The organism is Hyphomicrobium sp. 01T421, from assembly GCF_056398805.1.
The window spans coordinates 1-458,241 of sequence record NZ_JBFTQC010000001.1 but is presented as its reverse complement, the minus strand read 5'-3'; the positions used below and the strand labels follow the sequence as shown (position 1 = coordinate 458,241).

The following is a 458,241-nucleotide window of genomic DNA, read 5'->3' as shown; positions in this document are numbered from 1 at the left end:
AGCTCACCGCTCGCGGCCTTTTTGTTTCCGTTACGACGCTCACAATCAAAATAACGCCGAATGGCAAAGGACCAAAGCAATATGTCGATCGCAGATGTCGCGATCGTAGGCGCGGGCGTCGTCGGCTGCGCGATGGCGAGACGTTTCGCTCTCGAGGGGGCAAAAGTCGTTCTTCTGGAACGCGGCGCGGACCTGCTCTCGGGCGCCAGCAAAGCCAACAGCGCCATTTTGCACACCGGCTTCGATGCGCCGCCCGGCAGCGTCGAACTCAGCTGTATGCAGGCCGGATATGCCGAATATCAGGCGATACGCGAAAGCTTCAATCTCCCGTTGCTCGAAACCGGAGCCATGGTCGTTGCGTGGTCGGCCGCGGAGAAAGCGGCACTCGACGGGATCGAGGCGCAGGCGCGCGCTAACGGCATCCACGATGTGCGACGGCTGACGGCTTCCGAAATACGCGCGCGCGAGCCGCACCTTTCGCCTCGCGCGCTCGAAGCTCTGCTGGTGCCGGGTGAGCATGTGATCGATCCGTGGTCGCCATTTCTGGCCTATCTGCTGCAAGCCCAGGCCCACGGCGCCGAGATCCGATTTGCGACAGAGGTGATTTCCGGAAGCTTTGACGGAGATATCTGGACGCTGCAGACGAGCACCGGCGAGCGGCGGGCGCGGACCGTCATCAATTGCGCCGGACTTTTTGGCGACCGGCTCGATGCGCGTCTCCTCGGCGCGGCTTCGTTTCAGATTCGCCCGCGCAAAGGTCAGTTCGTCGTCTTCGACAAGGCGGCGGCAGCGCTTCTCAGAACCATCGTCCTGCCTGTTCCGTCAGAACGCACCAAAGGCGTTGTTCTCACTCGCACTGCTTTCGGGAACTTGCTCGTCGGGCCGACAGCCGAAGAGCAGCAGGATCGCGAGCGCGCAAACGTCGTGGATGACACGCTTCGCGGTTTGATCGCGCGCGCGGTGGAAATGGTACCCGCATTGGCTGATGTTGGCGTCACTGCCGTTTACGCAGGGCTTCGACCCGCGACCGAAGAGAAACATTATCGGATCTCCACGCATCCAGACCGCAATTGGATCACGGTCGGCGGAATCCGGTCGACAGGCATGACCGCATCGCTCGGCATCGCGCAGCACATTTACAAAATCTACGAGGAGATGGGCCATCGCCACGTGCCCGTCGCGGAGCCGGCAACGCCGCGCGTTCCAAATCTTGCGGAGCACGAACCGCGGGACTGGCAATCGGCGGGTTACGGCGAGATCGTGTGTCACTGCGAGATGGTGACGTTGCGAGAGATTGAGCAGGCTCTTTCGGGTCCGCTGCCGCCCGGAAATTTCGGTGGCCTCAGGCGTCGCACACGGTGCGGCATGGGCCGATGCCAGGGCTTCTATTGCAACGCCCGGCTGGCGCAGCTCACGGCCGGACATTTTGCATCGCCTCTGGCTGTCGGAGACGCTGCCTGATGGCCGTACTTCCCGAGAGATCCGCGAGCGTTGACGCGCTCGTCATCGGCGCCGGACCTGCGGGCCTTGCGGCGGCGACGCGACTGAAGCGTCTCGGTCTTGCGCGCGTGGTCGTCATCGATCGCGAGCTGGAAGCCGGTGGCGTTCCCCGTCACTGCGGGCATTCGCCGTTCGGCATGCGCGAATTCGGACGCGTATTGACCGGACCCGCTTACGCGCGGCGGCTGACGGATGCCGCAAGAGGCGCGGGCGTCGAACTGATTCTTGGCAATACCGTCGTCGCGATCGACACCAGCGAATCTTTGGTCGCGACTTGCGCCAGCAGCGAAGGCATCGTCCGCATCGCAGCCAAACGCATTATTCTGGCGACCGGCGTACGCGAGACGCCGCGGGCGGCACGGCTCGTTTCGGGCGACCGGCCGCTCGGCGTTCTGAATACGGGCGCTTTGCAGGCTTACGCATATCTTCAACATCTGGCGCCCTTTCGCAGGCCAGTGATCGTCGGCACGGAACTCGTTTCGCTTTCGAGCCTGCTGACGTGCCGAAAGATCGGTGCTCGTCCGGTCGCGATGATCGAAGAGCGTAGCGGACCGACGGCGCGGCGGCTTTTCATGGGCTTGCCACGTCTGCTCGGCGTGCCGGTGCATTACGGAACCCGCATCACCGACATCCGGGGGATGCACCGCGTCGAGGCCGTGACGTTATCGGGAGCGGATGGAAAGCGGCGGGACATCGAATGCGACGGCGTGCTTTTTACGGGCCGTTTTACGCCCGACGCGCCGCTCGCCCGGGCCGCGGGGCTCGAGATCGATAGCCACACCGGCGGGCCGACGATCGATCAATTTGCACGGACGAGCGAGCCGCGGATTTTCGCTGCGGGCAATGTGCTGCATCCGGTCGAGACAGCAGGTTGGTCTTGGCGAGAGGCCGTGCGCGTCGCGGACTTCGTTGCTGCCGATCTCGGCGGGTGGCTGCCGTCGCCGGACAACGCAATCACGCTCACACCCGGAGACGGCGTCCGCTATGTCGTGCCGCAACGCATCGTGCGGGGGCCCGGCGGATTGCCTCATATCCAATTGCGTGCGACTGGCGACGTTTCCGGCGCATTGGTTGCACACAGCAAAGGTCAGCGATTGAGAACACAACCGATGACATCAGGACCCGAGCGCCGGATTTTGGCGCCGCTCGCCGCGTTCCGTCAGGCCGATGCCGGTATCACCTTCAGTTTCGACAACCGCCGTTCAACGGCATCCCGGAGCGATGCGACATGCGTGTAGCGGCGATCGATCAAGGCACGACTTCGACGCGCGTTCTCGTCGCCGACACGGACGGTACGATAGAGATCGCCTGCGCCATAACGCATCAACAAAACCATCCGCATCCCGGATGGGTGGAGCACGATCCTGAAGAGTTGCTGGGGAACATTCGCGCCTGTCTCCAAGCTGCGGGCGCCGTCGATGCGATCGGCATCGACAATCAGGGCGAGAGCTGCCTCGCGTGGGATGCGCGAACCGGCGCGGCGTTGTCCCCCGTCATCGTGTGGCAGGACAATCGTACCGCCGACGTCATCGAGCGCCTGAAGACTGCCGGCGCCGAGGCATTGACGCTCGCGCGGGCCGGGCTGCCGTTGGATGCGTATTTCTCCGCCTCGAAGCTCGCATGGATCATCAACACGCTTCCGGCGGCGCGGGCCGCGATGGACGCTGGGCACCTGCGGCTCGGCACGACGGACGCGTTCTTTCTCGACCGCTTGACCGGCACCTTCGCGACCGACGTTACGACAGCCTCACGCACGTCCTTGATGGATCTCGAGACGGGACAGTGGGACGAGCGGCTCTGCCAGCTCTTCGGCGTCCCGATGTCGTGCCTGCCGAAAATCCTGCCAACCGTCGCGGATTACGGTCGCGTTGACGGTGTGCCGATTACCGCGGCCGTCGTCGATCAACAGGCCGCCCTCTTCGGTCATGGATGCCGCAACCCCGGTGACGCCAAGATCACCTTCGGCACCGGCGCATTCGCGTTGACGGTCACGGGCGACAAGATCGCGCGCGCGCCGGAAAAGGGATTGCTGCCGACGGTCGCCTGGTCGATCGATGGCCACATGACCTACGCGGTCGACGGCGGGGTCTACGACGCGGGTTCGGCAATCGAATGGGCGCGGCGCATCGGTCTCGTGTCGGATCTAAGCGCGGATCTCGATTGGTTCGACTGCGCGCCCGCTATCGAACGAGGCGTCGTCTTCGTGCCGGCGCTTTCGGGTCTCGCCTGTCCGCATTGGGATAGGACGGCGGCGTCGCTTTTCCTCGGCATGTCGGCTGCGACGACCCGGGCCGATCTCTGTCAGGCGTTGCTGGAAGGGATTGCGCTCAGCGCCGCCGATGTCGTCGGGGCCATGGACGCGCATGTCGCGATTGGCCGTTCGATTGCCATCGACGGCGGCCTCGCCCGCAGCCGGTACTTCGCGCAGTTCCTAGCAGACATGATCGGCCGCGACGTTCTTGCGACAAGTTTCGATGAGCGCACGGCATTCGGTACGGCGTCGCTTGCCGCGCTCGGCGCCGGCTTTGCATTGCCTGAGCCCGTAACTGTCTCACGGACGTTTTCGCCGCGCGCCGGAGATAATGGCAAGATACGCGCACGCTTCAGCGAGGCCGTATCACGGGCCAAGGGCTGGCGGGATCACGGCGGACAGCAGGCCGGCTAAAAGTTCTCTCATCGACGGGCGAGCTGACATTGGAACTCCCCGCACCTACATGATGCGGGAGGCCGGAGGTTCCAATGGTTCCACTTTCCATACTCGATCTCGTTCGCGTCACCGAAGACACCGATGCGCGCGGCGCGTTGGATAACGCGCGCGACGTCGCCGCACATGCCGAACGCTGGGGATATCGCCGCTTCTGGGTCGCCGAGCATCACAATATGCCGGGGATCGCCAGCGCCGCGACATCGATCGCCATCGCGCACATTGCCGCCGGATCGAAGTCCATTCGCGTCGGCGCTGGCGGCATCATGCTGCCCAATCATGCGCCGCTCATTATCGCCGAGCAGTTCGGTACCCTCGCGCGGCTTTTTCCCGGCCGCATCGATCTGGGCGTCGGCCGCGCGCCCGGCACCGACCAGGTCACGGTGCAAGCTCTCCGGCGATCGCCGGCGGCAGCCGATACGTTCCCGCACGACGTGATCGAGTTGCAGGCCTACTTCGAACCAGCGGCTCCTGGCCAGCGTGTGCAGGCTGTACCTGCGGCCGGAACGAAGGTGCCCATCTGGATCCTCGGATCGAGCACGTTCGGCGCGCATCTCGCGGCGGAGCTTGGACTTCCGTACGCGTTCGCTTCTCACTTCGCGCCCGAACAACTGCTGGCCGCGCTCGACGTTTACCGCAGCCGCTTCAAGCCGTCGGAGCAGCTCGCGACGCCGCACGCGATGGTTGGTGTCAATATCATCGCCGCTGAAACCGACAGGGAAGCGCGGCGCCTGGCGACGACGCAGCAGATGTCGTTTGCAAACATCTTTCGCGGGGCGCGGGGGCTGAGCCAGCCGCCGATCGACGACATCGAGACCTATTGGACACCGCGCGAAAAGGCGCAAGTTCTGCAGATGCTTCAGCGTTCCATCGTCGGCTCGCCGGAAACGGTCCGCGCCGGCATCGACGCGCTCATTGACGAAACCGCCGCCGACGAGATTATGATCGTATCCGATGTTTACGATCATAACGCGCGGTTGCGCTCGTTCGAGCTTATCGCGGCCGTGCACGAAGCCAGCGGCAAAGAGAAAACGTCGAAGGAGACCTGTCCGTGAGTAACGACAAAAGCGAACCGCCTCCGAGCGCCAGCAAGCTTACGCGGAGCAAGCAACGCTGGGCGCGGGAAGGCCGCTTCCTTACGGGAAGGACCGCGCGTGCAGATTCGGAGCGGCTTCCCCCGGGCCAGCATGTGGTTCGCGATTGGCCCGTGCTCGATCTCGGCGAGCAACCCGCGATTTCTCTCGACGCCTGGAACCTCGTGATCGACGGCGCGGTCGATCATCCCGTGACGCTCGATTGGGCGGCATTTCAAAGCGAGCCACAAACGGCCAAGACCTCGGATATTCATTGCGTGACGACTTGGTCGCGGTACGACAACCGCTGGACCGGCGTCGCGACACGAGATCTGCTCGACCTCGTCATGCCGAACGCCACCGCCCGGTTCGTCATTCTGCACAGCTACGATCGCTACACGACCAATATTACGCTCGAAGACTTCGCGTCCGACGATGCGGTCGTCGCGCATGCCTGGGAAGGAAAGCCGCTGACACGAGAACATGGCGGGCCCGTCCGCCTCGTAGTGCCGCATCTTTATTTCTGGAAAAGTGCGAAGTGGCTGAAGCGGATCGAGTTCGCCGCTGAGGACGCGCCGGGCTTCTGGGAGGTCAACGGTTATCACAACCGCGCCGACCCGTGGCTGGAACAGCGTTATTCCAGCGACTGAAGCGGCGGCTTCATGCGGCTCAATTGGTTAACATCCCGGGGATGAATTGCCACGTAAAGCCCAAGGAGCGAGGGCGAAGGCGTTTGGCTCGCGGCGCATTATGAGGGCATAACTTCTGCCATCGTTTCGGCGGAGCATTCACGCTAAGGTCGAATCTTATTGCGGGGCAATTAAAAAGGGGGGGGTCGATTGTTTCCCCATCGACATTTTTTCGGCATCGCGCCGGCAATTTTGCCGATAGCGGTCGCGTTTCTCTCCCTCGTCGTGCCGGCAACCGATGCGCAGGCAAAGGACGCTGCGGACGATTGTGAAGGCGCCATCGGCCTGTCGGTGCTCGCTTCGCCAGTCGCGCCGTGGAAGGGCGCGCCTTTGCGGGTGATCTTCTCGTCGGAGAAACCGATCACGGCAGAGTTCTCGCTCGCCGGCCCTGATGGCGCGGTCGCGGTCAAGTCCAGCGAGCGTCACGGCGGCCCGCCGTATTTCTGGTTCGCCGAAGTGGCGTCGCCCGCTGCCGGAACGTGGCACGCCAAGCTCACGCGCGAAGGCGGTGACGCGGACTGCGCAACGATCACCCGTGAGATCGCCGTCGGCCGAACTGCATCGGCACCCATCAAGGCTACGAGCAAAAGTGTCTGGCCCGTCAGGGGTGCCTGGAACCGGTCGACCGAAAACCTCTATTCGGCCTGGGTCGAGAAGCTGTTCGATGCGCCGATCGAGCAGGAACTGTCATGGCCGGCGTTGCATGAAGTGCTGCGCGATAAATCGCGCAATTTCCTGTTCAACCATCTGGGTCTCGACGAAGACTCTAAGAAGCTCCTCTTGAAGCCGGACTGCGCCGACCTCCCGTACTTTCTGCGCGCATACTTTGCATTCAAGACCGGGTTACCGTTCGGATACTCGAAGTGCACGCGCGGCGGCGGCGGTAAGGCTCCCCGGTGTCCGCAGTGGTTCAACATTCAGCGGGAAGAATCCGCCCCGGCGTCCGATCAAAATGATGCACAGGCCGGCTCAGGTTCGCTCTTCGGCGTTTTCGGCAATGCGGCGGCGCAGACAGCACCTTCGCGGGCTTCGTCGCGGCCCCAGGGCCTTGTGCCGGGGTTTGGCTATTATTTGCGAACGACGGTCGCCAATGGGGTTCATTCGGGTTCCGGCCGCACGGCTGCGGACGACGACAACACCGATTATTATCCCGTCCCGCTCACCGCGGATGCGCTTCGTCCGGGGACGATCTACGCCGATCCCTACGGGCACGTATTGGTGCTCGTGAAGCGGATCGCGCAGACGAATGATTCCGCTGGGGTTTTTCTGGCCGTCGATGGCCAGCCCGACGGGACTGTCGCGCGCAAGCGGTTCTGGCGCGGAAATTTCCTCTTTGCACAAAACCCTTCGCTCGGAAGCCCCGGCTTCAAGCGCTTCCGGCCTGTCGTCGCCGATGCAAACGGCGGCCTGCGGCGGCTGGCCAACGCTGAGATCTCAAAGGATCCCCAATACGGCGACTTCTCCCTCGAACAATCCAAGCTCGGTGTCGAAGACTTTTACGATCGGATGGACGATGTGATGTCGCCGGAACCGCTCGATCCGTTGCGCGCGATGAAGGAGACGATCACGGCGCTCGAAGAGCAGATCAAGACCCGCGTCACCTCGGTCGAAAACGGCCGGAAGTATCAGAACGGTGGGGGCGCGGAGGTCGCAATTCCGGCGGGCTCGTCGATCTTTGAGACGACCGGAGCATGGGAGGATTACTCGACCCCATCCCGAGATCTCAGGTTGCTCATCGCAATCGACGTCGTGCGCGGCTTTCCTGACCGCGTCGCGCGGCGAGCGGACCGGTATGCGATGCCCAAGGATAAGAGCGCATCCGAGGTTAAAGGCGAACTGGATAGCCTGCTCGCAGCCGAACTGGCGGCACGGAAGTTCTCCTATCCGCGCAGTGACGGCTCGACTTGGACACTTGCCATGAAGGACGTTATCGACCGCGCCGCCGATCTCGAGATGGCCTACAACGTCAATGATTGCGTCGAACTCCGATGGGGCGCGCCGCAGCAAAGCGAAGAGGCTTCGACTTGCAAGCGTCGCGCATCCTCGGCGCAGCGGAGTAAAATGGCGGAGTATCGCGCGTGGTTTCATGACCGCCGCCGCCCCGCGCGAGAATAGCCGAACTTTCTCAGCTATTCAGACGGCCGATGATACGAAATCATCTGCGGAGATTACGTCTCGTATACATGAAAAGACCCCGACGATTTAACGGCAATATTGCCGGGTCGACGGGGTCAGTTGAAGATTTATAAAATTAATACGTAAGAAAAAATGATTTCTGCAACATGGTCGGCAGTGTACTGAATAAACGCGCTTCTTGCTAGGGCGCAGAATTCCAAAATTAGCCGTGATTGCTGAGGATTTGCGTCATGAATATCCGCGCAGTTGCTGCACATCTTTGCGAAGATCCGGAATGATGTCTTGGGAATTGCAGCACAAATAACCTGCCCGCTATATCGCCTTTGGCGATATCCCCAAAAACGGAAAAAGCCCAAAAAATATTTATGGCCTAGGCCGATTGGGCGCGGGTTTTCAACCGGAATTGATCCGACCGCAGAAATCTGCATCAGGACAATATTGGCGATAACCGAGGCGCATTATCGCTCGACGGAAATCGCGCCTCACTCCGGTGCGTGCAAATCTTCACTGATCGTCGCGAAGATTAGAGAGAGGGTTGCGCTTGGCGACGCGATCACCTGACGAGCCCCAGCCCGCCAGCCTCCCATGTCACGGACAACGGCACGCGGGCTAAGCATCGCGAGGCATCAAACAGCACCTCGCGCTGGCGTGCCGGCGCAAAATAAGGACGCTGATTGCCGTGACGTTTATTCGGAGCCGCTCAGGACCTTCCGATCAGCGCGATGATTGCGGTTCGTGACGAAGACCACCAAACCGGTACCGAGAGCTCCGAACACAAGAAGAGCCTCAACTGCGAAAATCATCGTGTAGGCTGAATCGGGCATTGCGCTTCCTCTTTATTTTTATGCGCTTATGAAACGATGTTCCCTCGCAAAAAGCTACCCAAGTCTACGCTAAAAGGCATTTCTTTTTGGAATATGCGCTGCGCTGCACAAAGTCATTTCCAAGCCGTCGGCGATGGCTGAATAGTATTTTATCGAACGATCGCATGCGCTTGGGGCCGTCATTACCCGCGCAATCTACGGGACGCTGAGAAACGCTCTTCCCGCGGCGCAACCGGTTTCCTACCGTTTTGGGCAAATATCCCGATTGCACTAACGAGCCTCGAGGAACTGCTCGACTTCGGTCGGAGTCGGCAGAGCAGCTCGAGCGCCAAGCCCCTTGCAACTGATCGCGGCGACGGCGGATGCGATGCGTGCGCACTCAGCGTCATTCAGGCCTTCTGAGATCGCCCATGCAAACGCGCCATGAAAGGCATCGCCGGCGCCTGTCGTGTCGACGACTTCGACCGGGAACGCGGCTTGGCGGCAAAGCTCCCCGTTGCCGGTCATCCAAAGATACCCGTTTGCGCCCAACGTTACGCCCGCATGGCGAATGCCGGATTGAACCAGCGTTGCCAGACGCTCCTCGTCGCTGGCGCCCCTCACGAACTGCCTGAAGGCCGGCGCGGAGAAGATCGCGTAGTCGGCGAGCCCGAGGACTTTCGAAAGCAGTTGCCCGCTGTTCAAATCAATATCGAGGACGGTTGGCACGTTGTGAGCGCGGGCGGCTCCGAAGGCGGCAACGGTTCCTTCGAGCCAGGTCAAGTCGCTCGAGACCGCACCCGCATTCCCGATGTCGGCAATGGGAAGCCAATCGGCGGCGAGAGGGAAATCATGATCGTCCTCGCTGATGACGAGGCGTTCTCCGTTACGATCAACGATGACGGCCGCAGTCGCCGATGAAACACCGGCGCACGCGCGGACGTGGGTCGTACCGACGCCGACCGCATCGAGTTGCTGGCGAATTATCGCGCCTGAAGGATCGTCGCCGATGCGCGCCCAGAGCGAGACGTCGCCGCCGAGACGCGCGATTGCGGCTGCAGCGTTCGCAGCCATGCCGCCTCCGCTCGCGACGTGAGCAAGTGCGCGAATTTTCGTCGGCGATGATGGAAACGCCTCGATCCGATAAACGTAATCGAGTGCGGCGTGACCGACCGCGATGATGTGCTTTCCGGGCATGAAGCCTTTCGCGCGTGTGGATGACTTCAGGGTAGCGGAGAACGCTCGTCCGGCTGGTCTGCAAGAGAGCTTCGCGCGCTCGCGAGAACGTTCAGACGGGCATGCAGCCGCTCGATCTCGTTCAGGAGGTCGAAGACGAGCGCAATACCTGCGGGATTTAGGCCGAGGTCCCGATCGAAGCGTTTCGCCTTCGCGGCAAGAACGACGCTCACGCTCGAAAATCTCCATTCCGATGGACTGCGTCCCTGCGGCTCGATGATCCCCTGCTCTACAAGCTCGGAAATCCACGCCACATCGCCTTGGCAGCTCTGGCAGAGTTCTTCGAGTGAATAGACGGATGCCGAACCAATCATTTCAGCGGGCATGGGCTCGCGCTCTCCATTTGCCATGTCTCAGACTCCCAGGCTGGCGCGCGGATCGAACGCCAACTCCTTCGCCATTTCCTCGTAAATCTGACGCGCCTTTTCGTCGGTTGCCGGCGGCCATACAATCTTCAGAACCGCATAGAGATCGCCGGGCGGCGTCGCCGGAATTCCGCGGCCTCTGACCCTGAGTTCGCGTCCATGCGCAGAGCCGGGCGGGACTTTCAGCATGATCGCTCCTTCGGGTGTCGGCATCTTCACGCTCGCGCCCAATGCGGCTTCCCAGGGGGCAACCGGAAGATCGAGATAGAGGTCCTTGCCAACGACACGATAACGCTGATCTGGCTTGAAGCGGATTTCGAGATAGAGATCGCCTGCCTGGCCGCCTCCCATTCCGGGCGAGCCCTGGCCTTTCAAGCGGATGCTTTGTCCTTCGGTGACGCCTTTCGGGATCTGCACGGTCAGACTTTTATCGCGCACCAGAACGTGGCCGCCGTCATCGAGTTCCGGCACGCGAAGCGTAATCGTGCGCGTGGCGCCTTCCAGCGCGTCCTGCAGATCGATGAGGATTTTCGCGTGATGATCTTCGCCCCGCGCGCGGAACGTCGTGTGAGTCCGGCCGTGATGACGTTCGGCGCGAGCTCCGCCGAAAATCGATTCAAAAAAGTCGCTGAAGTCACCCGCTCCGGATCTACCTGAAAACTCGAATCCGGCATCCCAGTCCGGAGGCGGCCTGAAGTCCTGCCCGGATTTATAATCTTTGCCGAGCTGATCGTAGGCCGCGCGCTTCTCGGGATCGCTCAAGACATCATTGGCTTCGCCGATCTCTTTGAACTTTGCTTCGGCGCCATCCTCCTTGTTGACGTCGGGATGGAATTTTCGCGCTAGCTTACGGTATGCGCGCTTGATGTCGTCCTCGGTCGCATTTCGTTCCACGCCGAGGATTTYGTAATAGTCCTTGAATTCCATTTGGGCTCACATCATCGGATGAGGTTCAGCGCGTCAGTGATAATTTCCCGGTGATCGAAGGCGATTTCAACACCATCGAAGTCTTTTATCCAGACCACGGCTGCCGCATCGTCGGCGGCTCTCGCGTCGCCGCGCGCATCATTCGTCAGGAATGCGACCGAGCAGACGTGACCGCGAGGATCGCGATCGGGCCGTGAATAAACGCCGACGAGTGCGAGGTTCATCGCGTCAAGTCCCGTTTCCTCCGCCAGTTCGCGTCGCGCCGCATCTTCCACCGCCTCGCCGATTTCGACAAATCCCCCGGGAAGCGCCAGATAATCCTTGAACGGCGGATTTTTACGCCGGACCATAAGCACCCCGCGGTCCCGATCGACAACAACACAGTCGGCGGTAAGAGCAGGCGTTTGAGGAAGCGGCATGGCGATCCTATTTACGGCGAAAGCGACAACGTGAAAACTGCGACGAGCGCCGGATTGCTGCTGTATCGCGATAGAAACGGGCTTGAAGTCTTGCTCGCTCACCCTGGTGGGCCATACTGGCGCAAGAAGGATGAAGGTTCGTGGACGGTACCGAAGGGTGAAGTTCTAGGCGGAGAAGACTTATATAAAGCAGCGTTTCGCGAATTTGTTGAAGAGACCGGGTTTCATCCCCGAGGCACTGTCACTCCACTCGGGTCCGTCCGGCAAGCCGGCGGCAAGCGCGTTCATGTGTGGGCGGTAGAAGACGATTGGAATCCTGAGACGCTCGTTAGCAATACGTTCAGCATGGAATGGCCGCCGCGGTCGGGCCGGACGCAGGCTTTTCCCGAGATCGATCGCGCCGAATGGTTCGATATCACAACGGCGCATCGCAAAATACTGAAAGGCCAAGCCGAATTGCTCAACCGGCTTGAGCTTTTGCGGCATGCAAAGTGAGGGCGCCGTTTCGAGAATGGCGCCTCTTCTTCCGGAAGCGGCCGCGCAATACGATCCAATACGAAAACCACGCTAACCGGATTTTAAGCAATCCGGCAGCCGAAGGGCGAAAGCTCTGAAAGTCTTAGGGAATATCGTGGATATCGATTGCATGCGCGCCGGTTGGCTTGAGAAAATCGGGATGGCCGGACAAGCGCGAAAAAATTCCAACGGGATTGAGTGGCGTCATGGATGAATGCAATTCAAAGATCGTGCTGTCTGAGGCCTATTCGGAGAGGCTTTCCGACGACGAGATCGCGGAGATGATGGCAGAAGCTGCCATGGTCGACCTTCTTTTCCAGTCCGGGCGAATTTCGACGATGTACCTTGCCGGCCTGACGGCAGCTGCTGATGCGTCGTCCGAATGGCAGCCGGAGCCCGAAGCCTCGGCGGCCTAACTCGCACTTCGGCCCGCGGCGCTCGGTCAACGAATGAGCGGATGCGATTTCGCCCGCTCATTTTTTTGCTCAGCAGTTCTCTGAACGCGAGCCCTGCCTCTTGTCACGGCGTGATCTCATTTCACGGGGCCGTACTCTGGGGCATATTCTGGCGGCAACGGTTCCGCTACGGCACTGAAAAGGTAGGTCAGGCCAATGCGGGTCACCCAAAAACTGTCCTCAAATTTCGTCTGCACTTGGCACGAACCGCCAGGACCGCCGCAGGAATCGAAGTTGACGGATTCGTGGTCGGTTCCTAGATCGACGTAGGCTGCGTCGCCACGAAACGTCCAATGATCCCTCAGAAAAATTTCGAAGCCGCCGCCGACTGTCCAGCCAACCTTTGTTTCGTCATCATGCCGCGTGACGGGCCCATCAAGCGCAAATGGATCGGAGAATTTGTGGTCGACGGTCGCGTATGCGAGCCCGCCGGTCGCGAACAACAGTATGTTGTCATCGGCTATGACGCCTACCCGGCCATTCAGTGAGCCGAACCAATTCATCGACGAGCTGAACGAGGGACCGCACCTCTCGCACCCCAAGCGGTTGTCGGCGCCGAAATAGTTGAATGCCGATTCAATGCCGATCAGTGCGTTTCCGCATTGGATGTTGTAGCCGGTGTACGAACCGAGGGTGAAACCCTTATCGTTGCTGCTGATCGTGCCTATATCGCCGGACACCTTGGATCGCATGCTGCCGCCGCCGAGCTCACCGCCTGTATAAAGGCCTGAGTATATGCCGCCACATGGCGTTCCAGGCGGGCCGCCCCAAAGGATATTCGGGCCATCAGCGCGCGCTGCGGAGGCTCCGGCGAGGCAAAATATCAGCGCTATAACTATCTGAATGATCTTCATAATATGGACACCCGTCTAAAATTCAATTTTGAAAAATCTGACGTTCGAAGTCGAAAAATTGTGAAGTCTGAAAAATCTGAAATAGGAATTTTGAAATCGGAAAGCGGCGGGGCGAAAATTCGAACCGCGATGAGCGTTTGAGCTTCACAAGCAGGGGATGTGATTCGCAGAGTGTCGTCGAGCGGCGAGCTGCGGTTTGCCTCTCATTGCAGAGAGGCGTTGCTCAACTTACACGGATGCCGCCGTTCGGCGAGTTCGCCGGTGCTTGTTCAACTGTCATTTCGTGATTTCATTTAAAAAGATACGGCGCGACTTTACGCAAACTCCACGCCACAGGGGTACGATCAGATATATTTCGCTTCATATTTTTATACTCTGGATTTTTTTATCGTGCTGAAGGGCGTATTAGCGCAGATCGTGCCTGATCGGGCGGCGATCGTTGAGCGGGACAAGGGTATCGCGTTTCTATCTGCCACGCGGTCCATTTATCAGCTCAATGAGCTTTTCTATTTCTGTGCGAACATCCCACGGCATTCGAGCCGTGCTTTCGTGCATTGTGCTTTCAGTAGTGATTTCGCTGCCCAAGCGATTACATCTCATCCGATTTCTCCCGAGCAACTGGCGGGCCTGGAAATCATCAAGCTCTCGAAACGATGGAAAGGGTGCGATATCGGCGACGCTTCAGAATCCGCGATCGAGCTGACGACGCGAGGACGTGAGCTTGCGATCTTGGGTTTCTCCTCCAGCCCAACGCCTGCCGCCGACGCGGATGCCGAAGGCCCTCCCTCCTCTGCCGAATTGAAAACGCTCGGCGATTATTTCCACAGTCATATGCTCAGACGGAACGGTATCGATACGTCCGATGCGCTCGTGATATCTGCAAGAGAACTCGATTGCCTGAGATGGGTCGCAGCGGGAAAATCAGCTTGGGAAGCGAGCGTGATCCTCGGAATCAGTGAGCGCACGGTTCGCTTTCATCTCAATTCCGCGCGGGAAAAGCTGAACTGTACGACAACGACGCAAGCGGTCGCGAAGGTTGTCGCTCAACAACTGATCGCGATATGACGCCGTTTCGCCGCTGATTTTCGGAACGCATGTACGTTCGCCGCGTGCGGCTCGGCGAATCGCGCCGGATGCAAGAATTCTTCCGTATTCGACAGCTGACCGCTTTCGAGAGCCACGCAAACACGCACGTATTCAGCCCATGCTTGAACGACATATTCCCGGCCTTCGATCGCGTCTGCGAGCGTCCGAAGCGCGCGGCCCGCGATGATGGATGCCGCGATCATCATTCCGGCGGTCAGAGCATCTGCGAGCATGAGGTGCACGCCCCATCCGACGATGGCAACTGGCGCAGCGATGCGAACGACCCGTGAGATGAGCGTGTGCCTGAAAAGCGCGGCGCTGAAGGCAGCGAGACTGGCGAATAACGCGATTGCGCCGAGGCCGGGATTAATCAGGAAGATGACGGCGAAGAAGAGTGGCGTCAGCGGCGCATCAAACAGAATGAGCATCGTCGGGCTCGACAAGAAGGCGCGCAGCTTATGCAGAGTACGTAGCTCTTGCATCTGGCGACCGCCGCGTTCCGGCGCTGACATGAGCAGGGCCGACAGCATGGCGCTGCCGAGGACCGTCTCCATCGCAGCCCCGAGCCTGCTGAGAGGTCGCCTTCGAAGGATGTCCAGCACTGACATCATGGCGAGAATACCCAGCGTGACGCTGGGCAGCATCACCAGTGGATCGATGCCGCCGCCGGATAGAGCACGGTCGGCCATTCGGAAGGAATAGATCGGTATCGCCAGCATCAGCAGGTTGGCAAAAATCGAGAATGCCGCAACTTCGGCAAGCGTTCTTCTTGCCGCCAATCTCCACAGCGTTAGTGCATGGACAGCGCGATCCTGCCGTTCAGACGGAGCGTTGCCGGCTGCAATGCTCTTGAAGGACCGCTCGACATCGCGGTGAATGTTCGCGAGTCTGACGAGAGCCGGATGCGGACGGATGGACTTGCCGAGGTCCTCAAGCGCCCCCGGCGCACTATTCGCGACTACGCGTAGACCGTGTCTCTCAACCGTTGGCATGACCGGCATCGAATAAGTTGAGCGTACTGGTCAGGTCATCGAGATCGAGGTTCGATACTGCCAGATGGTGGGCGGGCAGGGCATGCGGCGCTGCGCCTACGCCTTCGGAATGGATCAAGTGGGTGCGGCGGCGGCACCTTCCCATCCTCTGGCTGATTATGTTCCGGCGGAGACGATGGACGAGATGGCGATGGAGCCGATGGACTCCACTCCGTGGTCTCCACGCAGTCAGGTCTTTCATTCTGCCTCTCCGATCAAAAGCAAGGCAATTTGCTTGGCTTGTTTTTGCTGCTCAGGGACAATGGCGAAGAAGGATCGTTTAAGAACCTGATCGGAACGACAGTGGCGATGCGAAAATGCTGATCAATTTCGAAATAAATCGGCAAGTATGCGCAGCTGATCCTGAAGAACAGGCGTGGGGCATGCGTTTTGCCGGAAAAAACTTTTTGAGGCTTGGAGCAAATATTCCGTCAAGCGATGATTTCGGCGTCAGGCTACGACGCACGTGCGGGCGCCTCGGTTTGGGAGAGCATCGAGGCGCCCGCTATCTGGCGCCAACGCGCGGACGGAGGCGTCGCTGGCTCGATCAGGATCTCACATCGGCTGGCCCAATCAACTGTCGAAACCGTCAGGGGGAGTTGTCTGAAATGCCCATAGCGCGCGGGCGTTTTGTGGCGTCAATTAGCTATCGTCTTCAGGAGGCGAGCATCCGCCAAATTCTGCTTCGAAAGATTTGACCGATGAAAGCCATGGTCTTCCGCGCCGTCGGTCAGCCGCTGGATCTCGAGGAGCGGCCCGATCCTGTTCCGCAAAGCGGTCAGATTCGTATTCGTATCGAAGCATGCGCAGTCTGCCGGACGGACCTTCACGTTATCGAAGGCGATCTGCCGTTTCCCAAGCTGCCAATCATTCCCGGACATCAGATCGTCGGCATTGTCGACGCCGTCGGTCCGGACACGACGGATCATCGGGTCGGCGATCGGGTCGGGGTGCCTTGGCTTGGCCACGTTTGCGGACACTGCCACTATTGCGCGAGCGGACAGGAGAACCTCTGCGATTTCCCGCTCTTCACGGGCTACACGCGCGACGGTGGTTTCGCGACGCATACGATCGCGGATTCCGATTTTGCATTTCCGATGGCGAACTTCGACGATCCCGTCGCGGCCGCACCCTTGCTGTGCGCGGGGCTCATCGGCTGGCGCTCCTTACGTCTTGCTGGCGAGGGAGCGCGGATCGGTCTCTTCGGATTCGGAGCGGCGGCGCACATCATCACACAGGTTTGCAACTGGCAGGGCCGCGAAGTCTACGCGTTCACCCGGCCCGACGACGAAGCGGCGCAAAAGTTCGCTCTCTCGGTTGGTGCGCGCTGGAGCGGCGGGTCGGACGCGACGCCGCCAGACCCACTTGATGCCGCGATCATCTTCGCGCCCGTCGGGGCACTCGTGCCGACGGCACTCAAAACCGTTCGCAAAGGCGGCCGCGTCGTATGCGGGGGCATACATATGAGCGACATCCCGACGTTCCCTTACTACTTGCTTTGGGAAGAGCGGGACATTCGATCGGTCGCTAACCTCACTCGCCAGGACGGCAAGGAGTTTCTCGCGATCGCTCCGAAAGCCGCGGTCCGCACCACGACGACAGTCTATCCCTTGGAGCGCGCGAACGAAGCGTTGGCGGATCTCAAGGCGGGACGCTTTTCCGGGGCGGCCGTGCTGGTTCCTTAGAGACGGTTTGGCCTAGAGCCGGTTTGGCCGTGCCGCCCTCGCGACCGCCTGCAAGACGGCAGCCGAAACATCGATGCCAACTTCCCTATTATCCGGGCGCTGTCGTGATGTTGCGGGCCTGCAGCGCCATGGCGCACAACGCGCATCCGCCGAAGACGAGATTGATGCCGACCAGCAGGCCGATTGCCCAAGCCGCGGATGACGGCAGGGCAAAGAAGATCAAGCCGGCGAGCACCAGATCGACGATGCCGCTGAGAAGCATCACCCACCAGCTCCCCGGCAATTCATTGCGATGTTCGGTAGCGAACATGATCGAGGAAATGCCTTCAATGATGAAGAAGGCGATCAGGACGAGTGTGAGAGACACCATTCCCGATATTGGCCAGAAGAGTAGTACCAGGCCCGCTGCGATGGCGATCAGCGCCGAAATGAGCGACCACCAAAAGCCCGGCATCGGACGGACGGAAAAGGTCGTGAATAAGCCGGCAATGCCGCTGAACAGCAAAAGCCAGCCAATGAAAAGCTCAACGGTCAAGGTCGCAATTTGCGGAATGATGATCGCGGCCGCGCCGAGGATGATCAGTACGATGCCTTCGAACAGATAGAGCTTCCAGTGTGCATGCAGCGACGACGCAAGTTCCGTTCTGAAGTTGCGAATTCCGGATTGATCGAACGTCATTTGTCAAACTCCCCATCGTTGGAGTGCGAAATCAATGCAGACAATACGACAAATCCGGTTGTCGTGCCTTAAGAGCCGACACGTCGTGAATATCTTATGACTAGCAAAGGGAAATTTCGCCGATGGTCAGCTGGCTGGCAAAGCGCAGACGTGATCGTCGGCCGTGGGATTAAATGAGTTGCCGTTGCAATCCGCGCTGTCCCCCTTCAACGGAGCTAAGCGCGAAGACTTCGTACGCTCACGGCGGCCTTCCCGGTATTCGACGTGCGCGTCTGAATTGTCGAGGCCCGGCAGCTTGTCACCGCCGGGCCTCGGATTTTGATCTGCTTTTCTATCAGGCGATCTTGTCGCCCATCGGCAAATTTCGCAACCGCTTGCCGGTCGCCGCGAAGATGGCATTGGCAAGCGCCGGCGCAAACGGCGGGACGCCCGGCTCACCGACGCCGCCGGCGTGGACGCCCCATGGCGCATCGATGATGTGCACCGAGACCTTCTGCGGATAATTGCTCATCCGCGTCACGTCGTAGTCGGTGAAATTCGACTGCTCGACGGCGCCGTTCTTGAACGTGATGCCGCTGTAGAGCGCGTTGGACATGCCCATAACGGCGGCGCCCTCCATCTGCGAACGGATGCGCTCGGGATTGACGTGGAAGCCGCAATCGATCGCCGACGTCACCTCCGGTACCCGGATCGTTCCGTCGTCATCGATCGCGACATGGACGACGCTCGCGACATAGCTCGCAAACGCGCGATGGACTGCGATGCCGAGGCCCTGACGCGGAGGCAACGTCTTGCCCCAGCCTGCATTCTCCGCTGCGACGCGGACGACGTTCTTCAAGCGCGCCGTGTTGATCGGAAATTCCTTGTAGGGCTCGCCATAGTTCCAAAAGTCGTCGGGGAAGCCCGCCGTCTTCGGATCAATCTCGCGGTCCGGGCCGAGCAACTCGAGGAGGAAATCCTTCGGATCGCGGCCGAGCTTGTGGGCGACTTCGCAGACCGCGGACTGCACGGCGAACGCCCGCTGAATGTTGGAGACCGAGCGGAACCAGCCGATGCGCGTGTGCGCCATCGCCTGGCCGTTCTCGCAGCGGATGTTTGCAATATCGAACGGCATATCGACAAAGCCCATGCCGTATTCGATCGGGAACTGATAGCCGTCATCCTGCTTGAACGTCGAGACGATGGACGGCGCGACGGTCCGATGACGCCAGCCCGAGACCTTGCCCGCATCATCCACCGCAACCTCGATACGTTCGACGGATGTCGTGTGATAGAACGCGTGCTGAATGTCGTCCTCGCGCGTCCACTGCACGAGCACAGGCTGGCCGCCCATTTTCTGCGAAAGAAGTGCGGCCTCGAGCATGAAGTCCCACTTCGATTTCCGTCCGAAGCCGCCGCCGAGGAGCGAGACGTGCACCGTCACATTCTCGATCGGCATTTTCAGAGCTTCGGCGATTTCTTTCCGCGCGCCGTACGGGCTCTGCACAGGTGCCCAGATCTCGGCTTTGCCGCCGACGATGCGAGCGATGGCGACGAGCGGCTCCATCGGCGCCTGGACGAGATGGCGGCCGTGATATTCAACCGTGACGACGTCCTTGGCGTTCGCAAACGCCGCGTCGGGATCGCCTTGGTTGCGCAGAACCTTGCCGGGCTTTGCGGCCGTCGCCGACATTTCCGCCGCGTAAGCGTCGCTATCGTAACCGGTGTTGGGGCCATCTTCCCATTCGACCGTCAGTGCGTCGCGGCCTTGCATGGCGGCATACGTGCTGTTGGCGACCACGGCGATGCCGCCCAGCTGTCCGAACTTCCGCGGGACAGTGAACACGCCTTCGATCTCGTGCACGGCCTCAACGCCCGGTACCTTGAGCGTTGCCGAGGCGTCGTATGACTTCACCTTGCCGCCGAGGACGGCGGGACGTGCGATGACGGCGAACTTCATACCGGGCAAACGCGTGTCGGCTCCGTAGCCCGCTTTGCCGACGGTGATGTCGCGCAGATCCGCGATCTGGACTTCGCCCTTCCCCATCAAAGTGAATTCGTTCGGCGACTTGTAGAGGAGCGTTTCGGGAGCCGGCACCGGGACCGCCATGGCGGCCACGGCGAGTTCGCCAAAGGTCAGAACCTTGCCTGTTTCTTTTCCTTCCTTGTCGAGCAACGCGACCTGATGATTGCGCGCGCGGCAGAGCGCGGGATCGACGTTCCACTTGGCTGCGGCCGCGGTCTCCAGCATTTGGCGCATCGCGGCCCCGCATTGACGCATGGGCTGGATGAAATGGCGCATGCTTCGGGAACCGTCGGTGTCCTGGTTGCCGTATTTCGGCTCATCCCCTGGGGCTTGCACGAGAGTCACGCGCGACCAGTCGGCGCCCATCTCGTCGGCTACGACCATAGGAAGGCTCGTTCTGATGCCGGTGCCCATCTCGCTTCTATGCGTGACGATCGTCAGGGCGCCATCGGGTGCAATGGCGATGAACACATGCGGATCGGCGACGACACCGTCCGGCATCGTCAGGCCACCGGTCGGATAGGGTTTCAAAGCTTCCCTGGCGCTTGCTGGCGTAATGCGAACAGCCAGCACCAGTCCCGTCGCCGTCAACAACCCGCCGAGTACGCCGCGGCGGCTGACGTTCGATATCTCGGCGTCGAAGCTCTGGCCATTTTCTGTATCTGCTTCGGTTTTGAGGTAATGCAGCATGATCAGACACCTCCTGCAGCAAGACGAACGGCTTCGTGAATGCGCTGATAGCATCCGCACCTGCAGATGTTTCCTGACATGGCTTCGACGATTTCAGCGTCGGAGGGCGCGCGATTTTTGGCGAGCAACGAAGCTGCCTGCATGATCTGGCCAGCCTGACAGAAGCCGCACTGCGGGACGCTGATCTTGCGCCAAGCCTGCTGGACGGCGTGCTCCCCATCGGGGCTCAAGCCCTCGATCGTCGTTACGGTTTTGCCGGCCGCTTCGCCGAGCGTCGTCTGGCACGAGCGGACAGCAACGCCATCGAGATGAACCGTGCATGCGCCGCAGACGCCTGCGCCGCATCCGAATTTCGTGCCCGTTAGATTGAGCATGTCGCGGACATACCAGAGCAGCGGCATGTTGGGATCGCCGCTAAACTCGTGAGCTTCGCCGTTTATTGTGATGGATGACATGTCCATGCTCTCCTTCTAGTTCGCGTGTTCGAATTTCAGACTTCGATGGGTTTCAGCTCGCGACGAACGCGAGCGCGACGTGCATTCGATGTTTCTTCACGGTGCGAGAAGCGTGAACGGCCAGAGGTAAACTTGCGCCATGACAAGCAGTCCGACGAGCGTCGCAAGCGCGAGTGAATGGAAAAACACAAAGCGAAGTATCGATCCTTCGTGCCCGTACCATTTGGTAGCCGTCGAGGCGACTACAATAGATTGCGCATCAATCATCTTGCCCATGACGCCGCCCGCGCTATTTGCCGCTGCCATTAGGACCGGATTGATGCCGAGCTGTTCAGCCGTGATCCGCTGCAAGCCGCCGAACAATACGTTAGACGATGTGTCCGACCCTGTCAGCGCCACGCCGAGCCAGCCGATGAGCGTGCCGAAGAACGGATACGCCCATCCTGTGTGGGCGAGCATCAGCCCGAGCGTTGCGTCGCTGCCGGAGTAACGCGTGATGAAGCCGATCGCCATCATGCACGAGATCGTCAGAAGCGAGTAGCGGACCACGTAGATCGTCTTTGCGTACATCCGCGTGAGTTGGCCGAGATTGTATCCCAGGAAGATGCCGGAGATGATCGCCGAAATCAGAATACCTGTTCCCGTTGCGGACAAGATGTTGACGTTGAAGATTGCGGCTTCGGCGTGCGGCGATTGAACGACGGGCGGCATTTTCTGCACGAGTTCATGCAGACCCATGACCGGAATCTTCTGTATCCAAAGTCCATCGAGCGCGGCGCGGACTTGCGGCGTTCCCCAGAGAAAGACGAAGACCGCGAGAATGAGCCACGGCGTCCATGCGCGCCGCACGACGGCGAGCGAATGAGCGACGGCGGCCGACGCGACGGGTTTTTCCGATACTGACTCATTCGGAAGCTTGGTCATCGGAACGGCCGGGCTCCAGACCCGCAAAAAGAGCGCGAGGGCCACCATTGAAACGAGCGAGGCGACGACGTTGACCAGCCATGGTCCGTGAAAATTCGAGACGAGATACTGCGGTATCGCGAAGGAAACTCCGGCGACGAGGATCGGCGGCCAGACTTCGATCATTTTGCGAAAGCCGACGAAGGCCCAAATCAACCAGAACGGAACGATGACCGCAAAGGGTGCGAGCTGGCGGCCGACGGTGGCGCTCAACTCGTAGAGATCGAGTCCCGTGACGGCAGCCAGCGCCACGAGCGGCGTTCCGAGCGCGCCGAACGCGACGGGCGCGGTATTGGCGATCAGCGACAGGCCCGACGCGGCGAGCGGCGGAAAGCCCAAGCCGATCAGCATTGCAGCCGTCACCGCAACGGGCGTTCCAAAGCCGGCGGCGCCTTCGAAGAACGCGCCGAATGAAAACGCGACGAACAGAAGTTGCAGCCGGCGATCGTTGCTTATTGCGCCGATCGATTTTTGCAGGACGTCGAACTCGCCTTTTTCGCTCGCGAGGCGATAAAGAAAAATAACATTCAGGATAATCCAGCCGATCGGCAGAAGGCCGAAAGCCGCGCCATAGACGGCGGCCATGCCAGCCATTTTCGCCGGCATTCCATAGGCGAGGATAGCGACCAACAGGGCTGCGCCGAGGCCAAGGAGAGCGGCGACGTGCGCGCGCACTTCGAAGAGCCCGATACTTCCCAGCAGGACGACCACTGGAATGATCGCCACGACTGCGGACAACGGCATATTGGCAAAAGGGTCATATATTTGCGACCACATACGACCCCTGTCCCTCGACATCGCGGAGCTAGACTGCAGCGGTGTTTCTGGTAAATTTTTTATACCAGGGATGATGAATGGTCAAATCGACGAGCCGTATAGCCAGACGGAAATAGACAATGACATCCGCGGCTGCGCCGGTTTAGAAATTGCGCGCAATACTACAGGGATTAGGCAAAATGCTTGCCGTACGTACGCCAAAAATCGCGGACGCAATCGCATCGAAGATCGAGAAGCTCATTCTCGAGGGCGCACTTCGTCCCGGCGAGAAACTTGCGCCGGAGCGCGAGCTCGCGCAAAAGCTCGACGTGTCGCGGCCGTCGCTCAGAGAAGGCATCGACAAACTCGTGCGGCGCGGACTACTCAAATCTTCGAAGAGTGGAACGTTCGTCGCGCAGTTCCTGTCGCCGATCATGGCACCGCTGGCGAACCTCTATCGCGGCAATCAACAGGCGTTCGCCGATTATTTCGAGTTTCGCCAGTGCGTCGAAGCGCGGGCTGCGCGCGATGCCGCGCTTCGGGCGACAGATGTCGAAAGGGCGGCCATTCGAACCTGCCTGGACGACATGCGCAAAGCTCATAAGCTCGAGGATCCCGCGCAGGAAGCGGAAGCCGACGTAACGCTGCACATGCTCGTCTACGAAGCGGGACACAACTTCGTCGTGCTGCACGTGATGCGTGCACTTAGCGAACTTCTTCGGAACAATATCTTCTTCAACCGGAAGAACCTGTATCTGAAGGCAGGCGTCCGCGAGAAACTTCTGGCGCAGCACCTCGCGATCGGCGAGGCCGTCCTCTCAGGAGATCCCGAGCGCGCGGAGACGGCGGCCGGCGATCATATCGGCTTCGTGTTCGACACCGTCGCCGAAATCCAGCGGGCCAGCGCGCGGCTCGATACGTCACTGCTTCGCGCGCGGAGAGGCGATTTTCTGGCGAGCTGATCGGGCAGCTCGAACCTTGAATATCCATCGGACGCCACTATTTCGCCGCAACCTATTCACGCGGGCTTCATATGGCTGCCTTTATCCCTCATTGTCGAAGGGATAGCTTCGACCTTGGTGAACCACGGCAATTGCCGGATTTCCAACTAAGAAGAACGTCGAAGCTAAATCGATTCGCGGCGTCATACGGGGACGCGGCAATAATCCGAGGGAACAACATGAAATCTACCCGACAAGCGATCTTGGCTGGCGCTTCGCTCCTGGTAGCGGTGGCCGCAACGCCGACGCTCGTTCGAGCCGACGATCAACAGCCGGGAAACAACGGCGAGAAACAGGGCAAGGAAGACAAATCAAAGCGCCTCGGAAAGGATCGCGGCGGGGAGGATCGCCGTCAGCAACAGCAAGGTCAGCAAGACCGTGGCCAGCAGCAGAAGCAGCAGCAAGGCCAGCAAGACCGCGGCCAGCAGGGCCAGCAGTGGCAACAGAAGCAACAGAAGCAAGGTCAGCAAGACCGCGACCAGGGCCAGCAGTGGCAACAGAAGCAGCAGAAGCCAGACCGGGCGTTCGGAAAAAAGGAACCGTCGTCGAACGGGCCGAGCAAGCAGTTTGGCGGCGGCGACCAGCCTAACGGCAATCCCAACGCGTTCGTCAAACCGCAGCCGATGAACCCGCAGAAGCCGCCTGTCGTGAACAACACGCAGCAGCAGCAACAGCAGCAGTTTCCCAACGGCAAGCCGCAAAACTTCGACAACCAGTTCGGCGGCCCCGGCAAGGACAAAGACAAACACCAGCGGGACCAGCAGAAGCAGTTTGGCGGACGGGATCAAAATCCCAATCAGGGACAAAATCCGGGAGCCAATCAGCCCAACAATCGGCCTGTCGTCGACAATCCGAACGGCCAGCAGAACTTCGGTCAGCCGCGCAAGGCGCTTTCTGCCGATGACGCAAAGCGCCGCTTCGACACCATGCGCGGCGAGCGCAAAGAGGTGAAGATCGACGGCGGCAAAGGCGTTGTCATCGAAGAGCCGGGCAAACGCCGGATCTTCAAAGAGAACAATCGCATGGTCATCCAGCACGATGAGACCGAGCGTTTGCGGCGCGTGGCACCGAACGCCCGCTTCGAGAAGGGACAAGGCGGCTCGAATGTCTCGATCATCGATCGGCCTGGCGGCTACCGGGTCTATTCGGAGACCGACTCGAATGGTCAGTTGCTCCGGCGGTATCGCCGCGGGCCGGATGGACGCGATGTCATCATCATCGACAACCGCCGCCGCCACGGAAATGGTTTTGGCAAAGGCGTCGCGACGGGCGTCGGGATCGGCATCGGCGTCGTGGCCGGAGCGGCGATCCTGAATTCCATCCTCGATGTGCCGCCGCCGCGCGTCAGAATTCCGCGCGACAAGTATATCGTCGACTACGGACGTGCGAACGATGACGACGTGTATGAAGCCCTCAGCGCGCCGCCGGTCGACGACTACGACGACCGCTACTCGCTCGATGAGATTCGGGCGACCGCCGGCCTTCGCGACCGCATGCGCCGTATCGATCTCGACGACATCACCTTCGAGTTCGGCTCGTGGGACGTCGATCCGAGCCAATACCGCAAGCTCGAACGTATCGCGCGTGGGATGAGCCGCGTCATCGACCGCAATCCCAACGAGGTCTTCATGATCGAAGGCTACACCGATGCCGTCGGATCGGAGGAAGATAATCTCTCGCTGTCGGACCGACGCGCCGAGTCCGTTGCGGAGGTGTTGTCCGAGCAGTTCAATGTGCCCTTCGAAAACCTGGTCACGCAAGGCTATGGCGAGCAATACCTGAAGGTGCCGACTCAGGCTCCCGAACGGCTCAACCGTCGCGTTGCTGTCCGGCGCATCACGCCGCTTCTGGCGCGTGACGGTGGACCGCCCCCGCCACCACGCCGGTATCCGGACTAACTCGAGGGGCGGCCGTGCTTCGCCGGATCGTGCTGATAGGAGCGACTGGCTTCTTCGGACGGCGGCTTGCACGGCGCCTCGCCACCATTCCGGATGTCGCGCTCACGCTGACATCGCGCAATGACGAGCGAGCTCGAGACTTTGCGAAGACACTAGAAGGGGGTGAGCACATCACCCCCTTTTCTTTTGACCGGGACGATGCGTCGAGCGTCGCGCGGCTCGGGTCTCTATCTCCGTGGCTCGTCATCGACGCTTCGGGACCCTTCCAGTCAGCCAGCTATGATCTTGCACGCGCAGCGATTGGGTTCGGCGCGCATTGGATCGATCTCGCCGATGCTCGCGACTACCTTCTTGGTTTCAGCTCTGCGCTTGACGCGGCGGCCCAGAAGAAGGGCGTCGTCGCGCGTGCGGGCGCAAGTTCGACACCCGCCTTGTCGATGGCTGTCGTCACGGACGTGACTAACGGGTGGCAGCGCGTCGACAGCGTCGACATCGCGATTTTGCCTGGCGGCGCCGGTGACGTCGGCGAAGCCGTCATTCGCGCAATTCTCTCGTACGCCGGCGCGAAGATCACGGTCTACGAAGAGGGTGGAGAAAGAGAGATATCCGGGTGGGGCAGCGTCACCCGCGCAAAGATCGCGGGGCTCGGAACTCGCTACCTGTCGCCGGTCGAGACGGCGGACGCAACCCTGATGCAGCGCAGCTTCAACGTCGCGTCGCGCGTGTCGTTCAGCGCGGGACTTGAATCCCGCATCGAACATTTCGGGCTTGTCGCGCTCGCGCAGCTGAGACGGTGCGGGGTGATTTCACGGCCGGAAACCTTGGCGCCTCTTCTTGGGAAGGCCCGGCGGGTAACGCGCCTCTTTGCGAGCGATCGCGGCGGCATGACAATCACGTGCGCCGGGATCGACGCGAACGGCCGCCAGATTTGCGCTCGCTGGTTTCTTCATGCTGAGAGAGGGGCAGGTCCCGACGTTCCAGTTCTTCCGGCCGTCGCGTTGACGCGAGCGCTTCTCCGAGGCGAGGGCGATGCCGGTGCGGGGATTGCGGCGCTGCCGCTCGCTGCAATCGAAGCCGAGATGACGCGACCGTCGCTCACGACGACGCGCACCATACAAAGTGGAGGCGACACCTGCCTTCTCGCGTTGGCGTGCGGGGAAGACGCCTACCGGCGATTGCCCAGCGCACTTAGAGCTTTTCACGATCAGACTGCGCCGCCGGTCTGGTCCGGCAAAGCCGACATCGACGCTTCGAACTCGATCGCGGGACGTTTACTGAGGGCGATCGTCGGCTTGCCGTCTCCGGCGCGCGGTGTCGACGTGACGGTTACAGTTGATCGCGCCGGCGGCGAAGAAATCTGGCAACGGAATTTCGGTGGCCAGCGCTTTGCGTCTCGGCTTGCATACAAGGGTAAGAACGTCGTTTCAGAACGTTTTGGGCCGATCGAGATCCTGATGGCGATTGACGCCGACAGCGTTGAGGTTCGGATGCCCGTTGCCGGCTGGCGCATTGGCGGAATCAGACTTCCGCTCGTGCTTGCGCCGACATCCAAGACACGCGAATTCGTGGGCGACGATGGCCGCTTTCATTTCGACGTTGCAATCGGACTGCCGGTCGTCGGGCTCTTGGCGCATTATCGCGGCTGGCTCGAGCCGAAGACCGGTTACATTCTCACGCAGAGCCCGGTCGCATCGTCATGCGCCACCTAGTTGGCGGATGCGGGCCGCCAGCCGGCCGCGGTTGCTTCTTCCTCAGAGCAGAACCAGCGCTTGCCGTGTCCTCCGTCCATCCGGACCTTGTCGTACCAGGTACCCCAAGGCATGTGATAGATATGGCCGCGGGACGAAACGTTGCCTTTGATCGCGCAACCTTTCGGAGCGGCGACTTCGGCGACCTGCCATTCGTTACGGCGGAAATCCCAAGGCGCTTGCGCCAGTCCTTGCCAAACGCCGATCTTTTCCTGGCGCGCTTCAGCTTCGATGCCGACGTAGGTGGTCGAATATTTGACGAAGGCCCAGGCGAGCCCGGCGCGTACCATCGCCTCTTCGATGTCGATGCCATCCACGAAGCACGTCGCGAGGGTCCGGTGATAGCGATCGGTGCCGGTGCGGTCGCAGGCAATCTCTTTATGTTCGACCAACTTCCGCAGCATCGCCGCGGCAGCCTTTCCGCATTCCCACGTCGCTCCGGTCGCCGTTTGACATGTCTGCGTCAACTCCGGTGCGTCGATGCCTTCGAGACGAATGCGCGTCTGCCCGACGTCGAGCGTGTCGCCGTCAATCACTCGGCCTGCGCCTGAGATGATCGCCGGTTGGCCATTCTCCGGGGCCGTCACGGCGAGGGCTGCAATTGGCGGAAGTGCCAGGAGAAAAAGCGCACCTGCCCGAAGGCAAGTGCGCGATAGTCGAGACGAGAAAGACAATTCTGGCATTGGTCGATCCTGAATGATGGATGCGGCGCAACCTTGGCGATATCGTGTTTTAATTATGCAACTCATAAGCGATTCGTCTCCCGAGCGCCAAAAGCATCCAGACGTCAGGAGGCGACTTGAAAATGTGAGAGAGACGCCTGCCCCATCGACAGACTCGTTCACCCACAGAACAGCGGGCGTTCGGTGCGCTTAGACCTTGCGCCGCAGGGGTGAGCGGCCCGTAAGTGACATAATTCGCAGCGATATTTCCGCCCGCATTACGCGGCTCGATCGCCGCCCTAAGAGGACTGCATGCCCTACACTCCCGCGCCCCCTCCGCTGCCGACGATACGGCCGAGCTTCGAGCGCGCGCCTCTCGGCTCGGGTCCGCGCCGCACGCCTCCGCCGCCGGGCGGTGGGGGTGGGCGCCGGAGGCCGCCCGCACGACGGGGCGGCCTCTGGACGGGCATCTTCTACGCGCTGTTTTTCGTCATCGCGGTGCTTGGTGCGGGCATCGGCTACCTTCTTCTCAATCCGCCGAGCGACCTGATCCGGCAGAAGATGGCCGAAGAGGTGAAGGCGCGGACCGGCCGCGATCTCATCATCGCCGGGCCAGCGTCTTTCAAATTTTTCCCGGTACTGGCCCTCTCGTTGAAAGACGTGTCGCTCTCGGGCCCGCCCGGAATGGAGGGCGCGTTCCTGAATGCTCAAGCGCTCGAAGCGAGCCTCGATCCGATGACGCTTTTGGAGCGCCAGCCGAAGATTACCGCGGTGACGCTCAAGAGCCCTGTTCTTGACCTCCGCATCGATAAAGAGGGCCGCCGAAACTGGAAGTTCGCGGCCCGCTCCGCTCCAACGCGGCTCGCCGAGTTGCAGATGCGCGGAACGCAGCGCGACACTGCTCCGATAGAGATTGCGATGGCGGAAACCGGCGGCTCCGGACCCGATGCGACCGATTTGAAAATCGAAAACGTCAGTGTGGAGAATGGGACGTTCCGCTTCACCGACGATCGAACGGGGAAAATTTCGGTAGTGTCGCAAGTCAACGTCACGCTCGGGCTGCCCTCTCTCCAAAGCCCGCTCGTCGCGAACGGCAATCTCGTCTGGCGCGAACAGCGGCTCGACTTCGACGGCAAAGTCGCCGACGTCCGCGCGATCGCAGCCGAGAAGCCGACGCGACTCTCCTTCAATGCCCGGAATTCGTTGATCGCGGCGACATTCGACGGCGGCTTCCTCATCAAGGAAGGGGCTATCCTCGACGGCAAGGTTTCCGCGCAATCGAATTCGGCGCGCGAGCTTGCCACCTGGTTCGGCACTCAGCTGCCGCCCGTCAGCGGCTTCGGACCGATGTCGATCCAGGGAACGCTGAAGACAGCCCTCAACGTGACGGTGTTTACGGATGCGGCATTCAGTTTGGACGGCGCGGATGCCAAGGGCCAGATCAAGGTGACGACCGGCGGTGTCCGGCCGTTGGTAGAGGCCGATCTCGCCGTCTCGGAACTGGATCTCAACAAGTACCTGACTGGCGCGGTCATTGGCCGGGAGTCTAGTGCGCCGACGGCCAACGGCGAAGCCGTTCCTGCAGCTCCGCCGACGCCGTCAACGCCAGAGCCGCCGGTTGCGCCGAAGCAGCCGACACCGGCGACACCGGATCAGATCCAAAAATTGTTAGAGGGCTCGAAAGTTTATGGCTTCGCGCAGCGCGAGGGATGGTCGAGCGAGCCGCTGAACCTGACGCTCCTCGGCGTCGCCGACGGCAACGCCCGCGTAAGCGTCGAGAAGCTTCATTTCAAGAACATGTCGATCGGCAAGTCGTCCGTCGACGTTGCAGTCAAAGACCTCGCCATGCAGGCGAAATTCAACGATGTCGCGCTTTACAAGGGGCATGGCAGCGGCGTCCTCGCCGTCAACGGATCGGGAGGAAACGCGAACGTTGCCGCCAACTTCAAGCTCGACAACGTTTCGGCGTTGCCGTTCCTCAAGGATGCTGCAAATTTCGGCTGGGTTTCGGGCAACGCTAATGTCGCCCTGCAGCTCTCGGCGAACGGCGCGAACCAACTGCAGTTGATCGAAAGCCTCAACGGAACAGCCGGTTTCCAATTTGCGGACGGCGCCGTCGTCGGCTTCAATCTGCCCGGCGCCATACACGGGCTGACGCAAGGCAACCTCGGTGCGCTCAAAACGTCACCGTCGGAAAAGACCGACTTCACCGCGCTCGGCGCCTCGTTCACGATTACCAACGGCGTTGCGCAGAACCAGGATCTGCAGCTCATCAGCCTGATGTTGAGGGTGACCGGCACGGGCACCGTCCGCATGCCGGAGCGGACTGTCGACTATACGATCAGGCCGAAGCTCATCGCTTCGGCGGAGCCCCAGAAAGGCAACGCCGAGGCATCAGGAATCGAAATTCCGGTCCACATCACTGGCTCCTGGGACAACCCTTCCTACCGACCCGATTTCAAAGCCGTGCTGTCGGATCAGGATAAGACCGTCGAGACGATCAAGCAGATCGGCAAAAAGTTCAAAGGCAAGAACCCCAACGAGATCGTCGATCAGCTCTTCGGCAAAAAGGCCGACGAGGATCCGACGAGCTCAGCCGCGACCAACAAGAAAAAAGCGAAAGATCTGCTGAACAAGTTCCTCGGCAAAGAGGACCAATAAACTGCTCGATTGTCGCGCTTTGACTGCTCGATCGGCGTGTTGTTTTATCTTCGGTTAAGTTGATGGAACACCAGCGCGAAAAAAAATCCGCGTAGGGGGCAAAAAGATCTTGCGTAGGGGGGGCGTTGGCCTCATATGCACCCTCTCTCGTCTGTCCACCTGCCAACATGGTCGAGGTTTTCCAGAACCAATGAGGTAAGGAGCGGGCGAGTCAAACCTATCTGCTGGTTGGGGAGGGTCACATGGCCTTTAATGACACCCTCTTCCAATTGGGGATGGACTTGACTCGTTCAAGCACCGCCCAAGAGGAAGATTTTTCGCGCGCTGCGTTCAACACGGAAGTAGAAGACTCGACGAGTCCGTCTACCGAACAAAGCGTAAATAGTGCAGGGACTACGATCTTTATCGATCTCCACGGCGCCAAGCGCCTCGACGACGTCAAGTCGGCCGAGCGTGCGACAAAGCGTGCCGTCGAGAGCTTGGGCCTCAAGCTCAAGAGCCTCCACCTCGATCGCGTCGCCGGCGGCGGCGTATCGGGTGTCGCGGTCTTGGGCTCCGGGCACCTGTCTTTGCAGGCTTGCTCGCGGAGCGGCTTTGCCGCCGTCGACGCACGCGGTTGTACGGGACTGAAGCCGTCATCGGCTTTGCTCGCACTCGCCGAGGCGTTCGGCGCGCGCGAGGCTGTCATCCGGCGGGAGCGGACACTGTCCGACCTGACCGTGCCTGCCCTTCGCGTCGTGCCCAGAGCACCGCGTAAGGTTCAGCGCCAGAAGGCTCAAGCGAAGAAAGCGGCTTAAACCGCTTCGCTCTCTTCAATACCAGCGATAGTGGCCGCGATCGGAGTTCTCCGATCGCGGTTTTCAGGCTTTAATCCACCACTATTTTCTTTGGAGCGCGGCCCCTGACCTAGCAAGCGCCCCTATCGAGATTATCGTCTCGGCTTTTCCGAGAGGATTATTATGGGAGCAATTTTTCATAATTGGTGGGAGCGTGTAACGCTTTTTTGCGTCGGCTTTGGCGCATGTTTCTCACTGGCGACGATATTTCTAATGTCGCCACCCGACATGCTTCGATGGTCCCTCGCCCCAGGGACCAACGACCAAAAGGTCGCCAAGGTCCTCGACCCCTCCGGAACTCTGCTTGAGCTTCATCACCAACTTGAGATTTCGCAAATACGAGCTGATACCTGCCAAGCGGGCCGCGCAGAAATTAAGGATCGCGCTCCAATGCCGCCGATACCTCAGCCACAATGCATCAAGAATCTAGGCGGCGAGACCGATGTGAAGATCAATATCGAAACCTCCAAATCCTTTGTGGGGGGGCGAATTCTAATTGCCGTCTCGGGAGTGACCGAGGGTGGGTGTCATTTCGCTGTTGCGACAGAACAAGAACGGGCCGACACCGCCGGATATGTTACGCCAGCAAGCCAATTATTCATCGCGACATCAGTTGGAAAATATCGGGTGGTTTTAAAGAAAATCCACTGGCTTTTTCCATTACAGTGGTGGGGCTGCACATTTGACGTGCTTCGAGTGAGTGATCCCGACAATGGCCCGGCAGGAAAAACTGTCGGCCCACCAGCCTAGCAATATTACCCGACGTGGCCCTCGCTGAGGCGAGCGACTTCCTTGGCTGGCTCCGCTGCCTTCAGCGCTTCCGTCGGCAACATCGAAGCGCCGGCCGATGGCGATAGCTTCCTGAAGAACAGGATCGACGACGCCGAGACGAGCGCGATCAAGATGAAGACTGGCGGGAAATGCGCCGCGTCGATGGCGCTGCCTCCGGCAACGCGCTGCATACCTTCTAGCCCCATCGCCGCGATCGTGACGCCGACCGAGCCGGACAGCTCCTGACAGACAACTGCGAAGCTCGTCGCATTGCTCAATCGCTCCGGCGGTATGTCCGCATAAGCCAGCGTGTTGACGCTCGTGAACTGAAGCGAGCGCGATAGCCCTCCCATTAGAAACAGGGCGATGATCAGCACCGGCGAGGTCGTGAGCGAAAACATCGCCGGGAAAGCCGTAAACAAGCTCGCGACGATGGCATTCACCATCAGCACGCGCCTGAAACCGTAGCGCTTGATGATCGTGGCTGCCTGGGTCTTCATAAAGATGGCGCCGATGCCGGTTGCGAACGTCATCATCCCCGACTGGAACGCCGTCATGCCGAAGCCCGATTGGAACAGCAGCGGTAGCAGGAAGGGACCAGCTCCGAGACCCGTGCGGAAAAGGAAGCCGCCGAGGACGCTCGCTCGATATGTCGGGATCGCAAGCAAGCGGAAATCGATGATGGGCATGGGCACACGGAAGGCGTGCCAGGCGTAAGCACCGAGCAGTGCCGCACCGGCAGCCGTGATCAGGAACACCGTCTCCGGCCCGACGATGCCGAGCCCCATCAGCGTGATGCCGGTCAAAAACATCGACAGGCCTGGGCCTATCAGAAGGAAGCCGCGCAAGTCGAAGGTGTTCGATGTTTTCTCGCGCACGTCCGGAATGAAACGGGTGATCAGCACGAGCCCGAGAAGCGCGACCGGGATGTTGATCCAGAAAATCCAGCGCCAATTGAAGTACGTCGTGATGAAGCCGCCGAGCGGGGGCCCGAGAACCGGTCCGACAAGTGCCGGTACGGTTAACCAGGCGATGGCGTTGATCATGTCCGACCTCGGGATCGTACGCAGTACGATCAGGCGGCCGACCGGGGTCATCATTGCTCCGCCAATACCCTGAAGGATGCGGGCTGCGACGAGCGTGCCGAGATCCGTCGAAAGCCCGCATGCAATGGAGCCGGCCGCGAACACCACCATCGCAGCGCGAAAGATGTTCTTGGCGCCGAAGCGATCCGCCATCCAGCCCGACGCGGGGATGAAAACGGCAAGCGCCAGGAGATAAGTCGTTAGGGCGAGCTTAAGGTGAATCGGATTGGCGTTCAGATCCTTAGCGATCGCCGGTAGCGAGGTCGCAAGCACCGTCGCGTCCAGGTTCTCCATGAAGAGAGCCGTGGCCACGATCAGGGGGATGAAGTTGCGTCGGATCTGTTCGGTCATCGCGGGTGTCTAGCATCCTAACGCTCCCCGGCCAGCCTTTCCGGCGTGCGGCTTACGCAGGTCTCAATTGCGGAAAGGTGCGGCATAAGCCCCTCGCCACCCCTCGGATAGGGACCTATTACCCCCTTGAGTGGTGCATGCCCATTCGAGCTAAGCTATGCGCGAATGGCGGTCCGGCCGACAATCCGGTGTCCGACATAAAACAAAACAACAGCATGGCCTCTACAGAGACCGCTCGAAGTCTCATCGAAGCCTGGACTGTGACTCGGGGAAACGCATCGCATGTCTACCAATAAGGTCATTTCGGCTGACGAAGCTATCGCCCTCATTGGCGAAGGCGCCGTGGTTACGACAACGGGTTTTGTCCAGAGCTGCATTCCGGAAGCGCTGCACGCAGCCCTCGAGAAGCGCTTCGTCGAGACAGGAGCGCCGCGCGATCTCACGTTGATCATGTGCGCAGGCGCCGGCGACAGCAAAGGGCTCGGCACCGGCCGGCTCCATCACGAAGGCCTGTTGAAGCGTGTCATCGCCGCGAACTTCGGGCGCATGCCTAAGGTTGCGCAGGCTGCCCAGGAAGACAAAATCCAGGGTTACAACCTTCCCCAGGGCGTCATTTCCAAACTCTATCGCAGCTGCGCATCCGGCAGCCCAGGTCTTTTCACTCGCGTGGGCCTTCATACCTATGTCGATCCGCGCCTCGGCGGCGGCAAAGTGAACACGCGGACCAAAGAGGATCTCGTCAAGCTCGTCGAGGTCGATGGCAAGGAGTGGCTGTTCTATAAGGCGACGCCGATCAACGTCGCTCTCATCCGTGCGACGAGCGCCGATCCGCAAGGCAATCTCAGCATGGAAAGGGAAGCGCTGACGCTCGACGTGCTGGCGCAGGCCATGGCCGCACACAACAACGGCGGCATCGTCATCGCCCAGGTCGAGCGCATCGTCGCCGAGGGCTCGATCAAGCCGAAAGACGTGAAGGTTCCGGGCATTCTGGTCGATTGCATCGTTGTTGCCGATCCGCCTGAGATGCATCGCATGAACTACGGCGTCATGTATGACCCGGGTCTTGCAGGCGAAGTGCGCGTCACCGTCGACGGCCTGCCGACGATGGCGCTCGACGAACGCAAGATCATCGCGCGCCGCGCCTCGTTCGAGCTGCCGCCGAACGGCGTCATCAATCTCGGCGTCGGGGCGCCGGACGGCGTCGCGAACGTCGCCAACGAAGAGAAGGTAACGCCCTACCTCGTCATGACGACAGAAGCCGGCGCGGTCGGCGGCGTGCTGGCGGGCGGTTCGAGCTTCGGCTCATCGGCCAATGCGCATTCGATCCTCGATCAGAACCAGATGTTCGATTTCTATCACGGCGGCGGCCTCGATCTCACTTGCCTCGGCATGGCGGAATGCGACAGCCTCGGCAATGTCAACACGAGCAAGTTCGGCGGCAAGCTCAACGGTTGCGGCGGGTTTATCGACATCTCGCAGAACGCACGCGCGGTCGTTTTCGCGGGGACGTTCACCGCTGGCGGCCTTCAAGTTGCGATCGAGGACGGCAAGCTGCGTATCGTCAAGGAAGGACGCGCGAAGAAGTTCGTGAAGCAGGTCGAGCAGGTGACGTTCTCGGGCCAGTACGCCGCGCAGAATGCACAGCCCGTGATCTACGTCACGGAGCGTTGCGTCTTCCAGCTGACCGATCACGGCCTCGAACTGATCGAAGTGGCGCCCGGCATCGATATCGATCGGGATATCCTTGCGCATATGGCGTTCAAGCCGCACATCCATTCGCCGGTGACGATGAACCCGCGTCTTTTCCTCGATCAGCCGATGGATCTGCTTGCCGATCTCCTGAACAAGAACCTCAAGGACCGCGTCAGCTTCGACTCCGAGCAGAAGATCCTGAACCTCAATCTCGAAGGCTGGAGCGTCCGCAAGAAGGCCGATATCGCGGACTTGAAGAAGGTGATCGTTGAAGCCTGCGAGGCAATCGGCGGCCGCGTCAATGTCGTTATCAATCAGGCCAGCTGCCGGATCGCCGAGGATCTCTACGACGAATACGCCGATATGGTCGCGTACGTTACAAAGCACCACTATGGCCGCTCCGCCCGCTATGCCACAAGCGCGCTCACCCGGCAGAAACTGCTGGAAGCACTGAGACGGCGCGGGCTCGATACGCACGTCTTCGCGAACGCGGCCGAAGCGTACGACTTCCTTCAGCGCGAAGCGGCGGAATAGACGTCAGCCAGCGGATCATCATCGTTCGGTAGATTTGACCGAACGATGACGCATGCCTGGAATGCGCCGCAGTGCCGTGCGGGACTTGATGGACGTGAGGCTCGTCGCCATTTGTTCGCGACTTCAATTCCTCGGGTGCATCATGGAACACAGCTTTTTTCGGGTTCTCGACGATACGGGTATTGAACGCGACAGCGCTCGCCACAACGGCGTTCAGCGCGATGACGTCGCGCTCATGGATGCCTACAGCAACGCCGTCGTCGATGTCGTCGACACGGTGTCTCCGGCCGTCGTGCATGTCCAGGTTCGCAGCTCACGCGGCGGACGTACGGGGCAAGGCTCGGGCAGCGGCGTCATCGTTTCGCCGGACGGTCTCGTACTGACCAACAATCACGTCATCGACGGCGCACAATCGATCACGCTTGCGCAAGGCGACGGCCAACGGTTCGGCGCGCGCCTTGTCGGGCGCGATCCCGATACCGATATCGCCGTGTTGCGCGCGGAGACGACTGAGCGGCTGAAGTTTGCGCGGCTGGCCGATTCCAAGAAGCTTCGCCCTGGGCAGATCGCCATCGCAATCGGCAATCCGCTCGGCTTCCAGTCGACGGTGACGGCCGGCATCATCAGCGCGGTCGGACGGTCGTTGCGCGCCGAGAACGGTCGCCTCATCGACGATGTCATCCAGACGGACGCTGCGCTCAACCCCGGAAACTCCGGTGGTCCCCTCGTCAATTCGTCCGGTCACGTCATCGGCATCAACACCGCGACCATCATGGGTGCGCAAGGGCTCTGCTTCGCTGTCGCATCGAACACGGCTGAATATGTGCTGACGCAGATTCTAAGCCATGGCCGGGTGCGGCGTGGCGTGATGGGCATCGTTGCCGAACATGTTGTGCTGCCGCAGCGCATCCGACACGCGCTTGGCCTCACCCAAGCGGGCGCCATCGGCATTCGCAGCGTGCAGAACAATGGTCCGGCGGAGACTGCGGGACTGATGGCTGGCGATATTCTGATCGCGGTCGACGGCGTCGCCATTGCCGGTGTCGACGACGTTGCGCGCGTCCTCGATGCCGGCCGCATCGGTCAGAAGGCGATCCTCACGGTCCTGCGTGCTGGAGAAAAGCTCGAGTTCCCGATCGTTCCGGAAGAGCGGGGTTAGTTTTCTGATTGCGCGGGCGGCTGTTTTTTTTCGCGCACGGCGACTCCCTGTGGGAGCCGGCCGCCGTGCGCGCAAGACTATTCCCGCGTCAGGCCCTTGGCGGCGAGTTCTTCGAGATACTCGCCCCAGCGCTGGTCCTTCTCGCGGCCGATGAGGTGCAGATAACCCCACGTATAAAGGCCGGTGTTATGGCCGTCGTCGAAGGCGAGGCGCGTCGCGTAGTTGCCGACGGGCGTCATGCCTTTGATCTTGACGTTCTTCTTCCTCGGCACGGTGATGCGCTGCGACGGGGAGTGTCCCTGGACTTCGGCGGAAGGACTGACGACGCGGAGGAATTCAGCCGGCAGCTCGAACGTGCGTCCGTCCGGGAATGACGCCTTCAGCGTTTTTCCGCCGTCGATGAGTTCGAGCAACGGCGGTGGCGTCAGCGTTCCCTTGGCGCGTTCGACCTCCGTCCATGTGCGTGCCGCCAATTCGCGGAAAATTCCAGCGTGCACGCTATCGGGTGCGGCGACCGTCACGGGCTTGCCGCTATCCGACGTCTCGCGGATATCCATATGCAGCGGGACCTCGCCGAGGAACGGCACGCCGAACTTCGCCGCTTCGTCTCGCGCGCCACCGTGGCCGAACACGTCCGAGCGCTCGCCGCATTTCGGGCAAAGGAAATAGCTCATGTTCTCGATGATGCCGAGGATCGGGACCTCGACGCGCTTGAACATCGCGATGCCTTTGCGGGCGTCGATCAGTGCGAGGTCTTGCGGCGTCGATACGATCACGGCGCCGGAAAGCGGAACGCTCTGCGAGATCGTCAATTGCACGTCGCCCGTTCCCGGCGGCATGTCGATGACCAGGACGTCGAGATCGCCCGTCGTGCCAGCCCAATCGGTATCGCGCAGCATCTGTCCCAGTGCCGACACGACCATCGGACCGCGCCAGACGACGGGCGTTCCTTCGTCGACGAGAAATCCCATCGACATGACTTTCAGGCCCCAGCCTTCAAGAGGCTTGATGACCTTGCCGTTGCTGACCGTCGGTTTGCCGGTGATGCCGAGCAACCGCGGCTGTGATGGTCCATAAATGTCGGCGTCGACAATGCCGACTTTCATTCCGATCGCCTGGAGACCGAGCGCAAGATTGACTGCGACCGTCGATTTGCCGACGCCGCCTTTGCCGGAGGCGACTGCGATGACGTGCTTGACGCCGGGAATGGCTTGCGTTTTCGCGGCGGGGTTCGCTCCGGCCGCCGCTTGGCGCGGACCTGCCGCATCGCCGGTCGCGCCCTTGGCGCGTGCCTCTTGCACACGCGGATGCTCGGGACGTGGGCCCGACATTGCTTTGATCCCGCCAGCCGGCGCTCGTGGTGGCGGCGGGGCTTGTCGCGATTGTCCGCCTTGGGCTTCGGCGGTCAGCACCGCCGTCACTCCGGCCACGCCCGCGATATCGGCCACGACTTTCTCGGCGGCGAGGCGCAGCTGTTCAAGCTCTTCGGCGCGGCTCGCTGGAATCGTGATCGAAAAATAGGGATGGTCGTCCTTGATGAAGATCTCGGACACGAGACCAAGATCAACGATGTTGCTTTCGAGGTCTGGACCTTTGACCCGACGCAGGGCGGCAAGCACCTGTGTCTTATCGACTGGCATGAGCGTCTCCCGGGGCGCCGAAGCAGCGCCAATTTCTATCCGCGCGATATAAGTCCGGGCGGCAACGGTGGAAAGGTACAATGTGACGCCGGAGCCCAAATATTCCCGCGACTTGCACGCTTTCGCCAGGAACCCTAATCGTTGCGCATGCCTATTTCCGACCAGATCCTCGGGGTCATTCTTGCTGGAGGCCGCTCCCGGCGCTTTGGCGGCGGGGACAAGGGGCTTGCCGATCTCGGGGGGCAGCCGATCCTCGCGCACGTCATCGCGCGGTTTCGCCCTCAGGTTGGCCGGCTTATCCTCAATGTCAACGGCGACCCGACGCGGTTTGGCGCTTATGGGCTCGAGACGATCTCGGATGAAGAAAATCCGGAGCTTGGTCCTCTCAGCGGACTTCTCGCGGCTATGAATTGGGCGGCGCAACATGCGTCTAGGTACATTGCGATCGCTACCGTTTCCGCCGACGTTCCGTTCCTGCCTGACGATCTCGTGGCGCGGCTCGAAGCAAGCCGGGGTGACGGCGTTGCGATTGCAACGTCCGGGGACCGCCGACATCCGACGATCGCCGTTTGGCCGACGAGCTTTAGGCGAACCATTGCAGAAGCCTTGGATAAGCGTGCTTTGAGCGTTGATAGGCTCGCAGCCGATCTCAATGCTGTTGCGGTCGCCTTTCCGATGCGCAACATTCAGCGTGCGAACGTCGACCCTTTTTTCAACATCAATACGCCTGACGATCTTTCAACAGCCCGCGCCCTACTCGCCGGATCCACAGAAGGATAACAAGCCTTGGGCAATGAATTTCGATTTTCTCAATCATCGCCGCTGTTCGGCATCGCGGGCTGGTCGAACTCAGGCAAGACGACGTTGATCGAAAAGCTGACGAGGCACTTTGCGGGCCAAGGACTTCGCGTCGCGACGATCAAGCATACGCATCACAAGTTCGATATCGATGCGCCGGGAAGCGATACGGCCCGGCATCGCGCTGCGGGCGCGGCTGAGACGGCGATCGTCTCGGGGTCGCGCGTTGCAGTGATCGAGGAAATCGAGTCAGCCGGCGAGCCCGCACTCGAGGCCGTGGCGGCGCGGCTCAATCCTTCGGACATCATTCTCGTCGAAGGCTACAAGTCGGCCAACATCCCAAAGATCGAGGTCCGGCGCGCGGCCGTTGCATCGGAAAAGCTGTTGGCGCCGACGGACCCACTCGTTCTCGCCATTGCGGCCGATTACGAGGTCGATGCGCACGGCAAGCCCGTGTTCGATCTCGACGACATCGACGGCATCTCCGCGTTGATCGTCAGGACGCTCGGCCCGTTCAATCGCGTCCAGCAGCGGGCCTAAGCGGGTCGCCTCACGAATGGCCGCTGAAGCTTGAAAAGGTGCGGAGCAGCTCGCCATTCAAAAAGGCCAAAACGAGCAGCCAGATCACGGATGCCGTGATGAAACCGAGYACGAAGTAAGCCGCCGGACTTTTCATATTTTTTCCTCCCGTAGGTACCTTAATACGGTTTAAGACAACCTGACGCGAGCGCCGAGCTTGCCCTTGGCGCTCGAAGGTACGATATGTGAGGAACATGGCCTCTTCCGGAGATGCTTCGATGCTGGGCGACGTTGCCCAAACGACCGATACGCCTCTGATCGATCCCTTTGGCAGGAGTATCGAGTATTTGCGCGTGTCCGTGACGGACCGGTGCGATTTTCGCTGCGTCTACTGCATGGCCGAGCACATGACGTTCCTGCCGAAGCGGGATCTTCTGTCCCTCGAGGAGCTCGACCGGTTGTGCGCGGCCTTCATTCGGCGCGGCGTCAAAAAGCTGCGCATCACGGGCGGCGAACCGCTTGTGCGCCGCAACATACTTTGGCTGTTTCGGGCACTCGGCCGCCATCTCGAAACGGGTGCGCTCGAAGAGCTGACGCTGACGACGAACGCGAGCCAGCTCGAAAAATATGCGAGCGAGCTTTATTCCACAGGCGTCCGGCGGATCAACGTCTCCCTCGACACGCTCGATCCGGTCAAGTTCAAGGCAGTGACCCGATGGGGCGATCTCGGGACGGTGCTTCGCGGCGTCGACGCCGCGGAAGCTGCCGGCATACACGTCAAATTCAACGCCGTGGCGCTCAAGGGGATCAACGAAGACGAGATCGAGAGTCTCGTCCGGTTCGCGCATGGCCGCGGCGCCGACTTGACCCTCATCGAGACGATGCCGCTCGGCGATATCGGCGAAGACCGGACAGACCAATACCTGCCGCTGTCGATCGTGCGCGCGCGCCTCATGGATCGGTTGACGCTCGAAGACAATCCCTATCGAACGGGCGGCCCTGCGCGCTACGTGACCGTCAAAGAGACGGCCGGCCGCCTCGGCTTCATTACGCCGCTCACGCATAACTTCTGCGAAAGCTGCAACCGCGTGCGCGTAACGTGCACGGGTCAGCTCTACATGTGCCTCGGCCAGGAAGACGACGCGGACTTGCGCGCGCCGCTCAGGGCTTCTCCCGACGATGCAGCTCTCGACGCCGCCATCGTCGAAGCCATCTCGCGCAAGCCCAAGGGCCACGACTTCATCATCGACCGGCGCACCAAGAAGCCTTCGGTCCGCCGCCACATGAGCGTGACCGGCGGTTGATCCCGCGCGTGCCTCGTCAGGCGAGAACGCTTTTTACGACCTGCTTGATCTGATCGAGCGTAAAGGGCTTCGAGATCGACAGCAGCCGCCGCACCCTGAGGCGCGCCGCGCGCTCGAGCTGGTCCGTAAAGCCCGACATCAATACGACCGCCAGCGCGGGCTTCATGATGAGTGCTTTCTCGGCCAGCGAAATGCCGTCGAGCTGGGGCATATCCACATCGGTGATCAGGATGTCGTAGACGGCACCGTTGGCGCTGAGAGACTCGAGCGCCTCGACACCGTCTTGTGTGACATGAACCGTGTGGCCGTCGGAACTCAACGCCCGCCTCACGAGGTCGCGGATCGCGGCATCGTCGTCTGCGAGCAGGATCGTCGCCATCTACCGCCCCCCTCTTTCTAGTTTGCGCATGACGACTCGCGTTCCGCGAGCCGGCCGTCATGCGCGGAAGAACCCGTCGTTTGCGCATGTCGGCCCGTGTTCCGCGAGCCGGCCGTCATGCGCGGAAAGAACCCGTCGTTTGCGCATGTCGACCCGTGTTCCGCGAGCCGGCCGTCATGCGCGGAAAGAAGCCCTCATTCCAGTTCTAATCGACGAGGCGGCCCACGAAAGGCAGCTCCCTGTAGCGGTGCGCGACGTCCATGCCGTAGCCGACGACAAACACGTTCGGGCATTCGAAAGCACAATAGTCCGGTTCAATCGATACGGCGCGAGGGGCCTTCTTGTCGAGCAATACGCACGTTTCGATGCGGGTCGCGCCGCGGGCCGAAATCAAATCCTTGGCGAAAGCCAGTGTGCGGCCCGAATCAAGGACATCGTCGATCAGGATGACGTGGCGATTCTCAACGTCGAGATCCAAGTCGCGCAGGATCGCCACCTGGCCCAACGATTCGCGGCTTTTCCGATAGCTCGAAAGTGTTAGGAAATCGACTTCCGGGGCGAGGCCCGCAGCATTGAGCGCCCTCAGCAAATCGGCCGCAAAGACAAAGCTGCCCTTCAGAACGGGTACAACCAGAAGGTTTTCAGGCGCCTTGGCTGTGATTTCCGCGGCAAGCACCCGGAGCCGGGCCTGAATATCCTCAGCGGAAAAGATTGTTTCGATGGTTTGTTTCGCGTTTGAATCGGGCATCTATTTATTCCTGTCGTTCAGGGCGACCTGGTGTCCGGGACCCTGACGGATCTTGTGTACACGACTGCGCCACAATCGTAATCGATTGATCATTGTGTCCGCCACGTGTCTATACGCGTCGGGCATCGCAAACTGCTCCGAATATCCACTGCCAAGGCAAATACCTCTTGATTCGCTTGACGAATGTCGGACTGAAATACGACAGAGGGCCCGAGGTGCTGCAGGATGTGACATTCCATCTGCGGCCGGGTTCCTTTCACTTTTTGCATGGCGAATCCGGAGCGGGAAAGTCATCGCTGCTCCGGCTGATGTTCATGTCGCTCCATCCCAACCGCGGCGAAATCCGCATGTTCGGCGAGGACGTCACGAAGGTCAGGCCGCAAAAGCGCGCCCAGATGCGGCGGCGCATCGGCATCGTGTTCCAGGACTTCAGGCTGCTGGACCATCTGACCGTTTGGGAGAACGTCGCACTTCCGCTCCAGGTCGTCGGCAAGAAGCCTTCCGACTACAGGGAGGATGTGACGGACTTGTTGCAATGGGTTGGTCTCGGCGATCGGATGTATGTTAATCCATCCGTTCTTTCGGGCGGCGAGAAGCAACGGGCGGCCATCGCGCGGGCGGTCATCGGCAAGCCGGAAGTGCTGCTCGCCGACGAGCCGACGGGTAACGTCGATCCGCAAATGGCGCGACGCCTGCTCCGGCTTTTCGTCGAGTTGAACAGACTCGGTACCTCCGTCGTGATCGCGACGCACGATCATCAGCTGATGCGGCAGTTCAAGGCGCCGCGCATTGAGGTGCACAAGGGCCATGTCCGGATCATCTAGCCGCTTTCCCGGACGCGTCGAGCCAGCGATGCCGCTGCCGGCGTACGATCCTTACGACGACCCGACCACGGGCGTGACCGCGCGCACGGCAGGCTATCCTCCGCAATATGGAGACACCGAACCGACGGTGACAGCGGAAGATCCGCAACGCAGTCTCAAGCCTCCCGCACGTGACCGCGACAGCGCGCGCAAAATGAAGGTGACGGCTCCGGTCGTTCCGCCGGGCTCGGTCACCGGCCGATCGCTGACTCTCGTCATCGGGATCATGTGCTTTCTCGCCTGCCTGACGTCGGGCGCCGTATGGATGATCAAGGAATCGTCCGATGCCTGGCTGAACGACATCGCCAGCGAGGTCACCGTGCAGGTCATTCCGCAAGAGAATGGCAATATCGACAAAGCCGTTGCCGACGTCGTCGGCTATCTGCAAAAACAGCGTGGCATCGCCAACGTCAATGCGCTGAGCCTCGAGCAATCGGCGGAGCTTCTGCAGCCGTGGCTCGGCTCGACGGATGCGCTGAAGTCACTTCCCGTGCCGCGCTTGATCGCCGTCGAGGTCAACCGGACTGACCCGCCGGATCTCGCCGAGATCGGCACTACTCTCGGCCGTGATTTCAAAGGCGCTTCGCTCGACGATCACCGCCGGTGGCAGCAGCAGATCCGGGCCGTCACACGGTCGATGGCATTGGGCGGCATCGCGATCCTTGTGCTCGTCGGGGCGGCAACCACAGCTATCATCGTATCGGCGACGCGCAGTGCGATGGCCTCAAATCGAGAAATCGTCGAGGTGCTCCACTTCGTCGGCGCCACGGACAAATTCATTTCCCGCGAATTCGAGAAACATTTCTTGAGACTCGGGATAAAGGCAGGAATCGTCGGGGCGAGCTGCGCAATGCTCGTTTTCATTTGCATGCCGGCGATCACCGAGATGTTGGGGGGCGGCGCCGTCAGTGCCGTGGAAATGCAGCGCCTGATCGGTACCGGGGCGCTCGATTCGCTCGGCTACATCATTCTGGGACTTGTCGTCGTAACCATAGCCGGCCTTTGCATGGTGACATCCCGCGTTGGCGTTTATCGCATCCTGAATGGACAGCACTAACGGCGATACGGCAAAACGTAGATCTCGCCCACGTGCCAAGCCGCGCGATTTCCTGTAGGGCAAAGCCCGGCCGGAGCCGCGAGGTGGCTGCGTGAACCGTCCAAATCGGTTACACTTCGACGGTGAGCGACGGCAGATAGAAAAGCGATACGAACTGGCGACACGAACAAGCACATCCCGCAAATGAAAATGTTCTCACACGCAATCATTGTCCTGCTGGCGCTCGGCGCGGCCGCGTTGGCATTTGGATTCGTGCTGTTCGCAGTTTCGGTCACCCGGGATGATGCCGCCGATTTGGACAAGGCCGACGGCATCGTCGTGCTGACCGGCGGCGACAACCGGATCGAGGCGGGTGCCAAGCTTATGAGCGAAGGGCGCGCCAAGCGCATGCTCATTTCGGGCGTCAATCGCAAGGTCAGCCGCGAAGAGATGCAGCGGATCGTCCGCATCGATAACAAGGTTTTCAATTGCTGCGTCGACCTCGGATACGAAGCCCTCGACACGGTCGGTAATGCGGACGAGACGAGAACGTGGGCCAATACGAACGGCTACTCGAAGCTGATCGTCGTGACCTCGCGCTATCACATGCCCCGCAGTCTCGCGGAGCTGGCTCTCGTGATGCCGGGTGTCACGCTGCTGCCATACGCGGTCACTCCGAAGCGCTTCCCTGAGACAGCCTGGTGGCTGCACGTCGCGACGACGAAGGTGCTGCTTTCCGAATATCTGAAATTTCTCCCCGCCGTCGCTCGCCTCACGGCGCAGCGCGTCATCGATTGGCGCGACGGGCAATCGGTCGCGATCATGCCACAGAAGCGCGCCGATGGCTGAGCAATCGCTGCCTGAATCGCCGCCTGGGCCAGGCGCATTGGTCGTCGTGCGTTCGCTCATCTATTTCGTCGTGTTTTACGTCGTCACGGCACTTTATCTGGTGCTCGGCTCATGGCTGCTCATCGGGCCACGGTCCTGGGCGATGAAGGGTCTCGAGGTTCACGGGCGCACGTGCGTCTGGCTTCTCCACGTGATCTGCGGGACCAAGCTCCAGGTTCGTGGCCGCGAGAATTTGCCGAAGACGGGCTGCCTCGTCATCGCCAAGCATCAGTCGGCCTGGGACACCTTCGGCCTCATTTCGCTTTTCCGCGATCCGGCGATCGTGCTGAAGGACGAGCTGAAGTGGATCCCGTTCTACGGCTGGTTCTGCGTCAAGTTCGAGCACATTCTCGTCAAACGCGAGAAGGCTTCGGCGGCACTCAAATCGATGATCCGCGACGCCCGGCAACGCGTCAGCATCAACCGCGAGGTCGTCATTTTTCCGGAAGGCACCCGAACGATACCGGGTTCGCCTCCCGATTATAAACCCGGCTACGTCGCCCTCTACGAAGCGCTTGGGGTCGTCACAGTGCCCTTGGCGCTCAACTCCGGACTGTACTGGCCGCGCCGCAGCCTCTGGCGCTATCCAGGGACGATCGTCGTCGAGTTTCTGCCGGCGCTGCCCCCCGGATTGGCGCGCGCCGAATTTCGCTCGCGCATCGAATCCGCGATCGAGGCGGCGGCCACGCGGCTCATCGAGGAAGCTGCGAGAAGCCCTTCGCCGCCGCCGCTCGCACTGGCCTACAGGCGCACACACGCGAGCTGACGTTATCCACACCCCCGGGCAGCAAGCATCGAAGCAAGCACGGGCCGCCAAATCGCATGATGTGCGGATGCCGCAATGCGGGGGAAATCGTCGTTTCCGAGTGGTTTGTTGTGCGCGGGCGTCACTTCGATATGGCACGGTCGAGTTCTCATCGTTTTCCTCGTTTTCCAATCATGGAGACATCCAATGCGCACTGCCGCCCGAATGATGTGGGCCGTAATCGCCGTCGCGGGCGCTGCCATGGCGGCTGCGCCGGCGGAAGCCAAAGACTGTTTCAAGAAGGCCGCCGAAGGCGTCGCCCTCACCGAGAAGCTCGCCCATTTCCAGGTCGATGCGGCCCTGCTGCAGGCGACCGACTGGAGCATCTATTTCACCTGGGTCTCCGGCAACGGCACGCCCGGCTATTCGTTCGGCCCGCGCCGCTATAAGTGCAGCGCCGGAACGATCGGCTGGCAGTGCAAGGGCGAAGCGACGCTCTGCAAGCTCTGAGAGCGGCGATTTCCGAAGGACGTTGTGCCGTCTGCTTGTGCCAGAGATCACCTCCGCGGTCAGGCAGGCGGTTTTTCTTTGTGTGCGCGCGCATTAAGCGCTTCGCGCGCCTCTAAATGCCTTTTCAAAGAAGCTTGCCAGCCATCGCCACGCACTGGCGCTCCACTTCAAGTTCTACAACTGGACGCGTATCCACAAGACGCTTCGGGTCACACCTGCAATGGCTGCGGGCATTGCCGATCATCTGTGGACGATGGAAGAGATTATAGGATTAATGGACGAAGTGTCGCCGAAACCAGGGCGCCCTCCAACCTATAAGGGGAGCGCTCGTCAAGTAGCGTTGTTCTTTTCAGAAAAGTGAGGCTCTGTGTGCCGTCGGATGTCGAGCTAGAACGCGAGAACAAGGCCCTAAGGCTATTGCTGGCCAGAGCCGGACTGGAATCGGCAGAACACGACGTAGCGACCAAGCTTCAGCAACTCATCGTCGAAGAACTCCATCACCGCATCAAAAACACCCTAGCCACAGTTCAGGCGATTGTTTCCCAAAGCTTACAGACCGCTGAGACCATTGGCGAAGCGCAAAATGCTATCGTGCAACGGCTACAGTCGCTAGGCAGGGTCCATGACCTGCTTCTGGCAAAAAGCTGGTTGCAGGCGAGTTTGAGTTCGCTCATCACAGTAGCCATAGAGCCCTTCAGTTCAAAGGGTATGGGTCGGTTTTCAATTGTGAGCCCAGAAATCGAAGTAGCGGCGGCTGCAGCCCTTCCGTTGGTGATGGTCTTGAACGAACTGTGCACCAATGCGAGCAAGCATGGGGCGCTGTCGGTCCCAAACGGCCATGTGGATATTATCGCCGAGATCGACTCTGACGTGCATCAGATACTGTTGACCTGGACAGAAAGCGGCGGACCACTCGTCTCCGAGCCGGTGAGAAGAAGCTTCGGGACGCGGTTGATTGAGCAAAGTCTTCTCTCAACGATCGACGGGAAAGGCCAAATACAGTACCGGCCGACTGGAGTCGTTTGCGTTCTTGCTATCCCCTTAGCTGCGCTTCAAATGCCACAGATTTCAAACTGATACGCTACCGGTAGCCTCAAACCGTTTGACAGAGGAGGATTGAGAACATATAGTGAACGATAATTGAAGACGGGCTTTTAATACCCATATTACGGGCACCCGATGAGCGCGATTTTTTCAGATCTTCCGGCCATTTCCGACGCCATCTGGCGGCGTAAATATCGCTTTGCCGGTTCGCCGACCGTCGCGGCTGACGAAACGATCGAAGACACATTCCGGCGGATCGCGGCTGCCGCCGCGTCGGTTGAGAAACCGGGCGCCCGAGAGGCGTGGGCCAGCGCCTTTTATGATGCGATGTCGGACTTCGGCTTTCAGCCGGCCGGGCGCATTACTGCGGGTGCCGGCACCGACCGCAACGTCACGCTCTTCAACTGTTTCGTTCTCGGCCGGATCGGCGACGACCTTTCCAGCATTTTCGACAACGTCAAAGACGCGGCGCTGACGATGCAGGCGGGCGGCGGCATCGGTCATGATTTCTCGACGCTCCGGCCGCAAGGCGCTCCGGTCAAAAGCATCGGGGCGGACGCATCGGGGCCCGTGAGCTTCATGGACGTCTGGGACGCGATGTGCCGGACGATCATGTCGGCCGGTCAACGCCGCGGGGCGATGATGGCGACGCTTCGATGCGACCATCCGGATATCGAAACGTTCATCGCGGCGAAGGCGGATTCGCAGCGGCTGCGGAATTTCAACCTTTCGGTTCTGGTGACCGACGCATTCATGGATGCCGTGAAGCGCCGCGCATCATGGGACCTCGTTTTCGAAGGCAAGGTCTACAAGACGGTCGACGCCCGCGCGCTGTGGGACAAGATCATGCGCGCAACGTATGATTATGCGGAGCCCGGCGTCATCTTCATCGACCGGGTGAATGCCGCGAACAATCTCGAATATTGCGAAACGATCTCGGCGACGAACCCGTGCGGGGAGCAGCCGCTTCCTCGTTATGGCGCCTGCCTATTGGGATCGATCAATCTCGCGCGCCTTGTCGAACATCCGTTCACGGCCGCGGCAAGCATCGACCGCGCGAAACTGGAAACTCGGGTCGCGACGGCGGTTCGCTTTCTCGACAACGTCATAGATATCTCGCGCTATCCGCTCGAAGCGCAGGCCGCGGAAGCCCGTGCCAAGCGCCGCATCGGCCTCGGCATCACCGGCCTCGCGGACGCACTGATTTTTCTTGGGCTTCGTTACGGCAGCGCGGCGGCGCGGGAAAAGGCGGCCGAATGGATGGCCGCGATCCAAAACGCCGCCTATCGGGCGAGCGCGGCTCTTGCCGCCGAAAAAGGCGCGTTTCCGCTTTACGACGCGAAGGCGTTCCAGTCGCGTCCGAACATTTCGCGGCTCGATGCCGATGCGCGCGAGGCGATTGCTGCTAGCGGCGTTCGCAACGGCTGCCTGACGTCGATCGCTCCGACGGGCACGATCTCCCTTCTCGCCGGCAACGTGTCGAGCGGCATCGAACCGGTGTTCGATTTCGTCTACCAGCGCCGCGTGCTCGGCGACGGACAGACGGCCACCGAAGAGTCTGTCGAGGATTACGCTTACCGGAAATTTCGCGCCGCATCGGGAGACGATGCGACGCTGCCTGAAGCATTCGTCACCGCCGACACGCTTTCGCCTGCCGAGCACATCGCGATGCAAGCGGCGCTGCAGCCTTATGTCGACAGCGCCATTTCGAAAACGATCAATTGCCCTGAGGATATTTCCTTCGAGCAGTTCGAACATATCTATGCCGAGGCTTTCGATCTCGGACTGAAGGGGTGCACGACCTATCGGCCGAACGCGATTACGGGAGCTGTTCTCTCGCGCGCCGCGCCTGTCCGCACAGACGAGGAGCCGCTCGATGAAATTCCGGCTCCCGCCGTTTCCGCTCAGCGCGCGCCGGCGCTTAGAGCCATCGAAGATCCGGCGAAGGCGGGCGACGTCGTTTACATGACGAAGCCGCTCGAGCGCGATGCTGCGCTCGAAGGCGTAACGTACAAGATCAAATGGCCGGCGAGCGCGCACGCGCTTTACGTGACCGTCAACGATATCGTTCGCGACGGGCGGCGGCGGCCGTTCGAAATCTTCATCAACACGAAGAACCTCGAACATTATGCCTGGACAGTCGCTCTGACGCGAATGATCAGCGCCGTCTTCCGCCGCGGCGGCGATGTCACGTTCGTTGCCGAAGAGTTAAAGGCCGTCTTCGATCCCGAGGGCGGCCGGTGGATGGGCGGGCGTTATGTTCCGAGCCTGCTGGCTGCCATCGGTGACGTCATCGAGCAGCATATGATCCACATTGGGTTTCTAGTGCGTGACGACGCCCTCCCGGAGATCAATACGAAACGTCAGCCGATCGCGGCCGTTCAGCGAATTGGTGCGGATGGGGACACGGAGCCCCAGCGGAACGACGCTCAGGGTCACGGCTTTCCCATGGCCTCGGCGCGCATTTGCCCGAAATGCGGAGAGCGGGCGCTGAGGCATATCGAAGGCTGCTGGACCTGCACGAACTGCGATTATTCGCGTTGCGGATAAGCCCCGGCGATTAACACTACCACCGTGTCGGTTATCGCGACTTGCCGCTTTACCCGCGGCTTTCCCGGCCTCGAATGCTAACGCGCGTTGACGTTTGGGGCGATTTTGCCCGTAGGCTCGCTTCGAGTGTTTTCAATCCAAGCCGTTCTCAACACTTCGTTGACCATCGAGGCGCGGATGAGGCAATCGCGTCAAATTTTCGAACCAAAGTTCACCATTCCTCACAGTCCGACGGGTATCACGGTTTCAACGAAGAACTCGGTGTGTATTTGCCGATAAGGGGTGTGCGTTATGAGTGCCGAAATTATCCAGCTTTCCGCGTTCCGGGATCGCCGGCAGACAGTCGAAGCCGCGCCGCAGGTCAGCGTCGGAACCACGGTTCCAGAAGCGCCGCCGAGATTTCATTTCTGGACTGGAGCTTCGGGCAAGCGCTACGTGCACACGGTCTACAGCCTCTTTGACTGCCCGACACTGGAAGACGCCAATTACATTCTGGTTCGCCGCACTGATCGTTCACGACGCACGGTGCTCGCCATCGGCCGGCTCTCCAACCGCTGCCCGACTCAGAACCTCGCGGAGATCCGCCAGCACTCGGCAGTGCTCGGCGCCGATGAAGTTCACGTGCATTTGCTCGCGTCGTCATCGCAGGAAGCTGAAGCCGTCGAGGCCGATCTCATCACCGCGCAGTTTCTGATGGAGCCGCACTCGGCTTAAACGCGAGGCGGTTCGGGATTAGTTCGAGCCGTCTTTTGCGCGCGCCGGGCTCCGGCCGAAGTCGGGCTGCGCCGTATCCTGGCCGGCCTGGATGATGCCGCGGCGGATCGCGCGCGCTTCCGTGAAGAGTCGCTCCAGCGTCGCGCCGTCACCGAAGCGGATTGCACGTTGAAGCGTGATGAGGTCTTCCGAGAAACGGCCGAGCATTTCGAGAACGGCGTCCTTGTTGTTCAGAAAGACGTCGCGCCACATCACCGGATCGGATGCCGCGATCCGCGTGAAATCGCGGAAGCCACCGGCCGAAAACTTGATGACTTCGCTATCGGTCACGCGCTCGAGATGGGCTGCCGTGTTGACGATATTGTAGGCGATCAAGTGCGGGACGTGGCTCGTGATCGCGAGCACCATGTCGTGATGCTCGGGCGACATGATCTCGACGTTCGAGCCGAGCTTACGCCAAAACGTTTCCAGTTTTGCGAGCGCTGACGGATCTGCCGCCTCGCCGGGGGTCAGGATGCACCAGCGTCCGTCGAAGAGTTCGGCGAAGCCTGCGTCGGGGCCGGATTGCTCGGTTCCCGCGATCGGATGCCCGGCAATGAAATGAACACCTTCGGGAATGTGCGGAGCGATTTCGTGGACGGGTGCGGCTTTTACGGAGCCGACATCCGAGACGACGGCGCCCTGCTCGAGATGCGGTCCGATGGCCTCGGCGATTTTTTTGTACGCACCGACGGGCGTGCAGAGAATGACGAGGTCGGCGCCTTTCACGGCTTCTGCCGGATCGGCATAAGCCTTTCTCACGAGGCCCAGTTCTTCGGCCCGGCGCCTTGTCTCGGGCGCGACCGCGCAACCGACGATGTCGCCGGCGATCCCGGCGCGTCGCACCGCATGGCTGATGGACGAACCGATGAGGCCTATGCCGATAAGGGACAGGCGCTTGAACATCGGCTCCGTGGCGCTTTCGGGTGCGCTTTCAGTTGCGCTTTCGGCTTGAGCCATCAGGCCGTACCCTTCAAGTAACGAGCGAGCGCATCGATGACTCGCTTGTTGTCGATCTCGGACCCGATCGTCATGCGCAGCGCGTTCGGAAATCCGTAAGCGCCGACCTTGCGCACGATGATGCCCTGCGATTTCAAGAATTCATCCGCTTCCGACGCCGTCTTGCCTTTGACGCCGTCGAAGTGGAAGAGGACGAAGTTCGCGACGCTCGGCGTCACGGCGAGACCGAGCTTTTTCAGTTCGCTTTCGACCCACGGCAGCCATTTGTCGTTGTGAAGCTTGGCGCGCTCCAGGTGCGCGATATCCTCCATCGCAGCGGCGCCGCTGGCGATTGCGGGGGCCGACAAATTGAAGGGTCCGCGAATACGATTGAGCACGTCGGCGATCTCCGGCGGGCAATAGGCCCAGCCGATGCGCAGTGCGGCAAGTCCGTAAATTTTCGAGAACGTTCGCGTCATGACCGTGTTCGTGGTCGTGGCGACGAGTTCGAGCCCGGCTTCGTAATCGTTCTTGCTCACGTATTCCGAATACGCGGCGTCGAGCACGAGCAGGATATCGCCACGCAGACCGGCGCGCAGGCGGCGCACTTCCTCTATCGAGATGTATGTGCCTGTCGGGTTATTCGGGTTGGCGATAAAAACCACGCGAGTTCGCGGCGTCACGGCTGCGAGGATCGCATCGACATCGGTTTTCAGCTCGTGTTCCGGCGCGACGATCGGCGTCGCGCCGTTCGTCAGGATCGCGATCCGGTAAACGAGAAAGCCGTGGGCGGTGTAGATCGCCTCGTCTCCGGGGCCGAGGTAGCCGCGGGCCAACAGGCCCAGCAGCTCGTCGGAGCCCGACCCGCAGACTATGCGGCTCGCATCGAGCCCGTAACGGCGGGCGATGGCTTCGCGAAGCTGTGTCGCCTGGCCGTCCGGGTAGCGCTCGAGTTCGCCCGCTGCCGCCTTGAATGCCGCGATTGCCGCAGGGCTCGGTCCAAGCGGGGTCTCGTTCGACGATAGCTTAACAGGGGGCAAGCCGCCGCCGGCCTTGCTTTCGCCCGGCACATAAGCCGCAATGTCCAGGATGCCACGACGTGCAATTGGTGCAGTAATCACCATATATTGTCTCGAATTCTTGAACGGTATTGCCGATTTCGCGCGCATTGATAGGGGCATCATCACTTGAAATCAAAGTTTAAAGTTGACTTTGTCTGCGGCAAGCCTAGCAAGCCCGCCCTACCGCTTAGCCTTTGGGATATCGAACAAATACGATGACTGGCGCATCGCCCAATCTTGTTGCCTCGGTTTCACGGCGGCATCCCGAGGTGGATACGCCGTCGAGCCCGGTCGTGCATTTCGACGCCGGCACGCCGCTGCACCTTGCCTGCCAGCAGGATCTGGCGCCGTTTTCCATAGCTTACGAGACCTATGGCGAACTCAACGCGGCGAAGTCGAACGCTATCCTGATCTGTCACGCGCTAACCGCCGATCAGTACGTCGCGAGCCGTCACCCCATCACCGGCAAACCGGGGTGGTGGGATAATATGGTCGGGCCCGGCAAACCGATCGACACGAGCCGTTTCTTTGTCGTCTGCTCGAACGTCGTGGGCGGCTGCATGGGATCGACGGGTCCGGCATCGATCGATCCGAAGACCGGCGCTCCCTACGGCCTTACCTTTCCGGTCATCACCGTTGGCGATATGGTGGAAGCGCAGGCGCGCCTCATCGATTATCTCGGCATCGATCAACTGTTCGCGGTGATCGGCGGCTCGATGGGCGGCATGCAGGTTCTCGAGTGGGCGTCGCGCTACAAGGATCGCGTATTCGCGGCCGTGCCGATCGCGACGGCTGCCTGGCATTCCTCGCAGAACATCGCGTTTCACGAAGTTGGCCGTCAGGCCGTAATGGCCGATCCCGAATGGTCGGGCGGCAATTATTATGCGGCCGGAACGGTGCCGAAGAACGGTCTTGCCGTCGCACGCATGGCGGCCCACATCACGTACCTTTCGGAAGAAGCCCTGCACCGAAAGTTCGGCCGCAACTTGCAGGACCGGTCGTCATTGTCGTTCACGTTCAACGCCGAATTCCAGGTCGAGAGTTATCTGCGGCATCAGGGGTCGACGTTCGTCGATCGCTTCGATGCCAACAGCTATCTCTACATCACGCGGGCTCTCGATTATTTCGACATGCGCGAAAGCGCCGGCGGCGTTCTCGCGAATGCTTTTCGTGGCACGAAGACGCGCTTCTGCGTGGTGTCGTTTACCTCCGATTGGCTTTATCCGACGCGCGAGAGCCGCGAAATCGTTCAGGCGCTCAACGCGGTTGCCGCCAACGTTTCGTTCGTCGACATCGAGAGCGACAAAGGCCACGATGCGTTTCTGCTTGAAGAGCCGACGTTTTTCGCGACGATCCGAGGCTTTCTCAATGCCGCCGCGATGAAGCGCGGGCTCGGCTCGCCGGAGGCGCGAAAATGAACGCTCCCGATATCGGAAAAATCGCCGGGCAAACGAAAGTCCCGCGTGTCGACCATTTGCTCATCGCCGAGATGGTGGAAGCGGGTTCGCGGGTTCTCGACGTTGGCTGTGGTGACGGCGAGCTTTTGCAGCTTCTGTCCGAGCGCAAGGGCGTCGACGGGCGTGGGGTCGAACTGCAGCGTGAAAAGGTCAACGCCTGCGTGGCGCACGGCCTTTCCGTCATCCAGGGCGACGCCGACCGCGACCTCGACAATTACCCCGATCAGGCGTTCGACTACGCCATTCTATCGCTGACGATCCAGGCGACGCGGCAGCCCAAAACCGTGCTCGAAAATTTGCTCAGGATCGGACGGCGCGCCATCGTCTCGTTCCCGAACTTCGGCCACTGGCAGGTGCGCACGAGGCTGCTTTTCTCAGGCCGCATGCCGATCAACGACAATCTGCCGGATGAGTGGTATCTGACGCCCAACGCGCACTTGTGCACGATCCGTGATTTCGCAGACTTGTGCGAGCTCGTTCATGCGGATGTCGAGCAGGCGGTGGCGTTCAACGCCTACGGCGCGCGTCTGCCGATCAAATGGTCGTTGTCGATGCAGAACATGTTCGGGGAAAAAGCCGTGTTTCTCCTGCGCGGCCAGCAGCCGGCCGCTAGAAGCGGCCCTGGGCGGCCAGCAGCCAGCCGCTAGAAGCGGCGGATCCCGGACGTGCTTCGCGTATCTGCCGGTTTCAGAATTGCGGGTTGAGCGATGCGCTTGCCGCTGCCGACCGGCGCCATCACTTCTTTCTTCGCCTCGACCAGTATGACGCCGGCGACGCCGATTGACATGCTCGATCCGAAGCGTTCGATGGGCGTCGCGACGCGCAGCAGCAGGCGTTGGTTGACCGGGGGAAAGTAGAGCGCTTCACCCCAGTCGACGGGCGTGAAGAGCGCATCGATAAGCTGCGTTTCGAGCTGCCCGCGGCTGAAGGGCAGTCCGTGACCGAATGGCGTTCGGTCCATGCGCGACCAGAGCCCCCGGCGATTTGGCACGACGAACAGCGCCCGGCCTTCCGGCTTCAGGACGCGCCACACCTCCCGGAGCAATGGCCCCGGGCGCTCCGCCTGCTCGAGGCAGTGGACGACCAGAAGTCGATCAACCGAGTTGTCAGGCAGGGGCCATTGGTTTTCCGAGACGAGAACCGAGTGGCAATGCCCTGAGTGCGGCCATACGATTGCGCCCTGGCGTGCGGGCATCAGGCACGCGAGGCGCTGAGCTTCGGTGCGGAACGTGCCGAGGAACGGTGTCGCGAATCCGACGCCCGTCACCGTCAGCCCGCTAACCCGGCTCCAGCGCTCGCGGATGGCAGTCGTGAGCTGCCGCCGAACGACCCGGCCGAGCGGGGTTCTGTAGAAATCTCTCAATGTCTTTGCGTCGAGAGGCATCGTTTGCGCTTACCAGCCGTGATAAAATCTGTTCTACCGGCATTGTCTCTAAACGATCCGGACCGCCAGAGACAGTCTCGGCTGGCGGTAACCCTCTAATCGCTGCGTCGTTTCGTTGCGTTTGACACGGCAGACGCGTCCAACGAAAGTCCCGCCCATGGGAGCTCTCGATATCGTTCTTCTGCCGTGCCTGGCAGACAATTACAGCGTTCTTCTGCACGAGCCGGAAACCGGCGAAACGGCAGTCATCGACGCGCCATGCGCTTCTGCGATCAAGGCGGCGCTCGCCGAACGCGGCTGGCGGCTGAACCATCTTTTCATCACGCATCACCACACCGATCACACGGGCGGCATCAACGAGCTCAAGGCGCATTACGGCGCGAGCGTGACGGGTCCGGAAGCGGAGGTCGACCGCATTGCCGGATTGACGCGTGTGGTCAAGGCCGGGAGCCAGCTCGAATTTGCGGGCCACCCGATCCAGGTTCTCGAAACGCCCGGGCATACGCTCGGGCACATCACGTATTACTTCCCGGACGACGGCGTGGCCTTCACGGGAGACACGCTGTTTTCGCTCGGCTGCGGAAAAGTTTTCGAAGGCGATCCGCAGATGATGTGGGAGTCCGTTTCGAAGATCGCGGCTTTGCCGGGCGAGACGAAAATTTATTGCGGTCATGAGTACACGCTCAACAACGCCCGTTTTGCGGTGTCCATCGAGCCGGAGAACGATGCCCTGAAAAAGCGGGTGGCCGAAGTCGAAGCCTTGCGCGCGGCAGGACAGCCGACGCTGCCGACGACGCTCGACGTCGAACGCGCGACGAACCCGTTTCTCCGGCCGCTGTCCCGCGCGATCCAGGCGCGCCTCGGGATGCTCGGTGCGCCCGACTGGGAAGTATTCGCGCGCCTCCGTCAGTTGAAGAACAAGGCCTGATCACCGGCGGAGGATCCACCATGGAAGGCGATCTCTCCGGCGACGACGTGATCGAGATGCTCGGGCTTTCGCCTCACCCCGAGGGCGGGCACTTCCGTGAGACCTTCCGGGATGCAGCGAAACCCGGCGAGCGCGCGGCCTCGACCGCCATCTACTTTCTTCTGAAAGCCGGCGAGCGCTCGCACTGGCATGCGGTGGACGCGGCCGAAGCGTGGCACTTCTATGCGGGCGACCCGATACTTCTGGAGGTTTCACCAACGGGCGGTCCGGTTCAACGCATTCGGCTCGGCTCCGATCTCGCGGCGGGGGAGCGGCCGCAAGCCATCGTTCCTTCCGGGCATTGGCAACAGGCGCGCAGCCTCGGAAAATGGACGCTGGTCGGCTGCACGGTCGCGCCGGGGTTCATGTTCGAGGGCTTCACGCTGACCGCTCCAGACTTCGTGCCGGACGCGCGTCCGGAAGTCGACTAAGCGGCGAAGCTGCAACAGATCAAAGCCTTTCGGCGATGATCCACACGTCGTCCCCAGCCGCGTTTTCAACGCCCGTTGCGTGTTGGCCTTCCATCCACGGGTTAATTGCCTCTTTCGGTCAACAGCATGGTGGCGCTTCTTGCTGGAGGCGTTCGACTCGTCAACAGTGACTGCGAATCATGTTCCGATTCACGGGGGTTGCAGTCCATGAAACGCGAGTCCTCAGGACCCGTCCTATCTACGGTGTTTGTCGATTACGACAACATCTACCTATCTTTGAAACGTAAGAACGAAGACGCTGCGAAGCGTTTCGCCAAAGACAGTGCTGTGTGGCTGCAAGGAATTGCGTCCGGCGAACTCATCACGTCCACGAACTCGTACTCATTGCCAGGCGAACGCCGGATTGCGATGAACCGGTGCTACGGCAATCCCGTTCCTCGCCGTAATGCGCACGACAATTCGACGGACATGAACTCGTTCCCGTTCATTCGGCATCATTTCCTGCGCGCAGGCTTCGAAGTGATCGATTGCCCGCCCTTGACGGCGCAGCTGAAGAATTCCGCCGACATCCGTATGGTGATGGACGTTCGCGATATCCTCAATCACGACACGTATTTCGACGAATTCATCATTCTGTCGGGCGATGCCGATTTCACGCCTCTGCTTCACCGGCTGCGCGCGCACGCACGGCGCACGGTCGTGTTTGCGAACGACCACACCGCACAGCCCTATACGGCGATCAGCGACGGCGAAATCCGCGAATCGAACCTCATCACGCTGTTGACCAGCGGCAACCGGGCAATTTCGGGTGAAAGCCCGCGCGAGATCGCGGCACCGCCTCTGGCGATCGACGTCGAGGCTGCGCGCAAGGCCATTCTCTCAGAGGTCGTGGAATTCGTCCGCGTCGCTCCGCAAGCTGTTCCTCTCGAGACGTTGGCTGACCGCGCGGTGCGCGTCGTCGGCCGCGATAAAACGGTCGGAACGAATTGGGGCGGATACGGATCTTTCCGGGATCTGCTGCTTGCCGATCTTCCGGAAGACATCCACCTGAGCGACACGGCACCTTATACGGTGTTCGACGGCAACCGGCACATCTCGGCAGCCGGGCTGATCGCCCCGCAGCAGCTGGCGCCGCCGGTCGCCGAACAGCGCCGGCCTGAACCCGCTCGCGTCGAACCGCAGCAGGCTGCCTTGTCGGCACCATTGTCGGCTCCGGCGCGGTTCGCACAACCGGCCACTTCCGCTGCTATCCCTCAGAGCTCGTACCAGTCCCCCGTCCCCCAGTCGCGCTACATCGACCGGGTGACACCGGCTGCGCCTCCTGCGCCGCCAATGCCGACGTCGCGCATGCCGGAACTGACGGCAGTCGCTCCTGCGGCTCCACAGGCGCTCACACGGTCTGTCGGTGCTCAGGCTCCGGGGGCGGCAGCACTGCAGCCGCGACGGCAACCCGTGGCTCCGCCGCCGCAGGCGAGCTATCAACCCGAACCGCGCCGCGAACTGGCACGGCCACAAAGCCAGCAGACGCCTCCTCCTCCGATGAGTGCTCCCATGGGCGGGACGGCGATGGCTACCGCGCCTCGGGGCGCCGATCAGGCGACGCAGATCCAGCAATCGATCGCGCGTATCCACGATGCCTGCCAAGCTCCGGCGTTGGCTCCGGCCGAATATCGCGTTCTGTTCGATGTGATGTCGCAGGAAATCACCGCGAACGGACTGCAGGGCGCGCAGACGCTCGTCAACATCACCCAGCGCGCTCGCGAGTTCGGCCTCGACATCAAGCGCGACGATCTCCGTTTCATCTACGACGTGGTGAGCGAGAGCGATCCGTGGTTCGAGCAGGGAACGTCGGCGAGCCTTTTCGCGGGCCGCTTCCGCAACTTCGTCGTTGCGCGCTGCCGGAGCCAGGGCCTCAGCCTGTCGGCGGATGAGCTCGATCTGATCGAAGCGTGGTTCTCGGCACCCCAGCAGCAGCCGGCGCGGCAGCAGCAGAGCTATACCGCTCGCCCAGCGCCAGGGACGTCTCCGCCCCAGCAGCAGCCCCAGTCGTCAATGCCGGCGGTTGCGCCGCCCGCAGGTGAGCGCTGGTGGAGCATCGAAGAAGGACGCCAGCACATGGCCGAGCAGCAGCGGGAAGCCGAGCAGCGGACGCCAAATGCTTACGCGCAGAACCAAAGCGAGAGCGAGGACGAGTTTCCCCGCATCGTGAGATCGCGCTTCCGCGGCTGAGGCCTTCGCTTTCATCGTCGTCAAACGTAAAAGGCTCTACCGGAGATTTCCGGCAGAGCCTTTTTCAATTGCGCAAATTGTTGTGGCGCTCCCGCCGTTCGGTCCCTTAAGGCCGATCAGCTCGCGAGGTACTGTCCGCCGTTGGCGGTCAGCGTCGAACCGGTGATGAAGCCCGAATCGTCGGACGCGAGAAACACGACGGCGCGTGCGATCTCGCTCGGTTCGCCGAGGCGGCCGACTGGAATCTGCGGAAGAATGCTCTTCTCGAGAACGTCCTGGGGAACGGCCTTGACCATTTCCGTCGCGATGTAGCCCGGGCAGATGACGTTGACCGTGATACCGGCGCGGGCGCCTTCCTGTGCGAGCGCCTTCGTGAACCCGATGTCGCCGGCTTTCGATGCCGAGTAGTTCACTTGGCCCATCTGGCCTTTCTGGCCGTTGATGGAAGAGATGTTGATGACGCGCCCGAACTTCCTTGCGCGCATGCCTTCCCAAACCTGGCGGGTGACGTTGAACAAGCCGTTGAGGTTCGTTCCGATGACTTCATCCCACTGCTGCTTCGTCATCTTATGGAACATGACGTCGCGCGTGATGCCGGCATTGTTCACCAGTACGTCGATGGGGCCAACGTCCTTGGCGATCTGGGCGACCGCCTTCTCCGTCGCGTCGTAGTTGCCGACGTCGAACTTGTAGACGGGTATTCCCGTCTCGATCTGGAAGGCCTGCGCGGCGGCGTCGTTGCCGGCGTAGCTAGCGGCTACACGGTAGCCGTTGCTCTTAAGAGCGATCGAAATTGCGTGGCCAATGCCGCGCGTGCCTCCCGTGACGAGGGCAACCCGTGCCATATCATTCTCTCCTGATTTTTTTGTTGTTGCGGCTTTTGGTTGGATGCAAAGGCGCAGCCGCCCAATTCGAAACGGCTGCGCTTAGGAATTGAGGGCGTTTAGTCTCGTGCGACGCACATGGCGACGCCCATACCGCCGCCAATGCACAATGTCGCGAGACCCTTCTTGGCGTCGCGGCGCTGCATTTCGAAAAGAAGCGTATTCAAGATACGTGCGCCGGATGCGCCAATCGGATGGCCGATCGCGATCGCGCCGCCGTTGACGTTGACCTTGTCGGCATCCCAACCGAGGCCCTTGTTCACTGCAAGTGCCTGAGCCGCGAAAGCTTCGTTAGCTTCGATCAGATCAAGATCGTTGATCGTCCAGCCCGCTTTTTCGAGCGCCTTTTTCGAAGCCGAGATCGGACCGGTGCCCATGATCGAGGGATCGACGCCTGTGGTCGCCCACGAGACGATGCGCGCGAGCGGAGTGATGCCGCGCTTCTTGGCTTCTTCCGCCGTCATCAGCACGACGACGGCTGCGCCGTCGTTGATGCCGGACGCGTTTGCAGCCGTAACGGTACCCTCTTTCGGATCGAAGGCCGGACGCAGCTTGGCGATGCCGTCATAGGTGACGCCATCCTTGATGTATTCGTCGTGCTCGACGACTGTGTCGCCCTTCCGGCCCTTGATGGTTACCGGCGCGATCTCGTCCTTGAACTTTCCGGCCTTCCTTGCGGCTTCGGCCTTGTTCTGCGAAGCGACCGCGAACTTGTCCTGCTCTTCACGCGTGATCTGCCACTGGCGGGCGACGTTCTCGGCCGTCGTGCCCATGTGGTAGTTGTTGAAGGCGTCCCAAAGGCCGTCTTTCACCATCGTGTCGATGAACTTGATGTCGCCCATCTTCGTGCCGTCGCGCATGTGCGCCGCGTGCGCCGATTGGCTCATGCTTTCCTGGCCGCCTGCGACGACGATCGACGCGCCGCCTGTTTGAATTTGCTGCATTCCGAGTGCAACGGCGCGGAGGCCGGAACCGCAGATCTGATTGATGCTCCAGGCAGGTGAATCGACCGGAATACCGGCGCCAACCGATGCCTGACGGGCAGGTCCCTGGCCTTGGGCCGCGGTCAGAACCTGGCCGAGAATAACTTCGGATACGTCCCCTGCCGGCACGTTTGCCCGCTGAAGCGCTGCCTTGATGGCGACTTCACCGAGCTTTGAAGCGGGCAGCGATGCCAAGGCGCCGTTGAAGGAACCGACCGGTGTGCGTGCTGCACTCGCAATAACGATTGTCGAAGCGTCCTGGCTCATTGGCGGCCCCTCCCTGGGCACGTAGTTTTGCTTGAAGATTTATAGAACGCCCTGCCGGCGCGCCACTTATTACGGCTTCAATCAGCAGACCAAGGCACTTTGCAGCGCGTGGTTATTTTCAGCAATTGCGACCTCTTGCCTAGACTGCCCATCGGCATTGGTTTCTCCCCGCCCAAAAGAGTGACAGAAACGTCTGGCGGTGGGGCACCAGGGTGTGGTACGCTGCCGCAGTGCAGCAACCTACTCTAAGCCGCCGTTAGTAGAGAACACGAACGCGATGTTGACCAACCCAGATCCTCAGACGCAAGCTCCGAAACGTGAATCCGTCGTTATTAAAAAGTACGCCAACCGGCGACTTTATAATACCGAAACCAGCACGTACGTAACGCTGGAAGATCTGGCGAAGATGGTGCGTGGCGACCGCGATTTCGTCGTTTACGATGCGAAGAACGGCGATGATCTCACTCACGCAGTTCTGACGCAGATCATAGTTGAGCAGGAAAGCCGTGAAGGCGGGCAGGCGCTTCTGCCGATTCCGTTCCTTCGGCAGCTCATCCGCTTCTACGACGACAGCATCGCGCGCATGGTGCCGAGCTATCTGCAATTCAGTCTCGAGCACTTGGCGAAGGAACAGGTTCGCTTTCGCGAGCAATTCGCCTCGGCGTTCTCAAATCCTGCGGCTGCGTTCGATTTTTATCAGCAGCAAGCCAGACAGAACATGGCCATGTTCGAACAGGCGATGTCGATGTGGGCTTCGTTCGGAACGCCTGGCAAGGGTGGCAAGCCCGGCGAGGGCCAAGCCCCGGGCGCGGCTCAAGCGCCAAGCACGGAACAATCCGGCGACCGCGACGAATTGAGCGAACTCAAGTCGCAGCTCTCAGCGATGCAGCAGAAGATCGAGAAGCTGTCGCAATCGCGGACCTGAGCCCTCTCGACGCACTCAGAAAACGGCTGGTCCACGCAGACATCTCACCGCGAGCCTATCAGCGCATCAGGCAGCTTTGACGTAGTCGGAGCTGTCGAAGGGCATGCCGTAGTAGTAGCCCTGCATGTACGTAATGCCTGCGTCCGTCAGATACTTCGCGGAACGCTCATCACCGACCCATTCGGCGACCGTTTCCATGCCGAACGTTTTCGCGAGTTCGATCATGGTCTTTACGAAGATCTGATCGCTCGTGTCGTTGGCGACGTTTTTCACGAACGCGCCGTCGATTTTCACCATGTCGACGTTGAGAAGCTTCAAATTTTTAAACGACGTGTAGCCCGCGCCAAAGTCGTCGATGGCGACGCGGCAGCCGAGCTCTTTCAGGGTGTTGACGAAATTGACGGACTGATCGAGCTCGTGAAGCGCGACGGTTTCCGTGATCTCGACGATCATGCGGCTGAGCACGCCGGGATCGCCCGCCGTCACACGGCGCAGCGTCGTCAGCCATTCTTTGTCCGAGCACGTGAGGCCTGAGACATTGACGGATAAAATCAACTCCCGGTGCTGCTTCAGCAGGTCGACCGTCAGCTCGAGGGTTCTGCGATCGATGAGGCGAGCAAGGCCAAGCTGCTCGGCGATCGGCACGAATTCGCCGGCGGCAACGAGGCTTCCGTCGTGACGCACCATTCGCAGCAAAGCTTCGTACACCTCGGCCTTGCCGGTCTTTGTCGAGACCATCGGCTGCAGCACGAGCCGCATGCGATTTTCATCGAGGGCGTTAACGACGCTTTCCGCGATCGTTTTGTTGCGCAGGCGTGCGCTTTCTCCGGAAGGTGACGGTTCGTAGAGAACGAAGCAATCGAAGCGCTTCGATTTGGCGATGTCCAATGTCCGTAAGGCGAAGTTCACCGCGTCTTGCACGGAGTTCGCCTGATCGGGAATGATGACGCCGCCGAGTGAGACGGTTGCGGACAACTGAGCGGCAGACGTCTTGATCGTCGTATCTCGCACGGCGTTGATGAAGCGCTCGGCTGCAGTCGCTACAGCACCAGCACCGCAGTTCATCAAGACGATACCGAATTTATTGGCCGAATAGCGTCCGATGACGTCGCCGCCACGCAGCTTGGCGCGAATTCGCCGGCCGACTTCAGCGATCACCTCGTCGCCGACCTCGAGGCCGAACGTTTCGTTGATGACACCCAAGTTGTTCACGGAGATCATGAGGAAGGCGCAGGATCGTTGCTCCCGTTCGGTACGGGAGAGCACGGCGCCGAGGGCCTCCGTCAGGCGCATGCGATTGAGCTGGCCCGTCAGCTCGTCGAGATCGTTCCGCACAAGCCGCCGCTGCTGCTCGAGATAGTTATCATCAACGATGCGGACGACACCGCGCGCCCGCTGGGGATGTCCGTCGGCGCCCGGCCACCATCGACCCTGGTCTTCGAGGCGGACTTCCTTGCCGCTCCGCAGGCCGCCGGGCTGCAGACGATATTGAATGCGATAGGGGACGCCTCGCTCGCGGTCGGCACCGACGCTGCGCGAGAAGACTTCGAGGCGGACGTTCAGGTGCTCGGGCGCGATCAGCGCATGATAGGCGGCGCCCGTGGAGATCTTGCTCAGATCGCCGACGTCGAGGATTTCGGTAGCATTGCTTTCCCAGTCGAGGCGACCTGTTCGGAGGTCCCAGACGTAGGCGGTTTCTTCAATGGACGACAGAATGCCGACGAGGTCGAGGCCTTCGGTCTCGGTCAGAGGATCATGCTTTTCGGTATCTGGAGAATTCGGCTTCTCCTCAGGCACCGCGGCCTGAGGCCGATCGTCAGCGTCACCTGCAGAAACCACGTTTCACCCTCGGGCTGTCATCGCAGCACCCATCGAATGGCGGGAATGCAGATGCTTGAATTCGAGGGAAAACGAATTCGGCTGGCTTAACAAGCGCCAAAATCGCGCATCGTAGGTAGGTTTAACGGACTCCGGCAGCCAAGCTCCCGAAGTCCCATTTTTGAACGGTGAAAACTTATTGATCGGCGCCGATGTTCAGATCGCGGCGCGCGACACGGATGCCGATCGTGTAGCCACCGATAACGTCGATGAGCGTGGCGATGAGAATCAGGAAGAAGACCGACGTCGCGGCCTGCGGAACCATCAAGAACTCGGCTCCGACTGCGGTGAAGACAACCATCGAAAGGGCGTGATCGATCAGCGTCGAGGTCGTCGTGAATGTCGACTTCACAATCTCGATGAAGAGCAGGATCAGGGTGACGAGCAAAATGAAGTCGCCCCATGTAAATGCCCAGTCGCCGCCGCTCAGGAGATGGACTGTGAAAATATCGTTTTTCAGAGCCTCCGGCCCCATCGTCAGGACGATCGCATTGTAGAGAAGGAATGCGAGAACCAAGAGCGGAATGGCTCTAACGGACATGAAGCTCTCCTGACATTTCGATTATCCCCCGGGCGTCGCCTGAGGGCGAGCACGCGCTTTTTGGCACGGCAGCCCTGTTTTGCCAAGCAACGGTGGCCGGCAAAAGGCAATAGGCGCCGCTGCGAACACAACGGCGCCTTGAATTTTCGATGGATCGGCGAAGATGCCTATTCTTCGAGCGCGGGCGGCAGAATCTGGCGGCCGCGGTATTTGCCCGACTTCAGGTCGATGTGGTGGGGACGACGGCGCTCGCCGCTGTCCTTGTCCTCGACGTAGGCCGGTGCCGTGAGAGCGTCATGAGAACGACGCTGGCCCCGCTTCATGGGGGACGTCTTTTTGCGCGGAACTGCCATCAGTCTTGCTCCAAATGTAACAACCGTGCCGCCAAAGCGGACGGGCCGCCGAACGAGCGGCGGGAAAGCCTAACCCTATATCGCTGGATAAACCGGCGGCTCCGTTTCCAGGCGCTCGGTCCCTTGGGCGGCGCTTATACGCAAGTTATGCGGGAAATGCCAGTCCCCTGGCGAAACCTTTAAATGCGCCTTTTCGACAGGACGCAGGCGAGCTGGCTGGACGGCGCCAGCCGCATACGGACCTGGATGGCGTTGGCGAGGCGCTGGAGGCCTGGACCCGGCTTTCCGGCGTTGCGCACCAAGGGGTTAGGCAAGGCGACCGCGAGGCGTGCGGCGTCTCGCTCGGAGAGATTTCTGGCCGATTTGCGGAAATGGTATTCAGATGCCGCACCCACTCCGAATATGCCTGGGCCCCACTCTGCGATGTTGAGGTAAACTTCCATGACGCGATGCTTCGGCCAGACGAGTTCCATGACGTAGGTCAGCGGCAGCTCGATCGCTTTGCGCAAGTAGCTCTTCGATGGCCAGAGGAACATGTTCTTGACGACCTGCATCGAGATGGTGCTGGCGCCGCGCGCGGCGGAGCCGCCGCCCGCTCTCTCCACAGCATCCTCCAATGCCTCGAAGTCGATGCCGGAATGCTGACAGAAGCGACCGTCCTCGCTCAGCAATACGGCGCGGACGATATTCGGCGACATATCTTCTATCGGCACCCACTTTTGCGAAATGGATTGGCCGGTGAGCCATTGCTGCAGCATCAGAGCCGAAGCCGGTGGATTGATGAAGCGGTAGGTGACGATCAGCAGCAGCACGACCACGAGCCATCCCAAAGCGATCAGCGCCACGAGCTTGACGCCTCGCTTGATGAGCGAGCCGCGTTCGGCCGAGATCCGCGGTGCCGGTGGTTGCTTCTCGACTTGCACGAGGTCTGGTCGCATCGAACGATCGACGGTCAGGCCGTCGAAAGCGGGTGGCGGGGGCGGCGCCCATAACTGCGGTTCCAGCATGCGCTGCGGGATCGTTTGGCCGAGAAATTCTTTTGCGGGCTCTGAGCTGTCTGGAAGCGCGACGACTGAGGAGTCGACGACCGGCTGATGGACCTCGGATTTTTCGAGAATCTCGGCGCTTCCATTTTCCGCTGCCGAGAATGAGCGTGACGAAACTTCAGCGTCTATTGCGGAAAAAATATCTTCGGGCGGGGCCGTCACTTCATCAGAGACGGTTGGCGGCAGTATCGCAGGCTCCGACGGTTCAGATGCGAATGATACCGGTTCGAGTTGCGGCTCCGGGCGATCCATCATCAACGATTCGGATGGGGGCGTGGGCTCGATGACTTCTCGCGGAGATGTCTCGAAGAAAGCGCGAGCAGGCAGCGGTTTCGGAGGTAGCGGTAACGGCGCCTGCCAGCGATCTGGCGACGGATCTCGTGACAGATCTCGTGATAGATCAGGCAGCAACGTTTCTAGCGTCGCGTGGTATTCGCTCGTCTCGGGGACGGTGGATGCGCTCAGCGCGTTGGCAAGAGCAAGCGAACGGGCGAGTGCCGCGCCGACTTCAGCGGCCGCAATGGGACGCGGCGGCAACAGCACGTCCTGGTCGCCCGATGGCGCCAGGGGCGCGGCAGTTGAGCCCGATGTTCCGTCCCGCCGATCCATGCTTTGATTCAATCGCTGATAGTGTGATACCGCGTCGGCATAGCGTCAAACCATGGCCTTGGTTAAGCGGCTGAACGATCCCTGGGGAGAGCATAAGGCAGTGTCACCGTTTCTTGTCCAGCTTGGCAACTCAGCAACAATCGTAGAAGCCTTTTTAGCCTCCGTTCTTGCCGAGCAGGAGGCCGCGGGCACGCCTCCGAGGCTGGCTGAGGCTCTTCGCCACGCCGTTCTAGGTGGCGGCAAGCGTTTTCGGCCGTTTCTCGTTTTCCACAGCGCAGCGCTATTCGGCGTCGATAATCAGGCCGCCCTTCCCGCCGCCGCCGCTCTCGAGTGCATCCACTGCTATTCGCTGGTGCATGACGACCTTCCTGCGATGGATAACGACGAACTCCGCCGCGGCCGCCCGACGGTGTGGAAGGCGTACGACGATTGGACGGCCATTCTGGTCGGAGACGCTCTTCAGGCTCTCGCGTTCGAACTGATCAGCGGCTCAAAAGGCCGGGGCGATCCGAAGGCGCGGGCGGAACTCGTTTACGTTCTCGCTGTCGCGTCCGGCGCAAATGGAATGGTCGGCGGACAGGTTCTCGATCTCGAAGCCGGAAAACTCGGCGCGCGACCCGATCCGACCATCACGGACATCATGCGGTTGCAGGCGCTCAAGACTGGGAAGCTGATCACGGCGGCCTGCGAAATGGGGGCGATCGTCGGCGGCGCCAGCTTCGAGCAGCGCGCGGCGCTTAAAACTTACGGCGAGCATCTCGGCGCTGCGTTCCAGATCAGCGACGATCTGCTCGATGCAGAAGGATCAAGCGCGGATGTCGGCAAAGCGACAGGCAAAGACGCTGCCGCGGGCAAAGCGACGTTGATCGGCATGCTTGGAATTGCGGAGGCGCGTCGCTATCTCGACCGTTCCATCGCGTCCGGCATCGACGCCCTTGCGATATTCGGAGACAAAGCAGAGCCCCTCGTTGAAGCTGCGCGACTGATGGGCCGTCGCGAAAGCTAAAGCGGGAGGCTCTGCTCCAGTTCAGGATCAGAACTTGTAGTTGAGACCGAGACGTACGGTCTGGAAGTCGTTGTTTACGCCCAGCGCATCCTCGCCCAAGCCGACGTAGAGATACTCGGCTTTGGCGCTCCAGTTCTGAGTGAAGGCCCATTCGAGACCGCCACCGACGGCGTAGCCGGTCTGCGTACCGGAACTCTTCCACTTATCGCCGTCGTTGAAGCGAACGCGAGTATCGACGTCTGCAAACGCGACGCCGCCCGTGCCGTAAATGAGCCAGGGTCCGGTCGCGATACCGACGCGGCCGCGTACGGTCGAGAACCAGTTGATGTCAGAGCGCACCTTATCGTCAAAGGCCGTGGTTTTAGTGCCGCCGATATCGCCGCCCTGGAAATCGCCTTCGATACCAAACACCAAGCGTCCGCGCTGCCAGTTGTAGCCGACCTGAGCGCCGCCGTAGCCGCCCTCAGGCTTGGTGAAATTCGAATTCGACCAGCCGTAGCCGCCGTTGATGCCGACATAGGCACCTTGCCAGATCGAAGGCGCCTCATAGCGCGCTTCCGGCGGTGGCGTATAAGGCTGGTAGGGACCGAGATCTGCAGCCCAGGCGCCGCCGCTGCTTGCGGTGAGCAGGAACACAGCTCCGCCGAACGCGGATTTGACTGGAAACGATTTCATTTTAAACCCCGTATGACTTCGGCCGTCCGGCCATTCTTGAGCTGGTTAACGTCCTAACGGGATATAGGTTTCCAATTTGGCAACCGGGGTGCGGAAACCGGGAAACTGCTATGCATGATTAATTTGATCTAAATTGAGTATTTCGAGAGTCTTTATGCGCGTGCCGTAAGCCGACGCTTGCCGGATTTGAGCCTTTGTTTGCGCGCCAGTCGCCGATCCCGCAATTTCAGCAGCGGCAAGATCCAATGGGCGAGCCGAATCTCGCGACGCGATTTTTCCGGATCGACAAGATGCGTCGTCGGCAATCGCTGCGTGAAGGAACTCTCCATGAGGGTTCCGAGGGGAAGCGTGAGTTCGTCCTGCAGCGTGATCATGCGCGCGTAGAGATCGGCCAGTGGCGTGATGAGCCGGCCGAAGCCGTTCCGGGCTTGAGCCCAGCCGACGATATAAAGCCCCCGAATGCCGGCCGGGAATGCGCCGCCGTAAACCTGCACCACGCCGTCCTTCACCTTCACGAGGCCATCGCGGAGGAACGGAAACGATGTATTGAAGCCTGTTGCGGCGACGATCAGATCGTACTCGCCCCTCGTGCCATCGACGTATGTCACCGTGTTCCCATCCACATGATCGATCGCAGGCCGCGGATTGACACGTCCCAGGCGGATCGCGTTGAGAAGGTCGGTTCCGAATGCCGGGTGGCGATCAAAGATCTTATGGTTCGGCTTTTGAAGACCGTAGCGCCGGTAATCGCCAATGCTGACGGCAACGATCGATTTCAGAATTGCACGCTGAAGAAATATCGGCAGTCCCCAAATCGGAATATCCGTCAACGGGCGACCTAAAAAGGTTTTCGGTAAATACCAATAACCGGTTTGCAAGCTGATATCGCAGGCGCGGCCGAAACGTCCTGCGTCACACGCCATGTCGACGCCGGAATTGCCGCCGCCAATGACAAGCACGCGTTTGTCCTGGAGCTGCTCGGGGCCGACGTAATCTTTGGAGTGCAGCATTTCGCCGGCGAAGTGGCCGCGGAATTTGGGATAGCGCTTGTCCCAATGATGACCATTGCAGACGACGACGCCTTTGTATTTGCGTTCCTCGCCATCGGCGAATTTGACGTTCCAGTTGCCGCCACTGTCGGGCGTCGCGAACGTCACGCTCTTATTGAACTCGCTCGACGCGAGGAGCCCGCGATCTGCGGCGAAGGCCGTCAAATAGGCCAGCATCTGATCGGCTGACGGGAAATCGGGATAATCCGCGGGCATCGGATAATCGGTGTATTCCGTCGCCTTCCTGGAAGAGACGATGTGCGCGTGCCGGTAAACGCCGTGAAGCCAGTTACCACCGACACCGGAAGCGGAATCGACGAGGTCGAAAGGAATACCGTGACGCTTCAATGCTGACGCCATCGCGAGACCGACAGGTCCTGCGCCGATCACAAGGTGGCGCTCGAGCGTGCTTATTCCTTCGCTCATTCTACAAATATTCCTTCGTCGAGGCTGCTGCGCACGTCCTTAGCAAACTGCGTTCGAAGCGTGGGGGTCCATTCGAAGAGGTGGTAACTTGTCGAAGAGGTGTAACCGGGCCTCGATACATCATTCAGGGGGCGCAAGGCGAGCGCAGGAACGTCGCAAAGCACGGCGCCAGGTTCTACCCTTCGCTATTATACGAGAAGAACTGAGTTTTCTTGGTTACTGGCGGGCGGCGGCTACTCGGCCGCCGCGCCACCGGCGACTTCTGCGACGCCGAAGCGGCGCTGGATGTAATCTTCGACGATCGCTTTGAAATCGCCCGCGATATTCGGTCCGCGGAGCGTCATAGCCTTTTTGCCGTCGATGAAGACCGGTGCGGCGGGCGACTCGCCGGTGCCCGGAAGCGAGATACCGACATCCGCGTGCTTGCTTTCGCCCGGACCGTTCACGATGCATCCCATCACCGCGAAATTGAGCGTCTCGACGCCGGGATACTGCGTTTTCCAATCCGGCATACGATCACGGATCATATTCTGGATGTCGCGGGCGAGTTCCTGGAAAACGGTCGACGTCGTGCGGCCGCAACCGGGGCAAGCCGCGACGACGGGCACGAAGGATCGCAATCCCATCGTCTGCAGGAGTTCCTGCGCGGCGCGAACTTCTTGTGTGCGATCGCCACCGGGCTCCGGCGTCAGCGAATAGCGGATCGTGTCACCGATGCCCTGCTGCAGGAGAATGCCAAGCGCCGCTGACGAAGCAACGATGCCTTTCGATCCCATGCCCGCTTCGGTGAGCCCGAGGTGGAGCGCGTACCGGCTGCGATCGGCAAGCATCGCATAGACAGCCAGGAGATCCTGAACCGACGACACCTTGCCCGATACGATGATCTTGTCTCGTCCGAGTCCCATCTCCTCCGCGCGTTCGGCGGAGAGGAGAGCGGATTGCACCATCGCCTCGTGCATGACGCTGCGGGCTGATTTGGGCGCCGCAGAACCGGCGTTCTCGTCCATGAGATGCGTCAGCAGCTCGCCGTCGAGCGAACCCCAGTTGACGCCGATGCGGACGGGCTTGCCGTGCTTCAGCGCCGTCTCGATGATAGCGCCGAACTGACGGTCTTTCTTGTCTTTGAAGCCGACGTTGCCGGGATTGATACGGTACTTGTCGAGCGCTTCGGCACAGGCGGGATTATCACCCAAGAGCTTGTGGCCGATGTAATGGAAATCGCCGATGAGCGGCACGTCGACGCCGCGTTTGCGCAACTGGTCGCGAATGTGGGGAACGGCCTTGGCGGCCTCATCACGATCGACCGTGATGCGGACAAGTTCGGACCCGGCCCGCGCCAGGTCGGCCACCTGCTTCACCGTCGACGCGATATCGGCGGTATCGGTGTTGGTCATCGATTGAACGACGACCGGCGCACCGCCGCCGACCTGAACACCGCCGACACTGACCGCAACGGTCTCGTGCCGGGCTTTCATCGTGATGCTGCCGCCGTGCGACATCGTGGAGGCCTTTCCGGAACCCTGTGGAGCGAAGTTCTAGCGCCGTCTGAGGCTTCCCGCCAGAAGCGATATGGACGCTATTGTGCACAGCGCTATGACGATGCTGGGACCACCCGGTGCATCGCTCGAAAGTGACAGCCAAAGGCCGAGGATAACGCCCAAAATCGCCATCGCCCCAGCGAGCACAGCCATTCGCTCGGGCGTTTCGGATAGTGGCCGCGCGGCAACGGCCGGGACCACAAGAAAAGCCATGACGAGCAAAATGCCGACGATCTTCATCGCGACCGCGATCACCACCGCCAGAAGGAGGTCGAACGCCGCGCGCGGCAGCCGGGGGTTGATGCCTTCAGCCGTTGCCAGGTCTTCGTGCAAGGAAAGCCGCACGAGAGGTTGCCAAAGATAGAGGGTGATAGCGACGACGACGGCGCCGCCGCCGTAGATCCAGTAGAGATCGGTCGCCGTCACCGCGAAAACGTCACCAAAAAGGTAGCTCATCAGGTCGATGGCCGGGCCTTTCACCAACGCGATTGCCGCGATGCCGAGCGCCAGTGTCGCGTGGTGCATCAGGCCCAGCGCGGAATCGAGCGGCACCATTTGCTGGCGCGAGAGGAGCGTCAGGACGCCCGCCGCGGCGATGGCCGCGAGAATGACCGAAAACGTCAGATCGAGGTTGGCCGCGAGGCCCAGCGCGACCCCCAAGAGGCCCGCTTGCGAGAGTGTTTCGCCGACGTAGGACATACGCCTCCAGACGACGATGCAGCCGAGGGGCGCGGCGATGATTGCTAGTCCCACGGCTGCGAATAATGCGCGCCAGACGAACGGCTCGGGCCAATCAAACACTCAGGAGCCTCGCCCTGGAGGTGACGCGCCCGCGAGGGGCTTGGGTTCGCCCGTCAGATCGTGCCGATGGTCGTGGTGATGGCGGTAGACGCCGAGGACGGAGGCTGCCTGCGGTCCGAAGATCCGGGCGTAGGCTGCGTGCTGCGACACGTCCTCGGGCTTGCCTGAGCAGCAGACATGGCCATTGAGGCAAATCACGCGATCGCTGCGCGCCATGACGACGTGAAGATCATGCGACACGAGAAGAACACCGAGGTTATGTTTGTCGCGCAGGCGGTCGATCAGATCGTAGAGGTCGGCCTCACCGGTGAAGTCGACGCCGCTCGCGGGCTCATCGAGAATAAGAAGGTTCGGCTTACGGAGCAGCGCGCGCGCAATCAAGACCCGCTGGGTTTCACCACCCGACAATTTCGACAACTGCTGATTGATCGTCTTCGCCGCGCCGGTTTCCTCCAGCGCCGCCTTGATGGCCTTCTGCGTTGTATGCTCACCAAGTGACAGGAACGACTCGACCGTCATCGGGATCGCCGAGTTGACTTCAAAGCGCTGCGGAACGTAGCCGATGCGCGTCGATGCCGGTTTTACGATGCGGCCGCGTTCGGGGTGCTCGATGCCGAGCAGAATTCGGACGAGCGTCGTCTTCCCGGCGCCGTTGGGCCCGATCAGCGTGACGATCTCGCCGCGTCTGACGTCGAGGTTGATGTCGGACAGCACTTCGCGGCTGCCGCGCCACATCGTGACGCCGCGGGCGGAAATCAGCGCGCCGGGATCGGGCTCCGCAGCCAGCTGCTCATCGGTTTGGGGATGGCCATGGTTGTGACCGCAGCTGCAAGGCGCGGCCACGGCGTCAGTCGCGCTGCTGCCGTTCGGCGAACCCGTTCCTGGTGCATCACGGGATGACAAATACGTTCTCCATGCCCGAAGGCTCGACGACAATTCGGGCCGCGGTCTTGCTGATATTGCCTATGCGTTGCGACGCGCCGCGCACTCCTGGCACGTGCCGGAGACTTCGACAAAGCGCACGCGAGGCTCGAAATTGGCGCCTTCGGCCGCGGTATCGATGGCGTGGAAGATGTCGTCACCATCGACTTCCTGCACAATCCCGCATTTCTCGCAGCTGAGAAACATCGGACGACGACCGGTTCTCGGCTGATGCAGGCGCCGGCAGGCGAAATAGGCATTCTTGCTTTCGAGCCGATGGACGACGCCGGCTTCGAGAAGCGCATCCAAGGCCCTATAGACCGAAATCGGCGCTAGCCTCGTACCTTTTTTGGCCAGGCGATCGAGGACTTCGTAAGCGCCTACGCTTGCGAGCGTCGAGGCAATTTCCTCGAAAACTTTACGGCGCAGGTCCGTGAACCTGATGTTCTTTTCCGCGAAGATGGCGGTTGCCTGCTCAAGCGACGTTTTTACTCGCTCGCGGGCGCGTTGGTCTTCGGCTGCCGTTGTCACCATAACAGTCCTCTAAACCCGGCCAGACAAGCGCTTTAGAAACCCTCAGGCCACGGGACAATATAACATGTCGGGGTTGCCCGCCATTCGGTTCAAGGCGGCGGCGCGATTTTTGTGCGGCGCGGCTAGGCGCTTGACCTCGTTTGGATTATCGATCCAACTCCCGAATTCTAAAGAGAAGTTCATGCGATGAGCACATTTCGTCTTAATGTTGCCGCCAATCGGCCAGCTGAGCCGCGCAATTATTAAGGTAAGCGGCGGGCGATTCGCCACAAACGGAAGGCCGGAATCGAGCTCACGATGGATATCAAGCTTCTGATCGACAGGCTGGCGGAGCACGCCCAGCCGATTGGCATCGCAGTATTCTTGACGTGCAGCCTCGTTCTTCTGCTTCGAACGCGGGTCGCGAAGCGCCTCCGGGCCGTGATCGAAGAGACCGTTTTCACTAATTGGCGGCTCGCACTGCTCGGTACGACCGGCATCGTCTTGTCGGCTGCTGCGGGCTGGCGGACCTGGGAAGGAATGTACAATTTCACCGGCGAGCCCCTGCTCTCCGGCATGGTGACGTTCGGCATTCAAGGCATCATGCTGATCGTCGCGTGGCTGATCGGCGAAAGCTTTGCAACCGGAATGAATTCTCGGGCGCAGCCGGGCCAATCCTCGCTCGTCAGCTCGACTGTGCAGCCGTGGATCGGCTCATTCATCGGGCTTCTCCTGTTCGTCACGGCGTTCGTTCTATTCCTGCAATGGTCGGGGCAGAGCGGCACGAAGCATTCGGGTGTCGAAGACATCAACTGGTCCGCCGCCAGCGACAAGTTCCTGATGTTCGCTGCGGGACTGCTCCTTTTCGCGCTTTTCGCGCTCTATGCAGCCAGTGATCTGGTGCGGCCCTACGTGCAGGTCGTCCGCGTCATCATCCGGAATTCGATGCTCTGGTTGATGTTCCTGGCCTGCATGGCGACGAGCGTCTTCTTCTCGTTCGACAGTTTCTTCACCTCTATCTTCCCGCAGTCGGAGCGTGTGCGCGCCGCCGAACTTCGCGCGCAGAACCAGGTTGCCGGAATCGTCACCGACATCGAGACCGCCATCGCCGCCCGTCGCGCGGCCCTGGCGGAAGAGCTTTTCACGACCGATGCGTGGAAGGGCTATGAGCACCAGCTCGAAAACGTCACGAAAGCCGCCGCCCAGTCACAGGGCGTGATCGAACGCTTCGTCAACGACCAGATCGAAGAGCACCGGCGCTCGGTGAAAGAGCAGCAGGAGCGTATATCGTCGGCGCAGGCAGGTCAGGCGGGACTGGCCAATCGCAAGACGTCGCTGACGGATGAAAAGTCGAATCTTGCCGGGCAGCGGCCGGAACTTGCTGCCGATTACGCGGCCAAGAAGGCCGAGTACGACGCCAAGCTTCGTGATGTCGACGCCAAGCGCGTCGAGGCACTCGCCGAGGACAAGGGCGTCGAAGGAAGCGGCAAGGCGGGGCGCGGGCCGCTGTATCGGCAGCGTATGGGTGAGCTGACGCAAGTTCAGGCCGCCGCTCAGATTGCGCAAGAGCGGATGAAGGACGCGCAGAAGCGTCTGTCCGGCGTCGAGACCCGGCTTTCGGCCGTCGATCGCGAACTCGCTACGCTCGACGGCGATCTTGCGAAGTACAAAGGGGAAGCGGAGACCGCCGAGCAGCGCATCCAGCTTGCAGAAGGCAGCGCGCAGACCGATGCGGGCCCGAAGAGCGATCCCGCGCGAATTCTGCCCCTCTTCGATCAAACGAAGTCGGAGTTTCGTGCCGACCCCACGGTCGAACATCTCGGCCAAGTCCAGCGGATGTGCGGCGAGATCACCGGCGCCATGCAGGCGACGCCTGAGACCCGGGCGCTCGTTTCGACAGTCGATTGCGATCCGAAGTCGACGGCTGACGCGGCGGCGACGCTGTTCGCGCTGCAGGCGGGCACAAAGGTATTCGAGAATTCCTGCGCCGGCGGCGACAAACTCAATGCCAACAAATCGACCGACGATCTCTTCGCCTTCGCGCGCGGTTGTCTCGCCGATAGCGCGCTTCCAAGCTCCGACACGGATGCGCTGCGGACGAAGATCAACCACATCGAGCTTTCACGCGATGACAAGGCACACCGCTTCGTCGTGACGCTCAATGCGTTCCAGGATGGAAACCGGCTCGCGTATCTGGCGCTCGCCATTGCGATCGGCCTCGACGGGTTGATCTTCATGTCGGGCCTGTTCGGCGCCAACGCCGTGCGCTCACCGCTGTCGGATATTCCGAGCTTCAGAGCGCGGTCTGGCGCTCAGCTTGAGGCGACGATCAATGCCGCGCTCGGAGCGCATCCCTATGAGACAGCGTGGCTGACGCTGACGTCGCTCAAACCCATCACCAACCAGGACGGGTTTTCGGCGCTTGCCGATTTGAGCAACATGGAGCGATCGCAAGCCGATCGCGTCCGCATGGTGCTGACGGCTGGCGCGGATATCGGCGCCGTCGAAAGCGTCAGTCAAAATCCGGAGCGCTACCGCGTTCGGAGTGAACTGCGCGAATATCTCTCGTCGGTCTGCGATAAGCAGTTCAAAGCCGATTCCGGCGCCAAGGACCGGGCCAAACTCGAGCAGCTTGTGTCGGCTGCGCTTGCGCCACATCCGCGTGAGCATTCCGAGATCGTGCTCAACACGCTCGAGCCGATCCGCGAAACCGAAGGGTTCACGTCGCGCGTGACGCTGAAAGAGATCGACAACGATTACGACAGGCGCGTCGTGCGACGTGTGATCAATGCCGGCGCCGCTACGAAAGTCGTGGCGCCAGACCGTGACACCGATGATCTCTATTACATTCGGCCCGCGCTCTACGAAACGCTTCTGATGATCCGTGCGACGGCGCCCGAGAGCCCGGGATACGGCTACGAAGGCATACGCTTCGAGGGCGTGCAGGAACGTCCCGCGTTGGAAGGTGGCGTGCTTCGCAGCGCACAGCCGGAATTGCCTTTGCATACGGGAAGCGTTCCGAAAATCGAACGCCGACGGGAGCAGCAGCAGGCGCTTCCCGGCATCCCGCCGCTTTCACAGGAAGAGCGTCAACGGCTCGTCGCTTACTACCGCGAAGAGTTGCTCGAAGCAGTGAATTTGCAGTCCGACATCGTCGATACGCGCTTGAGCCTTCCGGAGTCGCGCGATGCGATCCTGGAAGCATGGAAAGCGCTCAACGCGCACAGCAAGAAGAATGAGAACCTCGATTTCTTGCTGCGCGAATTTCAGAATGGACAGGAACGCCTTCTTGATGACGTTGTTTCTCGTCTCCGCGAAGAAGCGGGTGGCGACGAGCGGAAACTATCACTGCTTGAGGGTGCCGACGGACTCGTGCGCAACGAGCTAACGCTTTATTTGTTGTTCCCGGAAACCGGCCTCATCAGCACGCTGATCGACGATCTCGAAGCTGCCGCGCAGCCGGATGAGGGCCTTGCCCACGGCGAGCAGGACCTGAAGGATCAGCTCAAATACGTTCAAGAGGCCCTGGGCCGGCTGGACCTCGACAATCCGCGCTCATGGGACGAGATTCGCCAGAAGCTCGCCCTCCGGACCGGAACGGATTTCCGGAGCCTGATGAAGAGGCCGTTGGGTCAGCCTCCTCCGGAAGAAGACGGCGAGGCTTGAGGTCAGAGCTTGAATTCAACGACCTTCTGACGCTGCGTGCCGAGGCCCTCGATCTTGAGTTCCATGACGTCGCCTGCCTTCAGGAATTCCTTCGGGTTGCGCGCGGTGCCGACACCCGGGGGCGTGCCCGTCGTGATGATGTCGCCGGGGTCCAGAACCATGAATTGCGTCACGTAGGCGAGAAGCTCGGGGATTTTGAAGATCATCGTCGACGTCGAGCCGTTCTGCTTGCGCACGCCGTTGACGTCCAAAGACATGGCTAGGTTATCGGGATCGGGCACTTCGTCCGGAGTGACGAGCCAGGGACCGATCGGCCCGAACGTCTCCGCCGACTTGCCCTTCACCCACTGACCGGCACGCTTGCTTTGGAAGACACGTTCCGACACGTCATTGCAGATGCAGTAGCCGGCGATGTAGTTCGCCCAGTCCTTTGCCTCCACATATCGCGCGCGCGCGCCGATGACGAAAGCGATCTCGCATTCCCAGTCGAGATGTCTGGAATTTCTCGGATACATCACGTCGTCGTTGGGGCCGCAGATCGCGGTCGAAGCCTTGTTGAAGAGAATGGGCTCGGCCGGGATTTCCTGGCCCGTCTCCTTGGCGTGGTCGGCGTAGTTGAGGCCGATCGCGATGAAGTTATGCGTGCCCGCCACCGGGGGGCCGAGACGTGCGCCCTCTGGTGCTTTCGGAAGCGACGCCAGATCGAGACCGCGCAGCCGCGCGAGCGCTGCCGGCGCCAGGTGCTCGCCCGAGAAATCCGGAATTATCCCTGAAAGATCGCGGACTGCACCCTCGTTGTCGAGGATGCCGGGTTTCTCGGCGCCGGGGGCGCCAAAGCGTACGAGTTTCATCTACAGGTATCTCCAGAGGTCGCCATCAAGCGGATCGGCGAGCTTCTAAGCAGAAAACGCCAGGGCTGCCAATCGCAGGCCCCATGATGGCCGGGGTCGGCCCGGTGGCGGCATCCCTCACAAAGATGAAATGCTGCCGGAACTTGCGCGCTCACCGCTGGTTACAATCGCGCTGTGATGTGTTCTCGCAAACGCCGGCGAGCAGCACAGAAGTGAAGTCCCCGCCATATCAGGTCTGAGGATCGATCGATGCGAAAGAGGTTTGCGACAGGTCTTTGTCTTCTGGCCATCGCAGTCTCGGCGGGCATCGGACCGGGACGCGCAACTGCGGACACGGCACCAGGCCCCGCGCCGGCTCCGAAGGCGGATGCCGCTTCGCCCGCGAAAGCCGAAGAAAAATTTCCGCCGGTCGAGCCGTCGTCCCTCGGGACGCCTGCGATCGTGGTCGACGACAGCACGGTCGAAACCCTACTTGGAAAGGATGTGAAAAGCACGACCGGGGAAAAGCTCGGGCAAGTCACCGATATTATCGTCGGACATTCGGGCGACGTGCGCGCCGCGGTGATCGATTTCGGGGGCTTCCTAGGGGTCGGCTCGCGCAAGATCGCCGTTGCCTGGCAGACATTGCACTTTTCCTCAGGAGGCATCACCCTCGAGATGGGACGCGATGAGTTGCGCGTGACGCCGGAATATCATCCGGGCGAACCGATCGTCATTGTCGGGTCTGCCGGCGCACCCCCGCCGCTAACCAGGACTTCGCCTCCACCGCCATCTCCGGCGTCAACCAAATGACGGCGGCGCATTCGTCCGCCGCAGCCGCTCTTTTCTGTGCCGCGGATTGAGCCATGCGCGGCTTCAAAGCGCCGTTGGTGCAAGCGCCCTCCAAAAGAAGCCAAATCGGCGTCGACTGGTTTGCATTCTTCCTGGCCGACGCTCAGGTTGGTTTTGGCCCATTCCTTACCGTTTATCTGACGACCGAAAAATGGACGAACGCCGACATAGGGCTCGTACTGACGGTCGGTAGCGTCATTGCGCTGCTCGGCCAGCTGCCCGGGGGCGCGCTGGTCGACGCGGTAGGACGCGAACGAACGCTTGCTGCGGCTTGCACCCTTCTTGTCGGCGCCACGGCACTCTCTATTGCGATCTGGCCAACGTTCGACGCTGTCTTTCTAGCGCAAGTGGTCCACTCGATTGCGAGCGTGGTGATCGGGCCTGCGCTTGCCGCGATCAGCCTTGGGCTTGTAGGTCATAATCTCATCGGAGAACGCCTGGGGCGAAATGCCCGCTTTTCTTCGCTCGGCAGCATGGTCGCGGCCGCGAGCATGGGGGCCATCGGCTATTACTTATCGAGCCAAGCTGTGTTCTTCGTTTCAGCGGCGATGACTGTTCCGGCCGTGATGGCGCTCTACCTTATCATCCCCGCGGACTTTCACCGCGAAGAGCTGGAGCCGAAACCGGAACCCGAATATCACTTCGTCCAAGCCGCGAAGACTCTTTTGAACATACGGCCGCTGCTCATCCTGGCGGGATCCGTCGCTCTCTTCCATCTTTCCAATGCCGCCGTGCTGCCGCTCGCCGCGAACCTGATCACGTTGCGCTCGACCCAGTCAGCGACCGTTCTCGTTGCGCTTTGCATTATCGTTCCTCAATTCATCGTTGCCCTGATTTCCCCGTGGTTCGGCCGATACGGCGATCGCCACGGCCGTCGCCCGCTTCTGTTGTTGGGATTTGCTGCGCTGCCGGTTCGCGCGGCCTTGATGTCGTTCAGCTCCGATCCGACGACTATGGTCAGCATCCAATTGCTCGACGGCATATCGGCGACGGCGCTTGGCGTGCTCGTTTCGGGCGCCGTCGCCGACGTGACGCGCGATACTGGCAACTTCAATCTCGCACTTGCATTCGTCGGCGTTGCGATGGGCGTCGGCGCGTCGATCAGTACGACTCTCGCGGGCGAGATCGCGCTCCACTTCGGTACGTCGGCGGCGTTCTTGACGCTCGCAATGATCGGATTGTTCGCGTTTCTCCTGATAACGCTGGCGTTGCCCGAGACGAGGATCGTCGACGAGCCCGTCGCCGAGCCTGCTTAGGTTGTTTCCGCGGCCTTCGCGCCTTGTGGCGGTGCGTGCGGCTCGGCATGCTCGGTTTTGCCCGGCGCAGGCGCTGCGGACTTTTTACGCGGGGTGCGCGTCACCCAGTCGGACAGGCGATCCATGTAGAGGAAGATAACCGGCGTCGTGAACAGCGTCAAAGCCTGGCTAATGGCCAGGCCGCCGACCATCGCATAGCCGAGAGGCTGACGAATTTCGGCGCCTGTCCCCGTTCCCAGCATGAGAGGAACACCGCCGAGGAGCGCTGCGAGCGTCGTCATCATGATCGGCCGGAAGCGCAACAGCGATGCCTTGCGGATCGCTTCAAGTGCCGAGAGATGCTCGTTTCGTTCGGCATGAATGGCGAAGTCGACGAGCATGATGCCGTTCTTCTTCACGATGCCGATCAGCAGAATGATGCCGATCATCGCCACCAGGTTGAAATCGTATCCAAAGATCATCAGTGTCGCGAGCGCGCCCGCACCGGCCGACGGCAACGTGGAGAGAATCGTGATCGGGTGAATGTAGCTTTCGTAGAGGATGCCGAGGATCAGATAGACGACGAACAGTGCGGCCGCGATCAGCAGCGGAATTGTCGTCAGCGATTGCTGGAAAGCTTGAGCGTTGCCTTGGAAGGTCGTCTGCATCGACGCGGGAAGGCGAAGCTCGCGTTCGGCCGCCTTGATCGCGTTCGTCGCGGTACCGAGAGACACGTCCGGCGCTAGGTTGAAGCTGATCGTAACCGCGGGGAATTGCCCCTGGTGGGAGATGGATAGCGGCGCGGTTGGGCGCGTTGTCCAACTCGCGAAGGTCGCGAGCGGAACGAGACCGGCGGTCGTCGGCGAGCGAATATAGAGATTGTCGAGGCTTCCCAAATCGCCCTGGATGGATGGCAGCACCTCCATGACCACGTGGTAGCTGTTCTGCTGCGTGTAATACTGAGCGATTTGGCGCTGACCGAATGCATCGTAGAGCGTCGCATCGATTGCATCGGGGGTTAGTCCGTAGCGCGAGGCTTCGTCGCGGTTGATTTCGATCGTGAGCGTCGTTCCCGCGAGCTGCTGGTCTGTCGCAACGTCGCGGAGCTCGGGCAAGGTTTTCAGCTTATCGAGAATCTTCGGGGCCCAGGTGTTCAACTCATTCTCGTTCGCGTCCTGCAGCGTATACTGGAACTGCGTTCGCGAAGAGCGGCCGCCGACAGTCACGTCCTGGGCTGCCTGCATGAAGAGGCGCGTCCCTTCGACTTTTGCGAGCTTCGGCTGAAGCCGGCGAATGACATCAAATGCCGAAGCATCGCGCTGGTCCTTTGGCTTCAAGGTTATGTAGACGCGGCCACTGTTGAGAGCGGAGGTGGGACCTCCAGCTCCGATGGCCATGGCGACGGTTGCGACAGCGGGATCGCTTGCGACCACGTCGCCAATCTTCTCCTGGCGGCTAAGCATCGCCTGGAAGGAAATATCCTGAGCCGCTTCGGAAATGCCGGTGATGAGGCCCGTATCCTGCTGAGGGAAGAAGCCCTTTGGGATCTCGATAAAGAGGTAGGCAGTGAGCGCTACCGTCGCGAAAAACGACATCAGCGTGAAGAACTGATGGCGGAGCACAAAGTCGAGACCGCGGGTATAGGCATTGAGCAGCGCAGCGAAGCCGCGTTCGCTCAAATTGTAAAGCCGGCCGTGCCTGACGTCTTTCTCGCTCTTTAAAAACCGCGACGCCATCATCGGCGTCAGCGTCAGCGAGACGAAGGCGGAAACCGCTATCGTCATCGTAACGGTGACGGCAAACTCGCGAAAGATGCGGCCGATGATGCCGCTCATGAGCAACAGCGGGATGAAGACTGCGACGAGCGAGACGCTGATCGATATGACGGTGAAGCCGATTTCCTCGGCACCTTTCATCGCCGCGTCATACGGCGTGTCGCCGTGCTCGACGTAGCGGACGATGTTTTCCAAGACGACGATGGCGTCATCGACGACGAAACCGACTGAGATCGTCAAGGCCATGAGCGAAAGATTGTCGAGGCTGTAGCCCATGACATACATCAGAGCGCAGGCGCCGAACAACGCGAGCGGAACGGTGACACTCGGAATGATGGTCGCCCACAAACTTCGCAAAAACACGAAGATAACCGCGACGACGAGCGCGACCGAAAGGAGAAGCGTGTATTCCACATCGGCAACGGACGCGCGGATCGTTTGCGTCCTATCGCTCAAAATGTCGATTTGAATCGCCTTCGGCATCGATGCTTGGAGCCGCGGCAATTCGGCTTTGATGCGGTCCACGGTTTCGATGACGTTCGCACCGGGTTGCTTGAATACGATGAGAAACACGCCACGCTTGCCGTTCGTCCACGCCGCCTTTTTCGCATCCTCGGGGCCGCGGATTGCCTTACCGACATCGCGAACGCGGATCGGACTGCCGTTGCGGTAGGCGAGGATCACGTCGTCCCATGATTTCGCGTCCGTCAGCTGGTCGTTGGTGTAGATCGTGTAGCCGCGATTGGTGCTGTCGAGCGAGCCCTTAGGGCTGTTGACCGTCGTGATCGACAGCGGGATGCGGACCTCTTCAAGCGTAAGGTTGCGCGCGTAGAGCTTGGCTGGATCCAATTGAATGCGGATCGCCGGCTTCTGCTCGCCGCCGATGACCACCTGTCCGACGCCGGTGATCTGGCTGATCTGCTGCGCGAGCTTGGTGTCGGCGTTGTCGTCGACCGTCGTCAGGGTCATTTCGTCGGACGACGCGGACAGGATCAAAATAGGGCTGTCTGCCGGATTGACCTTCCGATAGATCGGCGGCTGAGGCAGATTTTGCGGCAGCTGACCGCTTGCGGCGTTGATGGCCGCCTGGATGTCGTTAGCGGCGCCGTCGATATCGCGATTGAGATCGAACTGCACGACCACGGTTGTGACGCCGAGGCCGCTGGTCGACGTTGTCTGCGTCACTCCGGGTATCTGCGCAAACTGGCGCTCGAGCGGTTGCGCCACGTTCGACGCCATCGTTTCAGGGCTGGCGCCGGGAAGCGTGGCCGAAACCTGGATGGTCGGGAAGTCAATCTGCGGCAGCGGCGCGACTGGCAGGTTCAGGAACGAGACGACGCCGACGAACAGAATGCCCACCATGATGAGCGAGGTGCCGATCGGATAACGGATAAAGATGCCAGATACGCCGCCGGTCGCCATGTTACTCGGCCTCCAGCACGGTGTGCTTGGATTCGGATACCGGCGCGCCCGGAGGCGTCGCTTTCTGCTTCGGCTCCTCCTTTTTCCGATCATCCGGGAGTTCGACGGCCGAACCGGGTTCGAGGCGATAATATCCGGCGGTAACGACCAGCTCTCCGGCCTTCACGCCGCTCTCGATGACAGCCTGGCCATCTTGGATTTCGCCGACGACGAGATCGCGCCGTTCAGCTTTTCTGTCGGGCCCGACCACATAGGCGAATAATTTATCGGGTCCGCGCTGGACGGCTGCATCGGGAATAACGACGACATTCTTTTCCGTCGTGATCAGCAGGCGCGTCGCGACGGTTAGCCCGGGCCAAAGAGTCATTTCCTTGTTCGGGAATCTCCCCTTCAGCTTGATCGAGCCGGTAGTCGTGTCGACTTGGTTATCGACAAGCGAAAGCTCGCCCTTCGCGAGTTCTTGTTTGCCGTCCGACGTGAATGCGGTGACGGCCAACGGTCCGTGCTTCAGCTCATCGAGGATGCGCGGGAGGCGTTCTTCCGGCTCCGTGAAGATCACGGCGATCGGCTGAATTTGCGCGATGGTCGCGACGCCGCCCGTGTCTCCCGCGTGGATGATGTTGCCCTGATCGACGAGACGGAAACCGACGCGGCCGGAGATCGGGGCCTTGATAGTCGTGTAGACGACCTGAACCTCCGTATTTGCAATCGCTCCGGCATCGGCCTTGAGGAGAGATTGCTGCTGCGTGATGTTCGACCGCTGCGTGTCGATCTGTTGTTGCGTGGTTGCGAGCGTGCCGACTTTTTCGAAACGCTCGAGATCGCGCTTCAGGTTGGCGAGGTTGGCCTCGTCCTGCGCCTTCTTGGCGACGGCTTGATCGAGAGTGGCCTGATAAGGCCGCGGGTCAATCTGGATCAGAAGATCGCCGGCCTTGACGAATTGGCCCTCGTCGAAGGCGACCTTGGTGATCTCGCCATCAACGCGCGAGCGAACCGTCACCGTATTCCAGGCTTGCACCGTACCGAGGCTGTCCAAATAGACCGGGAAGTTCTTTGTGGCCGCGGCCGCGACCGTGACGGGCACGCGCTCGTCCGCACTTTTTTCCACCGTCCGTGTTTCGGCGCGGTGATGCTGCCAGACCCAATAGCCACCGCCAGCCAAGCCCGCCAACAAAACCAGCCAGATAAAAGTTCTAACGAGCGACCTCAACAGGACTGCTCCATGCGTGGCAGCGGAGAAGTTGTGAGGCGGACAGCCCGCCTCCAATAAACGACGGTTCAGGACGGCTGTTCCGTCGGACGTCGTTTCACATTTCCCGCCGCAACACGGCCGAGAAACATTCCGCGTACGGATACTATTGGGATTTCGATGTCCGATGTCGACCAAGATGGCGTTTATTTAACGGGGCTCTGCCTTGGTGTGCTCGGCGTGAAGATCGAGGGATCCCTGACTCGCACGGGATGGCGCTCGCCGGGTTCGCATAGTACTCGCGGTTTACCGCGAGCGGCGTCTCCGCACGTCCCTAGACCTCAATTTGCGTGAGCATCGCGGTAAACAAAATCCACGGATTTTAAGCTTCTCTCGCGCGGGCATGACGCGCGTCAACGATGACGCGCGACCAGCGTTCCAAAGGCGGAGGAATGGGCGTCGTTGCCCTTCGCGCGCCGTTACGTGGAGCGGGAAGCACTTACCTGCGCCGCGCATTCGGAGCGCTCGCCCAAAAACCGTAGTATCCGGTCCACAAGCTCGTCCGGGCAGCTCGAGCTGTTCAGAACAATTTCCGGAGTTTTCGGTGGTTCGTATGCGGACGAAACGCCCGTGAAGTTCGGGATGAGGCCTTGACGCGCCTTCTTATACAGACCCTTCGCGTCCCGCTTTTCGCAGGTTGCCAAAGGTGTATCGACATAGACTTCTATGAATTCGTCCTGATCAAAAAGCTCTCTTGCCTTTTGCCTCTGCTCGATGAGCGGCGAGATCAGCGAGACGATCACGATCAGTCCCGCGTCAACCATCAGCTTCGCAACTTCGGAGATTCTACGGACATTCTCCATCCGGTCTTCAGACGAGAAATCGAGATCGTTGCAGAGGCCGTTGCGGCAACAATCTCCATCCAGCACGAACGTATGGCGGCCGGATGCATAGAGCGACTCATCAAGAAGGTTTGCCAGAGTGGTCTTGCCCGCTCCCGATAGGCCGGTGAACCAAATGCAACACGCCCGTTGTGCCTTCAGATCGGAGCGGTGCACCTTGGTGATGGCAGAATCCTGCCACTGTAAGTCACCCGCTTTGTGCGAGGGGCGTTGGGGCGCTTCAACTTCTAGAATTTGAGATTGCGCTCTCGGCATCGGTCTCCCCTAGTGCTTTTAGGGACAGGCTAACTGCAAATGGGTCGTCGCGAAGTATGTGAGCGCCGGGAAATCGGATATTTCGGTGCTTATGACAGATTGGCCACAATATTTGTTGGGGAATATGGAAAATTATTCCTACCTGCTGGCGGGGCGCAGAAGGTGACATATGCGTTAGACCCGACCGGAAGCATTTTCCAGAAAGCAGCTAACGCCTCACCATTCATATCCAAAGTAGTCGAGTTCAGCCTTGGCGTGCTTCTCGACATAGGCACGCGCAGCCGAGTTTAGGTAATCCCGATGGCTCGCCGTGCGCGGGCGCAGCCCTGCTTTGGCGTCGGGGAGCGCGAGTGGCTCCTGGATGCCCAATCGATCAAGGGTCGCGCGGAGACCGGATTCAAGTTCTTCGTAACGAATGAAGTGGTCGAGGAGCACATTTTGCCCCGAAGCATACATGAACCAGTTGGTCAGCATGACTGGCGGGATCTTGTTGAGAATATAGTCGTTGACCCGCTCCTTGGTGTGATCCGACGTTTTCCGGTTGTTCCAGAAATACTGGCTTATCGCCCGGTCGTAGGGGTTACGCACGACCGTGAACTTGAAATACTCGTTCCAGATTTTTTTCGGCAACCCGCGCCGAATCCGGAACGCCGGCATGTGATCATAGAAGGTCACGCGGGGACGATGATGCTTTTCCAGCGGAACGAACGGCGGGATCGGCAGAGACACATAGGCAGCCCGGTGGAGCGGGATTCGCAAATTGCGCGGCCTGCGAGATTCCAAAAATTGCGCGTATTTCGGATCCTTCGCTTCCATGCCTGGCGTGACGATGTCTTCAGGTCCGCAGAAAAGGGAAAGCTGCATCTCCACGCTTGAGCCGCCCGTCTTGCCCGTTTTGACAAAAATGAACTTGTGACGGTGCGAGACGATCATTTCCAACCCTGAGTGCTTGTGAAGTGGCGCGAAGCGGTTCCGCTTTTGAGACGGCAATCGCATGACTCGCGTGATGATAATGTACTTATTTTCCCTCATCCACGGGGTTGTTCGAGGATGAGGTGAAAATTGCCGCCGCCGAGCGCAGGGGCACGCCCCGCTGTTTCGATGCGGCGTCAGATCAACAGGAACCCAAGTGTTGCCAGCGCCATTGCGATGGTTGCGATCCAGCCGATTACGAGCAGCGGGCGCGGAAGCGTTAGCCGCCCCATGATGTGAGGGTTCATCGCCATCACCATCATCACGGCCATGAGCGGCGCTGCCAGTATTCCATTGACCACTGCGCTCCAGTACAGCGCCTTGATGGGATCGATGGACGTGAAATTCAGCAACACCCCACCGAGCGTCGCGACCGCTATCGTCGCATAGAACGCCTTGGCTTCCTGTAACTTGTAATTCAGACCTTGCCTCCAGGAGAAAAGCTCGCTCACCCCGTAAGCGGCCGAACCAGCAAGCACCGGTACGGCCAGCATGCCTGTGGAAATGATCCCGATCGCGAAGAGTGCGAACGTGAATACGCCCGCCGCAGGGCGCAGTGCTTCCGCGGCTTGCGCAGAGGTTTGGATATCGGTCACGCCGCTCGCGTTCAACGTCGCCGCCGTTGCGAAGATGATAAACAGGGCGATGAGGTTCGACACGCCCATTCCAACCATCGTGTCGATGCGAATGCGCGAAAGCTCCGGACCCGCATCTCGCGGCGTGACGCACAGGGGCTTGACGTGACGCCGATGCAGCTCTTCCACTTCCTGTCCCGCCTGCCAGAAAAACAGATATGGGCTGATCGTCGTGCCGAGAACAGCGACGAGGGCCATGGCATGGGGACCATCAAATTCGAAATGCGGAACAAACGTTCCGAAGAGGGCCGTTCCCCAGGGCACATGTGCCGTGAAAGCGACGCCCACATACGTGAACAAGCAGAGCGTCGCCCATTTGAGCACGGCAGCGTACCGTGCATAACTCATGAACGTCTCGAGTAGAATGCACACGATGCCGAACAGCACGGTGTAGACGCGTTCCTGGCCCCCGATCAGCAAACCTAATGCAGCACCCATGGCGCCAAGATCGGCACCGAGATTGATCACGTTCGCCACGAGCAAGAGAAAGACAACGCCGCGGAGCAGCCACGGCGAATAGTGCCGTCGCAAATTATACGCGATGCCGTGACCGGTTACGCAGCCGATCCGTGCGGCGATTGCCTGGATGGCGGTCATCAGTGGAAAGCTGAACAACATGGTCCATGCGAGGCCGTAGCCGAATTGCGCTCCGACCTGGCTGTAGGTCGCGATGCCGCTCGGATCATCATCGGCGGCACCGGTGACCAACCCGGGTCCCAATCTCGCGAAGAACCCGACCGATGGGGGCGCCGCAGTCGCGACACCATTGGGAGGACTGATATCAGCAGTCGTTTCAGTCGCGTTCGGATCCGTAGACATAGCCGAACCCCTTCCTGCGGAGGATTTGAATTCGATACCGCCAGCTTAAGAGGCCGGCAAAAATCATTTGCGTGCTGACCGCTTCAAGCCGCGATTTGCGTGCCACTTCTACCGCAACGGCGCGCTGTGGTGAATGTTCGACGCGGGGCGCCCCGTCAAGACAACATCCAGACACGCGGTTTCGAGCCAAATATTAAGTACCAACTGGCTAGTTCGAGAAGTCTATTTGCGGGCTCAGCTCCATCCACATTTCTTACTCCAGGGTGGCCTCGGATGCAGCGCCGGGGCGCGTGCGCTGCAAGTTCAGTGGAGTTTACCCATGAACATCGCTTCAAAACATATCGCTGCCGCGGTCGGTTCTCTTGCGCTCCTCGCCGTTGCTGCACCAATCGCTAACGCGAACTATTTGGGCTTGGCGGACGGCAACCCTGGACCTGCCGATATCTGGGCTGCGACACATCCGGAGTTCGGTAAAGTTGTGCATTCACGTCGCGCAACGATGGGGCCGGGAGGTTGCGAGCATTACCGGGAAGCAGCGTTGGATACCGGATCGCGACGCATGTGGCATCGCTATCAGGCTTGCGCCGGCGAATGAACCGGGCCTCACCGGTCCGCTGAAATGACCGCGCGATGAATTTGGTTTCGTGCAGTGCCTCGCATCTTTTGACAAAGGACGGGAGGCAGTCGTTGCTACCTCTTCTTCTTACCCGGAATGGATCGATCTCAAGGCAGGCCGCTGCCTAATGGTTGCCCATCATGGTCTGACTAACATGGTCTGGCCAACGCCGCCTGCGCCGAACCAAAGCGATTTGACGAAATCGCAGCGCGTGCGGTCTGTGACCCGCCCGCTGGAGCCAATGCCATTTCCCCTTACTGAAGCTCTTGTCCGCAGCCTCCTCGCCGTCGAGCGCGAGGGTGCGTTGCGCAATTTCGGTTGACGATCCTTCGGCGTCCGTCGATGAACGCGGAATGCGAACGGTTGCGCAATGCGCTGCCGGTCAGACCGGATTTCAATCGGAGAGCGGACTTCATGATCATCAGGCGGGAATTTTACATCAACGGATCCTGGTGCTCTCCCTCGCGTCCTCGCGACTTCGAGGTCATCAATCCCTCAACAGAGGAACCGTGCGCGGTCATCTCGCTTGGCTCGCAGGAAGACACAAACTCGGCTGTTGCGGCGGCAAAGGCGGCATTGCCCGCCTGGGCCGCGACACCTCCAAGCGAGCGCGCGCGAATTGTGTCGCGCATTCTCGATCAGTACGAAGCACGGCTTGCCGAGTATGCTTCCGTCATTGCGATGGAGATGGGGGCGCCGATCGATTTCGCCCTGTCTGACCAAGCACCCTGCTTGCCGTGGCACACCGGCAATTTCCTCAAGGCATTCGATAAGATCGAATGGATCAGGCCCCTCGGCCCCCACGCGCGCCGAGTTGCGGTGACGCTGGAACCGATTGGTGTCGTCGGTCTCATTACGCCTTGGAATTGGCCGGTCAACCAAATCGCGCTGAAAGCAATCCCGGCGATGTTGGCCGGTTGCTGTTGCGTTTTGAAACCGTCCGAAGAAGCGCCGCTCAATGCGATGCTCTTCGCCGAGTTTTGCCATGATGCGGGCGTTCCGGCTGGCGTCTTCAATCTAGTCAACGGGGACGGTGAGGGCGTTGGCACCCAACTTTCGACCCACCCAGACGTCGAGATGATCTCTTTCACCGGGTCGACGCGAGCCGGCAAGGCGATTACTCGAGCCGCGGCCGAAACGCTCAAGCGCGTCGCCCTCGAACTTGGTGGCAAAGGCGCGAATCTCGTTTTCGCCGACGCGGACGAGCAAGCCGTTGCGCGCAGCGTGCGCCGGATGATGGAAAATTGCGGCCAATCCTGCAACGCGCCTTCGCGAATGCTCGTCGAACGCAGCGTGTATGCGCAGGCGATCGAAAAAGCTGTTGCGACTGCGGCGTCGATCAAAGTCGGTCACGCCGACGAACACGGGCCCCACATAGGACCGCTGGTCAACAAGCGGCAATGGGATCAAGTCCAGGGATACATCCAGAAAGGATTGGACGAAGGTGCAAGGCTGGTCTGTGGAGGCCTAGGCCGGCCGGAGGGCTTCAATCCGGGTTACTTCGTCAAACCCACAATCTTCGCCGATGTTAAGCCCGGCATGACGATCGAACGCGAGGAGATTTTCGGCCCCGTGATGGCAATGATCCCGTTCGATACCGAGGATGAGGCCGTCCGCGTCGCTAACGATACGCCTTATGGCCTTACCGACTATGTGCAAACCGGCGACGCGTTAAGGGCGAACCGTCTTGCGCTCAAGTTGAAGGCTGGAATGGTGGAGATGAACGGAAAGTCTCGCGGGGCCGGATCCTTTTTCGGCGGCATGAAGCAATCCGGGCGCGCGCGCGAGGGCGGCATCTGGGGGATTGAAGAATTCCTCGAGTCAAAAATCGTTTCCGACTACGATTTTTCCCTCGAAGACGCTTAGCGATAAAATTCACGCGCGCCGCCCACACTTTGCCGACTGTGCGACGCGCGTGCGGCGTAGGTTGCGAACGCGCGAAATTCTCGCGATCCGCCAAAATTTCGAGCAGTCGAAGAGATGAGCTTCTACTGACGTAGCGGAGTCACGTCAGAAATGGCCCCGGTTCACGCCGTATTCCTGACGTTTCCCAATCTGGCATCGATGTTGCAGCGCCTCCCCTCGAAGCGCATTTCGCAAGGGGACGGATGTATCGCGAATTTTCGGTCCAAACCACGCCTCTGCCGCAACGAGCCCGGACATGGCAGGAAGCCGTATCCCAAATTATCTTGCCGTTCGAAGCCTCGTTTCGGCATCCAGACAGCTTCAACGCAATCCTGCGAAATTGGGATCTTGGAACCGCGTCGCTGACGTGGATGCGCACAGATGCGGTCCGTTACATTAGAAGAGTCGGCCACGTCCAAAGCGATCACGAAGAGAATATTCTGGTTTCCTTCTCTTCGCATTCCGACGTCTGCTTCGAGCAAGACGGCATTCGGCTTCAATGCCCGAAGAAGCAGTTCTTTATCGAAAAGGGCCGAGAACCTTCGGACTTTCTGCAAACCGACAGCAACGAAATTTGGGTGCTCAAGATACCGCTGGCATCCGTCAAAAGGCACATCCGATCCCTCGACCCCTTCTACGGGAGATTATTCGATGGGGATTCCGGCGTCGGCGGCCTCTTGTTCGACATGGTGCAGCAAGTACCTCACCGGTTCGGATTTTCGGATGACCGCTCGGCGGAAGGGGTCGGCAATACTTTCATCGAGCTTCTGGTCCTCGCGATCGAGTCTCACAATCGTGCGGTGAATAGCTCACAATCTTCGGTGCAACGCGCGCACCTAAGCCGCGTCGAGCGTTTCGTAAAGCAAAACATCGGCAATCCCAATCTTTCGCTCGAGATGATTGCGGGTGCCTGCAATATCTCGGTGCGCTACCTGCACACGCTTTTTCAAGGCAGCGGGACCTCGATCGCGCATTGGATCAGGGACATGCGGCTGGAGGCTTGCCGGGCGCAACTGTCGGAAACAAATCGACGGGAACGCATAAGCGAGATCGCATACCGGTGGGGCTTCAGCGATCAAGCTCAATTCAGCCGGCACTTCAAATCTCGTTATGGAATGACGCCTCGAGAAATGCGCGCGACCGCGGAACGAGATACGCTGAACAAGTGCTCACCGATCATCCCTTAGCACCGCAAAAAGCCGTCCGATTGATTGCTCGGCCGCAATCGGTTCGCGAGCTTGCCGATGCCACGCGCTCATTCTCATGTGGCATGCCGGCTGGGACGTTCGTTTGGCAAATTCAAAACTCTGCGGTGCACTATCGCGCAATGGTTTGTGCACTCATTCGCAAGTTGACGCCGGTCAGACTGCTATCGTGTCAGCCAAGTCGACCGGCACCTGAGACGACGGTCTCGCCAATCGGACAAAGCACACCACGACTTCCCAAACACCCGAGCCACCTTGGCTGTTCGGCATCGCCGGCGGCTTGCTGGACATGTGTATCAATTCTCGATTGAAGCAACCCAGGAAACATCGATGCACAAGCGCTTCATCACGACGGTCATCGCTCTCACTGCATGCTTGGCCTTCTCTTTGACGCCCGCGCGGGCCGAAAAGAAGGATCATTTTCGGGTCGCATGGTCGATCTACGCCGGGTGGATGCCATGGGGCTATCTAAAAGACCAAGGCATTTTGAAGAAGTGGGCGGACAAGTACAGCATCACCATCGAACTCGTCCAACTCAACGACTACATCGAGTCCATCAACCAATACACAGCCGGCAAGTTTGACGGATGCGCCATGGCTACCATGGACACGCTGACGATCCCGGCTGCGGGCGGCGTCGACACGACCATCCTCATCATGGGTGATTACTCGAACGGCAACGATGGCATGGTTATGAAAACCGGAAAATCCGTTGCCGACATCAAGGGACAGAAAGTCAATCTCGTCGAGTTCTCCGTTTCGCATTATTTGCTTGCCCGCGCGCTGAACAGCGTCGGCCTGACAGAGCGCGATGTGACCACCGTCAACACATCCGAAAGCGACTCGGTATCTGCATTCACCAGCTCGAGCGACATTCAGAACATCGTGAGCTGGAACCCGATGCTGAGCGACATCAAGAAAGTGCCCGGTTCTACTTCCGTGTTCGATAGCTCCCAGATTCCTGGCGAGATCATGGACGTCATGACCGTCAACTCAGAAACGCTGAAAGACAATCCCGCTCTCGGCAAAGCACTGACAGGCGCCTGGTATGAAATGTTGGCTTTGATGAACTCCGGCACGCCGGAAGCGGAAAAGGCCATCGCCTCAATGGCGACGGCGTCTGGCACGGACGCCGCGGGATTCAAGGCGCAGCTTGCCATGACCTACATGTTCAACACGCCGGCGGATTCACTCAAGTTCCAGGACTCCRCTTCCTTGAAGAAGACGATGGATCTGGTCCGCACCTTCTCATTCGATCACGGACTGCTGGGTCAAAACGCAAAGTCAAAGGACGTCGTCGGAATCCAATTCCCGGATGGGTCGACAATCGGCGACGCGAACAACATCAAGTTCCGCTTCAACACGACCTTCACAGCGATGGCTGCAGAAGGAAAGTTGTGAGTTGACTCGCATCATAAACAAAAGGCCCAACCCGAGGATCGCACGCTTTCTCGGGTTGGTGCCATTCGGCGCGGTCATCATCCTGTATGTCATCTGCTCGGACATACGACTGCACGAAAATCCCAATGACAAGCTCCTGCCTTCCTTCGGCTCGATGTGGGCGGCAATCGGCCAACTTGCCTTCACCCCAGACGTCCGCACCGGCAACTATCTGTTTTGGGCCGACACCCTTTCCAGCCTGAAGAGACTCGCTTGGGGATTGGGCTCTTCGTTCGCGATTGCGATCGTCTTCGGCATGGCTTTGGGGCTCATCCCCTACGCCGCCGCTCTGGCCAATCCATTCGTCGCCGCGCTGTCATTGGTGCCGCCCCTTGCCCTTCTCCCCATCCTATTCATCGCCTTAGGGCTCGACGAGCTTTCCAAGATTTCCCTCATCATCTTGGGCGTGGCGCCATATCTCATTCGCGAGTTGGCATTGCGCATTGAGCAGATGCCATACGAGCTGTTGGTGAAGGCTCAAACCATGGGAGCATCGACGTTTCAAATCATCGTGCGGATCGTTCTGCCGCAAATGCTTCCGCGTGTGATTGATGGGCTTCGATTTTCGATCGGGCCGGCGTGGCTTTTCTTGATCGCCGCGGAAGCGATCGCATCGACGGACGGTCTTGGCTACCGCATTTTTCTCGTCCGAAGATATCTGGCAATGGACATCATCATTCCCTACGTCGCGTGGATTGCGACCCTCGCATTCCTGATGGATTTGGGACTTCGGGCTCTAAGCGCCCGACTATTCCCGTGGGCAAAGGCATCGACCTGATGAGCCAAATATCGATCAAGAGCGTCTGGAAGGAATACGGCGACGTCACCGTGCTGGAGCGGTTGGACTTCGAGATCCAGAGCGGAGAGTTTTGCGTACTCGTCGGACCATCGGGTTGCGGGAAGACGACTTTCCTCCGTCTCGTCCTTTCGATGGAGCCTATTACTCGCGGCGAAATTCTCATCGATGGAGTCAAGATCGCGTCGGAACCAGCGAGGGACCGCGGCATCGTATTCCAGCGGTATTCCGTCTTCCCTCACCTGACGGTTCTCGGCAATGCGATGCTCGGGGTGGAACTCGCCGAGGCGAAGTTCAGCGGACATCTCTTTAGTGGCAAACGTGGTCGCGCTCGAAACGCCGCAATCGAAATCTTGGCTCGCGTTGGCCTCGGCCATGTCCTGAACCACTATCCCGCTCAATTATCCGGTGGCATGCAGCAGCGTTTGGCAATCGCGCAAGCTCTCCTCTGCCAACCCAAGATTCTGCTTCTTGACGAAGCCTTCGGTGCGCTCGATCCTCCGACCAAAACTCAAATTCACTCGTTGATGCTGGAACTTTGGAAAGACCGGGGCATGACCGTATTCATGGTCACCCACGATTTGCACGAAGGCTTTTCACTGGGCACGCGCGTCATCGAATTCGGTAAAGTCCGACGTGATCCTCAGGCACCGGAAGCGTTTGGTGCGACGCTCGTTCGCGATGTTGATTTGAGGGGCCAAACGGACAAGGAACGGAGTCAGTCGCTCGCGTCGTGGGAGCGCAACACAAAGAGTCCTTCCGTAGTCGACATGCTTCAGCGCGGGCGAAACTAGCGCGCATTTTCTGAAGCGAGAATGATCTTTTGTCGATTAGCGTAGAGTGCGCAGAATCTCATTGGGACGATCCGCCAGTAGCTCTAATCCTGCTCGATACAGAGGCGAGCTATTCGACGGCCGCGTCGCAAGGGAGATACTGATAAATGCCTGCAAAGCCCTTCCATCTTGGCTGGTTCACGAACTTCACGTCCGATGAGTGGAACGGACCATTCTCCAATGGCGGCGCACCTTGGGACGGCAAGTTCTACCTTGAAATGGCGCAGTCGCTGGAGCGTGCGTGCTTCGACTACATCATGTTCGAAGACAAGCTCGCGATTTCAGAATCCTACGGTGGGACGGCCGAGATCTCTCTGAAGCATGCACTTGGTTTTTCCCCCAAGCATGACCCCGTCCCTCTTGCGGCAATGATCAGCGCAGCAACGAGGCATATCGGCGTCGTCGCAACCATGTCGACGTTGTCATATCCTCCGTTTTTGCTGGCCCGTCTCGCGTCGACCGTCGACAGCATTGCCGGCGGCCGCTTCGGCTGGAACATCGTCACGTCGGCGGAGAACGCCGCCGCGCAGAATTTCGGAATGGATGCCCTCCCGCCACGCGAGCTTCGCTACGAAATGGCGGATGAGTATATGGACGTTTGTTATAAACTCTGGAATTCGTGGGAGCCCGATGCGGTCGTTCGCGATCGCGCGACCGGCACCTATGCCGATTTCAAAAAAGTTCACACGGTCAACTTCGAAGGCAAGTTTTTCAAGTCCCGGGGGCCGCTCAACACGGTGCGGTCACCACAGGGAGTGCCGGCACTCGTACAAGCCGGTGGCTCGCCCAAGGGTCGCGACTTTGCTGCGAAGCATGCGAATGCCATCGTCGCGGTTGCACCAGGCATCGAGAAAATGAAGGAATACCGGGACGACGTACGGGCGCGCGCCAAAGCTCACGGACGTAACCCGGACGACATCAAGGTGCTCTTCCTGATCGCCCCCGTGCTCGCCGAGACGGAAGAAGAAGCGTTGGCCAAGGCCAAGCGCAAGTCTTCCGATCCCGTATTCCTGGAACAGTGCTTGGCCCTCATATCCGCGATTACCGATATCGACTTCAAGAAGTACGAGCTCGATAAGCCGTTACCTGAGAAGCTCCGCACGAACGGCGAGCAAGGCTCACTCGACATGTTCCAACAGTGGGGATCGAACAAAACCCTCCGTCAGCTTGTCGTCGAAGCCTCCGGTGGCATTGTCGCTTCGGTAGAACTCATCGGCACGCCAGAGCAGGTCGCGGATAAGATGGCTGACACCATGGCGCAAGTCGGCGGTGACGGGTTTCTCATTACGACGCCCGTACAATCCACGAACCGCCGCACGGTCATAGAGGTGTGCGACGGGCTCGTGCCCGCCCTCCAGCGCAAGGGCCTGGTTCGCACCGAATACACAGGGAAGACGCTCAAAGAGAATCTTGTCGCGTTCTGAGCCTTGTTGCGTTCCGAGACTCGTTGCGTTCAGGGCCTGGGCATTCAATGGCGGAGGGAAAAGCTTCAACCCTCCGCCGCTCTCGCGACACGGTCTGCTATACTTCAAGAACGCATTATCGAGACAGCGGCTATCAAGCCGCTTTCTCGGCGTAATTTAGCGCGTCATCGAATTGACGGATCACCTGCCCCAGCATTTCGGCATAACGTTGGTCCGTGATCAGCTCTGGGGAAGCCGGATCAATCACGCTTTCGATGACAAAGTGGCCCTGAACGCAGTGACGCGCGCCGAGCGAATGAAGGACAGGCCGCAAAGCGTAATCAAGCATGAGCGCATGCGCTAAAGTTCCGCCCGTCGCCAATGGAAGGATGGCTTTGCCGGAGAGCGCGTATTGGGGAAGCAGATCGAGAAATACCTTCAATAGGCCAGAGTAAGACGCCTTATAAGTTGGCGTCACCAACACGACGCCGTCGGCGACTTTGAGGAGCGCCGCGGCCTCAGCAATAGCAGGATCGCTCGTATCGGCCCGAACGAGCGCTGCCGGCGGCAAATCTCGCAATCGCAGGTGCCGAGCATCTATAGCGATCGACGACAAATGGTCTGTCACATACTCCGCCAAGGCCGCGGTTTTCGACTTCTCGGAAGGGCTCGACGATACGACAAGGACGGTTGGCATCGAAATCTCGCAAACTTGCTGGGTTGGGCTGTTGTCTCATACGACGATAAATGTTGCCTTAAGCAGATCTTGCGGCTGAACGCATAAGGTCTTGCGGTTCAGCGCATGCCAGCCAAGTCGACACTTGAACTCGCGAACGTTTATCAAGAAACTTGGACTTCAGCGCGCGAGATCTCGTACAGAATTAGGCGCGCCGAAATCCGACTAAAATACCTGCAAGAGACCCGGGCCCAATGCGAATCGCGGTTTGCCAAACAAGCTCCAACCCTGGAGACAAAGCGAAAAACATCGAGACCATTCGCGCGAGTGCCCGGACGGCTGCGTCATGGAAGGCGGATCTCCTCGTTCTGCCGGAATTGTTTTTGACTGGGTACAACGTCGGCTCGCGTCTACGAGAACTTGCTGAGACAAGAGACGGTCCATCTCTCAGATCAATCGGAGAGATCGCACGCAAAGAATCTTGCGCTATTGCCGTGGGCTTTCCCGAGATAAGCGGCGACGAACTTTTCAACTCTTCCGCGTTATTCGATGCGCAAGGCAATCTCGCGGCCGTCTATCGAAAAATCCACCTGTTCGGCTCCGACGAAAAGAAACTCTTCGCTCCCGGCAACGAACTGATCGTCGCTCGCCTTGGAGATCGCGTTGTCGGCATGGCGATCTGCTACGACATCGAGTTCCCCGAGATGGCGCGCGAACTGAAGCGGCGCGGAGCAGATATCATCATCGTTCCTACAGCGAACATGGCTCCCTATTTTCAGGTTCCAACGACGTTCATTCGCGCCCGCGCGCTCGAGAATGGCGTGTTTGTGGCTTACGCGAACCTCTGCGGGTGTGAAGGAGATCTCGAGTACACCGGACTGAGCGGCATCACCGGGCCTGATGGGATCGATTTGGCGAGAGCGGGGCCTCGTGGGGAGGCATTGCTGCTCGCACAACTGCCGGATAAGAGCCCGGGCGACCTCTTCTCGACGCAGATCGAAGACTTACAGCTTCCCTTTCCGCGGTAGAACCGGCTTCCGGCACCAACAGCGCGGCCAAAATCGGAGATAAGGTTTCCTGAATTTCTTATTTGGGAAGCCGCGCACGCTCGTGTCTAGTCGCCGGACGTCTGTCGCCCACGGACTCTGCCATCTGAGACGAGGCGCGACGCGTTGGCGTTTGCCGATGTTCTCACCACAGATGTGCCGATAATGTCTGAAGTCCTCAATGACGCCAATTGGTACGTCAAGCTCGGCAGCGCTGCAAAATCGGCTGGCACTCCTGCGTTCTACGCGAACATGCTCCGGCTTCTCGGATCGGGGATCACGCACGAATATGGGTTTGCGGTTCGCTACGGGAATGCGGACTCGACGGATGTACTCTGCACGACAGGACATCCTGATTTTATCGTCGACGAGTACAAAGCGACTTACCATCACGTAGATCCGTTTGGCCGCTTCTGGCGCTCGACACGGCGCAAGGGGCTGGTGACTTCGGAGGAAGCGATAAGCGATACCGCGGAGACCCGTCTATATACGAGCGTATTTCAAGGACGGGCCAAAATAGCCGACGAAATCGGAATTGTATTTCCATCGCCCGGGAAAACGTGCATCGCACTATTTCTCGAAAGCTCCGATCGGAAATTCTCGGCCGAATTGGCGGCTCATATAAAGAGGATCTTTCCGGCATTGGAGGGTCTTCATTTCGCGCATCTCGCGCGGTCCTTCGGCAAATTATGTGAATTGTCACCCGGCGCGGACAAAGCAACAGCGCCTCCCCTTTTGCTCACGGACCACCACGGTCAGGTCGTCTACCGCAGTGCCAGCTGGCGCGAAGCTGAGGATCGAGAGCCGCGTCTTGTCGATATTCGCAATGATATTCGCACGATCGACCGAGGCGATATCGAGATTTCGGAAACCATGGGCCTCAAGGTTGCGCGGCTTCCGGATGACTTCTCCATCGCGCCGGAAGGCCATATTTACGTGCTGAATTGGCGTCCTGTTCGTCAGCACACCGAGACCCTCGGCTCCTCAGACGGCCTTGCAATCGCCCCGCTTACGAAGCTTGAAGGTGATGTTCTGGCGCTGATCAAATTGACGAAATCGTCGGGCCAGATCGCCATAGAGCTCGGGATCGCCAAGGGCACCGTCAAGAACTACAAGCAGCGGCTCTACCGCAAGTTTGCGGTCAACTCCGAGCGCGAACTCTTGGGCTTGCTCTCCAAACCGCAAGTCTAGTTTTATGCCGGATTTACCGGCTGAAAAGCATAGCGAATATTCGTATAAGCCGTAATTACTGGAGAAATTGCCAATAGTGCCATTCGGCACTATTGCTCTTGAAAAAGCGACAATCCTAAATCGTCCCGGAATTCATCTGAACGCGCGAGTGCAATCTCGCGCAAGACCGGGACGCAGCATGACCACTCTATCGATTGTCGGAATATCAGGAAGTCTATCAAATCCCTCGCGCACGACCGTGCTCGTCGACGCCATCTTGAAAGCCATCGCCGACCGCAGCGGGCATAAGACGAAACTTCTAAGGCTGTCGGACTCCGCGCCCGCTCTGTTTGCCGCTACTTCGCCGGCAGACATCGGCAAGGACGCGCGGCACTTCTTGGATCTGATCGAGGGCGCCGACCTGCTCGTGGTTGGCACTCCGGTCTATCGGGCCTCTTATACAGGGGCCTTGAAGCACGTTTTCGATCTGGTCGATCACCGGCGTTTCGGCAGCAAGCCGGTTGCGCTCGCCGCGACTGGCGGCAGTCCGCTGCATGGCCTCGTGATCGAGCATCAACTTCGCCCGCTGTTCGGCTTCTTGAATGCCCTCACTCTGCCGACTTCAGTCTACGCGGTCGAAGGCGACTTTTCGAACTACGCCATTAGCAGCGCCGCCATTCACGAGCGCATCGAACGCGTCGTCACCGAGGCATTGACCCAGCTGACGCGCTCCCGCCCCGAACCCCTCGACGCACAATCAGCAGCCGCAGTCGCCTAAGCGTCAGCCCAATAAATTTCAGGAGATCCTCGATGACAAATTCGGCGACCACCGCACCTTCGGCCGACCCGGTAAAATTCGCCTACTGGGTTCCCAACGTGTCGGGCGGGCTTGTGATCAGCAAGGTCGAGCAAAGGACGAGTTGGGATTTCGACTACAATCGCAAGCTCGCGCAAATCGCAGAGCAAAGCGGCTTCGAATATGCCTTGAGCCAGATCCGATTCACCGCCGGGTATGGTGCGGAGTTTCAGCACGAACCCGTAACGTTCAGCCAGGCGCTGTTGTCCGAAACGAAGAAGCTGAAGGTGATCGCCGCACTTCTTCCCGGCCCATGGAATCCGGCGGTCGCTGCCAAGCAGATCGCGACGATCAACAATCTCTACGGCGGCCGCATTGCGGTCAACGTCGTCAGCGGATGGTTTCGCGGAGAGTTTGCGGCCATCGGCGAGCCTTGGCTCGATCACGACGAGCGATACAGGCGATCGGAAGAATTCATCCGGGCGCTGCGCGGAATTTGGTCGGAAGAGAACTTCACGTTTCGCGGCGACTTCTATCGCTTCAACAACTTCAATCTGAAGCCGAAGCCGATCGATCCGCAGCCGGAGATATTCCAAGGCGGATCATCGCGGGCCGCGCGCGACATGGCCTCGCGCGTGTCGGACTGGTACTTCACCAACGGCAACACGCCGGAAGAGATACGGAAGCAGGTCGACGATATCCGCGCGAAGGCAGCGGCTAACGGCCACTCGGTGAAGGTTGGCGTCAATGCATTTGCCATTGCGCGCGAAACGGAGAGCGAAGCCCGCAGCGTATTAGCTGAAATCATCGCACAGGCCGACCCAGACGCAGTCAAAGCTTTCGGCCATGAAGTGAAGAACGCAGGCAGCTCATCGCCCGAAGGGGAAGGCAACTGGGCCAAATCCACGTTCGAGGATTTGGTCCAGTACAACGACGGTTTCCGCTCCAATCTCATAGGAACACCGCAGCAAATCGCCGAGCGCATCATCGCGCTGAAGGAAGCCGGCGCCGATCTCATCCTTCTCGGATTTCTGCACTTCCAAGAAGAGCTCGAATACTTCGGCCGGCACGTCATACCGCTCGTACGGGAGTTAGAGGCCGCTCGCCCGTTGGCCGATGCAGCCGAATAAGCAGCGCGGCCACACGAACATCCACGCGCTTTTCCGGCGCCGTCGACTCAACTCTTTCAGGATCCGCACCATGACAATTACGCTCGAAACTCCCAAGCCAGTCAAAGCCAAGCACGAAGCCGTTCCCGGACTTCCGCATCCGCAAAAAGATGCACACGTCATCAAGTCCGATCGCGAAGCCATCGAGATCGCGACAGAGCTTGCCAAGGCATTCGCCGTAGGCGCGTCGGAACGTGACCGTATGCGCCGCTGGCCCGTGCAGGAGCTCGATGCCTTCTCGCAGAGCGGCCTCTGGTCCATCAACGTGCCGAAAAAATTCGGAGGCCCCGAGGTTTCGTACGTCACACTTGGAAAAGTCATCGAGATCATTTCGGCGGCTGATCCCTCGATCGGACAGATTCCCCAAAACCATCTCGGGGTACTTGCGGCGATCCGCACTGTTTCCGACGAAGCCCAGCAGCGCCTGCTATTCGGCTTGGCGCTCCGCGGCTTCCGCTTCGGCAACGCATTCTCGGAGTTTGGTTCCAAACGGGCCGTCGACTTCGAGACGAAATTCACGGACGCCGGCGACCACGTCATCGTCCAAGGACGGAAATTCTATTCGTCCGGCGCCCTGCTGGCCCATCTCGTTCCGATCGTCGCTTTGGACGATCAGGGCCGCGCCTGGTACGCCATCGCGGAGCGTGACGCGCCGGGATTGACCGTTATCGACGACTGGTCGGCTTTCGGCCAGCGCACGACGCTGAGCGGCACGGTCACCCTCGATAATGTTCGCGTCCCGAAGACGCATCTCGTCCCCGGTTATAAGGGCTATGAGCGACCGACAGCGGACGGCGCAATATTCCAGATCATCCAGGTCGCGGTCGACAACGGCATCGCAAAGGCGGCAATCGACGACACCATCGAGTTTGTCCGGACCAAAGCGCGCGCGTGGGTCGACAGCGGTGTCGAGCATGCTTGGCAGGACCCCTATACGATCCAGGCGGTCGGAGATCTTAAGCTTCGCTTGCATGCCGCCCAGGCGCTCCTCGAGAAAGCCGGTCAAGCTGTCGACGAGGCGGTGGTCGATGCCACAGCTGAAACCGTCGCTCGCGCCCAGATCGCAGTTGCAGAAGCAAAGGTGCTCAGCACCGAGATTGCGATTGCCGCAACGAACAAGCTGTTCGAACTGGCGGGCACGCGCTCAACGCTCGCGGAGCACAATCTCGATCGCCACTGGCGCAACGCGAGGACGCATACCCTGCACGATCCGGTTCGCTGGAAGTACGCGATCCTCGGAAACTACTTCCTCAATGGCGTGAACCCACCACTTCACGCCTGGAGCTGAGGCAGAACTCTCTCACCATTCGCCAACATCATCGAATTCTCAACCTGCCTTCTTGAAAGCGGAATAAGCAAATGTCTGTCACCACCGTCGACGTTGCCGACGCTACCGGAGAGGAAACACCTGCCTCGTCCATGCGTCGCGTCATCACCTGGAAAAACGTGTTCTGGATTTCTGCGGGCGCTGCGCCGTGGGTTCTGTTCTCAATCGGCGCGATGGCCGATACGCTTGGAACGGCGTCGGTCGCGGTCTGGACCATTTCGGCGATCATCGGGTTCGTTCAATGCATCATCTTCGCCGAACTTGCTGGCGTTTTCCCAAATAAGACCGGAGGCGGGTCGGTTTACGGTTCGGTGGCGTGGATCAAATATGGCAAGGTCTTCGCCCCGATCAACATGGGTGGCTATTGGTTCGGAGACTCGACGTCGCTCTCGGTGTTGGCTTCACTCGCCGGCAGCTACATCGTATCGGGATTTTTCAAGGACACGGCTTTCGCGTCGTTCTCGATCACACTTCTTGACCTTTCGTCAGTCTTGCCGGGAATCGTCTTTCAGCTCAACGCAACGATCATCACCGGCATAGCCATCCTGCTTTTGGTCTTTGCGGTTCAGCACACGGGCATACTACGTGCCGCGCGTACGCAATTCGTCATCGCACTTCTTGCGCTTCTTCCGCTCGCCTTCATCGCCATCGCCCCGCTTTTCAACGGAACCATCAACTATGCCAGTTTCCAGCCGTTCCAATTGAAAGACGGCATCGACTGGTTCGGCGCTGCAGGCATCACCGCGCTGGCGGGCGGCTTCCTGGTGGCGGGCTGGAGCACGTACGGCGCCGAGGTCGCTATTGCGTACGTGAGTGAACTCAAGGACCCGGGCAGGGACAATATCCGATCAATTTTGTCGACGGGCTTTGTCTCTCTTATTTTGTACGTTCTTCTGCCCTTCACGTTCCTCGGTGTGCTCGGCCTCACGGTACTCACTCAGCCGGATTTCGTTGCAGGATATACGCAGCAAGCGGTTGCTGAACTCGCGACGAGGTCTTTTGGCGGCCACTCGGCCTACATCGTAACAATCGTTCTGACGCTTGCGCTCATTCTCTCAGTCGGCACGCTGATGGCATCGAGTTCACGCGCGCTCTACCAAGCCTCCCTTGACGGCGTTTTTCCGAAATTCCTCTCAAAGCTCAACAAGCACCGTGCACCTGTTGCTGGAATGTGGGCCGATGTCGCCGTGAATACGCTTCTGATGTTGCTCGGATCGCCGTTGTTCGTGCTCGCTGCCGGCGCGGTTTGCTACCTCACAAGCCTTTCGATGGATCTGATCGCCGTCAAACTGCTGCGGAAACAATATCCCGAGCGCGGCCGTCATTTCCGTGCGCCGGATTTCCTCGTGAACTACGTCGGGCCGGTGCTTGTCGTCTTCAACATCGTGGTAGTTTTGATCGGAGCAAATACGTTCGTGCCTTACGCGCTGTTCTACGGAGCGGGCGCCCTCGGCCTCATCGTGCTTGTCTTCATCTATCGCCACTACATCGTCGACAAGGGCGAGTGGCCTGAACAAGCGAAGAAAGATCTCCGCATCGCTTAACAGCGCGCTAGCGCCACCTCGTCAAAAAAACTAATCAGGACACGACAAACATGTCTCTCAATACAGCACGCTTGGTCGTCACCGCCGATAATGAAGGTGGGTGGGACTACGGTACCAATCGCGGACCTTATTCCGCGTTCCACATCGCGAACGGGGCTAAGTACTGCGTCTATAACAACCGGCTGATGCCGGTTAGCCAGAAGATCTCGCGCGAGGAGGGCTACTGGGTCCTCAAGCAAAAGGCTGGACTGTTCGACACCGGCGAACGCCCGATCCAAATCTCGGGGCCGGGCGCCGAGAAGCTTTGCAATAAAGTCTTCACGCGCAACATCTCGAACCTGAAACCGGGGCGCGCCGGCTACGCGCTCCTCGCCTATCCCAACGGAACCATTCTCTGCGACGGCGTTCTTCTTCGGCTCGCGCCGGATACCTTCTGGTACGTTCAGGCCGATGGCCCCGTTTACTCGTGGCTCATCGCGCATGCTCAGGGACTCGACGTCGAAATCTCCGATCCCAATTCCTGGGTTTCTCAGGTTCAGGGGCCGGCGTCATTGGATGTCTTGAACAACTTGATCGAGGGCGGTCTGCCCGCCGACTTCAAGTATTTCTCTGTTCGCCGTGCGCGCGTGAAGGGGCAGGATATCATCATCTCCCGCACGGGCTGGACGAACGAGGCGGGCTTTGAATTCTACACGCTGCCCAGCGAACCCAACTACGACGGGCCGGCGCTTTGGAACGCGGTGCTCGAAGCCGGCAAACCGTTCGGTCTCGAAGTTTGCGGTCTCGACTCGATGGAAGTCCGCCGCATCGAAGGGGGCATTCTCAACAACGGGTCGGATATGGATGATACGATGACGCCGTTCGAAGCGGGCCTCGGGGCATTCGTCGATCTTTCGAAGGACGACTTCATCGGCAAAGCGGCGCTCGCTGCCGCAAAGAAGGAATCGCGCCTGATCGGGCTCATTAGCGACGGCGGCGAACCGGTGCGCGAAGGACCGGTAACGATCGACGGCAAGAAGATCGGCTTCGTCACCGCCGCCGCGTTCTCTCCGTTTTTGAATGCCGGCATCGCAATCGTGCGGCTCGATCAACCGCTTGCCGACGGAACGAAAGTCGAGGTCTTGAGTCGCGACGACAAAACGCATTCAGCCGTCCTCGCGCAGCTCCCCCTCTATGATAAGGAGAAGAAAATCCCTCGCGGACTTGTCGTCGACATCCCCGAACGGACGAGCGGCGCTCACAAAACGCCAGCCAAGTCGCGCAAGCCAGAAGCGGTTCATTCATAACGACCGCCGCTAAGCCAACAGTGACACTCAAGCATATTAGGAGATCGACTTGACAAGCCGTGCACCGGAGAAAATCGACGTCCTTTGGTTTTTGCCGACGCACGGCGACAGCCGGTATCTCGGTACGACCGTCGGCGGCCGCGCGGTGGACTTGCCATACTTGCAGCAAGTCGCACACGCGGCCGACACCCTCGGCTTCTACGGCGTGCTTCTGCCAACCGGCAGAAGCTGCGAAGACAGCTGGATCGTGGCGGCCGCATTGGCGCCGCTCACCCAGAATTTGCGCTTCCTCGTTGCGGTCAGACCAGGATTGCAGCCGCCCGCGTTTGCCGCGCGTATGACGGCGACGCTCGACCGCATCTCGAATGGTCGACTGATGATCAACGTCGTCACAGGCGGCGACCCGTTAGAAAACAAAGGCGACGGATTGTTTGCCAGCCACGAAGAACGCTACGAGATCACGCGAGAATTCCTCGACGTCTACAAGCGGATTCTTTCGGGCGAGACGGTGGACTATCACGGCAAGCACATTCACGCCGAGGATGCGCGCCTTCTGTTCCCGCCGGTTCAAAGCCCCTACCCGCCGCTTTACTTCGGTGGCTCGTCGGAAGCGGCCAACAACGTGGCTGCGACCAGCATCGACAAATATCTGACCTGGGGCGAGCCGCCAGCCAGCGTCGCAGAGAAAATCGAAACCGTTCGAAAACTCGCGAAGGCGCAAGGCCGCGAGGTTACGTTTGGTATCCGCCTGCACGTCATCGTTCGTGAGACCAACAAGGAAGCTTGGGAGGCAGCGGAGTCTCTCATTCAATATCTCGATGACGATACGATTGAAGCGGCGCAGAAAGTGTTTGCGCGCATGGACTCGGTCGGCCAACAGCGGATGCGGCAGTTGCACGGCGGGAGCCGCGGAAAGCTCGAGGTCAGTCCAAATCTATGGGCGGGCGTCGGGCTTGTCCGTGGCGGCGCCGGCACGGCCCTCGTCGGCGATCCCGATACGGTCGCTGAACGAATTGATGAATATCGGCGCCTCGGCGTCGATAGCTTCATCCTCTCCGGTTATCCGCATCTCGAAGAAGCTTATCGTGTTGCAGAGCTCTTGTTACCGAAGCTGCCGCTTCGCCATCAAACAAAACGTGCCGGCCTCTCTTTGAACACGGGACCGTTCGGCGAAACGATAGCCGGTGATCATCGACCAGCCGTACGCGTGGGCCAATCATGAACGCGGAAGTGCGGCGGCCGACCGTCGCCATTGTCGGCGGTGGCTTTAGCGGCGCGGCCGTTGCGTATCATCTGGCGGGGCTTGGCGGACCGATCAAGATCATCATCTTCGAGCCACGCGCTCTTCTCGGCGCGGGTCTCGCGTACGGTGGGAGTGACCCCAACCACCGCATCAACGTGCCGGCCGCCAAAATGAGCCTCATTCCTGGAGATGAGGGACACTTTTTACGCTGGATCAACGAGACGGGGGCGATTTTAGATGATCCGGACGCTATCGCCGGCGACGGATCGGCGTTTCCCCGGCGATCGGTTTTCGGACGCTACGTGAACGAACAACTTCGTCCATTCCTCGAGGCGGGAGCAGCTGAGCACGTCCGCGAAGCCGTCACTCAGATCAAGAAGCAGGGACGCCGCTGGACGGTGCAAAGCGCCAATACCTCGGTGCATGCGGACTTTGTGGTCATCGCCACCACGCATCCCGAACCGCGCCTTCCCTCGCCTCTCTTGAGCACACTTGAAAACGACCCGAGATTGATCGCCGATGCTACGGCCCCTCAGGCGCTCGCAGGCGTCAAGACGAACGAACGTCTGCTGATCGTCGGCACAGGGCTAACAATGGCCGATATCGTGGCCACCCTCGACGCTCAAGGACACTACGGAAAAATAACAGCGATCTCCCGCCGCGGCCTTCGCTCGAAGACGYACGCCAAGACCGCACGGGATCCTTTTGGCGATTTTTCCAATCCCTTACCGCAAAGTGCCTCCGAGCTATTGCGGCGAGTACGGGAGACCGTCAGCCGTGCCGCCGCTCAAGACATACCGTGGCAGGCTGTCATCGATTCGCTACGCGTTCAGGCCCCTCGTTTTTGGCCCGCGTTGCCGGTTTCCGAACGACGCCGGATCGTTCGCCATCTCCGGGTCTTTTGGGATGTTCACCGTTTCCGCATCGCGCCCCAACCGGAAGCCATCATTCAGAAGCGCGTCGATGCGGGTGTTCTGCAATTTGTTGCTGCCTCGATAGAGAATCTAGAAGCCTCGGCCAGCGAACTGGACGTCGTGCTCCGCATTTCGAAATCACAGCGGAGGCTCGCTCGCACCGTCGATCGTATTATCCTTGCGACCGGCCCCAACCATGGGACGATCCTTTCAACTCAACAATTTTTGAAGGGTTTGTCGGACGATGGCTTCTTATGCGCGGATCCTCTTGGACTCGGAATCGCGTGCGACGCTCAGGGGCGCAGCTTAAATATCCAAGGCCGTGCGGATGAGACGCTTTGGATAGCCGGTCCTCTTGCTCGCGCAGCGGTCGGCGAACTGATGGGAATGCCGCAAATCGCAGAGTTTGCTGCGCGCGTTGCCAATAATGTGTTCGAAGCCGTGCGCGAATACGCATGAGCATTCCAGATGACGCCGCTCATGTGATTTTCGTTCAAACTACGTCTTGACGCGCTTCGCCCCATGAACCGAAAGAAAATACTTGACGAGCCGACAATCCACCTCGACCTACAGTGTATCGAAGCGGTAGAAGCTGGTTTGCGTGCATATGACGGCGCCTGCTCGTCGTCAGCCATGACGAGCGGTTCCCGGAATCGATCGGCATTTCGCGTAGGGTGGAACTTGAGTGACCGCGAAGGCCATCGGTTCGCAATGGGCTCCCCCAAAAAAATGGCTGGGGTTGAAAGCCCAGCCAAAGTTCGTGCACGCGAGGGAAGAAAAACTGATATTGCGTACACGCCTTAAGGGAACAAGAGTCGTGAACCTCGCAGACCAAGAAAACATCGCACCGATCGAGTGACAATGCTTGCCCGGCCTCCAGGGAAGCGCGATCAAACTGAGGAGAACGATTTCGCATCCCGTTTGAAGATAATGCCAGCCGGCTTGCTTATGCGCTCCATAAGACGTGTTTATCCTGCGCCCCGGACTGCATTTAAAGGGTACCGTCTAGGAATGCTTGATACGGCGTCGCAGTAGACAAACGAACAAGTTTGACTCGAGCGGCGCCTCTCCACCGAGTACCGACCGAATAGATCACTCGGGCCAGATGTTAAGTCTCACGACCGAAGCGCTTTTCATTTTCGATATTTAGTTCGCGTCTCAGAACGTCCACGAGTTCCCGATAGCTAGGAACGATCGCGTAGTCGGCGCAGCGCGACATGTCTTCCTCGAAGTCGTCCCATTGCATGGCGTGGAGCTGTTCCCGCTTAAAGCAGTCAAACACCCCCTTTCGACTCATTTGAAATACGGGATTGCAAGCTCCCGCTGCCATTGATGCTTCGACCGCGCCGACATCGCTCAGGATAAAATCGAGGAACGTCTCGCCGACGTCGGTTGATGAGCGCGCGTTGAGAGCATTTATCTCGACGAATGCAATCCCCCCTCGTCCACTTGCAGGGCCCCTGCTCGGTGTGATTGCTTTTATCTCGTGATGGCCGGCGAGCCGCGCCGGGGACGCGGTGTAAACTCCTCCACTTAGGTAAAAGTCGATATCTCCGTCGATCAACAAGCGGTTGAGGAAATTGTGGTCCGCGGAAACGACACGCGCGGAATTCCAAATGGTTCGACATGCTTCGGCGAACGTCACCATCGTGGCATCCGACATGGGCTCGAACGGATTAAGCCCCGACGCCAATGCGAAATGCATGACGTTGAAATCTTCGTAGGAAAGAACCCCGAAACGACGATAGAAGTGCCGGTCTAGGGCAAATCCGAAGCCGGCTTCCCTCGCGTCGGAAACGGAAATACGGTTCTGATTGATCACGAAGTTGAAGGGGCCGCCTCTCTGCGGGATACCGATCAGTTCGCCCCCGAACGTCCGCGCGGGTGTCTCGAAGCGAGAAAGAGCTCCGTCAGAACCTTGAACCGCGTCGACGTATTTTTGGGGAAGCACCGGCACGGCCCCGGCCGGATGAAGGACATCGCGAACGAATGGCGAGTTGATATTGATGATGTCCCACGCGCGGGGATGCGCCAGCGCCGTCCGGCACGCAACATCGTCCGACAGATGATAATCGTGCTCGATTTCTAAACCGGTATGCCTCCGGAACGATGAGGCGAACGCCCCATCGCCATACCCTTCCCATCCGAAATACCGCAGCGCTTGCGCCATGTCCTCAGTTCCAGATGTTTCCTCTGGCCAGCGGATTTTGATCTTCAGCTCGAAAAATACGAATGAGGCAAAGGCGGATTTTCGCGCTTTGCCTTTTCCACGATGTCCGCGAGGTCCTCGACCATCCACGCGAACAACTCATCCCCTTCCTCGCGTGTGGCAAGGCTCGGCCTCCCGGTCACTCCGTTGGTGCTCGTCCGGTTGACCGGATGAGAAAAGACGAGGTCCACCGTCCTATCAGCATCGTCCGCATCTTGGATTGCATGCGGCCTTACGGTATCCGGACCAACCGAGAGCATCAAAGCCGTCTCGGCGCGGTTTGCGTGCCAATCCTGGGCATCCGCGCAATGTGCTTTGCGTACTCTCTCGCTAATCTGCGCGGTATTCACCACCGCAACCATGAGATCATCGTGCTCGGCTCGCAGCATTTCGAGCGCGCATCGCAAGGGCGCAGCGTTCGTGACATGACCGTTGACGATGATGAGACGCCTTACACCACTATAGTACGCCCAATCTCCGATTTCTTTCACGAGCGTGATGAGCGTCACTGGCTGAAGCGCGATTGTACCAGGCCATCGACGGCTGTGACCCAGCGAACATCCGTAGGGAATCGTAGGCAGCATCAGGACATTTGTTTTCTCGGCGACTGCATGACAGAGCCGGTCAGAAATTACGGTGTCCATTCCTGTCGTCAGATGCGGCCCATGCTGTTCCGTTGCGCCTATCGGCAAGAGGGCTAACTGCTGAGATTCCGCCAGATCGTTCGGAAGCTCCGTCCAGGTGCGCATTGACCATTGCATGATAAATCTGGATCCTTGTAGCGTTGTTACCGCTTCTTTGCGTCCTTCGACGTCATCTCGATTATTGAAGAAGTGAGCGGAAAGCGCGCGCATCTTGCGACGCTTTCCACGAAGGTGTCTGCCCGAACAGGGAAAAGTACGTTTGCGGGACGGATCAGTAGAATTTCAGATACCGATCCAACTCCCACTTCGTGACTTGATTGCTATAGGCGTGCCACTCGTCGCGCTTGAATTCCAACCACGACTTGAACATGGCATCACCCATCACTTCCTTTGACAGCGGGTCCGCTTCGAATGCATCGACTGCCTCAGAAAGCGAGCCAGGCAGTTGCTTGATGCCCATGGCCACCAGTTCTTCAGGTGTCTTGAGATACATGTTATCCAGATGCGGCTCACCTGGGTCGAGTTGATCTCGCACGCCTTCGAGACCCGCCCGGATCGTCATTGCGGCACCCAGATAGGGATTGCACGCACTGTCGGCGACTCGCAGTTCGACGCGGCCTCCGCTCTTTGGAATGCGGACCGTGTTGGTCCGATTGTTATTCCCGTAGCAGAGGAATACAGGCGCCCACGTGAAGCCGGACATGCTTCCCTTCGTGACGAGACGTTTGTAGCTATTAACAGTTGGCGCCACCACGGCGCAGATCGCGGGAAGGTGCTTTAGGATGCCCGCTATGAAATGGTAGCCAAGCTTGCCCAGCTTGCACCCGCGTGGATCGTCTGCCGATGCAAAGAGGTTCTTGCCACTCTTCTTATCGGTTAGGGACATATTGAAGTGGGCGCCGCTGCCCGCGCGGTCCGCGTAAGGCTTGGGCATAAAGGTCGCGAACCCACCGTGTTTCCGGGCGATCTCGTGAGCCATCAACCGGAAGAAGACATATCGATCGGCCATCGAGAGCGCGTCTGCGTGGCGAAAATCAATTTCAAATTGGCCGATGCCGTCCTCATGATCCATGGAGTAGACATCCCACCCCAGATCATTCATCGCCCCGACCAACTCGAAGAGCCATCCACGATTGTCGAGAAATCTCGAGACGTCGTAGGCGGGCTTGGCGAGATGGTGCCTCGTCGAAATGGGACTAAAACCTTGCTGCTCGTCATCGCGAAGGACGAAAAACTCCGCTTCGATGCCGAGATTCACGCCGTAGCCCATCTCGTCGGCCATCGCCAAGGTTCTCTGCAGAATATTGCGGCTGCAGGGTTCGAATGGCTTTCCATCGCACCACAAATCGCTCGCGAACCACGCGACTTCCTTGTCCCACGGAAGAACGGTTGCTGAGCGAATATCGGGATGCGAGGAGACTTCTTCGTCGCTGACATCCTGCGGCACACCATCAAGAGCGGCGCCAGTACATAGCTCCGACCCATCGACCATATCTTCGATGTGCGGGAGCGGCACGACCTTCGTCTTCGAAACGCCGTGCATATCGACATAGGTGGGCATCATGTACTTCACGCCACCGCTTTCGAGCTTCTTTTTCAGCGTGGCCACTGAACTCGCCTTATCCGTTGTCATGGTTTCCTCGTGCTACAATTTCACTTTTTTTGTGATCGAGCGCGCGCGGATACTCCCGCGCGGGCAGGACTCTTTTGATCGCTGACGAAGTCAGTAGACTGCGATGTAGTAGCCGAAGGCTACGACTGCGACGCCGGCAAGGAGCGTCAGGTACGGTAGAATGCCGGCGCGCGTTTTCACTTCCGATTGATCGATGCCAGCAAAATCCTGGAACGTTTGCTCTGGAAATTTGCCGCCATCGACGACGAAGTGTCGGTACGCGAAGACAGGCAGGATCATAAGTGCAACGGCGAAGCCTGCCGCCAGTGTTCCAGAACCCCAGATATTCGCGCCCATCCCGAGCAGGAGAAGGTTCACGAAGCCGAGGACTGCGCCTGTGGCAAGGATCGACGTGGCGGCCCGATAGGGACGAGGCATGTCCGGCCTATCGATGCGATGGAGCCAGCCTGATTGAAGGTTCAGGAAGTTGAAGATCATGTAATTCACGTTGGCGATCGCCAACAAGAACACATAGTCCGACATCATCAGCAGCAACATATTGAAGCCTAGATCCGTCCACATCGCAGCGACGGGGGCACCGTGATGATTCACGCGGCCAAGATACCGGGGAAGCCAACCATCGATCGACCCCTGATATAAAGTCCGGGCGGAGCCGGCCATCGACATGCTTACAGTCAGCAACAATGCCAAAATGAGCATGACAACGAGGATCTTCTGCACAATCGGTCCGCCACCGATCATGCCAGACATTGCGTCTGCTACGCCCATTCCGCTGTAGATCCCGGGATCGAGCATTCCATCGAGCCCAAGGGCTCCTTGGAATGCCAACGGCACCAGCGAAAAAACGACGACGCAGAGAAGACCTGCCGCGAGCAGGGACCGCGGCGTGTCTGTTCCGGGATTGCGAAACTCACGCGTGTAGCAGACAGCCGTTTCGAAGGCGTAAGTCGACCACGCCGCGATGAAGAGTGCTCCCGCGAAAACCGTCCAACCCGCCATATCCCAGGAGCCGGCGACTGCATTGCCGGCGGCATCATGCGCAAGCGGTACGAATGGCTGATAGTTACTAAGCGAAATGCTCCCGGAAAAAATCGGCACAAGACCGATGAGCAACAACGGGGCAAGCGCGACAATCGCCAGAAACTTCTGAAGATTGGCGGCTTTCAAGACTCCGCGATGTTGAACCAGAAACACCGCTAGGACCAGGAGCCATCCCAAAACGAAAACGGAATTGATCCGAAGGCTCAGACCCTCTTTCAAAAAGTCGAGATTGACCAACGTGATCTGCCACGTTTGAATCCAGTGAGTAGCCGGGAAAAACAGGTTGAGGATGTATCCGGCCCCCAATCCTGTTCCAATGGCGAGCACCGGGGACCAGGAAAACCAGTTCGACCAGACGGAAATCGGTCCGAGCATTTTTCCATAGCGAACCCACGCGAGTGCGCCGTACACGGAGGCTCCGCCGGACTTATGCGGATACATCGACGATATTTCTGCATAAGTGAAGGCTTGGATAAAGCCGAAGAGAATAGAAATCGTCCAGACGAGTGGGGAGATATTTCCAGCTGTCGCCGCGATGGCTCCCACCGAAAACAGCACAAGGGCAGGCGTACCTGCCGCAAACCAAAAAGCGTGAGTCCAGTTGAGTGTTCTAACAAGTGAGTGTGTGCCTTTCTCACTCACTGTTTGGTCGGATGCAGGCGACAGCGTAGTGTCAGTCATCTAACCTCCTTGCGGTTGGTACTTTACGTACTCTTTCCGCTTTTCCAGAGCGTCTACTTCCCAAGTTTTGACAAGTTGACACACCTAGATTGATCAGTCAATCAACTAGATTGTTCGATCAATCTAGGCGCGTGCCGGCGTACTCCAATCGTCAGAGCTTGGAATTTTTCATGACATCAAAGGAGCGAAGGAGATGGCTGTCTGTCTTGTTACTTTTCGTACCCGACAAATGCCCAGAACGCTTTGCGGAAGGTGTTGACCGCCGCTTGAATATCAAGGCGAGGCTGGATGATAGAGCGAACCATGATGCCGTCGAGGTGGGTCGATGCGAATTCGGCGGCGGCTTGGGGAGAAATATCGTTGAACAACTGGGCTCGCTGTCCCTGACGGACGGCCTTTGTCAGGATTTGAATTTCAACGTCGTAGAACTTCCTGACCACGTCGTCCATGAGCCGGCTTTGCGATTGGGAACTGGAATAGTCCATCAGAATTTTGACGACGCGACGCACATCCTCGGCCAGCTCGACATGCATCTGGAACCAGTCGTTGATCAAATCGACAGGTTCGGAGCGTTTACTTGCCACTTCTTCGTAGTTGCGCATGGCGGCGCCAACGGCTTCTTCAAGCGCCGCGCGGAACAGGGCCTCCTTGTCCTCAAAGTAGTAGTACAGGAGAGAGGTCGGAACTTCCGCAAGCTTTGCGATGTCTTTGATCGTGATCGCGGAATAATCCCTCGTCGAAAACAAACTCAAAGCAGCCGCCAATATTTTCTGGCGCTTGGCATGTCCCTCGCTTTGCGACACCTCGTTGCGCGTTGGCTTAGCCCTTGTTCTTGCGACCATTGTCTTCACACGTCCTTATGCCGGGAGGCGCACACACTAAAGCGCTGCAAAACCAACCGAAGTCGCCTTTTCGCATCTCTCTGGCCGAGATTTCTGATTCATGCTTAGCATACAACGGCTTATTGAAGATATCCACTCGCAGCTCAAGCCGGAATTCGGATCGGGAAAGGTCGCCGACTATATTCCTGAGTTGGCGAAGGTCGATCCCCACAAATTCGGAATTGCGGTAGAGACCATCGATGGGGATTCGTTCTTCGTCGGGGATGCGGAAGACGCGTTTTCGATCCAGAGCATCTCGAAAGTGTTTGGTCTCACGCTTGCTCTCGGCAAGCACGGAGATGCGCTCTGGCGAAGGGTTGGACGGGAGCCATCCGGGGGAAGTTTTAATTCGATCGTCCAACTCGAAAGCGAAAACGGCGTCCCTCGAAATCCATTCATCAACGCCGGAGCCATCGTCATCAGCGATGCGATTCTCGCGGGACATCGCCCCAGGGAAGCAATCGGACAGATCCTGCGGTTTGTTCGTTATGTCGCCGAAGACGAGTCCATCGTTGTCGATGCCGCCGTTGCGCGTTCGGAGCAGAGAACAGGTTTCCGCAACGTGGCCCTCGCCAATTATATGAAGTCATTCGGAAATCTTGCGCATGATGCCGAGCTCACCCTCGGCGTCTACTTTCATCAATGCGCCATCGCAATGACCTGCCGCCAGCTCGCAAAGGCCGGCCTGTTCCTTGCCAATGGAGGACGGATGCGAAGTGGGCACTCCATAATCCCAAGAGAACGAGCACGGCGCATTTGTGCATTGATGCTTACGTGTGGACATTACGATGCTTCAGGCGATTTCGCATTTCGTGTGGGTTTACCGGCGAAAAGCGGGGTCGGAGGCGGCATTCTGGCCGTTGCTCCAGGCCTTGCCTCCATTGCCGTCTGGTCGCCCGGCTTGGATCGACACGGCAATTCCCAACTCGGAACTCGGGCGCTCCAAGCGCTCGCGGAACGTGCCGGCTGGTCCATCTTTGACTGAGGCCTTTGCAGGCGAGCAGCGACCTCTAAGCATATGAAGGCTGCTACGTAGGCAACGCGCGGGGTCGAAATCGACGCTAGACGCCGCGGCGACTACGGAATCAAGACAACTACAGAGTGAGGTGCGCGAATGTATGGAGGAACGCTGGCGCGCCGCCTCTGACGCTAAATCCATTATGAGATTCATAGAAAGCCAGTGCTCCGGCCCCGTTGAGCTTTAACGGACTTCTGACGAAGTCTTCGGCCCAGGCGGCATCTTATTGCTGCTCCAACGGAGACCGATAATGCTTCATATCGACGACATCAAATACTCGAAATTTCGCTCGAGACGTAAGGCCCTCGGGTCCGACACGCACGAATTGAGCAGCGCTCCGAAGATTAGGTCTCTCAATTCGTCGCCCGAGGATCAGACGGCCAGCGCGTATAACTACGTGGGCGATGACTACAGCAGTTACGCCGACGGGTGTAGCGACAAACTGATCCCCGAACCAGCCGCAGCAGCTCACCGCTTCGCCCATGCCGATACGATCGTTTGGCAGGCGGTTCGCAGCGCGCTCGACGAGCACCGCAAATCCGGGGCGTCGGAAGTTCGCGTGCTCGACGCCGGCTGTGGCCCCGGCATCTGGACGAGAAGAATTGCCGACTACGCGAACCATATCGGGCTTGCGGCTACAGTTTTTGGCTTCGATATTTCCACGAGCCAGCTCGAAATCGCGCGCAATGAGACCGGGCGCTACCTGGCCAGCTTGCCCGAGGGACTCAAGCTAACTCTGGAATTTCAGGAGCGCGATCTATCCAAGCCGCTGCCCTGGGCCGCAGGATCGTTCCAACTCGTGCTCTGCAATTACACAGTCCTCAATCATCTCGCCGAACATGCGGTGCCTCCAGCGATCCGCGAACTTTGCCGCGTTTCGACCGGTCGCGTGATCGCAACTCTGCGCGCTGTCGGCAGCGCTGCCTCGGCCTGCATTATCGGCATGGAGCGCGTGCGCCAGTACCGGCACGATCCAGCCCGCGGTCATCTTGCGTTGACGCTCGATGACGGCAGTCAGCACCGGCTGCCGATGAAGATGTATTCCGCGCAAGCGCTCGAGGTAATGTTTCTGCCCCATGCCGAACTTGTGGACGTCAGGGCGATAGACCTCTTCGTGAACAGATTCGCAGCGGATGAAAACTGGACATCGTCGCTCCTCGACCGCCTGCCGGATCGCCCGAGCTTCGTAGAGAAGCTAAAGGAGATGGAGGAAGGCCTCTGCCGTCTTCCTGGCTGGATCGATCACGGTACGCACGTTCTCGTCGTGGCAAAATCAAGATCATGCGCGAGCGGAGCCGCAACTGAACCGGACCAAACACACGCTCAGTCTTCCTTGATCACATCCTTCGCCGAATTTCTCTCCAACAAATCGTGACGACGACTGATGCTTACCCGTGCCGAAGCGCAAGGACATGCCTCGGCGCGGACAAGCTGGAGATTGGAACGATTAATGATGAGCGTAACGCGTGTCGGAAATTATCGGCTGACTCCGCCATCGCCTGCGCAGCCTGCGTTTGCGTAATCAACTCTGCATTCGATGACGAACAGTAATTTCCGCAGGACAAACATGCTCGGTGACCAACGACAAATGCAGAATGCGATCGTCTACATCGAACGAGAAAAGAACGGCCATTGGTCGGTGACCGAAGCCGATCATCGGTTCGGGGGTGTCTTCGGAAGCCCCAATGCCGCGATAAAATTTGCCCGTGAAGAAGCTGAGCAACGCAAAACTTCGATCGTGATTGCGGCTAGCGAGCCGCGTCTGATGTCGTAGGACCTCTTTCGCCACTCGCCGACTAACGGCGTGTCTTAACGATGCCATTGTTCCGCGCCTGCGGAACACTTATCCTGGAAATTCGCTGTGGTGCGGACGGAGGGACTCGAACCCTCACGACGTTACCGTCTCAGGATTTTAAGTCCTGTGTGTCTACCGGTTCCACCACGTCCGCGCCGGTCGGACTTATGGCGAGTCGGAGGCCCGAGCGCAACATCCTGGATGGAAACATTCGTCGCGGGTATCAGATTGGCTCCTTGTTGGCCGGCGGTGCCGCCGCGGGGGCCATGTCGAAGACGCTGCGAGCCTTCTTCATCAGGGCCAGGAGCTCATCGGGCTTTTCGACGTCCAACGAATGTGGGTACTCCCGGTCCGAGCCGACGAGCTTATTGGAGACGTTGCCGTCCGGATCGATGAAGAGCGTGCGCGGCACATACGAACCGTCGGTCGCGAATTCGCTGTTGAGCTCTTTCTCGCGATCGACATCAGCCAGGATCATGATGAAATCACGCGAGGCTTCGACGATCCTCGGGTCGTTGAAGACGCGCCGGAACTGCTTGCACACCGAGCACCACGTCGCGTGGAATACCAGCAAAACGGGACGCCGGGTCTTCGATGCTTCGTAGATGCCCGAGCGAGCGTCGCGCCAATTGATCTCGGCGCCATTCCACTCGCGCGCATGGTCCGCCGTTCGCGCCAGGGCTGCGAACGGCAACGCCGCCATCAAGAGCGCGACGCAGACAAGTGAACGGATCATCCTTCGGTCTCCAACGCTTGTGCTCTTTTGCTGCTTTTGCCGGTTAGGCGCAAGGCAGCCCGAATTTAACGACTGGCTATCTGCCCATTCAACGACTTAGCTAGACGCTTTTCGGAATTTGGCTTTCGTAAGCTTGCAAATGAATGAAGGCCGTATCGAGAAGGGGCGTTGGGACGTTTCTGGCCCGGCCGCGGCGAATGATATCTCCGACGATCTGATCGGCCTCGATCCGCCCGCCGCGTTGAATGTCGCGCAGCATCGAAGCGGAAATTTTCGAGTTTCGGTCGCTCATCAGGGTGCGCGCGAAATCGAGCATCGCCTGGTTCGGCGGGTAGCCGTTTGCGGTCGCAACTGCCATGCATTCGTTCACAACGCCGGTCATGAACTCGGGGCCCCCGTCGGTGCGATTGATTTCGCCGACGGTTGCGCGCATCAGGCATGTGGACGACGCAAGACCCGCGATGAAAAACCACTTCTCCCACATCGAGGCGATGATGTCGGCTGAGTGGCGCGCGTCGACGCCCTGCGCGAGAACATCGTGAAGCTTCGCCGATCCGTCCTGCTGTTCTGGAAGTCTCGGTCCCTGCGTGACCGTTGCGAACGGACCGAAGTGATGGATCGTGCCGTCGTCGCCCAGGGTGACGCTGATCTGGCACATCCCTCCGAGTATGTGCACGGCTCCGAACGCATCATCGAGGGCTGCGAGATGTTGCAAACCGTTGAGCAACGGCAAGACCAAACTGCTTTTACCGACGGCGGGCCTGATCGTTTCGATCGCTTCACTCAGATCATAGGCCTTGGCACTTAGAACGACGGCGTCGAATGGAGCACTGATTTCGTCGCGCGTGATCGCCTTCACGGGCGTTACCAGATTGCCGACGGGGCTTTCGATCTTGATGCCGTCGCGCAGGAGTTGATCGCGGCGTTTCGGTCGAACGAGGAACGTCGCATCGACACCGGCCTTTGTCAGCCGGCCGCCGAAATATCCGCCGGTTGCTCCGGCACCGAGGAAGAGAATTCGCATCGATCGCAAGCTCGCTTTCTGTCTCGACCGTAATGATCGGAAAAGTCCGGCGCGACGGTCTGCCTAACGCCATGATCACATCATTTCACGATTGGCAAGGTTTCAAGCACGATGAGTTGTTTGGCGGAAAGGCGAGAAGCTTCCTATTTGAAGTTTGACGCGGAGAGAGAGATCCGCAGCGAAACATAATGGAGTTTACATGATCCGCATAATCTCAATTGGCTTGGCGACCGCCTGCTTTGCGCTTCCGGCCCTTGCGGAAGAGGCTTCCTCGACCGACGCCGGAAAATCAGCGGCGTTTAGCGCTGAACTCGCAAGCACTGCTAATGCCGAACAGGCGCGGCAGCAGCTGGCCCATCAGGGTTATACGCAGATTTCAGACCTTCACCGCGAGGCCGGACGTTGGGTCGGCACGGCAACGAAGGACGGAAAGACCGTTTACATCGCAGTCGTCGCACCTCATGCCGCGACCGTCACGACGGAGTAATTTCTCGTTGGACAAAAAAATCGGCGCCCTCCCAGGAATGGAGGGCGCCGATTTTTTGTTTCGATCGACGCGGCGACGCGTGACGCAGATCAGTTCGTGTCCGGGGTTTTCTTTTCATTATCGGCATCCGGACTAGCTTGCTGCGTACAAGTGTCCAATACGGACTGGATCTTCTTGGTCGCGCCTACGGCAGACAATTTGCTGGCGTGATATCGCTCGCCCAAGAGTTCCAAACCGATGTCGATCCGCTTCTTAGCTGACGCGATCATTGCCGCGGCCCGCTTAGCTGTTTCCTCGTCGTCAGTTACCGCGAGGATCTTATGCAAGTTGTTTTCGCTTACCTTGGCGTCAAAGCGCGTGGGCGCGGCTCCATCGACTGAAATGATGAGTTTCGGCCCCAGCAGATTCATCGAAGTTGCGTTGTTGCTCCAATCCTCGGGCGTCGCGAGGCTGATTTTGAGCCCGTCGTTATTGCAAATAACGAACGCAACCGAGGCATCACCGACAGCCATTGCCATCGCTTCGGTCTCACCGAACGCTTTTTCTTCTTTCTTATAAATCCATTCAGCGGCAGCCGAAGAAACACCGGCCAACATTGCGACTGCCGAAAGCGACGCCAATGCAAGAAAGGCTTTCCGATAACTCATTATTCTCTCCCCCGAGATAACAGCCGCGACTTTCTGACACGAGCTTGGAAACCCGGCAAACGAAATAGCGCGGCACCGAGGTGGTACCGCGCCCATTCGTTGTGAGGATCAAATCGGGAAATGAGCTGACGTCAGCCCTTCTTCTCCGGCGCAACGACGCGGATGTGGAGTTCGCGGAGCTGCTTTGGCGCGGCTTCGCTCGGGGCACCCATCAGCAGGTCGGCTGCTTGCTGGTTCATCGGGAACAGCGCCACTTCGCGAACGGTCTTGCCGCCCGTCAGCAGCATGACGATGCGCTCGAGACCGGCAGCCATGCCGCCATGCGGCGGCGCGCCGTATTGGAACGCGCGGAAGAGACCGCCGAAGCGCTGCTCGACAACCTCCGGGCCGAGCCCCGCAATGCCGAACGCTTTGATCATGGCGTCGGGCTTGTGGTTGCGCAGGCCGCCCGAGGCGATCTCGTAGCCGTTGCAGACGATGTCGTACTGATAGGCTTTGAGCTTCAGCTGCTCTTCGGTCGTCGTCGCTGCGTCGAGCGCATCGCCGCCGCCTTGCGGCATGGAGAAGGGGTTGTGCGCGAAGTCGACCTTCTTCTCTTCCTCGTTCCACTCGTAGAACGGGAAGTCGACGATCCACGCGAGCGCGAACCGGTTCTCGTCGACGAGCTTCAGCTCTTGGCCGACGCGGTCGCGTGCGAGACCTGCGAACTTGTAGAAGTTCGCCGGGTTGCCGGCGACGAAGAACGCAGCGTCTCCTTCCTTCAAGCCGAGCTGCGATTTGATCGCGGTCGCGCGTTCCGGGCCGATGTTTTTTGCAACGGGACCGGCACCGCCTTCCTCGCCTTCACGCCAGAAGATGTAACCGAGGCCCGGCTGGCCTTCACTCTGCGCCCATGAGTTCATGCGGTCGCAGAACGCGCGGCTGCCGCCCGTCGGCGCGGGGATGGCCCAGATGCGCGCCTTCGGGTCTTTCTCGATCATGCCCGCGAAGACCTTGAAGCCCGAGCCGCGGAAGTGTTCGGTGACGTCCGACATCTCGATCGGGTTGCGCAGATCCGGCTTGTCGGAGCCGTACTTGGCGATCGCCGTGTCGTAGGGAATGCGCGGCCAGCCCTTTGTCACGGGCTTGCCCTCCGCAAATTCTTCGAAGAGGCCGGTGATGACCGGCTCCATCGTCGTGAACACGTCTTCCTGCTCGACGAAGCTCATCTCGACGTCGAGCTGATAGAATTCGCCCGGCAGCCGGTCGGCGCGCGGGTCTTCATCGCGGAAGCACGGTGCGATCTGGAAATAGCGGTCGAAGCCCGACACCATCAGGAGTTGCTTATACTGCTGAGGAGCCTGCGGGAGCGCGTAGAATTTGCCGGCATGGATGCGGCTCGGCACCAGGAAGTCGCGTGCGCCTTCGGGGCTCGAGGCCGTCAAGATCGGCGTCGGGAATTCGTTGAAGCCTTCGTCGTGCATGCGCCGGCGCATGGATCGCGTGATCTCGAGCCGTTTCATGATGATGGCGTGCAACGTCTCGCGGCGAAGATCGAGGAAGCGATATTGCAGACGCAGATCCTCGGGGTATTCGGGCTCGCCGAAGACCGGAACCGGCAATTCCTTTGCTGCCGAGAGTACTTCGATCTCGGTGGCGTAAAGCTCGATTTCTCCCGTGGGCAGCTCTGAATTCACCGTGCCTTCGGGCCGGTTGCGCACCTTGCCGTCGATGCGCACGACCCATTCCGACCGCAACGTTTCCGCGACCTTGAACGCCGGGCTGTCTGGGTCTGCGACGACCTGCGTCAATCCGTAATGGTCGCGGAGATCGATGAAGAGGACGCCGCCGTGGTCGCGGACGCGATGCACCCAGCCGGAAAGCCGCACGTTTGAGCCGACGTCGGTTTTCCTCAGAGCGCCGCATGTGTGCGAGCGATAACGATGCAGCTTAGCCTCGGCCATGGCCGGAAACCCTTTGATCGATGTGGGTGAAAATCGCCGCGGAAAAGCGCATGCGGCCGCTCGAAAGTCAAGGTTAGCACCCTACACCTTAACTGAGGAAGGTCCCGGGGCCTCCCTCGGGGGCAGACCCTCGGTACAGCGGGCCGTCGCGGCAGCTTCCGGAAACCCCTTGCGAAAAAACGCCCTACCTCCGGCACCGAACTGATGGCGACAACCTCCAGACCATGCGCTATAGGGCTGCCTTGATGCGAATGATCACGACGACGTCAGAGCTGTCGGCGCTTTGTGAAGTGCTGGCCAAAAGTGAATATGTTGCTGTTGACACCGAATTTCTGCGCGAGCAGACGTTCTGGCCATTGCTGTGCCTCATCCAGCTCGCGGGCCCCGATGCCGAAGCCGTCGTCGACCCGCTCAGCCCAGGTCTGGACCTGACGCCGTTCTATCAGCTGATGGCTGACACCACGGTCGTCAAGGTGTTCCACGCCGCCCGCCAGGATATCGAAATCATTTTCCTGAAGGCAGAGATCGTGCCGACGCCCGTGTTCGACACGCAGGTTGCGGCGATGGTTTGCGGCTATGGCGACAGCATCAGCTATGTGAACCTCGTCAAGAAGACGACGTCCATCGATCTCGACAAAAGTTCGCGCTTCACCGATTGGAGCCGCCGGCCGCTTTCGGACAAGCAGCTCGACTATGCGCTCGCGGATGTGACGCATCTCAGAGATGTTTATCTGCGCTTGAAGCAGACGCTCGAAAAGACCGGCCGTACGCCGTGGCTGCAGGAAGAGATGGAAGTTCTCACGAGCCCCGGAACGTACGACGCGAAGCCCGAAAATGCCTGGCAACGCCTCAAGCTTCGCGTCAAAGGACGGAAGTCGCTTGCGGTGCTTATTGAACTTGCGGCTTGGCGGGAGCGATTAGCGCAATCGCTCGACGTACCACGCGGGCGCGTGCTCCGAGACGACGCGTTGTACGACATCGCCAACCAGCTGCCGGCGAGCGCGGATTCACTCGGTCAACTCCGGACGCTTTCGGACGGGTTCGCACGATCGCAGCGGGCGAAGGAGATCGTCGACGTCGTCAAGGCGGGTCTTGCGCGCGATCCTAAGTCGTTGCCGCAAATCGAACGGAACGAGGCGCTGTCTGCTGAAGCGAGCGCAACACTCGAATTGCTGAAAGTTCTCCTCAAGGCCGCCGCCGCGGAGCACGGCGTCGCGCCTCGCATCATCGCGGACAGCGACGATCTGGAACAGCTTGCAACGTCCGATGAAGCGAACATCCTGGCGCTTCAAGGCTGGCGACGGACGCTCTTCGGCGATGCCGCCCTGAAGCTCAAGCGCGGCGAACTGGCGTTGACGCTGGTTGATGGCGAAGTTCGCGCGGTGCCTGCGGCAAGGGTGGACTGACGATCCTTTCGTCATCCTCGGCCGAGCGAATGCGAAGGCCGGGGATCCAGCGCAAAACTCGTCGAAGACACGATAATTGAGCCTTCGGCCCTTCTTCCGCTGGATCCCCGAACGCGCTCGCTATGCTTGCACGTTCGAGGATGACGGATCGCCGCTACTTCCGGCCCGGGTCATAAGCGTGCTTCTGACGCCATTCGGAAAAGAAGTATGAGAGGCTGTCGTCGATGTCCTGCGGCAGGACGATTTTGACCGTCACACGCTGATCGCCGTGCACGCCGTTTTTGCCGCGAACGCCCTTGCCTTTGAGGCGGAACGTCTTTCCCGAGCTTGTGCCCTTCGGAATATTGAGTTGGACCCGGCCCGTCGGGGTCGGAACTTCGACCCGGCCGCCGAGGACTGCTTCATCGACGGTGATCGGCAGTTCGAGCAGAATGTCGTCGCCGTCGCGCTTGAAGTCTGGATGCTGGCGTATCTTTATTTCGACAAGAGCATCTCCGGGCTCCGAGCCCGGCCCTCCGGGTGTGCCTTTGCCTTTCAGCCGTAGCGTTTGGCCGTCGGTCACGCCTTCCGGCACGGCGAGGTCGAGCACACCGCCATCCGGCAGCGTCACGCGCTTTTTGGCGCCAAGCACGGCTTCGAGAAAATCGACCTCCAGCGAGTAGCGCAGATCCTGCCCGCGGTGCCCATGGGTGGTACGACGAGCGCCTCCGCCCGCACCGAAGACATCGGAAAAGATGTCGGAAAAGCTGAAATCGTCAAATCCGGCGGCTCCGGGGCGGCCCTCGAAACCCCGCGCTGAAAACGGCCCTCGCTGGGACCCTGCCCCTGCTGCCCGGTTCCACTGTGGGCGGCGCGGATCGCCCTTGGCGTCTATCTCGCCGGCGTCATACTGGCGGCGCTTTTCGGGGTCGCTCAAGATATCGTTGGCGGCGGTGATCTTCTTGAAACGCTCAGCGGCACCGGCGTTGTTGGGGTTGACGTCCGGATGATTGGCTTTGGCCGCCTTACGAAACGCGCTGCGTAGCTCATCCTCTGTGGCTCCCCGCGAGACGCCGAGAATGTCGTAAAGATCTTCCGCCATGGAGGCTGTCTTCATCCTGGGAACTTTTGTTATAGACTATCAGAAAATGCTGCGTTGCAAGCGAGGCGTACTGCCCCTCAACGAGTAATTCGGATTTCCGGCCTTTTGCCGACCAAAGCTGCAAGCGTCTCGAATCGGCGTCGCAGCCTCTCCCCGTCCAGTGCTGCGTAGGCCGCCGGTATCGTCAAGACAAGCGTGCCGTTTTCGTAGCTGAGCGACGTTTGGTCGATAACGCCGGCCATGCCAATCGAAAGCATATGGGCAGTCCTGATCGCTGCGCCAACGATCCTCGCCCGCCGCTGAACGCGTTTGGTGACCAGACTGCGGAGCCGGTCCGAGAGCTGGCCGCCGCCCTCCTCCTCCGACGTCTCATGGCGGTGGAAAACAGAGAGGGCGAGGAAGATGCGGCCCTGGTGATCGACCCCGCCCAGGCCCGCATGCGCGATCGTGTTGACACTTTGCTCGCCGCGATAGTCGGGATGGGCTCGCCAGCCAACATCGGACAGAATGCATGCGGCGTGCCGGAGGCGGCGCTCATCGGCCGTCTCCTCCTGAGCCGGGTCGGCGAAGAGCTGGTCGGTCCAGTCGCAGAGTTCAAAGGCATGGGCGACGGATCTCGACCGCAGGGCGGCGTAATCTTCGCAGAAGCTGATCAGCGGATCGCGCGCCTTCTCGAAGGGCGGCAGGAGACCGTAAATCAGTCCTTCGCGAATTCCGAAGACGGAGAAGACGATCTGGCGCGGCTCCATCTGGCGCAACAGCCGCTCCAAGACGAGCGCGCCAAACGGCAGGACTTCGCGACGCGCTTTGGCGACACCGGCGATGCCTGGAATATCGAGAGGCTTTTTGGCTTTGCGAAACTGCTCGCAGAGGTCGAGCGCTTCCCGCGTCGTCAGCTTGTATCCCTGCATCACGCGCAGCGGATAATCGACTCGGTCCATTTGCAACTTGGCGAGCGAACGCCACGTGCCGCCGACGGCATAAAACGTGCGGCCCGTGCCATTTCTAATCCAGGCAAGGCTCGCGAGAGCGGCGTCGATGACCTCACTCGCCCGCTCGATCTTGTTGCCCGTCGTGTCGATCAGGCGCAAGCCGCCGAGAGGCAATGTTGCGGCTTCCTTCAAGCGATCCTGCGTGAGATCAATCAGTTCGAGGCTGCCGCCTCCGAGATCGCCGACGACGCCATCGGGATCAACGAAACCCATCATGATGCCTTGGGCTGCGAGCCGCGCTTCCGTATCGCCGGAGAGAACTTCGATCCTGGCGCCGATGGCCCGCTCGCCCTGCTCGATGAAGTCGCGCCCGTTTTGCGCATCGCGAACTGCGGCCGTGGCGATGACCTTGAGATTCTTGACGCTCAGAATCTTCGCAATGATCCTGAAGCGCGAGAGCGCCGCCAGCGCCCGGTCAACGGCCTCGACTCCAAGACTGCCGGTGGATGCGACCGAGCGGCCGAGGCCGCACAGAATTTTTTCGTTGAAGACCGGTGTCGGCGCTCGAACCGCACCTTCGTAGACGACGAGCCGAACCGAGTTGGAACCGATATCGACGACGCCGATAGGTTCCATTTCCGCGGTACGCTCGTTTGCGCCCGAGAGTTCTTTCCAACGTGTCAAAATTGAACTCCCGGCTCAACCGGGCTGGCGGAAACGTTGCGGGAAGCTCTCCTTGAGAGATTGCCCGCGTCCCGAAAGCGAAGGATTGGTCATGAAGTACTTGTGCGCATTGAAGGCTTCCTCACCGGGACCCGGTTGAATCCGGGTCGAGCTACCGTCGGAGTTGATCCGCCAGCTCTGTTGATTGTCTTTCAAGTTCGCAACCATGATCTGAGCCAGCACTTGTTCATGCACGGTCGGGTTCTTGACGGGCGCCAGTGCCTCGACGCGGCGGTCAAGGTTGCGTGGCATCATGTCGGCGGAGCTGATGTAGACGGCGGCCTTGGCCGAAGGCAAGGCCTCACCATTGGCGAAACAGTAAATGCGGGCATGCTCGAGGAAGCGCCCGATAATACTTTTCACTCTGATGTTGCTCGAAAGACCCGGGATCCCCGGGCGCAGACAGCAGATGCCGCGCACGACGAGATCGATCGGCACTCCGGCATTGCTCGCGTCGTAGAGCGCTGAAATGATCTGAGCGTCGACGAGCGAGTTCATCTTCCACCAGATGCCGGACGGCTTTCCGGCCTTGGCGTTTCTTATCTCCTCGGCAATGTGCGTCATGATCCGGTTGCGGATGCCGTGAGGGCTTGCCGCCATGCACTCGAGCTCAACCGGCTCGCCATAGCCCGTCACGAAATTTAGAATTCGCGTGATGTCGCGCGCCATAGCCGGATCGGTGGTGAAGAGCGACAGGTCGGTGTAAACGCGCGCGGTTTGCGGATGATAGTTACCGGTGCCGATGTGGCAGTACGTCGTCAGCTCGGTGCCCTCGCGGCGGACGATCAGGCCGAGCTTGGCGTGCGTCTTCAGCTCGGTGAATCCATAGACGACGTGAACGCCCGCGCTTTCAAGGTCGCGCGCCCAGCGAATGTTTGCTGCTTCATCGAAGCGGGCTTTGAGCTCGACGACGGCGGTGACGGACTTGCCGGCTTCGACCGCCTCCTTCAGCGCCTGAATGATCGGGCTATCGCGCGAGGTTCGATAGAGCGTCCATTTGATCGCCATCACGTTCGGATCAGCGACGGCCTGGCGCAAATACTGAACGACGACGTCGAAGCTCTCGTAGGGATGGTGGACGACGATGTCCTTGTTACGGACGGCTGCGAAGCAATCACCGCTGAATTCGCGAATGCGCTCGGGGAAGCGGATCGTGAAGGGCTTGAAAAGAAGATCCGGCCGATCCGGCACGATCAGCTGCGAGGTATCGGCAAGGGCCAAGATGCCTTCTTTGACGAAAACGCTTTCTTCGCGCACCTCGAGTTCGTCGATGACGAACTTGCGCAAGCGTTCATGCATCTTGGCTTCGATTTCGAGCCGGATGACATTGCCGCGGCGGCGCCGCTTCAGCTGGCTTTCATAGGAGCGAACGAGGTCTTCGGCCTCTTCCTGCAATTCGATGTCGCTGTCACGGAGGACGCGGAACGTACCCTTGCTCTTGATCTCAAAGCCGGAGAACAGCTCGGTCAGAAACATGCCGATGACGTATTCGAGCTGAATGAACCGAATTTCCTTCGGTTTGTCGGGCTCCGCTTCAAGACGAATGAACCGCTCCAGCTGACCGGGAATAGGTATGAGCCCATTCATCGTCTTGCCGTCGATCGGGCGCACCATCTCGACGACGATGGTCATCGCCTTGTTGGGAATGAACGGAAATGGATGCGCGGGGTCGGCTGCGATCGGCGTGAGGATCGGAAAGATGTGCGTCATGAACAGACGCTGGAGCCAATCGTGCTGTGTTTCCGTCAGCTCGTCAGGCTGCAATACGAAAAGTCCGGCGCCTGCGAGTTCGGTTGTAATCGTCCGCCAGCTGGCCTGCTTATCGGCCACGAGGCCCGTCGCGAACTTGTTGATCGTTGCGAGCTGCTGCATCGGCGTCATGCCGTCTTGAGACAGCGTCGTGATGCCGGCACGGATCTGGCCATAAACACCGGCCGCGCGGACCATGTAAAATTCGTCGAGGTTGTCTGCCGCGATCGATAGGAAGCGCAGACGCTCGAGGAGCGGATGATGTTCGTTGCCCGCTTCCGCGAGGACGCGCCTGTTGAATTGAAGCCAAGACAGCTCGCGGTTGTAGAAACGCTCCGGTCCTTGCGGAACGATATCGACATCGGTTTTGCTTCTGCTTTTCGCGGTGGCCATCTTAGGGGGATTGCTCCGAAATTCCGGTCGAGACATGTGGATGTTAGATTACACCCAAATGACGCGTGGGTGCCGTAATCCTCAGTATAAGACGATTAGTAGCCGAGTACGTCGAGCGTTGCAGCGGCAATGGGGCGCGTTACCCGGCGTTGCAGCACGAGTGCACGACGATCTGCCTCTGCGACGAACCGTTCGGCTGCAAGCATAGACCGCTCCATCCGCACGAGAACGTAGTCCACCAATTGCGGCTCGACGCTCAATTGGCGGTCGGCGAATAACTTCACCAGGACAGCGCGAAGCAGGGCGTCATCGGGCGGCTCTATGGTCGCCAGGGGCAAGGCTTTCAGCCGCGAACGCAGATCGGGAAGCGCAATTGCCAATTCCCCCGGCACGGTTTCGGTCGTCAGGAGAATTTGTAGCCGCTGTTCGCGGACGAGGTTCAAAAGATGAAACAGCGCCGCCTCATCGGTGATCGTCTGGACGTCCTCGATCAGAAGGGCGCCCGCCGACGCCATTGCCGGGACGGCCTCACGCGAGAGCGCGGATGCCTCGAACGGTGTCGCTCCGGCCCGCTTCAGCCAAACGTTGGCGAGATGGGTTTTTCCACTTCCCCGTGGGCCGGCGATCACTGCGGCGCCGATGGGCCAATCCGGCCAGCGATCGACGAGCGCAACGGCGGCGGCGTTCGATTCTGAAACAAGGAAGTCCTCAAGACCCATCGCCGTTCTGTGCGGCAGTTCAAAGACAAGCTGCTCAGGGATCGTGGTCATGGGGCTATTCAAGGCTTGTCCTTCAGTGTCACCTCAACCTCGCCTTGATACATGGATGACTCGAGATAGGCGCGGAGCGCAAAGCGTACGAGCACGCCGATTGCGGCAGAAACCGGCACGGCGACGAGGAGGCCAAGGAATCCGAACAGATAGCTGAAGGTCAACAGCGCGAAGATCAACCAGACGGGATGCAAGCCGATTTCGGAGCCGATGATGTAGGGGCTCAGAATCCCCGACTCCAGCGCCTGTCCGGCCAGCATGATACCCGCGATAATCAGTATGGGCGTGAGATCCGGCCAGTGCTGGATGAAGGCAATGATCATGGCTGCCAGGGCGCCGAGCGACCATCCGAAAATGGGAATGAATGAGGCGAGTCCGGTCAGTATTCCGACCAGCATGCCGTAGTCCAGTCCGGCCAAACTGAGTGCTACCGCGTAGAAGAGAGCGAGAAGGATACACACCACGCCCTGTCCGCGGATAAACGCGGAGATGCGGCTGTCGATTTCAATGGCGAGGGCACGGATCTGATCCGCCCCTTGACGCGGGAGCCAGGCATCGATCTTGGCCAGCATCTTCGGCCAGTCCTTGACGACGTAGAAAAAGACGACCGGCGTTATGAGGACAACGGTGAAGAAGTTCACCGCGGCGGTGCCCTGGTTCCAAAGCCCTTGCACGAAGGTCCCTACCAGCGATGGCGCTGAAGATGTGAAGGACTCAAGAGCGGATCGAACAGCGGCCTCGGCCTGCGGGTATCGCACTCCGAGATGCTCGCGCGCCGCCGTCTCAAGCGCACCCCTGAGCCGGCCGACTTCTCGGGGAGCTGCCTCGACGAGGCCGGCGGCCTGCTGGGCGAGGACGGGCAAGACGAACACGAGCGCCAAAGTGATAATGCAGGTCATCGCCGCAAGGAGCAGAATGGCGGAAATCCAGCGCGGGATACCGGCGCGGCTCATGGCATCGACGACGGGATTGAGAAAATAGGCGAGCACGAGTCCGATTACGAATGGGACGAGCGCTGGAGCAATCAGTTGAACGATGTAGGCGAACAGCAGCGCAGTCGCCGTCCAAAACAGCGCGTGCCGCTCAAAATGCATATCGTTCGATCCTCAAATCGTTGGCCGGGCCGAAGCATGCGCCGGAACACTCAGCTTTTCGAGCCGGTGGTTTCGTAGAACGTCATGTGTTTCAGCCATACGCGCAAATAGGCAACAAGTGAGATGATCGTCGTCGCAGCCGCGAGGAGCGTCAATAGCTGTACCGGCCCCTTCAGCCGCAAGCCGAATCCCTCGTCCGCCAGCACGGTGGCGGCAAGCACGATCTGGGCAACGGTGTTCATCTTGCTGACGGCAAGGGGTTTCATCGGCGTCGGGTGATCGAGCAGCCACGACAGGACGACCGCGATAACGATCAGCACGTCACGCGACACGACCAGGATGACAAGCCAGGATGGCAGACGCGCCGTTACGCCGAGCGCTATGAAGATGCAGACGATAAGCAGCTTGTCTGCAATGGGGTCGAGATAGGCGCCGAGCTCGGTCTCCCAATTGAAGCGCTTGGCAAGGAACCCGTCGACGGCATCGGAGATGCCCGCCACGACGAAGGCAAGGAATGCCGCCTGGAGTTCGCCCGTCAGCAACAGCCAGAAGACCACGGGTACGAGAATGACCCGGCCGAGCGTAATAAGATTTGGAATGCTCACGCCGAAATTGTCCCCGTCTTTCTCTGGCCTGGGTGAAGTTGAAACCGATTAGGCGGCGCGACCCTAGCCTTTGGAAGTTTATCTCGTCGAGAACATCCTCCCTTGCACTGCGGTAATGCAGCAGCAACGAAAGTGCGCGTCAAGCAGGGTGCACGCAACGGCCTTCGACGTGAACGAGATATATATAAATTATTTCAATAGCTTGATCGGAGGATCCAACCGTGATCCGTGCCGGTGAGGCTGAGACCGCGAGCGCCCAGAGCATTTGCCAGACTTCTGGCGCCGCCCGGGTATTTCAACGAGATGTCGGCGCTACTTTCCGTGACGTCGGCGATGTTGAGGCCGTCGACACCCGGAGTGTCGAGGAGTTGCGCGCGCATCCGATCCCACTGATCGGAGCTCGAGAACTCAACCTGCAGGGTCACATCCTCGCCGTTGCCACCCGTCGAGGCAGCCCAGACGGGCATGTCCGCTCCGGCGGAGGCGGGCTCGGGAGCGGCCGACTTGATGGCTTTCCAGCGGCCCTCGATCACACCCAGCGCCACGACCGCTGCGAGCTGTGAGGCGTAGTCGAGATCACCGTCCGAGATACGGTAGGTCCGTTTCAGCAGCAGCGGACCGGCGGCATCCCGTCCGGCAAGCGTCACGGTCAGCTTTTTGGAGGCCATGTCCGGCTCGGCCACGGCCATTACCACGAGGCCGGTTCCATATTCGCCCGTGAGCGCGCGCAAGCCGTTGTCGTCGCCGGCGAGCATCTGGTTGACCGTATCGGGCCGGATCGCCGGCTTCAGTTCCTTGATCGTTATCGGGGTGATCGTGTGTTTCAGGTCCAGGCCCGTCCAGGCGCGGCGCCATAGGCCGGCATCCGTGCCTGCGGCTGGCGGATTGCCCTGCTGCAGGACGGTCAAGACCGTTACCGGCGGCGCCTGCTGGTCGACATAAGGAATGCCTTGGCGCGAGAGCGCGGAGCGAACCGCTTCGGCCTGGAACGAGAAATCGAGGCTCGCAATGTAATCGGTTGCGGAATTGCGTTCCGAGCGCACGGAGACGCCCGATACGAGATCTCCAGCTTTGAGATCTGCGACCGTCGACAGACGCTTATAGGCCGTCACCGGCACGAGCCGCTTCAGAAGGGAGCGGAACGCCGCCTGCTGGCCGTCGGCCATCGCCTGCTCCTTCGCCGCGACGGCATTGGCCGCGGTCGCTTCGACCGGATAATTCGCGACGGTATAGGCAGCATCCGCGCCCGCCGAGATTGCCGGCGCCGCGTCCAGCCCGACGGCCGCCGTCCAGATGGCTGTGGCAATGGCGAAGCAGCGACCAACGGACACCTTAATCCCCCGTTTCCCGTTTTCAGGCGATGTATATGGCCGGCAAGGATACGCAACCGCGGAACCCTGCCAACGATCCCTTCGTTGCTCTCAGGGCCAGTCGCTGCTACGACCCCCATCACGGGTTGGCAATGGGGCAAAAGTGAGTTTAACCGATGCCCTCCCCACTGCGCCATTCATGGACGCGGCTTCCATCCAACACAATTCCCCCGACGAGGACGAATGCCGGCGGCTGACGAGAATTCGAAGAAGAGCATCACGTATGCCGACGCTGGCGTCGATATCGATGCGGGTAACGCGCTGGTCGCGGCCATCAAGCCGCTTGCGCGCGCCACGAGCCGCCCCGGCGCGGATGTGGATCTTGGTGGCTTCGGCGGCCTGTTCGATCTGAAGCGCACGGGCTTTCGCGATCCGATCCTGGTCGCTGCGAACGACGGGGTCGGCACGAAGCTCAAAATCGCCATCGAGACCGGCCGTCATTCGACAATCGGAATCGACCTTGTCGCGATGTGCGTCAACGATCTCGTCGTGCAAGGCGCGGAGCCGTTGTTCTTTCTCGACTACTTTGCCGTCGGCAAGCTCGATGTCGCCGCCGCGCGCGACGTCATCGCGGGGATCGCGGATGGCTGCCGGGATGCGGGATGCGCGCTGATCGGTGGAGAAACCGCCGAAATGCCGGGGCTCTACAAGAGCGGCGATTACGATCTCGCAGGGTTCTCGGTGGGCGCCGTCGAGCGCGATGAAATCTTGCCGCGTGCCGATATCGCCGTCGGAGACATTCTGATCGGGCTCAAGTCTTCGGGGGTTCATTCGAACGGCTACAGCCTCGTGCGCAAGCTCGTCGAGCATGCGGGGCTCGATTGGAATGCACCTGCCCCGTTTGCCGCAAACACATCGGTGGCGGAAGCGCTACTCACGCCGACGCGCATCTACGTCAAACCTCTTCTCGCAGCCATCCGGGCAACGGGCGGGTCGGGCATGAACGGCGCGATCAAGGCGCTATCGCATATCACCGGCGGCGGAATTTCGGAGAACGTGCCTCGCGTGATGCCGAAAGACATGGCCGCTCGCATAAATCTTTCATCGTTCGATGTGCCGCCTGTTTTCGGGTGGCTCGCCAAGACCGGCAACATCGAGCCGACTGAACTGCTCCGGACGTTCAACTGCGGCATCGGCATGATCGCGGTCGTCTCGAAAGCGAAAGTCGACGACGTGATTGCAAAGCTGAAGTCGGCCGGCGAAGAGCCGATGATCATCGGCGATGTCATCCCTCCGACGGGCGAAAAGTCCGAGGCAAAGGGCAAAGGCGAAGCCTGGGCCGTCAAGTACGAAGGCAAGCTCGCTCTTTAATTTGTCACCTCCGACACGCGTTCCGCGCGCCGGCCGGAGGCGCCGCTTAAGGTAACGCGAAAACCGTCAGCGAGCCGCCGACGCTCGTATAGCGGGCGAGGCTTGCGAAGCCCCCGACCGCGCCCGACCCGTCGTCGGGATTGGTGAGGCCCGCAGCAAGCCCGATGCCTGCCCAGCCGCCGACGCCGGAGAACACGGCAACGTACTGTTTGCCGCCGTGCCTATAGGTCATGGGGTTGCCGACGATCCCGGACGGCGTCTTGAACTTGAATAATTCCGTGCCGTCTTTCTGGTCGACGGCTTTGAAATAGCCTTCGAGCGTACCGTAGAAAGCTATGCCGCCCGCCGTCGTCAGCACGCCCGACCAAACTGCAAAGCGTTCGGGCTTTGACCAGATGATCTTTCCTCTCGCGCCGTCCCAAGCGATGAGACCGCCGCTTGCGCCTTGACTGTCGGGCGCCGGATACATCGTGAGCGTTGCTCCGACGTAGGGCTGGCCGACCGTGTAGGAAACCTTGAACGGCTCGTAGTCCATGCACATCCGCGTCATCGGAACGTAGAAGAGCCCCGTCGCCCGAGAATAGGACGCGGGCTGCTGGTTTTTGGAGCCGAGGGACGACGGGCAAATGCCTTTCGTCGTTTCGTCCGTTCCCGTCTCGAACGGCGCATATTTCTTGGCGACAGCCGGGCGTCCGTAGCGGGGATCGTTTTTGTCCATCACGATCGACGTCGCCCAGTTCGCAGCGGGATCGAATTTCTCAGCAACGAGAAGGTCTCCCGTTGAGCGATCCCAAGTGTAGGCAAAGCCATTGCGATCGAAGTGCGTCACCGTCTTGCGGTTGAAGCCATTGATTTCGAGATCCGCGAGGATCGGCTCATTGATGCCGTCGTAATCCCATTGGTCGAACGGCGTCATTTGATAGGCCCAGCGCGCGATGCCAGTATCGACGTCACGGGCGAACATCGTCATCGCCCATTTCTGATCGATGGGTTTGCCATCCGGGCCCGCGCGTTGAACGGGATTCCAGGTCGATGGATTGCCCGTTCCGTAATAGATGAGGTTCAGCTCCGGATCGTAGGCCATGTAGCCCCACGCCGGGCCGCCGCCGATCTTCCACTGATCGCCGTTCCACGAGCTCAGCGAGGAATCCGTTCCGGCCGGCTTGCCGAGGACGAGCGTTTTTTCCGGATCGACGAGGACATCCTTGTCAGGGCCCATCGAGTAAGCGCGCCACACTTTGTAGCCGGAGTTCAAGTCGTAAGCGGTGATGTAGCAACGAACGCCGAATTCGCCGCCGGAAACGCCGACGATCACCTTGTCCTTGACGATGAGCGGAGCGCCGGTGCCCGTCGCGCCTTTCTTCGGATCGTCATCAGTCACTTTCCAAAGTTCCATGCCGGTTTTGGCATCGAGCGCGATCAGCGACGTGTCGGCTGTGTGAACGAGGATCTTCCCTTCTGCATATTGCACACCGCGATTGACGCTATCGCAGCACATGACGCCGATGACGGACGGGTCTTGCTTGGGTTGGTATTTCCAGAGGATCTTTTGATCGTGGGCCAGGTCGAGCGCCATCACGACGTTCGGGAATGGCGTCACGAGATACATCGTATCGCCGATGACGAGCGGGCCGCCTTCATGGCCGCGGAGGACGCCAGTCGAGAACGTCCACGCGACTTTGAGGTCTCCGACGTTATCTTTGTTGATCTCGGCCAGCTTGGAATATCGCTGTCCGCTGTAATCGCCGGATTGCACGGCCCAGTCGGCCGGATCGTTCGAATGCGCGATCACGTCCCGGTTGGCTTGCGCCGCCGTCGCGAAACTCGCGAGGACCGCAACGATCGCGAGGGCACGCGTGACGTCTCGAATGGCGACTCGAATGGCGTCTGGCCAGTTCTTCATTCCATTCCTCCGAGCGAGCCCTCTTTCCGGATTTCGTCGAAATCCGGACTTCGAGCACATGACCTAACAGGAGCTGTGGAATGGAAAAATTTAAAAGGCGGCAAGCTGAAGCGTGCGCGAGCGGCGCTCGACGCCCGTAGAATGGGCTCATGCTCAATCCACGCATTAACCGCTTGCATCAGGCCGAGCAAAAGTACGCCACGGAACTGAAAAAATTCGGAGCTAGTTTGTGCCGGAATCAAAGCGCTTATCGGAGGAACTGCATGTCCGGTGACGTAGCCGACCTCATGGTCGGAGAAATTATCGAAATCAAATATCGCGTTCCCCAGCCGTCTTACGAGGACAGCGGCGAGCCGCTGCTTTCGGACCGGTGGTTCGTTGCCGAAATCATTTATCAGGACTACGAAGCGCCGCCCGTGGCCCGCCTCGCGGACGGGCAATTTACGGATATTCGCCCTTTCATGACCTGGCGCCGGATCTCGAGGAACGGGGCCGCGCGCTTCGCGGGCGTCCGCGGTTAACGGCAATATGATTAAGATACGGCGTCGGCGGTCTTTTTCCCCGTCTGTCACACAAACGAAAAGTGCAAGCGTCAGAAGCTTGAGGGACCGGACCAGATTCGGAACCGCCTCTCGTTATGTGCTCCCTCGGGTCCGGCTGTCGCGTGCAACCCGCTGCCCTAGGGGATCACGGCCCAACACCGAGGTAGCGTCATGCGAATCCTCATCGCCACGGACGCCTGGAAGCCGCAGGTCAACGGTGTCGTGCGCACTTATGAGAACCTGAAGCGCGAACTCGAAGCGGCGGGACACACCGTCACCATCCTGTCGCCTCTCGATTTCGCGACGCTTCCGTGCCCCGGTTACCACGAAATCAGGCTGGCGTTGGCGCGGCGGTCATCGATTGCCTTGCTGCTCCGCGACGGCGGCTACGACCACGTCCATATCGCGACGGAAGGGCCGATCGGCTGGGCGACGCGCGCGGTCTGTTTGCGGAAAGGCATTCGCTTCACGACGTCGTTCCATACGCGGTTTGCCGAATACATCGAGACGTACACGGGGCTGCCGGCTTGGATCAGCTACGCGTTTCAGCGGCGCTTCCATCGGCCAAGCATGGGCACGCTGGTGGCGACCCCGTCTCTCAAAGCGGACCTTTCGCGGCGCGGCTTTCGCCGCTTGATGCTTTGGGGACGCGGCGTCGACACAAATCAATTCAAGCCACGCGTTGAAGCCGCCGCTGACAAGACAGAGCCGACCTTCCTCTACGTCGGACGCGTATCTCGCGAGAAGAACGTCGAAGCGTTTTTGAAGCTCGACCTCACGGGGCGGAAAGTCGTGATCGGCGACGGACCCATCCTCGGATTGCTGCGCCGGCAGTATTCAGACGTCATCTTCAAAGGCGCGAAGACCGGCGATGATCTTGCTCAAGAATATGCGGCCGCCGACGTTTTCGTTTTTCCGAGCCGGACGGACACGTTCGGGCTGGTCCTGCTCGAGGCGATGGCATCGGGCCTCGGCATTGCCGCCTATCCCGTGACCCGGGCCGATCGATGTCGTTACGCCCGGCGTCACCGGATATCTCGACGAGGACCTGAAGGCTGCGGCGCTCGCTTGCCTGAAACTCGACCGCGATCAGATCCGCGTTCAAGCGATGCAGCGCGACTGGGCGCGTGTCGCGAACATCTTTTTGGCCAACGTTCATCAGGCGCGGCGAGCGACCCGCCTTGGGAGACGGTTGTTCAGGGCGAGAGACGGCGTTCCGCACATCAAGCCCAGCGCGCGGCCCGCCAGTTAGCTATTGATCAGCTAACGACTTCTTTGATCGGAATGTCTGCGATTTCGGACTCGCCGCTATCGCCGTATGGATCGCCGACAATCGTCCTGATGATTTCGACGGCGTTAGCGGTGCCGTTTTCGTGCTGCATCGCGCGGGCGATTTCTCCGGCACGAACGGCATATTTTGGATTGGTTGCGACGTCGCGGATTCTCTCCGTCAGCGAGTCCAACGTCCAGTTCTGGATTTCGAGGAGGTCAGGTCCGGCGCCGAGTTGAAAGACGGTGTGCCCCCAATATTTCTGATCCAGCATGAACGGGCAGACGAAGCTCGGGCGACCCGCGCGCAGGGCGGAAGACGTCGTGCCCACGCCCCCGTGATGGACGACTGCGGCGACCTCGCGGAAAAGCTGATCGTGAGGCGCGTACTCATCGAGGAGGTGGAAGTTCTTCGACAGCGGGAGCTGATGGAATTCGCCTCGGCCATTGCCGATGATGGCGCGTTGACCTGCTGCCTCGCAGGCCCGCAAGATCAATTCCGAACGCTCGATGCCGAGCGCCGGCATGCTGCCGAAGCCGATATAAATCGGGCGCGGTCCGGCCGACAGGAATTCCGCGAGCTCGCGCGACGGACGCCAGTCCGCTACGCGTTCGCGCGACCAGTAGCCCGTGAAATAGATCTCATCGCCCTCGGTATTCGGACGCGGCTGCAGAACCGGGCTCACGGGATAGAGCACCGGGACGCGGCGGCCGTCGACGTGGTGGGGATGCCGCAGTCTGTACGTTCGGCGGAGCCCGAGGGATGTGCGGATTTCGTTGATGACCGAGAAGTAAGCCAGCCTTTGCAAACCGAGCACGGAGTAGCCATGCCTGTTCCAGGCGGGCTTGCCTGTTCCCGGGATGCACGAAAGCAGGGCTTCCGCCGAGGGCGAAACGGAGCCAAGGCCGACCATGATTGCGGGAATACGTTTGGCCTCAGCGATTTCGCCGCCGACCGAAATCGCGGGGTGGAAAAGGATCGCGTCGGCATCGGCCGAGGCTGCGACGGCGTCCCGATAAATGCCCTCGAACAGGGCGCGCATATCGCGGCCCGGCCAAAGCCATTTCCTCATCATGACGAGGGTGTGGCGGCCGGCAACTTCGGCCATTTCCCCGTCTTTCATGAACTTGGAGAAGTCGCTCCCGCAGCGGCGCGATTCCAGCCCCTGCTTCTCGACGAAATCCTGGAAGTCTTCCGGTACCGCGAGGCTAACCTCGTACCCCTCTTCCTTGAGCGCGTGGCCCAATGCGACCATCGGGCCGACATCACCGAGCGTTCCGACGGTGAGGATAGAAATCCTGCGCGCCATAGCCATCCAATTGCATTAACCGTCAGCGCTTCAAACGCCGCGGACTTCTCCCCTGCCCCATTCGGGCGATCGTGAACCCGATCGCCATCACCATGCGGTAGGGGAATCTTCCCTGCAATGGCTGAGCATAACGTTGGCTAACAGCGTGCTGTTGCGTGGCTGGCAGGTCTCAGTTGCAGACACCCTCGCGCAGGGCTGCGGGCTCTGCTAGACCCGCGCCATGAGCACAAAAAAACGCACCGCCATTTTGATCTCGGGCCGCGGCTCGAACATGCAATCGCTCGTCCAGGCTTCACGCGCTGCCGACTATCCGGCCGAGATCGTGCTTGTCGCCTCGAACAGGCCGGAGGCGCCGGGCTTGGCCTGGGCGAAGGCGCAAGGGGTGCGAACTGCCGTCGTTGATCACACACATTACCCGTCGCGGGCGGCTTTCGAGGGCGCACTACAGGCCATGCTCGATGAGCACGGCGTGGAGCTTGTCGCGCTTGCGGGCTTCATGCGGCTGATGACGCCGGCGTTCGTCGAGCACTGGCGCGACCGGATGATCAATATTCACCCGTCGCTATTGCCAAGCTTCAAGGGACTGCACACGCACGAGCGCGCAATTGAAGCGGGAGTAAAGATTACGGGCTGCACAGTGCACTTCGTTCGCCCCGAGATGGACGAGGGTCCGATCATCGCTCAAGCAGCGGTTCCGGTGCTTCCAGGGGACAGTTCCGACACGCTCGCGGCACGTGTGCTGGCAATCGAACATCGGGTTTACCCGGCGGCGTTAAGACTTGTCGCCGCAGGGCAGGTGCCCAATGACCCCGAAAAAATAACTATAAATCAGCATTCTGGCGAAATGAACCCGCTGTTTTCCCCTGCAATCTGAGACACAGTCGATTTTGATAGTTACCTTGCGCTGGCCGTCGCATGGACAGGCACCCCCCGAACCATGGTAATTCTGTGACTTCCGGAAGGGGAGATCCGGCGATCTGAAGTGCAGCGCGCAGTTCTCGGGCTGTTCGAAGTGCCCTTCGGGCGCGCACGCTCACGGCTCCGCCGGATCCCGAATGGAGAAATGCCTATGGAAACGACCCCCAGTCCTGCTCTGGGACTAGGTGATGAATCTAGCATCTGGTTCAAGTTGACGCCGCTGCTGCGTGGCGATCCTGAAAACCCGATGCGCATTTTGATGCACATGATGGATCGCTACGGCCCGGTTCTGCCTGTCACCATGGCAAACCAGCGTGTCGTGCTGATTTCAGAGCCTGAGTATTTCAAGCACGTGCTTGTGACGAAGGCCGACAGCTACACCAAATATTTCGACGGTCTGAAGCCGATTTTCGGCAAGTCGATGATCACGAACGACGGCGCGCTCTGGCAGAAGATCCGCATGCCGCAGCAGCCGGCGTTTCATCCGGACATGTTCGCCGAATACATCCCGTACTTCCTCAAGGCCATCCAGACGAAGATGGACCTTTGGAGCGAGCTTGCGAAGTCCGGCGATACGGTCGAAATGGTCGAGCAGACCTGGACGCTCGCGGCCGACATGATTTGCAAGGCACTGTTCGACCGCGACATGCCGTTCAATCCGCACGTCGTCTTCAAATGCGTGAAGACCTATACGGACGTGATGAACCATCGCGACATTCGTTTGCGCAAACAGGCAGGCGAAGTCTTCGAAATGACTGAAGTCGATCCCGCCAAGGCTATGGAAGTCTGGGCGAGCGTTCCGCCGGCTGTCATCGCAGCCGATCCGCGCGAAGACCGCGAGCGCACGCTTCTCAAGATGATCGAGGCCGCGGTGGCTGATCCGTCTGTTCCGGAGTTCGATCGCGATCAGGCGGTCGATGAACTCAAGCAATACCTCTGGGCCGGCACCGAGACGACGGCGCTGACGCTTGCCTGGGCTCTTTACGAGATCTCGCGGCGGCCAGAGGCTGCCGAGCGCATTCGCCGCGAAGGCGAACAGGTTTACGGCGACCGCGAGCCGACTGCCGCCGACTACTCCGGTCTCGCGTATACGCGCGCGGTGATCCAGGAAACGATGCGAATCTATCCGCCGGTATGGGGCTTGATCCGCGTCGCTCAGGCGGAAGACGAGATCGGCGGCGTGAAGATCAATCCGGGCGACCGGGTGACGCTCTTCGCTTACGGCGCCCATCACAATGCCAAATTCTGGCCGGAGCCCGAATCCTTCCAGCCAGAACGCTGGATGGCGGGCAACGCCAAGAAACAGGTGAAATACAGCTACATACCGTTCGGCGCGGGCAAGCGGTCGTGCATCGGCGGCGCTATGAGCCAGGTCGAGAACACGTTGGCGTTGTCGCTCCTGCTCCGCCGTTTCCGGCCGGAGTACGTGGGCAAGTACCCGGCTGGTCTCAATGCAACCGTGACATTGACGCCGAAGGGCGGGCTGCCCTTCAAAATCAGAGAACTGAGCTGATACTTCAGCTGAAGGTCAGCGTTTTGGAGAAGGCCGGGACCAGCGTTCCGGCCTTTTTCGATTCGGGCGGCTTCAATTCCGGCGGCTTGGGCGAAGCGCGCGATGGCCTCGCGTGATCGGTTCGAAATCTCGTGAAACGCGATTTGAACTTTTTGGGTCGAAGTGCCCGAAAAGACGTTTTCCACAGGTCATCCACACCCTATCGACGGGCTCTTCAACGCTCTAGCTGCTCGACGAAATGCAGAATCGAGTTGTGCAGACCTCGCAAATGCGAACCGGCTCGGTGTTCAACGACGGTTAATGCTGTCATACTCGCGGCACGTTAGGGATTTAATAGGATATTTCGTCGTCACTTCCCCCAGTGACATTCACGTACGTTCCAACTCCAGGAGGCCCCCACCATGGAGTCCGTGAGAACCGTAGTGCTAGGAAAGCCCGTTTTCTTGTTGACGGGAGCTAAGTCTCGCAAATCGAAAGGCCACGCTTCGGCCGCGCTAGAAGTCGAAGCGCCTGAGCAGCTTCTTGAAACCGCGCGTCGCAATCCGGATGCCGTGGCGTTTGGATTTGTCGCCGGAAGTTGGGTCGCGGCCGCCTGAACTTTTTTGATTGCGCTCGGCGACTCCCCTGCGGGGAGCCGGCCGCCGAGCGCGGGATAGCGCATAATCTCATCCGGCCGCCGAGCGCGGGATAGCTCAGCCCGCGTAAATGTCGTCGCCGAAGGGCATATCGGTGATGCCCGGCTTGATACCAAACCCCGTCAGCAGAGCGTGCACCTGACCCCGGTGGTGGGTTTGATGATTGAAGAGGTGCGCGACGAGCAGTTCCTTCGGCCTTGTCAGTTCGCGCCCCGTCGCTCCCGAAATCCAAGTCAGATCGCCATCTAGGGCTGACGGCTCGAGTCCATCCGCCCACTTATGAATGACGCCATCGAAACGAATGCGCTCTTCCTTCAGCGCTTCCCAGTCCTCAAAAAGCGATAGGCCATCGGGTATGCTCAGTTTCGGAGGCGGCGGACACGCATTGAACCGGTGTAACCAAGTTTGGTCGGCCCACAGGATATGGTTCAGGGTGGCGTGGATCGAGCCGAAGAAACCGCCTCGATCCTCTTTGCGCTGCGCGTCGCTCAGGCCTTCGGACGCGCCATAAATGTTGGTGTTTTGCCAACTGTTATAGCGCGCCAGAGTGCGAACATAGCTTGGCGAGATCATCGGCCGTTTTCTCCGGGGGGTTATGATCCGAACGAAGGCGGCCGACTTCTTATCGTTCAGCCGACGATTTCATCGAGGCGGAAATTGAGGGTGATTTCGCGATCGGCAGCAGCGGCGCTGTCGGATCCGTGGGTCGAATTCGAGCCCTTGGATTCGGCGAAAAGCTTGCGGATCGTGCCCTCTGCCGCCTCTTTCGGGTCGGTCGCGCCCATGACTTCACGGTATTTAGCAATGGCGTTTTCGCCTTCCAGAACCTGGAGAACGACGGGACCGGACGTCATGAAATCTACGAGTTCGCCGTAAAATGGCCGCGCCTTGTGTTCTTCATAGAATTTCTCAGCCTGCGCACGGGTCCACCGTACACGCTTCTGAGCCACGATACGCAGGCCGGCATCTTCGATCACGGCGTTGATTTTGCCGGTGAGATTACGGCGCGTTGCGTCCGGCTTAATAATGGAAAACGTGCGTTCGATGGCCATAAGTCTGTCTCGCTTTGCGGATTTTATGTGGGTCCGCGGGCTTATAGCGATGCGAACAGCCAGCAGCAAGCGCCCGACGTGCACGCTTCGAAGCAATCGGTTGCACGTCGTACGTAAAAGTCTTGGTTTACCGCATAATCGCCCGATTGACGGGCGCAATTGCGTATGAACAGTGTGGGCCGGCGCAAAGCGCACGGTCGGGAGGTTAGGCATTGACGCCTACGTGTGCGAAGAAGCGATGATGACGGTACAGGCCAACGAAATTCAGTGGTATATCGCCCGCGACGGTAAGCAGCACGGGCCGCTGACTGACGTCGAAATGCGCACGTTTGTCGCGCACAATTATCTTCGTTTGAGCGATCTCATCTGGCGGCCGGGCATGCCCGAGTGGCAATCGGCTCCGACCGTTTTTCCGACTGCTTTCGAGGCGCTCGGCGAAGAGCCGAAGCAAGCCCCTGCCCGCCCGCAGACGCCAAGCCCAAGCGCGCTCAGTCAGCCGGCGCGCTATTCCAACATTGCTCCGCCTCCTCCTCATGACGCCCACGGGGCCGATTACCCCGAGGAAGTGGCAGCGCGGCCAGAGCGCAGCATCGTGAAGCGGCTAGCGCTTGCCAGCGTCGCCATTACGCTCATCGGGGGCGGCGCGTTTGCGCTCGCGACGTATCGCGGCCCGATCTCTGAAATGGTTTCAGGTTCTTCCGCCGGTACATCGGCCGACCAGGCGCCGATCGTTTCCGCGCCGCCCGACCCGCACGCCACGAATGTTCTTGCAGACACGCAGACGACGGGCACACAACCCGGCGATCAGGCGACTGCCTCCGCGACGGCCAACGCCAGCGACGTCATCAGCAGCCCGCCTTCGCCCCCGTCGCCGGGAGAGACGACGACTTCTTCCGTGTCGTCGCCCTCGCCGCAACCGGATCCGCCGGCTGCCGCCGATACATCGAACGCTCAGACGCAAGTCGCGGCCATCGATACGCAACCGCCGGTCGCTGCGCCGTCTACGGGTGTCGATGGTTCGCCGCTCGATCAGCGCTTGCAGAAAGTAGCGGTGTGGGAGCTGATCAAGAAAGAATATCCGAGCTGGTACTCCTCTCAGGTCGGAGATGCGAACAAGCTCGTCGCCGACAACAAGTCCGATAACGAAGTCGCCGCTGCGTTGGCGCAGGGTCTTGTCGATCTCCGGCGGAAAAATGCCGACAAGGCTTTGCTCGCGAGTTCGGATAGGCTGCAGGCGATCGCGCAGGCCTTCCTCGATCACCTGAAGTCGCTCAGACAGCAGAGCGTCAGCGCCTGCTTCGGCTTCATTTCGAAAGGCGAGACGAGCCCGGCCGTCGTGCAGATGATGGAGCATCCGGAGACGGCGACCGCCCTCAACGCGCAGGCTGGCGCGATCTTCGAAGCCATCTCGGAAGGCACCAGGGCTCCGGTCAAGCATGACTCGGCCGTGAAGAGTGATTACGACCTTCTGATCAAGGAGCTCAGCAAGCTCGGCTGGAAGGAGGAAGATCTGCAGGTCTTCTCGAATCCGAAGCTGCTTGCGAAGCGCGAGCCGGAGCAGGTCTGCAAGATGGTGCAGGATTGGTTCGTCGCGCACCTCGCGGTGCAGGACAAAGCGGTCCGAGACCGGTTGCTCTTCGAAACGTTGAAGCCTGTCGTATCGGGCTGACGCGATGCTTTACACCGGGATCAAGGTTCTTGTGACCGCGGTTCTGGTAGTAGCGATTTCCGAAGTGGCAAAGCGATCAACCCTTTTCGGCGGCATACTCGCATCTTTGCCGCTCACGTCGCTTTTAGCTTTCATCTGGCTTTATGGTGAAACCGGCGACGCCGGAAAGGTCGCCAGCCTTTCCTACAGCATCTTTTGGTACGTCCTGCCGTCGCTCGTGCTGTTTATCGTTTTGCCGCTGTTGCTGGCGCGCGGCTTCGATTTCTGGCTGAGCCTCGCGGTTGCCTGCGCCGTGACATTCGCGGCTTATGCGCTCATGTCCCAGCTTCTGGCGCGCTTTGGCGTAGCTCTCTGACCCAGTGACAGGACGCGGCGGACCGGGTATCCGCATCGCCCATGCTTCATATCAACGATCTCACCTATCGCATCGAAGGCAAACCGATCCTGGAATCGGCGACGGCCGCCATTCCGTCGGGCCATAAGGTCGGGCTTGTCGGGCGTAACGGCGCGGGCAAGACGACGCTGCTGCGGCTGTTGAAAGGCGAGATCGCGCCGGACGACGGGTCGATTTCCATTCCGCGAAATGCCCGCCTCGGCCACGTCGCGCAGGAGGCTCCGGGCGGCGACGCGAGCCTGCTCGATTGGGTGCTTTCCGCTGACACCGAACGCGCAAGCCTGCTGGCGGAAGCCGAGCACGCGTCGGACCCCGAACGTATCGCCGAAATTCAGATGCGACTGACCGACATCGACGCGCATTCGGCGCCGTCTCGTGCCGCGCGCATTCTTTCGGGCCTCGGCTTCGACGAGGACGCGCAGCGGCGCGCCTGCCGGGAATTCTCCGGCGGCTGGCGCATGCGTGTGGCGCTCGGCGCGATCCTGTTCCTGAAGCCCGACATTCTGCTGCTCGACGAGCCGACAAACTACCTCGATCTCGAAGGCACGCTCTGGCTCGAGAACCATCTGAAGGGCTATCCGCATACCGTGCTGATCGTCAGCCATGACCGCGATCTCCTTAATCGGGCCGTGTCGACGATCATGCATCTCGATAAGGGCAAGCTCACGCTTTATTCCGGCGGCTACGACGATTTCGAGGAGACACGCCGCGAGAAGCAGCGCCTCGAAATGAAGCTGAAGAAAAAGCAGGACGAGCAACGCCGGCATTTGCAGGCCTTCATCGATCGCTTCAAGGCGAAGGCGACTAAGGCCGCTCAGGCGCAGAGCCGCGTCAAGGCGCTCGCGAAAATGCAGCCAATCGCTGCGCAGGTCGACGACCGGGTCGTACCGTTTCACTTTCCCGATCCGCAGAAGATTATCGCGAGCCCTATCTTGCGCATCGAAAAAGCGAGCGCGGGCTATGAAGCGGAGCGGCCCATTCTTTCCGGTATCGACCTTCGCATCGACAACGATGATCGCATCGCGCTGCTCGGGCAGAACGGCAACGGGAAGTCGACGCTTGCGAAGCTGATTGCGGGACGCCTCAAGCCATTATCGGGGAACGTCTTCGGCGCGCAGAAAGTCGATGTCGGATATTTCGCGCAGCATCAGCTCGACGATTTACAGCCGAATGCGACGCCTTACGACTACATGCTGAAGTTGATGCCGGACGCCACCGAGGCGCAACGGCGGACCAAGCTCGGCACGTTCGGTTTCAGCGCCGATAAGGCGGATACGGCGTGCTCGAAACTTTCGGGCGGAGAGAAGGCGCGACTGCTGCTGGCGCTGACCGCGTTCCACGGCCCGCACGTGCTGATCCTCGACGAGCCGACGAACCATCTCGACGTCGACAGCCGCGAGGCGTTGATCCACGCGCTGATGGAATACAACGGCGCCGTCATTCTGATCAGCCACGACCGCCATTTGATCGAAGCGACAGCGGACCGGCTGCTGCTCGTGCGCAACGGCGGCGTGACCACCTACGACGGAGACATGGAGACTTACCGTTCGCTGCTGCTCGAGGAGCGCGGTGCGCGGACGYCAGAGCGGCGCGATGAAGGTGCTGCCGACGGCCGTTCGTCCCGCACCGACCAGCGCCGGGCCGCCGCTGAAAAGCGTGCCGAGCTCGCGCCATTGAAAAAGGCGATGGTCGCGGCCGAGAAGCAGGTGGAAAAGCTCACGAAAGAAATCGCGGCTCTCGATGTGGTGCTCGGAGATTCTGAAATTTACAGCGCCGATCCTCCGCGAGCGCAGGCTGCTGCGTTGAAGCGCGGTCAGTTGGTCCGTGAGCTGCAGGCTGCGGAAGATGTCTGGCTCGCTGCAACAGAGGATTTCGAAGGCGCGTCCGCCGCCGTCGAAGCCTAGACGGCAAGTTCACCGCCCCCACGTCATCGGGTTTGGGCGAATTCGCCGCGACTTTCCACATCTGGCCACATCTGGACGAAATGGGGTTCGGAACCCATTTGAGCCTAGAGAAGTTCAGATGTCGCGCAGGTCCAGTGCCCCCCCGCGTTACTGCGCCAGTAGAGAACAGCCATGCAGCAAAAATTCGTCTATCACCCGCTCAATCGCACGAACCGCCCTCGCGCACACGCTGCGAGCGCGAAGTTGGTGGTTTCTGAATACCTTGCTTATGTCGCGATGCTTTCGATAGCTGTCGTTATCGCGATCATCACGTTTGCTTATGCGGCCAACATTACCGTGCGGTGGCTCCATGCTGTCGCCGGCCCGAATTACTTCGCGACGACGACCCAGCCCGTCGCGCGTCCAGGCGAGACCATTACGGCGCCGACAAAATTTGCGATGCTGCCGGGTATTGAGGTCGCGGGCGCAAAGAACTGATCGGCGGTCACAATTTATAGTCCTCGGGGCTTATCCCGGGGCAACCGACATCGCAGATCGATTGGGTCATCCTCAGCATAAAGCCGAGGATGACATTTTTTTATCCGCTGATCTTCGAGAAGTCGGCGACGGTCAGGGTCGCGGCGCGGATTTCAGACAGGAGCCGCAAACGGTTCTCGCGCAATTTCGGATCGTCGGCGTTGACGAGGATTTTGTCGAAGAAGAGATCTACGGGTGCGCGCAATTCAGAAAGCGCGCGCATGGCGCCTGCGAAATTCTCGACCTGGATCGCCCCGACCGTATCCTGCTTAACGGCCTCAATAGCGGCTGCGAGCGCGACTTCCTCTTTCTCTTTCAGGAGCGAGAGGTCGTAGGGACCGGCGTGGGATTTCTTGTCCTTCTTTTCCTCGATGGAAAGAATGTTGGCCGCGCGCTTGACGCCCGCGAGAAGGTTCGCGCCGTCATCCGATTTCAGGAACGCGTCAAGCGCTTCTACGCGGCGCACGATCAACGCAAGATCGTCCTGGCCGCCAAGCGCGAACACAGCGTCGATCAAGTCGTGGCGCTTGCCTTGTTCGCGGAGAAAGACCTTCAGGCGATCGGCGAAGAAGGCGAGAAGGTCGTCGGCCAACCCTGAAGCGGATTTTACGGTGATTTTCTGTAGAGCAAGGCCTTGCCTTATGTGCTTGCCGAGCGGAACGCGCAGATCGTTTTCCAGCACGATGCGGATGACGCCTAGCGCGGCGCGGCGGAGCTGATAGGGGTCGCCCGATCCTGTCGGCTTTTCATCGATGGACCAGAAGCCAACGAGCGTATCGAGCTTATCGGCGAGCGCGACGGCAACTGCGACGGCGTCGCCCTGGTCTTCGCGCGGCACGATATCGGTCGGGCCCTTTGGTTTGTAGTGCAGTTCGATGGCGCGGGCGATTTCCGGCTTGGTGCCGACATGCTCCGCGTAGTAGCGGCCCATCAAGCCTTGCAGCTCAGGGAATTCGCCGACCATTTCGGACACGAGATCCGCCTTGCACAGACCAGCTGCGCGGCGCGCGTCCTGCGGATCGGCGTCGCATGCTCCTGCAAGCTCGAATGCCAGCTGCTCGATCCGCTCGACGCGATCCTTCTGGCTCCCGAGCTTTTCGTGGAACGTGATGCCAGCGAGCTTGCCTGCCATTTCGCCGAGCGGATGCTTCAGATCCTGCTCCCAGAAGAACTTGGCGTCCGAGAGACGCGCGCGAATAACCTTCTCGTTGCCGGAGACGATTTGCGCGCCGCCGTCCGATGCGACGAGGTTCGACACGAGCAGAAATTTGCTGGCGAGCTTCTTCGATCTCGGATCGCGCAGCGAGAAGCACTTCTGATGCGTCTTCATCGACGTCATCAGGACTTCACCCGGCACTTCCAGGAAGGATTTGTCGAACGCGCCCATCAGCACGACCGGCCATTCGGTGAGACCCGCGTTCTCAGCCAGCAGCGCCTCGTCCGCGACGAGTTCGAGCTTGGCTTCTTTCGCGAGCGCATGCGCCTGATCGGAGATGATGGCTGCGCGCTTCGCGGAATCGAGCACCACGTGATGCGCGAAGAGCTTCTCCTCATATTCGGCGAAGTTCTTGACCTTGAACGGTCCCGGTCCGAGGAAGCGATGGCCGCGTGTTTCGTTGCCTGTGGGGAGGCCTGCGATCTCGAACGGAACGACCTTGCCACCGAGAATGCAGAGCACGGACTGCAACGGGCGCACCCACTGGAAGGGTGACGATCCCCAGCGCATCGATTTCGGCCACGGGAATTTGTTCGCGACATCCATCACCGTTTCGGCGACGATTTCCGGCGCCGCGCGGCCGGGCTTCTCAATCTTGGCGATGTAATAGTCGCCCTTCTTCTCGTCCTTGACGATCGTTGCGTCGCCGATCGATGCGAGGCCTGCGGACTTCAGGAAGCCCTGCACGGCCTGATCCGGAGCGCCGACGCGCGGACCTTTCTTTTCTTCCGAGATCGCGGGGGAGCCTTGGGGAACATTCTCGATGACGAGCGTCAACCGCCGCGGCGTCGAAAAGCTACGCGCTTCGCCGACGTCGAGACCGCGCGTTTTGAGACCGTCGATAACGAGGCGCTTCAAATCCTCCGCTGCGCGCGATTGCATGCGCGCCGGAATCTCCTCCGATAAGAGCTCAAGTAGAAGTTCAGACATGCAAGATCGATCTCGGTGAAAACGGCTCTCGTCCCGTCATACAGGAAAGAGCGGGGCGAGGGGGAGAGATGCAGGCCGCATTTAGCGGCCCCTCACCCGAGGCCTCTCCCCATTGCGTGACGCAACGGGGAGAGTAAGTCGTTAGGGGTTGGCAGGTGCCGGTGCCGGTGTTGCCGCCGGGGCCGCAGGCTCAGGAGCCGCCGGAGCAGGCTCGGCTGCGGGGGCGGGCGGCGGTGTTTCCGCCTTCATGGCCGGGGCTTCCGCTGGAGCCGGGGCGGTTTCCTCTGCCGCCTTCTTGTGTTCCGGCAGGATGCCCGCAGGAAGCGCCGCTCTGACCTGATGGCCGATGTCGCGCGTCGCGCCGGTCGTGTGGAGGTAACCGATCCCAACGCCGACGAGAGCTACGAAAAACGCCAAGATCCAGGGCATTCGCCGTAGGACGAAGAAACCGATAACCAGTAGCGGTACGGCAGCCGCGATTATGCCGAGGGTCGTGTCATTCATGCGCGTCCTCCTCCTTCTGTCTTTAGCCACGCGGCGCAACAGGCTTTCGCCATGTCCCGAACGCGCAGGATGTAGCTCTGACGCTCTGTGACCGAAATCACTCCCCTAGCGTCGAGCAGGTTAAAGATATGGCTCGCTTTGATGCACTGATCGTAGGCGGGAAGCGCGAGCAAGTGCTCCTCGCCACCTTTCGCCCCGGCCTCGAGCAATGCTTTGCACTCGGCCTCAGCGTCTTTGAAATGGCGAAGCAGCACCTCGGTGTCGGCGTGCTGGAAGTTATAACGGGAATATTCGCGCTCGGCCTGCAGGAAGACGTCGCCGTACGTCAGCCGTTTGTCGTCGTCGCGGCCGTTGAAATTGAGATCGTAGACGCGGTCCACGCCCTGAACGTACATGGCGAGCCGCTCAAGACCGTAGGTTATCTCGCCAGCGACCGGATTGCAGTCGAAGCCGCCGACCTGCTGGAAGTAGGTGAATTGCGATACTTCCATGCCGTTGCACCAGACCTCCCAACCGAGACCCCAGGCGCCGAGCGTCGGGCTTTCCCAGTCGTCTTCGACGAAGCGAACATCATTCAGCGCGGTATCGATGCCGATGGCCTCGAGACTCGCGAGATAGAGCTCCTGAATATTCGCCGGAGACGGCTTCATGATGACCTGGAACTGATAGTAGTGCTGCAGCCGGTTCGGGTTTTCCCCGTAGCGGCCGTCTTTCGGACGGCGCGAGGGCTGTACGTAGGCGGCGGACCAGGATTTCGGGCCCAGCGCGCGTAATGTCGTTGCCGGATGAAAGGTGCCGGCTCCGACCTCCATGTCGTAGGGCTGGAGGATGACGCAGCCGTGGGCGCTCCAGAAGCTCTGCAACGTCAAAATGAGGTCCTGAAAGGCTTCTTTGGGGCGCAACGCAGGGAGCCGTGCGGCCCTCGTAGAAACCGTCGTTTGGGGCATTGTCTTTTGCTCGTTCGGGCTTAATTCGCGGGCAATATACGCGTTAACGACACCTTGTCACGCTCGGAGAAGCGGTAATGGGGCTTTCCTGCACCGCGCGCAAGCACGGCTTCGGCCCGCTGCTGACTTAGCTTCCGATGACAGTAATTCTCAGTCTTTTGATTGTGCCCGCGGCCGGTAAACGCCTGCAGCTTCATCCCATTCGAGATTTCCGAGGTCGCGCACGTGCGCCGCCGCCCGCCGCATGGCTTGGTCAGCCTTCCGGGTGCCGGATTGAGCATTACGCGCCAAGGCGGACAGAAGCCGGTAGCCGGCAAGCCCTGCTATTCCTACGACGGCGAGAAACATTATTGGGGGCATTACGAGGCCCTCCGTGACGCCTTAGATGCCAAAGCGCGACCAGAGCGATCGCTCCTCCACAGCCGACACCAGATCGTCGGCAAAAGCAAGACCGTTGCCGAGACCCGAAGCGCCGGGCGCACGGCGCAGGCGCGAAAGCAGTCCCGCTCTTTCGGGCTCGACGACCTTCAGCCTCACCTTGTCGCCGAAGAGCAGCCGCATCTTGGAGCGGACATCGGTAATTCCATCGATTAAGCCGAAGTCGACGGCTTTCGATGCAGACCAGAATGCGCCGGAGAAAAGCTCCGTATCCGGCCCTTTCAGCTTGCCGAGGCGGCGTTCCTTGACAAGGCCGATGAACACGTCGTGCACATCCTGCTGGATGGCTTTGAGGCGCGAGATGTCGTCGGCGTTTTCAGGCAGAAACGGGTCAAGCTGGTTCTTGTCGGTGCCCGCCGTATAGACACGCCGCTCGATGCCGAGCCGCTGCAGTAAATCGACGAAGCCGAAGCTGCGCGAGACGACGCCGATCGAGCCGATGATGGAGGACGGATCGCCGTATATTTCATCGCCTGCAATGGCCAGAAAATAGCCGCCAGATGCGGCCACGTCCTCGCAGAAAACGTAGACGCGCTTCTCCTTCTCGACCGCCAATTGGCGAAGGCGATTGAAGATGAGGTTGGATTGCACTGGCGAGCCGCCCGGCGAATTGATTACGACCGCGACCGCCGGAAGCTTCGAAAGCGAAAATGCCTTTTCGATCGCCCCCGCGTAGGCTGCAAGCGACAGGCCCGGACGCAACGGAGTTGCCATTCCGATCGGACCGCTGAAACGCAAAACGGGGACGACGGGCTTACGCGAGAATGGCCACATGAAGCTTCACTCCTGCGAGCAACTTGCTCTGACGTTGCGTTAAGGATGGGAGTTGCATGATCTAGTGCAACCGCAGGCGGGTTGCCAGAGGCGATCAGCCGCCGAATCTTGCCGGAAGTGCGGCGCCATGCCTGAAGACAGCCTCGATCTCCGGCAGGAAGGCCTGCTCGGGGCCGTGCAGAACGAGCGCGGGCTTGATCGACATCGGCGCACGGCTGCCCTTAATACCGCTGACGATGACCCGAATTGCCGGTGCACCGGCGCGCGCATAAACCGGCAGGACGTTGATGCCGCCAAAGCGCCCTTCGAAAACAGATAAAATTTGGGGTAGCGCCTCGGCCTTATGGATCATCGCGACGCGTCCACTCGGAATCGCCATGCGGTTCATGAAGCGTGCCCACGTATCGAGTGCATCGGGCGCCATCTGATGCGCTGCAGCCTTCAGCGGGCTCGTCGCGGCCGTGCTTCGGCCTTCCTGGTGGTAAGGCGGATTGGCGAGCACAATCGGAAACGTCTCTGAAGATATTCCTGAGCGGAAAAGCGCGTCGGAGGAGCGCGCGATATCGGCCTCGACAACCGAAACGCGCATTTCCAAACCATTGCGCTCGACGTTATGGCGAGCAAGCACGGCGAGATCGGGTTCGCGCTCGACGAGCAGAACTCGCGCGCTTGGACAACGCGCCGCGACGCAAAGTCCGACGACGCCGACGCCTGATCCGACATCGAGGATCGGTCCTTTTCCGGCGGTCTCGGGGTTGATCCATGCCGCGAGCAGCACTGCGTCGGTTCCTGCCCGGTAACCATTCCGCGGCTGGCGCACCGTCAAAGCGTCGCCGAGGAAGACGTCTTCGCTGGCCGTCTCAATTATGGATAGGTCAGGCTCACTTACTTTCATTTCCGACCACCCAATCGCCCAGTCCGGCCGCCTTCAGAAATTCGGCTGCCTTGGCCCATGCGTCATCCGGAACGACAAGACGTCGCGGGAAAGCACCGATTGACCCTTCCATAAGACTAATATTTCGATCAAATACCACCGCCTCAATACCCTGATCTTTTAGCAGTGCTTCGGCGTAGCTAATGAGTACGGGGTCATTCGTCACAATTAACTCGCGCATGGCCAATCCTAAACTATCAATCAGATCTGGCCGGCGAAGGCTGGGTGACGGCCTAAAGGCAACTATCTATATTAGCATGGTGTAAAAATTGGGGGCCAACTTGGGTCGCGTGATTCCACTCGAAGACGTTCGTGAGACAGGTCAGAAGCTGCAACCGCTTCTCGATCTCGTATCCGATGATCTCGAGGCCATAAACCGGATCATTCTCGACAAGGCGGTGTCCGATGTCGACATGATCCCCGAGCTTGCTCACCACCTCATCGATAGCGGCGGTAAGCGCCTCCGGCCGATGCTGGCTCTCGCTTCGGCGAAGTTGTGCGGGTATGGCGGAAACGGCCACATCCGCACCGCGTCGGCCGTCGAGTTCATGCATACGGCGACGCTGCTTCACGACGACGTCGTCGACGAGAGCGCGACGCGGCGGGGCCGTAAAACGGCGCGCATGATATGGGGCAATCAGGCGAGCGTTCTGGTCGGCGATTTTCTTCTTGGCCAGGCGTTCAAGATGTTCGTCGACGTCGGATCGCTGACCGTTCTGCGCATCATGTCCAACGCTGCGGCGACGATCGCGGAAGGCGAAGTCATGCAGCTTGCGGCCGCCAAGAATACGTCGACGACCGAAGACGATTATCTCTCGATCATCAATTCCAAAACGGCCGCGCTCTTTTCGGCTGCGGCGGAGTCGGGTGCGGCGCTTGCGCAGCGGCCGACGGAGGAGCAGGCTGCCCTTCGATCGTACGGAAAGAATCTCGGCCTTGCGTTTCAGCTGGTCGACGACGCGCTCGACTATGCCGGCGACAGCAGCCGCCTCGGCAAATCCGTCGGCGACGATTTCCGCGAGGGCAAAATCACGTTGCCGGTCATTCTTTCGTTCCGGCGCGGCTCGAACGATGAGCGCCAGTTCTGGAACCGGACCATCGCCGAGGGCGAGATAGCGGACGGCGACCTCGAACACGCTGTCAGCCTCATGCGCAAGCACAAGGCCATCGAAGCGACGTTCGAGCGGGCGCGCTCCTATGGCTCAATCGCGCGCGATGCGCTCGCGATTTTCCCGGCGAGCCGGGAGAAGGACGCGCTGGAGCAGGTCATCGGTTTCTGCATCAGCCGCACTCACTGAGACCGCGCACTAAGCGCTTAGACCGAGAACGGATTAGATCAGGCGGGTCGCTGCGACCCACCACTGGGGCCAGCTGGCTTTGAGCACGCGCACGCCGTACGACGCCGCTTGCTGGGTATCGAAGAGGGCGAAGCAGGTCGGTCCCGCGCCTGAGAGTTGGGCGAGCCGGCATCGCGGCAGCTTCGCGAGTTCCGAGAGCATCACGCCTATTTGTGGGAAAAGCTCGCGTGCGGGCGCTTCAAGCGAATTCCCGCGCGTTGCGGCGTATCTGATCAGTTCGCCGATGGACGACAGGACCGGCGGCCGTTCACTCGTGGCATCGGCTGGCAACGGCTGAGCGCGGAGCAGACGAAACACTTCCGCTGTTTTGTTGTCCGGCACTTCGATGAGCGGATTGGCGAGGATCGCAAAGATCTCTCCCGGCAGGTCGACGTCGACAATCGTCTCGCCGACGCCTGTCATCATCGCGCTGCGGCTGCGCAGGCAGACCGGGACGTCGGCGCCGAGGGTGCGCGCGATCACGGGCAAATCGAGCCCGGCAATTTCCGGATGTGCCGCGCTCTGAAGCCTAAGTGCTGCTGCCGCGTCTGCCGATCCGCCGCCAATGCCGGCGGCGACGGGCAGATTTTTTTCAAGCGTCAAGCCACCGAGAATGACATTGGGAAGAATGCGCGTGAGCGTCTCGACGGTGGCGTCGACGAGATTGGCGTGACCGAGAGCATTTGCGAATGGACCTTCGACTTTCGTCAAGGCGGGTGCATCACTGGTGAGCGTCAGGCGGTCGCCGGCGTCGGCTGCGAATGCCACGAGGCTTCGCAGCTCGTGGTAGCCGTCGCTACGCCGGCCGAGAATTTCGAGCGTCAGATTGATCTTGGCGGGAGCGAATTCCGGCTTCGGGGGCATGAGATCTCAGCAGCATGAAAACGGGCGCCAATGGCGCCCGTCATTTGTTGATCCGGCTTTTCGGCGGTTTACTCGACGGCCCGGCTTTGCGGCGATCCGGCCTTGTTTTCGCTGCGCCGGCGCGATGATTCATCCTTTTGAACCTGCCGCGTCTTCTCGGCGTTCTTGGCTTCGCCTTTCGCATCGAGACCGCGTTCGATCTTCGCCTTTATCTTGTCGACGTCCTGCGGCTCCGGATCGAGGGACAGCGCTTGGCTCCACTGGAAGCGGGCCTCGCGTTCGCGACCGACTTTCCAGAAAGCGTCGCCCAAGTGATCGTTCAACGTCGGATCTTCGGGCTTGATCTCGACGGCACGCTCCAGGAAGCGCACGGCTTCTTTGAAGTTACCCTGCTTGTAGTGCGCCCATCCGAGACTATCGACGATGTAGCCGTCATCGGGCTTCAGCTGAACGGCCTTCTCGATCAGGCGCGTTCCTTCCTTGAGGTTCTTGCCCTGGTCGACCCAGGAGTAGCCGAGATAATTCAAAACCAGCGGCTGATCGGGAGCGAGCGCGAGTGCGCGCTTCAGGTCCGCTTCGGCTGCGGGCCAGTTCTTCAGCCGCTCATACGATGTGCCGCGCGCGTAGTAGTAACCCCAATTGCGCGGGTCGTTTTTGTTCAGAACAGCAAGGGCCTTCGTGAAGTACGTGACGGCGCCTGCGTAATCTTTGCGGGCTCTCATGATGTTGCCGAGCGCCTCGAGCGGACGAACGTCCTTCGGGTCCGCTTCGATTAGCCTAGTCAGGATCGCTTTCGCTTCGTCGGGCTTATCGAGAGAGTTGAGGTCGAAGGCCTTGCGAATGTCGATCGCGCTTTGGAGAGGCGTTCCCTGCGGGATCCTGTCATAGGTCGCGATGGCGTCGTCGTAGCGCTTTACGGCTTCAAGAGCGTTGGCAAGCGCTGCGAGCGCAAAGGCGTGATCGGGCTTGGCATCGAGAGCGAGCTGCAAATAAATCGTCCCGAGGCTAACGCCGCCTTCTCCCGCCAGAGCCTCGCCGAGCCCATAAAATACTTCCGCTAAGCCGTCTGTTGGATTGGAGATCAGGAGCGGGGGCTTCTCTTTGCGATTGATGATGTCGAGCATCTCTTTAGCGAGAGGATGTGCGTCGCCTTGGGTTTTCGCGAGCTGCTCCTTCATCACCTGACGTGCGGTCTTGAAGTCACCGTAGTGGGCGGCAGACTGAGCGTAGGCAAGCGACGTCCGGAGCGTGCGGCTGTCCTGCTTGAAGACTTTTTCGTAGGACGCGCGCGCATCTGCCTTGCGGCCTGCAAGATCGGTAATCAGCGCCCGGTGATAGCGCAGGTAGAACTGCGCCCAGTCAGGCTGCTTCGGAAGATCAAGAGCCTTCACAGCACCGTCTGCGTCTCCCGCTGCAAGGCGCGTCCAGCCAACCGCGATCGCGCTCGTCAGCTCGCCGATGGGATTTTCGGAGGCGGCGGTGAAGTGCTGTTCGGCTTTCGCGTAATCGCCAGCCTTGTATGCGGTCACGCCCAAGAGAAACTGGGACATGCGATGCGACTGGCGGGTTGCCGCCAGCTGCTCGGCGAGAGGAATGGCTTTCGGCCAGTTGCCCGACATCGTCTCCATCTGAAAAGCCTGCTCGAGCAGAACTTCATTCGCTGGATCGCGTTCGAGAGCTTTGCCGTAAAAATCTGCGGCTTCTTTCGTGTCCTGCGCGGCCCGGGCAAAGCGCCCCGCCAAATAGTTCCCGAGTACAGAGGCCGAAATCTCGTCCTGACTCGGGTCCTGGTCTTGAGAGCGGGCCGGAGCCTCGCTGAAAAACCCGGCGATCGTCATCGCGATCGCACCAAGGCCTACACTCAGCACGCGCCCGAGGGGTCCCCGCATCGACATTTTTCCTTTGCAGCCGGAAGCCAATTCGATTCCTGCGGATCCAAGCCTAGCAAAGTTATCGCGCGGTTGGCGACACGCTTCGCGTGAAAAATGGGACATGATCCGAAATTGCTAACTGTTATGGACATTGCAAACGCGCAACAAAGAAAAATGGCAACCTGCCGCACCCATTATGTTGCTGAAAGCACTGGGGGGACGACGTCCCCCCAGGTCTTTGATCGTCACATTCCGGCGTAATTGGGCCCGCCGCCGCCTTCCGGGCAGGTCCAATCAATATTTTGGCTCGGATCTTTGATATCGCAGGTTTTGCAGTGTACGCAGTTTTGGGCGTTGATCTGAAATTTCGGCTCGCCCAACTCGTCATTTACGATTTCGTATACACCAGCTGGGCAGTAACGCTGCGCCGGCTCGGCGTACTCGGGCAGATTGATCGCAATCGGAACAGTCGGATCAAGCAGCTTCAAATGTACCGGCTGATCCTCCTCGTGATTGGTTGCCGAGAAGGATACGTTTGTCAGACGGTCGAACGTCAGCTTTCCGTCGGGCTTCGGGTACGCGATCGGCTTGTAATCCGCCGCTAGACCCGTCGCAGCGGCATCCGTCTTGCCATGCTTCAGGGTGAAGCCGAGGCCGATGCCGGAAATGATTGTGTTGAGCCAAAGATCGGCGCCGCCGAGCGGGACGCCGATGTACGTGCCGAGGCGTGACCAGAGCGGTTTCATATTCCGCACTTTCTTCAAGTCGCGTGCGATGTCGCCTGTACGTACCGCTTTTTCGTAGTCGTCGAGCTTGTCGTGCGAGCGGCCTGCTGCAAGGGCATCCACGACCGCGTCGGCGGCTGCAATGCCGGACAGCATGGCGTTATGGCTGCCCTTGATGCGCGGCAAATTCACCATGCCTGCTGCACAGCCGAGCAGGGCTCCGCCGGGGAACACGAGATCCGGCATCGACTGCCAGCCGCCTTCGGTGATGGCGCGTGCGCCGTAGCCGATGCGCTTGCCACCTTCAAAAACATCACGGATGGCGGGATGAGTCTTGAAGCGCTGGAATTCCTCGTACGGCGAGAGATAGGGGTTGGCGTAATTCAGGTGCACGACGAAGCCGACGGAAACGAGATTGTCTCCGTAGTGATAGAGGAATGAGCCGCCGCCTGTGCGGCTGTCGAGCGGCCAGCCGAACGTGTGCTGGACATATCCGGAGCGATGCTTCTCGGGCGCGATCTGCCAAAGTTCCTTGAGGCCGATGCCGTACTTCTGCGGCTCGTGGCCCTTCGCCAGTTCGAAATGGCTTATCAAACCTTTTGAGAGCGAACCGCGGGCGCCTTCGGCGACCAGAGTGTACTTGGCGCGCAGTTCCATACCGCGGACGAAATTATCCGTCGGCTTGCCGTCGCGGCCGACACCCATGTCGCCCGTCGCGATACCTGCAACAGCGCCATTCTCATCGTACAGAACTTCGCTCGCCGCGAAGCCCGGATAGATTTCGACACCGAGTTCGGCTGCCTGCTCGCCGAGCCATTTGCAGACCGCGCCGAGGCTGACGATGTAATTGCCGTGGTTCTTGATCATCGGCGGCATCGGCCAGCTCGGCAGACGGAGATCGCCTTCCGGCCCGAGCACGAGAAACACGTCCTCGGTGACGGGTGTCTCGATCGGAGCGCCGCGTTCCTTCCAGTCCGGGAAAAGGCGGTTGATGCCGATGGGATCGATGACGGCGCCCGAAAGGATGTGCGCTCCGACTTCGGAGCCCTTTTCGACGACGACGACGGAGATATCGGAGCCCGTCTCTGCGGCCTTCTGCTTCAAACGTATGGCGGCCGACAGACCCGCGGGCCCGGCGCCGACGATCAAAACATCGAAGTCCATTGCCTCACGCGGCGGCAGATCGGCCTCGTCAGCGGACATAGTCACCTCGATTTGCTTGCTGAAAAACCATTTGCCCTCGATTAGGTCCCGGCACAGAAGGCGTCAAGCCAAGCGGTACACATGGCTGCGGCGCGCTGATCCGAATGGCGGGGGCGCAGGTAGCGGCGCGCCGCCTCACCTGGTATCGGCGCGCCGATCCACTTGCTAGCGGCGTGCCGCCGCGTGCAATTGTCTTGCCGCACCTCTATTCTCCTCAACGATGGTGAGATCGAACGGTCAAGACGAAATGCTTTCGCTGCTCAGTTGGTTGCAGGCCATGGGGGCCGATGCCGCTGTGGGCGATACAGCGCAGGACTGGCTTCAGCGCGGAAACGACGCGCCGGGGGCCGCATTCGCATGGCCCGACCGGGACGAGGCAGCATCAGCGGGCCGGCCAGCGCCGCATGCCGCTCGGGGGGCTGATGAAGGGCAATCGCCGGTTCGCTCTAGGGCCCCGGGGGCTTCAGGGTCGCCCCAAGCCGCCCGGCCCCGCGCGGTCACGCCGCTCGGTGCGAGCGAAGCCGAGACCGGCGCGCGGCGCATCGCACGAGCGGCCAATTCGCTTCAGGAACTCGAAGCAGCACTGCAGAATTTCGATGGATGCGGCCTGAAATCGACCGCGACAAAGCTCTGCTTTTACCGGGGCGCTCCGAACAGCGACTTGATGATCATCGGCGAAGCTCCGGGCCGCGATGAGGACCTCGCCGGAAAACCCTTCGTCGGACGCGCCGGGCAACTGCTCGACAAAATGCTCAATGCTATCGGGCGAACGGAAGCCGACGTTCACATCACCAACGTCGTCTATTGGCGGCCCCCCGGCAATCGCACGCCAACACCGCAGGAGGCGCTCGCCTGCCGCCCCTTCCTCGAACGGCAGATCGAGCTCGTTGCTCCGAAGATCCTCGTTGCGGTTGGCGGTTCGGCGGCCAAGGAGATGCTTGGCGCCACCGAAGGCATCATGCGGCTCAGGGGCAAATGGCGGGAAATTGAGATCGGCGACCGGAAAATTCCGGCGATCGCAACGCTGCATCCGGCTTATCTGCTCAGGACGCCGGCTGCGAAGCAGCTCGCGTGGATGGATTTGTTGCAGATACGTTCGAAGCTCTGAGGAACCCATCATGGCCGGCATCGATGCCGAACGCACGTTCGTCCCCGTCAGGATCGCCATCCTGACCATGTCCGATTCACGGACGCTTGCCGAAGACACCTCGGGTGATTTCCTGGAGAAGGCAATCGGCGAAGCGGGGCATGTTCTCGCCGATCGCAGGCTCGTGAAAGACGACACGGACCTTATCAGAAGCATCGTCGAAGGCTGGATCAACGATCCTTCTGTCGATTGCGTGATCACCACTGGCGGCACCGGGTTTACGGGCCGCGATGTCACCCCGGAAGCGATCAAGCCGCTCTTCGAAAAAGAGATCGAAGGCTTCGCCATTCTGTTTCACATGCTGTCGTTTCAGAAGGTCGGTACGTCGACGATCCAGTCACGGGCGTGCGGAGGCGTATCGCACGGGACGTTTATTTTCTGCTTGCCGGGATCGACGGGAGCGTGCCGCGACGCGTGGGATGGAATACTGAAATTGCAGCTCGATGTCCGCCATCGTCCGTGCAATTTCGTCGAGATCATGCCCCGGCTCGAGGAGCATCGTAAATCCGGCTGAAAAGGGATTTGAGTGAACGCTTAGGGAGCGGTTTCGACCGATCCGTGCAGGCGGGCGACAACGCTCATCGGTAAACCGGCACCATAGAGCACTTGGCAGATCTGGTTGCGCAAGGAACGCGACAGATATCCGTCCCGCTTGTATCGCTCGGCCGATGTTGTGGCGTACGCGTCGAGCATTGCGAGACGTCTGCGGCCAAGACGGCGAGCCAGATCGATGTCTTCCATGATCGGCAGATTTTTGTAGCCGCCGACGGCATCGAAGAGTTGGCGCGGGATCAGCAGGCCCTGATCTCCGTAGGGCACGCGCAAGATCTTGCACCGCAGATGGACGAGACGCTCGAGCAGGCGCGGGGCAATGCCTTTGTCGTCGAGGCGGAATGTGAAGGCGCCTGCAGCCATCGAACGCTCACCGCGATCGACCCGGCGCATGAAGGCCGTTGCGCTGCGTTCCCAGCCATCTTCGAGGACGGTATCGGCGTTTAGAAAGAGGAGCCACGGAAAGCGCGCGAGAGCTGCGCCTTGAGCCAGCTGTCCGCCGCGCCCCGGAGCGCTATCGACCACGTCGGCTCCGGCTTGATCTGCGACCTCAGCGGTACTGTCCGTCGATCCCGCATCGACGACGATGACCTGCTTGACGATACCGCCGATTGCCGACGGAACCAGCGCGGCTAGCGTGGCGGCCAACCTATGCTCAGCGTTTCGCGCGGGAATGATTACCGAGATCATGTTCATTTCCTGGCACGCCGGAGACCCTGCGGCAAGGCGCGCCACGTCGCGGGTCTTAACCACGGCAACGAATTCCGTCTGCTGTTTGTTCTTTATTTGTTCTTGGAAAGCTGCTAATCAGCTCCGCGGTTCGAGAGTTCGGTCGGGAAATGGCTTCGCACAGAGACTTTTCAGATTATCCGGGGGTGCCGGACGTGGTGGATACCGAGCGCCGCCGCGGCCGGGGTGCGCGCTCCAACAGAACGGGGCACTTCGAGGCTCAGGCGCATGAAGAGTTCGACGACGGATGGGAGACGCTCGGCGACCTCGAGGCCTTCAAAACAGAGGTTTTCGAGGACACGAGCAAGTCGATCATCTCGCATAACGACAGCCCCGACGTTTCCTTCGACAGCTCGATAAATCCGTACAGGGGTTGCGAGCACGGCTGCATCTATTGCTATGCGCGGCCGAGCCATTGCTATCTCGGGCATTCGGCGGGTCTCGATTTCGAGACGAAGCTCTACGCGAAACCCAACGCCGCCGTTCTTCTAGAGCGCGAACTCAAACGGCCTGGCTACAAACCGGAAACGATTGCGATCGGCGGCAATACAGATCCTTATCAGCCGATCGAGCGGGAACGCCGGATTACGCGCGCAATACTCGAAGTCATGGCGAAGACCAATCATCCGATCGGCATCATCACGAAATCGGCGCTCGTCGCGCGCGATATCGATATTCTGGGTCCGATGGCTGCGAAGAATTTGGCGAGAGTCGCGGTCTCGATAACAACGCTCGATCGTCATGTTGCCCGCGCGATGGAGCCCCGCGCGGCGACGCCGTCGCGGCGGCTCGATACCGTCAAGCGGCTCGCGGATGCTGGAATTCCGGTGACGGTCATGGTGGCGCCGATCATTCCGGGCCTGACGGATCATGAAATCGAGCCGATACTGGAAGCTGCCCGGGAAGCCGGCGCGCGCGATGCGGGTTACGTGCTGCTGCGGTTGCCGCTCGAGATCAAAGATCTCTTTCGCGAATGGCTGCGAGAGGAATTTCCCGATCGCGCCGACAAAGTCATTTCGCTGCTTCGTTCAATGCACGGCGGGCGTGACTACACGGCTGATTTCGGCGTCCGCCAACGCGGGCGAGGTCCATATGCTTCGCAGATCGCTCTCCGCTTCCGGCTCGCAAAGAAGCGGCTCGGCCTCGGCGATGAACGCGTTCCGCTTCGAACTGATCTTTTCATTAGGCCCGGAAACGGGGGACAACAGCTCTCACTGCTTTGACATCGCGGTCGGCGCGATGATCAAGTTTGTGAATGAAGATCGCCGATTCGCGCATCAAGCCGACGTTCGAACTCGAAGCCGCGGAGCATCAGCTCGGCTCTCGACCGATTGCGGGCGTGGATGAGGCGGGCCGAGGACCGTGGGCGGGACCTGTCATTGCGGCGGCCGTCATCCTCGATCCCGATAAGATCCCGGCGAATATCGACGACAGCAAAATTCTCGACGAAGACTCTCGCGCCTTTCTCTACCGACGCATCATGAAGGTCGCGATTGTCGCTGTGGGCGTTGCCGACGTCGAGCGGATCGATCGCGAGAATATTCTGGGCGCTACACTCTGGGCGATGGCTCAGGCCATCAGCCAGCTTACTGAGATTCCGAAGCTGGTGCTCATCGACGGCAATAAAGCGCCGAGAGTTGCGATGTCGACGCGGACGATCGTCAAAGGCGATTCCAAGTGCCTTTCGATTGCGGCCGCATCGATTATCGCGAAGGTTACGCGCGACCGGATGATGATGGAGATGGCGCGCGATTATCCTGGCTACGGCTTCGAGCGCCACAAGGGCTACGGCACGCCGGAACATCAGGCGGCAATCGACAAGCTCGGCGTCTCGGCGATGCACCGGCGATCGTTCAAACCGGTGCAACTTGCACTCGGTCTCGGACCGGCGCTCGGACTTGGGCTCGCCGACGCTTAGTCCGCGAGCGGACTCAAGTTGCACATCGAATCAAAAAATATAAATCGCTTGCGTGTGTCGAACGTGTATTCACGCGCGCTTCCGATCATGTACAAAGCTCGCAGGCTCGCGCCATGAGTATGTATGAGGCGAGCGTTTAGTAATCGTAGCGTAGCAGGTTCTGTACATGGGTTCGCGTCGCGTCAAAGTCCGCTCGCAGAGCGGGAAGATTCTCGTTGGTGATTGCATCGCTGAGCTCAAGAAGCTCCCGACAGCGAGCGTCGATCTCGTTTTCGCCGATCCGCCGTACAATCTGCAGCTCGCCGGCGATCTCATGCGCCCGAACAATACGAAGGTCGATGGCGTCGACGACCAATGGGATAAATTCGACGACTTCGCGGCCTATGATTCATTTTGCCGCGCATGGCTCACCGAGGTGCGCCGCGTCCTGAAACCGGATGGCGCGATCTGGGTCATCGGCTCCTATCACAACATCTTCCGCCTTGGCGCCGCGATCCAGGACTTGGGCTTCTGGATTCAGAACGACGTCATCTGGCGCAAAGTGAACCCGATGCCGAACTTCCGCGGCAAGCGCTTCACCAACGCGCACGAAACGATGATCTGGGCCGGTCGCGATCGCAAATCGCGCGTGACGTTCAATTACGAAAGCCTCAAAGCGTCGAACGACGATCTGCAGATGCGTTCGGACTGGCTCTTCCCGATCTGCTCGGGACCGGAGCGCTTGAAGGACGACGGCGGCCGCAAAGCGCATCCGACGCAGAAGCCGGAAGCATTGCTCCATCGCATCCTGATCGCATCGACGAAGCCGGGCGACACCGTGCTCGATCCCTTTTTCGGAACGGGCACGACGGGCGCCGTCGCAAAGCGGCTTGGCCGCAAGTTCATCGGCATCGAGCGCGACCTCGATTATGCGACGGCTGCCGACGAACGGATCGCCAAAGTGCAGCCGCTCGAACTCGAAGCCATCGAAACGCTGCCGTCGAAGCGCAGCGAACCGCGCATTCCCTTCGGTCAGATTCTGGAACTCGGCATCATCAAGCCGGGCCGCAAGCTGTTCGGTCCGCGTCGCGAAGTCCGGGCGGAAGTGCGCGCAGACGGCACGCTGTTCTATGATGGTCAGCAGGCGTCCATTCACCGCCTCGGTGCGATCGTCCAGGGCAAGGCCGCTTGCAACGGCTGGACGTACTGGCACTTCGAAGCCGAAGGAAAGCTGAAGCCGATCGACGACCTTCGCTCCGAAGCAAAGCGTCAGCTCGGCCTCAGCAGCCGCATGTCGATTTAGGTCTGCCGGCGTAGGCCGGCAGGCAGACAATTCTCATCATCACACATGCTGATGCTTGGCTGGATCCCGGCCTGCGCCGGGATGACGTGTGTTTGCTGGAATTGAATTAGTTCTCAGCTAGGCCGTGCGCGATGACTTTCTTCATCACGCTCGGCAGGGCTTGGGCGTGGAGATCGCGGCGATGGACCCAACGGCAGCGCTCCTGCTCCGCCCAGAGCGTGAAGCTAGCATCGATTGGAACGAGCGCTCGGTAGACGATCAGCTCAAGCCGGAAGTGTGTGAAGACGTGGACGACGGCGCCCGGCACCGGCAGCCAAGACGTCGTGACAGGCGCTGCCCGCATCGCTTCTTTTCTCGCGGGTAAGGCGTCTCCCCAGGGTGTCGACGGCACCTCGAGCATGCCGCCGAGAAGGCCCGCTTCGGGGCGCTGGCGCAACAGCACGGCGCCGTCTTCCCGTTGCACGAGGAAAGCAATTCCGTATCGCGAGGGGCGAGCTGCCTTGGCGCCGCGCATCGGCAAAAGCTCGGCGAGGTTTTGTGCGCTCGCGGAGCAATCCTGCTGCAGCGGGCAAACGAGACATGATGGCTTTCGCGGCGTGCAGATTTCCGCACCGAGGTCCATCATGGCCTGCGCGAAATCTCCGGCCCGCCGTTGCGGCGTGAGCGTTGCGGCCAGCCGACGAATTTCAGGTTTGGCGCCGGGAAGCGGTTGGCGGACGGCGAACAACCGCGACACGACACGTTCGACGTTGCCGTCGACCGGTGTCGCCTTTTCTCCGAACGCGATTGCCGAAATTGCTGCGGCCGTGTACGGGCCGATGCCCGGCAGCTTCAGAAGTTCGACTTCGCTCTTCGGGAACTCGCCGCCGTAGTCCCGCGCGATGACATCGGCGCAGGCCTTCAGATTGCGAGCGCGCGAATAATAGCCGAGGCCCGCCCATTGCTGCAGGACTTCCTCCTGCTCGGCCCCCGCTAGCGCGGTCACCGTCGGCCAGCGAGCAACGAATTTCTGGAAGTACGGAACGACGGCCTTTACCGTCGTCTGCTGCAGCATGATCTCGGACAGCCAGACGCGGTAGGGATCGGCTTTTTTGCGGGGTCCGTAACGCCAGGGCAAATCGCGGCGCTCGGCTTCATACCAGGCAAGCAGCGCCTTGACGGTCAACGGCCCGGCCGGCCGCAACGGTAACTGCTGCTGCCGCCGGCGTAGAGCTGCATTTTCCTGGACCGCGCCCATGCGCTCTTCATCTCCGGTTGCGCGGAACCCTCGAATCGCATCGACAATGGTAGACTTCCTTCACGTCACCACAAGCCTGCCGGGGCGAGCGACACTCTTGAGCACTAAACAACCCACAGGTCAGATGCGGCCATTACCTCCGGATGTCCGGAGCGTAAAAGGTCAGTTTGCGCGGGCTGTCGGCTCGTTCGTGCCGAAAGTGACGTCCGCTGCGTTCGAAAAATATGGCTTTCACAGCGCCGAGATCATGTCGTCGTGGGAAACCATCGTCGGCGCCGACGTCGCAAGGCTTACGCGTCCGGAGACGATCAAGTGGCCGCGTGGCGCCAGGGCGCCGGTCGATGCGGATGACCCCGGGCAAAGCGCGGGCGCGACACTGATCGTCGCCTGCGACCCGGCATTCGCGCTCGAGGTCTCGTACCGGCACAAGGAAATCATCGACCGGATCAACCGGTATTTCGGGTACCGCGCGATCGGCCAGCTCAAGGTCCATCAGGTTCCCCGCGCCGAAAGCGCGACAACTGCCCCGAAGCTCGTTCGGTCCAAACCTGCGGCCGAGACCGCCCCCGCCGCTCCGGGGGACATCGCCGCGGCCCTCGAAGCCCTCGGCAGAAGCGTAGCAGCCGCGTCGACGCGCTGACGGCGTTCCCGTATATCACCGGGATATTACCGGCCCTTTAGTTGCCATCGCCCGCGGTTTCGGCTTATTCCGGCGGCAGATCCGTGCTAGGCGGCATTCATTGACCGCCGTTCCCCCACGGTATGCATCGCGATGAGGAGTTGGACCTTGATCGAGTTCAGAAATTTTATGCCGGGCCTGTCCTCTCAGCGAGGCGTTCGCTTTGGTTTGTTGGCCTTGGCAGCCGTCGCGGGATTGGCGTTCGCGGGCGCCAGCTCGAGTTTTGCCGCAGGCAAGGGGCCTGCTGAGGTTCCGGTCGAAGAATTGATGAAGCAGACGGATCTTCCCGACCTCACCATCGGGCCCAAGGACGCGAAGGTGACCATCGTCGAATACGCCTCGATGACGTGCCCGCACTGCGCGCACTTCTCCACAGACGTCTTCGAGCCCATTAAGAAAAAGTACATCGATACGGGCAAGGTCCGCTTCATTTACCGCGAGTTCCCGCTCGATAATCTTGCCGCCGCCGTTTCGATGCTGGCGCGCTGTGCGGGCGATGAGAAGGTATTTCCGCTGATCGAGACGTTCTACGAGAAGCAGGCGGATTGGGCGTTTGCCCAGGGCAGCCCCGTGCCGAAGCTGTTCGATATTGCGAAGCAGGCGGGCTTCACCCAGGAGAGTTTCGATAAGTGCCTGACAGACCAGAAACTTCTGGATCAGATCACCGCGCAGCGTACGCGTGCGAGCGATACCTTTGGCGTCGCCGCCACACCAACTTTCTTTATCAACGGCAAGCGCTTGCAAGAGGCCCCATCGGTCGAAGCTTTTGATAAGGTGCTCGAGCCGCTACTGGCGGCGAAGTAACTGGAAAATCATTGATGCTCGTCCGTTCGCTGGGCCTTACCGCCATCCTCCTCATCGCTGGTTGGCTGTCGGGCTGCGGCGCGGACATCCCGTCGCTTGCGCCGGGGGCGACTGCGAGCATTTCCGCCGACGGCAGCGCCTCAGGCGCTGCCTATCCGACCATCGGATCTGAAAAGCCCGAGGGCATGCCGACGCCCTTCGGCGATCCGACCGCGACTTCAGCCGGCGGCCGCGAGGTCATTCAGAACCCGACGGTCGCCGACATCATGGCGCCGAGCCCGTTGCCCGAAATGAGCTGGGGGCGGCCTGACGCGCCCGTGACAATTGTGCAGTACGCGTCGCTTACCTGCCCGCATTGCCGTAACTTCCACGAGAAGACATACCCTGAGCTCAAGCGCCGTTTGATCGACACCGGTAAGGTTCGATACATCCTCCGCGAGTTCCCGATCGGCAAGACGTCGGGCAATGCGACGATCGTTCTTCGCTGCGCGCCTCCCGATAAGTACTTGGAACTTTACGGGAAATTCATGGAGCAGCAGTCGTCGTGGGTCTCGCAGGAAGTGAGACTAGACCCCATATACGCTGTTGCGCGACAGGTGGGGATGACTCGCCCGCAGTTTGACGCTTGCCTGCAGAATCAAGGCATGATCGAAAACTTGAAGTGGGTGAAGGAGCGCGGTCGCAAGCTCGGGATTGTTGGTACGCCGAACTTTTTCATCGGAACCAAACTCATCAAGAAAGAGCTGACGCTCGCTGAGATCGCTGACTACGTCGAGCAGGCCAGTCGAAGCGGCGCGCCAACGGCGGCTGCAACCCCCTAGGGGTAGCACGCGACGGTCCTGAGCCACGGCGACACGGCATCGAGGACTGACAAGACGAATGAAAATCGCCCGACTCAGGCTTCTGGGATTCAAATCCTTCGTCGACGCGACGGAGCTTGTGATCGAGCCCGGCTTGACAGGTGTCGTCGGGCCGAACGGCTGCGGAAAATCGAACCTTCTCGAAGCGCTTCGCTGGGTGATGGGTGAAAGCTCGCACAAGTCCATGCGCGCGGCGGCGATGGACGACGTGATCTTCTCAGGCAGTGGCGGGCGGCCCGAACGGTCGAGCGCCGAGGTCACGATGTTCCTCGACAACAGCGCCCGCAAAGCCCCCTCCGAATTCAACGACGGCGACATTCTCGAGATCACGCGACGCATCGAGCGCGAAGCCGGTTCCGCCTATCGCATCAACGGACGCGAAGTGCGGGCGCGCGACGTCAAGGTGTTGTTCGAAGACGCTGCGACCGGAGCCCGGTCGCCAGCGCTCGTGCGTCAGGGGCAAATCGGCGAGATCGTCAATTCCAAGCCCGAGCAACGCCGTCGCATCCTCGAAGATGCCGCGGGCATCGCGGGATTGCACACGCGCCGGCACGAAGCCGAACTCAAGCTCAAGGCGGCGGAAGCCAACATCGAGCGGTTGAACGATGTCGTCGGGCAGCTTCAATCGCAGACTGAATCTTTGAAGCGGCAAGCGCGGCAGGCGCGGCGCTACAAGGAGCTGTCGAACGACATCCGCCAGCAAGAAGCGCTCGCGCTCCATCTGACTTGGAAGGACGCGCACCAAAGCGTCGAGAACGAGGAGACGCAGCTTACCAATACGATGATGCGTCTCGGTGCGGCGACGGAAGCGGAAGCCAAGGCCTTCAGCGAAGAGCTTCGCCTTGCCGAAGGATTGCCGCCGCTTCGCGAAGCCGAGGCTGTAAAAGCAGCAGCTTTAGCGCGTTTCAAGATCGAGCAGGAAAACCTCGAGCGCGAGGCGAGCCGGGCTGCGGAACGCGCGCGCGAACTTGAAGCTCGCGCCAAGCAACTCGAATCCGATCTCACGCGCGAGCGGGGCTTCATTCATGAAGCCAAGGAAACCTTGCTGCATCTCGATGCGGATCTGGCCGCGATCAATGAGGCCGGTGACAGGGCGATCGACGAAGAGGATCTGGAGAGAATCAAGCTCGAAGCGGCCGAAGCACGCCGCGTTCAGACGGATGCACATTTCGCCGACATCACGCATCGCGCGGCCGATGCCCGGGCCCGGCTTCGGAGCCTTGAATCCGCGCTCGCCGAGCGGAAGGATCTCGTTGCGAAGATTGCGCGGCAGATCACGGCGTTTGACGCGCAGATCTCGGATCTGACATCGAAAGCGCCGGACGGCGAGCAAGTTTCCGATATGGCCCATCGCGGCCAGGTACTCGCCCAGGAAATCAGCAAGATCGAAGCCGATACGCTGACGGYGGAAGAAAACGTCAAGACGAGACAGGCTGACGCCAGGGCCCGGCGCGACGAAGCGCAGCGCGTGCGCCTCGCAGCCAATGCGTTCTCGACCGAGCGCGACACGATCGCAAAGCTGCTCGCACGATCGGATGAAGGCGCCTATCCGCCTGCTGTCGATTTCATCCGCGTCTCGCCCGGCTATGAGACTGCGCTCGGAGCGGCGCTCGGCGACGATCTCGAAGCGCCGATCGCAGCGGAGGCGAGCGTGCATTGGCGGCGTCTCGATCTTCCTGCCAAGGATCACGCCCTTCCCGCCGATGCCGAACCACTGGTCATGCATGTTGAAGCCCCGCAAGAGCTGACGCGGCGGCTTCGTCAAATCGGCGTCGTCAAACGGTCGGAAGGGGCGCGCCTGCAGCCGCACCTCAAAACCGGGCAGCGTCTCGTTTCGCGCGAAGGCGATCTTTGGCGTTGGGATGGGTTTGTGGCGGCCGCCGGCGGCGTCACTCCGGCTGCCCAGCGCCTCGCCCACAAGAACCGGCTGGCGGAACTCGATCGAAGTGCGCAAGCGGTTCTGAACGAAGCCAAGGATACGATCGACGCGGAACGTATGGCGGCGAACGCTGCCCAGCACGCAGAGGCCGAGGAGCGCCGGTTGCGGCAGCTTTGGCGCGACAAGCAGAATGAGCTTGCGCAAGTTCGCCAGCAGCTGACGGTGCTCGAAAAACTCCAGCGCGAAAGCGAGACGCGTCTTGCGGCGGTGACGGCGCAGCGCGCGCGGGCCGACGAAGAGTTGACGAACGCGCAGGCACGGCACGTCGAGATCGAAGCGCACATCGTGACGATGAGCGTCGGCGAAGATCTCGAGCCGGTTCTCAAGACGGCGCAGACGGAAGCTGAGCACGCACGGCGCGAGGTGGCGGAATCGCGGGTTCGTCTCGGCAGTCTCGAACGCGACAAGCAGATCCGGGCAGAGCGCATCCGCCACGCCAACGCCGAGATAACGCGCTGGCATGGCCGTCAGCACAGCGCGGAAGCGCAAGTTCAATCGCTCGACGCGCGTCTCAAAGAGGCGCGCGATGAAATGGCGGCGACCGCAGATCTCCCGGCGCGCATCGCGGCCCAGCGCGAAACACTGCTGTCGGCTCTCTCGCGTGCCGAAGACGAACGACGCACGGCTGCCGATGATCTGGCGTCGGCCGAGAACGCGATCCGTGCTGCAACGGAGTCTCTCAGAGCCATTCAAGCCGAGGTGTCGGCGGCGCGGGAAGCCAATGCCCGCATCGAGACGCGCCTCGAAAATGCGCGCCAGCGGCGCCAGGAAGCGGCCCGGCATATTCGCGAAGCCTTCGACGTCGCGCCGGAAGCGTGTCTTGCACTCGCGGGACTTCCCGAGGCGTCTGCCATCCCGGCGCTCGCTGACGTCGAACGGCATCTGACGCGGATCAAGGCTGACCGGGAGCGTCTGGGCGGCGTCAACCTGGCAGCGGACGATGATCTCGTCGAGGTCAGCAAGCAACTTGAAAACCTGGTCGCCGAACGTGACGATCTCGAACAGGGCATTGCCAAGCTGAGGACCGCCATTCAGCAGCTCAACCGCGAAGGCAAGTCGCGTCTCGACGAAGCGTTCGCGACGGTGAATGCGCACTTCGAACGATTGTTCACGCACCTGTTCGGAGGCGGCGAGGCGCGCCTAGAGATGATCGAGAGCCCGGAGGATCCGCTCGAGGGCGGTCTCGAAATCGTCGCGAAGCCGCCGGGCAAGAAGCCTGCAACGCTGTCGCTCTTATCGGGCGGCGAACAGACGTTGACGGCGCTGGCGCTGATCTTCGCCGTGTTCTTGACGAACCCCTCGCCGATCTGCGTTCTCGACGAAGTCGACGCGCCTCTCGATGACGCCAACGTCGACCGCTTCTGCCGGCTCCTCGAGCAGATGTCGACCGAGACCGCGACGCGCTTTCTCGTGATCACCCACCATCCGATGACGATGGCGCGGATGAACCGCCTGTTCGGCGTCACGATGGCCGAGAAAGGCGTTTCGCAGCTCGTCTCCGTCGATCTGCAAACGGCGCAGAGTTTCCGCGAAGCGAGCTAACTCGGAATTATCTTTAATTTTCCGCCGCGCGTAGCGGGCCGGATGCCGTGGGGGGAACCCCTCTGCACGGGCGGACGTTCCCTTTCATCGAGAAAGGAGACCGCCCAATGCAATCACCAATCGATCCTCGGTCGCGACGCAGCTCGCTCGACCCGACGGAAGCACGGCAGGCGTCGCCGAGGAAAACGAACTTCCGGGTTCTGCTGGCATCGATGGCGCTGGCCGTAGCGGTCGGTGTCGTGTTGGTCGCAGGCTTCTGGCATACGACACCTACGGGCATGGACTACTCGTCAGGCGGGAAGCTCAGTGAGCCGAGCGCGACGACGCAGACGGCGCCAGCAGGGCCGTCGGCGGCACCTTCGTCCGAGCCCTCGGCATCCGAGCCCTCGGGGGCGGCGTCCCCGCAAGCCAATCCACCGGCTCAGCAGGCCCCGTCCAATCCGTAGTCGGAACCCGAAAAGAAGCGGCCCGAGTTGCTGCTTCGAGTTGATGAGCCTTCCCCATCGCGGGAAGGCTTTTTCATTTTGCGGCGCAAGCAATATGGCATGGCAGGCCTGCGCGGTTTAGCCATACCCTGAGGCGAAGCTCATATTGCCCAATTCCTTGACACCCCTAGACCCCAAATCTATGGTCCGCGCCGTCGATCTCCCCTGAGAGGCCGTTTTTCCTCGTGTTCTGGAAGGATTGAACCATGTCAGCCGATGGCAAGGGTCAGCATCCGGAAGGTGGCGAAATTAGCCCGGAAGACCGCGAAGCCATTCGCAAGCGGTCGGCGGAAATTGGCCAAAAGCTCGATGCGCTTCAATCGAAAAAAGCGCAGCGGTCTCAGGCCGGTCGGTCGGCAACGGGCGGATCTCAGCAGTCCTCCTATGGAGCAGCCTTCAAGTTTGCTGCTGAGCTTCTCGTCGGTGTCGTTGTCGGCGGTGGGCTCGGGTGGGCACTCGATAGGCAGTTCGGCACGGCGCCCTGGCTGATGGTCCTGCTGGTGATCATTGGCTTTGCGGCTGGTCTTCTGAATGTTGTCCGCGCTGCTCAACAGGCGCAGGCAAAAAACGAGCCGCTCCAAAGAGCGGCACCGTCCGTCAAAGATGACGACGGGGAATGAGACACTAGGGGGTTACCTTGGCCGCTGAAGGTGCCGGACATCACAGTCCGATGGAACAATTCGAGATCCGGAAGCTTTGGGATCTCAATTTTCTAGGTCATGACATCTCGTTCACGAACTCATCGCTGATGATGATCGTGGCGCTCGTTCTCATTTCCGGCTTCATGATTTACGCGATGAGCGCCCGTTCGCTCGTCCCCACGCGCATTCAATCGCTCGCCGAGATCGTTTACGAATACGTCGCCGGAATGGTCAAAGAGAACCTCGGCGAAGAGGGAATGAAGTTCTTTCCGTGGGTGTTCACGATCTTCATCTTCATTCTCGTGCTGAACGTCATCGGCCTCATCCCCGGTAACTTCACCGTCACCAGCCACATCATCGTGACCTTCGCGCTTGCCGCAATGGTTTGGCTCATCGCGACGTTCATCGGCTTCTGGAAGCATGGCTTCGGATATCTGAAGCTGTTCGTGCCCTCGGGCGTGCCGTTCTGGCTGATGCCCGTCATCGTGCCGATCGAGCTCATCTCCTATTTCATCCGTCCGATCAGCCACTCGGTGCGTCTCTTCGCCAACATGATGGCGGGCCACACGATGCTGAAAGTCTTCGCAGGCTTTGCAGTGATGCTTCCCTGGTGGGGCAAGATCGCGCCGGCGGGCTTCATGGTCGCCTTTACGGGCCTTGAGCTTCTCGTGGCGTTCCTTCAGGCGCTTATCTTCACCGTTCTCACCTGCATCTATCTCAACGATGCGGTGAACATGCACGACCATTGATCAGGTCCCGCTAAAGGACCTCGAAATTCCAACGCAAAAAGCGAAGCAAAGGGAGACTTTGAAATGGAACTCGCAGCAGCAAAGATGATCGGTGCAGGCCTCGCCTGCTCGGCTCTGATCGGCGCCGGCGTCGGCATCGGCAACATCTTCGGTAACTACCTCTCGGGCGCGATGCGCAACCCGTCGGCAGCTCCCGGCCAGTTCACGAACCTTCTGATCGGCTTCGCTCTTGCTGAAGCAACGGGCCTTTTCGGTCTTCTGATCGCGCTCATCATTCTCTACGGTTGAGACTGGGCCGAAGACTAGAATACGCCCAAGCAACCGGAGGCTACAATGTTTGCCGGCACGACCATGCTGCTAGCGGCCGCCGCTGAGGCGGCCGAGAAAGTCGTCGAATCGGGTGCGTTGCCTCCCGAGTCCGTCGGCTTGCCGCAGCTCAATACGCATCACTTTGCGCCCCAGCTCTTCTGGCTGGTGCTGACGTTCGTGACGTTGCTCTTCGTGATGTGGAAGATTGCGCTGCCGCGCGTCGCCGACGTTCTCGAAGAGCGTCGCGACCGTATCAAACGCGATCTTGACGCCGCGTCACGCCTGAAGGCTGACACCGACAAAGCGCTTGCCGATTACGAAAAGGCACTTGCCGACGCTCGTTCCAATGCCTCGGGCATTGCCAAGGACACGCGCGAAAAGCTCGCCGCCGAAACGGAAACGGAGCGTCATCGCGTCGACGACCAGATCGCTGCGAAGCTTCGTGAAGCCGATAAGCGTATCGCCGCGACGAAGTCCAAGGCGACGTCGGCGATCGGTGATATCGCAACGGACACGGCGAGAGCCGTCGTCGAGAAGCTCATCGGGCAGAACGTTTCGCCTGATGACGTGAAGAAGGTGCTCCGCCCAGTGGCGGGCGAGTGAGGATTTAGAAGATGTTTGATCCACACGATCCGCTTTTCTGGGTCGCACTCTCCTTCGTCGTATTCGTGGGCCTCGTGCTTTATTACGGCGTGCCGGCCATTGTTACGAAGGCACTCGACGATCGTGCGGACGCGATCCGCAAGGAACTCGACGAGGCGCGGAAGCTGCGCGAGGAGGCTCAGGCTCTTCTTTCGGACTACCAGCGGAAGGCTCGGGAAGCCGAGAACGAAGCGAAGTCCATCATCGAGCAGGCCAAGATCGAAGCCGAGGCGCTTGCGACCGACTCACGAAAGGCGCTCATCGAGAGCCTCGAGAGGCGTTCGAAGATTGCCGAGGAAAAGATTGCTCGTGCCGAATCTCAGGCATTGAGCGAAGTCCGCTCGACAGCAATTGAAACGGCGATTGCGGCTGCGCACGAGATCCTGAAGACGCGTGCGTCCGGGTCTACCGGCGAAACGCTGGTGTCCAGCTCGATCAACGACCTCAAGGGCAAGCTCAACTAAGCCGAGCTTTCCCATCGTCTGAAATCAAAAAGGCCAAGCTCACGCTTGGCCTTTTTTGTTATGCGGGGAATGAGGTGGCTTCTAGTGTCGCCGTTGTTCTGGCCTCAGCCGGGAGCGGCTTCAGCCTGAGCTTGGTTCAGCCTGAGCTTGGGGCGTGGCTGTCGAAGCCGACGATGAGCTCATATTCTCCGGGCCGCGATCCTTCCGCGATTGGGAAGGTAACGGTCCGCACTGTCGAGAAATAGCTGATCGGCTTGTCGAGGCCGACGTTGACGTCGACCTTCACGCTGTCGCTCGCGACTTTGGTGCGCTTCGAATCGTTGACGGCGACCGTGATCGGCAACGTGACGTTGCCGGGTTGTCCCTTCGGGCCGAGAAGGAGGCGGCCGGAAAAACCGTACTTCACCGTCACGCGTCCGGGCTCGATCTGGCATTCGCGAGCGGTCTTCGTGATTTCGCCGCGTTGCGCGACGGCGAGCGCGTCGCCCACGCGGCCAGCTTGATAGAATGTGATGTAGTTGTCGTGCGGCGCGATAATGAGCCGCGGACAGCCGGCGTCGACCGCGCCCACAAAGGTGCTGCCCGTCGTCGGGTCGCTCGATTTGGCGGCGTCGAGCAATTGGGCCTCAGACACCGATGAAATCTGTGGATTTTCAGACGAGGAGCCGAACATGCCGCCGCCGAGGCCTGACGTCAAAGACGACATTCCACACCCGCCCAGCGCCGCCAGCGTGACCGCAAGCGAAGCGGTCGCGCACATCCGGGCCGGCGCAAGAAAACGGCGCGCCGCCGTCACATCCTTGTTGTAAGGATGCCGATAACCCGAATTGAGCAACGTTGACCCCCAAGGTTCAAAGTGTCGGCCCCTTGTATTGTCCGAAAAGCACCGTAGCATCCGATACCTGCGGCCCCCAAATGCATTTTCATGCCTGCCGAACGAGTATAAAGGACGTCTGTCTTCCATGTCGGGCCTTAACCAAAACGAAGCGACCGTGCAAAAGCAGCCTCTCAAGATCCTACTCGCTGCCCCGCGCGGTTTCTGCGCGGGTGTCGATCGCGCGATTCAAATCGTAGAACAGGCTTTGACGAAATTCGGCGCCCCCGTCTACGTTCGACATGAAATCGTGCACAACCGTTATGTTGTTGATTCCCTGAGAGCTAAAGGCGCCGTTTTTGTGAAGGAGCTGGATGAGATTCCAGATACCTCGCAACCCGTGATCTTTTCGGCACATGGCGTGAGCAAGGCGATCCCGGAAGTCGCGCGCGGCCGGAACATGTTCGTCGTCGACGCGACCTGTCCGCTCGTATCGAAAGTCCACATGGAAACGGCTCGTCACCACGAGCATGGCCGCGAGATTCTGCTGGTCGGCCATCGTGGCCATCCGGAAGTTGTCGGCACGCTCGGGCAGCTTCCCCAAGGCGCGATCACGCTGGTCGAATCCGTCGAGGACGTGCGCGACTTCCAACCCAAAGACGCTTCGAATCTCGCCTATGTCACGCAGACGACGCTCTCGCTCGACGATACCGCCGAGATCGTTGCCGTGTTGAAGGAGCGTTTTCCGGGGATTGGCGGCCCGGTCAAAGAGGACATTTGCTACGCGACGACCAACCGGCAAAACGCGGTCAAGGCCTTGGCCTCTCGGATCGACGGTCTGATTGTTGTCGGCGGTCCGAAAAGCTCGAATTCGCTTCGCCTTGTCGAGGTCGCGGCACGCGCAGGCTGCAAGTTTTCCTTCCTCGTTGAACGCGCGGCGGACATTCCGTGGGAGAAGCTCGACGGTGCGCAGACCGTCGGCATCACAGCCGGAGCTTCGGCACCCGAGATTATCGTCGAAGAAGTGGTCGAAGCCTTCCGCAGCCGCTATGATATCACTATCGACGTCGTCACGACGCTCGAGGAGCGCGTGATCTTCAATGTGCCGCGGGAAGTCCGAGTCGCGCGCGCTCCCAACGAGCAGCAGCACTAGCTCCATTCAGCGCGCGGGAACATGGCCGTCTATACCGAAGTCAGCGACGACGAGCTTGCGCGTTTTATCGATGGATATGCGCTCGGCAGGCTGCTCTCATTCAAAGGTATCGCCGAAGGCGTCGAGAACACCAACTATCTGGTGCACACGACAGACGGCACCTTCATTCTGACGCTCTATGAAAAGCGCGTCGATCCTGCCGACTTGCCGTTCTTCCTCGGATTGATGGAACATCTTTCGGCGGCCGGCGTGACGTGTCCGCTGCCGGTGCGCGACAACAACGGCCGGGTTCTCAACGAGCTCGCGGGGCGGCAGGCTGCACTCATTACATTCCTTGAAGGAGTTTGGCCGAAGCGGCCCAAGGTTGTGCATGCCCTAGAACTTGGGAAGGCGCTTGCCCGAATGCATATCGCGGGCGAAGGCTTTTCGTTGAAGCGAGCCAATGCGTTGGGTCTCGCCGGCTGGCGGCCGCTATTCGACAAGTTTTCATCGCGAACGGAAGAAATCTGCGACGGCCTTCACGATCTGATCGCGGGCGAGCTTCGTTATCTCGAGCTCTCGTGGCCGAAGGATCTGCCGCAGGGGGTCATCCACGCCGATCTCTTTCCCGACAACGTCTTCTTCATCGACGACACGCTTTCAGGCATCATCGACTTCTACTTCGCGTGCAACGATGCCCTCGCCTACGACATCGCCGTGTGCCTCAATGCCTGGTGCTTTGACGCGAAATCGCAATTCGAGCCGCAGAAGGGTGCCGCGCTTCTCGCGGGTTACGATAGCGTTCGCCCCTTGACCGATGCCGAGCGCGCGGCAATGCCGGTGCTTGCCCGCGGAGCGGCGATGCGCTTTCTGCTGACGCGCAGTTACGACTGGCTCAACACGCCGAAGGATGCGCTGGTCGCTCGCAAAGATCCCGCCGACTATGTTCGACGGCTCAAATTTCACCAATCCGTCGGCAGTATTGCCGACTACACGGCGCGGCTAACCTGATGACCGACGAACGACCAAAGGTTCTGATTTATAGCGACGGCGCCTGTTCTGGAAATCCCGGGCCCGGTGGCTGGGGCGCGATCCTGATCTCCGGCGATCACCGCAAGGAAATCAACGGCGGCGAGAAGCTGACAACGAATAATCGCATGGAGCTGAAGGCGGCGATCTCCGCTCTCGAAGCACTCAAGAAGAAGAGCGAGGTCGATCTCTTCACGGACAGCGTCTACGTCCGCAACGGCATCATGTCATGGATTCACGGCTGGAAGAAAAACGGCTGGCGAACCGCCGACAAGAAGCCGGTAAAAAACGCCGAACTCTGGCAAGAACTCGACGCGCTCCGCAACAAGCATGACGTGACGTGGCACTGGCTGAAGGGCCATGCTGGTCATCCGGAAAACGAGCGCGCCGATGAACTGGCGCGCATCGCGATGGCGCCGTTCAAGTCCGGCGGCCGCGCTAGTCTGCCTGCCGGCAACTTAAAGTGAGCGATCGATCATCGAACACATGGTTGCCGCGTTCGACGCCTCAGCGACAGACGGGTTGTCCTCGACGTTCAGGACTTTGACGACGCCGTTATCGACCAGCATCGCATAGCGCTTCGATCTCAACCCGAGGCCGAAGTTAGATAGGTCGATTTCCAATCCAACGGACTTGGCGAAATCGCCGGAGCCGTCCGCCAGCATTTCGATCTTGCCGGTTGCGCCGGTATCTTTCGCCCAGTTCGTCAGGACAAAAATGTCGTTCACCGCCGTGCATGCGATGATGTCGATACCCTTCGCCTTCAGTTCGTCGATGCGCTCGACGAAGCCCGGCATATGGCTCTTGCTGCAGGTCGGCGTGTAGGCGCCTGGAACGGCAAAGATCGCAACTTTCTTGCCGGAGAAGACATCGCTGATCGACTTGGGCTGAGGTCCGTCAGCTCCCATCACGGTGAACTTGCCGTCCGGCAGATGATCTCCGACCTTGATCGCCATATCGTCCCTCTGAGTTTGCGCGCCCCATGTCGCTCAGACAGCTCATGGCAGGCGGTTTCTATGTAGCGACTGGAAACGGCTACTCAAGCGTAATCGTCGTCTCGGATTGGCCCTTGCCGTCGATCATCGTGACCTTCAGCGGCTTGCCTTTCAGATCCTTGATGTCGACGCCATCGGTCAGATCGACTTCGAATACGGCCTTCCCCGCATCGTCCTTTATCCGTTTCGGCAACGGCACATAAATGCCGCCTGGACCTTCAACGAAAGCGTCGGCGGTTGGCGGAGCGGCCGTCTCGACGTTCAGCACGAGCTTCGGCTTTCCGGAGCTTTGATCGAGACGCCAGGCGGCGAGCGCCGGATCGATCCCAGGTCGCGGTTTTACGCCCGGAACCTCCGCGAGGACCTTCGACAGCGTGTCGGACGTTCCAACGTCGGGGGGAATGACAAGTTGCAGCTCGGCTTCGGCGGGAATGCAGATGTCTTTGCAGACCCCGTATGAGACCTTGCCGTGGAGCGTGACTGGCTTGCTCGCATCTTTCGGCGTCACCAATACGGGAAAAAGCACACCGCCGTTTTTGTATCCCACGACATCTCCCGCCTTGTCGTGCAGGCGATGCGGAGCCGGATAAAGCACGGTCGCGGAGGCAAGGTTGTCGGATCCCTGCCAGTCGAAATCGGGTGGTACGCCACCGGCGTCGCCGGGCGACTTCCAATATGTCTTCCAACCTTCCGGCATCGCCACATCTACGCCCGCGTAAAGTCCGGGCTCTTGATCCCTCGTCGCGCGTCCGGCCACAAGCCGCGCCTTGTTGTTGAACCCTTCATGCCAATCGGAAGCGACGGAGCCCGGATCGCTCCACGCCGCGACGGTGCTCAGAGCAAAAAACGCTATAGCCAATCTGATCACAACGTTTCGCCTTTCGATGCTTGGTTCCACGGTTGCGCCTTCAGAGGCGTTCCCGGGCCGAATAAGTTTTCTATCGAATTATACGCTGCGGCGAAGCTTGGCGTTAGAGAGGCGTCTTTATTGCACTCTTGGGCATCTTCACGTCGGCGTCCTATGGAGTTAGTCTCAGCCATATGAAAGCAAGCCGACAGACGGCCCAGACAGGCGGGCCAGACATAAAGCTCGAAGGGCAGCTCCTCATCGCCATGCCGGCGATGACAGACCGGAGGTTCCAGCGCTCGGTCATCTACATGTGCGCCCATTCGGCGGAAGGGGCCATGGGCCTCATCATCAATCAGCGCGCTAACCACATCACGGCGCCGGATCTGCTGGAACGGCTGGGCATTTCGTCCCGCAATCCCGATGACGAGATCACGAGCGAGGTGCTGTCGCTGTCCATTCAGGTCGGAGGCCCGGTCGAAACGGGGCGCGGATTCGTGCTGCATAGCTCCGACTATTTTTCCGAGGATTCGACGCTCGCGATCGAGCAGGGCGTTTGTTTGACGGCGACGATCGACATTTTAAAGGCCATTGCGCAAGGCCGCGGTCCCGCCCGGGCGCTGCTCGCTCTCGGCTACGCCGGCTGGTCGCCGGGGCAGCTCGAAATCGAGATGCAGGCCAACGGTTGGCTGCATTGCCCGGCCGACCCCGAGCTGATTTTCGACGAGGATCTCGAGAACAAATATTCCCGGGCGCTGGCAAAAATGGGAATCGATCTGTCTCACCTCGTCAGCGACGCCGGACACGCCTAAAGCTCCCGGCCTTCGTTTATCCCGTTGCCTTATTTCACGCCCGAATTTCAGGCTCCCGAGCTCACCTTGGGGGCTGCCTTTTGCTCGTTCGTCGTCGCGTCGGGCGATGCCGGGCCGCCGCTCGTTCGTCCCGTCGGGAGAGGCGTTCCGGCTAGTCTCGCTAGGCTGGCTGCGATCGAGGGCGGCAGCGTCGAGAAATCCGGCTGTGTCGACGGCTGAGACGGGAAACCGGCGCCATTAGACGGCAGCGGTGGCGGGGCACTCGGCGGCGGCACAATGGTCGGCGTATCGCTTCTCAGCGAAGCCGGCACGACCGACGGAGCGGCCAGAGGCGAAAGTGGGGGCGTGGGCATGGCGGCGGCCGGTGGCGGCGCGGCGCTGGCGCGGGCCAAGGCATTCGCCAGCGGTGAGACGATATTCGGCGGGGCTTTTTCGGGCGCCCGATCCTTCGGAGGCTGCATGATTGAAGGCAGCGGACTTCCGTTTTGCAGACTTGGTTGCAAACTCGGTTGCAAACTGGGCTGCGGATTTGGCTTCTGCAATCCTGCTGGCGGCGCGTGATGAGGCGCCATGTTATGCGGCGGTGCGTCAGCTCCCTTTGCTGCAAGAGGCCGTGATTGTGACGGCGGCGGCAGAGGCTGTTGCTTCTGCTGAGCCGCTTGCGGGAACGGCGCAGGCATCGAGATCGGTGGAGCAGCAGGCGCGTCGTTTATCCGCTGGCGGTTATCGGAGGGCGCATTCGCTGCGCCGTTCAGCGGATTGTTGAGTGCGCCGTTCATAGGGGCTGCGAGCGCGGCAGATCCGTTCATGCGCGCCTTGGCGTTCACGGGTGCCGGCGCTGGTGCTGGTGCGGCTTTCTGACGTTGGCGCACGACGGACCCTGACGGCAGGGCTGCTTGCTTGGCGGCCGCAGCAATTCGGGCCGGGGCGACCGGTGCCTCTTCGGGCGATGGTGTTTTTGCCGGAGACGGAAGCGCTCGTGCCGGCTTTTTCGCAATCTCCTTGCTTGGGTTTTTCGGCTTCGGCCGGAAGAAGCCGCGGGGCTGCAGCTTGCGCTCGGAGCGGCGGACCATTTTCAAGAGCTGGGAAACGGCGCGATCGGGGATCGGCTCTCCGAAATGATAGCCCTGCGCGTATTCACAACCGATCGAGCGCAAGAAAGCTGCTTCGTCGGCGCGTTCGACGCCTTCCGCCGCTATCGTCTTCGTGAGTTCGTGGGCCAGCGCGACCATCGAGCGGACAATCGCCGCGCCGTCGCCCGTGCCGCTGCCGCGGACGAGTTCGCCGTTGATCTTGATCGTGTCGAACGGGAAACGATGGAGATAAGCGAGCGAGGAAAAGCCCGTGCCGAAGTCGTCAAGCGTCAGCTCGACGCCCGAACCGCGCAATAGCTTCAGAACCTCGACTGCCTGCTCGGGATTATCCATGAGCAGAGCCTCGGAAATCTCCAGCCTCATCGTACCGACGGGCGCGATGTTGCGGCCGAGGACGTGACGGATTTCCTGCACCGACTCGGGCCGGAAAAGTTGGCGGCCCGAAACATTGACAGTCACGAACAGCGGCCGCTCGGAACGGGGCAGCTCCAACACCCAGCGGGCGACGTCCTTTGCAGCTCGCAGCAGAAGATGAGAATTGAGCTTGATGAGAAGCTCGGTGTCGTCGGTGTCGGAGATGACCGCGAGCGGGTTCACGAGACCAAGCTTCGGATGGTCCCAGCGCAACTGGGCTTCAAAGCCCGCAAGCTCTTTGGTCGGAAGATAGACGATCGGCTGATAGAGGACCTTGAGCTGGCCCTTTTCGATCGACCGCGCAAGATCCGCCTCGACCTCGGTATCGAGATCGCGGTCGCGGCGCATTCCGGGTTCGAACATTTCGATACGATCGGTGCCGCCTTGCTTCGCGCGGTACATCGCGATCTGGGCGTCCTTCAGGAGATCGCCGTCGGCGCCCTGCGTGCCGTCCCAAAGGGCAATGCCCATCGACCCCGTCAGGATGATTTCCTGGTTCGCGATATTTATCGGTGCGCGCAGCGAACGGCGCACGCGCTCAGCCAGCGCCGGAAGATTGCGCGCTTCGCGCTCGCCGGTGAACAGCAGAGCGAATTGATCGCCGCCGACGCGTGCCACCGTGTCTTGCGGTCCAAGATGGCGCTGAAGACGACGGGCGACTGTCAGCAGCAAACTGTCGCCGCGCACAAGCCCGAGAGATGCGTTGACGCTCTTGAATTTGTCGATGTCGATGTAGATCAGCGCGGGCTTCACGGTGTTGTCGGTCTTGGCGCGGATCATGATCGTCTTGAGGCGATCGAGAAACAGCTCGCGGTTGGGCAGGCCGGTCAGGCTGCAATGGACGGCGTCGTGCAGCAGTCTCTCGTAAGCCCGCTTGGTGTCGGACACGTCTCGCAGAAGGCCGACGCAGCGCAGCGTCCGGCCATCGGAGTTCGGCACGCTCGCCGCCTCGAGTTCGAACCAGCGCCAGCTGTTGTCCGCATGGCGCAGGCGGAAATCGCTTTTGATCCTTATCCCGGAGCGTTCCTGCGCCGACATCAACGTGACGCGGAAGCGTTCCTTGTCGGTCGGGTGGACGTGCTTCAGGAACTCGTCGACCTTGGTCGATAGCTCGCCGGGCATCAACGAAAGAGCGACCTCGACTTCGGGTCCGACCTTGATCTCGTCGCGGCGGATGTTCCATTCCCAAACGGTCGATCCGGATGCTGCAAGCGCCAGCGATCTTCCTGTCAGTTCCGTCGGCGCGCCTGCGTAAGACGTATCGCCGGAGCGGAACGCGAACTGCGTTACCGTGAAGCCCATCAGAATAACGACGAGCACGAGGCCGGCGACGAGGCTCGCGACCACGACGTCGCCCGACATGCGGCCGCTGAGCGTCATTCCTGTCGCAAAAATCCAGACGAGGAACAGCAACCATGTGGGCACGAGCGAGAGCGCGCGGTCCTGTCCTTTTGCCGCCAGGAAAATGGTGAAGAGGCCGCCGACGCCGCCAATCGCAAGGAACGAGAGACGCGCAAACGTTGCCGCGAGACGAGGATCGATGACGGCGACGGCAATGAGCGTCAGCTGCGCCACCATCCAGACGCCGATCATCATCCGGACGAGCCCGTGCCACAACGCGAGGCGCAGGAATGTCGTGAGAAAGATGACGAAGCTCGACGCCATCGCGGCTTCGCCCGCCGCGCGGTAGACGGCGTTATCCTCGGGCCGCAAGTTGAACAGCTTATGGAAGAAGCCGAAATCAACGCAGAGATAGGTCAGCACCGTCCAGGCGACGAGAGCCGCCGCGGGGAAGATCAATTTATGATTGGCTGCGAAAATCGCCGTCAGGAAGATCGCGAGCAGGCCGGTCAGGCCGAGCATCGCACCGTTGAATAGCTGACGGTCGCGGCTCTTGATTTCGTAATCGATCGGTTGCCAGAGATACATGCGCGCGTAGCGCTCGCCGGCAAGCTCGGCGACGTAAGTGATTGTCTGACCCGGCTCGAGCGTGATGCGGAACACGTCGGCCTTGTCGCTCTTGATGCGCTCGGGGACGAAGCCGACCGAGGGCGTGACGCTTTCGATGCGGCGGGCATCCAGATCGGGCCAGACCGTTCCTGAGCCGACGATCGTGTAGCGGTCGGCGGTCAACAGCCGTTCGAGTGATTTGTCGGTTTTGTTGGTGAGCGCGAACACCATCCAGTTAGGGCTGGTGCCCGGCACGGAGGCTCTCACCGTCATGCGGCCGGTAACGCCGTCGGCGCCTGGGGCGGTTTCGACCTGGAGACTGTCGCCGCGGCCTTCGTAGGCTTCACCGAGCGTCGTGATCTCGAGGCGATCCTGATCGCCTTGGACGGGGATAGGAGTCAGCGCTTCGGCTCGTCCCGCGAGTGCCACGAGGCACAACGCCAGAACGCCCAGCACGGACAGCCAGGATTTGCCGTATCGCCCCCAGTCCATCCCCCCAGCTCCCATCAGCGCCCCCGCTCCGGTCCGCTTGGAACCGGCCCGACGGCAAGACGCGCGTACAGCAAGTGATCTTCCCACCGGCCATTGATCTTGAGGTAGGCGCGCGCGAGCCCCTCGCGCTGGAAGCCGGCAAATTCGAGAACACGCATGGACGCATAATTCGTCAGCATGATTGCCGCTTCGATGCGATGCAGCCTCAGAACATTAAAGGCCATCGGCAGGACCATTCCGACGGCTTCGCGCATATGGCCCCGGCCTGCGTAGTTCTCGCCCATCCAGTAGCCGAGCGACGCCGTTTGCGCGGAACCGCGCCGGACGTTCGAGAGCGTTACGCCGCCGATCAGGGCGCCCGTCGCATTTTCAAAGATGAAGTAGGGATACGAGATGTCGTTGTGCACGTCCTTCGCGTAGGCGCGCAGCCGGCGGCGATACATGGTGCGTGAAAGATCATCCTGCGCCCACGTCGGCTCCCAGGGCGTGAGGTGGGCCCGGCTGGCTGCCCGGAGGTCAGACCATTCGGCGTAATCGGACGCCGCCGGCTGACGTAGCGTCAGCGCGGGACCTTGGACGGTCTCGAAATCTTCATCGGGGCGGATGGAGCGAAGAAAAGCCACGCTGTCTCACCTCGTTCCGTCGGCGGCGGCCATCGGCGTTTCGCGCGGCGTAAACCTTCCCGCGATGCGCGAGGCTTGGCCGCTGGACTTTCGGCCCGAGCCGATGACCGCGACGGACGGCGCTTCTTCAGTCAAAGTTTGCGCGAACGTCTTTATGCGCTCGTGATCGACGGCGTCGACCTCGCGGATCAGCTCGGCAACGGGAATGAGGCGGCCCTGCGAAAGCAACTGGCGCGCCATCTGCTCGGCGTTGACGGCTGAACTTTCGAGGGCCATCAGCAAGCCTGCCTTGAGCTGCGCCTTGGAACGCTGAAGTTCGGCGTCCGTCGGACCGGTCTCGGCGATTTCTGTAAGCTGCTGGACGACCACGTCGGCGAGTTCGCCGACCATCTCCGGTCCAGTCGCTGCGTGCACGGACAGCATTCCGGTATCCCTCAGTCCCCAAATCGACGAGTCGATCGAGTAGCAAAGGCCTCGATCCTCGCGAATCTCCTGAAACAACCGCGACGACATCCCACCGCCGAACAACCCTGAGAACACCTGCGCCGTGTAGAACGCCGGGTCCAAATACGAGGGCGAGGGCAACCCAATCAAAACATGGCTCTGCTCGAACGGTTTACTCGACGCCGCAAAACCACCCCGATATTGCGCTGCTGAGTCGAGCCCCCGTGTCCTCTGAGTGAGCCCGCCGAATAGGGCCTCAACGTGGCGGACGATGTCTTTGTGCTGGACGGCGCCGGCAGCAGAAACCACAATCGTGTCAGGGATATAGTGCTCATCCAGATAGGATCTGAGATCGGCCGCGGTAAATCGGCCAACGCTCGCCTTGGTGCCGAGTATGGGCCTGCCGATCGATTGGCCGGGAAATGCAACGCCCTGCATCAGGTCGAAGGCCATGTCGTCGGGGTTATCGTCGGACGCAGCAATTTCCTGCTGGATGACGACGCGCTCGCGGTCGAGGTCGTCGGTCGCGAATTTCGAGTTGAGGAGAATGTCGGCGATGAGACCGAGCGCGACGGGCTCGTCACCCTTCAGGACGCGCGCGAAATAGGCGGTCGTATCGAGGCCGGTCGATGCGTTGAGGTCGCCCCCGACGCTTTCGATTTCATCGGCGATCTGGCGCGCGGAGCGGGTTTTCGTGCCCTTGAACGCCATGTGCTCGAGGAAATGCGCGAGGCCATGCTGGTCTTCGCGCTCGTGGCGCGCGCCGACCGCGACCCAGACGCCCAGCGAGACCGTCTCGAGAGACGGCATCCGGTGCGTGACGATGCGAAGTCCGTTCGGCAGCGTGGTGAGTTCAGTCGCCATCTCTACACCCCCGACGCGACGCGGCTGTGGTGCAATACGAATTCTTGGATTGCACTCAAGCTGTTCGGCAAAACTTCGAACCGTTCGTCGTCGGTCATAAGGTGTTCAAATCCTTGAGGCAGTGCAGGTCTCTTGCCTGTGATTGCCTCGATGGCATCGGGGAATTTCGCGGGGTGGGCCGTCGCGAGAACGACGGTCTCGCCAGCAGGCGCTTGTTCGGCCGCGAAGAGCGCGCAAGCCGTGTGCGGGTCGACGACATAACCCGTCTTCGTTGCGGTCGTGCGAATGGTGCCCTCCACATCAGTCTCGGATGCCGCGACGGCGGCAAAGTCGGCCTTGAGTGCCGGCCAGAGGGCACCGAGTTCAAAGCGCTGATTGGCTGCCAGCGAGCCCATCATGCTGCGGACGAGAGCCGCATCGCGGCCTGAGGCATCGAAGAGATAGCGCTCGAAGTTCGAAGAGACCTGAATGTCCATCGAAGGCGACGTCGTCGGAACCACGCCCTTCATCGCGTAAACGCCGGTCTCCGCTGCGCGCGGGAGGATATCGTTTTCGTTCGACGCGATGATGAGCTTGTCGATGGGCAAGCCCATGCGCTTGGCGACGTAACCGGCGAAGATATCGCCGAAATTCCCGGTCGGCACCGCGAAGGACAGCGGGCCCTGATGGCCGGTTATACGCGATGCCGCGTAGAAGTAATACGTCACCTGCGCGACGATGCGCGCCCAGTTGATGGAGTTGACGCCGGACAGCTCGACCCGGTCGCGGAATGCGTGGTCGTTGAACATCCCTTTAACGAGCGCCTGGCAATCGTCGAAACTGCCGCGAACGGCGATAGCGTGAACGTTCTTTTCCTTCGGCGTCGTCATCATGCGTCGCTGCACATCGGAGACGCGGCCCTCAGGGAAGAGGATCACGACGTCGACGCGCGTTGATGTCCTGAACGCTTCGATCGCGGCGCCGCCGGTGTCACCGGACGTCGCGCCGACGATCGTTGCCCGCGCGTTGCGCTTCGTCAGTACGTGATCCATCAGCCGCGCCAGCAGCTGCATCGCGACGTCCTTGAACGCCAGCGTCGGACCATGAAAGAGTTCGAGGATCGTCAGTCCGGACCTCAACGGGTGGATCGGCGTGACCTCGGCGCTGTTAAACGTCGCATACGCTTCCTCGGCCATGCGGGCGAGATCAGCGCGCGTTATGTCGTTCCCCACGAACGGGTGAATGACGTCGACGGCGATTGCCGCGAACGATTTTTTTGGAAAGGACGCGATCGTGGCGGGTGCGAGGGTGGGCCAGCTCTCGGGAACGTAGAGGCCACCGTCTCGCGCGAGACCAGCGAGGAGAATGTCCTCGAAACCAAGCTTTTCGACTTCGCCCCGCGTTGAGATGTATTTCAAATCTGCTCTCTTTGCCTAATTCTGCCGTTCGAGCCTAGTTGGATGGGCGCAAGCGAACAACCGAGCCCTGGTCCAAGCCGACCCAAATCATTCTTCCTTTGGTTGCACATCGTCGTTTTTCGCACCCTCAAGTCGCTGCCGAGCGAAGATCGCGAACACGACAATCAGCGTTGCGGCGAGCCCATACCATGTAACGACGTACTGGAGATGGTTGTTCGGCAGGTTGATCTCGGTCGTGCCGCCCTTCGGCAAGCCGCCCGGATTTTCGGGTATCGCGTCGGCATCGAGGGAGAACGGTGCGTAAGCCTGGCTCTTCTCGGCATTGAATTGGAGCGGCGTGGGCGGCCCTTGAGGTCCCCACTGCATGGCGTCGAGGTCGCGCCAATACCAGTGGTTCCCGGCGTAATCGTTGTCGGGGGCGAACGCCGTCTTGGGCTGGGCAAGGCGCACGAGGCCTGTGACCGTCACGGGGCCCGAAACCTGACCTTCGGCACGCTTCGAGGGATCCTTCAGCTTGTCGGGGACCCAGCCGCGATTGACGAAAATGGGCGGCAAGCCGCCTTCCGGGACCAGCAACGTGTAGACGTGCCAGCCCTGCGAGGCTGTCGTCGGGGCATAGAGATGGCGCTCGCGGTTATGGTCGAACGTGCCCGTGACGCGCATGTGCGCGTACTCGACATCGCCGGATTTGACGTATTCCGACAGCACCTCCGGATAGGACACGGGGTCAGCCTTTACCCGCTCGTCGATCTTCGAGATCAGCGAATCCTTCCAAGCCATCCGGTGCCATTGCCAGTTGCCGAGCCCTATCAGGACCGGCAGCATGGCGAGGGTCAGAATGGTCGGCACGATCAGACCTGCGGCGCGCCAGCGCGCGAACATAGTCACTCCTTGGCGAGACGGCCTTCCTCGGCCTTATTCTTGAATTGTAGCGCGATCAGCGACGCCTTGAGAAAGCGCAGAAGAAAAACCGCGAGGACCGGAGTGAGAATACCCCAGAGCAACACATGCATCCACCACGGCACGCCGAATTTGAATTCGGCGATGAGCGCGCCTCCGACGCAGAGAAACCCCAGAATGAAGATGGCAAAGACGGCCGGTCCATCGCCCGTATCAACGAACTTGTAATCGAGACCGCAATCGTCGCAGCGGTCGCGCATGTTCAGGAGATTTACGAAGAGCTTGCCCTTGTGACACCGCGGGCACCGGCATGTCAGTCCGGTTACGAGTGGTGAAACGGGCCGGGTGGCAGTGACCACAGCAATCTCGATTTCTGACGGCTCAAATTGCGGCTGACCCTGGCGCGCCGGGCCACGCGGCGCAACTCCGAATAGTGCCGCGCCTCAAACACAAGAGGCGGCTTTGGGCCGCCTCTTGGAAAATTCCGTTTGCTTCCGATAAGCGAGCGTTAGTGGGCGCCCGCCGTGATCGGACCCGCGCCCCATACGTAGATGCAGGCGAACAGGAACAGCCAGACGACGTCGACGAAGTGCCAGTACCAGGCGGCAGCCTCGAAGCCGAAATGCTGTTGCGGGGTGAATGCTCCGCGCATGGCCCGGACCAAGCAGACCGCCAGGAAGATCGTGCCGATGATCACGTGCGCGCCGTGGAAGCCGGTCGCCATGAAGAATGTCGCACCGTAGCTATGGCCAGGGAAGCTGAACGCAGCTTCGCTGTATTCAATCGCCTGAAGCGTCGTGAACGTCATGCCGAGCAGGACCGTGAGGATGAGGCCAATGACGAGGCCACGACGGTCGTTCTTCAGCAGTGCATGGTGCGCCCAGGTCACCGTGCAGCCCGAAGTCAACAGTATGAGCGTGTTGACGAGCGGCAGATGCCAGGGGTCGAACGTGTGCTTGAAGAAGCCCGGGACGGTGGCGGTGGTCGGATCGACGGCTGCCGGCGGCCAGTGGCCACCAAAGAGTTCGTCACGTGCGACCAAGCCGACAATCTGGCCTGGGTTGTTCATCAGTTCGTGAACGCCCGCCGGAAAGAGCGCGACATCGAAATAAGCCCAGAACCAAGCGACGAAGAACATTACCTCCGAGGCGATGAACAGGATCATGCCGTAACGCAGATGCAGCTGAACGACGGGTGTTTGGTATCCCTCATTGGCTTCACGGATGACGTCGATCCACCACGCCCATGCGGTCGCTATGACTGCGAACCCGCCGACCGCAAAGAGCCACGGCCCCTTGACGCCAAGGACGCCTTCGCCATCGACGTGCGTGCGCATCCATGCAATGGCGCCGACCGCCATGATGAACGCCGCTACGGAGGCCGCAACCGGCCAAGGGCTCGGATTTACGAGATGATAGTCGTGGTGTTTTGCGTGCGTATCAGCCATTTCCGTCTCCGTCCCCTTCAGGCTCTGGCCTGTTCTTGCTTGGATCGAAAGCTCGACGCTGCGGTGTTAGCGCCCCGTCTCGTCCTTCGGTCCTCTTTCGTGTTTTCTTCAGTCTGCATTCGTCTTTAGCCCCCCGTCTTCGGCGGCGCGGGCGCAACCTGGGCTGTCGCCTTCGGGTGCTCGGCTGCGAAGAAGGAATACGACAGCGTGACCTCAGGCTGGAGTGCCGTGGAACTGTCTTCGACCAGCTTCGGGTCGAGGAAGAAGGTCACCGGCATTTCCACACTCTGGTGCGGCTGCAGCGTCTGCTCCGTGAAGCAGAAGCATTCGATCTTGTTGAAGTAGGCGCCAAACGCTTCGGGCGTGACGTTGAACGTCGCCTGCCCTGTCACCGGCTTGTCGGAATTGTTCGTCGCGCGGAAGAAAGCCAGCGCCGTCTCGCCGATCTTCACTTCCATCTTTCGGACGTCCGGCTCGAAGGTCCAAGCAAGACCCGGCGCAGTGTTGGAATCGAATCGCACCGTGATCGTGCGGTCGAGCACCTTGCCCGTGTTGATATCGGCGCGCTGCGTCGTGCCACCGTATCCGGTCGCCTTGCAGAACATCGTGTAGAGGGTCGGCGAGGCCGCGGTTATCGAGCCCATGACCGCGAGAGCTGCAAGGCAGCCGTAAACAGCCCGCCGGTTCTGGCGAACGGTCTTCGCGGCAACTTCGGCATCCTGCTGTCCGAGTGGGTTCTTCGTCATGCCTTAGAACGTTCCTTTTGCGACGTTGCCGCCGAGGTGAACAAACGTTGCGACGTAGAAGGCTATAACCATAAAGCCGAGCGTCAGCGCGATCGCGATGGAGCGCCGGCGGCGAATCTTCTCAGCGGCCGGATCAAGTCGTTGGGGAATTTTGGGATCGTCGGTCAAAGGAGCCTCACGCAAAAAAACGATGGAAAATTGCTTCACCAAAAAGAACTGCGAACAGCACGTAGAGATAAAGTATCGAAAACCAGAAAAGCTGCCGTGCCGCCGTATCGGCTTCACGACCTTCCGTCGTCATGTAGACGCGAACGGCCAGCCCCAAGAAGACTGCCCCGAGCGCTAGCGAACAGACGAGATACGTCATTCCGCCGAGACCGGTAAAGAAAGGCGTTACCGCCAACGGCACGAGGACGATGGAGTAGAGAACGATCTGCTTGCGCGTCTCGGCCAAGCCTGCAACGACCGGAAGCATCGGCACGCCGACGCGCTCATAGTCCCGGCAGCGATAGAGAGCGAGTGCCCAGAAGTGCGGGGGCGTCCACATGAAGATGATGAGGAACAGCAGGACGCTATCGATGCTGATGCTTCCCGTCACGGATGCCCAGCCGACCATCGGAGGGAATGCGCCGGCCGCGCCGCCGATGACGATATTGTAGGGCGTCCGCCGCTTCAGCCACATAGTGTAAACGAAAAGATAGAAGGCGATCGTAATCGCCAACAGCGCTCCGGCCGTCCAGTTGACCAAGACGCCGAGCGTCAGAACGGAGCAAACGCTCAACACGCCGCCAAAGTTCAGCGCCTCGTCACCCGTGACGCGGCCGCGCGGCAAGGGGCGGGCGGCCGTCCGCGCCATGCGCGCGTCGATATCGGCGTCGTACCACATGTTGAGGGCGCCCGAAGCGCCCGCGCCGATGGCGATGGAGATGATCGCGATGGCGCCAAGAATTGGATTGATCGGGCCCGGCGCCGCGAACATCGCGGCAAGTGCCGTAAACACGACAAGCGTCATCACCCGCGGCTTCATCAGCTGGATGAAATCGCTAACGCTGGGTTCCAGCGTCAGGTCTGCTTGGCCGACTTCACTTTGAATGCTCATATCGCGGGCGCCGTCTTAGAAATTGAGCTTCGAAACCGGATGGCGACGGGGCTAATGCTTCGCCCCGTCGCTCACCCATTTATCGTCAGTGATGGTCCGTCGCGGCGATCCGCGGCAGCGTTTCATAAGAATGGAACGGTGGCGGTGACGACAGCGTCCATTCCAGAGTTGTCGCTCCGACGCCCCATGGGTTCGCCGCCGCCTTTTCCTTGCGGATGAAGTAGGCGTGGAACATCGCGAACAGGAAGACGACTACGCCAAGCGTCGTGATGTACGAGCCGTAAGACGAGATGCGGTTCCAGTAGGCAAACGCCTCGGGATAATCGGCGTAGTGGCGCTGCATGCCGGCCAGACCAAGGAAGTGCTGCGGGAAGAACAGCACGTTGGCGCCGATGAACGTCAGCCAGAAGTGAATCTTGCCAAGCGTCTCATTGTACATGTAGCCGGACATCTTCGGGAACCAGTAGTACCAGCCCGCGAATATCGAGAAGACGGCGCCAAGCGACAGCACGTAGTGGAAGTGCGCGACGACGTAATACGTATTGTGCAGCGAACGATCGATGCCCGCGTTAGCGCACATCACGCCCGTCACGCCGCCGACGGTGAAGAGGAAGATGAATCCCAGCGCCCAGAGCATGGGCACGCGGAACTGCAGCGAGCCGCCCCACATCGTTGCGATCCACGAGAACACCTTGATGCCGGTGGGCACCGCGATGACCATCGTGGCGAACATGAAGTAGGCCTGCGTATCGACGCTCAGACCCGCCGTATACATGTGGTGGGCCCAGACGATGAAGCCGACGAGGCCGATAGCGACCATCGCGTACGCCATTCCGAGGTAACCGAAGATCGGCTTCCGCGAGAACGTGGACACGATGTGGCTGATCATGCCGAAGCCGGGCAGGATGAGAATGTAAACTTCCGGATGACCGAAGAACCAGAAAAGGTGAGCGTAGAGGATAGGATCGCCGCCACCTGCCGGATCGTAGAAGGTCGTACCGAAGTTGCGGTCCGTCAGCAGCATCGTGATGGCGCCGGCAAGAACCGGCAGCGACAGAAGCAGCAGGAACGCAGTCACGAGCACCGACCAGGCGAACAGCGGCATCTTATGCAGCGTCATGCCGGGGGCACGCATGTTGAAGATCGTCGTGATGAAGTTGATGGCGCCGAGGATAGAGGACGCGCCAGCAAGATGGAGCGCCAGGATACCGAAATCGACCGCGGGACCGGGGTGGCCAATTCTGCCCGACAACGGAGCAACGAGGATCCAGCCTGCGCCGACGCCGTTCGCATCGGCGGTGCCCGGCACGAACAACGAGATAAGCAGAAGCGCGAACGCCGCCGGCAACAGCCAGAACGAGATGTTGTTCATGCGCGGGAACGCCATATCAGGCGCGCCGATCATCAACGGCACGAACCAGTTGCCGAAGCCACCGATCATAGCGGGCATGACCATGAAGAAGACCATGATCAAGCCGTGACCCGTTACGAAGACGTTATAGATGCCTTCGTTGGCGAAATACTGCAGGCCCGGCTCCTGAAGTTCCAGTCGCATCATCACCGACAGGAACAAGCCAATGCAGCCCGCGAACATCGCGAACAACAGGTATAGCGTGCCGATATCCTTGTGGTTCGTCGAAAAGAACCAGCGCTTAAAAAATGGCGGGGCGTGATCGTGCCCGTCGCCTTCTGCGTATGCCGTGCTTCCCATTTCGTAGAGCCCTTGTCCCGGAAGTTTTGTCTGATCTTTTTTTGTTGAGCGTCAGATCTGTCGAGCTATTGCCCGGCCATCGATGAGCCGCCGTTACGGCGCTTGAGCTACCGACTGAAAGTCAACCTTGCTCGCAGTGTCCGCATCGAGGATTTGCTGCGCCTTCTTCTTGTCCTTGGCCTTCACAGCCGCCATCCATGCATCATAGACCGGCTGGTCCACAACGCGAACGACGATCGGCATGGCCGAATGGAGCTTACCGCATAGCACAGCGCACTGGCCGTGATAGGAGCCGACTTTCGTCGCCTTGAACCAAACAGCCGCAACGCGGCCCGGAACGGCCTGCATCTTCACGCCAAACGAAGGGATCGTCCAGGAATGGATGACGTCGTTAGACGTTACGAGGACGTCGACGACCTTGTTGACCGGCACTGCGATCTCTTGATCGACCGTCAACCGGCGGAGCTTCTTTTCTTCGCTCCAGAGCGGAAGCGAAGCTTGATAGAGAGCGTTGTGAAGTGCGGCGCCTTCGAGCGAGCCGAACTCCTTGTCGTAAGCCTCGTCGCCGATTTTCGCCCGCAGGACGTCCTCGTCGTTGACCATATTCGAGGTGATCGTCACCTTGTCATCGACATACTCATGCTCCCAGAACCAGGCGTTGCCGGTTGCCTTGATCGTCAGATCGGGCTTGGGAAAATTGTACTGATTGAAGAGGAGGTGGAAGGAGGGGATCGAAATACCAACGAGGATCAGGATCGGAAGGATCGTCCAGGCAACCTCAAGCATCGTGTTGTGCGAGGTTCTGGATGGCGTGGGGTTACGCTTCTCGTTGAAGCGATACATCACGTAAACCATCAACACGAGAACGAACAAAACGATCACGGTGATGATCGTATTGATGACATGAAAGAGGTCGAAGATCTGGCCCATGATCGGGGTCGCAGGGAGCTGCAGACCCAGCTCGCCATCTGTGGGCTGCCCGAGACCAGCCAATGCCGGGGCCAACCCGCCGAGGGCAACCGCCAAACACGCGGCCGCCATAATGGCAACCGCGCCAAACATCCTATTCGACATTCCTTCGCTCCCAATTCGTCGGTTCAGATCCCCCTGGACCGACAGCCTCCCAGATTTACCTGACACCCCGGGCCGGCGTGTCATTCCCGTTCTTTATTGCCCAGCTTACGCACTGGGAATGGCCCGCCGACGTCGCGGACCGAATGCCTCATCGATTTGTTAAGGCGGGTTGATAAAGAGCACAATCTCTTCGCTCGCCTCAAGTCAAGCTTTCTGCGTCATTTCTTCGCGAAACAGCTGTGCCGAATTGGCGAATCGATCATCCTCCCCGGTTAGTGGCGACATTTTTCGCGACAGAATTCGGCCGGATTCCTGGACGACGAAGCGCGCTCTCCTTCGTCGCTTTATCAATTGGGCGCCGCCCGCGAAAGCAAGGATCATCGATTGTCACCGCATAAAACGGGCTTCTGGGGCCATCCGGCAATTCATTTGCGCAAAATGATCGCTAACCGGATGCTGATCTTGGGCGCGCTCACCGGCCTTCTCGCAATCGTACAACTGGTGGGCGGGCTTGCCTTACCGGACAAAGCGTTCGCTGTCGATGCGCCGGAGGGAACGGTCAAGTCTCAGCATGGGGACTGGCAGGTCGTCTGCAAAGATCCGCCACCGGGTTCCAAGAACCCCATTTGTGCGCTGGTCCAGAGCGTGACAGCCGAGGACAAGAACAATATCGGCCTGACCGTCTACTTCCAGAAATTCTCGAACGGTACGCGGGTACTCAGGGTTTTTGCGCCGCTTGGCGTGCTTCTGCCGCCGGGCCTCGGCCTCAAGATCGACGACAAGGATGTCGGACATGCGCCGTTTCTCCGGTGTCACAGCTTCGCGTGCTATGCCCAGGTCGTTGTCGAGGACTCGCTCGTCGAGCAGCTGAAGACGGGGAAGACTGCGATCTTCATCATTTTTCAGACCGAGGAAGCGGGTATCGGCATCCCCATTTCGCTCAAGGGCTTTGGCGACGCTTTGATCGAACTCAAATGACGAAGGCCGATTGGCGAACCAATCGGCCTCAACTTCGGTTCGTTTCGGTTGGCTGACGCGAACGTCAGGCGACCCTGCGCTCTCAGGCCACTCTGCGCTCTGGCGTTTCGCCGGAAGGCTGGCGATCCAGAAGTATCAAACCGTCTCTAGCCGGCTTGGACGGCAAGGGCAGCACCTTCGGCGTGACCGCCTCGGTAGCTTTCTCCACCGCAGCCGCGACGCGCGGGACGGTCTCTATGTAATGCCCGGTGATCGTCGCCCAAAACTGAGCATGCGCGCTGAGCACGTCGACCGGTGTCGCCGGCTGCATCATTCGATGCGCCCAATGGACAAACGCCTGTGCTTGGCGCGCTTGCAAGCTTGCGACCTCCAGCTGCGTCCGGCCAGCAGCTTTCAGAAAAGGCTGCCAGAACATCGATGTACTGTCGGCCAATTCAAAGGCTTGCTGATAGAATGGATAGTAGAGCGAAGTATTCGTGGTACGCGTGCCCTCTTCATATGCCATTGCTGCGTCCTCCCAGACACAAAATATGCTGCGGCCCTCGACGGCCAACTTTTCAAAGCTTCTGCGCCAATAACTGTAACTTGCGCTAATTGTGGGTCAGTATCACGGCAGCCCGCGGGCCGCAGTTCACAGATGCGTGCTTTGGCAATCCATTCAAGGGCAGCAACCGCATCTCTACGAGCAGCTAAAGATTGTACGCTGCCTTCACTGCAGTTCGATGACTCAGATCAAATGCAATCAAGTTGAAAAATGTCAGTAGGCGGAAAACCCCACGCTACACAACCATAGTTATACAATCGTAAATTCTGCTTATCTCTAATTGAACTTAAGAACTTTGCTTAGTTCATCTTGCGTTCTTCTTGACGCTCTTCGTTTCATTCAGCGTTATGTTCAGCTTGGTTAATACAAACGTTTGTAAAGAGCGTCGGCGGCATTAATGTTGCGTTTGGGGGAGTGCCGTTGGTGCCTGCTCTCCGTTGTGGCCTCTTTGGTCATCGCGGCCGCGCAGATTTTCCTTGCCAGCTCCGCATCAGCGCAAACGAGTGATCCACCTACGGACTGGGTCCAGGAGAAATACGGCTGGCGAGAAGCTTCCGGCGGGTTCGACGTGGCTCGCGACCAATGGCTCGCCTATTCGGGAATGACTTTCGCCCTTGGTAGCCCGGATATCTACAGCGACGGATGGCGTCTTCGTCTGGGCGGGGGGTATGGCCGGTACGGCTACGACAGCATCCCGTCGCACACGAATTGCGGTGATGCGACTTCGAACGACATTTGCGGCGAAGATGGGCGCAGCCGGAAACACTACCAAGTCGGACATTCCTACGCCGAGGTTCTGCTTGGATATCATCTGCAGTTGGGCCGACTGACTGCGAAAGCATTCGCTGGCGCGACGATGTCTTCGAAGGATCATCTCAAGAGTGATCCGGATGCCCGCGATGACGGTACCCGTTACGGCGTTAAAGGCGCCTTGGAATTCTGGCTCACACTCAGCGCGGATTCCTGGACATCGCTCGACCTCAGCTATTCGACAGCGAGAAACGAGTCCGCGGCGCAGTGGCGGTCCGGCTGGCGCGTCTCGCCGAAGCTATCGATCGGCCCCGAGCTTCGCTATGACAAGAATGTCGAAACGGGCGACGGCGCCTGGAACGGACGAGCTGGCCTCTTCACGCGTTACGAATGGAGCGGCGGCGAGATTTCGCTAGCCAGCGGCGGGCTTTGGAGGGTCGAGAATTGGGCGGCGGAAAATCCCTCGGCCTATGGAACCGTCAATGTGCTTTTTCAATACTAAGCCGTGTCATAGCGATTGATTACAAAGCGGCGGGGCAATCTTCGGGGATAAACAAAATGAATACATCTCTGGCGAGGATCCCGGCTCTGATGCTCGCATTGCTTTTTCTACTCGCCGCCTTTCCAATATCCGTTCTCGCGGGCAGTTGCGCTTCTTCGCCGATCGTCGCGCGAGGCGAAGAAGCCAGTTACGTCTGGCTCGCAAAAACGAAGGCCCGAGCGAACTGGCGCGCAAAAGTTCGCGCAACTCCCGCACTTGGGCCGAACTTCGCAAATTGGGCGCGAGCTCAAGATACAGAAGAACGCTGTCTAACCGGACCAGCGGGAACGTTGTGCATCTTCACAGGCAGGCCCTGCACACCCTGATCACGTGAGGCATTTCAATCTCACCTCGCGACGGATTGCGTTCAATCAACGCTTATTGAGAAACATTTTGGCGATTCAGGAATTGGGCTTCAAGAAAGTGCGCTATAAGACAGGGGATCAGACGCGCCCGTGTTGATTGCACTGCCGATCACCGAGGGGCCCGCGATCCCGATGACGAAACGAAATTACTCCATGCCTGCGCATTTCATTGCCGTTTGCGATGTTCGGATTACCGTTTAGAGGCGCGCCCATATGAGGCGAAGTACTTCTTCGATCACATAATCGATTTCAGCGATTGCGCGGGACCGTTTGGTCGACGGCCTGCGGAGCGCTATCGATCTCGCGAGATTGCGAAATCCGCCCGGCCGTAGGCTCGGGCGGTTGAGAGAGGAGCGGTGGGCTGCGGGACCTACTGCTCCTCTTTTTTGCAAAAATGATCCTTCTGCCTCGGCCCGGCTGACCGGCCCGCACTTTTGCTCGCGGACGCATCGAGTTGCAGCCGCATCCACCCCGTGGCCCCGTAGGATCACCCCGAATTTTTTACAAAACGAACACCTGTTCGCCTTGACCTCTCCGCAATCGTTCGACAAACAGAACGCTCGTTCTTTTATTGTTGCTCCCCCCCACGGACGATTGCCGCGATGCCGAAGCTCAAGCCAGATACACAGCGCGCCCGACGAGAGCACATTCTCGACGCGGCGCTCACATGCTTTGCTCATGGCGGATTTCACGCCACCACGATGCAGACGATTTGCCGGGAAGCGGGCGTCAGCCCCGGCGCGCTCTACGTTTATTTCGACAGCAAGGAAGCGCTGATCGCGGGGCTCTGTGAGCGCGACCGCGCGGAATTTGCCGAACGTTTCGCTTCTCTCGCCACTGCGCCGGACTTCCTCGAGGCGCTCAACGCCATCGGTCAGCACTATTTCATCGACGAGGGCGCCGAGAAGCAGCGGTTCGTCATCGAGATGGGTATCGAGGCAACGCGCAATCCGCGCATCGCCGAAATCTTCATGAGCGTCGACAAATTTTGCTCCGACAACTTCGAAGCGTTGTTTCTCCGTCTCCAAGAAGAGGGGCGCATCGCGCCACGGACTGACATCCAGACACTCGTCAAGGTTTTCAATGTCATCGGCGACGGCATGTTCTGGCGGCGAGCCATCCATCCGACGGCAGACATGCGCGCCGTCCTCCCAGTCATGATCGACCTCATCGGCACATTGCTCAATCCAGTGGAGCCGAAGACTTCCCATTCGAAAGTTTCCGCACGCGAGGCGCGCCGATGAATATGAGAAAGTTTTTCTTCGGCCTGCTTGCGGCGAGCGCGGTGGCCGGAGGGGGTTACGTCTACCTCGAGAAAAAACACGCAGCAGCCGCGCAAGCCGAAAGGCTCGAAGCGGCGAAGCCGGTCGCGGCTCCAACAATCACCGTCTCGAAGGTCGGCATCGATAATTTCGTCGAGACGGCGGCAGTTTCCGGCTCGCTCGTACCGCGTGAAGAGATCCTCGTTTCTCCCGAGGTCGAGGGTTTGCGGGTTCTCGAGCTGCTCGCGGACGAGGGAGATAAAGTCAACAAGGGTCAGGTTCTCGCCCGCCTCGTCGCGGAGCAACTCGATGCGCAGCTCGCGCAAAACGACGCCAATCTCGCGCGGTCAGATGCTGCGATCGCGCAGGCCGAAAGCCAAATCGTGCAATTCGAGGCGCAGTCGAAAGAGGCCGCCGCGCAGTTCGACCGCGCGGTACCGCTGAAGCAGTCCGGCTATCTTTCGGGCGCCACCTACGATCAGCGCGAGAGTGCTGCGCACACGACCGCGGCGCAGCTCATTGCGGCGCGCGACGGGTTGACGGCGGCGAAAGCCGAGAAGGCGCAAGTCGAGGCCCAGCGCCGCGAACTTATGTGGCGGCGAAACAATACCGAAGTAACGGCGCCTGCGGACGGCGTCATCAGCCGGCGCATGGCGCGCATCGGCGCGATGGCGTCGACGGCCGGCGAGCCGATGTTTCGCATCATCCAGAACGGCGAGATCGAACTCGACGCCGAGATCGTCGAGACCGAGTTGAAGAAGGTCAAAGTCGGGCAAAAGGCCATCGTGACGGTGCCGCAGAACGGCGACTTCGACGGGAAGGTTCGCCTCATCGCGCCCGAAGTCGACAAGGCTACCCGGCTCGGCCGCGTCAAGATTTTCCTCGGCGACAATCCCTCGCTGCGGATCGGTTCCTACGCCCGCGGGCGAATAGAAACAGCGCGGAGCCGCGGCCTTGCCGTGCCTTCATCCGCAGTGACATTCGATCAAGGTCTCGCGACCGTGCAGGTCGTCAAGGACGATACGGTTCAAAAGCACTCCGTCACGGTGGGCCTGATCGCGGGCGACCTCGTCGAGATCAAGAAGGGCGTCAACGAGGGCGATCTGGTCGTGACGCGCGCGGGGACATTCCTTCGCGACGGTGACGTCGTGCGCCCGGTTATTCCCGAGCCGCGGCTGAGCGAGGCGAAGTAATGCGCATCAACATCTCAGCTTGGTCGATCCGCCGGCCCGTCCCTGCCATTGTGCTCTTCGCTGTCTTGATGCTGCTCGGGATCCTCAGCTTCAAGTCGCTGCCTGTGACGCRCTTTCCGAACATCGACGTGCCGATCGTCTCGGTGAAGATCACGCAGTCGGGCGCCGCACCTGCGGAACTCGAAACGCAGGTGACGAAAGTCATCGAAGATTCCGTTGCGAACATCACGGGCGTCAAACACATCACGTCGACGCTGACCGACGGCTTGTCGGCGACTGTCCTGGAATTCCGTCTCGAAACAAATACCGACCGGGCTTTGAACGACGTCAAAGACGCGATTGCGAAAATTCGAGCCGATCTGCCGCGCACCATCGACGAGCCCGTCGTCGAGCGCATCGACGTCGAAGGACAAGCGATCCTGTCGTTTGCGGCGACATCGCCTGGCATGACGCTCGAAGAGCTTTCGTGGCACGTCGACGATGTCATAAAGCGGAAGCTGCAAGCAACGAAGGGCGTGGGCCGCGTCGAGCGTTACGGCGGTGTCGACAGAGAAATTCGTGTCAATCTCGATCCCGATAAGCTTCTGGCCTATGGCATAACGGCGGCCCAGGTGAACGCCCAAGTCCGCTCGACGAACGTCGATCTCGGATCGGGCCGCGGGGAAGTCGGCAGCCAGGAACAGGCGATCCGCACGCTTGCCGGCGCGCGCGAGGTCGAAGCCTTCGCCGACGGAAAAATCATTCTTGCCGGAGGCCGCGAGGTTCGGCTTCGCGATCTCGGCCGCGTCATCGACGATGCCAGCGAGCAGCGTACCTTCGGACGCCTCAACGGCCAGCCCGTCGTCTCGTTCTCAATCTTCCGCACGAAGGGAACGAGCGACCTTTCGGTTGCCGATGCCGTCAACGCTTCGCTAAAGACGCTCGAAGCAGAGTATCCCGATGTCAAGCTAACGAAGATCGACGACGCGGTTGCGTACACGCGCGGCAACTATGTCGCGGCGATGGAAACTCTGATCGAGGGCGCCGTTCTGGCGGTTCTCGTCGTTCTCGTCTTTTTGCGCAACTGGCGGGCGACGGCTATTGCAGCTGTTGCGCTACCGCTTGCCGCGATCCCGACGTTCTGGGCGATGAGCTCGCTTGGCTTTTCGCTAAACCTCGTCAGCCTGCTCGGTATAACACTCGCAACCGGCATTCTCGTCGACGACGCGATCGTCGAGATCGAGAATATCGTGCGCCATATGCATATGGGCAAATCCCCTTATCGCGCGGCGCTCGAAGCCGCGGACGAAATCGGTCTTGCCGTCATCGCCATCACGCTGACGATCGTCGCGATCTTCGCGCCTGTGTCGTTCATGGGCGGCATTGCCGGACAGTACTTCAAGCAGTTCGGCATGACCGTGGCGGTCGCGGTACTCATTTCACTGTTAGTCGCGCGCCTCATCACGCCAATGATGGCCGCATATCTCTTGCGGCCCATTCCAGAGAAACCGCATGTGGACGGCGCAATCATGCGCGCCTACACCCGCTTTCTTTCGGCAACGCTTCGTTGGCGATATCTGACGCTCGTAACGGGCGTTGCGTTGTTCTCCGCTTCGATCTACGCGACGACGCTGCTTCCAACCGGCTTTTTGCCGGATGAAGATACGTCTCGCGTCGTCGTTGCAGTTGAACTTCCACCGGGGACGCAGCTCAACGAAACGCGAGACAAGACCGACCAACTCGTCAAATCGCTGAGGACAATTCCGGAAGTCAGCCAAGTGTTCGTGCTTGGCGGGACGAGCCCGACGGGCCAACTCGAGGTTCGCCGTGCAGCGCTTTTCGTGAAGCTCGTTCCGAAGACGCAGCGCAAGCTCACGCAGAAGCAGCTCAAGGCCATCATCGCGGCGAAGATTTCCGACGTTCCCGATACGCGCGCCTGGTACGTCAACGAGCGCGGCGAACGGGAGCTGTCGTTTTCGATGCTGTCGCGCAACGGTGAAGATCTCAAAGTCGCAATCGGCAAGTTGGAGACAGCGTTGCGCAGCGTTCCGGGCTTCCGCAACGTTGCTGCGTCCGGCTCGACGGAACGGCCGGAGATCCGGATCGTTCCGCGCCTCGACGAAGCCGCTCGCCTTGGCGTCGCGCCCGATCAGATTGCGGAGGCCATTCGCGTCGCGACGATCGGAGACGCTGGTTTCAACCTTGCAAAGTTTACGGTCGGCGACCGGCAAATCCCCATCCGCGTGCAGCTTGAAGAAAGCACGCGCACCGATCTCAAGCAGATCGAGCAATTGCGCTTGACCAATGCGGCGGGCAAAGCAATCCCGTTAACTGCGGTTGCAACCGTCGAGTTCGGACGGGGCCCCGCCTCCGTCGAGCGCTTCGACCGGTTGCGGCGCGCCGTCATCGGTGTCGATCTCGATCGCGGCGTCGCCATGAGCACCGGGCGCGAGAGGTTTCTCGATGTCGTTCAAAAGCAGAAGCTGCCCGCGTCGGTGACGTTGCAGCCATCGGGCGATGCCGAGGTTCAGGACGAAGTCGCCGACGGTTTCATCACGGCGATGGGAACGGGCATTCTGATCGTGCTCGGGCTGCTGCTCCTGCTGTTCGGCAGCGTCTTCCAGCCGATCACGATCTTGCTGTCGTTGCCGCTGTCGTTCGGCGGCGTGGCATTAGCCTTGCTCGTCACCAATAATCCGATCAGCATGCCGGTTTATATCGGCCTGTTGATGCTCATGGGGATCGTGACGAAAAACGCGATCATGCTCGTCGACTTCGCGATCGAGGAGATCGCCGCCGGAGTCGAGCGCGGCGTGGCGATCATCGACGCCGGCCGCAAGCGGGCGCGTCCTATCATCATGACGACGCTGGCGATGGCCGCCGGCATGCTTCCCAGCGCGTTCGCTCTCGGAGACGGCGGCGAGTTCCGTGCGCCTATGGCGATCGCTGTTATCGGCGGCCTCTTGGTGTCGACGATGCTGTCGCTGGTGTTCGTGCCCTCGTTCTTCACCGTGATGGATGACCTCGGCAAGTTGATGCAGCACATTTTCGGGCGCTTCATCGGTCCGACGGACGAGCCGGATGACGAAACCAAGCCGGCGCAGGGCGCGTCCGGGACCACGGGCCATAACGGCGAGCAGAGCCATCGTCCGTTGCCGCTCGCGGCGGAATAAACTCGAAAGGAAAGTACCGGCATCGGATTGTCGACGACGGGGTGCGTGCCTACCTTTCAGCCAGGGGCCGCAAATGAAGGAACACCCGATATGTTCGACGCCAAATCGTTGCTTGAAAGTATTGTTCGCGGCGCAGCGCCCGCGGGACCATCAACATCAACTCCAACGCAGCAGCCGAATGGCGGTAGCAGCATTGGAGATATTTTGAATGAAATTCTCCGCAGTGCCGGAAGCGGAACCAATCCCCAAGGCGGAAGTCAGTCCGCACCAGGCGGAAGCGGCGGAGTCGGCGATATCCTGAACCAGATCAGCCGAACCCTCTCGCAGGGGCAGGCCCAATCGCCCGGGGCCGCGCCGTCTCAAGCCGGTGCTCAAACGGGAGATGCTGGCGCCGATCTTGGAGCCATCCTCGGCCAGATCAGGGAGAAGCTTGGCCAAGCCGGCGGCTCGGTGTCATCAAGCGGCGGCATCGGCGATATTCTGAGCCGAGTTCTCGCGCAGGCCACGCAGGGCGTCAAAGAAGGTTCGGCACGGATCGGGCAAGAAACCGGTGCAAGCGATGCTCTGGGGCGGCTAGCCTCCGACCCGCAAGCGGGTCAGCTGCTGGGCAAGCTCAAAGACCTCATTCAAAATAATCCTTATGCATCGAGCGCGGCTGCCGGTGGGCTCGGCGGTCTTTTGCTTGGAACACGCACCGGCCGGTCGGTGGCTGCAAATTCAGCGAAGCTTGGCGCGCTCGCGATGCTCGGCGGCTTGGCCTACAAGGCCCTTCAGAATTACGAGGCGGGCAAGCCGCTGCTTACGGGCGACGACTCAGTCGACAAGAGTGGCACTCCTCAGGCCGCCATGTCACCCGAACCGCCTCCGGCGGGATCGGGCTTCGAGCCGGCTGCCATGACGAACGACGCTGCGGTCCACTATCTTCAGGCGATGATCGCAGCCGCCTTTGCCGACGGGCGCATAGACCCAGGCGAGCAAGAGAAGATCATGGGCGGGCTCAAGCAGGCAGGTCTCGACGGCGAGGCCGAAGCTTTCTTGGCGAACGAGCTCAATGATCCGCCAACCGTCCAAGAGCTGGCTCAATCCGTCAGCACGCCTCAGGAAGCCGTCCAACTTTACATTGCGGCCCGCATCGCCGTTGCCGACGATTCTCCCGCCGAAGAGCGGTTTTTGGCGTCACTCGCGAACACGCTCAGGCTCGATCCGCGGCTGATCGCACAGATCGACGCGACGGCGCGGCAGGCGGCCGCTTAACGCCTGCTTGCATCAGTCGAATGGCTTTCACAAAGAAAAAGGGCGCCCGCTGATCGCGGACGCCCTTTTTGCATTCAGGTTAAATAGCTCAGTTGGCTTTCGCCGTGCTGGCCGATGCGTTCGCAGCTTGATTGTCGAGCTTGAAGAACGTGTCGACGCGCATACCGGTGAAGAGCGGCGGATGATCGTCGAGGGAGACCATCACTTCGACGACTTCGACGTCGTTCGGCCGGCGCGGACCGCGGCTTGCGATGCGCGGGGCTGCCAACGACTGCGAGATCGACGTAACGGTGCCTTCGAACGTCTTATCCGGGAAGGCATCGGCCTTCACGACGACGCGCTGGCCCACATGAACTCTTGCGGCATCGCGCTCTTCGACTTCTGCGCGAAGGCGAAGGCTCGACATGTCGCCAAAGATGACGACGGAGCTCTCGGGCGAGGGTACGGCGGTTTCGCCGACGCGTGCCAAAACATTCAGAACGGTGCCGTCGGCGGGGGCGCGGATGCGCGTACGCTCGAGGGCGAGTTCGGCAGAGGTCAGATCGGAACGGGCGAGAGCCAGCGATGATTCCAGACGCTGCTGCAGCGGCATGTTTGCCTGAGCATTGACCTGCGCGAGCTTCGCCTTCGCAGCCGTCAACGCGTCTTCCTTGGCAACCAGGTCCTTACGGGCCTTGTCGACTGCTTCGGCATTGCCCTTATCGGTTTTCGAGGCGCGGAATGCTGCGTCGAAAGCCTCATGGGCCGCGAAAACGCCACGCTGCGCTTTAGAGACCGCGTCCTCGGCGTTGCGCCGATCGAGTGCCGGACCGGTCGCCGCTTCCTCACCGCGTTCACGTTCGCGAACGCTCGCTTCGGCGGATGCGGCGGCAATCTTGTTGTAATAGTCTGCGTCCTCGAGACGGATCAGCAGGTCGCCGGCCTTCACCTGGTCGTTCGTGTTCGCCAGGACTTCGGCAATCTTGCCGCCGACTTCGCTCGCTATACGGACTTCACCATCCTTCGGCTCGACACGCGCGGTGGCGGATGCCGCCCATTGCGCAGCCGGAGCCGTGGTGTCGGCATGTGCCGAGCCCGCCACGCTGGAGAAAAGCGTTTCGCTCTTCGTCAGAGAATTAAATGCAAAGCCACCTGACAGCGCTATGGCGCCAGCAACCACAATGGCTGCGACGGTGGGATCAATCTTCTTAAGCATGCAGCTTTCGCCTCTTCGTCAAATCCGTGATTTCGGGGGCATCTATGCCTTCCGGCCGGCGCTCTTCGCCGACGATTCTGCCGTCTTCGATGCGTATGACGCGATCGGCGTAACCCAAGGTTCGCGGGTCGTGCGTTACGGCAAGCACGCTGCGATGTTGTTCCTTGGCGATGCGAGATAGGAGTGCCATCACCGCGTGGCCGTTCTCGCTGTCCAGAGCGGCGGTCGGCTCGTCAGCGAGCACGATCGACGGTGAACTTGCGATGGCGCGGGCAACGGCAACGCGCTGCTGTTCGCCGCCTGAGAGGTTGCGGGGATAGTTGGTCAGCCGATGGCCGAGACCCACTTCACGCAAAACCTCTTCCGAGCGGCTCGTGGCAGCGAAGCCCTTGATGCCCCTGACGTCGAGCGCAATGCGAACGTTTTCGATGGCGTTCAGCGTCGGGAACAGATTGTAGGACTGGAAGATGAAACCGAGGTGCTCGCGTCGCACCTTGGCCAGATCTTCGGCGGAGAGACCGTCGATCACCTTATCCGCGATGCGGAGGGATCCCGATGTCGGTTTCATGATGCCGCCGAGGATCGACAGAAGCGTTGTCTTTCCGGACCCCGAGGGGCCCATCAGGAGTGTCAGCTCGCCGGGAACCAGTTCCAGCGATACGCCTTTGACGGCGACCACCAGGCCAGCACCTGAGCCAAGCTCCTTGACGATATTGTCCGCCTGCATGACGGGAGTCGTTGTCATCGCGCAAACACCGTAGCCGGATCTATCTTCGTGACCTTGACGATGGCCGAAAGCGCCGAGATCGCGCACATAAAGAGTGTCAGTGCGAAAAGCCAGAATGCCAATCCCGGCGTCATCACCAGCGGCAACGACGAATTCCTACTGAGGTAGAGTATTAATAAGGCGATTATCATGCCGAGCACGTAACCCATGATCGCGCTTAGCCCGGCCTGAGCCAAGATCACCTTATAGATATAGCCTCTCGACGATCCGAGCGCGCGGAGCGTGGCAAATTCGTGAATATGGTCTTTCGTGCTCGAATACAGAGTCTGCGCGACAATCACCGTGCCGACGAGACTTCCGAGGATAGCGCCGCCAATGAGGGCCAAGCCCGCACCCGTGCGGAACAGCCACTGCTTGAGGCTGCGGCTTTCGAATTCATCCTTGGTCAAGACGTCAGCTGAATCGAGGCGCTTCCCGAGATCTTTCTGAACTTCCGTGATGTTCGCTCCCGGGGCAAGCTTCACGAGGAGGAACGTCGACTTGTCATCATCGGCGCCGAGCAATTGACGAGCACGGTTAAGAGTCGTGTAGGCATAGGGCGATTGGGTGAAGGAGCGGATACCTTCCGTCAGCGCGCGGATCTTGACGCGGCCGCCAGCCGCCTGCGCGGTGTCACCGATGCCGTTGACGCCAAGTTCGCTCAAATAGGTGCTATCGACGGCGATGGCGTCAGGCGCTTTGATGTCCTCGACCGAGCCTTGAATGAGGCCCCACGGAAGAAGGCCCTGATCGTCGGCATCGGCGCCAACGAGGACCACCCGCGAGGAACCGCCCTCAGGCTTCCGCCATTCTGCGAAGGCGACGACGAGAGGCACGACGCTTTCAACGCCGGGCGTTGCCAGGGCTTGGTGGCGTTCACGATCGCCCAAAAGAAGGCCGCCGTCCTCGAAGCTTTTGGCGCCGAAGGTCGTTACGATGAGGTCGGCGTTGGAGCGGGCAATGTTGGCCGTGATCATCCGGCTCGACCCGAGGTACAAACCGAGTTGCACGGCCACAAGAACGATGGAGAAAAGAATACCGATAAGCGTAACCGCCAAGCGAACGCGATCGTGCAACAAGTTACGAAGCGCGAGAGTAAAAACCATGTATCTGCCGGATCTCTCAGAATGTTTCTATTGGGGCCTTAGGGCCTGCAACAGGCGCGAGCTCCGCATTAATACCGGCGCGCCTCATGCAGGGTCATATAGCTCTATTGTCTCGTCGCGACCACAGTGAAACGCGAAAACGGTCCGCGTCACGTTCCGCCTCGAACCATGCCGCCGGGGTTAATTTCCGACGTAAAAGGCTTTCTCCTAAAGCCTTAGCAAGGGTTTAACAAATAAGTTCCAATGTTTTGCCGCTTTCAGGGCATAGGAGTACTGAAGTTGAAATTCCATCTGCGGTTTATTGTCATGCGTAATTTAAACATTGCGAATTGTTCAGGCGTTGCTCTGGTTGCCGCAGCCTGTTTATTCGGTTTCGCCATCCGACCTACTGCGGCGGCCGCCGATCCCAAAGAAGTCGGCGTCTGGTACGACGACACCGGCAAGGGTGCGGTCAAGATCGAGATCTGCACTCCGACGACGCTTTGCGGAAAGATCTATTGGCTCGAAGAGCCCATGGCTGCCGACGGGCAACCCAAGATCGACAGATACAATCCCGATGCTTCGCAGCGTGCGCGTCCGATCTGCGGCTTGCCGGTTCTGGGCAATCTCGAGCAGCTGTCGAGCGGTGGTTTCGACAACGGCTGGGTTTACGATCCGAAGGAAGGCAAATCCTATGACGTCGCCTTGGATCTCATCGACGGCGATACCCTCAAGGTGACCGGCTACAAGGGAATGCGTTTTCTAGGCAAATCGTTCATCTGGACGCGTGCGCCAGCGGATTTGCCGTCGTGCGCTCCGGATGCCGCAGCCGCGCCGACCCAAGTGAAGCCGGGCGATGCGAAAAAGCAGGCGACGGGCGCCACGAAGAAGACGACCAAGTCCGCATCAGACGCCTCCAAATTTGGAGGCGCCAACGTCGCGACTGCGCCACATAAGAAAAAGGCTGCCGTAAAAGAGGCGGCTACTCAGCCGCCCCCAGCTGCTTCGAATTAGTCGAAGCCGGTTTCTGAACCACGACCTTGTCGGCCTGGCGGGCCAACAGGCGATCAACGAATTCCGTTGTCCGCTCAACGACATAGCCACGTTGACGGTCAAGCGTCACCAAGTGGTAGCTGTCGTCGAGAACTGAAACTTCAACCATGCCGCCGAGCTGGCGCTGGAGTGCCATCGTATTCTTGATGTCGCTCTGGTCGTCGTGGCGGGGGTGGAAGATCAGCGTGTGCAGCTTCACGAGCGGCAGCATCGGCCGGACGTTGCGCACGAGGCAGAAGAATTCRTAGACGGTGCCGCCACCACGCTCGGTGATRTCGGCCGGCATGTTATCGGTGCCACGCATCGAATCGAGAGCGAAATTGCGAACGCGCTCATCCTTGATGCCGTAGGGCGCCGGTGTGCGGAATTTGAAAAGGCGCGCGGTCCACTTGTCGGTGACGAGGTGGAAAAGCTTGATGGCCTTCGGGATCGCCCAGCCGTTGACTGCAAGCGTCGGCGCATAAAGCATCACGCCGCAGGCTTGGTCTTGACGGTAGGCCGCGAGGCGCAGAGCCAAGATAGAGCCAGCCGAAGCGCCGCCGATGATGATGTTGTCACATACGCTGCGCAAATGATCGAACGCGTCCGAGACCGATTTGTACCAGTCCTGCCACGTCGAAAGGCCGGAGACGTCGGTACCGAACGTCAGCCCGGGGACGACCGGACAATAGACCGTCATTCCCTTGCGGGAGAGCGCGTGCGCAACGGCTTTCATCTCAAGCGGCGAACCGCCGAGAGAATGGATCAACAAAACCCCCGACTTCCCACCGGGAATGTAAACGCTTCCGCGAGGAGGCTGAAATTTTTCTTGGTTTTTCATTACCTACGTTGAACTCGTTATTACCCTGTGGAACGCTAATTACGACGCAGCAGCTTCAGATGCCAACGCAACTTTGTCGCGTCGCCGCAGATTTGAGCTTTTTTGCATATACCCGCAGTTGAGATTTGTGTTGTGAAGGTATTACGAAGTTGCTGAAAACACCATAGGTTTTGACGTCAGGTTACTGACGATTGGTTAAGGTGGACTTCATGCCGCGCCGCGGTTTGCCGCTCGAAGTTGCTGCGTTGCAACATGCAATTACGCCTTTTTGACAATCACTTTGATTCATTTCGGTTCCTCGGGATCAGAGGCTCGTCCCAGATCGCGTTTTTGGCGCGAAAATAGGAAATGGGGTCCGCGCCGCGCGATTATCGACCAACCCAAAGCTTCTAGACACTGTTCCCGCGGAAACGATGCTTTATACTTAAACTGGCGTTACCGGCCGCGTCCCGCGGAAGCCCACCGGTAGGACCTGCCGGGGACTGAGTTGAAGTGACTGTTTCCTTGCGCCTGCCCGTTTCGCTGCTGACAGCCACGGCTTTGGTGTTGTGTCAGCTGCCTCTGCCCACCGCCGTTGCAGACCCGATCAGCCGTGCGGACTATGAAGCCTGTCAGGCAAAGGACGATGGGGCTTTGAAGGCCGCCGTCGTCGCCATCGCGACAGACGCCATCTCGAACGGCACAAAATCCATCGACTACAAGGCGTTAGTCGCTGATCAATGGCGGCAAAGGAATCTCGACCAGATCATCGACAGCCGCGTCGATATCGCAGTCGCGGAGATAACGAACGAGACGAGCTGGTCGGACCGGCTCCAGTCCCTCGCCAATAGCGAAAAGTCGCAGCAGCTCGCCACGATGGTCGCCGAGCGCGTGTACCGTTCGGATGCGGTCAAGGCCGGCATCGAGGATTTGGCGTCCGGCGTCGCCGCGGAAGTCGGCAAGTCCATCGAGTTCGCAAGCTCGGACGCAACGGGCCCGCTGCTCGATTGCCTCAGAGCCTATGTCGCCCCGCGCTACGGAAGCGCCGTCGCGGACGCCCTTGCGAGCGACGCGAGCAAAGGTGTCGTGGTCGATCCGAACAAAGGATCGGGCGGCGTCGGGGCTGGTGCGGTGCTGAAGGAGACGAGCGGCGGACTTGCCGGCGCAACGATCCTGATCGTACGGCGACAGCTCGCAAATCTCGCCGAGCGTGTCGGGCAGCGCATCGTCGGCAGCGTTCTTTCGCGACTCGTGTCGGTCGTGGCGGGCGGCGTCGGCCTGGTCCTGATCGCCAAAGACCTCTGGGACTTCCGCAACGGCGTGTTGCCGATCATCGCCACCGAAATGAAAGCTCCGGCGACAAAGGACAAGGTTCGCGAAGAACTTGCCAATACTCTCCAAGAGCAGATGAACGAACACGTGGCGGCGATCGCGAACGCCGCAGCCGAAAACGTCATCAACGTTTGGCAGACGTTCCGGCGGGCGCACGCGCTCGTGCTCCGGATCGCGGACGAGAACGGTGAATTCCGGAAATTCCTCGACGGCGTGAAGCCCGACGCCTTGCCGCGGCTCGATGAGGTGGTGTCGATCCTCGTCGCTTCGGAAGGCGAGCCGTCGATCCTGCAGCGTCTTCAGGACGGTTCGCTCAACAGCGCTGTGCACCTGATGCCCGACAAGGGCCTCGAGATCGCGCGCGACCTGAAATCGGTCGGGGCCGGCCTCGACTGGACGGCACTTGCCGGCGATCAGCTCGGGCGCGTGACCGAATATGAGTTGCATAAGCGGATGTCGCCGAAGGACCTCACCCGGGCTTCGCTCGACCGCATTCTCGCCCTCAACGACCGGATAGCGATCATCCGGATCGGGAGCGTGCCTCCGGCTGCGCGCGAGATGCTGTTCACGCTCAACTCGAGCGATCTGGACAGCCTGCTCCGGTCACTTTCGGAAGACGAGCTTCGGGCGCTGGCGGGGTACCTCTCAGGATTGAAGCCGGGCCCGCGTGAGAAGGTTTTGCGGGCCGTCTCGGCTGATCCCGCCAAAATGCAAATCCTCGCCTCGCGACATGTTCGCGAACGCATATTAGCAAGCAACGATCAGGGCGCCGCGGCCGACATGATGCTCGCGCCATCGTCAGGCTATTCCACCAAGGTGCTGGGAGATGATCTGAAGCTCGTCTGGGATGGCCGTGTCGCGCCGCTGTTGCTCTGGGATAAGCATCCGCAAGCGGTTGCGGGCGCGGGCCTCGCCGGCTTTATCCTGCTCGCCTGGTTCGCCCGGCTGTTCCGTCCGAGGCGAATGCCGGGTGGCGGTGCCCCGGCGGGCCGCGCCTAGGCAAATCGGCACCGCTCGAAGCTATCCACATGCAATCGCCGGAGGCTGGTCTCAAGGCGCTGCGGCGCCTGCTATAAAGATTCGCGATTGTGAACCCATGAGACCAAGGGGGGCGGACACATGCGCGTTCGATTTAGAGCCGAGGAGGGAGTGCACGACATGGGATTGAAGGCGCCGGGTATTGTAACTTTTATGCTTTCAGTGATCCTTACGGTGATCGTTTTGATGTCGAAATTCTTCGGTGCAGAGATCCCTTGGCTCACCGGAAACGAATCCTGGGCGATGCTCGGCTCGTACGCGATCCTTATGCTCGGTTGCATGGTCCGAGGGATGTAAGCGCACGCCGAATTCGATCATCGTTCACTGAAGGTTTGAAGCAATTTTTCTTCTTTCTGAGACCGTCCGTTCACGATGTGCGCAGGTGTCGCGCGGCATCCGGCGGACTAGAGCGACGTCATGCTGCTGATTATCGCTCAAGGCATGACGAAAGAGATTCCTCAAGTCTTTGCACGGCGCGCGCGGCTTTCATCGAAAGCCATCGTGACCGCTGTTGCATTGACGCTTGCGGCTCTCGCGGCGATCGCCGTTGCTTCTCATCACGAGACGAAGAATTCCGTGAAGACGGTAAGCCCCGTCTCGCAATGGCCCGTCGATAACGGAACCGACAAGGGATCAGTCCTGGTGCCTGTGGTCGCCCGATAGGCGAGGCACAAGAGGCTCGGCGCGAACAAGACCACGCACCGAGTTTCCGAGGTAGATCGCGCGTGCCGAGTTGATATCCTCAATCCTCAGCGGGGCCTCGACGGCTCTCCCCTCATCGATAAGAGCTGCCCGAAGCGTTCCGGGCAGAAGACCCGCCGCGAGGCGTGGCGTTAAGAGCCTGCCATCCCTTTCGATGAAGATCGTGGTGCGGCTGCCTTCCGTGAGCTCGCCGTTCTCGTTGAGGTAGATCACTTCATCGGCGCCGAGCGTATCGGAATAGTGTTTCCATTCCCGGTCATAGAGCTCTCGACGCGTTGTCTTGTGGTAGAGAAACAGATCGCCACTGTTCAAGCGCGTGTCGGAGATGACGTAGCGCATGACGGCGTCGGCTGCGGTTTCCGGCTGCGGAGTTGCGGTCACTGAGGTTGCCCCATCCTCATCAAGAAGGAGCCTTACGCGCAGCCGGTTATCGGGCTGCTCTGCGATCGCCGCATCGATTGCGTCGCGCACTTTCGTTGCGTCGTAGGCAAATCCGAAATAAGCCGCCGATGCCGCGAGCCGTGCGAGGTGATAGCCCCTGAGCCACACGCCGTCGTCCGGCACGTAGACCATCGTTTCGATCAGTTCGAAGCGCCGAACGGGATCGGTCAGAAACTTCATCTTGAGCAGGCACTCGGCATATTCTTTCGGCCCGTCGGAATCGGCGACGATGCCCGAGCCTATGCCCATTTCGCCGGCGCCCTTGCGATCGATAACGGCCGTGCGGATCACGACGTTGAATTGCGCCGAACCGTCCGGCGAGAAACTTCCTATGGCTCCGCAATAGACGCCGCGAGCTTCGGTTTCGAGTTCGCGGATCAGCTCCATTGCCCTGATCTTCGGAGCGCCGGTGATGGAACCCGGCGGAAAGATAGCCTTCAGAATGTCCGTGATGCCGACGCCGTCCCTTAGATGTGCGCGAACGCCCGATGTCATCTGATGAAGGGTCTTGAATGTCTCGATCGTGAAGAGATCCGTTACGCTTACCGATCCGAGGTCGGCGATGCGGCCCAAGTCATTGCGCATCAAATCGACGATCATCAAATTTTCGGCGCGGTTTTTGACGTCGGTCGAAAGTCCGTGGCGCACCTCGGCTTCGCCTTCGGGCGTGCCGGCGCGCGGCGCGGTTCCCTTCATCGGCCGAGTTTCAATGAGGCGATCATGGAGATCGATGAAGAGTTCCGGCGACGCGGAGAGGATCGTTACATCACCGGTATCGACGAGGCCCGCATAAGCGACGCGCTGTTTCAGGCGGAGGTCGCGGTAGAGGGCGAGCGGCGAGCCTTCGAGATTGAACTTTGCTTTGAACGTGAGGTTGAGCTGGTAAATGTCGCCGCTGCGGATGTTCTTTTGAACTTCCTCGAAACGCTTCAAGTACGAGACGCTGTCCCAGCTATGAGCCAGTTCGCCCAGCGTCGGATTGCCGATTGCCTCTTGCGTCAGCCATCCCTGGACCTCGGCGCCTGTCATTTCGCGGGGGGCGGTGTATAGGCCGAACCAAAGGAAGGGCACCTTGCACCGCGCCGGCAGAAGATGCGTCAGCCTCGGTTCAAGCAGGTATCCGAGCTCGTAAGAGAAAAACCCTGCCGCGTGCAGGCCTCGGGCAATGCCGGCCTGGAGCGCCGCCAGCGCCGCTTCGACGTCTTCCGGAGCGTCGGCGCGAATGATCTCGACCGGCTTCTCGAAGAGCTTCGATACGGCTTCGAGGCTTGTGCTGTTGTCGAGCAGCACGAAGCCTTCGGCGAGGGTCGGCGTGGGCCTGACCGATCCTTCAGAGCCGATATTGGACGGGGCCGAAGCGGGGATCCCTGCGCTTTTTGAGGAAGAGGAATTCATAGGGCGCTTCTAGCCCGGCCGTCGTGGGATTACCACACCGTCGTCACCGGCAAATCTGCGCGATTTCGCCGTCATGCCTTAGCCGCCGACCTCCACTCGCCCCCCGCCTCAGCTAGCCGGATGGCTCTTGTCTGCCGGGCCACTTCCGAAATAGGTTTTGGCGCGCTCGCGGATCGTCTGGAACACGACATACAGCATCGGGATTATGAAAATCCCGATGAGGCTCGCGGCGAGCATGCCCGCGAAGACAGGCGTTCCCACGTCTCGTCTGCTGATCATCGCCGCCCCAGTCGCGATGACGAGCGGAAGCAGGCCAAGGATGAATGCGATGGACGTCATAATGACGGCGCGAAACCGCATCTCGGAGCCGAGTATGGCCGCTTCGTGAATTGAAAGACCCTCATCCCGGCGCTCCTTCGCGAATTCGACGATCAGGATGCCGTTCTTCGCGGCGAGCGCAATGAGAACGACGAGCCCGATTTGCGCGTAGATGTCGAGCGACAGCCCTGCGAGCTTTATTCCAACATAGGAGCCCAACACGCCAACGGTAACCGAAAGGAGAACCGGAATCGGGATCATCCAGCTTTCGTAGAGCCCGACGAGGAAGAGGAACGCGAACAGGACCGCGAGGCCTAGGATGATGCTGGTCTGCCCTTGCGATTCATGTTCCTGGTAAGCGGTCCCGGTCCATTCAAATCCATAGCCGGGCGGGAGCGTCTTCGCTGAAATGTCCGTCATCGCTTGCAGCGCGGTCCCCGAAGAGACGCCGGGCGCCGGCGAGCCATTGATCGTTATCGAGCGATAGTTGTTGTAGCGGGCGATCGTCTGCGGCCCGAGGACTGTCGATATGGTTGCGACGGAGCGCAGTGGCACCATCTGGCCGGTGTTGTTGCGAACGTAGACTTTCCAAATTGCATCTATCTTGCTGCGATCGGCTGCCTCGCCCTGAAGGTTGACCTGCCACGTGCGTCCATAAAGATTGAAATCGTTGATGTAGGTGCCGCCGAGGGTCGATTGGAGGGCCGCGAAAATATTGGCGATCTCCAAACCCAAAGCCTGCGCCTTCGCGCGATCGATATCCAGGTAGATCGAGGGATTGGACGCGGTGAACGTCGAGAATACGCGCCGCAAATCCGGGTTCTGATTTGCAGCGGCGATCAACCCCTGCATGACGCTGCCCATTGCCTCGGGACTAGTCCCTTCGAGATTCTCAAGCTGATATTGGAAACCACCGGTCGTCGACAGGCCGACGATGGGCGGCACATTGAACGCCGAGATTTGCGCGGTGCTGATCCGTTGCACGGCTTCCGTCACCTTGGCGATCAAGGCCTGAGCGGAATCCCCCGGGGCCGTGCGTTCTGCAAAGGGCTTCAGACGGGCAACCATAAAGGCGGAATTCGGCTGCGCGCCGCTGTCCAGGATGGAGAAGCCAATGATTGCGATCATATCTTTGATCTGGGGCATTTCCCTCAAGACATCTTCGACCTGCTCGACGACGCCGGTCGTGCGATTGACGGATGCGCCATCCGGCAACTGAACCGAAATGAAGAACGCGCCTTGGTCCTCCTCGGGGATGAATCCGGTCGGCGTGATTTTCGACATCAGCAAGATTCCGACACCACACGCGATGATGGTTACGACGCCCAGGAAGGACACGCGGACCAACCGCCGGACGATCAATCCATATCCGGCCCGCACGCGGTCAATCCACCTGAGAACGTATCCCATCACGCCGCGCTTCTCCTGAGGCCGGAGAAACAGCGCGCAAAGCGCGGGTGAAAGCGTCAGAGCGTTCAATGCAGAAATCAGCATTGCTGCCGAAATCGTTACTGCGAACTGACGAAAGAGTTCTCCCGTCAGGCCTGGAATGAAGGCGATGGGAACGAACACCGAAAGCAGCACGAGCGTGATGGCGATCACCGGCCCCGTGATCTGCCGCATCGCTTTTTTTGTTGCTTCAACGGGCGAGATCTCCGGCTCCTCTTCCATCACGCGTTCAACGTTTTCAACGACCACGATTGCATCGTCGATGACGATGCCGATTGCCAACACCAGCGCGAGAAGCGAGACGGTGTTGGCTGAATAGCCCATCGCAATCATGACGGCGAACGCGCCGATCAGGCTGACTGGAATGGCGACCGCCGGAATGATCGTTGCGCGCAGACTTCCGAGAAAGAGGTATACGACGAGGATAACCAAAACGAAGCCTTCGAAAATCGTGCGAATGACTTCATGGATCGTATCGCCGACGAACGTCGAGCTATCATAGACGATGCGCGATTTAAGCCCTTCGGGGAATCTCGTGGATAGCTCATCCAGAGCTTTGGCGACGCTCGCCGACGTCCTCACCGCGTTGGCGCCGGGAGAGAGATAGATGGCAATCGAAACCGCTGGCTTGCCGTTCAAGCGGCTGTGGGTGTCGAGGCTCTGAGCGCCCATCTCCGTTCGGGCGACGTCGCGTACGCGGAGCAACGAGCCATCGGGATTTGAACGAATGACGATATTGCCAAACTGCTCTGGCGTCTGGAGCCTTCCCTGCGTCTGCAGGTTCATCTGAAACTGCTGATCCGGCAAGGCGGGCTGTGCGCCGATACGTCCAATCGGCGCTTGCACGTTTTGCGCCTGAACGGCCGCAACGACATCGGACGGTTGAAGGCCCAGGTTGGTGAGGCGTTGCGCGTTGAACCAAATGCGCATCGAGTATTTTTGCGCGCCGGAGAGGCTCGCCTGTCCGACGCCATCGATGCGGGACAAGCGATCGATTACATTGATCGTCGCGTAATTGGTTATGAATAGCGGATCTTGCTTGCCGTTATCGGAGTAAAGAAAAATGTACTGCAAGATTGCCGACGATCGTTTTTGTGTCGTGATGCCCTGGTGTTGGACTTCTTGGGGAAGTCTCGAAAGAGCTGCCTGCACACGATTGTTGACGTTGACCGTATCGATGTCGGGGTCGGTTCCCAGCTCGAACGACACGGTGAGACCGTAGCTGCCGTCGTTGGCGCTGTTCGACTTCATATAGAGCATCTTGTCGACGCCGATCACCTGGGCATCAAGCGGCTGGGCGACGGAGGATTCGACGACGGCGGCCGAGGCGCCCGGATATGTCGTCGAAACTTGGACCTGAGGCGGGACAAGGTTTGGAAACTGCTCGACTGGAATCTGCGAAAGCGCGAGCAGACCGGCGATCGCAATAATAAGAGCAATGACAATCGCTAAGCGGGGCCGATCAATGAAGATGGCTGAGAACATTATTATTGACCGTCGGATTTGGTCGGGTCGGGACCGGCCGGTTGCGGCACCACTTTGATATCCGGCCGGACTCGCTGGATTCCTTCTGTAACGACCCTTTCGCCTTCACTCAGTCCGGCCGACACCATCGCCAAGGCCGGCGTCGACTGACCGAGTTGAATCCGGCGTTGCGTTACCACGTCGTCCGGGCTGATCACGTACACATAGTCGCCCTGCTGGTCCGCCAGGACGGCAGACCGCGGGATCGCCAGCGCGATGATAGGCTCGACCCCTTCGATGAGTGCAGTGATGAATTCTCCGTCGAGGAGCGGGCGGACCGTCATTTCTCCCGGCTTCGCGGGCTTTGCGAGCGGATTGGTAATTTCGCCTCGCACCAGGACCGTATCGGTGCTGGTCGCGACCGTGGGATCGACGAAGTCGAGCTTGCCCTTCTGAGGATAAAGCGAGCCGTCGGGCAGGCGGACGCGCAGAACGACCGCTTTGAGGCCGCCTTTCGGCAAGTACATTTTTCGCAGTTCCATGAGCGTCGGAGCGGGCACCGGAAAGACGACGTACATCGGATCCTGGCTCACGATCTTCGTGAGCGTTCCGGAATTCGGTCCGACGATGTTGCCGACGTTGACGGCCGTACGGCCAATCTTGCCATCGATCGGCGCGGTGATCGTCGTGTAGCCGAGATTGATTTCTGCGGTCTTGAGCTGCGCCTCGGCGCCGAGAATTTGAGCTTCATAGGCGTGCTGCTGCGCGATTGCGCTGTCGACACTCGCTTGCTGGCCGGCCGGTCCGGACAGCAAGGACTTGGCGCGCCCCGTAGTCAGCACGGCGTTGCGAAGCAGCGCCTTATATTGATTTACGGCCGCTTGTGCGTTTTGAACGAGCGCCTCAAAAGGCGGGCGTTCGAGGCGATAAAGCACRTCACCTTTTCTTACCTCGGTCCCTTCGACGAAGGTCGTCTCTTCCAGCTGTGCCGTGACGCGGGCGACAATATTGACCGTGTTCACCGCTTCGATGCGGCCGATGAACTCCTCCACCTGCGTGACGGGCTTCTTTTCGGCAATCGTATATCCGACGACTGGCGGACCGGTCGGCATTTGCGCAGGGAGGGGGGTTGCAAAAAATGCGATAGCGAACGTGGCGGCTAGCGAATGAACAGGGCCGCGGGGCATATTCGCATGTGCTAGTGTCATAGCCTTCCCTGCGGCGGCAGAAGTTCGGGCTCAAGCACTAACGCTTGGGATGGAGAACTTAGCTCTTAGCCACAATGGGAGGTTAGGAAACTCAATTCCGTCTTAAGCGGAAAGCTTGCATTTCATTATGTGATATCGCCGCGCGCAATTGATCAGTTCGCAGATCTCTTGCCATGCGCGCGTGCGAAATGGTCTCTCGCCGCAGGTTTGCGAAGCACTCAGTGCGGTCGTTAGGACTCGCTTCGTATGGTCAATGACGTATGGGCCGCACGGGCCTCACAGGGCGAGACGGCGCCCGCCATACCGAATAGCCGTGCGCCAAAAGACCGATGCCCCAGCCGAGAAACACCCAGTAGAACCAGATCGTTTGGGGGTTCATGAAATTTATGATTGCAAGGATCACATTGACGATGACGTAGGCCGTCAGGTGAATCCTGAAGCCTTGGTTCTGCAGCAGTCTGTTCATTTCGGTCTCCGACCGTTAAATTCAGTGCTGTGTTTATCGGTTTTTCTCGGCTCGCGCTCAAAATTCTATTCTTAATCGGCCGTTCGCCGTACCGGAACTGCTGCTTTCGTAAAGACGTTCAGTCAGATGACGCCTAATCTGCCGGACGTCGGCTGGTGGCGGGCGCTTGGAGAACCTCAATGAGTAACGAGAAGCCGAAGGCTCAGGTGGACAAAGAGCTGAATGAAGCTTTGAAGGAAACCTTCCCCGGTAGTGATCCGATCGCGGTCGATCGCAAGGAGGACGAACCGGTACGACCGATCGATCGCAGGCCGCCCCTTATCGATAAAGATCTCGTCGAGAAGCTGTCCGAAAAAGCAAAATCCGAACAATCCAAATCGAAATAGTCCGAACTGATTGCCGCCGCTTCGCAAAGACGGCCGGATAATCGGTGTCATCGGGCCGTCGCGTAGTCGTTTCCTGGTTTTCGCTCTTACGGGCCGGGATTGGGCGACGGAGCCGGGTGGGTCGGGCTCGCATTCGGCGACGTAACAGGCTCGGTGATCGTGGAGGCGCCGGTATTAGCCGTGTCGACGCTGGGACTGACGCGGCCGAAGAAATACCAGCTTATGAGCGCCAGCACGATCAAGAGTGCAACGATCCCAAGCGAGAAGCCCGTCGCGGGGCGCGAAAGGTCGTCGACTTCCCGGCGCTGACCCGTTTGTGGATCTGTATAGATGGCCATTACGGATTTTTCCTTTATCGGTAGTCTGGAAAAATAACAGGGCCCGTGGGAGGAAGGTTCCTGAAACCCGCTAACAAAGCCCCGTTCCGTCAAATCGGTGATATGGGCGACATCGCCTATCTGCTGGAATGGAAGAAAATTTATGACAATTCTACAGGTTGGAGCTCTTCCCCTGCGCAAGTCGCGCGGCGGTTTAGAGATCCTTCTCATATCTTCCAGAGAAACGGGGCGATGGGTCATTCCGAAAGGTTGGCCATCGAAGCGGTTGAGCGATCCCGACGCGGCTGCGCGGGAGGCCAAACAGGAGGCGGGTGTAACGGGCAAGATCTCCCGCGTCCCTATCGGCAGCTATCGCTATCGGAAGAAAACGGTCGAAAACATTCGCGTCCTCACCGTCACCTGCTACGTTTTATGGGTGAAGAAAGAACGGAAGCGGTGGCGCGAGCAGGACCAGCGAACGCGCGTGTGGTTTTCGCAAGAGGATGCGGTCAAAAAGGTCCGTGAGCCGGGATTGAAAGCGCTCATTGCGAGTCTTCAAGTGCGGCCTAAAAACTAGCGCGCACCTCCAGACTTGGACATCGGCGTCGTCACACCTTCCCAACCGAAAACTGAGCGGCCGCCGAGAGACGGCGAGGCTGCTTGTTCACGGGCGATATGTGTTTCGAATGTGGGACCGTTGGCAGTGCGTTCCAGCATTCTCGCTTGATCATCGAGCCTCTTCAGCGCGGCGAGCGTTTCGCTATTTCCAAGCTTGGCTTTTTGGACCGCGGACTTCAGGACTTTAATCGTTTCGTCGTAGACGCTTGTCGCAACGGGATAGGGGTGGCTGTCCTTGCCGCCGTGCGCGAGCGAAAATCGTGCGGGATCCTGAAACCGATAGGGTGCGCCATGCACGACTTCGGCGACCATGGCGAGCGATTGAACGGTTCTTGCGCCTACTCCCGGGATCAATAGCAGGTCAGGAAAATCTTTAGGAGCCTGCTCGGTCGCGGCGGCAAGCATTCCGTGCAGGCGGCGGATGAAGACGTCACTCGATCGGACTTCATGGTGAGCAGGCATCTCGAGATGCGGCAGCGACAGCTGCTCGGGTGGTTCAGGCTTCGACTGCTCCAACAGCTCGTCCAACAACTCGGCGACTATTTTATCCGGCCCCAAAGTCGATAGCAGGTCGAGTTGTGCCGATCGCGACGCGTTCGCCCGCCGATCGGTTAGGTTGACGATTTCACCCTGTGCGGGGCCATCGATTGCGGCATGGGGCTCATCTATGAAGTTCGATCGCGATTTGGAAAACCAGTGGTAGCGGCGAGCCTGTCCCTTATCTGAGTTCATGCCTTGTTGGACGACAGTCCAGTTGCCTTCGCGGGTCACGAAGAAGCCGTGGAGATAAAGATCGAAGCCGTCCTGAATGGCCGCGCTGTCGACCTTGGCGACGAGACGACTTGCTTTGGTCAATTCGTCGGCATCGATGCCGACGCGTTCACCGATTGCGCGCAATTCCTCCGGCGTGCGCCGCGAATGCTTGCCCCGGCCGCCACAAACGTAGACGCCCAGCTCGTCCTGCGCGGGTTCAAGCCCGCGCTTCAATGCTCCGATGACCGTCGTCGTCACGCCAGACGAATGCCAGTCCATGCCCATGACGGCACCGAACGACTGAAACCAAAAAGGATGGGCGAGACGGCTCAATAATTCGTCTCGCCCATATTCCTGTACGATTGCCTCGCAGATCACAGCGCCGAGCGAAGCCATCCGGGCGGAGAGCCAAGCGGGCACGTGACCGCTATGCAGCGGAAGATCAGCGCTTCCCGTACGTTGTGCCATCGGCTCCATCAGAACTGCTTCTTATAAATGTATGATGAGTCGCTGGACGCGACCACAGTGCCGAACCTTCGGACAATTTCAAATCCCGGCGAGCCCGCTCGAAGGCCGCCTCATATTTTGCCTTCTTGTCCAACCGGGACGCACGTGCGCGCCGCGTGAATTCGCTTAACTTCATGCACCGATTCCTCTCTGAAAGCAGAACACCCGCGCAGAATACCGCGGTCGATTTTTCCTCAAAAAGTTGGAGGCGCTCGCCCCCTCGCCGATCATGAACAACGCCTGAGCTCGGTTGTTCCGGAATACGGCGTTCAAACTTATTCCTTGCGGCGAACGAACGCAGCCGTCAGCGGAGAGGTGCCCGATGCAATCTCTCTAACGGCCCGAGCTTCGGCTCGATGATCTCATGGTTCCTACGGTTCCCCCCGGCGAATTCGTCATCGTACCAATTGAGCTTCGGGTGGACGTCGTGCTGCCAGTGGCGCTAGCCCCCCCGGGTGTACCTGCAGCGCTCGGCGGCAAGGTGCTGCCGGTGGTTACCCCGATACCCGTCAACCCGCCCCGGAACTGCGATAGAAACGTTGCCGTGGAGGTCGACACAGCAAGCGCCGACGGGTAAACGCTCGGAGAAGTCGCCGATGGAGCGGCCGGTGCCGATAGTCCGGACTGAGTCACAAAAGCGTTGAGGGCGAGCCCCGATGCGGGCGGTGTCGAAGACGTCAACACGTCGCCGTTGAGAACTGCAGTGTTGGAATTGGTTGGGCCGATCACTAGAGACAGCGCACTCGGCGCGGCCGAATCTATTCTGATCGTCTCGAGCGGGGATTGCACAAGAAACGATGGTAGCTGCGAACTCGATTGTGAGGTCGTGGCGTTGGTCGTCAACACCGGATTGGCAGTCGTCGGCGTCAGCGGGGTGCTCGTCGTACTGGTCGGCTGCGTTGCGCCCACAGGCGATGTCGTGCTCTGCGCGAACGCCGCCGACGTCATGCCGACGATCAAGCCTGACGAGAGGGCAATCAAAAATTTCATCATCACACACCAATCCTATTTGCCCCATCTTCACATAGGAACTTAGGAGCCAAATCACAGTTCCGAACGAGAACCTGGAGTGCGTTTTCGAAAGAGTATGTTCGTAATGACCATCGGTCTCAGGCTGGGTTAACCAGTCGCAGCCCCCGCGACGTTGGGTGGGCGCATCTACAGAGTTGAATAAAAGACGTAGCTTTTAAAATTGGTTCTCGACCGCGTCTTCGGAGGACATTGCGAACCGAGGCCGGAGTTCAAGTCCCGCCAAACCAAAGTGCCCGAGTCTTGAGGGAAGCGTATCTTGACGAATGACTTGTCGGCTTTTGCAAAGCACCCATACCGTTTTATCATTGCGATCCTTGGCAGCTACCGCTGGAGCCATATCGCAATACTGGCGTCGGTCATCGCGGCCGTTACATTTTCCGTGTCGACGCAGTACGGCCTGAAGAAACTGGTCGACGCTTTATCAAATCCCTCACAACACGGAGCTGTTTGGGTCGCCTTTGCGATGGTCATCGGCTTCATCGCCGCCGATAACCTGTCATGGCGCCTCGCGGCGTGGATCGGGCATTCGACGTTTACGGGCGTTTCCGGGCGCGTCCGGCGAAAGCTTTTCCGGCATTTGACGGGACACGCTCCGAGCTTTTTTCACGGGCAGGCGCCCGGCGCTCTCACCAGCCGCATCACAGCCACCGCAAACGCACTTTATACGACCGAGACCATGGTTACGTTCAATGCCATGCCTCCGCTCGTCGCGACCGTCGTTGCCATCATTTATCTGACGACCGTGAGCGTCGCGATGGCATTGACGTTGACCGCCGTCGTCGGAGTCGTTGTCGTCTTCATGTTCTACTGGGCGGCTCGCGGCACGCCACTTCACCACGCGTACGCGCGCGAAGCGGCAAACGTCGATGGCGACATGATCGACGTCATCTCGAATATTTCGGTGGTGAAGGCTTTCGGGCGTATGCGCAGTGAGCATCGCCGTCTCGGGGGCGTCATCAGCCGCGAGGTGCGCGCGCGGAAGCAAAGCCTATATTTCCTCGAACGGCTCAGAATTTTTCACGCTATAGCGACGGCAGTGTTGACGTGCTGCGTTCTCGCTTGGTCGATCGTTCTTTGGCAGCGAGGCGAGGCAACCGCCGGCGACGTTGTGCTCGTCTCAACGCTCGGCATTTCCATTTTGAGCGCTACGCGTGATCTGGCCGTTGCCCTCGTCGACGTTACGCAGCACTTGGCGCGCTTTTCGGAAGCTTTGCGGACGCTTCTGACGCCGCACGCGCTCCCGGTCAATTCGTCCGCGAAGCGTGTGGCTGCGGCGCGCGGAGCGGTGGAGTTCCGCGATGTTGGATTCGCGTATCCGGACGGCAAGCAAGTGTTCTCGTCGTTGAATCTCAAGATCGATCCTGGCACACGGGTTGGTATCGTCGGGCCATCGGGTGCGGGGAAATCGACGATCTTTTCGCTGATCCAGAGATTTTATGACGTTCAGTCCGGCGCAATTCTGATCGACGGCGAGGTCGGCGCGTTGTTGCCCGACGATGCCCTCCGAAAAGCCATTGCCGTCGTCCCTCAAGACGTGAGCCTCTTCCATCGTACGCTCAGGGAGAATATTCGCTACGGGCGGCCGGGCGCGCGCGATGATGAGGTTATGGAAGCTGCGCGGATGGCTCGGTGCCTCAGTTTCATCGAGCAGCTGCCTGCCGGTCTCGACACGATCGTCGGCGACCGGGGCGCGAAACTCTCGGGCGGACAACGGCAACGCGTTGCGATCGCGCGCGCATTCTTGAAGAACGCGCCGATACTTCTTCTCGACGAGGCGACGTCCGCGCTCGACAGTCATTCGGAGGAGCTGATCCGAGAGGCCCTCACGACGCTGATGAACGGAAGGACGGTGATTGCCATTGCGCACCGTCTATCGACGCTGAGGAATTTCGACCGCATCGTCGTCATTCAGAATGGCAAGGTGGTGCAAGACGATACGCCTGAAACTTTGATCAGCAAGGCCGGCGCTTACAAATCCCTCGTCGATCTCGAGGTGCGGCGTCTCCAATCGGCCGCGGCGTAGGGGATTAACCGGCAGCCGCTGATTGCGGATCTATGCCAAGACGACTTTCGCGCCGCCGCTGCTGTTCGTGATATCGATCGTCACAGCGCCGTCTTTCCGTCGCAACACGAAATCGGCGGCCCCATCACCGGCGCGCATATTCCGCACCGTTATCTCACCTGCTCTCTCCGGCAGATAAGGAGAGTTGAGCGTAACAGTCCGGGAAGCGCCGTCGATTTCGATACCCAGCAACGACCCCAAGAGAAAGGGCATCGAGCCGCTCGCCCAGGCTTGCGGCGAGCATGCCACCGGATAAAGAATGGGCGCGCGCCCTGCCCGGCGCCGAAAGCCGCAGAACAACTCCGGCAGTCTGCCTTGCGACATGTTGAGGGCAGCGTCGAGCAGGCCATTAAAGACGGATTCGATCTTTTCCGGCTTTCCGTAACGGGCGAAACCCGCACCAATCATCGCATTGTCGTGCGGCCAGATCGACCCGTTGTGATATGACATCGGGTTGTATCTGGCTTCAGTGGTCGCGATCGTTCTGATGCCCCAGCCAGAGAAGAAGCTCGCATCCAACATTTGCTTGATGACGCGCGATGCCCGGTCTGCACTGGCGATGCCGGAACTCAGTGCGTGGCCGGCGTTGCTCGATCGGACGTCGACACGATTTTTGCGGCCATCCAGCGCAAGCGCGTACATGCCGATGTCCGGGGACCAAAACTTCTCTTCGAATTTTCTTTGCAGATCGATTGCTTCGGCCTTCAGACGGCGGCTCAATGCATCATCGCCAAGCATTGAGGCCATGCGCGCGGCAACAATCTTCGCCTCGTACACATAGCCTTGCACTTCGACGAGCGCGAGCGGCCCCTCCGCGAGGCTTCCATCCTTGTTGAAGATCGAGTCGTGACTGTCCTTCCATCCCTGGTTCGACAATCCATCTTCGGTTTCGCGTGCATATTCGACGAACCCGTCGCCGTCCGGATCGCCAGGGCCGTTTATCCATTCGAGAGCCCTGAGGACTGCCGGCCAAATTTCGCGAAGAAAGTCCTTGTCGTCGGTCGCCCCAACGTAGGCTCCGGCCAAGACAACGAAGAGCGGGGTTGAATCGACGCTGCCATAGTAGAGGCCAAACGGAATTTCGCGCAGCGCCGCCATTTCGCCGTTACGCATTTCGTGCAGAATTTTTCCGGGCTGAGCGTCAGCTGCCGCATCGTGTTCGCTAGCCTGAAAGCGAGCGAGGCGACGAAGCACGCCGCGAGCGATTGAGGGATCGATCCATAGAACCTGAAGTGCTGTTATCAACGCGTCCCGGCCGAAGGTCGTCGAATACCAAGGCGTTCCCGCATAAGGATAAGGGCCGTCTGCGGTTTGCGTGATCAGCAATCGCAGATCCGCCATCGAACGCTTCAGCACGTGGTTGAGATCGGGATGTGAAACCTCGATGCTCGTCGCCTGCAGCTCCGTCCGCCGCAGGTGCAGGTACGCATCGTGTAATCCCTTAACGTATGAGCACGGTGGGCTTACGCGCTCGCCCTCTGCCAAAGCGGTCACGTAAATGCGTCGCGATTGCTTGGCCGGGATATGCAGCCGAAAGAATGCAGACGTCTCTCTCAGTGATAGGGGCTCGGGATCGATATGAACGGACGTTTTCCGAACGATGCGATCAAGCCCCGTATAGCTGAAGCTGACGGAATCTGAGGAATCCACAGTTCGGCGGACCGTTCCGCGTTTCTCGCGGCGCATACCGCGAACTTCAAAGATGTCCAAGAAATCGCAATCAAAGAAGACCGATACGGGCAGGTAAAGATCGATATTCGAGTGGTTCGTGAGAACGAGTCGCTGTCGCAGGCTTGCGTCGCGGACATACGTCGTTCTGAAAACGTGGACGACGTCCTTGTGAAGCCAAAGGGCACCATTCGTATAAACGTCCGTATTCGTGAGGTCGGAGCAGAGCTGAAGGTCCTTCCGGTCGAGCGTCGAACCGAGAAGCAACGGCGGGCGCCTCGCAATCAGCAGTTCGAGCCGCGACAGGTAGCGCGTGTCGTTGAAAAAGAAGCCATCCGCATGATTGCCGAATGCACCGATGTCGCCGTGCGTATCGACGACGACGAAGGCATCGTCGTGCTTCAGCGTTTCGTGGGCTCGCGGCGAGCTATCGGCCTCAGCATGGATTTGCTCAGGCTCATGCTCTGGCGGATGATCCGGCTGCTGTGATGGCGTAATTGCCATCGCGAAACTCCGTTCAAAAAAAGACCGCGCCTAACCATTATGTTAGGCGCTTGAAGTGGCAAGTGCCACTGCGTCAGTTGACGAGGGTCTCGTGGACGGGGCGGATGTCATCGCTGCGCGAGGTCGGCAAGCGGACGGTCGCGGCAGGAACGCGCTCGTAAAGCGCAGCGTAAGCTTGAGCCATCGATGCAGCTGTAAATCTCTCGTCGAACCGCCGGCGAATGCGTCTGCGATCGAGCGCCAGGATGCCCGGCAACGCTGAGACGGCGCTTTCGACATCATCCACGATGAAGCCTGTTATGCCCTCATCGATAACCTCTCTGACTGACCCGTGGTCGAATGCGAGAACCGGAGTGCCGCAGGCCATTGCCTCAATCATCACCATGCCGAAAGGTTCCGGCCAGTCGATAGGAAAGAGCAATGCGGACGCTTCTCCGAGAAATTTCGTTTTCTCGCGGTCGTTGATCTCGCCAACGAAGTGAACATCATCGCCATGAAGCAGCGGTTTGATTGTTGCCTCGAAATATTCAACGTCTACCGCATCGACCTTGGCCGCGATTTTCAACGGGAAGCCCGCGGCGCGAGCGATTTCAATCGCGCGATCGAGGCGCTTTTCGGGGGAGATGCGCCCCAAGAAGGCGAGGTAGCCGCCGCGCGGATCGAATGTCGGGCGGTGCAGATCGTCCGGGAGGCCGTGATAGACCGTTCCGGCGAAACTGGCGTAGGGGATCGGCCGACGCTGCGAATCCGAAATGGACACGAGGTTCATCTCGGGAAACGCGCGATAGAGGAGCTGCAGGTCGGGAAGATCCTGGCGTCCGTGAAGCGTCGTCAGCGTTTTATGAGCGATCGCCCGGAAGACCGGAAATTGAAACTGATCGATGTGAAAATGGATAACGTCGAAGGCCGAGGCCATGCGGCGAATTTTGTCGACCATCACCATGTAGTAAGGAATTGGGTCGCGTACGGCGGGATTGGACCTGAGTGATTTTTCGCAACAGGGCACCAGCTTCGCCGATGTTATGGAATCGCCGCTTGCGAAGAGCGTTACGTCGTGCCCTTGGGTCACGAGCTCTTCGGTAACATAGGAAACAACACGCTCGGTTCCCCCGTATAGTTTTGGCGGGACGCTCTCAATCAAGGGCGCAACCTGTGCAATCTTCATACGCTGGTCCTTCCCGTGTTCGGAAAGTTCAACGTTGCGACACCTGATTCGTTCCCGGATTGCGTGCGGCGCGCTGACCGCCGGCGTTGGAAACTAAAAAAATTCTCAGCAACTCCGCCCAGCGGCGGATATCGTCAGTGCGCACGCATTTCCCAGCGCCGACGCCAGAAGGTTTTCGCCCGGCGCTTCAGACCACGGAGGACATCTCCGCCGTGGTCCCGCATCGCGCGGGCCCACAACGATGACTGCTGACGAAAGGGGTTGCCGTGGGATAGAGCTCGGGAGTTCAGAGCTTCAACCGAGCGATACGTCTCGAGGGCGGTGCCTAGCGGTTGCGGAGGTTCGGGTTCCGCTGCGTCGGGTCATTGAACAACGGGTCGTAGTATTGCTTTATCGGCTTCGGGTATGTGGCCTCGCGCGAGGTTGTATTCTGTTCGGACACGCCAGTACCGGGAAGGCTCGACGGGGGAATTCTGATCATCGGCGCATTGGAGTTCGGGGTCGGCGTGCGAAGCCGCGTTTGCGCAAAGGCAGGCGACGCGGCGAACATCGCTAGCGAGACGAGCGCGAGAATCTTTTCCATCTTCCCCTCCGTTTCCCCGATCGATAGTGCGAGACGCGCCTGGTGGCAACGCCTCCGGACGCCGAGCCCCCATGCATCCTTTGAAAACCGGGTTGCGCGTGATTGCGAAACTGTGGGTTCGGCGGCGAATCATTCTCACGCGGCGATCATCGCCGCTCTGCCGCAAATCGCAGGCGAGTCCGCCATGTAACACTTGCCTTAGCAACTCTCTTCCAGTGGCCCAAAATGAGGGCGAAACAGCGAGAGCGCTGAAGACGGCCATGGCCGACGCGTGCCAGCATGGCTTTGGTCTGAACTTCTGTTGCTGATGCGGAAGGTGAGCCTATGGGAAAACTGGTTCTGCTGAGTGGCGAGCGCGCTAAGAAAGAGTTGGAAGAAAAGCAGCGAATTATCGCCGGATTAAAGGAGCTTTTAGCTCGCGCCGAATGCGGCGATCTCAAAGCGATTTGCTACGCAAGCGTGGACACCGACGGCCAGAACGTCACGCTTGGAATTCTGCAGGACGACAAAACGGGCCTGCATGAGCTGATCGGCCTATCGCAAATGTTGAGCGACGCCATTCTGCAAAGCGCGCGCGATTAAGCCTGCAGGTCGGCAGACGCGCGTAGCCTCGGGCCTGATGCGCGAGATTCGTCCTCTTTTGGGGCGCTCATTCGAGCCCCCGAAACCGTGCGCACGAATTACCTCCCTCTCCGCTGAGCGATTGATAGCCGGCGGCAATCATTGTGCTCAACGATGCCTTTTGCATCGGCACGTCAGTTGGAGAGAGACCGTGAAGACAATTGCAATCGCTTTCGTAGCTTGCGTGACCATCGCAAGCAGCGCGGTGGCAGCTTCCGTCGGCGTGATCCCGCAAAAGGACCATTCCATCGTGCAGAAGACGGATGGCCATGGTGGCGGCGGCGGGGGTAGTGGTGGCCGCGGTGGCGGATGGGGCGGCCCGGGTGTCGGCGTCGTCGTCGACGTCCCGTGGGAAGCAATGGGTTATGGCAACCAGCCGGCTCCCGATTCTGCCCCCAATCGCTGTCGCGAAGCACGTCACGCTTGCTTCGACCAGTGGGGAACGGATGGCCGCGAATACGGCCGCTGCATGCGGGCCAACGGTTGCTGATCGAAGAGTTAACTCGCTAACTCAAAGCCTCGCGCTGCGCAAAAGAGCTTGGGCAAAAAGCTTAGGCAAAAACGAGGTGAGAGGCGTGTGCCGCTCACCTCATTGATCGTCAAGCGACAGGCTTGTGCGTGCGCTTCGATACGAGGTGCTTATGCGTATGCTTCGACGCGTAGTGCTTCTTGCCAGGCTTCGAGGCGATGTGTTTGTGGGTGTGCTTGGAAGCATAGTGCTTTCCAGACTTATGCATCGCATGGGCCTGATGATGGGAATGATGCGAATGCTTCACGACCTTCTCGGCTGCGCCTGCAACGCCTGCGCCAAGCATCATCGCGACTGCGGCCATCGCCACTGTCATAGCTGTCTTCATTTTTTGGCTCCTAAGTTTTGAAACGTCTCAACGACGTGGTGCCCAGGTCATAAGGCGCTTTGCCTGTCACGTAGATGAACGAATGAGCCGTTTTGACATACAGTTTCGTAAGGTGGGTGCGGTCGTTAATTAGAGGTTTATTCCGCCGAGAGATAACTTCTGCGGATCAGTTATCTCTCGCGCAATAGCCTAGCCCTCGACGCGTCTCGATTATTTTCACCCCGAGCTTTCTTCTGAGGCGCAGGATGAGCGCCTCAATGGCGTTAGCTTCGCGCGGCTCATCGTTGCGATAGAGTCGATCGCCGAGTTCCGTGCCGGGCACGACCCGACCCTTGTGATGAAGCAGATAGCTGAGCAGCCGGTATTCCAAGGCCGACAGGCGAATTGGACGGCCTTCAACGGCGACCCTCATCGTGCTGGTGTCGAGCACCACGTCGCCTGCCGTTAGATGCGGCGCCGAATACCCATGCTTCCTGCGCAAAACTGCACGGGCGCGAGCAATCAATTCCTCCATTTGAAACGGCTTCGTCAGAAAATCGTCGGCGCCCAGGTTGATGGTTTCGACGCGGGTGGACCATCCGTCTTTTTCGGTCATCGCGATGACGGCCATATCGCGGCCTTGCGTTCGCCAACGGCGCAACACGGTGAGGCCGTCAAGCTGAGGAAGTGCCAGATCCAGGAAAACAACGTCGAAGTCTTCCGTCGCTCCGAGGAACCACGCGTCGTCGCCTTGCCTACAAACTTCCACGACGAAGCCAGCGGCAGATAAACTCGATGCCATGACCTCCGCTGTGTTGACATCATCCTCGACGACGAGCGTCCGCATGTTCATTCCCAAGTCCGGGTATCGAGGCCTGCTTCCCTGTCCTCAAATAGAAGCGATCACTTATAACTTTGGTCGCTGAGGACGCGTTCAGCTTCAGTGCCGATGATTATTGATACCTAGAGGCGCCGCGCTCTGCATCGGGCGGGAGACGAAGCATCATCGCCCAAAGGTCTTACCCGGCCGGGACGAAGGTCTGACGCCACGGGCAAGCGTTCGCTCACTGGGCGAACGCTTTTTCGAAGGCTGTCATCACCGATCAACGCAGGCCTCTTCAGCTCGACTCGCGGCTGGTCGCCCGAGAGTTCCGGAACCTTTGCGTGCCGTCTTCGACCTAGGTCTCAGTTCGCTTCTTCCAAAGTCGGACCGAAGCGACCCAACAGGATCAGCAAAATCGCAGCCCGTTCGACCGTACCGGCCGGACGCTATCCGCTTTAGCGTCAAAGTTGGAGCAATTCGCGCTCCGGTCAATTCGTATTCCGCGTCGGCTGCCGCCGCACGGGAATGGCAGGCTCAGACAATCGCTCGAATGCGGGTCATCAAGGGTGAAACGGCTCATCAGTTGGAGGGTGGTTCAGTGCTAAGGCGTGACGAATACAAAATGTCGAATTCAAAGGCGGCTCCGGCTGAGCAGGGAAAGCGCATTGTCAAATTTGCGGTCGCCATCGCGGCCTGCGTCGCTTTCGGCGCGACGATGGCGCTCGCAAAAGGCGGTACGGCCAAACCGCCGAACCCGAAGAATCCGCCACCGCCTGTCGGCATCCTTCCCGCTCCTAGTCCTTTAACGAGGCTCACTCCGGCCACGGTCAAACTGTTGACACCGCCGAGCGCCGCAGCGGATGCGGCAATCCATGGTTTCGATGTAACCGGATTTGTCGAAAGCTACGACGCATCGGCCGCGTGTGCGGGCGGCGGTTCGGGCGGTAACGTAACTATCAACGGCACAAAGATCGTCATACCGTGCAATCTCATCATTCAGATGCCGGCAAACACGATCACCTGGGCAGACTTCGTCTCGGGGCTCGCAGGGCAAGTATCGCCTGAACCCTACGATCTGGCATCCATCACAAGTGCCAGTCAGAATCCGTCGTTCGAACTTCACCTCATCGGCAATGTCGTCAACGGCACTTACATTGCGGCGCTCGGCTATGCCTCGCAGCAATCCGTCAACAGCGGTGTCGGCATCATTTCAAGCGTCGACTTATCGAACGGACACATTGTCGTCGCGTCGAATGCCGGCACGACCGTCGAGCTTGAAATCAACGATCCGAAAGGCCGGTTCGGTCGCGTGACAAGTCGCGATGATCGGCTTTCCGTAGACGACGCGAACCCGACGATTGTCGCGTCGACGGGCTATCCAATGTGCGTGCCGCGCTCTGCCAATGATCCCGAGTGCCCGCAGAAGAATCGTCCAACGAGCGTTGCCGGGTGCCGTGATTTCTTGAATGGTCTCAATATAACACCGACCACCGCCGGGGCGGGCGTTTTCTTCAACAACGGCGCCAACGGCGGTCCCGCACCGGGCGGCGGCGTTTATTGCACAAGTTTTGTCATGAAAGCGCCCCCGGGGACGCCGGCAGATGCGACGACCCATTATCCGCCGCCGTCAGCGATAGCGTCGGCAACGGAAGCTGATGCGACGAAGCAAGCCCCGTTCGAGCCTGGCGACCACATCACGTGGTCCGGATCTCTGATGCGCGGCGTGCCCGGCGCGAACGGCGGTGACGTCATCTCGGTGCACACGATTACTGCCGATATCGGCATATTCACTCAACCAGGCACGCTCCCCGTATATCTGCATATGGGAGAGTTTGGCCTGGCTGGCGACATCAACGCAGCCGGTCTGTCGATCGCCGGAATTCCGGAAGAAGTGCAAAATCGCATATTCCTCGAGGCCGACGTCACCGACATCACGGCAATCGTCGATGCTTATCTCGTCGATCAGGATGGCGCAGGTTCGGGCTTTGAAGTCCAGCGCTGGATTACACCGCTCAACATGACCGGCAGAACGAACGCCGGATTGGACAGCGCCAAAGCCAGAGCCATCGGCTTCCAGGGCGGCGGTGTCGTACCGGGTTCCAACATCGTATATCCGAAGCCTGACGGGTTCGGGATCGAAGGTGGCATCGTTACGCAATTGGATGGGGCGCAGATCAGCCGGGCGCGCCTCCGGGCTACCAAAGCTACTCCGGGAATCCTGACATCACCGACCCGGACCATTCGCATCGTCACAAGAGGACTCTGTACGCCGGCAAATATCAATCCGACGGCTGGCCTCTCGTTCTCGGGCGTCCCCTCCGTGACCGCTACGCTCGGGTGGACCGGCGTCAACACGTCGAACCCAAATGGCACGACCGGTACTGCCGCCATCACTTCCGACGGCGCCACTTGTGTCAATCGGGCGATTGCCGGCAACGGCCTCTCGACGGGTCAGTATGTTGCTCCGGTATTCGAGTTCATCTTCCCGGAAAATGTCGGCAGAGGTGATCCTGTCGTCTCCAACAATTTCTGGGATTTGAACTTCCTTTCTGGAGACGCGACCGCGCCGGGCCCGCTCGTTCCTCAGCCGTGGTGATGAACGCATATTGAATGCCTGCGGACGCGCGAGTGCTGTGACACTTGGGCGTCCGCTCCATGAATGAAAGAGTCCTCGGTGATTTTCCGGGCGGAATGCAAAGCCGTGGAGGAGGTCTCAATGCTCTTACCGTTTGCATCCGCTCTCGTTCGAAGCCGCTGCTTAGCGGCTGTCAGTTTCCTCCTGCTGGGTGCCGGCGGAGTTTCAGCCGCGAACGTTTCACTCGAATTGGCCGGCGGCGATGCGCATATCGTGGTCGAAGCCCAGGATGCGACCGTCCAGGACGTTTTGGAGAAACTCTCCGAGGGCCACGGCTTCAAAGTTGAACGCGCGGATCAAGCGCGAGACGACGCCAAAATAAGCGGTCGCTTTGAAGGGCCGTTCTCCCACGTTCTCGAGCGTGTCCTCGAGAAGGAAAATCATTTCGTAGAGCACAGCTTGAACGAAACCGGCACCATCACCCGCGTCGTGCTCTATGGCGCGCAGCCGGCTTCCGCACCACAAGCTGATGCGTCGTCGTCATCCGCTGCGGTCGCTTCACCGCCGCGCCCGAAGCTCGTCGAGACTAAACCGCCCCAAATGACGCAGGCCACAGCTTCTCAGCGCGCGACGAAACCTGCGCTTCTTCGGCGTTTAGTTCTCAACCGGCAAAAGCGGCCATTGCAGAAACTTGCGAATTCAGCTGCGCAGGCTGCGAAATAGACGACGCGCCTCGATCAATTGCCGGGCACCAAAACGGAATACACGCACGAATCAAGTTCATCGCTTCCGACGTTGCCGCTTCCCTCGATGAGCTGATCGTCTTTGCGCCACTCCTTCAACAGGAAGCCGCCCCGCACGCGCGGTTCGAGTAGAATTGCTGCTTCTCGCGTAAAGGCGACCTTGGCATTCTTGCCCGAACGAACGGACACGCGGATGCGGAGTGATCTTCTATCCGGCCGGTTGGAAATCTGAGCGGGAAGAGCCAAAGCCAGCACTTCCGGACTCGCGACGGTAATGTCCGGCGCGGAACGACCGGAGTGCGTCGTCACAAGCGAGCGGGTGCGCGCCAACACTTCCGGTGTCATTCCGAAAACCTGATCGAGTTCGCCCACGGTCTTGAATGGTGCGTTTTGTGGCCGATAGGCGAGCCGCGCAGCTTGATACTCCGCGGCTTCCGCGCCGCCGGGCGACGTTTCGTCGTCGGCATCACGGAAGTCGATGACCGCAGCAGTCAGGCTTTTTGGATTGTCGGCTCCGGCGTGAGAGAAGAGCGCTTCAAGCACGTCGTTCGATGCGGAATTGATATCGATCAAGCCGGCTGCGGCGTTGACGGAAATGGTGGCGACCTTGTTGGCGACCGCGCAGCTGACCGGGGTGCCGTTCAGACGGAACGATCCGATGCGATCGATATCGCCGCTCTTCCCCACGAGGTAGCGAATTGTGAGACGGGCGATGCCGTCGCTCAGCTCTTCGACTTCAGCCCCTCGAAGAAGATTGGCATTCTGCTTAATGTCGGTTGCAACGGTCCGCGTAAGCACCATGCTGACGAGCGCCAGGAGCGCCAGCGTAAAGAGGACGGGCAGAAGTATGAACCCGCCATCCCTCCGGCCGTCAGTACCCGGTCGCACGAGTGTTGCGGCCATTCCCATTTACGATGTTCGATCCTGCTCCTGTAAAGCACAGCATAACAAAAACGGTCCAATCCGGCAAAGCATCCGCTATTCTCGATGAATGCTCTTATGGTAATTTAAGCACGCTCCGGAAACGCGAGATTCGAGTCCGTAATGCCAAGCTGGCCAATACGCCGCCTAAAGAGCGAAATGCGTGCGCCGGATGCCGGCTTTACGCTTTTGGAGATGCTCGTCGTTCTCGTGATCGTTGGACTGACGATCTCTGTTGCATGGGCGACGGGCCGCTCCAAAGAACCCGATCTTCGGATGCTGTCCACTCAGCTCGCGACGGAATTAAACTTCGCTCGCGTCTCGGCAATCACCGAAAACCGCTCTGTTGCCATGATCGTCGACCAAAGCAGCAGAAGCCTGCGATCGACCTCGTCGCGCTCGGGGATGCATCTGCCTGACGCCGTTCGCATGACATTCTCGCCATTGGAAGGTATCGGCCGCGTAAGCGCGGGTGGCGGCCTCGTGTTCTTTGCTGACGGTAGTTCTTCGGGAGGCGCCTTCAAGTTATCCGGTAGCTCGCACGCTGTCGTTGTTCGCGTCGATTGGCTGTCCGGAGCGGTGACGCAAGAGGAAGTCCGCCGATGAGCCGCGCTGACGGCAAAGACGCGGGCTTTGGACTTTTAGAAGCCCTCGTCGCACTCGTGATCGTGGCGCTGGCGCTTTCGACGTTTTGGGCAACCATTGGTGGCGCGTACAGAGCGTCTCAGCGCGCCAAGAGCTACGCCGCCTCGATCATCGCCGCGCGGTCACAGCTAGACAGGATGGGCATGGACGATCCCCTGCAAAGCGGGACCTTTACCGGCACATATCCGAATAGAGTTCACTGGCGAATGACCGTCACACCGCTCGACAAGCAGGGGCCGGAAGGCGCTCAGCCGCCGAATTCGCCAGCCTATTGGATATCGCTCGAGGTTCTAGACCGGCAGGGGAAAGACCTGTTTGTATTGGAAACCGCCAAAGTCGCCGGCGGCATGCCATGACCAATCGGACCGGCGTTCGCTCAGGAGAAGCCGGCTTCACATTGATCGAGATGCTGGTGTCGCTCGCCATTCTTGCGCTTATTTCGGTGACCCTCGTCCAGATGATCTACGGGGCGCGCCGCGTATTGAGCTTCGTCGACCGGGCGAATGCCGGCGCCCCGATCATGAGCGCTCAGAATTATTTGCACGATGCCTTGATGGATTTGCAGCCAATCGATACGACGGCGGTGGGCAACCGAACCGTTCCCGGCGTGCAGGGGGATTCAAATCGCATCGGCTTCACAACTTCGCATGCGCCGCGCGGCGCCTATCAGGGACTTTATAGGGTTAGTGTCGGAGCCTCGCCGAATGGGCGGGGCGGCTTCGATCTCGTTGCCGAGCAGGAGCTCTTTCGACCGAATGCGGATGATTCCACGTCTGCTCCGCGTCTGAGATCGAAGCTCGTCGAAAATATAGCGAGCGTAAACTTTTCGTACTTCGCGAAACGCGATGACGAAGGCGCAAGTCATTGGCGATCGAATTGGACATCTGGCCTTCCCGACATGATATCGGTTGACGTTGCCTTCCCCAAGAACGACGTCCGAAGGTGGGAACGGTTGATCGTCGCCGTTGCAGCGGCCGCAACTTATGGCATCAGGTGCCCCAATCGCGTCAATTGCGACTGACGCCTACTATTGTCGCGGGCCGCCGAGCTTCATTCGATATCCGGCGTCGCGCGGCGGCTCGTAGAAGGGTCCCTGCGGGTATGCCGAGCGCTCGCGCTCCGTGCAATAGCGCTGTCCATTGACCTCGGTGTAGCAGTAGCGGCCACAATACTCCCTCTGCCGCATCCAATAGCAACCGCGATGTTCCGGGCCCGCCGGATTGGGATATGCCGGGACCGGATGGATTCGGCCTGCCTCGGCCGTCTCAATGCCAATCATGAGATTGGCTGCCGTGAACGCCAGCAATGTCACGGCCAGAAGCTGGATTATTCGCATTCGAGTCCTGCGCCTGCGTTCGTCCATCAAGTTCCGCCAACGGTTTTCTTTCGGAGTAAGGAAGCGGTCATTCGCGATGAGGGATAATCATTGGACACATTATTTCGGCGAGTTTATCCGAATTCGCTTCGTCTCACAGGTACCGGCGCGCCACATCTTGCCTAGTATCAACCGCGTCAGCAACGTGGAAGCCCGGTCGTGGAGGGCCATTGGCGTTGCTGGCTCGTTCCGCGCGCGCGATTCCATATTTTGAAGACGGGCATAGCGCCCTTTCCGGTTGGAATTTCGAATCCGGCTTCGCGAACGAACGTTGCTCCCCCGTCCATGCGGGCCGCGACGGTTACTTCAAAAAAGCGGCGCCCCGATGCGACGACGAATTCCGAAGGCAACCGGCCTTGCGCCAACGACGATACGTCCGCGTGCGGAAGTTGACCGTACCCGCGCGTTACGATGTCGGCCAACCGGGCTGACGTGGTTTCTGGATCAAGTCCCGCTGTGCCCGAATAGAGCGTTACGTACGGCCAAATCGCTTCGATCATTTTAGGATCGAGCCCGAGGACTTGGTGTAGTTCCTCGCGGCTATCGAAGGCCGTATTCTTCGGTCCCCACGTTTCGCCGGCGGCTAAGTATTCGTCATGCTCGGCCCCATTTATCCGCCTGTCGTCGTCGCGATCCCTGAAATCGATGATGCGATCGGCGTAAAGGGTTGCAGAGACCGGCGTGGCTCCTAGACCGACGAAAAGCGCAGAAAGCAACTGGTCGTTGGCCAAGTTCAGGTTGATTTTTCCGCCGGCTTCTTGAACCGCGATGACGAGTTCGATGCCCTCTTCGGTGTGACAGGCCCATTCGGTGCCGTCCACAGGGAAGCGGCGTGTGCGACCCGTATCGCGCTCTGTTGCAAGTTCGAGGGCCGCGATGTTGACGCCCGCGTCAGCAGCAAACTCTGCCTCCGCAGAATGCGTGATGCCTGACGCCTCGCGCAGATAGCTCTGCACGGCGCGGGAAAAGACAGCTGCGACGAGCGCGAGCATGATACAAATCGACAAAACAACGACGAGGATGAAGCCGCCTTCGTCGTGCATATCGGGGCGCATTTGCGTCAAACCCATGAGCCTACCGATGTTCTGACACCGGCCTAGCGAATTAGCTGGTCGATTCGCTCCCGCGTGTCAGGCGGCGTCCGGCGCTGCGGCCGCGTCGAGAAGTTGAGTTTATCGCGGTATTCGGCTGTTACTTGATCAATCTGGAGATGGTCGCGGATGACTTGCGGGGTAATCGCGATGACAAGCTCCGTACGCTTTATCGAATCATCCTTCTGCTTAAAAAGGTTGCCGACGTACGGAATGTTCCCGAGGATCGGGACCTGGCCGCGGTCGCGACTGGCGCGGTCCTGAATGAGCCCGGCAAGCACGATGCTTTGCCCGTCTTGTACGTTGACCGTCGTCTTGATGCGGCGCTGCTGAATCGTCGGCGAGTCGATCGTAGACGTTGTCGTTTTGATAACGTCGCTGACTTCCTGCTCAATGTCCAACACGACGTTGCCGCTATCGCTCACTCTTGGCGTGATACCCAGGATGACGCCCGTATTGCGGAAGGAAACCGTGTTGACGAGCGGAGCGTTCTCCGAGGACGTCGAGACCGCAGATTGCGTGACGATCGGCACTTCATCGCCAACTTGCAAGACGGCTCTCTTATTTTCCACGACCATCAAGGTCGGAGACGAGACGACGTTGACGTCTGTGATGGTGCTTAGCGCGTTGATGGCGACCTTGATATTGGCGACGTTCAGGAAATAAGAGAAGCCTGGAAACGCCGTAGAAATAGCGCTCGACTGGATGTCACTCAAGCCGAAGCTATTGCCGCCTTTTTGAAAGAACCAGCGAACGCCATACTTGAGCTCGTCTGTGAGCGTCACCTCGGCGATCGTTGCTTCGATCATCACCTGATTTCCGGCGATATCGATGGATCGCAAGATATTGCTGACGCGTTTGTACTCGGACTTCGTCGCCGTAATGACGAGCGAATTGTTCGGTTCATCGGCGACAATAGAGATTCCTGCGGAGCGGTCCTCCGGTGGCGCACCGCCACCGAAAGCAGAGCGCTGACCGCCTCCGGTATCGGCCTGCGTTGCATCTGGAGCGTTGGCAGCCGCGTCGCCGCCATTATCGGAGCCTTTGGGCGCCGGCGCCGGAGATAAGCCTGCTGTTTGACCAGGACCGTTGATGACGGGCGCGGCGACTGGAGCAACGTCCAAACCGCCGCCGTCACCGGGGGTGAACTGCGTGTTCGCGGGCCCATTCGAACCTGGCGACGAGCCGCCGAGCGACGATTGCTGACTTGAACCTCCAGGTTTGTAGACCTTCTGCAGAAGCTGCGCGAGATCGGCGGCCGGGCGGTTCTGGACGTGATAGACGAACACCTGCTTTTCCGTCGCCTGGCTGGCGAGATCGACGCGTGCCATCCACGTTTCGGCTTTCTTCAGGTATTCGGGCCGCGAGCTGATGACGAGGACCGACTTAAGCCGTTGGTTTGGGATAAACCGCACAATTCCTTTCGTCGGACTGTCCTTGTCGTTCGCAAAAATAACGTCAAGCTCCGACGCGATGGCCGCGGGATCTCCGGTCTCGACCGGCAGTATCGCGAAGGACATGCCGCGCATCCAGTCGACGTCGAAGACTCCGACGAGTTCCTTCATTGAATTGAGTTCCGACTGCGTGCCGGAGATGAGAAGAAGATTCCGGTTTGTATCGACGCGCAGCACGCTCGCTTCAGGCGCAGCCGATTTCAGTATGCGTTCCATTTCCGGAGCCGCGACATAAGTCAGCGGGACGATTTCGTTGGCGACGCCGATCTGGGTGCCATTTCTTGTGCGACGAGCTTGCAGCGGAGCGCCTGTGGCCGCCGCATCTGCGGCAGGAACGACTTTGTAGACGCCGCCATCCGCCACGACCGAGATGTCTTCGGCACGAAGAACGGATTCGAAAATCTCCAGAAGTCCGGCCTTGTCGACGGGATGGACCGTACGCAGGGTGACGTAGGATTTTATCTTGTCGCTCACTACATAATTGACGCCCAGGATATCGCCGAGGATCGTTTTGGCGACCTCCGGAACTGAAGCGTTCACCAGATTTATCGTGATGCCAGCCGAATTAATTTCGCTTGCTGGCTGAAGAGGGGCAACGCCGCTCGTTGCGGCTCCGACCGTTGCTGCCGTCGTTATCGGGGAAACGCCCGGCATTGCCGCATCACCAAGGCGCTTCTCTGGTTCCTTCGCAAATTCACCTGAGCCCGTGTACACGCGCGTTTCATTGACCGGCTGCGGTGAGGGGCTCGAAAGGGGCGTTCCCGTTGGATGCGACGCCAAGGCGGACCTGACATCCTTCGGCGGACCGGTAATGGGGTCTGGCAACGACAGCTGCGCGTACGGCAGCGAACAGCCCGCCAACGCGAGGCTACAAATGTAAAGCAGGACATGTCGATAATCAGTCAGCATCGCTACTCTCATGTGCGATTCGTGGTCGATGCTCAGTCTCGAAATGAAGATATAGGGTAGGTTACTAACAACCCTGGAAAATGAAGTTCATTCACTCATAACCGCGTGGCACGCCGACCCTCCGCATTCCAAATTTCCGTCAACGGACTTTATCACTATTTGCACAGATCATTTTCCGCAAACGCGCGCTAGCAAATCGGGTCCCTCCGCTCGAGTCTGTGGTATATTTGCCCCGCGCTGATTTCGTTCGCGCCACGATCCATCTCCTGCAAATTACGCGGTCCAGCGCCAGCGGATCAGACCAAGGTCTGATCGCAATGAGGACGAAGGGGCATGGCCGAGCGACCTAATCACCCGGAAACAGGTGCGTAGCGGATCTACGAAGACTTCCATTAACTTGAGGGGCGCCGATGCGCCGCTTGGCGGGATCGGCGGTGTTCGTTCCCGGGCGATTACTCGGGCAGCCGGTCGCTTTATCCAGTGCGCGGGGCCATTTCCATGTACCTACCCAAAGACGCATCCAAAATTCGTCAACGCGAAGCCGAAAACGCGCGCAGGAATCGCGCCGAGATCGTCAAGGCGCTGGCTGACGGTCAAATTACGAAGCGCGATCTTTTCAGGTTGGGACTTTTTACAGCGGGCGGCGTTCTGATTGCGAAGAACGGCCTCAGTCCGTTTGCGCGCAGCGCCTTCGCCGGCGGCCCCACTGGCGTGCCTCGTACGCCGCTCGGTGCGGCGACGCCATTTACGCAGCCGCTGCCGCGTTTGAGAGAACAAACGCCGTTACAGATGACGCGCGTCACGCCGAGCGGCAGCTCCAATCCGGCCGATTTGGCCGCCACGGACCCGAAACTCCACCAGGGCGATTGGGGGCAAGCGCACGAGCGCTGCAAGCGTCTCTCGTACCACGACGATTACACCAATTATCAGAGCGGCCAATCCAACAAGGACCCATCGAAAAACGGGAATCCTTATGTGAATCCGACGACCTTCCGCGGCCCGCTGGAAGGCAGGCCGCCGGGAGAAGCGTTCTCCCATCAACGTTGGGACGAATTCTTCCCCAAGGCCGGCTACTACATGTCTCTCGCTCAGTGCGATGACGGCACCAAGTTCCATCCGCTGCTACCATCGCAGAATCCCAACAGTGTCTGGTGTTATGGAACCGGCACGAACGCACGTGGCGTGATGCCACCGCCCCTCATCAAGCTCCGCTACGGCGAGCCGGCGATGATGCGGGTTTACAATCGCCTGCCGGCCGACCAAACGCAGAACGGCGGCTTCGGTCGCAACCAAAGCCAGCTGCATTTTCACAATATGCACAACGGTGCGGAGAGCGATGGCGCAGCCAACGTCCATCACTTCCCTGGCACCTTCTACGATTACCGTTGGAGCCTGACGCTCGCCCGGCGCGATTACATCAATACGGCGGCGACGGACGATCGCGCGTCGGGTCCAGACGGCAACGGCGGCCTCGTCAATGTTCCGGGCGACTGGAAAGAGCTTGTCGGGACGATGTGGGCCCACGACCATCGCTTCTTCTTCACGGCTGAGAATGTCTACAAGGGCAATCTCATGATGAACAATGTGTACAGCGGGCGAGATCGCGGCAATGAGCGGCTTCTCGGAAATGCGAGGAGCGATGCGGTCGGCTTGCGTCTCCCGAGTGGATACGTTCACGACTGGGGCAACACGGATTTTGACGTCAACATCATTCATTCCGATGGCGCAACAGATTCGAGCGGGCAGTATTTCTTCGATATTTTCACCACCGACGGCTTCATCGGCGATCTGCCTTTGGTAAATTTTGCCTACAGGCCCGTGATGGAAGTCCTTCCACGAAAGTACCGCTTCAGAATCCTGAACGCCAGCATGTCGCGTTTCATTCAGCTGGCAATCGCGGACTCGAAAGCGAAGGCTGTTCCGTTCCAATTCATCGCCAACGACGGCAATCTCGTCGTCAACCCGCTGACACTCACTCAGCTCGATCAGCAGGGCATCGCCGAGCGATATGACATCGTCGTCGATTTCTCAAAATACTCGGTCGGCGACGAATTATTCCTTGTCAACGTTTTGCAGCAGACCGGCGGCAACAAGCCGGACGGCGCGGTGTCACTCGCCGATGCCTTCGCTGGAAAATCGCCGGACCCGGTCGTCGGTAAAAACCTGAAGTTCAAAATCGTCAGTCAGCTGCAGAGTGTGGACGATCCGACGCTGACGCTTCACGCATCCGACCCTGATCTCAGCCGCGTTCCGACTACGCTCACGGAGCAGATCCCGATCGTTACGCCTGTGCGCACCCGAGTCGTCGAGTTCGGCCGAGGCAATGGCGACTCGCGCGGCGCCAACGGCCAGTGCACGCCTGACTGCTCAGAGGTCGTACAGGGCTTCCCGTGGGTCATAAAGGTGAACGGCCAATCCGCTCATTCCATGAACGCCAATCGGATTTCGGAGCTTATTCGTCCGCTAAAACCCGGCGAGGCCGAGCACTGGACATATATCAACAGTGGTGGCGGGTGGGACCATCCAATCCATCTTCACTTCGAGGAAGGCGTCACGATGAATCGTGGCAAGGACAGCATTCCGGCAACCGAGAAACTTGTGCGAAAGGACGTGTGGCGACTTCGTCCGTCGGGTCAGGTCCAGTTCCAGATCCGGTTCGGCGAGTATGGCGGGTCTTACGTGAACCACTGCCATAATACGGTGCATGAAGACTTCGCGCTTCTGATGCGAATTCAGTTGCTCGGTGGAGAGCGCACGGAGATCACTCCGACGCCCAATCCGACCGAAGACGGCATTGTTTGGACGACGCCGCAAGTTCTGCCGGAGGGCGATCCGGCTAACACAAAGTTCTTTAATCAGAGCGTGAGCGGCGGCGGCTCATCAGGGTCAAGCGGCTCGTCGGCTTCCACCGGCTCCGGCAATTCTTCGGGCAAAGGCTAAGGGCAATAATTCCGACATGCTGAGGCAAAACTCGGCATGTCGCGGAATTGCTCATCCTAGCTTGAGCTTTTGAAGGAGCGGGCGTGCATCGTTTGAAAATTACCCGGCGCCCCGCTGCCGCCGTCGTCGCGATGGCCGCAGTGGGCGTTGTTGGCTTTGGCCTGACCTTGAAAAAATTTGTCTTTGCGCCGGGAGTCGATACTTCGTTTTCCACGGCCAATGCGGATGCGCGTTGGGGGGGAAGCTACATGCCGAACCTTCCCGTCGTCGACCAGGATGGAAACAAGTTCCGATTTTACGATGACCTGATCAAAGGCCGGAAGGTCATCATCAATTTTATTTACACAAGCTGTTCCCAGATCTGTCCGCTGACGACATCACGGCTTGCAATTCTGCAGGAGAAGCTTGGCGACGCTGTTGGCCGCGATTTTTTCATGTATTCGATCACTATCGATCCCGAGCATGACGGACCTGCAGAACTCAAGAAGCACGCCGATGCCTTTCACGTGAGACCCGGATGGCGCTTTCTCACGGGCAAGCCTGAAGACATTGCCGAGATCCGGTACAAGCTCGGCGAGAGAAGCAAGACGCTCAACGAGCACAAGCAGGAAATTCTGCTCGGAAACGATGCGATGGGCAGCTGGTCGCGCGATTCTGTTTTTGGTGACGTCGATCAGCTCGCCCTCACCATTCGGTCAATGGATCCCGACTTCAGGGTCTCCGACGCCTTGGTGGCAAGCGCTGCAGAACCTGCCGGCGTCGAACTGGCTCCCGGCCAAATGCTGTTCGCCAGCATGTGTGCGGGTTGCCATACGATCGGCGGGGGAGACCGCGCCGGACCCGACTTGAAGAACGTGGCCAGCCGTCGCGATCATTCGTGGCTGCAGAGTTTTATTTCCAGACCCGATCAAATGTTTGCGCGGCTGGATCCCGTCGCTACGAGCCTTGCGCAGAGGTATCCTGCAGTCCGCATGCCGAACCTTGGACTGTCGCCGTCGGACGCGGAGGACGTCATCTCATACGTTGCGTCAGTATCCCGCCCGCAGCCGAGCACCCATGTCGTCGCCCACGATTTGAAGGGCACACGAGGAAATCCAGAGTGACTACCTGCTGAGGGCGGCCGCTTTGATATCCGATGACGGCGCGTCATAGGAGATACGCAGTTCGAACTGCTTGCCTTCGTTTTCTATGACGGCCATTTCGCTGCTGATCGTGCGGACTCGCCAACCCTGGACCGAGTCTCCGATCAGCACCCAGCTTCCCAGGTCATCGCTCGATTCCCGGATCAATGCGCGATCGTCGCCCGCGCCGATGTGGAGTATGCCGACGAGCAGCAGCTGCTCCGGTGCGACCGTCGCCACTGCGGGAACGGGTGTCGCATCGGCCACCGCGACTTTCTTTGCTTCGACCGGCCGGCGAGATGCATTGAATATCGGCCGCGTCGTCGTCTCAGAAAGATTGCCCGGCCGAGGCGGCGGCGCGATTACGGTTGCGTCCGCGTCCGAGATCGTCTTATCGCCAGCCGCCGTGCCGTCGAGGTCAGCCGATATGTCGATCGGTCGAGACCACAGATCCCAGGCTGTGTAAGCAAAGGCTAAATTCGTCGCTACGAGAGCAGTCATAATCAAATGGCTGCTGGAAATCTTGCTTTTACCCGCTGACATATCACTCACTCTTCGCACGCAACGCCACTGCATAAACGTCAAACCGCGCATCGAGCGCGCCTGCATCATCTTCGTTCGATGCGCCTCCCAACGAGGAAGGCGTAATTTGCAGATAATCGACGAGCAAAGCCGGCTGGTGCTCTTCGATGTCGAGAAGAACCTTTTGCACCTTTTCGATGGGCGCCACGATTTGCACTTGTGCACCTACGAGGTGAAATTCTTCGCGATCCCGGCCAGGAAGACCGCGCGTCAATCGGGGCTTCACGCCATTGGCCGCCATGATCTGCGCGAGCTGCGACTGAACGGAGGCCAGTCGAATGGCTTCACTCGCGCCTTCAATGAATAGTCCGCTGTTTCGCGCGGCCTCTGACCGCTGGTCCAAGTCGCGAACGGCTTCACGATCGTTGACGATCGTCTGCAACCGGCCCAGCACCTTGCGCTCGCGCTCCAGACTGTCCTTAAGTTCAGACTCGGGCGCCATGAGTGGGATCACTGCAAGCACGGACACACACCCGACCACGAGCAGAACAAGGCCGACTGCAAGAAGTTGCCGCACTGGCTTCGAGATGCGGTAGATCATTGCGCTTCTTCCCCCGTCTTCTCCACGTCCTCTGGAACATTGCGCAAGCGGACGCGAATGCCGAAGCGTTCCTTGTCCTGGAGAGGGTCAAAGGTCAGGGCCGAGGTCGAGGTCGCATCGACAAAAAGCGGCGATTTTTCGAGGATCGGAACAAGCGCGCTCGCAGATGCCGCGAGCCCCGAGATGTCCACCGTCACGCCGCTGATTTTGATGTCCGTCACCCAAGCCGAATCCGGCAGAAGCCGCGTCAGCTCTTCAAGGATGGCGACACGCGAAACCGTTTCTCGCCGAAGCTGATTGAAACTCGCGATCGCTGACGCCGTGGACCGGTATTTCGTTGTCATGTCGCGAACGGACTTTGCTTCGACCTTCAGACCAGCCGTTTCCGACTGCAACTCGGCGAGCGCCGCTTGATGCCTCGCGATATCTATATATGCGCAAGCCGCCGCCAGCAGCAGCGCGGGGCCGGCAAGGCCCATCAACAGCTTGATCCGAGCACCCGCGTTGCGCCGGGACGGCTCTTCAAGAAAATTTATCGGGACAATTGAGCCGGCCTCGTTTGAGCACTCAACGGCGGTCACCTTGAGGCCCTGCGCCTCGATGTCTGATCGCAGCGCGTCGACGAGTGTTTTCTTGATGATGTATTGCCGTACCGATTGCTTCCAACCGCCGCTTTGCGACTGGTCCACGGTGTAGGCCGTATAAACATCCTTTTGCTTGAACGGCGTGGAGCGCTCGAGATCGAGAGAGAGCAGCGTCGCGAAATCGCGGGCGGCGGCACCCGGAAGAACGACATTGCGTACGAAACACGCCCGATGCGGGAGACGTACACCCACTGTCGCCGAAGGGTTTGCGCGAATCATACCAGCCAGCAGCGATAGCAGCTCCGGCAATGCAAGAGGGGCTTCGTCCGAGGGATTCGTCGGCGTCCGATGTCTGCGCGGTTCGATCAGGCGGTAACCGGCGGGTTGGAGTACGACCACCGTGTAGATGTTGGGATTATCTGAAGCCGCCGCGGGCGACGCCGATACGATGCCGGCCAACTCTGCGCCCCACCACGTGAAAAAGCGTGAGAACGGATCGGAAATAGACGCCAACATACAAAGAGCCTTACCGGTTACGCAAAACGATCGCGCGGCTTGCCTATGAGAATAAAGTAATAGCGATGAATTTTGATGCCCGCCCCTTTTTCTCCGTGTACTGTAAATAAGCTCCCGGCGCGTTCGATTGGCAAATCAATTTTGGCGCGCGGCTGCACTTTCATTAAAGTGACGTTGCTGCGGGAGCCGCACCTAATTAGAGTCTCGAAAGCGCGGCAGTCTTATTTTTCCAAACCGCGTTAATTCCCACAACCGAAAGTTAAGGCCGAGGGGGAAATTGGACGGCATGCCCGACAACAGAACAGTCTGCCGATATCGAGACGGCGTGAAGGCTGAGCCGCTCCAGGGACTGGCATTTCGGTATGCGGTGGCGTTCTCAGGTTTCTGCCTGCTGTATCTGGCCAGCGCTTTACCGGTTGCGGCAAGCTTGGGCACCGACGCAATCGCTCTCTCGCTGGGTCTCGCAACAGCGCTTGCGCTCCTCAGCGCGATCGACGTTCAAATTCAGCGCTTGCCCGACAATCTTACGTTTTCGCTGGCTTTTGCTGGAATTCTGGCAAGTTCAAGCGGCGGATGGGAGCAAGTGATCTGGCATGTGGGGGCAGCTTTATTGGGCTTCCTCACGTTGTACGGACTTGCTGCATTCTATCGTCATTTTAGAAACAAAGACGGCCTAGGGCTTGGAGACGCGAAGCTACTCGCGGCCGTCGGCGCCTGGATCGGCCTCGACGGATTACCCAGTGTACTGCTTATTTCGAGTGGGGTAGCCGTCGTTGGCGTTCTTCTTGCAAAGCTAATTGGAACGAATGTAACGCGGGAAACTCGCATTCCCTTCGGCCCATTCTTGGCCTTTGGTCTATGGATTGTTTGGTTATATGGGCCTTTGGTCTGAATCGGATTGGCTATTTGGGGACTGCATTAGGGCTTTGCGAATGAAAATACTTTTCCAGCGCGGCAATCCAAACATCGCCAATAGGGTTGTTTACAACGATGCAAAAGGCGACTCCGGCTTTACATTGCTGGAACTTCTCGTCGTGCTTGGAATTATCGCCCTTTTGGCGACGGTCGCCGCCCCGCAAGTGCTCGGCTATCTTGGCAAGGCACGCACGGGAACGTCGAAGGCGCAGATCTCAGCCATTTCGACGGCGCTCGAACTCTACGCTTTGGACATCGGCACATACCCTTCGCAGCAGGTCGGCCTCAATGCGCTAATCCAGGCGCCGCCGCGCGCCGGCGCTTGGAAGGGCCCATACCTCAAGAAAGCCGAGGGGCTCGTCGATCCTTGGGGCCATCCGTATCAATATAAATTTCCGGGACCAGGCGGCGGTCCTCAAGTCTTTACCCTCGGGCGTGACAACAATCCCGGCGGCACCGGCGAAGACCAGGACGTCTCGAATTGATGCGCAGGCCTATGGCTGCGGCCGAAGATGCAATTCAACGCGCCTCGAACGGACATCGGAACGGCCTCCCGGCGACTTGTATGTAAACTCCACAAGCGTCGGTAGGGCGTCTTTTCTCGCCCATTTGTCCGTCCACTGCTCTTTTGCGCTATGCACCGGAATGCCGAAGTAGCTCAGCGTGAAGCCCGTCGCATCAGTTAGCAAAATCCGCTGACCTTCGGACTGCGGCGCATCCCGGTGGTCGGAAATGGACCGGAACGGTTGCCAAGTTAGGGCAAGCGATTGACGGCCATCAGGCGCAGCAATCGCCGACAACGAAAAAAGGAAGAGCCCGCTCTGTTGAGCCCGGCTGATCATCGGTGCGACGAACTTGACCTGGCGGGGCTCGCCGCTGAATACCATTGCGAGCATCCCATCCGGCGAATTCTGATAAATCGGCATCGCTTCCGACAGCTGGCGCTCGAGGAAAGCGAGCGAGGCGGTTGTAACGGATTCCTGGTCGAGCTTTGCCGTAACATTGAAGGCGCTTTTGCTGATGCGTAGGGCGTGCGGCAGCGCCGCGAGCAAAAGTGAAATAAGGACCAACGACACGAGCACTTCGAGTAATGTGAATCCTGCCTCTTGCGGTTTGAGGCGCGTGTGTTCTCGAACGACGCTCATCATGACGATGGAAAAAGCTTCAAGGTCGTCAGACTAATTTTTCGCGGGCGCAGGCCGCTGTCGCGCCAATTCACATCAACAGTCACCCAATATCCGCCGATTTTTGCCGGCGCTTCTGGAGGCGGTTCCGGCTTATATCTCGAAGCGGCCAACTCCCAGGACATTCCGCCGCTCACGCCGGTCTCGCGCAGCGAATCCTCGAGAACTTCCGAAGTACCCGCCGATTGCAGAACGGATCGCGCAATTTCCAAGGCCTCCGCTTCTCCATTGGCGATCCGGATGCTCTGCATGCCCCGGCCGAGCGCATACTGAGCAACGACAAAGGCGCTGGCAAAAATGACAAGGGCCACAATCGCTTCGATAAGCGTAAACCCGTCGTCCCGGGTTCCCGAGAACTTAAAAGCTGCGGTCAACTTGGGTTGCTCCGGTCATCCAATCGACGATGACATCCGCATTGCTCTTGCCGGCGCTGAGCGAAATCTTTCCGCCGGTCGAGCTGCCGTCCGGCTCAAAACTCAACGTCGCAAGCGCGGTCGATCCGGAATTGCCGATCGTTGCAGTAATCTCCACGGCCGAAGGGATCTGATGGGCGTTGCTCTCGCCGTCTGCCCAATACTTTCGCCGTGCGACATCGATCATAACCGACCGACTCGTGCTCGTGCGTATGGCGTCGGCGCGCGCGGTGCGAAATTCTGCAGCGATACCTACGGCCGTGCTTCGGAGCGCCAACGCACTACTGTTGCCTCGCGTCTTCGGAAGCGCGATGGCCGCCGTGACCGCGATGATGACCAGAACAACAAGTAATTCCAGCAGCGTGAAGCCGGCCTCCGTCTCGACTGCCGAGCGATGGTGCCCGCGGATCATTGCAAAGCCAGATTGTTGACGCTCAGGATCGCATTCATAACCGAGACGATGAGACCGCCGACCATCAGGCCGATAAGCAGCGTCAGCACGGGGGTAAGCAGCGTCATCAGGCGGGAAATCTGGCGCGCAAGCGTCGCCTCATAAATAGTGGCGACGCGCGTCAGCATCGGTTCGAGCTGGCCCGTTTGCTCGCCGACAGCGATCAAGCGGAGGGATAGTTCGGAGAAAAGGCCCGACTGCTCGAGCGGCTTTGAAAGCGTGCCGCCTTCCTTCAGAGTTTCGCCGGCCTGCGTGACTGCGGTCGCGAACGCGCGGTTTCGGAGAACCGCTGCAGATATTCGAACTGCGTCGAGCATTGCGACGCCGTTGCGAGTGAGCGTCGCAAGCGTGCGCGCGAGACGGGCCGTTTCCCGGTTCGCAGAAAAGCGGCCGAGCAAGGGCACACGGAGGAACGCCCGATCCAGCCATTGACGAAACCCTGCATTGCGGAACGCCAGCGCAGTTGCAATGAAGAGCCCCACGGCGACGGCCGCGACCAGTGCCCAATTTTGCGAGACGAACGAATCCGCATCGACGAGAAATTGGAGAAACGGCGGCGGCGGAGCGCCTGCGTCTTTGAACAGCGGGAGCACGGTTGGAACGAGAAGGGTCAGAATAACGCCGACGGCAACGGCTGCTGCCGCCATGAGGATCGCCGGGTAAACCAGCGCTGAAGATATTTGCGACCTAAGCTCTGCCGAGCGCTCGAGAAAGCCGCTTATGTCTTCGAGCACGTCTCCAAGCGATCCGCTTGCTTCTCCCGACTCAACGAGCCTCCAATAATATTCCGGAAAATCCCCTCCACGCGCCGCCATGGCGCCTGACAGCGAAGAGCCTCCGCGCACGGCTTCGAGTATTGCCTGGGTGCACTTTCGGACTCGCGCCGGCATGAGAGGCTGCAGACTGACGATGCGCAGCGCTTCGTCCAGCGGCAGATCCGCGTTGATCAGAATTGAAAGCTCGCGGGTGAAGAGCGCCAAGCCGGAAAGGGGCAGCGATCCACCGCCGAAGACCTCGCGGTCCCACCATCGCTGACTGCCGGCTGGCTTAGCCTCTAGGAGATCTAAGGTATAGAAACTCTGCTTATGAAGCGCTTCCAGCGCTGCTTCGCGCGAGCGTGCCTCGATATCACCCTTCTTTAAGGCGCCGTGCTGATCGTAGGCTCTGTATCGGAATTGAGGCATGTATCAAACCGGGCTACGCGCATAACTTCTTCGACCGTCGTCTCGCCTTTAAGTGCCTTCAGCAGTCCTGCTTGTAGCATGGTCGTCATACCTTGAGCCATGCTCACTCTTTCTATTTCCCCTTCTGAGTTACCGATCGAAATGGTGTCGCGAATTTCCTCCGACATCGTGAGCAACTCGTAGATCGTCGTGCGGCCGGAGAACCCCGTCTGCCGGCATGCCGGACATCCAACTGCGCGGTGCAGCCGTGGTTCTTCGCCGTTCAGCAGCGCGATCGGGTCTGCCCCTGTCGACCGCAGCCAGCGCATAACGCGAGGTGTTTCCGGCGACGGCTGCGAGCAGTTCGAGCAAAGCTTCCTGACAAGCCTTTGTGCGAGCACGCCCTTTACGGTGGACGCGAGCAGATATTTTTCGACGCCCATGTCCAATAGACGCGTCAAAGTCGCAGCGGCGCTATTGGTGTGAACGGTCGATAGCACCAGATGCCCCGTCAACGACGCCTGAATGGCGATCTGCGCCGTTTCGAGGTCGCGTATTTCACCAACCATGATGATGTCAGGATCCTGACGGAGGATCGAACGCAGGGCCGTCGCAAAGTTCAGGCCGATCTTCGGTTGCACTTGAATTTGGTTGACGCCGGCGAGCTGGTACTCGATCGGGTCTTCGACCGTGAACACCTTGCGTTCGGTCGAATTCAAAAGGCTCAGCGCCGTATATAGCGTCGTGGTCTTGCCGCTTCCGGTCGGGCCGGTGACCAAAATTATCCCGTTCGGTTGGTCCAATAGCTGGCGGAGATCGTTATACGATCCCCCTGAAAAGCCGAGCTTCGGAAAGTCGAGTTCGACGCTGCTGCGATCAAGAAGGCGGAGGACGATGCTTTCGCCCCACAGCGTCGGCATCGTCGAGACGCGGAGATCAATCTCTCGTCCGCGAACATTGACCTTGATGCGGCCGTCTTGGGGGAGGCGCCGTTCGGCTATATTCAGACGCGCCATGATTTTGACGCGTGAGCCAAGGGCTTCTCGCACGTTGATCGGCAGCGTCTCTATCGTATGCAGAATGCCATCGAGACGGATGCGCACTCGCACGCAATCTTCGCGCGGCTCAATGTGGATGTCTGACGCCTGCTCGTTGGCGGCGCGTACGATGAGGTCTTGGACCAGGCGGATGACCGGCGCTTCGCTGGCCATGTCCTCGAGGCGCTGGACGTCGGCGTCACTCGCTTCGGCGGCCGACGCCGAGGAACCCGCATCGATTTCCGGCTTCGCGCCTTTGCTGCCGTAGAGCTTCCCGATCGCCTTTTCGATGTCTCCGAACGCTGCGATGCAAAGTTCAATTGGGCGACCCAGCAAGTAGGCGATTGCAGCAACGCCGTCGCGATTGAAGGGATCAGCGACCGCGAGCTCGATCATTTCGCCTTTGTCGGCCAGCGGTAGAACGCCGCTCTGCTTTAGAAAGGCGGCATCTATTTCCTCGGAGAATAGCGGTCGCTCCGGAAACGCGTCTTCCGAGACAAGCGGAAGGCCGCAGTATGCCGACAGGGCTTTCGCCATATGCCTGTCGGACAGCAAACCAAGGCGCATGATGACCAAGTCAAAGCGTTCGCCGGATTGCTTTTGTGCGCGTTGGGCACGCCTAATCGCCAATTCGTCCAAGAACGAATTCGATTGAAGAAACGACGAGAACTGCTCGATGAAATCGGCCGAACGCGGATCGCCGCGGAGCGGGTCAACGGCAACGTCCGCGAATTCCCCTGCTCCAAGCTCCACCGTCAAACTCCCGCATACAAATTCAAGCGAACTTGAATCTATTTTGCGCCTTTCAATTCATAACTTCCAGTAGGGTCACGCCAATATCGTGAATATCTTTCGCGCGCCGGCGCGACGATGGCTTGTTCCAAAAATCGGTTGTAGGCGGAACAACTACGACCGAATGACCGAAGTTGGCCAGATCGGAAACGATGCTTGTTGGAAGTGTTTCTTCGTCGATCGCAATCAAGGAGGAGGGGCGGGCGCAGACGAGCGCCAAACCGGTTTCGATCGGGAACCAGCCTTCCAGGATTACCTCACTCCGGCTGTTTACAGCGTGTATTTCGAGGCCGTCTCGCTGCGCTGTCAGGCCAACGCTCCAGGCGGCTGGCGTTTCGACATCCAAGTCCATCATGCCCTGCCTCGTCTCTGAATGCTCGCTCGGCTTTAACTCCTACTCATTCTCGCCTGACAGTTGTTCACCGTCGGCTGTCAGGAACCTGTCAGGATGGGCATAGAGTGCACCGCTGCTACACTGCGATTAACAAAAAGACGAATTAGGCACCCCCGACGTTCGCTTTAAGTTTGAGTAAAATGTCTGGAACTACTATAAACTAATCCGACGACTGATCTTTTGATTGCGAAAACGCTTTAGAAACGGGCTGAGTATCGTGGCCAATGTGCGTGTTGCGGTAATAGACGACCATCCCTTATTGCGGGCCGGCGTAATTCATTCTCTCAAAGCAACTGGCGATTTCGACGTGGTCGCGGAGGGCGGGAGCGCCCACGATGCCATTGCGATTGCTCAAAATATACGTCCGGATGCGATCTTATTGGACGTTAATATGCCGGGGTCGGGCCTCGAAGCGGCATTGCAAATTTCAAAGGCCCACCCGAAAATCCGCCTCATAATGCTAACGATCTGCGATTTGGACGACTGCGTCGCGACGTGCCTCGAAGCCGGTGTGGCGGGTTACGTACTCAAGGGAACGAGCCCGGCCGAACTCGCTCGTGTGGTCCGCAGCGTGTGCGAGGGCGAGTCCTACGTAACGCCAGCGCTGGCCGCTCGCATATTGACGAAAATCCGTGTTCGCACCGCGCCTAAGGCGCAGTCGCCGCAGAACGATCTGACGTCGCGCGAGGAGGCGGTCCTCGATCAATTGGCGCTCGGGCTGAAGAACAAAGAAATTGCCCGCGTCCTCTCGCTCAGCGAGAAAACCGTCAAGCATTACATGACCAGCATCATGCAGAAGCTGCAGGTTCGCAGCCGGCTGGAAGCAGCGCTTCGGGTCAGGGCACGGTCTGTCTAAACCATTGGAATTTTTCGCATGTCGACTCGGCGTCGCTAAGGCATCCGCGGTGGCCGATGTCGAGGCCGAGCGATATCGGGACTGCGGCCTAGCCACGAGGAGCGGTCAAGAGGTCAAGGCGAATGAAAATCTTGGTCGTCGAGGATGAGCCAACGATCGCCGAAGACATCCGGTCAAGCCTTACCGAAGCGGGTTACATCGTGGAGACCTCTGACAGCGGCGAGGACGCTCTGCTGCTCGGTACGACCGAGACCTACAGCGCCGTCATTCTCGATCTCGGTCTACCCCAGCTCGACGGGCTCAGCGTTCTCCGGCGTTGGCGCGCCGATGGCCGGTCGATGYCGGTTGTCGTTTTAACGGCGCGAGCGTCCTGGGTCGAACGTGTCGAAGGCATCAATGCCGGCGCGGACGACTACCTCCCAAAGCCTTTTCAGATGCCTGAGCTTCTGGCTCGCCTTGGCGCCGTTCTACGCCGCGGCAACCTTCAACGCACGTCAACGATCACCGCCGGGTCGCTCCGGCTCGACACGACTCAGATGAATGTGACGGTCGAGGGAAGAAACGTTCACGTCACTCCGTTCGAATTCCGGCTCCTGAGCCACCTCGTGCATCACTTGGGCAAAGTCGTCTCTCGGGAAGAGCTCAAAGAGCATGTCTACGGGCACAACGACGGACGCGACGTCAATGCTATCGAGGCCATGATTGCGCGTCTCAGACGCAAGCTCGGTATCGACATCATCGAGACTCGCCGTGGTCAGGGCTATATCGTGAGCGCGCAGTTGTGATGCGAGCAGGATCGCTCAGCGTTAGATTATTGGCGGCTTGGCTGGTCTTTCTTCTTTTTACGTTGCCGATTGCCGCCCTGGGACTGCAGGTCCTTTTCCAACGAAGCATCGATAGGGGCGCTGTATCCGACCTCACGGTCGACCTTCAGCTTATCGCCGCTTCACTCGAGATCGATGAGCAGGGAAATGTGAATCTGGTCGATGTTCCTGCCCACCCGAACTTTTTATTGGCTTACGGGCACCGGTATTGGCAGCTATCCGAGAATGGCCGGCCAATATTGCGTTCGCCCTCCTTGTGGGCGGAAACACTCAGTCCGGCCACGCCCGCGCGAATGGGCGAAGTTGCCGTTAGCCGCTTCTCCGGACCGAATGACCAGTCTTTGCTGGGGCTCGCCACAATTGTGCAGGCGAATGGCAAGGGCGATCGAAAATTCGAAATCGTTACCGCGATCGACTATGCAGAGATACTGGTCGCCCGCGAGAAGTTCTCAAACGATGTCTGGGCTGGCGTAGCCGTTGTCTTTTTGCTGATTATCCTTGCTGCGTCGGTGCAGGTGTTCGTCGGCCTGATGCCCCTCAATGCGCTTCGGGCCTCTTTGACGGCCGTCCGCGATGGTAGCGCGCGGCGAATTGAAGGAAACTTTCCGACAGAGATCGCGCCTCTCATTTCGGAGACGAACGATCTTCTCGCCGCCCGTGACAATGCGCTTGCCGCGGCAGGCGCCCGAGCCGCGAACCTCGCACATGGTCTGAAAACGCCTCTGGCCGTCATGGCCGCCCTTAGCCGGCAGCTAAGGCGCGATGGGGCCGTCAAACGGGCCGCGGAATTCGAAAAGCAACTGGAAGCCATGCGTTGGCATGTCGAACGGGAGCTTGCTCTCTCGCGGCCGCGAGCGACCGAGCTCACCGCGCGTGTCCGGATCGATGCGGCGACTGAAATTTGCGGGATTGTGAGTGCGCTCAAGAAGCTGGCCAAGAGCGAGGAGCTTCACTGGCACGTGTCGGTTGATCAGTCGATGCCATTGACGATCGATCGCGCGGACTTCAGCGACATCATGGGGAACGTTCTGGACAATGCTCAGAAATGGGCTCGTCATCAGGTATTGGTCGAGGCCAGCCAGACGGCGAATTCCATTCTGCTGACAGTGGATGACGACGGTCCGGGGGTCGAAGAGGAGCAGATGGGGCGCATCTTGCAGCGGGGGGAAAGAGCAGATCCCACAGTGCCGGGCACCGGCCTCGGGCTTGCGATCGCCAGCGAGCTTATTTTCCTCCACGGAGGCCAATTCCGGTTGTCGCGCAGTTCACTCGGGGGGTTACGCGCCGCAATCACGCTGAATCAAGGCTGATGCCGGTCGCCCGTCCGATCCGTCACCGTTGCAACGGGAATTGATCGCCATTCAGAAATCATCTCACCTTTATTCGATAATAGAATGCGCGCATCCTCGACACCGTCAGGCGTCCTTTTTATAAGAAATAAGGGAATTGCGCCGATAATAGAGATCAAGATGGGCGCCAAAATCGATCGTATTACCGGACGTGCTTATTCACCGCCTGCCGGATCTCTCGCGGGAATAGCAAACTCGTCTCATCGTTTGCCTGCAACGATCGCAACAGCTTTTTTATTGGCCACAATGGCCATCACCTTTTTCGCGGATTCTCACATGGAATCACGCATCATCGAAAATGCTTCGATGACTGCTGCGAATTTCATCGAAGGCTTCCTCGAACCGCTGGTCCAGTCTCTCGCATTCGGGCCAAGTCTCACTGCTGATGAAAAGACAGCTCTCGACAAGTTGCTCATCAATCCCGTTTTTCGCAAGAACGTCGTCAACTTGAAGATCTGGCATCCTGACGGCACAATCGTTTTCAGCGACGAAAAGAACCTCGAAGGTATCAAGCTCGAACTCCACGACGAGCTCCGCGGCGCGCTCAAAGGCCAAGTCACAACCGAGCTGAGCGAGGCTGGGCACGATCGCATTACCGGCAAGCACGATTTCGTCGTTCCGATCGTCGAGGTTCATGCGCCACTACACGCCCTGGGATCGTCGCCGGTGATCGGGGCCGCAGAGTTCTTCATGGATGCCGACGCGCTTTCCAAGGATTTCCGCAAAGCTCGGAAAGTGAGTTCGGCGTTCGCTTTCTTTTTTGCACTGCTCGCAGGGATCGCCGCGTTGGCAGTGCTGCGCGAAACCCGAAAGCATCGCAACTTTCGGAAGAGCGCAAACAACTTGATGACCGCGGACGGCCTCCGCAATCATGGCGCGACCGCTGATCCGGCCGCAGCGCCCGGCAAAAATTCCGACGACGGCAAGGCGAAGTCGATGGGCGAAGTCATGGCCGATTTGCATGATGGCCCCGCACAACTTCTTGCCCTTGCATTGCTCAAGCTCGACGCTCTTGGCCTCGCTCCCGATGCACACATGCCGAAGGCTGCTATCGACGCTGTCCGGGGGGTGACCGGAGATGCCTTAAAGGAGATCCGCAACATATTGCGGAAATCGACGAATCCCGATTTCGAAAATTTAACGTTCGATCAGGTGCTCACGTTTGCCGCGCGGCTGCACGAGGAGCGAACGCGGAGTTCTGTTGCGCTCAGCATCGGTCCCTTACCCCGGGTGAGCAGCGATATTTCCCAGTGCCTCTTTCAATTCGCGCGTGAGGCGTTGAATAACGCGTTCTGGCACGCCGGCGGGAAGGGACAGTCATTGCGTGCGGAATATGACGGGCGCTTGCTGATCGTCGAGGTACGCGACGAAGGCACACAATTCAAATCTCATATAATCCGTCGGGATGAGGACGCCTCATTCGGTCTGTCCGTGATGGTACAGAGGATAAGCTCAAAGGGCGGCGTTCTCGAAATTTATCCCTCGCGCGGCGAGGGAACGCGTGTCGTGGCGACATTCGCAATCGAGCAAGACATCATCGCGACGCTGGTGACCGCATGAGGCGCGGCCTTAGAGCCAAATCGAATCGGAAGCGGCTGAACTCAATTGCATCATCTGGATAACGTTCTGCTCCCAGCTCACATTGATGCTTTGCAATGAACGATGGACGTATTCGGCCAGGACCAGAAAAATCCACAAGGCGCCGGACACGAGCGTTAGTAAAACGCTAAAGCGGACCGTCAACGCTAGACCATAGCGAAGCTGGCGCAGCTTCTCCGGTACGTTAAATTCGTCAAGCGGCGTGTTGTCGTATGGCAATGCAAAGACTACGAGCAGGATCAGGATACCGGTGAGAATATTCCCTGCGATATATACGGCGCGCGACATGGCTATGGCGTGATCCACGCAGCGGCTTTCACTATTCGAATGATGCTTGCCCGAACTCGCGCATCATTTCTATTGTTTGCTCGATGCGTGCCTTCTCGATTCACTTGATAACCTGATTAAATACGTCCTGGAGGCGACGTGTGTCTGTCGTGTTGAGCGTACCGAAAATATCGCCAGAGTTGGGGAAGCAGACCTTCAACCCCTGTTGACCAACCGCCGGCAGAGTGACGACGATGTCCTTCGCCTGTTGGGTTTTGGCCTTGGCTACATCCAGTTCGCCGTTCGCAATCGGCAACGAGGGATGGTCGAACACTCCCGAGTGGCAGGCAACGCGATTATCGGTGAGCGAAAGTAAGAATTGGACGAGATCGTCTTCCTCCTCGTCCGTCAAACCAAGCGCATTATTTGTCGAGGTTGCGCTAGCATCGCCGATATCCGGATCAAGATTGGTATTGTTGACCACGCCGAATGGCGTTGGCGTTGCCAGTCCTGTCGTGTCGCTATCGAGCGGACCACGGCGATCGCCGCCGCGATTGTAGAAGTGGACAACGTCCTTCAGCGTCGCTTGACCGCCATTGTGGAAGTAAGGTGGATTGAGACCGACGTTGCGAAGGATCGGGACTTTGAATGATCCGTCTACGGAGTCGCGTGGCGCCGAAGCTGGGTCGGTCAGTGAAGGAAGGTTGTCGCAAGGCGTGAATATTGGGGTTGCAAATTCACAAGGCCTGGCGTCGAACCGGTCTACGCTTTTATTTTTTTTGTTCAGAAGACGCCATTTGAACTGGCGCGTGAATGAGAGGTCAAAACCGTATGGATCGAGGGCGCCAACACCGATGTCGTCTGACGTCGGCCGGACGCCGATATTGTAGAAGCCCGTGTCATAGATCCCAGGACGGCCGTCTCCCATCAGCATGCCTTCAATCGCTTTGGGAGATTCAGTCGAAAGACTGGTCACGGTCGCCCCAGAGAGGAGCGGCCCGTTGTGGCAGGCAACGCATTTTCCCTTGCCTTCAAAGATCGCCAAACCGGCGACCGCTTGCGGGTTCATTGCCGCCGGGCCGTGGTCGAAGGGCGAGTCATCGGAAACGAGCAGCTGCTCATAGGCTTGGATCGCCAATCCCCAGAAGAGCGAGAAGTTCTGCTCTTCCTGCGTATGCCCTTTGACGAAATCAAGGGTTATGGCGCCCGTCGCCGGATCGACGTTGAACCATCCGGGAATGTTCCAATACTTCGGGAAGAATGCTTTCTCCACGAGTGCCTTGTAGGTGGTTTTCAGTCCGGTCTGCGACGAGGACGGAATGAGCGCCGGGGTCTTGCTGAACAGACTATCCTGGGGATGCACGACCTGCGTCGAGAGCGGCCGCATTGGGAGGAGCTTCGCGCCCAGATCAGCAAACGTCTTTCCTGCGCACGACATTTCAAAGTCGCTCAGCGGCGGTCCGACCGCCTGTGAAGCGAGGCTCGCGTTGTCGATCAGCGGCTTCGTTATAACCAAAGCCTTACCGGATAGTACGAGTATTCCTGCGCCGGCTGCATCGGGGTTGCCGACCGACGTGGCCGGATCCAGCGGCGTGAATGTTCGCGGGCCGAATGGATCGACGCCATTGAACTGGCTGTTCGCGCGACCGTCCCAGAACTGCCTGAAATTGAAAACTGCGTTGATTGTCGTCGGGGTCTGTCGCGGTTCGACTTTTCGATAGATGAGCCCGTTCGCGTGAAAGGGATTGCCTGTGGGATTCGTATTGGGATTAAACGGGCTGTAGGTCAGATTGCATTTTTCGCTCGACCGAGATCTGCCTCTGAACAGGTTTCGTTTCAGGAGGAAAGCCGTCAAGAGGTCTTGACGCAACGATCTGCCTCCGGAAACGAAATCGCCCGCGTAGGTGCCTTGCGATGAGAAGACATCGTTTGTGTCGAAGATGACCGAAGATTCGCGATTGTTGATATCGGCAAGCTTGTGGAACGGGAAATCCAGGGCTGCGAATTGTTTGTTCGGACCCGCAATGCCAGCGTTGTTATCCCGCGCGTCAAAGATATTCTGCAAGGCGGCTACGGTATTTCGGACGCTCGGATCCGTTTGATTTTTGGTCCGGATGTCGGCGCCCGCGTGGAAATGACAGGTCGCGCAAGCTTGCCCGTCGCTTCCGACCTGCGTGTCCCAGAACAATGCTTTTCCGAGCTGCTGCGCGGCAATCGGGTCTCTGATATATGCGCTCACGTCGGGTAAAATCGGCTTTACGCCGACGAGGGAGGGAATGTCGGCAACCGGATCGACAACCTGCGCCGACGACTCGTACACCGGGAGCCCTGCCGATGCGATCGCCACCGCAACTGTCCATGCGGTGAGCCTGGCCCCAAAGAAGGCAAGCGATTTGCGCGCCTGTCTTTTGCGATGTTGCGTATCAGCGCGTTCGCTCTTCCAATCAACGCGGACCATACTTCAATCCTCAGACGCCACTCACCAGGCCGGCGAAGAACTCAGCAAGAAGCGCGCCGAGCGCAGCCCGACGAACGATAATTGCTTTGGATTCGTGGAGTAGATCGGAACGGATGGGGTCTGGAGGGTGCGCGCGATTAGACCTTGGTCTTAGCCGGCACTGAGAATTGCCGGACCATCGTCGAGCAGATGATGCCGGCGGCAGAAAATTGCAGCCGGCCGGAGCCGCGTCGCGCACTCCCTGCCGTCGCCGGCGTACCGAAATGAATCAAATGACAGATGAAAAAGGAAAATAGGAATAGGAGCGGTCAATCCGCTCCAGGCCGTCTTGAGTGGAAGTCTACTCGCTTTCACTCATGAATTTCTCGGCGGCTGTTACCAAACTCGTCTTCGGATTGGCCGCGCAGTAATCGGCGATGTCGCTCGTTTGCTTGATGAACTTCTCGATGTCCAGCATCGTTGAGCCGTTGTTGTAGCTGGCGTGATAGCCGGCGAGCCACATGAACGTATCACCGATGTTTTTCTGGACGTCCTTGTTCGTCAGAACCGACTCGCACGTCACGATTGCGAGGTCTACGCTCTCAGGGCTCGCGTCTTCGATATTTTCGCCCATGAATTTTTCGCTCGCCGACAGCACGCCGATGCCAGGATGCTCGGAGCAAAATTCAACGGTTTTGTTGAATGAGTCCGATAGTTTGTCCCAGTCGACGACGGTGCCCTGATCGACGGTGGCGTGGTATCCGCCCATCCAATTCAAAATGCCATTCACGAATGAAATATCGTCCTTCGACTTTGCTTCGTAGGCCGAGGCCAGTTTCTCGCAGCTGATTGTTGATACGTCGATTGGATCGGCGGACGCTGCGAACGGAAACACCGCTAAGAGAAACAGCGAAGACAATACGGAAAGGAAGATACGCTTCATAGAACAGTCCCTGATTGACTCACCGGCCGCCGCAGTGCCTACGAGCCGGGACGCGGGACGATCCCCGAGCCGGGACTTCTTATCTTAGAGAGATTAACCAATAGGGAAGAGTGATCGAGGTGAACCACGATCAGCTTTTATCAGCGCGACGTTGGAGGATTCGACAGTAGCGAACCGAACCAACCACGAGCCAAAAACGCTCCTGTCCTGACGAGGCATGCAGATTGCACTCGTTGGGATGTAGCACAGCGTTAGAGGTGCCGGTGGCATGTTTAGAGACAACGTCATTTGGGTCGATTTCCGCGTCTCGAAGGATATTAGAGACAAGCAGGCCTTATCATTTGCGGAGCGCCTGAAGGCGAGTTCGGCCCAAACGCGCGGTCATATCGAGGCGACGAAAACCGCGATCGAGGTCGTGAGGAAAATGCTCGCGGGTTCGCACGAGGTCCCCAAACGCCCTGACAAGCGATAGCGCCGGACGCGACCGGAGCTTCAGGACGCTCTTCTTCGGCTGGGATGCGCCGGATAGAATACGTCCGATCCCCTTATCCCGTATTGCAATAGGTCGCGGGGTTCCAGACTGTTGGCCGAGACCACGATCGGAACCTCGAGAGCCTTGACGGCATCGCAGAAGTCCAACGTGTCGGCTTCGACGTCAAATTCGATGACGACCGAATCCACCTTCGCCGTCCGCACGAACTCAAGTGCGTGGCCGTATGATCCGAAGACGTAAGCGCTGCCATTTCGCTTTTGGCGCGCATCGCAAAACCGCATTCGGTGATCGCTCGAGCGCTCGACGATGACGATTGCCCTGTAGCTTCCCATGACGGGTACCTCTGAGCCTCCCGGCCTCAGGAGCGGGTTGTTCCGCGGTCCATCAGGTCAATCTATCGGCGGCACAGGAGGTGACAATCGGAAAAGACAGAGCCGCCAAGATTTCTGTGAGTTCGGTAGAGGGACGCTGTGACGGCGCAGCTCCGAATAGACTTCATCGCACTAACCGAACTTCCCGACAAAGCTCTGCAAAAGCGCGTTCAAGGTCCGCTGATCGTCGCGCTTGGGTAGCCGCCTTGGACCGGGGTCACGGATGGGTGGCGTCGTAGCGCGCAGCCTCGTTGTACATGATGTAGCGTCCGGCCACGAAGCCAATCGCGATTAGGATGCAAGCGATGGCAAAAAGTCTGACGTGGCGATGCATAGGACCTCCGATGACCGAAAGCCCGTGTCTGCCACACGGTGCACCTCTAAGTCGAGCGGCATCGCTTTGCTGAAGCGCGAAGTGGCAGGCACCCTGGCGGAAAAATCGTTTCCTGTGCATGTGAAACTGGGGCTTAGCGATCCCGACTTGAGCACTTTCCCCACGCTCCATTAACGACGCAGCACGGCTGCGATCGATCCTGCGCCGCTTCTTGATAGCCTCCACACGCCCCGCAGCCTTGCGGGGCCTCTCTTTGATTTTGAGGTGCGGCATGTCCATTTCCGAAAAAGACGCGAAGAGCCTGCTGAGCCATGAGGAATACGAGGCCGTCAAATCGGCCTACCACCCGGCGATTTATGCGCTGGACCGAGACGACCTCAGAAATCTCGCTTTGCGGCTCGAGGGCTACCGTGAGAAGGCGAAAACATTTGCTCGCCAGAAACGCCGCGAAGCGAAGGGAACGGCAGAACCTCGAGGCAAGAGCTTTCCGGGAACCGCCGATCAACCGGCGAAGCGGAAGCAGGTGTTTGCACACGCTCTCAAGGTTGTGAAAAAGGAACGGGCGCGTCTCCACAATTTGGATGTCCGCGCGCAGAACGTGGAAGCTGCCCACCACGCGTTGGCTCTCCGCCGCGCGAGCCAATTCACTCATCATCCCCAGGGCGATCCCACCGCGAACCCGGGCCAACAAGCCAAAGGTGGGCGGCCGAAACGCGTTCGCACTCCGGGCAGCAAAGTTGGCAGCATCTTGAAGGCCAATGCGCGGGCCCAGGCCAAACGCGACAATCGGCCGAACTAGGCCGCGTAATGACGGCAAGATGGCGCCTGACGTCGTGTTGGTGGACGATAGGACGTCGCTGCGGCGGAGCGTCGACGTGGAAATGCCGAGCTCGCTCTGCTAAAAGACGGCTATGTCAATCAGGTCGCTAATCCGAATTTTCATTTGGGCGTGTTTTGCCGTCGGCACGCTGCAAGCGACCAATGCTGACCAACGTCACGTCGAAACGGGAACACAATTCGCCTCCCTTTGGAGCGAGAAGGACGCCAGGTTCCTATCGCCTTCGCGCGTGCAGGTCGTTCCGAGTTCGCACTCTCTCATAAAGCCGGACGGAGGATCGAAGCGGTTCAGCTCCACGATCCTGCCCGACACTGCATTCTCCGCGCAGCTGTCGCAGCTCCTATGCCTGAGCCACGCGCCGCGTTCTTGCGGGCTCGGGGCGTATTATCTCGAACGAACATCGCATGATCCGCGCGCGCCACCTTTGGGCTGAGCCGGACCAACCAACCACAATCTATTGAACACAGCACGCACGCCAAGTGTCGTCTTCGGATCGACGCTCGATAGCGCATGCCTCAACACGGACAAACGTCATGGATGACATCGACTCAACGACTGAACCCTCGCGGCCAGAAATCTCCGAGCGTGAGGCGCAGCTCATGGAAAAGCTGGGAGCTCGGCTTCTGCTGATCTGGATATTGGGATTTGTGGCGAGCATTGAACTGCTCATGATCGTCCACGTTCTCAGACACTAAGCCGAGGGGCCGCGATCAGATTTGGTCGCGGCTCTCATTCATCGGATTACGCCGCGTCGCTTGCTTGGTCGTACCGACAATCGATTGGACCGCCCACCAGAGACATAGGTTGCATCCAAATCCCTCGCCGGCGTCCGTGTACCGACTTCATCGCTCCATTAGGATGGTGCGTGTCTCGTCGGCGATCACCTGCTCTTCATCGGCAGGGATGACGAAGGCGGCAACCCGGCTCGCTCTGCTGCTGATCTGGAAGGCATTCGCGGCGTTCGCGACTGGATCGAGTTCGACTCCGAGCCATGCCAATCTTGTGCAGATTGCGGCACGGATGTCTGGCTGGTTCTCGCCGATGCCGGCAGTGAAGACGAGACCGTCGAGCCCCTCGAGCGTGGCCGCAAGCCGCGCAATCTCACCTGCGGTTCGAAACGTGAAAACGTTGATGGCATCCATTGCCTCGGGCCGGCCGTCATGGAGAAGCACGCGGCTATCGGCACTGATGCCCGAGACGCCAAGGAGACCTGAGCGGTGATAGAGGAGATCGTCGACCTCCGCGAGCGAGAGTTTCCCGGCACCAAGCAGGTACAGCACGACACCCGGATCGAGCGCGCCGCAGCGTGTCGCCATGGGAATGCCGTCCAGCGTGGAGAAGCCCATGCTGGTGTCACGGCTGACCCCGCCCTCCAGCGCGCAGAGGCTCGCGCCGCTGCCGAGATGGGCCGCGACGACTTTACCTTTGCATAGCTCAGGCACCTTTCGCCCCAGCACGTTCGCGATGTGTTTGTAGGAGAGGCCGTGAAAGCCATATCGCTTGACGCCCTCGTCGTGGAGCGCACGCGGTAGAGCAAACCGGCGAACGACGTCGCTGTTCGTGCGATGAAACGCGGTATCGAATGATGCCGACTGGGGCAAATCCGGCCGCAATTGCCGGAGTGCCCGGATCAGGCGCACACTTTGCGGCTGGTGCAGCGGCGCTAGCGGGATCAGGCTCTCAATCGCCTTGATCGTATCCTCGTCAAGCAGAACCGGTCCACCGAAGACGTCGCCGCCATGCACGACGCGATGGCCGATCACATTGACCAAGGACATGTCGTAGTGATCGGCGAGGTAGCCAAAAGCCTCCCGCAGGACGCTGGTCAAATCGTCGCCTTCATGAGCCTCCAGTTCGGCATCGAAGGTCGACGGGCCCTCCGTCACACGGAACGCGAGTGGCCGCTTACGGAAGTCGATGACACCTTTTGCCAATTGTCGCGTACCGTGGCCCTCGATCTCGAAAAGTCCGATCTTGACCGATGAAGAGCCCGGATTGAACGTTAGAAGCATGCTGTTGCTCATGGCGATTGCACGCCTTTGAGTGGCTTCAGTGAGGCCAAGATCTTCGCCAGCGCCGCAGAGGCGATGCGCGCGGAAACCGGATCGGCGCGGCTCGTCAATACGATCGGAACGCGGGCACCGAGCACGAGCCCGGCCGCAGTGGCGCCGCCAAAATAGATGAGCTGCTTGGCCAGCATGTTGCCCGCCTCGAGGTCAGGGACGAGGAGAATATCGGCCTGCCCGGCGACGTCGGACATGATGCCCTTGGTGCGCGCTGCGTCCCTGTTGATGGCATTGTCGAATGCGAGAGGACCATCGACCTCGGCGCCGGTGATCTGGCCGCGGGTCGCCATAACCGTTAAGGCGGCGGCATCCAACGTCGCCGGCATCTTGGGATTGACGGTCTCGACGGCGGCCAACACCGCGACACGCGGCTTCTCCATCCCAAGCGTATGCAAAAGGTCGATGGCGTTCTGGCAGATGTCGCGCTTCTGCTCCAGCGTTGGCAGAATATTGACCGCTGCATCCGTCACGATGAGCGGCTTGAAGTAGGCTGGAACATCCATGGCGAACACGTGGCTGAGGCGCCGCTCCGTCCGCAATCCCGATGCTTTGTCGATGACGGCACCGAGCAGTTCGTCCGTATGAAGACTTCCCTTGACCAGAACCGATACCGCGCCGGAGACCGCGAGTTCCACCGCCCGCGCCGCCGCTGCATGACTATGCGGTACCGGCACGATCTCGATGCCGTCGAGCGAAACCTGCGCTTCCTCGGCGGCCGCGCGGATCTTGGCCTCGGGGCCAACGAGCACGGGAATGAGCAAGCCTTCCTCGAACGCCTCGATGGCACCGCGCATGGCCCCAGCCGAGCACGGATGCACAATAGCGGCTCGAACCGGCGGCAGTTCGCGGGCCTTCTTGACGACCGCTTCATAGCGATCGTGCCGGCGGAGCGACACGTCCGGGAGACGCGTCGGCGCCCATTCGACCGTGTGGTCGGGAGCGATCACCTTGGCGACACCAGTGAGAACCCGATCGCCATTGCCATTGGTGCACACGGTGTCGAGCAAAACGATACGCTTCTCGGGTCGCTTCTCCTTGACGGTCACGGTGGCTGAAATCGTATCTCCAGGCGCGACCGGCTTCAGGAAATTCAGATCCTGACCCAGGTATATCGTGCCCGGTCCCGGCAACTTCGTGCCGAGCACCGCCGATATGAGAGCGCCTGTCCACATTCCGTGCGCAACGATGTGCCCGAACATGTCAGTGGCGGCAAATGCTGCATCGAGGTGCGCGGGATTGACATCCCCCGAGACCGCGGCGAAGAGCTCGATGTCATCGCGTCCGACAACGCGCACGAGAGATGCGGTGTCGCCGACCTGAAGCTCGTCGAATGTGTGGTTCTTCAGAAACTCTTTCACGTTCATCACCGCTGCAAGACGTAAGTGCCTGGGGCTGCCTCGATCGGCGCGTAACCTTTGCCGGATGCGCCCATCGCCGGCGGACTGATTTGCTCCCGCGTCGAATGCCCAGCGAGCCACGCGACCCAGGTTTCCCACCACGAACCTTCGTGTTGCTCGGCGGCCAGAAACCACTCGTCCGGGCTGAGGCAGAGATCCTCGTTCCGCTTCAATGCCATCCGGAAACGGCGGCGCGGGTGGCCGGGCTCGCTTACGATGCCCGCGTTGTGGCCGCCGGTCGTTAGAACGAACGTGACGTCCGTATCGGAAAGCGCTTCGATCTTGAAGACCGAACGCCAGGGCGCGACGTGGTCCCGCTCGGTCCCGACGGCGAACATCGGCACGCGAATGTTCTGAATGGCGGCTGGCCGTCCATCGACCATGAACCGCCCGGCGGCCAACTCATTGTTGAGATAGAGCCGGCTCAGGTATTCTGCATGCATCCGGTAGGGCATGCGTGTGGAATCGGCATTCCACGCCATGAGATCGATCATCGGCGTGCGTTCGCCCATCAAATATTCGTGCACCAGCCGCGACCAGATGAGGTCGTTGCTGCGCAAGAGCTGGAACGCGCCCGACATCTGGTCCGCGGAGAGATAGCCGCGATTCCACATCATGCTTTCCAGAAAGTACGTCTGGCTGTGGTCAATGAAGAGCGCGAGCTCGCCGGGCTCGGTAAAGTCGGTCTGCGCCGCGAGCAGCGTCACGCTCGCCAGCCGGTCGTCGCCGGCACGCGCCATAGCCGCTGCAGCAATGGAGAGCAGTGTGCCGCCGAGGCAGTAACCGGTTGCATGGACTTTTCGGTCTGGAACGATCGCATTTACGGCGTCGAGCGCCTCCATCACGCCCATGCGCCGGTAGTCGTCCATGGAGAGTTCGCGGTCGGCGGCGGTCGGATTGCGCCAGGAGATGCAGAAGACGGTGTGCCCCTGCGCGACGAGATGGCGGACGAGTGAGTTGTGCGGCGAGAGATCGAGAATGTAGTACTTCATGATCCACGCCGGCACGATCAGGATTGGCTCAGCCAAGACCGTTTCGGTTGTCGGGGCGTATTGGATGAGCTCGATCAGGTGATTCCGGAACACCACTTTGCCAGGCGTTACGGCAACATCCTTGCCGACTGCGAAGTTCTCTGTCCCGACCGGCGGGCGTCCGGTCATGAGCCGGTTCGCGTCTTCGAGCCAGTTCTGAAAGCCCCGGACGAAATTTGCCCCGCCGCTTGCGATCGTCTTGCCGATCACCTCTGGGTTGGCAAACGCCATATTGGAAGGAGAGAACACGTCGAGCATCTGGCGTGCACTGAAAGAGACGACGTCCTCGTGATGCGGTGTCATGCCAGAGACACCATGCGTGGCGTTGTGCCACCACTGCTGATTGAGCAGGAATGCCTGCGCCCAGAAGCTGAAGGGTTGCTTCTTCCAGGCATCCGAGCGAAAGCGATCGTCACCCGGTAGCGGTTCAATGCATGGCGTCGCGTCGGAACAAGCGCACGCCGCGGCCATGTGCAGCCACAGGCGCATGGACTTTCGCGCGGCCTTGTCGGCAAGCTCCAGCCTCTTCCCGGGAGCAGACGCGAGATGGACCGACCAATCGAAGAGGGCCATCGCGATCGCTGCCGGAGACAAGCCGCCGGTTGCGTGGCCGATGAGTGCCTCGCGCATTCGGTCGAACGCCCGATACGCTTCGCTCTCGCTGTCCGCCTCAACGCGGCTTGGCGGCTTGGGTATTTTCATCTGTCGGGATAAGCCGCCTTCCACGTTCATGCTCGACCCGCTCCTGCAGTCTTCGCCTTGTTACGAACCGGCATTGGCCCAATCGCCAGGACCTCGCGGATCAACGCCTCGATCTTCTTGCGCTCGGTCGCTTGGACTTGGCTGATGCCGATGACAGTTCTCAAAATACTGAGGCCCGCCAGGAATGCCACGATGAGGGCTGCCCGATGCTCTGCCAACCCCTTTAATTGGAAAGCGACGGGTTCAATTAAGTCCTTCACTATGAAGTCTCGATGAACCTCTACGGCTTCGGTGCTCGATAGCGAATGCACCAGGATGTCCAGCGAATGGATTCCCGGCCCACATCCTGAACTTTGAAGCGAAACCATCCTCTCCGTCAGCCCGCCGACAAGGTTGCCCCGGATATCGTCCAGGAGCGCATCCGCTTGAATGGCCGTGCTCATGACTTCGGCAAAAAGCTGACGCTTCGATCCAAAGCAACGGTGCACATAAGCAACATCTACACCAACATCTGCTGCGATGTCTCGCAAGCCCGTCTCATCGTACGAGTGTTTGGCGAAGCGCCGCATAGCAACGTTAAGAATCCGTTCACGCGTCTTGAGTGTCGACACCAAGCCTGGGTTCTTCTTCATCGTGAGTGTCTCGCGGTGCTGCCAACGAGCGGAGGAGAACCTAAACGAGTGCAGGTCAACGCTTGTGGACCCGCATCAACGCGGATGCCCGGATTGATGCGATAGACGAAATGCCGGTTCGAACACTGGTCCCGGCCCCGAGCCGAAGGAGCGATCGTGTGCACCATGACATTCCAGCGATAGAGACGCGCATGAAGTTCGATTCGAAATCCCGCTGGAAGTGGATTGTCGGGGTACTGGCGGCCATCATCGCCGCCTACGTTCTTTGGAATGCGCTTCCAAGCGGAGGTCTGCCGGCCGGGATCGCCTCCGGCAACGGTCGCATAGAGGCCGTAGAGATCGACGTGGCGACCAAGACAGCGGGACGGATCAAGGAGATTCTTGTCGATGAAGGAGATTTCGTCGATGCTGGGCAAGTACTCGCCCGCATGGATACCGAGCAGCTCGAGGCCCAGCGCAGACAAGCCGAGGCCCAACTGAGGCGGGCCGAGATTAGTATCGATACCGCGCAGAGCCTCGTGACCCAGCGCGAGGCGGAGCGAAAAGCCGCCGTCGCCGAAGTCGAGCAACGCCGCGCGCAGCTTGATGCCGCACAGCGCAAACTCGCGCGGTCCGAGTATCTCGTTAAGAAGAATACGGTTTCCCAGCAGGTCCTCGATGACGACCGTGCCTCGGAGCAAAGCGCACGCGCGGCTGTGGCCGCTGCCGAAGCGCAAGTGGCCGCGTCGGAGGCAGCCATTGGATCAGCCAAAGCGGCAGTCGTCGATGCGAAAGCTGCCGTGGACGCCGCGCAGGCGACGATCGAGAGCATAACAACCGACATCAACGACAGTGTACTGAGATCGCCACGCCCAGGCCGCGTCCAATACCGGGTTGCGCAGCCGGGCGAGGTTCTTTCCGCGGGCGGCCGCGTGCTCAATCTCGTCGATCTCGGCGACGTCTACATGACATTTTTTCTGCCAACGGAGCAGGCTGGCCGCGTAGGCATTGGCTCCGACGCGCGCATCGTTCTCGATGCCGTGCCCCAATATGTAATTCCCTCCAAAATCACCTACGTCGCCGATGTCGCCCAGTTCACACCCAAGACGGTGGAGACTGAAGAAGAGCGCCAGAAGCTGATGTTTCGGATCAAGGCGCAGATCTCTCCGGAGCTGCTGAAGAAATACATCAAGTACGTCAAGACAGGTCTGCCCGGCAGAGCCTACGTGAAGTTGTCACCCGAGGCGACGTGGCCAGATAAACTGCTGCTCAATCCGCTAAAATGAGCGAACAATTTCCTTCCGGGCCTCTACAGCTGAAGTCGCCGCAATGAGCGAACAATCTCCTTTGAAGCCGCCGAATTGTCGTCCGGTCGTTCGAGCAGAAGGGATAAGCCTCTCTTACGGCAAGGTTCGCGCCCTCGAGGGGATCTCACTCGAGCTGCCGCCCTCCCGCATCATAGGTCTCATCGGCCCCGATGGCGTCGGCAAGTCGAGTTTCTTGTCGCTTGTCGCCGGCGCCCGCGTGATTCAGACGGGTCATCTCGAAGTGCTCGGCGGCGATATCGCCGACGCTCGTCATCGCCAATCGATATGTCCGCGTATTGCCTACATGCCCCAAGGGCTGGGTAAGAATCTCTATCCGACACTCTCCGTTTTCGAGAACGTCGACTTCTTCGGCCGCCTGTTCGGCCACGGCAAGCAAGAGCGCAAACGACGCATTGCCAATCTCCTGCAGCGCACGGGGTTGTCTCCGTTTGCAGATCGCCCCGCAGGCAAGCTTTCCGGTGGCATGAAGCAGAAGCTCGGACTGTGTTGTGCGCTGATTCACGACCCCGACCTGCTCATCCTCGATGAGCCGACCACCGGCGTCGATCCTTTGTCCCGGCGGCAGTTCTGGGAGTTGATCGACGATATCCGCCATGATCGGGAGGGCATGAGCGTCATCGTCGCGACCGCGTATATGGAGGAAGCCCAGGGCTTCGACGAGTTGATCGCCATGGATGCGGGGCGTGTGCTGGCCACGGGCACGCCGTCCGACCTCCTGGTGCAGACCGGCGCCGCGAACCTCGACGCCGCCTTCATCGCGCTGCTGCCCGAGGAAAAACGCGGGGGTCACAAAGCGGTTGTTATCCCGCCGCGCGACGACTCTGCCGACCGCGAGATCGCAATCGAGGCTGAGCATCTCACCCTGCGCTTTGGTGATTTCACCGCGGTCAATGATGTGAGCTTCCGCATTCCACGCGGCGAGATTTTCGGCTTCCTGGGCTCGAACGGCTGCGGCAAGACCACGACCATGAAGATGTTGACCGGCCTGTTGCCGGCGACTGAGGGGACCGCCAAGCTCTTCGGCCGCGAGGTCGACCCCAATGATATCGGCATTCGCCGTCGCGTCGGCTACATGAGCCAAGCCTTCTCTCTTTATACCGAGCTCACCGTTCGCCAGAACCTCAATCTGCACGCGCACCTGTTCAATATGAACCCGGACATTATACCGGCGCGTATCGCCGAGATGGCGCAGCGGTTCGGTCTTGCCGACGTGATGGACACCCTGCCCGATGCGTTATCGCTCGGTATCCGCCAGCGCCTGTCGCTCGCGGTCGCGGTGATCCATTCGCCGGATATCCTGATCCTCGATGAACCGACCTCCGGCGTCGATCCGCTCGCCCGCGACAGCTTCTGGCAGATACTGTCCGACCTGTCGCGCAAAGATAACGTCACCATCTTCGTCTCGACGCACTTCATGAATGAGGCGGAGCTATGTGATCGCATCTCTCTGATGCATGCGGGTAAGGTGCTCGTCTGCGACCGGCCGGCGGCGATCATTGCCAAGCGCTCCGCGCACTCGCTCGACGAGGCATTCATTGCCTATCTCGAAGATGCCATCGGAGATAAAAAGCCGTCAGCGCAGCCCCCTCCTCCGGACGGCGAGGCGACGGAGCGACACGTAACGCCCCCTGCGCCTCCGTCAGCCAATCGTTTCTTCGATCTTCGGCGCATGTTCGCCTATACGCAGCGCGAGGCCTTGGAGCTGCGCCGCGATCCGATCCGTGCCACGCTGGCAATACTGGGATCTCTCATCCTGATGTTCGTCATCGGCTACGGCATCAACTTGGATGTCGAAAATCTTACGTTTGCCGTGCTCGACCGCGACGACACGACTGTCAGTCGCGACTATGCTTTGCAGCTCTCGGGCTCGCGGTACTTCACGGAAAAGGCGCCGATCACCGACTACGCCGACCTTGATCGGCGCATGGCGAACGGCGAGCTAAGCCTCGCCATTGAGATACCGCCGAACTTCGGCCGCGATGTCGCTCGTGGCAAGAGCGTACAGATCGGCGTCTGGATCGATGGCGCCATGCCCATGCGAGCGGAGACAATCCGCAACTACGTCCAGGGCATGCACACGAAGTGGTTGAAGCAGAAGGCGCGCGAACAATATGGCAAGGCCGCCGAAACGACGGAATTCAATCTCGAGGTCCGCTACCGCTACAATCCGGGCATCCAAAGCCTTGTTGCCATCGCGCCGGCGGTCATCCCAATCCTGCTCCTGATGATTCCGGCTATGCTCTCTGTGCTGAGCGTCGTGCGTGAGAAGGAGCTGGGCTCAATCATCAATTTCTACGCCACGCCGGTTACACGCATGGAGTTCCTGCTCGGTAAGCAGCTGCCGTATGTAGGGCTTGCCTTTCTGAATGCCCTAATGCTCGCCGCATTTGCAGTCTTCGTCTTCGGCGTGCCCTTCACCGGCAGCTTTGCCACCTACGCGGCGGCCGCGCTCATCTACGTCATCTTTTCGACAGGGATGGGCCTCGCCACATCCGCTTTCACGAAAAGCCAGATCGCGGCAATTTTCGGCACCGTGCTGATCACCCTTATCCCGGCAACACAGTATTCAGGATTGATTGATCCTGTAGCCTCCTTGCAGGGAGTCGGGAGATTTATCGGTGAGATCTATCCCACAACCTATTTCATGACCATTGTACGCGGCACCTTCTCGAAAGGGTTGCACTTCGCCGACCTGACCTCTTCGTTTCTGCCACTGCTCCTTGCGGTGCCGTTGATCTACTGCATCGGCGCTGCGTTGCTCAAGAAGCAGGAGCGCTGATCCATGCGCTTGGCCAACATCTTCGATCTCGGCATCAAGGAATTGCGCGGCCTCCTGCGCGATCCCCTGATGATGATCTTGATCGTCTATGCGTTCACCCTGTCTGTCTACACGGCCTCAACCGCCACTCCTGAGACGCTCAACCGCGCCACCATCGCCATCGTTGACGAGGACCAGTCTCCCGTCTCTACTCGCATCATCACCGCGCTCTATCCGCCCTTTTTTGTGACCCCAGAGATCATCTCCCAATCAGAGATGGACCACCGAATGGATGTGGGCCGCGATACGTTTGCGGTCGACGTCCCGCCAGACTTCCAGAGGGATTTGCTCGCCGGGAGGTCGCCGACTATCCAGATCAACATTGATGCGACGCGAATATCTCAGGCGCTCACCGGAGGCGGCTATCTCCAGTCGATCGTATCGGACGAGATCACCGAGTTCCTCAACCGCTACCGCAGCCAGTCGAGCCTGCCCGTCGACCTGGTGCTCAGGGCGCGCTTCAACCCGGAACTCAACAAGGGCTGGTTTAGCGCCATCACCAACATCATTACGTCCATCACCATGCTTTCGATTGTGCTCACCGGAGCCGCACTCATCCGTGAACGCGAGCACGGCACCATCGAGCATCTCCTCGTCATGCCAGTCACGGCTCTCGAGATCATGCTGAGCAAGGTGTGGTCGATGGCGCTCGTGGTCCTCGTCGCATCCTTGGTTGCGCTCGTTGTGATCGTGCAATGGCTGCTCCATATTCCGATCGCAGGCTCCATCGTCCTCTTCATGTTTGGCACGGTGCTCATGCTGTTCGCGACCACATCTCTCGGCATTTTTCTTGCGACCATTGCGGGGTCCATGTCGCAGTTCGGCTTGTTGTTGATCATGGTGCTACTTCCTCTGCAAATGCTGTCCGGCACGATGACACCGCGCGAAAGCATGCCGGAGATCATCCAGAACGTCATGCTCGCAGCGCCCAACACGCACTTCGTCATGTTTGCGCAGGCGGTGCTGTTTCGCGGCGCGGGCCTCGACGTGGTCTGGCCGCAGCTGCTTTCGCTGCTCGTGATCGGATCCATCCTGTTTGTCATCGCGCTGCGGCGTTTCAGGCAGTTCCTCAAGTAGCCACACACCTGATCGGACGACTGCGCTGTCCGAACTCCGGGATACGTCGGGCAGTCAGGATTGGTGGAGTGGAGCGAGGCAAGTGCAGTTGTTCGTCTGCATCCTCAACGGGGGGTTACAGACAGATGGTGCCTGAAATAAACGGGGCCTTGAACTGCTGCGACGCGGAGCGGAAGGGAGGCGCGGAGAAGGGCGGCGAGGAAGCGGGCGATTGATAGGGCAAGGAAGAAAAGACAGGCGGCGAGGGCAACGTGCGTCTCGACCGCCACCGGTTTTCTACCTATTCGATACCAAAGCGACGACTAACGGCTCAACCAAACGAATTTCGGGTAACTCAAACAAAGCCGATACGACGCCAATATCATTTGGCAAGCTATCGAGATCCACATCCCCCGACATTACAGCCCCTTGGAGCGCCGCCCGCGTTTCAATCAATGTATTTCGAGTTGATGAGCCTTCCCACAAAAGACCGCTTTGCTTTTGTATTGGAAGTTGTTCTCTCGCCGGAGGAACGAAGGAGACGAGGCGTTGAACCTCCAGACGGCATTTTAATTCAGACATCCGCCTTCGGAGATAGAAGACCCACGTTGTTTGTCATCAAGAGGAATTTGGCCCTGCGGAACTGGCCGCAGTTATGCGTGGGATCTACGACGAACTTATTGAGTTCGCGACGACTGTCGCGTGATCCGGGGATGGCTTGGCGACCGCCTGGCGTTTCCATCGACCCCTCCCATGTCAAAGGTAATAACCAGCGCCGCCGCACGCGGTGCCGCCAATTCCTGGCAGTGTACCGCCGCCGCAGTGACAGCCGCCGAACCTTACCATTGGCAGTTCCGTTACATTCCCCAAATTGGTGTTGCTGTCCGATAGTAATGCTGCCAACGCTGCAGGGTTATTCGCCCGCAAATCATCCAAAAGGCCGGGATTTGAGATGCTAAGCTTTGTCAAAGGATTGGGCCGGCCATCAGGTAGGTCTCCGAGTTCTAAAGGCTTCGGGAGATCACTTTCGAAATATCGACTGGAAATTCTCATGCCCTCGGGAAGATTTACGCCTTCCCGCCGAAGTGCCTCTGGCGTGAGCCGTTTGGTTGCTTCGAGCAAACGTTTTTCTACCGGTGCTGCCTTCACAGCTCTTAAGGCTGCGACATAGGCCGGTGCCGTAAGCGCATCGATAATAGACTGTGTTTCGTCTCTGAGGCGCGTCTTGACTTCCTCGCTCGTTGCCTCGTCGTCTTGCTCAATGACGGTTGAAATGACTTTCTTGTCCATAGGAGAACTCCATAAAATTGAATGCCGTTTTAAAATGTCCGCACACGTCTGATTATATGGAAATGCAAGTTTCTCACGGCAGAAGCAGTAGCATGAGGGAAGCCGTTTGGAAAATACGAAGCTTTACGAGTTCGTCATTTACATGCGCCGCCGGTCATCACCTCACCACGGCGGTCCGCCCGCCAATTGATCCACGTCTACTCTCTATCGTTCGCCGCGGCCGCGGGACAATCCCGGCACTGCGATGGTTGATCCGAGGATCGGACACTGCGAGCACGGGTTAGGCTAGCTCGACGACTAGAAAAGCGAACGTGCCCTCACGACGGAGCAAAACCAGGAAGGCAAGCGAGGCGGTCGACGCCGAGTCTGAGCGCGCCGCGCGTGCTGGGTGTTTCGCGCGAACGAAACGATTGCCGCTCGAGGGAAGAGAACCCGTCTCAGACGTAAGGAAACTTTAATGACTGCCAGCCGTTGCGGTTACAGTCGAAAACTCGGGGGGCAAAATAAAGCCAATCGAGGCAATGGAGGCCAGCGATGCATACGACCTGGAAATCGCATCAAAAGCATGGAGACCTTACGGAGCGGAGCGATTTGCCCGACAGCGTGTTCGCCTTCCCGAAACAGCGGAAGGAACCACTAACCGACGCGAGCCACGTCAGGAACGCGATCGCGCGCTTCGACCAGACCGTCGGCGTGTCGGATGAGGATCGAGAGCTTGCTTTCGCCAATATCAAGAAGGCGGCCGAATATTACGGCGTCGACATGACGGAGAAGAATTGGAAGGAGCTTGGGAGCAACCCTAGCACCGGCCGGACTAAGGAAGATCGCGACGCCTCTGCGCGCAAAGCTGCGGAGACGCGCGACGAGCACCAGCGCCGACACAAATAGTACACCGACGATAGGACAACGGTTACACCTGCACTTGTGAAGCTGGCCTCGATTTCACCTGTGGTGGCTTTGTTTCACGACCTAGTGCTTCTGCGGCTGCGGCTGCCGTTGYCTCGATCTCTATCCTTGAATTTGCCGCGAAACAGATGTGATCCAGATGCTTCGTTTCCTCGTCGAGTCTCGAGCCCACGCCGCTAAGACTCAACGGTTGCGCAACGACTTTGATCTTGTTACAAAACTGCGGACGCTAGACGGCTAGCGTCACTCCCATACAATCCCCTGGGGACGACCCCATCTCAATTTGGAGATGGCGGTGTCGCGCGTTTCTGCATTGGCTGATGGGCTAGCCTCCTGTTTATCGCGGGAGCAAACGATGCCGGCTAGTTTGCGACACTGCGGCGTAGCCGATCTAAAATTCCGCATCCTTCGTGGGACCGAGCTGAACGGTCCCGTCATCGCACATTTAGCCGACGCGCCTCACTACGAATCCCCTTTGCACGAACGGGGACGGCGGCATCGCAGGAAGCAGGCATGACATCGCGTCAAAATTTTTGTCTCGATCTGGATTGGAATCTCCTCAAAATATTCTACGGCATCGTGGAAGCGAATGGCGTGTCATCCGCTGCAAACGTCTTATGGCGAAAGCAGTCCACGCTTAGCCTCGCCCTCCAAAGACTCGAAAAGCAACTCGGCAAAACCCTGTGCCATCGCGGGCCCGCCGGTTTCGAGCTGACCGACGAGGGACGGATACTGTACGACTGCGTGAGCGAAGTTTATGCGAAGTTTGACCGCATTCCGGACAGCTTCGATAATGCATCGAGCGACCTTCGGGGTCGACTTCGACTCTGCACCATTAGCAACTTCATCGACGCGAAATTTGATAAGCTTCTGGTCGCATACAGCACGCTATGTCCACTTGTTGAACTCCAGATCAAAGTGGCTCCATGGGAAACGGTGTCTTTGGCGGTTCTTCGAAACGAGGTTGATGTAGGTATCACTGCGGTTCATACGAAACACACAGAGCTGCGATACGAGTTTCTGACGCGTGAAGTGCATTTGGTGTACTGCGGGAAGCGCCATCACCTTTTCGGAACTTCCGTTGATTCCGTCGAGTCTTTGTCAGACGAGCCATTGATTTTAACGGGGGCCGATGAGCCGGATGCATTGGCTAATTATCGATTGCGCCATGGGCTTGGAAAACGCATTGCAGCGTCAACGCCCAATCTGGAAGAGGCAAAGCGGCTCGCCGTTCTCGGATTGGGAATTTGTCTACTCCCTGAACGCATGGCTGCAGCGGACGTGAAAAAGGGAACTCTTCGTCCCCTAACTCCCAAATCGTTGGGCACTGGATGCGATATCTACGCGGTTTCAAACAAGCATGCGCCGAAGCGGCTTGTGACCGAAATCTTCATGGAAGAAGTGGGCCGGAAGCTCAAGCACAGCGCTCAAATCTTGTCCGAGCAAAAGGAAGAGAATCCCTAGTTCAGCGTTACTTTCCTACGATAGAAATTTGGGATTTTCCGCGCACGCTCCTACGCGACCTTCCCGGACAAGCATCGGCCTAGTCAATGCATAAAATAGTTTGAAGGGAGGTCACTAAGCCGCGTCCCTATGATCTCCTATTGAGGGTCTTTGCATCTTGTGCGTCGAGGTGCGGATTCGCCAAAAAAAAGAATATATAGGGAGACGGGATGTCGGAGATGGCATTAACGGCCGCACCTGAAGTGTCCGAATCTACGGGCACGATGCGCCGCACATTGAATTGGAAGCATGCGTTTTGGATAGCGTCCGGCACGCCGGTGCTGGTGCTGTTCTCTATCGGCGCCGTTGCATCTGCTGCGGGCAATATCTCGTCCGCTGTATGGATGCTGTCGATGCTCATCGGCTTTGTACAGTGTTTTACGTATGCGGAAATCTCGGGCCTTTTTCCGAAAAAGTCCGGCGGAGCCTCCGTCTACGGTGCCATTGCCTGGGTTCCCTATGGAAAAATGCTAGGGCCAATCTCTGTTTGGGCAAACTGGTTCTCTTGGTCGCCCGTTCTCGCGATCGGTTCGGGACTTGCCGCAGGCTACGTCCTAAATCTGCTGTTTCCCGCTGATTCTGTAATCAGAACCTGGCAGATCACATTATTCGATCTGGGCTTCATTAAAGACGGTGTTGTTGTCCGACTCAACGCGACTTTCTTTCTCGGCTTGGCGTTGATGCTCATGGTTTTCGCGATCCAGCATCGTGGAATTCTAAAAGCAGCGCGGGTGCAGATGATTGTCGCCGTCGCTGTGCTGCTGCCGCTTTTGCTGATTGGGATCGTGCCGCTGATTACGGGAGACGTTCGTTCGGAAAACTTCACGCCATTCGTTCCTCTTATCCAGGACGCCGCAGGCAAGCCAATGAACGGCGCCTGGGACATGGTCGGAATCACAACATTAATGGCCTGCCTTTTGTTGGCAGCGTGGTCAACCTACCCATTCGAGACCGCGGTCTGCTATGTGAGCGAGTTTAAAAATCCGGGTTACGATACAGTTCGGGCGCTGGTGTATTCTGGCTTGCTATGCATCGCGTTCTACACGCTCGTTCCGATCGCATTTCAAGGATATCTGGGCCTTAACGGCCTTCTCGACCCAGCAATTTACGATGGCACCGGTGTGGGCAAAGTGATGACCCAAATGATCGGTGCAGGACCCATCCTGGGCAATATCGTCATCGCAACGTTGACATTATCGATCTGTCTTGTGGTGATGACTGCGATGGCCGGCTCGTCGCGCACGCTCTATCAAGGTTCCCACGATGGTTGGCTGCCAAAGTATCTCTCGCGGGTCAATGGTCACGGTGCTCCAGTAGCGGCGATGTGGACGGACCTCGTGTTCAATGCCGCGCTTCTGTCGATATCGGATTACGTTTTTCTCATCGTCCTCGCTAACACGACCTACATGATCTTCGTGTTCCTCAATCTGCAGGCCGGATGGCTTCATCGCATCGATCGCCCGAACCAAGAGCGGCCTTATCGTGCACCGTCTTGGCTGTTGGCCATAGGTGCAGGATGTGGCTTCCTCAATCTTCTCATCATGGGTTGGGGTGCGGACTTCTGGGGGCAGCGCGTTCTACTGACCAGTCTTGTCATCGTCGCCGGAATCATTCCCATTTTCGCATACCGTCATTATGTGACAGACGGAGGCCGCTTCCCACGCTGGATGCAAGATGACCTGGAGGAAAGAGGCAAGCCAATCGCTCGTCGCGCCGGCCTTTTGCCTTACGTAACGTTACTTGCAGGCGGTTTGACGATCTACGCCGGACACCTACTGGCGACGTACAATCAACCTTGACGATCTGTGAGTCAGAAATCGGGGAGGTGTCACGGCTGAAAACCGTGGCACCTTGCTAACCGATTTCGCGGACATTCGAGGAGCGAACTTCGGGGGCCGAAAGCAAGACAACCATTCATTGAAATAAGCAATGCTTTCGATTGATATTTCGAGAGTGTTTATAGTTCGCGATTTGCGGGATCCTTATCGTCACAACTTGTTTCGAAGGGAACACGAAATGACTGACGATAGGAAGAGTGGTGATGGCGGCGGCCACCACAAGCACAGACATCATCTACATGGGGTGAAACGCGAAGACACGCATGGCGCGAAGAGCATGGAGACGTTGTCTCGCATCTCCCAGACCAAGCAGGACGAAGAAGTGACTCGATCGCTTCAGTACGGGCTTGAGGCGGCCTCATCCGTCATCGATCGCAACATCTCGTTGTTCAGCCGGGGTCATCAGCCGGCGTTTGCCGGCATCAATACCTTCATGAAGGCGCCGTACTGCGAAGACATYCGGAAGATYGGCGACTACCAGGCGGCYTTTGTCGGCGCGCCATTCGACTCGGCAACGACCTACCGCCCCGGCACACGCTTTGGGCCGCAAGCGGTTCGCCGGATCTCGGCGCTCTACGACGGCTATTGGTTCGACGGYGGTGTCGATATCTATGAGGAACTCGATCTTTGCGAYGCSGGSGACATCTTCGTCATTCCGGGYAACATCGAGAAGACGTTCGACCAGGTGACGAAGGCCGTGTCGCACATCTACACCTCGGGCGTTTTCCCGATCATCTGCGGCGGTGATCACAGCTTGGGCTTCCCCAACGTGCGAGGCATTGCTCCGCACATCGACGGCAACGTCGGCATCATCCACATCGACCGCCACATCGATATCCAAGAGAAGGATATGGATGAGCGCATGCATACGACGCCTTGGTTCTGGACGACGAACGAGGGGACGCACACCTCACATCGCGATCATAGCCACATGCACGATGTCGGTTTGCCCAACTGTCATCCGAAGAATCTCGTGCAGATCGGCATCGGCGGCTGGTACGGCAATCGTCCCGGAACGGCGGTTGCCAAGCGCCGCGGCACGAGCGTGCTGACGATGCACGACGTGCAGCATTTCGGCCCGAAGAAGGCCGCCGAAATCGCGCTCGAGATGGCCTGGGAAGGCTGCAAGGCGGTCTACCTGTCGTTCGACATCGACTCGATCGATCCGGGGTTCGCTCCAGGCACAGGTTCTCCTGAACCCGGTGGTCTTCTGCCGCGCGAAGCTTTCGAGATGATCCATACGATCGCAGCCGAAGGCCTATGCGGCATGGAAGTCGTCGAGGTGTCGCCACCGTACGACGTCAATGACAACACCGCGCAGCTCGCCTGCCGGGTCGTTCTCGATGTGCTTGGAACACTGGTGGCGAACGGCAAGCTCGGCCATCGCAGCAAAGTCATGAAATAGGAGGGCGTACGATGAGACATTCACGCGTGCAGCATGTTCTAAAAGCCGTCGGCGCAGCCTCTATCCTGATGGTGGCTGCGGTCGCGCCAGCGTCGGCTCATGTCGGGCTCGGCGCAGTCCACACGTTCAGTCAGGGCTTTCTGCATCCAATGAGCGGCATCGACCACATGATCGCGATGGTGGCGGTCGGTCTTTATGCAGCCAATCTCGGCGGACGAGCACTTTGGCTCGTACCGTTAGCATTTGTTGGCACAATGATCTTCGGCGGGCTGTTGGGTTATTATGGGTGGCCGCTGCCGATGGTCGAGGCTGGCATCGGTCTTTCGGTTGTCGTCATGAGCGTGGCCATCGCTCTTGGCGTGCGCCTGCCAACTGTTGCGGCGATGGCGCTTGTCGGAACCTTCGCACTTTTCCATGGTCACGCACACGGCAACGAGGGTGCAGGCCTCGGCTTCGCATTCTTGCCGTACGCGGCTGGCTTTGTCGTCGCGACGGGTCTCCTTCACGCCTCTGGACTTGCTCTCGGGGCCAGCTTCAATCGCCTCGGCGCAGCACAATCGAGCCTTTCGAATAAGGTTGCGGGCAGCATGGGAGCAATTGCAGGAATATCCCTGTTGACCGGGATTCTGGCAGCCTAGTGATGGTAGTTGTCGCTGGCGCGGAATTAAATTGCGCTTGCGTATCTGAGGCTGGGGCAGTGCTCCCAGCCTTTTTCAATCCTTGTTTTCGGGCTGGCGACGCGAAGAGTAACGACGCCCACTACTCGTCAGCTCCGTATGCTCGCCGTTTCCCCTGCCTCCCTTTTCACTTAGCCGATTGGGCCATGCGTCGCCCGTCGTCGAAATTTTACTGAAATGCTCGTCAGGATCATTCTTTTGTCTAGTTTTTGCATTCCTAGTCCTATCGCGGGATTCAAAAAGGCTTCGCGTCGGTGGTTAGAAACACCGCGTTCGAGCGCATATGGGGCTCGCCATGCAAATCAGTTCAGGATCCAAATCACAACTCATCGACTTGGAATTCGACGCCGAGCAAACGCTTTGGCGGACAGAGGACCACCACGATCGCGGAACTGCGCTACTTCAAATTTTGAGCAGAGAATTTAAGAGCGCTCTTCGTGAGATGCACCGCCACGTTATATTGCGGAACGCGCTTCGACGCCCGCAGAACCTTGCTCAGATACATTTGTTCGTAGGGTATGGCGGCGGATTTTCAGAAATCCTTCCTATCGACGATATTCTTGCGGAAATCGTGAAGGAGGGAGCGGCAGGTGACGGCGATCTCCAAATTCTTTGCCGGTGGAACGTCGATCGCAATGGAAATCCCGTTTTCCCGCATCAACCTGGCCGCATGATGGAAACCAAGCGGACTATCAAATTAGAAGAACTTCGAATGCAGTCAGCGCACTTGTTGGCTTGGGTAGATGACTGTGCCGGCGAGGCCGATCTTATTGGCGGCACCTGGCGCAACAGGCGATCCGATGATCGGACATCAAGCCAGAATCATTTGACCGTGTAGGGCCGAAACTGGCGGATGTCTTACCGAGGGATTGCACACGCTTTACATATTCCGCATGTGTAATCTGTTCTCCCAAACCCGCAACGTCGAAGCGATCCGGCCGCTATTCAAGGCCAACCACTATCGCACGTCGTCGGTTGCTCCGATGTCAACGCTATACCGTGACGAGGCATAATCAGCGCTTGTTCCGCGTTCGTTAGCGGTACTTTGTATGCGCTAGGGGACAGGCACTCTCGGGGTTATACTGAAGGCAGCACTTGGCGTCCGTCGCGTGCGCGCAAGGGCCTCCGGCCTGTTCGGTCCAAAGATCCCAGTTGCCAGGATCGCCGTTAGCATAACCTAGGTAGTATGCGTTGGCGCTCACGGCGCCCGCGCTTAGCGTGATGGCCCCGACGAGAGCGTAAGTCATCGCTTTCAAGGTCCGGTTCATCTGATCACTCCTTGATGGCAGACTCCCACAGAAATAAGAGGGGGACCGTTCTCGAACCTCTGGCTCTGCGGCCTAGGCCATAAGGCCAGAAGCCGAAGCAAAGGCGTTATCAAACCGCCGATTCGATTGAGTCCGGCTGAGATAACGTTGCCGGGTCCTCGCCTTCCACAAATTGGCCCACGCAAGCTCACCGATGAACTCCGGGCGCGCAGATTTTATGATAAGTCGCGCCTTGGCATTGATCAAAAGCACACTACGCGTTGCTAAATAAATGACCGAGAAGATTTGATGATGCAGTGGAGGCTTAGCCGATAAGTTGGGGCCGTCGTTTTCTCCAGATGTGAAACTCTCCCATCTAGAAACGTTCGCATCACCGTAACTGCGCGACAACCGACGTATAGCCATCCCAATCGGTCGGCCGCATGAGCGGCTCGAGGCCCCCGGATCAAGAGGCGAAGGTGGCAAACGCGCTGTCCGCCAAAGAGCAGAATCTAATGGACGCGTATTGGCGCGCCGCCAATTACCTGTCAGTCGGCCAGATCTATCTCTATGACAACCCGCTGCTCAAACAGCCCCTCACGAAGGAACACATCAAGCCGCGGCTCCTTGGTCACTGGGGAACGACACCCGGCTTAAACTTCATCTACGTGCACCTGAACCGGATCATCAAGAAGCACCACCTTGACATGATCTACATCACCGGCCCCGGACACGGCGGACCGGGGCTGGTCGCCAATGCCTACCTCGAGGGGACCTACAGCGAGGTTTATCCGAATATCACCCGCGACGAAGAGGGCATGAAACGCCTGTTTACGCAGTTCTCATTTCCTTGCGGCATCCCGAGTCACGTGGCACCCGAGACGCCCGGTTCGATTCATGAAGGCGGGGAGCTCGGTTACTCGCTGTCGCATGCCTACGGAGCGGCCTTCGATAACCCGGATCTGATCGTTGCCTGTGTCATCGGCGACGGTGAGGCGGAAACTGGGCCGCTGGCAACGAGCTGGCATTCCGACAAATTCTTGAACCCGGCGACCGATGGAGCGGTTTTGCCGATCCTCCATCTCAACGGCTACAAGATCGCCAATCCCTGCATCCTCGCCCGGATCAGTCATGAGGAGCTGGATCATCTGTTCCGCGGCTATGGCTACACGCCGTATTTCGTCGAGGGCCATGACCCCGCGACGATGCACGAGTTGATGGCCTCCACCCTAGATAAGATCTTGCGCGAAATTCAGCGCATCCAAGCCGACGCGCGGCTGAATGGTTTTGCGGAGCGGCCCCGCTGGCCAATGATCGTACTTCGGACGCCCAAGGGCTGGACGTGCCCGAAAGAGATCGATGGCAAGCGCACTGAAGATTACTGGCGCTCGCACCAGGTGCCGATGGGCGAGATGCACGAGAACCCGGCGCACGTGCGCATACTCGAACGGTGGATGAAGAGCTACAAACCTGCAGAGCTCTTCGACGACAGCGGCCGCCTGCGGCCGGAGTTGGCCGATCTCCCTCCTCGCGGCACACGTCGCATGAGCGCCAACCCGCACGCCAATGGCGGCTTGCTTCTCCGCGAGCTGCGGCTGCCGAATTTCCGCGATTACGCAGTCGACGTGACCAGCCCTGGCGCCATTTACGCCGAATCCACGCGGGTCATGGGACAGTTCCTGCGCGATGTGATGAAGCTAAATCTAGAGGAGCGAAATTTCCGACTGTTCAGTCCCGACGAGAACAACTCGAACCGCTGGCAGGATGTGCTCGATGTCACCAATCGTGCCTGGGTCGCAGAGACATTACCCTGGGATGATCATCTGGCGCCGGACGGGCGAGTCATGGAGGTTCTCAGCGAGCACCAGTGTCAGGGCTGGCTCGAAGGCTATCTCCTGACTGGCCGGCACGGCTTCTTCTCGTGTTACGAGGCGTTCATTCACATCATCGATTCGATGTTCAATCAGCACGCCAAATGGCTGAAGGTGTGCAATCACATTCCCTGGCGGCGACCGATCAGTTCACTGAACTATCTTTTGTCGAGCCACGTCTGGCGTCAGGATCACAACGGCTTCAGCCACCAAGACCCGGGCTTCCTCGATCACGTCGCCAATAAGAAGGCCGAGGTGGTCCGCATATATCTCCCGCCCGACGCCAACTGTTTGCTGTCCGTCACCGATCACTGCCTTCGCAGCCGTAACTACGTCAACGTCGTGGTCGCCGGCAAGCAGCCGGCACCTCAGTGGCTCACCATGGACGAGGCGGTCAAGCACTGCGAAGCTGGACTGGGCATCTGGGAGTGGGCCAGCAACGACCGAGGTGGCGAGCCTGATGTCGTGATGGCGTGCAGCGGCGACGTTCCGACGTTGGAGACCCTGGCCGCCGTCGACCTCCTGCGAAGGCATGCCCCCGATCTGAAGGTGCGTGTCATCAACGTCGTCAATCTGATGAAGCTGCAGCCGGCCGGCGAGCACCCGCACGGGCTCTCCGATCAAGATTTCGACACGTTATTCACGGCCGACAAGCCGGTCATCTTCGCATTCCACGGCTACCCGTCGCTCATTCACCGGCTGACCTACCGGCGAACGAACCACAAGAACATCCACGTGCGCGGATACAAGGAAGAGGGGAGCACCACGACCCCCTTCGACATGTGTGTCCAGAACGACCTCGATCGTTTTCACCTGGTAGGCGACGTAATCGACCGCGTGCCGAAGCTCAGGGCGCGGGCGGCTTACGCCAAGCAAGCCATTCGCGACAAGCTCATCGATCACAAGGAGTACATCTGCCGCTACGGTGATGACATGCCCGAGATCACCGGCTGGCGGTGGGGACAGGAAGCGGATTCTGCGGGAGTTCGATCGACAGAGGCTGACAACGTCTGAACGTGCAGAGGTGAGCGTGAACGTGTTCGCGATCAGGCACGGAGAAACAGAGTGGAGCCTTACCGGGCAGCACACAGGGACAACCGACATCCCCCTGACCGACAATGGCCGGCGCCTGGCTCAGCGGATGCGGTCCGTACTGTCGCGGAATGCCTTCAAACTCGTTCTGTGCAGCCCGATGCGGCGAGCCCGAGAGACCTGCGAGCTTGCAGGTTGTGGCGATAACGTCGTCATCGATTCCGACCTCGCCGAATGGAACTACGGCGACTACGAAGGGTTGACGCCCAAACAGATCCGCGAGCTCGCGCCGGACTGGCTGATTTTCCGCGATGGATGTCCAGGTGGCGAGACACCGGAGGAAGTAGGTGCGCGCGTAGACCGCGTGATATCCCGGGCGCGCGCGGTCGGCGGCAACGTCGCCCTCTTTGCGCACGGGCATGTGCTGCGCGTGCTTGCGGCGCGTTGGATCGGGCTGCCCTCCAGCGCCGGTCAGCGTTTTCTGCTGGGTACGGGCACGCTGTGTGTCCTCGGCTACTACCGCGATATCCCAGCCGTGCGCGTTTGGAATGGACCCATCCTCGACTGAACCTAGGAGGAGCGCGATTGATGGAGCAGGTGATTACCCGAGACCATTACGATGCCGTTCTCCTGGATCTCGATGGCGTGATCACGGATACGGCGGGCCTGCATGCCGCATGTTGGAAAGAAATGTTCGACGAGTACCTCGAGAAGCGGGCGAGGGAGAGAGGCGAAGCCTTTCAGCCTTTCGATGCCGAGACGGACTACCGGCTCCATGTAGACGGCAAGCCCCGCTTTGACGGCGTTCGCGATTTCCTCGCATCACGCGGCATCGCGCTGCCGGAAGGAAGCCCCAACGATCCGCCCAGCGCCGAGACAGTCTGTGGACTAGGCAATCGCAAGAACGAATTGGTCAACAAGACCATCGAACGAAACGGAGTCGAGTCCTACGAGGGAAGCGTGCAGCTCATTCATCAGCTTCGTGACAACGGCTTCAAACTCGGCGTCGTCACGTCCAGTCAGAACTGCAGCACTGTTCTCAAGGCTGCCAAGTTGGACAACTTCTTTGACATGCAGGTGGACGGAAATGTGGCCCGTGCGGAGCATTTGGCCGGCAAGCCGGCGCCGGATACCTTCTTGACAGCCGCGCGGCTGCTGGGAGTTGAACCTGCACGAACAGTTGTCATCGAGGACGCCATCTCAGGCGTGCAGGCTGGCGCGAGAGGCCACTTCGGACTTGTCATCGGCGTCGCCCGCAAAGGCAATGCCAAGGAGCTTCAGCGCGCCGGCGCAGGTCTCGTGACGAACGATCTCGGCGAGCTGGTTGACACGTCGTCAGCTCACGCTGCCTCCTGAGAGGTTTCAGTCCCATGCCGCCAACGGGACCCGAGCATTTCAAGACCTCCGCACTGGCGGATTGCAACCTGCGCCCCGACTCTCCTGGTGACGCGGGCAGGCCGATGCGCGAGGCGCTCAAGCCGACCGCAGAGCCCGGATGGGTGCTTAGTCACGAAGGTTTCAACATACTAACCGAGAGCGCGCTGGAGTCCCGCTTCGCCTTCAGCAATGGCTTCTTGGGAATGCGCGCCGCTCGGTCGGTCAGTCGCGGCCCGACCTGGGTCTCTTGGCTCGGATATAGCAGGTGGGCATCGTGGCCGCGCTGCTACGTCGCCGGCCTATTCGACGTGCCTAACACCGAGCCGCCGGTTCCCGCACTGGTCCCTGTCGCCGATTGGTCCCGTGTGCGCATTCTGTTGGACGGTCAGTCGCTGCTGGCGCGGGAGGGCGAAGTACTCCTAGGCACTCGCAAGCTCGACATGCATCGTGCCTTGCTGCTGTCGACCTGGACCCATCGCACTCCGACGGGAATAACCGTGACCGGGAACGAGCTTCGCCTGCTGTCCCTGGCGGACCGCTCGACGGGACTGCAACTTTTACAAATCGTCGTTGACCGCGACGGCGTGGACGTAAAGCTGGAAGCCAGTTTCGCGATGGCAGGGCTCGGCATGGAGCCGATGAGGCTCGAGCCGGATATCGGCACTTGGCGGACGGAGGGCACGGGCAAGGGCGTTGCAATGACAGGGGCCGCATCGCTGCGGGTCGGGAGTGATCTGCTTACTCCAAACCGACCCTTTCCACTGCGGTGGAACTGGTGTTGGCAGTCCGTGGCCGGACAGATGGCCGAATTTGACCGCTTGGTTGCAGTGGCGCGCGCCGACATTCCTGAGGACGATCCGACCTCGCGCGCCGCGCGTGCGCTCGACCGCAACAGCACGCTGGGCTGGCGCGCCGTGCTGGCCGCACACGAGGCGGCCTGGAATACGCGTTGGCTTGCAGGCGGCATAGTCATCGAGGGCGATGACGAATCCCAGCAAGCGGTGCGCTTTGCGGTTTATCATCTGACGAGCGCCGCCAACCCTGAGGACGATCGCGTATCAATCGGCGCGCGCGCCCTGACTGGTGATGCTTATCTCGGCCACGTTTTCTGGGATACCGAGATCTACCTGCTGCCCTTCTACACCGCGGTCTGGCCAGAAGCCGCTCGGGCTCTCCTGATGTACCGTTTTCATACTCTGCCCGGCGCGCGGGCGAAGGCCAAGCATTTCGGTTTCAATGGCGCACTCTTCGCATGGGAATCGGCTGACACCGGCACGGAGACCACGCCGGAACGCGTGGTCGCGCAAGACGGCAGCGTGGTGGACATCCTGACAGGCCGGATGGAGCATCACATCAGCGCCGACGTCGCCTATGCGGTATGGCAGTACTGGAACGTGACGCGAGACGACGACTTCTTCCTTCGCGCTGGCGCCGAGATCCTGCTCGAAACGGCCCGCTTCTGGGCGTCGCGCGCTGAACTCGAGGCGGATGGCAGGCGGCACATTCGCCACGTGATCGGGCCGGATGAGTACCACGACGACGTTGACGACAACGCCTTCACCAACGTGATGGCGCGCTGGAACATGAAGCGCGCGCTCGAGACAATGGATCTGCTGCGCGCACGCTGGCCCGAGCATGCCGCCAGACTGCAGGAAAAGCTGGGACTGAGCGAGGACGAGTTTGTAGACTGGCGAGACGCAGCGGCACGCATTCCGGTCGGTCTCGATCCGGCGACGGGGCTCTATGAGCAGTTCACCGGCTTCCACGCGCTGGAGCCCCTCGATCTCGCCGCCTATGCCAACCGTACCGTGCCCATTGACGTGGTGATCGGCCGCGAAGCAACGCGGCGGTCACAGGTGGTGAAACAAGCCGACGTAGTCGCTCTGATCGCGCTCCTGCCCGAAGAATTTCCCGGTGCCATGGCAGAGACGAACTTTCGCCATTACGAGGCGCGTTGCGCCCACGGCAGTTCGCTGAGCGCAGGAATGCATGCGCTTGTCGCAGCGCGTCTGGGCCATCCGGAGATGGCACTGGGCTATCGCCGCGAGACTGAGGCGACCGACCTGGACCTCGACCCTAACAGCGCCGGTGGCGTACGCATCGCCGGGCTCGGTTCTCTGTGGCAAGCCGTGGTCCTCGGCTTCGCTGGCCTCGATCTGATGAGCGATACGCTTTCAATCGACCCGAAGATTCCGACCCAATGGAACAGCTTGTCCTTCCGCGTGTGCTGGAGAGGCCGGTCGGTGGCGATCCGCATCGCGGACGGGACCGTGGAGGCGAGGCTCTTGCAGGGCGATGAGATGGATATGCGGATCGCAGCTTCCACGCGAAAACTGACGGCGGGCGCGCCGCTGCGGGTCTCGACACACGCTGACCAACGATAAATCCGGTCGTTCGGGAGCGGCGCGATGATCCATCACGAACCCCTCAGGCCGCCATCCCGTGATTACCCGGCCGACGAGTGGAACATCATCGAAAAAGGGTATCACCCCGAATTTCTGGCTCAACTCGAAACGGTGATGGCGCTAGGTAACGGGTACCTCGGCATGCGCGGGTGCCCGGAGGAAGGCGGCCCCAATGCCGAGAACGCCACCCTGATCAACGGGTTCTATGAAACGTGGCCGATCGTCTACGCAGAAGATGCCTATGGCTTCGCGAAAACGGGGCAGACGATCTGCAACGTGACCAACAGCAAGATCATCAAATTGTTCGTGGACGACGAGCCGTTCTGGCTACCGCGCGCGACCCTCAAGCTCTACGAGCGCCGGCTCAACATGAAGTCGGGGACACTCGACCGCGAGATCATTTGGGAAACGCCTGCAGGCAAACACATCTCGATCACATCCCGGCGTCTGATCTCTTTCGTCCATCGGCACGTCGCCGCCATTTCCTATTGTGTGAAGCTACTCAACGCGGAAGCTTCCATCGTGATCTCGTCGGAGATGGCGGCGAATGAACCGAACGTCCGCACCAACCAATTCGATCCGCGACGGACGAGAGCCGTTGCAGGCCGGGTGCTCCACAGCCGAGCGAACTACTCCAGGGATCGTCGCATCGTGCTGTGTCATGCGACCGAGCGGAGCCGCCTGACCCTCACCTGCGCCACCGATCATGCGCTGGAGACCGCGTGCCCGCATGCTTACAAAACGGTTCACAACGAAGATTTCGGGCAGGTTGCTTTCACGGTTGAGGCGCAGCCCGACTGTCCCATCCATCTCACCAAATACATCGTCTATCACACGTCGCATACGGCCTCAGTCGAAGAACTTTGCGGTCGTGCCGAATGGGCGCTTGACCGCACAACGGCTCAGGGATTTGAACGCTTACTCGCCGCACAGGAGAACTATCTCGATGACTTCTGGCGCCACAGCGATGTCCAGGTAAAGGATATCCCGGAAGAGCGCGCCAAGCTCACGACGATCGAGATCCAGCAAGCCATTCGCTTCAATCTGTTTCACATCCTGCAGGCCTCAGCGCGCGCCGATGAAGAAGGAGTCCCGGCAAAAGGTCTCACCGGACAATCGTACGACGGACATTATTTCTGGGACACGGAAATCTACCTCCTGCCGTTTCTCATCTATACCTCTCCCCGCATCGCCAGGAATTTGCTGATTTTCCGCTACAAAATGCTGCCGCAGGCGCGAGCGCGCGCCAAGGAGTTGGACCAACGCGGAGCCATGTTCCCGTGGCGCACGATCAACGGCGAAGAAGCCTCCGCGTACTACGCCGCTGGCACCGCGCAGTACCACATCAACGCGGACATTATGTATGCGTTGCGCAAGTACGTGGAAGCGACCGGCGACGAGGAGTTCCTGTGGGACTACGGTGCCGAGATGCTCGTGGAAACGGCGCGCCTATGGCTCGATCTAGGCTTCTACTCGGACGCAAAAGGCGGAAAGTTCTGCATCAATGCGGTGACAGGGCCAGACGAGTACAACACCGTCGTCAACAACAACGCATATACGAATCTCATGGCGCGGGAGAACCTGCGCTTTGCGGCTCGAACGGTCGACGAACTGCGGGCGAGGGAACCAGAGGCCTACAGCGCCCTTGTGCACAAAACCGCGCTCGAATGCTCTGAGGTCGAGGCGTGGGCACGCGCGGCAGAGGACATGTACGTGCCGTATGATGAGAGCCTGAAGATCATTCCGCAGGATGACAGTTTTCTCGACAGAGAGCCCTGGGACTTCCAGTCCACGCCGCGCGATCACTATCCGCTGCTGCTCTTTTACCATCCGCTGAACATTTACAGGAAACAAGTCATCAAACAGACGGATGTGATTTTGGCCATGTTCCTCTTGGGTGATGCCTTTTCAACAGAGATCAAAAAGCGCAATTTTGACTTCTACGATCCTTTGACCACCGGCGATTCATCGTTGTCGACTTGCGTCGAGGCGATCATTGCCGCGCAAGCCAACGATATGAAGAAAGCCGTCCGATACGGAATGGCTGCCCTGCTGATGGATCTGGCTGACGTCGGCGGCAACGTGAAGGATGGTTGCCATATCGCCTCGATGGGCGGCATCTGGATGTTGCTCACCTACGGTTTCGGAGGCATGCGGGACGACGGGGGGACGCTGTCATTCTGGCCACGCCGCGCGCCGCAGGTAAATGCGATACTTCGGTTTCCCGTGATGTACCGCGGGCAGATGCTGGAAGTTGAAATCGGCCGCGAGAAAGTAGAGTACGCGCTACGCGAGGGCAAAAGCCTTCTGATCCGCCACGAAACGGAAGAAATTCAGCTAACTCGGGAACATCCGGTAGCCGTCCGGTTAGTGAGCACGAGGTAAGGATGCGTCGAGGAAAGCAAATCGGCGGCGGCAACTGTTACGGCTATGATGTCGCGAAGCAGTTTGCTTCCGATGGGACGCCTCTGCGCGGCGATCGGATCATAAACGAGGCGCAGGCGAGCATCGTGCGGCGCATCTTCGAGAAGTTCGCGAACGGTAGGTCCTCAAAGTCGATCGTCAAGCAGTTCAATCCTGCAACGGCCGATGCAGGCACCGGTCCATTCATGTTCCTTTTCAGTTGTCGGCTTAAGGGGCATTGGAGCTGACCGCCCAAAGAAAGCTGTCCCAGCTGACTGGTGACCAGCACGCCCGGAAGCATTGCACGATTGGGCCCGGACGATCGTACCGCCCCGACGCCGATCAGCGCTATACAAGGACTTTGGCCTTAGTCGGCCTCGAGCCCCTTTGCGTATTCACGCGCTAGCCGCTTTTCCTGATCGACCTTGGCGAGGACGCAATTGCCGATGACAAGCGTTTCCATCGCCGTACCCATAAAGCAATTAAACGCGTCCTCGGGTGTGCAGACGATCGGCTCGCCGCGCACATTGAAGCTGGTGTTGACCAGAACGGCGCATCCGGTCCTGCGTTTGAAGGTAGAAAGCAACTGGTGATAGCGGGGGTTTGTCTCCGCGTGCACCGTCTGGACACGCGCGGAGTAATCGACATGTGTGACCGCCGGGATATCCGACCGAAGGACGTTGAGCTTGTCGATGCCGAATAGACCCTCCTTGGACACATCAATTGCCCGACGACGGCTACGCTGCACGTCGGCCACGAACAGCATGTAGGGGCTGTCCTCGTCGAGGTCGAAATAGTCGGCGACATCTTCTCGCAGCACGGACGGCGCGAATGGCCTGAAGCTTTCCCGGTACTTGATCTTGAGATTGAGCGTCTTCTGCATCTCGGGATTGCGAGGGTCGCCAAGAATCGAACGGGCGCCGAGGGCGCGCGGCCCGAACTCCATGCGGCCCTGGAACCAGCCCACCGCGTGACCCGCTTCGAGCGCGTCGCAGGCGCGCTCGAAAATCATCGGTTCCGCAACGACCGAGAACTTGGCGCCGGCACCCGAGAGCCGCCTTTCGATTTCCGCCTGCGAGAACTCCGGCCCAAGATAGGCCCCCTGCATCGCGTCACGTCCGCCGTTCGAACGCCGCGGTTGCGCGTGGTGCGTGTGATAGGCCGCCAGCGCGGCGCCCACCGCGCCGCCAGCGTCGCCTGCGGCGGGCTGGACCCAGATGCGCTTAAAGGCGCCGTCGCGCAGCACTCTTCCGTTCCCCACGCAGTTGAGTGCCACGCCGCCCGCAAGGCAAAGGTTGTTGATGCCATAGGTCTTGGCGAGGCTGCGCGTCGTGCGCAACATGATCTCTTCGGTGACCTTCTGCACGGACGCGGCAAGATCCATGTCGCGCTGTGTGAGGCGCGCTTCGGCGTCGCGCGGCGGGCCGCCGAACAGGTCGTGGAATTTCCGCGACGTCATGGTGAGGCCGGTCGCGTAGTTGAAGTAGCTCTGATCGAGCCAGAACGAGCCGTCCTCCTTGAGGTCGATCACGTTCGCCAAGATGAGGTCGGCGTACCTGGGCTCGCCATAAGGAGCCAGCCCCATCACCTTGTACTCGCCCGAGTTGACCTTGAAACCCGCGTAGTAGGTGAAGGCCGAGTAGAGCAGGCCCAAACTGTGCGGCCAGCGGATCTCGCGTTTGAGATCGAGCGTATTGCCATGGCCGATCCAGACAGACGTCGTCGCCCACTCGCCGACGCCATCCATCGTTAGCACGACGGCTTCCTCGAACGGCGAGGGAAAGAAGGCAGAGGCGGCGTGGCTTTCATGATGCTCGGCGAAAAGCAGCTTACCCTCGACGCTTCCGCTCGGGGAAAGCTTCGCGAGCAGCTTCTCAAGCTCGGACTTCTGGAAAAGCTTTTCCTTGATCCACAGCGGCATGGCCATGCGAAAGGAGGTAAAGCCGCGTGGCGCGTTCGCTAGGTAGGTTTCGATCAAGCGCTCGAATTTGACCAGTGGCTTCTCGAAAAACACCACGTTGGCGACGTCATCGAGACTTATTTTTCCGGCCTCGAGGCAATATTGAATAGCCTTGGCCGGGAAACCCGCGTCATGCTTCTTGCGCGTGAACCTCTCCTCCTGTGCGGCCGCAATGATCCGCCCATCCTCGATGAGAGCTGCTGCACTATCGTGGTAGAACGCTGAAAGGCCAAGCAAGCGCACGGCAGCAGACTCCCGAGCTAACAAGACTGCATGGAAGCAGGCTTCGGCAGCCATTGGTTCGTCACGACCATTCGCGTTTCTCCCAGGGCGGTCCTTTTGCAGAAAGCCGATGCGTATTCAAAATTGATTTGTCATGGACTTGGTCGTGTTGGGCTCCGTACCGCGGTCGATCCAATAAGTGGCTGCGTCTTTCGCGCGCTTTGATCTCAACGGGTCGTGCCAGATCCGCATTAGCAGTCCCGCCGGCACGAAGACCACGGCGAAGATGGCGAACATCACCAACGGATTTACGATCCGGTGCAGCAGTAGGCCGAAATAGAACCACGCTCCGTTGAGCGGCTTCAACATCGCCGGCGCGAACAGGCTCGCGGCGGCCAAAGCGACGCCAGCGGCCGAAGCTCTCCACAGAGTGATGTGCGACTCTCGCCAGATGATCGCGACAATGCCGGCCACGGCGGCGAAGACCAGCCCCGTCGCGCGCTCTGTTGGTCGGGCGATCTCATTCTGGGTAAAGGACTCGTGGAAATTTCTGCTCATGCCTTCAACACGAGCAGAAAGTTGGCCCTGCTGTCTACCCAGTTTCTTCCAGCTCGCAAAAAGTACGCACAAAGCAGCAACGGGTCTCGACGCAGACGATACGTAATCGCTGCCGAGCGGAACCCGGCGGGCCTAAGACGCAACCGCGAAGATGCCGATTGTGCAGGTCACCCTCTGCCACATCCGTGCACCCGGCGCCAAGCGAAGTGGCGCACGCTCTCCTATTACTGACGAGCTCGCGATGCCATGAGGACATTTCACGGACGTCAGGCGCGCATGGCCCGCGAGCGGTGGCAGCACGTTTTTCCGAATGGCTTGATCGCCAACAGCGGATTAGCGACCGCCGCCTAAAGGCAGGCAGCTACGGCGCCAGTTTCGAGCGTTCGGCGGTGCGTGGCTTTTTGTCTGCAAGCATGGCGGATCACTCAAGGCCGCCAGCGATAATGAGGTGACTTCCAGGGAGAATCTCAGTGAAAAACTCAATGAAATTGCACGCAACATCCAAGAGAGGCGCGTTCAGTCTCGCTGCACTAACCGCAGCGCTCACAACCACCGTATACACCACCGGCGCACCGGCATGGGAAAACCCACTGGAGAGCCGTTACATCGGTAAGTCGTATGACGTCTGCGATCAGGGTGGGTTCTTCGTCGGCGGCGTGCCCAAGGTCACGAACTTCGCCTCATCGGCGACGGTGGAAGGCCCGCCCGAGCAGATCACTATCGGCCAGGCTTACGTGCAGTTCCAGATCCCTGAGGAGCGCAAGAAGTGGCCGCTCATCATGGTGCATGGATCAGGCTATACGGGATCCGCCCTCGATGCGACCCCGGACGGGCGCGAAGGCTGGTATTCCTATGCCGTGCGCAACGGTCTTGCGACCTTCATCGTCGACCAGCCAGGCCGGGGACGCTCGGGCTTCGACCGCTCCGTCTACCATGAGGCGAGAATCACCGGAAACCTCAACCTCATCCCGACGCTTGGCGGCGGCTCGAGCAACAACATCTGGACATCGTGGTTCGGCCATCTCATCCCTGCCGGCTCGAACATCGTCAACGGCACGATGATCCGCCACGGCGATCCCGGCGACCCGGATCCCGCGGAAAATCCGGCGATGCCTGGGCAGGGCCACGGCAAGTATCCGCCGGCCTATCCGATCCCGCCGGTCCCGAACTCGTTCGACGAACAGATCGCTGCCCGCGTTGGAGCCATCGGACCTGCTCCGAATCCGGCCAACAACAAATATCTGGCCCTCGAAAGCTACAAGTATCTCGTGCCCAACGCGGAGGCCACTCTGCCGACAGGCACCTGCGCCGCGTGCACGCCGACGACCGTACCTTCGTCAGACTGGTGGAGTTCGCATGCGTTAGCCGAACTCGTCATCGGCCTAGGCGGCGCCGTCGTATCGCCGCACTCGCAGTCGACGAGCCAGGTGTTCCATATGGTTCGTGTGCTCAAGGAAAAGGGCAAGCTGCACCTGCTCAAGGGCATCATCGTTCCCGAGGGCGGCGGTACGACCTTCCCGAACGCCGGCCTCACGCCAAAGGACTTCGATACGGTGCCGTTCCTGATCGTAAACGGTGACTACCGTCCCGATGCAACGCGCGTCGTGAACCGCTCGGCCGTGGATGCCATGAACTCGACCGGCACACGCAAGGTGAGCAAGGCAACCTATGTCGACACCGAGACGCTCGGGCCGAAGTTCAACGGCCAGACGCACATGAATATGTTGGGAACGAACAACTTGCTGCTGTTCGATTATTTTCTCAAATGGGCGGACAAGAACATTTCCAACCCTACTTTGAAGAAGAGCTGCGGGAAGAAGGACAACGACTGGCACGATCATGACGATTGGGGTCATGGCGGTCACCGTCGGGGGCGTGGCTAACAATAATCTGTAGCTGTTTCATCGTCGCAACTCGTGGAGCGGCCGCCTTCGGGCGGCCGTTCTAATTTCCGGCCCGGCGTAACTCGCGCATGCCGCCACGTCGGCATTGCTCGGTTCGCGGAACAACGTCGGCTTAGTGTTCGCTCACGACCAAGGCATGTTCGCTCAGCGCGTTGCTGACCGATTGAAGTTCAGACTAGGGTTCTTGCGGGCCCGCCTACGACCGCGACGGCCGCGATCATCACGGCCGCGATCATCGTGACCGCGGCCACTGACGTCGATAAGATATCCTGACGCCGACTTGCAGCAGCGGCCGCCTCGGCGGTGGCTGCTCACGAACTCGAACCAGCCGGACGGGAAGCATGAGCAAGCTCAAGATCATTGGCGAATATTTCGCTTTTCTACGCCAGGAAAAGAAATGGTGGATGTTCCCGATCGTGGCCGTCCTCATGCTTTTCGGCTCGCTCATACTCCTGACGCAGGGCAGCCCGCTCGCTCCGTTCATCTACGCTCTGTTCTAGATGCGGTGTGGGCGTCTTCGCGGAACTCAGAAGTAATTGGGCTGTGGCCGGCGCGGGCGGCGGCTGCTTTTCGCACTTGCGTCAAGCGCCCGGAAAACAAGCACCGGGAAAAAAGTAGCCGAAGCCACCGATCTTCGCCATCTTCCTGATGCTCCTTGCACGTCCCGGAAAGGCAAGATGAGAACATGAGTAAAAATGCGCGGCTTTGGGTTTTCCGGATCGTCACTGCAATCTTTCTGCCCGTGCTGGCACTGGCCGCAATCGAAACCACGCTGCGTCTTGTCGGATACGGTCACGCCGCGACGTTCACTGTCCCCTGCACGGTCAACGGCCGCGACTCCTTTTGCGATAACGATCACTTCACCTGGCAATTCTTCCCCGCCGGCGCCTTCCGGCTGCCGCTGAGTTTTGCCTTCCCGGCAAAGAAGCCCGCAGACACATACCGCATCTTCGTCATCGGCGAGTCGGCCGCTCAGGGCGATCCCGAGCCCTCCTATTCGTTCTCACGCTATCTCGAGGTGATGCTGCGCGAGCGCTTTCCGAAAGTGCACTTCGAGGTCATAAACACCGGCATCACGGCAGTGAACTCACACGTGCTCCTGCCCTTGGTCCGCGATCTCGCACACCATGAGCCGGATCTCTTTGTCATCTACACCGGCAACAACGAGGTGGTCGGCCCGTTCGGCGCAGGCAACTCCTTCACGCCGGGCGGCTCGAGCCTCGCCCTCATTCGCAGCAGCGTTCTCTTGAAATCGTCACGCACAGGGCAACTTCTCGGCGATGCGCTGCGCCCGAAGAGCTCGCAGGGCATGTGGCACGGCATGGAGACGTTCCTCGAGCAGCAGGTCCCGGCCGACGCGCCCGCTTTGGCCGGAGTGTACGAGAACTTCGAAGCCAACCTACGCGACATGGTCGACGCGGCGCAGGGGCCGGGCGCCAAAGTTCTCTTGAGCACGGTTGGCGTCAATCTCAAGGACAATGCGCCGTTTGCCTCGGTCCATCGCGCCGGCGTTGCCGACAGCGAGCGCGCAGCCTGGGAGGCGTCCGTGAAGGAGGGCGCGCTCATCGAGGCAAGCGGGGAATACGCGGAGGCGTTGAAACGATATCTTGCGGCGGCAGCGATCGACGACCGTCATGCCGAATTGCAATTCAGGATAGCGCGCGCCTCATGGAACCTCGGCGACTTTGCGCAAGCTCGTGAGCGGTTCGCGCAGGCCCGAAATCTCGACGCCTTGCGCTTTCGCGCCGACGGCCGAATTAACGACATTATCCGCTCAGTGGCAAAAACGTCGGGACCTCACGTCGAACTCATCGATACCGAAGCGATCTTTGCCGGCGAAAGCCAAAACGGATCGCCGGGGCGCGAGTTCTTTTACGACCATGTCCACATGAGCCCTCATGGCAATTACCTGATTGCCCGCAATCTGTTTCCGCGCATCTTCGCACTGCTGCCGGAAAAGGTTCGCCAGAATGCTGGCCCCGTCGAGGCCCCCTCCGCCGAGGAAGCCGAGAAGCTGCTTGCGATGACACCATTCGACCGGAGCCGGGTTGCCAAGACCGCGGCTAGCTGGCTTAGCCAGCCGCCGTTCACCAACCAGATCAATCACGAGGAGCAGGTGGATCTGCTCACGCAAGAAGCAGGTGCCGGGAGCGTCGATTTCGAAAGCACAGCGGCCGCTTATCGCTCGGCGCTCGGCAAGGTTCCCGACGATCGCTGGCTGCACTTCAATTTCGGTATTCTTCTCGAGCAGAGCGAGCCGGCCGCTGCAGCGGCAGAGTTCCGTCGCGCCCTCGATATCCTTCCTGGAGACTACGGATCGCGACAGAAGCTTGCCGAAACGCTCATCCGCATGGGCAATTTCGAAGATGCTATCGGCGAGTGCCGCACTGTGCTGACACAGAAGCCTTATCACGCGCCAGCCCACTTCACGATGGCCTATGCGTTGGCCCAGTTGCAGCGATTTGACGAAAGCATCTCGGCCTATGAACTGTCTATCCGGTTCCATCCAGGTTACGTGGTGACCGCCTACAACATGATTGGGCTCAGTCAGCTAGGTCAAAAGAAATACGATAGCGCTGCGGCGAGCTTTCAGAAGGCGCTCGATGTCAATGTCGCTGACGCCGCGAAAAGCGACCTTCTCTACAATCTGAGCGTTGCATTGAAGCGGTCGGGGAGAGACACCGAGGCGCAGAACGTGTTGACCGCCATGGCAAACCACGAAGAAACGATGCGCAGAAAATCTCCACCCATCGAGCCAAACCCCGGATCTAAAGACATTCGCTGAAGCCGCTCTAGAGCACGAAGCTGATCGCTGCCAACGATCCGCTCGGCAACACCCATAAGGGCAAGTGCTTGCCGAAGAAACCGCGGAGGTGAACGCCTGAACCAAGAAGGCCTTCTCCTGCAATCGACCTTCAAAAATAGCGAATGCGAAATAGAGCCACTTTCGCTGGCGTCCTGGTCTTTTTTCTCGCGCGTTTAAGCGAATGCCGACCTGACTTTGCGCCGACCGTTGGGGTTGGGGTGCTCCGGGCTTCCGACGCGGTTTGTTGCATCGCGACTGCTGATCTCTCGGCGCTATTCGCGAGTTTCACTTGTGGTCGGAAGACTTACGCGCCGTCCGACCTCTCTCAGCCCGATGATATCAATGACATCCACTCCGCGGTTTGAAGTGCTACCGCGACGGCGCGCGCGTGAGTCTATCCCGCATCGCCTCCTCCTTCAGCAAAACTGGGCTTTCCGCCCGTCGGCGCGTGTGCGCCCGGTTTGACATTGGATCGCCGCCCATCGGATTTGGGTCCCTGAAAATAGACTGTCATTGCTTCAATGCATAAGGGGTTCAATCCTTTACCGCCCGACTCCAAAATTTTCTTCAATTCATCGCGCATACGCGGTTCCCACGTATTGTGAATATGCTTTGCAACGCCGTCGAGCGCTTCGGGTTTTGGGTAAACGCCGAAGAAGTCAGTAATCTGATTAGCCATACGAACTAAGTCGGAGTTTTTCACAGTGGTCACTCCTTGGTTGGCCTGACGTCAGCATAGACCCGCCAGCCGTTGGACAGAAGCCGTTCAAGTTTCGAAACCTTCGCGAGCGAGCACCTGTTCCCAATGGTCTGCGATTGCTCAACGCAGCCGCCGTTCGCGATCAAACGAGGCGCGGATTCATATTGCTTTCGATCGAATGCTCAGCGGGAGCGAGGTACCCCAGCAAAAAAGAGCCCGCCGCGGAGATCGCGGCGGGCTTTTGGCTGACGGCTTTTAGCCTATGCCGCGACGTGCTTTACGGCTTGTAGAATTTGTAGTCTGGCAGGGCCTTGAGCGAATCCTTAGTGCCATCCGTCACGATTTTCAGACTGCTACCATCGCGGCTCACCTTTATGGCGCTCCACGGCACCGAAACGTACTTCTCGCCTATACCGAGGAACCCCCCGACGCTGAGAACCACCTCATCGAGCGAACCGTCGGGCTTGAGAATGATATCCTCGATGCTGCCGATGTTTTCGTTGGCAGTATTGTAGACCTTGGAGCCGACGAGCTTGCTGCTGCGGTATTCGTCGGCTGCCTGCATGTCATCCGCAGCTCGAGCCGGCATTGCAACTGCTCCTGCTGCAATGAGAACGGCGGCCGCCGCGAAAAGCGATGTCATCATTTTTTTCATTTACGTCTCCACCGATATGAGCTCTTTGCCGACCCGATATCGTTCACGACGCGTGGATAGTTCCGCTGCTAAGCCCATTATTACCATGGGCGGTGCCACCACCGAAAAGACTGAGCCTTCACAAGTGCCGCAACAGGCGCCTCTGAACGGAACGCAACCCGATACGGAACTCAAAAGCGATCCTGAGCCGGACACAGCGAGCCCATCGAAAAACTGATCACGGGGCATCAACCTGATGGAAGCCCGTCGCACGACGACTACCAAAGCCAATCAGTTCAGATGACCGATCCAACATCGTGACGTAGTGCGTCTTAGCTCTGGATTATTTGCCGAATTTTCGCGGCTAGGGCCTCGACCGTGAACGGTTTGCCCAGCATCTGCATGTTAGACCCTAGAAATTCACTTCGGACAGCCGCTTTCTCGGTGTAACCGGTAATGAAAAGCACCTTGAGGTCGGGGCGGTACTGTCTGCCAATTTCGGCCAGCTGGCGTCCATTCATGTTTGGGAGACCGACATCAGTTATCAGCAGATCGATGTCGCGATTCCCTTGGAGATAAGGAATGGCACTCGCGGCATCCTCGGCCTCGACGAAGCCGTAACCCAATTCCTTAAGCAGCTCAGTCACAGTGAAACGCACAGAAGAATCATCTTCAACAATAAGGATCGTTTCCCCGCGGCCGCGAGCTAACTGTACCTTAGCATCGGTGCGCGCCTCTTCTTCCAGGGACCGCCCACGGCGCAGATAGATTTTCACAGTGGTGCCGCGGTCGATCTCGCTGGTGATCCGGATGTGACCGCCAGATTGTTTTACGAAGCCGTAGATCATCGATAGACCCAGCCCCGTGCCTTGCCCGATCGGCTTTGTGGTAAAGAACGGCTCAAATGCCTTTTTGATAACCTCACGCGACATCCCCGAGCCTGTGTCCGAAACCGAAACCACGACGAACTCGCCTACCGGGATTTCGTCGCTCTGCCTCTTGGGCTCAGAGCTAAAATGGGCATTTGTTGTCTCAATCGAGATGCGGCCTCCTTCAGGCATGGCGTCGCGAGAATTGAGTATTAAGTTCAGCAGCGCACTCTCGAACTGGTTCGAATCCGTCATTGCCGGCCAAAGGTCGGCCGTCAAACTGAACTCAAGGGTAATATCTTCGCCCAATGGGCGCCGCAGGATATCCTGAATACCCTCGATCAGCGCATTGACGTCCTGCGCTTTGATATCGAGCGATTGCCGCCGCGCGAACGCAAGCAGACTGTGAGTGAGCGTTGCCGCCCGGTGAGCTGAGTTGAGACCCGCTTCGATGTATTCATTGACTCCCTCGGTACGCCCAGTGTTTAGGCGCCGCTGAATGAGACCCAACGCAGCAATCACACCAGTCAGCATATTGTTGAAATCGTGCGCGATGCCGCCCGTGAGTTGTCCGACCGCCTCCATCTTATGAGCCTGCCGAAGCTGTTCTTCGGCACGCGCGAGCGTCTCTTCACGTTGAAGCTGCTCTGTAACATCGCGCGCGACACAATAAAAAAGGTCTGCTTGGCGAACCGCCGTCCATGACAATTGACGATAGTTGCCCTGCCGCGTGCGCAAACGATTTTCGAAGCTTAAACTTGCGTCGGAGCTGACGCTGAACGGGGATCGCGTTTTCTCGCGGTCGTCTGGATGTTCAAGCCATTCCGAAGTCCTTCCCGCGATTTCGCTGCTATCCCAGCCCAGAACGCGTGTCCATGCTGGGTTCACGCTCTGCCAGACGCCCTTCGCGTCCGCGATACCCAAAAGATCTTGTGAGAGCTGCCAAATCCCATCTCTTTCGCGCGTTCGCTCTTGGACGCGGCTTTCCAGCGTTTCATTGAGAGTGATGAGCTGCTTTTCGATGAGCTTTGAATGCGTGACGTCGTAGATCACCCCGCTGAATCGGCGGCCCGCCGTTTCCGCATCGCGAAGGTACTCACCTCTTTTAGCCAGCCAACGGATCTCGCCTGTATTAGCCTTGATGATCCGCAATTCCGAATTTGAGACGCCGACGGCTTTCGATCGCTCCGAAATTTCAATCAGCGCAGGATCACCGGGATGGACAACACTGTTGATCGTGTGCACAGGCAGATCTTCGGCCGGTTGCAAACCCAGAAGCTTACAAAACTGATTGGAGACTGTTGCCGTCGCAAAGCCTTCCACATGTTCGAATGTGCCGATCCCACCCGCCGATTGCGCAATGCGCAGCCGTTCTTCGGCGACCTTCCGCTCAGTTATATCAACGAGGACACCACTGAAGCGCGTAGGCCGATCTTCAGCATCATATCGGCATCGGCCCCGTGCGTGCACCCAGCGCATCGTGTGATTGGGGAGCAAGATGCGATATTCTTTCGAGAAGACCTCGGCCCCACGCAATATGCCGCCAATGGCGAGGCGGATACGCGTCCGGTCGTCGGGATGAATGATCGAGAAGAAGAGGTTGGGACTGACGCCGCTCGCGGCTTCCTCAGCCTTTATTCCGTAAAGCGCCGCAAAGCGCGGATCGCCCAGGATCCTGTTTTTATCGATTTGCCATTCCCATGCCGCGGCGGCGCCAGTGAGCGACAAGGTGATCCGCAGACGCTCGTTGACCTCGTTCAGCCGCTTCTGACTGGCTTGAAGTTCCGCGTCGACGACCCCCCGCTCCGCTTCCAGCATGACGTCCGCGTGCGCGTGCGTCGACGCGAAAAACCGCAATTGGCCATCAGAAAGAACTGGAAAGATCGACAGGCTATTCAGGAACGGCGAACCGTCCTTTCGAAAATTCAGAATTTCAATTTCGATCGGCAGGGAGTCCTTGAGGGCCGCCGAAATTTTCGCGACGGTTTCATGTTTCGTGCCGTCGCCCTGAAGAATGCGGCAGTTACGCCCCAGGATGTCCGCGGATGAATAGCCTGAAAGGCGACTGAAGGCCTCGTTCACGAATATGACCGGGTTGTCGGGCAACCGTGGGTCAGTGACGACGAACGGCATCGGAGACCGCTCCAACGCAGCAAACATCGGCCCGGCGAGCGATTTGAATTCACTCAGAGACGAAGTCTCCAACGGATCCAATTTGCTACTGTTGGTTTCGCTATGCATCACTCAATACCGAAGCCACGCCATTCAGATATTTACGGCGTCCTCGACGCCGTCAGTCATCACGGAGGCAATGAACTCATCCAAAAGGACTCTGAGGTTTGCCAGCGACGGGAGATCCATCAGCATGGCGATATAACCCCTCATATCGAGGTCCAAAATCGAGAAGTTGATATAGAGAAAAAGCACGAGCCGTCCATCTGGGGTTGTCTCGTCTATCTCGAAGAGTTTCGCTCCTGTCCCCCGCATGACTTTCGGGAGAGAAATGTTGAGGGATTGGTTGAGAATATTCGCGATCGTCGCGAGGCAACCGTTGAGGATGATGTTACCGGTCTCCGCCAACGCTTCTTCCTCGATGTCCTGTGCATCGTTCACCGGGATGTCAGGCCCAACAATGGCACGGATCAGTTCGAGGCTCTTGGCCTGGGGAAATATCAGCAAAGCTCTGCCCGAGAACGATCCGGAAAAAGCCTGCTGGACAGCCACGAGCTTATCGCCTTCCCGCTCCCCGACTAGCGCAGCCGCGGCTCGACTGTCCATGACTTCGACGGATGGTACGGACAATAGGACCTGCTGACCGATCATCTTGCGCAGGCTCGCGGCAGCCCGGCTCACCCCGATATTTGCAAGTTCCGCAAGGGCGTCCCGCTCGAGTTCGGTCAAGGTCACCTGCGCGGGCCCCTCATTATGGATGACCGGGGCCATTATATGTTTTCGGCCGGCAAGGTTAGTGCGGCAATATCGAGAAAACCTTGTAGGCCTTCCTGAGTAAGCGGCTTGGCGACAAACGCCGCGTCCACAGCCTTGGCAGCTGCTACGACTTCGTTTTGAATGTTAGCGGTGATGAGGGCAATCGGCATCGAGGGCCGTAACTTCCTAATTTCGTCCGCCAGTTCAACGCCGTTTATTCCAGGCATGTTGAAATCGAGAAGTGCGACATCTATTTGATTTTTGGCGATCAGTTCGAGTGCCTCGCTGGCGTTGCTGGCTTCGATACGCTGCCACGAAGGCTTGAGCGCTGAAATAGCCTTAGCGGCAACGATACGCGCCAATTTGCTGTCGTCGACGATCAGGACGGTTGTGGTCATTAGGGCTCCAATTGGATCTGCTCAACAACACTCGGCAACTGAAGCTCCCAGAGATCCCCAGACGAGCACACAAGAGAAGAGTAACGCTCGCAAAATCCATATGTTCCGGAGACTGAAGAATTTCTCGTCGTCTTATCCAATAAGCGCCGGCAAGTCGAGAACAAGCAAGACCCGGCCGTCGCCAAGCAAGGCCGTACCGGCCACACCCGGGAGATCGGAGAGTACGCCTGCAAGGGGCCGCACGAAGACGTCAAGCCGTTCACCAACCCCATCGACTTCTACGCCAACGAGTTGGCTGCCCACACTTACGACGAGAACCTTGGCTTCGGAGCCGGCTTGGCCCCCTTCCGGCAGATTAAGCAATTCGTCCAACCGAAGGAAAGGCAACGTTCGGCCCCGAAGCACGAATGCTTCGCCGTCTCGTATCGGCAGGATCCGGTTGCGCGGGATACGGGCGGACTCGACAATCCCACTGATCGGAATGCCAAACCAATCTCCCGCGGCCTGAGCCACGATGACCGTTCTCGAGAGAACGGCCTGCGGCAAGTGCATTTGAACTGTCGTACCAGCGCCCAAAGAACCCTTGACCGTGATACGCCCGCCGAGAGCGGCTATTCCCGTTCGGACAGCATCCATTCCGACGCCGCGTCCCGAAATCTCGGTGACAGCGTCCGAAGACGAGAAGCCCGGCATGAAGATTAGGTCGGCGGCGCCGGCATCGTCGAGCGCATTCGCGGCTTCTTCGGTTAGGAGGCCTTTGAGCTTTGCGACGCTCCGCAACCGCGAAGGGTCAAGGCCGGCACCGTCGTCCGAGACCGAGATGATGATCTGATCGCCATCAGCACGCGCTTCGAGGACGATACGCCCCGCCACCGGCTTCCCCGAAGATCGACGAGATTTCGCGTCTTCGATGCCGTGGTCGACGGCGTTGCGCAGAACATGCAGCAGCGGTTCGAACAGGCCGTCGACAATCGACTTGTCGGCTTCGACGCCACCGTCACGAATTTCAAACTCCACGGATTTTCCGAGCTTGCTCGCAGTATCGCGCATCCATCGAGGAAACCGCTCGAATATCCGGGATACCGGCGTCATCCTGAGCGACATGACGGCCCGGTTCATATCACTCGTTAAGCGCTCGAACCCGGCGACGTTTGCGGCAAACGCATTGGCGAGCGGCGAGTTTGCCGCGCTCGCCTGTGCCGACAAATGCCCGAGACTATTCTTCGCAACAATCAACTCCCCGACCAAATCGACAAGCGAGTCGATGCGCGCGGTATCGACCCGCATCGTTCTGGTGCTGCTCTCTGTCGGTGTGCTGGACGGGCCCGAACTTTCTGCGGGTTCGACGGACGGTCCGTCCTCACCGGGAGCCGGCGTCATCAAGATTGACAATGTCTGGCTTAGGCCGCGCCCTTCCTGTTCCGCGCTCGCAGGCAATCCTCCGGTCCTGGCGATCGCTTCGATCCAACGCTCGCTCGCATCGATGCACGCAAGCAGCGCATCGATCACCGATCGATCCGCTTCCGACTTTTCGGCTCGGAGCTTTCCGAGAAGATCCTCAGCCGCGTGCAGTGCTGCACCCATAGGTGCGAAATCGAATAGCGCAACTGAACCTTTGAGCGTGTGAACGGCTCTGAACAGGCTATCCAACCGCGCGGAATCCGACGGTGACCGCTCCAGCGCAATGAGGTCGTCGGATGCCTGAACAACGAGTTCCCGCCCTTCGATCAAAAACTGTTCGAGAAGATCGTCCATCACTGCCTCGGCCGTTGATAGACGATGGCATCTTCGAATCTCCGAACCTCGAAGCGATCGGAAATACGAGCCATCGATTCGCTGTGTCCGAGGCAAATAAAGCCACCCGCGTTAAGGGCTTCATAAAGATTGTGCGATGCGGCGAGGCGAGACGCATCATCGAAATAAATGAGGACATTGCGGCAAAAGATGACGTCGAATTTTCCTTGGGCCGCCATCGCCGTGGCGTCGACAAGATTTGTTTGGGTAAATTTTACGGATTCCCGGATGTCGTCGATAATCCGCCAAAAAAACTCGTCCTCCGCACGGAAGTAGCGTTCGATCACATCGGGAGAGAGCCTGGAAAGTGCGCGCGCACCGTAAACACCGACAGCAGCCTCGGACAAGACGCGAGTATCGATATCGGAGCCCACGATCTCAATATTGTAAGCGTCCACGAGACGCCAGTTTTCAAGTAGCCAGATAGCTATCGAATAGGGCTCTTCGCCTGTGGAGCATGGGACGGACCAAATCCGCACCAAATCGCCCGGCCCGCGAGTGCGCACAATTTCGGGAAGCAGCGAACGATCAAGGCACCGAAGCTGGCCATCTTCTCGATTGAAGTAGGTTTCGTTGACTGTGAAGCTATTGATGAGCTGTTCGACCTCAGGACCGGCGCTTCGGAGAAGTCCAAAGTATTCGGCGAACTTGCTCAAGCCCACTTGGCTCATCCGGTCCGTCAATCGGCGCTCGATGTAAAACCGTTTACTCTCGCCATACTGGATGCCAGTGCGCTTATAGAGGAACTCACACAGACGGATAAGGTCATCCGGAGTCAACGGCGGCTTGGTAGCTCCGCTCATCGCGCCCAAGCTTTCAGTTGGGACGCGATTTTATCGACCGGTCTCACAACATCGGCGCCGCCCAACTTGACCAATTCTCCGGGCATCCCCCAGACAACTGCTGTCTCTTCGGCTTCGGCGATCGTCCTGCCGCCCTCGGTGTAAAGTCGTGTCATCGCTGCAGCCCCGTCGTCGCCCATGCCGGTCATCAGCACACCGACGACGCGCTCCGCGCCGACGTGTTCCAACGTTGTTCGAACCAGCCGATCAACGCTTGGGTGCCAACGGTGTTCCGGAAGGGGGGAGGCTGACGTTACGTAAACTCTATCGGCTCGGGACACGACAATGATATCGGCATCTCCTTTACCGATGTAGACGTTTCCGGCCTCCAACGGGATCGGCTGGGTCACCTCCTGTACGTTGAGCGCGCAAAGACGATCCAGCCGACGGGCGAGCGGTCCAGTAAAGGATGCTGGCATATGCTGGGCCACAATTATCGGCCAGGGAAAGTCAGGAGGCAGCGGCGAAAGCAATGCATCGAGAGCCGGCGGTCCGCCCGTTGAAGTCCCAACAACAACAACTCGGTCGTTCCGGCTGACCGCCCGCCGGAATCCAGCGGGTCGAATGACTTCTGGTTTCCGTCCACGCGTTAGCGGCAAAGCGCGATTTCTTGTGTTTGCTTCGGCACCTTGCAGTCGAACACGTTCGGTCAGCCGACGACTCTTGCGAAGGTGCGCTTTTGCTGCCGACCGGACTTTCTCGATGAGTGCTGTTTTCAATTCATCGATCGCGAGCGAGATCGCACCTTCGGGCTTCGTGAAAAAATCCACGGCACCGAGCGCCATCGCCTCGAACGTTTCATCGGCACCGTCTGCCGTGAGTGAGGAGACCATGATGACCCTGGAGGGCCTCTCGAGCATGATACGGTCGAGGCAAGCCAAACCATCCATATTCGGCATGTGCACGTCGAGCGTCACCACATCCGGCTTGAACTCGTGTACCTTTGCCAGACCCTCGACGCCGTCCCGCGCAAACGCGACCTCAAGGTCGTCCTCGGATTCGAAGATGCTGCCGAGCAGGCGACGCATTAAAGCTGAATCGTCGACGACCAGGACTTTGATCACGGGCGGTGCGGCGCCTCGGAAACGGCGCTGATGCTTTCCAGTACGTCGCGCTCGGCCTGGTTGAGAAGAGCCTGGGGATCAACGAGCAGGATCATATGTCCATCTCGCTCGATCATCGCGATCCGGTCGATGACGCCGGTGTCGTCGGTCGTGAGCTCCGGCGCTGCGCTCACCTCGCTGGCTGATACGGTTAGAACCTCCGAAACCCGGTCCACCAAGAACCCTGTCTTGAGCCCATCCACAGTTACTACCACAATCCGTCTGCGAACACCGTCCGTGGTTCCTTTGACGGCAAATCGCTGGTTCTGATCGATGACGGGTATCGCCTTGCCGCGCAAATTCATAAGTCCGCTGACAAAAGCCGGCGCAACGGGAACGCGCGTAAGGTTTTCTGGGCAGCGCACCACCTCATCCACCGAACCAATCGGCAACCCGTAGGATTCATTGCCAAGCTGAAAGACGATGAACTGTTCACCATCGACGACATTTTCTTGGTCGGCTGACATGTGCGTGGATCCATGTTCCGATTCGGCCAGCACCCGGGCAACGGTTTCGGCGTCAAAGAGCTTCGCCGGTGCTAGTATGGAGATGAGCCGACGTCCCTCGTCCAATTTGCCTATCGCCTCAATTTGCGCTTCGCCTCTGGCCCGGGTCAGAACGGGAGGTACCGGGTCGAGCGCATCCTGTTTAATCCGCAAGATTTCCTTTACCCCATCGACGACAACACCGACCAGCCCCTCGCCGAGTCGGACAAGAACGACGCGTGACGTCTTTTGATCAAATTCCCCGGGCCCAAAGCCAAGCAGAAAGCGAAGCGACACCAAAGGAACGAGCGCCCCATCAATTTCGGCAGCACCGAGCATCGCCTGATCCGTACGTGGTACTCGGGCAATTGCGGGGGGAAGGACCGAAACACCTTCTACTTGGTCGATTGCCAAGGCAAATTCCTGCTGGGCGATCACGAATGCAAGAAGCGAGAGGAACTCGTGCCGTGCATCCGCGTCAGTGGCATCGGCAGATGCTAGGTTCGCTTCAAACTTCCGATCTCTCTGTATCTGCGGTCGAAAATTCCTCGCCAGTAGCCCATCGAGATCTATGAGGCTCGCATCGGATATCTTAGCTAGTTCTGAAACCTCGTCCACCATCAGTCCAATGATCGTCTTGCGTTTGATCATGACGACTCGTGCAGTCGACGGAGTTATTTCTGACTTGGCGTCGAGTAGTGTACTCGCAGAAACGATCGGCACCGCCGTGCCGCGAAAATTAGCAACACCCAGAAGTTCCGGAGGGCTATGCGGCACGCGGGTTATGTTGATCGGACGAATGATCTCGACGATGTCTGAGAGTGCTAAGGCGAGCCGCCGCCCCCCAGCTTTGAACACGAGGAAACCACCGTCACTTTCGAGAAAGGCTCCACTCATATCTTCACGACTTCGCGCCATCCAGTTCATCGGCAAGAGCGGCTATCTCTTCGATCGCCGCTGCGAGATCCTCGGCGCCTTTTGCTTGCTGGCGCGCTGCGGACGCTGATTGTGCCGCCGAGTTTCCCGCCTCCTCGCTCGCGGCGGCGATCTGTTGCGTGCCCGCTGCTACCTGGCGAACGGAATTGAGGATACCTCGGGACGCAGCGAGCAACTCAGTCGAACCTTCGCTTAGTAGAACGAGTTCCGACTCAACCAGTGCAAGGCGGTCCGAGACAGAACGGTTTTTGCGAATGGCTCCCTGCGATGCAGTTGCTATCTGCTCTAGGTCTCGACGGACGGCAGCGAGTTGAGTTTGGATTGCCACAGCGACGTCCTTCGCGCGTGCTGCGCTGTCCGCCGACTGTCGTGACAAGTTGCGAATATCAGACGACACCACAGCGAAACCGCGTCCAAATTCGCGGGCACGCGCCGCTTCGACGGAGCCGCTGACAGCGAGCATATTGGTCTGCACCGCCACCAAGGCAATGCTATCGACGATCTTTTCGATGCGTCGGCCGGAAGCCTCCAACACAGCGAGCACTTTGCCGACTTCTACCGTTTCTTCGAGAGCGGTCGACAGGCCGGAGCTGAGGGCAACCACTGTTTCGCGGTTCGCCTTTATGATCGGCGCCAAGGCGGAAGCGCGCTCCGTCGCCTCGCCGGCGGCATTCTGCAAGGCAGAAGCGGCCTTTTCGATCTGTCCTAGCGCGGCGCTCGACTGTTGGGCGGCCGACGCCTGAGCTTGTGCCCCAAGACCGATTTGATCAGTTGACGCTAAAATTTGCGCAGCTGCCGCTGATAATTCCTGCACGGTCGCCGACAGTTCCTCGGCCGCGGCAGCGAGCTGTTCAGAACCCGCCGCCACGCCGGCTTCGTTATGAAGTCCGTCGGCTAGACGCGCCAGCTCATGGGCCGTCGTCTGGCTCTGATCCAACGCCTTGCTCTGTTGCTCTACGGCCTGCTGGGCCTCTGCAGTCGCCGCCGCCTGCTGCTCGGCTGCACTCGCAACCGATTGGGCGCCCCGCTGGGCCTCGAGGGCAGCGGCTTCCGCTGCTTCTGTTGCAAGCAAAATCGAGCGGCTACCTTCCGCAAAGACGTGCATATCCTTCCGGATGACATCAAGCGCGCCGATAACGTCACGGCCACTTTGGGATTCAAGTTGGGCACGATCTGCGGCGCTCTTGATGCGAGCTACGATGGAGCGTACCTGCGAGGAAATGGAACTCGCAAGGTCCTGAACCTCCCGCGCACTTTTCTCTGACGACTCGGCGAACGCGCGGACTTCGTCGGCGACAACCGAAAAGCCGCGACCGTGCTCGCCGGCACGCGCCGCTTCGATCGCAGCGTTCAACGCCAAAAGATTTGTCTGGTCGGATACGTCCGCGACAGTTCGTGTAATTTCTCCGATGTTTGCGGCTTGCGCTTCTAGCGTTCCGACAACCTCCACCGCGCGTAACTGTCGATCGGAATTGTCTTGTACGGCGGTGATCAGAGATTCGACCTGGGCAGCCGATTCCACGAGAAGCGCCTGGAGCGATTCTGCCTTCTTGCTCGATGTACCAGCGCGCTCGCGGCCTTGAGCGAATATCGCGCCGAGGCTGTTCACGGCGGCCTGAGATTCTTGAGATGCGCCGGCTGCTTCCTCGGCCGCACTTGCGATTTGTTCAAGCGACCGGCGAAGCTCTTCCGCCGCTGCAGCTGCCTCGGTTATTCCGGCCGACAATTCCTCAGTAGCGGCTCCGATCCTCTCGGCTGCTTGCTCGTGTCTTGCACGGGACCGTACTTTCGCTCGCCGTTGCGCGTTTTCGACTCTGACTCTATCTCCCACAATTACAGGATCATCCGGCTTGGCGGCCGGCGCGCCTCGTTTCGAGCTTAGTGCGGAAGTTTTAACCAACGCCATGAAAGTCCTCGGGCGAATTTTATGATTTGCAGACGGAAGACAGCCATTTCTATGACAACAGGAGACAACCCTAGACCAATGGCTTGGGAAATGGTTACCGCCCACAGTGACCCGGTACCTAAGCCTAAAGGTCGCCAATTGGTTCCCTGTGCGATCGGCTATTTACTCGAGAAATTCGTATGAGCAGTCATCGGATCCTATGGACTTCCGTGAGCTGATCGTCGCTGCTCCCATTAGCGGAAGCGGCCATCTGTGCCGGCACCTCCCTTTGGCTACCGCCGACGATGTCCGCTCGTGGACGTAAAGCAGTCCCCAGATATCGAGCATCCCTGCAATCTCACCTAAGCCGATTGTCATTCGACGGTACTGTTCGAGCATCCGGTCCGGAATGTTTGATTGGGATCGATTTGCGGGCTTCGAAGACACCTGCCGCTCTATCCACGGCCTGATCAACAACCAACTCTACCTCGGCAAGATCGTCTATAATCGCCAGCGCTTCGTAAGGGACCCGGCAACGGGCAAGCGGCAAGCGAGGCCAAATCCTCCTGATCAATGGATTGTGCATCACGTGCCCGAACTCCGCATCGCGTCGGATGAGGTATTCGCGGCGGCAGCGACGCGACGAGCGAGGAGGGTCAAAGCTAACGCGTCATCGGCGCCCGAAGCATTTGCTTTCCGGTCATTGTCATCCATCACGACTATCTCGGTTGCTCGGCGTCACGTAATCGTGGGACCTGCGAAAACCGTCGGATAATCGCGACGCACGAAATCGAGCGCCGCATTCTCGAGGTCCTGCGCAAGTATCTGCTCGCGCCGGAAGCCATCGCCGCCCCAGTCGAGATGTATCGCGAGGAGCGCGCCAAGCTGGCAACGAGTGCCGAGCGGACAAAGCGGGACGTCCAACGGGATCTCTCTGAGCGCAAGATTGCGGGCGTCATCGCCATGGTCGAGGCCGGCGGTGACGCCAGGACAATGGCCGCGAGGTTGAATGAACTCGAGGCCCAACACGTGGATCTCGAGCGGCGCCGTCCTGGAAAAGCCAAAGACGTCGTCTCACTGCACCCAAACGCGGGAGCAGCCTACGCCGAGATCGTCGGGCAAATGCAAAAGGTGCTGGGCAAAGGACAGGATTCCGATCAGGAATTCGTCGAGATCGTTCGCGATCTCATTCAGCGCATCGTTGCGACGCCGGATGAACCAGGCAAACCGATGAAACTGGATCTCGTGGGGAATCTGACTGCGCTGCTGTCGGAATGAGAACCCAACAGCGGTAATGTTGGTTGCGGGGGCATGCAACCATCTTGATTTGCAGCTTGAAAGGCTTTTATCAGCTCTCTTGTGAGAAAAACAGACTACGAATCTGGGGGTCGTGGGTTCGAATCCTTCCCGGCGCGCCAATGAAATCAATTGATTAGATATTACTTTGTTGGGGCTCTCTGCTGTCTGGGGCAAACCCTGATCGCCTAGTTGTGGAGGAGCGTTTTGGCGACTGCCACGAAATTGGTCGGTTGCCTGAGTACGGGACAGCACGAAGCATTCGCGTTCGCGGCCGGCCCTCATTTCTGCCCAACAGGAACAAAAGGGACTGCTCGCTCTCCCTAATCCACCCTTGAGGACTTGCCTGCGCCCCATTCAACATTGTTCTCACTTACTCAACGCCTTCCTCAGAGCGTCGGCGCGGCGCTTGATGCCGATTTTCGGATCCAACCGAAGTGCTTCTTCATAGAAGCGCAGTGCCTCCAAGGCGTTGCCTACGGCCTCAAGGCAAATGCCGCGCAATTTGAACGCCCAGGAACGGGCGTGTCCATCGCCAGGATGGCAGGCAGCAAGCGCGACATCGATGCCTTCAATTAGCCTGCCCGCCAGCGCGGCGGACGGCGTCTTGCCTGCCTCGTCGAGCAGCCGTTCAATGACGACGAGGTTTCCTTCGGAGAGGCTCCATTGAATCCAGTGGTCTCGATCAACGAACGCGCCCTGCAGGCTGTAGGCGAACGATGCTCCACCGGGGTAACAAAGCCTCACCGTCAGACCGTCTTCCGGGAACTCGTATGACTGCGCCCATCCTGACTCCGGAATCCATCGCGCGATCTCGGCGCCCTTGATAAGATCGAAAACGGCAAGGACAGATGCATCCTCTGTTGGGGAGTTGCAGATCTGGCAAACAGCGAGGCTGCCGTTAGCCGATAAGCCGTTATTGTAGAGGTTTGCGGTAAAGCTTTTTGCGATGATGGGACTGCCATCTGCGCGAAAGGCGAAAAAGGCCCCGCTGAGGTCGGCGCTGAATCTCCAATCGTTCAAAATGAACGTGCCGTCGTTGGCAACCTTGCCGTCATTGGGGCGTTCGACTTGGCCCTCGGCAATGATCGCGGCACCATCGAGTAGATAGTAACAGCCCATCCCTGACACTCGGGCGCCGCCGTGGGTACCGTCGCCATTCGCGTCGCGCCAGGTTATAGTGTACCGACCATCGGGTGACGTCGCGAACCAGCCGAAGTAAGCGCGGGAGGGTATGCGGAAGAAATAGCCATCGGCATAGCCTTCACCACGCGTCTTTTTTTTGCTGCGTAGTTGGCTCAGCAAACCCATGCGTTTTCCTCCAAGATTATCTTTTATCAGATCGGCGCGTCCCGAGTGGCGAACTCGATGTGGCCACCTATGACGCCGAACGCGAACCGGTGTTGCGCCTTGAAAGGCAGATACGTCCGCTTGAAGAGAATGATTTGCGTGACATGCAGTCCTTCTGCGCCACACTTCCCTACGCCGACGTCGTTATTGGAGAGAACCAGTTTATCAGCCTGGCCCAACAGGCAAAGTTAGACAAAAAATACGGAACCCGCATAACTTCGAACCTTCTAGATCTGTCCGGAATGCTCGAGCAGACCTAATTTCGGTCGTGGAATTAGCTCGAGGATCAAGGCAGAATAAAATCTGGCAGCCCTGCAAAATCCCATCCGCTGAAAGCCGATGGATTCGCTCGAACGTAAGACAGCAGTGTAAATTTATGTTCAGTCTGCGCCGCCACGACTGAGATGACAAGGATGCGAAACACTAGTTGACCGCGCCAATGGAACGGCGCTCCCTGCCAGCTTCGCTCCAAGGAAGAAACCGGCGACGAGACTAGAAACCCCCACCCCTGGGGCCCATGCATCCACGACACCGCTCTCCCGACCTACCCGTCTGCCTCATCATTTCATTTCGGAAACGTCGGAAAGCAAAGGCGCTAAAGGGATCCGGAAGCCTGTTGGCCCTGGGACCGCGACCCGCGGGGTCGAAGGGGGCCATGCTCACGCCCAACTATCACGGTGTGGCCGGCGGCTGCCGTAAAGCGCGATCAGACCATCGTCGCTGACAAAGCGGGCTCTGATTTTGCACCATAATCTGACGACGGCGCGGCACGTTCATACGCATAGTATGACTGAGGGCCCGATAGGTGAGATGTGGCGAGGAGGGCAGACACACTAAACCCCCAGCGTCAGCTGGCCAATGTCGCCCATCTGGATGATGCCGTTGATGAGCCAGGTGTCCGGGTACAGCGAATGCGCGCCCATCGCGAATAGCAAGCCTTTGTCTGGCATCTCCTCACCCCAGCGCTTCGTAATCATCGCCAACGCTTTTTCTTCCCCATACTGCTTCACCCAGTTGAAGAAGGTCGCCTCGGTTTCCCAATCCTGGCAGGTTCCGCTGCGCTTGCCGTCGGCGGTTTCATACTCATACTTGAAGCGGTAGGGGCACGGCTTGTATGGCACCACCTGTTTCAGAAACATGTCGACCTGCTTGGCGCGCTCCGCGTAGCGCTCTGTTTCGGCCTTGCGCTCGGTTTCCGCTTTCTTCTCGACGACGAACTTCCGAACCAACGGGCGGATGACGGCTAGGCTTCGCCCCTCTTCCCGTTCCCGGACAAGGCTGTCCTTGATCATCGGCGCCACCAAGCCGAACCGGTCCTGCTGGCGGATGGAACCGACTACCTCCAAGGTGTGGTGCTCGACGCGCCGACTCTCCACACGCGGGTCATCCTTCGGCCGGTGCCACTGATAACAAACGGTATCCCAGCGCGAGAACTGCTGCGCCTCCTCTAACGTGCGGAAGGCAATGGGATAGAGCCGCACCCACGTACCTTCACGCGTAATGCCGGCGGTGCAGACGGTTTCACCGTGCTTGTCGCCGAGCTGCGGCGACGCCTTGACGATGATGATGGCCTCGGCCGTCGCCTCAGGCGGCGATGCTGTCCGGGGCGACGAAGCGGTGGGCATTCCTCAACGACTTTTTCTCGACAATCAGGTTTTCAATATGAAGGCCGGTCGCGAGGCAGATATGTTCAGCGACAATGGCGCGGTGGCAATCGCAATGCGCCCGCTCAAAGCACATGAGGCACACCACCTTCTCACGCGCCAGAGCGTTAGCAATGACTAAGTCTAGCCGCGCTGCGGTGCTCTGCATGTGCCGCCCGAAGATGGATTTGAAGAGACGCATTTTTCCCGCCCGCGCAGCCTCGCGCCCTGGCTTCGGATCGCCAAGGCCGCGGAGATGCACATAGCCGATACCATTAACTTCGAGGGTTTCGCGCAGGATGCCCTTGGAAAACCCCTTTTTTCGCGACACCGGCAAATCACGCACATCGACCAGCGTATCGACGCCAGCGTTAAGCAATGTCAGAACGAAGGTCTCGATGGAGGCCCCTTCATAGCCGATGGTGTAGAGCGGATGCATCATCGACGGAAAGTAGCCTTATTCGGCGCCAGCGTGCACGCATGTTCTTATAGGCACCTAGCGTTTATTGCCGCCTTCTGTGGCAATAACGCAAACGATGGAACCGCGCATTTACGTCATCGGCAGCGGGTCCCGCCAATCTTCAGGCATGATGATTTTGGCGTCGATGCCGCTGTGCTCCTTGAGCAGGCTGAGAAGATTGCTGCCGCTCAAAAGGCTGATGGGCTTGTCATTGGCGAATTCAAACGCCGCCGGGCCGTAGCCGCTGGTCGTCACCAGAATGCCTTTTGAGGCCTTCTCGTGCTGCATGGCGCCATAAAGATCGCGCACCGCGCTGACGCCAACCGTATTTTTGTAGCGCTTGGCCTGCACGATGACCTTGCCGCCGATGACGGGGCGGGCATCGAAGGCCACGCAATCAACCCCCCCATCGCGGGATGCCTGGGTGAGCTTGGTTTCAAGCCCCATGCGCTGGAAGAGGTTGGCTATAAGGTTCTCGAACTGACCGGGCGTCAGCTCCATGAGGTTGGTGCGGTCGTCCAGTGCGGAGAGGACATCGGTTTCCTGGATGAAGCGCGGGTCGACCATGTTCAACTCCATGATCGGCTTGACCGGGACCAACTCGGAAGGACTGCGGGAGATTGTTGCATTGAGGCGCTTCAGGCATGCTGTGGGCTCGACGCGGCGCAAATCGAGCCCCAGGAACTCGTCCTTCGTCGTGCGTACCGATAGCAGGCAGGGACGGATGCTTTTGCCCGTGGCCGGGTCGACGGTATTGACGAAAATGTTGACGTTGGCGACGTCCACCGTTTGCGCCTCGTCGGCATTGAAGATTTCGAAGAGCCGGCGCAGCACGGCCTGCGCGAGAAAGGATGAATAGAGCCCCTGCTTGGCCTTCAACGTCTTCTTACTTTCCTGGACCTCATCCGTTGATTTGACAAAGCGGTACTTCTCAACATCGGGAATAACATCCGCGAGGGTAGGCACCTCGACATCAACCACAAGGCAACGGGATTCCGGAATGTAGCCAATCTTGGCATTGCAGACGATGTCTTCGTGGTAAGGACAGAGCTCGAACATCAGCTCGAAGAACTGGCTTACGGCCTCGGGCTTTCCCGCACAGTAGTCGAGTTGCAGGCGCGAGACCGCCTCGTTGTGCTCGGCAGCGGCTTGAGTAAGAAACCCCAAGTGCATTTGACGGGCGCGCTTTAACTCCTCGTGCTGCGCCACAGCCTGCTGATACGCGGATTGTGCTGCTTCTGCCCGCGCCAAATAGCGCTTCTCCCCTCCTGGCATTAGGCGGCCGAGCAGCCCTGGCGGCGAAACCACGAACGCTTGCGGGTCAGGTGCGTCACCGAACGGAAATTTTGCGTCGAGCTCGGCTTCATCAATGCGCTTTTGGACGTCTTGCCAATTGACCGCGGGGGATGTCGCCATGCCCGCCGAAAGAAACCCTTGGAGCGCCGCGCACCGTTCGGCCAATGCCGCATTCATGTCGTCGACCTCCGCGGCGCGACTTTCCAGATAGAGGCGCTTGTCTTCCCGCGATTTCTCGTTGGCTTCCCGCAGCAGCTGCTTCTGCTCGCGGAGTTCGTTCCTTACTCTTTCGCGCTCGGCGCGGTCTGCGGCCCGCGCAGCTTGCAACGCAAGTGAAAGAAAACTCCGGCCCATCTCGTGATCCCCGCTGTTTTGATCGGAATTATGCCCGAGGCGCGGCCGGGCGCCAAGAGATGGCTGCCCCTTTCAAGACCGCGCCTGCATCAGGTTAACGATATTGGCAGGCAGCCCCGTTCGGCGATCAAGCCTAGCACCGCGATCCATGACAGGAGTTTGAGGTTGGCCAGATCTCTCCAAGGCGACCACGGATGATCATTCCGGAAGAGTGTATTCGGGCCAGAGCGCGGTATCGGGCAGAACCGATGTTGGCTTTGGGTGATGAGTTACTGCGTCTCCTTCCGGATCCATAATGATGATTGCAGCATCATCCGCGGAAGCTAAATTGAAAACCGCTTCGAATTTCGTTCTATGCGCGACAAGCACGCTGCAACCACCATTCACTGGCTTGATGCGTAGCACATTGGGACAAATCTCCCGCGCATCGAGGTCCGGACGATCAGCGAGTTCCAACCGCACAGAATTGCCAGCATTCGGTTCATCACCGCTTAGTAGGGTCTCGTAAAGCGTGATTAGGTCGCTGTCCTTGGCATCAGTTTCCTGAGGCCAAAGAACAGCATCGGCAATGCTGCGCTTCCGCCGCATCAGCCGCTGCAATAAGCAATCGAACGAATTCGGTCCCAATCGGGGGTGAACTGCAAGTGGTATGTGAACCGTAACCGGGCGGCTTTGGCCAATTCGATGAGTGCGGTCGTTGCATTGCTCTTCGACAGCCGGGTTCCACCAGCGAGTGAGATGGATCACATGGTTGGCAGCTGTCAGCGTAAGGCCCGTACCTGCGGCGCGCGGCCCCATTACCAAAACATCAAAACCGCGATCATCGCTTAGGTGACGCTGAAACCGGTCCGTGATCTCCTTTCGCGCGTCAATTCCCGTCTCACCATTAATGACGTAGACGCGCTCGAGACCAAACTCGATTTTAATAAGTTCTGCAAACCAAGCCTGAACATCTCTGTTTTCGACAAAGACGAGGGCACGTTCACCCTTAGCCTTTATAGCCGAAAGTATGTCCATGACGGCTGACACTCGTGCCGACGACGATGTGAAGTCTTGGGGCGCTTCACCCTCGATTAGTCCGGGATGAAGTGATGTTCGACGAATATGGTGCAGTAGCGCGAACATGGTGCCGCCTTTCGCTCGCACTTCATCATATCTGATTGCTTGGGCTTCCGGCATTATTCGCGGATGCAGGACACGAACCTTGGGCGGCAGATCTGCAGCGGCATCTTTCTTGAGGCGTCGAATACCCAAGGGCGGGCGGCCTTCGTTGCTTGTGAAGATCGCGGAATGCAATTGTCGGACTCGCTTTTCCTCCGGCTTATCGAACACCCGTCGGAACTCGGCCAAGGGCCCAAGGGCCCCTGGGAAGAGCTGATCCATGATGGCCCAGATATCGCGTGTTGCGTTCTCCACCGGAGTTCCGGTCAAACCGATGCGGAAGTCGGCCTTAACCGCGCGAGCAGCCTCGGAGCGCATAGTCGCGGGGTTTTTTAAGTTCTGGATCTCGTCAAATACCGCAACAGCAAACTCTGTCTGGGAAAACGTGACGGCATAATTGACGACAGTTTGGTAAGTGGTGATTGCGAGTTGCGGCCGATCTGCTGCGACGAGCTCTGACAAATCTAAACGTGAATTTCCGTCATCGATATCTCGCCCCGTGCTGCCCATCGTTTTCCAACGCGCTAGGTGGGCTCCGTATAACCGAATTGGAGAATCCCAAGCACCCTCTGAGACGTGTGTCGCTAGCTCCGTCTCCCAGTTTCTGAGCAGGGACGTCGGCGCAATAATCAACATGGGGCGTTTCGGTCTCTCGCCCTTAATCATGCTTTCGGCAAGCCAAGTCAAAAATGCGAGGGTTTGGAGGGTTTTTCCAAGTCCTTGTTCATCGGCATTGAGAATACCAGGGTGTCCGAAGCGCCAAGCCTCAACCTGCCAAGCGAAAGCTTTCGCCTGATGGAGCTTCATCTCCGTTTTCACAGTCACTGGCAGATCAATCTCCTGATTGATCTCGCGCTTTCGCGTTTCAGCACGAAAGTCGTTGTCCCAAAAATTATTATGGGTAACAGGAAGAAAGACGGGACTTGGTTCTGATACCGGCTCCGGTGGCTGTCTGCGCATTATCATCTGAAGCCGACGCACCAGCGCCTCGATCACGTCGATCGTGACGGGAATTATTCCGACGCGATGTTCGATTTGATCCTTGCCTTCGTGCTGAGCCTGACTCAGCTCATCGATCAAAGATGCGAGTTCATCCTCGGTGACTTGTCCTAAAAGCTCTCCAAGTTCCCGTTGCATCGATTTCGGCAACCAACCGGTCCCCGATCCTGTCATCTGATCAATAACAGGCCGCGCCCACTTGGCGATTCTAATTACTCGAGAAGCCCATTCCTTTGTTTCGGTCCATGCTCCACCTATCGCGCGTTCAAGTGCCTCGGCATAACCCTCGGGGCTCATCAATTCGTTGAGCCGTCCATCAGCAAGTGCTTGGCGCTCTATTGCGTCCGAAATGATCCTTTCAGCGTCTCTGATAAAGGCACGGCGTTGATCGGAGTCGCCCCTCGCGGACTCCGAGATCACCTGGACAACCGGCACTGCCGTTCGGTCCAATATTAAGAACTTACCGTTCCCGATGCGATAAGCGGGTTGGGCGCCGCGCTCGCTTACCTGCTTCTGGAACTGCGATAGCTCATGACCTTTTATCGGTGAGTCATCCGTTCCGGGTTGCGAGTCATCGGAAAGACCTGAACCGACAAAGGGAACCGCTTCGAATTTGCTATCATCTTCATCATCCACTTGGAGGCCGACACGATCGCTCGTTATGATCTCGATCCGATCGAGAGCACCGTCCAGCGATACTGAGCCGTCAGGTGCTTCTGCTCCGAGACTTCGACGGAATTCACCAAGGGCCAGCCAATGATCCGCCAACGGGCTCGTGGGGTCGAAGGATTCAGCGATTTCTATGGCCTTATAGATTGGTCCAGGTAATCGCATCGGTCCCGTGGAACCCTCTACGATGGACCCAATGCGTCGGAGCGGACGCGTCTGACCACCCCTTTCCCACCACCAATCGAGGTGGAAGTCCGGATTTCCAAGGCTGCCACGTATTGCCGCTTTAAAGATGTGGCCACTGACCAGCGGAGGCAGTCCAAAGGCATTCGCAGAAAAGGAGTCCAGCTCCGCGACCAGACGATGCGAAAGTCGCAGTTCATTGCCTTCGAGAGTATGTTCGCGGCCGTCTCGATCCAGCACCCTAACTCGGGCAAGCGCCATAGCAATGTTTCGCTCGTCGCGCGGAAGGCTATTTAGGTCGTATTTGGGCTGCGATCGAAGCGCTCGAAGTAGTCCTCCTCGTGACTGCTGAAGCGTTAGAAGGCAGCCTCGTTTGTCGAATGCAGATGCGAAAGAAAGTGTCACAGCAGCTTTTTCCGTGCCCATTCTCTCCATAGCCCACCAGGCTCATCATGAACCCTTGCGTCGTCATGCGGATGCGGCAGGAGGAAGTGGTCGACGTCGTATCGCTCTGCGTAAAGTTTTGGCGCCTGCGGATCGCCTTTTGAAAAAACGTGGATTCTGAAGTTGTGCGACCCCTCAATCACGATCTTGTTTCGAATGCTCATGATCAAGAGGCACGTATCTCTCCGCGGCCCAACACGATTACCGTATCCTGTGTAGGCCTGATCGCCGGTTTCCGTGAACCGACGGCGCGCTATCGATTTCGCGTCTTCTGTAAACGCCACCCAGGCTTCATCGATGTAACCTTGATCGTACATCCCCTTCCAAAAGCTATGCCGGCTGGCCCATTGGCCGCGAGAATTTCCTTCCTCAGCTCGAGACACAACATCGAGAAATGCCTCCATTTGCCGACCCGCCAGCCAGCGAAGCAGGACCCGCCTAGCCCTTTCGTTGATCAAGGTCCAAAAATGAGAGTTATCATTTCTCAGATCACCGTAGGCGTCGACGAGTTTTGTGAGCAATCTCGCGCGGATTTTATCTGGCGGATTTACGCTGAGCCAAGGTTCTAAAAGTCGGGAAACAGCTGCGGAGCCCCTCTCACCTGCGAGCACGTCGCAAGATTCAGGGACGATCCACGCCAGCACACCTTCTATGGCTGCTTCATTGTCTAGAACCGGAAGAGCCTGCAACCAAGCTGCGTGCGCATGTTCCATAAACCCTGGCCCATGAGGCCTAGATATTCCTCTTGCAATTACGGATTGAAAAGCATCGCGCTCATGCACCATCCATTGGCCAAACGAAGTTCCGCCATTGTCAAGATCAAGCAGATCCGGTGTACGTCGAAAGAGATTCTGCCACTTCTCAGGCAAATAGTTGGCACGCTTCTCGATGATGTTTGCTAGGCCTCGTAGGCGCTCATCTTGTGGCTTCCAGCTGAATATAAATCCATAACAAAGCGCGCCTAGAAGTCTATCATTAGTGCAGACCTTGATCTCCCTCGAGAGAAAATCTCGTATCTGTCGCGGCATGGCTGCGTTGCCTTGGGCAAACGCTAGGATGATGCTTGCCATTTCCCCTTCGGTGAGTTCGCCCCATTTCCAATGTGAGATCGCTGCGCTTAACTTTCGTATGAGCGCTTCGATGTCATCGGGTTTGACGGCATCGTTTCGAGGAAATGCAACATGAACATTTTGTACGGCTCGGTCGAATCCGCGATCCATGGACAATGTCCGTATGGCCTGAGGCAAGCTCACGAGCCTATTGATGAGGCTCATGTTCAAGGCCCCTGAGTCAGAAGCCGCTGCAGACGAGAAAGATCGTCAAGCTTTTTAGGGATGTATTGCTCGTCCGTTGGCGCAAACATGATGAAGCGAATATCAATGCGTCTATTGGCATCACGCCCCTGTTTCGTATCGTTGCTCATTATCGGTCGCCCTTTTCCGTATCCAGCCACCGAAAGAATTGGCTGACCGCGAAGGTTCTTTAAGTCGAGCATGTCGGGGGCCGCCGTGGAGAAAATGGAGTAGACCGAAACCCCTCGGCGCGAGCTCAGGTCCATATTCAGTGAATCGGGGCCAGTACTATCCGTATGGCCCTCAACCTGGAGCGCATCGATAACAGCCAATTCCTTGTTACACGATGCTTCCGGCACCTGCTGCTGCGATAGCGCGAAACAGCCGATGCTCTCTCTCAAGGCTTTCGCTATAATTTCCATTTTATGTTTTCCCGTGATTGTCGGGATATCACTTTTGGAGGGAAAGAGCCCGTCTCCCTTAAACTCTAACGCATCGCGCGTTCGACTGATCTCAACGTCAATCGATGGATCCGATGCCTTGATACTGGTTTGGATACGCTGAAGGAGCCGTCCGCGAAGATCGGCGACACGCGAGTTATATCGCTCGATTGGATTATTCTCTCGGGCGGCATCGAGCAGACGATGTAGGCGTTCGATCTCGTCCCGTAGAAGGGCTGCTTCCTTGATGATATCGCCACCTGGCACAACACCAATGGCCTTACGGATACCATCCAACTCTCGCTGCTTAGATTGAAGTTCCGACGTCAACCGTTTGTTCTCGGACATGAGCCAGGGCACCGATTGGTCGCCTTTCAATCGGTAGACTTCCAGCTGCTTTAGAAGCGAGGACACCTGTTCATCGCGCTCCCGAAGGCTCTTGGAGACCTTCTCGTATTCTTCACGCGGCACCATCTCGCTTGGAGCTATTTGCGTCGCAAAGAACGCAAGCAGGATCATCATAATAAAGAGAAAACTTACCGTCATATCCGTCATAGATATGAAGGCCGATTCTTCCTCTTCCACATGTCGCGTTCGAGTTCCGCCTCTCATGACCTACTCTACGGGTTCCGGAGTCTCGAACTCCGCAGATTCGTCCTCGGGAGGTTCGGTCTCTGGGGACGCGGTTTCTGGACGAAATGCACGCGCGTTTTCGATGACTCCCTGAAGTACCTCAAGAGCGTTTGCATAACGCTTGTGAACGCCATCACTGTGCGAATTCAATTCGTGAAGCGTTCGTTGAACCTGTTCTAAATAGGTCGCAAAGGCTTTATCTAGCTGCCCGTCATATGCCTTCGCTCTGCCTTCAAATGCTCGAATGAGTTCTTCGATAGATCTCGCAGCACTCACTACAATCGCGCGTTCTGCATCGACCGCTGTTTTTGCTGCGCCAATCAACTCAACTGACCCATCTGCGAGAGCTCGAGCGGCCTGAGCGGTTGACTTAACTGTTTCCATTACCGGTGTTGCGGTAGAGGCCACGCTTTCGGCAGTCTCTGAAAGGCGATTGGTGACGAGTTCAATTCGCTGAACTACGATGTGAAGTCCACCAACCGAGCGCTCTAGTGTTTCTTCAAACCGCTTAGAAGCATCTCCAAGCGCGGTCGACAGCGTGTTTAGCGTTGCCGCCGCTCCGTCTACTCGATCTGCAACGCGATCGAGGGACGCGCTTATGGTCGCGGTAAGCGAAGTACCTAGCTCACTCGCCATGGTCCCCATCGCCTCCACCCCTGTCGCGCTCATGCGCTCCAAAGGTTTGCTCAACTCCGCAATTAATTGCGTATTTAAGAGTTGCTGTTGAGCCGTCTGCTCCTTAATGGCCGCAAGCTGCCGATCGGCAATACCTTCAAGACTTATAAAATCCATACGCCGTTCGATTTCGTGATTTAGGTCCGAAATTGCGTGCTCGAGTCGGCTCGAGCAGAAACGATGGAGAGCGGTAAACATAATTGAGCAGGCCAAGCCCGTCAGCGACATCGTGAACTTCGCGGACGCGGTATCCAGAAGACCTTCCAACGCCAGCATCATTTTTTGCTGATCGCCGCCTCCAACAGCGATGCTCTGTTTGGTATTTGCAAGGGCGGCGATCAGACCGAGAAAGGTCAGAAGCAATCCGACCGACACGAACAAACCGGGCCACACGCGCCAACCAGAAAGGCCGAACCGCAAATCCTCCAAATTGAGGAACGTTGCCGGACGGAATGCGTTTCGAACGTTAGCTCCGCCATTCCTGGAAGGCTCGAGCAGGGTTTCGCGGAACTCCGAAAATGCGCTCGCCAGTCGGCGCGAATTGCTGCTCTTTCGGCTATTGAGTTCGCCTTCAATGTCGTTGAGTTCGTTTTGGAACCCCGCAGCGTCCCCGCTCTTTCTGATTCGCGCGGAAAGCCGGTCCAACAATTGCTTTCGTCCAATGGTAATTGCAACCATTCGAACGGCAAGCACGACGAATACTATAAAGAGGGAAAGACTTATCAGGCCCGGCCAGTAGTCGACCGTGATCAGCCGAGCAAATGCGAGGATAGTTTCCCGGACATTTGTTCCTAGCGCGACTAAATCCATTTGGTGCCTGCGGAGCTTGGTTGCTGGCACAGCATAGACCGGCACTCGCGCCAGCAATCAAGCATTGGGGCCTAATTGGCTGTGCGTATTGAGTGCATCAGCGGCATTTAAATCTCAGGGGAGAGTGGACGCACCTAGGAAGTCTGCCTTGCAAACGGCTGTGCGAAGGCCGACGCAGACATAGAGCCCTGATTACGCATCCAATGCGTCGACCAGATTGTCGATGCCCAATCTGGCCCTGGGCACCATCACTGATATTCCGTCGATCAGAATGTCGAAGGCATCCGCTAAAAACTTGACCTCAACAGTCCCGTAATGGAGCTGACGGTGATGGTTTGCGCAAACTGTCATCACGTTCGACGCAGACAAAGAACCGATTTGCCGCATGGCGACCGGCATCACGTGATGAGCTTCAACGTAAGGTGCACCATTCTTCTTGCGGAAACCAAACGGCTCTGCTCCAAGCGCCTCGCATAATTGACACTTGTATCCGTTGGCTTTCTTGACCAAGTCGCCGATTGGCCCGCGCTCGATCGTTCGGCTCAAACGCTCCCTGACCTCTGGGCTGGCACGAATATATTTGGCCTCGATCTGCGCAAGCTTGTTCGGGACAATTTCAGAAGGTGCCTCGAACAACGGCAGGTCGCCGATATCGTCACCAAGAAACCAAACAATCGCGCGGAAATCATCGCCCGATATCGGGAATGATGATGCCTGAAGCCCGTTCAATAAGAGATGCGATGCCTCCGGTCGCTCGGTCCGAAGACGCGCTATTGAAAGGGGATTTTTTAGAAATGTGCGCAAATATCGAATCTTGACGGTTGGCCACCCCGGCTCCCGCCGTTCGCCTTCGGACCAGAACTCATCCGCGGCGCCGGTGCCCGGATACGCTTCGCCTTCAATCCGACAAAGCGCATAGATTCCGGCCTCGAGGGGATCTTTGCCTTCCCTATCCTTTTGACTTCGCCCGTCATTACCCACGCGTATGACTGCTAGCTGCCCTTGGGCAAATCGCGAAGCGTCAGATTTCCGCACGCCCCACGTATCGTACGCGATCTCGCGGCTGAGGAATTTATCGATGGCCCATTTCTTAGGATTGCAGACCAGAACCCAATAAACGTCGCCGTTCGCTTCAGGGGACTGGATTTCCGCTTCGTCCCTCACTCCCTCTTTTCCCCCGAGGCCCAACGCCCAAGCCCTTATGCGGTCCTCATGATCGGCCATCTCCTTCTTCCACGAATGATGGGCCTGACCTGGCAACTCCGCCGCAGCTTTCAACACGTTGCTGAAATCATCCGAACTCCATCGTCTCCGTCGGGCTGCCGTCGTCATATCGGCTACCGGAAATGCCCACGAACGGCCTTCTTGCCTCCAAGCCATATCAAATGGCGAAACCGCCGTCAGACCCAATGGGGGCAATCCAACAGCATAACAGGCGTAGTCAAGACGCGACTGAACGTTGCCGAATACGCGCCCCGACCGCTGCAAGTCCTCGATGTCGACAGCTGACGCGGCCTCGGAATGTTCGTATGGCAATATCCGCCCGGCATCTTTCTGACTACGCGCCTTCAGCCATTGGACCAGCGCCTCGGTCCGCTGATGCGTCGGTGTTATCGTCTTTGCGGGCGGCCGGTCGGATGAATTGGAAAGACCGAGCTGGCGTTGTGCAAACCAAAGCGCTCTCGCCGAAAACTCTTCGGAATAATCAATAATGATTTGCTCGTAGGACAGGTCCGTGCGTCCTTCGTCGGCAAGCGTCTTGTAACCCTGCGTGGGCGTCCTTCGAGCTACGGCCACTTCAGCCGCATCAAGTAGGCCATGATTGCGAAGCTGTATGAAGGTTCGACCAGCGTCTTTGCCTTGTCGCTTCATCACGCCGGCATATTCGCTGACAACTTGAACGATCTTTTCTTCCGCCGGCGTCAGGTTGAATAGGTCAATACCCGTTCTCTGCTCGATGAGCCGGCGTCCCAAGACTGCAGAACGTTCGCGTATCAGCTTTTTGAGACCATCGGTTAAAGCACCACGCTTGCCGGCGTTCGACTCAAACTGAGCAAGGGCGGCAAAATCATCGATGTTTGCTACAATCCGAACTAAGCGGTCATCCATTGAGCGCGCCCTCCCATCCTGCCCAGCGAACTACATATCCGGCTCATCACAGCACTGCAGCAAGACCTCATCTCGCCAATCCGGTAATCCCCACTCAATCGCTTGGGCCGACGTCAATGAACGTGGCGGCCAGCGAGCCAAGCGCAGCTCGAGGGCAAAAGAGCTAGCTCCGCTCAAAACCTTCTCTTGGCGGCTTTGTCGGTCTAGTCGATGCTATCCTTCCAAAGGCCCTTCGGGTAAGCGCCACAACTTCTCTAAGTCTAAAATTCGCTCAGAAGTCAGGCTTACGCAGAGCTCAAGCGCTGAAAGAAGCTTTTAGGCCCATGGCCGGTCGTGGCTGCCAAAGCCTAGCCATGCCCGAACCTTTGCTAGTCAGTGGTCGACGCGAGCGAGCCACAGGCGTCCGCCAACCGCAGGCGAAACGTTAATTCCTAATTGCTTGCATTCCTTGCTCACCCCTTTTTGACGTCTGCGGAGCTAAGGCAATTTTTCACTTCCGTTTTGGTGCCCTTCACTTCCGTTTCAACTCCGTTTCGATAGGGCTGTAAGAGCTAAAAAGCCCGTAAAAATGGGCTATCGCTTTCTTCGAATGGTACACGTACCGGAAGCGGAAGTGGACTTTTTTCAGACCAAAAAATACGCGCGAGGCGGGCTGCCGCCGCACCGCTAAGGGAAAGGGTGACAGGAAGGACCCGTCCCAGCTTCGAGGATCTCGTCGACGCTCATTCTCCACGTTTATGCGGAGCCGCCGCAATTTTTCCTGGAGGAGTCGCTGATCCGATCATCCTCGGCCCCCAGTTTTTGCCTCTAGGCGACACAGTTCTCGAGAAGCGCGAACATTTTCGTTTTTTCTTCGAAGTGCCTCGCCGTCAATTTCAATTTCTGGCCCGTTGCAAGTGGCGTCTCCGAAAACCCGAACAGAATGGATCAGTTCCGGGAGAAAGGGGGGGAGAGTATTCTCTCCTTTTTTCTTCTCTTCTGTTCTCTAAGTCTGACATCGCCCGTCTGACGGCCGTAGCCGACGGCGTTTGAAAGCCTTGAGTTTTTTGAGCCGATTCTAGAGATGAACTATCATGTGTTGGATCGCGTTTACCCTCATCAGAACCTCGTCGATTCTTGCTGTTTTGTTGGCTGCGCTCATCACGCCAGGCCCATTCGCGTTCGGCCATATCTGAAGTGATGCCACTATTTGGCGCTCGCTTTATGCGACCTACTTGAAAGAGGTGGGCAAAGCATAGCTCCATCGAGCGCTTATTTTTAAGCCCCGTGATTCGCATCCATGCTTGTTCCGAACGCTTTAATGGCGGCCGTGATTGCGAGAGCGCGATTTCGATCCGGGCGTAAGCCTTGACATACCGGTCTTCAACGTCATCCAACGCCTCTACATCTGAAGCCATAAGACGAAGCCAGGGAAAGTGTTTAGTGGTCACGTCAGCTCCTATCGCGAGATAGCTGGACGATGGAACCCTGGACGCGAGGGGCGCGTCCCGCGCTCCGGTTATTTTGAGGATAGTGCGCGCGGGCGACCCTCTAACCACGCCTCCACTTCTTCAGCGCGAAACGCTATTTTCACGTCGCCCATTTTTATGGGCTTTGGAAAGCCGCGCGTGGATATGAGCCGGTAGATTGACGCTCGACTATACGTGGTGAGCGTCGTTACCTCGCGCATCGAAAGCAGCCGACGCTGTTGAATGCCGTGCTTAAAATTCGGGTTGTGCATCTTCCGCTCCGTATCTGGCGAGACGCCTCAGCGTCGGGCGAATCGCAGCAACACGGTGCTTGGCTATTTTCCCTGGTGCGATACAGGCAGCCAGGGAAAGCGGCTAATCAGCTCGAGGCGGCAAGAGGGCTGGCGCGAACGCATCAGTGGAAAGGGCTCTCACATAGGCTTCGAGGTTGTCGCCTCTGCGATGCGCCGCGTTCGCTGAGCTCAAAATAGATAGAAAGCGCTTCCTCTCCGGCTCATAGCCTTGCAAGGCAGATGACTCGTAGACGCGTTTTTCCAACAAATTCTTCCAGTCGAAATCGGCTATGCGCTCATGCCAGCTTTCGGGGGTTGTCTTATGAAAATCGACGTCAAGACGCTCGGCTTTTTTCTTGGCAAGCTTATAAACTTGAGCGCATGCCCACGTTTTCGCGCCGCGGGCTCGGGCGCGTGCTAGCAGAAGTATTTCAATAAATGCGGCCACCTCCCCATGGAAATGTGCCAACGCAATATTCGGTGAACGCGCGTTACCCTCGAGCGGAGCACGATCACAGAAGGGGTTTGTTTGGATCTTCACATCAGAAACACCTGGACGCCCCTTGCTTAGCAAATCGGCGAGCAGAGCTATGTTACGCCTGAGTAAAGAGATTGGCCTGGATGGTCTCCGTACTCACGATCTACGAAGGACCTGCGCGACTTGGCTGGGGAATCTTGATGTTCCAGACGAGATTATAGAGCGCATATTGAATCATGCTCCGCTTACCGTTACGCGCAAGCATTACAATCATGCATCCCAGCTCGAGAGTATGCGACTGGCCCTCGAACGTTGGTCATCTGCCCTTCGACGAATAGTCTCCCATTCGCATAAAATCGACACCCCTTGGAGCGCTGGGGAAGCTGGATGAAGGGGAAAGAGAACGCAGGTTCTCATAAGAACCGTCGCTCAAAGAGATTGACCGACCAACAGATCTATCTCAACGGCGGCTTCGATTTTCGCGCCCGCCGCATCATAGCCGAGCGATAAACCGCCCTAGTCGGAGAAGATGTCCAGCGCGCGCGACGGCCTGCGCGAAGCTTGCGCAGCATTTGCTCTATCCGGCGATTCTCCATCTACAAGGAACGTCCCGAAAAAAAGCTGAAATATGACAGAGTTGGTGGAGGGCCTTGTCTGCTCGCCGATTCGATGACGGATCGTCAGTATCAGTTGCCCGGCCGCCGTTAACAAGCGTCCGCGCAAAGGTCGGCGGAGAAACCTGCCGGATGGGTGGTACACCGATACGTGACGCCGCGCTGCTGAGCGAGGCTTCGCCGCTACTCGTTCCCTGCGCGGCACTGTTCGGTGGAGCAGATAAATCCTCAAAATCGCCAAGCTTGCAGCTTTTGTCGAATGCCGCGAGTTCCGGACCGTAGATCCGGAAATATGCGAACCAACCTTTAACCGGCACGGTCTTGATCCAGCGCTCTTCGGCTCCCTCTGGCCGTTGTGGACCGAAAAACAGGTCGACGGATTTATGGCCCGCCTCATCGTTGAGCTCGAACATCGAGCGCAGTGCCGCCTTATCCTGATCGGTTTGGATCTGCGAGCGCGTTTCGGCGTCATAAACCGTCACGGACCAGAACAACTTGCCAGTACCGGCTGCGGCACGGTCAGCCTATAGTTCTTTCCGCCATCAAGGTAGGTGCCAGTCGCATCGCGGGCGCTGAGCCAGTAGAGCGATCCGGCTCCCGCTGTCCGACGGAACGTTGCGGGCGATGTGACGATCGCCTGCGCGAACCATCGGTCACGGGACTCGAGATCAATGCCATTGGCAGTCTCGAATTGTGCACTTCCAGGCGTGAGACTGACCCATTCCCAATTGCGGTCGATCCAGTTCACGCGGTATGGCTTTGAGGCTCGGTGTTGATGACGGCCGCCGTGGCCTTCGCGTTGGCGCGCCGCTTTGATCCCGCAACAATAGCATACTACTTAAATGATCGCTCGGTGGCGATATAGAGGAACAGAGAAGATGAGTTCACCTAGCGTCGGGTCTGATAAAGAAACTCCGACAGAAAAAGCGCGACCTAATATTGACGCGATTGATCAAGAGATAATCCGGATTCTGCAAAGCGACGGCCGAGCATCGTTCACATCAATAGCTAAGCAGCTAGATATCTCAGATGGAGCCGTTCGCAATAGGGTTGGAGCTTTAACAGCGTCGAGGGTTTTGAAAGTAATTGCAGTGGTCGATCCTATTGCGCTCGGTTACGACGCGTATGCGCTGATCGGGATTAAAGTAAGTTCGGGATGCGATCCGCATGAAGCAGCTTCCTATTTCGCCGGTTTAGACGAAGTCACGTATGTGTGTTTTGTGGCGGGCCGGTACGATATTTGTATTGAAGTCGTGTGTGAGACACATGAAAAACTTGCGTTGTTTCTTCGGCACCATTGCTACAGTCAACCGACCGTGAGTGCAGTCGAGCCGATGGTTGGACTCACGATGTACAAGAGTATGATGAAGTGGGGGCGGCCCTGAGGGTCGAAGAGTAGGTAAAACGGCCGTATCAAAAACTAAGGCCTCACGTAATCCCACCAAACTCCAATAAGCACCGTCCTCCCGCCGACAGGATTAGACACCTTGAATCCCACAGCTTATCATTACATCGCCCTGGCGTGCGCTATTGTTTGCGAGGTAATCGGAACAGCCTTTCTGCAAATGTCCGAGCAGTTCACGAAGTTGATACCTACCATGTTGTTGATCGTGTTTTATGCGGCCTCGTTCTATTCCTTAACTCTTGCATTAAAAGCCATCCCGATCGGCATTGCCTACGCGGTGTGGGCCGGCTGCGGATTGGTCCTCACGGCGTTGATTGGCACAGTTGTTTTCCGCCAGACATTGGACCTCGCCGCGATAAGCGGAATAGCGATGATTGTTGCGGGCGTTATTGTCGTAAACCTGTTTTCCAAGTTCACGATGCGTTAGTGACGTCGCAACATCGATCCAATGCCTCCCCAGGAACCAGTGCTTTACGAGAATTACGAGCTACCGCTCATCACTGCGACGCCGAGGTCCGTGCTTCAAGCGCGACGATTTAATCCGCGATGGCGGATCAAGCATTTGTGGATGTCGAGGCGCCCGCACACCTCCTCCAGGTGAAATCCCGCACGCGATGCGGTCCGAGAAGATCGCACCTTGACGTCTGGCGTCGGCGGTCGTGCAATGATGGTTCAGTCCAGAGACGTCGTGGCCGGTTGTCGGTGTCGCGTGATCCGGCTCGAATCCGGCCGATATTGCCGCCAGAGAAGGTAGCTCACGGGATATACAATGACGGCATCCGGACCATTGTGAAGGCCTCCATCAAAAGAGAGCGTCTCTCCTGATTTGAGAAGATAAGTCTGCTCGCCGTGCCGGTAGCTCATCTCACCTGACAACATATGTAGGAAGACCGATCCCGATTGCGTATAGAAGAACGGCTGTCCATCTCGATCTGCGGTAACAAGATACAGCTCAGAAAGACCAAACACTGAAAAGCTATGTGCTCGCAAGAAATGATGGAAGTTACGTCGAGCACCCTCACTCACGACACCCAAGGCCTCGCTTGCGCTCAGATGATTGCAAACTGGGACCTCTTCCAATTCGGAAAAGAGCGATGAGAGAGGAGTGCCAAGGCTTTGAGCGAGCGCCGCAAGCGCTTCCAAGGACGGCGTGTGTATGCCGTTTTCAATTTTGGAAAGCATTCCGCAAGAGAGCCCGGCCTTTTTAGCCACTTCAGCTTGCGTAAGATTTCGCTTTTTTCGCGCGGAAAGGATAACCGCTCCAATAGCGGCGCGCACACCCGCAACTTGAACATTCAAATACTGCAGCTTTTGTTCGGAAGGTCGAAATTCGCTGGGATCGTCTGCCTTGGTCGTGCTTGGTAGGCGTTTCGCGAAACCAACCATTTGGGGTGCCCCACTAATTTTCATTGGCCGCAGACTTCCGAAAGTTCAATCTCAAAGTACGGACGGCGAATTGTTAGCTCGTGTCGGTTCACGCCGAATACTGAATCGTTTGTCAGTTAAACGACCTCATATAAGTCTTCAGGAGACATCGGTTTCTTCCAACAAACAGATTCCTCGGATCGACGCGTAAAGTGCCATAGCGAATGCCGGCACGTCGCCCTTGCGAATATCTGAATCAATTAAAGCCACGAACCATTCTTGCACGATCTGAAGTTCAAACGACCGTATTTTCGTCGGATCTATGAGAGCGCGGAAGCTGTTTGGGTATATCTGCGATAATCGATAGTATGATTGAATACTACCCGATAACCTGATGAGCCAAGGAAGCGTGCGATCTTTATCAGACTTCACGGAAGCGAAGATAGCTTCACCGAGGGCGTGTTTTAGCTCCTCCTTTGATCCGAAATGGTAGCAAATCGTTGCGACGTCACAGTCCAGGAAACGGGCGATCGCCCGTAGGCTTAGGTTCAGTTTGCCGCCCTCTTCCAAGTAACTCAAAATTTCGGCGAGCAGGTCCGCTTTCGATAGCCCCTTTGGACCGCGACGAGTCCCCTTATTTTTGAGGGGTTGAGACGTAGGTGATTGGCGCTTTTCCGCTACCATTGGGTGCCTCTGCGCCATTTTATCGTTTGATAATCTCAAGGCATTTGCGGAATTGCGGGTGGTCACAGCTGGCAAGCCATTCGAATATCACCATCTCGGTTGTGACGATGTCCGCACCGTATCGAGCCATTCGATGCAAACCCACTTGTTTATCCGTAAACGTGCGTGACCCTACAGCGTCCGCGACAACTGAGACGCAATACCCTTCTCCCACTAGCCCCTGAACCGTTTGAAGTACGCAAACATGTGCTTCTGTACCTGTTACAATTAAACGGCGTTTGCCCTGGGGCAGGAAGTTTGACCACTCAGGCTCTCTTGTGGCATCGAACATGCGTTTGCTGAGCGTTGCATCGACGTATTCGCGAAATTCCCAGCTGGTCCCTCCAAGACGATCCTTGTTGTGGACGGTGGCCAGAATCGGAACGTTCAATTCTTTCGCGGCGTCGCATAAACGCGAAACGTTGCGTTTGACATTTGATGCACGGGCGATTGCCGGCATCAATCGGTCTTGAAGATCTACGAGCAAAACGCAGCAATCTGTTGGCTCAATGATATTCTCTATCTGCGAATGCAGGAGTCGCATGTCGTCCGAGCCCTCCTTCTCATACCGGGGTAGCTCATTTGCGTCGAGGAGCGGGAGCGCTTCCTTTTAGGAGCTTGCGGCTCGCGACCCAGCAAGCGTGCATCGTGCGTTGCAACGACAAACCATCGAGAGCAATGACCCTCACGATAATTCCGCTATCTTTAGGAAGTGAAGATACGCCAACGTAAGCCTCATCAGAGGCACTTGCGAACTCGTCGAATGCCGCAAGAGACGAGGCTGTTAAGCCCCAACGAGCAATCACCAAAGAGCCGTGAGCCGAAAATCTACCAATGGTGCCCGGCCAGCGAGACGCGAACTTTCGACCATCGACATTTAGCCGATCGATGGCGGCAGGTTGACCGGAGCATTCGGTGATCCGAATTTCTCCTGCATAGCTTGTGAATGGCTCGGCTGCGCCTGCAGGATCATGCGTTAGGAACGAATCCGACAGAACCACCGTACCACCCGGAGCATTATTTACGTTGATCGTCGAACTGCACCGTGATCGAGGAAAGAGGACCTGCGGGTCGGGCAAGTATTCCAGGTATGATCCATCTTCAGCTTCGAGCTCGACATGTTGTGAAGCGCAACCCGCGAGAGTGCTATGAACGATTGTCGAGGCCTGAGTGGTTACATGGGCCTCGCTTCCCTTCCCGGCCCTTACCAACGCTGTCAGGCAATCATTTTGATAAAGCCCTCCCGCACATGACTGAATATACAGCGTTGCGAAGCCCGGCAAATCTTCATCTGCATATTGTGGTCGGCAGATATGGAAAGGATAGGATACGTATTGCTGGGCAATATATGTTCGTCCTTCTGGCGATAGTGCGAACCGAATATTCAACTGTTCCGCAGGCATACCCGGCTTGACCGAGGTCGCGCGATCTCCGTTCGGATCGGCGGCGCTGTTATCAATTTTTGAAAATAACGTCATCAACTAGCCGATCCGCAATCGCCTCAATACCCTGTCCTGTCTTGCAGTTCGTCAGCAAAATTGGACGGCCATTCCGCACCGCATAACCTTCCTCAACCATACGGGCTACGTTTACGCCGACGTGCGGAGCTAGGTCTGTTTTGTTGATGACAAGTAAATCGGATCGGAGAATTCCGAGCCCCTTCTTGCGCGGAATATCATCGCCGCCCGCTGTGTCGATTACAAAGAGCCAGTAATCGACCAGCTCCAACGAAAAGGTCGAGGCCAAGTTGTCACCACCTGATTCCACCAGGACGGCATCTATTTCGGGGAACGATTCAACGAGCCGTTCCACTGCTTGAATATTCATTGATGGATCTTCTCTGATGGCGGTGTGTGGGCACGCACCTGTTTCGACAGCCATCACGCGCTTTGGGTCGATCAGCCCCGAGCGTCGGATTCGTTCGGCGTCCTCTTGTGTGACGATGTCATTTGCCACAACACCGAGCTCTATCCCCCGCTGCTTCAAGACCGGAATTAGACACTCTACCAAAGCGGTTTTGCCGGACCCGACCGGTCCTCCGATGCCTATCCGCGCCGCACCGGGAAGTCGTGGCCGTTGGTTCATCATCTCAGCATGTACCTTTGAGTCAGAGGCAATTTGCTTGCAGGCTCGCACGTCGCGAGCTTTCCATCGACGAACACATCAAAGGTCTGCGGATTGACCGTGATCTTCGGGCATACGTCGTTGTGCAGCATGTGGCCCTTGTTGAGTTTGCGCGTTCCCTTGGCAGGCAATATCGCCTTTCGCAGTTCGAGCTTGCCGGCAATATCCGCATCTATAGCCATTGGATTGACGAAACACGCGCTAAGCGCCTGCTTTGCCCTACCAAACGCCCCCCACTGCGGTCGCATGATCAACGGCTCGCACGTCATCAAGCTCGCAGCGCTATCCCCCATTGCGCCCCAGCAAATAAAACCGCCCTTGATGACGAGTTCGGGCTTTATGCCAAAAAAGCCGGGCCTCCAAAGAACCACATCGGCAATCTTACCTGGCTCGAGGGAACCTATGTGCGCATCAATTCCGAAAGTTCGCGCCGCATTGATCGTATACTTCGCGATAAACCGTTTGATGCGTTCATTGTCTCCGCGCTTGCTCTTCTCTTCGGGGAGGCGGCCGCGTTGATCCTTCATCTTCGATGCAAGTTGCCACGTCCTGCAGATAACCTCTCCAATACGGCCCATGCCTTGGCTGTCCGAGCCGAGCATGGAAATTGCACCGATGTCATGCAGAACATCTTCAGCCGCAATTGTCTGCGGGCGAATGCGGCTTTCGGCGAACGCCACATCTTCCGGTATTGAGGGGCTCAGATGATGACAAACCATCGTCATGTCCAAGTGCTCGTCAAATGTATTGACCGTGTAAGGATTAGTCGGATTTGTGGACGAGGGTAAACAATTGCTTTCGCCGGCAACCCTGATGATATCCGGCGCATGACCACCGCCGGCTCCTTCTGTGTGGTACATGTGGATCGTGCGACCGCGCATCGCGGCGATTGTATCTTCCAGGAATCCGCTCTCATTCAGTGTGTCGGTATGCAATTGGACCTGGAAATCCAGCTCGTCGGCGACGGATAGGCAGGTATCGATGACGGCGGGCATAGCGCCCCAGTCTTCGTGGATTTTTAATCCGATGCACCCGCCTTTGATCTGATCATAGATAGACCGGGGTCGTGATGTATTGCCACGTCCGAGAAAGCCAAAGTTGATTGGCCACTGCTCCGCAGCTTGCAACATCTTTCCGACATTGAACGCGCCTCCGCAATCGATGCCGACTGTAATTGGACCAAGCGACCCGCCGATTAAGGTCGTCAAGCCGGAGCTGATCGCGTGCTCGCAAATCTGCGCCGAGTCGAAATGGACGTGCACATCAATGCCTCCCGGCGTCGCGATCATCCGCTCGGCATCACGCACTGTCGTTGCCGCCCCTACAATCAGGTTCGGGTGCACGTTGTCCATTGTCGACGGATTGCCGGCTTTTCCGATCCCTACGATCCGCCCGTCTTTAATCCCGATGTCACCTTTTACGATCCCGAGAACAGGATCGATAACGATCGCATTGCAGAGCAGCATATCCAACGCGCCCATTTCGCTATCATAGCCTGGCATCATCCCCAGGCCATCGCGCAGCGTTTTGCCACCCCCGTGAAGACATTCCTCGCCCGGCACGGCAAAATCGTGCTCAACCTCGGCGAACAACGAAGTATCGCCCAGCCGGACCGCGTCCCCGGTCGTAGGACCATACATTTCCGCGTATTGCTTTCGACTAAGCTTGCCCATGGTCATGCCCCCCGGAAACCGCGTTCGCGCGCTCGGCTCAATGCGTCCGCCTTACAATCCTCGTTACGCCAGTTTCCCTCGGTCAATCCGTTGAGGCCAAGGAGTTCGCCGGAGCCGCCGAACTCCGTCAGAACGACTTCCTTGACTTCTCCGGGTGCAAAACGCACGGCAGTACCCGCTGGAATATCCAAGTGTGTTCCGAAGCTCTTCTCTCGATCGAACTCGAGAGCTTTGTTCGTCTCGAAAAAATGGTAATGACTTCCGACTTGGACTGGCCGGTCGCCGGTGTTCAAGACCTTGAGGGTTACCTTGCGTCGTCCAGCATTTATTTCGATTTCCCCATCCTCGATGATGAACTCGCCAGGACGGATGTCTTCCGGCTCACTGCGCTCGCCAGGCCTGATAGGGTCATGCACCGTGACCAGCTTGGTGCCGTCGGGAAATGTACCTTCGACCTGTATCATTGGCATCAGGGACGCAACGCCAGGCATCACGTCATCAGTCGTGAGAATCGTAGATCCCCAAGAGATCAAATCCGAAACCGATCGTCCCTCCCTGGCTCCTTCGAGAATCTCGTCGACGATATAGGCGACGGCCTCCGGATAATTGAGCTTCAGTCCCTTCGCTTTATGCCGTCGTGCCAGCTCGGCTGCGGTGAAGATTGTTAAGCGCTCTATTTCAGTCGGTGTTAAAAGCATGTTCGAACTCTTGGCTGAGTGCGGCTTCAGTTGGCAAACATTCGCGATGCATTCCTCGCATGACGCATGATTGCGATTTCGGATTCAAATGTGGAGGAAGCTATTTGGCTGATCTCGCAAGCAGGCTCTTCCAAGATGAGGTCAACCTCATCGCGAAGACGCTCGAGAGAAAGTTGTGCTTCGATGTGGGTGAGGCACCCTAGCCTGATCGCGGCGCTCAAAAGAGTGACGCATTGGGTGTGGGCGGAGATCGTCACTGCTTCTTCCAGACTCAGACCAACCGTTGACCATAGAAATCCCTGCATGACTGAAAGGTGTCCATGAGCCGGGCCTTGCGCTATCGCGCAGCGGTATGCGGCGGCATCATCTGCACCCAACTTTGAGAAGACGGAAAGCATCGCGCTACCGAGCCGGCACGAAGCGGCGCGACTTTCCGAGGATGGTGTTTGGATATCGACTTGGTTGTCGATCGCGGCCACCGCAGCGAGATCTGGACTTGCGCGATGGGCTGCAATCACGACGGCTCGATCGAAAGGCCCCCATCTTCCGTGCAGTTGACCCTTCATGAATGCTTCCACATCCTGCCATGACTTCACCGCCCCGCTGTCCGCGAGACCTTCGAGCCCCCACGAGAAAGAAATAGACCCGGAAGGAAAGAAGCTGTCGGCAAATTGCAAAACTGCCAATCTGGCTTTGACACTACTCAACTAATTGCATCCCGATGGATCGCCGGGATAAGAGTTCGGCAAGAGCCGCCACATAGCGTTGGTCGTCTCCTTCGACCGCGATATGCATCTCTCCAGGCTTGAAGCGAACACGCCAATGGTGGTTACCCGCGCAGTAGCCAACCTCCACAGCCGCATCTGCATCTCGCAGTGTGATCCGGAGCCAACGTTGAGAAGAGGTCCTAAGGACGATCGCGCGCGATCGATCGAGGAAAAGGACCGCTCCATCTTCAAGCTTACTTGCGCCATCCAGAGCCAGGATGACTTCAGTTCCCTTGTCTGTCGTTCCTCGCCATCGCCGCCTGAGCGTATCTGCGGGATCCATTTGCAATACCTCCACGCAGTTCTCGTGCTCGAGCGCGTGAAGTTGATTTGAAATGGAGTGCTCGTCGAGAGGACGAACGACTTCTGTTATGATAAGCATTGGAGCGGCCCTATGACCTCATGCACACGTCGTTCTGCTAGCTGACCACCTCAGACCTACGCAGCTTCTGATCGACCAGCTCCCCGCGAGCTCTGGCCATCGCCGCCATAAGTCTCAGCACGGTGCACACCGCGAGGCGGGACGTCGTTCCACTGACATCGTAGACTGGTGCAAGTTCCGAAACATCGATGACGCTCACCGACTTCCGTTTACCGATGATATCGGCGACCCGGATCATTTCTCGACTCTCGAGCCCCCCCGGCTCTGTCGCCGTCACGCCAGGCGCAGCTGACGCGTCCATCACATTGAAGTTGAAGCTCAGGTACTGGGCATTCGTTCCTTCCCAGGCTTTCTGCACCGCCTCTTCCATGACGGCATCGATTCCGCGCTCGACGATTTCGAACATGGGATAGAAGCGGATGCCACGTTCGTTAGCGAGATCGATATAGTCCTTCGGATTCATCGAGTTTCGCGCGCCGATGTGGGCGACATTCTGCGACTTGAGATTCGTCAGCTCGGTAATCCGGGCCAACGCACAGGTGCTTAGCAGCTTTTCGCCGGCCCATTCGTCGGCGAGGTCAAGATGCGCACCAAAGTGCAGACATCCCATCTTTTTCTTTGGCCCGATGTAGTCAGAAAGGGCGCGCGCCGCTTGAATAGAAATCGATCGGTCGCCGCCAACAATGATCGGCGTCACACCGGCGTCCAGCACGGTCTTAACGGCTTTGTAGATCTTCGCTCTGGCCGTATCCGGATTGACCTTGGGCATTGGCACGTCGCCACAATCCACCGCGAGACCACTAAGGTCGACACCGAATTCGAACCAATAAGAGAGGTATTCCTGTGAAGCGATGCGGAACTCCCGGGGTCCGTCTTCGCTACCCGGTTTTCCAACATTTCCTTCATCAAAGGGGACGCCAACAAATGCGTATCGGGCCCCGTGCTTCTTAAGTGCGGCCGTATCGAGAGGGACGTGCTCCGCACGAAGGAACGTAAGCTGCCCCGGTGCGCGGTAGTTATCCGCGTCTTCTCCGCCGAGGGGTGAAAAGAGGTGGGCGTAACTCTTGGCTGGGTTCATTTCAGTCTCATCTCTCAAGGTTTCATCTTCATCGTCATGGAGTTTGGTTTCGATCTCGGAGCGTCTTGGCGCGACTTCCGAGGAAGTGGTAAATCATCAGGCAAGCCGTCTTGATGCTCATATGGCTGACGTCGAACTGCGGGCACAGTTCGGAGACTTCCATAATGTCGGCGCCAAAGGTACCTGCAGTGCGAGCCAATTGAATGATTTCGCGCCCCTTGAGTCCAAAGCACTCGGGCGCAGTCGTGCCGGGCATGCAGCTCGAGTCGATGGAGTCAGTGTCCCACGAGAAATAAACCCCGTCGGTGCCGTCCCAGGCGCGAGAAAATATATCCTTGGTGCATTCTACTACGCCTCTACTCACAACTTCGCTCATCGGCATGCAGCGGACGTCATTGTCGACGAAGAAATCATGCCAGTCTTTTGGATTGAGCCCGTTGCGGGATCCCATGTGTACGAGATTTTTCGCGGAACAATTGGGAAGGTCTAGCGCTCGCGAAGGGCCTGAGCAGTTCGTGTAAGCGTTGCCAGCCCAGTCCGGAGCGGCATCGAGATGGCAGTCGACATGCAAGTAGCCGATCTTTCCCTTGGAATGGAAATCGGAAAGCGCGCGCGCTCCAGGGATCGGCACTGAATGATCTCCACCACACAGCACGACTTTTGCACCGCCGTGCAAACACTCGGTAAGATAATCGTAGATATACTGATGCGATTTGATGTTGTTGCCGGGAACGATGGGAACATCACCGCAATCGACGACATTAAAGAATGTCAGCAGATCCACATCGTATTCAAACATGTAGGGAAAGTATTGCGTTGACGCTTCGCGGATACCGGCTGCGCCTTGAGACGTGCCGGCACGCACAACCTGTCCCTGATCCCACGGCACTCCCAGAAAGCAGATTTTGGCTCCCATCTCCCTGATAGCGTGGCGATCAGGTGGGCAATACGGTGCTCCCATGAACGTGGAGATGCCCTGGGACTTGAACGTTCCGTTATGCAATTTCGGCGAATATAAATGGTCATCAACTCCGGCCTGCTGGTGCGGACCCTGAAGTTGATGCGGCACATGCTTCCATGCTTGATTTTCTCTGGACATTGACGTTGTCGTGCTCCTCGATGCTCTGACTGAATTCTTGCGTTTTTTTTGCTAGTTCTTCGTCGCGTGAGCTGGATAGATCAGATCCACTGATTTCAACTGCATCTCACGTCCCGCAAGGACCTTCGGAGTTGGTCGCCCGCAATCCGGGCATCGGAAATTGTAAAGCGCGGCAGGCCGCTTCTCGGCATCGCAATGTTGGCACATGACTACCAAGGGAACTTCTTCGATCACGAGGGACGCCGCTTCGCACGGCGTAGCGCGTGCGGCCGATGGGAAGCAGAAGTACAAAGAACGCGCCAGACCGCTCGCCGCTCCCAAACGGATTTCGATCTTAGCAACCCCGATTGCGCCCCGGTCTTTTGCCAAATCGTTGACTTGTTCAACGAGCGCTGACGCAATCGTCAGTTCATGCATTGGGAAGTGCCTCCTCAACTTTATCGCTCGCGACTTTTTCGAGCCAGTTGAACCACTCCTGCATGCCCTCTCCGGAGCGAGAGGAAAGTATCATCACGGAAATTGAGGGATTGACGGACTTTGCATTCTCTATGCAGCGCTCGACGTCGAAATCGACAAATGGAAGTAAGTCTGCTTTCGAAATGACCATCGTATTTGCGGCGGCGAACGTGTCGGGATATTTGAGCGGCTTGTCGTCGCCTTCTGTTACCGACAGGATCGCAATTTTCTGCCGCTCTCCTAGATCAAAGCTCGCTGGACAAACGAGGTTTCCAACATTTTCGATGAAGAGGATGCCACCCTGTTCGAGCGCGATCTCAGAAAGCGCTTGTCCAACCATGTGAGCATCGAGATGACACCCGCGACCCGTATTTATTTGAACCGCCGGCACCCCAGTCTCCCGAATGCGATGCGCGTCTATCGACGTTTCCTGATCGCCTTCGATCACCCCCAAAGACAATTGAGACTTCAGAGAATGTAGCGTGTTGACCAGCAAAGTAGTTTTCCCGGCCCCAGGACTGGATATGAGATTGAAGGCGGTAATCCGAGCGTGAGCGAATCTCCGCCTATTCTCGTCTGCATAACGATCATTTTTGGCGAGAATGTCTTTTTCGACCCGCAGGAATTCCGTCGGCATTCTCCGGAATCCATTTACTTCGCCATGCACGTGTTTCCTGTCATCATGCTCAACACATCCACAAACACCACACATTGCTGATCTCCGCTTTGAATTATCGGTGCGACGACAATTTCTCGTCCAACGACCCTCGCGTTTCATCTCGCATCAGGTGCATCAACTTCTTCTCCATTTCATGGAACCCGTTGGCTTCCATCATCTCCTCATGGTTGGCGAACCGTCGGCCTTGTTTGAAATGCGTGACGAGATTCTCCCGCACCGTTCCGGGATGCCGCGACATGAAGATGATGCGGTCTGCAAGGAATATCGCTTCCTCAAGGTCGTGCGTTACGAGCAGTACCGTCACACGAGAGGATTCGACGATGCTGATCATCAACTCTTGCATCTGCCATTTGGTCTCCGCGTCGAGAGCACCGAACGGCTCATCCATGAGCAAGATTGAAGGACCATTTGCGAGAGTTCTTGCGATCGCAACTCGCTGCTGCATGCCCCCAGAGAGCTGTCTTGGATAAGCATTTCGGAACTGGGACAGTTTAACTAGCTGAAGGAACCGGTCTGCACGCAAGCGGCGTTGCTCCCTCGAGATCCCATTCATGCGCATTCCGTATTCGACGTTTTGCTGAACTGTCATCCAGTCGAACGAAGTGTAGCGCTGGAACACCATTCCGCGAGATTTGTCGGGACAATCGATCGGCTGACCGTCCAGATACATCGCTCCGCTTGTCGGCTGGTCTAGTCCGGCGATCATTCTGAGAACGGTGGACTTCCCGCAGCCAGACGGTCCAAGCAATGCGCAGATTTCCCCTTCTCGCACTTCGAAGGAAACGTCTTTGACAGCATCGATTTCAGTGCGCGCATCCATGCGATAGCGCTTACCGAGCCCATCGACACAAAGTTTTGCCGAGTTCTTCTTCGTTCGTAAATTGACTGATAATGCGGTGTAGTTTGCTTCCATCTTTGTGACTCCGCTGAAAGTTGAATGTTCATTTTCGACGACGAACAGGTGTGACGCCGAACTACATTCAACCGCGATAGCCGCTGTCGTATAGATCCTTCAATAAGCTGCAGTCGATGGACTTATCCGGAGGGTAGTTCTCTTTGACGACTCCGAACTTTACCCACCATTTGTTTGTCAGTTTGTAGTGCTCAAAAAGCTGCCCATTCTTTTGAGCGAATGGCGGATCGCCAGGTGCAACCCCGCACGCTTGAGCAGCCTGAATGAATGTATACGGGTAAAGACCTGCATCCATTCCGCTCCCATCTTTGCCGAGCACGATCTCGACATCGGGAACGGTCATCTTCATGCCGTCGGCAATAATTTTATTGCCATCCGCAGGGTTCTTCTTCCACCACGCGATTGCATCATACATCGCCTTGATGGCTTTCAGCGCCACGGGTCGCTTGTTCTTAACCCACTCCGAATTGATGAAATGAGCATCTGCGATGAGACCGGTTGCTGCCCATTCCGCATCCTTGGTGCTGGCAACTACACGCGCACCAGGAACGCCCGAGCGGGTTTGAGAAGCAAATGGCTCCCAAAGCTCCCCTCCCGCGACTGTACCGCCAATCATCGCAGCTGTGGCTTGGTCCATGATGATGTTGACGTACTCGACCGAGTCGAAAGGAAGCCCGTTATTTTCGAGATAGATCCCCATCATGATTTGCGCCAAGCCGCCAACCATCACAGCAATCTTTTTTCCCTTCAAATCGGCCGGAGATTTTATTTCGGGACGAACGATAATTTCGTCAATTCCGTGAGAAAGATTGCCGTAACCAAATATTCGAACGGGCATATTTTGCGATGCCCCGATCGGACCAAATTCCGCCGTGCTGGAAATGATTTCCAACTGCCCCGACGCCATAAGGCCAAAACTCTGGAATGGATCCTCGATCGGCTGATAGGAAATCTCAAGATCGGGAGCAAGATTCTTGGCTTTGGCGATGAACCACCACCCATATCCTGGCCAGGTAAGGCCAGCGATACGGACTTGATCTGCTGCGAAGGCCTGAGTTTGCAACAAACTTAGGAAGCAAGCGCAGGCAAGTGTGAGACTCGAAAGGCGAAACCACTTCCGATATGGCGTTTCCATTTTTGGCTTACTCCCTAGTTTATTTTATTTTTGATTTATTTATGTTTCTTCCACCGGGACGTACGGAAACAGTCTTCGGTGGGCCAGCCGGAATAGGAAGTCGAAGGCTAGGCCGAGCAGGCCGATGACAAGAATGCCGGCCATAATTTCATCCACCTTGAGAAATCTTTGGCTGCGCATCATCACTGCGCCAATTCCCGTGGAAGCAGCGACAATTTCGGCTATCACCAGATAGGTCCAGCTCACGGCCAACATCTGTCGCATCGAGATCAAGATCTTCGGCGCGACGGCGGGCAAGACGATTGTGCGAAGAATTTGCCCGCGACCCGCCCCTAGAGTCATCGCGGTTTCGATGAGTTCCGCGCGGACGGCCCGCGTGTGATCTGCAATCAAGGTGATAAGGAAAAAGATCACGCCTACGAAGAGCAGAGCAAGCTTCGATCCTTCCCCTGCACCAAACCACATGAGCAATAGGGGGATAAATGCGGGCGCAGGCAAATAGCGCCAGGCGCTAACGAATGGATTAAAAAAAGCATTGACTGGCCTAAATGACCCCATCAATACACCAAGAGGTATCGCTACTACACAGGCGATCGCAAAGCTCGCAAGTATTCGGTAGACGCTGTAAGCGACATCAACCAGAAATCCCTTGTCGGAAATCATTGTAGACAAAGTCAGAAGGACTTTGTGAGGGGCCGGCATAAAGAGCGAGTTCACCCAGCCCTCGACCACCGCGACTTCCCAAAGACCAAAGAAAATTACCCACAACGCGCAGCCGAGTGCGAGTGAGGTCGCCCACGATATTGGTTTGTTATATTGAAGCCATCTCCTCCTTTTGCTCTTAAGCCGAGGGATAGGCTTTGTCTCATCTTGCATACGTTCACGTATCTCAAGGGGTATTTTTGTTATTGGCCGCATTTCAATTACCCCCAAATCGACAGGTCATTGGCTGAAGGCGATACGTGCAGAAGAACAGGATCGCCGTTGGAAGTTTTGCGTCGAATCCGGAGTTCTGATTGGCTTGCACAGTCAGGGAGCTGAGATTCCGAGGAGCTGCGGCGCCCACAATGTGGATCATCACGGTTGACCCCACTTGAGCAGACTTTTGTACATGACAAGTCCGACCATCGGCTCGACGGACGCAACATCAACCCGATTGTAGCAATGCTCACGCAGGAACAGCGCGAGCTGCTCATGCGTTTCGCAGACCACTTCGATCAGAATGTCATACGGGCCGGCAACGAAGAGGACGTAAGTCACCTCGTCCCGATCTCGAAAATAAATGGCGGCATTCTGCGGATCACATCCCGGCGCCAACTTGATACCGACCATCGCGAATGCTTCGTAACCAAACGCCATCGGGTCTGCGACGCCGATAATTCTCAGCACTTTCGTTTCGACGAGCTGGTTCACGCGGTTTCGCACCGCGCCTTCTGAGATGGCGAGCTGCTTTGCAATGGCAGTAAAGGGTGCTCGACCGTCACTCTGCAGAATGCGGATGATCGCCAAGTCCGTGGGATCCAACGTCACGCGTGCGGCGGCTGACTGATCTCGCTTCAACGCAAGATCGAGGATGGGAGCACCTCCTCCGCCAGCGTTCTGAATTTTCCTAACGTCGGCCATCGAATTCCTCTAGATCGCCCTTCGTAAGTTGCGTTTCTCGAAGCTATGCCGTATAATTGTTACGAAAGCATCATCTAAAATGGAAGTCAACTACGATAATGTTATAAATTTGATTGTTTAGCTGCGGATATCGCAATGCACGTTACTGCACCGCAGCGACTGTGCGATGCGCAGCGAAATCAAGTCTCAAGACGATCGGAGGACGTCGCAGGCACCCAAAAAGCGCGGCACATCGAGCAGGCATGAAATTCAATTTTATTCGCCAGCCGCCGTTTTCAATTTGGAGGAGGAGCAAAAACTTAAGGACGACCACAGACTCGAAACGCAAAAAACATCTACTTGGGAAGGTTTGATCATGCACCGTCTAAGCAAAACACTCATCACCGCCGTAACATGCATTTTGGCAGCCTCGATTCCTGTGTCAGCGCACGTTGGAGTCGGCCCCGTCGACACGTTTCACCGGGGCTTGCTTCACCCCATCGCCGGTATAGATCACGTCATCGTTATGATAGCAGTCGGCCTGTTTGCAGCGAAATTGGGTGGACGAGCTGTCTGGCTTGTTCCGCTGTCTTTCGTTGTAACGATGATTATCGGCGGGATAATCGGCTACTATGGCTGGTCACTGCCGATGGTCGAGACTGTTATTGGTTTCTCAGTCGTCGTTATGAGTATGGCGGTTGCGCTTGGCGCACGACTGCCTACCACAGCCGCAACTGCCCTCGTCGGCGTATTTGCATTGTTTCATGGTCACGCTCACGGCACTGAAGGGGCCGGTCTGAGCTTAGCGTTTATCCCTTATGCAGTTGGCTTCGTTGCAGCCACGATTACGCTCCACGGGGCTGGGGTTGCTTTTGGTGTCACGTTGGACAGGCTCGCTGCAGGGTTCGCAGTTACGGCGACGAGAATAGCCGGCATCGCGGGAGTGATTGCTGGCGTTTCGCTCTTGACCGGAGCCCTCGTGGCTTAAGCCTAGAAGTGTGCTTTCAATTGAGGGGTAAACCAGGCATAGCGAGACGCGGCCCAGACCGCGTCTCGCGCCGCCAGTAAGAGTTCGAACGAAATCGAGCACCTGCTCGGGTATCGGCGAAAAATGAAGGAAAGCTGATCGTATTTCGTCGGATCGGCTAATACGCAACTCCTTCTCGGGCCCTCTGCTGAGAGTAATATCGAAAGGATCGAAATCGTGGCGGTAGCACTACACTCTGCGCACTGACGGCAAACGCCGAGCGGTGCCTCTCGGCAAGTACCCCGGAGCTTCTTAGAGGGCGCTCGACTGAAAGCGAAGCAGCTTCAGTCTGAGATCGAATATGAAAATAAGTGGGCGGATCCTGCTACGAAACGCCAAGCTCGCAAGGAAGCACAGACGTTCGATGAGATTGCGAATGACTGGAATCAAAAGCACGCAATTCCGAACAAATCTCTTGGCGCACTTCGGGACGATCGCTCCATGCTGCAGCGACACATTTTTCCTGAAATAGGGGCTATGAAGGCAACGGAAGTCCGTAAAAGGCACATCATCTTTGGACAGCGTGCAAGCAAAGGGCACGCGCAGAAAGAAGACAAAACGTCCGCGCGCGCTAACTCATCGGCCAAACAGAGTTTTCGAACTTGTGCGCTCAATTTTCAGGTGGGCGCTGAGCAGCGATTTCATTCAATCCGATCCGACGGCGGGTGTTTCGCCGCCATTAGACGTGAGAAAGCTGGGCTTGATTCGACAGGTCGAGCGCCACGCGGCGGGCGCCGACGAGAAGGCCCTGTGATGCTCTCTATGCTGAGTGGACCGGTGAGCGCCGTGCCGCGATCCCAATTGCACACAATGACCAGTCGGTTGTTCAACGAGCGTGGGGCTACAAGGTGCTGCGCGCCGTTGTGATGGCGTTACGACTCTTTTCGCACACCCTTAAAGGGTTTCTTCGCGGGCGCTTTCTTCTGATCGATAAATTGCCCCGAGGCCTTGCTCCGTTTTGTCCACGTATCTTCGCCTTCAATCGCCGTCTTGAGTTGTGAGCGCTTTCGCACGGCGCCTTTCCGAGCGTTGTCACCAGTGGGTTTGTTTACTGCCACATCGTCCTCCGTTTTTTCGCACAACGGAGTCGGATAACCCTCTGTTCCCGCAATTGAGTGCGACTAGCGGATCTTTGCCAAGCGCCGCCTGGATTGCCCGACTTCGCTATCGAAACGCCGGACGGGGGCATTGAGGAAAATGAGCATTTCTTCAATTGCTCGTGGGCATAAGTTTGATGTCTTGGGTCGACCGGAAGGTCCCATTGGCGCGCACTTGCCAATGCAGCGGCGAATCAAAGGTCTTTAGGAACCGAAGGACGCGCTGAACCTATTGGCGTTTCATCATAGATACTTGCCGTCATCTACGACGATCAGCCCGCCGAAAATTTCGCGTCGACTGATGGGGAGCTCAAGATCATTGGTAAGCTGGATTCGATAGTGGGTAGCGCTATATGGCACGCAAAACTTTGCCGACGAAAATTAATGGCGGCCAACGTTTTTCTCTGACATCCGAACAGGAGGGCAAACTCGGCGTGAACGGCCGCCAAACTCTCCCCGCTAGCAAAAAAAAACGAGTCGAGGAATTGTGTCTAAATTTCATAGTTCATACGGATTACGAGTGCGAAGGGGTCCCTCCTAGTCGAGAGAGTTTTATTTATAAAACGCTTCAAGCGAATATTCGTAGCCTCTTGCGGATTTTGTCTCGAATAGTCCGTGATGGGCGGGAACAGCACGGTCCGTTGTATCTTAAGTTAGATAAACTTCTCGCTGGGCCGATTTCGGACTTAAATGAACTGTCGTATGCAATAATTTGCCTGAATAGTGCGACTGAGCTAACCCGCCCGGATTTAATTTATCAACAATTGAAAAGACGTGCCTTATCGCTCGGCGATTTAATAACCTACATTATAGGCCAGGACGACCCACAGTCCGAAGCTGTCTACGTCGAACTTGTCGAAAGGTTTGCTCCGCCGCGTCGAACGGGCCATGCGGTCGAGGTGATACACCGAAACCTACTCGATCTCGAACGCGCGGCCGCGGCAGCAGGGGCGGCGCACAAAGCGGAGATGGGCGGTCGCGGGCGCCCCCCTCAAGAGGCGTTCCGCGAGTTCATTTGGCGGCTCGCCGATGTATTTGAAAACATTGGAGGTAAAGCACGCGTCTGGCAACGCCATGACCGTGAAAAACTAGATTCGCCATTCATGCGATGGGTGACGCAGCTGTGCGACTATCTCCCTGACGGGTATAGGCCTGACTCCAAGAAACTGCCGGAGCAAATCCATTCAGTTACTGAAGCCCGAGCCAAGCTCGGGCGGCAAAAAAAGCACTGATTTTTCTCCCTGTATTCGTCGACATCCTGATTGCGTAGATGTTCACCGTCAGAGCAGAGATGCGTGTCAGCGTTCGCGGCGATTACTCCACATGTCTCAAGAAAATGCCCGGAAGCCGAGCGACGCAACGCTGAAACTACTGACGGCCTTCGTGCGCCTTCTCGCTCAGATGAGCGTGCGCGGACTTCTTCCTGTCGACATCATTTTAATCGGGAACGACGATGACGTCCAAGCCAGCAAGACAACGCCGAGAGATCGAGCCGCAGCTCACCGTCGCCGAAGTGGCGGAGATTTGTCGGGTGACAACGAGGACGGTCAGGAATTGGATAAGGGCTGATCTTTTAGCCGCACGTCATTTGGGAGGAAGGGTTAGAATATCCAGAGATGAAATATCGAGATTTATAAATTCGAGAAGATAGCGTAATTGGGAAAACGATATGCGTTATTAGTCGTACTATTTAAATATCACGCTCTCCCAATTTTCCTTGTATTTCTCCTCCTTTCATCCCAATTACATTCAAATCGGGCTTGCGAACTCCCAATCCGAGACAGATAAATGAAACATTTAAACGAGATTATCGTCACAAGCCCGCCTTCACTTGCCGAAATAATTCAACGGGTCCAGGAGGATGCCAATTTCCCGGCACACCGACGGAACTGTACAATATCGAGTCTTCGCAAACTTCCCGAGTGGCTCGAGAGAGTGCAGATGCGCGTGCCTCCTGTTGCCGCGACGAATCTTGAGTTCTCCGTGTCGTCCCTCGAAGCCGTCTTCGGCGTCATTGCTCCGGGCGCGGTCGGTGTCTCGCGCAAGCGTTTGCAGAATGCAAAGAGCGACGCCAGGTTCGTGATGACTTATTATGACCTTTTCGCCGAGCGCCGTGTTCCCCGGCTCAATCCCTCCCTGCAGGCACTTGGAGCGTCGATCACCGACCGATTTCGCGCAATCCAACTCAGGCGATTTTTGGGGTTTCTGAGTGAGAAGCGCATCGAACCAAACAGTGTTATTGACAGCACGGGTGACGACTTTCGCCAATCGCTTCGCGAGGACGCGCGCGTCCGGCGCCCGGACCGTGCGTGGCGGGAAGCAATTCGCGCTTGGAACAGGGAGGGCCAAGTCAACACGCGATGGCCGCAGATCAAGCTCTCACCACCGAGAAATCGCAAAGTCTGGGGGCGAAAATGGTCCGAATTTCCCGCGAGCTTCAGGCAGGCAGTTGACGCATTCTTCCGCACCGATCCAGATTGCGAGAATATCTTCGACGTGGGTCGCGCTCGATTGGCGTCAAGCACCATTAAAAGCCAGACGGAATTGCTGCGGCAAGCCGCGTCGGCCCTTGTTATTTCTGGAGTTGACCCGCGGACCATTACTGACCTTCGTGCGATCAGCACACCTAATGCGTTCCGCGGTGCGCTCCAGCACATCGTCGACGCGCGAGGCGGTGTCAGTTCGACCGCTGAGAACGTCGCCCACGTGTTGAGGAAGGTTGCGAAGTTGGCGGGAGTCCTTTCGTCGTAAGAAATCAAGGCGGTCGAGGAGGCCCACAGAAACTTGTTGCGCCACGTCCGAAGACGCGCATTTCCCCGCAAAGACCGTGATCAACAGGTGCTCGACAAGCTTGACGACGCGCGGTTGGTGGATGCGTTCCTTTCCCTGGGGCGCCGTACCGTCGTTACCGTTAACAAGTCGCGTGCGCTGACTAGGCGAGCCGCTCTCGACATTCAACGCGCGCTGGCGCTGGAGCTTTCGATCTGCGCACCGCTTCGGTTGAAGAACCTGGTTTCGCTCAGGTTGGATAAGCATTTCTTCAAGATGACATTCGACGGGGTCGAACGAGTGGTGGTGCGTGTTCCGGGCGAGGAGACGAAGAATGGGGAACCCGCTGAGCACTTCCTCAACCATGACACCGCTGCACTCTTGGACCACTACGTCGAACGCTTTCGACCCCTGATCGCGAAGGAGCCGAGCTGTTGGCTCTTTCCGGGCGCGCACGGAGGTCACAAGACCGAAAACACTTTGGGTACGCAGCTCTCATTATGGGTCCGGGAGGAACTCGGCATTCCGTATCACCCGCACTTGATCCGAAAGATTGTCCCCAAGCTTTATCTGGATGCCGATCCGGGCGGTCTTGAGGTGGTTCGCAGGCAACTTGGGCATAAAACCGATGAGATGCTGCGCCGAGTCTATCTTCAGCGGGTCCATCGCGCGTCCCAAAAAAAATACATCGACGCACTGGAGTCCCGCCGCTTGAGCGCGTTCGGCCCCTCAAGCATCGTGACTCGCGGACGCAAGGTTGGCGCTCGTGACTAGGATACGGAAATCGCTTCGGCTTGAGGAATGGCCGGCCCCGGACAGGCTCGCGTTCGAACACGCCTTCGAGTTTGGAAGTTTATTTGATTCAGACGGACTCGCCGCCCATTGGGCGCCCGACACGCGAATCGGCGTGATCAAAGCCTACGGCCATTGGCTTGCATTCCTGATTCGTACCGGCCAACTTAGGGAGACTTCGAGTCCTGCAGCGCAGGTGACTTCGAAATCCCTCGCCGACTATGTTCATAGCTTGGAATCACATTTGGCCCCTTTTACCGTCGTGACCCGCGTCCGGGGTTTGGCTGAGGCTTTGCGGGTCATGAAGGCGAAAGACGCTCACCACTTAGTCAGGTGCGTTCACCAGAATTTGCGGCGTAAGGCAAAGCCCTCGCGCGACAGCCGAGAAAGCCTGGTGGCACCCTCTCAGCTTTACTGGGCAGGGATCGACCGAATGGAACGTCACCGATCCATGTCGATCAAAGATACCTCAGCTGCAATCATGTTCTCGGACGGACTTATGATGGCGATGCTGGCGGCAAAGCCAGTCAGAAGACGAAACTTCTTTCGAACGCAAATTGGCGTGCATCTTCGAAAATCATCGAGTGGTATCTATGAGTGGCGGTTTGAGGCGTATGAAACGAAAACCAAAGAGCGCATTTTTGCGGCACTTCCACTTAGTCTCGCCCCATATCTGGACTTTTGGATAGAAACAGTGCGTCCGGTACTCTTAGGTAATCGGCAAAGCGATGCACTGTGGTTGACCACAACAGAGAGCGACATGGCTATCGATACGGGCTATTGCCGTTTCTGTAGGGCGACCCATGAGGAGCTCGGCGTGCGGGTCAACCCACACATGGTGAGAAGCGTAGTGGCGACTGGTGTCGCAATTGAAATGCCCGACTCCGTAGGCATTACGCCCATGCTGCTCGACCATCGGAGCGACCAAACCTCTAGGCAATATTATAATCTTGCCGATCAGCTTTCGGCGAGTGGGCGTTATCTGGAGGAACTCGAAAAGCTCCGGATCCGTACTGGTATGTCAGACGCCGGCCGCCAGCATCGTTCCCAGAAAAGCAAGCGCTAGTCGCCTCAACGCGAGATCGTTCAAAACGAAACTCGAACCGGCTTACCGAAGGAGTTGAAGCAATGCGGGCAGCAATCTACGCAAGATATTCAAGTGACCTCCAAAATCCGTCTTCGATTGAGGATCAAATTCGCGTTTGTCGAGAAAGCATCGATCGCGAAGGTTGGAGCTATCACAACGCCTACTGCGACCGAGCAGCCAGTGGTGCTTCGCGATTGCGGGCTTCCTATCAGATGCTGCTTGAAGACGCGCGACGCGGCGCCTTCGACGTAGTGATCGCCGAAGCGCTCGACCGTCTGTCCCGCGATCAAGAGGACGTGGCTCACCTCTTCAAGCATCTCTCTTTCGCGGGCGTGCAATTGATCACTTTGAGCGAAGGCAAGATATCGGAGCTCCACGTCGGTCTTTCCGGAACAATGAGCGCCCTCTATCTCAAACAACTCGCCGAAAAGACTCGCCGCGGACTGCGAGGCCGGGTCGAGCAGGGGCGCTCCGGCGGAGGCAAAAGCTATGGCTACGATGTCGTGTCCAATCCGACCCCCACAGATAACGATCAAACGGGTGAGCGACGCGTCAACGACGCTGAGGCGGCAGTTATTTGCCGCATCTTCAAGCTCTATTGCAATGAGGTCTCGCCCCGCGAAATAGCCAAGGTACTCAATCGCGAAGGCGTGCCTGGGCCGAGTGGGGCTCAGTGGGGGCCATCCACAATCAACGGCAACTCCAAACGCGGTACTGGGTTGCTTAACAACGAACTCTATGTCGGCCGGCTTATTTGGAACCGCTTACGCTATGTGAAGGATCCCACTACGGGCAAGCGTCGCTCAAAGCCAAACCCCGAGGACGCGTTCGTCAGTAAGGACGTTCCGCACCTTCGCATCGTGCCCGAGGCCCTCTGGGATGCCGTCAAGGCGCGGCAGCAACAGAGGACACGGAACACGCGCCCCAACCGAGACCACCGCGGATTTTGGACTCATCAGCGACCGAGATATTTGCTTTCAGGCCTCATGAAATGCGGTGCATGCGGATCGAGCTATACGAAATACGGGCAGAACCGATTTGCTTGCGCCGCCGTACGCGATCGAGGCACCTGCAGCAATCGCTTGACGATCAGGGGAACTGAGGTCGAGGCGACTATTCTCGATGGCCTGAAATCGAGGCTATTGCAGCCGGACATGTTCGAAGAGTTCGCTCGGGAGTTCGCGGCCGAACTTAACCGCCAACGATTGGCCAAATACTCGAGCTTTGAGCAGGCGAGGCGAGAACTGGCCCGGATTGACCGCCAGATTGCTCGTCTTGTCGAAGCAGTTGCCGATGGTGCTGATGCGATGGCGCTCAGCAACAAGATCAAGGAATTGGAGGGGGCTCGCCCAGGTCTTGAAGCTAAGGCTGCCGCCGTGTCCCCGGGCCAGCCCCTAGTGCACCCAAATCTAGCAAAAATCTATCGCGCTAAGGTCGAACGGCTCACAGAGGCCTTGGCTGATCCCGATCACGGGCGGGAAGTCTTTGAGATCATTCGCAGCCTAATCTCAGAAATTCGCCTCACTCCTGCCGATGGCGTGCTGGCCATTGAACTCGCCGGTGATTTGGCAGGCATCCTAGCCCTATCGACCGGCGTCTCGGACGGCGGATCAGCTGCTTCCAAAGCAGTGCAAATCAAGATGGTTGCGGGGGCTGGATTTGAACCAACGACCTTCAGGTTATGAGCCTGACGAGCTACCGGGCTGCTCCACCCCGCGTCACCAAAACGCGCGGCCCGGTATGGCTTGCGCGTCCTTAGGATAAACAAGGCCGCTCGTTTCGGAGCGGCCTCTGACCGCCGTATAGCACAAAAAAATCGTCTGGAAACCCTTATCTTCAGATTTCGTCGACGCACCCGCTGCCGCGCCGAGAATCCAGGCTAACAAGCGCTCGATCAAGCTGCTGACAACGGCATCGAGCACAAGAGTCGCGTGCAGCTAATGCGCTTGTGAACGAAAGCGAAGGCCTGCGACGTTCAACCCTGTCTGATCCAGAGATTCCGCAACCAGGTATGAGGCCGTTACGTCGTGACGGTAGGCGACAGCAACGACCTTCTGAGGCTTACGAACTCGCGGCCGCTGGTGCGATACAGTCGGCTTGGCGCGGGTGGTACGGGTGTGCTTGGCGATGGCCTTGCCCAAGTGACCGCCGAGCGCCATGTACCCGCCCGACCAATTCGTGCCGATCACCAACGAGGCATCGCTTAGCCCCTGGGCAAAGCTGCTTCGGACGTCGGCCAAAGTTGCTGCGGCACATATGACGGCAATCGCCACAAACCTGAGAAACGCCATTGCATTCGGTCCAATGTTTAGTGATTCTGGCTATATAGAGAGTCCGCAATGCTTCGGTAAACAAAAAGTTAATATGCTTTTCAATTCGACCCAATTTGGCTCATTTATTTAAAACAATACTTTTTCCGATCATTTCGCCGATTGGGAATTCGGGGATTCTGGATCGATCCAATTCGCCAATTCGCCTCGACCCATTGTTCTGATTCTTCCGAAGACCAGACCTCAATGCGGCTCTTCAGTCGGTCTTTGACGATTTCGGCAGGGTGGTTCCCGCCTCCTTGAACTTCAGCAAGTGCGCATCATCAGCGGCGCCTTTCGTTTCGGCAACGACGCCGAATTGAAGCGGCTCGTCCTGCGCGTAGCGTTTCCCCAGCCGGAAGGCGATCTCGGCGCGGGCTGTCTCGACGCCGAGATAAAACGCGTGGCCGGGATCTGCACGCGTATCGAGATGGGGGAAGAGTTGAAACGGATCATCAGAAACGTGATGACCGTTACGGTTGTAAATGTGGACGCCATCTTCGGCGACCTCGATGCGATAATTCTGATCGCGAATCTCAGCCGCGAGCGCCTTTATTTCCGCAGGCGACGATGCAAATCCCTTGCGGTCCCTGAGGGCCATGAGCCCTTCTCCAAATCCCTGCGGAAGCGCTTCCGCCTTGCGCGCCGCATAGAATTCGCGTCGTGCCCGGTCGAATTCCTTAATCGCAGTCCGGCAATGCGGACTGACTTGCACCGCCAGAACCGCGGTGATGTGAAGCTCCGAACACATGCCCATCAGGATCGCGTTGATGCCGGTCGTATCGGCGTCCGTCAGTTCGGTGACGTTGCCGATTCCCATGAGGATCGGAATATCGGGACGGCGTTTGCGCAGATCGTAGTAGCGCGCAACCGACGCCGTGAATCCGTAATGGATCGGATCGAGAATGGGATCGGCGTAATACGGCCTGCCCTTCGCGATCATGATATCGATCACGCGATCGAGCGAGTCCATGTCCGCCGCCCCGGCGGAGATGAGGATCGGGGCCGCCGGGCCTTCGTCGACAATCGATATGGTCTTTTCATTCAGGCTGAAGAGAAAGTCGGCGCCTGCGCGCGTCGCTCTCGAAAGCTCTTCAGGGTTGAAGGAATCCACGCTCACCTTGGCGCCGTCGGCGTGCAGCGCTGCAATCGACGCTTCGAGATGCGGAAACGGGCTATCAGGGAGACAGCCGAGATCGATGACGTCTGCGCCATCGGCCCGCATCTTGCGCGAACGTTCGACAATCTGTTCCGGCGTCATCAGCGTCGCGTCGACAATTTCGCCGAAGATCGTGACGTCGTATTCCGAGAGATCGACTTTGCGAGCGGCCTGCCCAAGGTAGGCCGGCAAATCGGCGATCTCTTCGGGGCCGCGTTCGAAACGCGTGCCGAAGTGATCGGAAAGCCGGTCGATATCGCCACGAAAGCGGCCCGGAAGAATAACCCTGTCGGCATTTTCGGGAAGCTTCAGCCGCCGCTCGACGATCTCCGTCGTCATCAACGCGGCCACCTTGACGCCGACGCTGGCGACGATCGGTTCCAGATCGGCGTCATTGAGTTCGCCGGCGATACGCTTTACCCGGGGCTCGGCCAGTGATCCGGTTACCAATACAATGCGCTTGGCCATAGGCGGGCATTTCCCTTTACGAATGCGTCTTGCGTGAAGTGGCACCGAACGGGGCGCGGCGCAATCACCTCAGCGCTTCCCATCGACAAATCACAGGATTTACGGTTTTCGTCGTCACTCAATATGGAGATGCGTTGCCATGAAGACGGTTCTTCTCATAGGTATCGGCGCCGGAAATCCGGATTACGTGACGATGCAGGCCGTCAAGGCGCTGAACGAGGCCGACGTTTTCTTCTTTCTCGACAAGGGACAGGAGAAGGAAGACCTCATCAATCTTCGAAGAACCATTTGCGAGCGGTTCATAGAGGACAAGACGTACCGCATTGTCGAGGTTCCGGGTCCCGTCAGGGACGCGGAGGCGCGGGACTACAAAGCGGGCGTCCACGCGTGGCACCGAGACAAAGCAAAAATCTTTTCCGATCTCATCGCCAACGAGCTTGCCGATGGCGAGGTGGGCGCGTTCCTCGTTTGGGGCGACCCGTCCCTCTACGACAGCACCGTGCGGGTGATTGAGCACATCATCGCTGAGGGAACGCTCGCGTTCGAATACAAGATCATTCCCGGCATCACCAGCGTTCAAGCCCTTGCGGCTGAGCATAAGATAGCGCTGAACCCGATCGGTGAGCCGGTTCATATCACGACGGGCAGACGGCTCAACGAAGGCCTGCCTGAGGGCGTCGATACCGCCGTAGTCATGCTCGACAATGGATCGGGTCTCCGAGCTCTCATCGATGAAGACGTCGATATTTTCTGGGGCGCGTATCTCGGGACGCCCGATCAAATCCTGATCTCAGGAAAACTCAAGGAATGCGCCGAAGCGATCGAAGAGGCGCGCGCGGAAGAAAGGAAGCGCAAGGGCTGGATTATGGACACCTATCTGTTGCGGCGAAAACCGCGGCCGTAGGCCCCGAGCCTTAGCCGTTACTGCCCCAGTTGTCCCATGGGGGCCTTTTCCCGAAGCGATCGATGAGAAAATCAATAAATACGCGGGTTTTTGCGGCTAGGTATCGATTGGGCGCGTAAAGCGCGTGGATCGTGAGATCGGCAGGACAATTGTCCGGCAAGACGATTTTCAATCTGCCGGCGGCGATGTCTTTTCCAACGATAAACATCGGAAGCATCGCAATGCCGATGCCCTTTACGGCTGCGTCGCGCAACGCGTCGCCGTTGTTCGACGCCATGCACGACCCGATCGAAACGGAAATCGGCTCGCCGTTTTCGGTTAGATGCCAGCGTTGCAATGATGTTGTATGGCCGTAACTGAGGCAGCGGTGATCGACCAAGTCGGCGGGCGTCAGCGGCGCGCCGTGTTTCTCGATGTAGCCGGGCGACGCGACGAGGACCACGCGTGCTGGGGTGATGCGGCGCGCGATGAGGCTCGAGTCGGCCGGGGTGCCGATCCGAACCGTCACGTCGGCGCCTTCTTCCAGCGGGTCGATGAACCTGTCGGTCAATATCAGTTCGACCTTGAGATCGCCGTAGCGGATCATGAAGTCGGCGATGGCGTCACCTAGATAGAGCGTGCCGAACGACATCGGCGCGTTGACCTTCAGAGTGCCCTTCGGCTCATCGTGAAGGCGGGATATTTGCGCTTCCGTTTCCTCGACCTGGGCGAGGATTGCGAGGCACCGCTCGTAATAGGCGAGACCGGCTTCCGTCGGCGTTACGCGACGGGTCGTACGATCGAGAAGGCGCGCGCCGAGGGTCTCCTCCAGCTCCATGACGGCCTTACTGACGGCTGACCTCGTGAGGCCAAGGCGGCGCGCCGCCTCCGCGTAGCTGCCGCTCGCGATCACCTTCACCAGAGCGTTCATCGCCTCAAGCTTGTCCATTGCATCCAATTTGGAAACAGTATGATTGATTTTTGACGGATTGAGCAAATCCAGTCAACAGACGTATGGTGGCTTTATCGGGCGGCGAGGCGTCGCCCAGCAGATTCATAAGGTCTCGGAGGCACGCCATGACGAAGGTTCTCGTTCTCTACTATTCGAGCTACGGCCACATCGAAACGATGGCTGGGGCCGTGGCCGAGGGGGCCCGGGAAGGCGGCGCCGAGGTGACGATCAAGCGCGTGCCGGAACTCGTGCCGGAGGCGGTCGCGAAGGCTAGCCATTTCAAGCTCGATCAGCCGGCACCGATCGCGACGGTCGACGAGCTGGCGGACTACGACGCCATCATCATCGGTGTCCCAACGCGGTTCGGAAACATGCCGGCGCAGATGAAGAACTTCCTCGATCAGACGGGCGGCCTTTGGTTGTCCGGCAAGTTGATCGGCAAAGTCGGGAGCGTCTTCACCTCGACGGCCACTCAGCACGGCGGCCAGGAGAGCACAATTCTCTCGACGCATACCGTGCTGCTGCACCAGGGCATGGTGATCGTCGGGCTGCCTTACTCGTTCGCGGGTCAGATGGGCGTGACGGAAATCACCGGCGGTTCGCCTTATGGCGCGTCGACGATTGCGGGTGCCGACGGTTCGAGACAGCCTTCGGCAAACGAATTGGCAGGCGCCCGCTTCCAGGGCCGTCACGTCGCACAGATCGCGGGACGCCTGGAGGGCTGACAACACGCACACGGATCGTCGCCGAATTGGCGACGGTCTAGTTCCGCCGGCGACGATTGAAGCGCCGGATCGGCTAACCACATTGGAAAGCAACCGAGCAAATCTCGTGCAAACGAGAAAGGAGAAGTCATGTCTGGAATTCATCACGTGACTGCGATTGCTGGCAATCCGTCCCGCAATCTCGACTTCTACACCAAGGTTCTTGGCCTGAGGCTGGTCAAGAAGACGGTCAACTTCGACGATCCGGGCACCTACCATTTCTATTTCGGCGATGAGGCAGGCAATCCGGGTACGATCCTGACCTTCTTCCCATGGGATCATGCCCCGCGTGGACGCAACGGCGTCGGGACTGCGCAGCAGACGATGTTCCGCGTGCCGGAAAGCGCGATCGGCTACTGGGCGCATCGCTTCATCGAAAAGGGCGTGCCGCATGAGGCGATCGAGAAACGCTTCGGGCATTCGGTCCTGGCATTCAGCGATCCTGATGGCATGAGCCTCAGTCTCGTCGGCGTGCCCGGCGCCGAAGCGGAAGCGGCTTGGCAGGGCAGCGACGTCCCGGCGGAGCACGCACTGCGCGGCTTCCACGGTGTCAGTCTTCTTCTCGAGGACGCGACACGGACTGGAGCTATCTTGACGGATGTTTTCGGATTTACCGAAACCGACAGCGAGGGACCCTTCAAACGGTTCGTCGCGAACGGCACGGTGGCCGGCGGCATCGTCGAGATCCGTGAAGCCAAGGGATTTCTCCCCGGGCAGATGGGGCGCGGCTCGGTCCATCACGTCGCGTTCCGCGCGGCGAACGACGAAGTGCAGGCCGAGATGCGGAAGAAGCTTGTCGAGAACCACGGCATCCGTCCGACGGAGCAGAGGGATCGGGACTACTTCCGGTCAATCTATTTCCGCGAGCCGGGCGGCGTGCTCTTCGAGATCGCGACGGACGAGCCTGGATTCGCAGTTGATGAGCCTCTGGCTTCTCTCGGCCAATCCTTGAAGCTGCCGCGATTCCTCGAAAGCCGCCGCAAAGAAATCGAAGCCGTCTTGGAGCCTTTGGAGCAAGCAGCATGACGACGCTTACGACAGACCTCATCCGCGCGGGTGCACCCATCGGTGCCGCCCGCGCGGCGATGATCATGGTTCATGGACGCGGTGCGAGTGCCGAGGGAATCCTCGAACTCGCGAATGCCTTCGATGCGCGCGACGTCGCCTATGTTGCGCCGCAAGCGGAGAGCGGAAGCTGGTATCCGTACTCGTTCATAAGCCCCAATTCGCAAAACGAGCCGTACCTCAGCCGCGCGCTCGAAACGCTCGGCGGCGTTGTCGAGGATCTTCAGCGGGAAGGCATGCCTTCCGAGCGCATCGTTCTCTTGGGATTTTCTCAAGGTGCTTGCCTCGCGCTCGAATTCGCGGCTCGCAACGCTCGTCGCTTCGGCGGGGTCGTCGCGTTAAGCGGTGGTCTCATCGGACCCGAGGGCATGAAGAGAGAGGACGCGGGCACACTTCACGGCACGCCCGTGTTTCTTGGCTGCAGCGATGTCGATTCTCACATTCCGCTGGCGCGGGTGCATGAATCGACGGCGGTGCTGACAAAGCTCGGGGGCGATGTTACCGAGAAAATCTATCGCGGAATGGGTCACACCATCGTTCAGGACGAAGTCGACCACGTCAAAAAGATCTTGCAAGGCATCGGATCGCCGGAAAGCAGGTAATGGAATGGAATTCGACTTCGAGAAAATGACCGCGGACGATCGTTACAAGATTCTAACCAGCACGATCGTACCGCGGCCCATCGCCTGGGTCACGACCACATCCAAGGACGGCGTCCGCAACGCGGCGCCGTTCAGCTTTTTTACTGCACTCAGCAAAGATCCGCCGCTGCTCGTGCTCGGGATCTCACCGGGTGGCGACGGCACCTTGAAAGATACGGCGCGGAATATTCTCGATACGCACGAGTTCGTCGTCAATTTAGTGCCGCGCAGCGCTTCGCACTCGATGAACCTGACGTCCAGCGTCGTGCCGCCGGGTGTCGACGAACTCGAGATTGCCAATCTCGAAACGCGGCCGTCGCTCAAGGTCAAACCCGAACGTATCGCCATAAGCCCGGTCGCGTTCGAATGCCGACTGCATACGCCGATCGAGTTTCCAAATCAGCTGATTGCGCTCGGCCAAGTCGTGCAGGCGCACGTCGACGACGCGTTCATTCTCGACCCCGAGAAATTTTATGTAGATACCATCGCGATGGATCTCATCGGCCGCATGCACGGCCGGGGCTGGTATACATCGGCGGACGGGATGTTTCAGATCGACCGGCCCTGATCGTCTGCCAGCGTCGAATGTGGCGCCGAAGCGGAATCCCGGCGCCACCACGTGTAAGCATAAGAATGTATTCGTGAGCTGAGCTTCTTCGGGTGAAGACCTCAGGCTTTATGAGAAATGTCTCGCGTCGCCTCGAAAAGGAACCACACGCGCCGCTCCGCTTCGTCGATCCAGTTTTCGAGAAGGCTTGCAGTGGCCACATCGCCATGCTCGTCGCATAGATCGTGAACCTGCCGCATTTCGTCGACGAGTTGGAGATTGTCGTCCCTCAGCTCGGACAGCATGTCGTTGGGGGTAACGTAGGGAGCATCGTTATCGAGGATGCGCTTCTGGCTATTGATCTGGCCAATGGAGCGGAGGGTCGTACCGCCGATCTTGCGAACGCGCTCGGCAATATCATCCGTTGCAGCAAAAATCTGTTCGCCCTGCTCATCCAGCAGCAAGTGATAGTCGCGGAAATGCGGGCCGGACATGTGCCAATGGAAATTCTTGGTCTTGATATATACAGCGAAAAAATCTGCGAGAAGCGCCGTCAGTGCACCAGAAAGATCTTTGATGGCGTTGTCGGCAAAGTGAGAGGGCGTGTCGAGTGGAAGCTTGCGTCGGGCCTTCGCGGATTCCGCTTTCATGACTCGTAGTTCCTTATCCTTTGTTGCTTCGGTAGTGTCCCTTCAGAGAGCGCGCCTAAAAAAAACAGCACGGCTCGATCGTTATAAACTTTCTCCCGTCGCCTCTTCGAGCACGGCATTTAACATGGCGGACATTTTGTCTAAAGTCGGCTCAACGGCCGACGCTATTCCATACTGGCTGACCAGCCAGTCCAAATCAAGATGTGCAACCCACGCGACGCCTTCGTCGTCCTCCCAGACGAGAACCCTTAGCGGGAGCTCCAATCCAATTTCCTGCGACTGCTGCATAAGCAGCGTACCCACGTTTGGGTTGCCAAAAAGCAGCACTTCAGTCGGACGAAGCTCGAGTCCGGCTTTCTTCGCTGCGGCTGCATGATCGATTCGAGCCAGGAGAGTTTGCCCGTGTTCGGAAACCGCGGCTGCAAGCCTGTCGGCGGTCTCCTTCGCCGGGTGATGGCTTCGAAGCGTGGCCACTCCATTGACCATGACTTGGCAACCTTTGGTTGGACACTTTCCAGCTAGTACAGCCGGCTTCCAAAACGATCCGTTCCAAACACCTACAACGGTTCCAGCTATCACAAAATTAGATAAAATTTTCGATAGCACGAGGCGACGCAGAAAATCATCTGCTCACGTCCGTTTCTAGAATAAAACCGGCTTCTCGCTTGAAAGTAAATGCGATCTTGTGGACCCATGTCTCGGCTGGCGCAATACATTTGCAAATACCCGCCGGCCGGCTACGTCTCAGCGAAGACTATTCGTCGATGAGCGCGGATCGGACGGACTGCAAAATCTCATCCGAGATGGGGTGACCTTTGGTCGACCGCGCGAGCACCAGTCCGCCGACGAGCATCGAGAGCTGCGCCAGAGTTTCTTCACGTGTCGCGGCTTTCTTTTTTCCTGATAATACAGGGGCAAGCCTAGCGACCAGTGTGTCCATCGCCGTCGCAAACGCGGCGCGTACTGATCCCCTCGGATTTTCGCGCGCGAGGTCGCCGCACATCGCAGCTGCGGGACAGCCAAGACCAACGGAGTCGCGGTGATTTTTTGACGTATAGCGCTTGATGAACTCGACCCGCGCGGCCTTCCGATCCGAGCCGTTTCGCTCGATGAACCCTTCATAAGTGGTACGCCGATCTTCGAAGGCCTTCGCGCATGCTTCAGCGACGAGCGCTTCCTTCGAACTGAAATGTCCGTAAAAGCCACCGTGGGTGAGGCCGGCTTCTGCCATCACCTCGGGAACGCTGACGCCGTCGATGCCGTGCTCGAGAAAAAGCCTAGACGCAGCGTCGAGAACGTCTATCCGGTGCTGATCCGCCTGCTTGCGCGATACCCGCGGCATAATCTTCCTCCTTCGGCTCCGCGCATCCGACTTGGCGGCTACTCGGGGCTCATTTTCATTATTGTCGTGGTTCCACCCACGCGTTGATTAGCACAAGTCATCGCTGTGTCGAGGCGGCTGCACAAACCACGGGTTCCCGGCAACCGGGTGCGGCAACATCGGTGTTGCGGCGGGCCTCGCCTTATTTCATTTCGATCATCATATATTATTCTGCACGGCTTGCACAGCCAATCGAGGGAGGATCCAAAACATGTCGCAAGACCCGATCGTCATCGTATCCGCGGTGAGGACGCCGTTGGGCCGCTTCTTGGGGGACCTCGCGCCTCTCCGGGCGTCAGAACTCGGCGCGCATGCGATCCGATCGGCCGTCGAACGCGCGAAGCTCTCGCCGGAGAAAGTCGACGAAGTCATTTTCGGTAACGTGTTGACCGCCGGCCAAGGCCAAGCTCCCGCGCGTCAGGCTGCGAGGGCTGCCGGGCTTCCCAATGCGACCGGCGCGACGACGATCAACAAGGTTTGCGGGTCCGGGATGAAGGCAACGTTTCTTGCCCACGATCTCCTGGCGGCAGGTTCTGCGGATATCATCGTTTCCGGCGGCATGGAGTCCATGTCGAACGCGCCGTATCTTCTCGAGAAGGCGCGCACCGGTTTCCGCATGGGTCACGGGCAGGTCTTGGATCACATGCTGCTCGACGGCCTCGAAGACGCTTATGAAAAAGGCCGGAGCATGGGTGATTTCGGCGAAGCCACCGCGGAAGCCTATCAGTTCACACGTGCGGACCAGGATGCCTTCGCCGTCGAGACTTTGACGCGAGCGCGAGCGGCGGTCCAAGGCGGAGCGTTCAAAGCTGAGATTGCGCCCATTAAAATTGCGGTCAAGGATGGCGAGAAAGTCGTCTCAGACGACGAGAACCCGCTAAAGGTTTCGCCCGAGAAGATCGCGAAATTGAAGCCGGCTTTCCGGCCGAACGGAACGATCACCGCTGCGAGCGCTTCAGCGAATGCCGACGGCGCTGCCGCACTGGTTCTAACGCGCCGCTCGATCGCTGAGCGTGAAGGACTTCCGATTCTTGCGGAGATCCGCGCCCACGCGACGCACAGTCAGGAACCGGCTTGGTTCACGACGGCTCCCATTCCGGCAATGCGCAAAGTCCTTGCCAAGGCCGGATGGGAGGCGGGCGATGTCGATCTTTATGAGATCAACGAAGCCTTCGCGGCGGTTGCCATGGCTGCGCAGAAAGAACTTTCGATCCCGCGCGACAAGCTCAACGTGAACGGCGGAGCGTGTGCCCTCGGGCATCCGATCGGCGCGACGGGCGCGCGGCTCATCGTGACGCTGCTTCATGCGCTCGAGCATCGGGGCGTCACCAAGGGAATAGCGTCCGCGTGCATCGGCGGCGGCGAAGCGACCGCCATCGCTATCGAACGCGTGATTCAGTAAGTCCGAAGCTGCGGTTAGGCCTCTGAGACGAGGCCTAACCGTGACTGCAATCGATCGGTCGATGCCCTGAGAAGGCGGTCAGCGACGATGCCGATGCAAGCGATGGCAAAGCCAGCCGTGAGGCCTCGCCCGGCGTCGGCTTTCGCGAGAGCAATGAACACTTCTTGTCCAAGATCCCGCGTTCCGATCATCGCGCAAATGATGATCATGCTGAGCGCGAGAAGCACGGTCTGATTCAATCCCAGCATGATTTCCGGCAGTGCCAGCGGCAGCTGAACACGCCAGAACATCTGCCGGGGCGTGCAGCCGGATACGGTCGCCGCTTCGATGAGACTTTCCGGGATCTGCCGGATGCCGTGATTGGTGTAGCGGATCGCAGGAACAATCGCGAAAAGGACGGTTGCGATCATTGCCGTCACGTCACCCACGCGGAACAACATCACGACTGGAATGATGAAGCAGAAGGACGGAAGCGTCTGCAGCGTGTCGCAAATCGGCATGAGGAAGGAAGCAAACCGATCGCTTCGGGACGCCGCGATGCCGAGCGCTATGCCGAACAGCGCGGCTATCACCGCCGAGACACCACACAAATACAGGGTCGCCATCGATTTTTCCCAAAGTCCGGTCGCGGCGCAGAAAGCCGTCATCAGGACGACGATCACGGCGAGACGCACACCCGAAAGGCGATAACCGGCGAGGCCCACCAGAAGGACCATTCCGAGCCAAGGGAATTCGACGAGAAAATCCCGAATCGGATTGAGGACGTAGAGCAATAGGAATGTGCGGAAAGCTTCGATGGCATCGAAGAAATTGATATTCACCCAGTCGACGACGGCTTTCCACCACGGCGCCGTCGACATCTTGATGGCGGCCGGGACCGACGCGAATGCCGGCACGAAAAGACTAAGCAAGGTTGTGCCGGCAAGAATCGCGACCGCGGCGGTCAGCATCGGATACCGTTGCACGAAATTCTGATCGGCGACGTGGACGGACGGCCGCTGGCGCGCGGCCGCCTGGCTCAGTCTATCCAGCACAATAGCAAGTGCGACGATCGCGAGCCCTGCCTCCATGCCCTGCCCGATCTTCAAAGCGCGGAGGGCGAGCAACACGTCATAGCCGAGCCCGCCTGCACCGATCATCGAGGAAATGATGACCATGTTGAGCGCAAGCATAATGACTTGATTGACGCCGATCATCAGCGTCGGGCGCCCGGACGGCAGCAGGACTTTCAGCAGCTTCTGGCGCTCTGTGCATCCAACCATCTCGCCGAAATCGTCGATCTCGTGCGGTACGCGCTTCAGCGCCAGCACTGTCGCGCGCACCATCGGCGGCATGGCGAATATCGCTGTTGCCAGCATGCCAGACACGGGGCTGTTGCCGAATAGGAGCAGCATCGGGATGAGATAGGCAAATGTGGGCATCGTCTGCATCAGATCGAGCATCGGCTGAATGATAGCGCGATCGATCCAAGGGCGACGAAAGGCGACGACACCGAGCCCGAGACCGATGACGACGCAAAGCGGGACGCTGATCGCAATGAGCGCCAACGTCAGCATGGCGCTATCCCACTGCCCGAATAGCGCGATGTAAATCATGCAGCCTGCCGCAAGCGCGGCGAGCCGGCCGCCGCCGAAGGCGAAGCCTGCGAGGGCGAACGCAGCGCAGATACCAATCCACGACAGGCGAGGAAGCACGAGTGCGTCGGGGCCGTAGCCGAATTTCCAGCCCTTCGCGAGCAGAGAGATGGCCCACTGAAGAGGAACGTTGAAAATGTCGGTTATGCCTCGCGTCAGCCAAGTGAAATTGGTTTTCACCCACGCCATGAACGCCGATATCCAGTCAGCGATCGGGATCACGGCGTCTGAGGGATATTTGACGGCCCAAGGCGCGATGCCCGGCATCATGTAGAGAATTGCAACGATGGCGACGGCCGCGATCCATATGAGCGTCCAGGCGGATATTGGGGCAGGCCGCGCTGTTATCGAAGTATCGGCGACGGTCATATGCGTTCCTCGCGCGTCAGATCGCGATCGGCGAGCAAATCGATGACGGCGTCCGGCGTCACTTCTCCTAGTGGCTTGCCGTCGGCTCCGGTGACAAGAAAGTTTTTCCGGACGCCGACGATGCGCGCCGAGAACGTCGACACTTTATCGGTCGCCTGCACAGTTCCACCGTAATCCGCGGACGGCGATACGGGCTGCATCAGGCGGGCGGCCGACATGACCTTGGCGCGTTGCACGTCGCGTGTGAATTCGGCGACATAATCCGTCGCGGGGTGCAGGACGAGTTCTTCGGGTGTGCCGGTCTGAATGATCTCGCCGTCCTTCATGATGGCGATGCGATCGGCCAGCCGGATCGCTTCGTCGAAGTCGTGCGTGATGAATACAATCGTTTTCTTGAGGACGCTCTGCAAGCGAAGCAATTCGGTTTGCATCTCTCTCCGAATGAGCGGATCGAGCGCCGAGAACGGTTCATCCAGAAACCAGATCTCCGGTTCGACGCAAAGGCTTCGCGCGATGCCGACGCGCTGCTGCTGGCCGCCCGACAGCTCACGCGGATAGAACTGCTCGCGCCCATTGAGGCCGACAAGCTCTATGACTTTACGGGCCCGGGCCTCCCGCGATTTGCGATCCACACCCTGCACCGACAGTGGAAACGCGATGTTCTCGAGCACCGTCAGATGCGGCAGCAGCGCGAAGTGCTGGAACACCATGCCCATTCGGTGGCGGCGGATTTCGATGAGCTCGTCGGGCTTTGCTTTGAGCAGATCTATGCCGTCGAGCTCGACACTGCCCCATGTCGGCTCGATCAGGCGCGAAATGCAGCGTACGAGCGTGGACTTCCCCGACCCGGACAGGCCCATGACGATAAAAATTTCGCCGCGCCTCACTTCGATCGAGGCATCTCGAACAGCGCCGACGAGCTTGGCTTGGCTGAGATTTTCCGACGTCACCACGCCCGCGCGATCGGAGAGAAACTTTTCAGCTCCAGCGCCAAATACCTTCCAAACATTCTTGCAACGCAACTTCACCGGCCGGTCGTCTTCGGGCAGTTCCGCTTCTTTGCGCATCGGCGCTTGATCGTTCATTCCAGATTGCCTCATGCGCTCGATTAGGATTTGCTTCTAAACAAAGAGAACCGGACAGCCTTCACAAGGGCCGCCGGTTCTCGTCGTTTCAGTTCGTGCAGCAAAGAGAAAATCCGGCTCTTACTTCGCCCATTCCTTCCACTTTGCCTCATTGGCGGTGATCCATGCGGCGGCAACATCATCCATCGATTTGCCGTCGAGATCGACTTGGCCCGACATCTTGTTCAATTCGTTGACGTCGATCGTGTACGCCTTGGCGACCTTGTATGCGCCGGGCCACTTATCCTTCAGGCCCTTCCAGGAGTACTTCCAGATTTCACCGTGCGGCTTGCCGCAATCGTATTTCTTGTCCGGATTAACGCCCCACTTCGGGTCGGTGTAGCAGGCCGCTTCGTATTCCGGGAACTGCACCCATTCGCCTTGGTATTTCGCGGGCGCCCAGTGCGGCGAGTAAATCCACAGCAGGATCGGCGCTTTGCGTTGATATGCTGAATCAAGCTCCGCGAACATCGCGCCGTCGGTTCCCGCGTGCACCACGGTGAACGGCAAACCTAGCGCTTCGACACGCTCATCATCGAAGCCTTCCCACGTTACAGGGCCGCCGAGATATCGACCCTTCGGGGCCGTATCAGCCGTTGAGAACGCCGCCGCACATTTGGGATCTTTCAGGGCCTTCCAATCGGGCAACCCCGGGCACTTTTCCTTCATGTAGAGCGGATACCACCACTCTTCTTTTGCCTTGGGGCCAAGCGAGCCCAGACGCTCGGTCTGGCCCGTTGCGTCGGATGCCTTCATGGCCTCGGCTGCCGTCGTATCCCAAAATTCAACGCCGATATCGATATCGCCGTTGGTGAGGCCTGTCGTGAGGCTCGAAAGGTAGTCAGCTGTCGGATATTCGACGTTGTAGCCGAGCTTGGTGAGAATGCCGCCGAGGATTTTGGCGTTGAGATTGACGCTCGTCCAATCGAAGAGCGCGATCTTGATTGGATCATTGGATTCAGGCGCCGCCATAGCTAGAGGCAGGCCCGTCAAAGATAGCAACGCAGCACAAGCTCCACCGGTCAAAACACGTTTGACAGAACGGTACATTGGTTAGCCTCCAAGCCAACTTTGTTGACATCAAAGTAGGAAATCGGCATCACCCGATTTTTCCTGTGAGTGATAATTTTTGAATTATGCTGCTGTTGTCCTGATCCGTACAAGGCCAAATACAGGGCAATCGCCGATTATTCTGGCAGCACAGTTCGAGCAATTCGCGTTTCCCCTTTCGTTAAAAGATGACGGTCAGTGTGGAATTCAGCGCGCATCAGCGCGCCGCGAATTTAATCTTTTGCGGCGGTGTAATGGGTCCGGCGTCGACCGCCTTCGAAAAACACGTTGCCGCTAACTCAGTCCGTCCTCCGTCACGATGGCGGCATCTGGAAGTACCAATTCGCAACGAGCACCACGGCGAGGCCGCCGAGCAGCGCCAAGTAAGGAAGTATGCCGGCTTTCCGCTCGCCGAGGTCCTGACCGGTCAATCCCAAATCTTCGAGCGCGCCTTTCGGGAATTGTCCTTTGTCTTGGACGTAGTGCCGGAAGGCGAAGACCGGGATGATGAGCGCGGCGAAGATGAAGCCGACCAAGAGCGCGTTCGAATAGCCCCAGACTTTCGCGCCCGCGCCCATGAAGAGCGCGTTGACGAACGCGAGAACCGTATTCAGTCCGATCAGCCAGGTCGGTGCGCGATAGGGGCGGTCGAGATGGCCGCTATCGACGCGATGCATCCAGCCTGCATTGAGGTTGAGGAAGTTGAAGATGATGTAGCCGACGTTCGATACGGCGAGGATGAAGAAGTAGCCGCCCGAATCGGATGCGATCGCGAGCAGAAAGAGGTTGAAGACAAGGTCAGTCCACATCGCGCGTGTCGGCGCACCGTGCGCGTTGGTATGGCTGAGATAGCGCGGCAGCCACCCATCGACCGAGCCCTGGTAGAGCGTTCGCGATGATCCGGCCATCGCCGTCATGATCGCGAGCACGAGCGCCAAGATCATAAGCGCCACGAAGACTTCTTTGATGAACGCGTTACCGCCGGCGACCATGTTGGCCATGGCGTCGGCGACGCCCGTGCCCGCCACGATGCCAGGGTCTTTCATTCCGTCTACACCCAGAACCCCCTGGAATGTGAAGGGCACCAGAATGTAGAGCAGCAGGCAAAGGAGCCCAGAATAGAAGATCGCCTTGAACGTGTCGGTTCGAGGATTGCGGAATTCCCGCGTATAGCAGATCGCCGTTTCGAAGGCGTAGGTGGACCACGCGGCGATGAACATAGCGCCGAGGAACAGCGTCCATCCGACGTTATCGCCGACACCTGGGAGATATGGTCCCGCAACATTCGACGCGTGGAACTGACCGTTGATGAGTGGGACGATTCCGACGATCAACATCGGGATAATGACGAGGAGGCCGATGTACTTTTGCGCGTTCGCGGTGCCGAGGATGCCACGATGCTGAATGGCGAAGACGATCAACATCAATACGGCGCCGATGAAGAACGAAGAGTTGAAGTTTAGCGTTCCAAGACCTGGCACGGCAACGCTCAGCGCATTGAACGATTGGATAGCTGGCGTGTGGACAGCCGTTACCGCGGTGATGGCATCCGCCGCGACTTTACCAACGTTCGCGGGATCAGCGAGCCACGCGATGACTTCCGGCGATTGCTCGGTGAAGGCCGGAATCGGCGCGACGGCATTCAAGATATAGCCGGCCGCGATTGCGCATCCGAGGGACAGAACCGGCGACCACGCGAACCAGTTACACCACACCGATAACGGCGCGATCAATTTGGAATAGCGGAGCCAAGCCGTCGCGCCATAGACCGAAGCACCGCCGGATTTGTTGGGAAAAAGCCCAGCTATCTCTGCGTAGGTAAAGGACTGCAAGAACCCCATGATCATGGAGACCGTCCAGACAACGAAGGCAAGCTTGCCTGCGGTGCCGGCGATGCCGCCAATCGAGAAGAGGACGAGAGCGGGCACGCCGCTTGCTACCCAGAAGGCGCCGCGCCAATCGATGGCTCGATGAAGTGTGTTTCCGGAACCTGCCCCGGTGCCTGGTTCGTAAGTCGCTGCCATACGCATCCCCCGATGCTTGAGTTTGATCCGCGTGCGACGTGATAAAACGACAAACGCCACGAACCGGGTCTCCGGCGCGTGGCGCTAAACGATCAGCAGAATTCCGAAAAGTGGATCGCGCCTGGGACAGAGCCAGGCGCTGCAAGCAATTCCGCCTGCTGGGTCTCCAGTTCGTTGCGCGGTGTCCGAGCCGGACATGCGAACTCCTGTACCAATCACAACCAATTAGGCCGATAAGTCAATGGTATTTCAAGCTATCACAGCAATCAGTGAACGCAACGAATTTGGAGCATTCTCGATAAAATCGATTTCTCCGGACGCATTGCGCGAAGTGCTGATAATTTTGAAAGGCAGCTAGCGCGAACTGATTTCGCGCATGAAGTTGCGATAGAACTTTTCTGCATCGGCGGCGAAGTTTGCCATGTGAGGTTTCGCCGTCTCGGCCATGCGCGGTAGTGCGCCTGGTCCGTGCGTTCGCTCCAGAGTCGCGGCGTAAGCAGGGATGTTGCCCCAGTCCGTGATCGTATTTTCCTCGATCTCGACGTGGTACTGCATGCTCCAGGCATTTCGGCCGACACGCATTGCCTGACACGGGCACACATCGGATTGTGCGAGCACGACAGCGCCTTCGGGCGGTTGGGCCACGCGCACCGAGTGCCATTGAACCGCTTTGAACCGCTTTGGCAGATCACCGAACACCGGATCGCTGCCGGCCTCAGGCGTCAGTGCGACGTCGAGTATTCCGATTTCTGACGGACGTTGCGGTCCGCATGTGCCGCCCAGCGCATCGGCGAGGAGTTGGTGCCCAAGGCAGAGCCCAACAAAAGGACGGCCGAGGTCGCAAACCCAGCGCCGGATCGCACGCTTTTCTTCGATCAGCCACGGGCATTCCTCGACGTCCCACACGTCCATCGGTCCGCCCATCACCCAAAGCGCGTCGTAGTTCTCGAGCGCGGGGATGGCCGCTCCCTCGTCGAGTTCGACAGCGTCCCATGAAATGCCGTCGGCTGCGAAAAATTTGCGGAAGATGCCAGGATGCTCGCACGCAATGTGCTGAAAAACGAGAAAGCGCACGCGGCCCCCTATGCCTGCTATCGAGGCGCGTCTTGTGGCATAATCGAGCGGATATTTCCACCACGAGAGCGGTACTGAGCATTGAATTGGTTGCTACGCGGGTCCCCGCCGTTTCGCGGCGTGCCGGCCGACATCAGAGGTTCATCGTCGGGCGTTAGGCTCGCGCCTAATTTCCCGTTCGAATGAGTGAGCGAAGAATGAAAGCGAAGCAGTTTTTCTCATTGGCATGTCTGGCCGTACTCGCGAGCGCGGTCCCCGCTTTTGCGGACGCGCCTCGGCACAACGTCGTTCTGTTTGTTCCGGACGGGCTCAGAGCCGGCATCGTGACGCCCGCGACGGCTCCAACGTTTGCGGAGATCCGGGACAAGGGCGTCAACTTCGCAAACAGCCATTCGCTTTTTCCGACGTTCACGATGCCGAACTCCAGCGGCATGGCGACCGGGCACTATCTCGGCGACACCGGCGTTTTCGGAAACGTGCTTTACGCGGGCTTCCAGATCCGCACAACCGCTTCGGCGCGGATGGCCTTCATCGAGAACGACGGAGTGATCGGTGACATCGACGAGCATTTCGGCGCCAACTTCATCGACGAGGAGACGATCCTTCACGTTGCGCATCGCGCCGGGTTCAACACGGCCGCGATCGGCAAGATCGGCCCGACGTTCGTCTTCAATCATACGTCGCGCGGCGGCGGCGAAAGCGTCATCATGGATGATGCGACGGGGACACCTGCAGGTATTTCGCTCGCGTCATGGGTCAGCGACGGTCTCAAGGCGCAGGGGCTGCCAATGGAAGCTCCGAGCCGGCTTACCAACAAAGAAAGCGGAAATTCCCACGAGCCCGGGACAAAGGACGCCAACGTCGTTCAGCAGGGATATTTCGCAGCGGCTCTGACACAGGTCGTTCTGCCGAAATTTAAATCCGACGGGAAGCCGTTCGTCGTCGTCTTCTGGTCGCGCGATCCAGACGGAACGCAGCATAACCAGGGCGACAGCCTGCTGAAGCTCGAGCCCGGCATCAACGGACCGACGTCGATGGCGGCCATCCGCAATGCCGACTCGAACCTCGCCGCAATCCGGCGGACGCTCGACGACCTTGGGCTTTCCGACACGACTGATATCGTCGTCTCAGCGGATCATGGCTTCTCCACGATCTCGAAACAGAGCGAAACGAGTGCCGCCGCTCGCGCCAGCTACGCGGACGTGCCTGCGGGGTTGCTGCCTCCGGGATTTCTCGCGATCGACATTGCAGCAGCTCTGAACCTGCCGCTTTACGATCCTGAAGCCGGTAACGCCAAAGTCGAAAGCGGAACGAATCCAAAGAACGCAGACGGCTTGATTGGCGAAGATGCGAACGCGCCGAAGGTTGTCGTCGCGGCAAACGGCGGGTCAGATCTCATTTATATTCCGAGCGGGGATCGCGAACTGGCACAAAAGACGATCGATGCGCTGCTCGCGCAGGATTATGTCAGCGGGCTATTCGTCGACGATAACCTCGGTACTTTCGCCGGGACGTTGCCGTTAAGCGCGATCAATCTCCAGGGCTCGTCGCTGATGCCGCGGCCATCGATCGTCGTCAATTTCAAGAGCTTCTCGACGGGATGTACACAGCCGGTGCTGTGCACCGCGGAGGTCGCCGACACCGGTCTGCAGCAAGGCCAAGGAATGCATGGCAGCTTCAGCCGTGCCGATACGGCCAATTTCATGGCGGCGTTCGGTCCGAGCTTCAAGAAGGGCTTCATCAGCGAGGCCCCTGCGAGCAATGCAGATATCGGGCGGACCATCGCTGCGATCCTCGGGCTGATGCCGGAAAGTAATGGCAAACTCGTCGGCAGAGCGCTGACGGAGACGTTCCCAGAGGGTGCCGTGCCGACATGGGAACGCAAGACGATCGTGTCGGCACCTGCGCCTTCAGGCCTGCGGACGATCCTCAACTATCAGGTTGTGGGCGAGACGAAATATTTCGACGCAGCCGGTTTTGAAGGACGCACGGTCGGCCTCTCGCCGGATCCGGCGTTAGCTCTTACGAAGTAGGACTTCGGGGCTCTCGCGCTACATGCTCTTCGTTGTGACGGCGAGCTCGCGGCTCGAATTGGCCGCGTCTGCTTTGGCGACGCTCATGTCGTTGCCGCGCCAGACGAACGTATCTCCCGCCCAACCTTCGACCCACAGCAGCGGGAGCAATGCATCGCGCAGCATCCACGCAATGGGCGACTGCCATTTCAAGTGCCAGCCTGCCACGCGCGCCAAAAGCGCTTCGGTTCCGTACCAGACGACAAGCAGGCCGGCGAGGACCGTCATCGGATCAAGACCGACGCTCGAAGCGGCCGCGAAGCCCGATGCGATCGGCAGCATGCTGCCCGAAAGAATTTCCGGCGCGTAGAAAACCGGGAATGTTACGCGACGCAATCTCGCCCAGCGCACTTGTCGCGCCCATACTTGCTTTACGGATCGTGGCCCCAGCGGCTGCTCGAACGGGCGATCAACAAGGCGCACGCGGAGACCATGCGCGCGGACGATCTTCGTTGCGGCGGCGTCTTCGGCAATCTCAGCGCCCAGCGCTTCGACGCCACCCGCCTCATCGAGAATATCGCGGCGCCAAAGCATCGACTTGCCTTGCGCAAATCCCAAACCGACCGTATCGGCGGCACTTTGCCAGCGGGCTTGATACGTATTGAGGAACGCGCATTCGAGTTCGGCCCAAAATCCTATCGGATGGCTGCCGACGGGCGGCGAGCAAACGAGACCGACGCCCGGCTCGAAGCTGCGGAAGAGATCGCTGAGATAGTTCTCGGGCATCAAAACGTTGTTGTCGGCGAGCACGATCCACGGGAACCGTGCCGCGCCCCAGCCCTTGACGATATTGTTCAGCTTGGGATTGCTCGTAGGCCTGTCATCACCGATGAGCAGCCTGGCTTCGACATGCGGATATTTCGCGATCAGTTTCCTGGCAAATGGAACCGCCGGGTCGTCTTCGCGTGCGGCGCAGAAAATGACCTCATAGCTGCTATCGGCAAGCTCAAAGGTCGAGCGCAATGTCATTTCATCGAAATGATCCAGACCGCATATCGGCCGGATGATGCTGACGGGCTCGACGCTCAAGCCGCGCTCGCGGCTCCGAGAGGACGTAACGCGCCATAACGCCAGTGCGACCGATACGAGATGTGTGGCCGTGGCCGCTATGCAGAAGATTAGAGCCGCCGCCGTGACGAAATCGGCCATCTCACTCCCCGGTTAGAAATCCAACCGCTGCATTCCAGGATTCAGTGAAATTTCGACGACAGTTGCGCGACGTATCCATGACACAGGGGAAAACGACCGCTCAGCATCGCAAGCCGACGCGGAAGCTGTGCATTTCGCGCGGCTCGCCCGGCGGCGCTCAGGATTTCGCGTGGGAACCGCGGAACCTTTGCGCAATGTTCGTCAAAAGGTAGGCGCCGATCAATGCCGCAACAATCAAGCCGATCACCGAAGGCAGACCGTCGTTGAGGTCGACTGCGACTAAAACCGCGTAGGCAATAGCCGCGCCCACCAGACCGCCGAGTGCGGCGACGACCGTATTGAATACTCCACGCAGTGATAAGCCGTAGAGGATTCCGACTATCAGGCCCGGATACATTGCCGGCCAAAAATGATCACCCATCGGAACCTCTCCCCATTTCTCTGTCCGGCGACGCCAATACGAACGGCTGCGTCCCCAGGCGCTTCTATCAGTCAATCGAAGCTTCGACGAGGGATCGAATGGGGAGAAGCAAGCCGCGCAGGTTGTCGCGGCTTGCCAATCATTGCGCTAGATCAATTCTGCTTGGTCGTGATCTGATCGTAGATGCCGCCGTCGGCAAAGTGCGTTTTCTGGACAGTCGCCCAAGGACCAAGCTTGTCTTCGACCGAGAAAGTCTTGATGGCCGGCAGGTTCGCTTCCTTCAACACGGCTTCATTACGCGGCCGAAAATGATGCTTGGCTATGATTTTCTGCGCGTCGTCAGAATAGAGGAAATCTAGATAGGCCTTGGCGACATCCGCTGTCTTGCGTTTCGCGACCACGGTATCGACGATCGCGATGGGGGGCGCGGCCTCGACGCTGAGCGAGGGATAAACGACGTCGAAGTTCTGCCCGTCGACCTCGGCCTTGATGAGAGCGGCTTCGTTCTCAAACGTCACGAGAACGTCGCCGATGGCGCGCTGCGTAAAGCTTGTCGTGGCGCCGCGTCCGCCACCATCAAATACCGGAACGTTTGCAAAAAGCTTGGCAACGAATTCGCGTGCCTTTTCGTCTGAACCGAGCTTGTCAACCGCATAGCCCCAAGCCGCAAGATAGGTATAGCGTCCGTTCCCCGAGGTCTTCGGATTGGGAATGACGACGGACGTGCCGGACTTCACCAGATCATCCCAATCGGCGATGCCCTTGGGATTGCCTTTGCGGACGAGAAAGACCGTGGTGGTCGTATAGGGTGCGGCGCCGTTGGGGAATTTCGTCCGCCAGTCGCTCGCGACGGCACCTTTGCTCACGAGGAAATCGAGGTCCGTCGGCTGATTGAGTGTTACGACATCGGCCTCGAGGCCTTCGGAGACGGCTTGCGCCTGCTTTGTCGATCCGCCGTGCGCTTGCTTGACTTCAATGTCGCTTCCCGACGACTTCTTCCAGCTCGCAACGAATGCCGGGTTGATTTCTTTGTAGAGTTCACGCGAGACGTCATACGAAGCATTGAGAATGCTCGATTGTGCGAACGCTCCGGGCGATACCGCCACGAGAAGAGCCGTCGCCAAACCAAGCAGCGATACCACACGCCCGATCGTCATATGCAGATCCTTTTTATATAGCGAATTCTTTGACTGGGTGTTGTTGAGCACGAAGAACCGACAAGCCTTCGCATGCTTTTTCAGCATTGCTACGCCGTCTGATAATGAAAGAGAGACCGGCAGCCGATGGAGCCACCGGTCTCAAGTAACCCGATCGCAGAGTGTGAGCGAGCAGGTCCAGGGAGGAAGAAGCGCTGACAAGCGTGCTAGCCTGCGCTTTAGAAGTCTGTCGACGGTCCGATCGCCGCGAGCGTGAGAACGGGGTCGATCTGCCAGTCGCGGTTCACCACTAACCTCAAGTGCCGCGGCGGGGCCGATGTGGCGGGTCTCGGCAAATCGGTCGCCTGTTGTGCCTCGACGGCCGGCTGGCCAGACGTGCTGTTGCTTCGGCTCATAGGGCGAACGCCTCCGCAACGCGGCCAGAGGCACGGCGACGACGCCGGCTCACCGAATGAGCCATCGCTGCGCGTTCCGCGAGAAGCGGATTTGCGAAGCGGCGCCCTTCGAGCGCACTGTATTCATTGAGTGCCGCGTGGAAGAGATACTCGTGTTCTCCTTCTTCACGGATAATGAGTCCTGCCTGGTCGTCGCCGACCTCGATGACGTAAGATTTAGACATGTCTTTGCTCTGCCGGCGGTCGCCAGCGTCCTCTGAAATGCGATTGTTCGATTGAAATGGCTCAGTCCGGGCTGCGTGATCTCAACAGCAGCCGGGCATACAGCCCATCATCATCGCGCGAGAGGCATTTGAGCGGAGGTCTGAGTTTTTCATAGCGGTCTCCATTGCGGAGCCCACGAGCATTTCGTGGGGCTTAGCGTTTGATGACGCGGCGCAAGTCGCTTTCGAAATCACCGCGGCCAGCACAGCAGCGTGCCGACAGACGCATGAAAGCCTTGATCGGGGCCTCGGGTCAAATAACAAGAACTTCAATGCTTATGAGGCAGGTGTGAATTGTTGCCCCGCCGGACGGGGCCGCTATAAACGCCGAACTCCGTTCATTTGACCGAGCACGGTGCGAGGATCGCCATCTTTTCCCGCTACTGGCCAGATATCTGGGGTGTTTTCGGGCAATGCCGTGTACCAGCGTGGCAATTTCCCACATACCGATCCGGTGCTACACCTCGTCAGGTTCGGCGCACGAATACAGAGGGGAAGGGGGATCTGAAGTATGAAGATTTGTATGGTCGGCGCGGGGTACGTCGGGCTCGTCTCAGCCGCCTGCTTTTCCGACTTCGGCTGGACCGTTACCTGCGTCGATAAGGACCCGAACCGGCTCGCCGACCTCAAGGCAGGCCGCTCCCCCATCTATGAGCCCGGGCTTGACGCTTTGCTGGAGCGAAACATCAAGGCCGGCCGCCTGGTGTTTACAGAGGAGCTCGGGCCGGCCGTCGCGGACGCCGACGTCGTCTTCCTGGCGGTCGGAACGCCGATGCGGCGCGGCGACGGGTATGCCGACCTTTCCTATGTGTTCACAGCCGTCGAAGAAGCCGCTCCTCATTTCAACGGATTCACGGTCGTCACGACGAAGTCGACCGTGCCGGTCGGGACTAGCCGCGAGATCGAGCGCCGCCTCAAGGCAAAGCGTCCCGATGCCGACGTTGCCATCTGCTCCAACCCTGAGTTTTTGCGCGAAGGATCGGCGATCCAGGACTTCACCCATCCCGATAGGGTCCTCGTCGGCACCGATGACGACCGTGCGCGCGACGTGATGGAGCGGCTTTACAAGCCCCTGGCGCTGCGCGGCTCACCGGTGATGTTCGTCGAGCGCGAATCGGCGGAACTCGCGAAGTACGCGGCCAACGCCTTCCTTGCCCTCAAGATCAGCTTCATCAACGAGATCGCGGATCTCTGCGAAAGCGTGGGCGCCGACGTTCAGGAGGTTGCCTCTGCAATCGGCAAGGACCGGCGCATCGGCGACAAGTTTCTTCATCCGGGCCCGGGTTACGGCGGCTCCTGTTTTCCCAAGGACGTTTCGGCTCTTATCCGTACGGCACGGGAGGCGAGAGCGCCGGTGTCGATCATCGAGCAGGTCGAACGCGTCAACCACGAGCGAAAGCTCGCCATGGCGATCCGCGTCGAAGAGGCAGCTGGGGGTTCGGTTCGCAACAAGACGATCGCGGTCCTGGGTCTGACCTTCAAGCCGAACACCGACGACATGCGCGATGCGCCGAGCCTCGTCATCGTGCCGATGCTGCAGGAACGCGGTGCGACCATTCGGGCCTGCGATCCGCAGGGCCGGCGTCATGCCGAGCCTTTGCTGCCCGGCATCGTCTGGTGCGATAGCGCCGACCAGGCCGCGGAAGGCGCCGACGTGCTCGTCGTCGTGACGGAGTGGAACGAGTACCGCGCGCTCGATCTCGAAGCGCTCAAGGCGCGCATGACCGGCAATACCATCGTCGATCTGCGGAACGTCTTCGATGCCGACGCCGTTCGCGAACTCGGGCTCAGCTATTCCGGCATTGGCCGTGGCCGGCTCGACGCTGCGAAGGGCGAAGCAAAAGCTGCACCGGTTCAAACGGCGCTGCGTTCCGTCGAAGCCGCAAAATAGTTTCATCCAGGACGGTGAGGCCTGTCACCATCACGGGTTGGCGATGCAATCGCGCCAACCATCCGTTTGAATCTCGTATAAATTTCCTATTTCTGCTTTTTTCTCCGCTGTTTGGCGGTCGATGACGACCTCGCGCAAGCTTCGAGTAGGAAGCTCGCCCCCAAAGTTTGGGGGATTTTTTCGATCATGGCAGCCACGAAAGCCGCAGGGAGCGGCGTCGACCTAAATTTGGGTCAGCGCGACGCGGGCCTGGCCGTGGGCATCATCGCCATTCTGATGATCCTGTTCCTGCCGCTTCCGGCGTTCATGATCGATCTTGGGCTGGCTTTGTCTATTGCGCTGTCGATCGTCATCCTGATGGTCGCGTTGTGGATACGCCGCCCGCTCGAATTTTCCGCTTTTCCGACCATCTTGCTGATCGCGACGCTGCTCCGGCTGTCGCTCAACGTCGCGACGACACGCCTTATTCTGTCGAATGGCGCCGAGGGACCAAACGCCGCCGGCCACGTCATCGCCGGTTTCGCTCAGTTCGTCATGGGCGGCAATTTCGTCATTGGCATCATCGTCTTCATCATTCTCATCACCGTGAACTTCGTGGTCATCACGAAGGGCGCGACGCGTATCGCCGAGGTCGGCGCGCGCTTCACCCTCGATTCGCTGCCGGGCAAGCAGATGGCCGTCGACGCCGATCTCGCGGCCGGCTCGATCGACGAGAAGGAAGCCGTCCGGCGCCGCAGGGAGCTTGAAGAAGAAAGCCAATTCTTCGGCGCCATGGACGGCGCCTCGAAGTTCGTTCGCGGTGACGCCATCGCGGGGTTGATCATCACTGCGGTCAACATCTTCGGCGGGATCATCATCGGCGTTACGCAACACGATCTGGCATTCGATACCGCAGCCAAGACGTTTACGTTGCTGTCGGTGGGCGACGGCATCGTCACCCAGATGCCGGCGCTCATCGTCGCGCTCGCCGCGGGTCTTCTCGTGTCGAAAGGCGGCACGCAGGGCTCGACGGAAGGCATCATCGTCAGCCAGCTCGGCAATTATCCGCGCGCATTGATGGTAACAGGCGGCGTGATGTTGCTGCTGTCTATGGCGCCGGGCCTGCCCTGGTATGTGTTCGCTCCTATCGGCGGCGGCCTCGCATTCATTAGTATGCGCGTTACTCGCCAGAGAGACGAAAGCGCGAAAGCTGCATCCAACGCGCGTTCCGAGAGCGAAGCTCCGTCTGCCGAAGAGCAATCGCGTCAGTCCATCCGCGAACAGCTGAAGACGACGGAAATCGAGATCTGCTTCGGCAAGCAGATTTCTACCGTCCTGATGCGTACGACCAGCGACCTGCCACTGCGCGTCGCCAAGATGCGTCGAAAGTTCGCCAAGCAGTACGGTTTCGTCGTTCCGGATATCAAGCTCGTCGAAGATCTTTCCGTTCCGCCGAAGAGTTATCAGATCAAGGTTCATGGAACGGTGATCGCGACTGCCGAACTTCGGCTCGGTGACGTGCTCGTCGTCGTCGGCGATGGCCCGAAGCCAGAGGCGCCGGGAGACGAGACACGCGAACCGGCATTCGGCATGAAGGCCTTGTGGATACCAGACATCTTCACGAACGCGCTGAAGCGCGATGGTTTCGTTCCGGTCGAAAACACATCCGTGCTCCTGACGCATGTTGCTGAAGTCATCCGCAACAGCTTGGCGCAGCTCTTCTCATATCGCGATCTTCGCGCGCTCCTCGAGCGACTCGACCCCGAGTATCGCAAGCTGCTGGAAGAAATCTGCCCGGCGCAGATCTCGTACTCCGGCCTGCAGAGCGTCCTCAAAATGTTGCTCGCCGAGCGCATTTCGATCCGGAACCTGCACCTCATTCTGGAAGCCGTCGCGGAGATCGCACCGTTCTCGCGCAAGGCAGAGCAAATCTCCGAACATGTGCGCATGCGCCTCGCATCGCAGATTTGCGGCGATCTCAGCGAAGGCAACTATCTCAAGGTCGTGCGGCTTGGAAATCGCTGGGAGCTCGCCTTCCATCAGGCGCTCAAGCGCGATGCCAAGGGCGAAGTCGTCGAGTTCGACATCGAGCCGCGTCTCATCGAGCAGTTCGGAGGCGATCTCAGCCGAATGGTTCAGCCGCTCATGGACGCCGGCCACCAATTCGTTCTCGTCACTGCCGCCGAGACGCGCCCCTACGTTCACACGGTTACGGAGCGCCTCTTCGGAACGCTGCCCGTCCTCTCTCATCTCGAAATCAGCCGCGGCGTCCAGATTCAGTCTCTCGGCTCCGTTTCATGACCGAGTTCACGCACGAAACCATTCTGGTTCCGTTTCTTGTCTTCTGTCGCGTCGGCGCATGCTTCATGCTGCTGCCCGGACTTTCGAGCGAGCGCATTCCGGTGCAGCTTCGACTTTTCGTTGCCGTCGCCGTTTCTCTCGCGATTACGCCGCTCGTATACGATTCCGTTCGTCCGTCGGCGGGGGAAACACCGAGCAATTTGCTCGCGCTGATCATGATCGAAACCTCGACCGGAATGCTTCTGGGATTTCTGGTGCGGGTTCTATTCATGGCCCTCGAGTTCGTCGCGACGGCCATGGCGAACTTAGCCGGATACGGATCGGTCTTCTCTCGTTCAATCGACAACAATGACCCTTCCTCGCCATTTGCGTCTCTCGTAACAGCACCCGCCGTCGTGCTTTTTTTCATCACCAATCAGCACATCAACGTCATTCGGATGCTGGAACGGTCATACGACGCGTTCAAAGTCGGGGTGGCGATTGCGGCGCCGCCAAATCTGCAGATGATCGTTGCGCAGGTCGGGATCGCCTTCAAGTTGACGCTGCAGCTAAGCGCTGCGCTCATTGTCTATTCTCTGACGGTCAATCTCGCGTTCGGCTTCCTGAACAAGATGGTGCCGCAGATACCGATTTATTTTGTATCGACACCATTCGTCGTGCTCGGCGGTCTCTTTCTGTTGCTGCAGATCGACAAGTCGGCCATCGAGATTTTCTCCTCCCTGGTGATGCAGGCGATCCAGAATCTCGGCCAAAATGGCTAGATCGTCGAAAAAAGTCAGTCGGCTCGTCGACGTCTTTCACGATCTCGAGACCACCGAGAGAGCCAGGGTCGGCGAATTGACCCGGCAAATCAGTGAGCTTCGAAGCTCGCAGGAAGACATCATCGCCACCCTCGCCAATCCATCCGCGGTCCACGAACCCTTTCTGGCGCTGATGTCGCGGAGCCTTGGGAACATTCAGCGGCGCCTTCAACGTCTCTCGAACGAACATGCGGCGGTGCTCGCTCGCTATGCCGCGGCTGCAGCCCGTACGCGTGCGGCGAATTCTTTGCTGGCCGACGTCCGAGCCGAGGAATCCCGCAAGTCCGAGCAGCGGGAACTCGAGGCTTTGCTCGAATTTCAGCAAGCTACGACGGCGCAAGGCCGGGGTAAGTCTACTCGTTCATCGTGAGGCCTCATCCTCCGCAACCGAAACGAGCTATGCCTATCATTTCGCCCACAGCTGCCGCCGATCAGGCCATGTGGACCGCCCGACAGACGGTCCGGCCGGCGCCATCCGCCGACGTTCGGCCCGTCGACGCCGCCGCGCCGGAACAATCCGGCCAGACGCAGAAGAGCAAGTCCAAGGAAGCTGGCCAACAGTTCGAGGCAATGTATCTCCGGCAGATGCTGGAAGAGTGGATGCCGAAGGATTCGGAATCGCTCTTCGGCGATGGCACCGCGGGAACGGTATGGCGGGGAATGATGGTCGATACCCTAGCAACCACTCTGTCGAAATCGGGAACGATCGGCATCGCGCAAATGATTATCAAACCGGAACCCGACGGTTCCAGAGGAAAGTAAAATGAGCAGTGCGGCGGCGGAAGCAAAAGCCGGATCTCACCAACCTTCGCCCGCAGCCGTCACGCGCGCCGGAGCCGTTGTTCAAAGCGGTCTCCGGACGGTGATTCCTAGCCGCGCCGTTGCGCACGACATCGAAGCCGCGCGCGCACTGGTGATCCAGGTCATCCAGCGTATCGACAGCTGTCTCGACGAAGAAATCGCTGCGTTGGACAAAGCGCCAAACTTCGATCTCAAGGCTTCAAACGATCGCAAGAGCCAGGGCCTCGTCGATCTCAGCCAGGCCATGCGGCGGTTGAAGCCGGCCGACGTCGATGATGAACTCAATCACCAACTTCAGGCATTCCGCGCCAAGCTCGCCGTCAATCTTCGCAAGATCTGCCTTCACCTCGATGCGGTCAAGGAAATCACGGCGATGCTGTCCCTCGCGATCCAGAGCGCGGATTCAGACGGCACTTATACTCGTCACATCGGACCGCAGCGGAGCCCGACGTGATCCGACTACTCGTCTTATCATTCATCGCCTGTCTCTCCACGATCGGCGGCGTCTATGGCGCCGTTTCTTGGAAATCCAGTGCGAAGACGGATGCGGCGAAGGAAGCGGGCCCCAAGCTGCAGATGATGAAGACTCACATGGTGAGCGTGCCGATCCTGACGAACGGCGAAGTCATGGGTTATGTCGTGACGCGCCTGCAGTTCACGGCAGACTCCGAACTTGTGAAACTCAGCACGATCCAACCGGAAGTGTTCGTGGCCGACGAAGCATTTCGGCAGATCTACGAGACCACGCCGAACGACATCAAGACCGGACGCAAACAGGCCATCAAAGATCTCGCTGCCAACATCGCGGCCGGAGCCAACAAGCGGCTCGGCCGGGATATGATCAAGGACATCATGATCGACAGTTGGACCTATCTCTCAAAAGCGGACATGATGAAAAACAATGAGCGCAATCGATAGTAACTTCGGCTTCGATGCCGTTTTCCGTCAAACAGCTGCCGAGCTCAAGCTGCGCCTCGCGCGCGACGCCGGGCGGCTTTCCGGCAAGCCGGTGACTGCGCGGCAGCGCGGAGGAATGGCTGCCTTCGCGATATTCGCCGGTCTTGGATTTTTATCGGTTCTGATCTTCGCGATCGGCTATTCGGCGCTGTTGTCCGATGAGCCCGAGATCTGGATTCATCGTCTGATGGCGCTCGCAGTCATGCAAAGCATCCTGATTGCGGCGGTGACGATGAAGCTCGCTCCGATCATCGAGCGCCGCGGGTCAATGATCCGAATTGGACAGCAACTCAATTTCTGGCAAGCACCTGCCATCGACGCACGCAAGCCTGCGCTGCCTGCAGCAACGGTTCCACCGCCGCTGCCAGAGCCGCGAAAGCCCGTTGTTGGCGGAAAGCTCGCTGGCCGCGAATTTCTTGAATATGACGATGGATCGATCGAGATCGATACGCTTGTCGGGCGACGGCGCTTCGCGTCGCTTGCAGCGGCACGCGAATTCGTCGGATCCTAAGCGCAGTCAGCCCGTCATAGGCCAATTGCCGAAATCATCGAACTCGCCCGTTTCTTCATTGGACGGAACGCTTTCTGCCTGCCGCCCGGTCAGCCGATCAGAAAGATCGGCGAGTTTTACGGATCGAGCGGCATCGGCAATGTCGACCTTCCAATCGCGGGACGAGCTTTTCGAGACGCCAGCGAGAAAGTCGGCAACTGCACCGAGATTCTGGCAGAGCCGATCGAGACTTTGAAGCTCGTAAAGGGATTGCGAGCCGCCGAACGCTCCGGCCACGACGAGGTTGCTGATAAGATCCTGAAGATCACTGGCGGTATCCGACAGCATCCGAACTTCTTCAGAGACCGTCGTCAATATCTCCGGTACGGGAACGCCTGTTCGCTGCGAACCATCGTGTTGTCGATTGCCGTCGTTCATCTCGTCCCAGTCCCCAAAAAAACGATCAGAAAAGTTCGAGTTCGCCGGCGTTGACATCGACTGTTGCGACGGGCATCTGCACGGGCCTTTCGATTTGTGCAGGACCCGCAAGCAAAATTTGCCGCGCACGTCCTGAAACCGGCCAATACTGGATGCGCCGGCCCTGCAAACCGCCAGTGCTGCCACCGACGAAGGAAATACCTTCCGCTTTGAGAAAGCGTTGCGCGAATTCCGCGTTGTGCTTCCCGATGTCGGAGTGAGAACGAACGGTGCGGGCACCTCCAAACAACTTCGCCTCCAGCCGATCGCGCCGGCCACCGGCCTTCAACAGGCCGTTGACGAGCATTTCCATCAGATGGACGCCCATGCGCTCATCCGCTGCCGCTGTGGAGCCGAGGTTGCCGGGCAGAAGAAAGTGATTGATGCCGCCCACTCCGGCAAGCGGATCGCGAATGCACGCGGCAATGCAAGATCCGAGGATCGTCGTCACCATGACATCCCGGTCGCTGGTGACGAAGAACTCGCCTTGAATGATGTGGACGCGATTTTCCGTCTTCACGGCGGACGTCATGTCAACTTACCGACAACAGCCTCGATGCACGTTTTGAGCTGTGGCACAGCGAACGGCTTAGCGAGGAAGTTATTCAGTCCCCACTTCTTGCCTTCGTCGATAAGAGCTTTGTCGCCCTTACCCGTCACGAGGATGAAGCCGACCTTGCTTGTCGGGGCATGCTGGCGCAGCGCACGCAAAAGCTGAATGCCGTCGATTTTTGGCATGTTGTAGTCCGAGATGACGAGATGGCAGGGCGCCGCCATCATCATCTTCAACCCCTCTTCGCCGTCCTTGGCGACTTTGAAGTTCTTCAACCCAATCTGATCAAGACCGTCGGTTAGAAGCGCCCGGCTGACGGACGTGTCATCAACGACCAGAATCTGCAGTTGCTGCATTGAGGGCATGGTTTTCGCCTCCTAGTTTTTCTTCTTCATTGACGTTTCTGCGATTATCGCTGCCGCAAGGCGGTCGAGGGCCAGCTGATTTTCAACGGCCCCGACTTCGAATGCCACTTTCGGCATTCCATAGACGATGCAGCTGGATTCGTTTTGGCCGAATGTTTTTGCACCGGCCTGACGCATGGCGAGCAGGCCCGCGGCGCCGTCTTTTCCCATGCCGGTTAAAATGACGCCGACCGCGTTCCCCTTGCAAGAGCGCGCCACGGAGTTGAAGAGCACGTCCACCGACGGACAATGCCCGCTGACACGTTCGGCGGTCTTCAAACGGCACCGGAGGTCCGGCGTGATTTCGAGGTGGCGCGTTCCTCCCGGCGCGAGGAAAACGTTTCCCGGCAATAGCTTTGCGCGGTCGGTCGCTTCCTGAACCTTCGGCGCGCAGAGCCTATCGAGACGGTCAGCGAAGCTGTGCGTAAATGCCGGCGGCATATGCTGAGTTATGACCGTCGGCGGACAATTCTCGGGGAACCCGGACAGCAGTTCCAGAAGAGCTTCAACGCCGCCTGTCGATGCGCCGATGGCAACCACGCGGCCGTCAGACACGTACGACGCATGTGCCGATTGGATGCCTCTTGCCTTGCGATGGCTGTCTTCGGTTCTGACCAGAGGCTTCACGCGGGCCGATGCTGCGATCTTGACCTTGTATGGCAGCTCTTCGAAGCTGTGTTCATTTCCCGGTCGCGGCTTTTCTATGCAGTCGATTGCGCCCATCTCGAGAGCCTGAAGCGTTTCCTCGGCACCGCGTTTCGTCAGGGTCGACACCATGATGACCGGCATGGGACGCAGCCGCATAATCTTTTCGAGAAATTCCAGGCCGCTCATATTCGGCATCTCGACATCGAGCGTGACAACATCGGGGTTGAGCGCCTTGATGGCCTGACGCGCCTGAAGCGGATCCTCGGCCTCGCCCACAACGACGATATCAGGATCCTTTGTCAGCGCCGAGGCGATCAGCCCGCGCATGGTGGACGAATCGTCGACCACGAGGACTTTGACTTTTTTCATGATGGCTTGCCGCCCCTCCTGCGATAGCTCGTGATGCCATCGCTGGACAACAATGCGGCTGCGGGTCCGGACATACGTTCGGAATGCCCTATGTAGAGCGCGCCATCGTCGCGCAGCAGACGCGCCAAACGGCTCCAGATCATGCTTTGCGTATCGCGGTCGAAATAAATGACGACGTTCCTGCAGAATATCGCGTCGAACGGACCGCTGAACGGCCAGGTTCCCATCAAATTGAGTTCTCGAAACGAAACGAGAGCGCGCGCGTCATCGGCAATTTTCAGCGTCGTGCCGCGGCTGTCGCCAGACACAGGCTCGAACCATTTGGAGCGCAGATCGGACGGCACATCACGAACCTCTTCCTTCTGATATTGCCCCTTCTTTCCATGCGCGACGACGTGAGGATTGAGATCAGTTGCAAGGATACGGACGTCGAGCGATGCGGCATTGGGGATGACGGAGAGCACCGTCAGCGCCATGGAATACGGCTCCTGTCCGGTTGAGCACGCAGCTGACCAAAGTCTGATGCGATTACCCCGGCGGGCATTCTCCGCAAGCGGCTCGATGATCTGGGTGCGCAAATGCTCGAAGTGATGGGGCTCGCGGAAGAAGCGCGTCACGTTCGTGGTCAGCGCCGCGATCATGCTGCCGCGCTCGTCTGCATCGGCGCGTACCGTCGCGCAGTAATCGGAAAACGTCGCGATCCCTCGCGCCCGCAAACGCTTCGCAAGCCGCGAATATACGAGGGTCGCCTTCGATTGGGGCAAGTCAATTCCGGCTTCCGCCTTCGCAATGTCTGCGATCTCGCGGAAATTTGCAGCCGAGAACGCGAACTCACCTGTTACGAGAGCTCCGGAATCGCGCGACGAAGACCTCTCCAATGCGGATGTCATGCGGCCGCCTTGGCGCTTATCGGCAGCACGCTTTCCAACGTGACGATGCTGATCATGCGGCCTTCGACGGCATAGACGCCTTTGACAAAAGTTTTCGCCAGATCCGAGGCGACGTCCGGTGTCGGCTGCATGGAAGCTTCGGACGTGGTCAGGATGTCGGAAACTGCATCCACCAGCAGGCCCACGACCTGCTGATAGACCTGCACGACGATGATGACGCTTCTCGCTGTCGGCTCGGTGAGGCCGAGACCGAACCGCATGGCGAGATCGACGATCGGAAGAACGGCGCCGCGCAGGTTGATTACGCCACGTACGTAAGCTGGGGAGTGCGGCAACGGCGTTGCGGGCGTCCAACCGCGGATTTCGCGAACACCCATAATGTCGATGCAAAATTCCTGCGCACCCACGCGGAAAGAGACGAACTCGCGGTTTGCAGAGTTGGCTGACGAACCGACGTCCTGCATGATCATTATCCTCCAGTTCCATAGCGTGCGTCGCCGCCGAGCTGCTCTTCGAACGAACCCGTGACCAAGGCGTCCACGTCGAGAATGAGTGCTACACGGCCGTCGCCAAGGATCGTGGCGGCCGCGATGCCGGCAACGGTGCCGTAGTTCGCTTCAAGACTTTTGATGACGACCTGCCGCTGATCCTGGATCGAGTCGACCAACAGAGCGTTGCGCGCGCCGCCTCCGGTCTCGACCAGTATCGCTACGCTGCGTTCCGGGTCGGCCGGCGTATCGCGAAAGCCCATCTGCGTGCCGACATCGATAAGCGGCACGAAGGTATTGCGGATGGCCATGACCCGGCTGTCTGCGCCGATGCCGTGAATCTCGCCCTTCTTCGGCTTCAACGTCTCGACAATCGCCGTCAACGGCACGACGAGCGTCTGACCCGCAACGGACACCGCCATACCGTCGAGGACGGCAAGTGTCAGCGGCAGACTCATCGAGAACGTCGAGCCAAGTCCCGGTCGCGACGCGATCGATATGCGGCCGCCGAGTGCCAATATCGAGCGCTTGACGACGTCCATGCCGACGCCGCGGCCTGAGATGTTCGAGATCGTCGCAGCCGTCGAGAAGCCGGGGAGGAAGAGAAGATTATCGATGTCGCTATCGGAAAGCTGCGCGTCGGGCGAGATAAGGCCCTTCTTGATTGCAGATGCGCGGACCTTCGGCCGATTGATGCCGGCGCCATCATCCGAAATCTCGATGACGATACGCCCTGAACGGTGAGCCGCGCTCAAACGAACGTTGCCTTCGGGGGACTTCCCGGCCGCGATCCGTTCCTCAGGCGATTCGATACCGTGATCGACCGCGTTGCGGATCATGTGCGTCAGCGGCTCTGCCAGACGCTCGACGACGGTTTTGTCGACCTCTGTCGCTTCGCCGTCGGTTTTGAGGCGAACTTGCTTGCCCGTCGTATCCGCCAGCTCGCGCACGATGCGCGACATGCGCTGAAAGAGTGGCTTTACAGGCTGCGCGCGGATCGCCATCACGCTTTCCTGAATTTCGCGCGTCAGCTGCTCGAGTTCTTCGAGGCCGATAATAACCGATGATGAACCGGCGAAATTCGCTTCGATCACGCGCTGAGACAGCATGGCCTGGTTGATCACAAGCTCGCCGACGAGATTGATCAGGCGGTCGACACGATCGAATTCGACGCGGATGGTCGTCTGCGTTTGCACAGCGACGGCCTTCGACGCCTCTGTCGTTTGCGTTGACACCGCCGAAGTTTCGCTCGCGATCACTTCTGTTGGCGCGGGACCAGGTTGTGGATGGTCTCGAGAATTCGTTTCTGCCACGGACGCGTTGCCAAGCGCCTGCGCCAACAGCGCGGCAATCGCTGCGTCCGAAACTTCGGATTGACCGTCGGTTTCGATGGAGATGTCGGCTTCTCCGTCGACGAATTCGAACACCTCGCGAACGGCCTCGATCGGCGCCTCAGATGAAAGCTTTACGTTCCAAGAGAGATATGCGCCGTTGGGATCGATCGTGTCGAGATCCGGCACTGCGGACACATCGCAGCTGACTTCGGCATTGCCCAGTCGAGAAAGCTCTCGGACGATCAACACCGTCTCGTTACCATTGAGGTAGAGTTCGGGCCGAGGCGTAAAGCCGACACGATATTCATGCACCGGTGCCGCAGGAGGCTCGGGCGCCATATCGGGAAGACCGAAATCCAAGACCATCGGCTGGAAGTCGATGGCTTCCTCGACTTCTTCCTCGCCTTCGACGGTCGTCAGCGCCTTGACGTCAGCCGCGACCGCCGCGTAGCTCGACTCGTCGATTTCCGTGCCGTCACGAGATGCTGCCACGAGATCGGCCAGCACGTCGGCGGCGCGGAGCATCACTTTCATCACGTCGGCGGACGGGTGAAGCTTGCCGCTTCGAACGTAATCCAGCGCCGTCTCGAAAGTATGTGCGAATTGCACGAGCGCAGTCAGCTTAAATGCGCCCGCGCCTCCCTTAATCGAGTGCACTGCGCGGAAGACGGCATTGACCGTTTCGGAATCGGCATTGCCTTCGTCCATTGCAAGCAAGCCGAGTTCCATTTCCGAGAGCTGCTCTTCGCACTCCTGGAAGAACGTCTGGCGGATTGCGGCCATCGTATCGACGGTCATCGTTTATGCTCTTTTATTTCGATTTAGGCGGCGACGCGGCGGATAGCGGCGATGAGCTTCGTCGGTTCGAACGGCTTTACGATCCAGCCCGTCGCACCAGCTTCCTTYGCGCGCGTTTTCTTCGCGGCATCGCTCTCGGTGGTGAGAACAAGAATCGGTACCCTGCGGTATCGGCTGTCTTTCCGCACGGCCTCGATAAGTCCGAAGCCATCCATCTTCGGCATGTTGATGTCGGTTACGATAACGTCCGGCATGGATGTCTGAAGCACCTCCAGACCATGAACGCCGTCAACCGCTTGCACAACATTGAAGCCCGCTTCTGCGAGTGCCATTTTCAGCATGTCGCGCATCGTCCGGGAATCGTCGACGGTTAGTATCGTCTGCATCATGGGGAAAATCCTTCGAGAAGAAATTGGTCGCCTGACAATCCAACGAGCGCGATCGTGTCGAGAAGGGCGGAGCTCGGATTTGTCACCGCGTAGCTCTGACCATCGGCGCGCCAGGTGTGTGCGGCGGCTATCAAAACCTGCAACGTCTGCACGCCGACCCTGCTCATCTGACCCGCATCAACGACCAGTGGAGCGCCACGACGGGCGACCAGCAGATCCTTGATGGCGGCAGCCGATGAAGAGTCGCACGAATCCGGTAGGACGAGTTTGGCGTCTTCAACTGGACTTGGCATTTCGGCGGCCACTTCCATCATTGACGTGGCCTCCCCACTATCCTTGCGGTGCGACTTTGCAGTCTTACGCGGCACGCTTTTCCTACGGGGACCATTGGCGCCCGCTTTCGCTTTAGCGCGCGCCATTAAAATTCCTCCCAACCGGCGTCAGAGGAGGCCACATTGCGCCGGCCCATGCCTCCGCCAGCGGCAACCTTCGACTTTGGCGGCGCGCGCTGCGGCCGGGGAGCCGACTTCGGCTGTTCGCGCCGGGTCGACATTTCGACGACCGTATCGTCGCCTGTTCTGAAGCGGCTGACGAGGCGGACGAGTTCTTCGGTCTGTTGAGCGAGCGTTTGCGTTGCAGCCGTCGCTTCCTCGACCATCGCGGCGTTCTGCTGCGTGACCTGATCCATCTCGTTGACGGCCGTGTTGACTTGCTCAAGTCCGTGCGCCTGTTCGTTGGCGCTGGTCGCGATGTCCGTGACGATTGTGTTGATTTCAGCGACCTGGGTCACGATACGAGTCAACGCCAAGCCGGTCTCGCCGACGAGCTGCACACCCTGTGCGACCTGTCCGGTCGAAGCAGAAATGAGACCCTTGATCTCCTTTGCCGCCTCGGCAGAACGCTGCGCCAGTGCTCGCACTTCCGATGCCACGACTGCGAAGCCTCGGCCAGCGTCGCCTGCGCGAGCGGCTTCGACGCCGGCATTCAACGCGAGAAGGTTCGTCTGGAACGCAATCTCGTCAATGACGCCGATGATCTGGCTGATCTGCTTCGACGAACTCTCGATGCCGTTCATTGCTGAAATCGCTTTGCGAACGATCTCGCCGCTCTTCTCGGCGTCTGCCTTGGCAACAGAAACCGTTTCGCGGGCATGGGTCGCGCCACGAGCCGTCTTGTTGACGGTATCCGTAATCTCCTTAACGGCAGCTGCCGTTTGCTCGAGACTTGCGGCCTGGTTTTCCGTGCGCCGCGAAAGATCGTCGGAGGCTTGCGAAATTTCCTCGGTGCCGAGCTTGATGCTGGCGGCACCTTTTTTCACAAGCTCGATCGTGCTTCTCAGCTGCGAAGCCGCGGAATTGAAGTCTGTCTTGAGCTTCAAGAACTCCGGAGCGATCTCGGCGTATACCGAGGTCTCGAGGTTTCCTTGCGCGAGTTCCGACAGAGAGGTTCCGAGCGATTGGACGACGACATTGATCTGGCCCTCGGCCTCGATCTTCGCGGCTTGCGCGGCATCCAGCTGACCCATCATCAGGTTCATCTGGTTGATGATAGCCTCGTACTCCGGGATGACCTTCTCGGTAATCCGATGCGTGAAGTCGCCGCTCGCTATCCGTTCGGCCGCACTGGTGAACGCGTCCATGAAGCGCTCGTGCTCTTTCGCGTAGTGCTCGCTCTGCTCCTGCTGCTGTCTGGCAGCATCGACGGCGGCGTCGGTCATCGCCTTATTTTCGACGACGGCTTCCTTGAAGCGTGCGAGCGCACTCGCGATCATGCCGTTTTCGTTGCTGTCAGCGAGATACGGGACTTCGACGCTCAAATCCTTATGGCTGATTTGATCCATCGCGCGGACCAGGCTCGTGAGCCGCAGCGAAATGCCCTTTGCGATGAGACCGACCAAGACAACAGCAGCGACGGTTGCAGCGATCAACAGCGCAAGCGTCCGGTATAGAGAGGATCGTGCAGCATCCGCATGATCTTTTGCGAGTCGGTCAAAAAGATCGCTGATTTGACCAGCCGACGTTGCGACGAGGCTATTGGCGTCGCTCAGTGATGCGATAACGTCGCTGCCGATCGCTGCTCGCCGATAGTCAGCGGCTTTGATCTTCGCACCAATTTGATCGAGCGTCGTGAGAAGCCTGATGTTCGTGTCGCCGAGCGTGCTCTTCGATTCGCCGGAGACATCTGCACTCAGAAGCTTATTCAGCGAGCCGCGGAATTTCTCCGTCGTTCGTCTTAGTACGGCGTAATTGATTGCGAGCTTGGCCTGGTCGTCTACGGCGCTCACGGTATCAAGCGTGGATTTGAGATCGATGAGCGCCTGCTTCACTCCGGACAAGCGCTGCACAATCAAATCCTGCGCGTGGAAAGTAGCGGCCGATGCATCGGCGGCCAGACCCGATGAACTCGCAATCTGATCCAAAAGCTCGACGCCGAGACGCACTCGCTCGTCCGTCGACCGGGCGTTCTCGAAGGCGTTTACGCTCGGTTGAACCCCGAGACTTTGTGAAATGTTAGAGAGCTTGGCGAGTTCGCCGTCGCCCGACCTTGCCATTTCATCGGCGGCCATCTTGGTCCAGACGGCGGATGCCAATCGGCCTCCATCGATTTCGCGATCAAGCGTGCTGATCTGCTGGAGCTGGTGATCCGCATAAATGTAGAGCTGGACCAGCGAAGGAATTAAGAACACCGCAGATATCAGGGCAAGCCGGCGCGGCATTGACCATTTGCTATTGATATATCCTATGACCATAGCTGAACCTGTTTCCTCGGAGCGTTGATCTTGTTTCTAGCGTTTATTGTGCGGTGCGATTCGGCCTCGGCGCGGGCGTCCGCGATGCCGTTGATGAATTCGGGTTGCAGGGACTCTCAAAGAGCGGGGAGCTGACGCGAGCAATCGCCCCCAAAGCAGCGGAGGCTGCGTCGGTGGAAATGATCGGCGATCGTTGAATCTTTCGGGACTGACGAAAGAAGCGGCCGCGAATTATCGTGCCCCATCGGTAGTTCCTGCTTTTTCTAAAAGCCTGGAACATGTCGGATCTTATTGCCGACTCAGCTGCGCGGCATCATGCCTATGATTTACTAATCAAGCAGCTGTGCACAAGAATTAGTCCGAAAAACTATAGAATTCGTTTACGAAACGAGCACTGTTACGTTTTTATTTGAAACGATCTGGCATTGGTCATTAAATAACGCGCAACTCATTTGCCGCGTGACTCAGACGTTAATTTCTCTTTATTATTGGGCGACGGCGGAATTTCGCGGAGCGATTCGGCTATTTCCTCACCCACGAAATGCGCCGTGGCGGCCTGATATAGCTCAGACCGGCTATCGCATCATCAATGCGAATAAGCCTGCATTTCACGATTAAATCGTCTCCTGGGATCTCTAAATAGAATTCGCCGATCAGCCGCTCTGGCTCGGGGAGCTTAATTCTCGCTCCTCCGTCCGATAAATCCAGGACTGTTCCGGAAAGCCTTTGCCCATCGTGAAGTTCGATAACAGCGGCTTTGAAGACCGGCCGCCGGCCAAATTTGCGCTGTTCTCGTGGACGTTCTATTGCCAAAGTTCTTCTCGGTATTTCAATTCTATTAATGACCCTGCTCGGACAGCCGTACATCAGCGTGGGAAAACAAACCCGTAATAAGGTGGGTATAAATGTGTGGTTCTTGATCCCAGCTCGGGGATTCCGTGTGTGCCCACAAGCAATTCCTCCGTTGGCGGAGCGTTCCAGCTCTACATGATTCGCCGACTGAGCGAGCTAATCTCGCCTTAATACATTACGTTTAATTGTCGGAGTAATGTGCTGTCACCGACGCCAGTGGGGGACAGAGGCATGATGCCGACCTAGATTACAAGGCAGGTTTTGGAATGCGGAATCGCCGTAAGGGCCGCCTCTCGGTCGAGGGCTATCCGAAGGGATCAAACGACCGGTCATAAATGCGGGGCGGAACAATGCGAGGCTCATCGGTTAAAGGCGTCATGGCTTTCGATCTCGACGGACTTGCCTATAGTGCGCCAGTCGCAAAAAAGGGTCGCAAAAAGGATGCGACCAGTCCGTATTTCAGCACGAGCTCGGACGCTAAGGCCTTCGTGTCCGCGCTTGATCAGGTGGGTATCGTTTCGATCACGGATCCTGAGGGCCGCATCGTTCATGCGAACAGCGAATTCTTGCGCATCAGCGGCTACGGCATTGGCGAGGTCGTCGGCAAAGACCATTCGATTCTGAATTCCGGGTACCACCCGAAAAAATTCTGGGCTGATGCCTACGGAAAACTTCGCAAAGGCGAGACCTGGCGCGCGCCCGTGAAAAATCGGGCGAAAGACGGATCGTTCTATTGGGTCGATTCGATCATCGTTCCGCTCAAGGGCAGAGATCGCCAGAGCAAGGGCTTCCTGTCGTTTCAGATCGACATCACGACTGCTGTCACGCTTCACATGGCGCTCCAGGACCGCAACGCCCTGCTGCAGGCCGTGGTCGACAGCTTCCCCGGCGGCCTCACAGTCTTCGACCGCGACCTTCGCTTAATCCTCTGCAACAGCAAGCAGCGCGAGTTGCTCGAATATCCGGATTCTCTCTTCGAGAACTCTCCTCCAACGCTCGAGGAGCTTTACCGCTTCAACGCCAATCGCGGAGAATACGGGCCGGGGGATGCAGAGGAACAGGTGCTCACGCGTCTCGAACGCGCGCGCAAGGGCGAGACACATATCTTCGAGCGGCAACGGCCCAACGGAACCTACCTCGAGATTCGCGGCACGGCATTACCCGGCGGCGGATTCGTGACTGCCCACCTCGATGTGACAGAGCGGAAGCGGTATCAGGAAACCATCGGGCGGCTTGCGCACCAAGATGTTCTGACGGGCCTACCAAACCGTGCCCTTTTTCAGGAACGCATTCGGGTCGGTCTAAAGCAGGTACAGAACGGCTCGTCCCTGGCGCTTCATTGTCTGGACCTCGATCGGTTCAAGTCGGTAAACGACACGCTCGGTCACCCTATCGGGGATTCTCTGTTGGTCGCCGTGGCTGAAAGGCTCCGGGCCGAGATCAGAGAAACCGATACCGTAGCCCGGCTCGGCGGCGATGAATTCGCAATCATTCAAATGGCCCCCCGATCAATCGAGGAAATCGAGGCTCTTGCAAAGCGGATCATCGGCGCCTTCGCCGAGCCATTCGTTCTCGAAGAGAATACGGTCTCAATCGGAACAAGCATCGGGATCGCCGTTGCGCCGTCAGACGGCATCGAAGTCGGCCAACTGATGATGAATGCGGACATGGCTCTTTACCGGACCAAATCGCTCGGCAGAGGCACGTTCGGTTTCTTCGAACACTCGATGCATGAGCGGTTGCAGACGCGCCACCAAATCATCATGGGGCTGCGCGAGGCCATCGCGAACAGCAAATTCGAGCTTCACTATCAGCCGATCGTGAATGTCAAAACGCGCAAGATCGTGGGTTGCGAAGCATTGATACGCTGGTCGCATCCGGTAAGGGGGCTCATTCCGGCCTCCGAATTCATTCCGATCGCCGAAGAGTGCGGGTTGATTGGTCAGATCGGCGATTGGGTGCTGAAAACGGCATGCGCCGAGGCGAGCCTCTGGCCTGACGACATCTGGGTCGCGGTCAATATTTCCCCTGCTCAATTCCGCGGCCAGGATCTCGTAGAAAAGGTTACAAACGCATGCAGAGGGCTTCCCCTCTCGCGGCTCATACTCGAGATTACAGAGACGCTCCTAATGAAAGATCGGGACGTTGCGTCTGACACGCTCGAGCGTCTGCGCAAAATGGGCGTCCGATTTGCGATCGATGACTTCGGGACGGGCTTCTCTTCACTCAGCTACCTGCAGAGCTTTCCGTTCGATAAAATCAAAATCGATCGCTCGTTCGTCTCTGCCGTCGCGAACGTCAAGCGCTCGGCAACGCTGCGGCGATCCATTATTCAGCTCGGCTACAATCTCGGCATGACCAGCGTCGGCGAGGGCGTCGAAACCGAACAACAACTCGATCGTTTGCGGGCCGAAGGGTGCGTAGAGGCGCAAGGCTTTCTCTTTTCCCGGGCGGTGCCCGCCGCAAAGCTTCGGACGCTGTTTTCCAAGCCTCTCTGAAGACCTCTGTGCTCTAGCGTCCAAACACTTCGATATAATGCGAGAGAACTGACCTGTGCTGAGGGCGCTGCTAAAGATTTCGGAACCAACGCGGTCGACGTTATCGAGAACGCGGATTTCCAACGAACCGGACGAAGGCAACGCGCTTTTCGAAGCGCTCATCTGTGAATTTCATTGGACGGCACTGCAGATCGGGGGCATCGCGGCTTGCATGAATGCAGCGCTTGCTCTCGGACGCACTTGGACTCTTCGATCGTGCAGCAACCTGGTCCCCGTCGAGCCGCCAATTATCAACGTCGCGCTACGGGCGTGGCAGGAGATCGGGATCTCCGGCGAGCTCGCGGCTTCGATCAGCAAGATCTATTTCGATTTGTTGGACGCCAAGAAGCTCGCGATGCCGCTGATAGACCAGGCCGGCGCCTTTACAGGATCGGGCATATCGCTCGCGAAGCTCGAGCAAATCACCGCTCTGTGGCGGAAGCTGGCGGAAGACTGCAAAATTGCGGTGCGCCGACTTGAACCTGAGACACGCTGGCGTTTCAACGGCGTCTACACCGGAAACGCGCTCATTCTCGGCAAATTCTTGGGGGAATCGCAGTCAGGCTCGTACGGTTGCGTCAATCAATTCGGGGAAGCCGCAATCCCCGTTTTGCCACAACGCCGAAAGACGCCGAGATACGTCCTGCTGCAGCCTTGCAAGATCAGCGACAAAGGTGGCGGCTCCATTGCCTTTGCACGCGATATCTCGAAGAACGGCATCGGCCTGGATTGCGAGCGGGATCTCGCATTGAAGGAGCGGGTTCTCGTCGAACTTCGCAACGGTCAAAAGATGAAGGGCACCGTCGTCTGGTCCCGCAACAAGCGGGTCAGCGTACAATTCGACGAGCCGTTGACCGACGGCGACCCATTGATAGCGCGTTGAACGTTCTTCTTTAGAGATGTGGGCCGGGCACTCTATTCGTCGGCGGCAATACGATTGCGGCCGGCGGCCTTTGCTTCGTAAAGCTTGGAGTCGGCGCGATCCAAGAGAGCGTAGCAATCCTCGCCAGGGCGTAATTCTGCGACGCCGAAGGACGCGGTGACCTTGCCGATCGGCTGCCCCGTCCGGTGGTGCATCCATTTCTTGCTTTCGAGCTCACCCCGGATCTGTTCGCCGAGGTTCTTCGCGCCTTCAAGTCTGGTTTGCGGCAAAAGGATAATGAACTCTTCTCCGCCATAGCGAGCGGCCGTATCGCGGCCCTTGATGTTTTTCGAGAGAAGCTCGGCGAACCGTCTCAATATCTCGTCGCCCACGGCATGCCCGAACGAGTCATTGATCCTCTTGAAATGATCGACGTCGGCCATGATCAAGGAGAGCGAACCCTTCGTTTCAACGGCGGTGCCCACCTCTTTTGGAAGGTGGATCTCCAACCAATGCCGGTTCTTCAGCGACGTGACGGCATCAAGCATTCCCAATTTGTGGCTATCGCTGAGGCTAACTCTCAACTTTTCGATTTGCTGTTGCGATTGCTGTAAGCGCGTATTGAGCTCACGCACTTCATTCTGAACTTTCTTGTTCTCGCTGATCAGCATCTGGATTATGGACCGGACGCGTTCGGGCGAGGTCGATGACACGAGCGTGTTGCTGACATTCGTCAGGGAGTCGGAATGCGTTCCACTCAGCTCGAGATGCTCCTTCAGCAGGCGCATTACAGAAAAAACTTCGTCGTCAAGTTCCTGTCCGACTTTCTCGAGACGCTCCGACAACCGATCGTCAATTTCCTTATCTGCACCAAATCCCCCGCGGAAAAACTGCATGGCCCCCCAAGCGAAGGACATGCATCCCGCTGCGACAGTTCCAAACAAGATAGCAAGAGCAAACGGATGAGAACCAAGTCGCACGATGCGGCCGCGCGAATCCACTTCGGCAATTTGCCAAGAAACGTCCGACCAGCTCGATATCGCGGAAATTTCGATCTGCGAGTGCATCAGCAGATGCCACAGCAAAAAGGTTGAACAGATCGCAGCGACACTGCCCAACATGATGATGGCGGAGGAAGGCAATTGTTTAAGTGCAGATGCGCTCATAATCTTGCTCAGCTCTAAAGTGGCGAAGGGGTTATCCTCGCTGAAAAGAACATCTGCCTGAGGTATATTGCACATTCGGTTTCCGAGCGGAAACCTTGGGCAGATTTAGTGACCGCCTGCATGGCGACGGAAAATTTCCCGTTGCCGCCAAGCGAGGTTGACTAACGACGCTCCGCTAATGGAACGCGTGACTCAGCCTACGGACCATGAGTCGCCAACAGGCGCAATACTCTTATTGATGATTTATGTGATTACACAAAGAGCCAGCGTTTACAAAACGCATTTAATGGTAATCTGGCGCACCCCGGTCACTTAAAGCCGAGTGCGATCCGCAAATAAAGTTGCTCAGTGAACACCTTCAACAAGTTACCACTGTAGCTACCGGTCAGCAGGAGGATCAGAAATCCCGCGATGATTTTCGGCACGAAGGTCAGCGTCATTTCTTGAATTTGGGTCAGCGCCTGAATGAACGCGACGCCTACGCCGATGACCATAGCAGAGCCGACGACGGGCCCTGCCAATACAATCGTCAGCCAGATCGCTTGTTGGACAATTTGAAGCGCATCACCTTCCGTCATGTCACCGGGTAGCCTATCGTTACTCCGGCAGAGATCGGCACTTCCTTGCCGCTGGTCAGGATCGCTGTTGATCCGGAAGAATCGATCCGAACAGATTGAATCACGCCTGCCGTGCCATCCGGCGCCTTCAGCGTCAGCCCAATCATGGTGCTGGCCTGCGAGATGTTCGAATTTACGAGGAGCTGATCAAGCTTGGAGTTCGTGTTGATGGCTTGCTCAACGCTCGAAAACTGAGCGATCTGCGACATGTACTGTGTCGAGTCCGTTGGATTCAGGGGGTCCTGATTCTTCAACTGGGCGATCATCAGCTTCAAGAAATCGTTATAGTTGAGCGTGTTTGACTTTGCTGCCGCCTGGGTGGCAGTTGGAGTGGTCGTGCCGTTGGTCGACGGAACCGTTGTCATGCGACCTCCTTGCTCTGTTCCTCAGTGTTCATTACAGCCGCCTCTTGCGGAAGCAGCGATCTGACTTTCTTCAGAGCTTCGAACGGGCGATCGTTATCGAGCAAATCCGCGGTGTCGAGCAGACCCTGCCTGAGAATCCTATCGCTGATACTGCCGAGCAGATTGGCAACGGATTCCCGCGCCATCGTTCGAGCCTTCATGTGCAGTGCGGGGTCAATCAGCATCATCTGGATCATGAAATATAGTTGCTTGAACGGCGTTGTCGTATCCTCGGGCTTCATCACATGCTGCTCGAGAAGGAAAATAACGTCGTTCATGAGCTCGATGCTGACCTTCCGATCGACGCGCAAGACTCCGCCGTTGACGAAGAGCCGCTCGCCGGCACGCAGGGTAATTTTCAAGCCGCCCGCCATCACAACCCTTCCGCGATGACGTTCGAGACGTCGATCAGCCCGGCAAAATTCCGCGAGTTGCCCTTGCTGATCGCATCGGCTTCCTTGAGCATCCAAATGCCGATCGAGATGAGGCCCGCCCGGACTTCATCCGGCAGCCCATTTTCGGGCTTCGCGAGATCATCGAGGAAAAAGCTCCAAAGCCGATTGAGGAAGAAAATTGCATCGATCGCTTCACGCGACTGCGGTCCGGCTTTTTCTGCGGTCTTCAGGAGTGCAACCGACTGCTCGATAGCCAGCCGCTCGTTCTCGCGTTGCCGGCTGCCGGATTCACTCAACGTCTCTTCGTATGAGAACTTGTACATCTTCTGCCTTCCGGAAGCCTGATATTAGATGCCGCCTAAGCTCACGTGAGATAATCCATGATGGTGAGATTGTTCAGCTTGTTGGTGATCGAGTACGCCGCTTGAAGCGCCGTCGAAATTTCTGAAAGCTTCGTCGAGACGGCGGCCGGATCGACTTGCTCGAGGTTGTCGATAGATTTCGTGAGGAAGTCGATCTGCGAACCGATCTGGTCGTTCGAGTCGGAAACACGCTTCTGCGTCACGCCAAGATACGATTGGACCTGAGTAAGTCCGCCCGTTGCGTTAGCGACGAGATCTCGTGCCTTCGACATGATGACTTGCTGAGTTCCGCTGCCGAGATTGCCGAAGCCCAAGCCCGCAAACATCACAAAAGCTTGGCTCAACGAGCGGAAATTGGCGTCGTTCGCGGTTACCGAAGTATTGGCGATCTCGGTTCGCGAAATCCTACTGCTTACTGCTTTGTCGGACGCACCCGACCATGTGTTCGACCAGTTCGAAGCGGTGAATAGGTCAGCAAATTCGTTATCGAGAAAATCCTGCATGTCCGAGGGCGAGATATTGGCCGCTGCGGGATCGCTCGGATTGAAACCAAACTTCGTGACGAATGCGTTCGTAACTGCCTGCTGCCCTGCTGACGGAGGCGATCCGAAGAAATCGTCCATCGGTTTGACGTCGGAGTTGATGCCTGCAAAAAGATATTGCCCGTCAAGCGATGAATTGAGCTGGTCCTGCAGTGTTTGCATGCCGGCCTGGGCCGCTTGAACGATTGTCTCGGGCGACGTCGACGCCGAGCCACCACTGATCAAGGCCGACAGGAACGACGATGTGCTTTTCGCTACGGTCTGCAAAGCGGATTGCGACGCGTCCATGCGATTCAGAACGAGTTTGTTCGAATTCTGGACGGACTGGATCTGTTCGAGATCCTGCCGCATGGAAACGCTGACGCCCGTGTTCGCGCCAAGGGTTACTCCGACGTCGGCATGCCTTCCTGTCGCCATTTCCTTTTGAACATCGACGAGTTGCGACTGCAGGCGAGCGATTGAACGACGGGTGTCATCCGAAAGGCCAGCCGACGATATGAATGATGCTGTGATCATGATGTTAGTTGATCGACTGTAGGAGGGTTGCAAGCATGTTATCGACCGTATTTATCAGCCGCGAAGAGGCCTGGAAGGTGCGCTCCAGGTCGAGAAGGTTGGTCATCTCTTCGTCCAGACTCACGCCTGTTTCTCTCGAGAGCGCGGAACTCGCCCGATCGGCCAGGGTTTGCCGGGACTCAGCCTCGGAACTCGCCGATTGTCTCAGCGCTTCGAGCCATGACACGGAAGATTTTGCGTAATCGGCGACGGATGCCGTTTGCGGCAGCTGGGACGAACCGTCGAACGAACGTGACGCGGTGAGACTCGAGATCAACTGCTGAATTCGATCCGTGTAGGATGCGGCGCCCGTCGCGTTGTACGTATAGGCCGCGTTCCCGGCGATGCCGCCGTCTCGCACAAGCTGCGCGTTTCCGCCTTGCGCAGGGTCGACAGTCGAATTGATTTTGATCGAGCCCGCAAGACCAGCGATGACCGTTCCGGACGCTGGAATTGCCGGCCCGCCACCGTACGTAAATAGACCAGTGACGGCTGGAAGCGTCGGCGTCGCGGATTGATCGGTCTCGGCGGTTGCTTCAATCAAGCCGCGAGCGATCTCATCGAGCTGGCTCTGATAGGTGAGCGCAATATTGTCTCTAACGTCGACAAGGCCCGCGAGCTTGCCGGAGCTGATCGACATCGTGTGCGGCGTGCCTGCGATCGGAACGCCATCCGCATATATCGGAGAACCGACCGAACTCGGCGAAAGATTTGACGTTGGAGCGAAGGTCACCTGGCGAGCGGTTTTATCAAATAGCGTGACGCCGCTGTCGGTATAGATCGCCATATCGCCGCCGGCGCGGGAAACGGTACGTATGCCGACTTCCGTCGACAACTGCTTCAGGACCGCGTCGCGCCGATCGAGGACGTCCGTGATGTCTGCGCCGCTGCTCGTTCCCTTCACGACGCTCTGATTGAGCTTCTCGAATTGAGCGAGCAGATTGTTGACGTTGGAGACCGACGTCGCGATGTCGGAATCGGCCTGATTTCGGATGTCCGTTACGGCCTGGGTGGCGGAATTGAGCGCCGTTGCCAACGACTGGGCGGCCGAAACCACCGTCGCTGCAACGGCACCGTTCTGAGGCGAAGTCGAATAGTTTTGAAGTGCCGAATTTAGTTTGGAGATGAGAGCAGCTGGTGAGTTTTCAGAGTCTGTGTCTCCGACCGTATTCTCAAGCCGGTCGAGCGCCGAGTTGACCACGGTCTGAGTCTGGTTACTGGCATTCGCACTCAAGTAAGTATCGAGCAGAAGCTTGTTTGCTGTCCGCGATATGCCAGCGACGCTGACGCCGCCACCCCCTACTGTGATGACGTTTGCGATCTTACGTGTCGCATCGGAATCGTTGACGCGCGCAATGTTCTGCGAGACTACCGAGATTTGCTCAGAGACCGTCGAAAGACTTGAACGCGCGTTGCCGATACTCTGTGTAAGCGTCATCAATTAGGCCTTTGGTTTTGGCACGATTAGCGGACGAGATTTACGAGCACGTCCAATAGTTCGGTACCCGTCTGGAACACTTTTGAGTTTGCGGTGTAGTTGCGTTGCGCCTGGACCATGGTGGTCAGCTCGGACGCAAGATCGACTGTCGAATTTTCCAATGCGCCAGAAACAACCGAGCCAAAGCCGCCGGAGTTGGCCAGACCGAGCTGCAAATCACCCGAACTCTTATTCGTCGCGAAAACGTTGCCGGAGATTGCCGTCAGGTTGTCAGGGCTTGCGACCTTCGCGAGCGGGACCCTGAACGCGTCAACGCGCGATCCGTCGGCGTAGACGGCTGTGACGGTGCCGTCGGGGCTGATTTCAAGCCGGTCGACAGCGGTCGGAGGACTGCCGTTCGCGCTTGCGTTTTGCGGCGTGTAGGCGGCTGCGAGCTGCGTCGTCTTGCTAATATCAAGCGTCAGCGTAGCGCCGTTCGGGATGTTGACACTGAGCGAGCCCGAAGCGGGAGCCGTGAGCTGTCCCGTCGTGGCGTCGAACGTCAAAGCCGTCGTCGTCAGCAGCGAGCCAGCGGCATAGGGAAAGCCGCCGGTTGCCGACGCGCCATCCGCGTTATAGACGGAGAATTCCCACGTATTATTTGCGGTTTTCGCCGAATATACGTCGAGCGTGACCTGATGCCCGAGGGTGTCGTAGGTGACGATCGACGTTTTGCCGGCGAATTCAGCCGATGCGGCGTTCGCGGAGGGAAGGTTGGCTGCAACTGTGATGGCTGCGTCCGCCGGAAGGTTCACGTCAAACTTCCCGGATGTCGAAGGCGTCGCCTTCATTCCGAGGCCGGCTGTGCTGACGATCTGAAGTCCTGCTGCGCTATTGATAACGGAGCTCGAGCTGCCATCCAAAAGGTTGTAGCCCAGCAACTTGAAGCCCGCAGCGTTGACCAGGTCGCCGTTCGCATCAGGAATGAAGCTGCCGGCGCGCGTCAGGTATGGCGTGCCCGCGGCGCTCTCGACCATAAAGAAGCCATCACCGCTGACCGCAAGGTCTGTCGCAGATTTGGTATATGTGAAGTCTCCCTGCGCCGAGATGGCGCGACGAGCAATGGTCGATACGGAGCCTGGCACGTATGCCGCGACGCTTCCCTGTGCGATGAGCGTTGCGAACTCGGTCGATGCCGCTTTGTAGCCAGTCGTATTGACGTTCGCGATGTTGTCCGCGACCGTACCCATTCGGTCAGACTGGACAGACATCCCCGATACGCTGGTAGTCATTACTCCGTAGAGACCCATCGACATTCTCCTCGTCGCGCATGATGCTCGGAGCAAGCAAAGCATCTGTGCCTTGCGTGAGACTGGTTGCTGCCGACCCGTGAACCGGGTGCAAAGCGTCTTCGAGGGCAAATTCTTTCAGACGGTAACCAAGGAACCGCTGAGAATCGATCGGGTCGTAACCGAGCTTCTGCTTCAGCCTTTTACGAAGCCGGCTGATGTGGCTTTCAATTACGTTCTCATGAATCTCGTCATTAAAAATTCCATACACGCGGTTGAATATCTGCGTTTTGGTGATCCGCGTATTACGGCTTAGGACGAGGCATTCCAAAATCCGGCGTTCGCGCCGCGGCAATGGAAGGACATCGCCATTCACAATCGGATCCCGGCCGTCAAAGAAGATCCTGATACCGCCGACATCCACGCATTCATCGGCAATTTGCATTCGCCGGCGAATTGCGCCGCTGCGGGCCAATATCTCCCGGACGTGAAATGGCTTTGCGAGCACATCGTCGAAACCCAGTGAGAAAAGCTCGAGCGTTTCGCTGAGCGCCCTTGCTTCGATCAAGCCGATGAGCGGCGCCCTGCAACGCGACCGAACCCGCGCCGAGATCTGCCGGCGGCTTGAAACCGTTCCGAGCAAAAATCCCTCGATAACGGCGACATCCTGATCGTTGATGAGTTCAAACCACTCGAAGAACTCGGATGGCTCTACAGCTGTAGCTGCAATACCCTCGCGTTCGAAACACGCAACATACCCTCCCGCGACCGTCGACCGGTCGTCAAGTACAACGAACATGTTGCCCCCCAGGCCCCGCAAATCATTGGCATAAAAGGAAATACAGTGATTCACGCTCATTATTAACAACTATTTCATTATTGCATGGGGCGCGAAAGACACGCCAAATCACACCGAAGTTACACTCGGTGCAGATACATGCATGATGAGCATCCGACGCTGAGGCGTGCCCATTACCCAATTCAAAATGCATATAATTTTATGAGTTTTTCTCTCAGCTCCGTAAGCTAATTCCGGTTGAATAGATATTCCACCGCTCGGCCAAGTGCTGAATACGAGCAATCGAAAAAGCGGCTGGAGAATACGTTTTAATTGTAGCGAGCTGAGCGGATCTAGTTCAGGTGCGTAATATGAGGCAGACGAAAATTCGAAAGCTGTTTCGCAGCATGACCGCTCCTGGAATTATCGCAGAAGAAGTTCTGTCAGACGAACGCAGGGCTGCCGAGAGGCATTCTGCGCGTCAGCACGTTGCCCTGCGCTTTCGCAATTCGCATTTGATCTGTGATTTGACTGACCTCTCCGAGACGGGAGCGAAAATCAGCGTGCTCGACGGTGTTGTGCCGAATGTCGACGAGACCGTAATGCTGACGCTATTCGACGGCACGGTTATTACCGGCACAGTGTCGTGGTTGCGCGAGAAGCATATCGGCGTTGAATTCGCTACTCCCGTGAGCGATGTGGACGAACGATTGGATTTCGAAAATCTCGGCAGAGATTATTTCGGCAAAGCCGTCAAACTTCAGAAATCAGCGCGCCGACCCTAGTCCCATTTGAAAGTCGTCAGCGCTCCGCAAGCCGAGTCAAATATGAGGTAGGGCACGTTTGTGCCTTCCTTTATCCGGCTATGCCAATGCGATCCCGGGCGCCACTGCCGTCAAGCTTCGACAGTCTTTTCGACGACTTGTTCAGTCGAGAGGATGAAGAACTTCGTGCGCCGAGTTCGTCACGCCGATTTTCGATGAGCGGCCTCGAGGCCGCGTGGGACTTCGCCGCTGCACGGGGCGGAGCGGCCTCGCGCATAACTCAACCGCGTCCCAAACATTACGGCGACGAAAGCGGCAGCGATATCCAGGCCGAAGCTTCATTAGATCCTAACAAAATATTACTCGAGCTTGGTCTAGGCTCCAGCGTCTCGGAGGCCGACGTCGCAAGTCTTCGACGCGAATTCGCCTTGCGCAATCATCCCGACCGGGTTCCCGCTGAACTCCGGGCACTGGCAACGCAACGAATGATGATCGCAAACGATCTCATCGACAGATATGTCGCCGGGTTACGCAAATCTCGCGGCTAGACCGCGCGAAATTTGCCTAAAATGCAAATAGCTTTGTTGGCGATGTTCCCATCAATGCCGTGTATTTTCACAATCAGTGGAATGGCCGGCGAAGTACGGTGAGGGACGGAAATGAAAGACGTGGGTGCAGACCTCGGGGCGTTGCGAGCTCGTATGGCGGGCATCGGCTCTCATCTCGGCGGTGACTGGGCAGAGAAACTGCAACACCAATTGCATCTCGATCTCGGCACGGCGGAATGCGCCTATTGGCATTCGGGCTATCATCAAGCCCTCTCAGATGTTCTCAACCTCATCGCGAAGCCGTCGACTAACGCCGACACCTCGGACATGACCAATCGGTACCGTGCGGCCGGCTAGGATGTAGGAAGTTTCCGCTCGGCAGAAATTGATGAAACATTTCGCACTCTTTTTCGAAGGCTAACCGCTGTTCCGCGAAGTGGCGGAATTTGAACTGCGATGCCGTTCCGATGTGCGCTTTGAGTTTCGATTTCAAATTTTCGCCGGCACTGCCGACATACGTAATCGAAAAGCGGCCAAGGTAATCGATGAAGCCGAGCGCGTAGGCGCCAGGACAATTTTCGACGAGCTCTTCATCGATCGCGTCGGCCGCGAGCGAGAAGGGGCCATGCAGGCCGGTGCCTGTCAGTTCCTGCTGCGTCATCTAACAATACCTAAATATAGACTGCGTTGCCTTGACGGCTATTCGGCAAGTCGCCGGCAGATGTCTGCTGCGAGTTATCCTTTTGACGACGCTGCGCTTGATCGGACGATGAGCCATCGCGCCGTTGCGTATCCCCATCTTGTCGTCCCGTGAAGTTGGAGCGCGCCTGATCACCGTCTCGGAACGGCGATCCACTCGTTTGCCCGTTTGGACTTGCCGAACTGCTCGACGACGACTCAGTAATTTTCAAACTGGAAACGTCGTAGCCCGCGTCTCTCAATCCTCGCTCTAACGATGTGCGATCATCGTTAAGAATTTTTGCTGTCGCAGCCTTTGAAGCTTCAGCTTCGATCGCGAGCGAATTCGACTTGAGGCTGAGACGCAATCTCACGGAGCCGAGGTCCGCTGGAGAGAGCGTCAGATCAAGCGAACGCAATACCGGTGTCGGAGCGGGAGCGCGATCCCTAAGTTCCATTGCGGTGGTATTCGGTGCCAATTCTCCGGCCTTTCCGGCGAGTGCATCAACGACACCGTTGCGAATTTGCGCGCTTACGCTCGGTTGTCCTTGCTCCGAGGGTTTGGGCTCGATCGAAAAGACCCGGTCGGTGGGATAAGACCCATCCGCTTTCGCGACTTTGCCGTTCGCTACATCGCCGGTCGCCTGCTGTTGAAAGCGTGCGCCGGTTTGATCTTTATCTGCGAGGAAGGAATTATCCGGCGTATCCGTCGCGGCTGCCGAGACAGCTTGCGGCTGCAGCTGGGGCAGCGGCTCCTTCGATGTCTTGGCCGATGGGTCGGCATTCTTTTGCACCACTGTCGACAGATTGGGCGTCGACAGATTGGATGTCGACAGGTTGGCCGTCGACAAGTCGCGCGTCGAGAATGGGGCGGACGAGAGAGGATGCGGCGTGATGCGCTCCTCAGGTGTCAGTCTCGAGAGCTGCGAAGTAGCGGCTGCGACCGTCGTCTCGGCGAAATTCCAATGTGTCTCTTGGCTGTTGACGACCGCGGGCGTCGCATCGCCGATTTCATCCCTGTGCTCCGGCGGCATCGCATTCGGCATGTTGGCCTGGGCCAGCTTCGTATTGTCGTCACTCGGAGCCAGACGCGTTTTCGCGTCGAGCAACGCGGCGATGCTATCCTGCAGCAGCAGATTTCCAGGCCGCGCCGCGCGCTGCATATTGTCGGAAGGCTGCTCGACACTGTCCGGTGTTTGGTCAACGGGGACATTGCCATTTACGAGAGTCGCAATCGCATTCAGCGGCGAATTATCACTTCGCTCGACGCTTCCGTTGGCCTTCGGTTCCTGCTGACCAATGCTGTCGAAGGTTTCCTCGAACGATGGATCGCCATCATCCGTTTTGGAATTGCTCTGCTTTCGGGTCGATACGTTATCGCTGCGTCTGAGGGAGTTGTCGGACGACGACGCCTTGGTCTTGGAAGTGCTTGTCGTCGCATCTTCAGGCTTGTCGTCGCCTTCCCGGGATTGCTTGGCGGCGTCTCGATGCGAACCGACGCGCATACGAACGGATTGCAGAAGCTGATCGACCGCGTCTGGCGCGGCGCCTCTTACCGGGGCTGTCATTTTTCACTCCGTGCAATGATCTGATCGGCTTCTTTTAAGAGGGCATCTGCCTTGCCGAGGGCAGCTGCAGCTTTCGGCAGGATCGGGTTTTCGCCGATCGTTCCACCCGCCCGCACTTTGATGCCCTCGCGACCAGCGGCTATTTCGTCGCCAACCACGCTCTTTGCGATAAAGCCCGCCACTTCGCGAATTTCCGTATCGTCGTCGGAAAGCCGATCTGCCGCGACCTGGTTCAGTGCCCTCAGAGCATCTCCCGCATCTGCTGAAGGCGCTTCTGCCGCCGCTCGATAGAGGCGAGCTTTATCCAATGTTTCGGGTGCCGCGTTTGCGATCTTCAGAATTCTGTCGGCCGCGGCCCGAGCCAGCTTCAACCTGCCTTGCAGAAGCGCTTCGCCTGCGACATCGATAAACAGTTCCGACGCAACCAGCATGTCCCGATCATCGAAAGAATCGGCCAACTTATCGACGATCGCTGGATCATCCATATCGCTGCGCTTTGCCGTTGCTTCGGCGAACTCGCGAAAGAGCTTCCACGCATAAATGGACCTCCCGAACTCGCGGACGTAGCTCGTCGTCAGCATAAGAGCGCGGTTCCTCTCTCCCATGCCAATGAGAATCGGGATTTGCCTTCGCGTGGCGGCTTCGTCGATTGCGGTGTGCGGGCAAGCAAGCCGCGCATCATCAAGCAGCTCGATCGCCTTCGCATGGTTGTCGTCGAGATAGAGCGAGGCCCGAGCCAGCGCGAAAGGACCTACTAAGCTAACGTCGAGGGACCTCGGATCGATCTCCATGAATAATTTCCGAGCGGCCCTTGGCTGTCCTTGGGCAAAACTCACGATTCCAGCCGCCAATTTCTGATCGGCGGCTCCAAGCACGTTGCTGTCGATCAGGGGAGTGAGAACATGCGCGTCGCCGCCGCTCAATACATAGAGCAAGCTCGTACGCACGTTGATGTAGTCGTTCCAATCTCCCGGACCGAATTGGCGAAGTTCACCGGCTATATCCCTCAACAGTCGCGCCTGGTCGGCAAGCGCTGCACGGTCGCCATGTATAATTTTGTCCTGGATGGCGCCCAATTGCTCGACGAGGCGAAGCGTGGCCTCCCTCGCCTGCATCTCGTCCACCGCCTTTGCGGCATACGAGGGGACGGCATGAGCGAGAGGTTCATCCGATTTCGGCTCGCCGAATACGAATGCCGGCTGGAAATAGATCGCCGCGCCAGCTGCGACGCCGGCCAGCGCAACGAACAAAGCTGCAGAAATCAGCGCAAGGCGCTTCATTTCTGATCCTCTTTGACGAGGATTTCGATCCTGCGGTTCGGTGCTGCCAACGTATCGGACGGAATTTTCGGGTCGCGGTCGGCGCGTCCTTCGATGGCGGTAACGCGCGTTTCGGGAACGCCGCCTCGCACCAGCATGTAATAGGCCATTTGCGCGCGCGCTGCTGAGAGCCGCCAGTTGTCGTAGTTGCCGTTCTTGTAGGCGCGGCTATCGGTGTGACCGCGGACGACTATCGTTCCCGGCTGGGCTTCAAGAACCTTTCCGATCTTATCCATCACGAGCACGAGCTCGGGGCGCGGTTTCGCCGAGCCCACTTCGAACATGCCGAAATGCGCGTCGTCCGTCAGGCTGATGAGCACTCCTTCTGGAGTTGCCTTTACCTCGACTTGCGGCAGGTTTTTCGAGATATTCGAAATCGCACTTGTGATTTCGTCTTCGAGCTTTTTCGCCTGTTGGTCCTTGTCCTTATCGTGCGTCTTTTCTTCTTTCTTCTCTTCCGTCTTCGTCTGATCCAATGTTGCCGGCGTCTGCTTCGCTACGACGTCCTGTTGCTTCGGCTTCTCGAATTGGCTCGCCGCCTGCGGAACCGGCGGCGTTTGCTTGGCGGTCTCTGGAGTTGGTGGTTTCGAATTGTTCGCTGTAACGGCCTTGGCCCCACTTGGTGGGGGAGCTGCGGTCGCCGGTTGTGAGGCCGGTTTTAACGTGTCCTGAGATTTCCCGGCGCGCCGATTGGTACGATCGAACGGATCGCTGATGTTGCCATCCGCGGGGCTTGAGGCCGTCGTCGGGGAATTGGCGCGTGCCTCGTCCGCAAGCTTCTCGAGAAGATCGCCCGGATTGTCGAAAAGCGCCTGTTCCTTTTGAGCTTCGGTGCTTTTTCCGCCGGCGGCCGCGCTCGATTTCTGCGCAGCCTCGTCCATCGCGTCGCCGGTACGTTCTTTGCTCTCTTGCTCGGCTTCCTGCTTCTGCTGGCTGTTGATGACCTGCTTTTCGAAGCCCTTTTTGCCTTTTTCTTCAGTTGGCTTTGTCGCCGTTTCCGTTAGGTCCTCAAGGCCCTTCGGAGCAGCGTAGCGGTCCGTCAGCCGCATCGGATTGAAATAAGCGGCCACCTGGACGATGGTTTTCTTGTCCGCCGCGTTGACGAGCCACATCACCAAGAAGAAGGCCATCATCGCGGTCATGAAATCCGCGTACGCGATCTTCCAAACTCCGCCATGGTGCGGCTCGTCTGTATTGCGCCGCCGCCGAATGATGACGAGCGGTTGCGATGAGACGTCTTCCTGACCGTTGCTCATGTTTCCATCGCCTCAAGGGCTGCAATCCACGCAGAAATATTGAGTTCGATCTTGGTGTCCTCAATGTGAGCGCGAATATCGCTGTTCGGACTTTCGGAATATCCGATTTGAAATCCTTCGGTCGGCAGCCGCTCACGAAGATGCTGGACAATCTCGGCCGGCGCCTCGACGTGAACTTTCGCACCTTCGACAAGTGCCCGCGCTATGGCTTTCTCGAGATCCTGCAAGGCGCGTTCACGCAACCGATCCATGAGCCACGGGCGCAACAGCGCCGCTACCCGCTCCTCGATGCTCAACTCGATAAGTTTCGTGACGTTTTCCAAACGCACGGCCAGGACGTCGGCGCAGTCGCGCTGCCAGTTTAGCTTTTCCTCGGCGAGCTGCTCGGAATGAAGGCTTGTCGCTTCCGTTAGGCGAAGCTCCGCATCGGCGTCTGCTTCGGTTCGTCCATCGGTGTGACCTTGCCGATAACCTTCCTCGAACGCCGACTTTATTTCGGCTTCAAGATCGATTTTGGCGTCGCCGTTTTCGCGATCGAAGTCAGAGAGGAGCGAAAACGCCGAACTGTGAAGTCTCGCCGTCATCCGTTCTTGACCCAGTGCTTCAGGATGGCTGTCGCCTGCTCCTCATCACTATCGATTATGGCTCCAAGCTTTTCGACCGGACCCAGCGTGAGAGACCGGCCAAACGATAGACCGGTTCCAAAGCCGGAGCCCATTCCCATGCCCATTCCGCCTTCGGCCTCGAATGGATTGGCCCCTGGCTCCAACAATGGCGATGCCATCTCAGGCATATCTATGGGAGCAGCCCCCGATCCGGTGATCGACGCGAGGGGAGACTGAAGTGCTGCGACGTTGCCCTGTCCCTCGACGGCTACTCCGTTCGACAGCAGCGTACGCATGACGGGTCTGAAGCCCGCCATCACCACAATGGCGGCGACGAGAAGTATCGTCAGCGATTTTATTCCCGTTCCCGCAAGGCCCATCAGCAATGGCGCCCACCCAGAGGCGGACGATGCTTCGTCGAATGGCGACGGAGCAAAGTCGACAGCCGCGACGCTGATAAGATCGCCTCGTTTCTTATCGATGCCGGCAGCCGAAAGCGCCAGCTTTTCGATTTCGGCGACCTGTTTGTCGAAGTCTTCCGCCTTCGCATCCTTGCCGATGACGTCGGCGAGGCGCTTCTTGTTGATGACCACGGCGACCGAGAGGTTGTCGACCTTGTATCCCTCGCTCGAGGTGGAAGCGGACTTCGTGCTGATTTCGTAGTTCGTCGTTTCTTCCTTGCGATCCTGGGCTTTCTTGGTCTGGTCTTTGGCCGGAGGCGCTTCGCCCGGAATATTCTGCTCAACGCTGACGTTCGTCTTGCCGGAAGAATCCTGCGAGCTCTGCGCCTCTTTGACGAACCTGGTCGAACGCTCGACCTTGCTCTCGGGATCGAAGTTCGTTTCGGTCGTTTGATGCTTGTCGATGTTCAGTCGTGCGATCGCGCTGACCTCGAAATTGTCGAGGCCCAAGTAGGGCGCCAGCGTGCGCCGGACGCTATCCTGTACTTGCTGGGCGACGGTGCGTTCCAGTTCGAGCATCTGGACGGGCGCATCGCCCGCTACACTGCGGCCGCCTCCGAGAATCGTCCCGTCGGTGCCGATCACCTGCACTTGGTCCGGCGTCATTTCGGGAATTGCGGAAGCCACAAGATGCTTGATCGCGGGGGCAGCAGCAGCATCGCCGGCGATGTCGGTTCTAATCACGACGGATGCAGACGGCGGCTGCTTCTTGACGCGCAGCGCGTTCTGATCGGGAAGGAAGATGTGCACGCGAGCGGCACGGATGCCCTTCAGGTACTGAATGGTGCGCGAAAGCTCTCCTTCGAGAGCGCGGACGCGGGTGACCTCTTGCATGAACGAGGTGAGACCCAATGCGCCGAGCTTGTCGAACAGCTCGTATCCGGCAGTCTGACTTCCCGGCAGCCCTTTTTCGGCGAGAAGTGCGCGCGCTTGAGCTGTCTCACCGACCGGAACGCTCAGCTTGGTGCCGTCGATGCTGGTTTCAAAAGCAATCCCCGCCTCGCTCAGCACCGAGCCCATGCGGCTTATGTCCGACGGCGTCAGGCCGACGTACAGGGTGTCGTAGCTCGAGCGGGAGGCGAAGTAACTGCCGATCGTTATCAGTGCGAAGACGAACGCACCGGCGGCGCCGAGGGCCATGAGGCGCTGGCGGCCCAGGCCTTTCAAGCTCTGATACAGATTTTCGAATTGACGCCAATCCATCTTCAACCTTACCGGCAAAGTTAAATGCCGACGGTAGAGAGGGAACCTTGTGCAAAGGTGACGGGCCGCCCCCGCGAGGCATTCCGCTTTTGTGGAGCGTTGCCTCGGGGATGCGGCCCGTCTGATGCGTCAGTTAGGCTAGACTGAGCTTCGTGAAGGGCTCGGCGCTGATAGACGCCGAGCTTCAGTCGTTAGCGGAAGAGCGAGAGGATGTTCTGGCTCGACTGGTTCGCAATGCTGAGTGCCTGTACACCCAGCTGCTGCTTAACCTGAAGTGCCTGCAGTCTCGTCGACTCTTGGTTCATGTCGGCATCGACCAACTGGGAGACACCCGTCGTGATCGTATCCCGCAAGGACGAGATGAAGCTCGTCTGAAGGTCGATACGCTTCTGGGCTGCACCGAGGTTCGTCGCCGCCTTGGTCATTTCCTGGAACGCGCTATCGACGCCAGAGATGTAAGCGGTCAGTTTCCCGAGGTCAGTCGTGCTGTCCGTGAGCGAGCTGATGTCGATGCTCATGACCGACGTGCCGCCAGTCGTCACGATGGCGCCCGTCGTTCCGCGCTGCGAATCGAGGATGCCGCCGGTGGCGCCGGTTGTAGCGGTCGAGGCGTCGAAGAGAACCGACTTAGACGTATCGACCGCGATGGTACCGATCGAAACGCTGCCCGTCGTTGTACGAGCAAACGAAGCAACGATCGACTTCGTCGAGCTATAACCCGTGGCTGAGGAGTCAACCGAAACCCAGTTCTGGCCGGAGAAGTTCGCCGTAGCGGCGATGCCCTTGAGCTGCTCCTGGAGCTGCGTGATTTCCGACTGAACCTTGGAGCGATCAACGCCCGGAGCAGCGGCTGCCGTCAGCTTTTCCTTGATCTGGCTGACGAGCGTGATGGACTGGTTCAACGCGTTGTATGCAACGTCGACGGTGCCCTTACCCAGGCCAAGCGCGTCTTGAACCGTCGAGAGCGCGTCGTTGTCAGACTTCATCGTCGTCGCGATCGACCAGTAGGCGGCGTTGTCCGAAGCGGAAGCAACTTTCAAGCCGGTCGAGATGCGATTCTGCGTCGTCAGGAGGTCTTTGGAGGTCATCTGCAATGACTGGAGTGCGGTCATTGCGGAAAGATTGGTATTGATACTGCTCATGCCCATGTCCCTTGTCCTTCTACTCGGCACTAAATAAGCGCACGCACACTGGGGACATGCCGGGTCTTCCGGCTTGACAGATCGGCATCATGCCTGTGGCGCGGATGTCGGCGACCACTCTGTCATCAAACTTGAAATAACTGAGACTTGTTTCCCAATAGTTACTTTTTGGCGACCAAACGTTAATCACCGGACTAGGCGATCAACTTCACAGCGTTCACCGCCCTAGGCGAACGATTTAACGAGTGCTCCGACGAGTAATGTCCACCCGTCGACCAGCACAAAAAACAGAACCTTCAACGGCAGTGACACCACCGTCGGCGGCATCATCATCATGCCCATCGCAGTCATAATCGTTGCAACGACAAGATCGATGACGAGAAACGGAAGAGCTACGAGAAAACCTATTTCGAAGCCTCTCCGAATTTCCGAAATCATGAAAGCCGGGATCAGGACACGGAGATCGCCTGATTCGGCTTTGTTTTGCTCGCCGAAACGTTCTGATGACATTTCTTGAAAAAGAGCAAGATCTTTGTCGCGAACGTTGGCTTGCATAAATGCACGGAACGGAGCGGTCGTTCGGGTGTACCCTTCCTGCTGACTGATTTTGTTCTCGACCATCGGTTTGACGCCGTTGTCCCAGGCTTGCTGGAACGTCGGCGCCATAACGAACAGCGTCATGAATAACGCCAAGCTTATGATGATGAGATTGTTCGGCGTCGTCTGGAGGCCGAGGCCTGCCCGCAGAAACGAAAACGCGATCACAAATCGCGCGAACGACGTCACCATCATCAGCAGACCGGGGGCGACCGATAAAACGGTCATCACCACCAGAAGCTGGACGATACGGCCCGAGACGCTTGCATCTCCAGCTGGAAACAACGTCTGGAGGTCGATCGCCTGGGCGATCGCGGCATTAGAAGACAGAGCCAAGGCGGCCGTTGCGGCGAGAATTCTGCGTACTGTCATTCGAGCACCAAGCCGCCGATCAAAAGACCAAGGATTGCGCCGCGACCGCGTACTCTCGCACGGTCGTCGAGTTGCTCGCGCAGGTTTTGAAATCCTCTTACGCCCTGAAAATCGGAGATCGTGAGGCCCTTCAAATAGGCGATCACATCCTCCTTCACTTCATTCCTCAGTGTAGTCGTTTCCGGCGTTCCATGCGCGATGATGATCGAGACATCGAGGCGGACCCTCATTCTCGGTGCAGTTTCGAGGTCGGCGATGATGGAAGAGATTTCGACCGCCAGTGCGTCCTTCGGGAACCGGCCAGCAGCCGGCATCTTTTCTTCTACTGCTTCGACAGACGCCGGAGCCAGCGCATTTGCGGCGTTCGGCAAGGCGAAATAGCCGAATGCTCCACCGCCAACAGCACCGATGATGGCCGCGGCAAGTGCCGACTTCACCAAGTCCGCGGCGCCGCCGCCTGGATCGTTTTTGTCTTCCGCCATGTGCCGACGCCCCCGATCCCTGCTTAGAACGGAGACACGATGTCGAGAATCTGCTGGCCATACGGTGGCTTCTGGATTTCCATCACAGTCCCCCGGCCGCCGTAGGAAATGCGGGCCTCGGCAATCTTCTCGTAGGAGATCGTATTGTCGGTCGCGATATCGCGCGGACGAACCACGCCCTGGACGTTCAAAACGCGAAGTTCATAATTGACGCGCACTTCCTGCGACCCGCTCACGACAAGGTTTCCGTTTGGAAGCACCTGGCTGACGACGGCGCCGACAAGCAAATTGATGCTTTCAGATCTCGCGATCGCACCTTTCGAACCCGTGGACGTCGTTCGATCGAGACTGCCATCGAGCTTGCCGGAGCCGGACGGCCCCGTGCCGCCGAAGCCAAAATCGAAGTCCGCCGACGACTTGAGCCCGACGCTCGCATCGCGCGACCGGTTCAGGTTGTTATCCAGCGAGGCCTTGTCGTTGATTTGAATTTTCACCGTCACGACGTCTCCGACGTGCAGGGCGCGCGCGTCACGAAAGAGATCGGCTCCGGAATCCTGCCACGTTGAATTGCCCGAGTGGTAAGCGACCGGCGTAACGGGAAGGTCGACATGCGCCGTACGATCCGGCGCCAAGCCACTTCCGACCGGCGACAATGTCGGTTCGCGGCCGATTTCGCGCAATTGATCGGCGCACGCCGTCAGCAGCAAAGAGAGCACAGCGACTGCCGGCGCTGCCCAACGTAGTTTACTGCACATCGGGCTTACGCTCCGGATGAACCACGATTTCTCCAGCTCCCGCAAGGACGGCCGACAGTCGCGCCGCCTTGGCAGCTTCCATCTCGGTCAAGATGAGACTCGACACTTTCGGGGTGAGCTTCGACACGACCGCGGCGGCGACCATCTCATCCATTACCGCGAGTTGTGCGGCGGCGGCGTCGGGTTTCATCTTGCTATAAATTTGGACCAGAGACTCCGTCGCGCGCACGGTGAAATCTTCGCGCATCTTGATCCAGCTTTTTAGAACTTCTGCTTTTTCTGCGAGTAGACCGATCCGATCATCGAGCTGCTTCTGCGCCTTTTCCAGATTGCGGGTCTGCTGCGCGATTTGTGCGGCGGTCGCTTCGTCCAGAACGTTCGAACAGTACTGCTGAGCCGGACTCAACTCGGGGGCAGACGGCGGCGGCATCTGCAGAACTTCCATTTCCTTGTCGTCCGGCTTTGCCTCTTCGGCACCGATGACAGGCGCAAACAACATCAGAGCGAGAAGGGCCGAGATCAGGCGAGTGAACAATCTCATTGAACCACCAGCTCGGCTTGCAGCGCACCCGCCGTTTTCATGGCTTGCAGGATGGCGATAATTCCGATGGGCTTCAGCCCCATTCTGTTGAGGGCCGAGACGAGTTCACGCAGATTGGCTCCGCGCGCGATCTGCACGGTTCCGCCCGCTTCGTGCACATCGACTTCTGTATCGGGCACGACGACCGTCTCTCCTCCCCTGGAGAATGGCGCCGGCTGAGAGACCTTCGGCGTTTCCGTAACACGAACGGTGATGTTGCCATGAGCAACCGCAACGGTCGAAATGCGCACTTCGCTGCCGATCACGATCGTTCCGGTCCGCTCGTCTATAACGACGCGTGCGGACTGGTCCGGGTTGACCTCAAGCTCACCTATTTCCGCGAGCAGCCTCGACGACAGCATACGCGGCGGCTTACGCAGCATCACCGATTGCTGATCTTTCGCGCGTGCTATCGGCATGCCGTAGCGCTCTTTTGCGAAATCGTTGATGACGTCCATGATGCGGACGGCCGTCGTGAAATCGGGATTGCGAAGCTCGAATTCGAGCGGCATGTCCTCGCTGAAGGCGCCCGGAGCGTCCTGCTCGACGATGGCGCCGTTTGGAATTCTGCCGCGTGTCGGAATTCCCGATGTTATGGATTCGGCCGCTCCCTTTGCGAGGTAGCCCGAAATCGTGACTTGGCCCTGTGCGGCCGCGTAGATCTTCTGGTCGGCGCCGGTGAGCGGCGTCAACACGAGCGAGCCGCCAGCCAACGACTTGGCGTCGCCTATGGATGAAACGGTGACGTCGAAACGCGAGCCTTTGGAAGCAAACGGCGGGAGTTCCGCCGTGACCATGACCGCGGCGACGTTTCGCGTCCGCGGCTCGTTCTGCGATCCGCGAATGTTGATGCCCATGCGATCCAGCATGGCCTGAACCGACTGCTGCGTGAACGGCGAATTTCGCAAGGTGTCGCCCGTTCCGTTCAGGCCGACGACAAGGCCGTAGCCGACGATCTGATTAACCCGGACGCCTTTGAGGTCGGTTATGTCCTTGATGCGCGTGCCGGCCTCGGCAACGTGCGCAAGGCCGAGAAAAAAAAAGAATAGTGCAGCGGCCAATCTCATTGATCGTCCACCGCGAGTGTTTGATCGGCCCTGATGCGCGCCTTGATGATGAGCCCCGTATCGGGGTTGCGTACGTTTATGATTTCGCCGGCAGAACCTGACTGCAACGGCACGCCGACACCAACAATCGATACGAAAGCGGACTCATAGGAGAGCTTGTAGGTCTTGCCCTGCTTTATGAGGTCCTGCGTTTTGACGGCCGTGCCTGGGATCAGCTCATTCGGCAACAACGTGCGGCGAGCGACCTTGCCCAGCAGCTCTTCCGAACGTTCCCCAAAAACCGGCGGGTTGTTTGGACCGACCAGCAGTTTGCGCTCAATGAGTGCTTCCGTCGTGATGACGTCGCCCGGATAAATGACGGCGCGCGGAACGAAAACCGTGCGACCGCCTTCCGTCGCGTGCGCAACAGCAGAGGCGGCGAAAATCGCCAGCAGCGTCGCTGCCGCGAAGCCGCCCGTGTTCCGCATGCTGCGCACCCGTATCATCAGCGAATATCCTTGGTGATGACGTTGTACATGTCGTCAGCGGCGGAAATGACCTTGGAATTCATTTCATAGGCGCGCTGTGCGGAAATCAGCTCGGTGATTTCCTTTACGGGGTCGACGTTGGAGCTTTCGAGATAGCCTTGTTGGATCGTCGCAAAGCCTTCGTCGCCGGGGCTTCCGATCACGGGGCTTCCAGATGCCAGCGTTTCCTGCAGGAGGTTGCCACCCAGTGGCGCAAGGCCCGTCTCGTTTGCAAAATTCGCGAGAGACAATTGCCCGAGAAGCTGCTGCGTTCCGGTCGCGCCGATGACCGCATAAACTTGGCCGGCAGCGTTGACCACTACGTCCGTCGCGGTATTCGGGATCGTGATGTTCGGGATGACGAGATTGCCCTCGAGCGTGACGAGCTGCCCCGTCCCATTCTTATTGAAAGCACCGGCGCGCGTGTACAGGATCTCGTTGTTCTCACCCTGGACCTGGAAGTAGCCGCGCCCATTCAAGGCGAGATCCAGCTTATTGCTCGTTGATGCCAGCGCACCCTGCATGGAAAGATTACGGATGGCGACGGTCCGAACGCCGAGGCCGATCGTATTGCCTTCAGGAATGATGGTGTCGTCATCGCGCGCGGCCGTTCCGGCGGCGCGGTCGGTCTGATACAGCAGATCGGCGAATTCAGCGCGCGAGCGCTTGAAGCCCGTCGTGTTGATGTTCGCAACGTTGTTGGCGATCACTTCAACGTTGGTCTGCTGTGCCGACATGCCGGTCGCAGCAATTGAAAGCGCTCTCATGACTTACGACCTCAAATTTGCATACGACTGATTTCTTGGTAGGCGCCCACGACCTTGTCGCGGACGGCGACGACGGTGCGAAGCGCCTGATCGGCCTGCATGACGGCTTGAACGACCTGCTGCAGCGGCGCCTTGCCTTGCATGCCGGCGATAGCGGTCGTTTCGCCTGCCTTGACCGTTCCGATGGCGTCGGCTGCCATGCTCGCCAAGGTTTGTGCGAAATCGCTTTGCGGCGCGGCTCCTGATGAAACGTTCGGCGCTCCGCCGATGCCCTTCGACGCCGCAGCGCCTCCGATGCGGTCGATATTGGGCGATAGCATTGCGATGCTCAGGCTCATGAGTTCGGCCTCAATAGATCGAGGGTCATCGAGACAATCTCGCGGACCTGCTTGATGACTTGCGTGTTGGCGGTATACGAGCGCGTCGCCTCGCGCATGTCGGCCAGCTCGACGAGCATGTCGACGTTCGGCAGCTTGACGAAGCCTTTTGCGTCGGCGGCCGGATGCCCGGGCATGTATTCAGTGCGAAACGGCGCTTTATCCCGGTCGACATTGTCGACCTGCACCATATCGATGCCGTCCATATCGTCGGTGACGGACTGGAAACTGATCGTCTTGCGCTGATAGGGATCGGACCCCGCGGTCTTTCCGGTCGTTTCGGCGTTGGCGATGTTTTCCGACAGGACCCGCATACGGGTCGACTGAGCGAAGAGACCGTTCGATGCCGCCTTGCTGGCGGCGATAAGCGGATCACTCATGGATTAGCCTTTCGTCGCGGATTGCAGCATCCTATCGAACGTCTTCATTATCTGCGTGTTCATCGTGTAACTGCGCACGACTTCGTTGGACTTGAGGAATTCCTGTTCGAGATTGACGTCGTTGCCGGAAACGAGAACCTCGGCCTCACCGAAACCGCCTTCCTGCCGGCGCAAATTCCCGCCATCGGCCGGGGCCAGGTGCTGCCCGTCGGTCACTGCCATCGATACGGATTTGCTCATCACGTCATCGAAGCTTTCGACGTCTTTCGCCTTGTAACCGGGCGTATTGGCGTTCGCGATGTTCGACGAAATCACCGACTGGCGCTGAGCGAGCCACTCATTTTGGCGAAACGCCAGATTGAAAAGTTGCATGGGCTGCATGAAAAGCGATCCTTAGGTGGCCCTGCTTTCCTATGTGCACCCGCTCCCTTGCGTCGGCCTGAACAGTCAGCTCAGCGGCCGCATCTTCGCGCGCGGCGCCTCAGACGTCCTCAATTGAGGCGTGCTTCTCCGAGCGCCTGGTTCAACCTCGTCGTGTTTCGGCCTGGGCTGACAGATTCGCCTTCGAAAGAGATGTAGGTGATTTCGACGCCCGCTTCCTCGGCCTCGAGGATCAGCCTGAAATAAACGTGGACCGACTGATGATGAAATTCCATGTCGAGTAATACGCGGGGCAGCGATCCCCATTCCAGGTAGACGTCGCCCGCGTGGCCGAAGGTCAACGTTTCCGGCTTGAACGACATCTCGATCGAGGCCTGCACAAGCGAGCCAATGCTCGCGATTTGACCAGTTTTCAAATAGCTGACGAGGTCGGGAAGATCGATCAAGCGCAAGTCGGATGCGACGCAACGGATGCTCTCGCCGAGAAGCTTTTCTCGAACCTCCGAATGATCGATGCGAAATGGAATCATCAACGCCTTTTCCCTTTAAGCACGTACAGGACCGGACCGGTTCCGCCGCGCCTGAAGGCGAAGGAGAATCGCGGCGACTGCCTTGTAGAATTCGACGGGGATCATTTGATCCACGCTCACTTTTGAATAGAGGGACCTTGCGAGGGCCTTGTCTTCTATGACTGGAATGTCATTTTCTTCGGCAATTCTGCGAATCGAGAGCGCTACGAGATCCTGCCCCTTGGCGACGACACGCGGTGCGCCGCCTTCGGAACGGACATAGCGGAGCGCCACGGCAAAGTGAGTCGGATTGGCGATGACCAAGGTTGCGCGCGGTACCGCGTGAAGCATGCGCTGGCGCGCGCGGGATCGGGCGATGGAACGCCGCCGCGCCTTGATGAGCGGATCGCCTTCCGACTGCTTTCGTTCGTCTTTGACTTCCTGCGGCGCCATTCGGAGCTGGCGGCGCCAAAGCACGTGCGTGACCGGCAGATCGAAAATCAGAAGACAAAACGAAAGGACCGCTAGCGACGTGAGCAACAGGGTGACGCTCTTTTGCGACAGTCTGAGAATCTCTGCCGGATCGCTCCAAATCGAATTGGCAAACTCGTGCCACAGCAGCATCAGGATCGCGCCGGACGTTGCAGCGACGATGATCAATCTCAGCGTAAGCTTGAGAAACTCAAACGATCCGGTCGCGCTGAAAATGCGCTTCCATCCCTTGGCCAGAGATAACCGGGAAAGCTCCGGCGTCACCCGCTTGAAGATTGGAACAGGCGGCGTTTGGAGCACCGATGCCAATACGCCGGCCGCGGAAAAGCAGAGTATGATGGGAGCCGTCAGAAGCGCGGCGCTTCTTCCCACCACATCGAAAACCATGCCGAGATCACCCGCACTCTCCAGGCGAATGGAGCCGACGTTCGCAAGCAGCCCCATCAGAAGCTCAGCGAAGTGGGTCAGAAAAACTTGGCCGAGGACTGCGATGACCAGAAGCGCTGCGAGAAGATACGCGAAATTGGTTGCCTCCCGCGAGATCGGGATGTTGCCCTCTCCGCGAGCGTCAGACATTCGCTTGTCTGTCGCTTCTTCTGTGCGGCTGTCTTTATCCTGCCCTTCGGCCACGATCGAGCTCCAGCGTCCTGCCGACTAGACGGTTTCTAAGGACGTGCTCGAGATATCGATTGCGCCTTCGGCTGAAAGCCGCAGAACCGAATCGACCATCGCTCGCCGCGCATCGGCAATGTCGCGCGCGGGAACGTTGGCGGGGCTTTGCAATTCGGCTTCCGCCATGCGGCGAGCCCGCGGCGACAGCGCGGAAAGAACCTTGCTCTGCAATTCCGCATCGGCGCCTTGAAGCGCGAGCACCGTTCGCTCCACCGGAATGCCATCCATCAGCGCCGTCAGCGCACGCGCCGGCAGCCTCAACAAGTCCTCGAACTTGAACAGCATCTTGCGGATCGCTTCGGCGTCCTTCGGTTTGATGCTGGCGAGGTATTGCAGGGCCTGGGCCGAATCCTCGCGGTCAAGATTGTTCAGGATGCCTGCGAGCGACAAATGCTTATCGGAAGAGCGCCGATCGCTGTCGAACAGCTCTTCGTTCAATCCGCTTTCGAGAGCTTCGACGATCTGCGGTGCTACCTGACCGAGGCCGAGTATGCGGTTCAGAAGATCGTTGCGCTCAGCGACCGGAAAGCACTTCAGAACGACAGATGCCCGCTCGCTACCGAGGCGGTCGAGATAATACGCGGCAACTTGCGGCGACTGTTGATGGAAATGAGCCTGCAGCACATCGTCGGGAAGTCCGGCGAGCTGACTCCAAATGTCCTGGCGCGCAATGAACTGATCGTTGGGGTCGCCGGATGATTTATTCTCGGAAATCACGTCTGTTACCAGACGTTTGACATCTTCGGCGCGACCGAGAAACGGCGTTCCTTGACCGAACTGGCTTTCAAATTCCTGGACGATCTCTTCGAGCTCCGCCGCTGAAATCGTCGGCATGACCTCGGCGGAGCGAACAAGAATGTTCAGTTCTTCGGGATTGAATTTTTTGAGGAGCCCGCTTGCGCGTTTCTTGCCGAGCGCAAGGAGAAGCACTCCGACTTTCTCGGGTCCCGTCAGTGTTCTTCCGGAATCTGACAACGGGTCGCGCATGGACTGCATGTACGTCACTATTTCCCGGCGGTGGGTAAGGCGCCAACCTGGGTCAGCACGACACCGAAGCGCGAGGTTCCTTCGTTTAGAACGACGACCTCTCCGCGCGCTATCAACCGGCCGTTGACGAGAATATCGACCGGATCGCCGACCATCTTATCGAGCTTGACCACCGAGCCCTTCGTCAACTTCGCCAAGCTCGCGACGGGCATCTTGGTCGAGCCGAGGACGACTTTCATCATCACCGGCAGGCCCATGATCAAGGCACTGTTGCCGCCGAAGTCGGTCGCATCGGCGTGCGCGTCGACATGAGCGTTGTGCGGACTTTCAGCCAAGCCCGCGGCCATTGCTTCGCTGAAATCGCCCATACCCGCGAGCGCTTGATCGAAGCCGGCTTCCGTCGCTTCCTGAGCGACTTCCGCTTCTACTGCATTACTCGGCGTCATTCCGGCCATTTCCTCGTGCTAAGGTATTCCGACTCAAATTCTGACATTCGAAACATGCCGCAGCCTTGTGGCGGGGCGCGCTAAAGCCCGTAGTATTCATCCACGGCTTCCCTTTGCTGATCGAATTCGTCGTCGACACGCAGTATCAGCGCGTTGTCGCGTTTACCCAATTCGCACCAGAACACAGGGCTTTCATCGGCATCGAGACGAACACGCGACATCGACGACAACTGCAGCTCGACGACCGAGCCGACGGCAAATCGTTGAACTTCGCCGAGGGAAATGGGGCGTTCCTCGAGAACGCCATTGAGCTCGATGAAGGATCGGGCGATTTCCTCGGAAAGCTGCTTCGACCACGCTGGGTCGTCGCGAGAGCGGTGCGCCGCGACGTTCTGTGTCTCGCTTGGCGTCGGGCCCGCAAGCACATGGCGGATGGGATCAAGCGCTGCTTGTGGGATGACGATCGTGACGACGCCGATGTGGCCGCCGTAATCCAAAGACAGCCGCGCGGCGATGACGGGCGACGAAGTCGTCAGCTGCGGTTCGAGCTCGATCTTCTCGACGACTGCGCCGATGTCGAAGCCGACATCGACGAGAATCGAGAAAGCGCTCGTCAGGGCGCGTGCAACGCGCCGGAACAGAACACGCAGGACGTTCGCATCGGTTCGGGTTGGCTTCCTCGCTGGCAGACCACCTGGAGGAAAACCCTCGCAGCCTGTCGCTGCCTCTACGAAAATTGTGGTGGCGGCCGGATCGGCGAGAAAATAAAGCCAGCTTCTCCATCTTTCGGCTCGCACCACACCGGCGAACGCGCCCTGCGGCAGTGCGCAGGTCTCGCCAATGGTCGAGGCCGAGAGATCGAGAAGGCGCACTTTCAGCGGCAAAAGCGAAAGATTGCCGATCTCCTCGGTCATCACGCGCGGCAGCTGACCAAAAATCATCTGCAGGCCCGGCAGGCGGTCGGGACTGTTTTGACCAGACGAAAGCGCGCGCTCGAGCGATCTTTCCGTGTCCATCCGCTTCTTGGCCGTGGCTTCGCTCAGAGCGCTATTCGACATTTCGGCTGCCTCGCGAAGTCATCGCCGCGTTTGCAGATGGCCCGGAGAAGACGCAAAGCGCTTGCCGGAACATCAGGCTGCCTTTTTCTCTTGAGGGCGTCGATCCAGCCCACCGCCCATCGTCGCCGCTTCGACCTCGTTGATCGTCGGCCGTTCGTACGCCGAAATCGCTTTGCGGCCGTGCTCGATAGCGACCTGGGGCATGGCGCCGTTCATGAACGCCAGCAGCGATTGCTTGACGATAACGTAAGACCTCAAATTCTTTTCGCGGAGGATCTTCACCTTCGTCGCGATCGGACCAACGACCGCGTAGGAAAAGAAGATACCCGCGAACGTTCCAACGAGCGCGGAGGCGATGAGGTGACCGAGGATTTCCGGGGACTGGTCGATCGCGCCCATGGCTTTCACGACGCCAAGAACGGCCGCGATGATGCCGAGAGCCGGCAGACCGTCACTAACGGCAGTGAGCGCGTGATAGGCCTTGAGCTTATCGTGACGCACGGTTTCGATTTCCTCGTCCATCAACGATTCGATCTCGTGGGTCCGGGCATTCCCCATGATGATGAGGCGGAAATAGTCGCAGATGAAGGTCGTCAGCTCGTCATTAGCAGTAACGGTCGGCGACCGCTTGAACACTTCCGCGTCCTGGGGCGCATCGATGATCATTTCCATTTCGGCGCGGGATTTATCGCGAAGCTCGCGCATCATGAAAAAGAGCAGCGCAAGAAGCTCGATATTCTCGGCCTTCGTCGGCGTACCGTTTTTGATAGCCTCGATCGTGGCTTTACCCGTGTCCTTGATCGTTTTCATTGGATTGGCGACGACAAACGCGCCCAAGGCCGAGCCGCAAATGATGACGTATTCCCAGGGCTGCCAGATAACCCAGACGTGCCCACCCATGGCGGTGAAGCCGCCGAGCATGCAGACCAGGGTGATAATCAGGCCGAGCAGAATGGTCACGTGTGTATCCCAAATGCCAATTTAGGCGAAAACCCATAAAGGGCGCTTTGGCTTGCGTGGGACTTGCTCGTCCCAGCGCGGGGGTGTCAGCCACCCACAAGTTCGCGTCGTTAAGTTTCCGCGATAGGACGAGATCCACGAAGACGGATTGCAACGCATGCCATCGAATATCTACGTCGCCCTCTCTGCTCAGATGGCGCTGCAACGACGCCTCGATACGGTCGCCAACAACGTCGCGAACACCAACACGGTCGGATTCCGCGGCGAAGAAATGTCGTTTGAGGAACTCCTGACCCCGGCGGGCAAGGATCCGGTCAGCTTCGTTTCGAAGGGCCAGAACCATCTTTCGATGAAGACCGGCGAAGTTACGCAGACCGGAAACCCTCTCGATGTCGCGGTGAGAGGCGATTCGTTCCTAGCTATCCAAACTCCGAACGGAGTTGCCTATACGCGCGACGGGCGCATGCAGATGACGGGCGAAGGCGTGCTGACGACGCTTGCAGGCTACCCAATTCTCGACGCGGGCGGATCGCCGGTGCAGCTCAATCCCAATGATCCGGCGCCGACCATCAACAAAGCCGGCACAATCGAGCAGTCGGGCAACAATCTCGGCGCGCTCGGGCTTTACCGGATGCCGCGCGGGGCTGTTCTGACGAGAGCCGAAGGCGCGTCGGTCGTGTCCGACATTGCGCCAACGCCCGAGATCGACTTCCTCAACAACGGCGTCGTGCAGGGATACGTCGAGAAATCGAACGTCAATCCGATCCTGGAAATGACGCACCTCATCACCATTCAACGGAATTTCCAGGCCGTCACCAACATGCTGAGCGCCACCGAAAGCTCGCTCAACGATTCTCTGAAAACTATCGCGGGCTCGTGATGTCTAGCCGGAGGGAGCATTATTGACCGCGGCGGCAACAGCCACACCGTTTGACCGGTTGGACGAGCTGATGGCGACGGCTTCGCGAACACCGGCGCACCGGGTATCTGGACGCGTCGTTCGGATCAGCACGACGTTCATGGTCGTGTCCGGCCTCTCAAAGTTCGTTTCAATCGGTGATGCGGTATCGATCGCGGGCCTCGGCGGCCCGGTGCTCGCGGAGGTCGCGACGATCGAAGCCGAAGCGATCAACGTCACGCCGTTCGTCGCCGACCACAGGATCGAACTTGGCGCGCGGGTCACGGCGTTGTCGGGCCAGATGACGCTTTCGCCTCATGAATCCTGGCTCGGCAGAACGCTCAATGCGTTGGGGCAGCCGATTGATGATGGCGATCCTCTCATCATCGGCGAGCGGGCGTTCACGATCCACGGCACGCCGCCTTCGCCGCTCCGCCGGAACAGGCTCGGCACGCCGCTGACAACAGGCGTCAAGGCGATCGATCTTTTCACTCCCATCTGCGCGGGCCAGAGACTTGGCATCTTCGCGGGTTCCGGCGTCGGCAAATCGACGTTGCTCGCCATGCTGAGCCGGGCGCCCTCGAGCGACGTTACGGTCCTGGCGCTCGTCGGCGAACGAAGCCGGGAGGTGAGAGATTTTCTAGACGATACGCTTGCGGCCTCGCGCTCGCAGGTCGTCTCGGTCGTCGCCACGTCCGACGAGAGCCCGATGATGCGGCGCTTAGCGCCGAGCACCGCGATGTGCATCGCCGAATATTACCGGGATCGCGGGAAAAACGTTCTTCTCATTATCGATTCCCTGACGCGTTACGCTCACGCCATGCGGGAGCTGGCGCTCGCTGCCGACGAGCCGCCCGTCGCTCGCGGGTATCCGCCGAGCGTCTTCAGCAACCTGCCGCGCCTCCTCGAACGTGCTGGCCCCGGCGAAGAAGGCGCCGGTACGATCACCGCGATCCTGTCTGTTCTCGTCGACGGCGACGATCACAACGATCCGATCGCCGACGCCGCGAGAGGCATCCTCGACGGCCATATCGTTCTCGATCGCGGCATCGCGAGCCAAGGCCGGCTTCCGGCCGTCGATCCGCTTGCTTCGCTATCGCGCTTGGCGCCAAAGATCAGAACGAAAAACCAAGCGCAGTTCGTTACTCAACTGATCGAGGTCATTTCCCGTTACGAGGACACGCGCGATCTTCGCGCCATCGGCGGCTACAGGCCCGGAACCGACGCGACGCTCGATCGCGCGATGGAAATCGTTCCGCGCGTTTACGAGGCCATGAAGCAGGATCTCGACGAAGAGCCTGTCGCGGATGTGTTCGCCTATCTTTCCGAGGTGTTGCCCGGTGGGCAGCGGTCCAACTCCGCACCGCCACGTTAGAAGATCATACGGCGCTCTCGTAAGCGTCAAGAAAAGGATCTGAAATCCGAGGGGAACGAACATGGTGACTAATACGGATACCATTGCCCGTTTGATTGCCGCGGACACGCTGATGCGTGGCGAGCGGCAGCTCCTTCGCAATCAAATTCCCGTACCCCAGGAGGCAGGCGACGACGCGGCGCGTACCATTGCTCCGCCCATCTCGCACAACGACAAAACCATGGCGCCCGTATTGCTGACGCTGCTCGACGAGCAGCTCGGCGCTTCGGTCGCCCCTGACGCAAACCGGGCCGCCGCACGCGGGCAAGACGTGCCATCAACGCCGAACCGTATTGCTGCCCGTTATGCCGAAGACGATTCGGTTTTTCGGGCGGATCTGCCGGCCAATGGAACGGCATTGCCGCTCGGCCAACACTACCCGCAGATCGCCCAAACGGTATCGTCGCTCGATCTTCAGACGTTCATGCAGCGGTTTTTGATGGGCAAGGTGAAGAGCATTCCCGCGGATGGCGGAAGCGCCCGCAGCGGCGAGCGCGGGTCTAAATCCGACGACGCGCCTCAGCCAAGCCTAGCAACGATTAAGTACGCGGCGATTGCTGTCGTCGCGGTGATGGTCGCGATTGCCATCGGCATGAGATTCTTCGGCTAGCCGGCTTCGCCTCAACCGGTGCTTACCCGAACATCATTTTCCGGGGTTTTCTGATCGGTCCGGCGTTCCGACTTCTTGGTGTCGTCGTCGTCCTCACGTCTCGCTGCCGCAGTCGACATATGCGACAGCAGCGACAGGAGTACCTGGTCGCTGGTGAGGCTGGCGAATGCCGTGGGGCCGGAATCGATCGATGATGCCGCGGTCGACTGAACCACGGGCCGCGGGGCTGCCACGACCGTTGCCACGGAAGGCGCGTCGGAGACCGAGTTCTGCACGGTCGCCGCGCCGCTTGCTGCCGCGGCCATCGCTGCAAGACTTGCATTGGCGACCTGCGCGGTCGGCCCTCGCACGGTCAGCTCTCCCTGGCCGAACCAGGCGACTTCCTGCAGCCGCCGCTGCACGAGACCGTCCAAGACGTTGCCGCCGGCCTTATTGTATTGGAGGAAGAGCGAGCGCGCGGTATCGAGATCGCCACTCGCGACGGCTTGGCCAAGCCCGCTTTTCGACCAGGCGGTGCCTGCGTTGTACGTCAGAGACGTCAATGCGGCTCTGCTGCCGTCGTCGAGACCGGGCGCAAACTTATCGACGAAGTCTGTCGCCTTTTTTATCTCGTCCGAGAAGCGCCGCTCGGCCTCGGCCTGATCGATGACTTCGCCCGCGAAGCGCGCACGTGTGCCATAGCCGTTGGAGTTCTGGGCGTAATCCCAACGGGCCTTGGCTGTGTAGCCTTCGAACTGCTTTATTGCATCAAGATAGCTTGGCTCGACCATACCAGTTGCTTTGGCATGGAGACCTTGCGGCAAGCTGGTGTCGGGAGTTTGCCCGAGGACTACGGTCTAGCGCCGCGACCGGGCGACATCTCTCAGCACGCTCGCTTCGAGTTGTACCTCGTCCAACCGGTGCTTCAGGACGTCACCGATACTGATGAGGCCAACGACCTTGCCTTCCACGACCACGGGCAAATGACGGATGCGCCGCTGGGTCATGATGTTGGCGACGGCTGCCACACGGTCTTCGGGGGCGCACGTGACGACGGAGCGGGTCATCAGGTTGGCGACGCGCATCTGTGGCAAGTCCATGCCGAACTCGTCGATGCCGCGCGCCAAATCTCTTTCGGAAATAATCCCTTCGAGACCGCCCTTGTTGTCGAGAACAAGCATCGCGCCAACGGATTCTTTTCTGAAGCTATGCGCCAAGGCGCGCATCGTGGCGGTTGCCTCGATGGTTTTAACTGCAGACCCCTTGGTCTTCAGAATGTCTGAGACCTTCATCTGATCGCTCCAATCAAGTCCCGTCAGCCCTTCGCATTTGCTTGCGTGCAGACGGTGTAAAGCCGCTAAAAGATCTTCCCGGTCCTCCGCGGTCAGCGGATCGTGCGGATTTCGATCGCGCGCCGCCAAGAGGCTCGTGAGATCGTCCACAAAGACCGAATCCTCGCTGAAGGCCGGACTTTCCCGACAGAATGCGCTTCTCGTCGTGATGACAGCATAGCCCGCGGCCTTCGCAGCCAGCGCGCCGCGGCGTCCACCTTCGATGACGAGGGTGTGCTTGGGATCGACGCCCAACTCGGTGCGGGCTTCGGTGTAAAGCCTATCGCACTCACCCTTTCCGGCCTTATCGCCGGAGATGACGGCATCAAACAGCGTTCGTCCACGATCGCCGAGAAGCGTGGTGAGCAGGCGCTCGGTATCTTTGGGGTCGAGAAGTGAAACAAGGATGAGGCGGATCCCGTCACCGCGTCCAGCGATGATCAAGTCGCGAATGCCGGGACGGGGTTCGACCGCCGTCGTGGAAAGCATCTCGCCAAAGATTTTCGAAGCGCGGCGATGCATGGCCTGAACGAGGTGTGAGAAATCCTCAGTCTCAGGCTTACCTCGAAGGATAGAGCGTACGTAGTGCGCCATTCGCGCTTCGCCGCCGCCAAGCTTGGCGGTGAGGGCAAATCCCTCGCGGTCGCATGACCAATCAAAGCCAGCTTCGGAAAACGTTTGTGCGAACGCTCGCCGGCGAACGTCTTCCGTTTCAGCAAGAGCACCATCTGCTCGAATGATGATCGACTGCAGCGTCATCTGCCAGCGATTATCCAATCTGGATTTCAAGTATCCGAGGAAGGTACTCCTGGTTTTGAACCGCGCCAACGCGACGTAAAGTCAGGGAGATCCGCCATTAACCCGGCCCAATTGCACCGCGGAACTATTGATCTCACGCGTTGCAGTGCAACAGCGGGCGCGGTGCCTCGCAGGTTGCTCAGAGGGCTCTCGGTTAGCTTAACTCGTTAAGCCCGGAGATCTTCGTCCAGCCACGGCATGGCGTTTCGGAGCGGAGCAAGGGTGGACGCTTCGAGGGACGATTTGCAGGCCTTCGTCAGGTCGCGGGGAAGGGTTCCAAGTTCTTGCCTTCGGCTGACCAGCGTTAAGGTTCGCTTAAGTTTTGGACCGGGCAACGGAACCGTCCGAACGTCGCTGCTATCGAGGCCGGCTTCGGCAAGGCAAATCGGCGTCGTTATCGCGAAGCCTTTGCCTCGCGCGACCATGTCGCTCACGCCAAACGGCGTATCGAATTCAAGACCTTGCGGGAGGTCGATATTCAGGCGGCGGAGATGGCGTTCAATATCGATGCCGGTCTTCGAACGGGCGCTGTAGCGAATAAACGGAAGTTTCTCCGCACACGTCTCGAGGTCCGCTACAGAGCGCGGGCTTTTTTGCTTTAGCGGCAGCACGAGTATGTAGGGCTCGGTAACGATCTCATGGCGGTCGAAGCCTTCGACGTCGCTCATATCGTCGACGCCGATGAATAGGTCGAGGTTTCGCGTCAGAAGCGCACCGGCGTGCGCAGACGTCAATCCGGATTGCACAGACACGTGATCGGCGTGAGTGACGAGAAACGACGCAAGCGGCCCGGTTAAAGCCCGCGACAGGCTGTCAACCAATCCGGCGCGGATCAGCGCGAGGCGGCCGCGGGAGGTGTGCCGGATTGCGGTCGCAATTTGCCGGGCTTCGGAGACGAGGGCGGACGCGCGCTGCCGCATCAATTCGCCGGCGGGGGTCAGAGCGAGCGGGCGGACACTGCGGTCGAACAGCTTCACGCCGATCCGCTGCTCGAGATCGGCGATGGCTTGCGAGATCGCGGGCTGCGTCATCGCGAGGCTCTTGGCGGCAAGCGCCATCGAGCCCGCCTCGCAAACACCGAGGAACGCTTCGAGGACGTGAAGATCGAACGGGAGCCGGGCAGGGCGTATGGTCATGGCCGCGTAGTATAAGTATTTCTTATATTAGCGTCAATTACGCGCCGATATATAAGCATGAGCGTTGATACACGGCGGGCTGGACTCTCTGGCGCGCGTGAAAAAACAGAGCATCTCATGCCGCGCTCAGATCGCTATTCCATCTTATCGGTTTTTCTTGAGGGCCTCCGCGGGCAAACCGGGTGGGGTCCCACCTGGCGCAAGGCGTCTCCAAAACCCAGCTACGACGTCGTCATCGTCGGCGGCGGCGGGCACGGCCTCGCGACGGCCTATTACCTCGCAAAGAGATACGGGCTGACCAACGTCGCGGTTGTCGAAAAGGGCTGGATCGGTTCCGGCAACGTCGGCCGCAACACGACGATCGTTCGCTCCAATTATCTCCTGCCGGGCAACATCCCGTTCTACGAGACGAGCATGAAGCTCTGGGAGGGGCTGGAGCAGGACCTGAACTACAATGCGATGGTCTCGCAGCGCGGCGTCCTCAATCTTTATCATTCCGATGCCCAGCGCGACGCCTATGCGCGGCGCGGGAATGCGATGCGCCTTCACGGCATCGATTCCGAACTGCTCGATCGCGAAGCGGTCCGCTCCATGTATCCGTGGCTCAACTATGATAGCGCCCGTTTCCCGGTCCAGGGCGGCCTCCTGCAGCGCCGCGGCGGAACGGTGCGGCACGATGCTGTAGCCTGGGGTTATGCCCGAGGCGCCGACCGGCTCGGCGTCGATATCATCGAGAACGCCGAAGTTACCGGCTTCCGCAGAGACAACGGCAAAATCACCGGGGTCGAGACGACTCGCGGCTTCATCGGGGCCAAGAAAGTCGGACTGGCCGTTGCCGGCAATTCCTCGCGCGTCGCGGCGATGGCCGGCTTGACGCTGCCGATCGAAAGTCATGTTTTGCAAGCCTTCGTGTCCGAAGGCATCAAGCCCTTCATCGACGGCGTCGTGACGTTCGGCGCCGGACACTTCTACGTCAGCCAATCGGACAAGGGCGGCCTTGTCTTCGGTGGCGACATCGACGGCTACAATACCTACGCGCAGCGGGGTAACCTTCCCGTCGTCGAGGATGTCCTCGAAGGCGGGATGGCGCTGATGCCGCGTATCGGCCGGGTGCGCCTGCTGCGCTCCTGGGGCGGCATCATGGACATGAGCATGGACGGCTCACCGATCATCGACCGGACGCCGACCGATGGTCTCTATTTCAACGGTGGCTGGTGCTACGGCGGCTTCAAAGCAACGCCTGCTTCGGGCTTGTGCTTTGCGCACCTTATTGCCCGCGACGAACCGCACGAGGTAGCGCGAGCCTATCGCCTCGATCGCTTCCGCACTGGTCACATGATCGATGAGAAGGGCATGGGCAATCAGCCCAACCTGCACTGAAGGCGAGCCAACATGCGCATCCATTGCCCCCATTGCGGCGAACGTAGCCTCGACGAATTCTCCTATCTCGGAGATGCGGTCGTGCGCCCCGATCCCGCGTCACCGAATGCCCAAGACGCGTTTTACGCATACGGGTATGAGCGGTCCAACGTCGCCGGCCCGATGCAGGAACTCTGGTATCACGCTGCGGGATGCCACGCTTGGCTCGTCGTCACACGCGACACGCGCACTCATGAAATTTCCGAAGTCAAATCCGCTCAAGAGGTCGCCCTCGCGCGGCAGAAAGTTGCGGGCACGGCGCAATGACACAATCGGCTCAAACTTCACGACTCAAGAATCGCGGGCTGATCGACCGTTCGCAGCTTCTCGATTTTACTTTCGACGGCGTTCCCTACACGGGCTACGCGGGCGATACGCTGGCTTCGGCGCTGCTTGCGAACGGTGTTCGCCTGGTCGGCCGTTCGTTCAAGTATCACCGTCCGCGTGGCATCCTCACTGCCGGATCGGAAGAGCCTAACGCGCTCGTCGAGCTTCGTTCCGGCGCGCGCCGCGAGCCCAATACCAAAGCGACCACCGCTGAACTTTTCGGCGGTCTCGAAGCGAAGAGCCAGAACCGCTTTCCGTCCTTGTCGCTCGACCTTCTCGCGATCAACGGCCTCGTGTCGCCGTTCCTCTCGGCCGGCTTCTACTACAAGACATTCATGTGGCCAGCCGCCTTCTGGGAGAAGCTGTACGAGCCGATGATCCGGCGCGCGGCCGGTCTTGGCCGGGCTGCGCAAGAAGGTGATCCCGACAGCTACGATAAGGCCAACGCGTTCTGCGACGTGCTCGTCGTGGGATCCGGCCCCGCCGGATTGATGGCGGCGCTTTCGGCCGCGCGAGCAGGCGCACGGGTCATTCTGGCTGACGAAAGCTTTGCTTTCGGCGGAAGACTGCTCAGCGACGCTCGAACTGTCGACGGCAAAAGCGGCGCAGACTGGGTCACGTCAGTCATCGCGGAATTGAAGTCTTTCCCCGGCGTCCGATTGCTGCCGCGAACGACCGTCTTCGGCGCCTATGACACGGGGACATACGGCGCCGTGGAACGCGTCACCGATCATGTTGCCATCCCTGCGGCGGGTGTGCCGCGGCAACGGCTTTGGCGTATCGTCGCGAAGCATACCGTCATCGCCCAGGGCGCGGGGGAACGTCCGATCGTATTCGGCAATAACGATCGTCCCGGCGTTATGCTCGCGAGCGCAGTGCGCACCTACATCAACCGGTTCGGCGTGGCCCCCGGCGAAACGGCGGTCGTGTTCTCGAACAACGACGAAGCTGCGAGCACGATCGAAGATCTTGTGAGCGCCGGGGTTACGGTCGCGGGTCTCGTCGACACGCGTACTGCGCTGCCGCCCGCAATCAAAACGTTGGCGCGCAAGCACGGAATTCGGGTGTTCGAGGGCGCCGTCGTTGCCGATGCGCTCGGTGGTTCTCGCGTCACGGGCGCGCGCATCATCGCTTCCTATGGCACTCCGCAAACCGTCGCGTGCGATCTCATTGCCGTCTCCGGCGGTTTCAATCCCAATCTTCAAGTCACGACGCATCAAGGCAGCCGTCCGCAGTGGCGGGACGACTTGGCAGCTTTCGTGCCCGGCGCATTGCCGAAGGGAATGGCCGTTTCAGGCTCTGCAAAGGGCACCTATGGCCTTGCTTCCTGCCTCAAGGAAGGTGCGCAGGCCGGTGCGGCAGCTGCCGCCGCAGGTGGATTTGTAGCAACGGCTGCGGCCATCCCCTCGGCCGATGACGAGCCAACCGGCGTCTCTGCTTTCTGGCACGTCGAGAGTTCGAAACATAAGGCGTTCGTCGACCAGCAGAACGACGTTACGGCGGCCGACGTTCGCTTGGCGGAACGCGAGGGTTTCCAATCCGTCGAGCACTTGAAGCGCTACACGACACTCGGCATGGCGACCGATCAGGGTAAGACTTCGAACGTCAACGGCCTTGCCATGCTGGCGGCGCTGACGGGGAAGACCATTCCGGCGACCGGCGTAACGGCGGCGCGTCCGCCATACACACCGGTAGCGCTCGGAGCCCTTGCCGGCGAACATCGCGACAAGCATTTCAAGCCGACACGTCTCACGCCTTCGCACGATTGGGCAAAAGAGAGAGGCGCTGTCTTCATCGAGACGGGCCTATGGCTCAGGGCTCAGTATTTCCCGAAGCCCGGGGAAACCGATTGGCTCACCACGGTCTGCCGGGAAGTGACTACGGTCAGGAACGCCGTCGGCGTCTGCGATGTCTCGACGCTCGGCAAGATCGAGATTCATGGCACCGATGCAGGCAAGTTCCTGGATCGCGTCTACATCAACATGATGAGCACGCTTGGCGTCGGAAAAGCGCGCTATGGCATGATGCTGCGCGAAGACGGCATTGCGATGGACGACGGAACCGCCGCGCGCTTCGCGGACGACCACTACTTCATCACCACGACCACCGCGAACGCGGTCAAGGTTCTTCAGCATCTCGAGTTCTGCCGCCAATGGGTATGGCCCGAACTCGATGTGCAGATCGTCCCGGTGAGTGATCAGTGGGCCCAGTATTCCGTCGCCGGGCCCCGCGCCCGCGATCTTCTCGCGAAGATCGTCGATGCTCCATTCGATATTTCGAACGCAGCATTCCCGTACATGGCGGTGGCCGAACTCACGGTGCTTGGAGGCATCAAGGCGCGGCTCTATCGTCTCTCGTTCTCGGGCGAAATGGCATACGAAATCGCCGTTCCGGCACGGCATGGCGACCTCTTGATGCGGACACTCATGTCGAAGGGCGAAGAATTCGGAGTTACGCCCTACGGCACCGAGGCGCTTGGCGTCATGCGTATCGAGAAGGGGCACGTCGCAGGTCCCGAGCTCAATGGAACAACGACCTGTGCCGATCTCGGCCTTGGCAAGATGGCATCGACGAAGAAGGACTTTGTCGGCCGCATTCTTTCGCAACGGCCGGGCCTCGCCGATCCTAACCGGCCGCGCGTCGTCGGTTTCAAGCCTGTCGACAAATCGGCAAGACTGAGAGGCGGAGCGCATTTCATCGGCAAGGACGCCGAGCCTGCCGCCCGGAACGATTTGGGCTTCATGACGTCGGTCGCGTTCTCGCCCTCGCTCGGCCACTGGGTCGGCCTCGGGTTCCTGGCGGGCGCCGAATCGCGAATGGGCGAGATTTTGAGGGCGGTCGATCCGGTTCGGAACGGCGACATCCTCGTCGAAGTGGTTTCGCCAGTGTTTTATGATGGTGAAGGAGCGCGCCTGCGTGTCTGAGCTAGCCAACAACGTCAAAAATCCGAGCCTTGAAGCTTCCGAGCGGACAGGCGTCACGGTCACTCATGTCGCCGCCCGGCGAGGCGCTCGCGCTTCATTGGACGACGCTGCCCGCGCGGTCTTCGGAGTTTCTCTCCCGTCGTCGCCGAAAGCGGTCGAAGCCAAAGGCGCGCTGATCGTCTGGACGGGTCCAGATCAATGGCTCATCGTTCAGAAAGACGAAACCGGTCTCGACCACTACGCTGAACTTGCAAAGGCATTCAATGGATTGGCTTCGCTCGTCGACGTTACTGATAGCCGAACGATTTTTCGAATAGCCGCCTCGCGCCCGTTCGAAACGCTTTTAAGAAGCATGGGAATTGATTTCCACGACAACAGCTTCCGGCCGGGAGATGTTGCAATCACGCACGTCTCACATCTTGGTGTGATCGTCTGGCGGCTTCCGGATGGTACAGCGTACGATTTCGCCTGTGCCCGCACGTATTCGAGGGATTTTGCAGATTGGCTTCGCAAAACGGCGGCCTAATACGATAGCCATCGTTCAATAGCGGGGCCTTTTTCGGGCCCTGCGTCCTTCAGGCAATAGACAATTTCAGTTCGGGTAGTGGAATAATCACTCCCGACGTGCGAATTTATTTTTTTCCTATAATGATTTGAACCGCCGTATCCGGCGGAAGGCCGTTCATGTCAGATAAAACACGTAAAAATCCTATTGCGCTGCTCGAGCCGGAACCTCTTGCTACGGGATCGAATGCACCCGGCGCGGCCGAGCACACACTCGAGCAGGCCATCGGTCATCAGGTTCGACACCATCGTAAGCATGCCGGATTGACGGTCGCTGAGCTCGCTACTGCGTCGCAGATATCTCCCGGCATGTTGTCGAAGATCGAAAACGGTCAGATTTCTCCGTCACTCAGCACGTTGCAGATGCTCGCTTCTGCATTGAACATCCCGCTGACAGTGCTGTTTGCCTCGTTCGAACAGCGGCGCGATTGTTCTTACGTGAAAGCCGGCGAGGGCGTGGTGATACGCCGGCGCGGGACGAAGGTCGGACATCAGTATCAGCTTCTCGGCCACTCGCTCGATGGCCCCGTCGTCATTGAGCCGTATCTGATCACGCTGACGGATGATGCAGTTGCCTACACGGGTTTCCAACATGAAGGCGTCGAATTCATCTTTATGCTGACGGGTGAAGTCGAATACGCGCACGCAGACCGCAGCTATCATCTGCGCCCAGGTGATGCGATCCTTTTCGATAGCGCTGCTCCGCATGGTCCGGCGCGCCTGGTGACAACCCCGATGTCGTACCTTTCCATCATCATTTATCCGCGCCCCTGACGAACCCCGTCCGGCCCCACATTTCTTTTGAAGAAAACTTCTTTCTCCTGAGTTGACAACTTAATGGCGCGTCATTATGGTCCAGGTCCGTTCCTTCGTGGCCCGGTCTGGAGGCAATCATGTGTGGCATCGTCGGACTATTTCTAAAGAACCCAAAAATGGAGCCACAGCTCGGCCAGCTACTTTCTGGCATGCTGTCGACGATGTGCGAGCGAGGGCCTGACTCGGCCGGGTTCGCCGTCTATGGCTCCGGTACTGAAGGTCGATCGAAAATCACGCTGCAGTCCGCGACTGCTGCGGAAGACTTCGCGAAGCTCAATGCAGCTCTCGCGAAGGACAAGAAATTGGACGCGAAGCTCGCCACGAAGGACACACACGCTGTTCTCAGCGTTCCGTCGGATAAGCTTAATGCCGTCCGCGCACTGCTGAGCTCAGACTTCCCGTCAATCCGCATCATGGCGACCGGCGAGAATATCGAAATCTATAAGGAAGTCGGCTACCCGACAGAGGTCGCCAAGCGCTTCGATCTCGCTCACATGTCGGGCACGCATGCGATCGGCCACACACGCATGGCCACCGAGTCGGCTGTGACGACGCTCGGCGCGCATCCCTTCTCGACCGGCGCGGACGAGTGCCTCGTGCACAACGGCTCGCTTTCGAACCACAACAGCCTGCGCCGCGAACTCATTCGCGACGGCATGAAGTTCAATACAGAGAACGACACCGAAGTCGCCGCTTCCTATCTCACATGGCGCATGAAGCAGGGCATGAACCTCGGCGAGGCGCTCGAGAAGAGCCTCGACGATCTCGACGGCTTCTTCAATTTCGTCGTGGGCACGAAGGAAGGGTTCGGCGTCGTACGCGATCCAATCGCGTGCAAACCAGCAGTCATGGCGGAAACCGACGACTACGTCGCATTCGGTTCCGAATATCGCGCACTCGCAGGCTTGCCTGGAATTGATAAGGCGAAGGTCTGGGAACCGGAACCGGCAACCGTCTACTTCTGGCAACGCTGATGCAGCAGCTTATTGGGGAACTTATGCGTACGTTTGATCTGGCACAGAGCCCGTTGCGCGAACTTAATGAAGCGCTGCACCGGCAGACCGATGGCTCCAACGAAGCTCAGTGGGAAGTTCTTAACCCACGCGGCGGACATGCCATCGCTGTTGGTGTCGACGCTCCCATCAACGTCGATGTCCGCGGTAGCGTCGGATATTACTGCGCGGGGATGAACAAGAAGGCGACCGTCACCGTACACGGCTCGGCTGGTCCGGGGGTTGCCGAAAACATGATGTCGGGTCGCGTCGTCATTAAAGGCGATGCGAGCCAATACGCCGGTGCCACGGGCCGGGGTGGTCTCCTAGTCATCGAAGGCAACGCGTCCTCGCGCTGCGGCATTTCGATGAAGGGCATCGATATCGTCGTTAAGGGCAATATCGGTCACATGTCTGCCTTTATGGCGCAGTCCGGTCACCTAGTCGTTCTCGGCGATGCCGGCGACGCTCTCGGAGATTCGATCTACGAAGCGAAGCTGTTCGTTCGCGGCAAGGTGAAAAGCCTTGGCGCCGACTGCATCGAGAAAGAGATGCGGCCCGAGCATCAGGAGGCACTTACGAACCTCCTCAAGAATGCCGGTATCAAGGACGCCAAAGCTTCGGAATTCCGGAGATATGGCTCTGCACGCAAGCTCTATACCTTCAACATCGACAATGCGGATGCTTACTGATGTCGCCGAAAATCCCGCTTACCACACCTCGTCCCTCGGCCACATTCGATGATTACACGCTGTCGGAAATCCGGCGCGCGGCATCGACTGGCATCTACGACATTCGCGGAGGCGGCGCCAAGCGCCGTGTCCCACACTTCGACGATCTTCTGTTCCTCGGCGCATCGGTATCGCGCTATCCGCTCGAAGGTTACCGCGAGCGGTGCAGCACCACCGTTACGCTCGGCACGCGGTTTGCCAAGAAGCCGATCGAGCTCAAAATTCCGATCACGATCGCAGGCATGAGCTTCGGCGCATTGTCGGCGAACGCGAAGGAAGCGCTCGGCCGCGGCGCGTCGATTGCCGGCACGTCCACGACGACGGGCGACGGCGGCATGACGCCCGAAGAGCGCGGCCAGTCGAACACACTTGTCTATCAGTACCTGCCGTCTCGCTATGGCATGAACCCCGACGATCTGCGCAAAGCAGATGCGATTGAAGTTGTCGTTGGTCAGGGCGCGAAGCCCGGCGGCGGCGGCATGCTTCTCGGCCAGAAGATTTCGGATCGCGTCGCCGAGATGCGCAATCTGCCGAAGGGCATCGACCAGCGCTCGGCTTGCCGTCATCCAGATTGGACGGGTCCGGACGATCTCGAAATCAAGCTCTTGGAAATTCGAGAAATCACCGACTGGCAAAAGCCGATCTACGTGAAGGTCGGTGGCACGCGTCCCTATTACGATGTTGCTCTTGCTGTCAAAGCAGGCGCGGACGTCATCGTATTGGACGGCATGCAGGGCGGCACCGCTGCCACGCAGGAAGTGTTCATCGAGCATGTCGGCCTGCCGACACTCGCCTGCATTCGGCCAGCCGTTCAGGCTTTGCAGGATCTGGGCATGCACCGCAAGGTTCAGCTCATCGTTTCGGGCGGCATTCGTAACGGTGCCGACGTCGCCAAGGCGCTAGCGCTTGGCGCTGACGCCGTCGCGATCGGCATGGCAGCGCTCGTCGCTCTGGGCGACAACGATCCGGCGCTCGATGCCGAGTACGCGAAGATCGGCACGAGGGCCGGTTGCTATGATGATTGGCACGAAGGCCGCGATCCGGCGGGTATCACAACCCAGGATCCCGAACTCTCGAAGCGCCTCGACCCTGTGCGGGCCGGACGCCGTCTCGCCAATTACCTGAAGGTTATGACGCTCGAGGTGCAGACCATCGCTCGCGCGGCAGGCCACAACAACATTCACAATCTCGAACCTGAAGACCTCTGTGCGTTGACGCTCGAAGCGGCCGCTATGGCTCGCGTACCTCTGGCTGGAACGTCATGGATTCCTGGAGTGAACGGATCGGGCGGCTTATAAGCTGCCCCTTTTTTTGGACTTCGCTCGGGAAACAACAAAAAAAAACGCACGAATTAAACAAATCAAGCGTCGAGGAAAGACCCATGGCTCAAGATCTCGCCCAGCTCGCCAAAGAGCGCGGCATTCGCTACTTCATGATCTCTTATACAGACCTCTTCGGTTCACAGCGCGCCAAGCTCGTTCCAGCGTCGGCGATCGCCGACATGCAGAAAGACGGCGCGGGCTTCGCTGGCTTCGCGACTTGGTTCGACATGACGCCTGCGCATCCCGATCTCTTCGGTTTGCCGGATGCGGCTTCGGTCATTCAGCTGCCGTGGAAGAAGGACGTCGCGTGGGTCGCCGCTGACTGCGTGATGGAAGACAAGCATGTTGCGCAGGCGCCGCGGGTTGTTCTGAAGAAGGTCATGGCGGAAGCCGCCGAACTCGGCCTTTACGTCAAAACCGGCGTTGAAGCTGAATTCTTCCTGATTTCTCCGGATGGAACCGAGATATCGGATAGCAAAGATACCGCTGCAAAGCCTTGCTACGATCAGCAGGCCTTGATGCGCCGTTACGATGTCATCGCAGAAATTTGCGATTACATGGCCGAACTCGGCTGGGGTCCGTACCAGAACGATCACGAGGACGCGAACGGCCAGTGGGAAATGAACTGGAACTTCGACGATGCCCTGCTCACCGCGGACAGGCATTCGTTCTTCAAATTCATGACGCGCTCGATTGCTGAAAAGCACGGCTTGCGCGCAACGTTCATGCCGAAGCCCTTCCCCGGACTGACGGGTAACGGGTGCCATGCTCACATCTCCGTCTGGGACAAAGACGGCAAGACGAACATGTTCTACGACGGCCACGATGAAATGGGCCTCTCCCAACAGGGCTACAACTTCCTCGGCGGCATCATGAAACATGCCTCATCTCTCGCAGCGATCACCAATCCGACGGTCAACTCGTATAAGCGGATCAACGCACCGCGCACGACGTCAGGCGCAACGTGGGCGCCCAACTCCGTCACCTGGACCGGCAACAACCGGACTCATATGGTTCGCGTGCCGGGCAAGGGGCGCTTCGAGTTGCGTCTACCGGACGGCGCCGCCAATCCTTATTTGCTGCAGGCCATCATCATCGCTGCGGGCCTCGACGGAATTCGCACGAAGGCCCACCCCGGCAAGCGGTACGATATCGACATGTACCAGGACGGGCATACGGTGAAGGATGCTCCTCTCCTGCCGCTCAACTTGCTCGATGCGATCCGCGCCTTCGATAATGACGCCTCGCTCAAGAGCGCTCTCGGCGACGAATTCTCGGCCGCTTACATCAAGCTCAAGATGCGTGATTGGAATGCTTTCGCGTCTCACTTCACGACGTGGGAGCGGGACCACACGCTGGATTGCTAGTTCTACCGTTCGTGTTCCTCCACGAGCTACTACCCCCGGCCGCCGCTTTGGCCGGGGTTTTTTCTTGCCTGCTCGTGCTCGGGTTAAAAGCTCCCCTCAAGTTCCTCGGGGCTTCGCTCGCGCCGTCGGCGTCGCGTTCGCAGGATCCTCAGGCCAGACGTGCTTGGGGTATTGGCCGCGCATGTCGGCTCTCACCGCTTTCCAAGAACCTGCCCAGAAGCCCGGCAGATCGCGCGTGATTTGAATGGGGCGATGCGCGGGCGATAGCAAATGCAGCGTAAGCGGCAGGCGGCCGCGCGCGATGGCCGGATGGTTTTTCAATCCGAAGAGTTCCTGCACCCGAATATGAAGCGCGGGCGCGTCCGCTACATCGTAATCCAACGCGAAGCTATTTCCGGTCGGCGCCGTGAAATGCGTTGGGGCTTCGGCATCGAGGCGCGAGCGCATCTGACGGGGTAGCACTGAGCTCAGTGCGCTCTCCAAGATATCGGCGTTGATCTCGGAGACCCGTGACTTACCCGCTAAAAACGGGCTCAGCCATTCCTCGACAGTCGCGGTCAGCGCTGCGTCCGACAAGTCCGGCCACGTATCGTCGCCTTTACGCAAAAACGCGACGCGACTACGAAGCTGAAGCTGCGCTTTCGTCCACGGCAAAGCCTCCGCTCCGAGATCCGCTACGCCTCGAGCAAGCGCGGCAGAGACGTCCTCGTCAGGACGGAGCGAGCGCGGCTCGCTGCTCAGCGCGATGGCGCCAAGGCGGCGGGTACGGCGCGCGCGTACGGCGCGTGCTTCCTTGTCGAATAGGACTTCATCACTCGCTTCTATCCGATCGGCGGCGAATGCTTCGATCTCAGCTTCATCCGTCGCGACTGCGAGCATGATCCTGGTCGCTGCCGCTCGCCCCTGCAGTTCAGCGACAACGAGAAAAGGTGCGGACGCCAAATGATGGCTGTCGTCGGTAATCCCGGCCCTGCCGTTCGCAAGCAGAAAGCTGCCGCGCTTTCCCCGGTTCTTGGCGATGCGCTCAGGATACGCCAAGGCGAGAAGTGCTGCGGGGGAGAGCTCTTTTGATGCGCCTGCGCCGTTGTTTGATGCTCGCGCCCATTGCCGGGATAGGGCGCGCATGCTCTCGGCACGTTGCGACCGGTCGCGGCGGAAATTTTCGAGGCGTACCGCGAGATCGAGGTCGTTACCGCCGATACCACGCTCGACGAGGATCGCTGCGAGGTCCGCAGCGGTCGGCGCATCGCCGCTCTCGCCGGCTTTGAGCACCATGCGCGCCAAACGGGGCGGCAGCGGAAGCGCCCGGAGGCGTCTCCCTTCATCCGTGATGCGGCCATCCCGGTCGAGCGCATCGACAGCCTGGAGGTCGGAACGTGCGGCGGCAAGCGCGCCTTCGGCCGGCGGATCAAGCCACGCCAGCGATCGCGGATCGCTCGCACCCCACTCCGCACAATCGAGCATCAGGCCGGAAAGATCGGCGGAACGGATTTCAGGTTCGGCGAACGGTACGAGGCCTTGCGTCTCAGGCTCCTCCCACAACCGATAGCAAACGCCGGGCGCCGTTCGCCCCGCACGCCCGCGTCGCTGATCGGCGGACGCGCGCGAGACGCGCACGGTCTCGAGCCGTGTTATTCCGACATCGGGCTCGAAGCGCGGCACACGCGCGACGCCGCTATCGACGACCACGCGGACGCCTTCGATGGTGATCGACGTTTCCGCTATCGACGTTGCGAGAACGACTTTTCGGCGGCCGTTCTTCGCGGGCGCAATGGCACGATCTTGCGTGGCTGGGTCGAGCCCGCCGTAAAGCGGAACGAGGTCTATCTCCGGCGGCAATGCGCGCGCACTCAAGCGCTCCGAGACGCGTGCGATCTCGCCTTGACCGGGAAGGAATACGAGGATGGACCCTGTGTCCGTTGCGATTGCACGCTGGACAGCATCGACAACGTCATCCTCGATGCGCTGCGCGCGGCGGCCGAAGTGGCGGGTTTCTACGGGAAAAGCCCGGCCTTCGCTCCGGATAATCGGAGCATCGCCGAGCAGCTTCGCGACGTTCGCGGCTTCGAGCGTCGCCGACATCACCAGGATTTTGAGATCAGGCCGAAGCGCGGAACGTGCGTCGAGCGCCAAAGCAAGTCCGAGGTCAGCGTCGAGCGAGCGCTCGTGGAATTCATCGAACAGTACCGCGGCGACGCCCGAAAGCTCGGGATCGTCGAGGATCATGCGCGTGAACACGCCTTCCGTCACGACTTCGACCGCGACGTGGGGGCCCGTCTTGGAATTGAGCCGCGCGCGCAATCCTATTTGATCGCCGAGGCGGCTGCCGATGTTTGCCGCCATGCGCTCGGCTGCGGCTCGCGCCGCAATGCGACGCGGTTCGAGAACGAGAATTTTGCCGCTGCCCCTCCACGTTTCATCGAGGAGGGCGAGCGGCACGCGCGTCGTCTTGCCGGCGCCGGGTGGCGCCACGAGCACGGCCGCGCCACTCGATCGAAGCGCCGCCTGAATATCGGCGAGCACGTCATCAATCGGCAGTGGTTCGGAAAATTTGGTTTGGGTCATAACCAGCCGAAATACGCTCGCGGCCTGCGAATTCAAGCGCGTCTTAGGCCTCGAGCCGGGTCGCAGACCTTATGGCGTTTATGTTGCTGCGATAACTGGCTTCGCTGCCGCCTTTGAAAACGGCCGAGCCCGCGACCAGGACGTTCGCGCCGGCTTCGACGACTTGCCGCGCCGTCTGGGGCGTTACGCCGCCGTCAACCTCGATGTCGATCGGGCGTGAACCGACCATCGCCTTAATGCGGCGAATTTTCTCGACGACCGCGGGGATGAACGATTGGCCGCCGAAGCCTGGATTGACGCTCATCACCAGAATGAGATCGAGACGATCGAGAACGTATTCGATCACGTTTTCTGGCGTGCCCGGATTGAGCGATACGCCGGCCTTCTTGCCGAGTGCTCGTATCGCCTGCAGCGATCGATCCAAGTGGGGACCTGCTTCAGCGTGGACGGTGATGATATCGGCGCCTGCGGCTGCGAAGTCCGCGAGGTAGGGATCGGCCGGCGCGATCATCAGATGCACGTCGAAGATTTTCTTCGATGCGCCGCGAACGGCTTTTATGACCGGCGCGCCGTACGTGATGTTCGGCACGAAGTGTCCGTCCATCACGTCGCAATGAATCCAATCGGCGCCCGCCGCGTCGACGGCGCGAATTTCGTCGCCGAGCTTGCTGAAGTCGGCCGAGAGAATGGACGGGGCGATCAAGAGAGGGCGAGACACGAAAGACCTTTCGAGGGTTCGATCACATCACTCGGCGGCGACGTTCGACGAGTTGCAGGATCAGCGGCGTCAGAATGAGCTGCATTGCCAGATCGAGCTTACTACCAGGAATTACGATCGAATTGGCCCGCGACATGAAGCTGTCGCCGATCATCGACAGGAGATACGCGAAATCGATGCCGCGTGGCTCCTTGAAGCGGATGATAACCATCGATTCATCAGGCGTCGGTATCCAGCGCGCGATGAAAGGGTTCGACGTGTCGACGGTCGGGATGCGCTGAAAGTTGATGTCCGTCTGCGTAAACTGCGGGCAGATGTACTGCACGTAGTCCGGCATGCGTCGTAGAATCGATTGCGTCACGTCTTCGGTCGTATAGCCGCGCTCGGTTCGGTCGCGCTGAATCTTTTGGATCCATTCGAGATTGATCACCGGTACGACGCCGATTTTCAGGTCGGCGTGACGCGCAACGTCGCTTTCGCCGGTCACGATCGCGCCGTGGAGGCCTTCATACATCAAGAGATCGGTGTCGGGCTCGATCTCGGTCCAAGGCGTAAAGCTGCCGATGGGCGTGCCGAGCGCCCGCTGCTCCACATCATCATGGATGTAATGACGGATGAGGCCCTTGCCGCTCTCCGAATAAGTTTGAAAGAGCGTCTCGAGTTCCTCGATGAGATTTGCCTCGATGCCGAAGTGGCTGAAATTGGGGTTTCCGCGCTTCGCCGCTTCCTTCATCGCCTTTTCCATGCCGCAGCGATCGTAGCGATGAAAAGCGTCGCCCTGCACGAAAGCCGCGCGCACGTGCTCGCGACGGAAAATGTTTTCGAAGGTCTGCCGCACCGACGTCGTTCCCGCGCCTGAAGAGCCGGTGACGGATATGATCGGATGCTTAATCGACATTGCGGAGACTCGATGCGCTGCGGTTCACGGTTGGAAAGTTCATGGCAGCGCCCGGAACAGGCCGCGGCGCCCGAATAGCGGTGAGCGATCGCCCTTGAATTCCTGGCCGCTGTAAATGCGCATGACCCTATCCACCTCATCGCGTGAGCCGCAGATCAGCGGCGTTTTCTGATGGAGGGCGGCCGGTACGACATCCAGCACACGCTCTCTTCCTGTCGTCGCGCGTCCGCCCGCCTGCTCCACGATCCAGGCCAATGGATTGGCTTCGTAGATCAGGCGAATGCGACCTTGATGGAACCCCTTCCGGCGATCGCCAGGATAAAGGTAAATTCCGCCCCGAGTCAGGATCCGGTAAATGTCCGCCACCGGCGAGCCTGTCCATCGCATGTTGAAATCATGGCCGCGGGGTCCGTTGGCGCCGTTCTCGCAGTCGTGAATATAGATGCGGATCGGGTCGTCCCAGTGCCGAGCGTTGGAAGCGTTAATGGCGTACTCTTCAGCCTCCGGAGGGATCGCGACGTTCCGTGTCGTCAGACGATAGGTGCGTGTCTCGCGATCGAGTGTGAAGATCTGCGTGCCGTGGCCGACCGTCAGCGCCAATACGGTCTGCGGGCCATACACGAAAAAGCCGGCTGCGAGCTGGTGCGAACCCGGCCGGAGAAATGCCGCCTCACCGGTCGACGACGGATGACGCGGAAGAACCGAGAAGATGGTTCCGACGGAAACGTTCGCGTCGACGTTCGAGGAGCCGTCCAGCGGATCGGTGGCGACCAAGAGTGGCGCGTCGTTTCGAAATGCGATCGGTTGTTCTGCTTCCTCGGAAGCCAGCGCAGCGACGGGCTGGGCCTTCAACGCCTCGATGATCAAGCCGTTGGCAATGACGTCGACTTCCTTCTGCTCGTCGGACTCGCCCGCACGCGCAACGACCCGGCCAAGCTTGGCGCTGAGCGCGCCCCGAGCGACAATCTCTGAGAGGTTCACACTCGCTTCTGCGATCGCGAGGACGGTGTCTGCGACTTGGCCGCGCGTGCGGCCATCCAGCGTCCAATTCGAAAGATATTCCTTGAGTGTCGCGAGACCCATTATGCCCTTCCAGCGCTCACCTGCCCTTCGCCGCGCCAGTCACATCTAAGCTTACTTGATGGACAGAAGCGAGGCTGCAGTTTCAGCCTGAACTGTGCATAAGCAAGTCGCCTTTTTTTTGCTGGGGTGCAACATAACTCCGCACGAGCGGAGGGTCACAAGGACGCGCCTCCACCGAGTTGCTGCGGTTTATGGACGTTAATCAATCGCGGCAGCAACCGACGCCGATCAGACGTCAAACTCCTCGATCTTGGAGAATGCCTGTCGCAGTGCATCGGACCACGAACTGGAGAGCTGGCGAAAATATTCGTCGTCCGCGCTGATGCGCTTCTCGCGCGTCACGTCGAGTGAATCGCGCTCGTAGATGACGAGATCGATCGGCATGCCGACGGAGAGGTTCGATCGTAGCGTGGAATCGAACGACAGGAGCATGAGCTTCGCCGCTTCGCCGAGCCGCATATCGGAGCGTGCGACGCGATCGAGGATCGGCTTGCCGTACTTATGCTCACCGATTTGGAAGAACGGCGTATCGTCCGTCGCTTCGATGAAATTGCCTTCCGGGTAGATCTGAAAGAGGCGGGGCCGTTCGCCTTTGATCTGACCGCCGAAAATGAAGTTGGTATTGAAGCCAAGCTTGCTTGCTTCGAGGGCCGGCCCATCGATGCGTCGCGCCTCGCGAATGGCGTCGCCGACGACGCGCGCGGCGCGGTACATGTTGGGCGCGGTATAGAGCGTTGCCACATCGTCGCCGGCTTCTTCTTCCGCGAGGTGCTCATTCAGCAAACTGACGACGGCTTGCGTCACCGCAAGATTTCCGGCGGCCAAAAGAACGAGCACCCGATCTCCCGGGCGGCGCCAGATCTGCAGTTTTTTATACTGGGCAATGTTGTCGACGCCGGCATTCGTACGGGTGTCGGCCGCAAACACTAATCCGCACTCCAGGCGGAATGCTACGGCGTATGTCATACAAGATCTCCGGACCCGCAGGCGGCTACTGTTGCTGGCTGCTCTGCTGCTGAACTTCGACGATTACGTCAAGCTCTTCGTTTGCGATGCCCCTCCGGGAGCCGCGAATGGGAGCTGCATATGTCGCATCCAGCCCCGAGGCGAGCCGTACATATTTCTCGGTCGGACATATCCGATTGGCGGGGTCGAAGCCAACCCATCCCAGCCCTTCGAGCCACACTTCCGCCCAGGCGTGATTGGCGTCGGCGGGCTCGTCGGCTCCCGTCAGGAAATAGCCGCTCACGTAGCGGGCCGGAACATTAAGTGCTCGTGCGGCTGAAATGAAGACGTGGGCGTGATCCTGGCAGACGCCTTCGCCGTCCCTCAATGCTTCGGCGGCGGTCGTATGCGCATTCGTCGCGCCGATCCGGTATTCCACGGCGTCGCGTACGGCATGCATCAGGTTGTGCATTCCCCGAATGTCGAGCTTGGCGCCTGCGGCTCGGCAGAGGGCGCGAATTTCGTCGGTCGCGGCGGTCTTCGCAGTCTGGCGGCGGTAGACCCTGATGGGCGCCGGATCGGAGAAACCGCGTACGACGCCGGCGCGATCTTCGGTCTCGACGACACCCTTGGCGATAATCAGAGACTCGCAATGCTCTTCAGTGCAGGTCGTAAGCTGCACCATGTTGCCGAAGCCGTCGCGAAAGGCCTTCGCGGCGTCGATGCCTGGAGCGCTGACGCGCCATTCGACTACGCGCTGGCCTTGAAAAGTCGGCGGCGTCAGACGCAGAGCGAGAATGGAATATTTCGTCGGCTCGCTATAAACGTAACGCGACACATGCCCAATCGAAATACGCATCGCCGGACCCTCAATCGCTGAAGTGATAAGCGGCAGAGATCTCGTTACCGAGCTTGTTGTTTCGCCCTATGAAGTCTTGCACGAACTCGTGCAACCCAGATTGAAAAATGTTTTGCATGTCGGCTTCGAGCAGCAGATCGCGCGTCGATTCCGCCGTGATCTGGCAGTCGTGTCTGACGCCATAAAAGACCGCGAGGTCACGAAGGGCGACCGTCAGCTCGTCGTAGCATGAGCGAAGAGAGCGCGGCATTTGACGATTGAGAATCATGAAATCCGCGATCTTGAGCGGGCGGTAATGATCCTTGAAGACCCAGCGATAACTGCGATGCGCCGACACCGAACGCAACAGCGCCGCCCACTGATAGTTATCCTTCTCGCTGCCGACCATCTCACTCGACGGCAGGAGATGATAATATTTGACGTCAAGAATACGTGCCGTGCTGTCGGCGCGCTCGATAAACGTTCCAACTTGGCTGAAATAAAACGTATCGTTGCGCAAAATCGTATTCAGTAGAGCGCCGCGATAGAGCGCGGAGCGCGAGCGCACCCAATCCAGAAGCTCGGGAAGCGAGTTCGACGTGACAGTCGCCGGACGGATCGCTGAGAATTCAAGCCAGGCGCTGTTCAAGCTTTCCCACATTTCGCGGGTCAGTGCTGTCCGCTGAGCGCGGCCGTTGCGGCGGGCGCTCGCGAGGCAAGATGCGATGCTCGACGGGTTCGACGTGTCGAAGAGCATGTAGTCGATGACGTTCTGGGACAAAAGTTCCCCGTGCCGCTGCACGTAACCTTGTAAGCAGCCCGCGCTTTCGAGCGTCGAGCGCCATTCCTCGTGAAAGCTTTCGCCTTCGCGCGGTAGAAGCACGATGCGATAGCCGACCTCCAGGAGGCGAGCGATATTCTCCGCGCGCTCGATATAGCGCGACAGCCAGTAAAGATCGTTTGCCGTACGTCCAAGCATTCCGAAGCTATTCCTGCAGCACCCATGTGTCCTTGGTGCCGCCACCCTGGCTCGAGTTGACCACCAGCGAACCCTTTTTCAGAGCAACGCGTGTCAACCCACCCGGCATTAGCCGCACCTGATCGCCAATGAGCACGAAGGGACGCAAGTCGAGATGCCGGGGTGCAACGCTCGAGTCGGCGAGCGTTGGACATGTCGAAAGCGAAAGCGTCGGCTGGGCGATATAATTACTTGGATTAGCGACGAGCTTCGCCCGGAAAGTCTCGATCTGATCCTTCGTAGACTTCGGACCGACGAGCATACCGTAGCCGCCGGACCCGTGAACTTCCTTGACGACTAGCTCCGCCAGATGTTCGAGGACATACTTGAGGCTCGCCGGCTCGCGGCAGTTGTATGTTTCGACGTTGGCGAGGATCGGCTGCTTGCCGGTGTAGAACTCGATGATCGCCGGAATATAGCTGTAAATCGCCTTGTCGTCGGCGATGCCAGCGCCCGGAGCGTTGACGATCGTCACCCGGCCGGAACGGTAGACATCGAATATGCCGGGCACGCCAAGCAGCGACGTCGGATCGAAGACGAGCGGGTCGAGGAAATCGTCGTCGACGCGGCGATAAAGAACATCGACGCGCTTCAGGCCCTCGGTCGTCTTCATGCGGAGAAGACCGTCGATAACGACGAGATCGGAGCTTTCGACCAGTTCCACGCCCATCTGGTCGGCGAGGAACGAGTGTTCAAAATAGGCGCTGTTATACACGCCGGGCGTCAGCAGCGCGATCGTCGGCTCGGCGTCGAGGTTTCCGGGCGCGACGCTTTCGAGCGTCTTCAGGAGCGCGTCCGGATAATTTTCGACCGGCCTCACCCGATTGCGGCTGAAGAGGTCGGGGAAGAGATGCATCATCGTCTCGCGGTTCTCCAGCATATAGGAGACGCCGGACGGCGTGCGGGTATTGTCTTCGAGGACCATGAACTCGTTCTCGCCGGTGCGGACGAGATCAACGCCGATGATGTGACTGTAGACGCCGCGCGGCGGGTCGACACCAATCATCTCCGGTAAAAAGGCCGAGTTCTGGGTGATGAGCTCTTCGGGGATCTTGCCAGCCTTCAGGATCTCCTGCCGGTGGTAGATGTCGTACAAAAACGCGTTGAGCGATCTGACGCGCTGCTCGATGCCAAGCTCGAGACGGCGCCATTCCTCCGCTGCGATGATCCGTGGAAGGATGTCGAAAGGGATGAGCCGTTCGCCGGCTTCCTCGGCGCCGTAAACGGCAAAGGTGATGCCCGACCGGCGAAAGAGCACCTCCGCCTCGGCCGACTTCTGTCGAAGCGTGTCGAGATGTTGAACGCCGAGCCACTCGGCGAGCGCGCGATAAGGTGCACGAACCTCGCCGCCGAAGCCGTTCATTTCGTCGAATGCCGCGACCAAGACCACCCTCCAGTCACGTTTCTTTTCGGATAGGCATCGCAAAGGCTAGGCCAGTTTACGGAAAGCCCGGAAACTCTGGACCTTAGTACTCAGATCAGCATCAATTTGCTTCCGAAATATGCAGCGCACGGCATTCGAAGCATAAAATTCCGGCATTGCTCAGCACGCACCGGCCCCTGCCTGGAAGCGTGAACGATTACAAGCGTGCCGTGTCGTTGATCCCTGGGACGGGCGCGGCCGACCTCGATTTCAGACCCCATGCCGTCAGAACGCCGAGCATCCCCATTACAGTTCCCGCGACGAGCATCGTCGCCAGCGTACCCGCGCTGCCGAGCCCAATCCCGTACGCCAACGGACCGAAGGCTTGGCCAAGGAAGACAAAGAATGCGTGCGCGGCCACGCCTGAGCCGCGATGGCTGGGCGCAAGTTCGGTCGCCTGCGTCTGCAGCGAGTTATGGATCATGTAGAAGCCGACGCCGACGATGACGAAGATCGCCATTTCCGCTGGCCAAGAGGTTCCGAATGACAGCATCGCAAGACCGAGGCCGGAAACGACGCTGCCCGCCATGATCAAGTTGTAAAGCCCGAGCCGGCCCAGCATCAGGCGCACCATGATGGTATAGATGAAGCCGCCGAGCGCGAAACCCGAGAGGACGAAGCCCGCTTCTCTCAGGCCGCCGGCGCCGCGCTGCTCGAGCAGAACCGCGACGTAAGGGAAAAGGCCGAAGATCACGATGCCTTCTACAAACACCGCAGCGAAGCAAACGACGGATAGTGGATTGGCGAACACCACCCGGTAGCCATCGATGAACTCGCCGCGGCGACGTTCTTGCGACCGGGGCGGAACGGGCGGCCGCAACTGCCACACCGTCACGACAAGAGCCGCCAGCGTGAGACCCGCCGCCACCAGAGTGGAGATCCGCCAACCGAACTCGGATGCCACGAAACCGGCGCCGATCGAGCCAGCAAGGTTGCCGGCGATGATGGCCGTCAGGACGCGCGACAACGCAATCTGGCGCTCGTTCATGGCGAACGCGTCGCCAACAATCGCAAACGCCAAAGGAATGATGCCGCCCGCAGCCGCGCCTCCGACGAGGCGCGTGAGTGCAAGCATATCGAGCGTCGGCGCGGCAGCGGAAGCCGCCAAGCACAACGCAAGCATCAGAAGCGCGATCTTGATGATGCGCGCTTTGCCGACGGCGTCGCCCAGCGCACCGAGGACCGGCTGGGCGAGCGCATACGGAAAAGCGAAGAACGACGCCAGCATCGCGACGGACGCGGCATCGACGCCGAGGTCGCGAGAAATGTCGGGCACAACGGGATCGATGATCCGCATCGACATCGAGCTGACAAAGCAGCTCGCGGCAAGGATAGGGAGAAGGCGAGTCTTTGATGGCACCGGCGACTCCCCTGCGGGGAGCCGGCCGCCGGTGCGTAAGCTTGTGGTTGGGACCGGCAACACCCCTTGCGGTTTTTAGAACAGTCCCTGGATCTGGCCCTTGTCGTCGAGGCGGATCGAGTCTGCTGCGGGAACCTTCGGCAGGCCCGGCATCGTCATGATCTCACCCGTGACGACGACGATGAACTCGGCGCCGGCGGAGAGTCTCAGCTCGCGGATCGGCACGATGTGGCCCGCAGGCGCGCCGCGCTTCGAGGCGTCGGTCGAGAACGAGTACTGCGTCTTCGCCATGCAGACCGGGAAATGCCCGTAGCCTGCGGCCTCGAGATCCTTGAACTGATTTTCGACGCTCGCATCGCAGGAGATGTCGGCGGCGCGATAGATTTCCGTCGCGATCGTCTTCACCTTGTCGCGGAGCTTCATGTCGTCGGGATAGAGCGGCTTGAAGTTCGCCTTGCCTTCGTCGATTACCTTGACGACGTGATGGGCGAGCTGCTCCGTGCCCTTGCCGCCATCGGCCCAGTGCGTGCACAGGAACGCCTTCGTGCCCATGCTTTCGGCTGCCTTCTGAACCTCGGCGATTTCGGCGTCGGTGTCGGTGATGAACTTGTTGACCGCGACGACGGCCGGCACGCCGAACTTGTTGACGTTCTCGATGTGGCGCTTGAGGTTTTCGCAGCCCTTGGCGACCGCTGCCGCGTTCTCGGTTTTGAGATCGTCCTTGGCGACGCCGCCGTGCATCTTCAGCGCCCGCACCGTGGCGACGATGACGACAGCGGACGGTGCGATGCCGGCCTTGCGGCACTTGATGTCGAAGAACTTCTCCGCACCCAAGTCGGCGCCGAAGCCGGCTTCGGTGACGACGTAATCGGCAAGCTTCATCGCCGTTTTCGTCGCCAGCACCGAGTTGCAGCCGTGCGCGATGTTGGCGAATGGACCGCCGTGGATGAAGACCGGGTTGTTCTCGAGCGTCTGCACGAGGTTGGGCTGCAGGGCGTCCTTCAAGAGGACCGTCATGGCGCCGTCGGCCTTCAGATCGCGGGCGCGGACCGGCTTCTTATCGCGCGTGTAGGCGACGACGATGTTGCCGAGGCGGTTCTCGAGATCTTTCAGATCCTTGGATAGACAGAGGATCGCCATGACCTCGGACGCAACGGTGATGTCGAAGCCATCCTCGCGCGGGAAGCCGTTCGAAACGCCACCGAGAGAATTGACGATTGAGCGCAGCGCGCGATCGTTCATGTCGAGAACGCGCTTCCAGCCGATGCGYCGCTGATCRATGCCCAGCGCGTTGCCCCAGTAGATGTGRTTGTCGATCAGCGCCGAGAGCAGATTGTGGGCGCTGGTGATCGCGTGGAAGTCGCCGGTGAAGTGGAGGTTGATGTCTTCCATCGGCACGACCTGGGCGTAGCCGCCGCCCGCCGCGCCACCCTTGACGCCGAAGCACGGCCCGAGCGACGGCTCGCGCAGCGCCGCGATCGCCTTCTTGCCGATGTGGTTCAAGCCGTCGCTGAGGCCGACGGTCGTCGTCGTCTTGCCCTCGCCCGCCGGCGTCGGGCTGATGGCCGTCACCAGGATGACCTTGCCGT

At 59.1% G+C, this 458,241-nt stretch carries 425 protein-coding genes, 2 tRNA genes and 5 pseudogenes; 187 read left to right on the top strand and 245 right to left on the bottom strand.

Features of this window, described 5'->3' with window-relative positions; translation table 11 throughout:
* The first annotated feature begins 60 nt into the window (after positions 1-60).
* From AC1DK3_RS02160 to AC1DK3_RS02135, 6 genes are all read left to right on the top strand, one after another.
* On the top strand, positions 61-1,461 hold the full coding sequence (locus AC1DK3_RS02160) for an FAD-dependent oxidoreductase (protein ID WP_477190653.1): 1,401 nt from the start codon (positions 61-63) through the stop codon (positions 1,459-1,461).
* Positions 1,461-2,738 (top strand): NAD(P)/FAD-dependent oxidoreductase, encoded by a 1,278-nt coding sequence (locus tag AC1DK3_RS02155; RefSeq protein ID WP_477190652.1) that lies wholly within the window; start codon positions 1,461-1,463, stop codon positions 2,736-2,738. The genes AC1DK3_RS02160 and AC1DK3_RS02155 overlap by 1 nt, the downstream gene beginning before the upstream one ends.
* Positions 2,729-4,165, top strand: coding sequence for an FGGY-family carbohydrate kinase (locus AC1DK3_RS02150; RefSeq protein WP_477190651.1), 1,437 nt, complete (start codon positions 2,729-2,731; stop codon positions 4,163-4,165). The genes AC1DK3_RS02155 and AC1DK3_RS02150 overlap by 10 nt, the downstream gene beginning before the upstream one ends.
* Positions 4,166-4,239: 74 nt before the next feature.
* A complete protein-coding gene (locus AC1DK3_RS02145) occupies positions 4,240-5,259 on the top strand; it encodes an LLM class flavin-dependent oxidoreductase (protein ID WP_477190650.1) in 1,020 nt (339 codons plus the stop codon).
* Positions 5,256-5,927: a sulfite oxidase-like oxidoreductase gene (locus AC1DK3_RS02140; protein ID WP_477190649.1), complete on the top strand. Its 672-nt coding sequence runs from the start codon at positions 5,256-5,258 to the stop codon at positions 5,925-5,927. The genes AC1DK3_RS02145 and AC1DK3_RS02140 overlap by 4 nt, the downstream gene beginning before the upstream one ends.
* Positions 5,928-6,116: 189 nt before the next feature.
* Positions 6,117-8,081 (top strand): hypothetical protein, encoded by a 1,965-nt coding sequence (locus tag AC1DK3_RS02135; RefSeq protein WP_477190648.1) that lies wholly within the window; start codon positions 6,117-6,119, stop codon positions 8,079-8,081.
* Positions 8,082-8,788: 707 nt separating this feature from the next.
* Here the strand turns inward: AC1DK3_RS02135 and AC1DK3_RS02130 are convergent.
* From AC1DK3_RS02130 to AC1DK3_RS02110, 5 genes are all read right to left on the bottom strand, one after another.
* Entirely contained in the window at positions 8,789-8,926 is a 138-nt protein-coding gene (locus tag AC1DK3_RS02130; protein WP_477190647.1) for a hypothetical protein, read from the bottom strand.
* Between the two features lie 270 nt (positions 8,927-9,196).
* Entirely contained in the window at positions 9,197-10,102 is a 906-nt protein-coding gene (locus AC1DK3_RS02125; RefSeq protein ID WP_477190646.1) for a PfkB family carbohydrate kinase, read from the bottom strand.
* A 26-nt stretch (positions 10,103-10,128) separates the two neighbouring features.
* Positions 10,129-10,467 carry a chaperone modulator CbpM gene (locus tag AC1DK3_RS02120; RefSeq protein ID WP_477190645.1) on the bottom strand — a complete coding sequence of 113 codons (339 nt, stop codon included), beginning with the start codon at positions 10,465-10,467 and terminating at the stop codon, positions 10,129-10,131.
* 27 nt (positions 10,468-10,494) lie between these two features.
* Positions 10,495-11,433 (bottom strand): DnaJ C-terminal domain-containing protein, encoded by a 939-nt coding sequence (locus tag AC1DK3_RS02115; RefSeq protein ID WP_477190644.1) that lies wholly within the window; start codon positions 11,431-11,433, stop codon positions 10,495-10,497.
* Between the two features lie 11 nt (positions 11,434-11,444).
* Positions 11,445-11,852 carry an NUDIX domain-containing protein gene (locus AC1DK3_RS02110; protein ID WP_477190643.1) on the bottom strand — a complete coding sequence of 136 codons (408 nt, stop codon included), beginning with the start codon at positions 11,850-11,852 and terminating at the stop codon, positions 11,445-11,447.
* Between AC1DK3_RS02110 and AC1DK3_RS02105 the strand changes: the two genes are divergently transcribed.
* Positions 11,838-12,347, top strand: coding sequence for an NUDIX hydrolase (locus tag AC1DK3_RS02105; protein WP_477190642.1), 510 nt, complete (start codon positions 11,838-11,840; stop codon positions 12,345-12,347). The two genes, AC1DK3_RS02110 and AC1DK3_RS02105, sit on opposite strands and share 15 nt — an antisense overlap.
* Before the next feature lie 227 nt (positions 12,348-12,574).
* Positions 12,575-12,784, top strand: a complete 210-nt coding sequence (locus tag AC1DK3_RS02100; RefSeq protein WP_477190641.1) for a hypothetical protein — start codon at positions 12,575-12,577, stop codon at positions 12,782-12,784.
* A gap of 116 nt (positions 12,785-12,900) precedes the next feature.
* On the opposite strand, the gene AC1DK3_RS02095 is transcribed toward AC1DK3_RS02100, so the two are convergent.
* Positions 12,901-13,677: an outer membrane protein gene (locus AC1DK3_RS02095; RefSeq protein WP_477190640.1), complete on the bottom strand. Its 777-nt coding sequence runs from the start codon at positions 13,675-13,677 to the stop codon at positions 12,901-12,903.
* A gap of 390 nt (positions 13,678-14,067) precedes the next feature.
* On the opposite strand from AC1DK3_RS02095, the gene AC1DK3_RS02090 reads away from it, so the two are divergent.
* A complete protein-coding gene (locus AC1DK3_RS02090; RefSeq protein ID WP_477190639.1) occupies positions 14,068-14,742 on the top strand; it encodes a response regulator transcription factor in 675 nt (224 codons plus the stop codon).
* Here the strand turns inward: AC1DK3_RS02090 and AC1DK3_RS02085 are convergent.
* Positions 14,721-15,755, bottom strand: a complete 1,035-nt coding sequence (locus AC1DK3_RS02085) for a type I secretion system permease/ATPase (protein WP_477190638.1) — start codon at positions 15,753-15,755, stop codon at positions 14,721-14,723. The genes AC1DK3_RS02090 and AC1DK3_RS02085 overlap by 22 nt on opposite strands.
* Positions 15,756-16,111: 356 nt before the next feature.
* Between AC1DK3_RS02085 and AC1DK3_RS02080 the strand changes: the two genes are divergently transcribed.
* Together AC1DK3_RS02080 and AC1DK3_RS02075 are read left to right on the top strand one after the other, a co-directional pair.
* Positions 16,112-16,492 carry a hypothetical protein gene (locus tag AC1DK3_RS02080; RefSeq protein WP_477190637.1) on the top strand — a complete coding sequence of 127 codons (381 nt, stop codon included), beginning with the start codon at positions 16,112-16,114 and terminating at the stop codon, positions 16,490-16,492.
* A 3-nt stretch (positions 16,493-16,495) separates the two neighbouring features.
* Entirely contained in the window at positions 16,496-17,479 is a 984-nt protein-coding gene (locus tag AC1DK3_RS02075) for a zinc-dependent alcohol dehydrogenase family protein (RefSeq protein ID WP_477190636.1), read from the top strand.
* Positions 17,480-17,567: 88 nt separating this feature from the next.
* Here the strand turns inward: AC1DK3_RS02075 and AC1DK3_RS02070 are convergent, their stop codons facing one another.
* The 4 genes from AC1DK3_RS02070 to AC1DK3_RS02055 all read right to left on the bottom strand — a co-directional run bounded on the left by AC1DK3_RS02070 (position 17,568) and on the right by AC1DK3_RS02055 (position 23,048).
* On the bottom strand, positions 17,568-18,158 hold the full coding sequence (locus tag AC1DK3_RS02070; RefSeq protein ID WP_477190635.1) for an HdeD family acid-resistance protein: 591 nt from the start codon (positions 18,156-18,158) through the stop codon (positions 17,568-17,570).
* A 334-nt stretch (positions 18,159-18,492) separates the two neighbouring features.
* Positions 18,493-20,853 carry a xanthine dehydrogenase family protein molybdopterin-binding subunit gene (locus AC1DK3_RS02065; protein ID WP_477190634.1) on the bottom strand — a complete coding sequence of 787 codons (2,361 nt, stop codon included), beginning with the start codon at positions 20,851-20,853 and terminating at the stop codon, positions 18,493-18,495.
* 2 nt (positions 20,854-20,855) lie between these two features.
* Positions 20,856-21,308, bottom strand: coding sequence for a (2Fe-2S)-binding protein (locus AC1DK3_RS02060; RefSeq protein WP_477190633.1), 453 nt, complete (start codon positions 21,306-21,308; stop codon positions 20,856-20,858).
* Positions 21,309-21,404: 96 nt separating this feature from the next.
* The gene (locus AC1DK3_RS02055) at positions 21,405-23,048 is read right to left on the bottom strand and encodes an L-lactate permease (protein ID WP_477190632.1); all 1,644 of its coding nucleotides are present in this window, start codon (positions 23,046-23,048) and stop codon (positions 21,405-21,407) included.
* Between the two features lie 179 nt (positions 23,049-23,227).
* Here AC1DK3_RS02055 and AC1DK3_RS02050 point away from each other — a divergent pair, with 179 nt between their 5' ends.
* The 3 genes from AC1DK3_RS02050 (at position 23,228) to AC1DK3_RS02040 (ending at position 27,635) form a co-directional block, all read left to right on the top strand.
* Entirely contained in the window at positions 23,228-23,989 is a 762-nt protein-coding gene (locus tag AC1DK3_RS02050; protein ID WP_477190631.1) for an FCD domain-containing protein, read from the top strand.
* Positions 23,990-24,207: 218 nt separating this feature from the next.
* Positions 24,208-25,926 carry an OmpA family protein gene (locus tag AC1DK3_RS02045; RefSeq protein WP_477190630.1) on the top strand — a complete coding sequence of 573 codons (1,719 nt, stop codon included), beginning with the start codon at positions 24,208-24,210 and terminating at the stop codon, positions 25,924-25,926.
* A gap of 14 nt (positions 25,927-25,940) precedes the next feature.
* Entirely contained in the window at positions 25,941-27,635 is a 1,695-nt protein-coding gene (locus tag AC1DK3_RS02040) for an SDR family oxidoreductase (protein ID WP_477190629.1), read from the top strand.
* On the opposite strand, the gene AC1DK3_RS02035 is transcribed toward AC1DK3_RS02040, so the two are convergent.
* On the bottom strand, positions 27,632-28,357 hold the full coding sequence (locus AC1DK3_RS02035; protein ID WP_477190628.1) for a thermonuclease family protein: 726 nt from the start codon (positions 28,355-28,357) through the stop codon (positions 27,632-27,634). The two genes, AC1DK3_RS02040 and AC1DK3_RS02035, sit on opposite strands and share 4 nt — an antisense overlap.
* A gap of 291 nt (positions 28,358-28,648) precedes the next feature.
* Between AC1DK3_RS02035 and AC1DK3_RS02030 the strand changes: the two genes are divergently transcribed.
* The 3 genes from AC1DK3_RS02030 (at position 28,649) to AC1DK3_RS02020 (ending at position 32,583) form a co-directional block, all read left to right on the top strand.
* Complete coding sequence (locus AC1DK3_RS02030) at positions 28,649-30,997, top strand: AsmA family protein (RefSeq protein WP_477190627.1); 2,349 nt, start codon at positions 28,649-28,651, stop codon at positions 30,995-30,997.
* Positions 30,998-31,239: 242 nt separating this feature from the next.
* Positions 31,240-31,794: an S-adenosylmethionine decarboxylase family protein gene (locus AC1DK3_RS02025; RefSeq protein WP_477190626.1), complete on the top strand. Its 555-nt coding sequence runs from the start codon at positions 31,240-31,242 to the stop codon at positions 31,792-31,794.
* 162 nt (positions 31,795-31,956) lie between these two features.
* Positions 31,957-32,583, top strand: coding sequence for a hypothetical protein (locus AC1DK3_RS02020; protein ID WP_477190625.1), 627 nt, complete (start codon positions 31,957-31,959; stop codon positions 32,581-32,583).
* A gap of 5 nt (positions 32,584-32,588) precedes the next feature.
* Here the strand turns inward: AC1DK3_RS02020 and AC1DK3_RS02015 are convergent, their stop codons facing one another.
* Complete coding sequence (locus tag AC1DK3_RS02015; RefSeq protein WP_477190624.1) at positions 32,589-34,040, bottom strand: MFS transporter; 1,452 nt, start codon at positions 34,038-34,040, stop codon at positions 32,589-32,591.
* Between the two features lie 282 nt (positions 34,041-34,322).
* Here AC1DK3_RS02015 and AC1DK3_RS02010 point away from each other — a divergent pair, with 282 nt between their 5' ends.
* Together AC1DK3_RS02010 and AC1DK3_RS02005 are read left to right on the top strand one after the other, a co-directional pair.
* On the top strand, positions 34,323-36,266 hold the full coding sequence (locus tag AC1DK3_RS02010) for an acyl CoA:acetate/3-ketoacid CoA transferase (protein WP_477190623.1): 1,944 nt from the start codon (positions 34,323-34,325) through the stop codon (positions 36,264-36,266).
* Positions 36,267-36,408: 142 nt separating this feature from the next.
* Positions 36,409-37,425, top strand: coding sequence for a S1C family serine protease (locus AC1DK3_RS02005; protein ID WP_477190622.1), 1,017 nt, complete (start codon positions 36,409-36,411; stop codon positions 37,423-37,425).
* A gap of 77 nt (positions 37,426-37,502) precedes the next feature.
* Here the strand turns inward: AC1DK3_RS02005 and AC1DK3_RS02000 are convergent.
* A pseudogene (locus tag AC1DK3_RS02000) lies at positions 37,503-37,811 on the bottom strand (gamma-butyrobetaine hydroxylase family protein); the annotation flags it as partial.
* A 27-nt stretch (positions 37,812-37,838) separates the two neighbouring features.
* A pseudogene (locus AC1DK3_RS01995) lies at positions 37,839-39,065 on the bottom strand (Mrp/NBP35 family ATP-binding protein); the annotation flags it as partial.
* Positions 39,066-39,212: 147 nt separating this feature from the next.
* Here AC1DK3_RS01995 and mobA point away from each other — a divergent pair.
* From mobA to moaA, 3 genes are all read left to right on the top strand, one after another.
* A complete protein-coding gene (mobA, locus tag AC1DK3_RS01990; protein ID WP_477192850.1) occupies positions 39,213-39,845 on the top strand; it encodes a molybdenum cofactor guanylyltransferase MobA in 633 nt (210 codons plus the stop codon).
* A gap of 6 nt (positions 39,846-39,851) precedes the next feature.
* Positions 39,852-40,403 carry a molybdopterin-guanine dinucleotide biosynthesis protein B gene (mobB, locus tag AC1DK3_RS01985; protein ID WP_477190621.1) on the top strand — a complete coding sequence of 184 codons (552 nt, stop codon included), beginning with the start codon at positions 39,852-39,854 and terminating at the stop codon, positions 40,401-40,403.
* 257 nt (positions 40,404-40,660) lie between these two features.
* Positions 40,661-41,686, top strand: coding sequence for a GTP 3',8-cyclase MoaA (moaA, locus tag AC1DK3_RS01980; protein ID WP_477190620.1), 1,026 nt, complete (start codon positions 40,661-40,663; stop codon positions 41,684-41,686).
* A 16-nt stretch (positions 41,687-41,702) separates the two neighbouring features.
* Here moaA and AC1DK3_RS01975 read toward each other — a convergent pair whose 3' ends face one another.
* Together AC1DK3_RS01975 and hpt are read right to left on the bottom strand one after the other, a co-directional pair.
* Positions 41,703-42,065, bottom strand: a complete 363-nt coding sequence (locus AC1DK3_RS01975) for a response regulator (RefSeq protein ID WP_477190619.1) — start codon at positions 42,063-42,065, stop codon at positions 41,703-41,705.
* Between the two features lie 205 nt (positions 42,066-42,270).
* Complete coding sequence (gene hpt / locus AC1DK3_RS01970; protein WP_477190618.1) at positions 42,271-42,813, bottom strand: hypoxanthine phosphoribosyltransferase; 543 nt, start codon at positions 42,811-42,813, stop codon at positions 42,271-42,273.
* 167 nt (positions 42,814-42,980) lie between these two features.
* Here hpt and ftsE point away from each other — a divergent pair, with 167 nt between their 5' ends.
* The 8 genes from ftsE (at position 42,981) to AC1DK3_RS01930 (ending at position 51,163) form a co-directional block, all read left to right on the top strand.
* Positions 42,981-43,637 carry a cell division ATP-binding protein FtsE gene (ftsE, locus tag AC1DK3_RS01965; protein ID WP_045835142.1) on the top strand — a complete coding sequence of 219 codons (657 nt, stop codon included), beginning with the start codon at positions 42,981-42,983 and terminating at the stop codon, positions 43,635-43,637.
* A complete protein-coding gene (locus AC1DK3_RS01960) occupies positions 43,621-44,733 on the top strand; it encodes a cell division protein FtsX (protein WP_477190617.1) in 1,113 nt (370 codons plus the stop codon). The genes ftsE and AC1DK3_RS01960 overlap by 17 nt, the downstream gene beginning before the upstream one ends.
* Positions 44,734-44,922: 189 nt before the next feature.
* On the top strand, positions 44,923-45,561 hold the full coding sequence (locus tag AC1DK3_RS01955) for a YdcF family protein (RefSeq protein WP_477190616.1): 639 nt from the start codon (positions 44,923-44,925) through the stop codon (positions 45,559-45,561).
* The gene (locus AC1DK3_RS01950; RefSeq protein WP_477190615.1) at positions 45,554-46,366 is read left to right on the top strand and encodes a lysophospholipid acyltransferase family protein; all 813 of its coding nucleotides are present in this window, start codon (positions 45,554-45,556) and stop codon (positions 46,364-46,366) included. The genes AC1DK3_RS01955 and AC1DK3_RS01950 overlap by 8 nt, the downstream gene beginning before the upstream one ends.
* 186 nt (positions 46,367-46,552) lie before the next feature.
* Positions 46,553-46,855 (top strand): hypothetical protein, encoded by a 303-nt coding sequence (locus AC1DK3_RS01945; RefSeq protein WP_339085765.1) that lies wholly within the window; start codon positions 46,553-46,555, stop codon positions 46,853-46,855.
* Between the two features lie 369 nt (positions 46,856-47,224).
* Positions 47,225-47,932: a sensor histidine kinase gene (locus AC1DK3_RS01940; RefSeq protein WP_477190614.1), complete on the top strand. Its 708-nt coding sequence runs from the start codon at positions 47,225-47,227 to the stop codon at positions 47,930-47,932.
* 102 nt (positions 47,933-48,034) lie between these two features.
* Positions 48,035-50,449, top strand: coding sequence for an adenosylcobalamin-dependent ribonucleoside-diphosphate reductase (locus tag AC1DK3_RS01935; protein WP_477190613.1), 2,415 nt, complete (start codon positions 48,035-48,037; stop codon positions 50,447-50,449).
* 291 nt (positions 50,450-50,740) lie between these two features.
* Positions 50,741-51,163, top strand: coding sequence for a hypothetical protein (locus AC1DK3_RS01930; protein ID WP_477190612.1), 423 nt, complete (start codon positions 50,741-50,743; stop codon positions 51,161-51,163).
* Between the two features lie 18 nt (positions 51,164-51,181).
* Here the strand turns inward: AC1DK3_RS01930 and AC1DK3_RS01925 are convergent, their stop codons facing one another.
* Positions 51,182-52,162 (bottom strand): prephenate/arogenate dehydrogenase family protein, encoded by a 981-nt coding sequence (locus tag AC1DK3_RS01925; RefSeq protein WP_477190611.1) that lies wholly within the window; start codon positions 52,160-52,162, stop codon positions 51,182-51,184.
* Entirely contained in the window at positions 52,162-53,265 is a 1,104-nt protein-coding gene (hisC, locus tag AC1DK3_RS01920) for a histidinol-phosphate transaminase (RefSeq protein ID WP_477190610.1), read from the bottom strand. The genes AC1DK3_RS01925 and hisC overlap by 1 nt, the downstream gene beginning before the upstream one ends.
* A 152-nt stretch (positions 53,266-53,417) precedes the next feature.
* Here hisC and metX point away from each other — a divergent pair, with 152 nt between their 5' ends.
* Together metX and metW are read left to right on the top strand one after the other, a co-directional pair.
* Complete coding sequence (gene metX / locus AC1DK3_RS01915) at positions 53,418-54,620, top strand: homoserine O-acetyltransferase MetX (RefSeq protein WP_477190609.1); 1,203 nt, start codon at positions 53,418-53,420, stop codon at positions 54,618-54,620.
* Entirely contained in the window at positions 54,617-55,306 is a 690-nt protein-coding gene (gene metW, locus AC1DK3_RS01910) for a methionine biosynthesis protein MetW (RefSeq protein WP_477190608.1), read from the top strand. Before metX ends, metW begins: the two co-directional genes overlap by 4 nt.
* Here metW and AC1DK3_RS01905 read toward each other — a convergent pair.
* Positions 55,303-56,043 carry a methyltransferase domain-containing protein gene (locus AC1DK3_RS01905; protein ID WP_477190607.1) on the bottom strand — a complete coding sequence of 247 codons (741 nt, stop codon included), beginning with the start codon at positions 56,041-56,043 and terminating at the stop codon, positions 55,303-55,305. The two genes, metW and AC1DK3_RS01905, sit on opposite strands and share 4 nt — an antisense overlap.
* Before the next feature lie 157 nt (positions 56,044-56,200).
* On the opposite strand from AC1DK3_RS01905, the gene gloB reads away from it, so the two are divergent.
* From gloB to AC1DK3_RS01890, 3 genes are all read left to right on the top strand, one after another.
* Entirely contained in the window at positions 56,201-56,971 is a 771-nt protein-coding gene (gene gloB / locus AC1DK3_RS01900; protein WP_477190606.1) for a hydroxyacylglutathione hydrolase, read from the top strand.
* 20 nt (positions 56,972-56,991) lie between these two features.
* Positions 56,992-57,441 carry a cupin domain-containing protein gene (locus tag AC1DK3_RS01895; protein WP_477190605.1) on the top strand — a complete coding sequence of 150 codons (450 nt, stop codon included), beginning with the start codon at positions 56,992-56,994 and terminating at the stop codon, positions 57,439-57,441.
* A 207-nt stretch (positions 57,442-57,648) separates the two neighbouring features.
* Complete coding sequence (locus AC1DK3_RS01890; RefSeq protein WP_477190604.1) at positions 57,649-59,670, top strand: NYN domain-containing protein; 2,022 nt, start codon at positions 57,649-57,651, stop codon at positions 59,668-59,670.
* 116 nt (positions 59,671-59,786) lie between these two features.
* Here the strand turns inward: AC1DK3_RS01890 and phbB are convergent, their stop codons facing one another.
* Entirely contained in the window at positions 59,787-60,515 is a 729-nt protein-coding gene (phbB, locus tag AC1DK3_RS01885) for an acetoacetyl-CoA reductase (RefSeq protein ID WP_477190603.1), read from the bottom strand.
* A gap of 98 nt (positions 60,516-60,613) precedes the next feature.
* Positions 60,614-61,804 (bottom strand): acetyl-CoA C-acetyltransferase, encoded by a 1,191-nt coding sequence (locus AC1DK3_RS01880; RefSeq protein WP_477190602.1) that lies wholly within the window; start codon positions 61,802-61,804, stop codon positions 60,614-60,616.
* A 277-nt stretch (positions 61,805-62,081) separates the two neighbouring features.
* Here AC1DK3_RS01880 and phaR point away from each other — a divergent pair, with 277 nt between their 5' ends.
* Entirely contained in the window at positions 62,082-62,729 is a 648-nt protein-coding gene (phaR, locus tag AC1DK3_RS01875; RefSeq protein ID WP_477190601.1) for a polyhydroxyalkanoate synthesis repressor PhaR, read from the top strand.
* 66 nt (positions 62,730-62,795) lie between these two features.
* On the opposite strand, the gene AC1DK3_RS01870 is transcribed toward phaR, so the two are convergent.
* The 4 genes from AC1DK3_RS01870 to mtgA all read right to left on the bottom strand — a co-directional run bounded on the left by AC1DK3_RS01870 (position 62,796) and on the right by mtgA (position 67,156).
* Positions 62,796-64,568 carry an EAL domain-containing protein gene (locus AC1DK3_RS01870; RefSeq protein ID WP_477190600.1) on the bottom strand — a complete coding sequence of 591 codons (1,773 nt, stop codon included), beginning with the start codon at positions 64,566-64,568 and terminating at the stop codon, positions 62,796-62,798.
* 175 nt (positions 64,569-64,743) lie between these two features.
* Positions 64,744-65,148 carry a hypothetical protein gene (locus tag AC1DK3_RS01865; protein ID WP_339085780.1) on the bottom strand — a complete coding sequence of 135 codons (405 nt, stop codon included), beginning with the start codon at positions 65,146-65,148 and terminating at the stop codon, positions 64,744-64,746.
* Between the two features lie 167 nt (positions 65,149-65,315).
* Positions 65,316-65,501: a 50S ribosomal protein L32 gene (gene rpmF, locus AC1DK3_RS01860; protein ID WP_092868335.1), complete on the bottom strand. Its 186-nt coding sequence runs from the start codon at positions 65,499-65,501 to the stop codon at positions 65,316-65,318.
* Positions 65,502-65,680: 179 nt separating this feature from the next.
* Positions 65,681-67,156 carry a monofunctional biosynthetic peptidoglycan transglycosylase gene (gene mtgA / locus AC1DK3_RS01855; protein ID WP_477190599.1) on the bottom strand — a complete coding sequence of 492 codons (1,476 nt, stop codon included), beginning with the start codon at positions 67,154-67,156 and terminating at the stop codon, positions 65,681-65,683.
* Between the two features lie 100 nt (positions 67,157-67,256).
* Between mtgA and AC1DK3_RS01850 the strand changes: the two genes are divergently transcribed.
* On the top strand, positions 67,257-68,162 hold the full coding sequence (locus AC1DK3_RS01850; protein ID WP_477190598.1) for a polyprenyl synthetase family protein: 906 nt from the start codon (positions 67,257-67,259) through the stop codon (positions 68,160-68,162).
* Positions 68,163-68,189: 27 nt separating this feature from the next.
* Here AC1DK3_RS01850 and AC1DK3_RS01845 read toward each other — a convergent pair whose 3' ends face one another.
* From AC1DK3_RS01845 to AC1DK3_RS01820, 6 genes are all read right to left on the bottom strand, one after another.
* On the bottom strand, positions 68,190-68,837 hold the full coding sequence (locus AC1DK3_RS01845; RefSeq protein ID WP_477190597.1) for an outer membrane protein: 648 nt from the start codon (positions 68,835-68,837) through the stop codon (positions 68,190-68,192).
* A gap of 152 nt (positions 68,838-68,989) precedes the next feature.
* Entirely contained in the window at positions 68,990-70,312 is a 1,323-nt protein-coding gene (locus tag AC1DK3_RS01840; RefSeq protein WP_477190596.1) for a flavin-containing monooxygenase, read from the bottom strand.
* A gap of 233 nt (positions 70,313-70,545) precedes the next feature.
* Positions 70,546-71,811: a flavodoxin-dependent (E)-4-hydroxy-3-methylbut-2-enyl-diphosphate synthase gene (gene ispG, locus AC1DK3_RS01835; RefSeq protein WP_477190595.1), complete on the bottom strand. Its 1,266-nt coding sequence runs from the start codon at positions 71,809-71,811 to the stop codon at positions 70,546-70,548.
* A gap of 36 nt (positions 71,812-71,847) precedes the next feature.
* Positions 71,848-72,651, bottom strand: a complete 804-nt coding sequence (locus tag AC1DK3_RS01830; protein WP_477190594.1) for a metal ABC transporter permease — start codon at positions 72,649-72,651, stop codon at positions 71,848-71,850.
* Positions 72,652-73,554, bottom strand: a complete 903-nt coding sequence (znuC, locus tag AC1DK3_RS01825; protein WP_477190593.1) for a zinc ABC transporter ATP-binding protein ZnuC — start codon at positions 73,552-73,554, stop codon at positions 72,652-72,654.
* 60 nt (positions 73,555-73,614) lie between these two features.
* Entirely contained in the window at positions 73,615-74,106 is a 492-nt protein-coding gene (locus AC1DK3_RS01820; RefSeq protein ID WP_477190592.1) for a Fur family transcriptional regulator, read from the bottom strand.
* 297 nt (positions 74,107-74,403) lie between these two features.
* On the opposite strand from AC1DK3_RS01820, the gene AC1DK3_RS01815 reads away from it, so the two are divergent.
* Complete coding sequence (locus AC1DK3_RS01815) at positions 74,404-77,751, top strand: hypothetical protein (RefSeq protein WP_477190591.1); 3,348 nt, start codon at positions 74,404-74,406, stop codon at positions 77,749-77,751.
* Between the two features lie 2 nt (positions 77,752-77,753).
* On the opposite strand, the gene AC1DK3_RS01810 is transcribed toward AC1DK3_RS01815, so the two are convergent.
* Positions 77,754-78,602, bottom strand: coding sequence for a fumarylacetoacetate hydrolase family protein (locus AC1DK3_RS01810; RefSeq protein ID WP_477190590.1), 849 nt, complete (start codon positions 78,600-78,602; stop codon positions 77,754-77,756).
* 249 nt (positions 78,603-78,851) lie between these two features.
* Between AC1DK3_RS01810 and AC1DK3_RS01805 the strand changes: the two genes are divergently transcribed.
* Together AC1DK3_RS01805 and AC1DK3_RS01800 are read left to right on the top strand one after the other, a co-directional pair.
* Complete coding sequence (locus tag AC1DK3_RS01805) at positions 78,852-79,394, top strand: PRC-barrel domain-containing protein (RefSeq protein ID WP_477190589.1); 543 nt, start codon at positions 78,852-78,854, stop codon at positions 79,392-79,394.
* Positions 79,395-79,447: 53 nt separating this feature from the next.
* Positions 79,448-80,689, top strand: coding sequence for an MFS transporter (locus tag AC1DK3_RS01800; protein ID WP_477190588.1), 1,242 nt, complete (start codon positions 79,448-79,450; stop codon positions 80,687-80,689).
* Here the strand turns inward: AC1DK3_RS01800 and AC1DK3_RS01795 are convergent.
* The 5 genes from AC1DK3_RS01795 to AC1DK3_RS01775 all read right to left on the bottom strand — a co-directional run bounded on the left by AC1DK3_RS01795 (position 80,686) and on the right by AC1DK3_RS01775 (position 88,637).
* A complete protein-coding gene (locus tag AC1DK3_RS01795) occupies positions 80,686-83,865 on the bottom strand; it encodes an efflux RND transporter permease subunit (RefSeq protein WP_477190587.1) in 3,180 nt (1,059 codons plus the stop codon). The two genes, AC1DK3_RS01800 and AC1DK3_RS01795, sit on opposite strands and share 4 nt — an antisense overlap.
* 1 nt (position 83,866) lies before the next feature.
* Positions 83,867-85,078, bottom strand: coding sequence for an efflux RND transporter periplasmic adaptor subunit (locus AC1DK3_RS01790; RefSeq protein ID WP_477192849.1), 1,212 nt, complete (start codon positions 85,076-85,078; stop codon positions 83,867-83,869).
* A 455-nt stretch (positions 85,079-85,533) separates the two neighbouring features.
* Positions 85,534-86,211, bottom strand: coding sequence for an adenylyl-sulfate kinase (cysC, locus tag AC1DK3_RS01785; RefSeq protein WP_477190586.1), 678 nt, complete (start codon positions 86,209-86,211; stop codon positions 85,534-85,536).
* A 216-nt stretch (positions 86,212-86,427) separates the two neighbouring features.
* On the bottom strand, positions 86,428-87,144 hold the full coding sequence (locus tag AC1DK3_RS01780) for a sulfotransferase family 2 domain-containing protein (protein ID WP_477190585.1): 717 nt from the start codon (positions 87,142-87,144) through the stop codon (positions 86,428-86,430).
* Between the two features lie 176 nt (positions 87,145-87,320).
* Positions 87,321-88,637 carry an NRAMP family divalent metal transporter gene (locus AC1DK3_RS01775; protein WP_477190584.1) on the bottom strand — a complete coding sequence of 439 codons (1,317 nt, stop codon included), beginning with the start codon at positions 88,635-88,637 and terminating at the stop codon, positions 87,321-87,323.
* A gap of 319 nt (positions 88,638-88,956) precedes the next feature.
* Between AC1DK3_RS01775 and AC1DK3_RS01770 the strand changes: the two genes are divergently transcribed.
* The 3 genes from AC1DK3_RS01770 to AC1DK3_RS01760 all read left to right on the top strand — a co-directional run bounded on the left by AC1DK3_RS01770 (position 88,957) and on the right by AC1DK3_RS01760 (position 92,345).
* Positions 88,957-89,232 carry a hypothetical protein gene (locus AC1DK3_RS01770; protein ID WP_477190583.1) on the top strand — a complete coding sequence of 92 codons (276 nt, stop codon included), beginning with the start codon at positions 88,957-88,959 and terminating at the stop codon, positions 89,230-89,232.
* Between the two features lie 435 nt (positions 89,233-89,667).
* The gene (locus AC1DK3_RS01765; RefSeq protein WP_477190582.1) at positions 89,668-91,119 is read left to right on the top strand and encodes an aldehyde dehydrogenase family protein; all 1,452 of its coding nucleotides are present in this window, start codon (positions 89,668-89,670) and stop codon (positions 91,117-91,119) included.
* Between the two features lie 242 nt (positions 91,120-91,361).
* On the top strand, positions 91,362-92,345 hold the full coding sequence (locus AC1DK3_RS01760) for a helix-turn-helix domain-containing protein (protein WP_477190581.1): 984 nt from the start codon (positions 91,362-91,364) through the stop codon (positions 92,343-92,345).
* Between the two features lie 174 nt (positions 92,346-92,519).
* Here the strand turns inward: AC1DK3_RS01760 and AC1DK3_RS01755 are convergent, their stop codons facing one another.
* The gene (locus tag AC1DK3_RS01755) at positions 92,520-92,654 is read right to left on the bottom strand and encodes a hypothetical protein (protein ID WP_477190580.1); all 135 of its coding nucleotides are present in this window, start codon (positions 92,652-92,654) and stop codon (positions 92,520-92,522) included.
* A 39-nt stretch (positions 92,655-92,693) separates the two neighbouring features.
* Here AC1DK3_RS01755 and AC1DK3_RS01750 point away from each other — a divergent pair, with 39 nt between their 5' ends.
* From AC1DK3_RS01750 to AC1DK3_RS01735, 4 genes are all read left to right on the top strand, one after another.
* Positions 92,694-93,764 carry a putative urea ABC transporter substrate-binding protein gene (locus tag AC1DK3_RS01750; RefSeq protein ID WP_477190579.1) on the top strand — a complete coding sequence of 357 codons (1,071 nt, stop codon included), beginning with the start codon at positions 92,694-92,696 and terminating at the stop codon, positions 93,762-93,764.
* A 1-nt stretch (position 93,765) separates the two neighbouring features.
* Entirely contained in the window at positions 93,766-94,581 is an 816-nt protein-coding gene (locus tag AC1DK3_RS01745) for an ABC transporter permease (RefSeq protein ID WP_477190578.1), read from the top strand.
* A complete protein-coding gene (locus AC1DK3_RS01740; RefSeq protein ID WP_477190577.1) occupies positions 94,581-95,393 on the top strand; it encodes an ATP-binding cassette domain-containing protein in 813 nt (270 codons plus the stop codon). Before AC1DK3_RS01745 ends, AC1DK3_RS01740 begins: the two co-directional genes overlap by 1 nt.
* Positions 95,394-95,539: 146 nt before the next feature.
* The gene (locus AC1DK3_RS01735) at positions 95,540-96,856 is read left to right on the top strand and encodes an NtaA/DmoA family FMN-dependent monooxygenase (RefSeq protein ID WP_477190576.1); all 1,317 of its coding nucleotides are present in this window, start codon (positions 95,540-95,542) and stop codon (positions 96,854-96,856) included.
* 133 nt (positions 96,857-96,989) lie between these two features.
* Here the strand turns inward: AC1DK3_RS01735 and ssuE are convergent, their stop codons facing one another.
* A complete protein-coding gene (ssuE, locus tag AC1DK3_RS01730) occupies positions 96,990-97,532 on the bottom strand; it encodes an NADPH-dependent FMN reductase (protein ID WP_477190575.1) in 543 nt (180 codons plus the stop codon).
* 233 nt (positions 97,533-97,765) lie between these two features.
* On the opposite strand from ssuE, the gene AC1DK3_RS01725 reads away from it, so the two are divergent.
* From AC1DK3_RS01725 to AC1DK3_RS01685, 9 genes are all read left to right on the top strand, one after another.
* A complete protein-coding gene (locus AC1DK3_RS01725) occupies positions 97,766-98,539 on the top strand; it encodes a carbon-nitrogen hydrolase family protein (protein ID WP_477190574.1) in 774 nt (257 codons plus the stop codon).
* Positions 98,540-98,722: 183 nt separating this feature from the next.
* Entirely contained in the window at positions 98,723-99,748 is a 1,026-nt protein-coding gene (locus AC1DK3_RS01720; protein WP_477190573.1) for a helix-turn-helix transcriptional regulator, read from the top strand.
* 178 nt (positions 99,749-99,926) lie between these two features.
* Positions 99,927-100,505, top strand: a complete 579-nt coding sequence (msuE, locus tag AC1DK3_RS01715) for an FMN reductase (protein WP_477190572.1) — start codon at positions 99,927-99,929, stop codon at positions 100,503-100,505.
* Between the two features lie 32 nt (positions 100,506-100,537).
* The gene (gene sfnG, locus AC1DK3_RS01710) at positions 100,538-101,653 is read left to right on the top strand and encodes a dimethylsulfone monooxygenase SfnG (RefSeq protein ID WP_477190571.1); all 1,116 of its coding nucleotides are present in this window, start codon (positions 100,538-100,540) and stop codon (positions 101,651-101,653) included.
* A gap of 70 nt (positions 101,654-101,723) precedes the next feature.
* Positions 101,724-102,980 carry an SfnB family sulfur acquisition oxidoreductase gene (locus tag AC1DK3_RS01705; RefSeq protein ID WP_477190570.1) on the top strand — a complete coding sequence of 419 codons (1,257 nt, stop codon included), beginning with the start codon at positions 101,724-101,726 and terminating at the stop codon, positions 102,978-102,980.
* Positions 102,981-103,051: 71 nt separating this feature from the next.
* Positions 103,052-104,563: an APC family permease gene (locus AC1DK3_RS01700; protein WP_477190569.1), complete on the top strand. Its 1,512-nt coding sequence runs from the start codon at positions 103,052-103,054 to the stop codon at positions 104,561-104,563.
* 50 nt (positions 104,564-104,613) lie between these two features.
* Positions 104,614-105,849, top strand: coding sequence for an aminomethyl transferase family protein (locus tag AC1DK3_RS01695; RefSeq protein ID WP_477190568.1), 1,236 nt, complete (start codon positions 104,614-104,616; stop codon positions 105,847-105,849).
* A gap of 49 nt (positions 105,850-105,898) precedes the next feature.
* Positions 105,899-107,071: an FMNH2-dependent alkanesulfonate monooxygenase gene (gene ssuD / locus AC1DK3_RS01690; RefSeq protein ID WP_477190567.1), complete on the top strand. Its 1,173-nt coding sequence runs from the start codon at positions 105,899-105,901 to the stop codon at positions 107,069-107,071.
* Entirely contained in the window at positions 107,068-108,465 is a 1,398-nt protein-coding gene (locus AC1DK3_RS01685) for an FAD/NAD(P)-binding protein (RefSeq protein WP_477190566.1), read from the top strand. Before ssuD ends, AC1DK3_RS01685 begins: the two co-directional genes overlap by 4 nt.
* 649 nt (positions 108,466-109,114) lie before the next feature.
* Here the strand turns inward: AC1DK3_RS01685 and AC1DK3_RS01680 are convergent.
* The 5 genes from AC1DK3_RS01680 to AC1DK3_RS01660 form a co-directional block, all read right to left on the bottom strand.
* Entirely contained in the window at positions 109,115-110,176 is a 1,062-nt protein-coding gene (locus tag AC1DK3_RS01680) for a type 2 periplasmic-binding domain-containing protein (RefSeq protein WP_477190565.1), read from the bottom strand.
* 44 nt (positions 110,177-110,220) lie between these two features.
* Complete coding sequence (locus tag AC1DK3_RS01675; RefSeq protein ID WP_477190564.1) at positions 110,221-110,976, bottom strand: creatininase family protein; 756 nt, start codon at positions 110,974-110,976, stop codon at positions 110,221-110,223.
* 154 nt (positions 110,977-111,130) lie between these two features.
* On the bottom strand, positions 111,131-112,492 hold the full coding sequence (gene glnT / locus AC1DK3_RS01670) for a type III glutamate--ammonia ligase (protein WP_477190563.1): 1,362 nt from the start codon (positions 112,490-112,492) through the stop codon (positions 111,131-111,133).
* Between the two features lie 90 nt (positions 112,493-112,582).
* Positions 112,583-114,214 carry an APC family permease gene (locus AC1DK3_RS01665; RefSeq protein ID WP_477190562.1) on the bottom strand — a complete coding sequence of 544 codons (1,632 nt, stop codon included), beginning with the start codon at positions 114,212-114,214 and terminating at the stop codon, positions 112,583-112,585.
* Positions 114,215-114,423: 209 nt separating this feature from the next.
* Positions 114,424-115,056 carry a TetR/AcrR family transcriptional regulator gene (locus AC1DK3_RS01660; protein WP_477190561.1) on the bottom strand — a complete coding sequence of 211 codons (633 nt, stop codon included), beginning with the start codon at positions 115,054-115,056 and terminating at the stop codon, positions 114,424-114,426.
* 100 nt (positions 115,057-115,156) lie between these two features.
* Between AC1DK3_RS01660 and AC1DK3_RS01655 the strand changes: the two genes are divergently transcribed.
* The 3 genes from AC1DK3_RS01655 to AC1DK3_RS01645 all read left to right on the top strand — a co-directional run bounded on the left by AC1DK3_RS01655 (position 115,157) and on the right by AC1DK3_RS01645 (position 117,887).
* The gene (locus tag AC1DK3_RS01655) at positions 115,157-116,080 is read left to right on the top strand and encodes a glutaminase (protein ID WP_477190560.1); all 924 of its coding nucleotides are present in this window, start codon (positions 115,157-115,159) and stop codon (positions 116,078-116,080) included.
* 283 nt (positions 116,081-116,363) lie between these two features.
* Positions 116,364-117,488, top strand: a complete 1,125-nt coding sequence (locus tag AC1DK3_RS01650) for a class I SAM-dependent methyltransferase (protein WP_477190559.1) — start codon at positions 116,364-116,366, stop codon at positions 117,486-117,488.
* A 213-nt stretch (positions 117,489-117,701) separates the two neighbouring features.
* Positions 117,702-117,887 carry a hypothetical protein gene (locus tag AC1DK3_RS01645; RefSeq protein WP_477190558.1) on the top strand — a complete coding sequence of 62 codons (186 nt, stop codon included), beginning with the start codon at positions 117,702-117,704 and terminating at the stop codon, positions 117,885-117,887.
* Between the two features lie 88 nt (positions 117,888-117,975).
* Here AC1DK3_RS01645 and AC1DK3_RS01640 read toward each other — a convergent pair.
* From AC1DK3_RS01640 to AC1DK3_RS01630, 3 genes are all read right to left on the bottom strand, one after another.
* Positions 117,976-118,062: transfer RNA gene (locus tag AC1DK3_RS01640), tRNA-Leu, on the bottom strand.
* A gap of 69 nt (positions 118,063-118,131) precedes the next feature.
* Positions 118,132-118,644, bottom strand: coding sequence for a thioredoxin family protein (locus AC1DK3_RS01635; protein ID WP_477190557.1), 513 nt, complete (start codon positions 118,642-118,644; stop codon positions 118,132-118,134).
* 100 nt (positions 118,645-118,744) lie between these two features.
* The gene (locus tag AC1DK3_RS01630) at positions 118,745-119,668 is read right to left on the bottom strand and encodes a ketopantoate reductase family protein (RefSeq protein ID WP_477190556.1); all 924 of its coding nucleotides are present in this window, start codon (positions 119,666-119,668) and stop codon (positions 118,745-118,747) included.
* A gap of 199 nt (positions 119,669-119,867) precedes the next feature.
* On the opposite strand from AC1DK3_RS01630, the gene AC1DK3_RS01625 reads away from it, so the two are divergent.
* Positions 119,868-120,155 carry a hypothetical protein gene (locus tag AC1DK3_RS01625; RefSeq protein ID WP_477190555.1) on the top strand — a complete coding sequence of 96 codons (288 nt, stop codon included), beginning with the start codon at positions 119,868-119,870 and terminating at the stop codon, positions 120,153-120,155.
* An 89-nt stretch (positions 120,156-120,244) separates the two neighbouring features.
* On the opposite strand, the gene AC1DK3_RS01620 is transcribed toward AC1DK3_RS01625, so the two are convergent.
* Together AC1DK3_RS01620 and aspS are read right to left on the bottom strand one after the other, a co-directional pair.
* Positions 120,245-120,751 (bottom strand): hypothetical protein, encoded by a 507-nt coding sequence (locus AC1DK3_RS01620; RefSeq protein WP_477190554.1) that lies wholly within the window; start codon positions 120,749-120,751, stop codon positions 120,245-120,247.
* A gap of 182 nt (positions 120,752-120,933) precedes the next feature.
* Positions 120,934-122,730 carry an aspartate--tRNA ligase gene (gene aspS / locus AC1DK3_RS01615; protein WP_477192848.1) on the bottom strand — a complete coding sequence of 599 codons (1,797 nt, stop codon included), beginning with the start codon at positions 122,728-122,730 and terminating at the stop codon, positions 120,934-120,936.
* A 260-nt stretch (positions 122,731-122,990) separates the two neighbouring features.
* Here aspS and rnd point away from each other — a divergent pair, with 260 nt between their 5' ends.
* Entirely contained in the window at positions 122,991-124,151 is a 1,161-nt protein-coding gene (gene rnd, locus AC1DK3_RS01610) for a ribonuclease D (RefSeq protein WP_477190553.1), read from the top strand.
* A 154-nt stretch (positions 124,152-124,305) separates the two neighbouring features.
* Here rnd and AC1DK3_RS01605 read toward each other — a convergent pair whose 3' ends face one another.
* The 7 genes from AC1DK3_RS01605 to AC1DK3_RS01575 all read right to left on the bottom strand — a co-directional run bounded on the left by AC1DK3_RS01605 (position 124,306) and on the right by AC1DK3_RS01575 (position 132,829).
* Positions 124,306-125,247: a DnaJ C-terminal domain-containing protein gene (locus tag AC1DK3_RS01605; protein ID WP_477190552.1), complete on the bottom strand. Its 942-nt coding sequence runs from the start codon at positions 125,245-125,247 to the stop codon at positions 124,306-124,308.
* 62 nt (positions 125,248-125,309) lie between these two features.
* A complete protein-coding gene (locus AC1DK3_RS01600) occupies positions 125,310-126,848 on the bottom strand; it encodes a Ppx/GppA family phosphatase (RefSeq protein ID WP_477190551.1) in 1,539 nt (512 codons plus the stop codon).
* Positions 126,849-126,863: 15 nt separating this feature from the next.
* Complete coding sequence (locus tag AC1DK3_RS01595; protein WP_477190550.1) at positions 126,864-129,029, bottom strand: RNA degradosome polyphosphate kinase; 2,166 nt, start codon at positions 129,027-129,029, stop codon at positions 126,864-126,866.
* 95 nt (positions 129,030-129,124) lie between these two features.
* Positions 129,125-129,799, bottom strand: a complete 675-nt coding sequence (locus tag AC1DK3_RS01590) for a P-loop NTPase family protein (RefSeq protein ID WP_477190549.1) — start codon at positions 129,797-129,799, stop codon at positions 129,125-129,127.
* An 8-nt stretch (positions 129,800-129,807) separates the two neighbouring features.
* Positions 129,808-130,893 (bottom strand): AI-2E family transporter, encoded by a 1,086-nt coding sequence (locus AC1DK3_RS01585; protein ID WP_477190548.1) that lies wholly within the window; start codon positions 130,891-130,893, stop codon positions 129,808-129,810.
* A gap of 50 nt (positions 130,894-130,943) precedes the next feature.
* Positions 130,944-131,498, bottom strand: coding sequence for a CDP-alcohol phosphatidyltransferase family protein (locus AC1DK3_RS01580; protein WP_291165387.1), 555 nt, complete (start codon positions 131,496-131,498; stop codon positions 130,944-130,946).
* A 194-nt stretch (positions 131,499-131,692) separates the two neighbouring features.
* On the bottom strand, positions 131,693-132,829 hold the full coding sequence (locus tag AC1DK3_RS01575; protein ID WP_477190547.1) for a DUF2066 domain-containing protein: 1,137 nt from the start codon (positions 132,827-132,829) through the stop codon (positions 131,693-131,695).
* A 222-nt stretch (positions 132,830-133,051) separates the two neighbouring features.
* On the opposite strand from AC1DK3_RS01575, the gene purM reads away from it, so the two are divergent.
* Positions 133,052-134,179 carry a phosphoribosylformylglycinamidine cyclo-ligase gene (gene purM, locus AC1DK3_RS01570; RefSeq protein WP_477190546.1) on the top strand — a complete coding sequence of 376 codons (1,128 nt, stop codon included), beginning with the start codon at positions 133,052-133,054 and terminating at the stop codon, positions 134,177-134,179.
* A 46-nt stretch (positions 134,180-134,225) separates the two neighbouring features.
* On the opposite strand, the gene AC1DK3_RS01565 is transcribed toward purM, so the two are convergent.
* Positions 134,226-136,082 (bottom strand): methanol/ethanol family PQQ-dependent dehydrogenase, encoded by a 1,857-nt coding sequence (locus AC1DK3_RS01565; protein WP_477190545.1) that lies wholly within the window; start codon positions 136,080-136,082, stop codon positions 134,226-134,228.
* Between the two features lie 263 nt (positions 136,083-136,345).
* Between AC1DK3_RS01565 and AC1DK3_RS01560 the strand changes: the two genes are divergently transcribed.
* Positions 136,346-136,603, top strand: a complete 258-nt coding sequence (locus tag AC1DK3_RS01560; protein WP_477190544.1) for a hypothetical protein — start codon at positions 136,346-136,348, stop codon at positions 136,601-136,603.
* Between the two features lie 192 nt (positions 136,604-136,795).
* Positions 136,796-137,557, top strand: a pseudogene (locus AC1DK3_RS01555) (glycosyltransferase family 4 protein); the annotation flags it as partial.
* 326 nt (positions 137,558-137,883) lie between these two features.
* Here AC1DK3_RS01555 and AC1DK3_RS01550 read toward each other — a convergent pair.
* A complete protein-coding gene (locus AC1DK3_RS01550; protein ID WP_477190543.1) occupies positions 137,884-139,203 on the bottom strand; it encodes a glycosyltransferase in 1,320 nt (439 codons plus the stop codon).
* Between the two features lie 220 nt (positions 139,204-139,423).
* Here AC1DK3_RS01550 and purN point away from each other — a divergent pair, with 220 nt between their 5' ends.
* From purN to AC1DK3_RS01535, 3 genes are all read left to right on the top strand, one after another.
* Positions 139,424-140,077, top strand: a complete 654-nt coding sequence (gene purN, locus AC1DK3_RS01545) for a phosphoribosylglycinamide formyltransferase (RefSeq protein ID WP_477190542.1) — start codon at positions 139,424-139,426, stop codon at positions 140,075-140,077.
* Positions 140,078-140,272: 195 nt separating this feature from the next.
* Positions 140,273-141,634 carry a cytochrome P450 gene (locus AC1DK3_RS01540; protein WP_477190541.1) on the top strand — a complete coding sequence of 454 codons (1,362 nt, stop codon included), beginning with the start codon at positions 140,273-140,275 and terminating at the stop codon, positions 141,632-141,634.
* Positions 141,635-142,035: 401 nt separating this feature from the next.
* Positions 142,036-142,230 (top strand): hypothetical protein, encoded by a 195-nt coding sequence (locus AC1DK3_RS01535; RefSeq protein WP_339085832.1) that lies wholly within the window; start codon positions 142,036-142,038, stop codon positions 142,228-142,230.
* A gap of 96 nt (positions 142,231-142,326) precedes the next feature.
* Here AC1DK3_RS01535 and AC1DK3_RS01530 read toward each other — a convergent pair whose 3' ends face one another.
* Together AC1DK3_RS01530 and ndk are read right to left on the bottom strand one after the other, a co-directional pair.
* On the bottom strand, positions 142,327-142,842 hold the full coding sequence (locus AC1DK3_RS01530) for a DinB family protein (protein WP_477190540.1): 516 nt from the start codon (positions 142,840-142,842) through the stop codon (positions 142,327-142,329).
* Between the two features lie 56 nt (positions 142,843-142,898).
* Entirely contained in the window at positions 142,899-143,321 is a 423-nt protein-coding gene (gene ndk / locus AC1DK3_RS01525) for a nucleoside-diphosphate kinase (protein ID WP_291165408.1), read from the bottom strand.
* A 238-nt stretch (positions 143,322-143,559) separates the two neighbouring features.
* Here ndk and AC1DK3_RS01520 point away from each other — a divergent pair, with 238 nt between their 5' ends.
* From AC1DK3_RS01520 to AC1DK3_RS01505, 4 genes are all read left to right on the top strand, one after another.
* A complete protein-coding gene (locus AC1DK3_RS01520) occupies positions 143,560-144,990 on the top strand; it encodes a DUF4339 domain-containing protein (RefSeq protein ID WP_477190539.1) in 1,431 nt (476 codons plus the stop codon).
* A gap of 4 nt (positions 144,991-144,994) precedes the next feature.
* Positions 144,995-145,345 (top strand): DUF3147 family protein, encoded by a 351-nt coding sequence (locus AC1DK3_RS01515; RefSeq protein ID WP_477190538.1) that lies wholly within the window; start codon positions 144,995-144,997, stop codon positions 145,343-145,345.
* Between the two features lie 41 nt (positions 145,346-145,386).
* Entirely contained in the window at positions 145,387-147,288 is a 1,902-nt protein-coding gene (locus AC1DK3_RS01510; protein ID WP_477190537.1) for an ABC-F family ATP-binding cassette domain-containing protein, read from the top strand.
* 171 nt (positions 147,289-147,459) lie between these two features.
* A complete protein-coding gene (locus tag AC1DK3_RS01505; protein WP_477190536.1) occupies positions 147,460-147,765 on the top strand; it encodes a hypothetical protein in 306 nt (101 codons plus the stop codon).
* Positions 147,766-147,865: 100 nt separating this feature from the next.
* Here the strand turns inward: AC1DK3_RS01505 and glyS are convergent, their stop codons facing one another.
* From glyS to AC1DK3_RS01470, 7 genes are all read right to left on the bottom strand, one after another.
* Positions 147,866-149,950 carry a glycine--tRNA ligase subunit beta gene (glyS, locus tag AC1DK3_RS01500; protein WP_477190535.1) on the bottom strand — a complete coding sequence of 695 codons (2,085 nt, stop codon included), beginning with the start codon at positions 149,948-149,950 and terminating at the stop codon, positions 147,866-147,868.
* Between the two features lie 141 nt (positions 149,951-150,091).
* A complete protein-coding gene (locus AC1DK3_RS01495; protein ID WP_477190534.1) occupies positions 150,092-150,454 on the bottom strand; it encodes a hypothetical protein in 363 nt (120 codons plus the stop codon).
* Complete coding sequence (locus tag AC1DK3_RS01490; RefSeq protein WP_477190533.1) at positions 150,451-151,401, bottom strand: glycine--tRNA ligase subunit alpha; 951 nt, start codon at positions 151,399-151,401, stop codon at positions 150,451-150,453. The genes AC1DK3_RS01495 and AC1DK3_RS01490 overlap by 4 nt, the downstream gene beginning before the upstream one ends.
* A gap of 150 nt (positions 151,402-151,551) precedes the next feature.
* Positions 151,552-151,761, bottom strand: a complete 210-nt coding sequence (locus tag AC1DK3_RS01485; RefSeq protein WP_477190532.1) for a hypothetical protein — start codon at positions 151,759-151,761, stop codon at positions 151,552-151,554.
* A 21-nt stretch (positions 151,762-151,782) separates the two neighbouring features.
* Positions 151,783-152,613, bottom strand: coding sequence for a S49 family peptidase (locus tag AC1DK3_RS01480; RefSeq protein ID WP_477190531.1), 831 nt, complete (start codon positions 152,611-152,613; stop codon positions 151,783-151,785).
* 94 nt (positions 152,614-152,707) lie between these two features.
* Positions 152,708-153,508: a tRNA1(Val) (adenine(37)-N6)-methyltransferase gene (locus AC1DK3_RS01475; protein WP_477190530.1), complete on the bottom strand. Its 801-nt coding sequence runs from the start codon at positions 153,506-153,508 to the stop codon at positions 152,708-152,710.
* Positions 153,495-153,728, bottom strand: coding sequence for a putative signal transducing protein (locus AC1DK3_RS01470; RefSeq protein ID WP_477190529.1), 234 nt, complete (start codon positions 153,726-153,728; stop codon positions 153,495-153,497). Before AC1DK3_RS01470 ends, AC1DK3_RS01475 begins: the two co-directional genes overlap by 14 nt.
* A 100-nt stretch (positions 153,729-153,828) precedes the next feature.
* Here AC1DK3_RS01470 and AC1DK3_RS01465 point away from each other — a divergent pair, with 100 nt between their 5' ends.
* The gene (locus tag AC1DK3_RS01465) at positions 153,829-154,845 is read left to right on the top strand and encodes a polyprenyl synthetase family protein (RefSeq protein ID WP_092868403.1); all 1,017 of its coding nucleotides are present in this window, start codon (positions 153,829-153,831) and stop codon (positions 154,843-154,845) included.
* 33 nt (positions 154,846-154,878) lie between these two features.
* Here AC1DK3_RS01465 and AC1DK3_RS01460 read toward each other — a convergent pair whose 3' ends face one another.
* The 3 genes from AC1DK3_RS01460 to AC1DK3_RS01450 all read right to left on the bottom strand — a co-directional run bounded on the left by AC1DK3_RS01460 (position 154,879) and on the right by AC1DK3_RS01450 (position 159,547).
* Complete coding sequence (locus AC1DK3_RS01460; RefSeq protein ID WP_477190528.1) at positions 154,879-155,748, bottom strand: 4-(cytidine 5'-diphospho)-2-C-methyl-D-erythritol kinase; 870 nt, start codon at positions 155,746-155,748, stop codon at positions 154,879-154,881.
* A 68-nt stretch (positions 155,749-155,816) separates the two neighbouring features.
* Positions 155,817-157,637, bottom strand: a complete 1,821-nt coding sequence (locus AC1DK3_RS01455; RefSeq protein WP_477190527.1) for a tetratricopeptide repeat protein — start codon at positions 157,635-157,637, stop codon at positions 155,817-155,819.
* Positions 157,638-157,864: 227 nt separating this feature from the next.
* The gene (locus tag AC1DK3_RS01450; RefSeq protein ID WP_477190526.1) at positions 157,865-159,547 is read right to left on the bottom strand and encodes an electron transfer flavoprotein-ubiquinone oxidoreductase; all 1,683 of its coding nucleotides are present in this window, start codon (positions 159,545-159,547) and stop codon (positions 157,865-157,867) included.
* A 247-nt stretch (positions 159,548-159,794) separates the two neighbouring features.
* Here AC1DK3_RS01450 and AC1DK3_RS01445 point away from each other — a divergent pair, with 247 nt between their 5' ends.
* Together AC1DK3_RS01445 and moaB are read left to right on the top strand one after the other, a co-directional pair.
* Positions 159,795-160,655 carry a uracil-DNA glycosylase gene (locus tag AC1DK3_RS01445; RefSeq protein WP_477190525.1) on the top strand — a complete coding sequence of 287 codons (861 nt, stop codon included), beginning with the start codon at positions 159,795-159,797 and terminating at the stop codon, positions 160,653-160,655.
* Positions 160,656-160,665: 10 nt separating this feature from the next.
* A complete protein-coding gene (gene moaB / locus AC1DK3_RS01440; RefSeq protein WP_477190524.1) occupies positions 160,666-161,208 on the top strand; it encodes a molybdenum cofactor biosynthesis protein B in 543 nt (180 codons plus the stop codon).
* Positions 161,209-161,228: 20 nt separating this feature from the next.
* Here the strand turns inward: moaB and AC1DK3_RS01435 are convergent, their stop codons facing one another.
* Entirely contained in the window at positions 161,229-161,936 is a 708-nt protein-coding gene (locus tag AC1DK3_RS01435; protein ID WP_477190523.1) for a TIGR04283 family arsenosugar biosynthesis glycosyltransferase, read from the bottom strand.
* 149 nt (positions 161,937-162,085) lie between these two features.
* Here AC1DK3_RS01435 and AC1DK3_RS01430 point away from each other — a divergent pair, with 149 nt between their 5' ends.
* The 3 genes from AC1DK3_RS01430 (at position 162,086) to AC1DK3_RS01420 (ending at position 165,175) form a co-directional block, all read left to right on the top strand.
* Positions 162,086-163,198, top strand: coding sequence for a PA0069 family radical SAM protein (locus AC1DK3_RS01430; protein ID WP_477190522.1), 1,113 nt, complete (start codon positions 162,086-162,088; stop codon positions 163,196-163,198).
* Between the two features lie 32 nt (positions 163,199-163,230).
* The gene (locus tag AC1DK3_RS01425) at positions 163,231-163,893 is read left to right on the top strand and encodes a ribonuclease HII (protein ID WP_477190521.1); all 663 of its coding nucleotides are present in this window, start codon (positions 163,231-163,233) and stop codon (positions 163,891-163,893) included.
* Positions 163,894-164,059: 166 nt separating this feature from the next.
* Positions 164,060-165,175, top strand: a complete 1,116-nt coding sequence (locus AC1DK3_RS01420) for a DNA methyltransferase (RefSeq protein WP_477190520.1) — start codon at positions 164,060-164,062, stop codon at positions 165,173-165,175.
* A gap of 106 nt (positions 165,176-165,281) precedes the next feature.
* Here the strand turns inward: AC1DK3_RS01420 and mutY are convergent, their stop codons facing one another.
* Positions 165,282-166,412 (bottom strand): A/G-specific adenine glycosylase, encoded by a 1,131-nt coding sequence (mutY, locus tag AC1DK3_RS01415; protein ID WP_477190519.1) that lies wholly within the window; start codon positions 166,410-166,412, stop codon positions 165,282-165,284.
* A 97-nt stretch (positions 166,413-166,509) separates the two neighbouring features.
* Between mutY and AC1DK3_RS01410 the strand changes: the two genes are divergently transcribed.
* The 10 genes from AC1DK3_RS01410 (at position 166,510) to AC1DK3_RS01365 (ending at position 175,526) form a co-directional block, all read left to right on the top strand.
* Positions 166,510-167,052, top strand: a complete 543-nt coding sequence (locus AC1DK3_RS01410; protein ID WP_477190518.1) for a DUF721 domain-containing protein — start codon at positions 166,510-166,512, stop codon at positions 167,050-167,052.
* Between the two features lie 168 nt (positions 167,053-167,220).
* Positions 167,221-167,895 (top strand): DsbA family protein, encoded by a 675-nt coding sequence (locus AC1DK3_RS01405; RefSeq protein ID WP_477192847.1) that lies wholly within the window; start codon positions 167,221-167,223, stop codon positions 167,893-167,895.
* 14 nt (positions 167,896-167,909) lie between these two features.
* On the top strand, positions 167,910-168,716 hold the full coding sequence (locus AC1DK3_RS01400) for a DsbA family protein (protein ID WP_477190517.1): 807 nt from the start codon (positions 167,910-167,912) through the stop codon (positions 168,714-168,716).
* A 58-nt stretch (positions 168,717-168,774) separates the two neighbouring features.
* The gene (gene smc / locus AC1DK3_RS01395; RefSeq protein ID WP_477190516.1) at positions 168,775-172,236 is read left to right on the top strand and encodes a chromosome segregation protein SMC; all 3,462 of its coding nucleotides are present in this window, start codon (positions 168,775-168,777) and stop codon (positions 172,234-172,236) included.
* A 107-nt stretch (positions 172,237-172,343) separates the two neighbouring features.
* Complete coding sequence (locus AC1DK3_RS01390) at positions 172,344-172,682, top strand: hypothetical protein (protein ID WP_477190515.1); 339 nt, start codon at positions 172,344-172,346, stop codon at positions 172,680-172,682.
* A gap of 245 nt (positions 172,683-172,927) precedes the next feature.
* Complete coding sequence (locus AC1DK3_RS01385; RefSeq protein ID WP_477190514.1) at positions 172,928-173,341, top strand: AtpZ/AtpI family protein; 414 nt, start codon at positions 172,928-172,930, stop codon at positions 173,339-173,341.
* Between the two features lie 50 nt (positions 173,342-173,391).
* The gene (locus tag AC1DK3_RS01380) at positions 173,392-174,111 is read left to right on the top strand and encodes a F0F1 ATP synthase subunit A (RefSeq protein WP_477192846.1); all 720 of its coding nucleotides are present in this window, start codon (positions 173,392-173,394) and stop codon (positions 174,109-174,111) included.
* A 63-nt stretch (positions 174,112-174,174) separates the two neighbouring features.
* Positions 174,175-174,399, top strand: a complete 225-nt coding sequence (locus AC1DK3_RS01375) for a F0F1 ATP synthase subunit C (protein WP_045835060.1) — start codon at positions 174,175-174,177, stop codon at positions 174,397-174,399.
* Positions 174,400-174,444: 45 nt separating this feature from the next.
* Positions 174,445-175,023 carry a F0F1 ATP synthase subunit B family protein gene (locus AC1DK3_RS01370; RefSeq protein ID WP_477190513.1) on the top strand — a complete coding sequence of 193 codons (579 nt, stop codon included), beginning with the start codon at positions 174,445-174,447 and terminating at the stop codon, positions 175,021-175,023.
* 11 nt (positions 175,024-175,034) lie between these two features.
* Positions 175,035-175,526 (top strand): F0F1 ATP synthase subunit B family protein, encoded by a 492-nt coding sequence (locus AC1DK3_RS01365; RefSeq protein WP_477190512.1) that lies wholly within the window; start codon positions 175,035-175,037, stop codon positions 175,524-175,526.
* Between the two features lie 136 nt (positions 175,527-175,662).
* Here AC1DK3_RS01365 and AC1DK3_RS01360 read toward each other — a convergent pair whose 3' ends face one another.
* Positions 175,663-176,361 carry a hypothetical protein gene (locus AC1DK3_RS01360; RefSeq protein WP_477190511.1) on the bottom strand — a complete coding sequence of 233 codons (699 nt, stop codon included), beginning with the start codon at positions 176,359-176,361 and terminating at the stop codon, positions 175,663-175,665.
* A 127-nt stretch (positions 176,362-176,488) separates the two neighbouring features.
* Here AC1DK3_RS01360 and ispH point away from each other — a divergent pair, with 127 nt between their 5' ends.
* Genes ispH through rnhA form a run of 3 tightly spaced genes read left to right on the top strand, consistent with a single transcriptional unit; the run spans position 176,489 to position 178,968 of the window.
* Entirely contained in the window at positions 176,489-177,493 is a 1,005-nt protein-coding gene (gene ispH / locus AC1DK3_RS01355) for a 4-hydroxy-3-methylbut-2-enyl diphosphate reductase (protein ID WP_477190510.1), read from the top strand.
* A gap of 21 nt (positions 177,494-177,514) precedes the next feature.
* Positions 177,515-178,483: a homoserine kinase gene (locus tag AC1DK3_RS01350; RefSeq protein WP_477190509.1), complete on the top strand. Its 969-nt coding sequence runs from the start codon at positions 177,515-177,517 to the stop codon at positions 178,481-178,483.
* The gene (rnhA, locus tag AC1DK3_RS01345; protein WP_477190508.1) at positions 178,483-178,968 is read left to right on the top strand and encodes a ribonuclease HI; all 486 of its coding nucleotides are present in this window, start codon (positions 178,483-178,485) and stop codon (positions 178,966-178,968) included. Before AC1DK3_RS01350 ends, rnhA begins: the two co-directional genes overlap by 1 nt.
* On the opposite strand, the gene AC1DK3_RS01340 is transcribed toward rnhA, so the two are convergent.
* Together AC1DK3_RS01340 and AC1DK3_RS01335 are read right to left on the bottom strand one after the other, a co-directional pair.
* On the bottom strand, positions 178,960-179,457 hold the full coding sequence (locus AC1DK3_RS01340) for a redoxin family protein (protein WP_477190507.1): 498 nt from the start codon (positions 179,455-179,457) through the stop codon (positions 178,960-178,962). The genes rnhA and AC1DK3_RS01340 overlap by 9 nt on opposite strands.
* A gap of 79 nt (positions 179,458-179,536) precedes the next feature.
* Positions 179,537-180,364 carry a protein-disulfide reductase DsbD domain-containing protein gene (locus AC1DK3_RS01335; protein ID WP_477190506.1) on the bottom strand — a complete coding sequence of 276 codons (828 nt, stop codon included), beginning with the start codon at positions 180,362-180,364 and terminating at the stop codon, positions 179,537-179,539.
* 173 nt (positions 180,365-180,537) lie between these two features.
* Between AC1DK3_RS01335 and AC1DK3_RS01330 the strand changes: the two genes are divergently transcribed.
* On the top strand, positions 180,538-181,155 hold the full coding sequence (locus tag AC1DK3_RS01330) for a YqgE/AlgH family protein (protein ID WP_477190505.1): 618 nt from the start codon (positions 180,538-180,540) through the stop codon (positions 181,153-181,155).
* Between the two features lie 47 nt (positions 181,156-181,202).
* On the opposite strand, the gene AC1DK3_RS01325 is transcribed toward AC1DK3_RS01330, so the two are convergent.
* The 12 genes from AC1DK3_RS01325 to coxB all read right to left on the bottom strand — a co-directional run bounded on the left by AC1DK3_RS01325 (position 181,203) and on the right by coxB (position 195,410).
* Positions 181,203-185,105, bottom strand: a complete 3,903-nt coding sequence (locus tag AC1DK3_RS01325) for an EAL domain-containing protein (protein WP_477190504.1) — start codon at positions 185,103-185,105, stop codon at positions 181,203-181,205.
* A 14-nt stretch (positions 185,106-185,119) separates the two neighbouring features.
* A complete protein-coding gene (locus AC1DK3_RS01320) occupies positions 185,120-185,728 on the bottom strand; it encodes a GNAT family N-acetyltransferase (RefSeq protein WP_477190503.1) in 609 nt (202 codons plus the stop codon).
* A gap of 6 nt (positions 185,729-185,734) precedes the next feature.
* Positions 185,735-187,036, bottom strand: coding sequence for a M16 family metallopeptidase (locus tag AC1DK3_RS01315; protein WP_477190502.1), 1,302 nt, complete (start codon positions 187,034-187,036; stop codon positions 185,735-185,737).
* Between the two features lie 2 nt (positions 187,037-187,038).
* Positions 187,039-188,433, bottom strand: a complete 1,395-nt coding sequence (thrC, locus tag AC1DK3_RS01310; RefSeq protein ID WP_477190501.1) for a threonine synthase — start codon at positions 188,431-188,433, stop codon at positions 187,039-187,041.
* A gap of 87 nt (positions 188,434-188,520) precedes the next feature.
* The gene (locus AC1DK3_RS01305; protein WP_477190500.1) at positions 188,521-189,315 is read right to left on the bottom strand and encodes an SURF1 family protein; all 795 of its coding nucleotides are present in this window, start codon (positions 189,313-189,315) and stop codon (positions 188,521-188,523) included.
* Between the two features lie 2 nt (positions 189,316-189,317).
* Positions 189,318-189,692: a DUF983 domain-containing protein gene (locus AC1DK3_RS01300; protein ID WP_477190499.1), complete on the bottom strand. Its 375-nt coding sequence runs from the start codon at positions 189,690-189,692 to the stop codon at positions 189,318-189,320.
* 149 nt (positions 189,693-189,841) lie between these two features.
* Positions 189,842-190,780, bottom strand: coding sequence for a cytochrome c oxidase subunit 3 (locus AC1DK3_RS01295; protein ID WP_477190498.1), 939 nt, complete (start codon positions 190,778-190,780; stop codon positions 189,842-189,844).
* 125 nt (positions 190,781-190,905) lie between these two features.
* Positions 190,906-191,526 carry a cytochrome c oxidase assembly protein gene (locus tag AC1DK3_RS01290; RefSeq protein WP_477190497.1) on the bottom strand — a complete coding sequence of 207 codons (621 nt, stop codon included), beginning with the start codon at positions 191,524-191,526 and terminating at the stop codon, positions 190,906-190,908.
* Positions 191,527-191,529: 3 nt separating this feature from the next.
* The gene (locus tag AC1DK3_RS01285) at positions 191,530-191,694 is read right to left on the bottom strand and encodes a protein CoxF (protein ID WP_339085879.1); all 165 of its coding nucleotides are present in this window, start codon (positions 191,692-191,694) and stop codon (positions 191,530-191,532) included.
* A gap of 7 nt (positions 191,695-191,701) precedes the next feature.
* A complete protein-coding gene (locus AC1DK3_RS01280) occupies positions 191,702-192,625 on the bottom strand; it encodes a heme o synthase (protein WP_477190496.1) in 924 nt (307 codons plus the stop codon).
* Positions 192,626-192,710: 85 nt separating this feature from the next.
* On the bottom strand, positions 192,711-194,336 hold the full coding sequence (ctaD, locus tag AC1DK3_RS01275; RefSeq protein WP_477190495.1) for a cytochrome c oxidase subunit I: 1,626 nt from the start codon (positions 194,334-194,336) through the stop codon (positions 192,711-192,713).
* A 93-nt stretch (positions 194,337-194,429) separates the two neighbouring features.
* Positions 194,430-195,410: a cytochrome c oxidase subunit II gene (coxB, locus tag AC1DK3_RS01270; RefSeq protein WP_477190494.1), complete on the bottom strand. Its 981-nt coding sequence runs from the start codon at positions 195,408-195,410 to the stop codon at positions 194,430-194,432.
* A 384-nt stretch (positions 195,411-195,794) separates the two neighbouring features.
* Here coxB and AC1DK3_RS01265 point away from each other — a divergent pair, with 384 nt between their 5' ends.
* Entirely contained in the window at positions 195,795-196,388 is a 594-nt protein-coding gene (locus tag AC1DK3_RS01265; RefSeq protein ID WP_477190493.1) for an invasion associated locus B family protein, read from the top strand.
* 82 nt (positions 196,389-196,470) lie between these two features.
* Here the strand turns inward: AC1DK3_RS01265 and AC1DK3_RS01260 are convergent, their stop codons facing one another.
* On the bottom strand, positions 196,471-196,893 hold the full coding sequence (locus AC1DK3_RS01260; protein ID WP_477190492.1) for a hypothetical protein: 423 nt from the start codon (positions 196,891-196,893) through the stop codon (positions 196,471-196,473).
* A 436-nt stretch (positions 196,894-197,329) separates the two neighbouring features.
* Between AC1DK3_RS01260 and bcsS the strand changes: the two genes are divergently transcribed.
* The 5 genes from bcsS (at position 197,330) to AC1DK3_RS01235 (ending at position 205,449) form a co-directional block, all read left to right on the top strand.
* Complete coding sequence (gene bcsS, locus AC1DK3_RS01255; protein ID WP_477190491.1) at positions 197,330-198,184, top strand: cellulose biosynthesis protein BcsS; 855 nt, start codon at positions 197,330-197,332, stop codon at positions 198,182-198,184.
* Positions 198,185-199,190: 1,006 nt separating this feature from the next.
* Positions 199,191-199,832, top strand: coding sequence for a TetR/AcrR family transcriptional regulator (locus AC1DK3_RS01250; protein WP_477190490.1), 642 nt, complete (start codon positions 199,191-199,193; stop codon positions 199,830-199,832).
* The gene (locus AC1DK3_RS01245) at positions 199,829-201,043 is read left to right on the top strand and encodes an efflux RND transporter periplasmic adaptor subunit (protein ID WP_477190489.1); all 1,215 of its coding nucleotides are present in this window, start codon (positions 199,829-199,831) and stop codon (positions 201,041-201,043) included. Before AC1DK3_RS01250 ends, AC1DK3_RS01245 begins: the two co-directional genes overlap by 4 nt.
* On the top strand, positions 201,043-204,195 hold the full coding sequence (locus AC1DK3_RS01240; RefSeq protein WP_477190488.1) for an efflux RND transporter permease subunit: 3,153 nt from the start codon (positions 201,043-201,045) through the stop codon (positions 204,193-204,195). Before AC1DK3_RS01245 ends, AC1DK3_RS01240 begins: the two co-directional genes overlap by 1 nt.
* Positions 204,196-204,399: 204 nt before the next feature.
* Positions 204,400-205,449 carry a tellurite resistance TerB family protein gene (locus AC1DK3_RS01235; protein WP_477190487.1) on the top strand — a complete coding sequence of 350 codons (1,050 nt, stop codon included), beginning with the start codon at positions 204,400-204,402 and terminating at the stop codon, positions 205,447-205,449.
* 88 nt (positions 205,450-205,537) lie between these two features.
* On the opposite strand, the gene AC1DK3_RS01230 is transcribed toward AC1DK3_RS01235, so the two are convergent.
* Genes AC1DK3_RS01230 through AC1DK3_RS01220 form a run of 3 tightly spaced genes read right to left on the bottom strand, consistent with a single transcriptional unit; the run spans position 205,538 to position 208,516 of the window.
* On the bottom strand, positions 205,538-206,644 hold the full coding sequence (locus AC1DK3_RS01230) for an HlyD family secretion protein (RefSeq protein WP_477190486.1): 1,107 nt from the start codon (positions 206,642-206,644) through the stop codon (positions 205,538-205,540).
* Positions 206,637-207,389 (bottom strand): ABC transporter ATP-binding protein, encoded by a 753-nt coding sequence (locus AC1DK3_RS01225; RefSeq protein WP_477190485.1) that lies wholly within the window; start codon positions 207,387-207,389, stop codon positions 206,637-206,639. The genes AC1DK3_RS01230 and AC1DK3_RS01225 overlap by 8 nt, the downstream gene beginning before the upstream one ends.
* Positions 207,386-208,516, bottom strand: coding sequence for an ABC transporter permease (locus AC1DK3_RS01220; RefSeq protein WP_477190484.1), 1,131 nt, complete (start codon positions 208,514-208,516; stop codon positions 207,386-207,388). The genes AC1DK3_RS01225 and AC1DK3_RS01220 overlap by 4 nt, the downstream gene beginning before the upstream one ends.
* Before the next feature lie 306 nt (positions 208,517-208,822).
* On the opposite strand from AC1DK3_RS01220, the gene AC1DK3_RS01215 reads away from it, so the two are divergent.
* Complete coding sequence (locus AC1DK3_RS01215; RefSeq protein WP_477190483.1) at positions 208,823-209,509, top strand: DUF2147 domain-containing protein; 687 nt, start codon at positions 208,823-208,825, stop codon at positions 209,507-209,509.
* Here AC1DK3_RS01215 and AC1DK3_RS01210 read toward each other — a convergent pair.
* Positions 209,478-210,296 (bottom strand): alpha/beta hydrolase, encoded by an 819-nt coding sequence (locus AC1DK3_RS01210; protein ID WP_477190482.1) that lies wholly within the window; start codon positions 210,294-210,296, stop codon positions 209,478-209,480. The genes AC1DK3_RS01215 and AC1DK3_RS01210 overlap by 32 nt on opposite strands.
* 564 nt (positions 210,297-210,860) lie before the next feature.
* On the opposite strand from AC1DK3_RS01210, the gene AC1DK3_RS01205 reads away from it, so the two are divergent.
* The 3 genes from AC1DK3_RS01205 to AC1DK3_RS01195 all read left to right on the top strand — a co-directional run bounded on the left by AC1DK3_RS01205 (position 210,861) and on the right by AC1DK3_RS01195 (position 213,380).
* Complete coding sequence (locus AC1DK3_RS01205) at positions 210,861-212,678, top strand: hypothetical protein (RefSeq protein ID WP_477190481.1); 1,818 nt, start codon at positions 210,861-210,863, stop codon at positions 212,676-212,678.
* Between the two features lie 120 nt (positions 212,679-212,798).
* Complete coding sequence (locus tag AC1DK3_RS01200) at positions 212,799-213,014, top strand: hypothetical protein (protein ID WP_477190480.1); 216 nt, start codon at positions 212,799-212,801, stop codon at positions 213,012-213,014.
* A 120-nt stretch (positions 213,015-213,134) separates the two neighbouring features.
* Complete coding sequence (locus AC1DK3_RS01195; protein WP_477190479.1) at positions 213,135-213,380, top strand: hypothetical protein; 246 nt, start codon at positions 213,135-213,137, stop codon at positions 213,378-213,380.
* Here AC1DK3_RS01195 and pabB read toward each other — a convergent pair.
* The 4 genes from pabB to AC1DK3_RS01175 all read right to left on the bottom strand — a co-directional run bounded on the left by pabB (position 213,351) and on the right by AC1DK3_RS01175 (position 220,160).
* Positions 213,351-215,255: an aminodeoxychorismate synthase component I gene (gene pabB / locus AC1DK3_RS01190; RefSeq protein WP_477190478.1), complete on the bottom strand. Its 1,905-nt coding sequence runs from the start codon at positions 215,253-215,255 to the stop codon at positions 213,351-213,353. The genes AC1DK3_RS01195 and pabB overlap by 30 nt on opposite strands.
* Positions 215,256-215,363: 108 nt before the next feature.
* Positions 215,364-218,507, bottom strand: a complete 3,144-nt coding sequence (locus tag AC1DK3_RS01185; RefSeq protein WP_477190477.1) for an efflux RND transporter permease subunit — start codon at positions 218,505-218,507, stop codon at positions 215,364-215,366.
* Positions 218,508-218,509: 2 nt separating this feature from the next.
* Complete coding sequence (locus AC1DK3_RS01180) at positions 218,510-219,694, bottom strand: efflux RND transporter periplasmic adaptor subunit (RefSeq protein WP_477190476.1); 1,185 nt, start codon at positions 219,692-219,694, stop codon at positions 218,510-218,512.
* A gap of 250 nt (positions 219,695-219,944) precedes the next feature.
* The gene (locus AC1DK3_RS01175; RefSeq protein ID WP_477190475.1) at positions 219,945-220,160 is read right to left on the bottom strand and encodes a 2TM domain-containing protein; all 216 of its coding nucleotides are present in this window, start codon (positions 220,158-220,160) and stop codon (positions 219,945-219,947) included.
* A 179-nt stretch (positions 220,161-220,339) separates the two neighbouring features.
* Between AC1DK3_RS01175 and AC1DK3_RS01170 the strand changes: the two genes are divergently transcribed.
* Positions 220,340-220,546 (top strand): hypothetical protein, encoded by a 207-nt coding sequence (locus AC1DK3_RS01170; RefSeq protein WP_477190474.1) that lies wholly within the window; start codon positions 220,340-220,342, stop codon positions 220,544-220,546.
* A gap of 86 nt (positions 220,547-220,632) precedes the next feature.
* On the opposite strand, the gene AC1DK3_RS01165 is transcribed toward AC1DK3_RS01170, so the two are convergent.
* The gene (locus AC1DK3_RS01165; protein ID WP_477190473.1) at positions 220,633-220,884 is read right to left on the bottom strand and encodes a histone deacetylase; all 252 of its coding nucleotides are present in this window, start codon (positions 220,882-220,884) and stop codon (positions 220,633-220,635) included.
* A gap of 142 nt (positions 220,885-221,026) precedes the next feature.
* Here AC1DK3_RS01165 and AC1DK3_RS01160 point away from each other — a divergent pair, with 142 nt between their 5' ends.
* Complete coding sequence (locus AC1DK3_RS01160) at positions 221,027-221,440, top strand: NUDIX hydrolase (protein ID WP_477190472.1); 414 nt, start codon at positions 221,027-221,029, stop codon at positions 221,438-221,440.
* Here the strand turns inward: AC1DK3_RS01160 and AC1DK3_RS01155 are convergent.
* A complete protein-coding gene (locus AC1DK3_RS01155) occupies positions 221,437-222,702 on the bottom strand; it encodes a DUF763 domain-containing protein (protein WP_477192845.1) in 1,266 nt (421 codons plus the stop codon). The two genes, AC1DK3_RS01160 and AC1DK3_RS01155, sit on opposite strands and share 4 nt — an antisense overlap.
* Positions 222,703-223,105: 403 nt before the next feature.
* Here AC1DK3_RS01155 and AC1DK3_RS01150 point away from each other — a divergent pair, with 403 nt between their 5' ends.
* The 3 genes from AC1DK3_RS01150 to AC1DK3_RS01140 all read left to right on the top strand — a co-directional run bounded on the left by AC1DK3_RS01150 (position 223,106) and on the right by AC1DK3_RS01140 (position 225,796).
* On the top strand, positions 223,106-223,318 hold the full coding sequence (locus AC1DK3_RS01150; RefSeq protein WP_477190471.1) for a hypothetical protein: 213 nt from the start codon (positions 223,106-223,108) through the stop codon (positions 223,316-223,318).
* Positions 223,319-223,381: 63 nt separating this feature from the next.
* Positions 223,382-223,777, top strand: coding sequence for a hypothetical protein (locus AC1DK3_RS01145; protein WP_477190470.1), 396 nt, complete (start codon positions 223,382-223,384; stop codon positions 223,775-223,777).
* A 252-nt stretch (positions 223,778-224,029) separates the two neighbouring features.
* On the top strand, positions 224,030-225,796 hold the full coding sequence (locus AC1DK3_RS01140; protein ID WP_477190469.1) for an ABC transporter ATP-binding protein: 1,767 nt from the start codon (positions 224,030-224,032) through the stop codon (positions 225,794-225,796).
* A 30-nt stretch (positions 225,797-225,826) separates the two neighbouring features.
* On the opposite strand, the gene AC1DK3_RS01135 is transcribed toward AC1DK3_RS01140, so the two are convergent.
* The 3 genes from AC1DK3_RS01135 to AC1DK3_RS01125 form a co-directional block, all read right to left on the bottom strand.
* Positions 225,827-228,007, bottom strand: a complete 2,181-nt coding sequence (locus tag AC1DK3_RS01135) for an amylo-alpha-1,6-glucosidase (protein WP_477190468.1) — start codon at positions 228,005-228,007, stop codon at positions 225,827-225,829.
* Between the two features lie 73 nt (positions 228,008-228,080).
* Positions 228,081-229,172 carry a glycosyltransferase family 4 protein gene (locus AC1DK3_RS01130; RefSeq protein ID WP_477190467.1) on the bottom strand — a complete coding sequence of 364 codons (1,092 nt, stop codon included), beginning with the start codon at positions 229,170-229,172 and terminating at the stop codon, positions 228,081-228,083.
* A gap of 325 nt (positions 229,173-229,497) precedes the next feature.
* Positions 229,498-229,755: a hypothetical protein gene (locus tag AC1DK3_RS01125; protein WP_477190466.1), complete on the bottom strand. Its 258-nt coding sequence runs from the start codon at positions 229,753-229,755 to the stop codon at positions 229,498-229,500.
* A gap of 324 nt (positions 229,756-230,079) precedes the next feature.
* Between AC1DK3_RS01125 and AC1DK3_RS01120 the strand changes: the two genes are divergently transcribed.
* The gene (locus AC1DK3_RS01120) at positions 230,080-230,337 is read left to right on the top strand and encodes a hypothetical protein (protein ID WP_092868458.1); all 258 of its coding nucleotides are present in this window, start codon (positions 230,080-230,082) and stop codon (positions 230,335-230,337) included.
* Between the two features lie 190 nt (positions 230,338-230,527).
* Entirely contained in the window at positions 230,528-230,866 is a 339-nt protein-coding gene (locus AC1DK3_RS01115; protein ID WP_477190465.1) for a hypothetical protein, read from the top strand.
* A 109-nt stretch (positions 230,867-230,975) separates the two neighbouring features.
* On the opposite strand, the gene AC1DK3_RS01110 is transcribed toward AC1DK3_RS01115, so the two are convergent.
* Complete coding sequence (locus AC1DK3_RS01110) at positions 230,976-231,233, bottom strand: hypothetical protein (RefSeq protein ID WP_477190464.1); 258 nt, start codon at positions 231,231-231,233, stop codon at positions 230,976-230,978.
* A gap of 166 nt (positions 231,234-231,399) precedes the next feature.
* Positions 231,400-232,065, bottom strand: coding sequence for a response regulator transcription factor (locus AC1DK3_RS01105; RefSeq protein ID WP_477190463.1), 666 nt, complete (start codon positions 232,063-232,065; stop codon positions 231,400-231,402).
* Positions 232,066-232,657: 592 nt separating this feature from the next.
* Here AC1DK3_RS01105 and AC1DK3_RS01100 point away from each other — a divergent pair.
* Together AC1DK3_RS01100 and AC1DK3_RS01095 are read left to right on the top strand one after the other, a co-directional pair.
* Entirely contained in the window at positions 232,658-234,631 is a 1,974-nt protein-coding gene (locus AC1DK3_RS01100; protein ID WP_477190462.1) for a hypothetical protein, read from the top strand.
* A 120-nt stretch (positions 234,632-234,751) separates the two neighbouring features.
* Positions 234,752-235,333: a hypothetical protein gene (locus AC1DK3_RS01095; protein WP_477190461.1), complete on the top strand. Its 582-nt coding sequence runs from the start codon at positions 234,752-234,754 to the stop codon at positions 235,331-235,333.
* A gap of 14 nt (positions 235,334-235,347) precedes the next feature.
* On the opposite strand, the gene AC1DK3_RS01090 is transcribed toward AC1DK3_RS01095, so the two are convergent.
* Positions 235,348-236,262 (bottom strand): type II secretion system minor pseudopilin, encoded by a 915-nt coding sequence (locus tag AC1DK3_RS01090; protein WP_477190460.1) that lies wholly within the window; start codon positions 236,260-236,262, stop codon positions 235,348-235,350.
* 135 nt (positions 236,263-236,397) lie between these two features.
* Between AC1DK3_RS01090 and AC1DK3_RS01085 the strand changes: the two genes are divergently transcribed.
* The 3 genes from AC1DK3_RS01085 to AC1DK3_RS01075 are packed head-to-tail and all read left to right on the top strand — an operon-like array spanning position 236,398 to position 237,940.
* Entirely contained in the window at positions 236,398-236,880 is a 483-nt protein-coding gene (locus AC1DK3_RS01085) for a GspH/FimT family pseudopilin (RefSeq protein ID WP_477190459.1), read from the top strand.
* The gene (locus AC1DK3_RS01080) at positions 236,877-237,275 is read left to right on the top strand and encodes a type IV pilus modification PilV family protein (RefSeq protein WP_477190458.1); all 399 of its coding nucleotides are present in this window, start codon (positions 236,877-236,879) and stop codon (positions 237,273-237,275) included. The genes AC1DK3_RS01085 and AC1DK3_RS01080 overlap by 4 nt, the downstream gene beginning before the upstream one ends.
* Positions 237,272-237,940: a prepilin-type N-terminal cleavage/methylation domain-containing protein gene (locus AC1DK3_RS01075; RefSeq protein WP_477190457.1), complete on the top strand. Its 669-nt coding sequence runs from the start codon at positions 237,272-237,274 to the stop codon at positions 237,938-237,940. Before AC1DK3_RS01080 ends, AC1DK3_RS01075 begins: the two co-directional genes overlap by 4 nt.
* A gap of 6 nt (positions 237,941-237,946) precedes the next feature.
* Here the strand turns inward: AC1DK3_RS01075 and AC1DK3_RS01070 are convergent, their stop codons facing one another.
* The 3 genes from AC1DK3_RS01070 to gspD form a co-directional block, all read right to left on the bottom strand.
* Entirely contained in the window at positions 237,947-238,255 is a 309-nt protein-coding gene (locus AC1DK3_RS01070) for a hypothetical protein (RefSeq protein ID WP_477190456.1), read from the bottom strand.
* Positions 238,256-238,431: 176 nt separating this feature from the next.
* On the bottom strand, positions 238,432-239,364 hold the full coding sequence (locus AC1DK3_RS01065) for a type II secretion system minor pseudopilin (RefSeq protein WP_477190455.1): 933 nt from the start codon (positions 239,362-239,364) through the stop codon (positions 238,432-238,434).
* Between the two features lie 26 nt (positions 239,365-239,390).
* Complete coding sequence (gspD, locus tag AC1DK3_RS01060; RefSeq protein ID WP_477190454.1) at positions 239,391-241,748, bottom strand: type II secretion system secretin GspD; 2,358 nt, start codon at positions 241,746-241,748, stop codon at positions 239,391-239,393.
* Positions 241,749-242,246: 498 nt separating this feature from the next.
* Between gspD and AC1DK3_RS01055 the strand changes: the two genes are divergently transcribed.
* Together AC1DK3_RS01055 and AC1DK3_RS01050 are read left to right on the top strand one after the other, a co-directional pair.
* Positions 242,247-244,688, top strand: a complete 2,442-nt coding sequence (locus AC1DK3_RS01055; protein WP_477190453.1) for a multicopper oxidase family protein — start codon at positions 242,247-242,249, stop codon at positions 244,686-244,688.
* A gap of 83 nt (positions 244,689-244,771) precedes the next feature.
* Positions 244,772-245,791 carry an SCO family protein gene (locus AC1DK3_RS01050; protein WP_477190452.1) on the top strand — a complete coding sequence of 340 codons (1,020 nt, stop codon included), beginning with the start codon at positions 244,772-244,774 and terminating at the stop codon, positions 245,789-245,791.
* Here the strand turns inward: AC1DK3_RS01050 and AC1DK3_RS01045 are convergent, their stop codons facing one another.
* Genes AC1DK3_RS01045 through AC1DK3_RS01030 form a run of 4 tightly spaced genes read right to left on the bottom strand, consistent with a single transcriptional unit; the run spans position 245,792 to position 248,196 of the window.
* Positions 245,792-246,310 carry a hypothetical protein gene (locus AC1DK3_RS01045; RefSeq protein ID WP_477190451.1) on the bottom strand — a complete coding sequence of 173 codons (519 nt, stop codon included), beginning with the start codon at positions 246,308-246,310 and terminating at the stop codon, positions 245,792-245,794.
* Positions 246,311-246,353: 43 nt separating this feature from the next.
* Positions 246,354-246,932, bottom strand: a complete 579-nt coding sequence (gspM, locus tag AC1DK3_RS01040; RefSeq protein ID WP_477190450.1) for a type II secretion system protein GspM — start codon at positions 246,930-246,932, stop codon at positions 246,354-246,356.
* Positions 246,929-248,032, bottom strand: a complete 1,104-nt coding sequence (locus tag AC1DK3_RS01035; protein ID WP_477190449.1) for a PilN domain-containing protein — start codon at positions 248,030-248,032, stop codon at positions 246,929-246,931. Before AC1DK3_RS01035 ends, gspM begins: the two co-directional genes overlap by 4 nt.
* A 17-nt stretch (positions 248,033-248,049) precedes the next feature.
* Positions 248,050-248,196 (bottom strand): hypothetical protein, encoded by a 147-nt coding sequence (locus tag AC1DK3_RS01030; protein WP_477190448.1) that lies wholly within the window; start codon positions 248,194-248,196, stop codon positions 248,050-248,052.
* Between the two features lie 122 nt (positions 248,197-248,318).
* Between AC1DK3_RS01030 and AC1DK3_RS01025 the strand changes: the two genes are divergently transcribed.
* Complete coding sequence (locus AC1DK3_RS01025; protein WP_477190447.1) at positions 248,319-248,924, top strand: prepilin peptidase; 606 nt, start codon at positions 248,319-248,321, stop codon at positions 248,922-248,924.
* 40 nt (positions 248,925-248,964) lie between these two features.
* Positions 248,965-249,432, top strand: coding sequence for a type II secretion system major pseudopilin GspG (gene gspG, locus AC1DK3_RS01020; protein ID WP_477190446.1), 468 nt, complete (start codon positions 248,965-248,967; stop codon positions 249,430-249,432).
* Positions 249,433-249,441: 9 nt separating this feature from the next.
* Here the strand turns inward: gspG and AC1DK3_RS01015 are convergent, their stop codons facing one another.
* Genes AC1DK3_RS01015 through AC1DK3_RS00990 form a run of 6 tightly spaced genes read right to left on the bottom strand, consistent with a single transcriptional unit; the run spans position 249,442 to position 254,342 of the window.
* Positions 249,442-250,095: a prepilin-type N-terminal cleavage/methylation domain-containing protein gene (locus AC1DK3_RS01015; protein ID WP_477190445.1), complete on the bottom strand. Its 654-nt coding sequence runs from the start codon at positions 250,093-250,095 to the stop codon at positions 249,442-249,444.
* Complete coding sequence (locus AC1DK3_RS01010) at positions 250,092-250,505, bottom strand: type IV pilus modification PilV family protein (protein ID WP_477190444.1); 414 nt, start codon at positions 250,503-250,505, stop codon at positions 250,092-250,094. Before AC1DK3_RS01010 ends, AC1DK3_RS01015 begins: the two co-directional genes overlap by 4 nt.
* Entirely contained in the window at positions 250,489-250,956 is a 468-nt protein-coding gene (locus AC1DK3_RS01005; RefSeq protein ID WP_477190443.1) for a prepilin-type N-terminal cleavage/methylation domain-containing protein, read from the bottom strand. Before AC1DK3_RS01005 ends, AC1DK3_RS01010 begins: the two co-directional genes overlap by 17 nt.
* Positions 250,953-252,179: a type II secretion system F family protein gene (locus tag AC1DK3_RS01000; RefSeq protein WP_477190442.1), complete on the bottom strand. Its 1,227-nt coding sequence runs from the start codon at positions 252,177-252,179 to the stop codon at positions 250,953-250,955. Before AC1DK3_RS01000 ends, AC1DK3_RS01005 begins: the two co-directional genes overlap by 4 nt.
* Positions 252,134-253,948 (bottom strand): GspE/PulE family protein, encoded by a 1,815-nt coding sequence (locus AC1DK3_RS00995; protein WP_477190441.1) that lies wholly within the window; start codon positions 253,946-253,948, stop codon positions 252,134-252,136. The genes AC1DK3_RS01000 and AC1DK3_RS00995 overlap by 46 nt, the downstream gene beginning before the upstream one ends.
* A 52-nt stretch (positions 253,949-254,000) precedes the next feature.
* A complete protein-coding gene (locus AC1DK3_RS00990) occupies positions 254,001-254,342 on the bottom strand; it encodes a hypothetical protein (protein ID WP_477190440.1) in 342 nt (113 codons plus the stop codon).
* 256 nt (positions 254,343-254,598) lie between these two features.
* Between AC1DK3_RS00990 and AC1DK3_RS00985 the strand changes: the two genes are divergently transcribed.
* The 4 genes from AC1DK3_RS00985 (at position 254,599) to AC1DK3_RS00970 (ending at position 258,970) form a co-directional block, all read left to right on the top strand.
* The gene (locus AC1DK3_RS00985; protein ID WP_477190439.1) at positions 254,599-255,237 is read left to right on the top strand and encodes a response regulator; all 639 of its coding nucleotides are present in this window, start codon (positions 254,599-254,601) and stop codon (positions 255,235-255,237) included.
* Positions 255,238-255,359: 122 nt separating this feature from the next.
* Positions 255,360-256,022: a response regulator transcription factor gene (locus AC1DK3_RS00980; RefSeq protein WP_477190438.1), complete on the top strand. Its 663-nt coding sequence runs from the start codon at positions 255,360-255,362 to the stop codon at positions 256,020-256,022.
* On the top strand, positions 256,022-257,371 hold the full coding sequence (locus AC1DK3_RS00975; protein WP_477190437.1) for an ATP-binding protein: 1,350 nt from the start codon (positions 256,022-256,024) through the stop codon (positions 257,369-257,371). Before AC1DK3_RS00980 ends, AC1DK3_RS00975 begins: the two co-directional genes overlap by 1 nt.
* A gap of 315 nt (positions 257,372-257,686) precedes the next feature.
* On the top strand, positions 257,687-258,970 hold the full coding sequence (locus AC1DK3_RS00970) for a sensor histidine kinase (protein ID WP_477190436.1): 1,284 nt from the start codon (positions 257,687-257,689) through the stop codon (positions 258,968-258,970).
* Positions 258,971-258,979: 9 nt separating this feature from the next.
* Here the strand turns inward: AC1DK3_RS00970 and AC1DK3_RS00965 are convergent, their stop codons facing one another.
* From AC1DK3_RS00965 to AC1DK3_RS00955, 3 genes and pseudogenes are all read right to left on the bottom strand, one after another.
* Positions 258,980-259,297, bottom strand: coding sequence for a hypothetical protein (locus AC1DK3_RS00965; protein ID WP_477190435.1), 318 nt, complete (start codon positions 259,295-259,297; stop codon positions 258,980-258,982).
* Positions 259,298-260,369: 1,072 nt separating this feature from the next.
* A pseudogene (locus AC1DK3_RS00960) lies at positions 260,370-261,734 on the bottom strand (cytochrome c peroxidase); the annotation flags it as partial.
* 340 nt (positions 261,735-262,074) lie between these two features.
* Positions 262,075-262,656 carry an HdeA/HdeB family chaperone gene (locus AC1DK3_RS00955; protein WP_477190434.1) on the bottom strand — a complete coding sequence of 194 codons (582 nt, stop codon included), beginning with the start codon at positions 262,654-262,656 and terminating at the stop codon, positions 262,075-262,077.
* Between the two features lie 268 nt (positions 262,657-262,924).
* Between AC1DK3_RS00955 and AC1DK3_RS00950 the strand changes: the two genes are divergently transcribed.
* Positions 262,925-263,128, top strand: coding sequence for a hypothetical protein (locus AC1DK3_RS00950; RefSeq protein WP_477190433.1), 204 nt, complete (start codon positions 262,925-262,927; stop codon positions 263,126-263,128).
* Between the two features lie 20 nt (positions 263,129-263,148).
* Here AC1DK3_RS00950 and AC1DK3_RS00945 read toward each other — a convergent pair whose 3' ends face one another.
* Positions 263,149-263,481 (bottom strand): hypothetical protein, encoded by a 333-nt coding sequence (locus AC1DK3_RS00945; RefSeq protein ID WP_477190432.1) that lies wholly within the window; start codon positions 263,479-263,481, stop codon positions 263,149-263,151.
* A gap of 644 nt (positions 263,482-264,125) precedes the next feature.
* Between AC1DK3_RS00945 and AC1DK3_RS00940 the strand changes: the two genes are divergently transcribed.
* Positions 264,126-264,653 (top strand): hypothetical protein, encoded by a 528-nt coding sequence (locus AC1DK3_RS00940; protein ID WP_477190431.1) that lies wholly within the window; start codon positions 264,126-264,128, stop codon positions 264,651-264,653.
* Positions 264,654-265,225: 572 nt separating this feature from the next.
* On the top strand, positions 265,226-265,387 hold the full coding sequence (locus tag AC1DK3_RS00935) for a hypothetical protein (RefSeq protein ID WP_477190430.1): 162 nt from the start codon (positions 265,226-265,228) through the stop codon (positions 265,385-265,387).
* A gap of 147 nt (positions 265,388-265,534) precedes the next feature.
* Here the strand turns inward: AC1DK3_RS00935 and AC1DK3_RS00930 are convergent, their stop codons facing one another.
* From AC1DK3_RS00930 to AC1DK3_RS00915, 4 genes are read right to left on the bottom strand one after another with little or no spacing between them, the layout of a single operon-like run.
* Positions 265,535-266,716: an acetate/propionate family kinase gene (locus AC1DK3_RS00930; RefSeq protein ID WP_477190429.1), complete on the bottom strand. Its 1,182-nt coding sequence runs from the start codon at positions 266,714-266,716 to the stop codon at positions 265,535-265,537.
* Positions 266,713-268,122 (bottom strand): bifunctional enoyl-CoA hydratase/phosphate acetyltransferase, encoded by a 1,410-nt coding sequence (locus AC1DK3_RS00925; RefSeq protein ID WP_477190428.1) that lies wholly within the window; start codon positions 268,120-268,122, stop codon positions 266,713-266,715. The genes AC1DK3_RS00930 and AC1DK3_RS00925 overlap by 4 nt, the downstream gene beginning before the upstream one ends.
* Complete coding sequence (locus AC1DK3_RS00920; protein WP_477192844.1) at positions 268,122-269,888, bottom strand: PHA/PHB synthase family protein; 1,767 nt, start codon at positions 269,886-269,888, stop codon at positions 268,122-268,124. The genes AC1DK3_RS00925 and AC1DK3_RS00920 overlap by 1 nt, the downstream gene beginning before the upstream one ends.
* A gap of 26 nt (positions 269,889-269,914) precedes the next feature.
* A complete protein-coding gene (locus AC1DK3_RS00915) occupies positions 269,915-270,520 on the bottom strand; it encodes a TetR/AcrR family transcriptional regulator (RefSeq protein ID WP_477190427.1) in 606 nt (201 codons plus the stop codon).
* 191 nt (positions 270,521-270,711) lie between these two features.
* Between AC1DK3_RS00915 and AC1DK3_RS00910 the strand changes: the two genes are divergently transcribed.
* Genes AC1DK3_RS00910 through AC1DK3_RS00900 form a run of 3 tightly spaced genes read left to right on the top strand, consistent with a single transcriptional unit; the run spans position 270,712 to position 275,722 of the window.
* The gene (locus tag AC1DK3_RS00910) at positions 270,712-271,785 is read left to right on the top strand and encodes an HlyD family secretion protein (protein WP_477190426.1); all 1,074 of its coding nucleotides are present in this window, start codon (positions 270,712-270,714) and stop codon (positions 271,783-271,785) included.
* Between the two features lie 43 nt (positions 271,786-271,828).
* Entirely contained in the window at positions 271,829-274,606 is a 2,778-nt protein-coding gene (gene rbbA, locus AC1DK3_RS00905) for a ribosome-associated ATPase/putative transporter RbbA (protein WP_477190425.1), read from the top strand.
* Positions 274,607-274,609: 3 nt separating this feature from the next.
* Entirely contained in the window at positions 274,610-275,722 is a 1,113-nt protein-coding gene (locus AC1DK3_RS00900; RefSeq protein ID WP_477190424.1) for an ABC transporter permease, read from the top strand.
* Between the two features lie 276 nt (positions 275,723-275,998).
* Here AC1DK3_RS00900 and AC1DK3_RS00895 read toward each other — a convergent pair whose 3' ends face one another.
* Both AC1DK3_RS00895 and AC1DK3_RS00890 read right to left on the bottom strand, forming a co-directional pair.
* Positions 275,999-276,283, bottom strand: coding sequence for a hypothetical protein (locus AC1DK3_RS00895; RefSeq protein WP_477190423.1), 285 nt, complete (start codon positions 276,281-276,283; stop codon positions 275,999-276,001).
* Positions 276,284-276,457: 174 nt separating this feature from the next.
* Positions 276,458-276,991 (bottom strand): hypothetical protein, encoded by a 534-nt coding sequence (locus AC1DK3_RS00890; RefSeq protein ID WP_477190422.1) that lies wholly within the window; start codon positions 276,989-276,991, stop codon positions 276,458-276,460.
* Between the two features lie 534 nt (positions 276,992-277,525).
* Here AC1DK3_RS00890 and AC1DK3_RS00885 point away from each other — a divergent pair.
* The 6 genes from AC1DK3_RS00885 to AC1DK3_RS00860 all read left to right on the top strand — a co-directional run bounded on the left by AC1DK3_RS00885 (position 277,526) and on the right by AC1DK3_RS00860 (position 284,158).
* Entirely contained in the window at positions 277,526-277,879 is a 354-nt protein-coding gene (locus AC1DK3_RS00885) for a DUF6582 domain-containing protein (RefSeq protein ID WP_477190421.1), read from the top strand.
* A gap of 531 nt (positions 277,880-278,410) precedes the next feature.
* Positions 278,411-279,361, top strand: a complete 951-nt coding sequence (locus tag AC1DK3_RS00880; RefSeq protein ID WP_477190420.1) for a LysR family transcriptional regulator — start codon at positions 278,411-278,413, stop codon at positions 279,359-279,361.
* Between the two features lie 209 nt (positions 279,362-279,570).
* Positions 279,571-281,199, top strand: a complete 1,629-nt coding sequence (locus AC1DK3_RS00875) for an APC family permease (protein ID WP_477190419.1) — start codon at positions 279,571-279,573, stop codon at positions 281,197-281,199.
* Positions 281,200-281,416: 217 nt separating this feature from the next.
* Positions 281,417-282,643 (top strand): agmatinase family protein, encoded by a 1,227-nt coding sequence (locus tag AC1DK3_RS00870; protein WP_477190418.1) that lies wholly within the window; start codon positions 281,417-281,419, stop codon positions 282,641-282,643.
* Positions 282,644-282,654: 11 nt separating this feature from the next.
* Positions 282,655-283,281 carry a HupE/UreJ family protein gene (locus AC1DK3_RS00865; protein ID WP_477190417.1) on the top strand — a complete coding sequence of 209 codons (627 nt, stop codon included), beginning with the start codon at positions 282,655-282,657 and terminating at the stop codon, positions 283,279-283,281.
* A 334-nt stretch (positions 283,282-283,615) separates the two neighbouring features.
* Positions 283,616-284,158 carry a hypothetical protein gene (locus tag AC1DK3_RS00860; protein ID WP_477190416.1) on the top strand — a complete coding sequence of 181 codons (543 nt, stop codon included), beginning with the start codon at positions 283,616-283,618 and terminating at the stop codon, positions 284,156-284,158.
* Positions 284,159-284,354: 196 nt separating this feature from the next.
* Here AC1DK3_RS00860 and AC1DK3_RS00855 read toward each other — a convergent pair whose 3' ends face one another.
* Positions 284,355-284,588, bottom strand: coding sequence for a hypothetical protein (locus tag AC1DK3_RS00855; protein WP_477190415.1), 234 nt, complete (start codon positions 284,586-284,588; stop codon positions 284,355-284,357).
* Positions 284,589-285,010: 422 nt separating this feature from the next.
* Between AC1DK3_RS00855 and AC1DK3_RS00850 the strand changes: the two genes are divergently transcribed.
* From AC1DK3_RS00850 to AC1DK3_RS00825, 6 genes are read left to right on the top strand one after another with little or no spacing between them, the layout of a single operon-like run.
* The gene (locus AC1DK3_RS00850) at positions 285,011-287,452 is read left to right on the top strand and encodes a phosphoketolase family protein (protein ID WP_477190414.1); all 2,442 of its coding nucleotides are present in this window, start codon (positions 285,011-285,013) and stop codon (positions 287,450-287,452) included.
* A 16-nt stretch (positions 287,453-287,468) separates the two neighbouring features.
* Entirely contained in the window at positions 287,469-288,038 is a 570-nt protein-coding gene (locus AC1DK3_RS00845; protein ID WP_477190413.1) for a histidine phosphatase family protein, read from the top strand.
* 20 nt (positions 288,039-288,058) lie between these two features.
* The gene (locus tag AC1DK3_RS00840; protein WP_477190412.1) at positions 288,059-288,826 is read left to right on the top strand and encodes an HAD family hydrolase; all 768 of its coding nucleotides are present in this window, start codon (positions 288,059-288,061) and stop codon (positions 288,824-288,826) included.
* Between the two features lie 14 nt (positions 288,827-288,840).
* Positions 288,841-291,231, top strand: a complete 2,391-nt coding sequence (locus AC1DK3_RS00835; RefSeq protein WP_477190411.1) for a glycoside hydrolase family 65 protein — start codon at positions 288,841-288,843, stop codon at positions 291,229-291,231.
* Positions 291,232-291,255: 24 nt separating this feature from the next.
* The gene (locus tag AC1DK3_RS00830) at positions 291,256-293,637 is read left to right on the top strand and encodes a glycoside hydrolase family 65 protein (protein ID WP_477190410.1); all 2,382 of its coding nucleotides are present in this window, start codon (positions 291,256-291,258) and stop codon (positions 293,635-293,637) included.
* Positions 293,638-293,639: 2 nt separating this feature from the next.
* A complete protein-coding gene (locus AC1DK3_RS00825; protein WP_477190409.1) occupies positions 293,640-293,903 on the top strand; it encodes a hypothetical protein in 264 nt (87 codons plus the stop codon).
* 119 nt (positions 293,904-294,022) lie between these two features.
* Here AC1DK3_RS00825 and AC1DK3_RS00820 read toward each other — a convergent pair whose 3' ends face one another.
* Positions 294,023-295,858, bottom strand: coding sequence for a carbamoyltransferase family protein (locus AC1DK3_RS00820; protein WP_477190408.1), 1,836 nt, complete (start codon positions 295,856-295,858; stop codon positions 294,023-294,025).
* 117 nt (positions 295,859-295,975) lie between these two features.
* Positions 295,976-296,395 (bottom strand): hypothetical protein, encoded by a 420-nt coding sequence (locus AC1DK3_RS00815; RefSeq protein WP_477190407.1) that lies wholly within the window; start codon positions 296,393-296,395, stop codon positions 295,976-295,978.
* 482 nt (positions 296,396-296,877) lie between these two features.
* Here AC1DK3_RS00815 and AC1DK3_RS00810 point away from each other — a divergent pair, with 482 nt between their 5' ends.
* The 3 genes from AC1DK3_RS00810 to AC1DK3_RS00800 all read left to right on the top strand — a co-directional run bounded on the left by AC1DK3_RS00810 (position 296,878) and on the right by AC1DK3_RS00800 (position 301,084).
* Positions 296,878-298,278 carry an alpha/beta hydrolase family protein gene (locus AC1DK3_RS00810; RefSeq protein ID WP_477190406.1) on the top strand — a complete coding sequence of 467 codons (1,401 nt, stop codon included), beginning with the start codon at positions 296,878-296,880 and terminating at the stop codon, positions 298,276-298,278.
* Between the two features lie 362 nt (positions 298,279-298,640).
* The gene (locus tag AC1DK3_RS00805; protein WP_477190405.1) at positions 298,641-298,799 is read left to right on the top strand and encodes a DUF5989 family protein; all 159 of its coding nucleotides are present in this window, start codon (positions 298,641-298,643) and stop codon (positions 298,797-298,799) included.
* A 185-nt stretch (positions 298,800-298,984) separates the two neighbouring features.
* Positions 298,985-301,084, top strand: a complete 2,100-nt coding sequence (locus AC1DK3_RS00800) for a tetratricopeptide repeat protein (protein ID WP_477190404.1) — start codon at positions 298,985-298,987, stop codon at positions 301,082-301,084.
* A 415-nt stretch (positions 301,085-301,499) separates the two neighbouring features.
* On the opposite strand, the gene AC1DK3_RS00795 is transcribed toward AC1DK3_RS00800, so the two are convergent.
* The 10 genes from AC1DK3_RS00795 to AC1DK3_RS00750 all read right to left on the bottom strand — a co-directional run bounded on the left by AC1DK3_RS00795 (position 301,500) and on the right by AC1DK3_RS00750 (position 313,520).
* Positions 301,500-301,808 (bottom strand): formate dehydrogenase subunit delta, encoded by a 309-nt coding sequence (locus tag AC1DK3_RS00795; RefSeq protein ID WP_477190403.1) that lies wholly within the window; start codon positions 301,806-301,808, stop codon positions 301,500-301,502.
* A gap of 274 nt (positions 301,809-302,082) precedes the next feature.
* Positions 302,083-302,460 carry a PRC-barrel domain-containing protein gene (locus tag AC1DK3_RS00790; protein ID WP_477190402.1) on the bottom strand — a complete coding sequence of 126 codons (378 nt, stop codon included), beginning with the start codon at positions 302,458-302,460 and terminating at the stop codon, positions 302,083-302,085.
* A gap of 311 nt (positions 302,461-302,771) precedes the next feature.
* A complete protein-coding gene (locus tag AC1DK3_RS00785) occupies positions 302,772-305,468 on the bottom strand; it encodes a hybrid sensor histidine kinase/response regulator (RefSeq protein ID WP_477192843.1) in 2,697 nt (898 codons plus the stop codon).
* A gap of 105 nt (positions 305,469-305,573) precedes the next feature.
* Positions 305,574-306,251: a chemotaxis protein CheX gene (locus tag AC1DK3_RS00780; protein WP_477190401.1), complete on the bottom strand. Its 678-nt coding sequence runs from the start codon at positions 306,249-306,251 to the stop codon at positions 305,574-305,576.
* A complete protein-coding gene (locus AC1DK3_RS00775) occupies positions 306,251-306,634 on the bottom strand; it encodes a response regulator transcription factor (protein WP_477190400.1) in 384 nt (127 codons plus the stop codon). The genes AC1DK3_RS00780 and AC1DK3_RS00775 overlap by 1 nt, the downstream gene beginning before the upstream one ends.
* Before the next feature lie 132 nt (positions 306,635-306,766).
* Complete coding sequence (locus AC1DK3_RS00770; RefSeq protein WP_477190399.1) at positions 306,767-308,389, bottom strand: chemotaxis protein CheA; 1,623 nt, start codon at positions 308,387-308,389, stop codon at positions 306,767-306,769.
* Complete coding sequence (locus AC1DK3_RS00765) at positions 308,389-309,231, bottom strand: CheR family methyltransferase (protein WP_477190398.1); 843 nt, start codon at positions 309,229-309,231, stop codon at positions 308,389-308,391. Before AC1DK3_RS00765 ends, AC1DK3_RS00770 begins: the two co-directional genes overlap by 1 nt.
* Positions 309,228-310,334, bottom strand: coding sequence for a chemotaxis-specific protein-glutamate methyltransferase CheB (gene cheB, locus AC1DK3_RS00760; protein WP_477190397.1), 1,107 nt, complete (start codon positions 310,332-310,334; stop codon positions 309,228-309,230). The genes AC1DK3_RS00765 and cheB overlap by 4 nt, the downstream gene beginning before the upstream one ends.
* Positions 310,331-311,785, bottom strand: coding sequence for a chemotaxis protein CheW (locus tag AC1DK3_RS00755; protein ID WP_477192842.1), 1,455 nt, complete (start codon positions 311,783-311,785; stop codon positions 310,331-310,333). The genes cheB and AC1DK3_RS00755 overlap by 4 nt, the downstream gene beginning before the upstream one ends.
* Positions 311,760-313,520: a methyl-accepting chemotaxis protein gene (locus tag AC1DK3_RS00750; protein WP_477190396.1), complete on the bottom strand. Its 1,761-nt coding sequence runs from the start codon at positions 313,518-313,520 to the stop codon at positions 311,760-311,762. The genes AC1DK3_RS00755 and AC1DK3_RS00750 overlap by 26 nt, the downstream gene beginning before the upstream one ends.
* A gap of 568 nt (positions 313,521-314,088) precedes the next feature.
* Here AC1DK3_RS00750 and AC1DK3_RS00745 point away from each other — a divergent pair.
* Complete coding sequence (locus AC1DK3_RS00745) at positions 314,089-314,454, top strand: recombinase family protein (RefSeq protein WP_477190395.1); 366 nt, start codon at positions 314,089-314,091, stop codon at positions 314,452-314,454.
* Here AC1DK3_RS00745 and AC1DK3_RS00740 read toward each other — a convergent pair.
* Complete coding sequence (locus tag AC1DK3_RS00740; protein WP_477190394.1) at positions 314,418-314,708, bottom strand: hypothetical protein; 291 nt, start codon at positions 314,706-314,708, stop codon at positions 314,418-314,420. The two genes, AC1DK3_RS00745 and AC1DK3_RS00740, sit on opposite strands and share 37 nt — an antisense overlap.
* Between AC1DK3_RS00740 and AC1DK3_RS00735 the strand changes: the two genes are divergently transcribed.
* On the top strand, positions 314,709-314,957 hold the full coding sequence (locus AC1DK3_RS00735; protein ID WP_477190393.1) for a hypothetical protein: 249 nt from the start codon (positions 314,709-314,711) through the stop codon (positions 314,955-314,957). It abuts the gene before it with no gap.
* Between the two features lie 387 nt (positions 314,958-315,344).
* Here AC1DK3_RS00735 and AC1DK3_RS00730 read toward each other — a convergent pair whose 3' ends face one another.
* Positions 315,345-316,286 carry a tetratricopeptide repeat protein gene (locus tag AC1DK3_RS00730; RefSeq protein WP_477190392.1) on the bottom strand — a complete coding sequence of 314 codons (942 nt, stop codon included), beginning with the start codon at positions 316,284-316,286 and terminating at the stop codon, positions 315,345-315,347.
* Positions 316,287-316,345: 59 nt separating this feature from the next.
* Between AC1DK3_RS00730 and AC1DK3_RS00725 the strand changes: the two genes are divergently transcribed.
* Positions 316,346-316,585: a hypothetical protein gene (locus AC1DK3_RS00725; protein ID WP_477190391.1), complete on the top strand. Its 240-nt coding sequence runs from the start codon at positions 316,346-316,348 to the stop codon at positions 316,583-316,585.
* A 573-nt stretch (positions 316,586-317,158) separates the two neighbouring features.
* Here the strand turns inward: AC1DK3_RS00725 and AC1DK3_RS00720 are convergent.
* From AC1DK3_RS00720 to AC1DK3_RS00670, 11 genes are all read right to left on the bottom strand, one after another.
* The gene (locus AC1DK3_RS00720; protein ID WP_477190390.1) at positions 317,159-317,950 is read right to left on the bottom strand and encodes a hypothetical protein; all 792 of its coding nucleotides are present in this window, start codon (positions 317,948-317,950) and stop codon (positions 317,159-317,161) included.
* Positions 317,910-318,410 carry a DUF488 domain-containing protein gene (locus AC1DK3_RS00715; protein ID WP_477190389.1) on the bottom strand — a complete coding sequence of 167 codons (501 nt, stop codon included), beginning with the start codon at positions 318,408-318,410 and terminating at the stop codon, positions 317,910-317,912. Before AC1DK3_RS00715 ends, AC1DK3_RS00720 begins: the two co-directional genes overlap by 41 nt.
* A 108-nt stretch (positions 318,411-318,518) precedes the next feature.
* Positions 318,519-320,078, bottom strand: a complete 1,560-nt coding sequence (locus tag AC1DK3_RS00710; protein ID WP_477190388.1) for a restriction endonuclease — start codon at positions 320,076-320,078, stop codon at positions 318,519-318,521.
* Between the two features lie 198 nt (positions 320,079-320,276).
* Entirely contained in the window at positions 320,277-323,516 is a 3,240-nt protein-coding gene (locus AC1DK3_RS00705) for a DEAD/DEAH box helicase (RefSeq protein WP_477190387.1), read from the bottom strand.
* Positions 323,492-324,754 (bottom strand): EH signature domain-containing protein, encoded by a 1,263-nt coding sequence (locus tag AC1DK3_RS00700; protein WP_477190386.1) that lies wholly within the window; start codon positions 324,752-324,754, stop codon positions 323,492-323,494. Before AC1DK3_RS00700 ends, AC1DK3_RS00705 begins: the two co-directional genes overlap by 25 nt.
* Before the next feature lie 56 nt (positions 324,755-324,810).
* Positions 324,811-325,851, bottom strand: a complete 1,041-nt coding sequence (locus AC1DK3_RS00695) for an OmpA family protein (protein WP_477190385.1) — start codon at positions 325,849-325,851, stop codon at positions 324,811-324,813.
* A gap of 30 nt (positions 325,852-325,881) precedes the next feature.
* On the bottom strand, positions 325,882-327,384 hold the full coding sequence (locus AC1DK3_RS00690) for a methyl-accepting chemotaxis protein (protein WP_477190384.1): 1,503 nt from the start codon (positions 327,382-327,384) through the stop codon (positions 325,882-325,884).
* A 192-nt stretch (positions 327,385-327,576) separates the two neighbouring features.
* On the bottom strand, positions 327,577-329,493 hold the full coding sequence (locus AC1DK3_RS00685; RefSeq protein WP_477190383.1) for an EVE domain-containing protein: 1,917 nt from the start codon (positions 329,491-329,493) through the stop codon (positions 327,577-327,579).
* 875 nt (positions 329,494-330,368) lie between these two features.
* The gene (locus AC1DK3_RS00680) at positions 330,369-330,923 is read right to left on the bottom strand and encodes a hypothetical protein (RefSeq protein ID WP_477190382.1); all 555 of its coding nucleotides are present in this window, start codon (positions 330,921-330,923) and stop codon (positions 330,369-330,371) included.
* 68 nt (positions 330,924-330,991) lie between these two features.
* Positions 330,992-331,162, bottom strand: coding sequence for a helix-turn-helix transcriptional regulator (locus AC1DK3_RS00675; RefSeq protein ID WP_477192841.1), 171 nt, complete (start codon positions 331,160-331,162; stop codon positions 330,992-330,994).
* A gap of 154 nt (positions 331,163-331,316) precedes the next feature.
* Entirely contained in the window at positions 331,317-331,775 is a 459-nt protein-coding gene (locus tag AC1DK3_RS00670; RefSeq protein ID WP_477190381.1) for a hypothetical protein, read from the bottom strand.
* A 22-nt stretch (positions 331,776-331,797) separates the two neighbouring features.
* Between AC1DK3_RS00670 and AC1DK3_RS00665 the strand changes: the two genes are divergently transcribed.
* Positions 331,798-332,103, top strand: coding sequence for a tyrosine-type recombinase/integrase (locus tag AC1DK3_RS00665; RefSeq protein WP_477190380.1), 306 nt, complete (start codon positions 331,798-331,800; stop codon positions 332,101-332,103).
* Between the two features lie 186 nt (positions 332,104-332,289).
* Here the strand turns inward: AC1DK3_RS00665 and AC1DK3_RS00660 are convergent, their stop codons facing one another.
* Both AC1DK3_RS00660 and AC1DK3_RS00655 read right to left on the bottom strand, forming a co-directional pair.
* Positions 332,290-332,808, bottom strand: coding sequence for a DUF1214 domain-containing protein (locus AC1DK3_RS00660; RefSeq protein ID WP_477190379.1), 519 nt, complete (start codon positions 332,806-332,808; stop codon positions 332,290-332,292).
* Complete coding sequence (locus AC1DK3_RS00655; protein WP_477190378.1) at positions 332,805-333,074, bottom strand: hypothetical protein; 270 nt, start codon at positions 333,072-333,074, stop codon at positions 332,805-332,807. The genes AC1DK3_RS00660 and AC1DK3_RS00655 overlap by 4 nt, the downstream gene beginning before the upstream one ends.
* A gap of 130 nt (positions 333,075-333,204) precedes the next feature.
* Between AC1DK3_RS00655 and AC1DK3_RS00650 the strand changes: the two genes are divergently transcribed.
* Positions 333,205-333,711 (top strand): Lrp/AsnC family transcriptional regulator, encoded by a 507-nt coding sequence (locus AC1DK3_RS00650; RefSeq protein WP_477190377.1) that lies wholly within the window; start codon positions 333,205-333,207, stop codon positions 333,709-333,711.
* A 102-nt stretch (positions 333,712-333,813) separates the two neighbouring features.
* Positions 333,814-334,158 (top strand): DMT family transporter, encoded by a 345-nt coding sequence (locus AC1DK3_RS00645; protein ID WP_477190376.1) that lies wholly within the window; start codon positions 333,814-333,816, stop codon positions 334,156-334,158.
* Positions 334,159-334,403: 245 nt separating this feature from the next.
* On the opposite strand, the gene AC1DK3_RS00640 is transcribed toward AC1DK3_RS00645, so the two are convergent.
* The 17 genes from AC1DK3_RS00640 to AC1DK3_RS00560 form a co-directional block, all read right to left on the bottom strand.
* Entirely contained in the window at positions 334,404-335,141 is a 738-nt protein-coding gene (locus AC1DK3_RS00640) for a helix-turn-helix domain-containing protein (RefSeq protein ID WP_477190375.1), read from the bottom strand.
* 114 nt (positions 335,142-335,255) lie between these two features.
* On the bottom strand, positions 335,256-335,780 hold the full coding sequence (locus AC1DK3_RS00635) for a TetR/AcrR family transcriptional regulator (protein ID WP_477190374.1): 525 nt from the start codon (positions 335,778-335,780) through the stop codon (positions 335,256-335,258).
* 19 nt (positions 335,781-335,799) lie between these two features.
* Complete coding sequence (locus tag AC1DK3_RS00630; protein ID WP_477190373.1) at positions 335,800-336,363, bottom strand: isochorismatase family protein; 564 nt, start codon at positions 336,361-336,363, stop codon at positions 335,800-335,802.
* A gap of 34 nt (positions 336,364-336,397) precedes the next feature.
* Positions 336,398-337,297 (bottom strand): urease accessory protein UreD, encoded by a 900-nt coding sequence (locus AC1DK3_RS00625; protein WP_477190372.1) that lies wholly within the window; start codon positions 337,295-337,297, stop codon positions 336,398-336,400.
* Positions 337,275-337,907 carry an urease accessory protein UreG gene (gene ureG, locus AC1DK3_RS00620; RefSeq protein WP_477190371.1) on the bottom strand — a complete coding sequence of 211 codons (633 nt, stop codon included), beginning with the start codon at positions 337,905-337,907 and terminating at the stop codon, positions 337,275-337,277. The genes AC1DK3_RS00625 and ureG overlap by 23 nt, the downstream gene beginning before the upstream one ends.
* Positions 337,904-339,616 carry an urease subunit alpha gene (gene ureC / locus AC1DK3_RS00615; protein WP_477190370.1) on the bottom strand — a complete coding sequence of 571 codons (1,713 nt, stop codon included), beginning with the start codon at positions 339,614-339,616 and terminating at the stop codon, positions 337,904-337,906. Before ureC ends, ureG begins: the two co-directional genes overlap by 4 nt.
* A gap of 2 nt (positions 339,617-339,618) precedes the next feature.
* Positions 339,619-340,314: an urease subunit gamma gene (locus tag AC1DK3_RS00610; RefSeq protein WP_477190369.1), complete on the bottom strand. Its 696-nt coding sequence runs from the start codon at positions 340,312-340,314 to the stop codon at positions 339,619-339,621.
* 26 nt (positions 340,315-340,340) lie between these two features.
* Positions 340,341-341,021, bottom strand: coding sequence for an urease accessory protein UreF (locus tag AC1DK3_RS00605; RefSeq protein ID WP_477190368.1), 681 nt, complete (start codon positions 341,019-341,021; stop codon positions 340,341-340,343).
* Positions 341,014-341,463, bottom strand: coding sequence for an urease accessory protein UreE (locus AC1DK3_RS00600; RefSeq protein WP_477190367.1), 450 nt, complete (start codon positions 341,461-341,463; stop codon positions 341,014-341,016). The genes AC1DK3_RS00605 and AC1DK3_RS00600 overlap by 8 nt, the downstream gene beginning before the upstream one ends.
* A gap of 37 nt (positions 341,464-341,500) precedes the next feature.
* Positions 341,501-342,541: an agmatinase family protein gene (locus AC1DK3_RS00595; protein ID WP_477190366.1), complete on the bottom strand. Its 1,041-nt coding sequence runs from the start codon at positions 342,539-342,541 to the stop codon at positions 341,501-341,503.
* Positions 342,542-342,575: 34 nt separating this feature from the next.
* Positions 342,576-343,640 carry an agmatinase family protein gene (locus tag AC1DK3_RS00590; RefSeq protein ID WP_477190365.1) on the bottom strand — a complete coding sequence of 355 codons (1,065 nt, stop codon included), beginning with the start codon at positions 343,638-343,640 and terminating at the stop codon, positions 342,576-342,578.
* A 51-nt stretch (positions 343,641-343,691) separates the two neighbouring features.
* Positions 343,692-344,057 (bottom strand): hydrogenase maturation nickel metallochaperone HypA/HybF, encoded by a 366-nt coding sequence (locus AC1DK3_RS00585; protein ID WP_477190364.1) that lies wholly within the window; start codon positions 344,055-344,057, stop codon positions 343,692-343,694.
* The gene (hypB, locus tag AC1DK3_RS00580; protein ID WP_477190363.1) at positions 344,050-344,733 is read right to left on the bottom strand and encodes a hydrogenase nickel incorporation protein HypB; all 684 of its coding nucleotides are present in this window, start codon (positions 344,731-344,733) and stop codon (positions 344,050-344,052) included. The genes AC1DK3_RS00585 and hypB overlap by 8 nt, the downstream gene beginning before the upstream one ends.
* Positions 344,734-344,827: 94 nt before the next feature.
* Positions 344,828-345,688: an ABC transporter ATP-binding protein gene (locus tag AC1DK3_RS00575; RefSeq protein ID WP_477190362.1), complete on the bottom strand. Its 861-nt coding sequence runs from the start codon at positions 345,686-345,688 to the stop codon at positions 344,828-344,830.
* Between the two features lie 67 nt (positions 345,689-345,755).
* Positions 345,756-346,823, bottom strand: a complete 1,068-nt coding sequence (locus AC1DK3_RS00570) for an ABC transporter substrate-binding protein (RefSeq protein WP_477190361.1) — start codon at positions 346,821-346,823, stop codon at positions 345,756-345,758.
* Between the two features lie 39 nt (positions 346,824-346,862).
* Positions 346,863-347,699 carry an ABC transporter permease gene (locus tag AC1DK3_RS00565; protein ID WP_477190360.1) on the bottom strand — a complete coding sequence of 279 codons (837 nt, stop codon included), beginning with the start codon at positions 347,697-347,699 and terminating at the stop codon, positions 346,863-346,865.
* Between the two features lie 201 nt (positions 347,700-347,900).
* Complete coding sequence (locus tag AC1DK3_RS00560) at positions 347,901-348,446, bottom strand: Lrp/AsnC family transcriptional regulator (protein WP_477190359.1); 546 nt, start codon at positions 348,444-348,446, stop codon at positions 347,901-347,903.
* 166 nt (positions 348,447-348,612) lie between these two features.
* On the opposite strand from AC1DK3_RS00560, the gene AC1DK3_RS00555 reads away from it, so the two are divergent.
* The 8 genes from AC1DK3_RS00555 to AC1DK3_RS00520 all read left to right on the top strand — a co-directional run bounded on the left by AC1DK3_RS00555 (position 348,613) and on the right by AC1DK3_RS00520 (position 356,882).
* The gene (locus AC1DK3_RS00555) at positions 348,613-349,413 is read left to right on the top strand and encodes a HupE/UreJ family protein (RefSeq protein ID WP_477190358.1); all 801 of its coding nucleotides are present in this window, start codon (positions 348,613-348,615) and stop codon (positions 349,411-349,413) included.
* Positions 349,414-350,902: 1,489 nt separating this feature from the next.
* Complete coding sequence (locus tag AC1DK3_RS00550; protein ID WP_477190357.1) at positions 350,903-351,781, top strand: hypothetical protein; 879 nt, start codon at positions 350,903-350,905, stop codon at positions 351,779-351,781.
* 91 nt (positions 351,782-351,872) lie between these two features.
* Complete coding sequence (locus AC1DK3_RS00545) at positions 351,873-352,118, top strand: hypothetical protein (protein ID WP_477192925.1); 246 nt, start codon at positions 351,873-351,875, stop codon at positions 352,116-352,118.
* The gene (locus AC1DK3_RS00540; protein WP_477192840.1) at positions 352,063-352,200 is read left to right on the top strand and encodes a helix-turn-helix domain-containing protein; all 138 of its coding nucleotides are present in this window, start codon (positions 352,063-352,065) and stop codon (positions 352,198-352,200) included. Before AC1DK3_RS00545 ends, AC1DK3_RS00540 begins: the two co-directional genes overlap by 56 nt.
* A 290-nt stretch (positions 352,201-352,490) precedes the next feature.
* A complete protein-coding gene (locus AC1DK3_RS00535; protein WP_477190356.1) occupies positions 352,491-353,300 on the top strand; it encodes a hypothetical protein in 810 nt (269 codons plus the stop codon).
* Positions 353,301-353,333: 33 nt separating this feature from the next.
* Complete coding sequence (locus AC1DK3_RS00530; protein WP_477190355.1) at positions 353,334-354,092, top strand: tyrosine-type recombinase/integrase; 759 nt, start codon at positions 353,334-353,336, stop codon at positions 354,090-354,092.
* 469 nt (positions 354,093-354,561) lie between these two features.
* Positions 354,562-355,176, top strand: a complete 615-nt coding sequence (locus tag AC1DK3_RS00525) for a hypothetical protein (RefSeq protein WP_477190354.1) — start codon at positions 354,562-354,564, stop codon at positions 355,174-355,176.
* A 62-nt stretch (positions 355,177-355,238) separates the two neighbouring features.
* A complete protein-coding gene (locus AC1DK3_RS00520; RefSeq protein ID WP_477192839.1) occupies positions 355,239-356,882 on the top strand; it encodes a recombinase family protein in 1,644 nt (547 codons plus the stop codon).
* On the opposite strand, the gene AC1DK3_RS00515 is transcribed toward AC1DK3_RS00520, so the two are convergent.
* From AC1DK3_RS00515 to AC1DK3_RS00505, 3 genes are all read right to left on the bottom strand, one after another.
* Positions 356,839-356,915 (bottom strand) — tRNA-Met (locus AC1DK3_RS00515). The genes AC1DK3_RS00520 and AC1DK3_RS00515 overlap by 44 nt on opposite strands.
* 219 nt (positions 356,916-357,134) lie before the next feature.
* The gene (locus AC1DK3_RS00510) at positions 357,135-357,488 is read right to left on the bottom strand and encodes a hypothetical protein (protein ID WP_477190353.1); all 354 of its coding nucleotides are present in this window, start codon (positions 357,486-357,488) and stop codon (positions 357,135-357,137) included.
* 235 nt (positions 357,489-357,723) lie between these two features.
* Positions 357,724-359,133 (bottom strand): DUF6513 domain-containing protein, encoded by a 1,410-nt coding sequence (locus AC1DK3_RS00505; RefSeq protein WP_477190352.1) that lies wholly within the window; start codon positions 359,131-359,133, stop codon positions 357,724-357,726.
* A gap of 139 nt (positions 359,134-359,272) precedes the next feature.
* Here AC1DK3_RS00505 and cobF point away from each other — a divergent pair, with 139 nt between their 5' ends.
* Positions 359,273-360,037: a precorrin-6A synthase (deacetylating) gene (gene cobF / locus AC1DK3_RS00500; protein ID WP_477190351.1), complete on the top strand. Its 765-nt coding sequence runs from the start codon at positions 359,273-359,275 to the stop codon at positions 360,035-360,037.
* Between the two features lie 10 nt (positions 360,038-360,047).
* Here cobF and AC1DK3_RS00495 read toward each other — a convergent pair whose 3' ends face one another.
* Positions 360,048-360,965, bottom strand: a complete 918-nt coding sequence (locus AC1DK3_RS00495; protein WP_477190350.1) for a LysR family transcriptional regulator — start codon at positions 360,963-360,965, stop codon at positions 360,048-360,050.
* A 128-nt stretch (positions 360,966-361,093) separates the two neighbouring features.
* On the opposite strand from AC1DK3_RS00495, the gene wrbA reads away from it, so the two are divergent.
* From wrbA to AC1DK3_RS00475, 4 genes are all read left to right on the top strand, one after another.
* Entirely contained in the window at positions 361,094-361,693 is a 600-nt protein-coding gene (gene wrbA / locus AC1DK3_RS00490) for an NAD(P)H:quinone oxidoreductase (RefSeq protein ID WP_477190349.1), read from the top strand.
* A gap of 129 nt (positions 361,694-361,822) precedes the next feature.
* The gene (locus tag AC1DK3_RS00485; RefSeq protein ID WP_477190348.1) at positions 361,823-362,758 is read left to right on the top strand and encodes a ring-cleaving dioxygenase; all 936 of its coding nucleotides are present in this window, start codon (positions 361,823-361,825) and stop codon (positions 362,756-362,758) included.
* Positions 362,755-363,399 carry an alpha/beta hydrolase gene (locus AC1DK3_RS00480; RefSeq protein WP_477190347.1) on the top strand — a complete coding sequence of 215 codons (645 nt, stop codon included), beginning with the start codon at positions 362,755-362,757 and terminating at the stop codon, positions 363,397-363,399. Before AC1DK3_RS00485 ends, AC1DK3_RS00480 begins: the two co-directional genes overlap by 4 nt.
* A 4-nt stretch (positions 363,400-363,403) precedes the next feature.
* Positions 363,404-364,006 carry a flavin reductase family protein gene (locus tag AC1DK3_RS00475; protein ID WP_477190346.1) on the top strand — a complete coding sequence of 201 codons (603 nt, stop codon included), beginning with the start codon at positions 363,404-363,406 and terminating at the stop codon, positions 364,004-364,006.
* A gap of 101 nt (positions 364,007-364,107) precedes the next feature.
* Here AC1DK3_RS00475 and AC1DK3_RS00470 read toward each other — a convergent pair whose 3' ends face one another.
* The 3 genes from AC1DK3_RS00470 to AC1DK3_RS00460 all read right to left on the bottom strand — a co-directional run bounded on the left by AC1DK3_RS00470 (position 364,108) and on the right by AC1DK3_RS00460 (position 365,977).
* A complete protein-coding gene (locus AC1DK3_RS00470; protein WP_477190345.1) occupies positions 364,108-364,635 on the bottom strand; it encodes a Dps family protein in 528 nt (175 codons plus the stop codon).
* A gap of 81 nt (positions 364,636-364,716) precedes the next feature.
* Positions 364,717-365,109: a DUF302 domain-containing protein gene (locus tag AC1DK3_RS00465; RefSeq protein ID WP_477190344.1), complete on the bottom strand. Its 393-nt coding sequence runs from the start codon at positions 365,107-365,109 to the stop codon at positions 364,717-364,719.
* 280 nt (positions 365,110-365,389) lie between these two features.
* On the bottom strand, positions 365,390-365,977 hold the full coding sequence (locus AC1DK3_RS00460; RefSeq protein ID WP_477190343.1) for a TetR/AcrR family transcriptional regulator: 588 nt from the start codon (positions 365,975-365,977) through the stop codon (positions 365,390-365,392).
* A gap of 250 nt (positions 365,978-366,227) precedes the next feature.
* Between AC1DK3_RS00460 and AC1DK3_RS00455 the strand changes: the two genes are divergently transcribed.
* Complete coding sequence (locus AC1DK3_RS00455) at positions 366,228-367,418, top strand: acetyl-CoA C-acyltransferase (RefSeq protein ID WP_477190342.1); 1,191 nt, start codon at positions 366,228-366,230, stop codon at positions 367,416-367,418.
* Positions 367,419-367,432: 14 nt separating this feature from the next.
* Here AC1DK3_RS00455 and AC1DK3_RS00450 read toward each other — a convergent pair whose 3' ends face one another.
* From AC1DK3_RS00450 to AC1DK3_RS00430, 5 genes are all read right to left on the bottom strand, one after another.
* A complete protein-coding gene (locus AC1DK3_RS00450; RefSeq protein ID WP_477190341.1) occupies positions 367,433-369,421 on the bottom strand; it encodes an ABC transporter permease in 1,989 nt (662 codons plus the stop codon).
* On the bottom strand, positions 369,418-370,506 hold the full coding sequence (locus AC1DK3_RS00445) for a quaternary amine ABC transporter ATP-binding protein (RefSeq protein ID WP_477190340.1): 1,089 nt from the start codon (positions 370,504-370,506) through the stop codon (positions 369,418-369,420). The genes AC1DK3_RS00450 and AC1DK3_RS00445 overlap by 4 nt, the downstream gene beginning before the upstream one ends.
* Before the next feature lie 120 nt (positions 370,507-370,626).
* Positions 370,627-371,595: an ABC transporter substrate-binding protein gene (locus AC1DK3_RS00440; protein ID WP_477190339.1), complete on the bottom strand. Its 969-nt coding sequence runs from the start codon at positions 371,593-371,595 to the stop codon at positions 370,627-370,629.
* Between the two features lie 314 nt (positions 371,596-371,909).
* A complete protein-coding gene (locus tag AC1DK3_RS00435) occupies positions 371,910-373,619 on the bottom strand; it encodes an APC family permease (RefSeq protein ID WP_477190338.1) in 1,710 nt (569 codons plus the stop codon).
* Between the two features lie 354 nt (positions 373,620-373,973).
* Complete coding sequence (locus AC1DK3_RS00430; protein ID WP_477190337.1) at positions 373,974-374,693, bottom strand: type 1 glutamine amidotransferase; 720 nt, start codon at positions 374,691-374,693, stop codon at positions 373,974-373,976.
* 197 nt (positions 374,694-374,890) lie between these two features.
* On the opposite strand from AC1DK3_RS00430, the gene AC1DK3_RS00425 reads away from it, so the two are divergent.
* The gene (locus AC1DK3_RS00425; protein ID WP_477190336.1) at positions 374,891-376,726 is read left to right on the top strand and encodes an alkaline phosphatase family protein; all 1,836 of its coding nucleotides are present in this window, start codon (positions 374,891-374,893) and stop codon (positions 376,724-376,726) included.
* Between the two features lie 18 nt (positions 376,727-376,744).
* Here AC1DK3_RS00425 and AC1DK3_RS00420 read toward each other — a convergent pair whose 3' ends face one another.
* From AC1DK3_RS00420 to AC1DK3_RS00400, 5 genes are all read right to left on the bottom strand, one after another.
* Positions 376,745-377,914 (bottom strand): ceramide glucosyltransferase, encoded by a 1,170-nt coding sequence (locus tag AC1DK3_RS00420; RefSeq protein ID WP_477190335.1) that lies wholly within the window; start codon positions 377,912-377,914, stop codon positions 376,745-376,747.
* A 157-nt stretch (positions 377,915-378,071) separates the two neighbouring features.
* On the bottom strand, positions 378,072-378,335 hold the full coding sequence (locus tag AC1DK3_RS00415; RefSeq protein ID WP_477190334.1) for a hypothetical protein: 264 nt from the start codon (positions 378,333-378,335) through the stop codon (positions 378,072-378,074).
* 152 nt (positions 378,336-378,487) lie between these two features.
* A complete protein-coding gene (locus AC1DK3_RS00410) occupies positions 378,488-379,492 on the bottom strand; it encodes a sulfate ABC transporter substrate-binding protein (RefSeq protein WP_477190333.1) in 1,005 nt (334 codons plus the stop codon).
* A 218-nt stretch (positions 379,493-379,710) separates the two neighbouring features.
* Complete coding sequence (locus AC1DK3_RS00405; protein ID WP_477190332.1) at positions 379,711-379,887, bottom strand: hypothetical protein; 177 nt, start codon at positions 379,885-379,887, stop codon at positions 379,711-379,713.
* Positions 379,884-380,111 (bottom strand): hypothetical protein, encoded by a 228-nt coding sequence (locus AC1DK3_RS00400; RefSeq protein WP_477190331.1) that lies wholly within the window; start codon positions 380,109-380,111, stop codon positions 379,884-379,886. The genes AC1DK3_RS00405 and AC1DK3_RS00400 overlap by 4 nt, the downstream gene beginning before the upstream one ends.
* Before the next feature lie 550 nt (positions 380,112-380,661).
* On the opposite strand from AC1DK3_RS00400, the gene AC1DK3_RS00395 reads away from it, so the two are divergent.
* The 8 genes from AC1DK3_RS00395 (at position 380,662) to AC1DK3_RS00360 (ending at position 387,390) form a co-directional block, all read left to right on the top strand.
* Complete coding sequence (locus AC1DK3_RS00395) at positions 380,662-382,041, top strand: UDP-glucose dehydrogenase family protein (RefSeq protein WP_477190330.1); 1,380 nt, start codon at positions 380,662-380,664, stop codon at positions 382,039-382,041.
* 186 nt (positions 382,042-382,227) lie between these two features.
* Positions 382,228-384,321 (top strand): flagellar biosynthesis protein FlhA, encoded by a 2,094-nt coding sequence (flhA, locus tag AC1DK3_RS00390; protein ID WP_477190329.1) that lies wholly within the window; start codon positions 382,228-382,230, stop codon positions 384,319-384,321.
* Positions 384,318-385,082, top strand: a complete 765-nt coding sequence (locus tag AC1DK3_RS00385; protein WP_477190328.1) for a flagellar biosynthetic protein FliR — start codon at positions 384,318-384,320, stop codon at positions 385,080-385,082. The genes flhA and AC1DK3_RS00385 overlap by 4 nt, the downstream gene beginning before the upstream one ends.
* Complete coding sequence (locus AC1DK3_RS00380; protein ID WP_477190327.1) at positions 385,075-385,491, top strand: hypothetical protein; 417 nt, start codon at positions 385,075-385,077, stop codon at positions 385,489-385,491. Before AC1DK3_RS00385 ends, AC1DK3_RS00380 begins: the two co-directional genes overlap by 8 nt.
* Positions 385,492-385,520: 29 nt before the next feature.
* Complete coding sequence (locus tag AC1DK3_RS00375; protein WP_477190326.1) at positions 385,521-385,883, top strand: rod-binding protein; 363 nt, start codon at positions 385,521-385,523, stop codon at positions 385,881-385,883.
* 1 nt (position 385,884) lies between these two features.
* Positions 385,885-386,376 carry a hypothetical protein gene (locus AC1DK3_RS00370; protein ID WP_477190325.1) on the top strand — a complete coding sequence of 164 codons (492 nt, stop codon included), beginning with the start codon at positions 385,885-385,887 and terminating at the stop codon, positions 386,374-386,376.
* Entirely contained in the window at positions 386,373-386,840 is a 468-nt protein-coding gene (locus AC1DK3_RS00365; RefSeq protein WP_477190324.1) for a flagellar basal body-associated protein FliL, read from the top strand. Before AC1DK3_RS00370 ends, AC1DK3_RS00365 begins: the two co-directional genes overlap by 4 nt.
* Complete coding sequence (locus tag AC1DK3_RS00360; protein WP_477190323.1) at positions 386,824-387,390, top strand: hypothetical protein; 567 nt, start codon at positions 386,824-386,826, stop codon at positions 387,388-387,390. The genes AC1DK3_RS00365 and AC1DK3_RS00360 overlap by 17 nt, the downstream gene beginning before the upstream one ends.
* Positions 387,391-387,396: 6 nt before the next feature.
* Here the strand turns inward: AC1DK3_RS00360 and AC1DK3_RS00355 are convergent, their stop codons facing one another.
* From AC1DK3_RS00355 to AC1DK3_RS00305, 11 genes are all read right to left on the bottom strand, one after another.
* Entirely contained in the window at positions 387,397-387,807 is a 411-nt protein-coding gene (locus tag AC1DK3_RS00355) for a hypothetical protein (RefSeq protein ID WP_477190322.1), read from the bottom strand.
* A 25-nt stretch (positions 387,808-387,832) separates the two neighbouring features.
* On the bottom strand, positions 387,833-388,378 hold the full coding sequence (locus AC1DK3_RS00350) for a chemotaxis protein CheD (protein WP_477190321.1): 546 nt from the start codon (positions 388,376-388,378) through the stop codon (positions 387,833-387,835).
* Positions 388,375-388,764, bottom strand: coding sequence for a response regulator (locus tag AC1DK3_RS00345; RefSeq protein ID WP_477190320.1), 390 nt, complete (start codon positions 388,762-388,764; stop codon positions 388,375-388,377). The genes AC1DK3_RS00350 and AC1DK3_RS00345 overlap by 4 nt, the downstream gene beginning before the upstream one ends.
* Positions 388,765-388,776: 12 nt before the next feature.
* Positions 388,777-389,823, bottom strand: coding sequence for a protein-glutamate methylesterase/protein-glutamine glutaminase (locus AC1DK3_RS00340; RefSeq protein ID WP_477192838.1), 1,047 nt, complete (start codon positions 389,821-389,823; stop codon positions 388,777-388,779).
* Entirely contained in the window at positions 389,817-390,710 is an 894-nt protein-coding gene (locus AC1DK3_RS00335; protein WP_477190319.1) for a CheR family methyltransferase, read from the bottom strand. Before AC1DK3_RS00335 ends, AC1DK3_RS00340 begins: the two co-directional genes overlap by 7 nt.
* Positions 390,707-391,174: a chemotaxis protein CheW gene (locus AC1DK3_RS00330; RefSeq protein ID WP_477190318.1), complete on the bottom strand. Its 468-nt coding sequence runs from the start codon at positions 391,172-391,174 to the stop codon at positions 390,707-390,709. Before AC1DK3_RS00330 ends, AC1DK3_RS00335 begins: the two co-directional genes overlap by 4 nt.
* Before the next feature lie 5 nt (positions 391,175-391,179).
* A complete protein-coding gene (locus AC1DK3_RS00325; RefSeq protein WP_477190317.1) occupies positions 391,180-393,330 on the bottom strand; it encodes a chemotaxis protein CheA in 2,151 nt (716 codons plus the stop codon).
* Between the two features lie 23 nt (positions 393,331-393,353).
* Entirely contained in the window at positions 393,354-393,719 is a 366-nt protein-coding gene (locus tag AC1DK3_RS00320) for a response regulator (RefSeq protein ID WP_291166619.1), read from the bottom strand.
* A complete protein-coding gene (locus AC1DK3_RS00315; RefSeq protein ID WP_477190316.1) occupies positions 393,716-394,033 on the bottom strand; it encodes an STAS domain-containing protein in 318 nt (105 codons plus the stop codon). The genes AC1DK3_RS00320 and AC1DK3_RS00315 overlap by 4 nt, the downstream gene beginning before the upstream one ends.
* Before the next feature lie 104 nt (positions 394,034-394,137).
* Positions 394,138-396,405, bottom strand: coding sequence for a methyl-accepting chemotaxis protein (locus AC1DK3_RS00310; RefSeq protein WP_477190315.1), 2,268 nt, complete (start codon positions 396,403-396,405; stop codon positions 394,138-394,140).
* A 585-nt stretch (positions 396,406-396,990) separates the two neighbouring features.
* Positions 396,991-397,335 carry a PilZ domain-containing protein gene (locus AC1DK3_RS00305; protein ID WP_477190314.1) on the bottom strand — a complete coding sequence of 115 codons (345 nt, stop codon included), beginning with the start codon at positions 397,333-397,335 and terminating at the stop codon, positions 396,991-396,993.
* 335 nt (positions 397,336-397,670) lie between these two features.
* Between AC1DK3_RS00305 and AC1DK3_RS00300 the strand changes: the two genes are divergently transcribed.
* Together AC1DK3_RS00300 and AC1DK3_RS00295 are read left to right on the top strand one after the other, a co-directional pair.
* The gene (locus AC1DK3_RS00300; protein WP_477190313.1) at positions 397,671-399,818 is read left to right on the top strand and encodes an EAL domain-containing protein; all 2,148 of its coding nucleotides are present in this window, start codon (positions 397,671-397,673) and stop codon (positions 399,816-399,818) included.
* Positions 399,819-400,029: 211 nt separating this feature from the next.
* Positions 400,030-400,740 carry a PilZ domain-containing protein gene (locus tag AC1DK3_RS00295; RefSeq protein WP_477190312.1) on the top strand — a complete coding sequence of 237 codons (711 nt, stop codon included), beginning with the start codon at positions 400,030-400,032 and terminating at the stop codon, positions 400,738-400,740.
* A gap of 32 nt (positions 400,741-400,772) precedes the next feature.
* Here the strand turns inward: AC1DK3_RS00295 and AC1DK3_RS00290 are convergent, their stop codons facing one another.
* The 9 genes and pseudogenes from AC1DK3_RS00290 to AC1DK3_RS00250 form a co-directional block, all read right to left on the bottom strand.
* The gene (locus AC1DK3_RS00290) at positions 400,773-401,636 is read right to left on the bottom strand and encodes a GGDEF domain-containing protein (RefSeq protein ID WP_477190311.1); all 864 of its coding nucleotides are present in this window, start codon (positions 401,634-401,636) and stop codon (positions 400,773-400,775) included.
* Positions 401,637-402,193: 557 nt separating this feature from the next.
* Positions 402,194-402,463: a flagellar biosynthesis protein FliQ gene (gene fliQ, locus AC1DK3_RS00285; RefSeq protein WP_092868568.1), complete on the bottom strand. Its 270-nt coding sequence runs from the start codon at positions 402,461-402,463 to the stop codon at positions 402,194-402,196.
* Positions 402,460-402,867, bottom strand: coding sequence for a flagellar hook assembly protein FlgD (gene flgD / locus AC1DK3_RS00280; protein ID WP_477190310.1), 408 nt, complete (start codon positions 402,865-402,867; stop codon positions 402,460-402,462). Before flgD ends, fliQ begins: the two co-directional genes overlap by 4 nt.
* The gene (gene flbT / locus AC1DK3_RS00275) at positions 402,864-403,280 is read right to left on the bottom strand and encodes a flagellar biosynthesis repressor FlbT (protein WP_477190309.1); all 417 of its coding nucleotides are present in this window, start codon (positions 403,278-403,280) and stop codon (positions 402,864-402,866) included. The genes flgD and flbT overlap by 4 nt, the downstream gene beginning before the upstream one ends.
* Positions 403,280-403,624 (bottom strand): flagellar biosynthesis regulator FlaF, encoded by a 345-nt coding sequence (gene flaF / locus AC1DK3_RS00270; RefSeq protein WP_339086081.1) that lies wholly within the window; start codon positions 403,622-403,624, stop codon positions 403,280-403,282. Before flaF ends, flbT begins: the two co-directional genes overlap by 1 nt.
* A gap of 41 nt (positions 403,625-403,665) precedes the next feature.
* A complete protein-coding gene (locus tag AC1DK3_RS00265; protein ID WP_477190308.1) occupies positions 403,666-404,721 on the bottom strand; it encodes a flagellar hook-associated family protein in 1,056 nt (351 codons plus the stop codon).
* Between the two features lie 4 nt (positions 404,722-404,725).
* Positions 404,726-406,198 carry a flagellar hook-associated protein FlgK gene (gene flgK, locus AC1DK3_RS00260; RefSeq protein WP_477190307.1) on the bottom strand — a complete coding sequence of 491 codons (1,473 nt, stop codon included), beginning with the start codon at positions 406,196-406,198 and terminating at the stop codon, positions 404,726-404,728.
* A gap of 26 nt (positions 406,199-406,224) precedes the next feature.
* Positions 406,225-407,487, bottom strand: coding sequence for a flagellar hook protein FlgE (locus AC1DK3_RS00255; protein WP_477190306.1), 1,263 nt, complete (start codon positions 407,485-407,487; stop codon positions 406,225-406,227).
* 124 nt (positions 407,488-407,611) lie between these two features.
* Positions 407,612-408,265 (bottom strand): annotated as a pseudogene (locus AC1DK3_RS00250) (response regulator transcription factor); the annotation flags it as partial.
* A gap of 350 nt (positions 408,266-408,615) precedes the next feature.
* Between AC1DK3_RS00250 and AC1DK3_RS00245 the strand changes: the two are divergent.
* Together AC1DK3_RS00245 and AC1DK3_RS00240 are read left to right on the top strand one after the other, a co-directional pair.
* Complete coding sequence (locus AC1DK3_RS00245; RefSeq protein ID WP_477190305.1) at positions 408,616-409,029, top strand: PilZ domain-containing protein; 414 nt, start codon at positions 408,616-408,618, stop codon at positions 409,027-409,029.
* A 638-nt stretch (positions 409,030-409,667) separates the two neighbouring features.
* Positions 409,668-409,913: a hypothetical protein gene (locus AC1DK3_RS00240; RefSeq protein WP_477190304.1), complete on the top strand. Its 246-nt coding sequence runs from the start codon at positions 409,668-409,670 to the stop codon at positions 409,911-409,913.
* A gap of 314 nt (positions 409,914-410,227) precedes the next feature.
* On the opposite strand, the gene fliK is transcribed toward AC1DK3_RS00240, so the two are convergent.
* The 22 genes from fliK to motA all read right to left on the bottom strand — a co-directional run bounded on the left by fliK (position 410,228) and on the right by motA (position 429,176).
* Positions 410,228-411,802 carry a flagellar hook-length control protein FliK gene (gene fliK / locus AC1DK3_RS00235; RefSeq protein WP_477190303.1) on the bottom strand — a complete coding sequence of 525 codons (1,575 nt, stop codon included), beginning with the start codon at positions 411,800-411,802 and terminating at the stop codon, positions 410,228-410,230.
* Complete coding sequence (locus AC1DK3_RS00230) at positions 411,799-413,082, bottom strand: hypothetical protein (RefSeq protein ID WP_477190302.1); 1,284 nt, start codon at positions 413,080-413,082, stop codon at positions 411,799-411,801. Before AC1DK3_RS00230 ends, fliK begins: the two co-directional genes overlap by 4 nt.
* Positions 413,079-414,377, bottom strand: coding sequence for a MotB family protein (locus AC1DK3_RS00225; protein WP_477190301.1), 1,299 nt, complete (start codon positions 414,375-414,377; stop codon positions 413,079-413,081). Before AC1DK3_RS00225 ends, AC1DK3_RS00230 begins: the two co-directional genes overlap by 4 nt.
* Complete coding sequence (locus AC1DK3_RS00220; RefSeq protein WP_477190300.1) at positions 414,374-414,961, bottom strand: hypothetical protein; 588 nt, start codon at positions 414,959-414,961, stop codon at positions 414,374-414,376. Before AC1DK3_RS00220 ends, AC1DK3_RS00225 begins: the two co-directional genes overlap by 4 nt.
* Positions 414,958-416,646: a flagellar basal-body MS-ring/collar protein FliF gene (gene fliF / locus AC1DK3_RS00215; protein ID WP_477190299.1), complete on the bottom strand. Its 1,689-nt coding sequence runs from the start codon at positions 416,644-416,646 to the stop codon at positions 414,958-414,960. Before fliF ends, AC1DK3_RS00220 begins: the two co-directional genes overlap by 4 nt.
* A 191-nt stretch (positions 416,647-416,837) precedes the next feature.
* Positions 416,838-417,788, bottom strand: coding sequence for a flagellin N-terminal helical domain-containing protein (locus AC1DK3_RS00210; protein WP_477190298.1), 951 nt, complete (start codon positions 417,786-417,788; stop codon positions 416,838-416,840).
* A gap of 225 nt (positions 417,789-418,013) precedes the next feature.
* Positions 418,014-418,757 (bottom strand): flagellar type III secretion system pore protein FliP, encoded by a 744-nt coding sequence (fliP, locus tag AC1DK3_RS00205; protein ID WP_477190297.1) that lies wholly within the window; start codon positions 418,755-418,757, stop codon positions 418,014-418,016.
* A complete protein-coding gene (locus tag AC1DK3_RS00200; protein ID WP_477190296.1) occupies positions 418,754-419,239 on the bottom strand; it encodes a flagellar basal body-associated FliL family protein in 486 nt (161 codons plus the stop codon). Before AC1DK3_RS00200 ends, fliP begins: the two co-directional genes overlap by 4 nt.
* Before the next feature lie 23 nt (positions 419,240-419,262).
* The gene (gene flgH / locus AC1DK3_RS00195; protein ID WP_477190295.1) at positions 419,263-419,994 is read right to left on the bottom strand and encodes a flagellar basal body L-ring protein FlgH; all 732 of its coding nucleotides are present in this window, start codon (positions 419,992-419,994) and stop codon (positions 419,263-419,265) included.
* On the bottom strand, positions 419,984-420,535 hold the full coding sequence (locus tag AC1DK3_RS00190) for a MotE family protein (protein ID WP_477190294.1): 552 nt from the start codon (positions 420,533-420,535) through the stop codon (positions 419,984-419,986). The genes flgH and AC1DK3_RS00190 overlap by 11 nt, the downstream gene beginning before the upstream one ends.
* A complete protein-coding gene (locus AC1DK3_RS00185; RefSeq protein ID WP_477190293.1) occupies positions 420,532-421,641 on the bottom strand; it encodes a flagellar basal body P-ring protein FlgI in 1,110 nt (369 codons plus the stop codon). The genes AC1DK3_RS00190 and AC1DK3_RS00185 overlap by 4 nt, the downstream gene beginning before the upstream one ends.
* Positions 421,638-422,126, bottom strand: a complete 489-nt coding sequence (gene flgA / locus AC1DK3_RS00180; protein WP_477190292.1) for a flagellar basal body P-ring formation chaperone FlgA — start codon at positions 422,124-422,126, stop codon at positions 421,638-421,640. The genes AC1DK3_RS00185 and flgA overlap by 4 nt, the downstream gene beginning before the upstream one ends.
* Entirely contained in the window at positions 422,126-422,914 is a 789-nt protein-coding gene (gene flgG / locus AC1DK3_RS00175) for a flagellar basal-body rod protein FlgG (RefSeq protein WP_477190291.1), read from the bottom strand. The genes flgA and flgG overlap by 1 nt, the downstream gene beginning before the upstream one ends.
* Before the next feature lie 11 nt (positions 422,915-422,925).
* Positions 422,926-423,252: a flagellar hook-basal body complex protein FliE gene (fliE, locus tag AC1DK3_RS00170; protein ID WP_477190290.1), complete on the bottom strand. Its 327-nt coding sequence runs from the start codon at positions 423,250-423,252 to the stop codon at positions 422,926-422,928.
* Positions 423,249-423,671, bottom strand: coding sequence for a flagellar basal body rod protein FlgC (flgC, locus tag AC1DK3_RS00165; protein WP_477190289.1), 423 nt, complete (start codon positions 423,669-423,671; stop codon positions 423,249-423,251). Before flgC ends, fliE begins: the two co-directional genes overlap by 4 nt.
* Before the next feature lie 3 nt (positions 423,672-423,674).
* Positions 423,675-424,052 (bottom strand): flagellar basal body protein, encoded by a 378-nt coding sequence (locus AC1DK3_RS00160; RefSeq protein ID WP_477190288.1) that lies wholly within the window; start codon positions 424,050-424,052, stop codon positions 423,675-423,677.
* Positions 424,053-424,162: 110 nt separating this feature from the next.
* Positions 424,163-424,582, bottom strand: a complete 420-nt coding sequence (locus AC1DK3_RS00155) for a hypothetical protein (protein ID WP_477190287.1) — start codon at positions 424,580-424,582, stop codon at positions 424,163-424,165.
* Between the two features lie 15 nt (positions 424,583-424,597).
* Positions 424,598-425,683 (bottom strand): EscU/YscU/HrcU family type III secretion system export apparatus switch protein, encoded by a 1,086-nt coding sequence (locus AC1DK3_RS00150; RefSeq protein ID WP_477190286.1) that lies wholly within the window; start codon positions 425,681-425,683, stop codon positions 424,598-424,600.
* Positions 425,684-425,707: 24 nt separating this feature from the next.
* Positions 425,708-426,721 carry a FliG C-terminal domain-containing protein gene (locus AC1DK3_RS00145; RefSeq protein ID WP_477190285.1) on the bottom strand — a complete coding sequence of 338 codons (1,014 nt, stop codon included), beginning with the start codon at positions 426,719-426,721 and terminating at the stop codon, positions 425,708-425,710.
* 8 nt (positions 426,722-426,729) lie between these two features.
* Positions 426,730-427,158 carry a flagellar motor switch protein FliN gene (gene fliN / locus AC1DK3_RS00140; RefSeq protein WP_477190284.1) on the bottom strand — a complete coding sequence of 143 codons (429 nt, stop codon included), beginning with the start codon at positions 427,156-427,158 and terminating at the stop codon, positions 426,730-426,732.
* 80 nt (positions 427,159-427,238) lie between these two features.
* Positions 427,239-428,216, bottom strand: a complete 978-nt coding sequence (locus AC1DK3_RS00135; RefSeq protein WP_477190283.1) for a FliM/FliN family flagellar motor switch protein — start codon at positions 428,214-428,216, stop codon at positions 427,239-427,241.
* Positions 428,217-428,288: 72 nt separating this feature from the next.
* Positions 428,289-429,176, bottom strand: a complete 888-nt coding sequence (gene motA / locus AC1DK3_RS00130; RefSeq protein WP_477190282.1) for a flagellar motor stator protein MotA — start codon at positions 429,174-429,176, stop codon at positions 428,289-428,291.
* 157 nt (positions 429,177-429,333) lie between these two features.
* Here motA and flgF point away from each other — a divergent pair, with 157 nt between their 5' ends.
* From flgF to AC1DK3_RS00115, 3 genes are all read left to right on the top strand, one after another.
* A complete protein-coding gene (gene flgF / locus AC1DK3_RS00125) occupies positions 429,334-430,056 on the top strand; it encodes a flagellar basal-body rod protein FlgF (RefSeq protein WP_477190281.1) in 723 nt (240 codons plus the stop codon).
* A gap of 22 nt (positions 430,057-430,078) precedes the next feature.
* Complete coding sequence (locus AC1DK3_RS00120; RefSeq protein WP_477190280.1) at positions 430,079-431,449, top strand: FliI/YscN family ATPase; 1,371 nt, start codon at positions 430,079-430,081, stop codon at positions 431,447-431,449.
* A gap of 61 nt (positions 431,450-431,510) precedes the next feature.
* Positions 431,511-432,098, top strand: a complete 588-nt coding sequence (locus AC1DK3_RS00115) for a hypothetical protein (protein ID WP_477190279.1) — start codon at positions 431,511-431,513, stop codon at positions 432,096-432,098.
* An 11-nt stretch (positions 432,099-432,109) separates the two neighbouring features.
* Here AC1DK3_RS00115 and AC1DK3_RS00110 read toward each other — a convergent pair whose 3' ends face one another.
* From AC1DK3_RS00110 to AC1DK3_RS00100, 3 genes are all read right to left on the bottom strand, one after another.
* A complete protein-coding gene (locus AC1DK3_RS00110; RefSeq protein WP_477190278.1) occupies positions 432,110-432,868 on the bottom strand; it encodes a lysozyme in 759 nt (252 codons plus the stop codon).
* 66 nt (positions 432,869-432,934) lie between these two features.
* The gene (locus AC1DK3_RS00105) at positions 432,935-434,185 is read right to left on the bottom strand and encodes a CBS domain-containing protein (RefSeq protein ID WP_477190277.1); all 1,251 of its coding nucleotides are present in this window, start codon (positions 434,183-434,185) and stop codon (positions 432,935-432,937) included.
* A gap of 188 nt (positions 434,186-434,373) precedes the next feature.
* Entirely contained in the window at positions 434,374-435,342 is a 969-nt protein-coding gene (locus AC1DK3_RS00100; RefSeq protein WP_477190276.1) for a LysR family transcriptional regulator, read from the bottom strand.
* Positions 435,343-435,459: 117 nt separating this feature from the next.
* On the opposite strand from AC1DK3_RS00100, the gene AC1DK3_RS00095 reads away from it, so the two are divergent.
* The 9 genes from AC1DK3_RS00095 to glnT (AC1DK3_RS00055) all read left to right on the top strand — a co-directional run bounded on the left by AC1DK3_RS00095 (position 435,460) and on the right by glnT (AC1DK3_RS00055) (position 445,804).
* A complete protein-coding gene (locus AC1DK3_RS00095; RefSeq protein ID WP_477192837.1) occupies positions 435,460-436,722 on the top strand; it encodes a sarcosine oxidase subunit beta family protein in 1,263 nt (420 codons plus the stop codon).
* A gap of 12 nt (positions 436,723-436,734) precedes the next feature.
* The gene (locus tag AC1DK3_RS00090; protein ID WP_477190275.1) at positions 436,735-437,028 is read left to right on the top strand and encodes a sarcosine oxidase subunit delta; all 294 of its coding nucleotides are present in this window, start codon (positions 436,735-436,737) and stop codon (positions 437,026-437,028) included.
* Positions 437,025-440,012 carry a sarcosine oxidase subunit alpha family protein gene (locus AC1DK3_RS00085; protein ID WP_477190274.1) on the top strand — a complete coding sequence of 996 codons (2,988 nt, stop codon included), beginning with the start codon at positions 437,025-437,027 and terminating at the stop codon, positions 440,010-440,012. The genes AC1DK3_RS00090 and AC1DK3_RS00085 overlap by 4 nt, the downstream gene beginning before the upstream one ends.
* A complete protein-coding gene (locus AC1DK3_RS00080) occupies positions 440,005-440,538 on the top strand; it encodes a sarcosine oxidase subunit gamma (RefSeq protein WP_477190273.1) in 534 nt (177 codons plus the stop codon). The genes AC1DK3_RS00085 and AC1DK3_RS00080 overlap by 8 nt, the downstream gene beginning before the upstream one ends.
* 158 nt (positions 440,539-440,696) lie before the next feature.
* The gene (locus AC1DK3_RS00075; protein WP_477190272.1) at positions 440,697-441,350 is read left to right on the top strand and encodes a helix-turn-helix domain-containing protein; all 654 of its coding nucleotides are present in this window, start codon (positions 440,697-440,699) and stop codon (positions 441,348-441,350) included.
* Positions 441,351-441,469: 119 nt separating this feature from the next.
* Positions 441,470-442,366, top strand: a complete 897-nt coding sequence (locus AC1DK3_RS00070) for a class II glutamine amidotransferase (protein WP_477190271.1) — start codon at positions 441,470-441,472, stop codon at positions 442,364-442,366.
* Between the two features lie 23 nt (positions 442,367-442,389).
* A complete protein-coding gene (locus tag AC1DK3_RS00065; RefSeq protein ID WP_339086130.1) occupies positions 442,390-443,076 on the top strand; it encodes a GXGXG domain-containing protein in 687 nt (228 codons plus the stop codon).
* Positions 443,076-444,413, top strand: a complete 1,338-nt coding sequence (locus AC1DK3_RS00060) for an FMN-binding glutamate synthase family protein (protein ID WP_477190270.1) — start codon at positions 443,076-443,078, stop codon at positions 444,411-444,413. The genes AC1DK3_RS00065 and AC1DK3_RS00060 overlap by 1 nt, the downstream gene beginning before the upstream one ends.
* 83 nt (positions 444,414-444,496) lie before the next feature.
* On the top strand, positions 444,497-445,804 hold the full coding sequence (gene glnT / locus AC1DK3_RS00055; RefSeq protein WP_477190269.1) for a type III glutamate--ammonia ligase: 1,308 nt from the start codon (positions 444,497-444,499) through the stop codon (positions 445,802-445,804).
* A gap of 96 nt (positions 445,805-445,900) precedes the next feature.
* Here glnT (AC1DK3_RS00055) and hrpB read toward each other — a convergent pair whose 3' ends face one another.
* From hrpB to AC1DK3_RS00005, 10 genes are all read right to left on the bottom strand, one after another.
* Positions 445,901-448,369, bottom strand: a complete 2,469-nt coding sequence (gene hrpB / locus AC1DK3_RS00050; RefSeq protein ID WP_477190268.1) for an ATP-dependent helicase HrpB — start codon at positions 448,367-448,369, stop codon at positions 445,901-445,903.
* Between the two features lie 43 nt (positions 448,370-448,412).
* Positions 448,413-449,087, bottom strand: a complete 675-nt coding sequence (gene rpe / locus AC1DK3_RS00045; RefSeq protein ID WP_477190267.1) for a ribulose-phosphate 3-epimerase — start codon at positions 449,085-449,087, stop codon at positions 448,413-448,415.
* 22 nt (positions 449,088-449,109) lie between these two features.
* Positions 449,110-449,985, bottom strand: a complete 876-nt coding sequence (locus AC1DK3_RS00040) for a phosphoribulokinase (RefSeq protein WP_477190266.1) — start codon at positions 449,983-449,985, stop codon at positions 449,110-449,112.
* Positions 449,986-450,024: 39 nt separating this feature from the next.
* Positions 450,025-451,068 (bottom strand): class 1 fructose-bisphosphatase, encoded by a 1,044-nt coding sequence (locus AC1DK3_RS00035; RefSeq protein ID WP_477190265.1) that lies wholly within the window; start codon positions 451,066-451,068, stop codon positions 450,025-450,027.
* Positions 451,069-451,296: 228 nt separating this feature from the next.
* Positions 451,297-452,034: a proteasome-type protease gene (locus AC1DK3_RS00030; protein WP_477190264.1), complete on the bottom strand. Its 738-nt coding sequence runs from the start codon at positions 452,032-452,034 to the stop codon at positions 451,297-451,299.
* A 25-nt stretch (positions 452,035-452,059) separates the two neighbouring features.
* Positions 452,060-452,872, bottom strand: coding sequence for a transglutaminase family protein (locus tag AC1DK3_RS00025; RefSeq protein ID WP_477190263.1), 813 nt, complete (start codon positions 452,870-452,872; stop codon positions 452,060-452,062).
* Between the two features lie 10 nt (positions 452,873-452,882).
* Positions 452,883-453,830: an alpha-E domain-containing protein gene (locus AC1DK3_RS00020; protein WP_477190262.1), complete on the bottom strand. Its 948-nt coding sequence runs from the start codon at positions 453,828-453,830 to the stop codon at positions 452,883-452,885.
* A 7-nt stretch (positions 453,831-453,837) separates the two neighbouring features.
* Positions 453,838-455,232 carry a circularly permuted type 2 ATP-grasp protein gene (locus AC1DK3_RS00015; protein ID WP_339086982.1) on the bottom strand — a complete coding sequence of 465 codons (1,395 nt, stop codon included), beginning with the start codon at positions 455,230-455,232 and terminating at the stop codon, positions 453,838-453,840.
* A gap of 217 nt (positions 455,233-455,449) precedes the next feature.
* A complete protein-coding gene (locus tag AC1DK3_RS00010) occupies positions 455,450-456,652 on the bottom strand; it encodes an MFS transporter (protein ID WP_477190261.1) in 1,203 nt (400 codons plus the stop codon).
* Between the two features lie 75 nt (positions 456,653-456,727).
* A partial coding sequence (locus tag AC1DK3_RS00005) for a formate--tetrahydrofolate ligase (protein ID WP_477190260.1) occupies positions 456,728-458,241 on the bottom strand: 1,514 nt, incomplete at its 5' end.

Excerpts from the sequence above, each read along its gene's own strand:
- AC1DK3_RS01675 (WP_477190564.1), bottom strand. The coding sequence starts at position 110,976 with ATGCAATGGTCAATGCGCACCTGGACGGAGCTTCCGAACGATCTGGCG.
- ssuE (WP_477190575.1), bottom strand. The coding sequence starts at position 97,532 with ATGCCAACCGTCCTTGTCGTATCGTCGAGCCCTTCCGAGAAGTCGAAA.
- AC1DK3_RS01770 (WP_477190583.1), top strand. The coding sequence starts at position 88,957 with ATGAACATCGCTTCAAAACATATCGCTGCCGCGGTCGGTTCTCTTGCG.
- AC1DK3_RS01950 (WP_477190615.1), top strand. The coding sequence starts at position 45,554 with ATGGCTGAGCAATCGCTGCCTGAATCGCCGCCTGGGCCAGGCGCATTG.
- AC1DK3_RS01530 (WP_477190540.1), bottom strand. The coding sequence starts at position 142,842 with ATGATCTCGCCAAGCTATGTTCGCACTCTGGCGCGCTATAACAGTTGG.
- gspD (WP_477190454.1), bottom strand. The coding sequence starts at position 241,748 with ATGCTGACTGATTATCGACATGTCCTGCTTTACATTTGTAGCCTCGCG.
- AC1DK3_RS00385 (WP_477190328.1), top strand. The coding sequence starts at position 384,318 with ATGACCGAGTTCACGCACGAAACCATTCTGGTTCCGTTTCTTGTCTTC.
- AC1DK3_RS00440 (WP_477190339.1), bottom strand. The coding sequence starts at position 371,595 with ATGTACCGTTCTGTCAAACGTGTTTTGACCGGTGGAGCTTGTGCTGCG.
- moaB (WP_477190524.1), top strand. The coding sequence starts at position 160,666 with ATGGCCGGCATCGATGCCGAACGCACGTTCGTCCCCGTCAGGATCGCC.
- AC1DK3_RS00770 (WP_477190399.1), bottom strand. The coding sequence starts at position 308,389 with ATGGACGATCTTCTCGAACAGTTTTTGATCGAAGGGCGGGAACTCGTT.
- purN (WP_477190542.1), top strand. The coding sequence starts at position 139,424 with ATGAGCACAAAAAAACGCACCGCCATTTTGATCTCGGGCCGCGGCTCG.
- AC1DK3_RS00325 (WP_477190317.1), bottom strand. The coding sequence starts at position 393,330 with ATGACCGTCGATACGATGGCCGCAATCCGCCAGACGTTCTTCCAGGAG.
- AC1DK3_RS01425 (WP_477190521.1), top strand. The coding sequence starts at position 163,231 with ATGAAGATCGCCGATTCGCGCATCAAGCCGACGTTCGAACTCGAAGCC.
- AC1DK3_RS01585 (WP_477190548.1), bottom strand. The coding sequence starts at position 130,893 with ATGCATTTTGAGCGGCACGCGCTGTTTTGGACGGCGACTGCGCTGCTG.
- AC1DK3_RS01075 (WP_477190457.1), top strand. The coding sequence starts at position 237,272 with ATGACCAATCGGACCGGCGTTCGCTCAGGAGAAGCCGGCTTCACATTG.
- hpt (WP_477190618.1), bottom strand. The coding sequence starts at position 42,813 with ATGCCCGATTCAAACGCGAAACAAACCATCGAAACAATCTTTTCCGCT.
- AC1DK3_RS01540 (WP_477190541.1), top strand. The coding sequence starts at position 140,273 with ATGGAAACGACCCCCAGTCCTGCTCTGGGACTAGGTGATGAATCTAGC.
- AC1DK3_RS01225 (WP_477190485.1), bottom strand. The coding sequence starts at position 207,389 with ATGACAACGACTCCCGTCATGCAGGCGGACAATATCGTCAAGGAGCTT.
- rbbA (WP_477190425.1), top strand. The coding sequence starts at position 271,829 with ATGAGCGAACAATCTCCTTTGAAGCCGCCGAATTGTCGTCCGGTCGTT.
- AC1DK3_RS02125 (WP_477190646.1), bottom strand. The coding sequence starts at position 10,102 with ATGCCCGGAAAGCACATCATCGCGGTCGGTCACGCCGCACTCGATTAC.
- AC1DK3_RS02030 (WP_477190627.1), top strand. The coding sequence starts at position 28,649 with ATGCCCTACACTCCCGCGCCCCCTCCGCTGCCGACGATACGGCCGAGC.
- AC1DK3_RS01120 (WP_092868458.1), top strand. The coding sequence starts at position 230,080 with ATGGGAAAACTGGTTCTGCTGAGTGGCGAGCGCGCTAAGAAAGAGTTG.
- AC1DK3_RS01560 (WP_477190544.1), top strand. The coding sequence starts at position 136,346 with ATGTCCGGTGACGTAGCCGACCTCATGGTCGGAGAAATTATCGAAATC.
- AC1DK3_RS00955 (WP_477190434.1), bottom strand. The coding sequence starts at position 262,656 with ATGAAGCGTATCTTCCTTTCCGTATTGTCTTCGCTGTTTCTCTTAGCG.
- AC1DK3_RS01905 (WP_477190607.1), bottom strand. The coding sequence starts at position 56,043 with ATGCCTCTCGACGCAAAGACATTGAGAGATTTCTACAGAACCCCGCTC.
- AC1DK3_RS00970 (WP_477190436.1), top strand. The coding sequence starts at position 257,687 with ATGGAATCACGCATCATCGAAAATGCTTCGATGACTGCTGCGAATTTC.
- fliF (WP_477190299.1), bottom strand. The coding sequence starts at position 416,646 with ATGGATTGGCGTCAATTCGAAAATCTGTATCAGAGCTTGAAAGGCCTG.
- AC1DK3_RS01430 (WP_477190522.1), top strand. The coding sequence starts at position 162,086 with ATGGCTTCGCACAGAGACTTTTCAGATTATCCGGGGGTGCCGGACGTG.
- AC1DK3_RS00420 (WP_477190335.1), bottom strand. The coding sequence starts at position 377,914 with ATGGCCGATTTCGTCACGGCGGCGGCTCTAATCTTCTGCATAGCGGCC.
- AC1DK3_RS01420 (WP_477190520.1), top strand. The coding sequence starts at position 164,060 with ATGGGTTCGCGTCGCGTCAAAGTCCGCTCGCAGAGCGGGAAGATTCTC.
- AC1DK3_RS00705 (WP_477190387.1), bottom strand. The coding sequence starts at position 323,516 with ATGGGCACGGAAAAAGCTGCTGTGACACTTTCTTTCGCATCTGCATTC.
- AC1DK3_RS02145 (WP_477190650.1), top strand. The coding sequence starts at position 4,240 with ATGGTTCCACTTTCCATACTCGATCTCGTTCGCGTCACCGAAGACACC.
- AC1DK3_RS00880 (WP_477190420.1), top strand. The coding sequence starts at position 278,411 with ATGACATCGCGTCAAAATTTTTGTCTCGATCTGGATTGGAATCTCCTC.
- AC1DK3_RS00765 (WP_477190398.1), bottom strand. The coding sequence starts at position 309,231 with ATGAGCGGAGCTACCAAGCCGCCGTTGACTCCGGATGACCTTATCCGT.
- ispH (WP_477190510.1), top strand. The coding sequence starts at position 176,489 with ATGTCGGGCCTTAACCAAAACGAAGCGACCGTGCAAAAGCAGCCTCTC.
- AC1DK3_RS02055 (WP_477190632.1), bottom strand. The coding sequence starts at position 23,048 with ATGTGGTCGCAAATATATGACCCTTTTGCCAATATGCCGTTGTCCGCA.
- AC1DK3_RS00495 (WP_477190350.1), bottom strand. The coding sequence starts at position 360,965 with ATGGACAAGCTTGAGGCGATGAACGCTCTGGTGAAGGTGATCGCGAGC.
- AC1DK3_RS01390 (WP_477190515.1), top strand. The coding sequence starts at position 172,344 with ATGCAATCACCAATCGATCCTCGGTCGCGACGCAGCTCGCTCGACCCG.
- AC1DK3_RS00070 (WP_477190271.1), top strand. The coding sequence starts at position 441,470 with ATGTGTGGCATCGTCGGACTATTTCTAAAGAACCCAAAAATGGAGCCA.
- AC1DK3_RS00715 (WP_477190389.1), bottom strand. The coding sequence starts at position 318,410 with ATGATGCATCCGCTCTACACCATCGGCTATGAAGGGGCCTCCATCGAG.
- AC1DK3_RS00355 (WP_477190322.1), bottom strand. The coding sequence starts at position 387,807 with ATGAACGACGGCAATCGACAACACGATGGTTCGCAGCGAACAGGCGTT.
- AC1DK3_RS02120 (WP_477190645.1), bottom strand. The coding sequence starts at position 10,467 with ATGCCCGCTGAAATGATTGGTTCGGCATCCGTCTATTCACTCGAAGAA.
- AC1DK3_RS00710 (WP_477190388.1), bottom strand. The coding sequence starts at position 320,078 with ATGGGCCGGAGTTTTCTTTCACTTGCGTTGCAAGCTGCGCGGGCCGCA.
- AC1DK3_RS00595 (WP_477190366.1), bottom strand. The coding sequence starts at position 342,541 with ATGAACCCAGCCAAGAGTTACGCCCACCTCTTTTCACCCCTCGGCGGA.
- AC1DK3_RS00930 (WP_477190429.1), bottom strand. The coding sequence starts at position 266,716 with ATGAGCAACAGCATGCTTCTAACGTTCAATCCGGGCTCTTCATCGGTC.
- AC1DK3_RS00565 (WP_477190360.1), bottom strand. The coding sequence starts at position 347,699 with ATGCAAGATGAGACAAAGCCTATCCCTCGGCTTAAGAGCAAAAGGAGG.
- AC1DK3_RS00640 (WP_477190375.1), bottom strand. The coding sequence starts at position 335,141 with ATGAAAATTAGTGGGGCACCCCAAATGGTTGGTTTCGCGAAACGCCTA.
- AC1DK3_RS01160 (WP_477190472.1), top strand. The coding sequence starts at position 221,027 with ATGACAATTCTACAGGTTGGAGCTCTTCCCCTGCGCAAGTCGCGCGGC.
- AC1DK3_RS01385 (WP_477190514.1), top strand. The coding sequence starts at position 172,928 with ATGTCAGCCGATGGCAAGGGTCAGCATCCGGAAGGTGGCGAAATTAGC.
- flaF (WP_339086081.1), bottom strand. The coding sequence starts at position 403,624 with ATGTACAAGTTCTCATACGAAGAGACGTTGAGTGAATCCGGCAGCCGG.
- AC1DK3_RS00825 (WP_477190409.1), top strand. The coding sequence starts at position 293,640 with ATGCGTCGAGGAAAGCAAATCGGCGGCGGCAACTGTTACGGCTATGAT.
- AC1DK3_RS00115 (WP_477190279.1), top strand. The coding sequence starts at position 431,511 with ATGGTGACTAATACGGATACCATTGCCCGTTTGATTGCCGCGGACACG.
- AC1DK3_RS02080 (WP_477190637.1), top strand. The coding sequence starts at position 16,112 with ATGCTGATCAATTTCGAAATAAATCGGCAAGTATGCGCAGCTGATCCT.
- AC1DK3_RS00785 (WP_477192843.1), bottom strand. The coding sequence starts at position 305,468 with ATGTTTGCTGCGTTGGAGCGGTCTCCGATGCCGTTCGTCGTCACTGAC.
- AC1DK3_RS00300 (WP_477190313.1), top strand. The coding sequence starts at position 397,671 with ATGCGAGGCTCATCGGTTAAAGGCGTCATGGCTTTCGATCTCGACGGA.
- flgF (WP_477190281.1), top strand. The coding sequence starts at position 429,334 with ATGCCATCGAATATCTACGTCGCCCTCTCTGCTCAGATGGCGCTGCAA.
- AC1DK3_RS01280 (WP_477190496.1), bottom strand. The coding sequence starts at position 192,625 with ATGAGCATTCAAAGTGAAGTCGGCCAAGCAGACCTGACGCTGGAACCC.
- flgH (WP_477190295.1), bottom strand. The coding sequence starts at position 419,994 with ATGTGCAGTAAACTACGTTGGGCAGCGCCGGCAGTCGCTGTGCTCTCT.
- AC1DK3_RS01705 (WP_477190570.1), top strand. The coding sequence starts at position 101,724 with ATGACAATTACGCTCGAAACTCCCAAGCCAGTCAAAGCCAAGCACGAA.
- AC1DK3_RS02100 (WP_477190641.1), top strand. The coding sequence starts at position 12,575 with ATGGATGAATGCAATTCAAAGATCGTGCTGTCTGAGGCCTATTCGGAG.
- AC1DK3_RS00160 (WP_477190288.1), bottom strand. The coding sequence starts at position 424,052 with ATGCAGCCCATGCAACTTTTCAATCTGGCGTTTCGCCAAAATGAGTGG.
- flgD (WP_477190310.1), bottom strand. The coding sequence starts at position 402,867 with ATGACAACGGTTCCGTCGACCAACGGCACGACCACTCCAACTGCCACC.
- AC1DK3_RS00485 (WP_477190348.1), top strand. The coding sequence starts at position 361,823 with ATGTCTGGAATTCATCACGTGACTGCGATTGCTGGCAATCCGTCCCGC.
- AC1DK3_RS02060 (WP_477190633.1), bottom strand. The coding sequence starts at position 21,308 with ATGTCATCCATCACAATAAACGGCGAAGCTCACGAGTTTAGCGGCGAT.
- AC1DK3_RS00875 (WP_477190419.1), top strand. The coding sequence starts at position 279,571 with ATGTCGGAGATGGCATTAACGGCCGCACCTGAAGTGTCCGAATCTACG.
- mobA (WP_477192850.1), top strand. The coding sequence starts at position 39,213 with ATGCCTATTTCCGACCAGATCCTCGGGGTCATTCTTGCTGGAGGCCGC.
- AC1DK3_RS02025 (WP_477190626.1), top strand. The coding sequence starts at position 31,240 with ATGGCCTTTAATGACACCCTCTTCCAATTGGGGATGGACTTGACTCGT.
- AC1DK3_RS01455 (WP_477190527.1), bottom strand. The coding sequence starts at position 157,637 with ATGCGGGGACCCCTCGGGCGCGTGCTGAGTGTAGGCCTTGGTGCGATC.
- AC1DK3_RS00375 (WP_477190326.1), top strand. The coding sequence starts at position 385,521 with ATGCCTATCATTTCGCCCACAGCTGCCGCCGATCAGGCCATGTGGACC.
- AC1DK3_RS00230 (WP_477190302.1), bottom strand. The coding sequence starts at position 413,082 with ATGAAGCGCCTTGCGCTGATTTCTGCAGCTTTGTTCGTTGCGCTGGCC.
- AC1DK3_RS01865 (WP_339085780.1), bottom strand. The coding sequence starts at position 65,148 with ATGTCCGTTAGAGCCATTCCGCTCTTGGTTCTCGCATTCCTTCTCTAC.
- AC1DK3_RS01490 (WP_477190533.1), bottom strand. The coding sequence starts at position 151,401 with ATGCCCCAAACGACGGTTTCTACGAGGGCCGCACGGCTCCCTGCGTTG.
- AC1DK3_RS00800 (WP_477190404.1), top strand. The coding sequence starts at position 298,985 with ATGAGTAAAAATGCGCGGCTTTGGGTTTTCCGGATCGTCACTGCAATC.
- coxB (WP_477190494.1), bottom strand. The coding sequence starts at position 195,410 with ATGTCGAATAGGATGTTTGGCGCGGTTGCCATTATGGCGGCCGCGTGT.
- AC1DK3_RS01595 (WP_477190550.1), bottom strand. The coding sequence starts at position 129,029 with ATGGCCACCGCGAAAAGCAGAAGCAAAACCGATGTCGATATCGTTCCG.
- AC1DK3_RS00590 (WP_477190365.1), bottom strand. The coding sequence starts at position 343,640 with ATGTCCAGAGAAAATCAAGCATGGAAGCATGTGCCGCATCAACTTCAG.
- AC1DK3_RS00915 (WP_477190427.1), bottom strand. The coding sequence starts at position 270,520 with ATGAAGAAGAACCCAGGCTTGGTGTCGACACTCAAGACGCGTGAACGG.
- AC1DK3_RS00865 (WP_477190417.1), top strand. The coding sequence starts at position 282,655 with ATGAGACATTCACGCGTGCAGCATGTTCTAAAAGCCGTCGGCGCAGCC.
- AC1DK3_RS01405 (WP_477192847.1), top strand. The coding sequence starts at position 167,221 with ATGCCGGGCCTGTCCTCTCAGCGAGGCGTTCGCTTTGGTTTGTTGGCC.
- flgG (WP_477190291.1), bottom strand. The coding sequence starts at position 422,914 with ATGAGAGCGCTTTCAATTGCTGCGACCGGCATGTCGGCACAGCAGACC.
- AC1DK3_RS01515 (WP_477190538.1), top strand. The coding sequence starts at position 144,995 with ATGCTTTACACCGGGATCAAGGTTCTTGTGACCGCGGTTCTGGTAGTA.
- AC1DK3_RS00755 (WP_477192842.1), bottom strand. The coding sequence starts at position 311,785 with ATGAACTGGATGGCGCGAAGTCGTGAAGATATGAGTGGAGCCTTTCTC.
- AC1DK3_RS00450 (WP_477190341.1), bottom strand. The coding sequence starts at position 369,421 with ATGACCGTCGCCGATACTTCGATAACAGCGCGGCCTGCCCCAATATCC.
- AC1DK3_RS01800 (WP_477190588.1), top strand. The coding sequence starts at position 79,448 with ATGCGCGGCTTCAAAGCGCCGTTGGTGCAAGCGCCCTCCAAAAGAAGC.
- ureG (WP_477190371.1), bottom strand. The coding sequence starts at position 337,907 with ATGATGAACCAACGGCCACGACTTCCCGGTGCGGCGCGGATAGGCATC.
- AC1DK3_RS00890 (WP_477190422.1), bottom strand. The coding sequence starts at position 276,991 with ATGGACAAGAAAGTCATTTCAACCGTCATTGAGCAAGACGACGAGGCA.
- AC1DK3_RS01025 (WP_477190447.1), top strand. The coding sequence starts at position 248,319 with ATGCCCGACAACAGAACAGTCTGCCGATATCGAGACGGCGTGAAGGCT.
- AC1DK3_RS00380 (WP_477190327.1), top strand. The coding sequence starts at position 385,075 with ATGGCTAGATCGTCGAAAAAAGTCAGTCGGCTCGTCGACGTCTTTCAC.
- hrpB (WP_477190268.1), bottom strand. The coding sequence starts at position 448,369 with ATGACCCAAACCAAATTTTCCGAACCACTGCCGATTGATGACGTGCTC.
- AC1DK3_RS01095 (WP_477190461.1), top strand. The coding sequence starts at position 234,752 with ATGCTCTTACCGTTTGCATCCGCTCTCGTTCGAAGCCGCTGCTTAGCG.
- AC1DK3_RS01045 (WP_477190451.1), bottom strand. The coding sequence starts at position 246,310 with ATGACTGCTCTCGTAGCGACGAATTTAGCCTTTGCTTACACAGCCTGG.
- AC1DK3_RS00350 (WP_477190321.1), bottom strand. The coding sequence starts at position 388,378 with ATGACGTCCGCCGTGAAGACGGAAAATCGCGTCCACATCATTCAAGGC.
- AC1DK3_RS00445 (WP_477190340.1), bottom strand. The coding sequence starts at position 370,506 with ATGAACGATCAAGCGCCGATGCGCAAAGAAGCGGAACTGCCCGAAGAC.
- AC1DK3_RS01520 (WP_477190539.1), top strand. The coding sequence starts at position 143,560 with ATGATGACGGTACAGGCCAACGAAATTCAGTGGTATATCGCCCGCGAC.
- AC1DK3_RS00210 (WP_477190298.1), bottom strand. The coding sequence starts at position 417,788 with ATGAGCAGTATCAATACCAATCTTTCCGCAATGACCGCACTCCAGTCA.
- AC1DK3_RS00425 (WP_477190336.1), top strand. The coding sequence starts at position 374,891 with ATGAAAGCGAAGCAGTTTTTCTCATTGGCATGTCTGGCCGTACTCGCG.
- AC1DK3_RS00345 (WP_477190320.1), bottom strand. The coding sequence starts at position 388,764 with ATGCCCTCAATGCAGCAACTGCAGATTCTGGTCGTTGATGACACGTCC.
- wrbA (WP_477190349.1), top strand. The coding sequence starts at position 361,094 with ATGACGAAGGTTCTCGTTCTCTACTATTCGAGCTACGGCCACATCGAA.
- AC1DK3_RS01630 (WP_477190556.1), bottom strand. The coding sequence starts at position 119,668 with ATGCGAATTCTCTTCCTCGGTGCCGGAGCAACCGGCGGATATTTCGGC.
- AC1DK3_RS00505 (WP_477190352.1), bottom strand. The coding sequence starts at position 359,133 with ATGGCCAAGCGCATTGTATTGGTAACCGGATCACTGGCCGAGCCCCGG.
- AC1DK3_RS00100 (WP_477190276.1), bottom strand. The coding sequence starts at position 435,342 with ATGACCATACGCCCTGCCCGGCTCCCGTTCGATCTTCACGTCCTCGAA.
- AC1DK3_RS00520 (WP_477192839.1), top strand. The coding sequence starts at position 355,239 with ATGCGGGCAGCAATCTACGCAAGATATTCAAGTGACCTCCAAAATCCG.
- rnhA (WP_477190508.1), top strand. The coding sequence starts at position 178,483 with ATGACCGACGAACGACCAAAGGTTCTGATTTATAGCGACGGCGCCTGT.
- AC1DK3_RS02010 (WP_477190623.1), top strand. The coding sequence starts at position 34,323 with ATGTCTACCAATAAGGTCATTTCGGCTGACGAAGCTATCGCCCTCATT.
- AC1DK3_RS00940 (WP_477190431.1), top strand. The coding sequence starts at position 264,126 with ATGTCCATTTCCGAAAAAGACGCGAAGAGCCTGCTGAGCCATGAGGAA.
- AC1DK3_RS00200 (WP_477190296.1), bottom strand. The coding sequence starts at position 419,239 with ATGGCGGAAGACAAAAACGATCCAGGCGGCGGCGCCGCGGACTTGGTG.
- AC1DK3_RS01460 (WP_477190528.1), bottom strand. The coding sequence starts at position 155,748 with ATGCCCCCGAAGCCGGAATTCGCTCCCGCCAAGATCAATCTGACGCTC.
- AC1DK3_RS01930 (WP_477190612.1), top strand. The coding sequence starts at position 50,741 with ATGAGTGCCGAAATTATCCAGCTTTCCGCGTTCCGGGATCGCCGGCAG.
- flgA (WP_477190292.1), bottom strand. The coding sequence starts at position 422,126 with ATGATACGGGTGCGCAGCATGCGGAACACGGGCGGCTTCGCGGCAGCG.
- fliP (WP_477190297.1), bottom strand. The coding sequence starts at position 418,757 with ATGACAGTACGCAGAATTCTCGCCGCAACGGCCGCCTTGGCTCTGTCT.
- AC1DK3_RS01620 (WP_477190554.1), bottom strand. The coding sequence starts at position 120,751 with ATGTTGGCCGGTGTTTCTTCGGCTGCCGCTGAATGGATTTATAAGAAA.
- AC1DK3_RS00545 (WP_477192925.1), top strand. The coding sequence starts at position 351,873 with ATGTCTCAAGAAAATGCCCGGAAGCCGAGCGACGCAACGCTGAAACTA.
- AC1DK3_RS01110 (WP_477190464.1), bottom strand. The coding sequence starts at position 231,233 with ATGAAGACAGCTATGACAGTGGCGATGGCCGCAGTCGCGATGATGCTT.
- fliK (WP_477190303.1), bottom strand. The coding sequence starts at position 411,802 with ATGACAGCCCCGGTAAGAGGCGCCGCGCCAGACGCGGTCGATCAGCTT.
- AC1DK3_RS00075 (WP_477190272.1), top strand. The coding sequence starts at position 440,697 with ATGTCAGATAAAACACGTAAAAATCCTATTGCGCTGCTCGAGCCGGAA.
- AC1DK3_RS00610 (WP_477190369.1), bottom strand. The coding sequence starts at position 340,314 with ATGCTTTTAACACCGACTGAAATAGAGCGCTTAACAATCTTCACCGCA.
- AC1DK3_RS00895 (WP_477190423.1), bottom strand. The coding sequence starts at position 276,283 with ATGTCTGAATTAAAATGCCGTCTGGAGGTTCAACGCCTCGTCTCCTTC.
- AC1DK3_RS00335 (WP_477190319.1), bottom strand. The coding sequence starts at position 390,710 with ATGACATCCGCATTGGAGAGGTCTTCGTCGCGCGATTCCGGAGCTCTC.
- AC1DK3_RS01030 (WP_477190448.1), bottom strand. The coding sequence starts at position 248,196 with ATGAAAGTGCAGCCGCGCGCCAAAATTGATTTGCCAATCGAACGCGCC.
- AC1DK3_RS00305 (WP_477190314.1), bottom strand. The coding sequence starts at position 397,335 with ATGTACGGCTGTCCGAGCAGGGTCATTAATAGAATTGAAATACCGAGA.
- AC1DK3_RS01635 (WP_477190557.1), bottom strand. The coding sequence starts at position 118,644 with ATGATCCGTTCACTTGTCTGCGTCGCGCTCTTGATGGCGGCGTTGCCG.
- AC1DK3_RS02075 (WP_477190636.1), top strand. The coding sequence starts at position 16,496 with ATGAAAGCCATGGTCTTCCGCGCCGTCGGTCAGCCGCTGGATCTCGAG.
- AC1DK3_RS01170 (WP_477190474.1), top strand. The coding sequence starts at position 220,340 with ATGAGTAACGAGAAGCCGAAGGCTCAGGTGGACAAAGAGCTGAATGAA.
- AC1DK3_RS01150 (WP_477190471.1), top strand. The coding sequence starts at position 223,106 with ATGGTTCCTACGGTTCCCCCCGGCGAATTCGTCATCGTACCAATTGAG.
- AC1DK3_RS01680 (WP_477190565.1), bottom strand. The coding sequence starts at position 110,176 with ATGGCGCAAGCGCTGCGGTATTTCGGATGGGAAGGGTATGGCGATGGG.
- AC1DK3_RS01245 (WP_477190489.1), top strand. The coding sequence starts at position 199,829 with ATGAATATGAGAAAGTTTTTCTTCGGCCTGCTTGCGGCGAGCGCGGTG.
- AC1DK3_RS01350 (WP_477190509.1), top strand. The coding sequence starts at position 177,515 with ATGGCCGTCTATACCGAAGTCAGCGACGACGAGCTTGCGCGTTTTATC.
- AC1DK3_RS01660 (WP_477190561.1), bottom strand. The coding sequence starts at position 115,056 with ATGGTCGCAAGAACAAGGGCTAAGCCAACGCGCAACGAGGTGTCGCAA.
- AC1DK3_RS00290 (WP_477190311.1), bottom strand. The coding sequence starts at position 401,636 with ATGTCCTTCGCTTGGGGGGCCATGCAGTTTTTCCGCGGGGGATTTGGT.
- AC1DK3_RS01215 (WP_477190483.1), top strand. The coding sequence starts at position 208,823 with ATGCGTAATTTAAACATTGCGAATTGTTCAGGCGTTGCTCTGGTTGCC.
- purM (WP_477190546.1), top strand. The coding sequence starts at position 133,052 with ATGCCGGCGGCTGACGAGAATTCGAAGAAGAGCATCACGTATGCCGAC.
- AC1DK3_RS01330 (WP_477190505.1), top strand. The coding sequence starts at position 180,538 with ATGAAAGCAAGCCGACAGACGGCCCAGACAGGCGGGCCAGACATAAAG.
- AC1DK3_RS00085 (WP_477190274.1), top strand. The coding sequence starts at position 437,025 with ATGACACAATCGGCTCAAACTTCACGACTCAAGAATCGCGGGCTGATC.
- AC1DK3_RS02050 (WP_477190631.1), top strand. The coding sequence starts at position 23,228 with ATGCTTGCCGTACGTACGCCAAAAATCGCGGACGCAATCGCATCGAAG.
- AC1DK3_RS01725 (WP_477190574.1), top strand. The coding sequence starts at position 97,766 with ATGCGAATCGCGGTTTGCCAAACAAGCTCCAACCCTGGAGACAAAGCG.
- AC1DK3_RS01135 (WP_477190468.1), bottom strand. The coding sequence starts at position 228,007 with ATGGCAATTACGCCATCACAGCAGCCGGATCATCCGCCAGAGCATGAG.
- AC1DK3_RS01290 (WP_477190497.1), bottom strand. The coding sequence starts at position 191,526 with ATGACGAAGAACCCACTCGGACAGCAGGATGCCGAAGTTGCCGCGAAG.
- AC1DK3_RS01070 (WP_477190456.1), bottom strand. The coding sequence starts at position 238,255 with ATGCGAATAATCCAGCTTCTGGCCGTGACATTGCTGGCGTTCACGGCA.
- AC1DK3_RS01325 (WP_477190504.1), bottom strand. The coding sequence starts at position 185,105 with ATGGACTGGGGGCGATACGGCAAATCCTGGCTGTCCGTGCTGGGCGTT.
- AC1DK3_RS00685 (WP_477190383.1), bottom strand. The coding sequence starts at position 329,493 with ATGGATGACCGCTTAGTTCGGATTGTAGCAAACATCGATGATTTTGCC.
- AC1DK3_RS01780 (WP_477190585.1), bottom strand. The coding sequence starts at position 87,144 with ATGATCGTCTCGCACCGTCACAAGTTCATTTTTGTCAAAACGGGCAAG.
- AC1DK3_RS00265 (WP_477190308.1), bottom strand. The coding sequence starts at position 404,721 with ATGATCACAGCATCATTCATATCGTCGGCTGGCCTTTCGGATGACACC.
- AC1DK3_RS01055 (WP_477190453.1), top strand. The coding sequence starts at position 242,247 with ATGTACCTACCCAAAGACGCATCCAAAATTCGTCAACGCGAAGCCGAA.
- fliN (WP_477190284.1), bottom strand. The coding sequence starts at position 427,158 with ATGACGCCGAGTAATGCAGTAGAAGCGGAAGTCGCTCAGGAAGCGACG.
- AC1DK3_RS01370 (WP_477190513.1), top strand. The coding sequence starts at position 174,445 with ATGTTTGCCGGCACGACCATGCTGCTAGCGGCCGCCGCTGAGGCGGCC.
- AC1DK3_RS01565 (WP_477190545.1), bottom strand. The coding sequence starts at position 136,082 with ATGAAGAACTGGCCAGACGCCATTCGAGTCGCCATTCGAGACGTCACG.
- AC1DK3_RS01845 (WP_477190597.1), bottom strand. The coding sequence starts at position 68,837 with ATGAAATCGTTTCCAGTCAAATCCGCGTTCGGCGGAGCTGTGTTCCTG.
- AC1DK3_RS00065 (WP_339086130.1), top strand. The coding sequence starts at position 442,390 with ATGCGTACGTTTGATCTGGCACAGAGCCCGTTGCGCGAACTTAATGAA.
- AC1DK3_RS01955 (WP_477190616.1), top strand. The coding sequence starts at position 44,923 with ATGTTCTCACACGCAATCATTGTCCTGCTGGCGCTCGGCGCGGCCGCG.
- AC1DK3_RS00910 (WP_477190426.1), top strand. The coding sequence starts at position 270,712 with ATGAAGTTCGATTCGAAATCCCGCTGGAAGTGGATTGTCGGGGTACTG.
- rpmF (WP_092868335.1), bottom strand. The coding sequence starts at position 65,501 with ATGGCAGTTCCGCGCAAAAAGACGTCCCCCATGAAGCGGGGCCAGCGT.
- AC1DK3_RS01230 (WP_477190486.1), bottom strand. The coding sequence starts at position 206,644 with ATGCTTAAGAAGATTGATCCCACCGTCGCAGCCATTGTGGTTGCTGGC.
- AC1DK3_RS01480 (WP_477190531.1), bottom strand. The coding sequence starts at position 152,613 with ATGTGGCCATTCTCGCGTAAGCCCGTCGTCCCCGTTTTGCGTTTCAGC.
- fliE (WP_477190290.1), bottom strand. The coding sequence starts at position 423,252 with ATGAGCCTGAGCATCGCAATGCTATCGCCCAATATCGACCGCATCGGA.
- AC1DK3_RS00720 (WP_477190390.1), bottom strand. The coding sequence starts at position 317,950 with ATGCCCACCGCTTCGTCGCCCCGGACAGCATCGCCGCCTGAGGCGACG.
- AC1DK3_RS01295 (WP_477190498.1), bottom strand. The coding sequence starts at position 190,780 with ATGGCTGATACGCACGCAAAACACCACGACTATCATCTCGTAAATCCG.
- mutY (WP_477190519.1), bottom strand. The coding sequence starts at position 166,412 with ATGGGCGCGGTCCAGGAAAATGCAGCTCTACGCCGGCGGCAGCAGCAG.
- AC1DK3_RS02130 (WP_477190647.1), bottom strand. The coding sequence starts at position 8,926 with ATGCCCGATTCAGCCTACACGATGATTTTCGCAGTTGAGGCTCTTCTT.
- AC1DK3_RS01700 (WP_477190569.1), top strand. The coding sequence starts at position 103,052 with ATGTCTGTCACCACCGTCGACGTTGCCGACGCTACCGGAGAGGAAACA.
- AC1DK3_RS00455 (WP_477190342.1), top strand. The coding sequence starts at position 366,228 with ATGTCGCAAGACCCGATCGTCATCGTATCCGCGGTGAGGACGCCGTTG.
- AC1DK3_RS01550 (WP_477190543.1), bottom strand. The coding sequence starts at position 139,203 with ATGGCGCGCAGGATTTCTATCCTCACCGTCGGAACGCTCGGTGATGTC.
- AC1DK3_RS00370 (WP_477190325.1), top strand. The coding sequence starts at position 385,885 with ATGAGCAGTGCGGCGGCGGAAGCAAAAGCCGGATCTCACCAACCTTCG.
- AC1DK3_RS00435 (WP_477190338.1), bottom strand. The coding sequence starts at position 373,619 with ATGGCAGCGACTTACGAACCAGGCACCGGGGCAGGTTCCGGAAACACA.
- AC1DK3_RS01890 (WP_477190604.1), top strand. The coding sequence starts at position 57,649 with ATGAAACGCGAGTCCTCAGGACCCGTCCTATCTACGGTGTTTGTCGAT.
- AC1DK3_RS00855 (WP_477190415.1), bottom strand. The coding sequence starts at position 284,588 with ATGAACCGGACCTTGAAAGCGATGACTTACGCTCTCGTCGGGGCCATC.
- AC1DK3_RS00745 (WP_477190395.1), top strand. The coding sequence starts at position 314,089 with ATGTTTGATTGGGATCGATTTGCGGGCTTCGAAGACACCTGCCGCTCT.
- AC1DK3_RS00415 (WP_477190334.1), bottom strand. The coding sequence starts at position 378,335 with ATGGGTGATCATTTTTGGCCGGCAATGTATCCGGGCCTGATAGTCGGA.
- AC1DK3_RS01200 (WP_477190480.1), top strand. The coding sequence starts at position 212,799 with ATGCGCGTTCGATTTAGAGCCGAGGAGGGAGTGCACGACATGGGATTG.
- AC1DK3_RS01380 (WP_477192846.1), top strand. The coding sequence starts at position 173,392 with ATGGAACAATTCGAGATCCGGAAGCTTTGGGATCTCAATTTTCTAGGT.
- AC1DK3_RS00090 (WP_477190275.1), top strand. The coding sequence starts at position 436,735 with ATGCGCATCCATTGCCCCCATTGCGGCGAACGTAGCCTCGACGAATTC.
- AC1DK3_RS01125 (WP_477190466.1), bottom strand. The coding sequence starts at position 229,755 with ATGGAAAAGATTCTCGCGCTCGTCTCGCTAGCGATGTTCGCCGCGTCG.
- AC1DK3_RS01470 (WP_477190529.1), bottom strand. The coding sequence starts at position 153,728 with ATGCGCGAGTTAATTGTGACGAATGACCCCGTACTCATTAGCTACGCC.
- AC1DK3_RS01445 (WP_477190525.1), top strand. The coding sequence starts at position 159,795 with ATGCTTTCGCTGCTCAGTTGGTTGCAGGCCATGGGGGCCGATGCCGCT.
- AC1DK3_RS01090 (WP_477190460.1), bottom strand. The coding sequence starts at position 236,262 with ATGGGAATGGCCGCAACACTCGTGCGACCGGGTACTGACGGCCGGAGG.
- AC1DK3_RS00535 (WP_477190356.1), top strand. The coding sequence starts at position 352,491 with ATGCGCGTGCCTCCTGTTGCCGCGACGAATCTTGAGTTCTCCGTGTCG.
- AC1DK3_RS01805 (WP_477190589.1), top strand. The coding sequence starts at position 78,852 with ATGCGAAAGAGGTTTGCGACAGGTCTTTGTCTTCTGGCCATCGCAGTC.
- AC1DK3_RS00525 (WP_477190354.1), top strand. The coding sequence starts at position 354,562 with ATGTCGATCAAAGATACCTCAGCTGCAATCATGTTCTCGGACGGACTT.
- AC1DK3_RS00925 (WP_477190428.1), bottom strand. The coding sequence starts at position 268,122 with ATGAACGTGAAAGAGTTTCTGAAGAACCACACATTCGACGAGCTTCAG.
- AC1DK3_RS01755 (WP_477190580.1), bottom strand. The coding sequence starts at position 92,654 with ATGTCCAGCAAGCCGCCGGCGATGCCGAACAGCCAAGGTGGCTCGGGT.
- AC1DK3_RS00810 (WP_477190406.1), top strand. The coding sequence starts at position 296,878 with ATGAAATTGCACGCAACATCCAAGAGAGGCGCGTTCAGTCTCGCTGCA.
- flgC (WP_477190289.1), bottom strand. The coding sequence starts at position 423,671 with ATGAGTGATCCGCTTATCGCCGCCAGCAAGGCGGCATCGAACGGTCTC.
- AC1DK3_RS00860 (WP_477190416.1), top strand. The coding sequence starts at position 283,616 with ATGCAAATCAGTTCAGGATCCAAATCACAACTCATCGACTTGGAATTC.
- AC1DK3_RS01305 (WP_477190500.1), bottom strand. The coding sequence starts at position 189,315 with ATGTTCGCGCGCTGGCGCGCCGCAGGTCTGATCGTGCCGACCATTCTG.
- AC1DK3_RS01645 (WP_477190558.1), top strand. The coding sequence starts at position 117,702 with ATGCAGAATGCGATCGTCTACATCGAACGAGAAAAGAACGGCCATTGG.
- mtgA (WP_477190599.1), bottom strand. The coding sequence starts at position 67,156 with ATGGATCGGCGGGACGGAACATCGGGCTCAACTGCCGCGCCCCTGGCG.
- pabB (WP_477190478.1), bottom strand. The coding sequence starts at position 215,255 with ATGAATTCCTCTTCCTCAAAAAGCGCAGGGATCCCCGCTTCGGCCCCG.
- AC1DK3_RS01495 (WP_477190534.1), bottom strand. The coding sequence starts at position 150,454 with ATGAATGACACGACCCTCGGCATAATCGCGGCTGCCGTACCGCTACTG.
- AC1DK3_RS01505 (WP_477190536.1), top strand. The coding sequence starts at position 147,460 with ATGCAGCAAAAATTCGTCTATCACCCGCTCAATCGCACGAACCGCCCT.
- AC1DK3_RS00330 (WP_477190318.1), bottom strand. The coding sequence starts at position 391,174 with ATGCAGGACGTCGGTTCGTCAGCCAACTCTGCAAACCGCGAGTTCGTC.
- AC1DK3_RS00815 (WP_477190407.1), bottom strand. The coding sequence starts at position 296,395 with ATGAGCAGAAATTTCCACGAGTCCTTTACCCAGAATGAGATCGCCCGA.
- AC1DK3_RS02150 (WP_477190651.1), top strand. The coding sequence starts at position 2,729 with ATGCGTGTAGCGGCGATCGATCAAGGCACGACTTCGACGCGCGTTCTC.
- AC1DK3_RS01535 (WP_339085832.1), top strand. The coding sequence starts at position 142,036 with ATGGAGTCCGTGAGAACCGTAGTGCTAGGAAAGCCCGTTTTCTTGTTG.
- AC1DK3_RS01220 (WP_477190484.1), bottom strand. The coding sequence starts at position 208,516 with ATGGTTTTTACTCTCGCGCTTCGTAACTTGTTGCACGATCGCGTTCGC.
- AC1DK3_RS00550 (WP_477190357.1), top strand. The coding sequence starts at position 350,903 with ATGGCACGCAAAACTTTGCCGACGAAAATTAATGGCGGCCAACGTTTT.
- AC1DK3_RS01065 (WP_477190455.1), bottom strand. The coding sequence starts at position 239,364 with ATGGGTTTGACGCAAATGCGCCCCGATATGCACGACGAAGGCGGCTTC.
- AC1DK3_RS00840 (WP_477190412.1), top strand. The coding sequence starts at position 288,059 with ATGGAGCAGGTGATTACCCGAGACCATTACGATGCCGTTCTCCTGGAT.
- AC1DK3_RS01925 (WP_477190611.1), bottom strand. The coding sequence starts at position 52,162 with ATGGCTCAAGCCGAAAGCGCAACTGAAAGCGCACCCGAAAGCGCCACG.
- AC1DK3_RS01810 (WP_477190590.1), bottom strand. The coding sequence starts at position 78,602 with ATGAAACTCGTACGCTTTGGCGCCCCCGGCGCCGAGAAACCCGGCATC.
- AC1DK3_RS02015 (WP_477190624.1), bottom strand. The coding sequence starts at position 34,040 with ATGACCGAACAGATCCGACGCAACTTCATCCCCCTGATCGTGGCCACG.
- gspM (WP_477190450.1), bottom strand. The coding sequence starts at position 246,932 with ATGATCTACCGCATCTCGAAGCCAGTGCGGCAACTTCTTGCAGTCGGC.
- AC1DK3_RS02110 (WP_477190643.1), bottom strand. The coding sequence starts at position 11,852 with ATGCCGCTTCCTCAAACGCCTGCTCTTACCGCCGACTGTGTTGTTGTC.
- AC1DK3_RS01375 (WP_045835060.1), top strand. The coding sequence starts at position 174,175 with ATGGAACTCGCAGCAGCAAAGATGATCGGTGCAGGCCTCGCCTGCTCG.
- AC1DK3_RS00805 (WP_477190405.1), top strand. The coding sequence starts at position 298,641 with ATGAGCAAGCTCAAGATCATTGGCGAATATTTCGCTTTTCTACGCCAG.
- ctaD (WP_477190495.1), bottom strand. The coding sequence starts at position 194,336 with ATGGGAAGCACGGCATACGCAGAAGGCGACGGGCACGATCACGCCCCG.
- AC1DK3_RS00110 (WP_477190278.1), bottom strand. The coding sequence starts at position 432,868 with ATGGTCGAGCCAAGCTATCTTGATGCAATAAAGCAGTTCGAAGGCTAC.
- AC1DK3_RS00025 (WP_477190263.1), bottom strand. The coding sequence starts at position 452,872 with ATGCGTATTTCGATTGGGCATGTGTCGCGTTACGTTTATAGCGAGCCG.
- AC1DK3_RS00650 (WP_477190377.1), top strand. The coding sequence starts at position 333,205 with ATGAGTTCACCTAGCGTCGGGTCTGATAAAGAAACTCCGACAGAAAAA.
- AC1DK3_RS00900 (WP_477190424.1), top strand. The coding sequence starts at position 274,610 with ATGCGCTTGGCCAACATCTTCGATCTCGGCATCAAGGAATTGCGCGGC.
- AC1DK3_RS01365 (WP_477190512.1), top strand. The coding sequence starts at position 175,035 with ATGTTTGATCCACACGATCCGCTTTTCTGGGTCGCACTCTCCTTCGTC.
- AC1DK3_RS00635 (WP_477190374.1), bottom strand. The coding sequence starts at position 335,780 with ATGGTAGCGGAAAAGCGCCAATCACCTACGTCTCAACCCCTCAAAAAT.
- AC1DK3_RS00965 (WP_477190435.1), bottom strand. The coding sequence starts at position 259,297 with ATGTCGCGCGCCGTATATATCGCAGGGAATATTCTCACCGGTATCCTG.
- AC1DK3_RS00700 (WP_477190386.1), bottom strand. The coding sequence starts at position 324,754 with ATGGATCGCGGATTCGACCGAGCCGTACAAAATGTTCATGTTGCATTT.
- bcsS (WP_477190491.1), top strand. The coding sequence starts at position 197,330 with ATGTTGCGTTTGGGGGAGTGCCGTTGGTGCCTGCTCTCCGTTGTGGCC.
- AC1DK3_RS00835 (WP_477190411.1), top strand. The coding sequence starts at position 288,841 with ATGCCGCCAACGGGACCCGAGCATTTCAAGACCTCCGCACTGGCGGAT.
- AC1DK3_RS00990 (WP_477190440.1), bottom strand. The coding sequence starts at position 254,342 with ATGATGGACTTGGATGTCGAAACGCCAGCCGCCTGGAGCGTTGGCCTG.
- AC1DK3_RS00225 (WP_477190301.1), bottom strand. The coding sequence starts at position 414,377 with ATGAGCAACGGTCAGGAAGACGTCTCATCGCAACCGCTCGTCATCATT.
- AC1DK3_RS00245 (WP_477190305.1), top strand. The coding sequence starts at position 408,616 with ATGAGGCAGACGAAAATTCGAAAGCTGTTTCGCAGCATGACCGCTCCT.
- AC1DK3_RS01625 (WP_477190555.1), top strand. The coding sequence starts at position 119,868 with ATGATCCGCATAATCTCAATTGGCTTGGCGACCGCCTGCTTTGCGCTT.
- AC1DK3_RS00095 (WP_477192837.1), top strand. The coding sequence starts at position 435,460 with ATGCCGCGCTCAGATCGCTATTCCATCTTATCGGTTTTTCTTGAGGGC.
- AC1DK3_RS01175 (WP_477190475.1), bottom strand. The coding sequence starts at position 220,160 with ATGAACAGACTGCTGCAGAACCAAGGCTTCAGGATTCACCTGACGGCC.
- AC1DK3_RS01400 (WP_477190517.1), top strand. The coding sequence starts at position 167,910 with ATGCTCGTCCGTTCGCTGGGCCTTACCGCCATCCTCCTCATCGCTGGT.
- ndk (WP_291165408.1), bottom strand. The coding sequence starts at position 143,321 with ATGGCCATCGAACGCACGTTTTCCATTATTAAGCCGGACGCAACGCGC.
- AC1DK3_RS01695 (WP_477190568.1), top strand. The coding sequence starts at position 104,614 with ATGTCTCTCAATACAGCACGCTTGGTCGTCACCGCCGATAATGAAGGT.
- AC1DK3_RS00190 (WP_477190294.1), bottom strand. The coding sequence starts at position 420,535 with ATGAGATTGTTCACTCGCCTGATCTCGGCCCTTCTCGCTCTGATGTTG.
- sfnG (WP_477190571.1), top strand. The coding sequence starts at position 100,538 with ATGACAAATTCGGCGACCACCGCACCTTCGGCCGACCCGGTAAAATTC.
- AC1DK3_RS00470 (WP_477190345.1), bottom strand. The coding sequence starts at position 364,635 with ATGAAAGCGGAATCCGCGAAGGCCCGACGCAAGCTTCCACTCGACACG.
- AC1DK3_RS02155 (WP_477190652.1), top strand. The coding sequence starts at position 1,461 with ATGGCCGTACTTCCCGAGAGATCCGCGAGCGTTGACGCGCTCGTCATC.
- AC1DK3_RS00675 (WP_477192841.1), bottom strand. The coding sequence starts at position 331,162 with ATGCGCGAGGTAACGACGCTCACCACGTATAGTCGAGCGTCAATCTAC.
- AC1DK3_RS02065 (WP_477190634.1), bottom strand. The coding sequence starts at position 20,853 with ATGCTGCATTACCTCAAAACCGAAGCAGATACAGAAAATGGCCAGAGC.
- glyS (WP_477190535.1), bottom strand. The coding sequence starts at position 149,950 with ATGTCTGAACTTCTACTTGAGCTCTTATCGGAGGAGATTCCGGCGCGC.
- AC1DK3_RS00600 (WP_477190367.1), bottom strand. The coding sequence starts at position 341,463 with ATGCTTATCATAACAGAAGTCGTTCGTCCTCTCGACGAGCACTCCATT.
- gspG (WP_477190446.1), top strand. The coding sequence starts at position 248,965 with ATGAAAATACTTTTCCAGCGCGGCAATCCAAACATCGCCAATAGGGTT.
- AC1DK3_RS01775 (WP_477190584.1), bottom strand. The coding sequence starts at position 88,637 with ATGTCTACGGATCCGAACGCGACTGAAACGACTGCTGATATCAGTCCT.
- ureC (WP_477190370.1), bottom strand. The coding sequence starts at position 339,616 with ATGGGCAAGCTTAGTCGAAAGCAATACGCGGAAATGTATGGTCCTACG.
- AC1DK3_RS01840 (WP_477190596.1), bottom strand. The coding sequence starts at position 70,312 with ATGAGCGAAGGAATAAGCACGCTCGAGCGCCACCTTGTGATCGGCGCA.
- AC1DK3_RS00950 (WP_477190433.1), top strand. The coding sequence starts at position 262,925 with ATGTTTAGAGACAACGTCATTTGGGTCGATTTCCGCGTCTCGAAGGAT.
- AC1DK3_RS01815 (WP_477190591.1), top strand. The coding sequence starts at position 74,404 with ATGGATATCAAGCTTCTGATCGACAGGCTGGCGGAGCACGCCCAGCCG.
- AC1DK3_RS01740 (WP_477190577.1), top strand. The coding sequence starts at position 94,581 with ATGAGCCAAATATCGATCAAGAGCGTCTGGAAGGAATACGGCGACGTC.
- AC1DK3_RS01155 (WP_477192845.1), bottom strand. The coding sequence starts at position 222,702 with ATGGCACAACGTACGGGAAGCGCTGATCTTCCGCTGCATAGCGGTCAC.
- AC1DK3_RS02020 (WP_477190625.1), top strand. The coding sequence starts at position 31,957 with ATGGGAGCAATTTTTCATAATTGGTGGGAGCGTGTAACGCTTTTTTGC.
- rnd (WP_477190553.1), top strand. The coding sequence starts at position 122,991 with ATGCGAATGATCACGACGACGTCAGAGCTGTCGGCGCTTTGTGAAGTG.
- AC1DK3_RS00020 (WP_477190262.1), bottom strand. The coding sequence starts at position 453,830 with ATGCTTGGACGTACGGCAAACGATCTTTACTGGCTGTCGCGCTATATC.
- AC1DK3_RS00780 (WP_477190401.1), bottom strand. The coding sequence starts at position 306,251 with ATGGCCCCGGTCATCCATAATGAGGGGCCCGCGCAGGTGACCTTGACC.
- AC1DK3_RS00690 (WP_477190384.1), bottom strand. The coding sequence starts at position 327,384 with ATGGATTTAGTCGCGCTAGGAACAAATGTCCGGGAAACTATCCTCGCA.
- AC1DK3_RS00935 (WP_477190430.1), top strand. The coding sequence starts at position 265,226 with ATGGATGACATCGACTCAACGACTGAACCCTCGCGGCCAGAAATCTCC.
- AC1DK3_RS00510 (WP_477190353.1), bottom strand. The coding sequence starts at position 357,488 with ATGGCGTTTCTCAGGTTTGTGGCGATTGCCGTCATATGTGCCGCAGCA.
- AC1DK3_RS00155 (WP_477190287.1), bottom strand. The coding sequence starts at position 424,582 with ATGATTCCATTTCGCATCGATCATTCGGAGGTTCGAGAAAAGCTTCTC.
- AC1DK3_RS01960 (WP_477190617.1), top strand. The coding sequence starts at position 43,621 with ATGTCCGGATCATCTAGCCGCTTTCCCGGACGCGTCGAGCCAGCGATG.
- AC1DK3_RS00295 (WP_477190312.1), top strand. The coding sequence starts at position 400,030 with ATGAATGCAGCGCTTGCTCTCGGACGCACTTGGACTCTTCGATCGTGC.
- AC1DK3_RS00410 (WP_477190333.1), bottom strand. The coding sequence starts at position 379,492 with ATGACGATCGGGCGTGTGGTATCGCTGCTTGGTTTGGCGACGGCTCTT.
- flhA (WP_477190329.1), top strand. The coding sequence starts at position 382,228 with ATGGCAGCCACGAAAGCCGCAGGGAGCGGCGTCGACCTAAATTTGGGT.
- AC1DK3_RS01605 (WP_477190552.1), bottom strand. The coding sequence starts at position 125,247 with ATGAAGACAGCCTCCATGGCGGAAGATCTTTACGACATTCTCGGCGTC.
- flbT (WP_477190309.1), bottom strand. The coding sequence starts at position 403,280 with ATGGCGGGCGGCTTGAAAATTACCCTGCGTGCCGGCGAGCGGCTCTTC.
- AC1DK3_RS01000 (WP_477190442.1), bottom strand. The coding sequence starts at position 252,179 with ATGCCTCAATTCCGATACAGAGCCTACGATCAGCACGGCGCCTTAAAG.
- AC1DK3_RS01005 (WP_477190443.1), bottom strand. The coding sequence starts at position 250,956 with ATGATCCGCGGGCACCATCGCTCGGCAGTCGAGACGGAGGCCGGCTTC.
- AC1DK3_RS01250 (WP_477190490.1), top strand. The coding sequence starts at position 199,191 with ATGCCGAAGCTCAAGCCAGATACACAGCGCGCCCGACGAGAGCACATT.
- AC1DK3_RS00145 (WP_477190285.1), bottom strand. The coding sequence starts at position 426,721 with ATGCAGTCCATGCGCGACCCGTTGTCAGATTCCGGAAGAACACTGACG.
- AC1DK3_RS01315 (WP_477190502.1), bottom strand. The coding sequence starts at position 187,036 with ATGGCGACTGAACTCACCACGCTGCCGAACGGACTTCGCATCGTCACG.
- AC1DK3_RS00240 (WP_477190304.1), top strand. The coding sequence starts at position 409,668 with ATGAAAGACGTGGGTGCAGACCTCGGGGCGTTGCGAGCTCGTATGGCG.
- AC1DK3_RS01945 (WP_339085765.1), top strand. The coding sequence starts at position 46,553 with ATGCGCACTGCCGCCCGAATGATGTGGGCCGTAATCGCCGTCGCGGGC.
- AC1DK3_RS00360 (WP_477190323.1), top strand. The coding sequence starts at position 386,824 with ATGAGCGCAATCGATAGTAACTTCGGCTTCGATGCCGTTTTCCGTCAA.
- ispG (WP_477190595.1), bottom strand. The coding sequence starts at position 71,811 with ATGTCGCACGGCGGCAGCATCACGATGAAAGCCCGGCACGAGACCGTT.
- AC1DK3_RS00060 (WP_477190270.1), top strand. The coding sequence starts at position 443,076 with ATGTCGCCGAAAATCCCGCTTACCACACCTCGTCCCTCGGCCACATTC.
- AC1DK3_RS00040 (WP_477190266.1), bottom strand. The coding sequence starts at position 449,985 with ATGTCGATTAAGCATCCGATCATATCCGTCACCGGCTCTTCAGGCGCG.
- AC1DK3_RS02160 (WP_477190653.1), top strand. The coding sequence starts at position 61 with ATGGCAAAGGACCAAAGCAATATGTCGATCGCAGATGTCGCGATCGTA.
- flgK (WP_477190307.1), bottom strand. The coding sequence starts at position 406,198 with ATGACGCTTACACAGAGTATCGGCAACGCGCGTTCAAGTCTTTCGACG.
- AC1DK3_RS00555 (WP_477190358.1), top strand. The coding sequence starts at position 348,613 with ATGCGCAGCGAAATCAAGTCTCAAGACGATCGGAGGACGTCGCAGGCA.
- AC1DK3_RS00475 (WP_477190346.1), top strand. The coding sequence starts at position 363,404 with ATGGAATTCGACTTCGAGAAAATGACCGCGGACGATCGTTACAAGATT.
- AC1DK3_RS00560 (WP_477190359.1), bottom strand. The coding sequence starts at position 348,446 with ATGGCCGACGTTAGGAAAATTCAGAACGCTGGCGGAGGAGGTGCTCCC.
- AC1DK3_RS01080 (WP_477190458.1), top strand. The coding sequence starts at position 236,877 with ATGAGCCGCGCTGACGGCAAAGACGCGGGCTTTGGACTTTTAGAAGCC.
- AC1DK3_RS01820 (WP_477190592.1), bottom strand. The coding sequence starts at position 74,106 with ATGGTGACAACGGCAGCCGAAGACCAACGCGCCCGCGAGCGAGTAAAA.
- cobF (WP_477190351.1), top strand. The coding sequence starts at position 359,273 with ATGAAGACGGTTCTTCTCATAGGTATCGGCGCCGGAAATCCGGATTAC.
- AC1DK3_RS01880 (WP_477190602.1), bottom strand. The coding sequence starts at position 61,804 with ATGAGCCAGGACGCTTCGACAATCGTTATTGCGAGTGCAGCACGCACA.
- AC1DK3_RS00885 (WP_477190421.1), top strand. The coding sequence starts at position 277,526 with ATGCATACGACCTGGAAATCGCATCAAAAGCATGGAGACCTTACGGAG.
- glnT (WP_477190269.1), top strand. The coding sequence starts at position 444,497 with ATGGCTCAAGATCTCGCCCAGCTCGCCAAAGAGCGCGGCATTCGCTAC.
- metX (WP_477190609.1), top strand. The coding sequence starts at position 53,418 with ATGACTGGCGCATCGCCCAATCTTGTTGCCTCGGTTTCACGGCGGCAT.
- AC1DK3_RS01105 (WP_477190463.1), bottom strand. The coding sequence starts at position 232,065 with ATGAACATGCGGACGCTCGTCGTCGAGGATGATGTCAACACAGCGGAG.
- cysC (WP_477190586.1), bottom strand. The coding sequence starts at position 86,211 with ATGCCGAGAGCGCAATCTCAAATTCTAGAAGTTGAAGCGCCCCAACGC.
- AC1DK3_RS00400 (WP_477190331.1), bottom strand. The coding sequence starts at position 380,111 with ATGTCTAAATCTTACGTCATCGAGGTCGGCGACGACCAGGCAGGACTC.
- AC1DK3_RS01655 (WP_477190560.1), top strand. The coding sequence starts at position 115,157 with ATGCTTAGCATACAACGGCTTATTGAAGATATCCACTCGCAGCTCAAG.
- AC1DK3_RS00790 (WP_477190402.1), bottom strand. The coding sequence starts at position 302,460 with ATGAAAAAAATGATGACATCGCTTTTCGCGGCGGCCGCCGTTCTCATT.
- AC1DK3_RS01165 (WP_477190473.1), bottom strand. The coding sequence starts at position 220,884 with ATGGCCATCTATACAGATCCACAAACGGGTCAGCGCCGGGAAGTCGAC.
- moaA (WP_477190620.1), top strand. The coding sequence starts at position 40,661 with ATGCTGGGCGACGTTGCCCAAACGACCGATACGCCTCTGATCGATCCC.
- fliQ (WP_092868568.1), bottom strand. The coding sequence starts at position 402,463 with ATGACGGAAGGTGATGCGCTTCAAATTGTCCAACAAGCGATCTGGCTG.
- AC1DK3_RS00035 (WP_477190265.1), bottom strand. The coding sequence starts at position 451,068 with ATGGGTCTCGCGACACTCAAGGAATATCTTTCGAATTGGACGCTGGAT.
- AC1DK3_RS01475 (WP_477190530.1), bottom strand. The coding sequence starts at position 153,508 with ATGAAAGTAAGTGAGCCTGACCTATCCATAATTGAGACGGCCAGCGAA.
- AC1DK3_RS00405 (WP_477190332.1), bottom strand. The coding sequence starts at position 379,887 with ATGAGCCGAAGCAACAGCACGTCTGGCCAGCCGGCCGTCGAGGCACAA.
- AC1DK3_RS01485 (WP_477190532.1), bottom strand. The coding sequence starts at position 151,761 with ATGCCCCCAATAATGTTTCTCGCCGTCGTAGGAATAGCAGGGCTTGCC.
- phbB (WP_477190603.1), bottom strand. The coding sequence starts at position 60,515 with ATGGCACGGGTTGCCCTCGTCACGGGAGGCACGCGCGGCATTGGCCAC.
- AC1DK3_RS01665 (WP_477190562.1), bottom strand. The coding sequence starts at position 114,214 with ATGACTGACACTACGCTGTCGCCTGCATCCGACCAAACAGTGAGTGAG.
- gloB (WP_477190606.1), top strand. The coding sequence starts at position 56,201 with ATGGGAGCTCTCGATATCGTTCTTCTGCCGTGCCTGGCAGACAATTAC.
- AC1DK3_RS00830 (WP_477190410.1), top strand. The coding sequence starts at position 291,256 with ATGATCCATCACGAACCCCTCAGGCCGCCATCCCGTGATTACCCGGCC.
- AC1DK3_RS01185 (WP_477190477.1), bottom strand. The coding sequence starts at position 218,507 with ATGTTCTCAGCCATCTTCATTGATCGGCCCCGCTTAGCGATTGTCATT.
- AC1DK3_RS00850 (WP_477190414.1), top strand. The coding sequence starts at position 285,011 with ATGAGCGGCTCGAGGCCCCCGGATCAAGAGGCGAAGGTGGCAAACGCG.
- AC1DK3_RS00135 (WP_477190283.1), bottom strand. The coding sequence starts at position 428,216 with ATGTCGAATAGCGCTCTGAGCGAAGCCACGGCCAAGAAGCGGATGGAC.
- AC1DK3_RS00945 (WP_477190432.1), bottom strand. The coding sequence starts at position 263,481 with ATGGGAAGCTACAGGGCAATCGTCATCGTCGAGCGCTCGAGCGATCAC.
- AC1DK3_RS00395 (WP_477190330.1), top strand. The coding sequence starts at position 380,662 with ATGAAGATTTGTATGGTCGGCGCGGGGTACGTCGGGCTCGTCTCAGCC.
- AC1DK3_RS00630 (WP_477190373.1), bottom strand. The coding sequence starts at position 336,363 with ATGCGACTCCTGCATTCGCAGATAGAGAATATCATTGAGCCAACAGAT.
- AC1DK3_RS01720 (WP_477190573.1), top strand. The coding sequence starts at position 98,723 with ATGTCTGAAGTCCTCAATGACGCCAATTGGTACGTCAAGCTCGGCAGC.
- AC1DK3_RS00730 (WP_477190392.1), bottom strand. The coding sequence starts at position 316,286 with ATGGGTTTGCTGAGCCAACTACGCAGCAAAAAAAAGACGCGTGGTGAA.
- AC1DK3_RS01130 (WP_477190467.1), bottom strand. The coding sequence starts at position 229,172 with ATGAAGATTGCACAGGTTGCGCCCTTGATTGAGAGCGTCCCGCCAAAA.
- phaR (WP_477190601.1), top strand. The coding sequence starts at position 62,082 with ATGTTGACCAACCCAGATCCTCAGACGCAAGCTCCGAAACGTGAATCC.
- AC1DK3_RS00460 (WP_477190343.1), bottom strand. The coding sequence starts at position 365,977 with ATGCCGCGGGTATCGCGCAAGCAGGCGGATCAGCACCGGATAGACGTT.
- AC1DK3_RS02070 (WP_477190635.1), bottom strand. The coding sequence starts at position 18,158 with ATGACGTTCGATCAATCCGGAATTCGCAACTTCAGAACGGAACTTGCG.
- AC1DK3_RS00575 (WP_477190362.1), bottom strand. The coding sequence starts at position 345,688 with ATGGAAGCAAACTACACCGCATTATCAGTCAATTTACGAACGAAGAAG.
- AC1DK3_RS02045 (WP_477190630.1), top strand. The coding sequence starts at position 24,208 with ATGAAATCTACCCGACAAGCGATCTTGGCTGGCGCTTCGCTCCTGGTA.
- AC1DK3_RS01035 (WP_477190449.1), bottom strand. The coding sequence starts at position 248,032 with ATGTTGGCGTCTATTTCCGATCCGTTCTCACGCTTTTTCACGTGGTGG.
- AC1DK3_RS01435 (WP_477190523.1), bottom strand. The coding sequence starts at position 161,936 with ATGATCTCGGTAATCATTCCCGCGCGAAACGCTGAGCATAGGTTGGCC.
- AC1DK3_RS01895 (WP_477190605.1), top strand. The coding sequence starts at position 56,992 with ATGGAAGGCGATCTCTCCGGCGACGACGTGATCGAGATGCTCGGGCTT.
- AC1DK3_RS01975 (WP_477190619.1), bottom strand. The coding sequence starts at position 42,065 with ATGGCGACGATCCTGCTCGCAGACGACGATGCCGCGATCCGCGACCTC.
- AC1DK3_RS00220 (WP_477190300.1), bottom strand. The coding sequence starts at position 414,961 with ATGACGGCGAGACTTCACAGTTCGGCGTTTTCGCTCCTCTCTGACTTC.
- AC1DK3_RS00570 (WP_477190361.1), bottom strand. The coding sequence starts at position 346,823 with ATGGAAACGCCATATCGGAAGTGGTTTCGCCTTTCGAGTCTCACACTT.
- AC1DK3_RS01590 (WP_477190549.1), bottom strand. The coding sequence starts at position 129,799 with ATGACCACGATCCCTGAGCAGCTTGTCTTTGAACTGCCGCACAGAACG.
- AC1DK3_RS00775 (WP_477190400.1), bottom strand. The coding sequence starts at position 306,634 with ATGACCACAACCGTCCTGATCGTCGACGACAGCAAATTGGCGCGTATC.
- AC1DK3_RS00585 (WP_477190364.1), bottom strand. The coding sequence starts at position 344,057 with ATGCATGAACTGACGATTGCGTCAGCGCTCGTTGAACAAGTCAACGAT.
- hypB (WP_477190363.1), bottom strand. The coding sequence starts at position 344,733 with ATGCCGACGGAATTCCTGCGGGTCGAAAAAGACATTCTCGCCAAAAAT.
- AC1DK3_RS00030 (WP_477190264.1), bottom strand. The coding sequence starts at position 452,034 with ATGACATACGCCGTAGCATTCCGCCTGGAGTGCGGATTAGTGTTTGCG.
- AC1DK3_RS01450 (WP_477190526.1), bottom strand. The coding sequence starts at position 159,547 with ATGTCCGCTGACGAGGCCGATCTGCCGCCGCGTGAGGCAATGGACTTC.
- AC1DK3_RS00255 (WP_477190306.1), bottom strand. The coding sequence starts at position 407,487 with ATGGGTCTCTACGGAGTAATGACTACCAGCGTATCGGGGATGTCTGTC.
- AC1DK3_RS01650 (WP_477190559.1), top strand. The coding sequence starts at position 116,364 with ATGCTTCATATCGACGACATCAAATACTCGAAATTTCGCTCGAGACGT.
- AC1DK3_RS01935 (WP_477190613.1), top strand. The coding sequence starts at position 48,035 with ATGAGCGCGATTTTTTCAGATCTTCCGGCCATTTCCGACGCCATCTGG.
- AC1DK3_RS01085 (WP_477190459.1), top strand. The coding sequence starts at position 236,398 with ATGCCAAGCTGGCCAATACGCCGCCTAAAGAGCGAAATGCGTGCGCCG.
- AC1DK3_RS01795 (WP_477190587.1), bottom strand. The coding sequence starts at position 83,865 with ATGGCGACCGGCGGCGTATCTGGCATCTTTATCCGTTATCCGATCGGC.
- metW (WP_477190608.1), top strand. The coding sequence starts at position 54,617 with ATGAACGCTCCCGATATCGGAAAAATCGCCGGGCAAACGAAAGTCCCG.
- AC1DK3_RS01260 (WP_477190492.1), bottom strand. The coding sequence starts at position 196,893 with ATGGCATATGAAGAGGGCACGCGTACCACGAATACTTCGCTCTACTAT.
- glnT (WP_477190563.1), bottom strand. The coding sequence starts at position 112,492 with ATGACAACGGATAAGGCGAGTTCAGTGGCCACGCTGAAAAAGAAGCTC.
- AC1DK3_RS01765 (WP_477190582.1), top strand. The coding sequence starts at position 89,668 with ATGATCATCAGGCGGGAATTTTACATCAACGGATCCTGGTGCTCTCCC.
- msuE (WP_477190572.1), top strand. The coding sequence starts at position 99,927 with ATGACCACTCTATCGATTGTCGGAATATCAGGAAGTCTATCAAATCCC.
- AC1DK3_RS00920 (WP_477192844.1), bottom strand. The coding sequence starts at position 269,888 with ATGAAAATACCCAAGCCGCCAAGCCGCGTTGAGGCGGACAGCGAGAGC.
- AC1DK3_RS00625 (WP_477190372.1), bottom strand. The coding sequence starts at position 337,297 with ATGACGTTATTTTCAAAAATTGATAACAGCGCCGCCGATCCGAACGGA.
- AC1DK3_RS02095 (WP_477190640.1), bottom strand. The coding sequence starts at position 13,677 with ATGAAGATCATTCAGATAGTTATAGCGCTGATATTTTGCCTCGCCGGA.
- AC1DK3_RS00975 (WP_477190437.1), top strand. The coding sequence starts at position 256,022 with ATGCGAGCAGGATCGCTCAGCGTTAGATTATTGGCGGCTTGGCTGGTC.
- AC1DK3_RS01735 (WP_477190576.1), top strand. The coding sequence starts at position 95,540 with ATGCCTGCAAAGCCCTTCCATCTTGGCTGGTTCACGAACTTCACGTCC.
- AC1DK3_RS02035 (WP_477190628.1), bottom strand. The coding sequence starts at position 28,357 with ATGCCAGAATTGTCTTTCTCGTCTCGACTATCGCGCACTTGCCTTCGG.
- AC1DK3_RS01015 (WP_477190445.1), bottom strand. The coding sequence starts at position 250,095 with ATGATGAGCGTCGTTCGAGAACACACGCGCCTCAAACCGCAAGAGGCA.
- AC1DK3_RS00315 (WP_477190316.1), bottom strand. The coding sequence starts at position 394,033 with ATGATGGAAGTGGCCGCCGAAATGCCAAGTCCAGTTGAAGACGCCAAA.
- AC1DK3_RS01195 (WP_477190479.1), top strand. The coding sequence starts at position 213,135 with ATGCTGCTGATTATCGCTCAAGGCATGACGAAAGAGATTCCTCAAGTC.
- AC1DK3_RS01760 (WP_477190581.1), top strand. The coding sequence starts at position 91,362 with ATGTATCGCGAATTTTCGGTCCAAACCACGCCTCTGCCGCAACGAGCC.
- AC1DK3_RS01340 (WP_477190507.1), bottom strand. The coding sequence starts at position 179,457 with ATGGCGATCAAGGTCGGAGATCATCTGCCGGACGGCAAGTTCACCGTG.
- AC1DK3_RS00015 (WP_339086982.1), bottom strand. The coding sequence starts at position 455,232 with ATGAACGGCTTCGGCGGCGAGGTTCGTGCACCTTATCGCGCGCTCGCC.
- AC1DK3_RS02085 (WP_477190638.1), bottom strand. The coding sequence starts at position 15,755 with ATGCCAACGGTTGAGAGACACGGTCTACGCGTAGTCGCGAATAGTGCG.
- AC1DK3_RS00480 (WP_477190347.1), top strand. The coding sequence starts at position 362,755 with ATGACGACGCTTACGACAGACCTCATCCGCGCGGGTGCACCCATCGGT.
- AC1DK3_RS02005 (WP_477190622.1), top strand. The coding sequence starts at position 36,409 with ATGGAACACAGCTTTTTTCGGGTTCTCGACGATACGGGTATTGAACGC.
- AC1DK3_RS00185 (WP_477190293.1), bottom strand. The coding sequence starts at position 421,641 with ATGAGATTGGCCGCTGCACTATTCTTTTTTTTTCTCGGCCTTGCGCAC.
- AC1DK3_RS01100 (WP_477190462.1), top strand. The coding sequence starts at position 232,658 with ATGTCGAATTCAAAGGCGGCTCCGGCTGAGCAGGGAAAGCGCATTGTC.
- hisC (WP_477190610.1), bottom strand. The coding sequence starts at position 53,265 with ATGGTGATTACTGCACCAATTGCACGTCGTGGCATCCTGGACATTGCG.